We start from the raw sequence: 457,429 nt of genomic DNA, 5'->3' as shown, positions 1-457,429 counted from the left end.
GTGGAGACGCGGGCGGCGAAGAGGACGTCGGCGTCCGAAGCGCTGGACTTCACCAGCTCGACGGTGACGTCGCTGCGGAACGTGAGCGACTCGGGGGTGGTCACGGGGGTTGGGGTCCTTCCCATCACTTCGGGTGGTTCGCGCCCACCTTACGGGGCACCCGGCGGGGCCCGTGCGGGACCTCACCCCAAAAAACCCGCCGACGATTTTTTCGGACATGGGCACCTTTTGCCGTACTCGATCGTCTGTACCGGTGAGGCCTGCACGTTCGACCCCAAACCGGGAAAGGAGTGGCACCGCGATGTCCCGTCGGAGCGAGCCCGTCCCCTTCGCCTTCCTCGCCGAAGCCGACACGTTCCGCAGCAATGTGACTCCGCCGCCGCGGCAGCGGGGGTCCTTCGGCGAGATAGCCGGGCGCTGGCTGCTGGGTCTGACCGTCGTGGCCGGACTGGTGGGCTCCCTGCTCCTCGGCATGCCGGCGCTGTCCACTCCGTCCGGTCCGCCGGCACCCCAGTCGCAGGCGTCCCAGGGGCACCACTGACCCTTACGGCGGCTCACGGCTGGTGAGCGGGAAGCGGGCCGGATAGCCTCACCGGGCACAGCCCCCGTGAGGACCGAGTGAGGACCAGCCGTGCCCCTGCCCTTCCTGACGGCCGACCGCACCTTCGAGTCGGCCTCCGAGAGCGCGCTGCCGTACGACGACCGGGACCGCTGGCGGCGTCCCTACCGGCCCGGCCCCTGGCGGGTGGGCCTGGCCGCGCTGGTGCTGATGGTCGCCTCGTTCGTGTTGTTCGCGGCGGTGCTGATCGCGCTGACCGGCTCGGCCTCCTTTGCCGCGGTGGTCCTCGGCACGGGTCTGCTGGTGATCGCGGGTGCGCTGCGCCTGCTGCGCATGGGCGTCTGGGTGAGCGCGCGCGGGCTGCGTCAGGTGGGCTTCGTGATGACGCGTACGGTGCCGTGGGCGCGGGTGGTGTCCGTGCGGACGGTGCAGCAGCCGGTGCGGTGGCTGGGGCTGCCGAGGACGGTGCAGGGCCAGGCGTTGACGCTGTCGCGCAAGGACCGTCCGGCCGCGGAGACCCCGGCGCTGCTGACCACGCACACCCTGGACTTCGTGGGGCGCCCGGCGGCCTTCGAGCGGGCGGCGGACGTGGTGGAGGCGTGGGCGGCGGAGGCGGGCCGGGGCCACTGAGTCCCGGCGCGTGACCGCGGGCCGGGCGGGGCGGGTACGCCCGCGCGGCCCGGCGGACCGTGGCGGCGCGGCCGGCCCGTCGCGTGTCCGCGGCCTGGCCGGCTACGGCACGTCAGGCGTCCGTCGGCGTGCGGCCCGCGTGCAGGGCGATCGCCCGTTGCATGGCCTTGCGGGCGCGGGGGGTGTCCCGGGCGTCGTGGTAGGCCACGGCCAGCCGGAACCAGCAGCGCCAGTCGTCCGGGGCGGACTCGGTCTCGGCCTTGCGCTTGGCGAAGACCTCGTCGGCCGAGTCGCGGTCGATCCGGCCGCCGGGGGTGCGCCGCAGCTCGTCCACGGGCAGGCCACCCTCGGCGTCGAGTTCGGCGGCGAGCTGGTTGGCCCGGCGGACGAACTGGGTGTTCTTCCACAGGAACCACAGCCCGATGACCGGCAGGATCAGCACCGCGACCCCGAAGGTCACGGTGAGGACCGTACCGGTCTCGATGAGCAGCACACCGCGGCTGCCGACCAGGACGAAGTAGAAGACCAGGACGGCGGCCGTGATGAGGTAGTTGATCTTCGCGCGCATCGCAGGGACCGTCTCAGCTCAGGTCGAGGAAGTGCTCCAGGCCGAAGGTCAGGCCCGGAGTGGTCACCACGCGGCGGGCGCCGAGCAGGATGCCCGGCATGAAGCTGCTGTGGTGCAGGGAGTCGTGGCGGATGGTGAGGGTCTCGCCCTCTGCGCCGAGCAGCACCTCCTGGTGGGCCAGGAGGCCGCGCAGCCGTACGGCGTGCACGGGGACGCCGTCCACGCTCGCGCCCCGGGCGCCGTCCAGCGCGGTGACCGTGGCGTCCGGCGCGGGGGCGGTGCCGGCCGCCCGGCGGGCCTCGGCGATGAGCTGTGCGGTGCGGGTGGCCGTACCGGACGGCGCGTCCACCTTGTTGGGGTGGTGCAGCTCGACCACCTCGACCGACTCGAAGTACGGCGCGGCGATCTGGGCGAACTTCATGGTCAGCACGGCCCCGATGGAGAAGTTCGGGGCGATGAGCACGCCGGTCTGCGGGGACTGGTCGAGCCAGCCCGTCAGCTGCGCGAGGCGCTCCTCGGTCCAGCCGGTCGTGCCGACGACGGCGTGGATGCCGTGGCGCACGCAGAAGTCGAGGTTGCCCATGACCGAGGCGGGGGTGGTCAGTTCGACGGCGACCTGGGCGCCGGTCTCCGCCAGCGTCTCCAGCTTGTCGCCCCGGCCGAGGGCGGCCACCAGCTCCATGTCCTCGGCGGCCTCGACCGCCCTGACCGCCTCGGCCCCGATCCGGCCCTTGGCGCCGAGGACCGCCACGCGCAGCTTGCTCATCCTTGCTTCCTCACGATCCTTGCTGACTTGCCGACTTGTCGATTCCGTTGGTCAGGCGACGGCGTCGTGCAGTCGCGCGGCCTGTTTGTCCTTCAGCGGGCCGATGACCGACAGCGACGGACGCCTGCCCAGGATGTCGCGGGCGACCGAGCGCACCTCGTCCGGGGTGACCGCGGCTATCTTCGCCAGCATGTCGTCCACCGACATCTGCTCGCCCCAGCACAGCTCGCTCTTGCCGATACGGTTCATCAGCGCGCCGGTGTCCTCCAGGCCGAGGACGGTGGAGCCCCGCAACTGGCCGATGGCGCGGGTGATCTCGTCGTCGGTCAGCCCGTTGGCGGCCACGTGGTCGAGTTCGTCGCGGCAGATCCGCAGCACGTCGTGCACCTGGCTGGGACGGCAGCCGGCGTAGACGCCGAACAGGCCGCAGTCGGCGAAGCCGGACGTGTACGAGTACACGCTGTAGGCGAGGCCGCGCTTCTCCCGGACCTCCTGGAAGAGCCGCGAGGACATCCCGCCGCCGAGGGCGGTGTTGAGGACGCCCATGGCCCAGCGGCGGTCGTCGGTGCGGGCGAGGCCCGGCATGCCGAGCACGACGTGCGCCTGCTCGGTCTTGCGGCCGAGCAGTTCCACCTTGCCGAAGGTCCGGATGGTACGGCTGCCGTGGCGCGGGGCGATGGGCTGCGCGTCCGGGTTCTTCAGCGCGCCCGCCTTCTCGAAGGCCGCGCGGACCTGTCGTACGACCTTGTTGTGGTCGACGTTGCCGGCGCAGGCGACCACCAGGTGGGTGGGGTCGTAGTGCTTGCGGTAGAAGCGGCGGATGCGGTCGGCGGTGAGGGCGTTGACGGTGTCCACGGTGCCGAGGACCGGGCGGCCGAGGGCGTTGTTCCCGAACATGGTGTGCGCGAACAGGTCGTGCACGCAGTCGCCGGGGTCGTCCTCGGTCATCGCGATCTCTTCGAGGATGGCGCCGCGTTCGACGTCGACGTCCTCCTCGACGATGAGCGAGCCGGTCAGCATGTCGCAGACGACGTCGATGGCGAGCGGCAGGTCGGTGTCGAGCACCCGTGCGTAGTAGCACGTGTACTCCTTGGCCGTGAACGCGTTCATCTCGCCGCCGACGGCGTCGATGGCGGCGGAGATGTCCAGCGCGGAGCGGCGCTCGGTGCCCTTGAAGAGCAGGTGCTCCAGGTAGTGCGTCGCGCCGTTCAGGGCGGGGGTCTCGTCACGCGAGCCGACGTGGGCCCAGATGCCGAAGGTGGCGGAGCGGACCGACGGCAGGGTTTCGGTGACGACGCGCAGGCCCCCCGGGAGGGTGGTCTTGCGGACGGTGCCGATGCCGCCGGTGCCCTTGATCAGGGTTTGGGTACGGGCGACGGCCCGCGCCTCCGAAGAGGAGCGGGCCGTCACCTTCGAGCCACGGGACGTCACTGCTCGGCGTCGTCCTTCGCCTCGTCGCCGTCCTCGCCCTCGATCACCGGGACGAGGGACAGCTTGCCGCGGGAGTCGATCTCGGCGATCTCGACCTGGACCTTCTGGCCCACGCCGAGGACGTCCTCGACGTTCTCCACGCGCTTGCCGCCGGCGAGCTTGCGGATCTGCGAGATGTGCAGCAGACCGTCCTTGCCGGGCAGCAGGGAGACGAACGCACCGAAGGTGGTCGTCTTGACGACCGTACCGAGGTAGCGCTCCCCGACCTCGGGCATCGTCGGGTTGGCGATGCCGTTGATCGTGGCGCGGGCGGCCTCGGCGGAGGGGCCGTCGGCGGCACCGATGTAGATCGTGCCATCGTCCTCGATGGTGATCTCGGCGCCGGTGTCCTCCTGGATCTGGTTGATCATCTTGCCCTTGGGGCCGATGACCTCACCGATCTTGTCGACCGGGATCTTGACGGTGATGATCCGCGGGGCGTGCGGGCTCATCTCGTCGGGCCGGTCGATGGCCTCCATCATCACGTCGAGGATGTGCAGGCGGGCGTCGCGGGCCTGCTTGAGGGCCGCGGCCAGGACGGAGGCCGGGATGCCGTCCAGCTTGGTGTCGAGCTGGAGGGCGGTCACGAAGTCCTTGGTGCCGGCGACCTTGAAGTCCATGTCGCCGAAGGCGTCCTCCGCACCGAGGATGTCGGTGAGGGTGACGTAGTGCGTCTCGCCGTCGATCTCCTGGGAGATCAGACCCATGGCGATACCGGCGACCGGGGCCTTCAGCGGCACACCGGCGTTCAGCAGCGACATGGTGGAGGCGCAGACGGAGCCCATGGACGTCGAACCGTTGGAGCCGAGGGCCTCGGACACCTGGCGGATCGCGTAGGGGAACTCCTCGCGGGTCGGCAGCACCGGCACGAGCGCGCGCTCGGCGAGGGCGCCGTGGCCGATCTCGCGGCGCTTCGGGGAGCCGACGCGGCCGGTCTCGCCGGTGGAGTACGGCGGGAAGTTGTAGTTGTGCATGTAGCGCTTGCGGGTCACCGGGGAGAGGGTGTCCAGCTGCTGCTCCATGCGGAGCATGTTGAGGGTGGTGACGCCCAGGATCTGGGTCTCGCCACGCTCGAACAGCGCGGAGCCGTGCACCCGCGGGATGGCCTCGACCTCGGCGGCCAGGGTGCGGATGTCGGTGACACCGCGGCCGTCGATGCGCTTCTTCTCCTTGATGACGCGCTCGCGGACCAGGGCCTTGGTCAGCGAGCGGTACGCGGCGGAGATCTCCTTCTCGCGGCCCTCGAACTCGGGCAGCAGCTTCTCGGCGGCCAGACCCTTGACGCGGTCCAGCTCGGCCTCGCGCTCCTGCTTGCCGGCGATGGTGAGCGCCTGGGCGAGCTCGGGCTTGACCGCGGCGGTCAGCGCCTCCAGGACGTCGTCCTGGTAGTCCAGGAAGATCGGGAACTCGCCGGTCGGCTTGGCGGCCTTGGCGGCGAGGTCGGACTGGGCGCGGCACAGGACCTTGATGAACGGCTTCGCGGCCTCCAGACCGGCGGCCACGACCTCCTCGGTCGGCGCCTCGGAGCCGTCCTCGACCAGCTTGATGGTCTTCTCGGTGGCCTCGGCCTCGACCATCATGATCGCGACGTCGCCGTCCTCCAGGACGCGGCCCGCGACGACCATGTCGAAGACGGCGTCCTCGAGCTCGGTGTGCGTCGGGAAGGCCACCCACTGGCCGCGGATCAGCGCGACGCGGACGCCGCCGATCGGGCCGGAGAAGGGCAGGCCGGCCAGCTGGGTGGACGCGGACGCGGCGTTGATCGCGACGACGTCGTACAGGTGGTCGGGGTTGAGCGCCATGACCGTGCAGACGACCTGGATCTCGTTGCGCAGGCCCTTCTTGAAGGACGGGCGCAGCGGACGGTCGATCAGGCGGCAGGTGAGGATCGCGTCCTCGCTCGGCCGGCCCTCGCGGCGGAAGAAGCTGCCGGGGATCTTGCCGGCGGCGTACATCCGCTCCTCGACGTCCACCGTGAGGGGGAAGAAGTCGAGCTGGTCCTTGGGGTTCTTGGAGGCGGTGGTGGCCGACAGCACCATGGTGTCGTCGTCCAGGTACGCCACGGCGGAGCCGGCGGCCTGCTTGGCCAGGCGGCCCGTCTCGAAACGGATGGTGCGGGTACCGAAGGCGCCATTGTCGATGACGGCCTCGGCGTAGTGGGTCTCGTTCTCCACTAGCGTTTTCTCCTCGTCTTCGTCCCGGGACTGCCCGTGTGGCAGGGGGACGGTGGTGGAGAAGCGCGCCTGCTGTGCGGGCCGGTCTTCGATCGAAGCACCCGGGGCTCGCTTCCCCCCGGGGGCCACTACCGAGGACCGGCGGCGGCGTGGTGCGCTTCTCCTCGTTCTGTGTCGTACGTAATGCGTTGTGCTACCACACTACAAAGCGTGAGTGACACCGCGCACGTTTCCGCACGTACAGCAAAGGGAGCGGTCCCCGAGTCCTGCCGGGAACCGCTCCCCTCACGGCGTCCTTACTTGGCGCCCGCCGCACCGCGGCGGATGCCGAGGCGGTCGACCAGCGCACGGAAGCGCTGGATGTCCTTCTTCGCCAGGTACTGCAGCAGGCGACGGCGCTGACCGACCAGGATCAGCAGGCCACGACGGCTGTGGTGGTCGTGCTTGTGGGTCTTGAGGTGCTCGGTCAGGTCGGAGATCCGACGGGACAGCAGAGCGACCTGGACCTCGGGGGAGCCGGTGTCACCCTCCTTGGTACCGAACTCGGCGATGATCTGCTTCTTCGTAGCGGCGTCGAGCGACACGCGTACTCCTCATAGTCTGTTGAGAGCCACCGAGTGCCCCCGGTCTACATCTCGGGAGAGCTTCCGTTACTCGGGAGGCGGGGATCCGCTGCGCGCGACCTCCAGGGCACGGGGCTCCGGGGGTGCGTACACGAACGGCCGTCACTCAGGGTACCAGGCGGCGGCCGGCCTCTTTCCCCCGGTCGCCGAGCGTCCCCGCGGGAGCGCCCGCGGCCACTAGGGTGAGCGCCGGGACCGTACGCAAACGTCGGGAAGGGGTCGCCGCACCATGGCGGAGACGGAAGCGGAGATCAAGGCACGCAAGGAGCGCGAGCGCGACGAGCTGTACGCGCTCGACATCTCGGACGTCGAGTGGCACTGCGCCCCGGGCACCGAGGAGCACGAGGAGCGCGTGGAGATCGCGTACCTCCCCGAAGGGGCCGTCGCGATGCGTTCCTCCCTCGACCCGGACACGGTGCTCCGCTACACGGAGGCGGAGTGGCGGGCGTTCGTGCTGGGGGCGCGGGACGGCGAGTTCGACCTGAAGCCCATGGCGCACGACGGGGGACCCGAGGCGCGGTAGGTGGTCCGGGAGGGGGCGGCACGCGTTGTGCCGCCCCTTTCGCGCGCCGGGGGTCAGTGCTTGAGGCCGGCGGTGCCGACGCCGAACACCGAGATGACCGGGCCCGCCTTCCTCGGGTCCTCGCGCTCCAGCCGGTAGGGGGCGAAGAAGGCGCGGCCGTGCTCGTAGAGCAGGACCGAGAACTCCGGGTCGTCCTCCACCTTCCCGTCGAACGTCCTGTCCTCCTCCGTCGGCAGGCGGAACAGGAGGAACGGGGTCTCCTTGCCGGTGCGCGGGTTCCAGTCGACGATGGCCGCGGGCTGCACCTCGTCCATGCTGCTGCGGTAGACGATCAGGTCGTCGCCGTTCATGCGGACGGGGAGGACCGACTGGAATGTGCGGCCGCTGAACGTGGCCACGGCGGTGCCCTTGCGGACGTCGAACGCCGTGATGTGGTTCGCCGGCTTGAAGGGGTCGTCGGAGTCCTTGCTCCTGACGAAGACCCGGTCGCGGCCGGCCACGATGCCGGAGCACTTGTCGACGACGCCGAAGAAGCCGGAGGTCTCCGGATCGCAGTAGGGCTCGTACTTCTTCAGCGAGATGGTGGCCAGCCGCTCGCCGTTCCCGGGGTCCAGGGTGATCAGGTCGGTGACCAGGACGTCCCCGGCGGCGACGGCGAGCACGGGCGGGTCGGAGGACGGCAGGAAGACCTCCTGGACGCCCTTGCTGACCGAGTAGCTCCACGCGACCTTGCCGGTGCGCGGTGCGAGCTTCTCCACCCGGTAGGTGCGCTCGCCGGCCTGCTTGCAGGTGACCAGGGCCAGCAGCGCGGGGCCGCCGGCGTAGCCCGCGTCGTGGCACTGCGAGGTGGCGAGGGTGGTGTTCCACAGCCGCTTGCCGCTGTCCGTGTCGTACGCCGCCGAGCCCTGCCCCCAGGCGATGGCCACGACCCCCCGGGTCAGGGCGACGTTGGTGTTGGTGACGTAGGCGAACTCGGACGACGGTATCTTGCGCTGCCAGAGCTTCTTGCCGGTGTTCAGGTCGACCATGAGCACCTGGTCGCAGGAGCTTCCCGAGGTCTGGATCACGACCGGGGTCCGGCCGTCGACCGTGACGTCGCGGCTGACGGCGCAGACGGGGCCGTCGAGGTCCAGCTTCCAGGCCCGGTTGTCGGTGTCCAGCGAGCCACCGATCTTGTAGCCCGCGATCCAGTTGGCGACGGTCCGGGCGACGATCTTGTCCGTGGCCCAGGTCCCGGGCGCGTACCGGAACTTGTTGGCGAGGATGTTCTCCTCGTGGTCGACGACGATCTGCCCCTCCGGGGAGACGGGCGCCTTCTCCACGCTCTCGCGGCCGTCGCGCACGTCGCCCGGGGCCTGCTTCGCCGCCTTGGCGCCGGCGTGCCCCGCGTCGCCCGACGAGTGGTACCAGAGCAGCCCCGCGCCGGCGCACAGCACGACCGCGACGACCGCCGCGAGCACGCCCAGGAGGCGTCGGCGGCGCCGGCCGCGCGACTGGTCGGCGGCCAGCGCCGACTGTGTGTACATGGACGGGGGCGGGCCGAAGCTCACGCTGCGAGATCCTTCTCTTGGCCGCCCCCGCGGGGGCGGGCGGGCCGACGGGGCGGTGCCTCAGGTCACTTGCTGGTCATCGCGCGGGCCGCGGCGTACACGTCGAACACGGCGAGCGCGAGGGGCACCAGCGTGAGGAGGACAAAGCCCTCGACGATCTCCAGGAACCGGCCCCAGAAGGGGCTCAGGCCCTGGCGCGGGACGATGAGTCCCAGGGCCGCCACGAGGGCCGTGCCGGCCGCGATCGCGGCGGCGAGCCAGACGGCGCGGATGTCGAGGCCGGAGCGGTCGCCGGTGAGGGCGTCGCGCAGGATGGACTGCGGCGGGTTGAGCGCCAGGCCGAGACCGAGCAGGACGAGCGAGCCGAGTCCGGCCGCCAGCAGCGGGGCGACCTGGCCGGTGTAGCGGAAGAGCTGGGCGCGCATGAGGAGCGCCACGGCCGTGGCGAGGGCGAGCAGCTGGGCCCAGATGTCGTCGGAGAAGCCGAGCACCGCGGCCGAGGCGAGGGCGGTGAGCGCGCAGCCGGCGACGAGCCCGACCAGGATCTCGTGACCGCGGCGGGCCTGGGCCTCGATCCGCTTCGTGTCGACCGGCTCCTGCACGGTGGTCTCCGTGCCGTAGACGCTGCTCTGGGCGGAGTTCGGCGGTTCGAAGCCGATGGGCAGCCGGGCGAAGCGCATGGAAAGGCCGGGCAGGAAGGCGAGGCCGCCGACCGCGAGGGGCGCGCACAGGGCGGCGATCTCCTTCGGCGTCCAGTGCGCGAGGACGGCCGTGAACACGGTGAGCAGGCCGAGCGCGGAGGCGAGGACGAAGGCGACGAACGGGGCGTCCCCGCCCGGTGTGCACAGCGTCAGGACGACGGCGGCGAGCAGCACGGCCGCGCAGGCGAGCAGGAACTGGAGTTTCCCGATGCCCTGGCCGTGGGCGAGGGGGAGCAGTCCGGAACCGGCCACGGCGGCGTTGGGCAGGGCGCCGAGGCCCAGGGCGATGGCCGCGCCCCGGTCGTCGTAGATCCGGCCGCGCACGGCGGCGAAGACGACGAGGAGCACCGCGGCGACGCCCGCGAGGACGCCGGGCAGGCTGTGCATGTCGTGCCCGGGGTCCGCCTGCCAGGTGACGAAGGCGAGCAGGGCCGACAGGACGCCCGCGCCGACGAGGCCGGCGGCACGGGTGAGGTCGTCGCTCCACAGGGTCCGGTGCCGGGTCACCGAGGAGGCGACCGCCTCGGAGACGTCGTCGAAGACGGCCGGCGGCAGCGACTCGGAGAAGGGGCGCAGGGTGAGCAGTTCGCCGTCGAGAATCCGCTGCGCGGCGAAGGACCGCGCGCTGTCGAGGACGGTGCCGTCCCGGCGTACGAGGTGGTAGCCGACCGGTGCGCCCTCGGCGGGCTCCTGCCGGGAGAGCCTGAGGATCTCCGGGTAGATGTCGGCGACCGGGATGTCGTCGGGCAGCGCCACGTCGATCCGGCTGTCGGGCGCGACGATCGTGACCCGGCAGAAACCGAGCCCCGACCCGGACCCCGTGCCGGGCACCGCTGTTCCCGTGGTCGTCGTGGTCACCTCGTACTCCCCCTCAGTGATGATTCTGCGCCCGTGATGTGAAAATCCTGCTCGATCCCCGGGGCGGACACCCGAGAATCGACGCAGAGGGCGTCGCCCGGCTCCGCCAGGGGTGGCGTGCGGAGACGCCTCGCACGGAATACCCCGGTTCGCGGGGTGTGTTCGCGTGTGCTCAAGCGAACACCCGGCACCCTACCCCGCACCGGTCATTCGTGGAGTCAGTAGGATCACGCGGCGGCCTGCGTCCGTCCGCCAACGGGGGACGGACCTCATTCTTGGGGCCCGGCAAAGGAATTGGGGAGCAGTGAGTCACATCGTCGTGAAGCGCCCGCCTCGGGCGCTGCCGTCCGAAGTGCCCACAGGGGAGGTCGTTCTCCAGCCTCCTCCGGAATTGCCCCGGGGGCCGCAGGAAAGCGTCCTCATGCAATTGCTGCCGACACTCGGCATGGGTGGCTCGGTGGTCTTCTTCTTCACGAACGGACAGCCGTTCATGAAGATCATGGGCATGGTGATGATCGCGTCCACCGTCGCCATGTCCATCGCGATGGTGATCCGCTTCCGGCGTGGCTCGCAGGGCCAACTCGCCGATGTGCGGCGCGATTACATGCGCTACCTGTCGCAGACCCGCAGCGCCGCCGTGGCCACCGCCAAGGCCCAGCGCGACGCGCAGTACTACCTGCACCCCTCGCCCGAGCAGTTGTGGGCGCTGGTCGCCGAGGGCAGCCGGGTGTGGGAACGCAGGCCCGGCGACGAGGACTTCGCGCAGGTGCGCATCGGGCTGGGTGCCCAGGAACTGGCCACGCCGCTCATCGCCCCCGAGGCCGGTCCGGCAGGGCGGCTGGAACCGCTCACGGCGGGGGCCATGGAACGGTTCGTCGACGTCCACGGCACCCTGGGCGACCTGCCGATGGCGGTCTCGCTGCGCGCCTTCTACCACGTCACCGTCAGCGGTGACGCGGAGTCCGCGCGCTCCTGTGTGCGCGCCCTGACCGGCTCGCTGGCCGCGCTGCACTCCCCCGAGGACCTGATCGTCGCCGTGGCGGCCGGCCGGGACACGCTCCCGCAGTGGGAGTGGGTCAAGTGGCTGCCGCACGCGCAGGCGGCGGACGCCGTGGACGGGGCGGGCTCGCGCCGGCTGATCGGCCCCGACGCCCGCGAGCTGGAGGACCTGCTGGCCGACCGTCTCGCCGGCCGGCCGCGGTTCCACCCGAGCGGCGCGCCGCTGCTGGAGGAGCCCCACATCGTCCTCGTCCTCGACGGCGTCTCCCTGCCGCCCGACTCCGTCCTGTCCAACCTGGAGGGACTCCAGGGCGTGACGGTGATCGAGGTCGTGCCCGGTGAAGTCGCCGCCGCCCGCGGTGACCTGTGGATCGTCGCGCAGCCCACCGCGCTGCGCCTGGAGTCGGCGAGCGGCGAGGTCTACGAGGGCACGCCGGACGCCCTGTCGTACGAGTCCGCCGAGGCCCTCGCCCGCCAACTGGCCCCGCTGCGCCTCGCCTCCGGCGGTGACGACGACGAACCGCTGCTCGCCAACCTGGAGTTCACCGAACTGCTGAACCTGGGCGACGCGGCGTCCGTCGATCCGCAGCGCACCTGGCGGCCGCGCGGGCTCGCCGAGCGGCTGCGGGTGCCGATCGGTGTCGGCGTGGACGGCCGCCCGGTGATGCTGGACCTCAAGGAGGCCGCCCAGGAGGGCATGGGCCCGCACGGTCTGTGCGTGGGCGCCACCGGTTCCGGCAAGTCGGAGCTGCTGCGCACCCTGGTGCTGGGCCTCGCGGTCACCCACTCCTCGGAGACCCTGAACTTCGTCCTCGCCGACTTCAAGGGCGGTGCGACCTTCGCCGGCATGGCGCAGATGCCGCACGTGGCGGCGGTCATCACCAACCTGGCCGACGACCTCACCCTGGTCGACCGCATGGGCGACTCGATCCGTGGCGAGCTGAACCGCCGCCAGGAGCTGCTGCGCGACGCGGGCAACTACGCCAACATCCACGACTACGAGAAGGCGCGCGCGGCCGGCGCCCCGCTGCAGCCGATCCCCTCGCTCGTGCTGGTGATCGACGAGTTCAGCGAACTGCTGACCGCCAAGCCCGACTTCATCGAGATGTTCGTGCAGATCGGCCGCATCGGCCGTTCGCTGGGCGTGCATCTGCTGCTGGCCTCGCAGCGTCTGGAGGAGGGCCGGCTGCGCGGCCTGGAGACGTACCTGTCGTACCGGATCGGTCTGCGCACCTTCTCCGCGGCCGAGTCCCGCGCGGCCCTCGGCGTCCCGGACGCCTACGAACTCCCGAACGTGCCCGGCTCCGGTTTCCTGAAGTTCGGCACGGACGAGATGGTCCGCTTCAAGGCGGCGTACGTCTCCGGTGTGTACCGCTCCGGGGGCCGGCAGTCCGCTTCGGCCGGGGGGCCGCTGCCCGTCGACCGGCGGCCGGTGCTGTTCACCGCCGCGGCGGTGCCCGTGCGGTACGCGCCGGTGCCGCAGCAGCGGACGGAGCCGACCGCGCAGGTCGACGACGCCCTCGCGGACACCGTCCTCGATGTGATCGTGCGCCGGCTGGAGGCGCAGGGGCCCGCGGCGCACCGGGTGTGGCTGCCGCCGCTGGACAGCCCGCCCTCGCTGGACGGGCTGCTGCCCAAGCTCACGGCCGTCCCGGGGCGCGGGCTCACCCAGCCCGGCTACGAGGGTGCGGGGCGCCTCGTCGTCCCCGTGGGCCTGGTCGACAAGCCGTACGAGCAGCGTCGTGAGCCCCTGTGGCTGGACTTCTCCGGCGCCGCGGGCCATCTGCAGCTGCTGGGCGGCCCGCAGTCCGGCAAGTCCACCATGATGCGGTCGCTGATCTGCGCCTTCGCGCTGACGCACACTCCGCAGGAGGTGCAGTTCTACGGCCTGGACTTCGGTGGCGGCGGCATGGCGGCGGTGGCCGGCCTTCCGCACGTGGGCGGGATCGCCTCCCGCCTGGACCCGGAGCGGGTGCGGCGCACGGTGTCGGAGGTCTTCGGTGTGCTGCGGCGCCGCGAGGAGTACTTCCGCACGGCGGGCATCGCCTCGATCCAGGACTTCCGCGCCCGGCGCGAGCGGGGCGAGATCTCGGTCACCGACCAGCCGTGGGGCGATGTGTTCTTGGTGATCGACGGCTGGGGCAACTTCCGCACCGACTACGACAGTCTGGAGCCGGCCGTCCTGGAGATCGCGGCGCGCGGCCTCGGGTACGGCATCCACCTGGTGCTGACGGCGTCGCGTTCGATGGAGGTCCGCGCCAACCTCAAGGACCACCTGATGAACCGCCTCGAACTGCGGCTCGGCGACACCATGGACTCCGAGATCGACCGCAAGGTGGCGGCGAACGTGCCGGCGGGCGTGCCGGGGCGCGGTGTGTCGCCGCAGAAGCTGCACTTCATGGCGGCGGTGCCGCGGATCGACGGCCTCACCTCCGACACGGACCTGGCCGACGCGACGGCGGCCCTGGCGGCCGAGGTCTCCCGGCACTGGCAGGCACCGGGCGCTCCGCAGGTGCGGATGCTGCCCCGGGAGCTTCCGGCGGAGCAGCTGCCCACGGGGGACCGCTTCCCGCGGCAGGGTGTCGCCTTCGGCATCGACGAGAACGACCTGGAACCGGTCTTCGTCGACTTCGAGCAGGACCCGTTCTTCCTGGTCTTCGGCGAGAGCGAGTCGGGCAAGTCGAATCTGCTGCGGCTGCTCATCACGCAGCTGACGCAGCGCTACTCGGGCGACGAGGCGAAGTTCTTCGTGGTCGACAACCGGCGGTCCCTGCTGGATGTCACGCCGGCCTCGCACCTGGCCGAGTACATCCCGATGTCCAACGCCATGGACCACCACATGGTGGCCCTCGCCGACCTGATGAAGCGGCGCACGCCCACCGCCGATGTCACCGCCCAGCAGCTGCGGGAGCGCAGCTGGTGGCGGGGCCCGACGGTGTACGTGGTGGTGGACGACTACGACCTGGTGTCCACGTCCAGCGGCAACCCGCTGGGGGGCCTCGTCGAACTGCTGCCGTTCGCCCGTGACGTCGGCGTGCGGTTCATCATCGCGCGCTCCACCGCGGGCGCGGGCCGGGCCTCCTTCGAGGCCTTCATGCAGCGGATGACCGAACTGGGCGCCCAGGGCGTGGTCCTGTCCGGCGACCCGAGCGAGGGCGACCTCCTGGGCGGGGTACGGCCGCGGCCGATGCCGGCGGGGCGCGGTGTCTTCGTCTCGCGCCGGAGGGGGAAGATGCTGGTGCAGACGGGATTGGTGGACGTGGAGTACTGACGCCCTGGTCGAGAGGCCCGGCGGTGTTTCCGCCGGGCCTCTCGGCCAAGGTGCGAAGAAAGGCACAGCCACGGAAACGCCCGCGGATGTGACCGCGCGGCGCCGGGTCACCGACGGAACATACAGAAGAGGGGTGGGTACCTCCCGCGCGTACCCACCCCTCGTCGTTCTCAAGGCGTCCGACTCACTCGAAGTAGCTGGCGCCCTTCAGGTCGCCACCGCGGTAGTCACCGCCGGCGGCGTGCACCCGCTGCGTGATGGAGAGCAGCGCCTGGTGGATGCCGGTGGCGTGCTGGTCCCACGCCTTGGACTTGCGCTGGAAGGCGTCGTACGCCTCGCCGCCCCAGCCCTCGGCCACGTCGAGGACGCCCTTCTTCAGAGCGCTGAGGTCGTCTTCCAGCTTCTTGGCCACGTTGCCGAGCTCGGTGGCGAGCGAGTCCAGGGCGCCGTACTTGACGGTCAGATCCTGGTAGTGCGGATCGGTCATGTCTTCTTCCTCTTCCTTCGGATCCGGTCAGTACAGGTTGAGCGCCGAGGTGCTCGCGCCGGCGTCCACCTCGATCTTGTTGATCGTCGAGTGGAGCTCGTCCTCGAGCTTCGTCTTGTCGGCCTTGTTGAGACGGATGCCCTCGAGGAAGTCCTCGAGCATGCGGCCGATGGCGGCCATGTGCTCGTTGATCTCATGCTGCTTCGTCTTGAACGCGTTGGCGCCGTGGCCGGTCCAGTGGGTCTCGATCATGTCGATCGTGCCCTGGAGCTTGCCGAGGCTCGTCTTGACCGACTCGTAGCGGTCGATGACGTTCGTCTGGAGCTTTTGTGCGTGGTCATCATGAAACTTACGGCCGTCGGCCATGTCGGCACTCCCCTTCGTGAGAGCTGTGCTTCTTGTGACTGCGCATCACCGAGCGGTGACGCCTTTCGTGTGAACCGTCAGGCACGTCGTCGTGACCGGAGGACGGCGAACGCCGCGCCACCGATCACCACCAGTGCGGCGGCCGCTCCGACGACCACCCACGTCAGGGTGTTGCCGGACGACTTGGAGCTTGTGTCGGCGGCGGAGGTTTCTCCGCCGGAGGGGGACTTGGCGGGGGCCGAAGCGGAGGGCGAGGTCTTCGGCTTGGCGACCCCGTCCTCCACGGCGAGAGGATCGACGTTCGCCGGGCCCGGGTTGTAGTGGGGGTTCTCCAGCACCTTGCGGGGACGGACGATGCCGTAGCCGAGGTAGTTGCTGGGGGTCTCCTTGGGCCACTCCCGGCCGGCGGTGTCGATCAGCGCACGGAGGACCTGGTTGGCGGTCCAGTCGGGGTGAGCGGACCAGATGAGGGCGGCGGAGGCGGAGGCGATGGCGGTGGCGTCACTGGTTCCGTATCCGTGCGAGCAGTACGAGCGGAAAGTCGCATCGCACCAGGAAGGCAGGTTCACCCCAGGGGCCGCCAAGTCGACGGCGTATCCGTGGTTCGAGAACTTTCCTACCTTGCCGGCCTTGTCCACGGCTGCGACCCCGACGACATGGGGATAGGAGACCGGGTACCCGGGGTTGTTCTTCGTCTGCGCCTCATTACCTGAGGCTGCGAACATCAACTTGCCCTTTGAAGCGGCGTACTTGACCGCCGCTTCCTCATCGTCATAACTAGCGAAGCTGCCGATGGACATATTGATGATCTTGGCGTCGCTGTCTGCGATGGCCTTGATCACTGCACCCACTCGAGGAGCCTTGTTCCGCTCGGACAGGCTCATACCCTCGATCGCAATCCGATAGGGCACGATCTTGGCGCCAGGAGCAAGGCCTTTCATCCCTCCGCCATGCCCGGTACCAGCGATGATTTCGGCCATCGTCGTGCCATGGCCGATCAAGTCCTCCGTGGCCCCGTAGGAAACGGATTTCGGCACTTCGTCGCCCAGCACCTGGCCCTGGAGGGACGAGGTCGAGGGATTGACACCCGAATCGACGACGGCGACTTTGACCCCTTTGCCCGTGCTCGCCTTCCACATCTCGTCGGCCTTCATGGCCGACAGGTACCACTGCTGGGACTGGACGTCGGCGGCAGCTGCGCTCGGGGCCAGGCCCGCCGGCAGAGCCATCAGTGCGCCGAGTGCTGCGCACGCGGCGGTCACTCGTCTCATGCTCGCTGACAACATGCCTCTCGTACGTCCTCGCTTCATCTCGTTAGTCGCGCTCCGGCGCCTGCTGCCGGTTCGACTTCTTCTTGTCACGGTCCCGCATGGAGCCTCGGACCGCCGGACGGCCCGGGACGGGTTCATCGGACGCACGAGCGCCATTCCTCGCTGTCGGCGCCTTGCTGTTGGACGCTCCGACCACACCGCCGGTGGACGCAGGCCTGCGCGAAGCGTGCGCCTCGCCGCCCTCCTGCTCGGATGCCCTGATCACCCCGCGCTGTCCGGGGCGCTCGACGGCACGTGGGTCACGCGAGCCAGACTCGCCACCAATGACGGTGCCGCGGGGCACCCTGGAGCCGCTCGTGCCCTGTGCGGGCGACGTGGCCGGCCGACCCCCGATGACACCGCTGGTACGCGCCGCCCCGGTCGGTCCCGTTCGACCGACGGGTTCGGCAGGCGTGCCCACAGGCCTGGGCGTTCCGCCGACGACGCTGCGACCGACCGGGCCCCGGCCTGCCGGAGCCTTGCCCATCGGGGCCTGCCCCATGGGCGTCCTGCCCACTGGGGACGCAGGTCCACGTGTCCCGGCCTGCCCCGGTACGAAAGGCTGCCGCACACCCCCTATGGGCCCACGTCGTGCGCCGGTTCCGAGTTCGCGTTCTTCGGCGGCGGGAACGGACATCCGGGGCGGGCTCACCGGGCCCCGGCCCCCACCCGCTCCGCCACGCCCGACGGGCATCCCCATGTTCGGTACCACCGGGCCGGCGGGGAAGGGAGGAACCGGCCCCCCGCCACCTCCACCGGGAGCAGGCGCGGTCGGCGGCGCGACCGGGACCGTCGGCTTCGCGACGTCCGGGGGGAGCGTGTTCACGCTGTCGACGTTGGTACCCACGTGGGGCGGGGGATCCACACGCACATGCTGGTTCGGCGGCGTCACTACATGGTGCAGTTTCGGATCGGTGCCAACGGCCGCACCGTCCCCGGGAACCGTCGGGGCGACAACGTGGTCCCGCACGGTTCCGGCCACGGGCGTGTGTGACAGCGATGAGTGAACCCCGCTGCCCCCGGTGCTCTCTCCGGCCTTGCCCTTGGCGCCGATGGCCGCCTCCGGCACCCCCATGTCCGGCATCTTCCCGAACGTGGGCCCGTCCTGGGCCCGCAGGTTCTCCTCCGAGACCGCGTAGTAGGACGCCAGCTTGTTCATCAGGTTGACGGCCTCTTGGCGGTTGTTCTCGACATGCCGGGCCAGCAGGCCGTCCGGGTCCGCCTTGACCTGCTCCGCCAACGAGAGGTTCTTGGGCCGGGTGTCGCGGGGCGGCATGGAACGCTGGACGGAGTCGAGGCCGATGCCGGCCGCGGAGACCTGGGTGGCCACGGTGTCCGCGAAGAAGCCGAGTTCGTACGAGTGGTTGACGAGATCGCTGGCCCAGTTGTGGAACGCGGTGGCCGCCTCGCCGTGCCAGTCGATCCGGCCGATGTTCTCCAACAGCTCATCGGCGGCACTCCAGATGGCGTCTCGTGCGTCCCAGAAGCCGTTGGCGGCGTTCTCCAGGTCCTTCGGACGCGCGGAAGCCACCATGTCGATCATGTCGTTCAGCTCGTGGTTCTCGAAGTCGCTGACACCGCAGCCGCCGCCCTGCGTCTTGAGGCTCGGTGCGGCGCACTGGCCACTCGTCAGGTTCGAGTTCGCCTGCTTGACCTGCTGCTCTGCCGCCCACCGGTCAAACTGGTGCACATCCGGTCGAGTGTGATGGTCACCCATTAGAAGCCCCCGCTAACCTGCTTGTCGTTGGTGCGCTTCTGACCCTCGGGCGCATCAGTGTGCTGCTCGTTGATCTCCATGCGGATCTCATGGAAGCGGCGCCGCTGATCGTCGTCCAGGTTGGCGAAACCGATGTCCGCACCGTGCACGGCGATCTGCATCGCCTCGATCTGCAACGACAGCCTCTGGGAGAGCGTCGTGAGGCGGTCGTGGACGCGCGTGTACTGGCTGTGCAGGCCCGTGGCCTCGGGGAACACGCCCTTTGAATAGAACGAATCGGCGGCGAGCGTGTGCATCGCCAGCTTCTTCGCCGAGCCGGGCGAATCCTCGAATGTCTTCAGCAGCGCGTCCACCCGTGTCTTGAAGGTCTTCAGTGCCTCCAGACCAACCTTCAGTCCGCCCGCGCCGTCGTCAGGCCGCACGTTGCGCCACCCCCGTTTCCATCCCCTGCTTGAGGCGGCAGCACTCCTCAAGCTTTCGTTTCTGCGATGCAATCACTCTAGTCAAGGCGACTGACAGTCCCAACTCACTTGTGTGACAAGACTGCTGCAGTCAGCGACCTTCACGTGTCGTTCACGACCCGGACGTGCCGGTTCCCCTGGTCACCGACCTTCTGCGCGCGTCGCGGACCGCCACCGCCATCCCCGCCAGGGCGGCCACCAGCACGGCCGCGCCCACGGCGACGTAGGTCGCGAGGCGGGCGTTGCGTTCGTCCGCCGTCTCGCCGAGCACCAGGCGGGCCGGGGTCGGGGCCTTGGCCCGGGTGAGGCCCTCCCGGGCGGTGGGCTTCTCGATGGGGTGGTCGTCGTCCGTCAGGGCGCGGACGGGATCGACCACGCCCCAGCCGACCAGGTGGTCGTGGCCGGCGACCGAGCGCTCCGCGGTCTGTTCGATCTGGGCGATGACCTCGCGGGCCGTCCAGTCGGGGTGCTTGGCCTTGATGAGCGCGGCGACCCCGGCGACGTACGGGGCGGAGAAGCTCGTACCGCTGTCGGAGCAGTGGCCGCCCTTGGGCACCGTGGAGATCATGTCGACGCCGGGGGCGGCCACGCCCACGAAGTCGCCGGACTGGGAGAAGGCCGCGCGCTCGTTGTTGCGGTCCGAGGCGGCGACCGCGAGGACGCCGGGGTAGGACGCGGGGTAGGTGCGCTTGTCGTTGCCGTCGAGGCCGTCGTTGCCCGCGGAGGCGACCACCACGATCTGGTGCTGAAGGGCGTCGTCCACCGCCCGTCTCAGGCCGTCGGCCGGCTGCACGGCGTTGGCGGTGTCCTGGGAGATGTTGATGACCTGGGCCTTCTCGCGGATCGCGTGCTCGATCGCCGCGGCGAGGGTCTCCGCGGTGCCGTCGCCGTCCGCGTCGTTCTGCTTGATCGGGATGATGGTCGCCTCGGGTGCGAGGCCGACGAATCCCGTTCCCGGCAGGGGGCGGGCGGCGATGATGCCCGCCACCCGGGTGCCGTGCCCGACGGTGTCGGTCGTGCCGTCCGCCTTGCCGCGGTCGATCTTCTCTCCCTTGCCGTTCTTGTCCGGCAGCAGGTTCGCCCCGCTCGACGCGTCCACGGCGTGGGTCAGCTGGGGGTTCTTGGTGTCCACCCCGGTGTCGATGACCGCGACCCGCACGTTCTTGCCCTTGGACTGGCTCCACAACTCGTCCAGCAGCACGCGTTGCAGGGCCCACGGGCGCCCGGGATACAGCTTGTTGGGGAAGTTGCACTGGTCGCTGAAGGAGTCCGCGGCGGCGGGCGGCGCCAGGGCGACTGTGGCGGTGCACAGCGTGGCGGCCGCGATCGCGGCGGTGCGGAGCAGACGCGAGGACGACGGCGCGTAGGACACGTGACTCCCCCTACGAACCCTGCGGCTGGCTCGCCGCGGTGGTCGACAGGCGAGGCCCCGTCGGCAGGAACAGGGACCAGGCGGCGGGGATGGGGGCGGGGTCCAGGCCGGCGTACCCGAGCCGGGTCTGGGCCAGTTGGGCCTCCTGCCGCATCTCCTTGCGCTGCTTGTCCGTCATGCCGTACTCGGTGCCGGTGGAGTCGCTGTCGGCGTTGGACTGCATGGCGTAGCGCAGGCCGGTGTCCGTGACCAGGAAGACCCCGCCGGCCTTGGTGTCCGTGCCCTGGAACTGACGGTAGAGCTGGCCGGATCCGGGGGTCACATAGGCGCTCGACGACCCGGTGGGCAGCGTGGCGGGGAAGTCGGTGCCCGCCCAGGTGCTCAGGGTGGTGGTGCCGTGGCCGGGGTCGACGTGGTCGAGGACGTTGCAGACGGTGTCGCGGCTGCCGCTCCCGGAGCCCGCGTCGTTGACGACCTTCGGGGCGAGGGTCGGCCACTTGCGGTCGGCCGCGAAGGGGGTCGCGCCGGGCACGAACGCGCCCGCGCTGACGTCGAGGGCCTTGCCCGCCTGGCCGAGGTGGACGAGGTCCTTGCTGTTGAGGAGCAGCTTCGCGGTGAAGTCGGAGACGGGCAGGACCTTGCCCTGTTCGACGATGTAGTACTGCTGGCGGTCGCCGTCGGGGGCCCGCAGCACCATGCCGACCCGGTTGGCGGTGGCCGGCAGGCTGCCCTGGACACCGGCGGGCGCGGTCGCGGTTCCCTCGATCCGGGGGAACTCGATCGGGTCGCCCTTGTGCAGGGTGTCGAGCCAGTCGCCGGAGACGCGCTGGGGCTGCCGGTTGGCGCCGACCAGCGTGCGCAGCAGCAGTTCGTCGTTCTTCACCTGGTACGCGGTGCCGTGTGCGTCCACGATGTAGCGCTGCCCGTCCGGGGCGGCGACGTACATGATGTCCCCGCCGCCGAGCTTCTCGCTGGGGCTCTCGGTCTTCTTCAGGTCGCGGGCGGCGAGGACGAACGCGGCCTTCTGGATGGCCCCGCCGCCCGCGCTCGGGCGCTCGCAGACGGCCCAGCGCTTCTTGGCTCCGGCCTCCTGGCTGGAGGGCAGGCGGTCGGGGGCGTAGGGGATGCCGATGGTGACGCCGTGCGGGATCTTGCCGTTGTCGAGGATCGACTCGTCGACGGTGACCACGTCGCCCTTGCCGTCGGCGAGGAGCAGTTTCGCCGAGGCCATGTTGAGCACCGGGTGCAGCTCGGTCTTGCCGTCCGTCTTGAGGACGACGTACCGGGTGGTGGACTTGCTGGCGATGATCACCTTCTCGCCGGGGGTGTCCCAGCCCTGCGGCGCGGTCGGCCGGAACATGCCCCAGGCGCCGAAGACGGCCAGGACGACCACGCCGGCGATGGTGCCGGGCAGGATCGCGCGCAGGGGCTTGGGGGCTCCTTCTTCCGAGCCGTCGGAGGAGGGCTGGACGAACGCCGCGAGCATGCGCCGCTTCGCAAAGGTGTAGGCGTTGAGTTGATCCCGCCGAGATGCCATCTGCCCCTGATTCTCCCCGTGTGCCGTCCGGATGCCGGTCGGAGACGACCGTCTCCGGCACCGCGTTGTCGGACCGAGCCCCTACTATGCCTGGTGTCTGATCGGTTCCGTGGAGCAGGTAGGGTACCGGGGCTCTCAAGGCCTCTGCCCAGGGGCGGAATTGCTGGGAGTTGTGAGGAAAATGGGGGGATGAGTTGAGGGCTTCCGGGACGCGGTCTCGTACGCGCGGGCACGGGCGGGCGGCCGCCCCTTCGGCGGCCGGTCCGGAACCGGCCGGGTCGCGGCCGGCGCCGCCCCGGGAACAGCGGCCCCCGAACACTGCACGTCCGGCCGTCCGTCCGGCGCTGTCCGGCTCGTTCCGCATGCAACGGCTCGTGCTGCCGGAACTCGCACTGGCCGTGCTCGTCGTCGGCTGGGTCGTCGGCCCGGTCGCCCTGGTGCCCGCCGCGGTCCTCGCCGTGCTGCTGGTGGCGCTCGCGTTCGTGCGGCGCCGCGGCCGGTCGCTGCCCGAATGGCTGACCACCGCGCGGGAGTTGAAGGCGCGGCAGCGTCGGGCCGCGACCACCCCGATACCGCCGGGCACCGAACCCTCGCTGGTGCCCGCCCTCGAGTGCGAGCCGAGCCTGCGCACCTACTCCTACGCCCCCCGCGACCGCCGCCCCGTCGGCATCGTCGGGGACGGCACGTTCGTCACCGCCGTGTTGCAGGTGGAGGCGGACGCGACGGCGCTGCGGGCGGAGCGCAGCCGGCAGCCGCTGCCGCTGGGGCTGGTGCGGGACGCGCTGGAGGTGGACGGGATACGGCTGGAGTCGGCGCAGACGGTGCTGCACACGCAGCCGGCGCCTGCGCTGCATCTGCCGCAGCAGTCCGTGGCCGTCGCCAACTACCTCCCCTTGCAGGAGCAGACCGGCGCCCCGGCCGTGCGCATCACCTGGATCGCGCTGAAGCTGGACCCGGAGGCCTGCGCGGAGGCCGTGGCCGCGCGTGGCGGCGGGCTGCTCGGGGCGCAGAAGTGCGTCGTACGGGTCGCGGACCATCTGGCGAGCCGGCTGACCGGGGCGGGCTTCCGGGCGCGGGTGCTCGACGAGGAGGAGCTGGTCGCCGCGCTCGCCACGTCCGCGTGCGCCAACCCGCTGGTCACGGCGGAAGCGGGGCGCAGCGAGGCGCGGGAGCGGCGTACCGAGGAGTCCGGGCGCAGCTGGCGCTGCGACAACCGGCGGCACACCACCTACTGGGTGCGGCGCTGGCCCCAACTGGGCGGCGGCCGGGGCGAGTCGCTGCCGCAGTTCGTCGCCCAGGTCACGGCGATACCGGCGCTCGCCACCACCTTCAGCCTCACCCTCGCGCGCGGCGACCGGCAGGAGGTGTCGCTGTGCGGGCACCTGCGGGTGACCGGCCGCAGTGACGACGAACTCGTCGCGGCGCGGCGCGCGTTGGAGGCGGCGGCCCGTGGGGCCGGGGCCGGTCTGGCCCGCCTCGACCGTGAGCAGCTGCCCGGCATGCTGGCCACACTGCCCCTCGGAGGTGCGCGGTGACGATGACGAATCAGTCGGCCTCGCCGGAGAACCGGCAGACGGCGGGGGGCGAACCCGCGGGGCGGGGGCTGGGCGAGCGGCTGCGGCACGGCCTCGGACTGCTCGGGCCCCGGCACGGCCGGCACGCGTTGTCCGCCGAACTGCTGGACACCCTCGCCCTGCCCATCGGTGACGACGGCGTGGTGGCCGGGGTGGACGCCGAGGGCCAGCCGGCCGTACTGGGCATCAACCGGCCCACGCCGTACGACGTGGTGCTGATCGGCGGTCTGTGGACGGCGCAGGTGCTGGCGCTGCGGTCGGCGGCCACCGGCGCGCGGGTGGCCGTGGAGACCGGCCGGCCGCAGGCCTGGATGCAGATGGTGCACGCCATGGGCGGCGGGCAGAACGGCCTGTCCGTGTACGACGTCGGGCGGGTACCCCCGCAGGGCGCCTCGGCCGGTACGCCGGTCCTGGTGGTGCGGGACTGCGGCATGCGGCCCCCGCGCGGCCGGGTGGTGTCCGGTCCGTGGCAGTCGGTGCTGACCCTGCTGCCGTATCTCAGTCCGGTCGCGCCCCGGTTGCTGCGGCAGGCGCGGCTCGCCGGCATCCAGCGGGTCTCCCCGGACGAGGCCGCCGAACTCGGGCGCACCATGGGCCTGACACGCACCGAGGTGGAGACGCTGCCCACGCTGCCGGACGGCGTCACCCTGTGGTGTACCGACCGCGATCGGCAGTATGTGCTGACCCAGCCCACCGACGCCGAGACCGGTTTGCTCGGCACGCCCCGGCGCATGGACTGAACTGCCCTTGTCCGTCCTGTTTGTTCGTCTTCCCTCTCTCTTCCGTTCGCCGTTCCTCTTCCGTTTGCTCCCGGTTTCGTGCGACAACTCGGTTGGCGGGCGCGGTGCTTCGCCGTGCCGTCTCGGCCGGTGTGCGCGAGCCGACTGGTGGGCGGGCCTGCCGAGGGGCGGCTCGTGGTGATTAGGCTGGGAGCGGGCGTGATGGCAGGACCCGTGGAGCGGACTGCCCCTGACGACTACGGACGACTCGAACGACACGACATGGTCGCCCCGGCACGGCATGAGGGTGCTCGACCACACCAGGAGGAACTGTGAGCAGCGATCGGGACGGGATGCGCGGGGGCTGGGCCACACCCGGCGATGACCAGCCCGACGCGGAGGCCGTCGAGACCACCGGTGAGTTCACCATCGACTACGCTCCCCCCGCCTGGTACACGCAGAACGCGTCCGGCCCCGCGGGTTCCGGCGGTGGCGGTTCGATCGGGGGCCCGGGCGGCGTGGGCGGCGCCGGGGGCTTCGCCGAGCAGGATGCGGCCGGGGCCGGTGGCCCGGGGAGCGGCGCGGCCGCGCCGTTCTCCTCGTCGCCGGGTACGACGGCGCCGGGTGCCGGGGCGACTCCGCCGCCGCCCGGCACTCCGCCGGTCGGTACGCCCGCGCAGGGGACGCCGTTCGCTCCGCCGGCCGAGGGTTCCGTTCCGATGCCGAGGCTGCCCGACGGGTTCGAGTTGCAGCAGCCGCAGCAGCCGTCCCAGCCGCCGCAGGCCGGGCCCGAGGCCCCGGCCGTCGAGCCCGAGACCGACAACGGGGATCTGGAGAGCGGGGCCACCATGCGGTTCTCCGCGGTCGCCCTGAAGCGGGAGATGGCCGAGCTCGCCGAGCAGGCCGCCGCCATGCAGAAGGCCGCCGCGGAGTCCGAGGCCCGGTCGGGTGCCGGTTCCCGGTCCGGCTCCCCGTCCGATGCGGGTTCCTCGTCCGATTCCGGTTCCGGTTCCGGCCTCGGGTCCGGTTCCGGTTCGCAGTCCGGTGGTGGGTCCGAGTCCGAGCCCAGCGCGGAAGGGGCCGTGGACGCGGTCGTCGCGGAGGACGCCGCCGAGGAGGAGGACGCCCCGGGCGAGGGCGCGGAGACGGACGGCGACGGCGCCGCGGGGACCGAGGTCTCCGACGCCGCGGACAGCGCGCCGGAGGGTGCGGGCGACGACGGTTCCGGCCAGGAGGAGGTCTCCGCGGAAGCCGGGGCCGGCGAGGAGGCGACGCCGCAGGACGCCGTGCCGGCGAACGGCAGCGCCCCCCAGGACGCCGTACCCGCGAACGGCACCGCACCTCAGGGCGCCGCCTCCCAGCCCGCTCCCCCCGTCCCGGCCCCGGCTCCGGCGCCGGGCCCGCAGGACTTCCCGTCCGCGTGGACGCCGCCGCCCGCGCCGCGGAGCGGTGTGCCCCCGCTGCCGCCGTCGTACCAGCCCGCCGCCCCGGCGCCCGCGGCCCAGTGGCCCGCGCAGCAGCCGATGCCGCCGCAGGCCGGACCGCAGCCCATGCCCCAGCCGCCCGCCCCGCAGCAGGCCGGGCCCCAGCAGCCCGCCCCGGTGCAGGGCCAGCAGCCGCCGTTCCAGCCGCAGGTGCCGCAGCCCGCGCCCGCCGCCTGGAACCAGCCGGGACAGCCTGGTCAGCCGGGACAGCCGGGGCAGCCGGGTGTGCCCCCTCAGCCGTACCAGCCCGGCATGCCCACTCCCCCGGCCCCCGCCCAGCCGGGCCCGCAGAGCGGCCCGCAGGCCGGTCCCGCCGGTGCCTACGGCTTCCCGCAGCCCCCGGCCCCCCAGGCGGGGCCCCAGCCCCCGGCGCCCAACGCCCCTTCCCCGGCCGCCGGTTACGGCTTCCCGCAGCCCAACGGCCCGGGCGGACCGGCGCAGCAGGGCGGTTACGGCTTCCCCCCGTCGGACGCCCCGGCCGCCGGGCCCGGTGGTTACGGCTTCCCGCAGCCTCCGGAGCAGCAGCCGCAGCCCCAGCCGCCCGTCGACCCCCGCGCCGGGGCCGCCTGGCCGCAGCCGATCCAGCACGACCAGCGGCAGCCCACCAACCCCGGTGCCGCGCCGCTGGGTTACACGGCCGCCGTGGAGCTGTCCTCGGACCGGCTGCTGAACAACCGGCGGCAGAAGGCGAAGAGCGGCCGGCCCGCGGCGGGCGGTTCCCGGTTCAAGCTGGGCGGCAAGAAGGAGGAGGCCGAGCGGCAGCGGAAGCTGGAGCTGATCCGCACGCCGGTGCTGTCCTGCTACCGGATCGCGGTCATCAGCCTCAAGGGCGGGGTGGGCAAGACCACCACGACCACCGCGCTCGGCTCCACCCTGGCCACCGAGCGGCAGGACAAGATCCTCGCCATCGACGCCAACCCGGACGCCGGCACGCTCGGCCGCCGGGTGCGCCGGGAGACCGGGGCCACCATCCGTGACCTGGTCCAGGCGATCCCGTATCTCAACTCGTACATGGACATCCGCCGGTTCACCTCGCAGGCGCCCTCCGGTCTGGAGATCATCGCCAACGACGTGGACCCGGCCGTGTCGACCACGTTCAACGACGAGGACTACCGGCGCGCGATCGACGTGCTCGGCCGCCAGTACCCGATCATCCTGACCGACTCGGGCACCGGTCTGCTGTACAGCGCCATGCGCGGGGTGCTCGACCTCGCCGACCAGCTCATCATCATCTCGACGCCGTCCGTGGACGGTGCGTCCAGCGCCAGTACGACGCTGGACTGGCTGGCCGCGCACGGGTACTCGGACCTGGTGTCCCGCTCCCTGACCGTGATCTCCGGGGTGCGCGAGACCGGCAAGATGATCAAGGTCGAGGACATCGTGGCGCACTTCGAGACCCGTACCCGCGGGGTCGTGGTCGTGCCCTTCGACGAGCATCTGGCCGCCGGTGCCGAGGTGGACCTCGACATGATGCGGCCGCGCACCCGCGAGGCGTACTTCAACCTCGCCGCGATGATCGCCGAGGACTTCGTGCGGCACCAGCAGGCGCACGGGCTGTGGACCAGCGACGGCAACCCGCCGCCGGTGGCAGCGCCGCCGATGCCCGGCCAGCAGATGCCGGGGCAGCCGGTGCCCGGCCAGCCCGCGCCCGGTCAGCCCTACCCGCAGGTCCCCGGCCAGCCGTATCCCGGTCAGCCGGGCCAGCCCGGCCAGCCCTATCCGCCGCAGGGCCAGCAGCCCTACCCGCCGCAGCAGGTGCCCTACCCGCCGCAGCAGGGCCAACCGCCGTACCCGGCCCAGCCGTACCCCCAGGGACAGCCGCCGCAGCAGTAGCGCCGCTCACGGCATGCGGAAGGGCGGCCGGTGCTCCTCGCACCGGCCGCCCTTCGCCGTCTTCACGGCATGATCCGGACGAGAGGTCCTAGCCCTCCGCCGCGACGATCTCCCGGCACCGCGACACATCCGCCGTCATCTGCTCCAGCAGCGCCTCGAGCGACTCGAACTTCGCCTGGCCGCGGACGTAGGCGAGGAAGTCGACGGCGACGTGCAGGCCGTACAGATCGAGGCCGACGCGGTCGATGGCGTACGCCTCCACCGTGCGCTCGGTGCCGTCGAACTGCGGGTTGGTGCCCACCGAGATCGCGGCCGGCATGACCTCGCCCTGGGCGTGCAGATAGCCGGCGTACACGCCGTCGGCGGGGACGGCGGTGTGCGGCAGCGTCTCCACGTTGGCCGTGGGGAAGCCCAGCTCACGGCCGCGCTGGGCGCCGCGCACGACGACGCCCTCCACCCGGTGCGGGCGGCCCAGGATCTCCCGGGCGCCCTCGACGTCGCCCTCGGCGACCAGGCGCCGGGTGAGGGTGGAGGAGAACGGCTGCCCGCCGCCCGCCGTGCCGGACACGTACAGGTCGACGACCTCGACCTCGAAGTCGTAGACCTTGCCCTGCTCGGCGAGGAACTCGACGTTGCCCGCCGCCTTGTGGCCGAAGCGGAAGTTCGGGCCCTCCACGACCGCCTTGGCGTGCAGCTTGTCCACCAGGACCTTCACCACGAAGTCGGCGGGCGACAGCTTGGAGAACTCGGTGGTGAAGGGGAGGATCAGCACCGCGTCGACGCCCAGCCCGGCCATCAGCTCGCAGCGGCGGTGGTGCGCGGCGAGCAGCGGCGGGTGGCTGCCGGGGCGCACGACCTCGCTGGGGTGCGGGTCGAAGGTGACGACGACGGCCGGGACGCCCAGCTCCCGGGCGCGGTCGACGGCGTGCTTGATGATCAGCTGGTGGCCGCGGTGGACACCGTCGTAGGAACCGATGGTGACGACGCTGCGCCCCCAGTCCTCGGGGATGTCCTCCAAGCCACGCCAGCGCTGCACTGTGACCGCTCCTCGACCCGTGTCCGTGTCCACCTTGACTCTTGTGCAGGTCTAAGGGTGCCATGCCGGGTGCCCGCGGCCCGCATCGGTAGGGGCGCTGTGACCTGGCGCACGTCGCCCGCGGCGGTGTGAGAGCGGTCTCAGGCCGGTACGCGGGTTCCCGCCAGGTTCTCCAGGGTGCGGCGGGTGCTGGGGCCGACGACGGCGGCCCAGTCGTCCGGGGCGTCGGCGAGCCAGCGGGTCATCCGGGCGGCGAAGCCGGGGACGTGCCGGGCCAGGTCGACCAGGGCGCGGTCGAAGCGGGTGGCGCCCTCCGGGGTGCGGCCGAGGAGCAGCCCGGTGCGGTGGACCAGGCCGCGCTCCGCGGAGCCTTCGCCCCCCGCCGCCGCGTGCAGGACGGCGTCCAGCACGGACGGTTCCCGCTCGCGGTCGAGCAGGAACTCCAGAAGTTCGCGGCGCGGTGAGCCGGGGGCGGCGAGGACGGTGGCGAGGGCGGCCCGCAGTGGCTCGGGGCCGTCCTTGAGCAGGCCGGTGACCAGGGGGAACAGCGCCGGGTGGGTGGGGACCCGGGCCAGCCTGCGGTCGACGGCGGCGGCGACGCGGCCGGCGGTCTCCGGGTGCGGCCGCACCGCCTCGCGCAGCAGGCCGGCGGCGCGGCGGGCGAGGGCCGGGGTGGTGGCGTCGGTGAGCAGGCGCCACAGACACCGGGCCGCCTCCCGGTGCGGGCCGCGCAGCCGGGTCCGGAAGGCCTCCAGGACCGGTTCCGGATGCGTGGTCAGGGCGGGCAGCAGGGCGGTCGGCGGGATGAGCGGGTCGCCGTCGGCGAAGTGGCGCAGCGTCTCGGTCAGATGCCGTTCGCGGGAGCCAGGGTCGCCGGCCAGGAGGGCGTGGGCGGCGCCGTGCAGGGCGGGGTCGGCGGGGCGGGCGAGCAGGGCGCGGGCGGTGCGGCAGAGCAGTTCCCGGTCGGCGGCCGTGCGCGCGTGCGGGGCGGCGCGCAGCCCGAGGGTCGCCGCGGCCGTGTGCCGGGCGGGTGCCTCCTCGCGCGCCCAGCGGTCCACGGCCCGGCAGAGCGCGGACGGCTCCTCCTCGGCGAGCACGGCGAGCAGTTCCTCGGCGCGCGGGTGGCCGCCGGCCGCCAGCACCTCGGTCAGCTCGTCCAGCGCGCCGTGCCGATGGGTGTGCAGCAGGGCCTGCGCGGCGGTCGCCACGGTGGCGTGCGGGGTCGCGGGCAGCGGCCGCTCGTCCGTGAACCAGCGGACCAGCCGCGGCTGTACGGCGCGGGGGTCGGCGGCGAGCAGCCGGGCCACGGCGTCGAGGTAGCGCTCGCCGGGCGCGGGCGGCGCCTGGTCGGCGAGGACGAGCCGGCGCAGCAGGTCCAGGCGCCCGGCGCAGGACAGCGGCAGGGCGGTCCAGAAGTCCGGGCCGAACTCCCCCGGCACCGGCCGCCGTTCGGCTCGCCAGGCCACCAGCCGCTCGGCGAGCAGCCGCAGCACCTCGGTGTACGGCGCCGCGTCCGGCACCTGGAGCAGGGTCCCGGCGAGCAGCCGGGCGGCCCACCAGGAGTCGGTGTCCAGGTCCAGGGCGTCCACCAACTCTCGTAGCTTGAAGGAGAGTTGGCGTTCTCCTTGGCGGCGGCCCAGATGCAGCAGGGCCTGTACCACGGGTCCGATGCGGTGGCGCGGCACGGGTGGCGCGTCCCGCGGGTCGGTCCGCGGGTCGCGGGCGCGGTGCACCAGGGCGTGCACGGCCTGGTCCAGGTCGAGGTGCATGCCCTGGAGCCAGTCGGCCAGTTCCTCGTGCGCGAAGCGGTGGCCGCGGCCGGCCGGCACCAGCAGGCCCTCGGCGAGCACGGCGGAGGCCCAGCCGGTGCCGCCGCCGAGCCGGGCGGGCGCCGGTCCCCAGGGGAACACCGCCTCGAAGGTCTCCCGGTCCAGCTCGCCCGGCCCGAGGCTTCGCCGGGCGGCCTCGTGCACCTGCCCGGCGACCCGTGCGGCCAGCCGTCGTACGGCGGTGCCGCGCAGCCCCCGCTCGGCGGCGAGCCGCACCGCGACGCGCAGGCACACCAGGTCGAGGTGGGCCTCGAACACCTGGTGCCGGTCGACGGGTCCGGCGGGCGGCGCCGCCGGGAGGGCTGCCCACACCTCGGACAGCAGGCGCAGGGTGAGCGGATGCCGGGCGTCCCGCCGGGCGGGCAGACCCTCGGGAATCCCATAGCGGGCGCGCGCCCGGCGGGCCTCCCCGGCGCCGAGGTCGCCCACGCGCACGCACGGCAGCGACCGGAGGGCGGCCTGCTCCCAGTACTCCTCGCGGCAGGCCACCACCAGCCGGGCGCCGACGGCCCGCAGCCACGCGGTCGTGCCGTCGGTCCACTCGCGGAGCCGGTGGGCGGGCGTGCGGGGCATCTCCTCGGGGCCGTCGAGCAGGAGCAGCAGCGGACGGCCCGCGCGGGCGGCGAGCCGGGCCACGTGCTCGGGGGTGACGTCCGGGAGGTCGAGCCGACGCGCGGCGGCGATGATGCGGGCGGCGCGCTCCAGGGCGCGGCGGGCGGCGTCGGCCACCGAGCCGTCGGTCTCCGCCAGGTCGGCGCCGCGCAGCCAGAGGGTGGGGGCGGGCCGCTCGCCCCGGCCGCGGCGGGCGGCGAACGCCGCGAGTTCCGTCGTGCGGCCGCTGCCCGGGGCGCCGACCAGCCCGAGCACGGGTTGCTCGCCGTCGGCGAAGTCGCTCAGCCGCCGGGCCACGTCGGCGCGTTCGACGGGCTCCACGGGGGGTTCGGGCGGTCCGTCCTGGCCCACCGAGGTGGCGGTCAGTTCCAGGACGCCGGCCAGGTTGAGGTCGGCGCCGTAGGCGGGCACGGTGGCCGCGTTGCGGGCGAGCAGCTCGGCGAGGGGGCCGTCGGCGGGGTGCGGCGGCACCGCGAAGCCGGCGTCGCGGTGCGGGGCGTGCAACGCGGTGCCGACCACGCCGAGGACGGCGCCGGTACGGGCGTCCAGCACCGGTCCCCCGGCCGCCCCGCCGCCGCTCCGCAGCGCGTCCCGGCCCGCCGTGCCGATGGCCAGTTCCAGCGCGGTCACGAGATGGCCGCCGTACGACACCTCGGCGGCGGCCAGCACCCGGGCCTCCCGCCAGCAGCCGGCCGCGAGCCGCACGTACGTCCCGGCCTCGGCCTCCTCCCGTGCGGCCAGTGGCAGCGGGGGCGCGCCCAGGCCCTCGGTGCGCACCAGGGCGAGATCGCGCTCGGGGAGTTCGGTCACGGCGTCGGCGCCGACCACCTGGGTGCGGTCCCCGGCGCGCAGCACCAGCCGGTCGAGGCCGGCCACGGCTTCGTGGCTGGTGAGCAGGGTGCCGTGGTGATCGGCGAGGAAACCGAGGCCGCGGGGGCGGCCGGCGGGGTCGTGGATGCGGACCAGGGGGTCGGCTCCGGTGGCGGGAACGGCCGGGAGGGGGGTGTGCGACCGGACGACGGCCCGCGGCACCGTCCGCAGACCCCAGCCGGGGTCCACCCCGCCGGTCGCGCGGTACGCGGGCTCCCGCGAGCCGGGTGCCGGGTCCGTGCCGTCGGCCGTGTCCCCGCCCTGGCGGGCGAAGGCCCGCCCGGTGCGGGCCGCGTCCGGCACGTCCGTTGCGTGGGCGCGCCCGTCCCGGGCCGTCCGCTCCGCGTCCCGCGGTTCCGCCCCGCTCACCGTGCCACCCGTGCCGTGCAGCGTCTCGTCGTGGGCGCTGTCGGATCGCGGGATTCGTGTCGTCATGGTCGTGCCTCCCCGCCCGTGCCCCGTGCCCCGTGCCTGTGCCGACGGTAGGCACGCGATGATCGTCGAGGCGGGGCGGACGCGGAACGCGCCCCCTTCCGCTCCCCCGGTTCACTCCGAGCGCCCGGCCGCTCGGGTGAATACGCGGGGGCCGCTGGATATCCCTAGGGGTGGGGGGAGGGGGAACCGTGGGGCGGCGGCAGGGGGCAGGCACCCCGTGCCCGGCCGCCGCTCCACGGGCGAGGGCCTCGGCTCAGCCGAAGACGGCGAGGCTCTTGGCCTTGCCCTTGTGCAGCTCCACGAGCGCCAGGAAGCGGCCCTCGGGGTCGAACACGGCGACGGGACCGGCGTCCGCGTACTCGTCGGGCATGTCCAGGCGGACCCCGTTCAGCAGCAGCCGGGCGCGCCGGGTGTCCACCTCCCAGCGCGGGAAGGCGGCCGTGGCGGCCTCCGCGATCGGCATCACGGTCAGCTCCTGCTGGAGCTGGTCCAGCGTCTTGGCCGCGTCCAGCTTGTACGGCCCCACGCGGGTGCGGCGCAGCGCCGTCAGGTGGCCGCCGACGCCCAGACCGGCGCCCAGGTCGCGGGCGAGGGCGCGGATGTAGGTGCCGGAGGAGCAGACGACGGAGACGACCAGGTCCAGCACGGCGGTGCCGTCCTCGGCGACCGCGTCCCGGACGTCGTACACCGTGAAGGAGGAGACGGTCACGGGCCGGGCCGGGATCTCGAACTCCTCGCCCTCCCGGGCCCGCTTGTAGGACCGGACGCCGTCGATCTTGATGGCGCTGACCTTGGACGGCACCTGCATGATGTCGCCGGTCAGCTTGGCGATGCCGGCGTCGATGGCCGCCCGGGTCACCTTGGAGGCGTCGGTGGACGAGGTGATCTCGCCCTCGGCGTCGTCGGTGAGGGTGTTCTGGCCCAGGCGTACGGTGCCCAGGTACTCCTTCTCGGTCAGTGCGAGGTGCCCGAGGAGCTTGGTGGCCCGCTCGACGCCGAGGACCAGGACGCCGGTCGCCATGGGGTCGAGGGTGCCGGCGTGGCCGACCCGGCGGGTCCGGGCGATCCCACGCATCTTGGCGACCACGTCGTGCGAAGTGAAGCCCGACGGCTTGTCGACGATGACAAGGCCGTCGGGCGTGGTGTGCTTCTGGGTCATTCCGCGGCGTCGCCGTCCGTCTCGTCGTCCGCCGGCTTGCGGTAGGGGTCCGCGCCGCCCGCGTAGCTGGCGCCCGCGGAGTTCTCGCGCACCTTGGCGTCGGACTGCCGGGCCTTGTCGAGGAGGTCCTCGATGGTCCGGGCGGTGTCCGGCAGGGCGTCCGCGACGAAGGTCAGGGTCGGCGTGAACTTCACGCCGGCCGCACGGCCCACCTCGGAGCGCAGGATGCCCTTGGCGCTCTCCAGGCCGGCCGCGGCGGCCTTCCGCTCCTCGTCGTCCCCGTACACCGTGTAGAAGACGGTCGCCTCCCGGAGGTCACCCGTGACCCGGGTGTCCGTGATGGTGACGTGCGAGCCGAGCCGCGGGTCCTTGATCCCGCGCTGCAGCTTCTGGGCCACCACCTCTCGGATGAGGTCCGCCAGCCTTTTCGCCCGCGCGTTGTCGGCCACTGGTCCAGCTCCCGTTCTTTCCTGATCTTGGTTCTGTGGTTTCGTCAGTCGTCTTCGCCGTGGAAGCGGCGTCGTACGGACAGCAGCTCCACCTCGGGGCGGCCGGCGACCAGCCGTTCGCATCGGTCCAGTACGTCGGTGAGGTGGGCCGCGTCGCCCGAGACCACCGCGAGGCCGATGACCGCCCGGCGGTGGAGGTTCATGTGATCCACCTCCGCCGCGCTCACCGCGTACTTCCGCTGGAGCTCGGCCACGATCGGGCGGACGACGGAGCGCTTCTCCTTCAGCGAGTGGACGTCGCCGAGGAGGAGGTCGAAGGACAGAGTCCCCACGTACATGTGTGTTGCCGGTTCACCCGCCGGTACGGGATCGATGGCCCCTGGGCCGGGTGGCCGGGGACATCAAGAAACGGTACCGCGTACCCGCCGGTGGCTCGACAGGGTTTCGGCGCGGGCGGGCGCCGGGGCCGCCCCGGGCCCTGAAACGGCCCGCAACGGCGCGCTGGCCGACGGGACCGGAAGGTCCCGTCGGCCAGCGGCAACCGGTGGCTGTTACGCCCGCGGCTTCTCGCGCATCTCGTACGTCGCGATGACGTCGTCGACCTTGATGTCGTTGAAGTTGCCGAGGTTGATACCGCCCTCGAAGCCTTCGCGGATCTCGGTGACGTCGTCCTTGAAGCGACGCAGGCCCTCGATGGTGAGGTTCTCCGCGACCACCTTGCCGTCCCGGATGAGACGGGCCTTGGTGTTGCGGCGGACCTCGCCGGACCGGATGAGGACACCGGCGATGTTGCCCAGCTTGGACGACTTGAAGACCTCGCGGATCTCCGCCGTACCCAGCTCGACCTCTTCGTACTCCGGCTTGAGCATGCCCTTGAGGGCCGCCTCGATCTCCTCGATCGCCTGGTAGATGACCGAGTAGTACCGGACGTCCACGCCCTCGCGCTCGGCCATCTGCGCGGCACGGCCGGCCGCACGGACGTTGAAGCCGATGACGATGGCGTCGGAGCCCATGGCCAGGTCGATGTCGGACTCCGTGACCGCACCGACGCCGCGGTGCAGGACGCGGATGTCGACCTCTTCGCCGACGTCCAGCTGGAGCAGCGAGGACTCGAGGGCCTCGACCGAACCGGAAGCGTCACCCTTGATGATCAGGTTCAGCTGCTGGACCTCGCCGGCCTTGAGCACCTTGTCCAGGTCCTCGAGGGACACACGGCGCGTGCGCTTGGCGAAGGCCGCGTTGCGCTCGCGGGCGGCGCGCTTCTCCGCGATCTGACGGGCCGTACGGTCCTCGTCCACCACGATGAAGTTGTCGCCGGCACCCGGGACGTTGGTCAGGCCCAGGACCTGGACCGGCGTCGACGGGCCCGCCTCGGCCACGTTGTTGCCGCTGTCGTCCAGCATCGCGCGGACACGGCCGTACGCGTCGCCGACCACCATGGTGTCGCCGACCCGCAGCGTGCCTCGCTGCACCAGGACCGTGGCGACCGCACCGCGGCCGCGGTCCAGGCGGGACTCGATCGAGATGCCCTGCGCGTCCTGGTTCGGGTTGGCCCGCAGGTCGAGCGAGGCGTCGGCCGTGAGGATCACGGCCTCCAGCAGCGAGTCGATGTGCAGACCCTGCTTGGCGGAGATGTCGACGAACATCGTGTCGCCGCCGTACTCCTCGGCCACCAGGCCGTACTCGGTCAGCTGACCGCGCACCTTGGTCGGGTCCGCGCCCTCGACGTCGATCTTGTTGACCGCGACCACGATCGGCACGTCGGCCGCCTTGGCGTGGTTGAGCGCCTCGACCGTCTGCGGCATGACGCCGTCGTTGGCCGCGACGACCAGGATCGCGATGTCCGTCGACTTCGCACCGCGGGCACGCATGGCGGTGAACGCCTCGTGACCCGGGGTGTCGATGAAGGTGATCGCGCGGTCCTCGCCGTTGACCTCGGTCGCGACCTGGTAGGCACCGATGTGCTGGGTGATGCCGCCGGCCTCGCCCGCGATGACGTTCGTCTTGCGGATGGCGTCGAGCAGTCGGGTCTTACCGTGGTCGACGTGACCCATGACGGTCACGACCGGCGGACGGACGACCAGGTCCTCCTCGGTGCCCTCGTCCTCGCCGAACTCCAGGTCGAAGGACTCGAGCAGCTCGCGGTCCTCCTCCTCGGGGCTGACGATCTGGACGTTGTAGTTCATCTCGTCGGCCAGGAGCTGCAGCGTCTCGTCGGAGACGGACTGCGTGGCCGTGACCATCTCGCCGAGGTTCATCATGACCGCGACGAGGGACGCCGGGTTGGCGTTGATCTTCTCGGCGAAGTCGGTGAGCGACGCGCCGCGGGAGAGACGGATGGTCTCGCCGTTGCCGCGCGGCAGCATCACGCCGCCGACGCTCGGGGCCTGCATGGCCTCGTACTCCTGGCGACGCTGCCGCTTCGACTTGCGACCGCGACGCGCGGGACCGCCGGGACGGCCGAAGGCGCCCTGCGTGCCACCGCGGCCACCGGGACCGCCGGGACGGCCACCGAAGCCGGGACGACCGCCGCCACCGGGGCCGCCGCCGAAGCCGCCGCCACCGGGACGACCGGCGAAACCGCCGCCGCCACCCGGACGGGCACCGCCGCCGCCACCGGGACGACCGGCGAAGCCGGGACGGCCACCGCCGCCGCCACCACCGGGACGACCGGCACCGGCCGGACCACGGCCGCCGGGGCCGGGACGCGGGCCGGCAGCGGGACGCTGCGGCATCATGCCGGGGTTCGGACGCGGACCGCCGGGACGGGGACCGCCCTGCGGACGGGGCATCGAGCCCGGAGTCGGACGCGGACCGCCGGGAGCCTGCGGACGCGGACCGCCGCCCTGGGCGCCGGGCGCCTGCGGACGGGGGCCGGCACCGGGGGCGCCGCCGGGACGCGGACCACCCTGCGGACGGGGCGCCTGCGGGCGCGCCATGCCGGTGGAGCCGCCGGAGGTGAAGGGGTTGTTGCCCGGGCGCGGACCGGACGGACGGGCACCCGGACGCGGGGCCTGGCCACCGGGACGCGGCGCGCCCTGGCCGGAACGGCCCTGGCCCTGACCGGGACCGCTGGGGCGGGCACCGGGCTTGGGGGCACCGGGACGGGCGCCGGGACGCGGACCCTGCGCGGCCGGGGCCTGCGGGGTCTGGGCGGCCGGGGCCGGCGGAGCGGTGAACTCCGGGGCGGCCGGGGCCGGACGCGGCGCGGGCTTCGGACCCGGAACGGGACGCGGGCCCGGGGCCGGCGCGGGCGCCGACGGGGCAGCCGGCTGCTGCGCGGCGGGCGTCGCGGGCTTGGGGGCCGCGGGCGCCGGCTTCGGGGCAGCCGGACGGGCCGCCTGCGCCGGGGAGGGCGCGGCGGGCTTGGGGGAAGCCTTGCGCGGGGCGGGCTTGGCGGACTTGCCATTGCCACCCTGGAAGGCGTCGGTCAGCTTGCGTACAACCGGCGCTTCGATGGTCGAAGACGCCGAACGGACGAATTCACCGAGTTCCTGGAGCTTGGCCATGACGACCTTGCTCTCGACACCGAACTCCTTGGCGAGTTCGTAGACCCGGACCTTAGCCACTTCGCTCCTTTGAGGTCCGGGTGAAGCCGGACCGTCGCTAGTTCATGGGCGTACTCATCGCGTACTCATCGAGTGCTCATCGCAATCTCGACCTGCTTTCGACTCGCGAGGTACCAAACCGAACGGTTTTCCGTACGGCATGTCTTACGGCGTTGCCTGCTCGGCAACTGTTGCCTGCTCGACGTGTCGGCGCAACGCCTTTGTGTCGAGCGCTCCCGGGGCGCGCAGTGCCCGCGGCAACGCCCGGCGGCGTACCGCCTGGTCGAGACAGACCAGGGCGGGGTGCAGATACGCACCCCGGCCGGGCAGCGTACCGCGAGGATCGGGGACGCATGCGTCCTCGCTCCGCACGATCCGCAGGAGATCGTCCTTGGCCGCCCGCTCCCGGCACCCCACACAGGTGCGTTCAGGGCATGCTCCGGCGTGCGTCCGGCCAGACACGGCTAAGTCTACCTCCCCGCACCGACCTCACCCCTTCGGGGCAAAGATCGAACGGCTGTTGTCCGTAATCCAAGCCACACGCGGCCTGGATCTATTCCCCGGCGGCCGCTCCGGCCGCCGCCCGGTTCCGGAGTCCTACTCCGCCGCCTGCTCGGTGTCGGGCCGGATGTCGATGCGCCAGCCGGTGAGCCGGGCGGCGAGGCGGGCGTTCTGGCCCTCCTTGCCGATCGCCAGCGAGAGCTGGTAGTCCGGCACGGTCACCCGGGCGGAGCGGGCGGCCAGGTCGACGACCTCGACCTTGCTCACCCGAGCGGGTGACAGGGCGTTCGCCACCATCTCGGCCGGGTCGTCCGACCAGTCGACGATGTCGATCTTCTCGCCGTTCAGCTCGCCCATCACATTGCGCACCCGGCCGCCCATGGGGCCGATGCAGGCGCCCTTGGCGTTCAGGCCCGTGCGGGTGGAGCGGACGGCGATCTTGGTGCGGTGGCCGGCCTCGCGGGCGATGGCCGCGATCTCCACCGAGCCGTCGGCGATCTCCGGCACCTCCAGGGCGAAGAGCTTCTTCACCAGGTTGGGGTGGGTGCGGGACAGGGTCACGGACGGTCCGCGCACGCCCTTGGCGACCCGGACGACGTACGAGCGCAGCCGCTGGCCGTGCGGGTAGGTCTCGCCGGGCACCTGCTCCTGCACCGGCAGGATGGCCTCCAGCTTGCCGATGTCGACCAGCACGTTCTTCGGGTCGCGGCCCTGCTGGACCACGCCGGTGACGATGTCGCCCTCGCGCCCCGCGTACTCGCCGAGCGTCGCGTCGTCCTCCGCGTCGCGCAGCCGCTGGAGGATCACCTGCTTGGCGGTGGTGGCGGCGATCCGGCCGAAGCCCGAGGGGGTGTCGTCGAACTCGCGCGGCTCCTGCCCCTCTTCCAGGTCCTCGGGCTCCTCCTTCGCCCACACGGTCACATGCCCGGTCTCCCGGTTGAGCTCCACGCGCGCGTGTCGGCGGCTTCCCTCGGTGCGGTGGTAGGCGATGAGGAGGGCCGACTCGATCGCCTCGACCAGCAGGTCGAAGGAGATCTCCTTCTCCCTGACCAAGCCCCGCAGGGCGCTCATGTCGATGTCCACGGCTACGCCTCCTCCTCTTCCTTCTTGTCCTTCTTGTCCTTGCGGTTGAACTCGACCTGAACGCGCGCCTTCTCGATCTCCGGGAAGGCGAGGCGGCGGTGGGTGGCCTTGCGGCCCTTGACGCCGGGCACCTCGACATCGAGGCCCTCGTCGTCCACGGTCAGGATCCGGGCGACCAGCTCGCCGCCCTCGGTCAGCTGGAACTTCACGAGCCGGTCGGTGGCGCGCACGAAGTGCCGGTGCTCGGTGAGGGGGCGCTCCGCGCCGGGGGTTCCGACCTCCAGGTCGTACGCGTCCTCGCCCATCGCGTCGGTCTCGTCCAGCTTCGCCGAGAGCGCACGGCTCACATCGGCGATCGCGTCCAGGTCCGCCCCGGAGTCGGAGTCGACGACCACGCGCAGCACCCGCTTGCGTCCGACGGAGTCGACGGCGATCTCTTCGAGATCCAGCCCCTGGGAGGTGACGAGCGGTTCCAGCAGCTCTCGCAGCCTCTCGCTCTGGGTGGTGCTCATCCGGGTGACTCCTCGGCCGCGTGTGCTGTTGTGGGATGGGTCGCGTGTCTGGTCAAAGGGTATCCGGTCGCGGGGAGTGTTGCCGTCCACCTGTGGACGACCCGGTCCGGCCGGCGGGCGGCGGGACGGGTGAGCCCCGGTGGTGGCGGACGGTGCCGGTGAGTGGGTTCGGACTGGTGCGCGGGTACGGTGATCACGGGCGTGCCGCCCGTCGCCGCTCATCGTGTTGTCGTAGCTCTTCTTGTCGTACGAGTTCTCCGAGGACGTCTGCCGTGCCGTATCCCTCGCCACCGCGCATCCCCTCGGGGCCGCGCCGAAGAACCCTGCTCGCCTCGGCCGCGAGCGCCGCCCTGCTGGCCGGCTGCACGGCCGGCGCGGACTCCGGCGGCACCGGCCCCTCGGCCACCGTCCGGGCCCGCGCCCGGGCGGCCGGGGACAGCAGGGAGCTGCTGGCGCGCTACGACGCCGTGCTCGCGGCCTTCCCGGGCCTCACGGGGCGGCTGCACCCGCTGCGCACCGAGGTCGCGGCGCACGTCGCCGCGTTCACGCAGGGCACGACCCCCACGGCGACCCCGTCGGGTTCCGCCTCCCCCTCCGCCTCCCCGTCCCCCGTGCCGGCGACCGAGAAGGACGCTCTGGCCTCGCTCGCCGCGGCCGAGCGGACGCTCGCCGACCGGCGGGCCCGGGAGCTGCTGGACGTACCGGGCGAGCCGGCCCGGCTGCTGGCCTCGGTGGCGGCGGCCGGGGCCGCGCACGCGTACCTGCTGACGACGGGGGGAACCAAGTGAGCGACGAGTCCGGACGGTCGGCCGAACTGACCGCGTTGCAGGCCGCGTTGGCGGCGGAGCACGCGGCGGTGTACGGGTACGGCGTGGTCGGCGGCCGGATCGACGACCGGCGCCGCGCCACGGCGAAGGCCGCGTACGACGCCCACCGGGCGCGCCGGGACGCGCTGGCGCGCGAGGTGCGGGACCTGGGCGGCAGGCCGGTGGCGGCGAGCGCCGCCTACGCGCTGCCGTTCCCGGTGCGCGACTCCGCCGACGCGGTGCGGCTCGCCGCCCGGCTGGAGGACCGGGTGGCCGGGGTCTACGCCGACCTGGTGCGGGCGGCGACCGGGACGCGGCGCGCCTCGGCCGCGGCGTCGCTGCGGGAGGCGGCGGTGCGGGCGGTGGGCTGGAGCGGGCACGGCGTAGCCTTCCCGGGGCTCGCCGAGCGGGCGGGCGAGGGCACCGGGGCGGCGGGTACGACGCCGTCGGGGTCCGCCACGGCGACCCGCTGACCACAGGATCCACGAGGAAGGGAACGGCTCGCGCATGGCTTTCGAACCGCCGCGGCGCCTGGTGCGGGCGCTCGGGGAGACGGCGCCGGCCGGGGACGACTGGCTGGCCGGGCTGCCCGAGGCGGCCGAACGGGCCGTGGCGCGGCGGGAGTTGACCGTCGAGCGGGTGCAGGTGCCGGGCGGCCGCAGCAGTCTGGTGCTGCTGGTACGGCTGCCGGACGGCACACCGGGCGTGCTGAAGCTGGCCCCGCCGCGGGCCCGGCCGGAGAGCGAGCGGGCGGCGCTGGCGCACTGGGGCGGGCTGGGCGCCGTACTGCTGCTGTCGGCGGACGCGCAGGACGCCGCGGAGGGGGCGCTGCTCCTCGAACGGCTGCACCCGGACGTCTCGGTGCGGTCGCTGCCGGAGGCGAAGGCCCTGCTGGAGGCCGCGGGCACGCTGCGCCGGCTGTGGGTGACGCCGCCCGCGGGCCACGCCTTCGAGACCGTGGCGGAGCGCACCGGGCGGCAGGCGGCGGCGATGTCCGCGGACGCGGAGCGGGACCCGGAGCTGGCCCCGCTGGTCGACGCGGCGCTGTCGGCGCGCGAGGCGCTGCTGGCGGATCCGCCCGAGGAGCGGTTGCTGCACGGCACGTTCCGGCAGAGCAAGGTGCTCGCCGGGGACCGGATGCCGTGGCTCGCGGTGGGACCCGATCCGGTGGTCGGCGAGCACGCCTTCGACCTGGCGCGGCTGGTGCGGGACCGGGTGGAGGACCTGATCGCCTCGCCCTCGGGGGCGTCCATCACCCGGCGGCGGATCAAGCGGCTCGCGGAGTCGCTGGAGGTGGACCAGGAGCGGCTGCGCGGCTGGACGCTGTTCCGGGCGGTGGAGTCCGGGGCGCGGGCGCTGCGCGTGGGACGGCCGCAGGACGGCGAACTGCTGCTGGAGTTCGCCGGGTGGCTGTAGGCGTCACCGCGCGGTGAGCGGTCCGCGGGGTGCGCGAAGGGTCCCCGCGCCCCTTGGGCGGCGGGGACCCTCGTCCGGTGTCACGCCGTGAGACGCGCGATCGCGTCCTCGACCGACAGCTCCTCGCGCTCGCCGGTCTTGCGGTCCTTCAGCTCCAGGACGCCCTCGGCCGAGCGGCGGCCGGCGACGAGGATCTGGGGCACGCCGATCAGCTCGGCGTCGGTGAACTTGACGCCCGGGGAGACGCCGGCGCGGTCGTCCACCAGGACGCGCACGCCCGCGGCAGCCAGCTTCTCGGCGACGTCGAGGGCCAGCTCGGTCTGCAGGGCCTTGCCGGCGGCGACCACGTGGACGTCGGCCGGGGCGATCTCCTTGGGCCAGCACAGGCCCTGCTCGTCGGCGGTCTGCTCGGCGAGCGCGGCGACGGCGCGGGAGACACCGATGCCGTAGGAGCCCATGGTGACGCGGACCGGCTTGCCGTTCTGGCCGAGCACGTCGAGCTTGAGGGCGTCGGCGTACTTGCGGCCCAGCTGGAAGATGTGGCCGATCTCGATGGCGCGGTCCAGCTTCAGTCCGGTGCCGCACTTCGGGCAGGGGTCGCCCTCCTGGACCACCACGACGTCCACGTAGGCGTCGACCTCGAAGTCACGGCCGGCGACGACGTTCTTGGCGTGCGTGTTCACCTTGTTGGCGCCGGTGATCCAGGCGGTGCCGGGGGCCACCCGCGGGTCGGCGATGTAGGTGACCTTCTCGCCGAGGCCCTGCGGGCCGACGTAGCCGCGCACGAGGTCGGGGCGGCCGGCGAAGTCCGACTCGGTGACCATCTCGACGGTGGCCGGGGCGAAGTGCGCCTCGACCTTGTCCATGTCGACCTCGCGGTCCCCGGGCACGCCCACGGCGACGATCTCGCCGTCCACCTTGACCAGCAGGTTCTTCAGGGTGGCGGAGGCCGGGACGCCGAGCGAGGCGGCCAGGGTCTCGATGGTCGGGGTGTCGGGGGTGGGGATCTCCTCCAGTGCGGGCACGGCCGAGCCGTCGACCGGCTGGAGGGTGTAGGTGATCGCCTCGGTGTTGGCGGCGAAGTCGCAGTTCGGGCAGTCCGCGAAGGTGTCCTCGCCGGCCTCGGCGGGGGCCAGGAACTCCTCCGACTTGGAGCCGCCCATGGCGCCGGCGGTGGCCGCGACGATGCGGTAGTCGAGGCCGAGGCGCGCGAAGACGCGCTGGTAGGCCTGGCGGTGCAGGGCGTAGGACTGGTCGAGGCCCTCGTCGGCGAGGTCGAAGGAGTACGAGTCCTTCATCAGGAACTCGCGGCCGCGCAGGATGCCGGCGCGGGGGCGGGCCTCGTCGCGGAACTTGGTCTGGATCTGGTAGAGGATCACCGGCAGGTCCTTGTAGGACGTGCACTGGTCCTTCACCAGGAGGGTGAAGATCTCCTCGTGGGTGGGGCCGAGGAGGTAGTCGCCGCCCTTGCGGTCCTTGAGCCGGAACAGCTCCTGGCCGTACTCGTCCCAGCGGCCGGTGGCGTCGTACGGCTCGCGGGGCAGCAGGGCGGGGAGCAGCACCTCCTGGGCGCCGATGGCGTCCATCTCCTCGCGCACGACCCGCTCCACGTTGGCGAGGACCTTCTTGCCCAGCGGCAGCCAGGACCAGACGCCGGCGGCGGTGCGGCGGACGTAACCGGCGCGGACGAGGAGCTTGTGGCTGAGGACCTCGGCGTCCGCCGGGTCGTCGCGCAGCGTCTTCGCCATCAACTGGGACATGCGCTGGACCGGTGCGTTGGCCATGGTTCTCGTACTCCTGCCAGATATGGGTGATGGCATAGGAGGTTAGCCGGGCGTGCCACGAGGGCGGAAATCGGTTATCGCCTGCGGAGCGGCAGGGGGGCGCCCATCACGGCGTACGGGCGCGGCGCGCTCGGGAAGTGCACCTGGCGGGCGAGGTCGACGTAGCCGAGGGAGTGGTAGAGGCCGCGGGCGGGGCTGTCGGTGTCGATCGCGGAGAGGATCGAGCGGGGTTCGGTGGCGGAGTCCGTGATGGTGGTGATCAGCCGGCGGCCGATGCCCCGGTTCTGGTGGCCGGGCAGGACGTGCAGCTCGGTGATCACGAAGGAGTCGTCCAGCCAGAAGTCGTTGCCGGCCGCGCGCAGATACGGCTCGACGACGGTCGACCACCAGTGGGTGCGGGAGTTCGGCATGCCGTAGACGAAGCCGACGAGGCGCCCCCCGGCGGTCGCGCCGAGGGCGCGGGCGCCCGGGAACTGCATGTGGCGCTGGACGATCTGACGGCGTACGGCGACTTCGTCCGGGCCGAGGCCGAACGCCACCGCTTGGACCGCCAGTGCCTCGTCCACGCGGGCCGACAGGTCCAGGGGGGCGATCGTGAGATCCATGCGGGGAGGGTACCGGGGTTCAGAAGAGCACACTCATGAAGGCGCCTATCTCCTGGAATCCCACCTTGCGGTAGGTGCGGCGCGCGGCGGTGTTGAAGTCGTTGACGTAGAGGCTGACCACGGGGGCCACGTCGGCCAGGGCGTAGCGCAGGACCGCGGCCATGGCGGGAGCGGCGAGGCCCTTGCCGCGGTGCTCGGGGGCCACCCACACGCCCTGGATCTGGCAGGCCTGGGGGGTCGCCGCGCCGATCTCGGCCTTGAAGAGGACCTTGCCGTCCTTGTCCAGGCGGGCGAAGGAGCGCCCGGAGCCGACGAGTTCGGCGACCCGGGCCTGGTAGAGCAGTCCGCCGTCGCCGGCCAGCGGGGAGACGCCGACCTCCTCGGTGAACATCGCCACGCACGCCGGCATGATCGTCTCCATCTCGTCCTTGCGGACGCGGCGGACGTAGGGGTCCGGGGCGACGGTGTCGGGCATGTGGTCGGTGACCATCAGCGGCTGGCGGGACCGGACCTCGCGGGCCGGGCCCCAGTGCGGCTCCAGCAGGTGCCAGAGTTCGGCGGTGGCGTCCGCCGGGCCGACGATGGAGGAGCAGCGCCGGCCGGACCGCCGGGCGCGCTCGGCGAAGGCGCGCACGGCGCGCGGGGTGGCGCAGATGGGGACCAGGTTGGCGCCCGCGTAGCACAGGGACGTCAGCATGCCGTCCTCGTACCAGCCCCACATCTCGCCGCCGAGGCGCCAGGGGTCGAGCCCGGCGACCCGGACGCGCGCGGTCACGAAGGCGTTCGCGACCGGCTCGCGGTCGAGAACGGCGAGCGCGGCGTCGAGGTCGCTCGGATCGAGCACCCGTGAGGTGGTCTGGGTCAACACGTGCGGGGGCCTCACCCTGGGGGTTCTGCTGATCTCCGCACTATAACCGCGCGGGCTGTGCGGTGCGTCCCCCGGCCCGGGAAGCCTGCTTCCGGCCCGCGGGTGCGGGCCGGGCCGCGGGTTTCAGCCCGCGACCGACACCGACGGCTCGCCGGACGCCACGCCCTCGTCCTGCATCTTCTCGGCCAGCTTCATGGCCTCCTCGATGAGGGTCTCCACGATCTTGGACTCGGGAACGGTCTTGATGACCTCGCCCTTGACGAAGATCTGGCCCTTGCCGTTGCCGGAGGCGACGCCGAGGTCGGCCTCGCGGGCCTCGCCGGGGCCGTTGACGACGCAGCCCATGACGGCGACGCGGAGCGGGACCTCCATGCCGGTCAGGCCGGCGGTGACCTCTTCGGCGAGCTTGTAGACGTCGACCTGGGCGCGGCCGCAGGACGGGCAGGAGACGATCTCCAGGCCGCGCTGGCGCAGGTTCAGGGACTCCAGGATCTGGATGCCGACCTTGACCTCTTCCACCGGGGGCGCGGACAGCGAGACGCGGATGGTGTCGCCGATGCCCTGGGAGAGGAGGGCGCCGAAGGCGACGGCCGACTTGATGGTGCCCTGGAAGGCGGGGCCGGCCTCGGTGACGCCGAGGTGGAGGGGGTAGTCGCACTGCTCGGCGAGCTGCCGGTACGCCTCGATCATCACGACCGGGTCGTTGTGCTTGACGGAGATCTTGATGTCGCGGAAGTCGTGCTCCTCGAAGAGGGACGCCTCCCACAGCGCCGACTCGACCAGCGCCTCCGGCGTGGCCTTGCCGTACTTCTGGAGCAGGCGCTTGTCCAGGGAGCCGGCGTTCACACCGATGCGGATCGGGGTGCCGTGGTCCTTGGCGGCCTGGGCGATCTCCTTGACCTGGTCGTCGAACTTCTTGATGTTGCCGGGGTTGACGCGGACCGCGGCGCAGCCGGCCTCGATGGCGGCGAAGACGTACTTGGGCTGGAAGTGGATGTCCGCGATCACCGGGATCTGCGACTTGCGCGCGATGGTGGGGAGCGCGTCGGCGTCGTCCTGGGTGGGGCAGGCGACTCGGACGATCTGGCAGCCGGAGGCGGTCAGCTCGGCGATCTGCTGGAGGGTGGCGCCGACGTCGGACGTGCGGGTGGTGGTCATCGACTGGACCGAGACGGGTGCGTCTCCGCCGACCGGCACGCTTCCAACCTGGATCTGCCGGCTCTTGCGGCGCTCGGCGAGCTTGGTCGGAACGGACGGCATGCCGAGAGAAATCGCAGTCATCTGCTGTGCAACCCCAAGTCGTGGATCAAGGTCCGGTCCCGTGATACGGCGGGCTCCGAGATCCGAGATTACGGCACCGGCGTACGCCCCGGCACATCCCACCCGCGAAACCCACTCGTTGGAATGCGGCCCGGAACGTCCGCGCGTCCCGGGCCGCCTCGGCTTCCGGTGGCTAGGAGATCTTCACCGGGTTGACGACGTCCGCGATGAGCACCAGGACGGTGAAGCAGACGAAGATCCCGGCCACCACGTACGCCACCGGCATCAGCTTGGCCACGTCGAACGGGCCGGGGTCCGGGCGGCGCAGCACCCGGGCCAGGTTGCGGCGCAGGGCCTCCCACAGGGCGCCGGCGATGTGGCCGCCGTCGAGCGGGAGCAGCGGGAGCATGTTGAACAGGAACAGCGAGAGGTTGAAGCCGGCGAGCAGCATCACGAACATCGCCACCTGCTGGGAGGCGGGGATGTGCAGGGTGGCGATGTCGCCGGTGATGCGGGCCGCGCCGACGATGCCGACCGGGGAGTCGGGCTGGCGCGGGCCGTCGCCGAAGGCGGCGTTCCACAGGGCCGGGATCTTGCCGGGCAGCGCGGCCAGGGAGTCGACGGCGTCACCGACGCGGTCGGTCATCCAGGTCACGGAGTCGCCGAAGCCCAGCTTCTGCACGCCGGTGGCGGAGCTGAAGCCGAGGAACCCGGCCTTGACGTACTTGCCCTGCACGTAGGTGCCGCTGGAGTCCTTCTGGGCGACCAGGTTGGTGGCGATCTTGGCGTGCAGCGTGAGCTGCCTGCCGTCGCGCTCCACGACGATCGGCACGTTCTTGCCGGCGCTGTCGCGGATCAGGTCGGAGAGGGTGTTCCAGTCCTTGGTGGGCGTGCCCGCGAAGGAGACGATCCGGTCCCGCTTCTGGATGCCGGCGGCCGCGGCCGGGGAGGCCGGGTCGGTCTTCTTGCAGGTGTCGCGGTTCTCGCTCTGCGCGATGACGCAGGGCGAGACGGAGGAGACGGTGGTGGTCTGCTGCTGGATGCCGAAGCCCATCAGGACCGTGAAGAACAGGCCCACCGCGAGGACCAGGTTCATGAACGGGCCCGCGAACATGACGATGACCCGCTTCCACGGCTTGCGGGTGTAGAACATGCGGGTCTCGTCGCCCGGCTGGAGCTCCTCGTAGGCGGCCGAGCGGGCGTCCTCGATCATCCCGCGCCACGGCGAGGTGGAGCGGGCGGAGATCCGGCCGGCGTTGTCCGGCGGGAACATGCCGATCATGCGGATGTAGCCGCCCAGCGGGATGGCCTTGATGCCGTACTCGGTGTCGCCCTTCTTGCGCGACCAGACGGTCGGGCCGAAGCCGACCATGTACTGCGGGACGCGGATGCCGAAGAGCTTGGCCGTGGACAGGTGCCCCAGCTCGTGCCACGCGATCGAGACGAGCAGGCCGAGCGCGAAGACCACTATGCCGAGGATGAACATCAAGGTCGTCATGCACGCGCCTCCGCGGTCGCCGTCGTGGCTGTGATCTCACGGGCCCGGGCACGCGCCCAGGTCTCCGCTTCGAGGACGTCCGACACCGTGAGCGAAGTTCCCGCGGCCGGGGTGCCGTGTTCCTCGACGACCCGGGTGACGGTCTCCATGATCCCGTTGAAGGGCAGCGCGCCGTTCAGGAACGCCCCGACGCACTCCTCGTTGGCCGCATTGAACACCGCCGGCGCCGTTCCCGCGAGCCGTCCTACGTGACGGGCGAGATCCACCGAGGGGAAGGCCTCGTTGTCCAGCGGGAAGAACTCCCAGGTGGAGGCCTTGCTCCAGTCGAAGGCGGGCGCCGCGTCCGGGACCCGTTCGGGCCAGCCGAGCCCGATCGCGATCGGCCCGCGCATGTCCGGCGGCGTCGCCTGGGCGAGCGTGGAGCCGTCGGTGAACTCGACCATCGAATGGACGTACGACTGCGGGTGCACGACCACCTCGATGCGCTCGAAGGGGATGTCGTACAGCAGGTGCGCCTCGATGACCTCCAGGCCCTTGTTGACCAGCGTCGCGGAGTTGACGGTGATCACCGGGCCCATCGCCCAGGTGGGGTGGGCGAGGGCGTCCTGCACGGTGACGTCGGCCAGGTCCGCCTTGGTACGGCCGCGGAAGGGGCCGCCGGAGGCGGTGACGACCAGCTTGCGCACATCGGCGCGGGTGCCGCAGGCGAGGGCCTGGAAGAGCGCGGCGTGCTCGGAGTCGACGGGGATGATCTGCCCGGGCTTGGCCAGCGCCTTGACCAGCGGACCGCCGACGATCAGCGACTCCTTGTTGGCGAGCGCCAGGGTGTGGCCCGCCTCCAGGGCGGCGAGGGTGGGCGCGAGGCCGATGGAGCCGGTGATGCCGTTCAGCACGGTGTGGCAGTCGGAGGCGGCGACCCGGGTGGCCGCCTCCGGCCCCGCGAGGATCTCGGGCAGCGGCTCGCCGGGGCCGTACTCCACGGCGAGCGCCTCGCGCAGGGCGGGTACGGCGTCCTCGCGGGCGACCGCGACGGTGCGCACCCGCAGCCGGCGCGCCTGCTCGGCGAGGAGGGAGATCCGGCCGCCGTTGGCGGACAGCGCGGTGACGCGGAAGCGGTCCGGATTGCGCAGCACGAGGTCGATGGCCTGGGTGCCGATGGATCCGGTGGAGCCGAGGACCACCACGTCCTTGGGGCCGTCGCCCGCGAGGGGGTCGTAGACGAGGTGGGGGTCGGCGAGGGGTGCCGGATGGGCAGGGCTGTCGGTCATCCCCCCATTGTGGCCGCAAGCGGTGACGGTCAGGACAGGGTGTCCCCCGGAGTGGTGTGTCCGAATGTGAAGTAGACGTGAATGTCATGTGATAACACTTCGGTCTGCGCTTTCGCGCCACCGATCTCTCGCATTTCTCGCGGACGACATCCTGGGGGGATATCTCCATGCGGACCATACGGCTGCGCGCCGCCCTGCCCGCCCTCGCCGGTGCGACCCTGCTCGCCGGCACCCTGCTCAGCACCCCGGCCGAGGCCGCGGGGGGTGTGAGGATCCACCACGTCTGGTTCGACAGCCCCGGCTCGGACAACCGCTCGAACACGAGCCTGAACGGCGAGTGGGTGCAGATCAAGAACACCGGCGGCTCGGCCGTCTCGCTCAAGGGCTGGGTGCTCAAGGACGCCTCGAACCACAAGTACGTCTTCCCGAACGTCAAGATCGGCGCCGGGAAGTACATGAAGATCCACACCGGCAGCGGCAAGGACACCACGACGGACAAGTACCAGGGCCGCCGCGCCTACGTCTGGAACAACGACAAGGACACCGCCACGCTGACCAGGGCGAGCGGCGCCAAGGTCTCCTCGTGCTCCTGGACGACGCGGGACCCGAGCGACAAGTACTGCTGATCGCCCGGGCCCGGTGCCGTCCGGGCCCGTCCGGCGCGTCGCGTCAGTCGCCGTAGGGCCGGCGGGCGTTGTCGGCGGTGGCCGGTCCGGGGGTCGCGTCGGCGATCCACGGGCCGTCCTCGGACGGGTCCACGATGCCCTCCTCCAGCCAGGTGTAGGCGCCGCCGAGGACGCCCCTGACCACCTTCCGGTCGAGGTCGTCGGTGTTGGTCCACAGCCGGGCGAACAGCTCCTCGACGCGGACGCGGGCCTGGCGGCAGAAGGCGTCGGCCAGCTGGTAGGCCTCGCGCCCGTGTTCGTCCCGGGTGCGCAGCCGCTCGGCCCGCACACAGGCCGCGCTCATCGCGAACAGCTCCGCTCCGATGTCCACGATCCGCCCGAGGAAGCCCTGCTTGGTCTCCATCCGGCCCTGCCAGCGGGACATGCCGTAGAAGGTGGAGCGGGCCAGCCTGCGGGCGGCGCGCTCGATGTAGCGCAGATGGCAGGACAGGTCGACGCCGTGCCGGAACTCGCCGTACGACGTCGGCAGCTGCCCCGGCCCGGCCACCAGCCTCGGCAGCCACTTGGCGTAGAACACGCCCGCGTGCGCCCCCGCCCTCGCCTTGTCGGGCAGGGACTTCGACGGGTCGACGAGGTCGCCGGCGACCGAGAGGTGGGCGTCCACCGCCTCGCGTGCGATCAGCAGGTGCATGATCTCCGTGGAGCCCTCGAAGATGCGGTTGATGCGCAGGTCGCGCAGCATCTGCTCGGCGGGTACGGCCCGCTCGCCGCGCGCCTTGAGGGAGGCGGCGGTCTCGTAGCCGCGTCCGCCGCGGATCTGGACCAGTTCGTCGGCCATCCGCCACGCCATCTCGGAGCCGTAGAGCTTGGCGAGGGCGGCCTCGATGCGGATGTCGTTGCGGTTCTCGTCGGCCATCTGGGAGGACAGGTCCAGCACCGCCTCCAGGGCGAAGGTGGTGGCCGCGATGAAGCTGATCTTGGCGCCCACGGCCTCGTGGAGCGCGACCGGCTTGCCCCACTGCTCCCGCTCCGCCGACCATTCACGGGCGATTTTCAGACACCATTTGCCGGCGCCCGCGCACAGCGCGGGCAGCGAGAGGCGGCCGGTGTTGAGCGTGGTGAGCGCGATCTTCAGGCCCGCGCCCTCGGGTCCGACGCGGTGGGCGGCCGGGACCCGCACCCGGTGGAAGCGGGTGACGCCGTTCTCGATGCCGCGCAGCCCCATGAAGGCGTTGCGGTGCTCGACGGTGATCCCTTCCGAGGCCGCCTCCACCACGAACGCGGTGATGCCGCCCGGATGCCCCTCGGACTTCGGCACCCGCGCCATGACGACCAGGAGATCGGCGACGACCCCGTTGGTGGTCCACAGCTTCACGCCGTCCAGGACGTACTCGTCGCCGTCCGGGACCGCCGTGGTGGCGAGGCGTGCCGGGTCGGAGCCGACGTCCGGCTCGGTGAGCAGGAAGGCGGAGATGTCGGTGCGCGCGCAGCGCGGCAGGAAGGCGTCCTTCTGCTCCTGCGTGCCGAACATCTTCACCGGCTGGGGCACGCCGATCGACTGGTGCGCGGAGAGCAGCGCGCCCACCGCCGGGCTCGCGGAGCCGACCAGGGCGAGCGCCTTGTTGTAGTAGAGCTGGGTGAGGCCGAGACCGCCGTACTCCGGGTCGATCTTCATGCCGAGCGCGCCGAGTTCCTTCAGGCCGGCCACGACCTCGTCGGGTATGCGGGCCTCGCGCTCGATGCGGGCGGAGTCGATCTCCGTCTCGCAGAAGGCGCGCAGCTTGGCCAGGAACTCCTCGCCGCGCCGTACGGACTCCTCGGCGGGCAGCGGGTGCGGGTGGACGAGGTCCAGCCGGAAGCGCCCGAGGAACAGCTCCTTGGCGAAACTGGGCTTGCGCCAGTCCCGCTCCCGCGCGGCCTCCGCGACCTGACGGGCCTCGCGCTCGGTGACGGTGCTGCGGTGCGTGGTAGGTGCGGACATGGAGGCTCACCTCGCCGCGAAGAGGGACGACTGGGACCGTTCGTTACCGACCAGTGCTACTGGGTCGTTGGTACCTGAAAAGGGACGCCCCCGCCACCCCTCGCGGGGACGACGGGGCCGTTCGGGTCGGTTCTGCCGCGCACGGGTTTGCTTCCGGCGGGCGCCCCTCGGGTTCCCGGGGCTCACTCCGGTGACGGCGGCCGCCAGCCGAGGACCGGGGCGAGCGCGGCCAGCATGACCGACGAGGGGGTCAGGCGGAGCAGCCGGTCGCGTGCGAGACAGGCCGGGGTCCGGGCGCACTGTGCGACGGCTCCGATCCGGCGGGAGCGCCGGGCGATCATCCGGGTGCGGGCGCGGCGCTCGCGGTCGTAGCGGGCCAGGGCGGAGTCCGCGTCCGGGTGGGCGGCCAGCAGCGCGGCCAGGGTGACGGCGTCCTCCAGGGCCTGGTTGGCGCCCTGCCCGAGGTTGGGTGTCATGGCGTGCGCGGCGTCGCCGAGCAGCACGCACCGGCCGCGGACGAAGCTGTCCAGCGGGGGCAGTTCGTAGATGTCGTGGCGCATCACCGCGTCCTCGGTGGCGGCGGCCAGAAGCTCCGGTACCGGGTCGTGCCAGCCGCCGAAGCGCCGCCTCATCTCGGCCAGTTCGCCGTCGGGACCGCGTTGCCCCTCGGGGGCGTCGGCGACACCGAAGAGGTAGACGCGGCCGTCGGCGAGGGGGGCGACACCGACGCGTTCGCCGCGCCCCCAGGTCTCTCCGCCCACCTGCAGCGGCCGGCCCGGGTCGACGATGGTGCGCCACGCCGTGTATCCGGCGTAGCGGGGCGAGGGGGCCTGCGGCCAGAGCGCGCTCCGTACGGTGCTGCGAATGCCGTCGGCCCCCACGAGCAGATCGGCGCGCGAGACTCCCCCGCCGTGCCGCACCTCCACGTGCGAGCCGTGGTCCGTGACGGCGTCGACGCGCGTGCCGGTGCGCAGGGCCCCTTCCGGCAGGGCCGCGCGCAGGATGTCGAGCAGGTCGGCGCGATGGATCATCACCAGCGGGCCGTGGCGGCGCCCCAGTTCCTCGGTGTCCGTGCGCGACAGCCAGCGGCCGGAGACGTCCCGGATGCCGGCCCGGGTCTCCACGAGGGCACGCGCGCGCACCCGCTCGCCCAGCCCCAGGGCCTCCAGCGCACGGACCCCGTTGGGCCACACCGAAAGCCCCGAGCCGGCCTCACCGAATCCGGCGGCCCGTTCCAGCACCTCGACCCGCCATCCGTGCCGGGCCAGCGCGACGGCCGCGGCCAGCCCGCCGATCCCCGCCCCGGCCACGATCGCGCGGCCCGGGACCCCACCCGGACGCGCCGCTCCTGAACTCACCGCACCCCTCCTCTACATCTGTAGTAGTCGCCGGGAATGCTACATCTGTAGAGTGTCGGCGTGCAGGCAGGGAGGGACACGGTGGCCGAGCCCACGACAAGACGGCTGCGACTGGCCGACGCGGCGATCAGCACGCTGGCCCGGGCGGGGATGCGCGGTCTGACCCATCGCGCCGTCGAAGAGACGGCGGGGGTGCCCGCGGGGACGTGTTCGTACTACTTCCCCACCCGGCAGGCGCTGCTGCGGGCGGCGGTCGACCGGCTGGCCGAGATCGATCTCGCCGATGTGGCCGAGCGCCCGGCCATCACGGAACCGGCGGACCTGGCCTCCATCGCCGCGGCCGTCGCCGACCTGGTCGAACACCTGGTCACCGCCGGCCGCGAACGCATGCTGGCGCGCTACGAACTGTCCCTGGAGTCCACGCGGCGACCCGAACTGCACACCGTCCTCGCCACCGCGGGCAAGGCCCACCGGGCCGTGGCCCGGGAACTGCTCACCGCGGCGGGCGCGTCCGATCCACCCTCCCAGGCACCGGTGTTCGTGGCCTTCCTGGACGGCCTCGTCTTCGACCGGCTGGCGGGCGCGGGCGCGCCTCCACCGGCCTCCGCCGAACTCCGCGCCCACCTCCTCGCCGTCCTGCGCGGCTTCACGAGGCCGCTTCAGGCGTGAGGCGCCGGGCCAGGGCGAGCCGGCCCGGGGCCACGGAAAGCGGAACGGCCGCAGCCCCCGCACAGTGGGCTGCGGCCGTTCCGTTCCGACCTGTCCGTGGCAGGCCGGGACCCCAGGGGACCGGCCCGACGCCGATCGGCTCCGCCGGACAGGTCCGTCTCGGTGGGTCAGAGCGCGAGGCCGGTGAGGACCAGGACGCGCTCGTAGGTGTAGTCCTCCATCGCGGAGCGGACGCCCTCGCGGCCGACGCCGGACTGCTTGGCGCCGCCGTACGGCATCTGGTCGGCGCGGTAGGAGGGGACGTCGCCGATGACCACGCCGCCGACCTCCAGGGCGCGGTGGGCGCGGAAGGCGGCCTCGAGGTCGTGGGTGAACACGCCCGCCTGGAGGCCGTACTTGGAGTCGTTGACCGCGGCGAACGCCTCGGCCTCGCCGTCCACCTTCTGCACGGACAGGACCGGCCCGAAGACCTCCTCGTGGGCGAGGGTGACGTCCGCCGGGAGGTCGGTGAGCACGGTCGGCGCGTACGAGGCGCCGTCGCGGACCCCACCGGTGAGCAGCGTGGCGCCGGCCTCGACGGCCTCCGTCACCCAGGACTCCACGCGCTTGGCGGCCTCCTCGCTGACCAGCGGGCCGACGTCGGTCTTGTCGTCGTTGGGGTCACCGGTGACCTGGGCCTCGACGGCGGCCACGACGCGCGGCAGCAGCCGGTCGTACACGGCGGCGTCGGCGATCACGCGCTGCACGGAGATGCAGGACTGGCCGCCCTGGTAGTTGGAGAAGGTCGCGATGCGGTTCGCGGCCCAGTCCAGGTCGGCGTCGGAGGCGTAGTCGCCGAGGACCACGGCCGCGCCGTTGCCGCCGAGCTCCAGCGTGCAGTGCTTGCGCGGCACCGAGTCCATGATCGCGTAGCCGACCTTCTCGGAACCGGTGAAGGAGATGACCGGCAGGCGCTCGTCCTGGACGAGGGCGGGCATCTTGTCGTTCGGGACGGGGAGGATCGACCAGGAGCCGGCCGGCAGGTCGGTCTCGGCCAGCAGCTCGCCGATGACCAGGCCGGACAGCGGGGTGGCCGGGGCCGGCTTGAGGATGATCGGGGCGCCGGCCGCGATCGCCGGGGCGACCTTGTGGGCGCACAGGTTCAGCGGGAAGTTGAACGGCGCGATGCCGAGCACGACGCCCCGGGGGAAACGCCGGGTGAGGGCGAGGCGGCCCTGGCCGCCGGCGTCGGTGTCGAGCCGCTGGGCGTCGCCGCCGTTGAACCGGCGGGCCTCCTCCGCGGCGAAGCGGAACACGGACGCGGCGCGGCCGACCTCGCCGCGGGCCCACTTGATGGGCTTGCCGTTCTCGGCGGAGATCAGCCGGCCGATCTCCTCGGTGCGCTCGACCAGGCGCTTGGCCACGTGGTCGAGGGCGGCGGCGCGCACGTGGGCCGGGGTCGCGGCGAACTCGTCCCGGACGGCGTACGCGGCGGCCACGGCCTCCTCGACCTGGGCGTCGGTCGGCACGCTGACGGTGCCGACGAGCCGGCCGTCCCACGACGAGGTGACGTCGAAGGTGTCGTCGCCGGTGACCTGGCGGCCGGCGAGCCAGAAGGCGTGGGTGGAAGTCATGTGCGATTCCCGGCCTTTCCGCGTTTGGGGGCGTCCTTGGCTTTCGTGCTCCACGGTAGGGCGGCAGGGGCCGGGGGTCGCTTGTCCGTGCCGTAGCAGTAGGCGGCCCCGGTACTACTGAATGGACTACTGCTCGCCGTCCGGCGGACCACTACTCCGCGGAAGTGGTCTTCAGGGCGAGCCACAGCTCCATGCGGACGTCGGGGTCGTCCAGCGAACGCCCCAGGATCTCCTCGACCCGGCGCATCCGGTAACGCAGCGTGTGCCGGTGCACGCCCAGGTCGGCGGCGGCCGCGTCCCACTGCCCGTGCCGGGACAGCCACGCCCGCAGCGAGGCGACCAGGTCCCCGCGGCCGGTGGCGTCGTGCTCGTGCAGCGCGCGCAGCAGTCCGTCGGCGAACGCCTTCACCGCGTCGTCCGCGAGCAGCGGCAGCACCGAGCCGGCGGCCAGCCGTTCGTGCTCCACCAGCACCCGGCCCCGGCGCCGGGCGACCGACAGCGACTGCTCGGCCTGCTTGTAGGCGGCCGCGGCGGCGATCGGACCGGCCGGCGCGGACAGTCCGACGACGACGTCGTCCTCGTCGGCGGCGGCGTGCTCGGGCAGCGCGCGGGCCGCCTCCAGTTCCGCCGCCCAGTCGGTGCAGGCGGCCACCGCGGCGCCGCCGTCGGCGGCCAGCGCCACCAGCCGCTCCCCCTCGGGCACGACCAGGACCGCCTCGCCGGAGCGCGCGGCGGCCGCCTCCACGGTCTCCGCGAGGACGCCGAGCCGGTCGCCGCCTCCCGCCGTGCCGCGAGGCCCGGGCACCGACTCCGCGACGATCATCCGGAACGGCGCGTCCAGCAGCCCGCCGTACAGGTCCCCGGCGACGGCGCGGGCGTGGTCGGGCTCCCCGGCGAGCAGCATGCGCAGCACGGCGGTGCCGACGCGCTGTTCGGCGGCGTGCAGGGAGCGGGAGCGCTCGGTGGTGAGGGTGAGCAGGGCGATGGCGGAGTGCACGGCGTACCGCTCGGCGGTGCCGAGGGCGGCGGCGGTGCCCACGGCGAGCGCGGCGCGCGGGCGGCGGCCGGTGCCCAGGGAGTGGAGCTCGACCCGGTCCTCGTGTTCGGGGCCGCCGACCACGGAGGAGGCGGGGGCGGGCCGCTCGCGGAGCCGTTCCACCTCCCCGGTGAGCCGGGCGGCGCGCCGGCCGGCCCACTCGGGGGCCGCGGCGACGACGGTGCCCGAGGCGTCGTACAGCGCCGCCCACCCGTCGACCTGCGCGGCGAGCGCGGCGAGCAGGCCCTCGGGGCCGGCGTTCAGGGCCTGCTTGGTCAGCTCGCGCTGGGCGGCGAAGCCCGCGGTGACCGCGCGGTACTGGTCGGCGGCGATGGCGGCGGAGACGGCCTTGCTGATGGCGAGGAAGGGGGTGCGGCGGGGCACCTCCAGGAGCGGCAGCGGCTCCTGCGCGCAGGCGGTGACGAGTGCCTCGGGGATCTCCTCGTAGTTGACCCCGACGGCGAACCCCAGCCCGACCACGCCCGCGCCGGCCAGCCGCCGCACGTACCGGCGCATGGCCTCGGGGTCCTCCGCGTCCAGCTTGAGCGCGGTGATCAGCAGCAGCTCGCCGCCCTCCATGTACGGCACGGGGTCGGCCAGCTCGCTGACGTGTGCCCAGCGCACGGGCACGTCGAGGCGGTCCTCGCCGGCGCGCACGGTCAGCTTCAGCGCCGAGTGGTGGACGAGCGAGGCGAGGGTCGGGGGCATGGGGCCTTCACGGTGGTGGCGGAGTGCTGAATCTTGGCCGCCGCGTATGAACGGCCTACGCCGATTCTGCCTCACCGTACGATCGCCCGCTGGCCCTCAGCCCCGCAGATCCACCAGCAACGGCGGCGCGTGCTCCCCCCGCACACTGCTCAACGACAACACCGCGTGCCCGGCCGGCACCCCGTGCGCCAACTCGGACGCGGACCAGCGCTCGCGTTCGACTTGGCGGACGGTGACGGCCTCGGTCGTCACCGCCTTACCCGTGATCAGCTTGCGCAGGGCGTGGATCGCGCGGGTCATCGGCTGGTCCGCGAACACGGTGTGCCGGGCCACGTCCCGGGTCTCCACCCACTGGGTGCCCCAGGCGTCCGCGAACCTGCTGCCGTCCCACGTGGTGACCCCCGCGAAGGCCATGCGGCAGCCGACGGCGGCGTACAGCGGTCCGTGCAGCGCCTCGGGGACGTCCCCGACGGTGCGCAGGGCGAGCACCACGCCCGCGTTGCGGGAGCGCAGGCGCTGGATGCGCCGCACGGACTCGGCCGTCACCGCGCCGGTGGCGTCGTCCAGGACGAGGCAGGCGAAGTGCGCTCGCTCGCCCGCCGTCGCGACGACGCCGAACTGCGCGAGCAGCAGCCTGGTGACGATCCGGGACACCTCCTCGTGTCCCCGATCGGGCAGGTCGATGCGGACCCGCAGCGGATGGTGGGCGACGGCGCGCAGCGAGAACGGCCGGGCCTCCCCTCCTTCCGCGCCGAAGAACCGGGCGAACGCCGGCCGGTCCAGCACCGCGAGCCGGTCGGCCAGGACCGGGCCGGGGTCACCCGGGCTGCCCGTCTGGCGGACGCGTGCCTCGAGTTCGCGGCGCATCACCGTGTGCTCGTCCCCCGCGAGCCCTGCCCGCAGCGCGCCCAGGGCCGACGGATCGCCCTCCAGGAGTTCCCTCAGTTCGGGCAGGGTCGGGAAGCGTCCGTACACCGCTCGGTACGGCCCGAGGAGCTGGGCCAGTGCGGTGCCGGCCCGCTGTCCGCTCACCGCCTCCAGGTCGCCGACCAGCCCCTCCGCGAGGAAGGCGGCCGCCTCGTCCGGGTCGCCGGATTCCGCGTACGGGTCGAGGTCGTACAGCGAAGCGGGGTCGCCGAGGCGTACGACGACGTCGAAGGCGGAGTCGGGGCCGAGCGAGGTGCCGGCCGCGCAGACGGCGACGACGGTGCACTGTCCGGCGAGTGCCTGGAGGCCGAGCGACTCGACGACGGGCCGGATCAGATGGCGGGTCTTGCCTGAGCCCGAGGGCCCGACAGCCAGCAGCGAGGTGCCCAGGGTGTCCGGTGCGAGCGCGGCGCCGGCACCGGCATAGGCGACCGGAGTGCGCTCGCCCGCGACCCACCGGCCGAGGCGCACCTGGCCGGCGAGCAGGTCGTGCCGGGCGGTCCGGTCCGGCAGATCGCGGGCGCCGGAGGGATGGATCCAGGCGGCGGCGCCCTCGCGCAGCACCGTGTCGGTGAACGCCGACAGCCGGGCGCGTGCCCGGGCCGCGGTCCACATATGGCCGATCCTGGAGCAGTCCACGTCGTTCATCCGGCCGGCGTACACCTCGGCGGTGAGCAGGTCGGCCGCTTGGTGCTGGCCCGCCTCCCGCAGTTCCGGCCAGTGCGAGGGCCGCCGTTCGACGGCCGGCAGCGCGGGTCCGGCGGTCTTCGCCCGCTCACGTGCGGCGAGCAACTCCTTCGCGTACGGCCACCAACCGCCGATCCGGGCGAAGGGCCACAGCACCAGCAGGGTGATCAGCGCGTAGAGACCGTCGGTGAAGGCCACCGAACCGAAGATGGTGTAGCTGCCCGTGACGAGGACGATGAGGGAGAACGCTGGATCTTGGACGGGCAACGCGTCCCAGCCCAGGCCGAATGCCTTCGGGAACACGAAGGCGAGCGCGACGAGCGCGCCCAGGGCCGCGATGAGGGCGCGCATGGGCTGTGGGCGACGGGTGATGACGTGCCGGACGATGTCGCGCCAACTGCCCAGGCGAGCCATGGCGAAGACGAGGATCGCGAAGAACACGCCGTTGGCGACCGTGATGGCCTCGGCGCCCTGGTATCCCTTGGGCGACGTGGTTCCTGCCCACCACCAGCCGTCGGGGGTGAGCAGCTTCAGGACGGCCCACTGGTAGGGGATGCTGCCGTGCCGCCACAGCGACCACACGAGCAGCCCCGCCGCCAGGGGAACGAAGAAGCCGACGATGGTGACGGGGGCCAGGCGCTGTTCCTGGCGCGGGCTCTTGGGTCGGCGGTAGCCCTGGCGCCAGATGCCCGGCTCGGCGTCCGGCCGCGGCTCGTCGAGCCAGTCGGCGACCGGGGAGCGGGGGTGCGCGGACGGCGGGGCGTGGTCGACGGACGGTACGCGCGGGGCCGCCGCAGGAGGCGGTGGCACGGCCGGCGCCTGCGTCGGCAGCGGCGGCACGCCCGTCTCCATCGGCGGTGACGGATGCGGTACCGGCCCCGTACCGCTCTCGCGTGTGTTCCGCTTTCCCTCGTTCTGCATCCGCCCTGCCCCCTGACCAGCCGCTCCGTGCACCGTCAGCGAGCAATGTAGTGCCCCGGGAAGGGGAGTTCACCGCATACACGGCCGTCGGCGCGGACGGCAGGTCCCGTGGGGTCATACGCTCGCTATGTCCACCGCGGACAAGGGCGGGGCGGGACAACGCCCACATGGAGCATGCCCAGGGCCCCGTACCCGTCCTAGCCTGCGAAAAGAAGGCAAGCGTCCGTAATACCCCCAGGAGCCCCGCATGACCGCACTTCCGCAGGAGCGCCGCGTCGTCACCGCCATCCCCGGCCCGAAGTCGCAGGAGCTGCAGGCCCGCCGTACCGCCGTGGTCGCCCAGGGCGTGGGCTCCACGCTGCCGGTGTTCGTCACGCGCGCCGGCGGCGGTGTCATCGAGGACGTGGACGGCAACAGCCTGATCGACTTCGGCTCCGGTATCGCCGTGACCAGCGTCGGCGCCTCCGCCGAGGCCGTCGTGCGCCGCGCCTCCGCCCAGCTGGCGGACTTCACCCACACCTGTTTCATGGTCACCCCCTACGAGGGCTACGTCGCCGTCGCCGAGGCGCTGGCCGAGCTCACCCCGGGTGACCACGCCAAGAAGTCCGCGCTGTTCAACTCCGGCGCCGAGGCCGTCGAGAACGCCGTCAAGATCGCGCGTGCGTACACCAAGCGGCAGGCCGTCGTGGTGTTCGACCACGGGTACCACGGACGCACCAACCTCACCATGGCGCTGACGGCGAAGAACATGCCGTACAAGCACGGCTTCGGCCCGTTCGCGCCCGAGGTGTACCGCGTCCCGGTCGCCTACGGCTACCGCTGGCCGACCGGTGCGGAGAACGCCGGCCCCGAGGCCGCCAAGCAGGCCATCGACCAGATCACCAAGCAGGTCGGCCCGGACAACGTGGCCGCGATCATCATCGAGCCGGTGCTCGGCGAGGGCGGCTTCATCGAGCCGGCCAAGGGCTTCCTGCCCGCCATCCGCCAGTTCGCCGCCGACAACGGCATCGTGTTCGTCGCCGACGAGATCCAGTCCGGTTTCTGCCGGACCGGGCAGTGGTTCGCCTGTGAGGACGAGGGCATCGTCCCGGACCTGATCACCACCGCCAAGGGCATCGCCGGCGGTCTGCCGCTCGCCGCCGTGACCGGCCGCGCCGAGATCATGGACGCCGCACACGCCGGCGGCCTCGGCGGCACGTACGGCGGCAACCCCGTGGCCTGCGCCGGTGCGCTCGGCGCCATCGAGACCATGAAGGAGCTCGACCTCAACGGCAAGGCCAAGCGCATCGAGGAGATCATGAAGAGTCGCCTCGCCGCCATGGCCGAGAAGTTCGACGTCATCGGCGACGTGCGCGGCCGCGGCGCGATGATCGCCATCGAGCTGGTCAAGGACCGCACCACCAAGGAGCCGAACCCGGAGGCCACCGCGGCGCTGGCCAAGGCCTGCCACGCGGAGGGCGTGCTGGTGCTCACCTGCGGCACCTACGGCAACGTGGTCCGCTTCCTGCCCCCGCTGGTCATCGGCGAGGACCTGCTCAACGAGGGCCTCGACGTCGTCGAGCAGGCCCTGGCCCGCATCTGAGGCGGCGAGTTCCGGCTGCGGCAGGCCGTGTGAAGAAGGTGTGCGAGGTGGATGACGGGACGGAAATCCGTCTGCCCAAGCGCCGCGGCCTGCCGTAGGTTCTACCCAGATGAGAGATGCACCCCGTCCACGGGGGACCGTGGGCGACTTCAGGCCGGGGCCTCCCCAGCTTCGACCTGGTCGTGCCTTCGCGCACACAACCGGCGCCTGACGCCGGGATCTCCTCACCGATCGGACGGTCGCCGCCCCAAACCCCCCGGGGCGCGCGACGTTCCGGTCCGGACGGCCGCCCCGTGACCACCCCCCCCTGTTCCGGGGCGGCCGACCTCCTCCTCCCGGCCGGCCCCGCTCCCCGCCGGTGCGCCCCCGCCCCCTGTCGCGCCGCGCCCGCCTGCCAAGCTGGGCCCCGTGTCGAACCCAGTCCGCCGCTCTCTGCTCCTCGGTGTCCCGGCCGTCCTCTTCGCCCTGATCACCTGGCAGGTCGTCACGCACGGCCCGCTGCTGCGCGCGGACGCCCGGCTCAGCCGGGCCCTGGTCCATCCGGACGGGTTCTCCGCGTTCCTCTCCGACCTCGGCAACGTCCAGGTCGCCGTGCCGGTCCTCGCCGTCGCCGTCGGACACGCCCTGTGGCGCGGCCGCGGCGCCGGGCACCCCCGCTGGTGGCTGCCGCCGGCCGCGGCCGCCGCCTTGATGGCGGTGCTCCCCGCGCTGGTGGTCCCGCTGAAGGACTGGGCCGCACGGCCGGGGACCCCCGTGGTGCCCCCGGCCGTCGGCTACTACCCCTCCGGGCACACGGCGACGGCGACCGTCGCCTACGGTTCGGCGACCCTCCTGCTGCTGTCCTGGCTCCGCTCCCGCGCCGCCCGCCGGACCGTGCTCGCGCTCTGCGCGGCCCTCGTCCTCGGCGTCGGCTACGGCCTCGTCCGCCACGGCTACCACTGGCCGCTGGACGTGCTGGCGAGCTGGTGCCTGAGCGCGGTCCTGCTGACCGCGCTCGCCGCGGTGCCCGGGGTCAGCCGAAGTAGCCGTCGAACGTCTTCTGGAACTCCCAGTTCGAGTAGCGGTCCCAGTTGATCGACCAGGTCATCAGGCCGCGCAGGCCCGGCCAGGTGCCATGGGTGGGGTACGAGCCGCAGTTGGTCTTCCTGGTCAGGCAGTCCAGGGTCTTGGTGACCTCGGCGGGGGCCACGTAGCCGTTGCCCGCGTTGGTGGAGGCCGGCATGCCGATCGCCACCTGGTCGGGGCGCAGCGGCGGGAAGACGTTGTTCGGGTCGCCGGCCACCGGGAAGCCGGTGAGCAGCATGTCGGTCATGGCGATGTGGAAGTCGGCGCCGCCCATGGAGTGGTACTGGTTGTCCAGGCCCATGATCGGGCCGGAGTTGTAGTCCTGGACGTGCAGCAGGGTGAGGTCGTCGCGCAGGGCGTAGATCACCGGGAGGTAGGCGCCGCAGCGCGGGTCCTGGCCGCCCCACTTGCCGGTGCCGTAGTACTGGTAGCCGTTCTGCACGAAGAAGGTCTCCGGCGCCATGGTCAGCACGAACGAGGAGCCGTACCTGGCCTTCAGGGTCTTCAGCGCGGAGATGAGGTTGACGATCACGGGCGTGGTGGGGTTTTTGAAGTCCGTGTCGTTCGTGTCCAGGGACAGCGAGTGGCCCTCGAAGTCGATGTCGAGGCCGTCCAGCCCGTAGGTGTCGATGATCTTCGAGACGGAGGAGACGAAGGCGTCCCGGGCCGCCGTGGTGGTCAGCTGCACCTGGCCGTTCTGGCCGCCGATGGAGATCAGCACCTTCTTGCCGGCCGCCTGCTTGGCCTTGACGGCCGCCTTGAAGTCGGCGTCGCTCTCGGCGTTGGGGCAGTCGGTGACCGGGCAGCGCTTGAACTCGACGTCCCCGGAGGTCGCCGAGGTCGGCTCGGCGAAGGCCAGGTCGATGACGTCCCAGCTGTCGGGGACGTCCGCGAGCCGGGTGTAGCCGGACCCGTTGGCGAAGCTGGCGTGGAGGTAGCCGACCAGGGCGTGCGCCGGGAGGCCGGCCGAACCGCCGCCCGGCCCGCCGCCCGAGCCGCCCGCGGGCGTCGTCACCGTGACCGCGGCCGACTTCGCGGACTCCCCCGCGGCGTTGACGGCCGTGACCTGGAAGCTGTACGCGGTCGAGGCGGTGAGGCCGGTGACGGTCGCCGAAGTCCCGTTCGCCGTCTGGACCTTGACCCCGTCGCGGTAGACGGCGTATCCGGTGGCGCCGGGCACCGCCGACCAGGACAGGGCGACGGAGGAGGCGGTGACGGAGGACGCGGTCAGCCCGCCGGGCACGGCGGGGGGCTGTGTGGTGCCGCTGCCGCCGGGGCCGACGAGCGAGATGTCGTCGGCGTTGTAGGCGCCGGTGCCGTACCAACCGTGGGTATAGAGAGTCACCTTGGTGGTGGAGGGGCCGGTGGTGAAGGTGGTGGCCAGCTTCTGCCAGTCGGGTGCCGACTGCGTCCAGGCGGAGACGTCGGTGGTGCCGGTGCCGCTCGCGCCGAGGTAGACGTAGGAGCCGCGGACGTAACCGGACAGCGTGTACTGCGCGTTCGGCTGGACGGTCACCGTCTGGGCGCACTGGGCGTTGTCGCTGCCCGCCGGTGTGGCCTGGAGCGCGGAACTTCCGCTGTGCACGGGCGAGTTGACGATCGTTCCGGCCGAGCAGGTCCAGCCGGTCAGGCCGGACTCGAAGCCGCCGTTCTGGACCACGTCCGCGTCGGCGGCGTGGGCGGCCGACGAGAGCGCGGTGAGGCCGGGCACGGCCAGCGCCGTCGCGGTGAGGAGGGCGAGCAGGGGTCTGGTGCGGTCCACGAATGCCTCCGGGCAGGGGGGAGTTGGAGGGTGGAGCGGCACTCAATTTGGTCCAGACCAATCCCGGTGTCAAGGCATCCGGGCGTCACCCGTCCTCACCGGTGCCCGTGAACAGCCCGGCCGCCGCCTCGTGCATCGCCAGTTCCAGCAGCGCCGGGTCGGTCAGGGTGCCCGAGCCGTCCGGCGGCACCAGCCAGCGCACGCCCCGGGTGGTGCGGCCCGGGTGCGGTACGACGATCCAGGTGCCGGCCCCCGCGGTGCGCACCCCGGTGCCGAGCCAGCGGCCCGCGGTGCCCGGCGGCACGAAGAAGCCGACCCGGTTGTCGCCGAAGTCGGCGAGGACCGGGCCCGTCCGGTCCAGCAGCCGGGTCAGCACGTCCAGGGTCGGATAGCCCAGGTGGGCCGGCAGGATCAGCACGTCCCAGGCGCGGCCGGCGGGCAGCAGCGCGATCCCGTGCGGGCTGCGCTCCCATTCCCAGCGGCAGGACTCGGGGTCCAGCGCCACGGCCGCCAGCCACTCCACCGCCGTCTTCGTCCCCGTCATCAGCGGGCCTCCCTCTCTCCGGATGGGCGACGCGGTCGCGTCGGGGGGAGAGAGGGAGGCCGCGCGGGAGCATTACGCGGGTTCGACACCCCGGGTAAGTGACCTGAGTCACATCACCTGGCGTGCGGTGTCCGGCGCCGCGCGCGACCGGTCAGCTGTCGAAGCCCAGCCCCAGCCGGTCCATCGTGCGCAGCCACAGGTTCCGCCGGCCGCCCTGGGCGTCCGCGCGGGCCAGGGACCACTTGGTGAGGGCGATGCCGGTCCAGGCGAACGGCTCCGGCGGGAACGGCAGCGGCCGCTTGCGCACCATCTCCAGTTCGGTGCGCTCGGTGCGCTCCCCGTCCAGCAGGTCCAGCATCACGTTGGCGCCGAAGCGGGTCGCGCCGACGCCGAGGCCGGTGTAGCCCGCGGCGTACGCCACCTTGTCCTGGTGGGCGGTGCCGAAGAACGCCGAGAAGCGGGAGCAGGTGTCGATCGCGCCGCCCCAGGCGTGGGTGAAGCGCAGGCCCTCCAACTGCGGGAAGCAGGTGAAGAAGTGCCCCGCGAGCTTGGCGTACGTCTCCGGGCGGTCGTCGTACTCCGCCCGCACCCGGCCGCCGTAGTGGTGGACGGCGTCGTAACCGCCCCACAGGATGCGGTTGTCCGCGGACAGCCGGAAGTAGTGGAACTGGTTGGCGCTGTCCCCCAGCCCCTGTCTGCCCCGCCAGCCGACGGCCGACAGCTGCTCGGGGCTCAGCGGCTCGGTCATCAGCGCGTAGTCGTAGACCGGGACGGTGTACGAGCGCACACGCCGCAGCAGGCTGGGGAAGATGTTGGTGCCGAGCGCCACCTTGCGGGCCCGTACGGCGCCGTAGGGGGTGCGCACCGCCATCCCGGCGCCGTACTGCCTCAGGGTGAGCGCGGGCGTGTGCTCGTACACCCGCACCCCGAGCCGGAGGCACGCGCGCTTCAGGCCCCAGGCGAGCTTCGCGGGGTGCAGCATGGCGACGCCCCTGCGGTCCCACAGACCGGCCTGGAAGGTCGGCGAGTTCACCTCGGCGCGCACGGCGTCGGCGTCCAGGAAGTCGATCCCGTCCGCGAGGCCCCGCTCCTCCAGCTCCCGGTGCCAGTCGCGCAGCTCCCATGCCTGGTAGGTCTCGGTGGCCACGTCGATCTCGCCGGTGCGCTCGAACTCGCAGTCGATGCCGTACCGGGCCACGGCCGCCTCGATCTCGTCGAGGTTGCGCCGGCCCAGCTCCTCCAGTCTGTGGATCTCGTCGGGCCAGCGGGTCAGGCCGTTGGGCAGGCCGTGGGTGAGGGAGGCGGCGCAGAAGCCGCCGTTGCGGCCGGAGGCGGCCCAGCCCACCTCGCGGCCTTCCAGCAGGACGACGTCCCGGCGCGGGTCGCGCTCCTTGGCGCACAGCGCGGTCCACAGTCCGCTGTACCCGCCGCCGACGACCAGCAGGTCGCAGGTCTCGGGGCCGGTCAGGGCGGGCTCCGGCTGCGGCTTTCCAGGGTCTTCCAGCCAGTACGGGACCGGCTGGGCTTCCGAGAGAGAGGCGATCCAGTTGTCTTTGCCACGACTCATGGCGCTTGGGGCCATGATTTCAACTCCCTACAAAGCTGTGCGCTTTTCGGCTTACGCCTTCTGATGGTTACGGCGGTTCGTGATCAGCATCGATACCAGAACGAACAGCACCGCGAGGAGGAACATCGCCGTACCGATCACATTGATCTGCACGGGCGTTCCGCGCTGCGCCGAACCCCACACGAACATGGGGAAGGTGACGGTCGAACCGGCATTGAAATTGGTGATGATGAAATCGTCGAAGGACAGCGCGAAGGACAGCAGCGCGCCCGCGGCGATTCCGGGTGCCGCGATCGGCAGGGTGACCCGCAGGAAGGTCTGCACGGGCCCGGCGTACAGGTCCCGGGCGGCCTCCTCCAGGCGCGGGTCCATCGACATCACACGCGCCTTGACCGCGGTGACGACGAAGCTGAGACAGAACATGATGTGCGCGATCAGGATCGTCCAGAAGCCGAGCTGCGCACCCAGGTTGAGGAAGAGGGTGAGCAGGGAGGCGGCCATGACGACCTCGGGCATCGCCATCGGCAGGAAGATCAGCGAGTTGATGGCGCCGCGGGCGCGGAAGCGGTAGCGGACCAGCGCGAAGGCGATCATCGTGCCGAGGACGGTGGCGCCGAGCGTCGCCCAGACGGCGATCTGGAGGCTGATGGACAGCGAGCCGCACATGTCGGCGACGCCGCACGGCTGTTTCCAGGCGTCCAGGGAGAACCGCTGCCACTGGTAGTTGAAGCGCCCCTTCGGTTTGTTGAAGGAGAACACCGTGACGATGACGTTCGGCAGCAGCAGATAGGCGAGGGTGAACAGTCCCGCGATGACGACGAGATGGCGCTTGAGCCAGTTGACGACGGGCATTTAGACCAGGTCCTCCGTCCCGGACCGGCGGATGTAGATGGTCACCATGGCCAGGATCGCGGCCATGAGGATGAAGGAGAGGGCCGCGGCCGTCGGATAGTCCAGGATGCGCAGGAACTGCGTCTGGATCACATTGCCGATCATGCGGGTGTCGGTGGAGCCGAGGAGTTCGGAGTTGACGTAGTCACCGGCCGCCGGGATGAACGTGAGCAGCGTGCCGGAGACCACGCCCGGCATCGACAGCGGGAAGGTCACCTTGCGGAAGGTGGTCCACGGCTTGGCGTACAGGTCGCCGGCCGCCTCGTGCAGCCGCCCGTCGATCCGCTCCAGCGAGGTGTACAGCGGCAGGATCATGAACGGCAGGAAGTTGTACGTCAGTCCGCACACCACCGCGAGCGGGGTGGCCAGCACCCGGTCGCCGGCCGTCCAGCCGAGCCAGTTGGTGAGGTCCAGGACGTGCAGCGAGTTCAGCGCGTGCACGATCGGGCCGTTGTCCGCGAGGATCGTCTTCCAGGCCAGGGTGCGGATCAGGAAGCTGGTGAAGAACGGCGCGATCACCAGGATCATGATCAGGTTGCGCCAGCGGCCCGCGCGGAACGCGATCAGATAGGCCAGCGGGTAGCCGAGCAGCAGGCAGAGCACGGTGGCGCCGGCCGCGTAGCACAGGGAGCGCAGGAACTGCGGCCAGTACTCGGACAGGGCGTCCCAGTAGGTCGCGACGTGCCAGGTGACCTTGTAGCCCTCCTCCAGGGAGCCCGTCTGCACGGACGTGGAGGCCTGGTAGACCAGGGGCAGCGCGAAGAAGACGATCAGCCACAGGATGCCGGGCAGCAGCAGCCAGTACGGCGTGAACCGGCCGCGTTTGCGGGGGGCCTTGGCCTCCGGTGCGGCGGGGGCGAGCGGCGGGGGCGCCTCGGTGAGCGTCGGCATCAGGCGGCGACCTCTTCCTCGGTGCCCGCGTCGATGGCCTGGGTCGCGTCGAGGCCGAAGGTGTGCGCGGGGCTCCAGTGCAGGACGACGTCCGCGCCGGGGACCAGCCGGGCGTCCCGCTCGACGTTCTGGACGTAGACCGAGAGTCCGGCGCAGGCCGGGCTGTCGATGACGTACTGGGTGGAGACGCCGATGAAACTGGCGTCGGCGATCTTCCCGGTGAGGCGGTTGCGACCCTCGGGGACGGCGCCCGCGTCGTCGGCGTGGGCGAGCGCGATCTTCTCGGGGCGGATGCCGACCAGCACCTTGCCGCCGGCCGGGGCGGGCGCGCTGCACCGCGCGGCGGGCAGCACCAGCTTGCCGCCGCCGGCCTTGACCACGACGTCCTCGCCGTCCTTGGTGTCGACCTCGGCCTCGATCAGGTTGGAGGTGCCGAGGAAGTTGGCGACGAAGGTGGTCTTCGGGTTCTCGTACAGGTCGGTGGGCGCGCCCAGCTGCTCGACGCGGCCGCCGTTCATCACCGCGACCGTGTCGGCCATGGTCATGGCCTCCTCCTGGTCGTGCGTGACATGGATGAAGGTGATGCCGACCTCGGTCTGGATGCGCTTGAGCTCCAGCTGCATCTGGCGGCGCAGCTTCAGGTCGAGGGCGCCGAGCGGCTCGTCCAGCAGCAGCACCTTGGGGTGGTTGATCAGCGCGCGGGCGACGGCGACGCGCTGCTGCTGGCCGCCGGAGAGCTGGTGCGGCTTCTTGCGCGCCTGCTCGCCGAGCTGGACCAGCTCCAGCATCTCCTCCACCTGCTTCTTGACGCTCTTGATGCCGCGCCGGCGCAGCCCGAAGGCGACGTTCTCGAAGATGTCGAGGTGCGGGAAGAGCGCGTAGGACTGGAAGACCGTGTTGACCGGCCGCTTGTACGGCGGCAGGTGGGTGACGTCCTGGTCGCCGAGGTGCACGGTGCCGCTCGTCGGCTGCTCCAGGCCCGCGATCATGCGCAGGGTGGTGGTCTTGCCGCAGCCGGACGCGCCGAGCAGGGCGAAGAAGGAACCCTGGGGAACGGTCAGGTCCAGCGGGTGTACGGCGGTGAAGGCGCCGTAGGTCTTGCCGATACCGGAGAGGCGGACGTCGCCGCTGTTGTCTGTCGTCATCGTGGTCGTCACGCCCCTGTGAGCTTCGAGAACTTCTGCTGGTAGGCGGTCTCTTCCTTCTGCGTGAGGGCGCGGAAGGCATGGGACTTCGCCTGCATCGCCTTGTCGGGCACGATCAGCGGATTGCTCGCGGCCGACTTGTCGATCCTGGAGAGATAGGGAACCACTCCCGCGACGGGGCTCACGTAGTTGACGTAGGCGGCGAGTTCGGCGGCGGGCCCGGGCTCGTAGTAGTAGTCGATGAGCCGCTCGGCGTTCGTCTTGTGGCGCGCCTTGTTCGGGACCATCAGGTTGTCGGTCGACGTCATGTAGCCGCTGTCCGGGATGACGTAGTCGACGTCCGGGTTGTCCGCCTGGAGCTGGACGATGTCGCCGCCCCAGGCGACACAGGCGGCGATGTCGCCCTTGGCCAGGTCGGACGTGTAGTCGTTGCCGGTGAAGCGGCGGATCTGGCCCTTGTCGACGGCCTTCTGGACGCGGGCGATGGCCGCGTCGTAGTCGTCGTCGGTGAACTTGGCCGGGTCCTTGCCCATGTCGAGCAGGACCATGCCGATGGTGTCGCGCATCTCGGTCAGCATGCCGACTCGGCCCTTGAGCCTGGGGTTGTCGAGCAGGTCGGAGACCGACTTCACCTCGATGCCGCCGAGCGCCTTCTTGTTGAAGGCGACGACGGTGGAGATGCCCTGCCAGGGGTAGGAGTAGGCGCGGCCGGGGTCCCAGTCGGGGTCGCGGAACTGGTCCGACAGGTTGGCGAAGGCGTGCGGCAGGTTGGCCGCGTCGAGTTTCTGGACGTACCCGAGCCGGATCATGCGGGCGGCGAGCCAGTCGGTGAGCACGATGAGGTCGCGGCCGGTGTCCTGGCCGGCGGCGAGCTCCGGCTGGACCTTGCCGAAGAACTCGTCGTTGTCGTTGATGTCCTCGGTGTACTTGACCTGGATGCCGGACCGCTTGGCGAACGCGTCGAGCGTGGGGTGGCGCTTGCCCTTGCCGTCCACGTCGATGTATTCGGGCCAGTTGGAGAAGTTGACGACCTTCTCGTCGGCCGAGTGGTCGTCGGCGGAGACGCCGCCCTGGTCCTTGGTCGCGGCGGGGATGCCGCAGGCGCTCAGGGTCCCGAGTCCGCCGATCGCGAGCGCGCCCCCGACGGAGGCGCGCAGCAGCGAACGGCGGGTCAGCGCGGCCCTGCCGCTGCGGAAACTACGGCGTATGGCGGCCAGTTCGACCGCTGTCAGGCGGTCGGGCTCGTAACTCTCCATGCGCGTGGTGGCCTTTCGGAGGGGAGGGGTACCCGGGGAGGAGCGGGCCGCGGGTGGGGGAGGTTCCGCGGCCGAGGGGGCGGCGGCTCCTACCGGTCGCCGAAGATCGTGCGGTGCCAGTCCTTGCGGGCCACCGCCGTATTGTCGAACATTACGTGCTTGACCTGCGTGTACTCCTCGAAGGAGTACACCGACATGTCCTTGCCGAAGCCGGACGCCTTGTAGCCTCCGTGCGGCATCTCGCTGATGATCGGGATGTGATCGTTGATCCAGACGCAGCCCGCCTTGATGTCGCGGGTGGCGCGGTTGGCCCGGTAGACGCTGCCGCTCCAGGCGGAGGCGGCGAGGCCGTAGGGGGTGTCGTTGGCCAGCCGGATGCCCTCGTCGTCGCTGTCGAAGGGCAGGACGACCAGGACCGGGCCGAAGATCTCGGACTGGACGATCTCGCTGTCCTGCGGGGCGTCGGCGATCAGGGTGGGCCGGTAGTAGGCGCCCTTCGCCAGGTCGCCGCCGGGGGCCTCGCCGCCGGTCACCACGCGGGCGTAGGCGCGGGCGCGGTCCACGAAGCCGGCGACCCGGTCGCGCTGGGCGTGCGAGATGAGGGGGCCGAGGTCGGTGCCGGGGGCGAACGGGTCGCCGAGCCGCACGGTCTCCATCAGGGCGGCGGTGCGCGCGACGAACTCCTCGTACAGCGGCCGCTGTACGTAGGCGCGGGTGGCGGCGGTGCAGTCCTGGCCGGTGTTGATGAGCGCGCCGGCGACGGCGCCGTGGACGGCGGCCTCCAGGTCGGCGTCGTCGAAGACGACGAACGGGGCCTTGCCGCCCAGTTCCAGGTGGAGCCGCTTGACGGTCGCGGTGGCGACCTCGGCGACGCGCTTGCCCACGCCGGTGGACCCGGTGAAGGAGGTCATCGCCACGTCGGGGTGGCCGACCAGGTGCTCGCCGGCCTCCCTGCCGGTGCCGGTGACGATGTTGATCACACCGTCCGGGAGGCCCGCGGCGGTGGCGGCCTGGGCGAAGAGCAGCGAGGTCAGGGGGGTCAGCTCGGCGGGCTTGAGCACGATGGTGTTGCCCGCGGCGATCGCCGGCAGCACCTTCCAGGCGGCCATCTGGAGCGGGTAGTTCCAGGGCGCGATGGAGCCGACGACGCCGATCGGCTCGCGCCGGACGTACGACGTGTGGTCGCCGGAGTACTCGCCGGCCGACTGCCCCTGGAGGTGCCGGGCGGCACCGGCGAAGAAGGCGGTGTTGTCGACGGTCCCCGGGACGTCGAACTCGCGGCTGAGCTTCAGCGGCTTGCCGCACTGGAGGGACTCGGCGCGGGCGAACTCCTCGGCGCGGTCGGCGAGCACGGCGGCGAAGCGGTGCAGGGCGTCCGAGCGCTCGCCCGGGGTGGCCGAGGCCCAGCCGGGGAAGGCGGCGCGCGCGGCGGCGACGGCCGCGTCGACGTCGTCGGTGCCGGCCAGGTCGTAGGTGAACACCTCGGTGCCGGTGGCCGGGTCGATCACGGCGTGGGTGCGGCCCGAAGTGCCCCTGGTCAGACGGCCGTCGATGAACTGCGCGCCGTCGGCGAAACGGTCCTCGGCGGGAAATCGTTCCTGGGTGGCGGTGCCCGGGTTGTGCATGTCGCTCTCCTCCGCCCTGCACCCCGTGTGAGGGGTGGGTGGCGTAGCTCCAGCTCGATTTGAGTGCCGATCCTGACAGAGCCGTTAGCCTCCAACAAGTGATTCCGTTGTTGCCTTTTGGTTACGCGACGGAATCTGTCGACCAGGTGTCGAGTCGGGTACGGAAAAGGCGGACGGTGTGTCAGTGGTGCGTGCCAGACTCGCGTGCATGGGGAAGATCAACGGGATGGAAGCCCTGGTCAGCGAGGTCCGTGCGGGGTCCCGCGTGAAGTACCTGCACTTCTGGGGCCACCGGCCCCGGCCGGACGGCACGATCGGCGCGAGCTGTCTCAGCCAGTGGTGGCCGTCGCCGTTCGTGGTCGACGGAAAGCGCTATGCGACGGCCGAGCACTGGATGATGGCGGGCAAGGCCCGTCTGTTCGGCGACGAGCGGGCGGAGGAGCGGGTGCTGTCCGCGGCCCATCCCGCCGAGGCCAAGAAGGCGGGCCGGCTGGTCCGCGACTTCGACGAGGCGATATGGGAGCGGGAGCGCTTCCGCATCGTGGTCGAGGGCAGCGTCCACAAGTTCGCCTCCGACGACGCCCTGCGCGCCTTCCTGCTGGGCACGGGCGACCGCGTCCTGGTCGAGGCGAGCCCGCTGGACCGGGTGTGGGGCATCGGCCTGGCGGCGACCGACGAGGCGGCGTCGGACCCGGAACACTGGCGCGGCCTGAACCTGCTGGGCTTCGCGCTGATGGAGGCACGGGCGGAACTGGCGGGGCGGTAGAGCCGGAATCCCGGGGTCTGGGGAATCCGGGGCCGGGCTCGGCCGGCCCGAACCGCGGTGCCGGGCCGGTCCGCGCGAACAGGACCGCGTCCGACCGGCCGACGGCGGGCCGGTGGCCGAGGGGCCGGGCCACCGGGATCGGCTCGGCGGCGCCGAGCCCGTGGGTCAGCGTCCCGTCGCGACCGTGGCCGTGAGGGAGTGGGCCGAGCCGTAGTACGGGTCGGAGCTGGACGAGTCGTCGTTGAAGGCGCTGATGCCGATCACCAGCAGCAGCACCATCATGGCGACGCCGACGACGATGCCGATGACGCCCATGATCAGGCCCGCCTGGGCCTGCCCGTGGTTGGTGGCCTCGCCGCGCTCGGCCCGTCGGCGGCCCTTGATGCCGAAGACCACCGCGAGGATGCCCAGCACCAGGGAGACGACGCCGTACAGGCAGAACAGGCAGATCGACAGGATGCCGAGCACCATCGCCGCGGTGCCCATACCGTTCTGCGGGGCCATGGGCATGCCGGTCCAGCCGTAGCTCCCCGCCGGGTAGCCGGGGTAGCCGTACCCGCCGGGGGCCGGAGCGGGCGCGGGCGCCGGGGGCATGCCGGGGCCGGTCGGCGCGATCGGCGGGGGCGGCACCTGCTCGCCCGCGCCGGGGACCGGTGCTCCGAACGCGGGCGGCGGCGGGGTGGGCGCGCCGAAGCCCGGGCCGGGCGGGGCGAAATGGGGCTGCGCGTGACCGCCGGTCGGCAGGTCGGTCACGGTGGCCTGGTCGTGCACGGAGGGCGGCTGCGCCGGAGCCGGTGCGGTGGGCTGGTTCTTCTCCAGCGACGGCCGCTGCTCGGGCGGCGCCCACGGGTCGTGGCCGCCCCCGGCCGCCCCACTGGACTGCGTTCCGTCTGTCACGCGCGCTTCCCCCTCGGTCGTTCGTCCCGCCATGCTAAGGCCTCCCCGGACCGGCCGGTCCCGCCGCGGGCACCCCCGTCAGGCGCCGGTCCGCCGCCCCGAGCCCGCCGTCCCGCCTCCGCCCCACCACGGCCGCCCCGTCCCACAGGCAAGCGCACCGCCCTCGTCACCGGCTCCCGCCCGGGACCCGCGCCCCACCGCCGCCCCTCCCCCGGCCTACGATGTCCTTCGACGATCAGCCGATCACCCGCGCCGCGCCCGTGAGGGCCCGCCGGCGCCCTGCTCGGGGAGGACCCCTTGACCGACAGTTCCGTACCCGCCGCCGGCACGGCCGACCGCGACCTGCGGGCGTTCATCGCCGGACTGCCCAAGGCCGAACTGCACGTCCACCACGTGGGCTCCGCCTCCCCCCGCATCGTCTCGGAGCTGGCCGCCCGCCACCGGGACTCCAAGGTGCCCACCGACCCCGAGGCCCTGGCCGAGTACTTCACCTTCACCGACTTCGCGCACTTCATCGAGGTGTACCTGTCGGTGGTGGACCTGATCCGCACGCCGGAGGACGTCCGGCTGCTCACCTACGAGGTGGCCCGCGACCTGGCCCGCCAGCAGGTGCGCTACGCCGAGCTGACGATCACGCCGTACTCCTCCACCCGGCGCGGCATAGACGAGCGGGCCTTCATGGCCGCGATCGAGGACGCCCGCAAGGCCGCCGAGGCCGACTTCGGCACCGCGCTGCGCTGGTGCTTCGACATCCCCGGCGAGGCCGGTCTGGAGTCCGCCGAGGAGACCGCCCGGCTCGCCACCGACGACCGGATCCGCCCGGAGGGCCTGGTGTCGTTCGGGCTGGGCGGCCCCGAGATCGGCGTGCCCCGCCCGCAGTTCAAGCCGTACTTCGACCGGGCCATCGCCGCCGGTCTGCGCTCCGTGCCGCACGCCGGCGAGACCACCGGCCCGCAGACGGTGTGGGACGCGCTGGGCGAGCTGCGCGCCGAGCGCATCGGGCACGGCACCAGCTCCGCGCAGGACCCGGCGCTGCTCGCGCACCTCGCCGAGCGGCGCATCCCGCTGGAGGTCTGCCCGACCTCCAACATCGCCACGCGCGCGGTCCGCAGCCTGGACGAGCACCCGATCAAGGAGTTCGCGAAGGCGGGCGTGCTGATCACGGTCAACTCCGACGACCCGCCGATGTTCGGCACCGACCTGAACAACGAGTACGCGGTGGCCGCCCGCCTCCTCGACCTGGACGAGCGCGGCCTCGCGGACCTCGCCAAGAACGCCGTCGAGGCGTCCTTCCTGGACCCGGCGGGCAAGGCGCGGATCGGGGCGGAGATCGACACGTACACCTCGCGCTGGCTCGCCGGCTGAGGCACACCACAATGGGGGCCATGCAGAACGTGACCGCCGTGGCCCACCGCGGCGACCCCTACCGCTTCCGCGAGAACACCGTCGACTCGCTGCGTTCCGCGCTCGACCGGGGCGCGGACGTGGTCGAGATCGACGTACGGCTCACCCGGGACGGCGTGCCCGTGCTGCTGCACGACGACACCCTGGAGCGGCTGTGGGAGCTGGACCGGCCGCTGGGCGCGCTGTCCGCCGAGGAGGTGCGCGCTCTCACCGGCGGCCGGGTGCCGACGCTGGCGCAGGCGCTGGCCGCGACCGGTGACAGCCGGGTGATGGTGGACCTGTGCGGGCCGGTCACCCGGCGGACGATGGACCGGATCCTGGACGTGGTCCGGCAGAGCGGGGCCGGGGAGCGGGTGTACTACAGCGCGGGCGCCGAGACCATGCTCACCGTCCGCGCCGCCGACCCGGCCGCCGAGATCGCCCTGACCTGGACGACGCTGGCCCCGCCCCGGCCCGCGCTGCTGGCCGCGATCCGCCCGCGCTGGCTCAACTACCGCTTCTCCCTGGTGGACCGGGACCTGGTCGCCCGCGTCCACCGGGACGGGCAGCTCGTCTCCGTCTGGACCCCGGACACCCGGCGCACCCTCTCCCGGCTGCTGGACCAGGGCGTGGACTCGATCACCACCAACCGCATCGACGTCCTGCACGACCTGCGCTCGGCCCCCCGCGAACTCCCGCGGAGGACCCGCCGGCAGCTCCCGCGGCGACTCCCCTAGGGGCAGGCCCCCTGCAACTCCCTTACTTCTAGGGCGAGTTACCTAGGGCGGTACCGGGGTGGGGCGCCCTCCTCTGGCCCCGTCCGCCGGTGCCCCGGCCGCCCTCGCCGCGCCCGTCGCCGCCGCGTCCGGGGCGGTGCCCCGGTGGGAGGCGGGCGCGGCGGGCCGCGCTCGCCGGGCTGCCCGAGGACGACGCGACCGACGCGCTGGTCCGCGCCGGGTCGCTCACGAAGGTGGTGACGGCGGCCACCGCGCTGCGGCTCGCGGCCCTCGCCCGGCCGTGACGGGCCGTCCCCGGTGTGCCGGAGGCGGGCGCGGACGCCCGCATCACCGGTAGGTGTATCCGCCGAACGCGGGCAGACGGAAGGGGTACGGCCGGTCGCCGAAGGAGGAGACAGTGGAAGACGGGTCCTCGTTGAAGGCTGTGGGATGGGCACGCACCCTGCCCGTGAGCAGCGGGGTGAAAGCGGCCAGGGACTGGACACGGGCGCATCTGGAGACGCTCGGCTGGACGCGGACGGCGCCGGAGCTGGTGGATTCGGTACTGCTGACCGTCTCCGAACTCGTCACCAACGCCCACGTGCACGCCCGCAGCACGGCGCAGCTGATCCTCACCTGGGACGAGGGCTGCCTCCATGTGACCGTGCACGACGGCGATTCCAGGCTCCCCGAGCAACGGCGCCCCGACGCCGGCGCCCCGGGCGGGCGCGGGCTGCTGCTGGTCGACGCCCTCGCCCACGAGTGGGAGGTCCACCGCTGCCCCCGGGGCAAGGACATCGTCGCCTGCTTCCGGCCGCCCGCGGCCGCCGTCGACGCGTGACGGGCCGCCGAGTCCCGCCGACCCCGGCCAGGAGGAATCCCGCGTGACCATACCCATACGCCCAGGGCGGCGCGGCCGCGACGACCGGCGCTTCGACCTGCGCGCGACCGCCCTGTTCTTCCTGCTGCTGGCGGTCGCCCTGTGCCTGCTCGGCTTCGTGGTCCGTACCGCGGCGGCCGCCGTGGAGCACCGTCCGTCGTGGGTCGGCGCGTTGGTGATGCTGGCGGTCGCGGTCGCGCTGCTGTCCCGGTCCAGGTGGCGCCGCTGGTCCGCCGCGCGATGCGCGCGCCGGGCCGCGCGGGCGCTGGATGAGGCGGCGAAGGAGGCGGCCGACAGCCTGGGCGGCGGGGCGGTGGGGGCGGACGGGCCGGCGGCCTTCGAGGGCGGCCGGGCCGCGGAGCCGTCCGCGGGCGCCGTCCGCCCGGCGGCGCCGGAGGTGGCGGCGACCGTGCCCGTCGCCGCCCGGCAGGACGAGGAGATCACCGAACACCTCGTCGTTCCCGGCCCGCCCGCCGACTACGCCGGGCTGGACCCCGACGGGTTCGAGCAGGCCGTGGCCGAGCTGTGCGTCCGCGACGACTGCCGGTCCGTCGAAGTCGTCGGCGGCGCGGGCGACTTGGGTGCGGACGTCATCGCGCACACGGCGGACGGCCTGCGCGTGGTCATCCAGTGCAAGCTGTACGGCGAGGCCCACAAGGTCGGTTCGCAGGACATGCAGCGGTTCGGCGGGACCTGCTTCACCATCCACGAGGCCGATGTCGCGGCGCTGGTCACCACGAGCGACTTCACCGCGCCCGCCCTCGAGTACGCGTCCGAGTGCGGCATCGTCTGCGTCAACGGCCAGGACCTGGAGGCGTGGCGGCACGGCACGGGACCGAGCCCGTGGCAGCTCGCGCGGGCGGAGCCCTGAGCGCGGCCCGGCGGCGCCGGGTCAGGTGCGGACGGACGCGACGGCGACGGTCTCGGCGCCGGTCAGCGCCGCGAGCCGCTTGATCTTCCGGCGCACGACGTACAGCGGGACGACCCCGAAGACGCCGAACGACATGTCGATCAGGGACCACCAGAACGGGATGCCCCGGATCGGTCCGCAGACGAGGGCGAGCGGGATGACGCCGGCGCAGGCGATCATCCCGAACTCGATCACCCAGATGTTGCGCACCGGGTCGCGGTACGGGCCGTAGAAGGCGACCGCGATGACGAGATGGGCGAACGCCAGCCAGTCCGTGCCGTAGAGCACGAACGGGTACTTCTCGTCCACGGTGTCGAGCCCGCCGCGCACCCGTCCGATCCACTCCGTCAGCCCCGGCAGCGGGTCCGGCACCGCCGGCGCCCGCAACACGCCGTCGGCCCAGCGCAGTTCGTGCACCAGCGGAAAGGCCGTGGCCCCGCTCAGCACCAGGCACACCACGAAGAAGACCAGCCAGCCACGAATGCCCCTCAGGAGGGCGGCTCTGTCGCTCATGTGCAGAGCGTACGCGAAATTGAACGCGTTCAAAACCCTCGACAATCGCGAGCTGCCGACGTACATCCCTGTACATTTCGGACCACCGTTTCGAGAGGTGACCGGCAGACGGGGCGAGGGATGAGCGCGGACGGGCGTGGCGCGGTGCGGACCGGGAGCGCGCGGCTGTGTGCGTCGCCCGGCCTGGCCGGGGGCGGACGGCTGGGACTGGTGACCAATCACACGGGGGTCCTCCCGGATCTGCGCCCCCTCGCGCCCGCGCTGCTGGAGGCCGGCGCACGGCTGGTGGCGCTGTTCGGGCCGGAGCACGGGCTGCACGGAAGCGGGCAGGCCGGCGAGGGCGGCACCGCCCGGACGGACCCGGTCACCGGACTGCCGGTCCACGACACCTACCGGTGCACGGGCGAGCGCCTCGACAAGCTGCTGACGGGCAGCGGCGTGGACACGCTGGTGTACGACCTCCAGGACGTCGGGGCCCGGTTCTACACCTACGTCTGGACCATGTTCGACCTGATGGTCTCGGCGGCCCGTACCGGTGTGCGGTTCGTCGTCGCCGACCGGCCCAACCCGCTCGGCGGGCTCGTCGGCGAGGGACCGCTGCTCGACCCCCGCTGGGCGAGCTTCGTGGGACGCGCGCCCGTCCCCGTCCGGCACGGGCTCACGTGCGGCGAACTCGCCCGCTGGTTCAACGCGCGGGCCGTTCCCGAACTCGCCGGCAGGTCCGTCGGGTTGACCGTGATCGAGGCCGCCGGCTGGACGCGCGACCTGGACGCCGGGGCCACCGGGCTGCCCTGGGTCGCGCCCTCGCCGAACATGCCGACGCCCGCGACCGCCGCCGTCTACCCCGGTACCTGTCTGTTCGAGGGCACGAACCTCTCCGAGGGCCGGGGCACCACCCAGCCCTTCGAGATCGTCGGGGCGCCCTACCTCGACGGCCGGTTCGCGCCCGCGCTCGCCGAACTCGCCCTACCCGGTGTGCGTTTCCGCGAGCTGCACTTCGTCCCGGCCTTCCACAAACACGCCGGGCAGCCGCTGCGCGGGGTCCAGCTGCACGTCACCGACCGCGCGGCGTTCCGGCCCGTGCTCACCGCCGTCGCGATGCTCGCCACACTGCGGCGCCTGTACCCGGCCGACTTCGCCTGGCGCACCGCGGGGGACCCCACCGAGCACCGGCACTTCGTCGACCTGCTGTGGGGCTCCGACCGGTTGCGGCACACCATCGACGCGGGCGAGGACCCGCTGCCGCTGTGCGATCCGCCCGCACCGCCGCGGGAGTGGGCGGGCGACGACGTACTGCTGTACCGCTGAGAGCCGGGAGGACGACCCGCCGATGACATCAACTCCGCTCGCGGACACCGTGGTCCGCGGGTTCCGGGCCGGTGACGGACCTTCGCTGACCGAGGTCTGGAACCGGAGCGCGCCGGCCGACCCGATCAGCCCGGAGCGCTTGCGTTCGCTCGTGCTGCTGGACGCCAACTTCGACCCCGAGGGCCTGCGGGTCGCGGTGGCCGGGGACGGGAGCATCGCGGGCGCGGCCTACGCGGTGCGCCGGCTGACCCCGCTGTACGGCACCGACGCGGAACCGCGGCAGGGCTGGGTCCCGTTCTTCTTCGTCGATCCGGCCGCGCGCGGACAGGGCCTCGGCCGGCTGCTGCTGACCGAGGCCCTCGACTGGCTGCGCGCGCACGGCCGCACCAGGGTGGACTTCTCCTCCTACACCCCGAACTACCTGCTGCCCGGCCTGGACGCCGAGACGTACCCGGAGGCGGCGAAGCTCCTCGACTCGCTGGGCTTCCGGACGCTGTACGAGGCGGCGGCGATGGACCGCTCCCTGGTCGGCTACCGGCTGCCCGCGGCCGTCGCCCGGCGCCGGGACGAACTGGTCGCGCGGGGCTACCGGTTCGAAACGCCGGCCGACGACGACCTGGTGGAGCTGATCGCCCTGGCCCGCGACCACTTCACGCCCGACTGGGCGCGCGCGATCCGCGAGAGTCTGCTCTCGGGCACGCCGCCGGAGCGGATCGTGGTCGCCCGGGAGCCCGTGGGGCGTCTCGTCGGCTGGGCGATGCACGGCGCGTACGAGTCGGCGCCGGAGCGGTTCGGGCCGTTCGGGGTGCTGGCGCCGATGCGCGGCACCGGGCTGGGCAAGGTGCTGCTGCACCTGGTCCTCGGCCGCATGCGGGCGCACGGGGCGCACGGCGCGTGGTTCCTGTGGACCGGCGAACGGTCCCCGGCGGGCCATCTGTACCGTGCGGCCGGCTTCACCACGACCCGGGTGTTCCGGGTGCTGCGCCGGGAGACGGACCGGTGACGCGGCCCGGGCGCGGCCTGAGCCGGCGGCACTTCGCGCTCGCGCTGCCCTCCGCCCTGCTCACCGCGGGCTGCGCCGGCCGGCACCAGGGCACCGGCCGTCCCGGGGACCCGATCGTCCTCACCCTGCTCTCCCACTACTCCAGCGGGGTGCTCCGCAAGGCACTCCAGGACCCGGTCGACGAGTGGAACGCCACCCACGACCGGGTCAAGGTGCGCACCGAGGCGGTGGAGTTCACCGATCTGCTGACCACCTTCATGGTCCGGCAGGCGGCCGGTCAGGGCGCCGACATCGTCCAGCCGTACTGCCTGTGGACCGGCCAGCTGGTGCGGGCCGGTGTGCTGCGGCCCGCCCCGCCCGAACACGCCGAGGAGATCAGGCGCGGCTACCGCGCGGCCGCGGTCGGCGGCGCCTCGGTGGCGGGCCGCGTCTACGGCTACCCCACCGAGGTGCAGACGTACGCCCTCTACTACAACTCCCGGCTGCTGCGCGCTTCCGGCATCGCGGAACCTCCCCGCACCTGGCCCGAGTTGGAGGAGGCGGCGGCCCGCACCATGCGACGGGACCGGTACGGCAACACCCTGGTCCAGGGGTTCGGACTGTCCGTGTACGACGACTCCACCACCGTCGGCCAGACCCTCGCCCTGCTGAACGCGGCCGGCGGCGGCTTCGTCACGCCGGACGGCGGCCGCACCGCCCTCGACTCGCCGGCCGGGCGCGCGGTGTTCGAGCTGGAGCACCGGCTGGTCTCCAGCGGTGCGAGCGCCCCCGGCGTCAATGTCTACCAGGCGTTCCCGTCCGGGCAGGTGGCCATGGTGATCAGCGCGGGCTGGTGGACGGGGAGCCTGAGGCCGCTGATGGGCGCGGACTACCGCGACGTCGGTGTCGCGCCCGTGCCGGTCCCCGCGGCGGGCGACCGGCACGCCACCCTCTCCACCGGCTTCCTCCTCGGGGTCAACACCGCCTGCCGCCACCCTGAAGCCGCCTGGGAGTTCCTGCGCTGGCTCAACGCCGGCCGGACCCGGGTGCGGGGCGGTGCGACCGTGACCCGGATGAGCGCCCTGCAAGCGGCGGTCGGCTCGCTCACCGGCCGCGCCGACGACATGCGGGCCCTGCTGGGCAGGGGCGGCGATCCGAACACGCGCCCGTTCCTGGACGCGCTGGCCTACGCGGTGCCGGAGCCGAACGGGCCGGGCGCGCAGCAGGCCAAGACGCTGCTGCGCACGAACATCGAGGCGTTGTGGACCGGTCAGCAGTCGGTCGGCCGGGCTCTGCGCACCATCCGCCGCCAGGTCGATCAGGAGGTGGCGCGCCCATGGTGAACACCCTGGCACCGCGGACGGCCGGACCGGCCACGCGCCGCCCGCCACCCGCCGGCGCCGGACGGGACCGGGCGCGGCGCCGCCAGACCGCCGTCGCCTACCTCTTCCTGGCCCCGACGCTGCTGTTCTTCGCGGTCTTCCTGGTCCTGCCGCTCGGCTTCGCGCTGCTGCTGTCGACGTCCCGCTGGGCCGGGTTCGCCCTGTCGGACATCCGCCCGGTGGGACCGGCCAACTTCACCGGTCTGTTCGCGGACGGCTCGACCTTCCTCGCGCCGATCCTGACCAACACCCTGCTGTTCGCCCTGGGCACGGTGGCGCTCGCGCTCGCCGGGTCGGTCATCGTCGCCACCTGCATCGACAGGCTGCGGCTCCAGGGGCTGTGGCGCACGCTGTACTTCCTGCCGATGGTCACGACCGTCGTCGCCGTCGGCAATGTGTGGAAGTACATGTACGAGCCGGGCGGCCTGGTCAACGGCGTCCGCAACGCGCTCGGCCTGGGCTCGGTCGCGTTCCTCCAGGACCCGCACACCGCGCTGCCCGCGGTGGTGGTCGTCCAGGCGTGGGCGTCGGCCGGTTCGGCGGTCCTCGTGCTGACGGCGGGGCTGAAGTCCGTCCCGGTGACGTACTACGAGGCCGCCGCGCTGGACGGCGCCGGAGCGGTCACCGTCTTCTGGCGGATCACCCTGCCGCTGCTGCGGCCGTCGCTGCTGTTCGTCTGCGTCACCCAGTTCCTCACCGGGCTCCAGTCGTTCGCGCTGATCACGGTGATGACCAAGGGCGGCCCCGGGGACGCGACCGCGGTGGCCGCGCTGGAGATGTACCGGCAGGCGTTCTCGTACGGCGACTGGGGCACGGCGAGTGCGGCGGCGTTCGTGCTGTTCGTCGTGGTCCTGCTGATCACCCTGGTGCAGCTGTGGCTGTTCCGGCGCAGGGGGGAGGACGCGTGAGCCGGCGCCGCCGCTTCCCGCTGCTGTCGTATCTGCTGGTGGTGTCCGGTGCCGTGCTGATGGTGGTGCCGTTCCTCGACATGGTGATGACGTCGTTCAAGGGGCCGGGCGAGTCCGGCAGACTGCCGTACCGCTTCCTGCCCGAGGCGTTCGGCCTCGCCAACTACCGGGCGGCGCTCGGCCAGTTGAATCTGCCGCTGCTGTTCCGCAACAGCGTCACCGTGACGGCGCTGATCACCGCCTCGGTGCTGCTCACGTCCTCGCTGGCCGGCTACGCGCTGGCCAAGCTGCGCTTCCCGGGCCGGGACCTGGTCTTCCGGCTGGTCCTCACGACGATGATGTTCCCGCCGTTCCTCTTCTTCATCCCGCACTTCCTGATCCTGGCGCACTGGCCGCTGGCGGGCGGCAACGACCTGTTCGGGCGCGGCGGCGCGGGGCTGACCGTCAGCATCGTGGCGCTCGCGATGCCGTTCCTCGTCAACGGCTTCGGGATCTTCCTGACACGCCAGTTCGTGATCGCGATCCCGGACGAGGTCCTGGAGGCCGCGCGGCTCGACGGGGCGGGCGAGTTCACCCTGTGGTGGCGGATCGTCCTCCCCCAGACCAAGCCGGTCCTGGTCACCCTCGCCCTGCTGACCTTCGTGGACGCCTGGAACGAGTACATCTGGGCCCTGCTGATCTCCACCGCCGACCCGGACGTGATGACCCTGCCGGTGGGCATCCAGCTCCTCCAGGACCACGTCGACCCCACCCGCACCATGCCTGTCGTCATGGCCGCGCTGGTGCTCAGCGTCCTCCCGGTCCTCGTCCTCTTCCTGCTGCTCCAGAAGCACTACGTCCGGGGCGTGATGCTCAGCGGCCTCAAGTGAGGGCGGGGGCGCACCAGACCGCCTCCAGGTCGTCGCAGCGAACGGTGATCGACGCGTCGGTGAGCGCGATCTCGTGCGCGCAGCCGCCGTCCCCGTCCGGGAGGATCTCGTCGAGCAGTACGGTGTCGACCCGCATCCAGTCGAGGGCGCGGTGGTGGTCGATGGAGAAGTGCCGCACGCCCGAGTAGCGGATGCGCAGGCCCTCGTCGTGCTTCCACCGGTTGGGCGCGAACTCCAGCACCAGCACGCCGCTCTTGTCGGTGGCCGGCCGGATCGCGGCCAGCTCCAGGTCCTTCACGCAGCGGGTGGCGGCCGGGATGTCGTAGTGGCCGGGCGCGCGGGCGAAGGCGCGGGCGCCCGGCGGCAACCGGGCGCCGAGGCGCGGGAGTTCGTCCAGGTAGGCGCGCGGGTCGAGGAAGAAGCCGTGGTCCTGCCAGACGGCCGTGACGTACTTCATCGGCAACCTTCCGGGGTGCGAGGCGGTCGTTCCCGATTGTCCCCGGTGACGCCCTCGGCGATCGCCTGCCCCGGGACGCTCAGTCCGACGTGCGGTCGGCGAGGAAGGCGGCGGCGATCAGGGCCGCGGTGAGGACCAGGGCCGTGTTGGCGGCGACGGCGGTACGGATGCCGGGGAGGATGCCGGAGGCCCCCGTGGCGATCGCGCTCATGACCGGGGTGCCCATGGTGATGCCGATCTGCTGGCTCATGGTGGCCAGTCCGGTGGCCATGCCCTGTTCCCGGTCGGGCAGACCGCTCGTGGCGGTGACCATGAAGCCGACGATCAGCATCATGTTGCCGACGCCGCCGACGAACGTCGCGGGCAGCAGCAGGGCGAGACTCTGCGTGCCGGTGCCCAGGGCGAGCAGGGCGGCGGTCGCGGCGGCTTGGACGAGGGCGCCGCTGATCAGGGTCGTACGTGTGCCGGCGCGGGCGATCACGCGGGGCGCGACGGTGCCGCCCAGGACCGTGCCCAGCCCCAGCACACCGAAGGACAGGCCGGCGGCCAGCGGCGAGAAGCCGAGGACCCGCTGGAGGTAGAGGGTCATCAGGAAGACCAGGGAGGTCTCGGTGACGAAGGCGAGGACACCGGCGATGTTGCCCCAGGCGACGGTGCGCCGGCGCAGCACCCGGACCGGGACGAGGGGCGCTGACGCTCCCCGTTCGACGAGGTAGAAGGCGATCAGCAGCACGACGCCGGCGGCCAGGACGAGCAGCGCCGCGGGGTCGCCCCAGCCGTGTTCGCCGGCCCGGGTGAAGCCGAGCACGACGGCGAGCAGCCCGAGGGTGACCGTCAGCGCGCCGGGCAGGTCCAGCCGGGGCCGGACCTCGGGCCGGGACTCGGCCAGGACCATGGGGGCGATCACCAGGACGGCCGCGGCGACGGGCACGTTGATGAAGAACGACCACCGCCAGGACAGCAGATCGGTGAGCACCCCGCCGAGGACGGCGCCGGTGGTGAAACCGGCCGACATCAGCGCCCCGTTGAGCCCGAGCGCCTTCTGCCGCAGCGGTCCCTCGGGGAAGGCCGTGGTCAGCAGGGACAGCCCGGCCGGGGTGACGGCCGCGGTGGCCAGGCCCTGGAACACCCGGGCCACGACGAGGACTTCGGGGCCGGTCGCCAGCCCCCCGGCCAGCGAGGCCAGCCCCAGCACGACCAGGCCGCCCAGGAACAGCCGGCGCCGCCCGAACAGGTCCGCGACCCGCCCGAACAGCAGGGTGAACCCGGCCGCGGACAACGCGAACGCGGTCGCGATCCACTGGAGGCCGGCCAGCGAGAAGCCCAGCCCCCGCCCGATCACCGGGAGGGCCACGTTCAGGATCGAGAAGTCCACCGCCAGCATGAACTGCGCGACCAGCAGCACCACCAGCGTCAGCCGCATCCGCGACGTCAGCCGCCCAGGCCCCGGATCTCCCGGGCCGTCCGGCAGCACCGACCGTTCCACCACACCATCGACGACAGACATGGGATTCCCTCCGACAGGCCACGACGGCTTCGACGGAAGGAATCCTGCGACCGTGCGCGCCCCCTACCCAGCCCCCAAAGAGGAGTGGTCACACGCTGGGTGGTCACGGCATGACCACCCTGCGCGGGAAGCGCCCGGCCACCGCCGCCGTTGCACACTGGGCACGCCGCACGTCACCGGACTCACTGGAAGGCACCGCATGCCCGACTTCTCCGAGTTGAGCGACTTCCTGCGCAGCCGCCGCGCCGCCCTGACCCCCGAGGAGATCGGACTGCCGCAGCTGGCGGAGCGCCGCCGGGTCCCCGGGCTGCGCCGCGAGGAGGTGGCACTGGCGGCCGGTCTGAGCGTCACCCACTACACCCGGCTCGAACAGGGCCGCGCCCGGCAGGTCTCCGACTCCGTCCTCGACGCGATCGCCCGCACCCTGCGCCTGACCCCGGACGAGTACGGCCACCTGATGGACCTCGCCCGACCGGAACCGGCCGCCTCCCGCCGTCCCCCGGCACCCCGGGCCGCCCGCGCCGACCAGGGCATCCGCCGGCTCATCGACAGCTTCACGGACACCCCCGCCCTCGTCCTGGACCGGCGCAACGACGTCCTCGCCTGGAACGCCATGGGCCGTCTCCTGCTGGCGTCGCACCTGGACCTCGACGCCCCGGACCACCCCGCGCGGCGCCCCAACCTCACCCGGCTGCTGTTCCTGGACGAACGCACCCGGGCGCTCTACCCGCGCTGGCAGGAGGAGGCCCAACTCGCCGTGGCGTCACTGCGGCTGGTCGCCGGCCGCCACCCGCAGGACAAGCAGCTCGCCGAACTCGTCGGCGAACTGACCGTCAACAGTGAGGAGTTCGCCCGGCGCTGGGCCAAGCACCCGGTGCGCACCTGCGTCGCCGGCACCAAGGAACTCGACCATCCCCTGGTGGGCTCCCTGGAGTTGTCCTTCCAGAGCCTGCTGGTGCCCGGCCCGTCCGACCAGCGCGTGATCGCCTACACGGCCCGCGCCGGTTCCAGTTCGGAGGCGGGCCTGCGGCTGCTGGCCGCCACCCTGCTCACAGACCCACGATCTTGTTCCACCGGCGAGCGAAGTCCACGCGTTCCGCAGAGGTGATGTCGCGGGCGATGGCGAGGCGGGAGCGCATGGTCTCGTCGGGGAAGATCAGGGGGTTGTCGGCGAGGGCGGCGGTGTCCTTGTCCGGGTCGGCGGCGAGGACCTCCTTGGCGGCCGGGACCGGGCAGACGTAGTTGACCCAGGCGGCCAGCTCGGCGGCGACCTCGGGCTGGTAGTAGTAGTCGATCAGCCGCTCGGCGCTGGCCTTGTGCCGGGCCCGGTTGGGGATCATCAGGGAGTCCGACCACAGCTCGGCGCCCTCCTCGGGGACGACGAAGCGGATGTCGGGGTTGTCCGCCTGGAGCTGGATGACGTCGCCCGAGTACGCCTGGCAGGCCAGGACGTCGCCGCTGACCAGGTCCTTGGTGTAGTCGTTGCCGGTGAAGCGGCGTATCTGGCCGCGGCCGACCTGCCGTTGCACCTCGTCGCAGACCTCGTGGAAGTCGTCCGCGGTCCACCGGGTGATGTCCACGCCGTTGCCCTGCATCAGCAGCGCGAAGGACTCGTCCAGCCCGGAGAGGAGGGTGACCCGGCCCTTGAGGTCGCTCGCCCACAGGTCCTTGACGCTGCGGATCTCGCGGCCGAGCTTCTTGTGGTTGTAGGCGATGCCGGTGATGCCCGACTGCCACGGCACGGTGAACCTGCGGCCCTCGTCGAAGGCGGGCGAGCGCAGCAGCGGGTCGAGGTGCCCGGCCACGTTCGGCTGGTGGGCCCGGTCCATCTCCTGCACCCAGCCCAGCCGGACGAACCGCGCGCACATCCAGTCGCTGATGACGATCAGATCGCGGCCGGTCGACTGGTGGTTCATCAGCGCGGGGCTGATCTTGCCGAAGAACTCGTCGTTGTCGTTGATCTCCTCGACGTACTCCACCCGGATCCCGGCGCGCTTCTCGAAGGCCTCCAGGGTGGGCCTGCGGTTCGGGTCCTTGTCGTCGGTGTCGATGTACAGCGGCCAGTTCGCCCAGGTCAGCCGGTGGTCGGTGGCTGAGGCGTCGGTCACCGAGCGGTCGCCGGGGCGGACGTAGGCGGCGGGTACCCCGCAGCCCGCCAGGGCGCCGAGCGCGGCGGTGCCGCCGAGCGCCTGCAGCAGGGAACGGCGGGAGAGGGAGGTACGAGAGGAAGTCTGGGGCACCCCGGAAGGATGCCGTCCCCGTGTCCGGGCGCACAATCGACGCTGCGTCGAGCCGGACCGGCCCTGCCCGACACGTTGTCGATCAACCGGGAAACGGCGCGGCCCCTGCGGGCAGGCTCACCGCCTGCCCGCAGGGGCCGCATCGTTCAACGCCTCGGCGAACCGGGGGACTTGGTGCGCGGCCGACCGCCGCGCACCCGTGGCCGGGGACCGGCCGGACCCCGGCGGGACGTCACGCGTCCAGCGACGTCATCACGTGCTTGATCCGGGTGTAGTCCTCGAAGCCGTACGCCGAGAGGTCCTTGCCGTAGCCGGACTTCTTGAACCCGCCGTGCGGCATCTCCGCGACCAGCGGGATGTGCGTGTTGATCCACACGCAGCCGAAGTCCAGCTTCTTGGACATGCGCATCGCGCGCCCGTGGTCCTTGGTCCACACCGAGGACGCGAGGGCGTACTCGACGCCGTTGGCGTACTCGACGGCCTGGTCCTCGTCCGTGAAGGACTGGACGGTGATGACCGGTCCGAAGACCTCCTTCTGGATGATCTCGTCGTCCTGCTTGAGGCCGGAGACCACGGTCGGCGCGAAGAAGTAGCCCTTGTCGCCGACCCGCTTGCCGCCGGCCTGGACGCGGGCGTGGGCGGGCAGCCGCTCGATGAAGCCCTCGACCTGCTTGAGCTGGTTGGCGTTGTTCAGCGGGCCGTAGAGCACGTCCTCGTCGTCGGGCTGGCCGGTCTTGGTGTCCTCGGCCGCCTTGGCGAGCGCGGTCACGAACTCGTCGTGGATCGACTCGTGGACGAGGACGCGGCAGGCCGCCGTGCAGTCCTGGCCGGCGTTGAAGAAGCCCGCCATCGAGATGTCCTCGACGGCCTTGGCGATGTCGGTGTCCTCGAAGACGACGACCGGGGCCTTGCCGCCCAGCTCCAGGTGGACCCGCTTGAGGTCCTTGGAGGCGGACTCGGCGACGGACATGCCGGCGCGCACCGAGCCGGTGATGGAGGCCATCGCCGGGATGTCGTGCTCGACCATCATGCGGCCGGTGTCGCGGTCGCCGCAGATGACGTTGAAGACGCCCTTGGGCAGCACCGAGCCGATGATCTCGGCGATCAGCACCGTGGAGGCGGGGGTGGTGTCCGAGGGCTTGAGGACGACCGTGTTGCCCGCGGCGAGCGCCGGGGCGAACTTCCACACGGCCATCATCATCGGGTAGTTCCACGGCGCGACCTGGGCGCAGACGCCGATCGGCTCGCGGCGGATGATCGAGGTCAACCCCTCCATGTACTCGCCGGCCGAACGGCCCTCCAGCATCCGCGCCGCACCGGCGAAGAAGCGGATCTGGTCGACCATCGGCGGGATCTCCTCGGAGCGGGTGAGCCCGATGGGCTTGCCCGTGTTCTCCACCTCGGCCGCGATCAGCTCCTCGGCGCGCTCCTCGAAGGCGTCCGCGATCTTCAGCAGGGCCTTCTGACGCTCGGCGGGCGTGAGGTCACGCCAGGCCGGGAAGGCGCGGTCGGCGGCCGCCATGGCCGCGTCCACGTCCGCCTGTCCGGACAGCGGCGCGGTCGCGTACGCCTCGCCCGTCGCGGGGTTGACCACCTCGGTGGTCCGTCCGTCGGCGGCGTCCCGGAACTCACCGTCGATGTAGTTGCGCAGACGACGCAGCTCGGTGCTCACTGCCGGCCTCCTGATCTGGTTCGAGGGTTCGAGCTGACCAGCCCGGACAACCGCGAGGCTGTCCAAACGCTGAGACACCCCACCCTAGTCGGCGCCCCCACGTTTTCAACACCCCCGACGCACCCACTTCTGCGAAATCCGCAAGCTTTCATCTCTCAAACAACGGATTTCATCGATCGGGGCTTGCGAAACTGACGAGACCTCGTGCAGAGTGACCACGTGGCCAGTCGAAGCGCAGACCAGAGGGACTCGTCCCGCGAGTCCAGGAACGGCACTCCCCAGCTGGATGCCGTCTCCCTCGCCATCATTCAGCAGCTCCAGGAGGACGGCCGCCGGCCGTACGCCGCGATCGGCAAGGCCGTCGGTCTGTCGGAGGCGGCCGTGCGCCAGCGCGTCCAGAAGCTGCTGGACCAGGGCGTGATGCAGATCGTCGCCGTCACGGACCCGCTCACCGTGGGCTTCCGCCGGCAGGCCATGGTCGGCATCCACGTCGAGGGCGATGTCGAGTCGATCGCCGACACGCTGACTGACATGTCGGAAGTCGAGTACGTGGTGATGACCGCGGGCTCGTTCGACATCCTCGCCGAGATCGTCTGCGAGGACGACGACCACCTGCTGGACGTCATCAACAAACGCATCCGGGCGCTGCCCGGCGTGCGCTCCACCGAAAGCTTCGTATACATGAAGCTGAAGAAGCAGACCTACATGTGGGGAACCCGATAACCGTGACCCAGAAGGACCTCAGCCGCACCGCGTACGACCACCTGTGGATGCACTTCACCCGCATGTCCTCGTACGAGAACTCTCCCGTCCCGACCATCGTCCGGGGCGAGGGCACCTACGTATTCGACGACAAGGGCAAGCGCTACCTCGACGGTCTCGCGGGCCTGTTCGTGGTCCAGGCCGGGCACGGCCGCACGGAGCTCGCCGAGACCGCGTTCAAGCAGGCCCAGGAGCTGGCCTTCTTCCCGGTGTGGTCGTACGCCCACCCGAAGGCCGTCGAGCTCGCCGAGCGCCTCGCGGACTACGCCCCGGGCGACCTGAACAAGGTCTTCTTCACCACCGGCGGCGGCGAGGCGGTCGAGACCGCCTGGAAGCTGGCCAAGCAGTACTTCAAGCTGACCGGCAAGCCCACCAAGCACAAGGTCATCTCCCGCGCGGTCGCCTACCACGGCACCCCGCAGGGCGCCCTGTCCATCACCGGCCTGCCGGCCCTGAAGGCCCCCTTCGAGCCGCTGGTGCCGGGCGCGCACAAGGTGCCGAACACCAACATCTACCGCGCGCCGATCTTCGGTGACGACCCGGAGGCCTTCGGCCGCTGGGCCGCCGACCAGATCGAGCAGCAGATCCTCTTCGAGGGCCCGGACACCGTCGCCGCGGTCTTCCTGGAGCCCGTGCAGAACGCCGGCGGCTGCTTCCCGCCGCCGCCCGGCTACTTCCAGCGCGTGCGCGAGATCTGCGACCAGTACGACGTGCTGCTCGTCTCGGACGAGGTCATCTGCGCCTTCGGCCGCCTGGGCACGATGTTCGCGTGCGACAAGTTCGGCTACGTCCCGGACATGATCACCTGCGCCAAGGGCATGACCTCGGGCTACTCCCCGATCGGCGCCTGCATCGTCTCCGACCGCCTGGCCGAGCCGTTCTACAAGGGCGACAACACCTTCCTGCACGGCTACACGTTCGGCGGCCACCCGGTCTCCGCGGCCGTCGGCCTCGCCAACCTCGACCTGTTCGAGCGCGAGGGCCTCAACCAGCACGTGCTGGACAACGAGGGCAACTTCCTCCAGACGCTCCAGAAGCTGCACGACCTGCCGATCGTCGGCGACGTCCGCGGCAACGGCTTCTTCTACGGCATCGAGCTGGTGAAGGACAAGGCCACCAAGGAGTCCTTCAACGACGAGGAGACCGAGCGCGTCCTGTACGGCTTCCTCTCCAAGGCGCTGTTCGACAACGGCCTGTACTGCCGCGCCGACGACCGTGGCGACCCGGTCATCCAGCTCGCCCCGCCGCTGATCTCCAACCAGGAGACCTTCGACGAGATCGAGCAGATCCTGCGCGCGACCCTCACCGAGGCGTGGACCAAGCTGTAATCAGCTGACGGTGTGACCGCGACCGGCCCCGGAGCCGTCCGTTCGAGTGAGAACGGCGGCCCGGGGCCGTGTGCTGTCCGGCCACCGTGCGGCGGCTGCCTAGCGTTCCAGTGACCGATCGGCCCTGCCTTCGTTCCCCCGTACGGGGGAACAGGCACGGGAAAACGGATCAGAACCGAGGTGTACGCCCATGGAGGCTCCGCCGGACAACGACGTGCTCTGGGCACGCTCCCTGCACTTCACGCACCCCGACGGCTCCCCCGGACTCGCCGGGGTCTCGCTCGCCGTGCGGGAGGGCGAGATCCTCGCCGTCAGCGGCCCCCGCGGCAGCGGCAAGACGACCCTGCTGCGCTGTCTGTCCGGGCTGGTGCCGGTCCGCGAGGGCGAGGTGTGGTTCAACAGCACCCCCCTGCACACCCTCGGCCCCGCGTCCCGCGAGCGGCTGCGCCGGGACCGCTTCTGCTGGATCGGCCCCGAGCCGGGCCTGGTGCCCGAGCTGAACGCCTGGGAGAACGCCGCGCTGCCGCTGATGCTGCGCGGCACCAGCCGCCGCCGGGCCAAGACCACCGCGCTGGAGTGGCTGGAGCGGCTGGACGTCGGCGAGATCGCCCGCAAGCGCCCGCACCGGCTGCGGCAGGCCGAACGCCAGCGGGTGTCGATCGCCCGCGCCCTGGCCCCGGCGCCCACGGTGCTGTTCGCCGACGAGCCGACCGCCCCGCTGCACCGCGCCGACCGGGGCCATGTGCTGCGCACCCTGACCAGCGCCGCCCGCTCGCACGGCATCACCGTGGTCCTCGCCACCCACGACCCCGAGACGGCCGCGCTCGCCGACCGCACGGTGAACCTGCTGGACGGGCGGCCGGTGCGGACCGTACACCTGCCGGAGGTCCCCGACGCGGAAGGCCGGGCCGCGTGCTCGATCTCCGTCTGACCCGAGCGGCCCGCCCCGCCGTCCAGCTGCGCCGCCTGCTGGTGGCGGCGGCCTCGGCGGGCACCGGGTTCCTGCTGCTGTCCTGCCTCGGCTACGCCCTGCGCCACCCCGGCGCGGCGGGCGCGGGGGCGCTGCGGCTGGCCTGGTGCGCGGTGCCGGTCGCCGCCACGGTCTACCTCGCGCTGGCGGTCGCCCGCACCGACCCCGGCACCCGGCCGCGCCCCGGCCTGTCCGCCCTCGGTCTCGGCCCGGCCCGGCTGATGGCGATCTCCTGTCTGGCCACGGCCCTCGCCACCGCCCTCGGCTCCGCGGCGGCCCTCCTGCTCTTCCTGCGCCTGCGCGGCGATCTGCCGGGCATGCGGTCCGCCGGTGCGAGGGCCGCGTTCCTGGCGGCCGGCGAGCCCCTGCCGCTGCCCGCCGTCCTGACCCTGCTGGCGGTCGTACCGGTGGTGGCCACGGCGGCGGTCGCGGTGGTCCTGCGGCCCAGGGACCCGCGGCCGGTGCGCCGGCCGCAGCGCAGGTACCTGCCGTTCGGCCGGTCCGGGGCGCCGCCGGTGCGCGCCGGTGCCACCGTGCCGGCGCCGGGCCCCGCGGAGGGCGCCTCCCCGGCACCGGCCGACCAGACCGGCCCCGAACCCGTGCCGTCCCCCACCCTGGCCGAGAAGGCCGTCCTGCCCGGCCTGCCCTGGGCCGTCGCCCTGCTCGCCGCCGGCCTCACCGCCCAGGCGTACGCCGGCCGCACTCCCCCCGCGCACGCCCCGACCATCGCCACGCTCCCCGGCGAGGCCGTAACGGTCCTGCTCGGCTGGGTCCTCACCGCCGTGGGCCTCGTGCTGGCCGCCCCCGGCCTCACCCACCTGTGCGGCCGCCTCCTCCAGTGCGCCCGCCCCGGCGCGCTCCGGCTGCTCGCGGGACGCGTCCTGATGGCGGAGGCCACCAGGATCGGCCGTCCCCTCGGCGTGGTGTGCGCGGTGGCCGCCGCCGGCTACGCGACGACCACCCTGTACCACGCCCCCGCCCGGGACTTCGGCCCGCTGAGCGCCCTCGGCGCGCTGGTCGTCGCCGGCTGCGCCGTCGCCACCCTGCTGACCTCGGCGGTGGAGGCGCGCCAGGGCCGGGCCGAGACGACGGACGCCCTGCTCCGCCTCGGCGCGCCCAGCACGGTGCTGCGCGGCGCCGCCGCCCTGCGCGCGTTCGCCCTGCTGGTCCTGTTCACCCCGCTCACCCTGGCGATCGCCGTGCTGGCGGCCTTTCCGCTGACCCACTGAGAAGCCGCGGGAAAAAGTCTCCCGAGCACCGATGAGTTCCGTCGCGGCCGGGTGTCTACCCCTGCGAATCGAACAACGTGCGACCCGGGAGACGGCATGTCCCAGCAGATGATCTTCGTGAACCTGCCCGTGAACGACCTCGACGCCTCGAAGAAGTTCTTCACCGGGCTGGGCTACACGATCAACGCGCAGTTCAGCAACGAGAACGCCGCCTCGGTCGTGATCAGCGACACCATCGTCGCGATGCTGCTCACCCGGCCGTTCTACGCGACCTTCACCAAGAAGGAGATCGCCGACGCCACGACCACCAGCGAGGTGCTGATCTGTCTGAGCGCCGAGAGCCGCGAGAAGGTCGACGAGCTGGTCGGCAAGGCGCTCGCGGCGGGCGGCACGGAGAGCGGCCCCACCCAGGACCAGGGCTTCATGTACGGCCGTGCCTTCGACGACCTCGACGGCCACACCTGGGAGATCATGTGGATGGACCCGGCCGCGATCGAGGGCTGAGCCGCTCCTAGCATGGGCGGGTGCACCCGACACCCGCCCCTCCGCCCCGCGCCGCCCGCGGCCGTGAGATCGCCTCGCTCGCCGCGTTCGACCGGGTGGCCGCCGAGCGCGGCTCGCTCGCCGGATGCCGCGTCCAGGCCGTGGACCTGACCGACCGTACGAGCGCCCTGCTGCGCCTCGACACCGCGGACGCCGTCTTCCTGGGCTGCCCGATGGCGCCGGAGGCCGCCGCCCGGGTCCGCGCGGCCGGCGCCCTGGTCTTCCCGCCCGTACCCGGCCTGCCCTTCGACCCGTACCGGGGCCGCCCGTACACGCCGGAGGAGCTGTTCGCGTCGCTGGAGGAGGGGTACGAGGCGACGCCGGACGCGCGGGCCCACGCCTGGTCCCGGCGGACGACGGGGGACGGTGACGTCTTCGCCTCGATGCTCCGCGCGATCCACGACGACGCGGTCTCCGACGCGCTGGACGAGATCCTCGACGGCTGCCGGGTGGTCGGGGTGATGGGCGGCCACGCGACGGAGCGGGGCTCGGTCGAGTACGCCGGTGCCGCGCGCCTCGGCCGGTCGCTGGCCCGCGCCGGGTTCACGGTCGCCACCGGCGGCGGTCCCGGCGCGATGGAGGCGGCGAACCTGGGCGCCTACGCGGCCCCGTTCGCAGACTCCATGCTGGAGGAGGCGCTGGTGCTGCTCGCCAAGGCGCCCTCGTTCCGGCCGTCGGTGACCGAGTGGGCGCGGGCGGCCTTCGCGGTCCGCTCCCGCTGGCCCGGCGGCGGCACCTCGGTGGGCATTCCGACCTGGTTCTACGGCCACGAGCCGCCGAACCCCTTCGCCGCGCACATCGCCAAGTACTTCGCCAACGCCACCCGGGAGGACGGCCTGCTGGCCCGCTCCACCGCCGGGGTGGTCTTCCTGCCGGGCGCCGCCGGGACCGTGCAGGAGATCTTCGACAACGCGACGCCGAACTACTACGAGTCGCACGGCGAGCCGAGGCCGATGGTGCTGGTGGACCGGGACCACTGGACGCGGGAGCTGCCGGCCTGGCCGCTGCTGCGCTCCCTCGCCGCGGGGCGGGCGCTGGAGTCCCGGATCGCCCTCGTGGACGGCATCGACGAGGCATCCGACGCGCTCGTGCGGCTGAGGGGGTGACCGCCGGGCCCGCCTCCGGAAGACCGGAGCGGGCCCGTCGTCGTACGCCGGCTCAGCCGAAGCTGGCCTGCTCCAGCCAGCGGTCCAGCACCTCGCGCTCGCCCAGGACCTCCAGGCCGGGCGAGTCCAGCGGCAGCCTGCGGTAGAAGGCGAGCAGCACGGACGTCAGCGGGCCGCGCAGGGCGACCGTCGCCTTCTCGTGGCCGCGCCGCCAGTACACGCCCTCGTCGCCGACCTCGACCAGCCACTCGGCGTGCAGCGCCGGGTCGGCGTCGGTGGCGTGCAGGTGGATGCTGCGGGCCGGTCCGCGCAGCCCCGTGGCCCACTCGCGCGCCCCGGTGCGCTGCGCCCACTCCACCAGCTCCAGCCACTCGTCCAGCGCGTCGGCGGCGATCTCGGGCGCGACCTCGTAGGGCACCCCGACGGTGAGCGCGGCGTCCGCGCGGTGGATGGTGATCTCATGGGCCATCCGGCGGGCCCAGAATCCGCTGGTGTTCACGCCGGTCCAGGTCCACACCTTGGTCTCGGGGCCCGCCTCGCGCAGCGCGCCGACGACCAGTTCCCCGGTCTCCGCCAGCCAGGCGTCCAGCGCCGCCGGGTCGCCCTGCGCCTCGGGACCGCCGCCGAGCGGGACCTGGTCGGGCGGGACCATCTCCTGGGCCTGCGTCCGCACCATCGTGCCCGCCCAGCGCAGCGCGCCGCCCATGTGCCGCACCAGCTGTTCCAACGACCAGTCCGGACAGGTCGGCACGCGGGCCGCCAGATCGGCGCCGGAGGCGACCAGTTCCCTCAACTGGCTTACCTGATGGGCGATTTCGTCACAGTAGCGTTCGTGTGCGAGATACGTCATGGGCTCACCCTAGGCGGCGGACCCTCACCCCAGCACGACGATTTCGGCCGCGTCGAACTCCGCGCCCACCACGTCACCGGCCGCCGGAGCGTCCCGCAGCGCGCAGGCCGCCTCCAGGCGCGGGCCGCCGCCTTCGGGCTGGAGGTGCACGGCCACATGGGTGCCCTTGAAGGTGCGGGCGGTCACCGTGCAGGGCAGCCCGGCGTCGGCCGCGGCCAGCCGTACCCCGGCGGGCCGCACCAGCAGCGACCGGCTGCCCTGCGGCGCGCCCTCGGGCACCGGCAGCTTGCCCCAGGGGCTGTCGGCGACGGTCCCGGCGACGGTCGCCTCCGTCACGTTCTCGAAGCCGAGGAAGCCGGCCACGAACGCGTCGGCGGGCCGCTGCCAGACCTCCAGGGGCGTACCGGACTGCGCGACGCGCCCGTCGCGCATCACCACCACCCGGTCGGCCAGCGCGAACGCCTCGCCCTGGTCATGGGTGACGGCCAGCACGGTCGTACCCAACCGGCCGAAGAGTTCCCGCAGTTCGACGACCAGCCGTTCCCGGAGCGAGCGGTCGAGCTGGCCGAGGGGCTCGTCCAGCATCAGCAGCCGGGGCCGGGGGGCGAGCGCGCGGGCGAGGGCGACGCGCTGCTGTTCACCGCCGGACAGCCCCGCCACCGCCCGCCGGGCCGCCCCGGGCAGCCCGACCAGTTCCAGCAACTCCCCGACGCGGCCGTCCCGTTCGCCCTTCGCCGCGCCCTGCATGCGCAACCCGAAGGCCACGTTGGCGCCGACGTCCCGCTGCGGGAAGAGCTGGTGGTCCTGGAACATCAGGCCCACGCCCCGCCGGTGCGCCGGCACCCCGCCCTGGTCGCGCCCGGCGAGCGACACCCGCCCGGCGTCCAGGGGCTGCAACCCCGCCACCACCCGCAGCAGGGTGGACTTGCCGCTGCCGCTGGGTCCGAGCACGCACACCACCTCGTGCTCGGCGACCTCCAGGTCCACCGCGTCCAGCACGGCCCGACCGCCGAAGCGCACGGTCGCGCCCTGGAGACTCAGCATCAGAACTCCCCCGTCCGGTCGGTGCGCAGCCGCTCCAGGATGAGCAGGGCGGCGGCGCACACCACCATCAGAATGGTCGAAAGGGCCATTGCCTGGCCGTAGTTGAGGTCACCCGGGCGGCTGAGCAGCCGGGCCACGGCGACCGGCAGGGTCGGGTTGTCGGGCCGGGCGATGAACACGGTCGCCCCGAACTCGCCGAGCGAGACGGCGAACGCGAACCCGGCCGCGACCAGCAACGCCCGCCGCACCAGCGGCAGATCGACCTCCCGCCACACCTGCCAGGGCGAGGCGCCGAGCACGGCCGCCGCCTCCCGCAGGCGCGCGTCCACCGCGCGCAGCACCGGCAGCATGGTGCGCACGACGAAGGGGGCGCCGACCAGGGCCTGGGCGAGCGGCACCAGGATCCAGGACTGGCGCAGGTCCAGCGGCGGCTTGTCGAGGGCGATCAGGAAACCGAAGCCGACGGTCACGGCGGAGACGCCGAGCGGCAGCATCAGCAGCGCGTCGAAGCCCCGCACCAGCCGGCCGGCGTCCCGGCGGGCCAGCGCCGCGGCGGCGAGGGCGCCGACGACCACGGCGATGGCGGTGGCGGCGACGGCGTACTGGAGCGAGGTCCACACCGCGTGCACCGGCGCCACCAGGAACGTACCGCCGTCGGTGCGGGTCAGTGCCCGGTAGTAGCCGAAGCCGGGGGCGTCCAGGGAGCGCCGGACCAGCACGGTGAGCGGCAGCACCAGGAGCAGCGCGATGGTGAGGAGGACGCCGGCGAGCAGCGCCCGCTGTCCGGCGCCGCGCGGCCGGCGGGCGGTCACCTTGGGGTCGACCAGGCGCAGTGCGGTCTCGCGGCGCCGTACCGTCCAGGCGTGCACGGCGAGGATCGCGCCGACCGCGGCGAACTGGACGAGGGTGAGGACGGCGGCCGTGGACAGGTCGAAGACCTCGGAGGTCTGCCGGTAGATCTCCACTTCGAGGGTGGAGAAGGCGGGGCCGCCGAGGATCTGGACCACGCCGAAGGAGGTGAAGGTGAACAGGAAGACCATCAGCGCTGCGGCGGCCACCGCGGGCGCGAGGGCGGGGAGCGTCACCTGGCGCCACGCCCGCAGAGGTGAGGCGCCGAGCATCCGCGCGGCCTCCTCCTGCCGGGGGTCGAGCTGCGCCCAGAGCCCGCCCACGGTCCGTACGACCACCGCGTAGTTGAAGAAGACGTGCGCGAGCAGGATCGCCCACACCGTGGTGTCCAGCCGTACGCCCCACAGGTGGTCGAGCAGCCCGCCGTGGCCGACCAGCGCCAGGAAGGCGCTGCCGGCGACCACGGTGGGCAGCACGAACGGGACGGTGACGACGGCCCGCAGCACCTGCTTGCCGGGGAAGTCGAGGCGGGCGAAGACGAACGCGGCGGGCAGCGCGAGCAGCAGGGTGAGCGCGGTGGAGGCGAGCGCCTGCCAGCAGGTGAACCAGAGCACGTGCCGGATGTCCGGCTGGGCGACCACGTCCGCGATCCGCCCGAACCGCCAGCCGCCGTCGGTCCTCAGCCCGCGCGCCACGATCGCGGCGACGGGCCAGGCGAAGAACACGGCGAAGAACGCGACGGGCAGGGCCAGCAGCCCCAGCCGCGCCGCGCTCCCGCGCGACCCCCGCCTGCGGGTGGTCACTTCAGTACGAGCGACGTCCACGCCTTGACCCACTGATCACGGTTGGCGGCGATCTTGTCGGGCGCCATGGTCTCGGGGTGCTGGGCGGCCGGACCGTACGCGGTGAAGTCGGCGGGCACCTTGGCGCCGGCCACGACCGGGTAGACGAACATGTTCAGCGGCATGTCCTCCTGGAACTCCTTGGAGACCAGGAAGTCGAGGAACGCCTTGGCGCCCTTGGGGTTCTTGGCGTTGGCGAGCAGCCCGGCGAACTCGACCTGCCGGAAGCAGGTGCCGCTCGCCACGCCGGTCGGGGCGGTGGCGGGCCGCTTCTTGGCGTAGATCACCTCGGCGGGCGGCGAGGAGGCGTACGACACGACGAGCGGCCGGTCGCCGCCGGCCTTCCTGCCCTCGGAGGATCCGGAGAACTCCTGGTAGTAGGCCTGCTCCCAGCCGTCCACGACCTTCACGCCGTTGGCCTTGAGCTTCTTCCAGTAGCCCGGCCAGCCCTGGTCCCCGAACCGCGCGGCGCTGCCGAGCAGGAAGCCGAGGCCGGGCGAGGAGGTGGCCGCGTTCTCGGTGACGAGGAGGTTCTTGTACCGCGGCTCGGCCAGGTCGGCGAAGGACCGCGGAGGCGCGAGGTGGTGCCGGTCGAAGTAGGCCTTGTCGTAGTTGACGCAGATGTCGCCGTAGTCGACGGGCGTGACGCGATGCTTGGCCTGGTCCAGCTGGAACCGGCCCCCGACCTTGTCGAGGCCCTTGGCGGTGTACGGCTGGAACAGGCCGTTGTCGAGGGCGCGGGACAGCAGGGTGTTGTCGACGCCGAAGAGGACGTCGCCCTGGGGGTTGTCCTTCGTCAGGATGGCCTTGTTGACGGCCTGTCCGGCGTCGCCGTCCTTGAGGACGCGGACCTTGTACCCGGAACGCTTCTCGAAGTCCTTGAGCACGCTCTTGGACACGGCCCACGAGTCGTGGCTGACGAGCGTGACGGTCTTGGAGTCCGCGGCGCTCTGCCCGGTCGAGCCGCACGCGGACAGCGTGACCAGGCCGAGCCCGACCGCCGCGGCCACGAAGGTCTTCTTGTGCACTTGATGGTCCTCCTGGGGTTGGCCAGGAAGAACGCGGCCCTGTCCGGAATGTCCGGACAGGGCGCAACAGCTTGAGTAGTGACCGAACTTCCTACCCAGAATGACCTGGGCGAGGTTCAGAGGGTCTGCGGCCTGACTGCCGCACTCTCAGCGCTGTGGCGCTCCCCTGTCGGAATATGAAGATGTGATGGAACGGGCCCAGATTACCGCTCGGTGGCCGCGAGCTGACCACACGCTCCGTCGATCTCCTGTCCACGGGTGTCCCGGATGGTGACGGGCACACCGTGCGCGGCGATCGCCTCGACGAAGGCCTTCTCGTCCTCCGGCCGGGAGGCGGTCCACTTCGAGCCCGGAGTGGGGTTCAGCGGAATGAGGTTCACGTGCACGGGCCGGCCCTTGAGCAGCCGGCCGAGCCGGTCACCGCGCCAGGCCTGGTCGTTGATGTCGCGGATGAGCGCGTACTCGATCGACAGCCGGCGCCCGCTCTTCTCGGCGTACTCGAACCCGGCGTCCAGCACCTCGCGCACCTTCCACCGCGTGTTCACGGGGACCAGGGTGTCGCGCAGCTCGTCGTCCGGGGCGTGCAGCGAGATGGCCAGCCGGCACTTGAAGCCCTCGTCGGCGAACCGGTGAATGGCCGGCACCAGTCCGACGGTGGAGACGGTGATCCCGCGCTGCGACAGCCCGAGCCCGTCCGGCGCCGGATCGGTGAGGGCGCGGATGGCCGTGACGACCCGCTTGTAGTTCGCGAGCGGCTCCCCCATCCCCATGAAGACGATGTTGGACAGCCGCGCGGGCCCGCCGGGCACCTCCCCGTCGCGCAGCGCGCGCATCCCGTCCACGATCTGGTGGACGATCTCCGCGGTGGACAGGTTCCGGTCCAGCCCCGCCTGCCCGGTCGCGCAGAACGGGCAGTTCATCCCGCACCCCGCCTGCGAGCTGATGCACATGGTCACCCGGTCCGGGTACCGCATCAGCACGGACTCCACGAGGGTGCCGTCGAACAGCTTCCACAGCGTCTTGCGGGTGGTGCCCTCGTCGGTCGACAGATGCCGGACGACGGTCATCAGCTCCGGGAACAGCGCCTCGCGCAGCTTCTCCCGCGAGCCGGCCGGAATGTCCGTCCACTGCTCCGGGTCGTGCGCGTACCGCGCGAAGTAGTGCTGCGACAGCTGCTTGGCACGGAACGGCTTCTCACCGGTCTGGGCCACCGCTTCCTTGCGCTCGGCAGGCGTGAGATCGGCAAGATGCCGCGGCGGCTTCTTGGCTCCGCGCGGCGCGACAAAGGTGAGTTCTCCGGGCTTGGGCATGGTGGTACCAGTGTCGCAGATCCACTGGGGTGGCCCGGGGCCCGGCGGTCGCCGCGGTCGGCGTCGGGCCGGGGGCCGTGTCTTTTGACTTCGAGTACTTGAAGTTCCTACGGTCGAAAAAGTGAGTGCACGAACCGCCCAGCGCACATACACGATCAAGGAAGTGGCCGTTCTGACCGGGCTTCCGGCCAGCACGCTGCGCTACTACGAGTCGATCGGGGTGATCGCCCCGATCAGTCGCGGTGCGAGCAGCAAGCACCGGATCTACGACGAGGACGACCTGGACCAGCTGATGTGGGTCGCCTGCCTGGCCGCCACCGGCATGTCGGTGAGCGACATGCGGCAGTACGTGGCGAACGGGCAGCTCGGGCCCGCCGCCGCGGGCGAGCAGATCGAGCTGCTCACGGAGCAGGAGCGGCGGCTGGCACGCGAGGCCGAGTACATCGCCCTGCGTCGGCGGTACGTCCGCCTGAAGATCGACTACTGGGGAGCGGTCCAGTCGGGCGACGACGCCCGCGCCCGGACGCTGTCGGAACAGGCCCGCACGCTCGCCGACGAGCTCAAGCGGGCCAGGAAGCAGTAGCCCGGCCGCGCGCCGCCCACCGGCCGCACGGCCCCGCCCGGCTGCCCGCCGGACGCGGGCACGCCGCCGGGTGCGCACTCACACGCCCCCACCCACCCCACACCCCCCCACGACACCGAAGACGAAGGAACGCTTCCTCATGCGCGTCAACGCCTACGCCGCACCCGCCGCCGGTCAGCCCCTGGCCCTCACCACCATCGAGCGCCGCGACGTCGGACCCAACGACGTACTGATCGAGATCGAGTACGCCGGCATCTGCCACTCCGACATCCACACCGTCAACGGCGACTGGGGGCCGCAGCCCTTCCCGGTCGTGCCCGGCCACGAGATCGTCGGCATCGTCACCGAGGCCGGATCCGCCGTCACCCGGCACCGCGTGGGCGACCGCGTCGGCGTCGGCTGCATGGTCAACTCCTGCGGCGAGTGCGCCAACTGCCAGGCCGGCGACGAGCAGTACTGCGTCAAGGGCATGGTCCCCACCTACGCCGGCACCGACCGCGACGGCACCACCACCCAGGGCGGTTACTCCACCCACGTCGTCGTCGACGCCGACTACGTCCTCTCGGTCCCCGAGAGCCTCGACGCGGCCGCCGCCGCGCCGCTGCTCTGCGCCGGCATCACCACCTACGCCCCGCTGCGCCGCTGGGGCGCCGGCCCCGGCAAGAAGGTCGCCGTCGTCGGGCTCGGCGGCCTCGGCCACATGGCCGTCAAGATCGCCCACGCCCTCGGCGCCGAGGTGACCGTGCTGTCGCAGTCGCTGAAGAAGCGGGAGGACGGCCTCCGCCTCGGCGCCGACCACTACCACGCCACCTCGGACCCCGACACCTTCGAGCAGCTCGCCGGCCGCTTCGACCTCATCGTCAACACCGTCAGCGCCGCCATCGACCTGAACGCCTACCTCGGCCTCCTCGCCGTCGACGGCACGCTGGTCAACGTCGGTGCGCCGGCCGAGCCGCTCAGCGTGCACGTCATGACGCTCATCGGCGGCCGCCGCTCCTTCGCCGGGTCGATGATCGGCGGCATCGCCCTGACCCAGGAGATGCTCGACTTCTGCGCCGAGCACAACATCGGCGCCGAGGTCGAGGTCGTCCCCGCCGACAAGGTCAACGAGGCGTACGAGCGGGTGCTGGCCTCCGACGTCCGCTACCGCTTCGTCATCGACGTCAAGACCCTCGCCTGACCGGTCACATGGGGGCCGGCTTGATCATGGCGAAGGGGGCGCCGTGCGGGTCGGCGACCACCGTCATCCGGCCGGCCGCCATGTCGAACGGCGGGGCGAGGACCGTACCGCCGCGTTTGACGAGGGCGTCCACCGTGGCGTCCACGTCGTCGACCGCGAAGTACGCCAGCCAGTGGGGCGGGGTGCCCGGCGGGTCGTCGGCGAGCCGGGTGGCGCCGCCGACCGTGCGGCCGCCGGCCCTCAGCTCCCAGTAGGAGTCCGTGCCCTCCATCGGCGTGATCTCGATGCCGAACGCCTCGCCGTAGAAGCCGGTGGCGGCGGGCACGTCGCTGGTGTGCAGCTCGTTCCAGATCAGCGCGCCGGCCTCGTTGACCACTCCGGCGCCGAAGAACTCGCCGGGCTGCCAGACGCCGAAGACCGCGCCCTGCGGATCGGCGGCGATCAGCATCCGGCCGAGTCCGCCGACGTCCGTCACCGGGACGAGCAGCGTGCCGCCCGCGGAGACGATCGCGTCCTGGGTGGCCTGGGCGTCCGTCGTGGCCAGGTAGGAGGTCCACACGGTCGGCGGCTCCTGCGCCCCCTCGGGCGCGTGCTGCGGGGCGATGCCGGCGACGGGCCTGCCGTTCAGCTCGCACACCGCGTAGCCGCCGTACTCGGCCGGGCCCGCCTGGCCCTGCCAGCCCAGCAGGTCGCGGTAGAAGTCCAGCGCGGCCTGCTGGTCGGGCGCCATCAGATCGACCCAGCACGGGGTGCCGGTCGGGTACGGCTCGGTGACTTCGGGCATCTCTCGCACTCCCTCGCTGAGGGACGGGCCAAGGGCCGCTCTGCCCACCATCGTGTCGCCGAACGCGGTCTTCCGCCTCTCGTGGGCGGGGTACGCCGACGGGCCCCCGTCCGGTGCCAGGACGGGGGCCCGTTCGGTTGTGGCTCGGCGGTCAGGAGCCGACGAAGAGGACCAGCAGCAGCCAGACCACCGGCGCCGTGGGCAGCAGGGAGTCCAGCCGGTCCATGATGCCGCCGTGACCGGGCAGCAGCGTGCCCATGTCCTTGATGCCCAGATCGCGCTTGATCATGGACTCGCCGAGATCGCCCAGGGTGGCGCTGGCCGCGACCGCGAGGCCCAGCAGCAGACCCTGCCACCAGCTGCCGCCGTCGATCAGGAACTGCAGGCACAGCGCGCCCGCGACCATCGAGAACAGCACCGCGCCGAACAGACCCTCCCGGGTCTTGCCGGGGCTGATCCGCGGGGCGAGCTTGTGCTTGCCGAAGCGCCAGCCGACGGCGTACGCGCCGGTGTCGCTGACCACGGTGAGGATCAGGAAGGTCAGGACCCGCCAGGGGCCGTCGTCGGCGGTCAGCAGCAGCGCGACGAAGGTGGCCAGGAACGGCACGTAGAACGCCGCGAAGACACCGGCCGTGACGTCCTTGAGGTAGCCCTCGGGTGGCTCCGTCATCCGCCAGACCAGGACCGCGAGCGCGGTGAGCGCCATGGCGACCCAGGCGCCCTCGGCACCGCGCACATAGCCGGCGACCACCATCGCCGCGCCGCCGACCGCGAGCGGCACGAGCGGCGCCTTGATCTCCTTGCGCTCCTGGAGCCTGCTGGTCAGCTCCCACAGGCCGACGACGACCGCGACCGCGATCACGCCGACGAAGACGGCCTTGACGATGAACAGCGACGCGATGATCACCACGCCGAGCCCGACGCCGACCCCTATGGCCGCGCTCAGGTCCCGGCCCGCGCTCTTCTTCTGCGGCGCCGGCGGCTGCTGCGTGGCGTCGGGCATGGGCTCCGGATTCTGGATCGGGCTCGGGGGCGGCTGGGGCGTCCCGTACGGGGGCTGGGGCGTCCCGTAGGGGGCCCCCGGACCGTGGTTCGGCTGCTGATGCGGCTCGTACGGCGGCTGCGCTCCCGGCGGGACCTGCGTCCCGTGGGGGTCGTACGGCTGCGGCGGTGCCGACGGGTGCGGGGCGCCGTACCCGGGCTGCTGCTCGTACGGCGGCTGCGTCCCGTAGGGGGGCTCCGCGCCGTACTGCGGTGGTGTTCCGTACTGCGGCTGCGGTTCGTCCCGGAACAAGGGGCCGCTCAGCCGAGCGGCCCCCCGGTCGTCGTCCTGGTCTCCGCCATACGCGGGTACGTCGGGCACGATGGGCATGGGGCGCGTCTGCTGCGCCTCGGGCGCATCGTACGCGGGACCCGCCGGGGCGGCCCCGCCCTGGACGGGCCCACCGTCGGTGGGCCCCCAGTAGCCGGCCTGCCCCGCCGTCGGCGGCGCCCCCCAGGAAGAGTCGCTCATCAGACTTCGAGCAGCTCCGCTTCCTTGTGCTTGAGCAGCTCGTCCACCTGAGCGACGTACTTCGCCGTCAGGTCGTCGAGCTCCTTCTCCGCACGGCGGACCTCGTCCTCGCCGGTCTCCTTGTCCTTGACCATCTTGTCGAGGGCGTCCTTGGCCTTGCGGCGCACGGAGCGGATCGAGACCTTCGCGTCCTCGCCCTTGGTCTTGGCGACCTTGATGTACTCGCGGCGGCGCTCCTCGGTCAGCTCCGGGAACACCACTCGGATGATGTTGCCGTCGTTGCTGGGGTTGACGCCCAGGTCGGAGTCGCGGATCGCCTGCTCGATGTTGCGCAGCGCGCTCTTGTCGAACGGCGTGACGACCGCCATCCGCGGCTCCGGCACGGAGAACGAGGCCAGCTGGTTGATCGGCGTCAGGGCACCGTAGTAGTCGGCCACGATCTTGTTGAACATCGCCGGGTGCGCACGGCCGGTGCGGATCGCGGCGAAGTCCTCCTTGGCGACCACGACGGCCTTCTCCATCTTCTCCTCGGCCTCGAGGAGGGTCTCTTCGATCACCACTTGCTCCTGCGTGTCTTGAGTAAGGCCCGGCTGCGGTTCCTCGGTGGTTCGGCGGCCGGCTGCGTCGCGTCTTCTTCCTGCACGGTTCCCGACCGGCAGGACATTGTCCATCCCCCGGCCAAGGTGCGTCCCGTCCGTCCCTCGGACAGGTGCCGTACCCGGGCGACGGGGGGCGTACCGGTCAGTCCCGGCTGCCCTGGTCACCCACCAGCGTGCCGATCTTCTCACCCTTGACGGCACGGGCGATATTGCCCTCGGCGAGAAGCTCGAAGACGAGGATCGGGAGCCTGTTGTCGCGGCACAGCGTGATGGCGGTGGCGTCGGCGACCTTCAGGTCCCGGGTGATGACCTCGCCGTAGCCGAGGGCGTCGAACTTGACGGCGTCGGGGTTGGTCTTGGGGTCGGAGTCGTAGACCCCGTCCACACCGTTCTTGCCCATGAGCAGCGCCTCGGCGTCGATCTCCAGGGCGCGCTGGGCGGCGGTGGTGTCGGTGGAGAAGTAGGGCATGCCCATACCGGCGCCGAAGATGACCACGCGGCCCTTCTCCAGGTGGCGCACGGCGCGCAGCGGGATGTACGGCTCGGCGACCTGGCCCATGGTGATGGCGGTCTGGACCCGGGACTGGATGCCCTCCTTCTCCAGGAAGTCCTGGAGGGCGAGGCAGTTCATCACGGTGCCGAGCATGCCCATGTAGTCGGAGCGGGCGCGGTCCATGCCGCGCTGCTGGAGTTCGGCGCCGCGGAAGAAGTTGCCGCCGCCGATGACGACCGCGATCTGCGCCCCGTCCCGCACCACGGCCGCGATCTCGCGGGCGATCTTGTGCACCACGTCCGGGTCGACGCCCAGGCCGCCACCGCCGGAGAAGGCCTCTCCGGACAGCTTCAGCAGAAATCGGCCGCGTACTTTGCCGTCGTCGCTCTTCTGGGCCTTGTCGGTCATGGGAGATCCCGCCTCTTTCACGTGTTGCACATACGAAGAAGGCCATTGCCGATGGGGTCGCTTTTCGCTCCCATACGCGGCAATGGCCTCCTCGTCAGATCTGCTGCCGTCCGCCTCGCACCCGGGTGTGGCGGTGTGCGCGGGCGGCTGCTGTCGACCCTATCGGGATTTCTCCGCGGGTCGCGCGCCGATCGCGGTACGGACTCAGATGCCGACCTTGATGCGCGTGAAGCGCTTCAGGGTGACACCGGCCTCTTCCAGCACCTTCTGGACCGACTTCTTGTTGTCCAGCGCGTACGGCTGGCCGAGCAGCGTGGCGTCCTTGAAGAAGCCGTTGAGGCGACCCTCGACGATCTTCGGCAGGGCGGCCTCGGGCTTGCCCTCGGCGCGGGTCGTCTCCTCGGCGATGCGACGCTCGGACTCGACGACCTCGGCCGGGACGTCCTCCTTGGAGAGGTACTTCGGGGCGAACGCGGCGATGTGCTGCGCGACGCCCTTGGCGATCTCGGCGTTCGGCTTGTCGAGCTCGACCAGGACACCGATCTGCGGGGGCAGGTCGGGCATGGTGCGGTGCATGTAGGCGGTGACGTAGCCGTCGGAGAACTGCGCGAAGCGGTCCAGGACGATCTTCTCGCCGAGGTTGGCGTTGGCCTCGTCCACGAACGCCTGGACGGTCTTGCCGGCCTCGATCTCGGAGGCGAGCAGGGCCTCCAGGTCGGCCGGGGAGGTCTTGGCGACGTGCTCGGCGATGGCCTTGGCCACGGCCTGGAACTTCTCGCCCTTGGCGACGAAGTCCGTCTCGCACTTCAGCTCGACCAGGACACCGGAGGAGTTGTCGTCGGCGATGATGGAGACCACGGCGCCGTTCTCGGCGGAGCGGCCCTCGCGCTTGGCGACGCCCTTCTGGCCCTTGATGCGCAGCGCCTCGACGGCCTTGTCGACGTTGCCCTCGGCCTCGTCCAGCGCCTTCTTGCAGTCCATCATGCCGGCGCCGGTGAGCTCACGGAGCTTCTTGACGTCGGCGGCGGTGTAGTTCGCCATGAGTCTGTGAGTCTTTCTCGAAGTCTGGGAGATCTTCAGGTCGGTACGGAGTGCGTTCCACATGTGCCCGCGGACCGCGTACGTCGTATCGACCTACGGGTGAACAGCGGGGGCGGACTTGATGGCACCGCCCCCACTGTCGAACGCTGACGCGGCAGGTCAGGCCTGCTCGGCCTCGCCGGCCTTCTCGCCCTCGGCCGGAGCGGCCTCGGCGGCCGGCGCCTCGGCGGCGGGGGCCTCGGCAGCGGGGGCCTCGGCGGCGGGGGCCTCGGCGGCGGGGGCCTCGTCCTTCTTCTCACCCTCGAGCAGGTCGCGCTCCCACTCGGCGAGCGGCTCGCCCGCGGCCTTCTCGCCCTTGTCACCGGCGGCCACGCCGGAGCGGGCGATGAGGCCCTCGGCGACGGCGTCGGCGATCACACGGGTGAGCAGGGTGACGGAGCGGATCGCGTCGTCGTTGCCCGGGATCTTGTAGTCGACCTCGTCGGGGTCGCAGTTGGTGTCGAGGATCGCGACGACCGGGATGTTCAGCTTCCGGGCCTCGCCGACGGCGATGTGCTCCTTCTTGGTGTCCACGATCCAGACGGCGCTCGGCACCTTCTGCATCTCGCGGATACCGCCGAGGGTCTTCTCCAGCTTGGCCTTCTCGCGGGAGAGGACCAGCAGCTCCTTCTTGGTCAGACCGGAGGCCGCGACGTCCTCGAAGTCGATCTGCTCCAGCTCCTTGAGGCGCTGCAGACGCTTGTAGACGGTCGAGAAGTTGGTGAGCATGCCGCCCAGCCAGCGCTGGTTGACGTAGGGCATGCCGACGCGGGTGGCCTGCTCGGCGATGGCCTCCTGCGCCTGCTTCTTCGTGCCGACGAACATGACCGTGCCGCCGTGGGCGACGGTCTCCTTGACGAACTCGTAGGCGCGGTCGATGTACGACAGCGACTGGAGCAGGTCGATGATGTAGATGCCGTTGCGCTCGGTGAAGATGAAGCGCTTCATCTTCGGGTTCCAGCGACGGGTCTGGTGACCGAAGTGGACGCCGCTCTCCAGCAGCTCCCGCATCGTGACGACGGCCATGGCCGTATCTCCTTGAGTTTCTCGGTTGTGCCGCGTCCGCCGGACGGCGGTCGCGCCTGACGCCCGTGCGCGCCGTGCCGCGAAGGACCGAGAGGCGCTTGGTACGAACCGTTTCCGGATGCCGTACCGGGGCGTGCGAAGTCGACCCGGTGACCCGGATCGCCAGAAGAAGTGTACGGGACCGCCGGACCACCGGGTGACGCCACTGTCCACAACCCGCGAGTAGCACACAGGCGACGGCCCCGGGCGGCGGGGGTGCGCCACGGTGGGGGCATGCGACGAGTTCTGGCCCGCGTGGCGTTGTGGCCCGCCCTGATCATGGTGTCCGTACTGCTCGCCCCGGCCCCTTCGGCCCGGGCGCAGCCCCCGGCCGTCCCGGCCCCGCCGGCGGACGTGCCCGCGGTCGCGCGCCTGTGGCCGGTGGGGTCGCGCCCCCTGGTCCTGCGCGGCTGGCAGCCCCCTGCGACGCCGTACGGCCCCGGCCACCGGGGCGTGGATCTCGCGGCCGGCGCCGGCTCCCCGGTGCGCTCGGTGGCACCCGGCCGGGTGTCCTTCGCGGGGCGGGTGGCCGGACGGGGGGTGGTGGCGGTGGAACTGGCGGGGACGGACCTGCGCACCACGTACGAGCCGGTGGCCCCGTCGGTGCGCGCGGGGGACGAGGTGGCGGCGGGCGAGGTGATCGGGACGGTGGAGGCGACGGGGTCGCACTGCGGCGCGCCGGCCTGCGTCCACTGGGGTCTGCTCAGGGGCGGGACCTATCTGAACCCCTTGTCGCTGCTTCCGCCGTGGCTGCTGGGGCGGGGGCCGTCGAGACTGCTGCCGGTCCTCACCGCCTGACCCGGGGCGGCCTCAGCCGCGTACGCCCCGGAGCACCATCGCCACCGCCGCGTCCGTCACGGCCGCCGCGTCCTCGGCCGCGCCCAGCTCGATGCGCCGTACCGCCGCGTCCACGACGCCCTGCACCAGCATCGCCGCCAGCCGCGGCTGCGCGTGGCCCAGCTCCCCCAGCGCCTCGACGATCATCGCGACGAGTTCCCCGTGCGCCGCCCGGATCTTCTCCCGCGCCCCGGCGTCCAGCTCGCTCGCGGAGATCGCCACGACCGCCCGGTGCCGCCGGTCCCCGACCAGGGCCAGCTGCCGGCGGACGTACGCCTCGACCTTGCCCTCGGGCGTCCCGGCCAGCTCCATGGCCGCGGCCACCTCCGCCGCCCACAGCGGGAAGTCGGCCTCGCACAGCTCCTCGACCACGGCGGCCCGGGACCGGAAGTACTCGTACACGGAGGAACGCGCGAGCCCCGTCCGCTCGGCCAGCGCGGGGAAGGTCAGCGCCTCCGTCCCGCCCTCGGACAACAGGGAACGAGCCGCGTCCAGCAGGGCGGCTCGCTGCATCGACCGGTGCTCGGCCACGGAGGCCGCTCGAATCCTTGGCACGTCGACCACTTTAGGACGCCCCGCACGGACGGGACCCGGTCAGCGCCCGAAGCCGGCCAGCTTGGCCCGCAACTGGAGCACCGACTTGGTGTGGATCTGGCTGACCCGGCTCTCGGTGACGCCGAGCACATTGCCGATCTCGGCGAGGGTGAGGCCCTCGTAGTAGTAGAGCGTGACGACGGTCTTCTCCCGCTCGGGCAGCGTGTTGATGGCGCGCGCGAGGAACCGCCGCAGCTCCCGGTCCTCGGCCACCTCCACGGGGTTGTCCGCGGCGGTGTCCTCCAGCGTGTCCATGAGGCTGAGCCGGTCCCCGCCCTCGGCGCCGACGTGCAGCAACTCCTCCAGGGCGACGACGTTGGCGAGCGACAACTGACTGAAGACGGCGTGCAGTTCGTCGATCTCCATGCCCAGCTCGGCGGCCACCTCGCTCTCCGTGGGGGTGCGCCGCAGCCGGGCCTCCAGGGTGGCGTAGGCGCGCTCCACGTTGCGCGCCTTCTGCCGCACCGAGCGCGGGATCCAGTCCAGCGCCCGCAGCTCGTCGATCATGGCGCCGCGGATCCGGGTGATCGCGTACGTCTCGAACTTGATCTCCCGGTCGATGTCGAACTTCTCGATCGCGTCGATCAGCCCGAACACCCCGGAGGAGACGAAGTCCGCCTGCTCGACGTTGGGCGGCAGGCCGACGCTCACCCGGCCCGCCACGTATTTCACGAGCGGCGAGTAGTGCAGGATCAGCTGCTCCCGCAGCCGGTCGTCCCCCGTCGCCTTGTACGACCGCCACAGCTCGTCGAGCGTCGAGGGAGCGGGCGGCCGCACGCTGCCACCGTCGCGGGCGGCTGGGGGGATCGCCGCCCGGTCGGACCCGGAGGTGTGCTGGGGCATTCGTCGCCTTGTGCCGTTCTGCCGTGAAGTGCCGTGAAGTGCCGTGACTGTGCGTGGGTGGGGGGTCGTGACCCGGAGGGGCCGGCTGGGTGAGCTGTCGGTCTGATGTCGAGTTGGTGCGGTCTGTGGAGGCGTTTTCGTGAGCGTAGCGTGACTGGGGAGTCGCGGTGTGCGAACGGCGAGGCACCACCCCTGCGCGCGGTCCCGGCGATCACCTCGCCACCACGCTCCGCAGCTCGCTCTGTGTGATGGCCGACGGGCATCAACTCCGGGAAAGCCCAAGGGTGTCGGGTGTTCCCCCGGACGGCCGAACACGCTCGGTCAGCATGGGGGGCGACCCGCGCGGGCCGAGATCATCGCCTGGCGTGTCAACTTCCAGCCATCGCCGTGTCGTTCGACGTATCCAAGTGCTCGGAGTTCGTACAGTCTGGCGATCGCCTCGTCCGGCGTGGTGCCGGCGCCCAGGGCGATCTCCCCGGCGGGGGCCGCGCGGTCCCCGGGCAGGGCGGCGAGGACGGTCCGGGTGGCCGGTGCCAGCAGGTCGCGGGGCAGCACCGGGCCGGTGCGCGGCGGGGCCAGGTCACCCATGTCGCCCACGAGCTCGGTCACCTCGGCGGCGTCGGTGACCAGGGCGGCCTCGCCACGCAGCAGTTCGTGCACCCCGGCGGAGAGTGCGCTGGTGACCGGGCCCGGGACGCCCATGGTGTGGCGGCCCAGGCGCTGGGCGGCGCGCGCGGTGGCCAGGGAGCCGCTGCGGCAGGCGGCCTCCACCACGACGGTGCCCCTGGTCAGGGCGGCGATCACCCGGTTGCGCAGGATGAACCGGCTGGGGGTCGGATGGTCGCCCGGGGGCAGCTCGCCGACGACCAGGCCCTGCGCCGCGATCCGCTCGATCAGGGCGGTGTGGCCGCGGGGGTAGGGCCGGTCGACGCCGCTGGCCAGGACGGCGATGGTGGCACCGCCTGATGCGAGGGCGCCGCGGTGGGCGGCGGCGTCGATGCCGTAGGCACCGCCGGAGACGACGACCCAGCCGCGTTCGGCGAGACCGGCGGCGAGGGTGGCGGCGACATGCGTGCCGTACGCGGTGCAGGCCCGGGCGCCGACCACGGCGACCGATCGCAGCGCCCATATGCGCAGGCTGGGCCGGCCGCGGACCCAGAGCCCGAGGGGCCGGGCGTCGGCGAGGTCGTCCAGTTGCCCGGGCCACTCCGGGTCTCCCGGCGCCACGAAGCGCGCGCCCGCCGCCCGGGCCGCCGCGAGATCGCGCTCCGGCTCGGCCCGGCCGGCCCGCGCCACCAGCCCGGCCCACCGCACCGCGCCGACGCCCGGGAGCGCCGCGCCGCCTTCCCTGAGCCGCCGCACCACCTCCCCCACCCCCAGCTCGCGTACCCACCGCCCGCCGGCCTCGTCCCCCGGCTCGATCACCCGCGCGAGGAACACCCTCCCGAGCCTGTCCTCGTCCGGCTCCCGGGCCCGGGCCTGGTCGGCGCCGTTCATGTCAGTGCCCCGATGGCCATCGGGACCCCTCGGGGGACGCCGGTGCGCAGATGCAGGGCGAGGGCGACGTCCGCCGCGTCCGGGCGGTCGTGTCCGACGAGGTCGGCCACCGTCCAGGCGACGCGCAGCACCCGGTCGATGCCGCGGGCGGTGAGCACGCCCCGCTCCAGGCTGCGCTCCGCCTCGTCCATCGCGCCGGCGGCGGCCTGGAAGCGTCCGCGCAGCTCCCTGCCGGGCACCTCGCCGTTGGTGCGCCAGGGCGTGCCGGCGAGGCGGGCGGCGGCCCGCTCCCGGGCCTGCCGCACCCGGTCGGCGACGGTCGCCGTGGACTCGCCGCGGGCGCCCGGCGCGGTCAGCTGGGCCCGGGTGACCGGATCGACCTCGACGCGCAGGTCCACCCGGTCGAGCAGCGGTCCGGAGAGCCGGGCCTGGTAGCGGCGGATCGCCGAGGGCGGGCACTCGCACAGGGCGTCGCGCTGCGAGAAACGGCCGCAGGGGCAGGGATTGGCGGCCAGCACCATCAGGAAGCGCGCCGGAAAGCGGACCACGCCCGCGCTGCGCGCGATCACCACGTGCCCGGACTCCAGCGGCTGCCGCAGCGCGTCCAGGGTCTGGCTGCGGAACTCGGGTGCCTCGTCCAGGAAGAGAACGCCACGATGGGCGAGGGAGACCGCGCCCGGGCGGGCGACGCCGGGGCCGCCGCCCACGAGTGACTGCATCGTCGCCGAGTGGTGCGGGGCGCAGTAGGGGGCGACGTCGATGAGCGGTTTGCCCGGTGGCAGCAGCCCGGCCACCGAGTGCACCGCCGTGACCTCCAGGGACTCCTCCCGGGTGAGCCCCGGCAGGACGGCGGGCAGCCGTTCGGCGAGCATCGTCTTGCCCGCGCCCGGCGGCCCCTCCAGGAACAGGTGGTGCCCGCCCGCGGCGGCGACCTCCACGGCCGTGCGGGCCGAGGTCTGGCCGACCACGTCGGCCAGGTCGTGCTCGCCTTCGTGCTGGGCGGCGCCGAGGCTGTGCATGCCGGTGGCGGCGCCGGTGCCCGGTACCCGCAGCCCGGCCAGCAGCGGGTCGGGACGGCCCGGCTCGTCGGGCTCCTCGGGGACGGGTTCCTCGGCGAGCACCGCGATGAGTTGGCGCAGGCTGCGCACGCCGAGCACCGACACCCCGGGGACCAGCACGGCCTCCGCGGCGGCGCACTCCGGCACGACCACCTGCTCGTACCCGGCGTCGGCGGCGGCCAGCACGGCGGGCAGGATGCCGCGCACCGGGCGCACCCGGCCGTCCAGGCCCAGCTCGCCGATCATGACGATGTCGGCGAGGACCCGGGGGTCGATCCGCTCGGCGGCCCCGAGCACCGCGCAGGCCACCGCCAGGTCGAAACCGGAGCCGGCCTTCGGCACCGAGGCGGGGCTGAGGCCGACGGTGAGTTTCTTCTGCGGCCACTCGGCGCCCGAGTTCACCACCGCCGCCCTGACCCGGTCCCGGCTCTCGGTCAGGCTCTTGTCGGGCAGGCCGACCAGGGTGAACGCGGCCACGCCCGGTTCGAGGTCGGCCTGGACCTCCACGACCACGCCCTCGACGCCGACCAGGGCGACGGAGCAGGTACGGGCGAACGCCATTCAGGCCACCCCCCGGGCGTGCTCGACCAGGGGTGCGCCGCGGCCGGGGACGAGGACGCCGACCAGGTCGATGCGGACGCCTCCCGGTGGGGCCCCGCCGTGGGCGTGGATCCAGCGTTCGGCGAGGTCGCGCAGTCTGGCGGCCTTCTCGGGGGTCACCGCGGCCATGGGATGTTCGTAGCGGCCGCCCGCGCGGGTCTTGACCTCGCAGACGACCAGGACCTCGCCGTCCCGTGCCACGATGTCGATCTCGCCCCTGCGGCCGGCGCGCCAGTTGCGCGCCAGGACCGTCATCCCGGCCTCGGTCAGCCGGCGGGCGGCCAGGTTCTCTCCGTACCTGCCGATCGCTTCGCGTGCGTTCATGTCGGCACCACCTCCGGCGCCAACGGTCACGCATCCCGGCCCGGCGAGTGGATCTTGGTGGACCACCGGGCGGTTGTGGAAAACTCCCTCACCCCGACGGGTGACGGGAGGAGAAGCCGCAGGTCATCAGCCGCCCGGGAGTTCCAGGTCGCTCTTGTTCAGCTCCTCGATGTTCACGTCCTTGAACGTGAGCACGCGCACCTGCTTGACGAAGCGGGCCGGCCGGTACATGTCCCAGACCCAGGCGTCCGCCATCGACACCTCGAAGAAGACCTCGCCCTGGACCGAGTGCACCTGCATCTCGTAGTCGTTGGTGAGGTAGAAGCGCCGTTCCGTCTCGATCACGAATTTGAAGAGACCGACGACATCTCGGTACTCCCGGTAGAGCTTCAGCTCCATCTCGGTCTCGTACTTCTCGAGGTCCTCGGCGCTCATGGCATGTTCCCCTTCAGCCGTGCGATCCCCCCATTGTGCGCCAGTTCCACCGGCCCTCAGACGATTTCGGTGTCAAGGGTCACGGGGCCGGCCGGGGGACCCTCGTCGAGCAGCGTGCGCAGCAGCTCGGCGAGTCTGGTCGGATACACCGTCTCATGTGCCCGGGTCAGTTCCCGGCACGTCCACCAACGCGCTCCGACGACGCTGCGCCGCTCCAGTTCGGTCAGGCCCGTCGCCGCGGTCGCGGTCTGGGTGGTGCGGGCCAGGTAGTACCACTCGTCCTGGTCCCAGCGGCGGCCCGCGAACGGGAAGGAGCAGCGGCGCCGCCACAGCACCGGGCCCAGCTCGACCTCGGTGATGCCGGTCTCCTCGGCGAGTTCCCGCAGCGCCGCCTCGGCTCGGGTCTCGGCGCCCTCCACGCCGCCGCCGGGGGTGAACCACCAGTCGTCGGCGGGGTCGTCGGGCTCGTGGCCGTGCAGCAGGAGGATGCGGTCGTGGGGGTCGAGGAGGACCACGCGGGCGACCTTGCGCAGGCCGCCCTCGTAGGGCTGCCCGGCCGCGGTCTCAGCGGACACCGGCCGCCTCCGTGCCGGTGGCGCGGGCCCTGGAGCGGCCCGCGCGCTTGGCGATCGGGCCGTAGGCGCCGCCGCCGAGGACCAGGACGGCGCCGGCGACGATCAGCAGCCCGATGGTGCGCAGCGGGCCCGGCTGGGAGAGGGGGCCGAGCGCCTCGAAGCCGGTGGGGCGGCCCAGCATGCCCTTCCAGGGCCACACGACGGCGTCCACGCGGGCCTTCACCGCGTCGGCGGCGACGGTGCCCTTGGCGGCGTCCGTGAGGTGGGCGGTGGAGTCCAGGGAGCCCTGGCGTTCGTCGCCGAGCAGGAAGAGGCGGCCGCGGGGGACGGTCACGGTCGGGAAGTTCTGGTTCTCGGCCAGACTCCCCTTGGGCAGGTACGGCTCCTGGATCTGCTTGCCGTTGACGGTCAGCTTGCCGTCCGTGCAGCAGGAGACGGTGTCGCCGCCGACCGCCACCACGCGCTTGACCACGAGGGAGCCGGTGACCCAGCTGTTGTCGCGGAAGACGACCACGTCGCCGCGGCGCACCTCGCCGCCGTCCACGCGCTCGGCGAGCACGCGGTCGCCGGCGTCGATGGTGGGGGTCATGGAGCTGGTGGGCACGGTGTAGGGCCGATAGGCGACGGCCGCCCAGCCGAAGCCGCCGAGGAAGAGCACCAGGCCCAGGGCCACGGCCACCCCGGACAGCCGCTGCCCGAGCCGGCTGCCGCCGACCGGTGCCGTCCCGGTGCCACCGCTGTGCGGGGCCGTACGCGTCGTACTCTCGCCACCCATGGACCCGCACCCTACCTGTCGGTACCGAGCGAGGTCAGCCCCTCCTTCACCAGCCGGGGCAGAGCTTTCCCGGAGCTTCACACGGGGGCCGGGTCCAGGGCGGCGACGGGTTCAGCGCTGTCCGCTCGTCGCCTTGGACAGGGCGTCGGACCGCAGCCGGTCCGCACGCCGGCGCCGCCAGATCACGACCGGCGCGACGGCCGCGACGGCGACGCCCTCGGGAGCGACCGTCAGGGAGGCGGCCGAGGATGCCTGCTGGTTGTTCAGGCCGGGCTGGTCGAAGGTGTCCGGGACGGGCAGGGTGCCCCAGCGGTTGATGGGCCAGGCCTTGACGATGGCGCGGCCGACGACCTTGTCCACGGGCACGAAGCCGTGGTTGCGGTCGTTCTGGTTGTAGCGCGAGTCGCGGGAGTTCTGGCGGTGGTCGCCCATCACCCAGATGAAGCCCTTGGGGACCTTCACCTTGAACTGGCCGCCCTGGTCGTCCAGGCTGCACGGCGTGTTGCCGGGGTAGACGTACGGCTCGTTCAGCGCCTTGCCGTTGACCAGCAGCGGGCCCGAGTTCTTGCACTCGATGGTGTCGCCGCCGACGCCGATGACCCGCTTGATCAGGTCCTTCTCATTGGCCGACGGCATCAGCCCGATCCAGCTGAGGACCTTCTGCACCGCGTTCGGGTTCGGCGCGGGCTCGCCCTCCAGCCAGTTGTCGGGGTCGTGGAAGACGACGACCTCGCCGCGCTCGGGCTTGGATCCGAACCAGGGGGTCAGCTTGTCGACCAGCACCCGGTCGCCCACCTGGAGGGTGTTCTCCATGGAGGCCGAGGGGATCGAGAACGCCTGCACCAGGAACGTCTTGATCAGCAGCGCGAGGACCAGCGCGATGACGATCAGGATCGGCAGCTCCTTCCAGAAGGAGCGCGGCCTGGGCGGCGGCGCGGACTCGCCCGCACCGGCGCCCGGTTCGTCACGCGGCATGCCGTCGTCTCCCGCCGTCGTGTCGTTCCCGGTGGTCATGGCGCCGTCCGAGTCCGAGCCGTTCGCCTCCGCGGGGTTTCCGCGGTGCTCCTCGCCGTCGTGTCCCGACCGTGCGCCAACCGCCACATCCCCCACGCCAACTCCTTACTCCGTGCCGCCGCCCGCGCCACAGACGGCGCAGGCCCACCACTCCCATAACGAGCGGGAGTTCCGCAGGGGTCGGGAGCCGGGTCATTCCGTTCGGATTCTCGTGGTCAACCCTATGCGACGGGGGCTGGGCCGCAGCGGTCCCCGCCCCGGCCCGGCCAACGCTTGCAAAGGTTTTAGGTTCCTCCAGGCGCGTCCAGTGGCCGACCGGCCAGCCGATCCACATGGCCCGGCCGACCACCGAATCCACCGAGACCGTTCCGCCGAACGGGGAGTCCCGGTGGAAGCGGGAGTCCGCGGAGTAGGCGCGGTGGTCGCCCATCACCCACAGCCGGCCCTTGGGGACGGTGACGTCGAAGGGCGTGGCGGAGGGCGCGTTGCCCGGGTAGAGGTAGTCCTTCTCGTCGAGCGGGACGCCGTTGACCGTGACGCGGCCCTTGGCGTCGCAGCACTTCACATGGTCGCCGCCGACCCCGATGACCCGTTTGATCAGGTCTTTCTCATTGTCGGACGGGAGCAGCCCGATGAAGCTCAGGCCCTCCTTGAGCTGTTTGAGGACGACCGGGTCGGACGTGGTCGTGGACTGTTCGCCGTCCAGCCAGCCGCCCGGGTCCCGGAAGACCACGACGTCCCCGCGGTGCGGCTCGGCGCCGAACCAGGGGGTGAGCTTGTCGACCAGGACGCGGTCGCCGATCCGGATCGTCTGCTCCATGGAGCCGGACGGGATCACGAACGCCTGGACGAGGAAGGTCTTCAGCACCAGGGCGATGAGGACCGCGACCCCCACCAGAAGGGGGATCTCCCGCACGGCCGAGCGCCTGCGCTTGCGTTTGACCTTGCGCTGGAGCTTGCGCCGTTCGGCGCGGCTGCGGCCGCCGGGCGCCGAGGTGCGGCGGGTCCCGCCGGACGCGGACGCGCGGCCCCCGGCGGGCCGCCGGCGGCCGGCGGGGGCACCGGACCCGGCACGCGGTCTGGCGCGGCTACCCATGGGCGCCACCCGCCGCGGCGGGCACGCGCGCGTAGGCGGACGGCCGGGTCAGATGGGTCCAGTGGCGGTACGGCCAGATGATCCAGTCGGCCCGGCCGATGACGTCGCCGACGGGGATCATGCCGCCGCCGGGCGAGCCGAGGTGGTCGCGGGAGTCGCTGGAGTCGCTGCGGTGGTCACCGAGGACGAAGAGGGTGCCGGGCGGCACCACGATGTCGAAGGGCACGCTGGAGGCGCTGTCCCCGGGGTAGAGGAACGCCGACTCGTCGACCGCGCGGCCGTTCACCTCGATCCTCCCCTGCTTGGTGCAGCAGACCACGTGGTCGCCGCCCACCCCGACGACGCGTTTGATGTAGTCGCCGTCCCCGAAATACCCGGTTCCGTCGAACACAATCACGTCCCCGCGGCCGGGACCGGCACCGAAACGGTAGACGAGCTTGTTGACGAGGACGCGGTCGCCGATCCGCAGCCCCTGCTCCATGGATCCGCTGGGGATCTGGAAGGGCTGCACCACGAAGGTGCTCAGCAGGAGCAGGAACGCCAGGCAGGCGAAGAGGGTGAGGGTGACACGGCCGCCGGGCAGCCACTCGGCGATCCGCGTCGGCAACGAGGAACGCGACCGCTCCTCCGGACCCGGGGATTCCGGGAGGGAGGTGCGGTCGCGTTCCGTCGGCTGTGCTTCGGTGTCCATCGGGGCGAGATGTTATCCGTCCCCGCTGTGACTCCGGGGAAGCGCTCAGCTCTCGCGCTTCTCCTTGATCTTCGCGGCCTTGCCGCGCAGCTCACGGAGGTAGTACAGCTTGGCGCGGCGCACGTCACCACGGGTGACCAGCTCGATCTTCTCGACGATCGGGGTGTGCACCGGGAAGGTGCGCTCGACGCCGACGGAGAACGAGACCTTGCGGACCGTGAAGGTCTCGCGGACACCGGAGCCCTGGCGACGGATCACCACGCCCTTGAACTGCTGCACACGGGAGCGGTTGCCCTCGATGACGCGGACGTGCACGTTGACGGTGTCACCCGGGCGGAAGGCCGGGATGTCGCTGCGCAGCGACGCGGCGTCGACGGTGTCGAGCAGGTGAGACATTTCGTCTGCTTTCTTCGCTGATGCCACAGGTCATCAACGGGAGGAGGATGTACAGGAAGTCGTCGTGCGGGCCGGACGCGCGTCGTGTCCCCCTGTGGCAGGGGCGCACGCCGGGCGGACGCACAACAGCGGCCTATTCTTCCATGCCGCCGGCCCGGCGCCAAAATCGGCCGTACGGGTGGCCGTCGGGGTCCGGTTCCCAGCCCAGGATGGACAGCATCTCGCGGTCCTTCTTGTCGAACGCCTTGGGATCGCAGCGTTCGATCAGGTCGGGCCGGTTGAGGGTGGTGCGCCGCAAAGCCTCGTCGCGGCGCCAGCGGGCGATCTTCCCATGGTGGCCGCTGAGCAGCACGTCGGGGATGTCGCGGTCGCGCCAGACGGGCGGCTTGGTGTAGACGGGGCCTTCCAGCAGGTTGGCCATGGCGCCGGGGGCGAAGGAGTCGTCACGGTGGGACTCGGCGTTGCCGAGGACACCGGGCAGCAGCCGGGCGACGGCCTCGGTCATGACGAGGACGGCCGCCTCACCGCCGGCCAGCACGTAGTCGCCGATGGAGACCTCGTAGACGGGCATCCGGGTGGCGTACTCGTCGAAGACCCGCCGGTCGATGCCCTCGTAGCGGGCCGGGGTGAAGATCAGCCAGGGCCGCTCGGAGAGTTCCACGGCCAGTTCCTGGGTGAAGGGACGGCCGCTGGGGGTGGGCACGATCAGCGCGGGCGCGTGGGCGCCGCTCTCGTAGCCGTCGGCGAGGACGGTGTCCAGGGCGTCGCCCCAGGGCTCGGTCTTCATGACCATGCCGGGGCCGCCGCCGTACGGCGTGTCGTCGACCGTGTTGTGCCGGTCGTACGTCCATCCCCGCAGGTCGTGGACGTGTACCGCGAGCTGTCCGCGGTGCCGGGCCTTGCCGACGAGGGAGACGTTCAGGGGGTCGAGGTACTCGGGGAAGATCGTGACGACGTCGAGGCGCATTACGACTCGTCCCCCGGCGCGCCGGGCTCGTCCGCCGGCTCGCGGCTCGACGCGATCTCGGCGCGGTCGTCGATCAGACCGGGCGGGGGCGTGATGACGGCCCGCTGCTCCTCCAGGTCGATCTCGGTGACGATCTCCTCCACGAAGGGGATCATGACCTCGGTGCCGTCCGGGCGCTCGACGATGAACAGGTCCTGCGAGGGCAGGTGCGAGATCTCGGTGATCCGGCCGACCTCCGTGCCGTCCTCGGTGACCACGTCGAGGTCCATGAGCTGGTGGTCGTAGTACTCGTCCTCGCCCTCGGGCAGCTCCTCCGGGTCCACCTCGGCGATCAGCAGGGTGTTGCGCAGGGCCTCGGCGCCGTTGCGGTCGGTGACGCCCTCGAAGCGCAGGAGCAGACGGCCGCTGTGGACGCGGCCCGTCTCGATGGTCAGCGGTCCCGCGGAGGCGGGATCCGTGGCGAGTACGGCGCCGGGGGCGAGTCTCAGCTCCGGCTCGTCGGTACGTACCTCGACGGTGACCTCGCCCTTGATGCCATGGGCACGGCCGACCCGTGCGACTACCAGCTGCACCTGTCCAATTCTCCTGTCATCTCCTGCGCGTGTCCTGCTCATACGACTGCGGGCCGGGGACGGCCGAGTGGCCCTCCCCGGCCCGAGCCGGTTGCTTTGAAGCGTCAGCGGACGTTGTCCACGTCGACCAGGTCGACGCGGACACCGCGACCGCCGATGGCGCCCACGACGGTACGCAGAGCGCGCGCGGTACGACCGTTGCGGCCGATCACCTTGCCGAGGTCGTCGGGGTGGACCCGGACCTCCAGCACGCGCCCGCGGCGCAGGTTGCGCGAGGCGACCTGCACATCGTCAGGGTTGTCGACGATGCCCTTCACGAGGTGCTCAAGCGCCTCTTCGAGCATGCTGCTCAGGCCTCGGTCGACTCGGACTCAGCCGCGGCCTCGTCCTTCTTCTCAGCCTTCTTCTTCTGGGTGATGGCCTCACCCTTGGCCTCGTCGTCACCGCCGAGGGCCTCGAACGACGGACGGGCCGGCTTCGGCTCGGCGACGAGCAGCGGCGCGGGAGCCGGCTCGCCCTTGAACTTCTGCCAGTCGCCGGTCTTCTTCAGGATGGCGAGGACGGGCTCGGTCGGCTGGGCGCCGACGCCGAGCCAGTACGCCACACGCTCGGCGTCCACCTCGATGACCGACGGGTTGTAGGTCGGGTGGTACTTGCCGATCTCCTCGATGGCCCGGCCGTCACGGCGGGTACGGGAGTCGGCGACGACGATGCGGTAGTGAGGCGAACGGATCTTGCCCAGACGCTTCAGCTTGATCTTGACTGCCACGGGAGTGGGTTCTCCTGGATTTGACGTGGTAGGGCACGGCGAGACTGCCGCGTGGGGTTGCGGTACCCGAGTGCCCGATGGACGCGTCAGCCGGAGGAGAGAGGGGTCCTGTGCGGCTGTCGAGTACAGCTAGCCATTGTGCCATACCCGGCGGGTCGCTCCCGGCCGCGGGGGTGGGCCCCGGCCGGGCACGCGCGCATGGCCCCGCGCCCCGCCGGCCTGGGGCTGCCGACGGGACGCGGGAGGGGGTCGTGGTGTGGGGTCCGGCACCCACGAGATGCCGGGACCGACGGGGTCAGGCCGCGCCGGCGATCTCGGGGATGCGGAAGGGTTTGCCGCAGCCGCCGCAGACGATGGGGGCCTGGGCGAGGACCGAGGGGACCACGCGGACGTTGCGACCGCAGTCGCAGACGGCCTTGACGCGGACGCCTCCGCCCGAGGAGCCGTGCCGGGCGGCCGGGCCCCGGAAGGTGCGGGAGGTGTCCTCCGTCGTCGCCGCCGAGTGCGCCTTCAGGGCGCGCTGGAGGCGTTCGATGGTCGGGCGGTAGCGCCGCTTCGCCTCGGGGTTGAGCGTGACCAGCGAGAAGCCGCTGCTGGGATGCGGCTCCTCCGGGTGGTCGAGGCCCAACTCCTCGGCGATCGCGAGGAACCGGCGGTTGTGGTAGCGGCCGGCCCGGGAGGTGTCGCGGACGCCGCGCGCGGCGGCGATGCCGTGGACTGCCTCATGGAGCAGCCGTTCGAAGGAGAGTTCGTGCCCGCACGCGGACGACGACTCTCCGATCAAGGACTCTGGCGCGGCAAGGTCCGGCAGCTCGGGGTGGTACCGCTGAATGTCGGCCCACGCCTGTGCCAGCTCTGCGGCGAGAACAGGTGGTGTCTGTGTCGTGCTCACGTAATGACAACGAGCGGAGGGCACGCTGTGTTCCTATTCCGGGGCATCCCAAATAATTTGCACGTACCCGTCAGTTGCCGCTGATGCGTCCTGACGAGGGCGGGTGCGCTGATCTGCGGAGAAGCTTCACAGCTCCTCCCAAGCCGGTGCGTAGACGGCACTACGATCCGCCCAGTACGCCCTGTCGCGGCGATGGTCGACGGATGCGCAAGGGGCGATTCGGCCGCTCTTGACGCCACGTCTCACCTCGGTCGGCGCCCGTGACGGTCGCGACGTTACCGTGCGCGACCGCACTCCCCGGCACCGGCCCGTCCTCCGGCGTGCACACCGTAGGGCCACCCGGGTTGCCGGGATGTGAATTCTCGCCACACCCGTGCCGTGCACCCAAGCGATCCCCCACGCCCCCTGGACGGGGCCGCGCGGCCGCAGTTACCTGGCATACGTGGAAAGTGCGCACGCACGGACACGGGGGGCCACACACGATCCGGCACAGCGGCGAACCGTCGGCGGATGGGAGCGCTTGTCCATGACAGCTTCGCTCGTGCGGCACCGTCCGCCGCACGCGGACACCGGCACCCGGCACAACCCGAGCGCCCGAGCGCGGGACTGGGCCGAGATCCAGGAGCGGATGCTCGTACCGCTCCACGAGGCCGTCCACGAACGGCTCGACGTCGGCCCGGCCACCCGGCTGCTGGGCCTGCGCTGCGGCTCCGGGCTCGCCCTGCTGCCGGCCGTGGCGCGCGGCGCCGCGGTCACCGGCGTCGACTCCTGCCCCGAGCTGCTCGCCCTCGCCCGCGAACGGCTGCTGCCCGCCGACCGCGACGGCACGGGCGCGCGGGCGCAGCTCTGCGCACGTCTGCCGCGCGTGACGGAGCACGCCCCGTTCACCCTCGTGACCCTCTTCGAGCCCCTGCGCCGGCCCGCGGACGGCTCCGAGGAGCCCGGCCGGCTGCTGGCCGACGCGCTGCCGCTCGCCGCCCGGGGCGCCGCCGTGGTGCTGGCCGGCTGGGGTCCGCCGGAACGCTGTGCCACCTCCTCGGTGCTGCGGGTGGCGGCGAATCTGGCCGATCCTTTGCGCAGGGCGGACGGTTGGCGCCCGGCCGGCCGGGACGACCTGGAGGAGACCGCCCGGCGGGCGGGGCTTCGGCCGGACGGCTCCGGGCGGGTCTCGTGCCCCTTCGGGTACGCCGACCCGGACAGCGCGGTCCGCGGGCTGCTCGCCACGGGCCTGTTCGACGCGGCCGCCCGGGCGACCGGCGCCGAACAGGTCGACAAGGAGCTGGCCGAGGCCCTGCACCCCTACCGCCGCCCGGACGGCACCGTCTGGATGCCCAACGTCTTCCGCTATCTGATCGCCCGCGTGCCCTGAGGCCCCCGGTCACCGGGGTTCTTCGGTCTCCTTGGCCGGCCGGGTGACGCCCGCGATCCGGTACGCGTCCGCCTCCTCCAGCGTCTCGTGCTCCAGCAGCGCCCCCGCCAGCGCGTCCAACTGCCCGCGGTGGTCGCGGAGTTTGCGGCGCGCCTCGTCGTAGCACTCGTCCACGATCCGGCGCATCTCGGCGTCGATGACGTCCAGGGTCTGCGGGGCGGCGGCCAGCCCGTAGGCCTGCTGGGCGTCGCTCGGCAGGGCCGACAGCCGGCCGACGCGCTCGCTCATGCCCCAGCGGGCCACCATGCCGCGCGCGATGTTCGTGACCTGCTCCAGGTCGCTCTCCGCGCCCGTGGTGACCACGCCGTAGACGACCTCCTCGGCGGCCATGCCGCCCAGCGCGCCGATGATCCGGCCCCGCAGGTACTCCTCGGAGTGCGCGTACCGCTCAACCTCCGGCGTGGACATCGTCACCCCGAGCGCCCGGCCGCGCGGCACGATGGTGATCTTGCGGACCGGGTCCGCGCCCGGTTGCAGCATGCCGAGCAGCGCGTGGCCGCTCTCGTGGTACGCCGTACGGCGCCGGTCCTCCTCCGGCATCACCAGCGTGCGCTCGGCGCCCAGCTGGACCTTCTCCAGCGCCTCGGACAGGTCGGCGGCGGTCACCCGGTCCTGCTTGCGCTTGACCGCGAGCAGCGCCGCCTCGTTGGCGAGGTTCGCCAGGTCCGCGCCGGTCATCCCGGGGGTCGTCCGCGCCAGCCGGGCCAGGTCGACGTCCGGGGCGAGCGGCACGTCCCGGGTGTGGATGCGCAGGATCGCCTCCCGGCCCGAGCGGTCCGGCGGGGCCACGCTGACCACCCGGTCGAAGCGGCCCGGACGGGTCAGCGCCGGGTCCAGGATGTCCGCGCGGTTGGTCGCCGCGATGACGATCACGCCCTCCGAGCCGGAGAAGCCGTCCATCTCGGTGAGGATCTGGTTGAGCGTCTGCTCCCGCTCGTCGTGACCGCTCATCGCCGTGCTGCCGCTGCGTGCCCGGCCGATGGTGTCGATCTCGTCGATGAAGATGATGGAGGGCGCCACCTTGCGGGCCTCGGCGAACAGCTCCCGCACCCGGGACGCGCCCACGCCGACGATCATCTCGATGAACTCCGACGCCGACGCGGAGAAGAACGGCACCCCGGCCTCCCCCGCCACCGCCCGTGCGAGCAGGGTCTTCCCGGTGCCGGGCGGGCCCGCGAGCAGCACTCCGCGCGGCAGCTTGGCGCCCATCCGGCGGTAGGCGTCCGGGTGCTCCAGGAAGTCGACGACGTCGTCCAGCTCGCCCTTGACCTCGTCGATGCCGGCCACGTCGGCGAAGGTGGTGCGCTCGGTGCCCGGTGCCGGGCCGACCGGCCGGGGCGGCGCCCGGCGGCCGAACAGACCGCCCGCGCCCCCGGACAGCGCCCCGCCGAGCCGCCGGGCGAAGAAGACCCACACGGCGACCAGGATCAGGATCGGGATCAGGGAGAGCAGCAGGTTGGACAGGAAGCTGCGCTCCTGGACCACCGGCCGCGCGGTCACCGTGACGCCGTGGCTGCTGAGGTTCTGCCACAGCCGGTCGTCCGCGAACGCCGGGCGCTGGGTCTTGAAGCGGGTGTACCGGCCGCCGCCCTCGGGGTTGTTCCGGGCGCTCTTCAGCTGTCCCTGGATGGCGTCGCCCTTGGAGTAGATCGTGGCGACATTGCCCTCGGAGACCTGTCTGCTGAACTCGGTGTAGGAGATCGTCGGCTGGTTGCCCTGGCCGAGGTAGTTCAGCCCCACCCAGGCCAGCAGGAAGACGATCACCGCGGTGACCAGCAGTCCCCACCACTTGCCGCCCCGGAGTCCGGGGCCGCCGGAGCGCCGGGGTCCCTCGGGGGTGCCCTCGGCGCGCCACGGCTGCTCCGGGTCCTTGCGCGGGGGCGCCGCATTGCTCATACAGGGACGTTACGGCAGATAGCCGGGCGCGGCACACGCTGAAGGGCGCCCCCTCGTGCGAGGAGGCGCCCTTCGGGGTCGTACGGCCGTCAGCCCATGAACTTCTTGAACTCGTCCGGCAGCTCGAACTCCTGGCCGCCCTGCTGGGGCAGCCCGAACGCGTTCCCGCCCTGCGCGGCGGCCTCGCGGCGCTGGGCCTCCTCCAGCTCCTGCTGCTTGCGCTTCATCGGGTTGCCGGAGCGCTGCTTGCCCTTGGCCTTCTTCTGCTGCTTCTTCTGCCGGCCGGGGCCGCCGCCCATGCCCGGGATGCCCGGCATGCCCGGCATGCCGCCGCCCTGGGCCATCCGGGACATCATCTTGCGGGCCTCGAAGAACCGCTCGACCAGGTTCTTCACCGCGCTGACCTCGACGCCGGAACCCTTGGCGATACGGGCGCGGCGGGAGCCGTTGATGATCGTCGGGTCCTGGCGCTCGCCCGGGGTCATCGACTTGATGATCGCGGCGGTGCGGTCCACGTCGCGCTCGTCGATGTTCTGGATCTGCTCCTTGATCTGGCCCATGCCCGGGAGCATGCCGAGCAGCTTGGAGATGGAGCCCATCTTGCGGACCTGCTCCATCTGGGCCAGGAAGTCGTCCAGGGTGAAGTCCTGGCCCTTCTTGGACGCCAGCTTCGAGGCCATCTTGGCGGCCTCTTCCTGGCTGAAGGTCTTCTCCGCCTGCTCGATCAGGGTGAGCAGGTCACCCATGTCGAGGATGCGGGAGGCCATCCGGTCCGGGTGGAACGCGTCGAAGTCGTCCAGCTTCTCGCCGTTCGACGCGAACATGATCGGCTTGCCGGTGATCTGCCGGATCGACAGGGCGGCACCACCGCGGGCGTCGCCGTCGAGCTTGGACAGCACCACGCCGTCGAAGCCGACGCCGTCGCGGAAGGCCTCGGCGGTGTTGACCGCGTCCTGACCGATCATCGCGTCGACGACGAAGAGGATCTCGTCCGGGGAGACGGCGTCGCGGATGTCCGCGGCCTGCTGCATCATCTCCTGGTCGATGCCGAGACGGCCGGCGGTGTCCACGATCACGATGTCGTGGACCTTGGACTTCGCGAACTCGATGGAGTCCTTGGCGACCTTCACCGGGTCGCCGACGCCGTTGCCCGGCTCCGGGGCGTAGACGGCCACGCCCGCGCGCTCGGCGACGACGCTGAGCTGGTTGACCGCGTTGGGGCGCTGGAGGTCACAGGCGACCAGGAGCGGGGAGTGGCCCTGCTCCTTGAGCCAGCGGCCGAGCTTGCCCGCGAGGGTGGTCTTACCGGCACCCTGGAGACCCGCGAGCATGATCACGGTGGGCGGCTGCTTGGCGAAGCGCAGGCGCCGGGTCTCGCCGCCGAGGATGGTCACGAGCTCGTCGTTGACGATCTTCAGGACCTGCTGGGCGGGGTTCAGCGCCTTGGAGACCTCGGCGCCGAGCGCGCGCTCCTTGACGTTCTTGATGAACGTGCGCACGACAGGAAGGGCCACGTCCGCTTCGAGGAGCGCGATGCGGATCTCGCGTGCCGTGGCGTCGATGTCCGCCTCGGACAACCTGCCCTTGCCGCGGAGGTTTTTGAAAGTCGCGCTGAGGCGGTCGGAGAGGGTATCGAACACGGTGGCGTCGGTCCTCGGGGTCGGAGTGGTCTGGGCTGCCCTCCAGGGTATCCGGCCCGGCGGGGCATCAGTCCCCGCCCGCCGCATTCGGCGTGCGTCACCCCGGGCGCAGTGCCTCCTCCAGCCCCCGCGCGACCGTCCGCGCGTCCGCCTCCGGCAGCGGCTCCCCCGTGCCCGTCGTGACGTAGAAGGCGTCGACCGCGTTGGCGCCCAGGGTGCTCACGTGCATGCTGCGCACGCGCACGCCCGCCTTCTCCAGGGCGGTGCCGATGCGGTGCAGCAGGCCGGGGGCGTCCTGGGCGCGGACCTCGATCACGGTGGCGTGGTGGGAGGCGGCGGGGGCCACGCCGACCCGGGGCGGCGGGGCCGCGGGGCCGCGGCGCCGCGGATAGGCGGCGTCCCGTTCGGCGAGGCGGCCGGCGATGTCCAGGGAGCCGTCGAGGGCGCGGACGAGGTCGGCGCGCAGGCGGGTCGCCTCGGGCAGCGAGCCGTACTCGGCGGCCACCCGCCAGTCGAGCAGCAGCACCGCGCCGTCGCCCTCGTCGTCGCCCACCCCTTCGGGCAGGCGCAGGGTGCGCAGCTCGGCGGTGCGCACGGTGAGCCGGTGCACGGCGAGCACCCCGGCGACCGCGGGCAGCACCGCGGCCTGGTCGGGTACGGCGATGAGCAGCTCGACGCCGAGCGGCTCGGGCGCGCCGGGCGGTTCCTCGGCGGGGAGCGGCTCGGTGCGGGCGCGCAGGGCGAGGACCGGGCCGCCGGTGCGGAATGCCTCGACGGCCAGCCGTTCCTGTTCGGCGGTGGGGGCGGCGGGCGCGGGCTCGTCCGGTACGTCGCCGGCGAGCAGGGCGGCGACGCGGCGGGCCAGGTCGGCGACCAGGGAGCCGCGCCAGGCGGACCAGGCGGCCGGTCCGGTGGCGAGGGCGTCCGCCTCGGTGAGGGCGGCCAGCAGCTCCAGGGTGGCCTGGCTGCCGACCGCCTCGGCGACCGAGCGGACGGTGGCGGGATCGTCCAGGTCACGGCGGGTGGCGGTGTCGACCAGCAGGAGGTGGTGACGGACCAGCGTGGCCAGTACGGCGGCGTCGGCGGGGTCGAAGCCGATCCGGGCGGCCACGTCCTTGGCGATGATCTCGCCGGCCACCGAGTGGTCGCCGGGCCAGCCCTTGCCCATGTCGTGCAGCAGGGCGGCGACCAGGAGCAGGTCGGGGCGGCCGACGTGCCGGGTGAGCGCGGCGGCGCGGACGGCGGTCTCGATCAGGTGGCGGTCGACGGTCCAGACGTGGACGGCGTTGCGCTGGGGGCGGCAGCGGACCCGTTCCCAGTCCGGCAGCAGCCTGCTGATCAGGCCCTCCGCCTCCAGTGCCTCCCAGACGTCGACGGTGGGGCGGCCGGAGCCGAGCAGGGTGACCAGCAGCTCGCGGGCCTCGGCGGGCCAGGGCGTGGGCAGGGGGCGGGCGGTGGCCAGGCGCCGTACGGCGTGCGGGGAGAGCGGGAGGCCGGCCTGGGCGGCGGCGGCCGCGGCGCGCAGCGGGAGCACGGGGTCGCGTTCGGGGCGCGCGGCACGGGCGAGCACCACCTCGCCGTCCTGTTCGACCACGCCCTCGGCCAGCGGGGAGCGCTCGGCGGCCGGCTTTCCGCCCAGCATGGCGCGCAGGCGCGGGCGGACGGCGCGCGAACGCAGCACGCGCCCCACTTCACGCCAGGTGACGTCACCGGCGTACGAGACGACCCGCGCGGCCTCGTAGACCTGCCGCAGCAGGGTGTCCGCGTCGAGCAGGCCCAGCCCGGCGGCGACCTCGTCCTGTTCCTGGAGCGCGAGCCGGTCGGTGGCGCGGCCGGTGGCCAGGTGGAGCGCGTCGCGCACGTCGAGCAGGCTCCGTCGGGCCTCGGCCAGGCCCTCGCGCGGGGCGTCGGCGAGCCAGGAGGCGGCGACGGCGCGCAGCGCGGTGGCGTCGCGCAGTCCGCCCCTGGCCTCCTTGAGGTCGGGTTCCAGGAGGTACCTCAACTCGCCGTGCCGCTCGGCCCGTTCGTCGCACAGCTCCCGGAGTTCGGGCAGGCGCCGTGGGGCCTGGTCGCGCCAGTCGGCGAGGACGGCGGTGCGCAGAGCGGCGGTCAGGGCGGGATCGCCGGCGAGGTGTCGGGCGTCCAGCAGGCCGAGCTGGACCTTCAGGTCCTCGCCGGCCGTCCGGCGGGCCTCGGCGAGGGTGCGCACGGAGTGGTCGAGGGCGAGGCCGAGGTCCCAGACCGGGTACCAGAGGTGGTCGGCGAGGGCCGCGACCGCGGCCGCGTCGGAGCCGTCGTGCAGCAGCAGGAGGTCGAGGTCGCTGCGCGGGGACAGCTCGCCGCGGCCGTAGCCGCCGACGGCGACGAGGCTGACGCCCCGGGCCCGGCCGGCCCCGCCGGTGAAGAGGGCGGCGAGCCAGTCGTCGGTCAGTCCGGCGAGGGCGGCGCGGCGCGCGGGCCCGGGGCGCGCCCCCTCGGTGAGGAGGCGCACTCGTGCCGCCGCGTAGCCGCCGGGTCCGGTGTCCTCGGCCCGTGTCCGCATCTCGTCACCCGTCACAGCGCCTCCCGTTTCCCTGGCCCGCCGCCGTCTCAGAGCGCGTCCGGGCCGCGCTCGCCGGTGCGCACCCGTACGGCGGTCTCGACCGGAACCGACCAGACCTTGCCGTCGCCGATCTTGCCGGTGCGGGCCGCCTTGACGAGGGTCTCGATCAGCTGTTCGGCGTCGTCGTCCTCGGTCAGCACCTCGATGCGGATCTTGGGCACCAGGTCGACGGTGTACTCCGCCCCGCGGTAGACCTCGGTGTGGCCCCGCTGCCGCCCGTAGCCGCTGGCCTCGGTGATCGTCAGCCCGTGGACGCCGAAGGCCTGGAGGGCCTCCTTGATCTCGTCGAGCCGGTGGGGCTTGACGACGGCCGTGATGAGCTTCATGCGTCCACCTTCCTGGTCTGCTTGCCGGTCTGCTGCCCGGCCCGGTTGTCGGTCTGCTTCCCGCTCCCCGCGCCGGCCGGGACGGCGGAGCCGAGGACGCCGCCGCCGGCGCCGCTGAAGTCGTAGGCGGTCTCGGCGTGCTGGGCGCGGTCGATGCCGGAGACCTCCTCGTCCTGGGTGACCCGCATGCCGAGGGTCTTGTCGAGGAGGAAGGCGAGGACGGCGGAGACGATCAGAGAGTAGGCGAGCACTCCGCCGACACCGGCGCACTGCTTCCACAGCTGGGTGAAGGAGTGGTCGCCGTAGAAGACGCCGGTGGCGGTGGACTGGCCCTTGCCGCTGGCGAAGAAGCCGACCAGCAGGGAGCCGATGATGCCGCCGACCATGTGGACGCCGACGACGTCCAGGGAGTCGTCGTAGCCGAAGCGGAACTTCAGTCCGACCGCCGCGGCGCAGGCGACACCGGCGATGGCGCCGACGGCGATCGCGCCGAGCGGGGTGACCGCGCCGCCGGAGGGGGTGATGGCGACGAGGCCCGCGACCGCGCCGGAGGCCGCGCCGAGGGAGGTGCAGGCGCCGTGCCGGACCTTCTCGTAGCCGAGCCAGGCGAGCATGGCGGCGGCGGTGGCGATCTGGGTGTTGACGAACATCAGCGGGCCGACGCCGTCGTCGTTGCCGAGCCAGGACCCGGCGTTGAAGCCGAACCAGCCGAACCACAGCAGGCCGGCGCCGAGCATGACCAGCGGCAGGCTGTGCGGGCGCATCGGGTCCTTCTTGAAGCCGACGCGCTTGCCGATGACGAGGATGACGCCGAGGGCCGCGGCACCGGCGTTGATGTGCACCGCCGTGCCGCCGGCGAAGTCGATCACGCCGAGCTTGTAGGCCCAGCCGCCGGTGCCCCAGACCCAGTGGGCCACCGGGAAGTAGACGAGGGTGACCCACAGCACGAGGAAGACCGTCCAGGCGCTGAACCGCACCCGGTCGGCGAGGGCGCCGCTGATCAGGGCCGGTGTGATGATCGCGAACATCATCTGGAACACGGCGAAGACGAAGACCGGGATGGTGTAGCCCGGCCACAGGTCGGTCTTGCCTATGCCGGTCCAGCCGACGAAGCCGGAGGACCAGCCGATCAGCGAGCCGTGGTCCGTGCCGAAGCTCATCGAGAAGCCGTAGAGCACCCACAGGATGGTGACGGCACCCATGCTGATGAAGCTCATCATCAGCATGTTCAGGGTGCTCTTGACGCGCACCATGCCGCCGTAGAAGAAGGCGAGGCCCGGGGTCATGAGCAGGACCAGGGCGGATGCGATGAGCATGAAGCCGGTGTTGGCGGCCGACAGCTTGGGGGCGTCCGCCGCGAGCATGATGGCTGGGGCCATCGGCGTCTCCTCGTCGTATGGGTCGGCCCGCGCGGGTGGTGCCGCCGCGCTCCGGTCGGGCGAGGGGTGGGCCGGTTATGCGCCAGAGACTGACGCAGCGCGGTTTCGACGGGAGCGCCTCGGTGTTTCACGGGGGTGACGAAGGCGTCCTGTGTGTTACGCGTGGGTGAAGGGCGGGTCCGGGTCACCGGGCGTGGTCGCGGCGGCGCCGGGCGTCGACGGGCCGGCGGCGGACGTGGACGCGGTGGCCCCGGCGCCCACAGGCCGGCCGCGGCGCGGACCTCTCGATGACCTGGCGTTGGGGGAGCCGAGTCGGGCGGTTCGGGAGGTCCGGCCGCGGCCGGGGTTCGGGGGGCCGCCGGGGTCAGACGGCCTCGGCGTCCGGGAGGTCGACGGCCAGCTGTTCGGTCAGGTCGACCACGGCGGCGAGGTCGCCGTGGTCGCGCACGGCCGTGTCGACCGTCTTTCGGATACGGTTGTTCACCCGTTCGGAGCGGACCTTCTTGGCCACGGTCATGGCCCGCGAGGCGTACTCCGTACCGGCCTCGGGCTCGCCCTGGAGCAGGTGCACGGTGGCCATGCCGATCAGGTTGAGCGCGTACGACCGCTGGTGCTCGCCGTCCTTGGCGAACAGCTCCACCGCCCGCCGCATCAGCGGCTCGGCGAGGGAGGCGTAGGTGGGGCTGCGGCCGGCGACATAGGCGAGGTCGCGGAAGGAGTGGGAGTTCTCCGCGTACAGCTCGGCCTCGGAGAAGAAGCGGATCCAGTCGGGGTCCGGCTCGTCCCACTCCTCGGCGTCGGCGAAGGTGTCCTCGGCCATCCGGACCGCGCGCTTGGTGCGGCCGGGCTGGCCCATGTTGGCGTAGGCGCGGGCCTCCATCGCATACAGCATCGCCTGGGTGCGCGGGCTCGCGCAGTCGCGGCTGCCGTACTGGGCGAGGTGGATCAGCTCCAGGGCGTCGTCGGGCCGGCCCAGGTGGATCATCTGGCGGCTCATGCTGGAGAGGATGTACGAGCCGAGCGGCCGGTCGCCCGCCTCCTTGGCGGCGTGCAGGGCGAGGACGAAGTACTTCTGCGCGGTGGGCTGGAGGCCGACGTCGTACGACATCCAGCCGGCCAGTTCCGCCAGCTCGGCGGCGACCTTGAAGAGCTTGCGGGTGGTGGCCCCGGGCTGGGGCTCCTGGAGCAGGTCGGTGACCTCGTGCAGCTGGCCGACGACGGCCTTGCGGCGCAGGCCGCCACCGCACTGGGCGTCCCACTGGCGGAACATCCGGGTGGTCGACTCCAGCAGTTCCAGTTCCGGCTTGGACAGGCGGCCGGGCCTGCGGGAGTCGAGCGGGGAGTCGGGCTCGGGCACGGCGGGGGCGCCGGGGGTGGGCACCAGCCAGCGCTGCATCGGCTCGATCAGGGAGGGGCCCGCGGACAGGGCCAGGGAGCTGCCGAGGAAGCCGCGCCGGGCGAGCATCAGGTCGCTGCGGGAGAACTCGCCGAGCAGGGCGACGGTCTGCGGGCCGGTCCAGGGCAGGTCGACGCTGGACGTGGAGGGCGAGGGACGGGCGGCGCGCAGGCCCAGGTCCTCGATGGAGACCACGCAGCCGAAGCGCTCGGAGAACAGCTCGGAGAGGATGCGCGGGATCGGCTCGCGCGGGTTCTCGCCGTCCAGCCAGCGACGCACGCGGGAGGTGTCGGTGGAGATGTGGTTGGCACCCAACTGGCGGGCCCTGCGGTTCACTTGGCGGGCCAGCTCGCCCTTGGACCAGCCGCTGCGCACGAACCACGAGCCGAGCAGCTCATTGGGGCGCTTGTCAGCGTTCGTCCCACTACCGCCGTTGCCGCCCACTGGAACGCCCCCATTCCCGAGACCTCTTGTCGCCTGAGTGCGCCAAGCCTTATCAGAATGCCGGTAAATACGGTTCGCCGTCTCGCGGTTCTCACCCTTCGAACGGGCTGCCGAAATGCCTCCGGCATACCCACGGACGCATGTGCCCGAGGCTTCTGCGTACTCACAGTAATCCCACGATCACCGGCTGGGCCACGGGGATCACAGAAACGCCACCATTCGCCACCCCTTCAAGTGAACTCACGGCCCGCCACACACGATTCACTTGACATAGGACGAACGGAAGTGGGCGGAGTGGTGCACGCAGGGGCGCATGCATTCCGATGCACCACCCGACACGCTTCAAGGCGCCACCTTGGCCCCCTGACCCGGAGGGAAGGCGGAGCCGTAGCGTTACGTTCCGCTTCCGTCTCGTTCCGTGTCGTAACCACCGGCGCGCCGGACCCGTTGGAGGGGGCATGGGCTTCACGATCGGCGGCATTCGCGAGATCCGCTCCGGCGCGCGTCGGCGTGGCCGGGCCGCGGAGTGCACCACCGTCGCCGAGTTCACCGGCCTGTGGGGCTGGGACGTGGTGCCGGGGGCGAGGGCCGCGGCGGGCGTCTGCTCCTGCGGGCGCCCCGGGTGTCCGGAGCCGGGCGCGCATCCGCTGGAGTTCGCGCCCGAGGTACCGGCCGGCGCCACCCTGGACGAGGTGACCAAGGCCTGGGCGGAGTTCCCGGGGGCCTCGGTACTGCTGCCGGTGGGCCGCGCCTTCGACGTCGTGGAGGTCTGCGAGCAGGCCGGGCGCCGGGCCCTGGCCCGGCTGGAGCGGATGGGCCTGCCGCTCGGTCCGGTGGCCGTCACCCCCGAGGGGCGCGCCCACTTCTTCGTGGCGGCCGGCGCCGCCGCCGAGCTGCCCCGGCTGCTCTACCGCATGGGCTGGGACGACCCGCGCGCCCTGGACCTGCGCGGCCTCGGCCCCGGTACGTTCATCACCGCGCCGCCCTCCGACCGGGGCGGCCTGGGCCCGGTGCGCTGGCTGCGCCCGCCCGCGCTGGACCGCGCGACCCGCCCCCCGGCGGCCCGGCTGCTGCTGGGCACGCTGGCGTACGTGGCACACCGCTCGCGTGCGCGGGACTGAGCGCGCCCGCGGCGCCGGAAAAGCGAAGTGCCCGTCCTCGACTGCACCTTGAGGGCGGGCACTTCTTCATGAAGGGTGATAACGCGGCTACGGTCAGTCTCCGATCAGCGCGTCCACGAACGCCTCCGGCTCGAACGGCGCCAGGTCGTCCGCGCCCTCGCCGAGACCGATCAGCTTGACCGGGACGCCCAGCTCGCGCTGGACCGCCACCACGATGCCGCCCTTGGCGGTGCCGTCCAGCTTGGTCAGCACGATGCCGGTGATGTCCACGACCTCGGCGAACACCCGGGCCTGCACCAGACCGTTCTGGCCGGTGGTGGCGTCCAGGACCAGCAGCACCTCGTCCAGCGGCGCGTGCTTCTCGACCACGCGCTTGACCTTGCCCAGCTCGTCCATCAGGCCGGTCTTGGTGTGCAGTCGCCCGGCGGTGTCGATGAGGACGACGTCGACCCCCATCTCCTTGCCTTCCTTGACCGCGTCGAAGGCCACGGAGGCGGGGTCGCCGCCCTCCGGACCGCGCACGGTGTAGGCGCCGACCCGCTCGCCCCAGGTCTGGAGCTGGTCGGCGGCGGCGGCCCGGAAGGTGTCGGCGGCGCCCAGCACCACGCTGCGGCCGTCGGCGACCAGGACGCGGGCGAGCTTGCCGGTGGTGGTGGTCTTGCCGGTGCCGTTGACCCCGACGACCATCACGATGCCGGGCTTGCGGTCGGCGGGCTCGGTCTTCACGGTGCGGTCGGCATCGGTGCCGACCAGCTTGAGCAGCTCCTCGCGGAGCAGGCCGCGCAGCTCCGCGGGGGTGCGGGTGCCGAGGACCTTGACGCGCCGGCGCAGGCCCTCGACCAGTTCCTGGGTGGGCTGCACACCGACGTCGGCGGTGAGCAGGGTGTCCTCGATCTCCTCCCAGGTGTCCTCGTCCAGGTGCTCGCGCGACAGCAGCGTGAGCAGTCCCTTGCCGAGGGCGTTCTGGGAGCGGGACAGGCGGGTGCGGAGCCGGACCAGCCGGCCCGCGGTGGGCTCCGGGATCTCGATCTCGGGAGCCTCGACGGGGGCGGGAGGCTCTTCTACGACGACCGGCGGGCCGCCCGGGAGATCCACCTCCTCGATCGTCCGGCGCGGTTCGTCGCGCGGCGTCTCGGCCTCTTCGCCGACGTGCGGCTCGGCCGGGGGCGCGGTGATGTCGGGCGCCTTCGGGGGCGGCGGGGGCAGCGACTTCCGGCGTCGGGTGCCCACGATCAGCCCGCCGAGCGCGCCGAGCACGACCACGGCGATGACTACAGCAAGGATGACGGTTTCCATAACGCGTCCAGTATCGGCCATGGGGTACTCCGTCACCGGGCTTGTGACTTCCTCCGAGAGACAAACGCCACGTAAAGCGAGGAGTCGGAGCAAAGTACGATGGTCCAGGTTCCGTTGACGCGCGTAGAGTCCGAGCGTCCCACTTCCCCCACTTGTGTAGGCCCTCCCCCATGAGCAAAACCGTCGAGACCGAAGGCGCTCTCGAGACCCGTGGCATCGAGCAGGTCCCCGATCACGAGCGGACCGGCCGGACCCGTGAGCTGTTTCCCACCTGGGTCGGCGCCAACATCAGCGTGCTGCTGCTGACGATGGGCGCGAGCCTCGTCGTGGCGTACCACCTGAACATCTGGCAGGCGCTGGTCGTCGCGGTGGCGGCGCCCGTCGTGTCGTACGGTCTCGTCGGTCTGATCGGCATCGCCGGCAAGCGGGGCGGGGCGCCGGGCATGGCGCTGTCGCGCGCGGTGTTCGGGCAGCGGGGCAATCTGCTGCCGGGGTCGCTGATCTGGGTGGCGCGCTGGGGCTGGGAGACGATCAACGCGGTGACCGGCGCCTACGCCATGCTCACCATTCTCGACATCCTGTTCGGCATCAAGGCGAACAGCGTGCTGGACATGGTGACGCTGCTGGCGTTCGTCGTGGCGACGTTCGCGATCTCGGGGCTCGGCATCAACGCCGTGCAGAAGTGCAACAAGTACGCCACGTATTTCTTCGGCGTCTTCTCGGTGCTGGTGCTGGTGTACCTGGCGGTGAAGACGGACTGGGCGCGGGTCGCGCACCACAGCGCCGGTTCGACGGCCTCGGTGATCACCGGCATCGGCATGATCGCGGCCGGCGGCGTCAGCTGGATCCCGACCGCGCCGGACTTCACCCGCTACCTGCCGCGCACGGCCTCCTCGAAGGCGATCGTGGGCACGGCGGTCGGCGGCGCCGGTGTGGTCGTGCTGCCGATGGTGCTGATGGGCGCGGTGATGGCGGTGTCCACGCCGGACCTGGCCTCGGCCGCCGACCCGGTGTCCTTCCTCGGCAAGATCCTGCCGACGTGGATCGCGGTGCCGTACCTGTTCATCGCGCTCGTGGGCATGCTGCTGATCAACTCGATGTCGATGTACTCGGCGGGCTTCACCGCCCAGACCCTCGGGTTCAAGGTGCCGCGGCACTGGGCGGTGTCGGTCAACGCCGTGATCTCGCTGGTGTTCGGCGGGGTGCTGATGCTGGTGGCGACGAGCTTCATGGGCTCCTTCATCGCCTTCCTGTCGCTGCTGGCGGTCGCGTTCTCGGCGTGGGTCGGCGTGTTCGGCGCGGACATGCTGCGCCGTACGGAGTACGACGGCCGGGCGATGGCCGACACGAGCCGTGCCAGCGCCTACTGGTACAAGGGCGGCTTCTCCCCCGCCGCCGTGGCTTCCTGGGCGATCGGTCTGGTCGGGGGCCTGCTGTTCACCACCTCGGACTGGTTCACCGGGCCGCTGGCGAAGAACAACGTCATCGGCGAGTACGGCCTGGGCTGGGTGGCCACGATCGTGATCTCGGCGGCGCTGTACCTGGCCCTTCCGAAGCCCCCGGTGGCCACGCGGTCCCCCCTCCCCTCCGACCGCCCCGAACCGGCCCCGACGGCAGCCTGACGCCGGACCCGGAACGCCCACGGCACCCGGGCCCGCACACGTCACCTCGCGTCCCCCTCCGCCACGCCTGGCGGAGGGGGACTTCGTCATGCCCGTCACGGTCGTTCCCCGCGATCCGGCCGCGCACGGGACCGGCACCGTGCGGACCGAGGGGCGCCACGGCGTCGCGGACGACCGGCTGCCGTCGCCGTTCGCGGGCACGGGCGCGGGCGCGGGCGCGGGCACGGTGTCCGGGGCCACGCGGAGCATCCCGGTGACCGTGTCGGCGGCGATCGGGCCGCCGCACGGCCCGCCGCGGCCGGCCGAGGAGACCAGGAGTGCCCCGTGTGCCGCGCGGACTGCACTCCCCACGAGCCCCGCGCCTACGCGACGCCCTCCCGCGGCCTCACCCCGGACCAGTTACCGAACGCAGGGCCGGACACCCTGGGGCCGCACGCGCTCGCGGGCGCCCGGCCCGTCGAGGAGGCGTGGCGCAGCCTGCGGCTGTTCGCCGAGCGGGTGGTGCCGGCGCCGGCGGAGCGGGCCGGGAAACGCCTCCGCCCCCGGACGGCGGTGGCCGTACCGGGGGCGGAGGGAGATGCGAGGAGAGGGGCAGCGGGGTCTTGGGCCCTTCTCCTCGGGTTCGGGGGGGCCGTCAGCCCATCTCCTCCAGGGCCTTGCCCTTCGTCTCCTTGACGAACTTCAGGACGAACGGGATGGAGAGGGCCGCGAACACCGTGTAGATGACGTACGTGACGGACAGGTTCCAGTCGGCCAGCGACGGGAAGCTCGCGGTGATCGCCCAGTTGGCGATCCACTGCGCGGCGGCGGCCACGCCCAGGGCGGCGGCACGGATCTTGTTCGGGAACATCTCGCCGAGCATGACCCAGACGACCACACCCCAGGACAGGGCGAAGAAGAGGACGAAGACGTGGGCCGCGATCAGGGCGACCCAGCCCTGCGTGGCGGGCAGCTTGCCGTCGACCAGGTGGTAGGAGAACGCCCAGGCCTCCAGGGCCAGTCCGACCGTCATACCGGCGGAGCCGATGAGCGCGAGCGGCTTGCGGCCGATGCGGTCCACGAAGATCATCGCGATCACGGTGCCGACGATGTTGATGATGGACGTGGTGAAGGAGTAGAAGAACGACTGCGTCGGGTCGACGCCCACCGACTGCCACAGCGTCGAGGAGTAGTAGAACGCGACGTTGATGCCGACGAACTGCTGGAAGACCGACAGGCCGATGCCGACCCAGACGATCGGCTTGAAGAAGAAGCCGCCGCCGAGCAGGTCCTTGAAGGTGGAGCGGTGCTCGCTCTTCATCGCGTGCTCGATGTCGGCGACGCGCTTGTCCAGGTCGATGTTCTTGCCCTCGACCTCGGCCAGGATCTCCTTGGCGCGCTCACGCTTGCCGACGGACAGCAGGAAGCGCGGGGACTCCGGGATGGCGAGCGACAGCATGCCGTAGAGGATCGCCGGGATCACCATGACGCCCAGCATGACCTGCCAGGCCTCCAGGCCCATGAGGTGGCCGCGCTGGTTGCCGCCGGCGGCGTTCAGCAGGCCCCAGTTGACCAGCTGGGAGATGGCGATGCCGACCACGATCGCGGCCTGCTGGAAGGAGCCGAGCCGGCCGCGGTAGGCGGGCGGGGCGACCTCGGCGATGTAGGCGGGGCCGATGACGGAGGCCATGCCGATGGCGAAGCCGCCGATGATGCGCCAGAAGGCGAGGTCCCACAGCGCGAAGGGCAGCGCGGAGCCGACGGCGCTGATCGTGAACAGCACGGCCGCGATCTGCATGCAGCGGATACGGCCGATCCGGTCGGCTATCCGGCCCGCGGTGGCCGCGCCGATGGCACAGCCGATCAGGGCGATGGCGATGACCTGGGCGAGCGCGGCGGGGCCGATGTCGTAGCGGTCACGGATGGCTTCGACGGCACCGTTGATGACGGAGCTGTCGTAGCCGAAGAGGAAGCCGCCCATGGCGGCGGCGGCCGCGATGAAGATGACATGCCCGAGATGTTCGGGATGAGCCGTCCCGGCTCCTGACTGAGGTGCCTGCGCTGTGCTGGTCACGTGAAACTCCTCGGGCCACGGCAACGCTGCCGGGGTGGGGGTGAGCCCTTCCAGGTCTCCAGTGGCGCACACGTCGGCGTCACTTACACCTGAAGGAAAAAGCAACGTTGCAGAGACTATGTCTTCAACTTTCGAAGTCAATAGGGGAACGGCTGTGAGTTTGTAGATAGATCACCTCGCTCCGCGTTCAAGAAGTGAACGAGAAGTGAGCGATCCCAGCTCTGCGATCGAATGGATCTTGAAAAGGGGTCAGCGAAGGCGCTGCGAGATGACCTTCGACACACCGTCGCCCTGCATCGAGACGCCGTACAGCGCGTCCGCCACCTCCATCGTGCGCTTCTGATGCGTGATCACGATGAGCTGCGACGCCTCCTGCAGCTCCTGCATGATCCGGATCAGCCGCTGGAGGTTGGTGTCGTCCAGGGCCGCCTCGACCTCGTCCATCACGTAGAAGGGGCTCGGCCGGGCCTTGAAGATCGACACCAGCAGTGCGACGGCCGTCAGCGACCGCTCGCCGCCGGAGAGCAGGGACAGCCGCTTGACCTTCTTGCCCGGCGGGCGCGCCTCCACGTCGACGCCCGTGGTGAGCATGTCGTCCGGGTCCGTGAGCACGAGCCGGCCCTCGCCGCCGGGGAACAGACGGGCGAAGACCCCCTCGAACTCGCGGGCGGTGTCCCGGTAGGCCTCGGTGAAGACCTGCTCGACCCGTTCGTCGACCTCCTTCACCACCTGGAGCAGATCGGCGCGGGTCTTCTTCAGGTCCTCCAGCTGCTCGCTGAGGAACTTGTGCCGCTCCTCCAGTGCCGCGAACTCCTCCAGTGCCAGCGGATTGACCTTGCCGAGCTGCTGGTACGCCCGCTCGGCCGCCTTGAGCCGCTTCTCCTGCTCGGCCCGTACGAAAGGGCGCGGCTGGTTGCGCGGGTCGTCCGGGTCCTCCGGCAGCCGCTCGCCGTCGGCGGGGGGCGAGGGCGGCACGGGCCGGTCCGGCCCGTACTCCGCCTCAAGCCCCGCCGGCTCGACACCCAGTTCCTCCAGCGCCTTGGCCTCCAGCTGCTCGATCCGCAGCCGCTTCTCGGCGCCGAGTACCTCACCGCGGTGTACTGAATCCGTCAACTTGTCGAGTTCCGACTTCAGTTCGCGTCCGGCGGTGCGGGCGGCGGCCAGTTCCTGCTCGCGCCGCGCCTTGGCGGCCTCGGCGGCGGTGCGCTCCCGGTCGGCGCGGACGAGGGAGACCTCGACGTGCGCGAGCAGGGTGCGGGCGCCGTCGGCGACCGCCTGGGCGACGGCCGCCTCGTGCCGCAGCCGGGCCCGGCGCTGCTCGGCCCGCGCCCGTGCCTCGCGCTCCGTGCGGGCCGCCCGGTCGAGCGAGTCGGCCCGCCCGGCGAGCCCCTTGACCCGCTCCTCGTGGGTCCGGACCTGGAGGCGTGCCTCCATCTCGGTCTGGCGGGCGTTGGCGCCGTCGATGGCGAGCCGGTCGCGCGCGGAGGTGTCCGGCTCCTCCTCGACCGGCGTCTCCTCGGCGACCGCCAGTCGCTCCGCCAGTTCCTCGGCCTCCTCCACGGCCCTGTCCAGCGCCTCCTGCGCCCGCGCGGCAGCGGCGGCGGAACGCTCGGCCTCCCCGGCCGCAGCGCGTGCCTGGCCGGCGAGCCGGCCGAGCTGCTGGGCGGTGGAGGACTTCTGCCGGTCGGCGGCCCGGCGGCGTTCGCTCAGCTCTTCGGCGAGGGCCGCGGCCTCGGCACGGCGCTCGGCCGCCGCGTGCTGTTCCCCGGCCAGCTCCGCGCAGCGGACCTCCAGCTCCGCCAGTTCCGCCGCGGCCTCGTCCACGGACGCCTGGACCTCCAGCAGGCTGGGGGCGCCGGCCGAGCCGCCCTGCGCGAAGTGGGCGCCCAGCAGGTCGCCTTCCGCGGTCACGGCGGTGAGGTGGGGGTGGGCGCGGACCAGGTCCTCGGCGGCTTCGAGGGTGTCGACCACGACGATGCCGTGCAGGAGCCGGTGGACGGCCGGCATCAGGTCCTCAGGGGCGCGGACCAGTGTGCCGGCGGGGATCGCGCGTGCGCCGGGCGCGGCTTCGTCGCCGCCGGGCGCACCGGTCCCCCGGCTGCCGCACGCCGGGCACGGCTCCGCGTCCGTGCGGGGCGCGTCCGGCGAGCCCGCGAGGAGCAGGGCCGCCCGGCCCCCGTCCTGCTTGCGCAGGAGGCGGATGGCGTCCGCCGCGGAGGCCGGGTCGGTCACGGCGACGGCGTCCGCCGCGGCTCCGAAGGCCGCCGCCAGCGGGATCTCATAGCCGGGGGTGACGGTCAGCAGTTCGGCAGCCGGGCCCAGGACGCCGGTGAGCCGGGCGTCCAGCAGGGTGCCGGTGCCGTCCTTGCGGCGCAGCCCGAGGGCCAGCGCCTCGTGACGGGCCTGGGTGGCGGCGCGGCGGCGTTCGGCGGCGGTGGCCGACTCGCGGGCCGTGGTCAGGGCGGCCTCGGCGGCGGCCAGCTGCCGTTTGGCGGCCTCGTGCCGCTCGGCGAGTTCGGTGTCGTCGGCGTCGAGTCCGTCGACCTCGGCCCGCAGCGCCTCGTACTCCCGCTGTGCGCGCACCGCGCGCTCCTGGGCCTCGTCGCGGGCCGTGGCCAGCCGGTCGATCTCGGCCTGCGCGGAGGCGGCGCGCGAGCGGGCCGCGCTCACCTGTCCGTGCAGCCGGGCCAGGCCCTCGCGGCGGTCGGCGATGGCGCGGGCCACGTCCTTGAGCCGGCGTTCCTCGACGGCCAGTTCCCGCTCCAGCTCGGCGCGGTGGGCGACCGTGTCGTCCAGGGCGCGCCGGGCCGCTTCGAGGGCGGCCTCCAGTTCGGCCTCCTGCTCGCGGACGCGGGCGGCCTCGCGCTCCAGGTCCTCGGGGTCGCGGCCGCGGCGCTCCTCGGGCGGTGCGGAGGTGGCGCTCTTGACCCGGGCCTCGGCCAGCGAGATCGTGCCGCGCACCCGTTCGGCCAGCTGGGACAGCTCGTACCAGGTCTGCTGGGCGCGCTGGAGGCGCGGGGCGAGCCGCCGCACCTCGTCCTCCAGGAGCGATTCGCGGTGCAGGGCCTTCTTCAGCTCCTGCTCGGCGCTCTCCTTGCGTGCCTTGAGGGCGGCCTCGTCGGCGATCTCGGCGTTGAGCGCCTCGCGCAGTCGTACGAGGTCGTCGGCGAGCAGCCGCAGCCGGGCATCGCGCAGGTCGGCCTGGATGACGGCGGCCCGCCGGGCCACCGCCGCCTGCCGGCCGAGCGGCTTGAGCTGGCGGCGCAGTTCGTCGGTGAGGTCCTGGACGCGGGCGAGGTTGGCCTGCATCGCGTCCAGCTTCCGCAGCGCCTTCTCCTTGCGCTTGCGGTGCTTGAGGACGCCGGCCGCCTCCTCGATGAAGGCGCGGCGGCCCATGGGGTCGGCGTGCAGCACGGAGTCGAGCTGGCCCTGGCCGACGATGACGTGCATCTCGCGGCCGATGCCGGAGTCGGAGAGGAGTTCCTGGATGTCCAGCAGGCGGCAGGTGTCGCCGTTGATCTGGTACTCGCTGCCGCCGTTGCGGAACATGATCCGCGTGATGGTGACCTCGGCGTACTCGATGGGCAGCGCCCCGTCGGAGTTGTCGATGGTCAGCGACACCTCGGCGCGGCCCAGCGGGGGGCGCCCGGTGGTGCCGGCGAAGATGACGTCCTCCATCTTTCCGCCGCGCAGCGACTTGGCGCCCTGCTCGCCCATGACCCAGCTCAGCGCGTCCACCACGTTGGACTTGCCCGAGCCGTTGGGCCCGACGACACACGTGATCCCGGGTTCGAAGCGGAGCGTGGTCGCGGAGGCGAACGACTTGAAGCCGCGCAGGGTCAGGGCCTTGAGGTGCACGCCGCTGGACTCTACCGGCCGCCGCTATCTCACTCCATGAACCCTCGCAAGCCCGCGGTTTCGCCGTTGGATATGCAGGGCACACCAGTTGTTGAAGAAGGTGAAAGGATGCGCGGGGGTAAGAAAGAAGGGACGCCGAAGCGTCCCTTGCGATTCTGAGGGGACGGCCTTGGTGCCGGCCGTCCGATCGACTGAGCGGTTGTTACGGGCACCCTGGCCGCTGCGACTGCTGTTGTGGAGCTGATGCAGCGATCAGGTGAGCGCAGGCTCCGCCTGGTGTGCGTCGATGCTCTCCATGATCCTGTCCTGAGAGGCGGCAGCCGTCAGCGCTTCGTTCTCCGCCTGGATCCTGACCAGCTCGGACTCCAGGTCCTGGACACGCTGCTGCAGCCGTCGCATCTCGGCGAGGAGTCGAGGGTCGGAGCCGCCGACGTAACCGAGAAGCGCCTTTGCCATGATGGATGGTCCTCCACACTGAGTGACCGACCGATGCGGTGTGGGTCGTGAGGGATTTCGCACCCGCGGTGCTTGGCACATCCGTGTTGCTCTGCTGTTGCTCGATGCCAAACAGCTAGGGTGCGCGGGGCTTTCAGCGTCTCACCAAAAAGTTTGACGGTCAACACGATCACGCCCCGTATTGGGGGGCGAACCGGGGCGCGCGGCCGGGAAATGCGGCGGCGCTGCGAGTCATCCGGGCCCTCGGGGCTCAGCGATCAGCTGTACCCCGGGAGCCTGCCACGCTGCGCCCTTCTTGGCAACCACCAGGCCGTTTCCGCTCCCGGCGGCCACCGCCCGGGTCGGTGCGCCGCGGCCGGGCGGCTCCGGCTCAGCGGACCGCGAAGCCGTCGTAGCCGCCGCGAGGTGTGTCCCAGATCTCGGTGACACCGTCGACGCGGCCGGGCGTGTCGTCGCCCTGGAGCCAGTCGAGCAGTCCCTCGCAGCCCTCGCGCGCGCCCTCGGCGACGACCTGTACCCGGCCGTCCGCCAGATTGAGAGCAAAACCACTCAGGCCGCCGATCTCCAGTGCCTTGGCACGCGTGAACCAGCGGAATCCCACGCCCTGTACGTGTCCGCGCACCCAGGCGACCAGTCGAACATCCTCACTCATGGGTGCAACCTAACCGGCCGGTGTCGTCCGGCACACATCGCCTCCGCGGGGCATGAGGTACCGTCCGCTTCCGGTGCATCTCATACGAAACTCACTCGATCGAGTGGGTTGGGATGTTCGTAAGGACGTACGAGGAAGAGGGCCAGGACATGGGACGCCACCGACGCTCGGACGCCGGCCGCGCCGGGGACGGCGACGCCGCGCAGGGCTCCGCCGCCGGGGGCGAGCGGCCGTCGTTCCCGTCGCCGTCTCCGTCCCCCTCCCCGGACACGGTGCCGATCCCGACGGGCACCGCGCCCGGTGCGGACCCGGCCTACGCGGAGGCGAAGGCCAAGGCCGAGGCGTACCTCTTCGCGGCGCAGGACGCGGCGACGGCGGACGCGGAGCCGGAGGTGCCCGCAGCCGGTGCCGACGCGCCCCGGGACGAGGAGCACCAAAAGCGCGCCGGACGTTCGGTGAGCGTGGCCCTGCTCGGGCTGTCCGTGGCCGTCGTCCTGGGCACCGCCGCCGTGGCCGCGGGCGTGGTCCCGGGCTTCGACGGCTACCGGCCCGGGGACGGCGCCCACGCCGGCGGGGACCGGACCGTGGTCGCGAGTTCCCCCGGCAACTCGGCCGCCGCACAGGGCGGTACGTCCGGGAGCGCGAGCACCGGCGTCGGCGGTGCGACGTCCGGCGGGGACGCCGTACGGCCGTCCCCCGCCGCCCCGACGGCACCCTCCTCCCCGGTTCCGCCGAAGTCCGCCCCGGCCTCGCCGGCCCCTTCGCGGCCGGCGTCCCCGTCGAGGCCCGCGGCGAAGCCGGCCGTGCCGGCGCCCGCGTCGAAACCGGCCGCGCCGGCGTCACCGTCCGGGAAGCCCGGCACGAGGTCCACCGCTCCGAAGCCCGCGCCGAAGAGCGACGCCCCCGAGACCACCGCCCCGAAGACCACGGCACCGAGGACCAGCCCCGCGGCCACCCCGTCGCCCGCCCCCTCGTCCGCGAAGCCCCGCCCGTCCCGTCGTACGACCAAGGCTCCCGCGCCGGCCGCCCCGGCGGTCACGGTGTCGGCACGGGCCGCCGCCGAGGCCGAGGTGCTGAAGCTGGTCAACGACGAGCGGGCGAAGGCGGGACTGGGCGCGCTGTCCGCGAACTCCTCGCTGACGAGGCTGGCCGAGGCGTTCAGCGACGACATGGCGGCGCGGGGCTTCTTCGGCCACACCGACCCGGGCGGCAGGTCGCCCTGGGACCGGGCGGCGGCGGCCGGCGTCACCGGCCTCGGCGGCGAGAACATCGCCCGCGGTCCGGCGGACCCGAAGGCCGTGGTGAAGGCATGGATGGCCGACCCCGGCAATCGCGCCGCCATCCTGAACCGCGATTTCAAGACCCTCGGCGTCGGTGTGCACTACGGTCCGGGCGGGCCGTGGTGGACCGAGGAGTTCGGCTCCTGAGGCCCCGGGACGTCCGGGGCCCGCGAACCCCCGGGGCCCGCGACGGCCGGTGAGGCCCGAGGCCGCCGGGGCCCCCGCTCACGCGGCGGCGCGACCCCGCGCGAAGGTCAGCGCCGTCCGCGTCACCCGGCGCCCGAGGTGCTCGGCCGTGGCTATGTCCGCCTTGTGCACGCCCTCCGGGCCCTGGTCCGTGTCGGTCTGGGCGCCGGCACCGGCGAAGATGCCGAGGCGGTTGAGGTCGTTCTCGGAGGCGGTGCTGGAGTTCCAGCCCGGGAGCAGGCCCAGGTTCACCCAGTGCATGCCGTGCTGGGCGGCGAGGATCTGGAAGAACTGCAGGGTGTGCAGCTTGTCGCCGCTCTTGGAGCCGGAGTTGGTGAAGCCCGCGGCCAGCTTGTCCTGCCAGTCCTGACCGGCCCAGCGCGAGGAGCTGGCCTCGGCGAAGCCGTGGAAGGCGCCGGAGGCGGTGCCCATGTAGGTGGGCGAGCCGAAGACGATCGCGTCGGAGCGGTCCAGCGTCCCCCAGTCCTCCTCGGTGATCTCGTCCACCTTGATCAGGTGCACCTCGGCGCCGGCCTCCGCGGCACCGGTGCGGACGGCCTCGGCCAGGACGGCGGTGTGGCCGTAGCCGGAGTGGTAGGCGATGGAAACGACAGGGGCGGTCATGACTCTCCTCGGAAGGGCAGCTCAATGCGGTGTGGAAATGAAAGCACTAACCAGAAGTTAGTGCAACCCAGCAGTGAGCGCTGCGGACGCGTACCCTTGGGGCATGACCGCCTGTCCTGAGGAGCACGAAGAGCTCGCCTACAACGTCTTCGCCAAGGCCTGCCCGTCCCGGGGCACGCTGGAGCACGTCACCGGCCGCTGGGGCGCGCTGACGCTCGGCGCGCTGCACGAGGGCTCACTGCGCTTCAACGAGCTGCGCCGCCGCGTCGACGGGGTGAGCGAGAAGATGCTGTCCCAGACCCTGCACGCGCTGGAGCGGGACGGGCTGGTGCACCGCGAGGCCCAGCCGACCAACCCGCCCCGCGTGGACTACGAACTGACCGCGCTGGGCCGCGAGATCGCCGGCCGGCTCCTCGCGCTCATCGAGTCCGTGGAGGGCTCCATGGACGAGGTGCTGGCGGCCCGCGGGCGTTACGACGAGGCGCGCGGCGCCCGCTGACACTTCGGGCAGAAGTAGCTGGAGCGGTTCATCCAGGGGCGGCGGCGGATGGGGGTGCCGCAGCGGTTGCAGGGCTCGCCCTCGCGGCCGTAGGCGTCCAGGGAACGGTCGAAGTAGCCCGACTCGCCGTTGACGTTCACGTACAGGCTGTCGAAGCTGGTGCCGCCGACGGCGAGGGCCGCGTTCATCACGTCCCTGATGTGGCCGAGGAGTTCGGCGGTGACCGGGCGGGTGAAGTTCGCGGTCGGGCGCTCGTAGTGGATGCGGGCGCGCCACAGGGCCTCGTCCGCATAAATATTGCCGACGCCGCTGATCAACGACTGGTCCAGCAGGGCCCGTTTGACGGTGGTCCGCTTGCGGCGCAGGGCCTGGTGGAAGGCCTCGTCGTCGAACAGCGGGTCGAGGGGGTCGCGGGCGATGTGCGCGATGACGTCGGGCAGGCCCTCGGGGGTGTTGTCGTGCAACGACAGCCCGCCGAAGGTGCGTTGGTCCACGAAGCGCAGTTCGGTGCCGAGGGAGTCGGCGAACCGGACGCGGATGCGCAGGTGCTTCTCGTCCGGCGCCTCGTGCGGCTGCACCAGCAGCTGGCCGCTCATGCCGAGGTGCGCGAGCACCGACTGGTTGGTCTCCTCCAGCGGCAGCCACAGGTACTTGCCGCGCCGGCTGGGCTCCCCGATGTGGTGGCCCTTGAGCCGCTGCGCGAAGTCCTCGCCGCCGGCCACGTGCCGGCGCACGGCACGCGGGTGCAGCACCTCGGTCTCGGCGACGGTGCGGTGGGCGACCCACCGCGCCAGCCCACGCCGGACGACCTCGACCTCGGGCAACTCGGGCATCGGGACCCCCGTGGAAAGCGCTGGATGAACCGAGCGCCCGCCCCTCGGGAAACGGTGGGCGGGCGCTCGGGTGTGCTGCTCGTCAGGCGGTGGCGGACGACGTGTCGTCGTCCTTGACGGCTTCCGCGACGGCCTCCTTGGCCTGCTGCACCGTCGTGGCCCGCTCGTCCGCGGCGGCCTTGATGGCCCGCCAGGCGGACTCGGCGGCCTGCTGCTCCGCCTCCTTCTTGCTGCGGCCGGTGCCGGTGCCGTACGAGACGCCTCCGACGCGGGCGGCAGCAGTGAAGGTCTTCTCGTGGTCGGGGCCGGTCTCCGTGACCAGGTACTCGGGCACGCCGAGTCCCTCGATCGCGGTCAGCTCCTGGAGGGACGTCTTCCAGTCCAGGCCGGCGCCCAGGTTGGAGGACTTCTCGATCAGCGGGTCGAAGAGCCGGTGCACCAGCTCGGACGCCGCGTCGAGGCCCTGGTCGAGATAGACCGCGCCGATCACCGCTTCAAGGGTGTCGGCGAGGATGGACGCCTTGTCCCGGCCGCCCGTGCCCTCTTCACCCCGGCCGAGCCGGATGAAGGCGCCGAGGTCGAGGCCGCGCCCCACCTCCGCCAGCGCACGCGAGTTGACCACCGCGGCCCGCAGCTTGGCCAGCTGGCCCTCGGGCAGGTCGGGGTGGGTGCGGTACAGCGTGTCCGTGACGACGAGACCGAGCACGGAGTCCCCGAGGAACTCCAGCCGCTCGTTCGTCGGCAGACCGCCGTTCTCGTACGCGTAGGAACGGTGGGTCAGCGCACGCACCAGAAGGGCGGACTCGAGCTGATACCCGAGCCGCCCTTCCAGAAGCGTGTGGGACGAGGCCTGGTTGTCCGTGCCTCCACCGGCGCGGGGAGTGTTCTTCTTCGGACTGGACACAGTGCCTCTCACCAGCCCGCTCAGACTTCGAGGACCTGGCGCTTGTTGTAGGTGCCGCAAGACGGGCACGCGATGTGCTGCTGCTTGGGCTCGTGGCAGCGCTCGCACGCAACCAGGGTGGGGACCGCAGCCTTCCACTGCGACCGGCGGTGGCGCGTGTTGCTGCGCGACATCTTCCGCTTCGGAACAGCCACGGCTACTTCTCCTGCTTCTCGTCGACGCCCGCTTCGGCGCCGCTCATCTCGTCCTTCTCGCCGTCCGTCATGGTGTCGGCGAGTCCCTGCAAAGCCGCCCAACGGATGTCGACGGCGTCGTGGTGGTGGTCCGGGTCGTCCGCGAGCCGCGCCCCACACTCGGAGCACAGGCCCGGGCAGTCTTCCTGGCACACCGGCTGCATCGGCAGTGCGAGCACCACCGCATCGCGCAGCATGGGCTCGAGGTCGATCAGGCCGTCCTCGATGAAGAGCCTGTCCTCGTCGTCCTCGGCGTCGTCGCCCGGTTCCGCGATCACGCGGCCCCGGTCGTCGGCGTCAGGGTACGAGAACATCTCCTGGAAGTCCGCTTCGAGCTCCAGCTCGACCGGCTCCAGACACCTTACGCACTCCCCCTTGGCCGTTGCACGGGTGGTGCCTGTGACAAGCACCCCTTCCATGACCGACTCCAGGCGGAGTTCGAGTTCCACCGGGGTGCCTTCCGGCACTCCGACGACTCCCGGGATGCCGAGATCCGCGGGGGCGTCGATCTCACGGGTCAGGCGCTGCAGCGCACCAGGACGCCGACCCAGCTCGTGCGTGTCGATCACGAGGGGGTTGCGGTGGTCGAGGCGGGCGTTGGAAGCCATTCCTGCTTTCGATCTACGTACTCGAAGGGACACCGCCCGTAGGTGTTTCCGGGCAGCGGCGGTCGCGGACGGCTCCGCACTCAACATGAGGGCACGCGCGACCGAAGAGCCAGGATACTGGACCTTGGCCCCAGGACCCAATCCGGTCGGTCAGCTCAGCCCGCGGCCCTGCTCGTACGCCCGCAACTGCTCGGCGCTGATCATGCTGGTGTCGAAGAGGCTGGTCTCGTCCAGAGCGTAGTCCTGCTGCCCCTGTGACTGCTGGGGCAGCTGGACCTGCTGTTGCTGCGGCGGGTCGTAGGGGGCCTGCTGGGGATACCCCTGGTAGGCGTAGGGGTCCTGCTGCTGGTAGCCGTAGGGGTCCTGCTGCTGGGTCCCCTGGTCGTAGGCGGTCTGCTGCGGGAAGCCGGTGTATCCGCCCTGCTGCTGGTCGTACGACCCGTACGCGGGCTGCGGCTCGTACGACGGCTGCTCCGGCACGGGGTCGTAGACGGGCTGGTCCGCCGCCGGCTCGTACGCGGGCTGCTCCGGCCGGGGCCGGGCCGCCGGGCGCTCGGCCGGGGCGTCGGCGAGGGCGGCCAGGTCGGCCAGGTAGTCGGCGTCGCTGGAGTGCTGGAAGGTCGTGGTGTCGTCGGCCAGGGCGCCGAGGTCGTCGGTGGCGATCCGGCCGTGCAGCTTCTGCCGGCCGCGGCCGACCGCCTCCAGGGTCTTGGCGAGCACCGCCTCGAAGGCGCCCAGCTTGGCGTCCACGTACGCGTCGGCGTTGTGCCGCAGGGTCTCGGGGTCCTGGCTGCGCTCGGGGGCGTCCTCGTCCTCGTAGCCGTGCTCGTCCAGGCCGGGGCCGGTGCCGAGCAGCTTCTCCCGGCCCCGGCCGACCGAGCCGAGCGTCTTGGTCAGGACGACCTCGAAGTTGGCGAGCTTGGAGTCGACGTAGTCGTCGGCCTCGGCGCGCACCTCCTCGGCCTCCCGGCGGGCCTCGGCGAGGATCCGGTCCGCCTCCGCCTGGGAGCGGCGGGCGATCTCGGTGCCGGAGATCAGCGAGCCGCGCTCGGCGTGCGCGCTCTCGATGATCCGCTCGGCCTCCTGCCGGGCCTGCTCGACCATCTGCTCACGGTCGCCGATCAGTTCCTGGGCCTGCGCGAGGGAGCCGGGCAGCGCCTGGCGCACCTCTTCCAGCATCGCGAGCAGATCGGCGCGGTTGATCACGCAGGACGCCGACATGGGCATGGCCCGGGCGCCGGCGACCGCGGAGACGATCTCGTCGAGCTTCTTCTGCACGTCCACCTGTGCTCGCCACTCTCTACAGCCGGGTTGGAGACGGACGGGACGACTGTAGCCCCCGCGCCCATCAGTCCTTGCGCAGACGCCTGTTGAGGGCGGCGACGACCTCCGGCGGCACCAGGTGGGAGACGTCGCCGCCCCAGGCCGCGACCTCCTTGACGAGCGAGGAGGACAGGAAGCTGTAGGTGGGGTTGGTCGGCACGAACAGCGTCTCGACGCCGGTGAGGCCGTTGTTCATCTGGGCCATCTGCAGCTCGTAGTCGAAGTCGCTGACGGCGCGCAGGCCCTTGACGATCGCGGGGATGTCACGCTCTTTGCAGAAGTCCACGAGCAGGCCGTGGTGGGACTCGACGCGCACGTTGGCGTAGTCGGTGGTCACCTCGCGGATGAGCGCGATCCGCTCGTCGACGTCGAACAGGCCCTTCTTGGACTGGTTGATCATCACCGCGACGTAGACCTCGTCGTACAGCCGGGAGGCTCGGGCGATGATGTCGAGATGTCCATTGGTGATCGGGTCGAACGACCCGGGACAGACGGCGCGGCGCACTTGAGATCCCTCGCTCTCCGGTCCGGTCATCGTGCGTCTTCGCACGTAGAGGCGGCGCGACCGTACCAAAACGTTCCCTCGCCGTAACGACGGGAGCGGAGCGCCTCGAAGCCGTCCGGCCAGTGGAATTCGCCGCCTCTGGTGCTGCGCTCCACGGTGACGAGGGCGTTCTCCGCGAGCCAGCCCTCCGAGTGGAGTGTGAGGAGAATCTCGCGAAGATCGTCGTCTGTGACGGCATATGGGGGGTCCAGGAAGACCAGGTCGTACGGCTGTGCGGGGGGCGCGGTCCGTACGACCTGTTCCGCTTTGCCCGCTCTGACCTCCGCGCCGGGCAGCCCCAGGTTCCGCACGTTCTCGCGGACGGTTCGCGCGGCGCGGGCGTCGGCCTCCACGAGGAGGGTGTGGCTCGCGCCCCGGGAGAGGGCTTCCAGGCCCACGGCGCCGGAGCCGGCGTAGAGGTCGAGGACGCGTTCGCCGTCCAGGGGACCGCCGAGGAGGGATTGCCAGGTGGAGAAGAGACCTTCGCGTGCGCGGTCGGAGGTCGGCCGGGTGCCGGTTCCCGGCGGGACGGCCAGGCGGCGTCCGCCGGCTGCGCCGGCGATCACGCGGGTCATGTGTGGTCCTTCGTGGTGGGCGGCTTCGACGTTCCATTGTGGCGGGTGACGCGACCCCCCGCGCCCCTGGTCAGGATCGCTTCATCCCTTCTCCAGGTACTGCTCGCGCTCGTCGTCCAGCAGCGCGTCCAGGGCCGTCCGCAGGCCCGGCAGGCGCTCCAGCTCCGGGTCCGCCTCGACGACCTTCGCCGCCTCCTCCCGCGCCTGCGCGATGACCTCCTCGTCCTCGATGACGGCGAGGACGCGCAGGCTGGAGCGGGCGCCGGACTGGGCCTGGCCGAGGACGTCGCCCTCGCGGCGCTGTTCCAGGTCGATCCGGGAGAGTTCGAAGCCGTCGAGGGTGGAGGCGACCGCGTTCAGGCGCTGGCGGGCGGCGCTCGCCTCGGGCATCTCGGTGACCAGGAGGCACAGGCCCGCGGCCGAGCCCCGGCCGACCCGGCCGCGCAGCTGGTGGAGCTGCGAGACGCCGAAGCGGTCGGCGTCCATGATCACCATGGCGGTGGCGTTGGGGACGTTCACGCCGACCTCGATGACCGTGGTGGCGACCAGGACGTCGGTCTCGCCGGCGGCGAAGCGGCGCATCACCGCGTCCTTGTCGTCGGGGTGCATACGGCCGTGCAGGACCTCGACCCGCAGGCCCTCGAGGGGGCCCTTGGCCAGGTGGTCGGCCACGTCGAGGACCGCGAGCGGGGGGCGCTTCTCGGCCTCGTCCTCGGGGGACTTCTTCCTGGCCGCCTTCTTCGGGTCGTCCTCCTCGTCGCCGATGCGGGGGCAGACCACGTAGGCCTGGTGGCCGCCCGCCACCTCCTCGCGGACCCGCTCCCAGGCGCGGGCCAGGAAGTGGGGTTTGTCGGCGGCCGGGACGACGTGGCTGGCGATCGGGGAGCGGCCGGCCGGCAGCTGGTCGAGGACGGAGGTCTCCAGGTCGCCGAAGACGGTCATGGCGACCGTGCGCGGGATCGGGGTGGCGGTCATCACGAGGAGGTGCGGGGGCTGTTTGCCCTTGCCGCGCAGGGCGTCGCGCTGCTCGACGCCGAAGCGGTGCTGTTCGTCCACGACGACCAGGCCGAGGTCGTGGAAGCGGACCTTGTCCTCGATCAGGGCGTGGGTGCCGATGACGATGCCGGCCTCGCCGGTGGCCAGGTCGAGCAGGGCGCGCCGGCGGGCCGCGGCGCCCATCGAGCCGGTGAGCAGCACCACCTTGGTGGCGTGCTCGGTGCCGCCCAGCATGCCGCCCTCGGCCAGCTCGCCCATCATCTCGGTGACCGACCGGTGGTGCTGCTGGGCCAGCACCTCGGTGGGCGCGAGCATGGCGGCCTGCCCGCCGGCGTCGACCACGGCGAGCATGGCGCGCAGGGCCACCATGGTCTTGCCCGAGCCGACCTCGCCCTGGAGCAGCCGGTGCATGGGGTGTTCGGTGGCGAGGTCGTCGAAGATCTCCTGGGAGACCTTTTGCTGGCCCTCGGTGAGGGTGAAGGGGAGGCGGGCGTCGAAGGCGGTCAGCAGACCGTCGGGCGCGGGGGTGCGGGCGACCGCGGGGAGCTGGGCGTCGGCGTGCCTGCGGCGGGCCAGGGCGACCTGGAGGACGAAGGCCTCGTCCCACTTCAGGCGGGCGCGGGCGTCCTCGATGTCGGCCTTGGTGTGCGGGCGGTGGATCTTGAGCAGGGCCTCGGAAAGGGGCAGCAGGCCGCGGCCCTCGCGGAGGGCGGGGGGCAGCGGGTCGACGGCCTCCTGGGCGGTGGGCAGGACCGTCTGGACCGCCTTGCCGATCTTCCAGGACTCCAGCTTGGCGGTGGCCGGGTAGAGCGGGATGAGGGCGCCGGCCCAGTTCTCGACGGTCTCCTCGCCGTCGCCGCGCAGCAACTCGTAGGCAGGGTGGGCGAGCTGGAGGCGGCGGTTGAAGACGGAGACCTTGCCGGCGAACATCGCGCGGGTGCCCGGCAGCAGCTCCTTGTGCGGCTTGTGCACGCCGTTGCCGAAGAAGACCAGCTGGAGGCGGCCGCTGCCGTCGGTGATCGTGACCTCCAGGCGCTGGCCCTTGCCGCGGGGCGCCCGGGCGGAGGCGAAGCTGTGCAGCCGGGCGTCGGCGACCTGGGCGACCACGGTGACGTGTTCGTCCATGGGCAGGTCGGCGAGGTGGGTGAGCTGGCCGCGCTCCTCGTATCTGCGCGGGTAGTGGTGCAGGAGGTCGCCTACGGTGTGCAGGCCGAGGTGCTCGGCCATCACCTTGGCGGTGGCGGGGCCGAGCACTGACTTCAGCGGCTGTCTCAGTGGTTCTTCCAGTGCGGGCACGAGTCCCATTGCACACCACGGCACCGACAATGCCGCGGCACGCCTGCCCGCGAACGCGCCGCGGGGGCGGGCTACTCCACGCCGATGAGCAGCAGACTGCCCTGGCCGCCGCCCCGGTAGACCACCGTGTCCACGGCCAGGTAGGACTCCCGTACCCGGGTCTCCAGGTGTCCCGCGACGGTCTCGGGCGCCTCGTCGCCGACGACGAGGGTGACCAGCTCGCCGCCGGCCTGGAGCATGCGGTCCAGGACGGTCTCGGCGGTGGCGGTGACGTCCGCGCCGATCACCGCCACGTCCCCGTCGATCAGGCCGAGCACGTCCCCGGCCTGGCAGATGCCGGCCGTGGTCCAGGAGCGGTGCTCGGCGACCACGACCTCGGCGTACCGGGTGGCGCCCGCCGCCGAGGTCATCTGCACGACGTCCTCGTCGAAGCGGCGTCCGGGCTCGTGCACCGCGAGCGCGGCGATGCCCTGGACCGCGGAGCGGGTCGGGATCAGCGCCACCCGGACGCCCTCGGCGCGGACCTGCTCGGCCGCGGCGGCCGCGGTGTCGCGCAGCTCGGCGTCGTTGGGCAGCAGGACGACCTCGCGGGCATGGGCCCGGCGCAGGGCCGCCACCAGTTCCCCGCTGGCCGGCGGCTCCCCGGGGCGCGCGAGGACGGCGGTCGCGCCGGCCTCGGTGTACAGCCCGGCCAGGCCGCTGCCCGGCACGACGGCGACGACGGCCCGCTGGGCCCGCTCGGGCGCCGGTCCGGGGCCGCCGGTGTGCACGTCCCCGGCCCCGAAGTGGGTGATCCGGATCCGGTACGGCCGCCCGGCCTCCACGCCCGCCTCCACGGCGGCGCCCGCGTCGTCCACGTGCACATGGACGTTCCACAGCCCGTCGCCGCCCACCACGACCAGGGAGTCCCCGAGGGCGTCGAGCCGGTCCCGCAGCCGGGCCACGGCGGCGTCGTCGGCCTCCAGGAGGTAGATCACCTCGAACGCGGGGCCGCCCCGCCCCTCGTCGCACCCCTCGGTTCCGGGGACCGGGACCCCGGTGACCTCCGGGGCCCCGGCGGTCTCCCGCACCGCCTCCCCCGTGCACGCCTCCACCAGCGCCCCGAGCACAGCCACCAGTCCCCGGCCGCCCGCGTCGACCACCCCGGCCCGGGCGAGGACCGCCAGCCGGCCGGGGGTCGCCGCCAAGGCCGCGCGGGCGCCCTCGTAGGCGGCCCGGGCCACCGCCGCGCAGTCGCCCGCCGCCTGCTCGGCGGCGTCGGCGGCGGCCGAGGCGACGGTGAGCACCGTGCCCTCGACGGGGTGGGCCACGGCCCCGCGGGCGGAGTCGGCGGCCCGGCGCAGGGCGAGCCGCAGTCCGGCGCCGTCGCAGCGGGGCTCCGCGCCGTCCGCGGCCAGGACCTGGGCCATGCCGCGCAGCAGCTGGGCGAGGATGGTGCCGGAGTTGCCCCGGGCACCGATCAGCGCCCCGTGGGCCATCGCGCGCACCGCGTCCGCGAGCCGGGGTCCGGCGGGGTCCGTCTCGTACCCGGCGAACACGGCCTCCACGGCCGTCGCGGCCGACTCCAGGGTGAGGTAGAGGTTGGTACCGGTGTCGCCGTCCGCCACCGGGTAGACGTTGATGGCGTCGATCTCCTCGCGCGCGCGGCCCACCGCGCGCAGCGCCAGACCGCACCAGGTGCGTACCGCGAGAGCATCGAGGAATGTCTGCGGCACCTGCGCCACCTGCGCCTCCCTGAGCTGGCTGGACGTGGTCGCAGCGTAGACCCCGGGGCGGTGCCCGCCGGAAGAGGGCTGGGGGCGGGACCCCGCTCCGCCATGGTAGTTTCGCTTCCCGGACGCAGCCTTGGTATGCTGCTCCGGTTGCCCGATCCGATCGGGCTATTCCCCCTGGCACCGCCACTCAGATCTCAGGTCGTACGATCTTGATCCCGGCATGCCGGGATTATCCGTAAGTGCATCTGAAGTCTTTGGAGTGACCCGTGGCTGCCAACTGCGACGTCTGCGGCAAGGGGCCGGGCTTCGGCAACAACATCTCGCACTCGCACCGCCGTACGTCCCGCCGCTGGAACCCGAACATCCAGCGTGTGCGTACCGTGGTGGGCGGGACGCCGAAGCGCGTGAACGCTTGCACCTCGTGCATCAAGGCGGGCAAGGTCTCGCGCTGACGCTACAGCAGCGCGCGGCCACCGCTTGGTTCGCTGCACTGAGCCGGTCCACCTCAGGGTGGGCCGGCTTTTTGCCGTACCCGCAAGAACCCCCGGCGCCCCCGTGCCGGGTCAGCCCCGCAGCCGCCACCCATGGTCCACCGGCCCGATCCCGGCGCCCAGCGGGAACCCCGCCGCGATCGCCCCGGTGACGTACTCCTTGGCCGCGCCGACCGCCTCCGGCACGGCGAGGCCCTTGGCCAGCCCCGAGGCGATCGCGGAGGCCAGGGTGCAGCCCGTGCCGTGGGTGTGCCGGTTGTCGTGCCGGGGCGCCCGCAGCCAGTGCTCCTCGGCGCCGTCGGTCAGCAGGTCCACCGCGTCGCCCGCCAGATGGCCGCCCTTGATCAGCACCCAGCGCGGGCCGAACTCCAGCACCGCCGCGGCGGCCCGGCGCAGATCGCCCTCCGAGTCGACCACGACCCCCGTGAGTTGGGTCACTTCGTCCAGGTTCGGGGTGGCCACGGTCGCCGCCGGGAGCAGCCTGGTGCGCACGGAGTCCAGGGCGGAGGCGGCGAGCAGCGCGTCGCCGTGCTTGGAGACGCCCACCGGGTCGACCACGGCCGGCACGTCCGTGCCGGAGATCAACTCGGCGACCGCCTCGACCAGTTCCGCCGACCCCAGCATGCCGGTCTTCACGGCCTGGACGCCGATGTCGTCCACGACGCTGCGGTACTGGGCCCGGACCGCGGCCACGGGCAGTTCCCAGGCGCCCTGGACGCCCAGTGAGTTCTGCGCGGTCACCGCGGTGATCACGCTCATCCCGTGGACGCCGAGCGCCAGCATGGTCTTCAGGTCGGCCTGGACGCCCGCGCCGCCGCCCGAGTCGGAGCCGGCCACGGTGAGCACCCTGGGCAGGCTCATGACTCGATGTCCCCGAAGTGGTCCCAGCCGCCCGCGCTGGTCCAGGGCGCGCCGTCGACGGTCACCTGGGGCAGCGCGGAGGGGTTCAGCACCTCTCCGATGACCTTCCAGCGGGCCGGGAGCTTGGTGTCCGGCGGGAAGGTCGCCACGATGGCGTGGTCCTCTCCCCCGGTCAGCACCCACTGCATCGGGTCCACCCCGACGGCCTGCCCGATGTCGTTCATCTGCGTGGGCACGTCGATCGCGCCGGAGCGGATGTCGATGCGGACCTTGCTCGCCTCGGCGATGTGCCCGAGGTCGGCGATCAGCCCGTCGCTCACGTCGCACATCGCGGTCGCGCCGAGCGAGGCGGCGGCCGGGCCCGCGTGGTACGGCGGCTCGGGGCGCCGGTGGGCCTCCACGAAGGCGCGCGGCGAGCGGAAGCCGCGCGAGAGCACCGCGTAGCCGGCCGCGGACCAGCCCAGCCAGCCCGTGACGGCCACCAGGTCGCCGGGCTGGGCGCCGGCCCGGGTCACCGGCTCCTGGTTGCGCAGATCGCCGAGCGCGGTGATCGACACGGTGATGCCGTCGCCGCGCACCACGTCCCCGCCGACCACGGCGGCGCCCGCCACCTGGCACTCGTCGCGCAGCCCGTCCATCAGCTCGGTCGGCCAGCTGACCGGGAGTTCGGCCGGGACGACCAGGCCAAGCAGCAGCGCGGTCGGCACGGCGCCCATCGCGGCGATGTCCGCGAGGTTCTGCGCGGCCGCCTTGCGCCCGACGTCGTAGGCCGTGGACCAGTCGCGGCGGAAGTGCCGCCCCTCGACCAGGACGTCGGTGCTCGCCACCACCCGCCGGTCGGGCGCGGCCACCACGGCGGCGTCGTCGCCCGGACCGATCCGCACCGCCGGGGTCGTGGTGAGACGGGAGGTGAGCTCCCTGATGAGCCCGAATTCCCCGAGCTCACCAACCGTGCCCTTCATGTCCCTGACTCCCCTTCTCTGCCTCTGCCTGACCGTGCGAACTCGCGCGTCATCAGTGTCCCCGATACCGTCGAGATGACCCCGACGCGGTCCGCGGGACCGCCGGCCGGTCCCGGCCGACCGTCAACTTCCGTCGTGCCTGCACCCTGGCGCGCAAGCCCGGTTCCCGCAGGTCTCCCCGCGGGGAGCGGCGACGCGATACCGTGGCGTTCCTTTCCCCCCACATGATCCTCGTGGCCGCCCTGGAGGTTCCGTGGTACAGGCGTACATCCTGATCCAGACGGAGGTCGGCAAGGCGTCGACCGTCGCCGAGACGATCAGCAAGATCCCTGGAGTGATCCAGGCCGAGGACGTGACGGGTCCGTACGACGTCATCGTGCGCGCCCAGTCCGACACCGTCGACGAACTGGGTCGCATGGTGGTCGCCAAGGTCCAGCAAGTGGACGGCATCACACGCACCCTGACCTGTCCGGTCGTGCATCTGTAGCCCCCGTCTACGCTTGGCCGGTGAACTTCTTCCGTCACCGGCCCCTCGCCCTCGCCGCCCCGCTCGTGCCGGCCCTGCTGCTCGCGGTCGCGGGCTGCTCCGGGGACGGCGGCACCACGGTCGCGGCTCCCCGTCCCGACGCGAAGACCGCCCCGCTGTGCCGGGATCTGCACAAGGTGCTGCCCGCCGAGGTGGACGGGCGGCACCGGGCCGACCCCGAACCCCGGTCCGTCTACACGGCGGGCTGGGGAAACCCGGCGATCATACTGCGCTGCGGGATCGTCCGGCCGCCGAAGATGGTCGACCCGAAGGTGGCGCAGGGGCAGGACCCCGACGCGATCGCGGGCGGGGTCAACGGCGTGGACTGGCTGATGGAGAAGGAGTCCGACGGCACCTGGCGGTTCACCACGTCGGGCCGCCGCGCCTACGTCCAGGTGACCCTGCCGAAGAGCCTGTCGGGGCCGGACCACAGCACCCAGGTGCTGGAGGACCTGGGCCCGGCCGTGAAGAAGGCGATCCCCGGGGGGATCGCCTCCATGCGCGGTTGAGCGGTCGGTCCGGTCAGCGAAGACCGGTGGAGCGCCGCAGCGCCGCCTGCACCAGCCGGTCGATCAGCTCGGGGTAGCCGACACCGGTCGCCTGCCACATCTGCGGGTACATCGAGATCGGCGTGAACCCGGGCAGGGTGTTGATCTCGTTGATGACGAACTCCCCGTCCTCGGTGAGGAAGAAGTCCGCGCGGACCAGCCCCTCGCAGGACGCCGCCTCGAACGCCTCCACCGCGAGCCGCCGCACCTCGGCGGTCTCCTCCTCGGTGAGCGGCGCCGGCACGATGCCGGGCGTGGAGTCGATGTACTTGGCCTCGAAGTCGTAGTACGCGTGGGTGTCCGGCGGCGGGATCTCGGCCGGCACGGAAGCGCGCGGGCCGTCCTCGAACTCCAGGACGCCGCACTCGATCTCGCGGCCGACCAGGGCGGCCTCGACGATGATCTTCGGGTCGTGCGCCTGCGCCTCGGCGATCGCCTCGTCCAGGCCGGACAGGTCGTCGACCTTGGTGATGCCGATGGACGAGCCGGCGCGGGCGGGCTTCACGAACAGCGGCCAGCCGTGCTCGCCGGCGAAGTCGACGATCTTCTTGCGGGCGGCGGCCTCGTCCCGCTGCCACTCGCGGGGCCGGATCACCACGTACGGGCCGACCTTGAGCCCGAAGGAGGTGAAGACCCGCTTCATGTACTCCTTGTCCTGGCCGACGGCCGAGGCGAGCACGCCCGCGCCCACGTACGGCACCCCGGACAGCTCCAGGAGGCCCTGGAGGGTGCCGTCCTCACCGTAGGGGCCGTGCAGCACCGGGAAGACGACGTCGACCTCGCCGAGCGCCTTGGGCACGGAGCCGGGCTCGCTGTAGACGACCTCGCGGTTGGCGGGGGCGACGGGGAGCACCACGTCGCCCTCGTGCGACTCCGCCAGTTCCTCGACGGCGGGCAGGGAGCGGTCGGTGATGGCCATCCGCTCCGGCTCGTCCGCCGTCAGCGCCCAACGGCCGTCCCGGGTGATGCCGATCGGCAGGACGTCGTACTTCGTCCGGTCGATGGCCTTGAGGACGGCGCCGGCGGTGACCACGGAGATCCCGTGTTCGGAGCTGCGGCCACCGAACACGACGGCCACGCGCGGCTTGCGCTGCGGCTGCTCAGGGCTCTGGGGAAGGTTCTCGGTGCTCATATCGCGTTGAGAGTACCCGTTGGTAGAGCCCGGATACAGCGTCGGCTCCGCCCGGGAACGCACGAAAACGGGTGGATTTCGTTCAGCGTCCGTGCGGATTCGCTCAGCGCCGTTCGGGCTTCGCGCTGCGCGACATCAGTTCCTTGAGCGCGACGACCGGCGGCTTGCCCTCGTGCACGATGCCGGCGACCGTCTCCGTGATCGGCATGTCGACGCCGTGCCGGCGGGCCAGATCCAGCACGGACTCACAGGACTTGACGCCCTCGGCGGTCTGCTCGGTGACCGCGATGGTCTCCTCCAGGGTCATGCCCTTGCCGAGGTTGGTGCCGAAGGTGTGGTTGCGGGACAGCGGGGAGGAGCAGGTGGCCACCAGGTCGCCGAGACCGGCGAGCCCGGAGAAGGTCAGCGGGTCGGCGCCGAGCACCGTGCCGAGCCGCGCGGTCTCCGCGAGGCCCCGGGTGATCAGCGAGCCCTTGGCGTTGTCGCCGAGCCCCATGCCGTCCGCGATGCCGACGGCGAGCCCGATCACGTTCTTCACGGCACCGCCCAGCTCGCAGCCCACCACGTCGGTCTCGGTGTACGGCCGGAAGTAGGGCGTGTGGCAGGCGGCCTGGAGGCGCCGGGCGACGGCCTCGTCGGCGCAGGCCACGACCGCGGCGGCGGGCATCCGGGCGGCGACCTCGCGGGCCAGGTTGGGCCCGGTGACCACGGCGATGCGGTCCGCGCCGACCTTGGCGACGTCCTCGATGACCTCGCTCATCCGCATGGCGGAGCCGAGTTCGACGCCCTTCATCAGGGAGACGAGGACGGTGCCCGGGGCGAGCAGCGGAAGCCACTCGGCGAGGTTCTGGCGCAGGGTCTGGGAGGGGATGGCGAGGACGGTGAACTCCGCGTCGCGCAGCGCCTCGGCGGCGTCCGCGGTGGCGCGCAGGTTCTCCGGGAGTTCCACACCGGGCAGGTAGTCGGGGTTGATCCGGGTGGAGTTGACCGCCTCGGCCAGCTGCGGCCGGCGGGCCCACAGGGTCACCTCGCAACCGGCGTCGGCGAGCACCACGCCGAAGGCGGTGCCCCAGGAGCCGGTGCCCATGACGGCCACCCGCACAGGCGTGCTCACTTGCTCTGCTCCTCTTCCTGCCGGCCCTTGTTCTGCCGCTGGGTGCGGCGGCGCTGCTCGATCCGCTCGCGGCGCGGGTCGTACGGCGTCTCGGGCGCCTTCTCGCCGCGGATCTCCTCCAGGAGACGGGTGATGGCCGCCATGATGACCTCGGTGGCCTCCTTGAGGAGGTCCGGGGTCATGTCCCTGCCGTAGAAGCGCGACAGGTCCACCGGCGGGCCCGCCAGCACGTGGTGGGTCTTGCGCGGGAAGAGGTTCGGCTTCTTGGCGTACGGCGGCAGCAGTTCGTTGGCGCCCCACTGGGCGACCGGGATCACCGGGCACTTGGTCTGCAGGGCCACGCGGGCGGCGCCGGTCTTGCCGGTCATGGGCCAGCCGGCCGGGTCGCGGGTGAGGGTGCCCTCGGGGTAGAAGGCGACGCACTCGCCGCGCTCCACGGCGTCGATCGCGGCGCGGAAGGCGCTCAGCGCGTCCGTGGACTCGCGGTAGACCGGAATCTGTCCCGTGCCGCGCATGGCGGCGCCGACGATTCCCTTCTTGAAAAGCCCGCTCTTCGCCAGGAATCGCGGAACCCGTCCGGTGTTGTACTGATAGTGCGCGTATGCGAAGGGGTCCACGTGGGAATTGTGGTTCACCACCGTTATAAATCCGCCCTCGGCCGGAATGTGCTCCATTCCACGCCAGTCCCGCTTGATCAGAACCACCAGCGGCGGTTTGCAGATCACCGCGGCGAAGCGGTACCAGAAGCCGATTCTGCGGCGGGGCACAAGGACACCTTCCTCTAGGGGCAGCCACCCCGGCGGGGGCCGCACAAGTGTCGCCCCGGAGCGCCGGTCTGTCGAGAACACCGTACGCCCGCCCGTCACCCGCCCCCGTCCTTGCGCGGGGCTTCGCGCGCCTCCCCGTAACCCCGTGGCGGGCGGTGGCGGGTGACAATGATCGCGACGAGAGAGGGACGGTACGCCGGTGCAGTGGACGTTGGTCATCCCCCTGAAGCCCCTGTCCCGGGCCAAGAGCAGGCTCGCGGACACCGCGGCGGACGGGGTCCGCCCGGGGCTGGTCCTCGCGTTCGCCCAGGACACGGTGGCCGCGGCCCTGGCGTGCGAGGCGGTCGCGGATGTGGTGGTCGTCACGGACGATCAACGGGCCGGGCGCGCGCTGTCCGAGCTGGGCGCGGGCGTCGTGCCGGACACCCCGGCGCGCGGTCTGAACGCGGCGCTCGCGCACGGGGCGAGCACCGTGCGCCGACTGCGCCCGGGTGCGGCCGTGGCGGCCCTGAACGCCGATCTGCCGGCGCTGCGGGCGGCGGAACTCGAGCGGGTGCTTTCCGCCGCCGCGGAATTCCCCCGGGCATTTCTCGCGGACGCGGCGGGGGTCGGTACGACGTTGCTGGCGGCCGGGGCGGACGAGGAATTGCGGCCGGGCTTCGGAACGGGATCGCGGGCGCGGCACCGGGCGTCGGGCGCGCGGGAACTGCTGCTGGCGGACGTGGATTCGGTGCGCCAGGACGTGGACACCGGGGACGATCTGCGGGCGGCGCTGGCCCTGGGGGTCGGGCCGCGCACGGCGGCCGTGTGCGCCGAATTGCCGGTCCCCGGCGCCTGACGGCCACGGGTCGGGAGCACGTGTCCGCGCCGCCCCCGCGAAACGGTGGCCCGCGGTCCGGACGGCTACGCTGAACCCCATGCAGGCGACCGCGTACACCTACGACACCGAGACCCGTAGCGGACAGGTGCTGCTCGACGACGGCACCCCGGTGCCCTTCGACGCGGCGGCGTTCGACCGCGGCGGTCTGCGGCTCCTGCGGCCCGGGCAGCGGGTGCGGATCGAGACGGAGGGGGCCGGCGAGGGGCTGCGGATCACGCTCGTAACCCTCCAGACCCTGTAACTCCCCTTACACACGCCGCGGGCCGGACTCCCCGAGGAGTCCGGCCCGGCGCGTGAGTGCCCAGGTCGGTGACGTGGCGCCTAGCGGGCGGTGGCCTTCTTGGCGGTGGTCTTGCGGGCCGTCGACTTCCTGGCCGGGGCCTTCTTCGCGGTGACCTTCTTCGCCGGGGCCTTCTTCGCCGTCGCCTTCTTGGCGGTGGTCTTCTTCGCCGCGGTGGTCTTGGCGGTCGCCGTGGTCTTCTTGGCGGGCGCCTTCTTCGCGGTGGTCTTCTTCGCCGTGGCGGTGGTCTTCTTCGCCGCCGTCTTCTTGGCGGTGGTCTTCTTCGCGGCCGCCTTGGTGGTCTTCTTCGCGGCGGCCTTCTTCACCGTCGCGGCGGCGCCGCCGGTCAGGCTGCCCTTGGGCGCCTTCTTCACGGAGACCTCGCCGCCCCGCGGCAGCTTCTTGGAGCCGCTCACCAGGTCCTTGAAACCCTGCCCGGCGCGGAACCGCGGCACGGAGGTCTTCTTGACCCGAACCCGCTCGCCCGTCTGGGGGTTGCGGGCGTAGCGGGCGGGGCGGTCCACCTTCTCGAAGGACCCGAAGCCGGTGACCGAGACCCGCTCGCCCGCGACGACCGCGCGGACGATGGCGTCCAGGACATGATCGACGGCATCGGCGGCCTGCTGGCGGCCGCCCACCTTGTCGGCAATCGCTTCTACGAGCTGCGCCTTGTTCACGTCTTCCCCTTCGGAGACATCGCCAGAACGAATGTGTTCAAGCTTTTTCGCACGTTAGGCAGATATATACCGCAAATCAAACACGAAACGGGCTTATCACCCTTGTGCCGCAACAGACTCGGCGTTCTCGGGCTGTTCAGCGGTCCTCGCCGGGGATCCGACCCTCGTCGAGGTCCGCGTTGAACCGCTCAAGCCGCCTTGCCGCACCGGCGAGATCGTGCTTGGCCGCGGCCGTAATGACCAGCAGCTTCCGGGTCAGCGCCATCCGTACGCCCTCCGGGACTTGCAGTGCGCGCACTCGTGAGTGCGCTTCCTTGAGTTGGTTCGCGACCGCCGTATAGAGCTGGAGTTGGCCGTCGTGTTCCATGCACAGATTGTGCCATCTGGGGCGAGTTGTCGCCTGCCCAGGGGGCAACTCCCGCCACAAATGGCCTTCCGGGCTCTTGCGGAAGGCGTGATCCTCTGCCCCATCTACCCTGCCAACGCCCTTCATAACACGGGAAGTTGAGAGCGTCCCCAGAGATGAGCGCGGCCGGAGGGGCCCGGACATGCCTGTACCCCCGATCGGGGCGATCGGGGGTACAGGTGAGTTGGTTGGAGTGGCCGAAACCCGACCCTCGCGGGGCCCGGGAGAGGCTACCCGGTCAGCTCTGGAGCGTCCGCGGCTTGTAGGCGGGACGCTTCGCCTCGTAGGCGGCGATGTCGTCCTCGTTCCGGAGCGTGATGGAGATGTCGTCCAGGCCGTTCAGCAGGCGCCAGCGGGAGTTCTCGTCCAGCTCGAAGGAGGCGGTGACGCCCTCGGCACGCACCTCGCGCGCCTGGAGGTCCACGGTGATCTCGGCCGTCGGGTCGGCCTCGGTCAGCTCCCACAGCGCCTCCACGACCTTCTGGTCCAGGACGACGGTGAGCAGGCCGTTCTTCAGCGAGTTGCCGCGGAAGATGTCCGCGAAGCGGGCGGAGATCACGGTCTTGAAGCCGTAGTTCTGCAGCGCCCATACGGCGTGCTCGCGGGAGGAGCCGGTGCCGAAGTCGGGGCCGGCCACCAGGACGGTGGCGCCCTGCCGCTCGGGACGGTTGAGGACGAACTCGGGGTCCTTGCGCCAGGCCTCGAACAGCCCGTCCTCGAACCCGTCCCGGGTGACCTTCTTGAGCCAGTGGGCGGGGATGATCTGGTCGGTGTCGACGTTGCTGCGGCGCAGCGGCACGGCCCGGCCGGTGTGGGTGGTGAAGGCTTCCATCGTTCTCAGACTCCAGCGGGCGTACGGTCGTCGGTCAGGTCGGCCGGGGCGGCCAGGTGGCCCAGGACGGCGGTGGCGGCCGCGACCTGCGGCGACACCAGGTGGGTACGACCGCCCTTGCCCTGCCGGCCCTCGAAGTTGCGGTTGGAGGTGGAGGCGGAGCGCTCGCCCGGGGCCAGCTGGTCGGGGTTCATGCCCAGGCACATCGAGCAGCCCGCGTACCGCCATTCGGCGCCGGCCTCCTTGAAGACCACGTCCAGGCCCTCGGCGGCCGCCTGGAGGCCGACCCGCGCGGAGCCCGGCACGACCAGCATCCGTACGCCGTCGGCGACTTTGCGGTCCTTCAGGATCTCGGCGACGGCGCGCAGGTCCTCGATCCGGCCGTTGGTGCACGAGCCTACGAAGACGGTGTCCACCTTGATGGAGCGCAGCGGGGCTCCGGCCTCCAACCCCATGTACTCCAGGGCCTTTTCGGCGGCCAGGCGCTCCGATGCGTCTTCGTACGAAGCCGGGTCGGGGACGGACGCCGAAAGCGGCGCGCCCTGGCCGGGGTTGGTGCCCCAGGTGACGAACGGGGACAGCTCGGCGGCGTCGATGACGACCTCGGCGTCGAAGACCGCGTCCTCGTCGGTGCGCAGGGTCTTCCAGTACGCGACGGCCGCGTCCCAGTCGGCGCCCTCGGGGGCGTGCGGACGGCCCTTGAGGTACTCGAAGGTGGTCTCGTCGGGGGCGATCATGCCCGCGCGGGCGCCGGCCTCGATCGACATGTTGCAGATGGTCATCCGGGCCTCCATCGAGAGCTTCTCGATGGCGGAGCCGCGGTACTCCAGGACGTAGCCCTGGCCGCCGCCGGTGCCGATCTTCGCGATGATCGCCAGGATCAGGTCCTTGGCGGTGACACCCTCGGGCAGCTCGCCCTCGACGGTGATCGCCATGGTCTTGGGGCGCACCATCGGCAGCGTCTGGGTGGCCAGCACGTGCTCGACCTGGGAGGTGCCGATGCCGAACGCCAGCGCGCCGAAGGCGCCGTGCGTGGAGGTGTGGGAGTCGCCGCAGACCACGGTGGTGCCCGGCTGGGTCAGGCCCAGCTGCGGGCCGACCACGTGCACCACGCCCTGCTCGACGTCGCCCAGCGGGTGCAGTCGCACGCCGAACTCGGCGCAGTTCTTGCGCAGGGTCTCCAGCTGCGCGCGGGAGACCGGGTCGGCGATCGGCTTGTCGATGTCGAGGGTCGGGGTGTTGTGGTCCTCGGTCGCGATGGTGAGGTCGAGGCGGCGCACCGCGCGGCCGTTCTTGCGCAGCCCGTCGAAGGCCTGCGGGCTGGTCACCTCGTGCAGCAGGTGCAGATCGATGTAGAGGAGGTCGGGCTCGCCCTCGGCGCGCCGGACGACGTGGTCGTCCCAGACCTTCTCCGCGAGTGTCCTACCCATCGCTTTCCCTCCGGCCGGCATGCGTGCACCGGCCCAACTAGAGATCTTGAGGACGGCGCCCGCACCCCTGCTTCCGGGCGTCCGCCGCCGGGCCCATCGATGGACGGGCCGCCGTGTCCAACCAGAGTGGCGCGTTCCGCGGAAAATTGAACTTGCGTTTCACAGAGTGAGACGCGAGTATCGTTGCATGGACAACAGTAGCGGCGTCGGCGTTCTGGACAAGGCGGCCCTCGTCCTGAGCGCTCTGGAGTCCGGTCCGGCCACCCTCGCGGGTCTGGTCGGGGCCACCGGACTGGCACGACCCACGGCCCACCGCCTGGCCGTGGCCCTGGAACACCACCGCATGGTGGCACGCGACATGCAGGGCCGGTTCATCCTCGGCCCCCGGCTGTCGGAACTCGCGGCGGCGGCGGGCGAGGACCGCCTGCTGGCGACGGCGGGCCCGGTCCTCACCCACCTGCGCGACGTCACCGGCGAGAGCGCCCAGCTCTACCGGCGCCAGGGTGACATGCGGATCTGCGTGGCCGCTGCGGAGCGCCTGTCCGGCCTGCGGGACACCGTCCCGGTCGGCTCCACGCTCACGATGAAGGCCGGCTCCTCGGCGCAGATCCTGCTCGCCTGGGAGGAGCCCGAGCGCCTGCACCGGGGCCTCCAGGGCGCCCGCTTCACCGCGACGGCCCTGTCGGGCGTACGGCGCCGCGGCTGGGCCCAGTCCATCGGAGAGCGCGAGCCGGGCGTCGCGTCCGTCTCCGCGCCCGTGCGCGGCCCCTCCAACCGCGTGGTGGCCGCCGTCTCCGTCTCGGGCCCCATCGAGCGCCTCACCCGCCACCCGGGCCGCATGCACGCCCAGGCCGTCATCGACGCCGCCGCCCGCCTCTCCGAGGCCCTGCGCCGCTCGGGCTGACCCGCACCGCGCCGGAAAACACCGGGGAGGGCCCGCCTCAACGCCGCGGCGGCCCCTCCCGTTTTCCCCGCTCCCCCGTTTTCCCGCTCCCCCGTCTTCCCCTCTTCCCCGCTCCCCCGGTCCCCGGCCCCCGCCTCAGTCAGCCTTCTCTCGCACCGGCTCGCGGCGCGGCCGCGCCGCGCGGTAGGCGAACCGGTCCGCGGCGTACCGCCCCCGCCGCTCCAGCGGTATTTGCCCGTACGCCTCCGCCAGCCCGAACGCCGGCATGTCCGCGTAGATCGCCTCGTACGACCCCTCCGGCACCACGTACGCCTCGTGCCAGATGCCGACCTGCCCGCGCAGCCTGCCCGCCCGCTCCGCGCGGTTGACCCGGGCCCACACCTCGTGATGGAAGGCGTCGGGCGCGGCGGCGTAGGCGTACAGCTTCTCCTTGGACTCCCAGTACTGCACGACGTAGTACGTGCGCGGCGACGCCGTCAGCAGCACCTTCGCGCGCAGCCCCCGGGAGGGGTCCCGCGCCAGTTCCCGCAGCATCCGCAGCATCGCGAGCATCACCGGCACCCACAGGTGGACCGCCCGGAAACGGTTGATGCGCATGCCGATCAGCAGGACGACGACGTCGCCCTCCGCGCCGGCGGTCGTACGGGACACCATCGCTTCCCCCTCCATTGGTGAGCGGCACTATCCAAACCGCGATGCTTGGATAGTGCTCCTGTCCAAGAGGAGATGCAAGAGATGCGGCTCGCCGAACTGAGCAGACGCAGCGGGGTGTCCACCGCGACGATCAAGTACTACCTGCGCGAAGGGCTGTTGCCGCCGGGCCGCCGGCACAACGCCACCACGGCCGAGTACGACGAGGAGCACCTGCGCCGGCTGCGGCTGGTGCGGGCGATGATCCAGGTCGGCCAGGTGCCGGTGGCGAAGGTGCGCGAGGTGCTCGGGCACGTGGACGACGACTCCCTGGGCCGCACGATCCGCCTGGGCGCGGCGCTGTGGGCGCTCCCCCAGGTGCCGGAGCCGGACGCGGACGACGAGCACGTCCGGGCCGCGCACGAGGAGGTCACCGCGCTCCTGGACCGGCTGGGCTGGGAGAACGCCAAGCAGCTGACGACCATCTCCCCCGCCTACCGCTCGCTGGTGGTGGCGGTCGCCGCGTTCCGCCGGCTCGGCTACCGCTGGGGCGCCGAACAGCTCGCGCCGTACGCCGAGTTGATGCACCGGACCGCGGTGCTCGACCTGGACAACATGGAGACGCATCCGTCCGAGGCCGAGGCGATCGAGTTCGCGGTGCTGGGGGCGATCCTCAACGAGCCGGCACTCCAGGCGCTGCACCGGCTGGCCCAGGAGGAGGAGACGGCGCGGCGGTACGGCTTCGAGTGAGCCGGACCGGCGCCGGGTACGGCGAAGGCCCCCCACCGAAGTGGAGGGCCTTTCCCAGATGTACCCCCGACCGGATTCGAACCGGCGCTACCGCCTTGAGAGGGCGGCGTGCTAGGCCGCTACACAACGGGGGCGTGGACTCTGCGTTTCCGCAGGTCCGAGCTGGTCTACCTGGACTCGAACCAAGACTAACTGAACCAGAATCAGTCGTGCTGCCAATTACACCATAGACCAATGATGGTTTAGACCAGTCAGTACCCCCGACCGGATTCGAACCGGCGCTACCGCCTTGAGAGGGCGGCGTGCTAGGCCGCTACACAACGGGGGCCCTAGCGATCCCGACAAGATCAGGATCAGTACCCCCGACCGGATTCGAACCGGCGCTACTGCCTTGAGAGGGCAGCGTGCTAGGCCGCTACACAACGGGGGCTTTGCAGATAAGCTCTGCGAGCTGGCCTACCTGGACTCGAACCAAGACTAACTGAACCAGAATCAGTCGTGCTGCCAATTACACCATAGGCCACCGGAACTCAAGCCCCTGCGGGGTTCTCGTTCTAGCTTGCTCCTCGGGGTTCCGGCCTTCCGGCCCGTTCCCCTCGGCGCAGGAAGAACATTACCCGAAGGTGGACGGGGCTCCAAAACGAGTATCCGAGCGCAGCAGGGCGGGCAGTTCGGCGAGGCTGGTGATCCGGTGCACGCCCGCCTCCGCGGCGGCCCGCGCAGACACCGTTCCCCGGTCGATCCACACGGACACCAGGCCGGCCTCGGCGGCGCCCCGCCCGTCGATCTCCGGGTGGTCGCCGACGTACGCCACCCGGTGCGGGGGCAGGCCCAGCGCCTCGCAGGCGGCGAGGAAGGCGCCGGGGCGGGGCTTGGAGACGCCCAGCTCGGCGGCGCACAGTACGGCCTCGAAGCGGTCCAGCAGACCGAGGACGCGCAGTTTGCGCTCCTGGACGGTGATGCTGGAGTTGGACAGCACGGCGTGCCGGTGCGTGCCCGCGAGCGCCTCCAGCGCGGGCAGGACGTCCGGGAACAGGCCCCAGGCGGCCTCGTAGTGCCCGACGTACCGCTGGAACCAGGCGTCCGCCTCGGCGTCTTCCAGCTCCGCGCCGAGGAACGTCCGTACGCGGTCGCGCCGCTGCTCCTGCCAGCCGCACTCCCCCGCCGCGTGCCGCGCCCAGTGCAGGTCGGTGATCCGCCGCCAGTGGGCCAGCGCGTCCTCCACGGTGTCGTACCGCCCGAGCAGGCCCTCGACGGCCAGGTGCGCCCGCATCCCGTGCCGGTCGGCGGCGGTGTAGTCGAAGAGGGTGTCGTCCACGTCCCAGACCACGGCTTCGATGCTCACGCCTTCGACCGTAACGCGGGCGGCGGGGCGCGTGCGGGGAACGGGCGCGCGGCACCGGCCGGTGAGCGACCTCACATCGCGGGTGCCCGGATGCGCCGAGGGGCGGCACCCGGGGTTCCGGGTGCCGCCCCTGTCGTGCGGCGGACGGGCGCGGTTACGCGGCCAGCCTGGTCAACGCCGCGTCGATGCGCTCCAGGGTCTTCTCCTTGCCCAGGACCTCGAGCGACTCGAAGAGCGGCAGGCCGACGGTGCGGCCGGTGACGGCGACGCGGACCGGGGCCTGGGCCTTGCCGAGCTTGAGGCCGTGGGCCTCGCCGGCGGCCAGGACGGCCTCCTTGAGGGACTCGGCCGAGGTCCAGTCCGCGGACTGGAGCTTCTCGCGGGCCGTGCGCAGCAGGGCGTCGGAGCCCTCCTTCATCGCCTTGGTCCAGGACGCCTCGTCGAAGACCGGCTCCGGCAGGAACAGGAAGTCGACGTTCTCGGTGATCTCCGACAGCACCTTCAGCCGGGTCTGCGCGTGCGGGGCGATGGCCTGCCACTTCGCCTCGTCGAAGGCCTCCGGGGCCCAGGGGGCGAAGGGCGCTTTCAGCCAGGTGCGGCAGCGCTCGGTGAACTCCTTCACATCCAGCATGCGGATGTGGTCGGCGTTGATCGCCTCGCACTTCTTCAGGTCGAAGCGCGCCGGGTTGGGGTTCACGTCGGAGATCTCGAAGGCCTCGACCATCTCCTCGATGGTGAAGATGTCCTTGTCGGCCGAGAGCGACCAGCCCAGCAGGGAAAGGTAGTTGAGCAGGCCCTCGGGCAGGAAGCCGCGCTCGCGGTAGAGGTTCAGCGAGGACTGCGGGTCGCGCTTGGAGAGCTTCTTGTTGCCCTCGCCCATCACGTACGGCAGGTGGCCGAAGGCCGGGACCCGCTTGGCGATGCCCAGCTCCATCAGCGCCTTGTACAGCGCGATCTGGCGCGGGGTGGAGGAGAGCAGATCCTCGCCGCGGAGCACGTGCGTGATCTCCATCAGCGCGTCGTCCACGGGGTTGACCAGCGTGTAGAGCGGGGCGCCGTTGGCGCGGACGATGCCGTAGTCCGGCACGTTCTCCGCGGTGAAGGTCAGCTCGCCGCGCACCAGGTCGTCGAAGGTGATCGTCTCGTCGGGCATCCGGAAGCGGACGATCGGGGAGCGGCCCTCGGCCTGGTACCGCTCCACCTGCTCGGCGGACAGGTCGCGGCAGTGGCCGTCGTAGCCGGAGGGCTTGCCGGCGGCGCGGGCGGCCTCGCGGCGGGAGTCCAGCTCCTCCTGGGAGCAGTAGCAGTGGTAGGCGTAGCCGCCGTCGAGGAGCTTGCGCGCGACGTCGGCGTAGATGTCCATGCGCTGCGACTGGCGGTACGGCGCGTGCGGGCCGCCGACCTCGGGGCCCTCGTCCCAGTCGAAGCCGAGCCAGCGCATCGCCTCGAGCAGCTGGTTGTAGGACTCCTCGGAGTCGCGGGCCGCGTCGGTGTCCTCGATGCGGAACACCAGGGTGCCCTGGTGGTGCCGCGCGAACGCCCAGTTGAACAGGGCGGTGCGGACCAGGCCCACGTGGGGGTTGCCGGTGGGCGAGGGGCAGAAACGGACGCGGATGGGGGACGGGGAGGCGGGTGCGCTAGCCACGCTTGACAACCTTGTTGGTGAGAGTGCCGATGCCTTCGATGGTGACGGCGACGTCGTCGCCGACGGTGAGGGGGCCGACCCCTGCCGGGGTGCCGGTGAGGATGACGTCGCCGGGCAGCAGCGTCATGGCCTCCGTGATGTTGACGATCAGGTCCTCGATGGGGTGGATCATCTCGCTGGTGCGGCCCAGCTGGCGCTGCTCGCCGTTGACGGTGAGCTGCACGGTGAGGTCGTTGGCACGGGCGAGGTCCAGGTCGGTCTCCACCCAGGGGCCGAGCGGGCAGGAGCTGTCGAAGCCCTTGGCCCGGGCCCACTGCTTCTCGCGGCGCTGGACGTCACGGGCGGTGACGTCGTTGGCGCAGGTGTAGCCGAAGATCACGTCCTTGACGCGCTCGCGGGGCACCTCCCGGCACATGCGGCCGATGACGACGGCCAGCTCGGCCTCGTGGTGCAGCTCCTGCGAGAACGACGGGTACTGGATCTCGTCACCCGGACCGATGACCGAGGTGGACGGCTTGAAGAAGGCGAACGGGGCCTCGGGCACCTCGTTGCCCAGCTCCCGCGCGTGTTCCGCGTAGTTGCGGCCGAACGCCACGACCTTGTTGGGGAGGACCGGGGGGAGCAGCCTGACCTTGCTCAGCGGCACCTTCGTCCCGGACAGCTCGTGGTCGGCGAAGGGGATGCCCTTGATGATGTCGAGGACGAGTTCGTCCTGCTTGTCGCCCTCGACCGCGCCGAAGGCTACGTTCCCGTCGATGGAGAACCTGGCGATGCGCACGGGTGCTTGCGCCCCTCACTGAGAACCGGCGTACTGACGCCCAAGGTTAACCGGTCGGGCGGCCCGGCGTTCGGCCGGGAGCGCATGGCGAGCTGTTTTTCCGGCGCCGTAAAGCGCTTAACGGGAATTCCCGTTTCCGGTGTTTTCGGGGGCCCGGCGGCCGCCTCGCGGGACGACCCCTGGGCGTGTGACCTGCGGCGACGGCATCCCGTGCGACCCGGCGGGCGAGGGCGGGAAGGGTGCGGCGCCCCGTGCCGGCGCCGCGGATAAACCCGGCGGCGCGAATGCGCCGGAAAAGATGTACGGCGGCCCGTCCGCCGATCCGTCCACCGAAAAGACGAGCGCGGCCCGGAAGATCATCATCGGCGGTTGATGATCTTCCGGGCCGCGCCGGGTGCCTCCGTGGGGTGTCCGCCGGTCACTCGCCGGCCGGGGCCGCCGCGGGCTCGGGGACGTCGACCAGGATGGTGCGACGGGGGTTGGCCGTCTGGGTCGGGAGTTCGACGGACTGCTCCGGCAGCGCGGGCGTCTGCAGTTCGCCGGCGTCCTTGAGGTGCGCCAGGGTCGTGCGTCGCGGGTTGGCTATCTTGTGGAACATCATCGTCGTCTTCACGGTTGTACGAGTCCTAGTCCTGTGTCGGCGGATACCAGAGCGGCGTGACAGATACGTCCCTCATGTAAAGCGTCAGGCTAAACATCCGATTCCCCGACGAACTCGCTAACCGGCCTCGATCTTCGTGTGATTTTGCTCACCAACTCGCGGGCAAACCGGTCAATTCCGGCCGACAACCCGCCCTAACGAAACGGACATTGGGGCCTGGAAGCCACCATTCCGCTGCCGATCATGGCGACTCAGACACGTGCCACCGGACGACGACTCGCACGGATACGCCCGTTATGGGAGAGATCGACTTCCACGACTGGTGACCGGACACTCACCCCTTGTCACAGTTGTCACAGCTCGCCACTCGGCCCTTGTTGGAGATCCGGCACTGTGCTGGAATTCCACGGACCGCCGCGGGATCGAGCCGGCGCGCAGGGGGCGCAACGCAGCGCCGAGTGGCGGCGAGACAAGGGGGAACCAGCGCCGGTCACTCAAGACCACCGGGGGGCGTTTTTCAGGGCGCCCGCCACGACGCCGACACCGTGTTCCTCCGTTCACGCGGAGGGGCGCCTGGTCCAGAGGTTGCGACGCTAGTGCAGGGACGTTTCAAGAGGGATGGCAGCGCTTCGGCGGAGCCGGAGGCGCACGACGGGACTGGCCCCGGCAAGGGCAGCGCCTCTCCCCAGCACGCCCAGAACCCGGGCCCGGCCCCGTCCGCGGACGGCGGTGAGCGCACCCGCCCCGGCGCGTCGGCCCCCTCCGCCGCCCAGGGCGCCGCGAAGTCCGCGGGCCCCGCGCCGGCCGCGAAGTCCGCGTCGGCCCCCTCCGGCACCGGCTCGCGCATGGCCCTGCGCAACTGGCGCATCTCCACCCGTCTGGTCTCGCTGCTCGCCCTCCCCGTGGTCGCGGCGACCTCGCTGGGCGCGCTGCGCATCAACGAGAACCTGAACGACATCCAGCAGCTCGACAACATGAAGCTGCTGACGGACATGACCAAGCAGGCCACCGAGCTGGCCGCCGCGCTCCAGGAGGAGCGCGACCAGTCCGCCGGTCCCCTGTCGCACGGGCTGAGCGCCGGCGACTACACGGTCAAGGGCTACCAGCAGAAGACCGACCGGGCCCGCGCCAACTTCCTCGACGCGTCCGAGCAGATCGACGAGGCCAGCAAGAACGGCCAGTTGCAGGGCGTGCGCGACGCCCTGGTGGGCCTCGCCAACCAGCTGGACGACCTGGCGAAGATCCGCCGGTCCGCCTATCAGTCCAAGGCCAACTCGTCCCAGACGATCGAGTCCTACCACCGGCTCATCACCCAGCTGATCGACCTGTCCCAGGACATGGCCGAGGCGTCCAGCAACCCGGAGATGATCTCGCGCACCCGCGCCCTGGCGGCCTTCTCCACCGCCAAGGAGTACGCGTCCGTGCAGCGCGCCACCATCGCCGCGGCGCTGCCCTCGACCACCTCCAGCAAGGCCGACCTCTCGGAGAACGACCGCCTCTACGGCGAGTCCGCGTACGAGAGCGAGAACTCCGAACTCGCCATCTTCCGCAAGATCTACGCGAGTCAGAACGCCGAGGAACTCCTCAAGCCGATCGACGAGGGCAACCCGACGATCGAGTCCGCGGACACCTACGCCAAGCGCGCCTTCGAGCAGCGCGGCGGTCTCGCCGACCTGCCCCCGCGGTCGTACCGCGACTGGGTGGACGACAGCTCGACCAAGATCGAGCAGATGAAGAAGATCGAGCACACGCTGCTCGAGGACATGGAGCAGAAGGCGCGCGAGCTCAAGAGCGCCACCCAGCGCGACGCCATCATCTCCGGTGCGCTGATCCTGCTGGTGCTCGGTGTCTCGCTGGTCGGCGCGTTCGTCGTGGCCCGCTCCATGATCCGCTCGCTGCGCCGGCTCCAGGAGACCGCCACCAAGGTCGCCCAGGAACGCCTGCCCGAGCTGGTCAAGCACCTGTCCGAGTCCGACCCGCAGGACGTGGACACCTCCGTGGAGTCGGTCGGTGTGCACTCCCGGGACGAGATCGGCCAGGTGGCCGCGGCCTTCGACGACGTGCACCGCGAGGCGGTCCGCCTCGCCGCCGAGCAGGCCCTGCTGCGGGGCAACGTCAACGCGATGTTCACCAACCTCTCGCGCCGCTCCCAGGGTCTGATCCAGCGTCAGCTCTCGCTCATCTCCGAACTGGAGTCCCGCGAGGCCGACCCGGACCAGCTGTCCTCGCTGTTCAAGCTGGACCACCTCGCCACCCGTATGCGCCGTAACGGCGAGAACCTCCTCGTCCTCGCGGGCGAGGAGCCCGGCCGCCGCTGGACCCGTCCGGTCCCGCTGGTCGACGTGCTCCGCGCCGCCGCGTCCGAGGTGGAGCAGTACGAGCGCATCGAACTGGCCTCCGTGCCGACGACCGAGGTCGCCGGCCGGGTCGTCAACGACCTCGTGCACCTGCTCGCCGAGCTGCTGGAGAACGCCACCTCGTTCTCCTCCCCGCAGACCAAGGTCAAGGTCACCGGTCACGCGCTGCCCGACGGCCGGGTGCTGATCGAGATCCACGACACCGGCATCGGTCTGTCCCCCGAGGACCTGGCCGCGATCAACGAGCGGCTGGCCTCGCCGCCCACCGTGGACGTCTCCGTCTCCCGCCGCATGGGCCTGTTCGTGGTCGGCCGGCTGTCCCAGCGGCACGGCATCCGCATCCAGCTGCGCCCGTCCGACTCCGGTGGCACGACCGCGCTGGTCATGCTGCCGGTGGACGTCGCCCAGGGCGGCAAGAAGCCGGCTCCGGGCAAGCCCGGCGGGCCCGGCGCGAGCGGCGGTCCGGCCGCCGCGCAGGCGGCCGCGGGTGCGGCCGCGGCCCGGCGCGGTGGCGCGGGCGGCGGTGGCCAGGGCGGTGGGCTGCTCGGTTCCGGCCCCGGCTCGCGCGGCCAGGTCGGCGCCGGCCAGGGTCCCCGGGCCGCGCTGCCCGGCACCGGCCAGGGCGGCGGCCGTCCGAACGGCCCCGGTGGCCCGCGCGGTCCGCAGCGCGGCGGCCCCGGCTCCCCCGCGGGATTCGGCGCGCAGGCGCCGGGCGGTCCGCAGGGGCTCCAGGCCGCCGACCCGGCCGGCCCGCAGCAGGACCTCTTCTCCGGCCGCGGCCCGCAGCGCGGCTCCGGCAACTCCGCCGAGCAGGGCCGCCAGCCGCAGCTGCCGGCCCGCGGCGGCCCGCGCGCCGAGCTGCCCGGCGGCGACGCCCGGCGCACCCAGGACTGGAACGACGGCCGGGCCTCGCTGGACACCCCGCGCGGCCACGACGAGCAGGACCCCTCGGGCACCGCGCCCATGCCGCGGATCGACGACCGGCAGGGTCCGGGCTCGACCGCGGAGATGCCCCGGATCGACGCCCAGGGCCCCGGCGCCACGGGCGAGTTCACCCGCCCGGAGCTGCCCGGAACCCCCGGCTCCCAGGGCACCGGCCAGTTCGAACTCCCGCAGCACACCGGGCAGTTCCCGCGTCCCGACGCGGGAACGCAGCAGTACGGCCGTCCGGAGGCGGCGCAGGACACCGGTCAGTACCAGCGCCCGGACGTTCCGCACGAGACCGGGCAGTACCAGCGCCCCGACCTCGGGCACGACACCGGCCAGTACCAGCGCCCCGACGTCCCGCACGAGACCGGGCAGTACCAGCGCCCCGACGCCGGGCACGACACGGGCCGGTACCAGCGCCCCGAGGAGACGGGCCAGTACCGGCGTCCCGACGCCGGTCAGCACACCGGCCAGTTCCCGCAGGCCGAACTCCCGCGACAGACGGGGCAGTTCCCGCGTCCGGACGCCGCACAGGCGCCGGGCGGGTTCGACGGTGCGAACGGCGGGCAGGGCGACGGATCGTTCGTGCGCTCCGACATCTTCGGCACGCCCGCGCGGCAGGAACCGGCCCAGGACACCGGCCGGTTCGCGGCCCCGCAGCAGTACGACGGCGGCTTCGGCGGCAACGGCACCGGTCAGCACGCGCTGCCCGGCCGCCAGGACCCCGCGCACACCGGCCAGTTCGAGCGCCCGCAGCAGCCTGCCCGCGACGACTTCGGCGCCCCGCGCCCGCCGGCCCCGCAGCCGGCCCCGGTCCGCCAGGAGCCGGAGGCACTGCCGCCGGCCAGCGGTCCCGGGGACGGTCGTACCCCGCTGTTCGACACGCTGGAGACCAACTGGTTCCACGGCGGTGGCGGCCAGCAGCAGCAGAACCCGGCCGCTCAGCAGCAGCCGCAGAACCCGCAGAACCCGCAGCGCCCCGCCGACGCCACCGGCTCCTGGCGCACCTCTCCGAACGACGAACTCGTGCGGCAGGCCGAGCGGGTGCGCCAGCCCGCCTCGGGCGGTGTCACCACCTCCGGCCTGCCGCGCCGGGTGCCCAAGGCCAACCTGGTCCCGGGCACGGCTCAGCAGCAACAGCACCAGGCTGGTCCGCAGGTGTCGCGTGCGCCCGACGACGTACGCGGCCGGCTGACCAATCTCCGTCGGGGCATCGCCCAGGGCCGTCAGGCCGGCAGCGGCCAGACCGGCAGCTACCCGAGGCCCACTCACCAGCAGGAGCGTTAGTTGAGTCCGATGAGCCAGGCGGCACAGAACCTGAACTGGTTGATCACCAACTTCGTGGACAACACCCCCGGGGTGTCCCACACGGTGGTGGTCTCCGCCGACGGCCTGCTGCTGGCGATGTCCGAGGGCTTCCCACGGGACCGCGCGGACCAGCTGGCGGCCGTCGCCTCCGGGCTGACCTCGCTGACCGCCGGGGCGTCCCGGATCTTCGAGGGCGGCACCGTCTCCCAGACGGTCGTGGAGATGGAGCGGGGGTTCCTCTTCCTGATGTCCGTCTCGGACGGCTCGTCCCTCGCGGTACTGGCTCACCCGGAGTGCGACATCGGCCTCGTCGGCTACGAGATGGCACTGCTCGTCGACCGCGCGGGAGCGGTACTCACCCCCGACCTGCGCGCCGAACTACAGGGCAGTCTGCTCCACTGACCGGCCCCGGCACCACCCACCTCACCAAAACACCGTCCGGCCGCCACAAACCCCCCACCGGCCCCGTCAGACGGCTTGACTGACCGACTTGCTGTCCCGCCCGGAGGATCCATGACCCCGCCCACCGCCCATCACGATCCGTACGCGGAACCGTACGGCGACGAGGGCGACCAGCCGCTGGTGCGGCCGTACGCCATGACCGGCGGCCGGACCCGGCCGCGGTACCAGCTCGCCATCGAGGCGCTGATCAGCACGACGGCCGACCCGGCGGCGCTCATGGGCCTGCTCCCCGAGCACCAGCGCATCTGCCACCTGTGCCGTGAGGTCAAGTCGGTGGCGGAGGTCTCCGCGCTGCTGAACATGCCGCTCGGCGTGGCCCGGATCCTGGTCGCCGACCTCGCCGAGGCCGGCCTGGTCGCCGTGCACCAGCCGGGCGGCGACGAGAACAACGGCGGCGCACCGGACGTGACGCTGCTCGAAAGGGTGCTCAGTGGACTTCGCAAGCTCTGACGCGGGCCGGGCCACCACCTCGGCGAAGATCGTGGTGGCGGGCGGCTTCGGCGTGGGCAAGACCACGTTCGTCGGCGCCGTCTCGGAGATCAACCCGCTGCGCACGGAGGCCGTCATGACGTCCGCTTCGGCGGGCATCGACGACCTGACCCACACCGGGGACAAGACCACCACCACGGTGGCCATGGACTTCGGCCGCATCACCCTGGACCAGGACCTCATCCTGTACCTCTTCGGCACCCCGGGTCAGGACCGCTTCTGGTTCATGTGGGACGACCTGGTCCGCGGCGCCATCGGCGCGGTGGTCCTCGTCGACACCCGCCGGCTCGCCGACTGCTTCCCGGCCGTCGACTACTTCGAGAACAGCGGCCTGCCCTTCGTCATCGCGCTGAACGGTTTCGACGGTCATCAGCCGTACTCCCCGGACGAGGTGCGCGAGGCTCTCCAGATCGGCCCCGACACCCCGATCATCACCACCGACGCCCGCCACCGGGCCGACGCCAAGAGCGCGTTGATCACGCTGGTGGAGCACGCGCTGATGGCGCGGCTGAGGTAACACTCAAGTACAACGCCCCGTACGGCAGTTGTCGTAGGAGTGAAGGAGCCGACTGTGGCCTTTGACACGGTCGGCTCCGGTGTTCATAACAGTTCGGCAGAGGAATCGCCCGAGTTCACCACGCGACGCGGTCGGGCGATGCCGCTGCGCGCACAATTGCCCCGCCTTTTGGCGGGGCTCGCTCTTTATGACCGTTTTATCTCTCGCTTACAACGCAGCCGTCACAGGGTCTCCACTGTTTGGAACTGCGCTGGTCCACGTGCTGGAATGCCTGAACTGCCCCATGGTCAAAGACGTAGCGAGCGATCGATGACGAACCGGGCGCTGAGAGACTGCGGCACGAGGTAGGTGCCGACCGCCGAGAGGTTGTTGGTCGAGTGAGGCGAAGCAAGAACGGTCCCGAGCCGTCGGCACGGGGCAACTTCACCCCGCCGCCGCGCGCCGCGGCGCCCACCCCGGCGCCCGCGGAGCCGACGGACGCGCCCGCACCCCGCGGCGGCCGTTTCTCCCCGCGCAACTGGCGGGTACCCACCCGTCTGAACGCGATTCTCCTCATACCCGCGGCCGTCGGCCTCGTCATGGGCGGCTTCCAGGTCAACAACTCGATCGACACCTGGCAGCAGGCCCGGGACGCCGAGAACACCGCCCGCCTGGTGCGCGCGGCCCTCACCTATGCCGACGCCGTCGAGAACGAGCGCGACATCACGGCCGAGCCGCTGCTGCTGAAGAAGAAGGACGCCAAGAGCAAGGCCGCGATCGCCAACGCGCGCAGGGCGACCGACGAGGCCGCCGCCGGCTTCGACGCGGCGACGAAGAGCATGCCGCACACGGCGGGCCTGGAGCGTCGCCTCAAGCTCTTCCGCAAGGCCGAGCCCGAGATCCAGGAGCTGCGCAAGACCGCGTACACCTCCAAGCTCACCGGTGTGCAGACGGAGGAGCGCTACGTCGACGTCGCCCACCCCCTGATGGAGTTCGCCAACGAGCTGGGGCTGGGCACCGGCAACATCACCTCGTACGGCCGTACCGTCTACGCCATCTCGCTGACCAAGGCGGCGCTGTCGCTGGAACGCTCCATCGGCATGCATCTGCTGGTCAAGCCGGGTCCGGACGCGCCGAACCTGGCCACCCAGCGGGTCTCCCTGTCCTCGTACGCCTACCTCGAGCGCATCGCGATCGAGGAGTACAAGGGCGGTGGCACCGCGGCCGACTCGCAGGTGCTGGCCGACGCGGAGAAGAAGGTCACGGCGGACGCGGCGGCACAGGCCGCGCAGGCCAGGCAGAGCGACCCGAACTACGTGCCGCCGCCGTCCAACCCGACGAGCATGATCTCGGCGCTGGCCACGCTGAAGGACACCAGCCCGGCCGCCCGCGACGCGCTCGCCGCGAACGGGGTCACCGCCGACAACTGGTGGGCGGTCAACACGCTGAAGTACCAGGCGTACCGCACCATCGAGTCGGACATGGCCGACAAGGCGGTGACCGAGGCGTCCGGCATCGCCGACGACGCCAAGACCTCGGCGCTGATCACCGGTACCGTCGTGGTGCTCGCCCTGCTGCTGGCGTTCTTCCTGGCCGGTGCCGTCGCCCGGCAGATGAGCCGCTCGATGCGCCAGCTGCGCAACGCGGCCTTCGGCATCGCCGAACAGCGCCTGCCGATGCTGGTCGACCAGCTTTCGCGCACCGACCCCGGCCGGGTGGACACCCGGGTCGCCCCGATCCCGATCCACACCAAGGACGAGATCGGCGAGGTCGCCCGCGCCTTCGACCAGGTCCACCGCGAGGCGATCCGGCTCGCCTCCGAGCAGGCCCTGCTGCGGGGCAACATCAACGCGATCTTCACCAACCTCTCGCGCCGCAACCAGTCGCTGATCGAGGGCCAGCTGACCCTGATCACCGACCTGGAGAACAACGAGGCCGACCCGGACCAGCTGGAGAACCTCTTCCGGCTGGACCACCTGGCCACCCGTATGCGGCGCAACGGCGAGAACCTCCTCGTCCTCGCGGGCGAGGAGCCCGGCCGCCGCTGGGACCAGCCGGTCCCGCTGGTCGACGTGCTGCGCGCCGCCTCCTCCGAGGTGGAGCAGTACGAGCGCATCGAGCTGTCCGGTGTGCCCGAGGCCGAGATCCACGGCCGCGCGGTCACCGACCTCGTGCACCTGCTGGCCGAGCTGCTGGAGAACGCCACCACGTTCTCCTCGCCGCAGACCAAGGTGCGCGTCACCGCGACCCGGCTGCCCGACGGCCGGATCATGATCGAGATCCATGACAAGGGCATCGGCCTGACCGCCGAGGACTTCGCGGACATCAACCACAAGCTGGCGAACCCGCCGACCGTGGACGCCGCGATCTCCCAGCGCATGGGCCTGTTCGTGGTCGGCCGGCTGTCCGACCGGCACGGCATCCGGGTCCAGCTGCGCCCCTCCGGCGAGCAGGCCGGCACCACCTCCCTGGTCATGCTGCCGGACGCGATCACGCACGGCGGTGGCGGCGAAGCCCCGCTGGAGCGCGAGGAGTTCACGGTCTCGCAGATCATCCCGGAGCAGCAGTTCCGGTCCGAGGCCCCGCAGCCGCAGCAGCCGCTGCGCACCGCCGCCGAACTCGGCTTCGACGACAGCCGGTACGGGGAGGTCCCCGACGACCTGCGCGAGCTGGACCCGGTCGGGCGCTCCCTGCTGCGCGAGGGCCGCCGTGCCGCGCTGGAGGCCCAGACGCAGGGCCAGCAGCAGCCGGCCGAGCCGCAGCACGACACCGCGGAGACGTACGCGGACCCGCTGTTCGACGGGCAGAGCACCGGCTACCACGAGCAGCCGCAGCAGCCCCGGCAGCCCCAGCAGCCGTACGAGGAGACGCCGTACCAGGAGACTCCCTACCAGGAGACTCCCTACCAGGAGACTCCCTACCAGGAGAGCCCGTACCAGGAGGCCGCGTACCAGGAGCCGTACACCGAGACGCACTCGGCCTCGTACGAGCGGCCGTACGACGAGCAGTTCTATGCGCAAGGCGGCCAACCGGCGGGCGCCGACGGCTACTCCGCGAACGGCGGTTACCCCCAGAACGGCTATGCGGAGCCGGCGCAGAACCCCGCCTACCAGGGCGAGTGGCAGCAGCAGGACGGCTACCAGAACGGCTATCCGGCCCACTACGCTCCGGAAGCGGAATCTGCGCAGGCCGCTGACGCGGGTGAGCAGAACCGCGTAGGCTTCGACAGTCCGGGAACGGCTTCTCCCGCCGCACACGAGCTGACCGACGCCGGGCTGCCCCGCCGGGGCTCCGCCGCGAGCGGTGCCGACGGCGCGAACGGCGCGGGACGTGTGCAGCAGGAAGCGCCGGCTCCCGCGGCCGAGACGGCGGAGACCGCCCCGGGGAACAACGGTGCGGGCGACTGGCGTTCGGCCAATGACGAGCGCTGGCAGCAGGCCTCCCAGCTGCGCAAGCCCAAGGCAGGCGGGGTCACCGCCTCCGGGCTGCCGCGGCGGGTGCCCAAGGCCAACCTGGTCGAGGGCAGCGCCGAAACGACCCCTCAGGGAGGCCCCCAGGTCTCCCGCGCCCCGGAGGACGTCCGGGGCAGGCTGAGCAACCTGCGCCGGGGCGTCCAGCGCGGACGCAACGCAGGAACTGATACGAACGGCCAGGGCTTCGGTCCTGACAGCACCTACAACCAGGAGCGTTAGTGTGAGCCCGATGAGCCAGGCGGCACAGAACCTGAACTGGTTGATCACCAACTTCGTGGACAACACCCCGGGGGTGTCCCACACGGTGGTGGTCTCCGCCGACGGACTCCTTCTGGCGATGTCCGAAGGCTTCCCCCGTGACCGCGCCGACCAGCTGGCGGCCGTCGCCTCCGGTCTGACGTCGCTGACCGCCGGTGCCTCGCGCATCTTCGAGGGCGGCAGCGTGAACCAGACGGTTGTGGAGATGGAGCGGGGATTCCTCTTCATCATGTCCATCTCGGACGGATCGTCCCTCGCGGTTCTGGCCCACCCGGAAGCGGACATCGGCCTCATCGGGTACGAGATGGCCCTTCTGGTGGACCGCGCGGGCACGGTCCTCACCCCGGATCTCCGCGCTGAGCTCCAGGGCAGCCTTCTCAACTAGTAATCGGACGATGCGTATTCGCGTCCCGGGGCCGTAAGGTTTCGGGACGCGGCTCCACACGGATGGGTGCCCGGCGCAGTCGGAGGAGGAGAAAGTGGCAACACCCCCAGGAGGTTCGCCCTCGGGCAATTGGTCGTACGGCCCCGCACAGGGACACGGCGACGGCTCGGCGAACCCGTACAACTTCCCCTCCGCTCCCCAGCACCGGCAGCCGTACGTCCCGCAGGGCCCCGGACCCTCGCCGTACGACCAGCCGCCGGCCCCGCGCATCCAGCCGGTCCAGCCGCAGCGCCGCCCCGAGCCGGCGCCCGCGAGCGCATCGAACAACCCCTTGGTGCGTCCGTACGCCATGACCGGCGGCCGGACCCGCCCGCGCTACCAGCTCGCCATCGAGGCGCTGGTGCACACCACCGCTGCTCCGCACCAGATGCAGGGCCAACTGCCCGAGCATCAGCGGATCTGCAACCTCTGCCGGGAGATCAAGTCGGTGGCCGAGATCTCGGCCCTGCTGACGATCCCCCTCGGCGTGGCCAGGATCCTCGTCGCCGACTTGGCGGAGGCGGGCCTGGTCGCCATCCATCAGCCCGGCGGCGACGAGAACGCCGGTGGCCAGCCAGACGTGACACTGCTCGAAAGGGTGCTCAGTGGACTTCGCAAGCTCTAGCGGAGGGCCGGTTTCTCAGAGTCGCTCCACCACCTCCGCGAAGATCGTGGTGGCGGGCGGCTTCGGCGTGGGCAAGACCACGTTCGTCGGCGCCGTCTCGGAGATCAACCCGCTGCGCACAGAGGCCGTCATGACGTCCGCTTCGGCCGGCATCGACGACCTCACCCACACCGGAGACAAGACCACCACCACGGTGGCCATGGACTTCGGCCGCATCACCCTGGACCAGGACCTCATCCTGTACCTCTTCGGCACCCCGGGTCAGGACCGCTTCTGGTTCATGTGGGACGACCTGGTCCGCGGCGCCATCGGCGCGGTGGTCCTCGTCGACACCCGCCGGCTCGCCGACTGCTTCCCGGCCGTCGACTACTTCGAGAACAGCGGCCTGCCCTTCGTCATCGCGCTGAACGGCTTCGACGGCAACCAGCCGTACTCCCCGGACGAGGTGCGCGAGGCACTCCAGATCGGCCCCGACACCCCGATCATCACCACCGACGCCCGCCACCGCGCCGACGCCAAGTCGACGCTCATCACGCTGGTGGAGCACGCGCTGATGGCGCGGCTGCGGTAGGCGCACGCACGGCCACCTGACCGCCCGCGACGGCTGGACGCCGTTCGCGGGCGGTTCGCGCTCTCCCGGCCCGCGCCGCGGTGCGCACGGACAGGACACAGAAGCGGGGCCCCTCCGAGGAGGGGCCCCGCTTCTGTGTCCTGTCGGCTCAGTGCCAGCTGTGCGGCGCGCGGAAGCCGGGCTCGCGCTCCAGGCGGCGCCAGGCGGCCTTGGGGCGGGGACGGTGGTGGGTGGTGGGCTCGGGGCGGGCGGCCGCGCGGGCCAGGAGGACGGCCGTGATGGCGGCGACCTCCTCGGGCTCGGCGTGGCCCTTCTCGACGCGGATGTCGGCAGTGCTCATGGGTGTCAGTCTCCGTGAGAGGGATGTCCGCTCGGTTACTGCGGGGGGTTGCCGTGCTTGCGGGACGGGAGGTCGGCGTGCTTGGTCTGCAGCATCGCCAGCGACTTCACCAGCACCTCGCGGGTCTCGGCCGGGTCGATGACGTCGTCGACCAGGCCGCGCTCGGCGGCGTAGTACGGGTGCATCAGCTCGGACTTGTACTCCTTGACCATCCGCGCACGCATGGCCTCGGGGTCCTCCGCCTCGCCGATCTGGCGGCGGAAGATGACGTTGGCCGCGCCCTCCGCACCCATCACCGCGATCTCGTTCGTGGGCCAGGCGTAGGTGAGGTCGGCGCCGATCGACTGGGAGTCCATGACGATGTAGGCACCTCCGTACGCCTTGCGCAGGATGAGCGAAATCCTCGGCACGGTGGCGTTGCAGTAGGCGTAGAGCAGCTTCGCGCCGTGCCGGATGATTCCGCCGTGCTCCTGGTCGACGCCGGGCAGGAACCCGGGCACGTCCAGGAAGGTCACGATCGGGACATTGAAAGCGTCACACATCTGGACAAAGCGCGCAGCTTTTTCACTCGCCTCGATGTCCAGCACGCCCGCGAGGACCTGCGGCTGGTTGGCGATGATGCCGACCACCTGGCCGTCGAGGCGGGCCAGCGCGCAGATGATGTTGCGGGCCCAGCGCTCGTGGACCTCCAGGTACTCGCCGTCGTCGACGATCTCCTCGATCACCTTGGCCATGTCGTACGGCCGGTTGCCGTCGGCCGGGACCATGTCGAGCAGGACGTCCGAGCGGCGGTCGGCCGGGTCGGTGCACTCCACCCGCGGCGGGTTCTCGCGGTTGTTCTGCGGCAGCAGCGACAGGAGGTAGCGCACCTCCGCGATGCAGGTCTCCTCGTCGTCGTACGCGAAGTGGCAGACGCCGCTGGTCTCCGCGTGGACGTCCGCGCCGCCCAGGCCGTTCTGGGTGATCTCCTCGCCGGTCACGGCCTTGACCACGTCCGGACCGGTGATGAACATCTGGGACGTCTCACGGACCATGAAGACGAAGTCCGTCAGGGCGGGGCTGTACGCCGCGCCGCCCGCGCACGGGCCGAGCATCACGCTGATCTGCGGGATGACGCCCGACGCCTTGGTGTTGCGCTGGAAGATGCCGCCGTAGCCGGCGAGGGCGCTGACGCCCTCCTGGATGCGGGCGCCGGCGCCGTCGTTGAGGGAGACCAGCGGCGCGCCGGCCGCGATGGCCATGTCCATGATCTTGTGGATCTTGGTGGCGTGGGCCTCGCCCAGCGCGCCGCCGAAGATCCTGAAGTCGTGCGCGTAGACGAAGACCGTACGGCCCTCGACCGTGCCCCAGCCGGTGATGACACCGTCGGTGTACGGCTTCTTCGCCTCCAGGCCGAAACCGGTCGCCCGGTGCCGGCGCAGCTGCTCGACCTCCTGGAAGGAACCCGGGTCCAGAAGCAGCTCGATCCGCTCCCGTGCCGTCAGCTTGCCCTTGGCGTGCTGCGCCGCGGTCGCCTTCTCGCTGGGACCGGCCACGGCCCGCGCACGGATGTCGTGCAGTTCGGCGACCCGTCCGCGCGCGTCCGTCGGCTCGCCGGTCGGCTCACCCGTCGTCTCTTCCAAAACGGTCATGTAGCGACCTTACGAAGGACACCAAGGAAAGCGAGCCGTCGACTCCGTACAGTCTCCAGCCCGTTTTCCTGGTGCGAGTGAACAGAACCACGGCAGCGTGCAGCCGTTCCGACTGCTCAGAGGCGCCTTGCGTTGTAGGGACACCACAAAGGCGAGACCATGGACGCGCCCCACATTAGCGGGTCGGGCATGCCATCCCTGGAGTGACACCACCCCTCGGACGGCCCCCTGCGGCGCCCCGCTCCCCCACCGTATGCGCTCGGAGCGAGGCGCGCGCACAGTGACTTCGTGCGACCGGTCCGACACCGTGCGAATGAAGTTGAATTCTAAACGGAATAGGTCTACCGTCGGATCCGTCGGGTTCATTGAACGTTAAACAACTGACTCCCGGGAGGACGTCATGGGCATCTTCGGCCGCAAGGACAACCGCACCACCGCACCCGCGCAGGCCGCCGGCGGCGACCTCGCCGCGCTGACCGGCGACTACACGATCGACCCCGCGCACACCACCATCGAGTTCGTGGCCCGCCACGCCATGGTCACCAACGTGCGGGGCGGCTTCCAGGACTTCACCGGAAGCCTCCACCTGGACGGCCAGGACCCCAGCAAGTCCACCGCCACCCTCGACATCAAGATGGCCAGCATCGACACCGGCAACGCCGACCGCGACGGGCACCTGAAGTCGGCCGACTTCTTCAAGATCGACGAGTACCCGGACATGACCTTCCGCTCCACCAAGGCGGAGTCCCTCGGCGGCGACGACTACCGCATCACCGGCGAACTCTCCCTGCTGGGCGTGACCAAGCCGATCACCATCGACCTGGAGTTCAACGGCGTGGCCAAGGACCCGTTCGGCAACGAGCGCGTCGGCTTCGAGGGCAAGGCCGAACTGCTGCGCTCCGAGTGGGGGCTGACCTGGAACGCGGCGCTGGAGACGGGCGGCGTCCTGGTCTCCGACAAGATCAAGCTGAACTTCGACGTCTCCGCGATCAAGAACGCGTGAACCGGCGGCCGGACGGGCCGCGCGGCCCCGGCACCCCGAGCGTGCCCGCCACCCCGTAGCCAGGGGACGGCGGGCACGCTCGACTGCTGTTCGGGCGCGGTGAGACCACACCGGTACGAGAGCAGCGCCGGGACTTCTTAAGTGCTGCGTAGCAGTCCCCGGGCGACTGGCCGAGAACAGCGCCTGACGGACGTCCATTTGATAAGCGCGTACGTACGATGCCGCCATGGATCATCTCGCGGAAGCCGCAGCTCTGCGCCGTGCCGTCGTCCGGATCAACCGGCGGCTGCGACAGGAGCGCGGCGAGGGGGGCCTGAGCCCCAACCAGCTCGCGGTGCTCGGGTATCTGCAAGCGCACGGGTCGGCCACGCCGGGACGGATCGCGGCGCGGGAACGGCAGCGGCCGCAGTCCCTCACCCGGGTCTTCGCGGACCTGGAGGCGGAGGGACTGATCGTACGGGAGCCGGACCCCGACGACCGGCGGCAGTCCGTGCTGACCCTCACCGAGGCGGGACGGCGGACGCTGGAACGGGACATGGCCGAACGGGACATCTGGCTCGCCGCGGCGCTGAGCACGCTCGGCGAGACGGAGCGGGGGGTGCTGACGCTGGCGGGGACCTTGCTGGAGCGGCTCGGCGCCATGGACATACCCGGCACCGAGACCTGACACGGCCGGGCCCGGCGCGGGCCCGCACGCCTCAGTCGCCGAAGCCGCCCCCGAAGTCGCCGCCACCGCCGAAGTCCCCGCCGTCCCCGAAGCCGCCGCCGAAGTCGCCGGGGTCGAAGTCCGTGCCGGAGACGTCACCGCCCTGGTAGTCGTCGCCGAAGCCGCTGAAGTCCCCGTATCCGGCGCCGTAGTCGGCGGCGTAGGAGGGGGTGGCCATCATGGAGCCGAGCAGGGTGCCGACCAGCAGGCCCGGGAGGATGCCGCCGCCGAAGTAGCCGCCCGCCCAGGGGCCGTAGGCGGGACCCGCGTCCCAGTAGGGGCGGCGGCCCTGCTCGGTGTCCACCTGGCGGATCACCGGGGCGAGGCCGTCGGCGAGCCGGGCGGCGTCGGCGGCGCAGACCGGCACCTCGCGCGGGGCGCCGCCGGGCGGTGTCCAGACGGCGTCCGCCACCGAGGGGCCGTGACGGGGGTCGAAGAAGCAGGGCGGCCGCCGCTCGGGCAGCGGGCGGCCCGAGCGCCGGGCGGCCAGCCGGGCGAGCGAGAACCGGCCGTCCTCCAGCGCCTCGGTGACCGGGCGGACGTCCTCCGGCCTGGCGGCCTCGGCCATCCGCTGCTTCGCGGTCTCGTAGGCGTCCAGGGCGTGTTCGTAGTCGGCGCGCATGGCGTCGTCGGCGCCGGGTTCGGCGGGGTGGAAGTCCAGGCGGTCCAGTTCCTCGCCGAAGGCGGTGATGTCCTCGTCCACCACCACCCGCAGCCGCTCCAGAGCGGCCCGCTGCTCCTGATCGCGGCGCCGCCGGTTGCGGCGGACCAGGGCGTACGCGCCCGCGCCGCCCAGCACCAGCACCGCGCCGACCGCGATCAGCCCGGCACCGGACCCGCCGGACCCGTCGGCCGCGTGCCAGCTGCGCGGGGCGTGGCCGCCCAGGTTGGCGAGGGCACGGTCGGTGAAGTCGGTGAGCTGCGCCTTGGCGTCCTCGCCCTGGACGCTGTTGACCAGGTTCTGCCGGGCGGTCGGCGTCATCACCGAGGCGTCGGCGCGGGCGTCGAAACGGTCGCCGAGGCGGATGCCGTACAGGCCGGTGACGCCGGTGGCGGCGCGGAGGTCGGCGAAGAGGTGCGCGGTGGGGTAGCCGGCCGGCAGGACGGCGACGAACAGCGGCTTGTTCGCCTTCTTGATCCGGTCGGCCAGCGCGTCGGCGTCCGCCCGGGACAGCTGGGCGGACGCCGCCGGATCGACGTAGACCGGGCCGGAGCGCAGGGCGCGCGCGATGGTGGAGACGCTGGTCTGCGCGCTCGCACCGGGGGCGAACGCGGTCGTCAGGACCAGGACGAGCACGGCCAGCAGGAGTGCGGTCAGGCTTCGGGTCCGCGGGACGGCGTTCATGCCTCGACGCTACCCGAAGCCTTCCGTAAGGGCTGGTTCAGGGCGGTCCGGCGGTCATGCCGCCCGGTACGCCTGCGTCAGCTTCCCCACCGCCTTCCCGTAGTGGCCGGTGAGCAGCAGGTGGTCCGCGTCGGCGAAGGGCTTGGCCAGGGCCGCCGTCATCCGCTCCCCCGCCTTCTGCTGGACCAGCAGCCGGGCCTGGGTCACCAGTTGCCGCCCCTGCCGGTCGTCCCCGCGCCGCTCGGCCGCCGCCGCCCGCGCGGCCAGCGACTTCAGGGCGGCCGCGCCCCCGTGCGGGACGGGGGTGCCGGTGGTCAGGCCCCACCCGTAGGGGAACTGGGGGTCGTACGACGCGTCGCCCACGTTGATCGGCAGCTGGGACTCGGACCTCGGCCAGGTGACCGGCAGCTGCCCGGTGAAGGGGCGGTCGCCGTAGAGGACGTCGGCGACGCCCTCGCCCTCGGTGCCCGGCAGCCAGGAGGCCACCAGGGAGTCGATCTCGCCGAGCCGGTCGCCGATCAGCTGGGGCCGGCCGGAGACGATCAGCACCACGCACTTCATGGCGCCGCACACCTTGTCCACGGCCGCCCGGTCGGCCGCCGACAGGGACAGGGAGTGGCCGTTGCCGACGTCGCCGACGCCCTCGGCGTACGGGGTCTCGCCGACGACGACCACGCCGACGTCGTAACCGCCCGTCGGGGCCGAGGCGTCCTTGGAGTAGGTGACGTTCCCGCCCGCCTCGCGCATGCCCTGGAGGATGGTGGTGCCCGGGACGGTGTTCCCGGAGGCGCCCTGCCAGGTGAGGGTCCAGCCGCCGGTCTGGTTGCCGATGTCGTCCGCGTCGGACCCGGCGACGTACACCTTCTGGCTCTTCCTCAGCGGCAGCAGCCCGCCGCTGTTCTTCAGCAGCACCTGCGACTCGGCGGCGGCCTGGCGGGCGACGGCGCGGTGGGCCGGGGAGCCGATGGCGGCGGCGCCGCTGGTGTCGGCGTACGGGTGCTCGAACAGCCCCAGCTCGAACTTCTCGGTGAGGATGCGGGAGACGGCGTCGTCGATCCGCGCCGCGCCGACCCGGCCCGCCTTCGCCTCGTCGACGAGCGTGGTGCTGAACTCCTTGTAGGTGGAGGGCACCATCATCATGTCGACGCCCGCGTTCACGGCGGTGCGCACCCGGTCGGGGTAGTCGCCGGGGAGCTGGTCGATGGCGTTCCAGTCGCTGATGACGAAGCCGTCGAAGCCCATCCGGTCCTTCAGCTCGCCGTTGATCATGTCGCCGCGGGCGGTCATCTTGACCGCGCCCTTGCCGTCGCCGGTGATGTCGAGGGAGGAGAACGACGGCATGACCGTGCCGATGCCGCGCCGGACGGCGGTCTTGAACGGCGCGAGGTGGATGTCCTCCAGCTGCCGCCGGGTGACGGTGGTGACGCCCTGGTCGATGGTGTAGGTGCCGGTGGTGGAGGACCCGTAGGCGGTGCCGCCGTCGCCGACGTAGTGCTTGGCGGTGGCCAGGACCTTGTCGTCGCGGCTCAGGTCGCTGCCGTCGGCCCGGCCCTGGAGGCCCTGGATCACCGTCTCCATCGACTCGACCAGGGCGGGGTCCTCGCCGAAGGACTCGTAGGAGCGGCCCCAGCGTTCGTCGCGGCTCACGCAGACGCAGGGCGCGAAGTCCCAGGGGACGCCGGTCGCCCGTACCTCGGCGGCCGTGACCGCGCCCGTCCGCTCGGCGAGCCGGGGGTCCCTGGTGGCGCCCAGGCCGATGTTGTGCGGCATGACCGTGGCGCCGTAGAGGTTGTTGTGGCCGTGCACCGCGTCCACGCCGTAGATCAGCGGGATCTGGAACCGCGTCGCCCGCGCGCGCAGCTGGAAGCCGTCGATCATCCGGGCCCAGGCCTCGGGGGTGTTGGGCGTGGGTGTGGAGCCGCCGCCGGACAGGAGGGAGCCGAGGTCGTAGGCGGCGATGTCGCCGGGGACCAGGCCGTCGCGCTCGGCCTGGGTCATCTGCCCGGCCTTCTCCTCGAGGGACATCCGCGACAGCAGATCGGCGACCCGCTTCCGCACCGGCAGCTTCGGGTTCAGATACGGCAGTCCGTGCGCGTCGATGACGATCTGCGGGGTCTCGGCGGGGGCCTTGGCGCCGGTCACGGTGAGCTTGAGCGGGATCGTCTCGGCGGACTCGGCCGCCTTGTCCTTGCGGGTGGGCACCTGGACGGTCGCCGAGGCGCCGGAGGCGGTGCCCGCCGGGAAGGTGAGGGTGCCGGAGACCGGGGTGTAGTCCTGGCCGGCGGTGGCGGTGCCGCCCTCGGTGCGGTAGGAGACGGTCACCGGTTCGTCCACGGGGCGGTCGCCGGTGGTGGCCAGGGTGATCCTCACCTTGGCGGTGCCGCCCTCCGTCACCGGGTGGACGGGCGCGTCGGTGGTGACGGCGGCGCGCAGGGTCTGGTCCGCCTTGCCGTACAACTCCACGTCGTCCATGGCGAATTCGCCCTTGGCGCCCGCGGGGAGGGTCACGGCGTAGCCCCACATCCGGGTGAGGCCGAGGATGTGGTCGATGCCGCCGACGGGCTGGTAGTCGGTGCGGTAGGTGAAGTCGCCGAACGGGAGCCGGATCTGCTTCCAGCCGGTGAAGTCGTCGGTGAAGGAGGTCGTCCACAGCTCGGAGGCCTCGCCGTTCGTGCCGCCGTCCTTGATCTCGAAGGCGATCTTGCGGCCGGTGTCGTGCCCTTCCCACCAGAAGCCGATGCCCTGGTGGGCGGACCAGTCGTGGGCCGGCTGGTCGGCGGCGAAATCGTGGGTGAAGCCGCCGTAGCCGCTGATGTCGTAGGTGCCGGCGAGCACCTTGGCGCCCTCGGGGGCGTCGGCGCGGTCGGCGAGGCGGAGCGTGGGCGGGTCGTCGGTGTCGCCGCCCCAGGTGAAGATGCCGTCGGCGGGCTGGGCCGCGAAGGGCACCTCGCCCTCGAAGCGGTCGACGGGCACGGGCGGCGGGTCGTCGGCGGCGCGGGCCGTCGCGGACAGGGGCAGCAGGGCGGCGAGCAGGGCCCCGGGGAGGAGCAGGGCCGTTCTTGGTCTTGGCATAGACCTTCCCTCGGCTCTCATGGTTCACTCATGGCTTAGCTCACGGCGTGAGTTAACTGACGCCTCCCCAACTCGTCAAGATGGCCCACCCGTTGGCGACCCCACTGTCGACCCGAGAGGAAGGGCGACGCACCATGAGGAGATCCCCCCGCGCGGTCCGGCTGCTGCTGGCCGGGCTGCTCTCCGCCGCCGGTTTCACCGCGGCCGTTCCCCCCGCACACGCGGCCGGTGAGCAGGTCACGGCCTGGCTCACCACGACCGACGACTCCGCCGGACGCCATGTGGTCCGCGGCCTCCAGGCACAGACGCCGTTCTCGTTCCAGTCCGGGACGAGTGGCGGCGGCACGAACATCACCGTGGACGAGAACACCCGCTACCAGACCTTCACCGGTGGCGGCGCCTCCTTCACGGACACCGCGGCCTGGCTGCTGAACAGCAGCGGCGCGCTGTCCCCGACGACCCGGGACGCGACCATGCGCAAGCTGTTCTCGCCGACGGACGGCATCGGGCTGTCGTTCCTGCGCAACCCGATGGGCGCCTCGGACCTCGCGCGCTACGGCTACACGTACGACGACGTGCCCGCCGGGCAGTCGGACCCGGACCTCGCCACGTTCTCGATCGCGCACGACCTCGCCGACGTCGTGCCGCTCACCAAGCAGGCGCTCCAGCTCGATCCGTCCCTGACGGTGATGGCCTCGCCCTGGACCGCCCCGGCCTGGATGAAGGACAGCGGCTCGCTCAACGGCGGCTGGCTGAAGGCGGAGGACTACGCCGCCTACGCCGCCTACTTCGTCAAGTACCTCCAGGCGTACCAGGACCAGGGGGTCAAGGTCGGTTACGTGACCCCGCAGAACGAGCCGACCTGCTGCTCCGGCTATCCCTCGATGAGCTGGAACGCCGACGGGCTGTCGTACTTCCTCAAGACCGACCTGCTGCCCCGGCTCCAGTCGGCCGGCCTGAGCACCAAGGTCCTGGTCCACGACTGGAACTGGGACGGCTACGACTCCTGGGCCGCCCCGCTGGTGGACGACACGGCGATCCGCAGCCACCCCAACTTCGGCGGCATCGCCTGGCACGGCTACGGCGGTGACGTCGGCGAGCAGACCACCGTCCACGACAAGTACCCCTCGGTGGACGCCTTCGACACCGAGCACTCCGGCGGCACCTGGATCGCCGACCAGCAGCGCCAGGACATGACCGACATCATCGACTACACTCGCAACTGGGGGAAGTCGGTGACCAAGTGGTCCCTGGCGGTGGACCAGAACACGGGCCCGCACAACGGCGGATGCGGCACCTGCACCGGGCTGGTCACCGTGCACAACGGGGACGGGCAGAGCGGGACCGTCGACTACACCGTCGAGTACTACGACATGGGCCAGCTGACCAAGTTCGTCCGCCCCGGCGCGCAGCGGATCGCCTCCACTGCGTCCACCACGGTGCCGAACGTGGCCTGGCGCAACCCCGACGGCAGCAAGGCGCTGATCGCCTACAACGGCTCCTCCGCCGCGCAGACGGTGACCATCGGCTGGGGCTCCCAGCACGCCACCTACTCGCTGCCCGGCAAGACCTCCGCCACCTTCACCTGGTCCGGCACCCAGAGCGGCGGCGGCGCCCGCACCGGCTCCTTCGTCGGCCTGGCCGGCAAGTGCCTGGACGTGGCGGGCGCCTCCAGCGCCAACGGCACGGCCGTCCAGCTCTACGACTGCAACGGCACCGCCGCCCAGCAGTGGACCGTCATGGCCGACGGTTCCGTCCAGGCGCTCGGCAAGTGCCTGGACGTGACCTCGGGCTCGACGGCCGACGGGGCCAAGGTGCAGCTCTACGACTGCAACGGCACCGGCGCCCAGCAGTGGTCGTACAACGCCGCCACCCACGACGTGGTGAACGTCGCCGCGAACAAGTGCCTGGACGTCACCGACAACTCCTCGGCGAACGGCGCCCGCGCCCAGATCTGGTCCTGCACGGGCGCGGCCAACCAGAAGTGGCAGTTGCAGTGACGCGTGGCCGGGGGGCGACCGGGGAACCATGGGGAAACCGGCGTCCCCCGGCTGGACCACCACTCGCCGGGGGAGAGGAGGCGGCCCTCGGCGTGTGGCGCGCCGCCGGTGCCGGGCGGCATGCGAGGGTGCTCGGTACGCTGCCGCCCCGGCGACCTGGAGTCCTCATGACCACACCACAGGATCTGTTCCTCGTCAGTGTCGACGTCCCCGGCGAGCGCCCCGTCGAGCAGGGGGACCTGTCGCTGGCCCTCGCGGGGGCCGAGCTGATCGATCTGCTCGAAACGCGGGCCGTCACCCTCGACGGCGAGCGCATCGTGCCGGGACCGCCGCTGCCCACCGGCGACCGGATGCTGGACGAGGCGGGGGCGGCGCTGGTGCGCGAGGAACCGTACGAGACGGTCGAGGACTGGCTGTGGCGCCGGGGCCGCGGGCTGGCCGGGGCCTACCACGACTTCCTGGACACCGAGGGGCAGCTCACCGGCAGACGGCGGCGCTGGCTGCCCCGCCCGGCCGAGACGCCCCCGGCCGACACCCCCGCGCGGCGGCACGCGGCCGAACGCTGGTGGTCCCACGAGCCCGTGCTGGCGGGTCTCGCCGACCCGCTGGGCATCGGCGAGGACCGGCCGCAGACGGAGTACGCCGACGACGCGGTCCTCACCGTGCTGGCCGCCGTCGGCGACGCGGTGACGGAGCTGACGGCCGTGCGGGAGCGGCGGCGCATCGAGAACGCCGCCTTCGACAACATCTGGCGGGCGCCCTGACCGCCGTACCGGCTACGCGGCCGGTGCCACGCCCGCCCGCAGCAGCCCGTACGTGTACGCGTCCTCCAGCGCCTGCCAGGACGCCGCGATGACGTTGTCCGCGACGCCGACCGTGGACCACTCGCCGGTGCCGTCCGAGGTGGAGATGAGCACGCGGGTGGTGGAGGAGGTGCCGTGCCGGCCCTCCAGGATGCGGACGCGGTAGTCGACCAGCTGGAGGCCGGCCAGCTCGGGGTAGATCTTCTCCAGGGCGACGCGCAGGGCCCGGTCGAGGGCGTTGACCGGGCCGTTGCCCTCGGCGGTGGCCACGATGCGCTCGCTCTTGGCCCACAGCTTGACCGTGGCCTCGTTGGCATGGCTGCCGTCGGGGCGGTCCTCGACGATGGCCCGCCAGGACTCGACGTCGAAGTACTTCAGCGCCCTGCCCTCGACCTCGCCGCGCAGCAGCAGCTCGAAGGAGGCGTCGGCGGCCTCGTACGTGTAGCCCTTGAGCTCGTGCTCCTTGACCCGGGCGACCACGCGCCCGATCAGTTCGCGGTCGCCGCCGAGGTCGACGCCGAGTTCCTTGCCCTTCAGCTCGACGGAGGCGCGGCCGGCCATGTCGGAGACCAGCATCCGCATGGTGTTGCCGACCAGCGCGGGGTCGATGTGCTGGTACAGGTCCGGGTCGACCTTGATGGCGGAGGCGTGCAGACCGGCCTTGTGCGCGAAGGCGGAGACGCCCACGTACGGCTGGTGGGTGGAGGGCGTGAGGTTGACGACCTCGGCGATGGCGTGCGAGATCCGGGTCATCTCCCGCAGCCGGCCCTCCGGCAGCACCTTCTTGCCGTACTTCAGCTCCAGGGCGGCGACCACCGGGAAGAGGTTGGCGTTGCCGACGCGCTCGCCGTAGCCGTTGGCGGTGCACTGCACGTGGGTGGCGCCGCCGTCGACCGCGGCCAGGGTGTTGGCGACCGCGCAGCCGGTGTCGTCCTGGGCGTGGATGCCGAGCCGGGCGCCGGTGTCGGCGAGCACGGTGGCGACGACCGCGTGCACCTGGGCGGGCAGCATGCCGCCGTTGGTGTCGCACAGCACCACCACATCGGCGCCGGCCTCCGAGGCCGCGCGCACGACGGCCTTGGCGTACTCGGGGTTTGCCCGGTAGCCGTCGAAGAAGTGCTCGCAGTCCACGAACACCCGGCGGCCCTGCTCGCGCAGGTAGGAGACGGTGTCGCGGACCATCTCCAGGTTCTCGTCCAGGGTGGTGCGCAGCGCCATCTCGACATGCCGGTCGTGCGACTTGGCGACCAGGGTGATCACCGGGGCGCCCGACTCCAGCAGCGCTCTGACCTGGGGGTCGTCGGCGGCCTTGGCACCGGCGCGGCGGGTGGCGCCGAAGGCGACCAGCTGGGCGTGGCGGAAGTCGATCTCGTCCTTGGCACGGGCGAAGAACTCGGTGTCGCGGGGATTGGCACCGGGCCAGCCGCCTTCGATGAAGCCGACGCCGAAGTCGTCCAGGTGCCGGGCGATGGCGAGCTTGTCCGCGACGGTGAGGTTGATGCCCTCTCGCTGCGCTCCGTCGCGCAGCGTCGTGTCGAAGACGTGGAACGAGTCGTCGAGCTCGCTGGTTGCCGTCTCGGTCATGGTCTCAGGACTCCTGTTGTGGATCTTCGGTCTTACCGGAATGACCGGCTCCACCGTCCCCCCAATACTCCCTCGCGCTCGGTTCACGGCTGAAGGTGGGCCGTAAAACGAAAAAACCCCTCGCGGATGCGAGAGGTCTGCGCGCGGGTCGAGGACGACGGTGGCCACCCGCACCTGGTCGTACGAGATGGTCACTGCGGACCGGCGCGCCTGCTGCCCATAATCATGGCGGACGTAAGCACGGGGGCAGTCTGGCACAGCACCGCCCCCGGATCACCGTCCGTCTCAGGATGCGGTCGTCACAGTGGACTCCCCCGCACCCTTGGTCCCTCGCGTTCCGGCCAGGTCCAGGTCCTTCGTCTCCCGCATGGCGACGTACACGACCAGCGACACGGCGGCACAGCCCGCCACGTACCAGAAGAATCCGGACTCGATCCCGGCGTTCTTGAACCACAGGGCGACGTATTCGGCGGTGCCGCCGAAGAGGGCGTTGGCGAGGGCGTACGGCAGGGCGACGCCCAAGGCGCGGACACCGGTCGGGAACAGCTCGGCCTTCACACAGGCGTTGATCGAGGTGTAGCCGGTGACGACGACCAGGGCGAGCAGGGAGAGGCCGAGGGCGGGCCCGTAGCCGTCGGCGTGCCTGAGCAGGGTCATGATCGGCACGGTGAGGACGGTGGAGCCGATCGCGAAGGTGATCAGCAGCGGCCGCCGGCCGATCCGGTCGGACAGGGCCCCGGCGAGCGGCTGGAGAGCGGCGAAGACGATCAGCGCGGTGAAGGAGACGAGGGTGGCGGTGTCCTTGGACAGGCCCGCCGAGTTGGAGAGGTACTTGGTCAGATAGGTGGTGTACGTGTAGTACGCGACCGTGCCGCCCATGGTGAGCGCCATGACGAGGAACGCCTCGCGCCGGTGCCGCCACAGGGCGCGCAGGGTGCCGCGCTCCTCGGCGGCCTCGGTCCGCCCGGCGTGGGCGGCGTCCTCCTCGTAGATCTCGCTCTCCAGCATGGTGCGGCGCAGGTAGAAGACGACGGCCGCGCCGAGGGCGCCGACGACGAAGGGGATGCGCCAGCCGTAGCTGTGCAGGGCGGAGTCGGACATGGTGCGCTGGAGGATGATCTGGAGGCCGAGGCCGACGATCTGGCCGACGGTCATGGACACGTACTGGAAGCTGGAGGCGAAGCCGCGTTTTGCCGGGTCGGTGGCCTCGGTGAGGTAGGTGGCGCTGGCCGCGTACTCGCCGCCCACCGAGAGGCCCTGGAGCAGCCGGGCGACGAGCAGTACGAGGGCGCCGCCGTAGCCGGCGACGGCGTACGTGGGCGCGACGGCGATCAGCACCGCGGAGGCCGACATCAGTGTGACGGTGAGCGTCAGCGCCGCCTTGCGGCCCCTGCGGTCCCCGACCCGCCCGAGCAGCCAGCCGCCGACCGGCCGCATGAAGAAACCGACGGCGAAGATCCCGGCGGTGTTCATCAGCTGGGCGGTGGGGTTGCCGCTGGGGAAGAACGCCCCGGCGAAGTAGGTGGCGAAGCTGGCGTACACGAACCAGTCGAACCACTCGACCATGTTCCCCGCCGAACCGACCCAGATCTTCTTCCAGTGTTCTCGTCCCATGGGCCGTTACCTGCCCGGCGGCCGAGCGGACGATTCCTCTACGCGAGAAGCCCGTCCGCCACGAACTCCCTCACGTGGGCGAGCACTTGCTCCCGGTCGGTGCCGCGCAGCCCGATGGCGACGTGGATGGAGAACCCGTCGAGCAGCGCGCGCGTCCTGGTGGCGAAGCGGTCCGCGTCGACCGGCCGGAACTCCCCGCGGGAGATCCCCTCGGCGATCAGCGCGACGAGGTCCCGGTGCCAGGCCCCCTCGATCGCGCACTGGCGGGCGCGGGCGTCGTCGTCGGCGTTCTGGGACCGGTTCCAGACCTCCAGCCAGAGGGTCCAGTGCGGGTCGCGGTGGCCGTCGGGCACGTACAGGTCGACGTAGTCCTCCAGCCGCTCCCGCGCCGGCGCCGCCCGGGCGAGCAGCCGGGCCCGCTCGGCGCCGAGCCGTCCCTCGCTCCACTCCAGTGTCTGGAGGAGGAGTTCGTCCTTGGACCGGAAGTAGTAGAGCAGATGGCCGCTGCTCATCCCGACCTCGCGCCCGAGCCCCGCCATGGTGAGCTTCTCCAGACCGTGCTCGGCGATCATGCGCATGGCCGCGGCGAGCAGGTCCTCGCGGGGCGGGGCGGGGGTGCGCCGGCGCGGGGCGGAACTCTCGCTCATGCGGGCACCATCCGTACGGCGTCGGGCAGGAAGGGGCTTTCGCCGGCCGGCCCCGGGGTGCCCGGCCCGTCCGGTTCGGCGACGGCCGGCCGCTCGGGCAACTCGGGGCGACGGCGGCGGCACGCAGGGACCAGGAAGTTCACCCGTATGTTCTACCCGACCCGGGGCGCGGACGGCCCCGCGGTGACCGCCGCCGGCGGCGCCGCCCACGATGAACAGCGCACCAAGCGGACTCGAGGTCAAGGCCGGGCGGGCTTCGGCTGCTGCTGGGTGATGCAGTGGATGCCGCCGCCTGCGGCGAAGACGCGGCGGGCGTCGACCAGGGTGACGGTCCGCTCGGGGAAGAGGCGGCGGAAGATCGCGGCGGCGGTCTCGTCGCGGGGGTCGTCGAAGGCGCACAGCACGACGCCGTCGTTGCAGAGGTAGTGGTTGATGTAGGAGTAGTCGGCCCAGTGGCCGTCGGCCTCCAGCACGGTCGGCGCGGGCACCTCCACGACCTCCAGCGGGCGGCCGTGCGCGTCGGTCGAGGACCTGAGCAGGCCGATGACCTCCTTGGTGACCTCGTGGTCCGGGTGCGCCGGGTCCGGCTGGTGGTGGGCGACGACGACGCCGGGGCGGGCGAAGGCGGCGACGATGTCGACGTGGCCCAGGGTGCCGTAGCCGTGCGGGGGGTAGTCGGCGGTCAGGCCGCGCGGCAGCCAGATGGCCTTGCGGGTGCCGAGGTGGGCGTGGATCTCGGCCTCGACCTGCTCCCTCGTCCAGTGCGGATTGCGCTCGGGGCCGAGCTGCACGGTCTCGGTGAGCAGCACGGTGCCCTCGCCGTCGACATGGATCGCGCCGCCCTCGTTGACCAGCCGCGAGGCGTACGTCCGCGCCCCCGCGAGGCCGGCGACCTCGGCGCCGATCTTCGAGTCGTGCTCCCAGCGGGCCCACTCCTGGGCGCCCCAGCCGTTGAACGTCCAGTCCACGGCGGCCAGTTCGCCCCGGTCGGAGGTGAGGAACGTGGGGCCGATGTCGCGCATCCAGGCGTCGTCCAGCGCGCGCTCCACGGTGTCCACGTCCGGGCCGAGCAGCTCCCGGGCCTCGGCCGACCGGCCGGGGCCGCAGACCACGGTGACCGGCTCGAAGCGGCGGATCGCCCGGGCGACCGAGGCCCAGGCGCGCCGGGCGGCGGCCAGTTCCTCACCGTCGTCGAAGGTGGGGTTGGGGCCCGGCCACGCCATCCAGGTGCGCTCGTGCGGGGTCCACTCGGCGGGCATGCGGAAGCCGTCGGCGGCGGGGGTGCTCATCGGTGCGGGTCCGTTCCGGGTTCAGAGGAAGTACAGGCGGTTGAGGGAGACGGAGTCGGCGGGCGCCGAGCGCAGCGGGTCGCCGTCGAGGGTGACCAGGCCGGTGCGCTGGTCGACGTCGACCGCTCCGGTACGGGCGTTGAGCCGCAGGTCGGCGGGGCCGATGCCGCGCGTGCCGCGGACCGCGACCCGGCGGCGCCGGGTGGGCATCGTGTCGTTGCCCTGGTCCACGGCCGCGCGGGCGACGAACGCCACGGAGAGGTCGGCCGCGGTGGCCCCGTAGGCCCCGAACTGCGGGCCGAGGACGAGGGGTTCGCAGGTGTCGGTGGCCGCGTTGGGGTCGCCGACGACACCGTAGGCGGGGAAGCCGGACTTGAGGACGAGCTGCGGCTTGGCGCCGAAGTACTCGGGCCGCCACAGCACGATGTCGGCGAGCTTGCCCACCTCGATGGAGCCGACCTCGTGCGACAGGCCGTGCGCGATGGCCGGGTTGACGGTCAGCTTGGCCATGTAGCGCAGCACGCGGGCGTTGTCGTCGCCCTCGCCGTCGCCCTCCAGCGGGCCCAGTTCGGCCTTCATCTTGCCGGCCATGGCGAAGGTGCGCCGTACCGTCTCGCCCGCGCGGCCCATGCCCTGCGCGTCGGAGGAGGTGATGCCGATCGCGCCCAGGTCGTGCAGCACGTCCTCGGCGCCCATGGTGCTCGCCCGGATGCGGTCGCGGGCCATGGCCGCGTCGCCGGGCAGGTCGGGCTTGAGGTCGTGGACGGAGACGATCATGCCGTAGTGCTCGGCGACCGCGTCCCGGCCGAAGGGCAGGGTGGGGTTGGTGGAGGAGCCGATGACGTTCGGCACCCCGGCCATCTTGAGCACGTTGGGGACGTGCCCGCCGCCGCAGCCCTCGATGTGGAAGGCGTGGATGGTGCGGCCCTCCAGCACCTTCAGGGTGTCCTCGACCGAGAGGCATTCGTTCAGCCCGTCGCTGTGCAGGGCCACCTGCACGTCGTGCTCCTCGGCGACCCGCAGCGCGGTGTCCAGCGCGCGGGTGTGGGCGCCCATGTCCTCGTGCACCTTGAACCCGCAGGCGCCGCCCTCGGCCAGCGCCTCGACGAGCGGTGCCTCGTGGGAGGACGAACCCCGGCCCAGGAACCCGATGTTGACCGGCCAGGCGTCGAAGGCGTTGAAGGCGTGGCGCAGCGCCCAGGGGGAGTTGACGCCGACGCCCCACACCGGGCCGAACTCCTGCCCGATGATCGTGGTCACGCCGGAGGCGAGCGAGGCCTCCATGATGCGCGGTGACAGCAGGTGGACATGGGTGTCGACCGCGCCCGCGGTGGCGATCAGCCCCTCGCCGGAGACGATGGACGTGCCGGTGCCGACGACGACGTCCACGCCGTCGAGCGTGTCCGGGTTGCCCGCCCGTCCGATCGCGCTGATCCGGCCTTCCCGGATGCCGATGGACACCTTGCGGATGCCCTGCACCGCGTCGATCACGACGACGTTGCTGATCACGACGTCGCAGGTCTCGCGCACGGCGGCGGCCTTCAGATGCAGTCCGTCGCGGGCCGTCTTGCCGAAGCCGGCCAGGAACTCGTCGCCGTAGTGCTGGGCGTCGGACTCCACCCGGACGGTCAGGCCGGAGTCGCCGAGCCGGATGCGGTCCCCGGCGCGCGGGCCGTGGGTGGCGGCGTACGCCCGCGGGTCGACGTGGATCGCCCGGCTGACCTCGCGTCCCTTGGAGCGGCTCATCGGTCCTGTCCTTCCTCTTCCGCGCTGCGGGCGCCCAGATATCCGCAGGCGGCGGCCCGGCGCAGCGCCTCCTGCCGGGCGCCCGGCGCGTCCAGCGGCCCGTCCACCAGCCCGGCGAAGCCGATCGCGATCCGCTCTCCGCCGATCGGCACCAGGCCGACCTCCTCGCTCTCGCCCGGGCCGAAGCGCACGGACGATCCGGCGGGCACGGCGAGCCGCATGCCGTAGGCGGCGGCGCGGTCGAAGTCGAGGCGCGGGTTGGCCTCGAAGAAGTGGAAGTGGGAGGTGACCGAGACCGGCACGGTCGCGGTGTTGGTGACGGTGAGCCGGACGACCGGCTCCGGGTCGGCGTGCGCGGGCCCGGGCAGCAGCGCGCCGGGGGCGTCGTCGCCCAGGCCGCCGCCGATGGGGTCGCAGACCACCGCGAGCCGGGAGCCGTCGTCGAAGACGGCCTCGACCATCACCTCGGTGACCACGTCGGCGACGCCCGGCAGCACGTCCTCGGGGCCGAGCACGGCGCGGGCCGCCTCGATGGCCTCCGCGAGCCGCCTGCCGTCGCGGGCGGCCTCGCAGACCGTGTCCGCGATCAGCGCGGTCGCCTCCGGCACGTTCAGCCGCAGCCCGCGGGCGCGGCGGGCCCGGGCCAGTTCGGCGGCCCCGAACAGCAGCAGCCGGTCACGTTCCGTGGGGGTCAGTCGCACGGCGCGGCGCCTCCTTCTCGGCAGCGGTTTAGAGCAGCACTCTAAACGCATGGACCGTGAAAGAGAAGGGCTCGGTGGCAGCCTCGAAGGTGATGGATCGAACACTGCTCAAGAAACGAAGGAGGGCCGTCGCGAACCCCCGGTGGGGTCCGCGACGGCCCTTCGTCTGCCGTGCGGGCGTCAGCCGACGCGGTGCATCCAGCCGTGCTTGTCCTCGTCCATGCCGCGCTGGATGCCGAGCAGGGCCTCGCGCAGCCGCAGGGTGACCTCGCCGGGCGTGCCGTCGCCGTGGGTCCACTCGCCGGACTTGGTCTTGACGTGGCCGATCGGCGTGACCACGGCGGCGGTGCCGCAGGCGAAGACCTCGGTGAGGGCGCCGGAGGCGGCGTCCGCGCGCCACTGCTCCAGGGTGATCACGCCCTCCTCGGCGGTGTAGCCGAGGTCGCGGGCGACCTGGAGGAGCGAGTCCCGGGTGATGCCCTCCAGGATGGAGCCGGTCAGCGCGGGGGTGACGATCCGGTCGCCGTAGACGAAGGCGACGTTCATGCTGCCGCTCTCCTCGACCTTGGTGCGGGTGACCGCGTCGAGGTAGACGACCTGGTCGCAGCCGTGCGCGGCGGCCTCGGCCTGCGGGAGCAGGGAGGCGGCGTAGTTGCCCCCGGTCTTGGCGTCGCCGGTGCCGCCGGGGACGGCGCGGACGTGGTCCTCGGAGACCCAGATGGTGACCGGCTGGACGCCGCCGGCGAAGTAGGCGCCGGACGGGGAGGCGATCAGCAGGAACAGGTACTCGTTGGCCGGGTGCACACCGAGCGCGGCCTCGGTGGCGATCATGAACGGGCGCAGGTAGAGGGCCTCCTCGCCGCCGTGCGGCGGGACCCAGTTGGCGTCCTGCGTCAGCAGCGCGTCCAGGGCCGCGATGAACAGTTCCTCCGGCAGCTCGGCCATGGCCATGCGGCGGGCGGAGGTGCGGAAGCGGCGGGCGTTCGCCTCGGGGCGGAACAGCGCGATCGAGCCGTCGGGCTGGCGGTAGGCCTTCAGCCCCTCGAAGATCTCCTGGCCGTAGTGGAGCACGTGGGTGGAGGGGTCGAGGGAGATCGGGCCGTACGGGACGAGCTGGGCGTCGTGCCAGCCGCGGCCCTCGGTCCACCGGATCGTCACCATGTGGTCGGTGAAGTGGCGGCCGAACCCGGGGTTGGCCAGGATCGCCTCGCGCTCTGCGGCGGCGAGGGGGCTGGCGGAGGGCTTGAGCTCGATCGTGGGCATCGTCATGAGTGGTTGTCCTTCACCGGTTGTTGTGACGGGCCGCGCTCACGTCCCGCGCACCGGCTGGCCGGTGCTGGGACGTCCGAGCATTCCCTCATACCGCGGCTCCGCGTTCGATTATCGCGCGGCGCTCCGGTCGACGGAATCGGGTGGTGGCGGCCCGGGGTCGATGGTTCCTACCCGGCGCAGACATGCAAAAGCCGCCGGGTGGTCGTCCGACCCGGCGGCTTCCTGCGTGGAGCGCCGGGTCAGCCGGCTACTCGGGCGGCGAGCGCGTCGCCGATCTCGGACGTGCTGCGGGCGGGCTTGCCGGCGCGCTCGGTGAGGTCGGCGGCGACCGCCGTGTCGATGCGCTCGGCCTCGGCGTCGTAACCGAGGTGACGCAGCAGCAGGGCGACGGACAGGATCGTGGCGGTGGGGTCGGCCTTGCCCTGTCCGGCGATGTCCGGGGCCGAGCCGTGCACCGGCTCGAACATGGACGGGAACGCGCCGCTCGGGTTGATGTTGCCCGAGGCGGCCACGCCGATGCCGCCGGAGATGGCCGCGGCGAGGTCGGTGATGATGTCGCCGAAGAGGTTGTCGGTGACGATCACGTCGAAGCGCTCGGGCTGGGTGACCAGGAAGATGGTGGCCGCGTCGACGTGCAGGTAGTCGGTGGTGACCTCGGGGAACTCCTCGGCCACCTTGTTGAAGGTGTTCGACCACAGGTGGCCGGCGAAGGTCAGCACGTTGTTCTTGTGGACCAGCGTGAGCTTCTTGCGCGGACGGGCCTGGGCGCGGGCGAAGGCGTCCCGGACGACGCGCTCGACGCCGTAGGCCGTGTTGACGGACACCTCGGTGGCGACCTCGTGCTCCGTGCCCTGGCGGATGGTGCCGCCGTTTCCGGTGTACGGGCCCTCGGTGCCTTCCCGGACGACGATGAAGTCGATCTCCGGCTGGCCGGCCAGCGGGGTGGACACGCCCGGGAGCAGCTTGCTCGGCCGCAGGTTGACATGGTGGTCGAAGGCGAAGCGGAGCTTGAGCAGGAAGCCGCGCTCCAGGACGCCGGAGGGCACGGACGGGTCGCCGAGGGCGCCGAGCAGGATCGCGTCGTGCCGCTTCAGCCGCTCCAGGTCCGCCTCGGTGAGGGTCTCACCGGTGGCGTGGTAGCGCTTGGCGCCGAAGTCGTACTCCTCGGTCTCCAGCTTCACGTCCCCCGGGAGGACGGCGGAGAGGACCTTGAGACCCTCGGCCACGACTTCCTGGCCGATGCCGTCACCGGGGATCACTGCGAGATTGATGCTGCGAGACATGCGGGCACCCTACTCCTCGTCCCAGGTGATGACACGGGCTGTCCACGATCCGGACGGCCCGTGTCGGCGCGACGGCGCGGCGCGAGCGGCTCGGGCGAGGTCAGTGGCCGGTCTGGCCGCCGTTGTCCCGGCGGTCGAGGGCGCGCTGGAGGGCGGCGGCGGCGTTCTTGCGGTCGGACTCGCTCGTGCGGGACACGTGGCGGACGCGGCGGCGGACGGTCGTCTCGGCCATGGGAATCGACTCCTCGGATATGAAGGGAGTACGGCAATGACGGGTGTTCGAGACGCCGGAGCAGGCGGGGAGCACCAAGGCCGCAGGGGTTGCCTGCACAGGGCCCGGCTCACGACCGCCAATCGCTGGATCGAGCGAGACGTTCGGCTTGTTCCAAGCTAAAGGAGCGGCCCGCGTCTGTCTGCATCATTACTCGGACTTCCTACTATCTGAGACGGCGAACCGGCTGACCCCTCTCTGAACTGGGCTTTTCCCTCAGGTCACGTCACCGTCGCGCCAGTCGAAGACCAGCGCGCAGGCGGGGTCGAGCGCTCCGGCGGGCGTCGCCGGCCACACGTGGACGGCTCCCTCGTCGTCCGGCAGCCGGACGATCCCGTGCTCCGGCGAGAGGGCGTGCACCTGCCCCTCCCACCGCCGCCAGCCCCGGGCGGCGTACAGCCGGGCACCGTCCTCGCTGGCGGCCAGCGCGCCGAGGTCGTAGGCCCGCTCGATCACCCGCTCCAGCTCCGCCATCACCCGCCCGCCGAGCCCGGTGCGCCGGACGTCGGCGCGTACGGCGACGGCCTCGACGTACCCGGTGCGCAGCCAGCGCCCCGCGTGCCGCACCCGCCGCATCACGACCGAGCCGTGGGCGGCGAGCCCGGCCGCGTCATGTATCAGTACGTGCATCCCCCCGAGCCCGTGGTCCCAGTCCTCGTCGGCGAAGTCCCCCTCGAAGGCGTCGTCCAACAGGGCGCGGGCGGCGGTGAGTTCGTCGGGGCCGAGGTCCGCGGTGTGCGCGAGACGCATCCGATCGGTCATGACGGCATTGTGGCCACCGGGCGATTGACGGTCGAGTGCTTTAGGCGAGTCGGGGACGGACCCGCTCGTCACCGTGCCGCGGGGAAATGGAAACGGGCCGGGAAGCCTGCTCGGTGGCAGGCTTCCCGGCCCGTCGCTCGGGTGGGGCGGGGATCAGCCCATGTGCGGGTACGTGTAGTCGGTCGGGGCGACCAGGGCCTCCTTGATGGCGCGGGTCAGCGTCCAGCGCAGGAGGTTCTGGGGGGCACCGGCCTTGTCGTTGGTGCCGGAGGCGCGGCCGCCGCCGAAGGGCTGCTGGCCGACGACGGCGCCGGTCGACTTGTCGTTGATGTAGAAGTTGCCCGCGGCGAAGCGGAGCTTCTCCATCGTGTAGGCCGCCGCCGCACGGTCGTTGGCGATGACCGAGCCGGTGAGGGCGTAGTCGGAGACGGACTCCATCTGGGTCAGCATCTCGTCGTACTTGTCGTCCTCGTAGACGTACACGGCGAGGATCGGGCCGAAGTACTCGGTCGTGAAGACCTCGTTCTCCGGGTCGGTGCACTCGATGACGGTCGGGCGGACGAAGTAGCCGACCGAGTCGTCGTAGCTGCCGCCCGCGACGATGGTGCAGGTCGGGTCGGCCTTGGCGCGGTCGATCGCGGCCTTGTTCTTGGCGAAGGAGCGGTCGTCGATGACGGCGCCGATGAAGTTCGACAGGTCCGTCACGTCACCCATGGTGAGCGAGTCGACCTCGGCCGCGAACGCCTCCTTGAAGCCCGAGTTCCAGATGGAGGCCGGGATGTACGCGCGGGAGGTGGCGCTGCACTTCTGGCCCTGGTACTCGAAGGCACCACGGGTCAGCGCGGTCTTCAGCACGGCGCGGTCGGCGCTCGGGTGGGCGACCACGAAGTCCTTGCCGCCGGTCTCGCCGACCAGACGCGGGTACGAGCGGTACTTCTCGATGTTGTTGCCGACCGTCTTCCACAGGTACTGGAAGGTCTTGGTCGAACCGGTGAAGTGGATGCCCGCGAGGTCGCGGTGCTCCAGGGCCACCTTGGAGACCTCGATGCCGTCGCCGGTGACGAGGTTGATGACGCCCTTGGGCAGACCGGCCTCCTCCAGCAGCTGCATCAGCAGCACGGCGGCGTGGGTCTGGGTCGGGGACGGCTTCCAGACCACCACGTTGCCCATCAGGGCCGGGGCGGTGGGCAGGTTGGCCGCGATCGCCGAGAAGTTGAACGGCGTGATCGCGTAGACGAAGCCCTCCAGCGGGCGGTGGTCCAGACGGTTCCACACGCCCGGGGAGTTCGCCGGGGGCTGCTCGGCGAGGATCTGGCGGGCGTAGTGCACGTTGAAGCGCCAGAAGTCGACCAGCTCGCAGGGGCTGTCGATCTCCGCCTGCTGGGCCGTCTTGGACTGGCCGAGCATGGTGGAGGCGGCGATCGTCTCGCGCCACGGGCCGGACAGCAGCTCGGCGGCGCGCAGGATGATCGCGGCGCGGTCGTCGAAGGACATCGCGCGCCAGGCCGGGGCGGCGGCCAGGGCGGCGTCGATCGCGTCCCGGGCGTCCTGCTGGGTGGCGTGCCGGCCGGTGCCGAGGACGGCCTTGTGGTTGTGCGGCTGCACCACCTGGAACGGCTCGCCGCCGCCCAGTCGCTTCTCGCCGCCGATGGTCATCGGCAGGTCGACCGGGTTCTCGGCCAGCTCCTTGAGCTTGGCCTCCAGGCGGGCGCGCTCGGGCGAGCCGGGGGCGTAGCCGTGCACCGGCTCGTTGACGGGGGTGGGGACCTGGGTCACAGCGTCCATGAGATCCGAACTCCTTGTACGTGAGCGGGTGGTGGGGCTCAGCCCTTGCTGACCATGCTGCGCAGGAAGAAGCGCAGGTTCGCCGGCTTCTCCGCCAGGCGGCGCATGAAGTAGCCGTACCAGTCCGTGCCGTACGCCGTGTAGACGCGCATGCGGTGGCCTTCGGCGGCCAGTCGCAGGTGCTCGTCGCCGCGGATGCCGTACAGCATCTGGAACTCGTACTCGTCGAGCTTACGACCGGCCTTGTGGGCGAGCTCCTGTGCGATGGAGATCAGGCGCGGGTCGTGGGACCCGACCATCGGGTAGCCCTCGCCCTCCATCAGCGTCTTCAGGATGCGCACGTAGGCCTTGTCGATCTCGTGCTTCTGCTGGTAGGCGACCTCGGCGGGCTCCTTGTAGGCGCCCTTGACCAGGCGGACCCGGCTGCCGGCCTCGGCCAGGCGCTTGGCGTCGGCCTCGGTGCGGAACAGGTAGGCCTGGATCACGCAGCCGGTCTGCGGGAAGTCCTTCCGCAGCTCCTCGTGGATGGCGAACATCGAGTCGAGGGTGGTGTGGTCCTCGGCGTCCAGCGTCACGGTCGTGCCGATGGCGGCGGCGGCCTCGACGACGGGCCGGACGTTGGCGAGCGCCAGCTCGTGGCCGCCCTCCAGCGCCTGTCCGAACATCGACAGCTTCACCGACATCTCGACCTTCTCGCCGAGCCCCAGCTCCTTGAGGTGGTCGATCAGCGCCAGGTAGGCGTCGCGGGCGACCGTGGCCTGCTCGGGGGTGGTGATGTCCTCGCCGACGACGTCCATCGTCAGCTCCAGGCCCTTGCCCGTCAGGTCCTTGATGATCGGGACGATGTCGGACACCGTCTCCCCCGGGATGAAGCGGTCGACGACCTGCTTGGTCACCGGGGCCGCCGAGATCAGGCGTCGCATCCGGTCGCTGCGCGACGCGGCGAGAATCACGGGACCCAGCACGGGGCACCTCCACAGACAAGCACCAAAGAGGCCGTTGCCCGACGATTCGGGTACGGCACGGAGAACCACCGTGAAACCTACGGACCCTTGTGATCGTCAACCATCGACAGCTGTCACGCATCCGTGCCCGAGATCTCAGACATCTGTATGAAGATGGCCGGAAAATGGGGGAGAATGCCCGAGTGGCGGCGGATTACAAGGGTGATTACCAGGAGCTGGTGGACGAGATCTCGGAGCTGCTGGGGGTCCCGGCGACCCTGGAGAACCGAGACTTCGAGCTGATCGCCTTCGGGGCGTACGACAGCGACGACGAGCTGGACGCGTCCGCGCTGGACCCGGTGCGCACCCGCTCGATCCTGACCCGGCGCTCCACGGCGACCGTCCGCTCCTGGTTCGAGGGCTTCGGCATCACCCGCGCGACCGGCCCGGTGCGCATCCCACCGAGCCCCGAGGCCGGGGTCTACCGCGGCCGGATCTGTCTGCCGGTGCGCCACCGGGGCGTCGTCCTCGGCTACGTCTGGCTGCTCGACGGCGACCCGGGCCCGACGGACGCGCAGCTGACGGCGGCGATGCGGGTGGCCGGCCGGATCGGCGCGCTGCTCGCGGACGAGGCGGAGGCCGGGGCGGGGCTGAGCCGGGAGCTGCGGGCGGTGCTCACGGCGGAGAGCGGCTGGCAGCGGGACATGGCGGTGGCCGAACTGCGCACGGCGCTGGGGCCGCGCGCGGACGGCCCGCACACGCTGGTGTGCGTGGCCCCCTGGCCCTCCCCCGACCCGGACGACGCGCCGTCCGCCCGCTCCATTCCGCACGCGGCGGCGCTGTGCACGATTCCCTGGGGCGCGGCGGGGCAGAGCCTGGCGGTGCTGGTACGGCTCCGCTCCACGACGGTGGGCGCGCCGGCGCTGGCGACGGCGGCGCGGGTGCTGGCGGAGGCGGAGGGCGCGCGGGGCGCCACGGGGGCGGGGACGGGCGCGGGCGGCCGGGCGAAGGGTACGGCGGCGGCGCGGGGGGCCGGGGCGGCGGTGGCCGCGGCGGTGGCGGCCGGGATCGCCGGGGCGGGCGGCTTCGCGGCGGCCGCCGGGCCGGCCGGTCCCGCCGCCGGTGTCGGGGACCCGCGCACCGGCCTGGCCGAGCTGGGCACGGTGTGGCAGGAGGCCCGCGCGGCGGCGCGTGCGGCGCTGGCCGAGCCGCGCCTCGGCCCGGTCGCCGAGTGGCGGGGCATCGGGCCGTACCGCCTGCTGACCGCGCTCCCGCCGGAGTCCGCCCAGGACCCGGCGGCCGGCGCCCTCCTCTCCCCCGCCCACCGGGAACTGGCCCGCACCGCCGAGGTCTACCTGGACTGCGCGGGCCAGGCGGGCCGCACGGCCTCGGAACTGGGCATCCACCGCCAGACCCTCTACTACCGCCTCAACCGAGTGGAACAACTGACGGGCCTCGACCTGGACGACGGCGAGGACCGCCTGCTGCTGCACATGGCGTTGAAGAGGGCGCGGTTGTAGGGGGACGGCGAGCGCCTTCGCGGATGACCGGAGCCGCTACGCGTCCCGGTCGCCGCGCACCGCGCCGTCGCCGGGCCCCTGCGGACCTTCGGGCCGCGTGTACAGAACCTCCCGTGCCTGTTCCGCCGCCCGGGTGATGCTCTCGGAGACGAAGTCCACGAAGCGGGCGACGTTTTCGAGGCGGGTGGCGGCCCGGGTGCCGGGGCCGAGGACGCCCACGCCCTGTCGTGCGACCTCGACGACCAGGGCGTTGGAGCGGGCGGTGGACATCATCGCCTGGTACCAGATGTCGTCGTCCACGAGATACCGCTCCCGGCGGCGTTCGTCGCGCTCGCGGCGCACCAGGCCCTGGCTGTCCAGGAAGGCGATCGCCTTGGACACGGACGCCGGGCTGACCTGGAGGCGCTGGACGAGTTCGGAGGCGGTGAGGCTGCCCGAGTCGGTGGTGTAGAGGCAGACCAGCACCCGCGCCATCATCTTGGGCAGCCCCGACTGGATGAAGACGTCGGCGAGTTTCTCCTCGTACGCGCGCACGGCCTCCGCGTCGCGCCCGTCGGGTCGCGCGGCCGTCTCCGCATCCCGGGGCGCGCTGCGTGCGCGGCGGTGGGCGCGGCGCTCCGTGGCGCGGTGGGCCGCGTCCGCGCGGTAGGCGGTGGGGCCGCCGTTGCGCATGACCTCGCGGGTGACGGTCGACGTCGGACGGTCGAGGCGTCGCGCGATCTCCGCGTAGGCGAGGCCGTCGGCCAGTCCCAGCGCGATCCGCTGACGTTCCTGCTGGGTGAGTCTGCCTCCCGGCATCGCGCTCTTCTCCTTCAATCCGTGGTGCCCGGCCCGCAGCTTAGCGTTCAGCCTCAATCCATTGCAACGAGCAACGGCATCGGCGTTGCATTAGCCCGGAGCGCCATTGCAATGAAATTGCATCTCTGGCCTGCAAGTTGGGGAATTACAAGCGATTAAGTTGTTGCCCGTTCAGTGAATGCAACGTAGCGTTTCCATCATCGGAAACAACGCAGCCAAGGAGTTCACGATGCAGAAGTTCGACACCCCCGCCCCCGTCTCCGTCGTCCTCGACATCCCCGCCGGGCGCGTCCAGCTCATCGCCGCCGACCGGACGGACACCACCGTCGAGGTCCGGCCGTCCGACGCCGCGAAGGGCCGTGACGTCAAGGCGGCGGAGCGGACCGAGGTGGCCTACGGCGACGGGGTGCTGCGGATCGAGGTCCCCGCGGCGGGCAACCGGATCCTCGGCCCCTCCGGCTCGATCGAGGTGACCGTCCAGCTGCCCGTCGGCTCACGCGTCGAGGCGAAGACGGCGAGCGGCGAGTTCCGCGGCGTCGGGCGCCTCGGGGACGTCGTGTTCGAGGGCGCGCAGGGCACGGTCAAGTTGGACGAAACCGCGAGCGCCCGGCTCGCCCTCCAGGCCGGCGACATCTCGGTCGGCCGGCTGGGCGCCGACGCGGAGATCAGCACCCAGAAGGGAGACCTCCACGTCACCGAGGCCATGGGCGGCACCGTCACCCTGCGCACCGAGCACGGAGCCATCTCGGTCGGCGCCGCCCGCGGGGTCTCCGCGACCCTGGACGCCGGCACCTCCTACGGCCGTGTCGACAACGCCCTGAAGAACGCCGAAGGTTCCGGCGCGGGCCTGCACATCCACGCCACCACCGCCTACGGCGACATCACCGCCCGCAGCCTGTGACACCGCGGACCGCAGGGTGCGGCGACGGATGAGCACATGCCTGTCGCCGCACCTGCGCCCCGGAGCGACGTTGAGCCACGGATGACGGAACACACGGCCGAGGCGGCACTCGCCCACAACGCCTCGCCGGCCCTGCGTCTCGGCGGAGCTCGGCCCAGCGCGGAGACCGCCGCCCTCCTCGCGGACCGGACCACGGACCCCGCCGCCGCGACGCGCCGGCTGCGCCGCCGAAGCGACGAACGGGCGCTCGCGTACCAGCGGTTCGTACGGCCCGAACAGGAGGGTCGGCGGCCGGACTTCAGCCGGCCGCGGTCACCCCCCGGCCGAAGCGGGGCCCGAGGCCGCGGCGTCCGCCGCCGCCATCACCTGCCGCAACCCCTCCGTCAGCGCCTCCGCGTTCGGGGCGGTCTTCGGGTCGAAGGTCCACTGGGAGATCAGGCCCGTCATCAGGGTCACGTAGAAGCGGCCGAGGGTGTCGGCGGTCCCGTCCGAGACCTCCTCCTCCGGCACCCCCATCAGCAGGGAGACCATGCCCCGGCCGGCCTCGCGCTGTGCGCGGGACAACTGGTCGCGCACCTCGGGCAGTTGATCGCCCATCGCGAGGATCTCCACGCTGAGCCGCCAGATCGAGCCCGGCTCGCGGAGGCTGTCGACGACGTTCGACCACACCTCGCGGAACCGCTCCAGCGAACCGGGGGCGGCGCTGATGCCCTCGCCGCCCTCCAGGGGCACGTCCTCCACCAGCGCGACGTACGCCTGCGCCAGCAACGCGTCCTTCGAGCCGTAGTGGTAGCCGATGGAGGCCAGGTTCGTGCCAGAGGCCTTCACGATGTCGCGCGCCGTGGTCCGCGCGAACCCCTTCTCCAGCAGGCAGCGCTTCGCGCCTTCGAGCAGATCCTCGCGATGTCCCATGCCGGGCAGCCTACCCCGCCTTCCATACAACCGTCCCAGACGCATGACTTACACAAGTGTTCTAGACAAGTGTTTAAGACGCTCGTACATTGCCTGTCATGAAGCGTGAATGGACCGCCCTCTACGTGCTGATGCTGCCGCTGCTCCTGGTCTCGATGGACGTCTCGGTGCTGTACTTCGCCGCCCCGGCGATCAGCGCCGATCTGCACCCCACCGGCACCCAGCAGCTGTGGATCTTCGACATCTACGGCTTCGTGCTCGCCGGGCTGCTGATGACCATGGGCTCGCTCGGGGACCGGATCGGCCGCCGCAGGCTGCTGCTCATGGGCGCCGCCGCGTTCGGCGGTGCCTCGCTGCTCGCCGCCTACGCCGACAGCGCCACGACCCTGATCGCCGCCCGCGCGCTCCTCGGCATCGGCGGGGCGACCCTGATGCCGTCGACCATGGCCCTGCTGCGCGCGATGTTCACCGACCCGGCCGAACGTGCGAAGGCGATCGGCCTCTGGTCCGGCGTGATGACCGGCGGCGTCGCCCTCGGCTCGGTGATGAGCGGCATCCTGGTCGAGCACTTCTGGTGGGGCGCGGTGTTCCTGGTCAACCTGCCCGCGATGGGGCTGCTGCTGGTGCTCGGCCCGGTGCTGCTGCCCGAGTCGAAGAACCCCTCCCCCGGCCCCTTCGACTGGCCGAGCGTGCCGCTGTCCCTGGCCGCCGTGCTCCCCGTGATCTACGGCCTCAAGGAGATCCCCTCCGAGGGCTGGCACCCGCGGTACGTCGTCCCGGTCGCCGTCGGCCTGCTCTTCGCCGCCCTGTTCACACACCGCCAGCGCACCCACGCCACCCCGCTGGTCCCGCCCGCCCTGCTGAAGGGCCGGGGGTTCGCCCCGGCGCTGGTGCTGAACCTCGTCGCGTCGCTCGCCATGATGGGCTCGGCGGTCTTCACCACGCAGTACCTCCAGTCGGTGCTGGGCAAGAGCCCGCTCTCGGCCGCCCTGTGGAGCCTGCTGCCCTCGGTGTTCATCGGCGTCGCCGGTCCCCTCAGCGCACGGCTCGTGCGGCGGGGCGTCGACCGGGGGTACGTCGTCGCGGGCGGCTTCGCCGCGATGGCGGGCGGCTTCGCGCTGCTCGCCCTGCTCGGCACCGACTCGCTGTGGCTGGTGCTGGCCGGGGCCGGCGTGCTGGCCTGCGGGATGGTCGCGATCATGTCCCAGCTGACCGATCTGGCCATGAGCGGCGCCCCGGTGGAACGGGCCGGTACCGCCTCCTCGCTCCTGGAGACCGGCGCGGAGTTCGGCGGGGCGCTCGGGATGGCGGTCCTCGGATCGATCGGTACGGCGGTCTACCGGCACCGGATGCCGGGCACGGCGCCGGCGGGGGCGCGCGAGACCCTCGGCGGCGCGCTCGCCACCGTCACCCGGCTGCCCGGCGAGGCGGGGCGGTCCCTGCTCGCCGCCGCCCGGCAGGCGTTCACCACCGGGATGCGGGACGCCGCGCTGGCGGGGGCGGTGCTGCTGGTGCTGGCCGCGGTGGGGGCGGCCGTGACCCTGCGGAAGACCGAGGGGTAGCGGACGCGCGAACGCCGGACGGGCCGAGGAAGACCTCGGCCCGTCCGGCGTTCGGGGGTGCTCAGACCAGGTTCACCGAGCGGGCGGACGTCGCCCCGATCTCCTCGGCGACCTCGGCCAGCACGGCGGCCGTCACCGTGTCGTCCACGGTGAGGACGGCCAGCGCCTCGCCGCCCACCGTGGCGCGCGCGACCTGCATGCCGGCGATGTTCAGGCCCGCCTCGCCGAGGATGCGGCCGACGGTGCCGACGACACCGGGACGGTCCTCGTAGCGCAGGACGACCATGTGGTCGGCGAGGGCGAGGTCGACGTCGTACTCGCCGACCGCCACGACCTTCTGGACGTGCTTGGGGCCGGCCAGCGTGCCGGAGACCGACACCTCCTCGCCGGTGCCGAGCGTGCCGCGCACGGTCACCACGTTGCGGTGCTCGGTGGCCTCGGAGCTGGTGGTGAGGCGGACCTCGACGCCACGCTCCTGGGCGAACAGCGGGGCGTTGACGTACGACACCGTCTCGTCCACGACGTCCTCGAACACGCCCTTGAGGGCGGAGAGTTCGAGCACCTTCACGTCGTGCTGGGTGATCTCGCCGTAGACCTCGACGTCCAGCCGGACCGCCACCTCGCCGGCCAGCGCGGTGAAGATGCGGCCGAGGCGCTCGGCGAGCGGGAGGCCGGGCTTGACGTCCTCGGCGATGACACCGCCCTGCACGTTGACCGCGTCGGGCACCAGCTCGCCGGCGAGCGCGAGGCGCACCGACTTGGCGACCGCGATGCCCGCCTTCTCCTGGGCCTCGTCGGTGGAGGCGCCCAGGTGCGGGGTGCACACGACCTGGTCCAGCTCGAACAGCGGGGAGTCGGTGCACGGCTCCTTGGCGTAGACGTCGAGGCCGGCGCCGGCGACGCGGCCCTCCTTCAGCGCCGCGTACAGCGCCGCCTCGTCCACGATGCCGCCGCGCGCGGCGTTGACGATGCGCACGCTCGGCTTGACCTTGCGCAGCGCCTCGTCACCGATGAGGCCCAGGGTCTCGGGGGTCTTGGGCAGGTGGACGGTGATGAAGTCGGAGACCTCCAGCAGCTCGTCCAGGGAGACCACCTTGACGCCCATCTGGGCGGCGCGCGCGGGCTGCACGTACGGGTCGTAGGCGACGACCTTCATGCCGAAGGCGGACATGCGCTGCGCGACCAGGGCGCCGATGCGGCCGAGGCCGACGACACCGAGGGTCTTCTCGGCCAGCTCCACGCCCGTGTACTTGCTGCGCTTCCACTCGCCGTTCTTCAGCGCGGCGTTCGCCTGCGGGATGTTGCGGGCGGTGGACAGGAGCAGACCGCAGGCCAGCTCGGCGGCGGTCACGATGTTCGAGGTCGGGGCGTTGACGACCATGACGCCGGCCTTGGTGGCGGCGGAGACGTCGACGTTGTCCAGGCCGACGCCGGCGCGGGCGACGACCTTCAGCTTCTTGGCCGCGGCGATGGCCTCGGCGTCGACCTTGGTCGCGGAACGGATCAGGATCGCGTCGACGTCGGCGATGGCGGGCAGCAGCTCAGCCCGGTCGGCTCCGTTGCAGTGCCGGATCTCGAAGTCCGGGCCGAGGGCGTCGACGGTCGCGGGCGAAAGCTCTTCGGCGATGAGTACGACGGGTTTCGAGCTCACGTGGGTCCTCACAAGTCCAATGCGGACGGCCGTCCCGACGGCCGCTGGCGGAGGGGTGCTAGCCGCGTGGAAGACGCACGACGCTGTGGGCCTGACGCGTTTGTTGTCAGCAGTCTAGTGGCGCCGCGGCCGTCGGTTTGCGCCGCTGCGGAAGGATCACCCGGACGGGGAACTCCATTGTGGAGTCATACCGGGAGGTCGTGGCGAAAGGGGGCCGGAGCAGCATGCCCCGGCCCCCTGACGTGAGGCTTACGCCTCCTCGTTCACCCAGCTCATCAGCCGGCGCAGCTGCTTGCCCGTGGTCTCCAGCAGGTGCTCGGAGTCCTGCTTCTTGTACTCGTTGTACTTCTTCAGGCCGCCGTGGTACTCGTCCATCCAGTTCTTGGCGAAGGTGCCGTCCTGGATCTCGGCGAGGACCTTCTTCATCTCCGCCTTGGTGGCGTCGGTGATGATGCGCGGGCCGGTGACGTAGTCGCCCCACTCGGCGGTCTCGGAGATGGACCAGCGCATCTTCTCCAGGCCGCCCTCGTACATGAGGTCCACGATCAGCTTCAGCTCGTGCAGGCACTCGAAGTAGGCGATCTCCGGCTGGTAGCCGGCCTCGGTCAGGGTCTCGAAGCCCGCCTTGACCAGGGCCGCGGTGCCACCGCACAGCACGGCCTGCTCGCCGAAGAGGTCGGTCTCGGTCTCCTCGGTGAAGGTGGTCTTGATGACGCCGGCGCGGGTGCCGCCGATGCCCTTGGCGTACGACAGGGCCAGCGCGAAGGCGTTGCCGGAGGCGTCCTGCTCGACGGCGGCGATGCAGGGAACGCCGCGGCCCTCCTCGTACTGGCGGCGGACCAGGTGGCCCGGGCCCTTGGGGGCGACCATGCAGACGTCCACGCCGGCCGGGGGCTTGATCAGGCCGAAGCGGATGTTGAAGCCGTGGCCGAAGAACAGGGCGTCGCCGTCCTTCAGGTTGGCGGCGATGGACTCCTCGTAGACCTGGGCCTGGATCGGGTCCGGGACCAGGATCATGATCACGTCGGCCTCGGCGGCGGCCTCGGCCGGGGTGACCACACGCAGGCCCTGCTCCTCGGCCTTGACCTTGGACGTGGAGCCCTCGTGCAGACCGACCCGGACGTCGACACCGGAGTCGCGCAGCGACAGGGCGTGCGCGTGACCCTGGCTGCCGTAGCCGATGACCGCGACCTTGCGGTTCTGGATGATGGACAGGTCGGCGTCAGCGTCGTAGAACAGCTCGGCCACTTTGGGTTCTCTCCCTATGTGTGCAGGTGGTGCGTCCCACCGTATGCCGGTGAGCGGTGAGGTGGTTCGGGGGTCTCGGCATACGGGCGGCGATGATCGGGAGCCGCCCGTACGCGGTCGTACTCGGCCTTACGCGGACCGGTCGAGGGCGCGCAGCGAGCGGTCCGTGATGGACCGGGCGCCGCGGCCGATCGCGATGGTGCCGGACTGGACCAGCTCCTTGATGCCGAACGGCTCCAGCATCTTGAGCATGGCGGACAGCTTCTCGCTGGACCCGGTGGCCTCGATGGTCACGGCCTCCGGGGAGACGTCCACGGTCTTGGCGCGGAACAGCTGGACGATCTCCACGATCTGGGAGCGGGTCTCGTTGTCCGCGCGGATCTTCACCAGGACGAGTTCGCGCTGGACGGCCTGTGCCGGGTCCAGCTCGACGATCTTCAGCACCTCGACGAGCTTGTTGAGCTGCTTGGTGACCTGCTCCAGCGGCAGTTCCTCGACACCGACCACGATGGTGATGCGGGAGATGTCGGGGTGTTCGGTGACGCCCACCGCGAGCGAGTCGATGTTGAAGCCGCGGCGGGAGAACAGGGCGGCGATGCGGGCCAGGATGCCCGGCTTGTTCTCCACCAGGACGGAGAGCGTGTGCTTGGACATGGTCTTCTTTACGTCTCTCTCGCTCAGTCGTCTTCGCTGTCGCCGAAGTCGGGGCGGACGTCCCGGGCGGCCATGATCTCGTCGTTGGAGGTGCCGGCGGCGACCATCGGCCACACCATGGCGTCCTGGTGGACGATGAAGTCCACGACGACCGGACGGTCGTTGATGGAGTTGGCCTCTTCGATGACCTTGTCCAGGTCCTCCGGGCGCTCGCAGCGCAGGCCCACGCAGCCCATGGCCTCGGCCAGCTTCACGAAGTCCGGCACCCGCGTGCCCCGGGCCTCGGGGTTCACGTCGTCCGGGCCGCTGTGCAGCACGGTGTTGGAGTAGCGCTGGTTGTAGAAGAGGGTCTGCCACTGGCGGACCATCCCGAGGGCGCCGTTGTTGATGATGGCGACCTTGATGGGGATGTTGTTCAGGGCGCAGGTGGTCAGTTCCTGGTTGGTCATCTGGAAGCAGCCGTCGCCGTCGATCGCCCAGACGGTCCGCTCGGGCCGGCCGGCCTTGGCGCCCATGGCGGCCGGCACCGCGTAGCCCATGGTTCCGGCGCCGCCGGAGTTCAGCCAGGTGGCGGGCTGCTCGTACTGGATGAAGTGCGCGGACCACATCTGGTGCTGGCCGACGCCCGCCGCGAAGATGGTGCCCTCGGGGGCGAGCTGTCCGACGCGCTCGATCACGGCCTGGGGGGACAGCGAGCCGTCCTCGGGCTGGTCGTACCCGAGCGGGTAGGTCTCGCGCCAGCGGTTGAGGTCCTGCCACCAGGCGCTGTAGTCGCCCTTGTGGCCCTCGCTGTGCTCCTTCTGCACGGCCTGGACCAGGTCGGCGATGACCTCGCGGGCGTCACCGACGATCGGCACGTCGGCCTCGCGGTTCTTGCCGATCTCGGCCGGGTCGATGTCGGCGTGGACGATCTTGGCGTACGGGGCGAAGCTGTCCAGCTTGCCGGTGACGCGGTCGTCGAAGCGGGCTCCGAGGGCGACGATCAGGTCGGCCTTCTGCAGCGCGGTGACGGCGGTGACCGCACCGTGCATGCCCGGCATTCCCACGTGCAGCGGGTGGCTGTCGGGGAATGCGCCGAGCGCCATCAGGGTGGTGGTGACGGGCGCTCCGGTGAGTTCGGCGAGGACCTTCAGCTCGGCGGTGGCCCCCGCCTTGATGACGCCGCCGCCGACGTAGAGGACGGGCCGCCGGGCGGCGGTGATCAGCTTGGCGGCCTCGCGGATCTGCTTGGCGTGCGGCTTGGTGACCGGACGGTAGCCGGGCAGGTCCATGACCGGCGGCCAGGAGAAGGTCGTCTTCTTCTGGAGGGCGTCCTTGGCGATGTCGACGAGGACCGGGCCGGGGCGGCCGGTGGAGGCGATGTGGAAGGCCTCCGCGATCACCCGCGGGATGTCCTCGGCCTTGGTCACCAGGAAGTTGTGCTTGGTGATCGGCATGGTGATGCCGACGATGTCCGCCTCCTGGAAGGCGTCCGTGCCGATCGAGGAGGAGGCGACCTGACCGGTGATGGCGACCAGCGGGACCGAGTCCATGTGGGCGTCGGCGATGGGGGTGACCAGGTTGGTGGCGCCCGGGCCGCTGGTCGCCATGCAGACCCCGACCTTGCCGGTGGCCTGGGCGTAGCCGGTGGCCGCGTGGCCCGCGCCCTGCTCGTGGCGGACCAGGACGTGGCGCACCCGGGTGGAGTCCATCATCGGGTCGTACGCCGGGAGGATCGCGCCGCCGGGAATGCCGAACACCGTGTCCGCGCCGACCTCCTCAAGGGAGCGAATGAGGGACTGCGCGCCCGTGACGTGCTCGACGGGGGCGGAGTGCTGTCCTCCGGATCGGGGCCGGGGCTGCGGATGATGGGCCCCGGTGGCCTGCTCGGTCATCGGCTTCTCTTCTCGATGCTGAGGTTTTTGCGAGGTTCGGGCGGAGTTCGTGTGCCGCACGAGGGTCACTCGTGCAACAAAAAACCCCTCGTGCCGTAAGGCAAGCGAGGGGAGCGCGCCGGTGAGGGTCGCTGGGGATTCCGGATCGCCTTCCGGTGGGTCCCAGCTCAGCCGACGCGCTGTCCAAGTACGAGAATTCGGGTGCGCATGGAACTGACCCTCCACCCGGCACGCACCACGTGTCAAGTAGGTGGGACGGGAGTCTCAGAATGTGAGCGAAGGGCACTGCCGCCTCCGAAAACAGCGGGTACTCCTCCGGTGTACACCCCCGCGGCGCCCTTCGCGCCGAGACGCCCCTGCATGTCTCTCGCCCGGCCCGCGAACGCCGGTTCGGCCGACGCGTGCGGCACCGCACAGGGCCCGGCGCCGAGCGCCCGGCGCAGCCGGTACTCGTCCAGCGGCCCGGAGAAGGCCATGCCGGTGCCGTGCGTGCAGCCCATCGCGCGCAGCGCCACCGCCTGTTCGGGAAGGTCCACGCCCTCGGCGACCGACTGGAGCCCGAGGTCGCAGGCGATCCGCAGCAGCCCGCTGGTGATCTTGTGCAGCCGGGCGGACTCGACCACGCCCTCGACCAGGCTCCGGTCGAGCTTGAGGATGTCCACGGGCAGCCGCCGCAGGGCGGTGATGGCCGCCTGGCCGCTGCCGAAGCCGTCCAGCGCGATGCGCACCCCGAGCCGGTTCAACGCGGTCAGCCGCCGCTCCAGCTCGTCCAGGCCGAGCCCGGGGTCGGTGTCGGACAGCTCGACGACCAGCGCCCCGGGCGGCAGCCCGTGCCGGGTCAGCAGCGTCTCCACCGAGCCCGGCGGCAGCGAACGGTCCAGCAGCCGCCGGGCGCTCATCCGCACCGCCACCGGTACGACGAGCCCGCTCGACGCCCGTTCGGCGGCCTGTGCGACGGCCTCCTGGAGGATCCAGCGGTCCAGCTCGGCGGTCTTGTCGCCGTCCTCCGCCACCCGCAGGAACTCCGCCGGGGTGAACAGCACGCCCTGCGAGGAGCGCCAGCGGGCCTGCGCGCCGACCGCCGTGATCCGGCCGTCCTCCAGGCGCACCACCGGCTGGTGCAGCAGCGTGAACTCGCCGTCGTGCAACGCGGCGCGCAGCCGGTTGGCCAGCTCCGCCTTGCGTACGACGTCCTGCTGCATCTGCGGCCGGTACAGCTCGACCCGGCCCTTTCCGGCCGATTTCGCGCGGTACATCGCGAGGTCGGCGTTGCGCAGCAGCTCCCCCGCGCCGAGGCCGGGCTCGGCGAAGGCGACCCCGATGGAGGCGTTGACCCGGACGTCCCTGCCGTCGATCGCGTACGGCTGGGAGAGGGTCGTCCTGAGCCGGTCGGCCAGCTCCAGGATGTTGCGCTCCCGGGCCTCCCGGTCGTGGGTGCCGTCCCCGACGATCAGGGCCGCGAACTCGTCGCCGCCCAGCCGGGAGGCGGTGTCGCCCTGGCGGACCGCGTCCTGGAGCCGCCGGGCGGCCTGGATCAGGAGTTCGTCGCCGGCCTGGTGCCCGATGGTGTCGTTGACGGCCTTGAAGCCGTCGAGGTCGATGAAGAGCACCGCCGTACCGCGCAGGGCGTCGCCCCGGTCGGTGGCCCGGCGCCCGGACAGCGCCTGCTGGACGCGCCGGGTGAACAGGGCGCGGTTGGGCAGGTCGGTGAGCGGGTCGTGCTCCGCGTTGTGCTGCAACTGGGCCTGGAGGCGCACCCGTTCGGTGACGTCCCGGCTGTTGAAGATCAGCCCGCCGTGGTGCCGGCTCACGGTGGACTCGACGTTCAGCCAGCCTCCCCCGCTCCCGGCCTCGCTCGAGCGGGCGGTGCCCCCACCGCCGGAGCGGAAGCGGCACTCGATGCGGGTGGTGGGCTCCTCCGCCGGGCTGGCGGCGAGGAAGCGGCGCACCTCGTGCACCACACAGCCCAGGTCCTCGGGGTGGATCAGGGCGGCCAGCTCGGTGCCCACCAGATCCTCGGCGGGGCGGCCGTAGACCCCGGCGGCGGCCGGGGAGACGTAGCGCAGTATGCCGTTGGGCGCGGCGATCATGATGACGTCGCTCGACCCCTGTACCAGGGAGCGGAAGTGGTTCTCCTTCTGCGCCAGTTCCTGGGTGAGGGTGATGTTGTCCAGCAGCATGATGCCCTGGCGGATCACCAGCGCGAGCACGACGCAGCCCGCCGTGATCAGCACCACGTGATCGGGTCGGCGGCCGTTGAGGACGTTGTACAGGATGCCCAGGGTGCACACGGCCGCGGCGAGGTACGGGGTGAGCGCGGCGAGCGAGCCGGTGAGCGGCCGGCCCGCCGGGTAGCGGCCGTGCTCGGCGCCCGGCACCGGCGCGAGGCCCGGGTGGTGGCCGGTCGCGCGCGGGCCTCGCGACTGCTCGGGGATCGCGCGGGCGTGCTCCTCCGCCGCCTCGGCCCGCGGCGCGCTCCCGGGCCGGGGCGCGGCCCACGGGGCGTAGGCGAGCAGCAGCGAGCCGGCGAACCAGCCCGCGTCCAGCAACTGCCCGGAGCGGTAACTGCTGTGCAGCAGCGGCGAGGTGAACAGCGCGTCGCACATCACGGTCAGGGCGAGCGCGCCGATCGCGGTGTTCACCGCGGTGCGGTTGCCCGGGGCCCGGCGGAAGTGCAGCGCGAGCACCATGCTGACGAGGACGATGTCCAGCAGCGGGTACGCCAGCGACAGCGCGGTGTGCGCCACGCTCGGCCCGTCGAACCGGGCCGCCTGGGCGAGCGCGAGGCTCCACGAGAGGGTGAGCAGCGAGCCGCCGATCAGCCAGGCGTCCAGACCGAGGCAGATCCAGCCGGCCCTGGTCACCGGCCGTTTGGCGAGCACCAGCAGACCCACGATGGCGGGCGGCGCGAAGCACAGGAAGAACAGATCGGCGTACGACGGGCTGGGCACGGGCCGGCCGAGCACGACCTCGTACCAGCCCCAGACAGCGTTGCCGAGGGAGGCCATGGTCGAGGACAGGCCGAACAGCAGCCAGGCCGAGCGGAAGCGCACCCGGCGGCCGCGGGCGTACAGGAAGCAGGAGACGGCCGCGATCCCGGCCGCGGCGCTGAGCCCGAAGTCGCCCATGACCAGGGCGATCTCGTCCGTGCCCCAGTCGAACGCGGCGCCGACGGCGTACGCCGCGCAGACCAGGGCGAGGACGAGTTGTTCGGTGGCGCGGACGCGTTCGGAGCGGACCGGTCCGCGCGGCTCCGGGTCCTGCTGCGGGTGCGGTGCGCGCACCTCTTCGTCGACGGTGGTGGTCACCGTGGTCGGCGCGTTCACCGGGGCCTCCCGGTGGACGCGCCCGCGTAGCGCCGGTCCCGGTGCGCCGGGTGGGCGTGCTTGCGCCGCTCGGCCGGCCGTCGCGGGTGGTGGGTGTGGTGGCCGGTGTGATGACCGCGCCTGCGCGCGGCCGTGCGGTAGGGCCGCCGTCGGCGGCTCCGCCGCGTCGGATCGTTCGTCCATAGGCCGTGCATCGCCCGTCGCCCCCCTCGCAGTTCTGGAATGTCATCCCCGGCGCCGTGGTAGGCGGCGCTGCCCCTGTCGGGACGATACACCAGTATCGTCACTCAGGGACATAGCTTCTCTACGCTCCGTGACGACCAGCGGCGATGCGGGCACGGGCCGCGTCCGAGAGGTCGCGGAGGGTGCCGGAAACGCCTTAACGCCCGTTCGTTCCGGGGCTGTCCGGGGCCGCCGGATCTGTTCCGCCGGGACCCTCGGAGGCCGTTTCCGCCGGGTCCGTGCCGGTCGTGAGGATCACGTTCCGCAGTGGCTCGTGGCGCGCGAACCGGGTCAGCTGGTCGACCAGCAAACGCTTGGCGCGCGGCAGGAAGGCCGAGGAAGGACCGCCCATGTGCGGGCTGATCAGCACACCGGGGGCCCGCCACAGGGGGTGGCCCGGCGGCAGCGGTTCGGGGTCGGTGACGTCCAGGGCCGCGGTGATCCGGCCCCGTTCCAGTTCGGCGAGGAGCGCCCCGGTGTCCACGACCGGACCGCGCGCCACGTTCACGAGCAGCGCCCCGTCCTTCATCCGCGCCAGGAACTCGGCGTCCACCAGTCCGCGGGTGGCCTCGGTCAGGGGGGTGGACAGAATCACGACATCGGCGTCCGGAAGCAGCGAAAGCACGTCCTCGGTCGCGTGCACAAGACCACGCGCCGTAGTGCGCCGGGAGCGTGCGACGCGTGCCACCCGCGCGACCTCGAAGGGCGTGAGCCGGTCCTCGATGGCGGCGCCGATGGGGCCGTAGCCGACGATGAGCACGTTCTTGTCGGCGAGCGCCGGCCGGAACCCGCTCGCCCAGCGCTCCTCCTGCTGCGCCCGCACGAACTCCGGGATGCCGCGCAGCGCGGCGAGGGTCAGGGTGAGCGCCAGCTCGGCGGTGCTCGCCTCGTGCACCCCGCGGGCGTTGCAGAGCCGGACGCCGGGCGCGATGGAGGACAGGTTCGCGGTCATGTCGTCCACCCCCGCGGTGAGCGTCTGGATGACCCGGACGCCGGTCAGCCGCCGCAGCGGGCGGACCCGGACCGGCAGGGGGGTCATGTACGGCACCACGTACATCACGCACCGCGCCGGGTCCCCGGGAAAGGCCTGTTCACCGTCCTGTCCACCGTCCCAGAACAGATACCGGAACCCCTCGGGCAGACCGTCGATCTCCTCCGGCGGGAGGGGAAGCCACACGTCTTCGCTCATGGTCAGGAGGCTATGTCAGGTACGCGCGGACGCAGAGGTTAGGTTGGGGGCCGGGCTAAGGGAGGTTCCAGAGCAGGTGGAGCGCAGGACGATCGGCGCGGGGGCGCTCGCGGTGGGGGCCGTCGGACTCGGGTGCATGCCGATGAGCTGGGCGTACAGCGGGTCCAGGCGGCGGGGTGACGAGTCGCTGAGATGCGTCAACCGGGCGCTGGACCTGGGGTCGAGCCTGCTGGACACCGCGGACATGTACGGCCCGTTCACCAATGAGCTGCTGCTGGGCCGGGTGCTCAGACAGCGGCGCGCGGAGGCCTTCGTCTCCACGAAGGTGGGGCTGCTGGTGGGCGAGCAGCACATCGTGGCCAACGGCCGCCCGGGGTATGTGAAGCGGGCCTGCGACGCCTCGCTGCGCCGGCTCCAGACGGACGTGATCGACCTCTACCAGCTGCACCGCCCGGACCCCGAGGTGCCCATCGAGGAGACCTGGGGCGCGATGGCGGAGCTGGTGCGGGCGGGGAAGGTGCGGGCGCTGGGCCTGTGCGCCCTGGGAGCGCGGGGCGGACGCCGCTCGGGCGCGGGCCTGTACGACGGCACACTGCGCCAGTTGCAGCGGGTGCAGCAGGTGTTCCCGGTGACCGCGGTCGAGGCCGAGCTGTCGGTGTGGTCGCCGGAGGCGCTGCGGGCGCTGCTGCCGTGGTGCGAGACGCGGGGCGTGGGCTTCCTCGCGGCGATGCCGCTGGGCAACGGCTTCCTGACCGGCACGCTCACCCCGGGCGAGGGTTTCGAACCGGACGACGTGCGCGCCCGGCATCCCCGGTTCACCGCCGAGATGATGGCGGCCAACCAGCCGATCGTCGCCGGTCTGCGCCGTGTCGCCCGGCGGCACGGCCCGGAGGTCACCCCGGCGCAGGTGGCGCTGGCCTGGGTGCTGGCGCAGGGCCGTCATGTGATCGCACTGCCGGGCGCCAAGCGGGAGCGGTGGGCCGCGGAGAACGCGGCGGCGGCCGGGTTGCGGCTGTCGGCGGCGGATCTGGTCGAGATCGCGCGGCTGCCCGCGGCGCAGGGTTCGTGGGACTGAGGGACCCTGGGGAGGGGAAGACCTGCCGCTGGAACGCCGCTCCGAAGGGACCGTGATCGTGCGACGTCGAGCTGTGCCGGCCGTGCTGGCCGCCTCCCTGCTGCTGGCGGCGGGCTGTTCGTCCGGCTCGTCCCAAGTGGGTTTCCCCGGCCAGGGGCCGCGCACGGCGCCCCCGAGCACCGCCCCGGCCTCCCCGGCGACCGAGTCGGCGGCACCGGCCAAGGGCTCGGTGCGGGTGCTGCGCACGGTGGCCCGGAACCTGAAGTCGCCCTGGGGCCTCGCGGTGCTGCCTGGCGGCAATCTGCTGGTCTCCTCCCGCGACGACGCCACGATCACCCGCGTCGACCCGGGCACCGGCCGCACGACCGAACTGGGTACCGTCTCCGGGGTCTCCCCGGCCGGCGAGGGCGGTCTGCTGGGCATCGCGCTCTCCCCGCACTACGCGTCGGACCGCATGGTCTACGCCTACTTCACCTCCGCCTCGGACAACCGCATCGTCCGCATGCTGTACGACCCGCGCAAACCGGCCGGTGAGCAACTGGGCGCTCCCGACACGGTGTTCAAGGGCATCCCCAAGGGCCCCATCCACAACGGCGGCCGGATCGCGTTCGGCCCGGACGGGATGCTGTACGCGGGCACCGGCGAGAGCGGCAAGCGGGGGCTCGCCCAGGACAAGAACTCACTGGGCGGGAAGATCCTCCGGCTGACCCCGGACGGCGAACCGGCCCCCGGCAACCCCTTCCCCGACTCCCCGGTCTACTCGTACGGCCACCGCAACGTCCAGGGCCTCGCCTGGGACGACCGGCAGCGGCTGTTCGCCTCCGAGTTCGGGCAGGACACCTGGGACGAGCTGAACGCGATCAAGCCCGGCGGCAACTACGGCTGGCCCGACGCCGAGGGCAAGTCCTCCGACCCCCGCCTCCAGAACCCGATCGCCCAGTGGCACACCGACGACGCCTCCCCCAGCGGCATCGCCTACGTGCACGGCGTGATCTGGATGGCCGCGCTGAAGGGCGAACGGCTGTGGCGCGTCCCGCTGCGCGGCACCCGGGCCGCGGCCGCGCCGCAGGCCTTCCTCACCGGCTCCTACGGCCGGCTGCGCACGGTGGCCCCGGCCGGTGACGGCAGGCTGTGGCTGATCACCGACAACACCGACGGCCGCGGCCACCCGAAGAAGGACGACGACCGCATCCTGGAACTCCAGGTGAGCTAGCGGGCCCCGTCCGGGGACTCGTCCTCCTCCCCCTCGTCCTCCTCCCCCTCGTTCCCCTGCCCCTCGTCCTCCTCCACCTCGGCCGCCGCCTCCGGCTCGGCGGTGGCCGGCAGGCGTATGACCGCCTTGCCGGAGGTGAGGTCTATCGGGCCGCGGCCCGGGTCGCTGTCGCCGACCTGCTCACGGGTCAGTTCGAGACGGTTCTGCTCCTCCCGGGTGTGCTTGCGGCCGGGTGTGAACAGTTCGCTGAAGGCATCGAACACGGTTTCTCTCCCCTGCCTGGCGTCCGGTCGTCATTGTCCCGCCGCCACCGGGTCCTGGGCACGGGCCGGGAACAGGCCGAGCCGGTGGGCGAGTGCCGCCGCCTCCCCGCGGCTGGACACCCCGAGCTTGGCGAGGATGTTGGAGACGTGGACGCTGACGGTCTTCGGCGAGATGAACAGCTCCTCGGCTATCTGCCGGTTGGTGCGCCCGGCCGCGACCAGGCGCAGCACCTCCCGCTCCCGGCTGGTGAGGCCCAGGGCCGCTGCCGGGTCGGCCGGGGCGGGTTCGGGCTCGGTGCCGGGGGCCAGGGCCAGGCGGGCCCGGCGGGCGAGCCGGGCGACGGCGGCGGCGAGGGGGCGGGCATCGAGGTGGTCGGCCACCGCCGAGGCCAGTCGGAGCAGTTCCAGCGCGCGGTCGCGTTCGTCGCCGCCGCCCTCCTCCAGCAGCGCCCCGGCCAGCCGGAGGCGGACCCGGGCGAGGTCGTAGGGACGGTCCAGGCACTCGAAGGCGGCGACCACCGGGGCCCAGGTGTCCACCGTGTCCCGGCCGTCGGCCCGGCACAGTTCGGCGCGGGTCCAGTGTTCGTGGGCCGCCCACACGGGGGCGCCGGTGGTGAGGGTACGCACGGTCGACGCGAGCCGTCCGAGCAGTTCGGCGCGGCCCGGCTGGGCGGCCGGCAGGGCACGGGTGTCGGCCTCGGCGGTGGCGGCGGCCAGCAGCAGCGGCCAGCCGTAGCGGTGTGTGCCCGGCGGGAGGCCGGTGTCCAGGGCCCGGAGCAGTTCGGCGCGGGCGTCGGCGATGCGGCCCTGCGCCGCGGCGGTCGCGAGGGCCACGCGGGCCAGGGGGAGGGACTGCTGGGGCATGGGGTCGTCGGTGCCGTAGCGGGCGCGGGCGGCGGCGAGTTGGTGTGCCGCCTCGGGGAGGTCGCCGCGGGCCAGGGCGAGCTGGGCCAGTTTGAGGGCGCCCGCGCCGCCGGGTTTGGCGCCGTGCCCGGCCCGGGTGGCCTGCGCCGCTGCCTCGGCGGCCGCCGGCCACTGTCCGAGCGAGTAGAGCGCGTCGGACAGGTTGCCCCACATCCAGGCCTCGGAGTCCGGCAGTCCGTGCCGGCGGGCGAAGGTGATGCCCTCGCGCAGCAGGGGGACGGCCTCACGGTCGCGGCCGACGCTCATCAGCTCGGACGGCAGGTTCACATAGGCGCGGTCGGCGACATGGGGCACGCCCTCGGCGAGGGTGTCCGTGAGGACCTGCCGCATCTGGGTGAGCCCGGCCTCGTGTTCCCCGGCGTCCACCAGCAGTCCGCCCAGGGTGAGGCGGGCGTGCAGTTCTATGTCGCGGGCGCCGACCATCCGCGCGTACTGCACCGCCTGTTCGGCGGCGGCGAAGGCCTCCGGGCCCGGCCGGTGCAGCATGGACCAGTTGGCGGCCAGGGCCAGCACCTCGGCGTGCACCTCGGACGGGGGCAGGCCGCGCACCAGGTCCTGGGCGGTGGCCAGTTCCCGCCGGCCGTCGCCGCGGGCCAGGGCCTGGACGAGCCGGGAGCGCTGCATCCAGAACCAGGCCGCGCACAGCGGGTCCGGCTCGTCCTCCAGCAGGCGCAGGGCCCGCTTGGTGATCGCCAGGGCGCGCTCGCGTTCTCCGCCGAAGCGGCCCGCGACGGCCGCCTCGGCCATCAGGTCGAGCAGGCGCGGCGGGGCGCCGGTGTCGCCGCAGGGGGCGCAGGCCTCGGCGCCGGTGACGGGGCGCAGACCGGCGCGCACCTCCTCGGGCGCGCTGTCCCACAGTTCCATCGCCCGCTCCAGCAGGCGCAGTTGTTCGGTGTACGCGTGCCGGCGGCGGGCGAGGACGGAGGCGTCGAGGACGGCGGGCAGGGCCTTGGCGGGATCGTGGGCGTGGTACCAGTAGCCGGCCAGGCGCGGTACGCGGGCGTCGGCCGGGACGAGGGCGGGGTCGGCCTCCAGCGCCTCGGCGTAGCGGCGGTTGAGGCGGGAGCGCTCGCCGGGCAGCAGGTCGTCGGCGACGGCCTCGCGGACCAGGGAGTGCCGGAAGCGGTAGCCGTCGCCGTCCGGGGCGGGGGTGAGGATGTTGGCGCCGACGGCGGCCCGCAGCGCCTCGATGAGGTCGTCCTCCGGAAGTCCGGCGACGGCCGCGATCAGCCGGTACTCCACGGTGGAGCCGCCCTCGGCCACGATCCGGGCGATCCGCTGGGCGGGTTCGGGCAGGGCCTCGACCCGGACCAGCAGCAGGTCGCGCAGGGAGTCGGTGAGGCCGGTGCGGCAGCCCTCGCAGGCGGCCGCGGCGAGTTCCTCGATGAAGAAGGCGTTGCCGTCGGAGCGGGCGAAGACGGCGTCGACCTGGGCGGGGTCGGGTTCCGCGGCCAGGATGCCGGCGAGCTGGCGGGCGGCCTCCTCCCGGGTGAAGCGGGGCAGTTCGAGTCGGCGGACGGTGCGCAGCCGGTCCAGTTCGGCGAGCAGGGGGCGCAGCGGGTGGCGGCGGTGGATGTCGTCGGAGCGGTAGGTGGCGAGGACGAGGAGCCGGCCGGTGCGCAGGGTGCGCACCAGGTAGGCGAGCAGGTGGCGGGTGGAGGCGTCGGCCCAGTGCAGGTCCTCCAGGACGAGCGCGACGGTGTCGGCGGCGGCGATGCGCTCCAGCAGCCGGGCGGTGAGTTCGAACAGGCGGGCCATGCCCTGTTCGTCATGGCGGCCCGCGCCGCTGTCGCCCAGTTCGGGGAGCAGCCGGGCCAGTTCCTCCTCCTGGCCGGCCGCCGCGGCGGCGAACTCCGCGGGCCGTGCGTCCCGCAGGGTGCGCAGCGCGGCGGAGAACGGGGCGAACGGGAGCCCGTCGGCGCCGATCTCCACGCAGCCGCCGACGGCCACGATCGCGCCCCGGCGCCCGGCCGCGGCGCCGAACTCCTCGACGAGGCGGGTCTTGCCCACGCCGGCCTCACCGGCGAGCAGCAGGGCCTGCGGCTCGCCCGCGGCGGCACGGGCGAGCGCTTCGTTCAGCACGCCCAGCTCTTCGGTGCGGCCGACGAACACGGGACTGACGGACCTGGTTTCCACGGGCCCGAGCATCGCACGCGGCCGCGGGATCAGGGCGCCGGTTTTCCACAGGCTCGGTGTGATCGTCGTACCGATGCCGGGGGGTGGAGCGGGAGACACAGCGGAACGCGTCGCTCCGGGGGCGCGCGGTGCCGTCGTCATGCGCGGTCCCCCGGCCGGTGGAAGCCATGGTGCCCGCGCCTTCCGGTGCGGCGCGCCGCGCGCCGGGCCCGGGTCGCCGCGCGGGCCAGGCGGTGCCGGTCGGCCTCCAGCATCAGCTGGTCGGTGTGCATACGGGCGTGGTTCTCGATCTCGATCACGGCGGGTCCTTCGCGAGAGGCGGGTCGGTGACGCCTCCACACTCCGCCCCCGGCCGGGTCCGGCGCATCGGGAGAGTTCCGCATCTTCGGGCGTACGCCGGGCCCTGCCGCACGCATAAGGGGCCTCAGGGAACCGGTGACATGTGCACGGGTTCCCTAAGGCCCCTGGGGCTCGTGCCGGTCAGCTCGCCGACGGCAGGGCGAGGAGCGCGTCCGAGTACTTCAGGACCGCGAGGAGCAGGCCGACGACGCCGAGCGAGACGCCCGCCCAGGCCACCGACTTGATCCAGGGCGCCTGCGGGCGGCCGGAGGTGCCGAACGCGGGCCGGGCGAGCACCACCACGCCGGTGATCAGCGCGGCCAGCGCGAACAAGCCGGCCCACAGCGCGGTGGCGTGCCAGGCGTCGCCGTAGACCGCCTTGATCTGCTGGGCGACGCCCGCCGTGGACGAGGTCCGCAGCTGGCCGATGAGCTGCTGGCGGGCGCCGGCGACGGTGCCGACCCAGCCGCCGCTGAGCGAGACCAGGCCCAGCACGGCGGAGACGACGGCCCCGGCACCCTGGCCGACCCCGGACGGGGATGTGGCGTCCGTGGCCTCGTCCCGCGGGCCGTTCTCCGTCTCGTGCGCGCCGTCGGCCGTCTCCTCGGCGCCGTCGGCCGCCTCCTCGCTCGCGCCCCCGGCCGTGGCCGCCGAGGCGTCCCGCGTGCTGTCCACCGCCCGCTCGGCGATGCCGGCCCCCTCCGTCGTCTCGTCCTCGTGCCGCACTGCGGCGTCTTCCGATGTCTTCGTTGCCATGCACAGCACCGTACGGACGCCGTCTGAGAGGTCCATTAATGATCGTCAATGGGCGTGTTGCCCGGTGTCCTCGCGTGCCTTGGCCCATTCGGGGGCGAGTACCGCCCAGATCTCGGTGCTGGTGCGCTCGCCGTGGTGCGGATAGTTCTCCCGAAGTACACCCTCGCGGGTCATACCGAGCCGCCGGGCCACGTTGATGCTGGGCTGGTTGCCGGGTGCCACGTGCCACTCGACCCGGTGCATGCCGCGCTCCCCGAAGGCCCAGTCGAGCAGCAGCCGCATGCCCCGGGTGACGAGCCCGCGTCCGGCCGCCGCGGGCTCCAGCCAGCAGCCCGCCTCGCACACCCCGCTCGGCGTGTCCCAGACCCGGAAGAGCAGCCCGCCGACGAGCGTGCCGTCCTGCCAGATGCCGTGCAGGGAGCCGCCGTCCGCGGCGCGCTTGTCGGCGTACGCCCGCAGCCAGGCGCGGGCGCCGTCCAGATCGGCGACCACATCGGGCAGGCCGACGTGCCGGCCGATGAACTCGCGCCCGCGGTCGATGTTGGCCAGCACCTCCTCGGCGTGCCAGACCTCAAGCGGGCGCAGTTCGGCGCCGTCACCCAGGGATATCGCGTACATCGCGCTGCTCTTCCTCCCGCAGTTCGTCAAGGTGGACCCGGCCGAGCCTCTCATGCGCGGCCCGGCACTCGGGCGGCTCGATGCTGATGTGCGGCAGCCGGCGGTCCAGCCAGCGGGGCAGCCACCAGTTGGCGGCGCCCAGCAGGTGCATCAGGGCGGGCACCAGCAGGGTGCGCAGCACGAAGGCGTCGAGGGCCACGGCGGCGGCCAGGGCGATGCCGAACATCGCGATCACCCGGTCGCCGCTGAGGACGAAGGCGAGGAACACCGAGATCATGATCACGGCCGCGGAGTTGATCACCCGGCTGGTCTCGGCGAGGCCCACGCGGACCGCGCGCCGGTTGTCGCCGGTCTCCAGCCACTCCTCGTACATCCGGCTGACCAGGAAGACCTGGTAGTCCATGGAGAGCCCGAAGAGCACCGAGACCATGATCACGGGCAGGAAGGGTTCGATGGGGCCCTCGCGGCCGAGCCCGAGGAGTTCGCTGCCCCAGCCCCACTGGAAGACGGTGACGACGACACCGAACGCGGCGGCGACGGCGGCGATGTTCATCACGGCGGCCTTCAGCGGGATGCCGAGGGAGCGGAAGGCGAGGAGCAGCAGCAGACAGCCGAGCCCGATGACCGTGCCGACGAACAGCGGCAGCTTGCCGATGATCACATCGGCGAAGTCGTCGTATCCGGCGGAGACCCCGCCGACCTGGATGTCGAGGGAGGTGCCCCGTTCGGCCTCGGGCAGCACCTGCCCGCGCAGCCGGTCCACGAGGGCGCTGGTCCGCGCCGACTGGGGCGCGGAGTCGGGCACGACGGTGAGGTAGGCGCTCTCGCCGCCGGTGGCGTAGGCGACCGGGGTGGCGGCGGCGACGCCGGGGGTGTCGCGCAGGGTGGTGTCGAGGTTGTCCAGGGCGATCCGGTCGGCCGCGCCGTCCACCCGGGTGACGAGGGTCAGCGGACCGTTGACGCCGGGGCCGAAGCCTTCGGCGAGCAGGTCGTACGCCTTGCGGGTGGTGGAGGTGCGGGGATCGTTGCCCTGGTCGGAGGTGCCGAGGTGGAGCGAGAGGGTGGGCAGGGCGAGCAGCGCGATCACGGCGACGGCGAGCGAGCCGAGCAGTTTGGGGCGCCGCTCCACCAGCGCGGACCAGCGGGCGGCGAAGCCGGTGGGCACCTCGGGGCGCGGGCCCTGGGTGGCGAGCCGGCGCCGTTCGCGGCGGCTGAGGGCGCGCGGGCCGATGAACGACAGCAGGGCGGGCAGCAGGGTGACCGAGGCCGCGACGGTGAGCAGGACGGTCAGACAGGCGGCCACGGCGACGCCGTTGAGGAAGCTCAGGCGCAGGATCAGCATGCCGAGCAGGGCGATGCAGACCGTGGCGCCCGCGAAGACGACGGCTCGTCCGGTGGTGGCGACGGCGTTCGTGGCGGCCTCGGTGACGCCGAGCCCGCGTTTGAGTCCGCGCCGGTGCCTGGTCACGATGAACAGCGCGTAGTCGATGCCGACGCCGAGGCCGATGAGCATGCCGAGCATGGGGGCGAAGTCGGCGACCGTCATCGCGTGGCCGAGCAGCCCGATGCCCGCGTGGGCGGTGCCGACGCCGATCAGCGCGGTGGCGATGGGCAGCAGGGAGGCGGCGAGGGAGCCGAAGGCGAGGAGGAGGACGACGGCGGCGACGAGCACGCCGACCACCTCGGCGGTCTTGTCGCTCGGCGCCTCGGTGAGCCCGATCGCGCTGCCGCCCAGCTCGACCTGGAGGCCGTCGCCCTCGGCGGCCTTGGCGGTCCGTACGACGGAGTCGGCCTCGGACTTGCCGATGTCCTCGGCCTGCTGCGCGAAGGTGACGGTGGCGTAGGCGGTGCGGCCGTCCCGGCTGATCTGATCGGCGCCCTGGGCGCTGTAGGGGCCGTCCACCGAGGACACGCCGGGCAGTGCGGCGATCCGGTCGAGGGCACGGGTCATGCCCTGTTCGACGTCGGCGGCGCGCACGGTGCCGCGGGTGGTGTGCCAGACGACGGTGTCGCTGTCGCCGCCGAGTCCCGGGAAGCCCTCGTGGAGCAGCTGGGCGGCGCGGCCGGACTCGGTGCCGGGGACGGAGTAGTCGTTCGAGTAGGACGTGCCGGCCACGGAGGCCGCCGCGGTGGCGCCGCCGAAGGCGCACAGCCACAGCAGGACGGCGATCAGTCGGTGCCTGACGCACCAGCGCGCGAGGGCTGCCACGGACGTGCTCCCAGGGGGGATGTGGGGATCTTTGACCGGGAACAGTCGTCCGTGAACCGAACGGCCCGCAAAGAACGCATGAGCAATCGCTTGCCACTCTTGCAGGCAGAAGAGATCGTTTGCTGTGTTCGTGGGCTTGTTCACAGCAGTCGGGTGAAATGCCGTAGGGGGACGCGCCGGACACGGCACGTCCCCCTACGGGTCGGACGGTGGCTCAGCCCTCGCTGACGCCGAGCTTCTCCAGGATCAGCTCCTTGACGCGGGCCGCGTCGGCCTGGCCGCGGGTGGCCTTCATGACCGCGCCGACCAGGGCGCCGGCCGCGGCCACCTTGCCACCGCGGATCTTGTCCGCGATGCCGGGGTTGCCGGCGATGGCCTCGTCCACGGCGGTGCCGAGGGCCGAGTCGTCGGAGACGACCTTCAGACCGCGCTTGTCGACGACCTCGTCCGGGGTGCCCTCGCCCGCGAGGACGCCCTCGATGACCTGGCGGGCCAGCTTGTCGTTCAGATCGCCCTTCGCGACCAGCTCGGTGACCCGGGCCACCTGCTGCGGGGTGATCGCCAGCTCGTCCAGCGACGTGCCGGACTCGTTGGCGCTGCGCGCCAGTTCGCCCATCCACCACTTGCGGGCGGCCGCCGCGTCGGCACCGGCCTCGATGGTGGCGACGATCGGGTCCAGCGCGCCGGCGTTGAGGATCGCCTGCATGTCGGTGGCGGAGATGCCCCACTCGGCCAGCAGCCGGGTGCGACGCGCCAGCGGCAGCTCGGGCAGCGCCGCGCGGATCTGCTCGACCCACTCGCGCGAGGGCGCGACGGGCACCAGGTCGGGCTCCGGGAAGTACCGGTAGTCCTCGGCCTCCTCCTTCACGCGGCCCGAGGTCGTGGACCCGGTGTCCTCGTGGAAGTGGCGGGTCTCCTGGACGATGGTGCCGCCGGAGGACAGCACGGCCGCGTGCCGCATGATCTCGAAGCGGGCCGCGCGCTCCACCGAGCGCAGCGAGTTGACGTTCTTCGTCTCCGAGCGCGTGCCGAACTTGTCGGCGCCCTTGGGCATCAGCGACAGGTTCACGTCACAGCGCATCTGGCCCATCTCCATGCGGGCCTCGGACACGCCGAGGGCACGGATGACCTCGCGCAGCTCACGGACGTACGCCTTGGCCACCTCGGGGGCGCGCTCGCCGGCGCCCACGATCGGCTTGGTGACGATCTCGATGAGCGGGATGCCGGCGCGGTTGTAGTCCAGCAGGGAGTGGGACGCGCCGTGGATACGGCCGGTGGCGCCGCCGACGTGCGTCGACTTGCCGGTGTCCTCCTCCATGTGGGCGCGCTCGATCTCCACGCGGAAGGTCTCGCCGTCCTCCAGCTGCACGTCGAGGTAGCCGTCGAAGGCGATCGGCTCGTCGTACTGGGAGGTCTGGAAGTTCTTCGGCATGTCCGGATAGAAGTAGTTCTTCCGGGCGAAGCGGCACCATTCGGCGATCGAGCAGTTCAGCGCGAGGCCGATCTTCACGGCCGACTCGACGCCGGTCGCGTTGACGACCGGGAGCGCGCCGGGCAGGCCGAGGCAGACGGGACAGGTCTGCGAGTTGGGCTCGGCGCCCAGCTCCGTGGAGCACCCGCAGAACATCTTGGTCTTGGTGCCGAGTTCGACATGGACCTCGAGGCCCATGACGGGGTCGTACGACGCCAGCGCGTCCTCGTACGACACCAGGTCGGTCGTGGTGGTCACGGTGAAAACTTCCCTCTCAGCCCAGCAGGACGTCGTCGTCGCCCAGCCGCTTCAGCTCGCGGTAGAGGATCGCGAGGCCGGTCACGATCGCGACGGCGGAGACCGTGGCGTCGATCAGCCGCAGCGTGTCGTGCTCGGCGCGGGCCTTCTTGATCTGCTTGGTGACACCGATCGCGCCGAACGCGGTGGTGGCCATGGACAGGTACGTACCGGACTTGGACTTCTTGAAGTCCTTGGCCTTGGACAGCTTGCTCACAGCGACGGTGCCTCCTCAAGCAGCGGGTGTCCCCACTTTTCCACGAAGGCGGCCTCGACGGCGGCACCGACCTTGTAGAGCCGGTCGTCCTGCATCGCCGGGGCGATGATCTGCAGACCCACCGGGAGGTTGTCCTCCGGGGCGAGACCGCAGGGCAGGGACATGGCCGCGTTGCCCGCCAGGTTGGTCGGGATGGTGCACAGGTCCGCGAGGTACATCGCCATCGGGTCGTCGACGCGCTCGCCGATCGCGAAGGCGGTGGTCGGGGTCGTCGGGGAGACGATCACGTCGACCTGCTCGAACGCCTTCTCGAAGTCGCGCGTGATGAGGGTGCGGACCTTCTGCGCGGAGCCGTAGTAGGCGTCGTAGTAGCCGCTCGACAGGGCGTAGGTGCCGAGCATGATGCGGCGCTTGACCTCGGGGCCGAAGCCGGCCTCGCGGGTCAGGGAGGTGACCTCCTCGGCCGAGTGCGAGCCGTCGTCGCCGGTCCGCAGGCCGTAGCGCAGGCCGTCGAAGCGGGCGAGGTTGGAGGAGCACTCGGAGGGGGCGATCAGGTAGTACGCCGACAGGGCGAGGTCGAAGGACGGGCAGTCCAGCTCGACGATCTCGGCGCCCAGCCCCTTCAGCAGCTCGACGGACTCGTCGAAGCGCTGGATGACGCCGGCCTGGTAGCCCTCGCCGCGGAACTGCTTGACGACGCCGACGCGCATGCCCGCCACGCTGCCGTTGCGGGCGGCCTCGACCACCGGCGGGACCGGGGCGTCGATGGAGGTGGAGTCCATCGGGTCGTGGCCGGCGATGACCTCGTGCAGCAGGGCCGCGTCCAGGACCGTGCGCGCGCAGGGGCCGCCCTGGTCGAGGGAGGAGGAGAAGGCCACCATGCCGAAGCGGGAGACCGCGCCGTAGGTCGGCTTCACGCCGACCGTGCCGGTGACGGCGGCCGGCTGGCGGATGGAGCCGCCGGTGTCGGTGCCGATGGCCAGCGGGGCCTGGAAGGCGGCGAGCGCGGCGGAGGAACCGCCGCCGGAACCACCGGGGATCTTGGTGAGGTCCCAGGGGTTGCCGGTCGGGCCGTAGGCGCTGTTCTCGGTGGAGGACCCCATGGCGAACTCGTCCATGTTGGTCTTGCCGAGGATGACGACGTCGGCGGCCTTGAGGCGCTTGGTCACGGTCGCGTCGTACGGCGGGACCCAGCCTTCGAGGATCTTCGAGCCGACGGTCGTGGGCACGCCCTCGGTGGTGAAGATGTCCTTGAGCGCGAGCGGGACGCCGGCCAGCGGGCCGAGCTTCTCGCCGCGGGCGCGCTTCTCGTCCACGGCGCGGGCCTGGGCGAGCGCGCCCTCGCGGTCGACGTGCAGGAAGGCGTGCACCTTCTCGTCGACGGCGTCGATGCGCGCGAGGTGGGCCTCGGTCACCTCGACCGCGGTCAGTTCGCCGGAGGCGATCTTCTCGGCGATCTGTGCGGCCGTGAGCTTGATGATGTGGTCCGTCATGGCGGTCACTCCTCCCCCAGGATCTGCGGCACCTTGAAACGCTGCTGCTCCTGGGCGGGGGCGCCGGAGAGCGCCTGCTCGGGGGTGAGCGAGGGACGGACCTCGTCCGCCCGCATGACGTTCGTCAGCGGGAGCGGGTGCGAGGTCGGCGGTACGTCTTGGTCGGCGACCTCGCTGACGCGGGCGACCGCGCCGATGATGTCGTCCAGCTGTCCCGCGAAGTGTTCGAGCTCTTCGGGCTTCAGCTCCAGACGCGCCAGCCGGGCGAGGTGGGCGACCTCCTCGCGCGTGATGCCAGGCATGCAGCGATCCTCTGGGGTGAGTGTGTGTGGTTTGGGGCCAATCCTATGGGGCCGGGCGGGGTGGCCGTGAAACGGTTTCCCGGGGCACGCCCGCCGAACGGTGCCGGCCGGCGCGCCCGGGGGCCGGTCAGGCCGCGAAGAGCAGCGCGGCGCTGACCAGGACGACGACGGCGGTGGCGAGGTGGACGCCGAACGCGACGGCCTTCGGGCCGTGGTGGCGCAGGACTATCCGGGTGTCCAGGAGCGGGATGAGGGCCACGCCGACCATGAACCAGGCCTCGGCCCGTGCCCCGGCGAAGGCGAGCAGGAGCAGGCCCACCACGCCGAAGGTGCCGTCCCTGAGGCCCTTGACGGACAGGTAGGCGCCGGCGTCTCCCCGGGGATCGGCCGGGACGCCGTAGCCGGCGGCGGCGGGGCCGGGCTGGAACCAGAAGCGGTAGCCGAGGAACAGGCAGAACAGATCGAGCAGCACGGCCAGGACGTAGGCGGTGACGGTCATGACTCCCCCTTTTGCTAGCAACGCTAGGACTGAGAGTGACGCTAACAGAGCGTCGACAGAATGACTAGCATTGCTAGAATCATCGGCATGACGATCCAGACGCGCCGGGAGCGCGAACGAGCGGAGCGCAGGCGGCTGATCGTGACGGCGGCCCGGGAACTGGCCGAGGCCGAGGGCTGGGACGCGGTGACCACACGCCGGCTGGCCGCCGAGATCGAGTACAGCCAGCCGGTCCTCTACAGCCATTTCAAGGGCAAGGGCGCGATCATGGCGGCGGTCGCGGTGGAGGGCTGCGCGGAGCTGGCGGTGGAGATGCGCCGGGCGCGGGAGGCGGCGCCGGGCACACGGGCCGCCCTGGCGGCGGTGGCGCAGACGTACACGTCCTTCGCCCGCCGCCGGCCCGCCCTCTACGACGCGATGTTCACCCACCTGGTCGACCTGCCGTTCGCGACCCCGGAGGCCCCGGCGGCCCTCCAGGAGGCCTTCGGCCAGCTGCTGGCGGTCGTGACGCCGGTCACGGCGCCCGACGAGGAACCCGGCCTGGTGGCGGAGACCTTCTGGGCCGCGCTGCACGGCCTGGCGACACTCATGCGCAGCGGCCGCCTGCCGGAACCGGCCCACGCCCGGCGCCTGCGCCTCCTGGTGGACCGCTTCGCGAAGGCGGGGGACGAGTAGCGGAGGGGGCGGGGAACCGCGCGGCGGGCCGCGCCGGGCCCGGGACCGGCGCCGGGCCGGCCGTCAGGGGCGGGCCGGAGGAAGGGCCGAGGCGCCGCACGTGCTCGCTTCCCGGGCCCGGAGCCACCCCGTCGTCTCGTCCGCCGGCATCGCCGCCGCGACCAGCCAGCCCTGTACCGCGTCGCAGCCGAGGTCGCGCAGCCGTTCCCAGGTCTCGTCGTCCTCCACGCCCTCGGCGACGACGAGCAGGCCCAGGGAGTGGGCGAGGTCGACGGTGCAGCGCACGATCTCCGCGTCCTCGGTGTCCACGGCCAGCCGGGCCACGAAGGAGCGGTCGATCTTCAGCTCGCTGACCGGCAGCCGGCGCAGGTGCACCAGCGAGGAGTACCCGGTGCCGAAGTCGTCCAGGGACATCTTCACGCCGTGCCCGGTCAGCGCCGCGAGGGTGTCCGCGGCCCGCTGCGGGTCCTCCAGCAGGACGTGCTCGGTGATCTCCAGTTGCAGCGCGCCCGCCGGGACCCCGTGCCGGGCCAGCCGCGCGGCGACCGAGCCGGCGAAGCCGGGGGTGTGGACGTCGCGCGGGGAGACGTTGACCGCGACCGGGACCCGCAGGCCCTGCGCCCGCCAGCGGGCGACCTGGGCGAGGGCGGTCTCCAGCACGTACTCGGTGAGGTGGGGCATCAGCCCGGACGACTCGGCGATCGCGATGAACTCGTCCGGCGGCACCTTCCCGCGCTCGGGATGCACCCACCGCACCAGCGCCTCCAGGCCCGCGACCTGGCCGTCGAAGCGGACCTTGGGCTGGTAGTGCAGCTGCACCTCGTGCGCGTCCAGCGCCCGGCGCAGATCGCCGAGCAGACCGAGCCGGTCGGGGGTGTTGGAGTCCCGCTTGGACTCGTAGACCTCGACCCCCGTACGGTCCCGCTTCGCCTGGTACATGGCCACGTCGGCCCGCCGCAGCAGCCCCTCCGCCTCCATGGCGTGGTCCGGGAAGACGGCGACCCCGGCGCTGGCCTCCAGGACGAGGGTGAGGCCGTCGAGGTCGAGCGGGGAGCTGAGCGCGGTGACGAGGCCACGGGCGACGCGCATCGCCGACGTGGTGGAGTCGGCGACGGGCAGTAAGACGGCGAACTCGTCCCCGCCGAGCCGGGCCGCCTCCGCGCCGCGCGGCAGGGCGAGCCGCAGCCGCTCGGCGATCTGCAACAGCAGCCGGTCACCGGCGAGATGGCCGAGGGTGTCGTTGACCGAGCGGAAGCGGTCGAGGTCGATCAGCATCAGCGCGGAACGGGCCCCGAGGCGGTCCGCCTCGTCCAGCGCGGTCCAGATCCGCTCCTGGAGCCACTGCCGGTTGGGCAGCCCGGTCAGCGGGTCGCGCAGCTGCTCCTCGGCCCGCGCGCGGGCCATCCACAGCGCCGAGTCGATGGCGATCAGCGGGATCGCGAACAGCGGCAGCAGGATCGGCTGGGCGTCGGCGACCACGCACAGCAGCGGCGCGATGCCGAGCAGCGCCACCGCCACCAGGCCCTGTCTGACCAGCGCGGGACGGGCGATGGTGGGCAGCGCGCCGTCGCGCGGGGCGTTCAGGTACCACAGCAGGCCCCGGCTGACCGCCAGGTAGGCGACGGCGACCAGGACGATCTCGGGCACGGTGGCGACGCTCCAGCTGTGCGTGCGCCAGGGCGCCTCGACGCTGGGGAACCGGCCGAACGCGGCGAGCAGCAGGGCGCCGACGGCGATGCCGAGCAGGTCCGCCGCGCCGTGCAGCACGCCCTGCCGCCAGCGCTGCCGGCGGGCTATGCCCACCAGGACGACGACGGTGAGGCTGATCATGCCGGCGCTGACCCAGCCGAAGAGCAGCAGCACGGCGAGGGTGAGGGCGGCGCCCGAGCCGGTGCCGCCCCACCAGCGGGCGCGGCCCAGCATCACGAGGTGGCCGACGATGATCCCGGTGAGCAGGGCCAGCGACCAGCCGGCGGTGCCGGACGGGAAGAGGGCGTGCCGGCCGCTGAAGGCGCCGTAGAAGCCGGCGCCCAGGACGACGGCCGCGGCGGCGACGACGGCGGCGGGCAGCGCGGGCCGGGGCAGCCGGCGTCCGGGCTCCTGGCCGGCGCCGAGGCCGGGGACGGGCTCGACGGTCAGCGGCGGACGCGGAAGCGGCCGGGCGGCGCCGGCCGCGGCCGGGCGGACGCGCGGGCGGGTGCGGCCGGTGCCCGGACGCAGGATCTCCCGCCAGGCGACGGCGCGGCGGCGCAGGCGCAGCCGTGAGTCCGGGGCGACGCTCTCGGTCGGTTCCATTCCCGTCCCTCTCACAGCCGGCGGTGCCCACGCCACGCGGCCCGATGTCCGACACCATCGGCGGCTTCGCGCCGAAGAACCCTTGCCGCGCCCGCGGCGGGCAGGGGGATGCCCCGGCCGCCGCCGGGCTCGGCAGGTGCACGTCTCAACACTAGGCCGCGCAGGGCTTCCACGGGCACCGGTCGTCGGCGGTTGCCCGAATGCGCCCGGGCCACCCGTATGCAACTGGTATGCGCCGATCGGGTGGCCTTCAACCGCTACTCCTCGGTCGGAAGCGCCACTTCGGCCGCGGCCTCGGGACCCTGCTCCAACAGGACGCCGAATCCGTCCTCGTCGAGCACCGGCACCTTCGATTGCACGGCCTTGTCGTACTTCGAGCCCGGGTTGTCACCCACGACGACGAACGACGTCTTCTTGGAGACCGAGCCGGTCACCTTGGCGCCCCGGCGCTGCAGCGCCTCCTTGGCGCCGTCCCGGGTGAACTTCTCCAGGGTGCCGGTGACCACGACGGTGAGCCCCTCCAGCGGACGCGGACCCTCCGCCTCCTCGCTGACCTGCTCCTCCAGCGGGACGCCCGCGGCCTTCCACTTGCGCACGATCTCCCGGTGCCACTCCTCCGCGAACCACTCCTTGACCGCCGCGGCGATGATCGGGCCGACGCCGTCGGTGGCCGCCAGCTCCTCTTCGGTGGCCTGTTCGATTCGGTCGACGGAGCGGAACTCGCGGGCGAGGGCCTGCGCGGCGACCGGTCCGACGTGCCGGATGGACAGTCCGTTCAGGAACCGGGCGAGCGGGCGGGACTTGGCCGCCTCGATGTTCTCCAGCAGGGCCAGGGTGTTCTTCTTCGGCTCGCCCTTCTGGTTGGCGAAGACGGTGACGACCTTCTCCTCGCCCGTCTTGGGATCGCGCTTGGGCAGTCCGCTGTCCTGGTCCAGGACGTACGCCTTGATGGGGAGCAGCTTCTCGACCGTCAGGTCGAACAGGTCGCCCTCGTCCACCAGCGGCGGGTCGGCCGGCTCCAGCGGGCGGGTGAGCGCGGCGGCGGCCACCTCGCCGAAGTGCTCGATGTCCAGGCACTCCCGGCCCGCCAGATAGGAGACCCGCTCGCGCAACTGGGCGGGACACGTACGGGCGTTGGGGCAGCGGAGGTCGATGTCGCCCTCCTTCATGGGCCGCAGCGGGGTGCCGCACTCGGGGCACTCGCCCGGCATCACGAACTCCCGCTCGCCGCCGTCCCTGAGGTCGACCACCGGGCCGAGGATCTCCGGGATCACGTCACCGGCCTTGCGGATGACGACCGTGTCCCCGATGAGGACGCCCTTGGCCTTGACGACCTCCTGGTTGTGCAGGGTGGCGAACTCGACCTCGCTGCCCGCCACCGTGACCGGCTCGACCTGGGCGTACGGCGTGACCCGGCCGGTGCGGCCGACGCCCACCTTGATGTCGATGAGCTTGGTGTTGACCTCCTCCGGCGCGTACTTGTAGGCGATGGCCCAGCGGGGCGCCCGCGCGGTGGAGCCGAGGCGGCCCTGGAGGCGCAGCTCGTCCAGCTTGACGACGACGCCGTCGATCTCGTGTTCCACCGAGTGGCGGTTCTCGCCGTAGTAGGCGATGAACTGCCGCACGCCGTCGAGGCCGTCGACCACCCGGTTGTGCGGGGAGGTGGGCATGCCCCACGTCTTCAGCAGGTCGTACGCCTGGGAGAGGCGGGTCATGCCGGTGAACCCCTCCAGGGCGCCGATGCCGTGCACCACCATGTGCAGCGGGCGGGTGGCGGTGACGCGGGGGTCCTTCTGGCGCAGCGAACCGGCCGCCGCGTTGCGGGGGTTGGCGAAGGGCTTGTCGCCGGCCGCGACCAGGCGCTCGTTGAGTTCGAGGAACTTCTCCATCGGGAAGTAGACCTCGCCGCGGATCTCCACCAGGTCCGGCACATCGTCGCCGCGCAGCCGGTCGGGGATCTCCGCGATGGTCCGCACGTTGGGGGTGATGTCCTCGCCGGTGCGGCCGTCGCCGCGGGTGGCGGCGCGGGTGAGGCGGCCGTGCTCGTAGGTGAGGTTGACCGCGAGGCCGTCGACCTTCAGCTCGCACAGGAAGTGGTACTCCTGGTCGCCGAGTTCACGGGCGATGCGGTCGGCCCAGGCGGCCAGCTCGTCGTCGTTGAAGGTGTTGTCGAGGGAGAGCATGCGCTGGCGGTGTTCGACCGCGGTGAACTCCGTCTGGTACGACCCGGCCACCTTCTGGGTGGGCGAGTCGGGACTGCGCAGTTCCGGGTACTGCTCCTCCAGGGCCTCCAGGGACTTCAGGAGCTGGTCGAACTCCGCGTCGCTGATGACGGGAGCGTCCTTCACGTAGTACCGGAAGCGGTGCTCCTCGACCTGCTCCGCCAGCTGCGCGTGCCTGTCGCGGGCCTCTGCGGGCACCGCCGTCGTCTCCGCCTGCTTGTCGCCGGCCACCGTGTTGTCCTCCCGTTACTCTGGGTTGTCCGCGAGGGATCTCGCCGCCCGGACGCAGTGGGCGAGCGCCTGGCGCGCGTAGGCGGGGGAAGCGCCCGCGAGACCGCACGCCGGGGTGAGGGTGACCGCCTCGGCGAGCAGCCCCGGGTGCAGCCCCAGCCTGCGCCACAACGTCCTGACACCCATGACGCTACCGGCAGGGTCTGACAATGGGCCGTCCGTGCCCGGCACGACACCGGCGAACAGGCGGGTACCGCCCTCCACGGCCTCGCCGATCGCCTCGTCGTCACGCTCGGTGAGGAGCGCGAAGTCGAAGGAGATCGCGTCGGCCCCGGCCCGGCGCAGCAGCGCGAACGGCACGTCGGGGGCGCAGGAGTGGACGGCCACGGGTCCGCCGGGGTGGGCGCCGATCACCTCGCGCAGGGTGGCCTCCACGGTCTGTCGGTCGACTGCGCGGTGGGTGCGGTAGCCGCTGGCGGTGCGGACCTGTCCGCGCAGCACGGCGGTGAGGGAGGGCTCGTCGAGCTGGAGCACGATCCGGGCGCCGGGGACGCGGCGCCGGACCTCGGCGAGGTGCAGCCGCAGTCCCTCGGCGAGGGAGGCGGCGAGGTCCCGGCAGGCGCCGGCGTCCGAGAGGGCGGCCTCGCCGCCGCGCAGCTCCAGGGCGGCGGCGAGCGTCCAGGGCCCGACCGCCTGCACCTTCAGATCGCCCTCGTACCCCTGGGTGAACTCCTCGAGGGCGTCCAGGTCCTCGCGCAGGAACGACCACGCCCGGCGGGTGTCCCGGCCGGGCCGGTCCCCGAGCCGCCAGCCGCTGGGTTCCACGCGCGCGTACAGCTCGACCAGCATCCCGGCGGTGCGGCCGATCATGTCGGCGCCGGGGCCCCGGGCGGGCAGCTCGGCCAGAAACGGGAAGTCCTCGAAGGACCCGGTGACGGTCTTGGCGGCCTCCCGGGCGTCCCCGCCGGGCATGGACCCGACTCCGGTGGCCCCGGCGAACCTGAACACGCTGTTTTCGCTCACCGGGGAAGCCTACGGAATGCGTAGGCGCCGGTCAGCGGCCCGGGCGTACCGTCAGGTCGTTGACCTCGGCGTCACGGGGCAGGTCGAGGGCCATGAGGATGGTCGTGGCGACCGATTCCGGGTCGATCCACTGGCCGGCGTCGTACTCCTTGCCCTCCTGCTGGTGCACCTTGGCCTGCATGGGGCTGGCGGTGCGGCCGGGGTAGACGGAGGTGACGCGGACGCCGGCGGCGTGCTCCTCCTGGCGCAGCGCGTCGGCGAGGGCCTTGAGACCGTGCTTGGAGGCGGCGTAGGCGCCCCAGCCGGCGTTGGCGTTCAGGCCGGCCCCGGAGTTGACGAAGAGGACGTGACCGCGGGAGGCGCGCAGCTGGGGCAGCAGCAGCCGGGTCAGCTCGGCGGGCGCGACCAGGTTGACGCCGAGCTGGTGGTGCCAGGACTTCGGGGTCAGCTCGCCGATCCCGCCGAGGTCCACCACACCGGCGATGTGCAGCAGGGAGTCCACCCGGTCGGGCAGGGTCTGGTGGGAGAACGCCCAGGAGAGCCGGTCCGGTTCCGCGAGGTCGCCGACCAGGGTGCGGGCGCCGGGGAACTCGGCGGCCAGGTCCTTGGCGCGGCCCGCGTCGCGGGCGTGCAGGACGAGTTCGTCGCCGCGCGCGTGCAGGCGGCGGGCGACGGCCGCGCCGATGCCGGAACCGGCCCCGGTGATCACATGTGTAGCCATACCCGCCATGCTCGCATCAGCGGGTGCCCGTCTGCTCCTCCAGGTAGGCCATCGCCCCGACCGGCTCCTCGGCGAAGAACACCAGGTCGGCCAGGGGGCGCGGCAGGAAGCCCTCGTCCTCCATGCGGCGGAACTGCTCGCGCAGGCCGTCGTAGAACCCGGCGGTGTTCAGCAGCACCACGGGCTTGTGGGTGCGGCCGTGCTTCTTCAGCTCCAGGATCTCGGTGGCCTCGTCCAGGGTGCCGGTGCCGCCCACCATGATGACCACGGCGTCGGCCTTCTCCAGGAGCAGCTTCTTGCGCTCGGCGAGGTCGGGGGCGATCACCATCTCGTCGGCGCCGGGCCGCGTCTTGTTGGCCAGGAACTCCACGGACACGCCCACCAGGCGGCCGCCGGCCTCCTCCACGCCGTCGGCGACGACCTTCATCAGACCGACGTCGGAGCCGCCCCACACCAGGCTGTGGCCGCCCTTGCCGATCAGTTTCGCGAACTCGCGGGCGGGACGGGTGTAGCGCTCGTCGAGGTCGGCGGCGGACAGGAAGACGCAGATGTTCATGGCCTCTACCGTACGCGGGAAGAACTCCTGCCCGTACGGCGCTGTCCAGGTATGGCCGAAGGACACACCATCACCATCGAACCCGGCGAGCGGCACGTGCGCGTGGTGCACGGCGACCAGGTGCTCGCGGAGACCGACCGCCCGCTGCTGCTGCGCGAGACGGGCTGCCCGGTGCGGTACTACATCCCGGCCGAGGACGTGCGCCTCGACCTGCTGACCCCCTCGCGGACGCACACGGTCTGCCCGTTCAAGGGCACGGCGTCCTACTGGTCGCTGCCGGACGCGCCCGATCTGGCCTGGGCCTACCCGGATCCGAAGCCGGAGGTCGCGCCGATCAAGGACCACCTCTGCTTCTACGACGTCGACGTGTCGTGACCGCCGTCCCCGCCGTCGTGCGGCAGTCTGCACCGACATGGACAACAAGACGACTTCCCGCGACGGCACCTCTCTCGCGTACCGGGTGACGGGCGAGGGGCCCGTGGTGATCCTGGTGAGCGGCGCGATGTCCACCGGCGGCACGCTGGCCCCCCTGGCCGAGCGGCTCGCCGGCCGGGTGACGGCCGTCGTCTACGACCGCCGGGGCCGCGGCGCGAGCGGCGACACGAAGCCGTACGAGGTGGCGCGCGAGGTCGAGGACCTGGCCGCGCTGCTGGCCGCGGTGGGCGGCGAGGCGGCGCTGTTCGGGGTCTCCTCGGGCGGGGCGCTGGTGCTGGACGCGCTGGCGGACGGCCTGCCGGTCACCCGGGCCGCGGTGTACGAGGTGCCGTACGCGGACCATCTGGCGGGCGGCGCCGAGCGGGAGGCCGTCTACAAGGAGAACCTGAACCGGGCGCTCGCGGAGGGCCGGCGCGGGGACGCGGTGGAGCTGTTCCTGCGGCTCACCGGGCTCGGCGAGGAGGTGATCCAGCGCGCCCGCCAGTCCCCCATGTGGCCCGGCATGGAGGCGGCCGCGCCGAGCCTCGCCTACGACGACGCCGTCATGGCCGACGGCCTGCTCCCCCGCGACCGGCTGGCCGCCGTCCCCGTGCCCCTGCTGGCGCTCGCGGGCGGCGCGAGCCCGGAGTGGATGCGCCGGGCCTGCCGGGACATCGCGGACGCGGTGCCCCGGGGCGAGTGCCGGGTCCTGGAGGGCCAGACCCACATGGTCGAACCGGACGTCCTGGGTCCGGTCCTGGCCGACTTCCTCACGTCGTAGCCGGCGCCCGCCGCGGTCCCCTCCAGCGGGCCCGCCGCGAACGCCGGGACGGGCGGACGGCCCTCAGGGACCGGGTGGGGTCACGCCGCCGCCGTCGCCCGGGTGGTGGAGGCGATCGTCGCCGAGCCGACCACGCGGGTGCCGTCGTAGAGCACGATCGCCTGGCCGGGGGCGACGCCGCGGACCGGTTCGGTGAAGGTGACGCGCAGTTCGCCGTCGACCGGTTCGGCGCGCACCTCGGTCTCGCCGCCGTGCGCGCGCAGCTGGGCGGTGTAGGTGCCGGGGCCGGTGGGGGCGGTGCCGCACCAGCGGGGCTTGATCGCGGTCAGGCCCACCACGTCCAGGGCGGCGGCCGGGCCGACGGTGACCGTGTTGGTCACCGGGGAGATGTCGAGGACGTAGCGGGGCTTGCCGTCGGGGGCCGGGGTGCCGATGCGCAGTCCCTTGCGCTGGCCGATCGTGAAGCCGTACGCGCCCTCGTGCGTGCCCAGCCGGGTGCCGGACTCGTCCACGATGTCGCCCTCGGCCTTGCCGAGCCGCCGGGCGAGGAAGCCCTGGGTGTCGCCGTCGGCGATGAAGCAGATGTCGTGCGAGTCGGGCTTCTTGGCGACCGCGAGGCCCCGGCGCTCGGCCTCGGCGCGGATCTCCTCCTTGGTGGTGACCGTGTCGCCGAGCGGGAACATCGCGTGCGCGAGCTGCTTCTCGTCCAGCACGCCGAGGACGTACGACTGGTCCTTGGCCATGTCGGAGGCGCGGTGCAGCTCGCGGGAGCCGTCCTCGCGGACGATCACCTTGGCGTAGTGGCCGGTGCAGACGGCGTCGAAGCCGAGGGCCAGCGCCTTGTCGAGCAGCGCTGCGAACTTGATCTTCTCGTTGCAGCGCAGGCAGGGATTGGGGGTGCGGCCGGCCTCGTACTCGGCGACGAAGTCCTCCACGACGTCCTCGCGGAAGCGGTCGGCGAGGTCCCAGACGTAGAAGGGGATGCCGATGACGTCGGCGGCGCGGCGGGCGTCGCGGGAGTCCTCGATGGTGCAACAGCCCCGCGCGCCGGTGCGGAAGGACTGGGGGTTCGCGGAGAGCGCGAGATGGACGCCGGTGACGTCATGGCCGGCTTCCGCGGCACGCGCGGCGGCGACGGCGGAGTCCACCCCGCCGGACATGGCGGCGAGGACGCGGAGGGGGCGCTGCGAGGTCTCAGTCATAACGCTTCCAGAGTACGGGGCGGCGGGAACCGGGCCCCGGAAAAATCATGGGCCAGGCCCTTTATGTCTGGTATGTACGGTCTTATTCTGGACGCAGACCTACGGGACGAGTGAGGGAGTCCAAGCGGAGTAGCCGACGTCAGCGAGACACCGCAAGGTATCCGCTGGTGCCGACGTCGACGCTCGGGCTGAGAGGCCGGAAGGTCGCGAGACCGGAAGGCGACCCCCAGTACCTGATCCGGACCATGCCGGCGAAGGGAACCCGCCTCGTAGGTCGTTTCGTGTCTCCGGGGCCGGTTCGCGGGGCTCAGGTGAGACCGGCCGCCCGGGCGCGTTCCACCGCCGGGCCGATGGCCTCGGCGACCGCGGTCACGTCCGCCTCGGTGGAGGTGTGGCCGAGCGAGAAGCGCAGGGTGCCGCGGGCCAGGTCCGGGTCCACCCCGGTGGCGAGCAGGACGTGGCTGGGCTGGGCGACGCCCGCGGTGCAGGCGGAGCCGGTGGAGCACTCGATCCCCTGGGCGTCCAGCAGGAGCAGCAGGGAGTCGCCCTCGCAGCCGGGGAAGGTGAAGTGCGCGTTGGCGGGCAGCCGCCCGCCGGGCGCGGGGTCGCCACCGAGGATCGCGTCCGGCACGGCGGCGCGCACGGCGTCCGCCAACCGGTCGCGCAGCGCGCCGACTTCACTCGCGAACCGCTCCTGGCGCGCCGCGGCGATCCGGCCGGCGACGGCGAAGGAGGCAATGGCGGGGACGTCCAGGGTGCCGGAGCGCACGTGCCGCTCCTGGCCGCCGCCGTGCAGCACGGGGACCGGGGTGTGCTCGCGGCCGAGCAGCAGGGCGCCGATCCCGTAGGGGCCGCCGATCTTGTGGCCCGAGACGGTCATCGCGGCCAGGCCCGAGGCGCCGAAGTCCAGCGGGACCTGCCCGAAGGCCTGGACCGCGTCGGCGTGCAGCGGGACACCGAACTCGGCGGCGACGTCGGCCAGTTCGCGGATCGGCATGATGGTGCCGATCTCGTTGTTGGCCCACATCACGGTGGCCAGGGCGACGTCCTCGGGGTTGCGGGCGATGGCCTCGCGCAGGGCCTCGGGGTGGACGCGGCCGTGGGCGTCGACGGGCAGGTACTCGACGGTGGCGCCCTCGTGCTCGCCGAGCCAGTGCACGGCGTCGAGGACGGCGTGGTGCTCGACGGGGCTGGACAGCACGCGGGTGCGGGCGGGGTCGCCGGCGCGGCGGGACCAGTACAGGCCCTTCACGGCGAGGTTGTCGGCCTCGGTGCCGCCGGAGGTGAAGACGACCTCGCTGGGGCGGGCGCCGAGCGCTTCCGCGAGGGCCTCGCGGGATTCCTCGACCGTACGGCGGGCCTGGCGGCCGGAGGCGTGCAGGGAGGAGGCGTTGCCCGTGCTGCCCAACCGGGCGGTCAGAGCCTCTGCCGCCTCCGGGAGCATGGGGGTGGTCGCGGCGTGGTCGAGGTAAGCCATGGTGTGCAGAGTCTACTTTGACCGGCCGGCGCGCCCCGGCGCGGCCGGACGTGGCGGCGGGGTCGCGGCGGCGCGGCGGCCGCCCGCCCGCCGCCGCGTCACAGGCTCCAGGACACCGTGTGGGACATCTGTATCGCGGCCAGCAGGACCGCGAGGTCGGCCACGCCCAGGGCGAGGCCCAGGTAGGCACGGCCCCGGCGGACGGTGCCGCGCCACAGGGAGACGGCGGCCAGGACGATGGCGACCGGGCCGAGGAAGAGGTTCAGCACGAGCAGGCCGAGCAGGCCGAGGATGAAGGACGCGACGGCCATGCCGTCGGCGTCGCGGGTGCGGGTGCGGGCCGGGGTGTCGGTGCGGCTCGTGGCCGGTGCGGTGAGTTGCATGGTGCTCAGCTCCCGATGGTGGTCGTCGGACGGTCAGTCGGCCGAGGTGTGGCGGCGGCGGCCGATGCGCTCGCGGACGGCGAAGACGCCGAGCCAGACGGCGATGACGGCGGCCAGTGCGCCGGTGACGGTCAGCGGCGCGTGGGCCACGGTGCCCAGCACCACACCGAGCAGCATGAATGCGGCGACGAGGAACAGCATGGGAATCGGGTCCCCCCTCTGGGATGCCTCGCGTTCCGGTCTCTGTGAAGTCTCGGTGAACAGTTGTAGTAACAGTTGTTCACTGACTTCGAGGATAACCCGTCGGACGGCTTTCCAATTCCAGAGAACAGTTGTTAACTGGATGACATGAGTCACACCCTCGGCATCCGGCAGGCGCAGAAGCAGAAGACCCGGCAGGCGTTCCTCGACGCGGCGCTCGCGCTGCTGGCGGAGCAGAGCCTGAGCAGCCTGGGCCTGCGCGAGGTCACCCGGGCCGTCGGCGTCGCCCCCACCGCCTTCTACCGGCACTTCCGCTCGATCGCCGACCTCGGTGTGGCCCTGGTCGACGAGGCGCTGGGCAGCCTGCACCCGATGGTGCGCGAGACGGTGGCGACGACCGGCGACAGCGAGGAGCGCATCGCGCGCGGCATCGAGCTGATCGCCGACTACGTGGCCGCGCACCCCGCGCACGTGCGGTTCATCGCCCGCGAGCGCAACGGCGGGGTGCAGCCGGTGCGCGAGGCCATCGGCGGCCAACTGGACCGGTTCGCCGAGGAGGTGAAGGCCGAGCTGGTCAAGGACCCGCAGACGGACGGCTGGAGCGAGGCGGACGTGCTGATGCTCGCGCACCTCTACGTCGACCAGATGCTGATCACCGCCTCCCTGTTCCTGGAGGCGCTGGAGGGCCCGGCCGAGGAGCGGGAACGGGTCACCCGGCGGGCCACCCGTCAGCTGCGGCTCATCACCATCGGCCGCGACCACTGGCTGGACTGAACTCCCCGGCCCGTCAGGCCCGTTCGTACAGCGCGCCGACCGCGCGCACCCCGTCGAGCAGTTCCGCGCGCGCCTCGGGCGGGGCCACGATCTCCACCTGGTCGGAGAACGCGAGGAGTTGGCGCACGGCGCGCAGCACCGGGTAGGTGAGCCGGGCGGTGACCCAGTCGCCCTCGCCGTCGTCCTCGGGCAGGTCGGTGAGGTCGGCCGCGGCCATCCGGCGGAACATGTCGAGCCGTTCCCGCCGCACCCGCACCGTGACCTCGACCCCGCCCGGCCGTTCCTCCACCTGGCGGCGCAACACCTCCCACACGTCCGCGAGTTCGACGCCGGGCCGGCGCCGTACGGGATCGTCGAGCAGCCGGGCCGAGCGGACCCGGTCGGCGCGGAACAGCCGGGGCCGCGCGCGGGCGTCGGCGACCAGGTACCAGACGCCGGCCTTGGCGACCAGGCCGTACGGGTCCACGGTGTACGCCCGTGCCTCCCGCTGCCCGCTGTGCCGGTAGCGCAGCGCGAGGCGCCGGTCGCTGAACACGGCGTCCCGCAGGACCTCCAGGTCGACGGCCTGCCGCGGGCCGCTCTTCCAGCGGGTGGCGTCGACCAGGATGCGACGGCTGATCACCTCGGCGGCGGGCCGGTGCGGCGCCGGCAGCGCGGCCATCACCTTGCGCAGGGCCGAACCGAGGGCCGCGTCGAGGCCCAGCGCGGCATGCGCGCCCTCGGCGGCCAGCACGAACAGGGCGCGGGACTCGTCGGCGGTCAGCCCCGTGACGTCGGTGCGGAACCCGGCCAGGAGCGCGATGCCGCCGTGCCGCCCGCGCTCGGCGTAGACCGGGACGCCGGCGGCGGACAGCGCCTCGACGTCCCGGTAGACGGTGCGCACCGACACCTCCAGCCGCTCGGCGAGTTCACGCGCGGGCACCCGGCCCCGGGTCTGGAGGAGCAGCAGGATCGACAGCAGCCGGTCGGACTTCACGTGGGCCAGCATCGCCCGGTCGCGGGACGGCCCGCAAATGTTGACGGATTCTGTCAGGTTATCGGCGCACCCTCGTCCCGTAACGCCTTACGAGAGGAATGCCATGACCACCGGTTTCACCGACCCCCGCCCCGTCTACACCCGCGCCACCGAGCAGGCGGCGGCCGTCATCGCGGCGGTGCGGCCCGAGGACCTCGCCGGGCCCACCCCCTGCGCCGAGTTCGACGTGCGGGCACTGCTGAGCCATGTCGTCGGCGGCACCCGCCGGATCGCGGTCGTCGGGGAGGGCGGTGACGGACTGGCCCTCGAGCCGGTCGCCGAGGGCGTCCCGGACGACGGCTGGCCGGCCGCCTACGACGAGGTGCGGATCCGGGTGCTGAAGGCGTGGGAGAGCGACGAGCGGATGACCGCGCCGGTGACGGTGCCCTGGGGCGAGTCGATCCCCGGGCACGCGGCCCTGTCCGGTTATGTGATGGAGCTGGTCACCCACACCTGGGACCTTTCCGAGGCGCTCGGCCACCCGCTCCCGCTCGACGGGGAGCTGGCCGAGTTCGCCCTCGCGACGGCCCGCCGGGTGCTGCCGGACTCGCGCCCCCGGGACGAGCGGACGCCGTTCGGCGCCCGCCGCGAGGCTCCCGGGGACACGGGCCCCTACGAGCAGCTGGCGGCCTGGCTGGGCCGCGCCCCGCTCAGCCGAGCCTGACCCGGGCGAGCTGCCGGGACTGGGCCACCAGCCGGTCCGCGCTGTCCCAGACCTCGGCGTCCTCCTCCAGGAAGCCGCCGGCCAGGTTGCGGGTGGTGATCGACACCCGCAGCGGGCCGGGCGCCGGGCGGTGCCGGACGTGGACCGTCAGTTCGACCGTGGGCACCCAGCCCGCGAGGCCCATCTCGAAGGCGGTGGGCGGCAGGGCGTCCACCGCGAGCAGCAGGGAGAGCGGGTCGGCGTCACGGCCGTCGGCGAGGCCGAACCAGGCGCGCATCTCGCCCCTGCCGGAGGGCCGGCCGAGCGCCCAGCCGAGGGTCGCGGGGTCCAGCCGCAGCATCAGCCGGCCGGCGATGGCGGAGCCGCCCTGGAGCGGGTCGGGGCCGTCCTCGGGACCGAAGCACTCCTCCAGCGGCGGGATCGGGGGCGGCGTCGCGGTCGTGCGGACGTCGTCGGGGAGGCCGGCGAGGTCGCCGTAGGAGGCGAGGACGCGGATGCGTTCGACCTCGTTGCCCTCCTCGTCGTACTGGAAGAGCGAGGCCTGGCCGGTGGAGAGGGTGCGCCCGGTGCGGACCGTCTGGGTGCGGACGACGGCCTTGCCGGGCCGCGAGGCGGTCAGGTAGTGCGCGGAGATGGTGAACGGGTCCGGGTGCGGGAGGGCGTCCCCGAGGGCCCGGCCGAGCACGGCCAGCAGATAGCCGCCGTTGACGGCGCCGAGAATGGTCCAGCCGGCCGAGAGTTCGAGGTCGTAGACCCCCTCCTCGCGGCGGAGGACGGCGGTGTCGCGGTCGAACTCGCTGTCGCCGATCAGGGCCCGTGCGGCTGCTGCGGAAGCTGCGTCTGACATGGCCTGAACGGTACAACAAGCAATTACTAAGCGGTAGCTTTTCAGGCTCCCGAGTGAGGTTCCGGCAATATCTCGGTAAGTGTCCGGACACGTCCGTAACCCCGGGCCCCTGTTTTCCCTCTATGGGGACATGAGCCTCACCGGGACTCCGTTCCTCTACACGACCGTCGTGCTGGCGGTGGTCGCCCTCATACTGCCGCTTCTGCTCTGGTCGCGCACCCGCGGGCCCCGGCCCCTGCGCGTCGCGACCCGGGTGCTGATGCTGCTGTTCGCCCAGGGCACGGCCGTCACGCTGGTCTTCGTGCTGGTGAACAACCAGAACAACCTGTACGACAACTGGGCCGACCTCTTCGGGACCGGCAACCACGTCCAGCAGGCCGCCGACCTCGGCCGCGACGGCACCGGCGGCATAGCGGTGAAACGGTTGCCCAAGGTCAAGCAGACCTTCACGGCGGCCTCCGGGCCCGGCATGCACGCGGCCGGCGGGGTGCGCGTCACCCAGCTCAAGGGCCGTGTCTCCGGGGTGAACGCCGAGGTCTACGTCTGGCTGCCGCCGCAGTACGACGAGCCGGCCTACCGCGACAAGAAGTTCCCGGTGGTCGAGCTGCTGCCCGGATATCCCGGCTCGGCGAAGGCATGGTTCGGCTCGATGAAGACCCACGAGCAGCTGCTGCCGCTGATGCGCAGCGGCCAGGTGGCGCCCTTCATCCTGGTCGCCCCGCGCACCAACCTGCTGGCCGGCGTGGACACCGGCTGCGCCAACATCCCGGGGCAGGTCAACGCCGACACCTGGCTCAGCATCGACGTGCCGAAGATGGTCATGGACAACTTCCGCGCCCAGCCGGCGCCGCAGGGCTGGGCCGTGGCCGGCTACTCGGCGGGCGCGCACTGCGCGGTCAAGCTGGCCGTGGCGCACCCCGAGCGGTACCGGGCCGCGGTGAGCATGTCCGGCTACAACGACCCGATCGGCGAGCGCAACTCGCTGGCCGCGCAGACCCCCGCGCTGCGCGCCGAGAACAACCCGTTCCTGCTGCTGAAGAAGGCGGCCGTGCCGCCGCCCGTCGCCCTCTACGCCTCCGGCGAGTCCGGCGACGGCTACGAGGCGGGCATGGCGCTGGAGTCGGTCGCCAAGGCGCCGACCACCGTGCACGTGGTCTTCCTGCCGCACAGCGCGGGCGGTCACACCATGGCGCTGTGGCGGCCGCAGGTCCCCACGGTGTTCCGCTGGCTGACGCTCCAGATGGGCCAGAGCCACGCCCGGGGCACGGACCACTCGCTGACCGGCCGCGCGGGGTCGGCCCACGGGAAGGCCGGCTCCCCCACCGGCACGGCCGGCACCACCGGCAGCGCCGCGGGACCGGCCGGGACTACTCCTCGGTCACCGTCGACCGGCGGTTCCACGCGCGCGGCGCTCGCCAGTGGTACCGCATCGCGAGCAGGCGCAGCACAAAGGCCGTGACGGCCGCGAGCCCACTGGTGAGGGGGGTCAGCGCGTCGTAGCGGATGCACAGCACCACCATGCCCGCGCCGACCATCGCCGGGACCGCGTACAGGTCGCGGTCCCAGCGCAGCAGCGAGGGGACCTCGTTGGCGAGGACGTCGCGCAGCACACCGCCGCCGACCGCGGTGGCGAGGCCCAGGGTCGCCGACGCGGTCAGGCCGAGGCCGTAGCCGTACGCCTTCGTCGTACCGCTGACGCAGAACAGGCCGAGGCCGGCCGCGTCGAAGACCAGGACCGCCGTCTGGATCCGCTCCACGTGCGGGTGCAGGAAGAAGACGACGAGCGTGGCGAGCAGCGGGGTGACGAAGTACCCGAGGTCCGTGAAGGCCGCCGGGGGCACGGCCCCGATGACCAGGTCCCGGAAGAGCCCCCCGCCCAGCGCGGTGACCTCGGCGAGGACGGCGATGCCGAAGACGTCGAAGTTCTTCCGGACGGCCAGCAGGGCGCCGGAGATCGCGAAGACGAAGATGCCGATCACGTCAAGCGTGTGCTGGACGGAGGGGCTGAAGAACTGTTGGAGCTGCACCCTGACATTCTCACCTGTCGCCCGGCCTGAACCTTACAAAGCCAGGCTCACAGGGCAGGTTTACCTGTGGTGAACAGCCAGGTGTCGAACAGGTCGTCGAGCTGCTGCCCGCTGACGCGCTCGGCGAGGCGGATGAAGTCGGCGGTGTCCGCGTTGCCGTACCGGTGGAGCTTCGTCCAGGCCGGCAGCAGTTCGAAGAACGCCTTGTCGCCGATCCGCTCGCGGAGCACCTGGAGCGTCATGGCGCCGCGGTCGTAGACGGCCGACGCGAACATGGTGTCCCGCTGCGGGTCGGCGACCTTGGTCCGCCAGAAGGAGGAGCCGGCGGGCGTGGCGTTGTACTCGGCGAGGAAGGAGTCGTGCGCCGAGCGGGTGCCCCGGTGCTCGGACCACAGCCACTGGGCGTAGGTGGCGAAGCCCTCGTTGAGCCAGATGTCCTTCCACCGCGCCACGCTCACCGAGTCGCCGAACCACTGGTGGGCCAGCTCGTGCACGATGGTCCCCTCGCCGCGCACGGCCGAGTACGCGGGCTTGGACTGCACCTCCAGCGAGAACCCGGCCTCGGGCATGTCGTCCACGATGGCGCCGGTCTCCTCGAACGGGTACGGCCCGAAGAGCTTCGACCAGTAGTCGGTGGCCTCGGCGGTGACCGCGTACACGTCGACGCCGTTGCCGTTCTTCAGCACCGGGTCGATGGCGACGTAGACCGGGGTGCCGCCGGGGGTGCGGCCGGTGCGCACGTCGAACCTGCCGATGGTGGCGGTGGCCAGATACGTCGCCATCGGCCTCGACTCGCGCCAGTGGGTGTACGTCGAGCCGCCCTTGTCGCGGGTCGAGACCAGCACGCCGTTGGAGACGCCGGTCAGGCCCTCGGGCGCCTTGATCCGGATGTCGTAGGTGGCCTTGTCGGACGGGTGGTCGCTGGACGGGAACCAGGTGGAGGCGGCGTTGGGCTCGCAGGCGACGAAGACTCCGTCGGCGGTCTTCATCCAGCCGTACTCGGAGCCGAAGACGATGGGGCCGCTGAGGGGCTGGGGTACGCCGCCGTAGGTGACGGTCACGGTGAAGCGCCGGCCCTTGGCCAGCGCGCCGCGCGGGGTGACGGTGACCTCGTCGCCGTCCCGGCTGAACGCGGCCCGTCTGCCGTTCACCTGGATCTTGGTGATCTCCAGCTGCTGGAGGTCCAGGTCGAAGGAGGAGAGGGCCTCGGTGGCGCGGGCGGTGAGGGTCGTACGGCCGTCCAGGCGGCCGGTATCGGGGGCGTAGGCGATGTCGAGGTCGTAGTGCAGGGCGTCGAAGCCGCCGTTGCCCAGGTTCGGGAAGTAGGGGTCGCCGATGCCGGGAGCGCCCGGGGTGGGGGCGGGGGCCGCGCCGATCAGGAGGAAGGAGACCGCCGCGGTGGCGACGGCCCCTGCACGTGCCGAACGGGAGAGTGCCATGAGTCGTCCCTTTCGAGCGTGTACCGACCAGATGTCGGGCACGGACGACTCTGCACTCTCCCGTCCAGGCATGTACATGCCCTTGCGTGGAGGTTCTGGGCTACTTGCCGCGCGGCTTCTTCGCCTTGGCCGGCTTCGCGGACTGTGCCGCGGGCTCGGCGGCGGCCTCGGCCTCCGGCCCGGCGGGGGCGTCGGCCTCCGGCCCGGACCCGGAAGCGGACCCGCCGGACGCCTCGGAGGCGGACCCGGGAGCGGCCTCGGAGGCGGACTCCGGAACGGAAGCGGACTCCGCTTCGGAACCGGCCGCGGCCCCGGCCTCCGCCGAGGTCTCCGGCTTGGAGGTCTCGGACTCGGTCGCGGGCTCCGCCTTCGTCCCGGACGCCGCCTCGGACTTCGCGCCCTCGGACTTGGCGCCCTCGGACTGGGTGTCGGGCTTGGCGTCGGTGTCGGCCTCGGTCTTCGCGTCCGTTTCAGGCTTCTCGTCCGCCTCGGCCTTCGCGTCCGCCTCAGGCTTCGCTCCCGCCTCGGCCTTCTCGTCCGCCCCGGCCTCCGCCTTCGAGCCGCTCGCCGCACCGGACCCGGGCTTCGCGTCGCCCGCGGATCCGGACGCGGTCTCCGTCCCGGGCTCCCCGGCACCACCGGACGTCACCGCGTCCGGCACCAGCTCCGACGCCTCCTTCGCCGCCGACAGCAGGACCGTGTCCTGCGGGGCCTGGTCGGCGAAGTTCTCCGGGTGGTGGCAGGCGACCCGCTGACCGGGCTTCAGCTCCACCAGCTTCGGCTCGGTCGTCTTGCAGATCTGCGTCGCCTTCCAGCACCGCGTGTGGAAGCGGCAGCCCGACGGCGGGGCGATCGGCGAGGGCACGTCGCCGCGCAGCAGGATGCGCTCGCTCTTCTGCCCCCGGCGCTGCGGGTCCGGCACCGGCACCGCCGACATCAGCGCCTTGGTGTACGGGTGCATCGGCGCCTCGTACAGCGCGTTGCGGTCGGCCAGTTCGACGATCTTGCCGAGGTACATCACCGCGATCCGGTCCGAGACGTGCCGGACCACCGAGAGGTCGTGGGCGATGATGACGTAGGTCAGGCCCAGCTCCTCCTGGAGGTCGTCCATCAGGTTGACGACCTGGGCCTGGATCGACACGTCCAGCGCGGAGACCGGCTCGTCGGCCACGACCAGCTTCGGCTTCAGGGCGAGCGCGCGGGCGATGCCGATGCGCTGGCGCTGGCCGCCGGAGAACTCGTGCGGGTAGCGGTTGTAGTGCTCGGGGCTCAGACCGACCAGTTCCAGCAGCCGCTGGACCTCCTTCTTCACCCCGCCCTCCGGCTCGACGCCCTGGAGCCGGAACGGCGCCGAGACGATCGAGCCGATGGTGTGCCGGGGGTTCAGGGAGCCGTACGGGTCCTGGAAGATCATCTGGATGTCGCGGCGCAGCGGGCGCATGTCGCCGGTCGACAGCCGGGTGATGTCCTGGCCCTCGAAGGTGATCTGTCCGCCGGTCGGGTCCTGGAGGCGGGTGATGACCCGGCCCATGGTCGACTTGCCGCAGCCCGACTCGCCGACCACGCCCAGGGTCTCACCCCTGCGCACCTCGAAGTCGATGCCGTCGACGGCCTTCACCGCGCCGACCTGGCGGCGCAGGATGCCCTTCTTGATCGGGAAGTGCTTGGTCAGGTTCTCGACCTTGAGCAGCACCTCGCGCTCGTCCGGAGCCGACGCCTGCCCGGGGACCGTGGCCTCGGCGACGGAGTCCGTCTTCTTCGTCTCACTCACAGCTTCGGCGCAATCTCTTCGGTCCAGATCCGCTCACGGTCCTCGGCCGACAGGTGGCAGGCGGACCAGTGTCCGGCGCCGACCAGTTCCAGCTCGGGGCGCACCGTGCGGCTGACGTTCCCCTCGGGGATGTCCGCGTACGGGCAGCGCGGGTTGAAGGCACAGCCCGAGGGGACGTTGATGAGGCTCGGCGGCTGGCCCTTGACGGGGATGAGCCGTTCGGAGGTCTCGCGGTCGATGCGGGGCATCGAGCCGAGCAGGCCCCAGGTGTAGGGGTGCTGCGGCTTCTCGAAGACCTGCGCGGCCGGGCCGCGCTCCACGCACCGGCCGCCGTACATCACGAGGACGTCGTCGGCGATCTCGGCGACCACGCCGAGGTCGTGGGTGATCATGACGACCGCGGACCCGAACTCCTTCTGGAGGTCCCGGATCAGGTCGAGGATCTGCGCCTGGACGGTGACGTCGAGGGCGGTGGTGGGCTCGTCCGCGATGAGCAGTTCGGGGTTGTTCACCAGCGCCATGGCGATCATGGCGCGCTGGCGCATACCGCCGGAGAACTCGTGCGGGTACCCGTCGACGCGCTTGGCCGGCTCGGGGATGCCGACGCGATCGAGCATCTCGATGGCGCGCGCCCGGGCGACCTTCTTGCTGACCTTGTGGTGCACCCGGTAGGCCTCGACGATCTGGTCGCCGACCTTGTAGTACGGGTGCATCGCCGACAGCGGGTCCTGGAAGATCATCGCCATCTCGCGGCCGCGCAGCTTGCGCACCTCGTCCGGGGAGGCGCCGACCAGCTCCTTGCCGTTCAGCCAGATCTCGCCGGACATCCGCACGTTCTTGCCGCGCGCGCCGAGCCGGTGCAGGCCCATGACGGCGAGCGAGGTGACGGACTTGCCGGAGCCGGACTCGCCGACGATGGCGAGGGTCTTGCCCTTCTCCAGCGAGAAGGAGAGCCCGTCGACGGACTTGACGACGCCGTCGTCGGTCGGGAAGTGCACCTTGAGGTCGCGGACCTCAAGGAAGGCCGAGGGCGCCTTGTCGCCGGCGGTCTCGTCCTTGGTGGTCTTGGAGAGTTCGGTCACGAGAGCCTCACCCGCGGGTCGGCGGCGGCGTAGAGCACGTCCACCAGGAGATTTGCGATGACGACGAAGGCTGCGGCGAGCAGGGTCACGCCGAGGATCTTCGGCAGGTCGTTGTCGGTGATGCCCTGGACCGCGTACTGGCCGACACCGGGCAGCGAGAACACGGACTCGGTGATCACCGCACCGCCGAGCAGCAGGCCGACGTCCATGCCGAAGACGGTGATGATCGGGGTGAGGGCGGCCCGCAGACCGTGCCGGACGACGACGGTGCTCTCGGGCAGGCCCTTGGAGCGGGCCGTGCGGATGAAGTCCTCGTTCATCGTCTCCAGCATGCCCGAGCGGGTGAGCCGGGCGTAGATCGCGGAGTACAGCAGGGCGAGCGAACACCAGGCGGGGAACAAGGTGTTGGCCCACTGCGCCGGGTTCTCGGTGAACGGGACGTAGGTGCGGCCGAAGATCGGCCACTTGTAGGTGAAGAGCAGGATCGCCAGGTTGCCCGTGAAGAACATCGGGAGCGAGACGCCGGCGAGGGCGACGCCCATGAAGGTGCGGTCGAACAGCGAGCGCGGCTTGAGCGCGGAGACGACACCGACCGCGACACCGGAGAGCAGCCACAGCACGGCGGCACCCGCGGCAAGCGAGAGGGTGATCGGGATGCGCGAGGTGAGCTGCGACCAGACCGCGACGTGATCCTTGAAGGAGTAGCCGAAGCAGGGAACGTCGCAGTGCACCGTCTTGGGGCCGAGGTTGTAGTCGGTGCCGACCACGATCCCCTTGATGAAGTGCCAGTACTGGACGTAGACGGGCTGGTCCAGACCGAGGTTGTGCTTGACCGCGGCGATGTCCGCCTTCGACGGGCTCTTTCCGATGTACTGCTGCGCCAGTTGGTCCGCTGTCTGGCCGACGAGCCGTGGCAGCAGGAAGAAGATGGCGAAGGTGACCGCGGTGACGACCAGCAGCAGGATCACTGCCGCGAACGTCCGGCGGAGGATGTACGAGATCACGGGGACCGGCGCTGGTGCCCGCGGGCCGCGAAACCCGCGGGCACCAATGCCTTCACCTGCCTTCCGGGGCTGCTACTTCTTCGTGGTGCCGAGGTTGAGGTAGTCGTACTGACCGCTGAAGGCGGCCGTGGAGACCACGTTGGTGGCGTACGGCGAGCGGTACAGCAGAACCTTGAAGTAGGTCAGCGGGACCAGCGCGGCGTCGTCCATCGTCTGCTTGTCGATCTGCGCGTACAGGGCGTTGCGCTTGGCCGTGTCCGGCTCGGCGATCGCCTGCGCGAGCAGGCCGTCGACCTTCTTGTTCGAGTACTGCGACAGGTTGGTGTTGCCGGACTGGCTGATCGCCTTGCTGTTCAGGATCTGCTGCAGGAAGCCGTAGCCGGAGGGCCAGTCGGCACCCCACTGCATCATCATCAGGCCGATGTTCTGCTTCTCGGTGAACTTCGGCACACCCGCGTAGTCGGTGAAGTACTTGCCCGCCGGGTACTGCTTGAGGGTGGCGTTGATGCCGACCTTCTTCAGCGAGTTGATGATCGCGGTGGCCGCGTCGACCTCACCCGGGCGGTCGGACCGCGCCGTGATGTTGGTGTTGATGGTCTTCTGGCCGCAGGCCTTCATCTGGTCCTTGGCCTTGGCGATGTCGCCCTTGTTGCCGGCGGTCGCGTAGACGTCCGCCTTCTGGTAGCCGGTGATGTCCGGCGGCAGCACGGTGGAGGCGATGTCACCGCGGATCGGGCCGCCCATGGCGGTCTGCACGGAGACCTTGTCGATGGCGTACTCGACGGCCTTGCGGCAGGCGACGTTGTCGAACGGCTTCAGCTTGGTGTTGATCGCCGCGTAGACCAGACGGCCGCCGTAGGTGTTGTCCGTGCTGGCCTTGCCGTCGGCGGAGTTGAGCAGGTCCGCCTGGGTGGAGGCCTGGACGCCGGTGCCCACGAGGTCGACGGTGGCGTCGCCGGACTGGAGGTCCTTGTCGATCGTCTCCGGGTTGACCTTCAGGTTGACGACGATCTTGGCGGGCAGCTGCTTGCGCAGCGGGTCGGTCTTCGGGTCCCAGTTCTTGTTCGGGACCAGGACGGCCTGCTTGCCCTCCTGGTAGCTCTGGAACTGGTACGAGCCGGAGGACACGATGTGCTTGACGTAGTCGACGCCGTCGTCCTTGGCCTGCGGCACCGGAGCCGTCTGCGGCGTGGCGACCAGGTAGTCGAACTCCTGGAAGGCACGGTTGAGGTGGAAGACGATCGTGGTGTCGTCCGGCGTCTCGATCGAGGACAGGCCCTTGGCGCTCTTGTCCTTGTAGGGGCCCTTGTACTTGTCGCCGTCCTTCATGAACTGCTGGAAGTAGTTCGGACCGAGCGAGAGCACGTCACGCGCGAAGTTGGACCGCTCGACGGCGTACTTGACGTCCTTCGAGGTGATCGGCGTGCCGTCCTGGTACTTCAGGCCCGCGCGCAGCTTGTACGTCCAGGTCTTGCCGCCGTCGCTGGCGACGCCCTTGCTCGCGGCGAGGTCCGGGACCAGGGTGTTGCCCTTGGAACCGGGGCCGGGCTCGAACGTCATCAGCGGACGCGCGTAGAGACGGCTGAAGTTGTACATGTACGCGTAGTACGTGTTGCCGGGGTCGAAGGAGTCCGGCACGTCCGACATCTCGTAGGTGACCGTGCCACCCTTCTTGTCGGACGCGTTGACGACTCCCTTGGTCGCCGCGTTGGCGCCGGCCGCCTTCGGTGTGTCCTTGTTGTCATCGGCCTTGCTGCAGCCTGCGAGCAGCAAGCTTGCGGAGCCGATGGCCGCGACCGCGGCCAGCGCTGACCTTCGCATGATGGTCTGCTTCCCCTCCATTGATCGGAAACTTGATGGGCTCTCTGGCTGCCTAGCGGCTGCGCGGGTCGAGAGCGTCGCGGAGACCGTCGCCGAGCAGGTTGAACGCCAGGACGGTGATGAAGATGGCCAGGCCCGGCACGATCATGTACTGGGGATCGACCTGGTAGTAGGTGACCGCTTCGCGGAGCATGCCGCCCCAGGAGGCCTGCGGGGGCTGGATGCCGACGCCGAGGAAGCTCAGGGACGCCTCGAACAGGATGTTGGTCGGGATGAGCAGCGTCGAGTAGACGATGATCGGGCCGACCAGGTTCGGCAGCAGCTCGCGGAAGAGGATGTACGGGCCCTTGGCACCCATGCCGCGGGCCGCGTCGACGAACTCGCGCTCGCGCAGGGCCAGCGTCTGGCCGCGCACGATCCGGCCCAGATAGGGCCAGTTGAAGAAGCCGATCACGAAGATGAGCACCGCGAGGTGGAGCGGCAGCCCGTTCAGACCGAAGGCGCCGCCCTGGAGGGTGGCGGAGATCGCGATGGCGAACAGCAGCAACGGGAAGGCGAGGAAGACGTCCATCAGCCGGCTGATGATCGAGTCGACCCGGCCGCCGTAGTAGCCGGCGATCACGCCCATGATCGCGCCGATCACGTTGGACAGGATCGTGGCGCCGAAGGCGACGACCAGGGAGACCCAGGAGCCCTCGATGACACGGGTGGCGATGTCCCGGCCGAACTTGGGGTCCACGCCGAGCGGGTGGTCCATGCTCATGCCGCCCCAACTGCCCTTGGGCAGCGAGGTGTCCGGGACGATCAGGTCCTGGTGGAAGGCGTTGGGGTCGAGGCCGAAGAGTGCCTGGATGGGGCGCGAGAGGATGGCCAGGAGGATCAGCAGGATCACGATGACCCCGCCGGCCACGGCGACCTTGTCCCGCTTGAACCGGGCCCAGGCGATCTGGCCCAGGGAACGACCCTCGATCCGCCCCTTGTCGGCTCCCGCGAGCACAGCCTCCGGCTGCGCGTCGGCTGCCGCCCCGGTGGTCTCGATCGGTGCGGTCACGATGTGCGACCCCTCTCGCCGGTGGTGACCGGCCTGCGCTGCCGCGGTTTGCGGCTTTGTCGACTTGCCATCGATCACGAGGCTCGGCCTCATGTCTGAGTCGGGAGTCTTCAGCGTCGTTGCGATCACTCGCCAGAGCTGACGGTGAAAGTATGCGCAACCGTGATGCACTCCGGAGGATTCCGTTATCCGAACAGTGGGTAACGCCCCCCGGACACGGGGCAGTTGGGACACAACGCCGTAATGCCGCGGTTCGGGAGGTACGGCGGCAGGGGCGCCCGTACCGGTGGTGGCTCAGTAGCCGCCGTGCACCGGGGGATACCCGTACCCCGGCGCGGGGGCCCGGAGTTGGGGCTGGGGCGCGGGGGCGGGCGCGGCGGCGTGGGCCTCGCGGTCGTAGAAGGGCCGGGCGTTGGCGCGCATCCACATCACCACCGGGTCGTGGTCGTCGGTCAGCGCGACCGTGGACACCGGCAGGCCCTCCGGGACGGCGCCGACGGACTGCTGCATCATCGCGCGCACCGAGTCGACGGCGGCCGGCGAGGCGTCGTACAGGTCGAGGCCGATGGCGAGGTACGGCGCGCCGAGCGCGGGCTGCACCCAGGCGCGGCGCAGGGAGCGCAGCGCGGGGGTGCGGTGGGCGTGCTGGGCGAGCAGGGCGTAGAACTGCGGGATCTCGATGCCCGGTTCGGACAGCCGCAGCGGTCCGGCGGGCTGGCGGTCCAGCCCGGTGGCGATGCGGCGCAGGTCCAGCCAGGGGATGCCGACGCCGCCGCCGGGGGCGTGCGGGTTGAGCCAGAGGCCGTAGTGGTCGGGGTAGAGGGTGCGGGCGACGTCCAGGCCGTCGATCACCTCGTAGGAACGGTTCCAGCCACTGGCCGACAGCTCCTGGGCGGAGGTCACACAGGGGGCGTAGTGGAAGCCGTCGACCTCCATGTTCCCGTACTGGGCGTCCGGGGAGCCGGCCTGACCGTGCCACAGCAGCATCCAGATCTGGCCGGCGGAGGGGGTGGCGAGGGCGCGGAGGAGGGCCTCGTAGGCGTCGTAGCGTCCGGGCGTGACGTGGCGCAGCGTGTGTTCGACGCTTCCGCTGTGGGTGGCGCTCACCTTGTCATGCCCTTCTTTTTCATCATGCCCCGCGTGTGGGGACAGCTTATGCGCCGATGAGCTCCGGCCCCGTTGTTCGTACGCGGGTGCCCGGCCTACCGAACGTAGAAGGGTCGGACGCTTGACTTCAGCCACTCGGCGACCGGGTCGTCCGTGACGTCGAGGAGGATCAGGTTGACCGGCCACCGGACCGGGACCCGGCCGAGGGCGCGGCCCAGGGCCTCCAGCGGGGCGGCGCGGAAGTCGCCCTCCCACTGGGAGAGTTCGACACCGACGAACATGACCGGGTCGGCCGTCTCGATGGCGGCCAGGCAGCGGCGGGCGGTGAGCACCACGCCGGTCGCGGCGAACTCGGCGGACGCGGCGGAGAAGAAGTCGACCGGGTCGTCCTGCCAGTCGGGCTCGAAGAGGCGGACGCGGCCGCCGGCCGCCGGGCCGTCCAGCGGGGTGCCGCCGGCGCGGCACAGCTCGGCCACGGCCTCGGGCGGCAGCGGGATGCCGACCGTGCCGCCGGGGTTGACCGCGATGCCGGCCTGCGGGGGCAGTCCGCGGGCGAACTCCACGGCCGGGGCGATGGTGTACGCCATGTGGGAGCCGGTCGCCTGGCGCAGCTGCTCCTCGGAGCTGAAGACCGGGACGTACGCCTGGCCGTCGATCTCCAGGCCGGGCAGGTCCAGCGGGCCGCTGCCCGGACCGCCGCCGTTGGGCAGCGGCACCCAGAGGAAGCTGCGGCCGAGGACCTCGATGATCCGGCCGCCCGCCGCGGGTATGCCGAGGGAGGCCGACAGCACCTCCTCGAGTTCGTTGCCGGGCCAACCGCCGTGCGGGTGGGGGTGCGTCTGTGCCGGGAAGTCAGCGGGAATGTCCGCCGGGAAGTCCATCTGCCTACCGCCTGCTGGGAACCACTGCTGGGACCACGAAGGCTATCGGGTGGCGGTGACGGAGCCGCTACCCCGTGAACACGATCCGCTGTATCGCGTCCGCCGCGGGCCGGTCCAGCAGCACCGCGGAGCCGCAGCCCGCGGGCAGCTCGCCGCGCTGCACCGCGCCGAGCAGCCGCGCCGTGGTGCGGCGGTGGCGGGCGAAGGCGTACCCGGAGACGCCGCGGCCGCGCTCGCGCTGGCCCGCGCGGGCCGTCTGCTCGGGCACGTCCAGCAGGACCAGGTGCAGGGTGCCGCCGGCGCGCCGGGCCGAGCGGGCGAGCCAGGCGCGCACCCAGGGCTGGGTGCCGCAGTCGTGCACCACCACCGGCTGCCCCGTGCGCAGGGCGCGGCGCAGCGCGAGGTAGTGGGCGGCGCGCACCAGGGGGCGGTAGAGGGCGTACGGCAGGCACCGGGGCAGCCGGGCGGCGAAGCGCTCGCGGGTGTCCTGGGAGTCGACGCGGCGGCCGGTGACCGCGCGGCGCATCAGCGTGGACTTGCCGCTGCCGGGCAGTCCGCTGAGAACCACGAGGTCGCGCGGGCCGAAGCGCAGGGTGCGGGGCGCGTGGCCCGCCCGCTCGCGCAGGTCCCACGCCCGTGTCCGGTCCGCCATGCCCGCCCCCTCGTCCCCTGGCCCGGGTCGGCTCCCCCGCCCCCGGCCGGTCGTCCGCCCCGGTCTGTTTTCTGCCCGCCGGCGGTAAAGAGAAGGTAATGGAGCCCGTGCGACGGTCGGGTGCGCGCACCGCCACGGGCCGGTTACGGATGCGGGCCCTGACGGGCACGGGTGCGACGTGCAATGATGTGGCCGCCAACTGCATACCGGCCGCTTGAATCCGCGCGGGAGAGTCCCCAGCCGTCTGCGCTGGGGCGCCGAAGGAGCAAGTCCCTCCCTTGAATCTCTCAGGCCCCGTTACCGCGCGGGCGAGGCACATCTGAAAAGCGGGTCGCTGTGACAGTGGCTCCACCCAAGGTGCAAGCCGTGGTCGCCCCCGTGGCGGTCCCGGCGAACCTCTCAGGTTCCGATGACAGATGGGGAGGAACGTTCCTCGCCCCATCCCTGTTGCCCTGGGAGACGACCGACCGATGAGCAGTACCGAACTCCGACACACCGCGCTGGACGCCGTGCACCGCTCGCTCGGTGCGACGATGACCGACTTCGCGGGCTGGGACATGCCCCTGCGCTACGGCTCCGAGCGCGACGAGCACGTGGCCGTGCGGACCAAGGCGGGTCTGTTCGACCTCTCCCACATGGGCGAGATCACCGTCACCGGCGCCGGGGCGGCCGCCTTCCTGAACCACGCCCTGGTCGGCAACATCGCCTCCGTCGGCGTCGGCCGCGCCCGCTACACCATGATCTGCCAGGCCGACGGCGGCATCCTGGACGACCTGATCGTCTACCGGCTCGCCGAGACCGAGTACATGGTCGTCGCCAACGCCTCCAACGCCCAGGTGGTCCTGGACGCGCTGACCGAGCGCGCGGCGGGCTTCGACGCCGAGGTCCGCGACGACCGGGACGCCTACGCGCTGATCGCCGTGCAGGGCCCCGAGTCCCCCGGCATCCTCACGTCGCTCACCGACGCCGACCTGGACGGCCTGAAGTACTACGCCGGGCTGCCCGGCACGGTCGCCGGCGTCCCCGCGCTGATCGCCCGCACCGGTTACACCGGCGAGGACGGTTTCGAGCTGTTCGTGAAGCCCGAGCACGCCGTCGAGCTGTGGCAGGCGCTGACCAAGGCCGGCGAGGGCGTCGGTCTGGTGCCGTGCGGCCTGTCCTGCCGCGACACGCTGCGCCTGGAGGCGGGCATGCCGCTGTACGGGCACGAGCTGACCACCGCCCTGACCCCCTTCGACGCCGGGCTCGGCCGCGTGGTCAAGTTCGAGAAGGAGGGCGACTTCGTCGGGCGCGCGGCGCTCACCGAGGCCGCCGCCCGCGCCGAGCAGAACCCCCCGCGCGTCCTGGTCGGCCTGATCGCCGAGGGCCGCCGCGTCCCGCGCGCCGGGTACGCGGTGGTCGCCGGCGGCCAGGTGATCGGCGAGGTCACCTCCGGCGCCCCCTCCCCCACGCTGGGCAAGCCGATCGCCATGGCCTACGTCGACGCGGCGCACGCGGCGCCGGGCACCGAGGGCGTCGGCGTGGACATCCGCGGCAACCACGAGCCCTACGAGGTCGTGGCCCTGCCGTTCTACAAGCGCCGGAAGTAACCGGCGCCCCGGTCCCGCCCCCGCCCGGCCCCGGGCGGGCACGTGACCCTGCGCACATTCACCCGCCCAGCGGCGGTCCCCGCACTCCCCCCGTCATCAGCACTCCCGCGCGTACAGGAGAATTCAGGCCATGAGCAACCCCCAGCAGCTGCGTTACAGCAAGGAGCACGAGTGGCTGTCGGGCGCCGACGAGGACGGCGTCTCGACGATCGGCATCACCGAGTTCGCGGCCAACGCGCTCGGCGATGTGGTCTACGCCCAGCTTCCGGCCGTCGGCGACACCGTGACCGCGGGCGAGACCTGCGGTGAGCTGGAGTCCACCAAGTCGGTCTCCGACCTGTACTCCCCCGTCACCGGCGAGGTCACCGCGATCAACGAGAACGTCGTGGACGACCCGTCGCTCGTGAACTCCGAGCCCTTCGAGGGCGGCTGGCTGTTCAAGGTCCGCGTCTCGCAGGAGCCGCAGGACCTGTTCTCCGCCGCCGAGTACGACGCCCACATCGCCGGCTGAGGAGTCGTAGCCCCATGACTGTCCTGAACACGCCCCTGCACGAGCTGGACCCCGAGGTCGCGGCCGCGGTCGACGCCGAGCTGCTGCGCCAGCAGTCCACGCTGGAGATGATCGCGTCCGAGAACTTCGCGCCGCTCGCGGTGATGGAGGCGCAGGGCTCGGTCCTCACCAACAAGTACGCCGAGGGCTACCCGGGCCGCCGCTACTACGGCGGCTGCGAGCATGTCGACGTCACCGAGCAGATCGCCATCGACCGGATCAAGGAGCTGTTCGGCGCCGAGTACGCCAATGTGCAGCCCCACTCCGGCGCCTCCGCCAACCAGGCGGCCCTGTTCGCGCTGGCCCAGCCCGGGGACACCATCCTCGGCCTGGACCTGGCGCACGGCGGCCACCTCACCCACGGGATGCGGCTGAACTTCTCCGGCAAGCAGTTCAACGTGGTCGCGTACCACGTGGACGAGGAGACCGGCCTGGTCGACATGGCCGAGGTCGAGAAGCTCGCCAAGGAGCACCGCCCCAAGGTGATCATCGCCGGCTGGTCGGCGTACCCGCGGCAGCTGGACTTCGCCGCGTTCCGCCGGATCGCCGACGAGGTCGGGGCCTACCTGTGGGTCGACATGGCGCACTTCGCGGGCCTGGTAGCGGCGGGGCTGCACGCCAACCCGGTCGAGCACGCGGACGTGGTCACCTCCACGACCCACAAGACCCTGGGCGGCCCGCGCGGCGGCATCATCCTCGCGAAGAAGGAGTTCGCGAAGAAGCTGAACTCCTCCGTCTTCCCGGGCTTCCAGGGCGGCCCCCTGGAGCACGTGATCGCGGCCAAGGCGGTCTCCTTCAAGGTCGCCGCCTCGGAGGACTTCAAGGAGCGCCAGCGCCGTACGGTGGAGGGTGCCCGCATCCTCGCCGAGCGCCTGACGGCCGACGACGCCCGCGCGGCCGGGGTGAACGTGCTGTCCGGCGGCACGGACGTGCACCTGATCCTGGTGGACCTGCGCGCCTCCGAGCTGGACGGGCAGCAGGCCGAGGACCGCCTCCACGAGGTGGGCATCACGGTCAACCGCAACGCGGTCCCGAACGACCCGCGGCCCCCGATGGTCACCTCGGGTCTGCGGATCGGCACGCCCGCCCTCGCCACCCGCGGCTTCACGGCCGAGGACTTCGCCGAGGTCGCGGACGTGATCGCCGAGGCGCTCAAGCCGTCCTACGACGCGGGGTCCCTCAAGGCCCGGGTGAAGGCCCTGGCCGACAAGCACCCGCTTTACCCGGGTCTGAGCAAGTAAGTCACCTGGTGGGGCACTCGACGAGGAGTGCCCCACCACTGCCCCAAGGAGTGACCGTGGCCATCTCGGTCTTCGACCTGTTCTCGATCGGCATCGGTCCGTCCAGTTCCCACACGGTAGGCCCGATGCGCGCGGCGCGGATGTTCGTCCGCCGGCTGCGCAACGAGGGACTGCTGGACTCGGTCGCCGCCCTGCGCTGCGAGCTGTACGGCTCGCTCGGCGCGACCGGGCACGGCCACGGCACCCCCAAGGCGGTCCTGCTCGGTCTGGAGGGCGCCTCCCCGCGCACGGTGGACGTGGAGACCGCCGACGAGCGGGTCGAGTCGATCAAGCGGGCGGGCCGGCTCTCCCTGCTCGGCGAGCACGAGATCGCCTTCTCCTTCGACGACGACCTGGTCCTGCACCGCCGCAAGGCCCTGCCCTACCACGCCAACGGCATGACGGTGTGGGCCTACGACGCCTCGGGCGCTGAGGTGCTGACCAAGACGTACTACTCGGTCGGCGGCGGCTTCGTCGTGGACGAGGACGCGGTCGGCGCGGACCGGATCGTGCTGGACGACACGGTCCTCAAGTACCCCTTCCGCACGGGCGACGAGCTGCTGCGCCTGACGAAGGAGACCGGCCTGTCGATCTCCTCGCTGATGCTGGAGAACGAGCGCGCCTGGCGCACCGAGGACGAGATCCGCGCGGGCCTGCTGGAGATCTGGCGCGTTATGCGCGCGTGCGTGCAGCGGGGCATGACCCGCGAGGGCATCCTGCCCGGCGGCCTCAAGGTGCGCCGCCGCGCGGCCGTCTCCGCCCGTCAGCTGCGCGCCGACGGCGATCCGCTGGCGCACGCGATGGAGTGGATCACGCTCTACGCGATGGCGGTGAACGAGGAGAACGCGGCCGGCGGCCGGGTGGTGACCGCGCCGACCAACGGCGCGGCCGGCATCATCCCCGCCGTTCTGCACTACTACATCAACTTCGTGCCGAACGCCGACGAGGACGGCGTGGTCCGCTTCCTGCTGGCCGCGGGCGCGATCGGCATGCTCTTCAAGGAGAACGCCTCCATCTCCGGCGCCGAGGTCGGCTGCCAGGGCGAGGTGGGCTCCGCGTGCTCCATGGCGGCGGGCGCCCTCGCCGAGGTGCTGGGCGGCACGCCCGAGCAGGTGGAGAACGCGGCCGAGATCGGCATGGAGCACAACCTGGGCCTGACCTGCGACCCGGTCGGCGGCCTGGTGCAGATCCCGTGCATCGAGCGCAACGGCATGGCCGCGGTGAAGGCGGTCACGGCCGCCAAGATGGCGATGCGCGGGGACGGTTCGCACAAGGTCTCCCTCGACAAGGTCATCAAGACCATGAAGGAGACCGGCGCGGACATGTCGGTGAAGTACAAGGAGACGGCGCGGGGCGGGCTCGCGGTGAACATCATCGAGTGCTAGGGCATCTCGTCCGAATCAGGTTCGACTTGGTGCCGGCCGGCCGCGTTCAGCCGTGCCTGCCGGGTGGCCGGCCGCCAGGAAGGGGCGCAGCAGGGCGAGCAGCGCCCGCGGCCGGTGCAGCGGGATGATGTGGCCGCAGTCCTCGATGACGTGCCCGGTGAGGTCGTCGGCGACGGGACGGAGCTGACGTTCCAGCGCCGCGCCGACGGGATGCGCGCCCACGGCCATCGTCGGCACCGTCAGCCGCGCGGCCGCCACGGCCTGCTCGATCTGTGTCGCGCTCCGCGGCAGTGCCCGGTAGTAGGAGAACGCGCGGCGCAGCGCCCCGCGGCCGGTGTAGGCGCGGACGAAGGCGTCCCGCAGCGGCGGGCGCACCCCGTCCCCGAGGGTGCCCGTGCGCAGGAACCAGTCGACGTAGTGGGCCTCTCGGCCCTCCAGGACCGTCTCGGCCAGGCCCGGAACGGCGTGGAAGCCGAACCACCAGGGCGGGCCGTCGGCGAGGAAGTCCTCGGCGCCGGGCAGCCTGCCCAGCAAGGACTCCATGACGACGAGCCGCCGCACCCGGTCGGGACGGCGCAGGGCGAGGAGGAAGGCCGGCGGGGTGCCGGCGTCGATGCCCACCACGGCGGCCGAGGACACCCCGAGCGCCGTGAGCAGGGCCGCGGCGTCGTCGGCCAGGGACTGGGCGTCGTACCCGGTCCCGGCCCGGCCGCTCGCGCCGAACCCCCGCAGGTCCGGCGCGATGACCCGGTACCGGTCGGACAGGTCCGCCATGACCTCCGTCCACACCTCCCAGGTGTGGGGGAAGCCGTGCAGCAGCAGGACGGCCGGACCCGATCCGGCCTCCGCCACGTTCAGCTCGACGCCGTTGACGGACACGGAATGCAACTCGGGCATGCGAAGCTCCAGGTGCAGGCTGGTAACCACAGGTGACAACCTCACGCTAGGGAACTAGCCTTGGCCCTCCAAGACGGCACTTCTCCCACAGGTGGTGAGCTGCGGGTGACCACGGCGAAGCCGGCCCGGCGCGGGGACCTGTTCGACCCCCGGTGCCCGACCCGGCAGTTGCTCGACCGCATCGGCACCAAGTGGACCTCGATGGCGGTCAAGGTGCTGGCCGAGGCCGCCCCGGGCGAGGTCCGCTTCGCGGAACTGCGGCGCCGCATGCCGGGCATCTCGCAGAAGATGCTCTCCGTCACCCTGCGCGGCCTCGTCCGCGACGGTCTGGTGGCCCGCCGCGTGGAACCCACCGTGCCGCCCGGCGTCCACTACCGGCTCACCGACCTCGGCCGGTCACTCGAAGCACCGCTGGCCGCGCTGCGCACCTGGGCCGAGGCGCACATGGCGGACATCGAGCACAACAACCGGCTCGCCGACGGCATGGACCAGCCCGCCGACGACGCCTGAACGGGTGTCCGCGCCGGCGGGCGCCCCGGGGTGCGCCGTACCGCGCCGACGGGGTTCACCGGGCTCCGGCGTGAGCGGACGCGCCGCCGTCGGCGGTTGCGGCCGGCCGCGCATCGATGGGGTCCGGCGTCGTGGACGCCCCGCGACCGGGGCAAGTTTCCGGGGGGTCGTGCGGCGGGCACACACTCTGCATGCTCCACGGCATCGACGTAAGTTCCTTCCAGTCCACGTCATATGACACGGACGGTCTCTCGTTCGTCTTCATGAAGGCGACGGAGGGCCGTTCGTACGTCAATCCCCGGCTCACCGCCCAGACCAAGACAGGCCGCGACGCCGGACTGGTCGTGGGCTTCTACCATTTCCTGTGGCCCGGCAACCTCGACGACCAGGCGGACCACTTCCTCCAGCACGCCCCGGACCGCCCCGGCGACATCCTGGCCGTCGACTGGGAGAACACCAGCGACGGCAGCCACGCCGGCAACGCGGAGAAGGACTCCTTCATCCGCAGACTGAAGCATCTGCGGCCGCACAACCGGGTCATGCTCTACTGCAATCGCGAGTTCTGGCTGAACGTCGACCGGACGTCCTACGCGGGCGACGGTCTGTGGATCGCCGACTACGTGACGGCGGGCAAGCCCCGCATCAAGGCGAAGTGGCGCATCCACCAGTACTCCAGCCAGCCCCACGACAAGAACGTGGCCGACTTCGCCTCGAAGGACGCGCTGAAGGAGTGGGCGGGAGGCTGACGCACACAGGGGTGCCCGCTCCGGGCAGAAGGGGCACCCCTGTCGAGCCGCGTCACTTGTTCAGGTAGGTCCAGAACTCGTCGAAGGACAGGACCTTGTCGCCGTTGAGGTCGCGGGAGCCGATGATGGCTTCGGCCACCGTGTCGGTGACGTTCCAGTCGCCCCCCTGGGCCAGGGCGGACTTGAACTCGGCGGCGGTGATGAACCCGTCGCCGTCCGCGTCGATCCGCTGGAATTCCTTGCGTGCTGCCTCGATGTCCGCCACCGATCCGCCCCTTTTCGTTCGTGTTTCTCGTGCCGTGCAGGCGTACTGACGCTGGTCAGATTAGCTGTCCGCGCGGGCGCGGAGTGCGGCGACCACCCAGGCGAAGTCCTCGGCGTGCGGCGGCGCCGGGGTGCGGCTGACGAGGGCGATCAGTTCGCGGTAGCGGGCGACGCGCTCGTTGAAGCCGGCGGTCATCCGGTCCAGGACGTCCTTCCGGTCGGCGTCCCCGAAGAGTTCGCGCAGGACCGCGTCCGCCTCCGGCGTCCCGGGGTCGATGCCGCGTGCGCGGGCCGGGGCGACCACCTCCACCAGCCGCTTGGCGAACCAGGGGGAACGGCCGTGGGCCCGGCCCGGCTCCCCGTCCGCCGCGTTGAACTGCATCGCCCGGCGCAGCTGCGCGCGGAAGTCCGGGTCCTGGATCATCTCCGCCAGCTCCACCCACGCGTCGACCTCCTCGAGGGTGGGGTCGTCCGCCGGCTCGACGGTGATGGCCTGCATGCGTTCGCGCACCTCGGGATCGACGGCGTCGAGCCCGTGCAGGGTCCTCGCCGTGAACTCCGTCATGATGCGCCGCCGTTCGCCGGCCGACAGCCGGGCCAGTCTGTTCATCAGGGTCGTCTCCTCCGCGGACGAGCCGCGCCGTGCGATGGTCGACAGCACCGCGCGGGTCACCCTCAGCGACCTGATCTGCGCGTCGAGGGCCGCCACATGGGTGGCCGCCACCTCCGCCACGGTCCGCTCCCCCGCCAGCACCCGGCGCACGTCGTCCAGGCCGAGGCCCAGCTCGCGCAGGGTGCGGACCAGTTCGAGGCGGGCCACCGAGGCGGCGTCATAGAGGCGGTAGCCGCCCGGGGAACGGGTCACCGGGGCGAGCACGTCCTCGTCGGACCAGTAGCGGATGGTGCGCACGCTCAGTCCGGTGGCCCTGGCCAGCTCGCCGATGGTGAGAAGTCCGGTGCCGTCGTCGTTCATGTCTGGGAGTCTGGGCCTTCCAGTGGGTGGAGACTCAAGGAGCGGTCGTGGAGACCTTGCGGGAGATCCTGGACCGCGCCGCGCGGGACGTCTTTCCGGCCGCGGACGGCCGTACACGCGTCGTACCGCAGCCCTCCCCCCGGGACGCGGGGGTGCTGGCGTTCACCGCGCACAGCGTGGTGGTCACGGACGAGGACCCCGCCTGGGTGGCGCGGGTGCTGCGCTCCCTGGACTGCGATCCGCTGGCGGGCGCCCTGCACCCGGCGTTCCTGGCCGCGCTGCTGGAGCGGACCGGGCGGCGGGCGGAGACGGTGGACGCGCTGCTGGTGGGCGCCCCGCTGCCGGGCGCCCCCGAGCTGGCGCTGACCGAGATCCAAGACGCCGGCCATCCGCGGGTCCGGTACGCGCGCGAGCGCCGTGACGAGGTGCGGGCCTGGCAGGCGGACGGCGGGGTGCTGGTGCTGGGGCGGGGGATGGCCGGGCGGCTGGAGGTCGCGGTGGAGGTGGACGAGCAGGCGCGGGAGAAGGGGCTGGGGCGGCTGCTCGCGGGGGCCGCCCGGCGGCTGGCCGGCGAGCCGCTGTGGGCGCAGGTGGCGCCGGGGAACGCCCGGAGTCTGCGGGCGTTCCAGGCGGCCGGTTACCGTGCGGTCGGCGCGGAGCTGCTGCTTCAGCGGAAGATGCCCGTGTGCCCCAGTGAGTAGCGGCCGGGCTGGGGGTAGACGGCGAGGCCGTGCGGGCCGCTGCCGACCGGGATGCGGGCCAGTTCCTTCCCGGTGCGGGTGTCGATGGCGTACACCTCGGCGTCGTACCGGCCGGACAGCCACAGGACCTTGCCGTCGGCGGAGACGCCTCCCATGTCGGGGCTGCCGCCGCCGGGCAGCTCCCATTTCCTGGTGAGCCGGTTCTGGGCGAAGTCGAAGACGGAGATGGTGCCCTCGCCCCGGTTGGAGACGTACATCTCGCGGGAGTCGCGGCTGATGTAGAGGCCGTGGGCGCCCTTGCCGGTGGGCAGGAGCCGGGGCCGGGTGAACTTGTCGCCGTCCAGGACCCACACGCCGTTGGCCATCATGTCGGCGATGTAGAACAGCTTGCCGTCCGGGGAGACCTTGACGTCCTGCGGCATGGAGCCCTGCACGGGCAGCTTCTCCTGGCGGATCACCTCCATCCGCGCGGTGTCGACCTTGAGGATCTCGCCGCTGAACTCGCAGGAGACGATGAAGTAGCGGCCGTCGCGGGAGAAGTCGGCGTGGTTGACGCCGTAGCAGGAGACGGGGACCGCCTTGACGGTCTTCATGGTGTGGGCGTCGCGGAAGACCAGCTGTCGGTCCATGGAGGCCATGACGACGGCGTACTTGCCGTCGGGCGTGAAGTACAGGTTGTACGGGTCGTGCACGTCGACCGGCTTGCCCGCCTTGCCGGTGCGCGGGTCGATGGGGGTCAGGCTGTTGCCGAGGTCGTTGTTGACCCACAGGGTCTTCAGGTCCCAGGAGGGCACGACGTGCTGGGGCTGGCGGCCGACCGGGATGGTCTCGATGACCTTGTAGGTGGCGGGGTCGATGACGGTGACGGTGTCGGAGTTGGTGTTGGGGACGTAGATCCTCGAGGGGAAGTCCTTGACCACCGGGGACAGGCGGCCCGGCCGGTCGGCCGCGTAGACGTCGTCGGGGTCCTCGACCGGGGGCATGCCGGGCAGCACGTTCACCCGGGCCCGGTCCACCTGGGGCTGGGCGGGCGGCTTGCTGCCGAGCGCCGCGTTCCCGGAGTGCGTGCCGCCGCCGCTGCACGCGGAGACCAGGGCCAGTGCGGTGAGGGCGGCACCGGCGGCCAGCCGGCGGGCGGCTTTCGTGGTTCGCATCAGCTCAGCAGCTCCGTGGTGGTGACGGCGCGCAGGCCGCGGCGGTCGAGTTCCGTCAGGACGTCGGGGAGGGCGGCGACCGTGTCCTCGTACCCGAAATGCAAACTCACCACCGAACCCCCGCGCACCTCCGAGAGGACCTTGCGGGTGACGGCGGTGGCGCCGGGGCTGGTGTAGTCGAGTGAGTCGACGTCGTACGACAGCACGTGCGGGTAACCGGCCTGCTGGGCCAGGCGGGTGACGAGCGGGGAGGCGGTGGGCGAGCGGGAGGGGCGGAACCAGGTGCCGATGGAGCCGGTGAGGCGTACGAGCCGGTCGGCGCAGTCGGTGATCTCCTTGCGGGCCTCGGCCTCGGGGAGGTCGTTGACCGAGATGTGGTGCTGGGTGTGGTTGCCGAGGTCGTGGCCGCCGTCGAGGATGCGGCGGGCGAGGTCGAGGTGTTCGTCCAGCCAGGTGCCGACGGCGAGCACGGTGAGGTGGGCGCCGTGCCGTTCGGCGGTGGTGAGCAGGTCGTGGGCGAGGGCGGGTTCGCCCTGGCCGTGGAAGGTGAGGGCGACCCGGGGGCGGGTGCGCGGGCCGTGGGTGATCTGGGCGGGCTGCCCGGGGTAGGCGCGGGGGGCGGGGGCCGGGCGGGCGGAGGTCTGCGCGGCGGGGGCGGGGGACTTCGGGGACGGGGCGGTGGGGGCGGCGGACCGGGCGGCGGGTTCGGTGCCGCAGCCGGCGGCGAGCGCGCCGCCCGCGACGAGCCCGGCACCCGCGCGCAGCACATCGCGACGGTTGGTGGTGGTCACGCGGGCCATTTAAAGCAGGAAAGGTAAGAAAAGCGCGTTTTGCCCGAATGCGCCGACCGGCCACGCGTCGCGCCACCGTGCCGCCGGCGGACCTCCCGGCGTCCGGCTCCCCCGGCGCCCGGCATCCCGGCGCCCGGCATCCCGGTGCGCGCCCCCTACCGGTCGCTCACCCGCATCTCGAACCACGTCGTCTTGCCGCGCGGCAGCAGATCGACGCCCCAGCGGTCGGAGAGCTTGTCGACCAGGAAGAGGCCGCGGCCGCTGACGTCCAGCTCCTGGACCGGCATCAGACAGGGCAGCCCGCGCGAGGGGTCGCGGACCTCGACCCGCGTCCAGCCGGGGCGGCAGCGCATCCGCAGCCCGAAGACCCGGGCGCCGGTGTGCCGTACGGCGTTGCCGACCAGTTCGGAGACGAGCAGGACGGTGTCCTCGGTCAGCTTGGGGCCCAGCCGCCAGGTGCGCAGTACGACGACCTGGGCGAGGCGGCGGGCGGTGGCGGCGGATTCCGGGCGGGACGGCAGCTGCACCTCGCGCTCCGTCGGATCGCCGAACAGTTCGAGCGCCTTGAGCGCCTGTTCGTCCTCGACCGTGGGCGACCAGCGTGCCGCGGACGCGCGGCTGTGTCCCCGCGGCTGTTCGATGCCCTCCAGCCCCGCCATGCCCCCATGATGGCCGTCCGGCGCCGTCTTGGTGGCCGTTCCGGAGGAATACGCCCCCCGCACGCCCCCGTCCCGCACCGCCCGACCGGCATATGCCGCTGGCACCTCAACGGTTGGCACACCCCGCCTGAGCTGCGATGACGGCTCACTTTCGGGCAATCGCCGGGCTCCCTCGACGTGACGGACTTAAGGGTGCCTTAAGGCTCCCATAATCCGCCCCATCGAGGGACGCGAATGAGACGACGCGTCAACTACGAGTGGACGCAAGGTAGTTCATTCAACTATCACCGTTCGTTGAACGCGAACTCCCCTCCGTTCACAGGAACTTGGCCTTGCCCGGCCCCTCCTCGACGAAGCTGCGCATGCCCCGCTCGCGGTCCTCGGTGGCGAACAGGCCCGCGAACCAGTTGCGCTCGACGGTGAGCCCGGTGTCGATGTCGGTCTCCAGACCGGCGTCGACGGCCTCCTTGGCGGCGCGCAGCGCGATGGCCGGGCCCTGGGCGAGCCGCGCGGCCCAGGCGTGCGCCTGCTCGTAGACCTCGGCGGCCGGGACGACCCGGTCCACCAGGCCGATCGCGAGGGCCTCGTCGGCCTTGACCATGCGGCCGGTGAAGATGAGGTCCTTGGCCTTGGAGGGGCCGACCAGGCGGGGCAGGCGCTGGGTGCCGCCGGCGCCCGGGATCAGGCCGAGCAGGATCTCGGGCTGGCCGAGCTTGGCGTTCTCGGCGGCGATGCGGTAGTCGGCGCACAGGGCGAGTTCGCAGCCGCCACCGAGCGCGTAGCCGGTGACGGCGGCGACGACGGGCTTGGGGATGCGGGCCACGGCGGTGAAGGAGTCCTGGAGGGCGCGGGCGCGCAGGACCATCGCGGTGTGGTCCATGTTCTGCATCTCCTTGATGTCCGCGCCCGCCGCGAACACCCGCTCCCCGCCGTAGATCACCACGGCGCGCACGTCCTCGCGGCGCGTGGCCTCCTCGGCGAGTTCCTTCAGCCGGTCCTGGGTGGCGACGTCCAGCGCGTTCATCGGGGGACGGTCCAGACGCAGGGTGCCGACGCCTTCGGCGACTTCGAGAGTGACGGTCATGCAGGTCAGGTTAACGGCGACTAACGGCGGCGGGCCCGGTGCCGTAGGTCACAGCACCGGGCCCGCACGCGGAGCGTCCTACTTCTTCCAGTCCGCCCAGGACATGTTCCAGCCGTTGAACCCGTTGCCCGGGTCCACGGTGCGCTCGTGGGAGCGCTTGACGACCACCACGTCCCCGATGATCGAGTGGTTGAAGAACCAGGCGGCCGGGGTCGAGGAGTCGTAGCCGCCCTTCACGTCGCGCAGGCCGATGCAGCCGTGGCTGGCGTTGTAGTTGCCGAAGGCGCCGCCGCCCCAGTAGTTGCCGTGGGCGAAGGTGCCGGAGGTGGTCAGGCGCATGGCGTGCGGGACGTCCTTGATGTCGTACTCGCCGCCGTAGCCGACCGTCTCGCCGTTCATCCGGGTCACGGTCAGCTTCTCGCTGATGACCATCTGGCCGTTCCAGGTGTCGTAGCCGGGCTTGCCGGTGGTGACCGGGAGGGTCTTGATCGTCTTGCCGTCCCGGGTGACCGTCATCGTGTGCTTGCTCGCGTCCACGACGGAGACCTGGCTGCGGCCGATGGTGAACTTCACGGTCTTGTGCTGCTTGCCGTAGACGCCGTCGCGGCCCTCGACGCCGTCCAGGTCGAGGTCGACGGTGACCTTGGTGCCGGCCTTCCAGTAGTGCTCGGGACGGAAGTCCAGGCGGTCGTTGCCGAACCAGTGGCCCTCGACGTCCACCGGCGGGTCGGTCTTGATCCTGATGGACTTCTCCACGGCGTCCGGGTGGGTGATGCCCCGGGTGAAGTTGACGGAGAACGGCATCCCGACGCCGACGGTGGAACCGTCGTCCGGGGTGAAGTTGCCGACGAAGGTGCTCTTCGGCGTGAGGGTGGTGAAGCTGGATTCCTTGGCGGTCGCGCGTCCGTCGGTGTCCTTGGCGACCGCGTGCACGGTGTACCTGGTGCCGGCCGCCAGATGCGAGGACGGCGTCCAGGTGGTGCCGCCGCCGGTGATGCCGCCGGCGACCGTCGCGCCCTTGGCGTCCTTGACGGTGACCTCGGTGAGCTTGCCCCGGGCCGCGCTGACCTTGAGCGCTCCGCTGGTGTCGACGTCCGTGGCGCCCGCGGCGGGCGCGATGCTGACGGCGGCGGTGGACGCCCTGCCCTGCTGGGTCGTGGCGCCCTTGTCCTTGCCGGCGTCCTTGCCGCCGCCGCAGGCCGCGAGCGACAGCACCAGCGCGCCGGCTATGAGCCCCCCTGCCGCGCGCCCCCGCCGCCCCGCCACCGACGCCCCCGATATCGGCCGCACGTTCAAGTTGTTCTCCCCTCGCCGGGCCTGCTCGGCCCGCTCCCCACCACATCGGTGCGCGCATATTAACTGCCCGTGTTTGAGCGGGGTGTCAGGCGTAGGTCACTGTTCCGTCGCAACTTCCGCCCGGCACCCGCACCGTCCCCCCGCGCGCCGCCGTGTGGCCGTTCCCCCGGGGTCACTTCACCGCGGCACCCGCCTTCCACGCCGCCCAGGTCATGTTCCAGCCGCTCAGGCCGTTGCCCGGGTCGACGGTCTTGTCCCGGCTGTTGACGATCTCGACGACGTCACCGATCAGGCTGCGGTCGAAGAACCACCCGGCGGGCGTGTCCGAGCTGCCGCCCTGGACGTCCCTGAGGCCCACGCAGCCGTGACTGACGTTGGAGACGCCGGGCGCGGTCGGGTCCCAGTAGTTGCCGTGCAGGAAGGTGCCGGAGTCGGTGAGCCGCATGGCGTGCGGGACGTCGGGGATGTCGTACTCGCCGCCGAAGCCGACCGTCTGACCGTTCATCCGGGTCTCCTCCAGCATGTCCATCACCACCATCTTCCCGTTGTAGGTGGGGGTGTCGGGGGCGCCCGCGGTGATCGGGACGGTGGCCAGCGGCCGGCCGTCGCGCCGCACCTCCATGGTGTGCGCCGCCGCGTCGACCAAGGAGGTCTGGCTGCGCCCGATGGTGAAGGAGAACGACTTGGCCTGGAGCCCGTAGACGCCCTTGGCGGCCTCGACGTCGCGCAGGCCCAGGTCGACGGTGACCTTGGTGCCCGGCTTCCAGTACCGCTCGGGCCGGAAGTCCAGCCGGTTCTTGCCGAACCAGTGCGGGCGGATCTCCACCGGGGGCCGCGCGCTCACGCGCACCGCGCGTTCGACGGCGGCCTTGTTCACGATGTCCGTGCTGAAGGCCAGGGAGACGATCATCCCGGTGCCGACGACGGAGCGGTCCTCGGGGGTGGCGTAGGCGATGAACCGCTTGTCGGGGACGTAGGTGGTGAACCAGGTGTGCCGGGCCGAGCGGTGGCCCGCGGAGTCCAGCGCCACCGCGTCCACGGTGTATCTGGCGGCGAGCGCCAGCCGGTCGTCGTCCGGCTGCCAGGTCAGCCCGTCGGTGCTCAGGTGCCCGGAGACCGGGGTGGCCCGCGCGTCCTGCTCCTTGACGACCTTCACCTTCTCCAGGCGCCCGTCGGGCACCCGTACCCGCAGCCGCCGGTTCCGCGGGACGGCCGTGCTGCCGTCGTCGGGGGTGACGCGGATCGCGTCCCGGGGTGCCGGTGTTCCGCCGGACCCACCGCCGAGGCCCAGCGGGCCCGCGCCCGCGGAGCATCCGGCCAGCAGTCCAACCCATGTCAGTACGGCGGCCAGTGCGCCCGCCGCGCGCCGTGCGCGTCCATTTACGTGCCTCACGCGGTACCCAACGACGGGGCACGCTTCCGGGAAACGTGAGTGCGAGCCATGCGGTGGGCAGAACAGTGGGAAGGACGACACGTCAGGGAAGCCGCGCCCGCACCGAAGCCGCCGGGCCGTGGCCGCACCGGGTGGCCGAAGGGGCCGGCGGCCCGGCGCGGCGGCCCGCGCCGCTCCCGGGCCGAGCCACGGGAAGAGGGGCCGACAGGTGACGAGCGCAGCCGAGCAGCGGGCACCGGCCACGGCGCCCTCCACGAACGGCGTCCGGCGTGCCGCGGTGCCCGCCCCGGTGGTGTGGCCGGGGTCGCCCACACCGCTGGGGGCCCGTTTCCGGACGGGTCCGGACGGGGTGGCGGGCACCAACTTCGCGCTGTGGGCGGCGGGCGCGGAGGCGGTACGGGTGTGCCTGTTCGACGCGGAGGGCCGGGAGACCCGGATCCCGCTGACCGAGCTGACGCACGAGATCTGGCACGGCTTCGTGCCCGGGGTGCTGCCGGGGCAGCGGTACGGCTACCGGGTGGACGGCCGCTGGGACCCGTGGACCGGCGCCCGCTGGAACCCGGCGAAGCTGCTCCTGGACCCGTACGCGCGTGCGGTGGACGGCGAGTTCACGCTGCCGCCGCAGGTGTACGGGCATGTGCGGGACTGGCCGGAACAGCATGTCGCCGACACCGTGCGCGACGAGCGGGACTCGGCGCCGTACGTCCCGAAGGGCGTCGTCGTCCACGATGACGACGACTGGTCCGACGACCGCCGCCCCAAGACGCCGTGGGCGGACTCGGTCATCTACGAACTGCACGTGCGCGGCTTCACCAAGCTGCACCCGGACATCCCCGAGGAGCTGCGCGGCACCTACGCGGGACTCGCCCATCCGGCCGCCGTCGAGCACCTGGTGAAGCTGGGCGTCACCGCCGTGGAGCTGCTGCCGGTGCACCAGTTCGCGCACGAGGACCACCTGCTGCGCCGGGGCCTTGGCAACTACTGGGGCTACAACTCCATCGGCTACTTCGCCCCGCACGCGGCCTACGCGGCCACCGGGACGACCGGGGCGCAGGTGGGCGAGTTCAAGCGGATGGTGCGCGCGCTGCACGCGGCCGGCATCGAGGTCATCCTCGACGTGGTCTACAACCACACCGCGGAGGCGGGCGAGCTGGGCCCGACGCTGTCCCTGAAGGGCATCGACAACCGCGGCTACTACCGGCTCCAGGGCGACGCCCGCCGCTACGCCGACTACACCGGCTGCGGCAACACCCTGCACGTGGTGCGGCCCCAGGTGCTGCGGCTGATCACCGACTCGCTGCGGTACTGGGTGACCGAGATGGGCGTGGACGGCTTCCGCTTCGACCTGGCGGCGGCGCTGGCCCGCTCCATGCACGACGTGGACATGCTCTCCCCGTTCCTCGCGGTGATCGCCCAGGACCCGGTGCTGCGCCGGGTCAAACTCATCGCCGAGCCCTGGGACATCGGCTCCGGCGGCTACCAGGTGGGCGCCTTCCCGCCGCTGTGGGCGGAGTGGAACGACCGCTACCGCAACGCCGTGCGGGACTTCTGGCGGCACGCGCTGCCCGACGTGCGCGAGATGGGCTACCGGCTGTCCGGCTCCAGCGACCTGTACGCCTGGGGCGGCCGGCGCCCCTACGCGTCGGTCAACTTCATCACCGCGCACGACGGCTTCACGCTGCGCGACCTGGTGTCGTACGAGCGCAAGCACAACGAGGCCAACGGGGAGGAGAACCGGGACGGCACCGACGACAACCGGTCCTGGAACTGCGGGGCGGAGGGCGAGAGCGACGACGAGGCGGTGCGCGCCCTGCGCCGCCGCCAGCTGCGCAATCTGCTCACGACCCTGCTGCTGTCCACGGGGGTGCCCATGCTGGTGGCCGGCGACGAACTCGGCCGCACCCAGGGCGGCAACAACAACGCCTACTGCCAGGACAACCCGACCAGCTGGCTGGACTGGTCGCTGCTGGCCGAGCCCGGCTGGCGGGCCCTGTACGACCTCACCGCGCGGCTGATCGGGCTGCGCCACCGGCACCCGGTGCTGCGTCGCCGCGCCTTCTTCTCCGGCCGGGCACAGAGCGCGGACGGGCTGCGGGACCTGGCGTGGTTCACGGCGCGCGGGGCGGAGATGACCGAGGGCGACTGGTACGCGCCCGCCGCCACCCTCGGCATGTACCTCTCCGGGCGGGACATCCCGGGCCGCGACGAGCGGGGCGCGCCGGTGACGGACGACAGCTTCCTCGCCGTGCTGCACGCGGGCGAGCGGCCGACGGGCTTCGTGCTGCCGGGCCCGCCGTGGGCCGAGCGGTACGAGGTGGTGGTGGACACCTCCCGCGAGGACCAGGCCGGTGCGCCGGGCACGGTGCTCGCGGCGGGCACGGAGCTGACGGTGCCGGGGCGGACGGTGCTGCTGCTGCGGGTGATGTGACGGCGGGGGTCTGCCACGCGTGACGTGGATCACGCCCGCCGGGTGCAGCGTACGAGGGGTTCCAGGGCCTTTCCCCTTGTGAAGAACGCCGGCGAGAACGGGGACCGTGGGAATGGAGCAGGCTCGGGCCGGTGAGTACGACGCGTTCGTGGCGGCCCGCTGGTCGGTCCTGTGCCACCTGGCCCGTCTGCTCACCGGGGGCGATCGGCACCGTGCCGAGGACCTGTTGCAGGAGGCCCTGGTCAAGCTGTGGTTCGCCTGGCCGCGGGTGGCCGACGAGGCGCCGGAGGCGTATGTGCGCACGGTGCTGGCGCGGGCCGCGGCCCGCTCGGCCCGCCGGCGCTGGTGGGGCGAGCGGCCGGTGGAGGAGCTGCCCGAGGTGGCGGCGGCCGGTGATCTGTCGGCGACCGTGGCCGAACGCTCCCGGCTGGAGGCGGCGCTGGCCCGGCTGACGCCGCGGCAGCGGGCCGCCGTCGTGCTGCGCTACTACCAGGACCTGCCGGACCGGCAGGTCGCCCAGACGCTGGGCTGCCCGGTGGGCACCGCCCGGTCCCATGCCGCGCGCGGGGTGGCCCGGCTGCGGCAACTGCTGTCGGACGTCATCGAGCCGGTGGGGTGAGAGGGGTCATGAAGCCCGGGAGTCATGTGGACGAGATCGACGGCGGGGACGGATTCGAGCGGCGGCTGGCGACGCTGATGCACGGCACGCTGCGGCCGGCCCCGTTCGAGCCCCGGCACCGCGAGCGGCTGCGCGCGGGAGTGCGTGCCCGCCGCCGGGTGCGCGCGGTGTACCGGGCCGCGGGCTCGGCGGCGGTGGTGGCGGGGCTCGGGCTCGGCCTGTTCCTGTGGCCGCACGGGCACACCGAGAACCTGCCGGGCGCGCCGGTGCCGGGGCCCGCCACCAGTCCGGCCCCCGGGCCGTCCGTCTCCCGGACGCCCTCGCCGGCCACGCCGCCCCCGAGCCCGCCCGGCGCCTCGCCCGGTTCGACGCCGACCGACCGGCCGAGTTCGACGCCGACCACGTCGTACCCGCCGGCCGGCCCCACGACGAGCATCGCGCCGCCGCCCACCGCCACCATGTCCGCCCACCGTTGACGGGGAACCACCTGATGAACCTCCGACCGGGCCGGGTCCCGGCCCCGGCGCTCCGGCGCGCCCCGCTGCCCACGCACCACGACGAGCCCGTACTGGACGTGGTCGTGCCGGTGTTCAACGAGGAGAAGGACCTGGCGCCGAACGTCCGCAGGCTGCACGCCCACCTGCGGGACACGTTCCCGTACCCCTACCGGATCACGATCGCCGACAACGCGAGCACCGACCGCACCCCGCTCATCGCCGCCGAGCTGGCCTCCGACATCGCGGAGGTGACCTCGCTGCGGCTGCCCCGCAAGGGCCGCGGCCGGGCGCTGCGGGCGGCCTGGTCGGGTTCGCGGGCGCCCGTGCTCGCGTATCTGGACGTCGATCTGTCCACCGGTCTGACGGCGTTGCTGCCGCTGGTCGCCCCGCTGATATCGGGCCACTCCGACCTGGCCATCGGCACCCGGCTGGCGAGCGGCGCCCGGGTGGTGCGCGGCCCCAAGCGCGAGGTCATCTCGCGCTGCTACAACACGCTGCTGCGCTGCACGCTCGCCGTCGGCTTCTCGGACGCGCAGTGCGGGTTCAAGGCGGTGCGGCGCGAGGCCGCCGAGCGGCTGCTGCCGCTGGTGCGGGACGGCGAGTGGTTCTTCGACACCGAGCTGCTGGTGCTGGCCGAGCGGGCCGGGCTCAGGATCCACGAGGTGCCGGTGGACTGGGTGGACGACCCGGACAGCAGCGTCGACATCCTCGCCACCGCGCTGGCCGACCTGCGTGGCATCGTCCGGATGCGGCGCACCCTGGCCGCGGCCCGCCGCCGCCAGGGTGCGGCCCTGTGACCGCGACCCTGCCGCGCCCGCGGCCCCTCGCCCCGGCCACCGGGCCCGGCTCCCGGTTCCGGGCGGCGGCCCGCCGGCACGGCCCGGTGCTCGCCCTGTTCGGGGCACTGAAGCTGACCGGTTTCTGCTCGTTCATGTACCTGCTGTCCTCCGCCGGGGACTACCGCGCCAAGGACCCCCGGTTCGGCGGCGGCGCGCACGCCTGGGACGTGCTGGCCACCTGGGACGGCTGGTGGTACCAGCAGATCGCGCTGCACGGGTACGACCCGAAGCTGGTCCCCGTGCCGGGCGCCACCGGTCTGATCACGCTGGAGGGCAACTCGGCGGCGTTCTTCCCGCTGTACCCCGCGCTGATGCGGCTGACCTCCGCGGTGACCGGACTCGGCGCGTACGGCGCCGGAATGCTGGTGTCGGTCCTCGCGTCCTTCGCGGCGGCGCTCGGCGTCCACGCGGTGGCGGAACGCTTCGGCGGCCGGCGTGCCGGGCTGGCCGCGGCCGGGCTGTGGGCGGTGTGGCCGGGCTCGGGCGTGGAGTGGGCGGTCTACTCCGACTCCCTCTACGTGGCCCTGGCCGCCTGGGCCTGCCACGCCGTGCTGACCCGGCGCTGGCTCACCGCCGGGGTGCTCGCCTTCGCGGCCGGCCTGAACCGGCCCACGGCCGGCGCGCTGATCGCCGCGCTCGCCGTGGCCGCGCTGCTGGCGCTGCGCCGCCGCGAGGACGGGGTGCTGCGCCCGCTGCTCGCGCTGGCCGTCGCCCCGCTCGGGCTGCTCGGCTATCTGCTGTGGGTCGGCGACCGGATGGGCGACCTCGGCGGTTACTTCAAGCTCCAGTCGGGCGCGTGGGCGCACAGCTTCGACTTCGGCAGCCAGACCCTGGACGTGCTGACCTCGGTGCCGGTGGGCCACTTCGGCGGCTATCTGTTCGCGTACCCGTTCGCGGACATGATCGGGGTCGCCGTCGTGGTGCTCGCCTTCGCGCTGCTGCCGCTGCTGCTGCGGCTGCGCCCGCCGGCGGTGCTGGTCGTGTACACCGTGCTGACCCTCGCGCTGGTCCTCGGCAGCCAGCAGATCTTCGCCAACGTCTCGCGCTATCTGCTGCCCTGTTTCCCGCTGTTCCTGCCGCTCGCCACGGCCCTGCGCCGGCTCTCCCTGCCCGCGCTGTGCACCCTGCTCACGGTGGCGGCGCTGGCCTCCGGCTCGTACGCGGGGTACGCGCTGTTCGAGCTGGGAGTGCCGTGACCGTGCCCCGCCACAGCACCTCGCCCTCGTCCACCCGGTCCGTCGCGCGCAGCCCGAGCGACCGGGCGATGCCGGCCGACGCCCGGTGCCCGGGGTGGATGTGGGCGGTCAGTGTCTCCACCCCGTGGTCGCCCAGCCAGCGGGCCATGGCCAGGGCCCCTTCGCCGCCGTAGCCCCGGCCCTGGTGGGCGACGCCGGTCACCCAGGCCAGTTCGGCTACCGGACCGCCCCGCTCGGGGCGGGAGAGGGTGGCCTGGACGGTGCCGACGAGCCGCCCGTCGGCGAGCCGCCGCAGCATCCAGTTCAGCCAGCCGTGCCGGCCGTCCGGGGACCGCCCGACCGACTGCCGCCGGTACTTCGCCTCCAGCTCGTCGAGGGTGCACGGCGCCCCGCCGGTCCATTCGTGCAGGCGTACGTCGTCGAGGAGGGTGACGGCCTCGCGGGCGTGCTCCACCCGCAGCGGTTCGAGGCGCAGGCGGGCCGTCGTCACGGGGGTGGCGCTCGGCCAGAGCGGGGTGTCGGTCACGGGTTCCCGCTCAGGCCAGGCTGTCCCGCCAGGCCTTGTGCAGGCCCGCGAAGTTCCCGCTGCCGGCGACGAGTTCGGCGGGGCGGCCGTCCTCGATGATCCGGCCCTCGGCCATCACCAGGACGCGGTCGGCGATCTCGACGGTGGACAGGCGGTGCGCGATGACGACGGCGGTACGGCCGCGCAGCACCGTGGACATCGCGCGCTGCACGGCCCGTTCGCCGGGGATGTCGAGGGAACTGGTGGCCTCGTCCAGGATCAGGACGGCCGGGTCGGCGAGCAACGCCCGGGCGAACGCGACGAGTTGGCGCTGACCGGCGGAGATGCGGCCGCCGCGCTTGCGGACGTCGGTGTCGTAGCCGTCGGGCAGGGCGCTGATGAACTCGTGGGCGCCGATGACCTTCGCGGCCCGTTCGATCTCCGCCCGGCTCGCGTCCGGGCGGCCGATCGCGATGTTGTCGGCGACCGTGCCGGAGAACAGGAACGCCTCCTGGGTGACCATCACCACCCCGCGCCGCAGCTCGGCCGTGGGCAGGTCGCGCAGGTCCACCCCGTCCAGCAGCACCCTTCCTTCGGTGGGGTCGTAGAAGCGGGCGAGCAGCTTGGCCAGCGTGGACTTGCCCGCGCCTGTGGAGCCGACGACGGCCACCGTCTGCCCGGCCGGGAGGGTCAGGTCGAAGCGGGGCAGCACCTCGCCGCCGGTGCGGTAGGCGAAGCGGACCCCCTCGAAGACCACCTCGCGGCCCGGGAAGTCCCGCGCGGCGGCCGGGAGTTCGCGCGGCTCGCGGGGTTCGGGCACCGACGGCGTCTGCGCCAGCAGGCCCGCGATCTTCTCCAGGGAGGCGGCGGCCGACTGGTAGGAGTTGAGGAACATGCCGAGCCGGTCGATCGGGTCGTACAGCCGGCGCAGGTACAGCACGGCCGCCGCCAGCACGCCCAGCTCCAGCGTGCCGTCCGCCACCCGGTAGGCGCCCCAGAGCACGATCCCCGCGACCGCCGTGTTGGCGACCAGCCGGGAGCCCACCACATAGCGGGCCATCTCCAGCAGCGAGTCGCCGTTGGCCCGTTCGTGCCGGCGGTTGAGCACCGCGAACTCGGCGTCGTTGGCGGCCTCCCGGCGGAACGCGCGCACCGGCCGGATGCCGTTCATCGTCTCCACGAACTTCACGATCACCGCCGCGATCGCCGTGGAGCGCACCCTGAAGACCCGTCCCGCGCGCCGCTGGTAGAGCCGGACCAGGAAGTACAGCGGCACGAAGGAGGCCACCGCGACCGCGCCGAGCCCGAGGTCCAGCCAGAGCAGCATGGCCGCGATGTAGACGAACGACAGCACGACCGTGACCAGTTCCTGGAGCCCCTCCTCCAGGAGTTCGCGCAGGGACTCGACGTCCGTGGTGGAGCGGGAGATCAGCCGCCCGGAGGTGTACCGCTCGTGGAAGTCGACGCTCAGCGCCTGTGCGTGCCGGAAGATGCGTCCGCGCAGGTCGAGCAGGACGTCCTGGCTGACCCGCGCGGAGGTCTGGACGAACGCGACCTGGAGTCCGCCGGAGACCAGCGCGCACAGCAGATAGCCGGCGCCCACCGCGATCAGCGGCCCGTGCCGGTGGTCGCGGAACGCCGGTACGGCGCGGTCGATGGCGTACGCCACCAGCAGCGGGCCCGCCTGCACCGCCGCCTGCTGGAGCAGCAGCAGGGTGCTGGTGAGGGCGACGCGGGCCCGCATCGGGGCGAGCAGGGAGCGCAGCAGGGCGGCCGTGGCGCCGGGCGGGGTGGGCAGGACGTCCCGGTCGAAGGGGTCGTCGCCGTCCCGGCCGCCGGGCGGCGCGGTGGTGTTCGCGGGGGTGGGGGCGGTCAACGGGAGTCCTCCTGTTCCCCGGACATGAGGTGGGCGTACTCGGCGTTGCCGCGCAGTAGTTCCTGGTGGGTGCCGACGGCGGCGATCCGGCCGCCGGACAGCAGGGCGACCCGGTCGGCGAGCAGCACGGTGGAGGGGCGGTGGGCCACGATCAGCGCGGTGGTGTCGGCGAGCACCCGGCGCAGCGCGGCCTCCACGGCGGCCTCGGTGTGCACGTCCAGGGCGGACAGGGGGTCGTCCAGTACCAGGAACTCCGGCCGGCCGACGACCGCGCGGGCCAGCGCGAGCCGCTGGCGCTGGCCGCCGGACAGGCTCAGGCCCTGCTCGCCGACCCGGGTGCCGGTGCCCTGCGGGAGGGCGTGGGCGAAGTCGGCCTGGGCGATGGCGAGGGCGCGGTCGAGCTCGGCCGCGCCGGTCCCCTCCGGGGCGCCCATCAGGACGTTCTCGCCGACGGTCGTGGAGAACAGGGTCGGTTCCTCGAAGGCCACGGCGACCTTCTTCCGCAGTTCCTCGCGGGGCATCTCGGTGATGTCGACGCCGTTCAGGGTGATCCGGCCCGAGGTGATCTCGTGCAGGCGGGGGACGAGGGAGGTGAGCGTGGTCTTGCCGCTGCCGGTGGCGCCGACCAGCGCCATGGACTCGCCGGGGCGGATGTGGAGGTCGATGCCGGTCAGCAGGGGCGGGGAGTCGGGGGGCGCGTCGGGGTAGCGGAACCGGACGCCCTCGAAGCGCAGCCCGTCGCCCGGCCTGCCCCGGCCGGTGGTCCGGGCCGGGACCCGCCGGTCCTCCGGCTCCTCGTCCATCGCCTCGAAGTACCGCTCGGTGGCGGTCGCGGCCTCCTGGCTCATCGCCAGCAGGAACCCGATGGAGTCGACCGGCCAGCGCAGCGCGAGCGCCGTGCTGAGGAAGGCCACCAGCGTCCCCGCCGACAGTCCCCCGTCGGCGACCCGCACCACGCCCAGCACCAGCGCCGCCCCGATCGCCAGCTCGGGCAGCGTGACGATGACCCCCCAGATCGTCGCCAGCAGCCGTGCCTTGTGCAGTTCGGTGCCGCGCAGTTCGGCACAGAGGGCGGAGAACGCCCGCGTCTGGGCGCGGTGCCGCCCGAACCCCTTGACGATGCGGATGCCGAGCACGCTCTCCTCGACCAGCGTGGTCAGATCGCCCACCTGGTCCTGCGCCCGCCTGGCCGCCCGCGCGTACCGCCCCTCGAAGACCACGCACGTCCACAGCACCGGAACGGCGGGCCCGAGCACGACCAGCCCGAGCACCCAGTCCTGGGCGAGCATGATGGCCACCCCGACGAGGATCGTGACGCCGTTGACCAGCAGGAAGGTCAGCGGAAAGGCGAGGAACATGCGCAGCAGCATCAGGTCGGTGGTGCCGCGCGACAGCAACTGGCCGGAGGCCCAGCGGTCGTGGAAGGCGACCGGCAGCCGTTGCAGGTGCCGGTAGAGCGAGGACCGCATGTCCGCCTCGACGCGCGACAGCGGCCGGGCCACCAGCCAGCGCCGGACGCCGAACAGCACGGCCTCGGCGATCCCGAGCAGCAGCAGGTACAGCGCGCCGAGCCAGACCCCGGCCGGGTCCCGGCCGGCCACCGGGCCGTCCACCATCCACTTGAGGACGAGCGGGATCACCAGCCCCGTGCAGGAGGCGACGACCGCCACGAAGGCGGCCGTGCACAGCCGGGCGCGCACGGGCCGCACATACGGCCACAGCCGCAGCAGGGTGCGTACGGCGGAGCGGTCCTGGGTGGTTGCGGGTGTCGTGGGCATCACAGGCGAGCGTACGGACCGGCCCCGGCCTCGCCCACCGAGTTTTGGCCGGACCCGGATCGGCCGCTGGTCCTACGACCGTGCCGGGTCCCGGCCCCGTCCGAGGGGTCGTAGGGCGCATCATCCGATCGGCCGATGCCGGTTCGAGCGGGCCGGCCGATGCCGCGCGCCCGGCCCGCGCGGGAGCCTCGGAGCATGCCATCCGTCATCGAAGTCACCGATCTGCGCAAGTCGTACGCGGGCCGCGCCGTGGTCGACGGGGTCTCGTTCGCCGTCGAGGAGGGCGAGATCTTCGGGATCCTCGGCCCGAACGGGGCGGGCAAGACCACCACCGTCGAGTGCGTGGAGGGGCTGCGGGAGCCCGACGCCGGCCGGGTCCGGGTCGCCGGGTTCGATCCCGTGGCGGACCACGAGCGGGTCGCCCGCGTGCTCGGCGCCCAGCTCCAGCAGAGCGAGCTGCAACCGAAGCTGACCGTGCGCGAGGCGCTGGAGCTGTACGCGTCGTTCTACCCGGACCCGGCCGACTGGCGGCCGCTCGCCGAACGCCTCGGGCTCACCGCCAGGCTCGGCACCCGGTTCGCCAAGCTGTCCGGCGGTCAGCGCCAGCGTCTGTTCATCGCGCTGGCGCTCATCGGGAACCCGCGGGTCGTCGTGCTGGACGAGCTGACCACCGGCCTCGACCCGCGCGCCCGCCGGGACACCTGGCAGCTGATCGAGGACGTCCGCGGGGGCGGGGTCACCGTGCTGCTCGTCACCCATTTCATGGAGGAGGCGCAGCGGCTGTGCGACCGGATCGCGGTGCTCGACAAGGGGCGGGTCGCCGCCCTTGACACCCCGGCCGGGCTCATCCGCCGCTCGGCGGGCGCCACCGTCATCAGCTTCACCCCGTCGGCCCCGCTGGACGACCACGACCTCGCCGCCCTGCCGGCCGTCGCCTCGATCGCCCGCAAGGACGGCCGGATCACCCTCTCGGGCACGGACGAGACCGTGAACGCGGTCGTCACCCTGCTCGTCCGCCACCGTGTCACCGCCCATGAGCTGCGCGTCACCGACGCCACGCTCGACGACGCGTTCCTCGACCTGACCAAGGAGGCCACGGCATGAACACCGCCGTCCTGCGCACGGAGTTCCGGCTGTTCCGCCGGGAGCCCGGCGCCGTGTTCTGGATCTTCCTGTTCCCGACGCTGCTGCTGGTGATCCTCGGCTCGATCCCCTCCTTCCGGGATGCGGACGAGGCCCTGGGCGGGCTGCGGCCGGTCGACGCCTACGTGCCCATCGCGGTGCTGATCGCCCTGATCATGTCCGGGGTGCAGTCGCTGCCCCAGGTCCTGACCGGGCACCGGGAGCGCGGGATCCTGCGCCGGATGCGGCTCACCCCGGTGCGGCCCGTCGTGCTGTTGTCCGCGCAGATGGTCATGACGGGCACGGTGGCACTGGCCTCGGCGCTGCTCGCGCTGGTCGTCGGCCGGCTCGCCTTCGGTGTACGGCTGCCCGCCCAGCCGGCCGGGTATCTGCTGGCCCTGCTCCTGGCCGCCGCGTCGGCGCTCGCCCTCGGCTCCGTCGTCTCGGCGCTGTCCCGGACCACGAAGATGGCGAGCGCGATCGGCACGGCGGTGTTCTTCCCGATGATGTTCTGCGCGGGTGTGTGGCTGCCGGTGCAGGAGATGCCGCACGCGATGGCGCGCGTGGTGGAGCTGACCCCGTTCGGGGCGGCGGCCCGCGCGCTGGGCGAGGCGGCGGCCGGGGACTGGCCCGGCTGGGGGCACCTCGGTGTGCTCGCGGCCTGGACGGTGCTGCTCACGGCGGCCGCGGCCCGCTGGTTCCGCTGGGAGTGAGCGTGGGGTGGCCGACACTGTGGACATGACGAACACCGCTCGACAGCAGCCCCGGGTCTCCTTCAACAGGTGGGGGCCCTGGGCGCTGCTGGGCGTCAGTGTCGTCGCGGCGGCCATGTCCGCCCGGGCGACCGGCATGGACCGTACCGGGGCGGTCGTGTCGGTGGTGCTGGTGCCCGCGGCCGTCGTGCTCCAGGGGTGCTGGGCGTGGGTGCGGCGCCGGCAGCCGGGCCCGAGCCGGACGGGCGTGTGCCTCTACGCCCTGCGCTGGGCCATCGGCTTCGTGCTGACCTGGGCCAACCCGTTCTTCGCCTTCTACGCGGTGACCGGCTACTACACCGCGGGCCTCGACCTGCCCCGCCGCTTGGTGCTGCCCGGCCTGTTCCTGACCGCCGTCACCATGTCGGGCAGCGAGATCGGCGGCTGGCCGCCGCACGGCCTGGTCCTGTGGCTGGGCTTCTTCCTCGTCCTCGCCGTCAACATGGGCATGGTCAGCGTGTTCACGCGGTACGCCCAGCAGGAGCAGGAGCACGCCGTGGTGCAGGCCGACACCATCGGCGAGCTGGAGCGTACCAACGCGGCGTTGCAGCGGGCGCTGGACGAGAACGCCGCGCTGCACGCCCAGTTGCTGGTGCAGGCCCGGGAGGCGGGCGTCGCGGACGAGCGGCGGCGGCTCGCCGCCGAGATCCACGACACCATCGCGCAGGGCCTGACCGGCATCATCGCCCAGCTCCAGGTGGTCGCCGGCGCTCCCGACCTGACCACCGCCCGCACCCATCTGGAGCGCGCCGCCGCGCTCGCCCGGCACAGCCTGGGCGAGGCCCGGCGCTCGGTGCACAATCTGGCCCCGGTCGAGCTGGCCGCCGCCGGGCTGCCCGAGGCACTGCGCAAGACGGTCGCCGAGTGGGGCGAACGCACCGGTGTGCGGGCCGAGTTCACCGTCACCGGCACCGTCGAGACGCTGCACGAGGAGGTCTCGGCGACGCTGCTGCGGATAGCCCAGGAGGCGCTGTCCAACGCGGCCCGGCACGCCCGCGCGAGCCGTCTCGGCCTCACCCTGTCCTTCATGGGCGACGAGGTCAGCCTGGACATCCGCGACGACGGCACCGGCTTCGACCCGGCCGCCGTCCCTGTCCGCACCCGGGCCGGCGGCTTCGGCCTGGACGGCATGCGGGCGCGCGCCGAGCGGATCGCGGGCACGCTCACCGTGGAGTCCGAGCCGGGGCACGGCACGGCGGTGTCGGCTCGCGTACCGTTGGTCCGCGATGACCAGTGAATCCCTCATCACGCTGCTGATCGTCGACGACCACCCGGTGGTCCGCGACGGGCTGCGAGGCATGTTCGAGTCGGCGCCCGGCTTCCGGGTGCTCGGCGAGGCCGCGAGCGGCCCGGAGGGGGTGGCCCGGGCGGCGGAACTGGACCCCGACGTCGTCCTGATGGACCTGCGCATGCCGGGCGGCTCCGGCGTGGCCGCGATCCGCGAGCTGACCCGGCGCGGCGCCCGCGCCAAGGTGCTGGTCCTCACCACGTACGACACCGACTCCGACACCCTGCCCGCGATCGAGGCGGGCGCCACCGGCTACCTCCTCAAGGACGCCCCGCGCGACGAGCTGTTCACCGCGGTGCGCGCCGCCGCCGAGGGCCGTACGGTGCTCTCCCCCGCCATCGCCTCCCGGCTGGTGCGGGCGGTCCGCGCCCCCGTCCCCGGCAACGAGCCGCTGTCCGCCCGCGAGCGCGAGGTCCTCGCCCTGGTCGCCAGGGGCACCGCCAACCGCGAGATCGCCCGCGAGCTCTTCATCAGCGAGGCCACGGTCAAGACCCACCTGACCCATCTGTACGCCAAGCTGGGCGTCAACGACCGCGCGGCGGCGGTGGCGGTGGCGTACGACCGGGGCATCCTCGGCTAGGGCCCGTTCGCGGCGCGCTTTATTCGATGGAGCCGCCGCCGTCGCCCCCACTACCGTCGGGATTTCCCGGGAGGTCCGAGGCGATCGGGGGTCGGATGGTCGACGCGTACGAGGATCCGGGGACGCCCGATACGCGCGGTGGCTGGTGGTACCTGTGGTGGCTGGTGGCGCGGCAGCCCGGGCGGGCGGCGGCCGGGGCGGGCCTCGGCATCGTGTGGATGACGCTGCTGGCCGCGCAGCCGTACCTGATGCAACGGGCCGTGGACGACGCTCTGGTGCCCGGGCGGCCGGGGGCGCTGGCCGGGTGGGCCGGGGTGATGCTCGCGGTGGGGGCGGTGACCGCCTGGCTGAGCGTCCTGCGGCACCGGACGATGACCCGGCTGCGCATGGACGCCTCTTTCCGTACGGCGAAGGTGGTCGTGGGGCACGTGGTGCGGCTGGGCGCCGCGCTGTCCGACCGGACCGGGGCCGGCGAGGTGGTGACGATCGGCGTCGGCGACGTGAAGTCCGTCTCGGACGCGCTCACCATGGTCGGGCCGGGCGTCGGCTCGCTCGTCTTCTACGGGGTGGTGGCCGGGCTGCTGGTGACGGTGTCCCCGCTGCTCGCCCTGGTGGTGCTGCTCGGTCTGCCGGTGCTCGCGCTGGTCACCGGTCCGCTCACGCGCAGGCTTCAGGGCGTGGAGGGCGAGTACCGGGAGCGGCAGGCCGTGCTCACCGCCCGGATCGCCGATCTCGCGGGCGGGCTGCGGGTGTTGGGGGGCCTCGGCGGCAAGGGGCTGGTGGCGGACGCCTTCCGCGCGGACTCGCGGCGGCTGCTCGACCAGGGCTACCGGGTGGGCGCGGTGGCCAGCTGGGTGCAGGCGCTCGCCGTGGGGCTGCCCACCCTGTTCCTCGCCGTCGTCGCCTGGCTGGCGGCCCGGATGGCGGCCCAGGGCGAGCTGAGCGTGGGCCGGCTGGTCGCGGTGTACGGCTATGTCGCGGTGCTGGTGGGGCCGGTGACGTTCTTCGTGGAGATGGCCTACGACCTCAACCGGGGCGTGGTCGCCGCGCGCCGTGTCGTGGGGCTGCTGCGGCTGGCGCCCGACCCGGACGAGGGCACGCTGCCCGCGCCCGCCGGACCGGCCGAACTGTACGACCCGGCCTCGGGGTTGCGGGTGACGCCGGGCCGGCTCACCGCCCTGGCCGCCGCCCGCCCCGCCGACGCCACCGCCGTCGTCGACCGGCTCGGCCGCTACGGCCCGACCGAGGCCACCTGGGGCGGGGTCCGGCTGGACGCGATCCCCCTGGCCGAGGTGCGTCGCCGCGTCCTGGTCGCGGACCACGAGGCCCACCTCTTCGCCGGCCCGCTGCGCGAGATGCTGGCCACGGGGGAGCTGTCCGGCGGGGGCGGGGCGGCGACCGGTACGGGCCTGCCCGGTGGGAGCGCCCCGCACCGGGCGGCGGCCGCCCCCGGCACCGGCCGTCCGGTGGCCGGCGCGTCGCCGCGGGCGCCGGGCGCCGAACGCCCGCGCGGTGCGGACGCCCTGCGCCGGGCGATCTACACGGCCGCCGCGGAGGACGTCGTGCGCGGGCTGCCCGAGGGGCTGGACTCGGTGGTCTCCGGGCAGGGCCGCAGTCTGTCCGGCGGGCAGCGCCAGCGGTTGCGGCTGGTGCGGGCGCTGCTGGCCGACCCCGAGGTGCTGCTGGCCGTCGAGCCGACCTCCGCGCTGGACGCGCACACGGAGGCGACGGTGGCCGGGCGCCTGCGCGCGGCCCGGGACGGCCGCACCACCCTGGTCACCAGCACCTCCCCGCTCGTGCTCGACCGGGCGGACACCGTGGTGTTCCTGGCCGACGGCAAGGTCGTCGCGAGCGGCCCGCACCGGCGGCTGCTGGCGGAGGAACCGGGCTACCGCGCCCTGGTGGCCCGCGACACCGGCATCACCGGCATCACCGGCACGGAGGCGAGCACCCCATGACCACGGACGAGACGCCGCTGCCGGTCGCCGGGCGGGCGCAGGTGCGGCGGGCGGTGGCGCGGTTGGTGCGCGCCGATCTGCGGGCGTTCGCCGGGACGCTGTCGCTGAACGTGCTCGCCGCGGCCGCGGGGCTCGCCGGGCCGTGGCTGGTCGGCCGGATCGTCGACGAGGTGCGGGCCGGGCGCGGGGTCGGCGCGGTGGACCGGCTGGCCCTGTGGATCCTGCTGTGCGCGCTGGCCCAGCTGGTGCTGGCCCGCTGGGCGCGCCGGGCGGGCTACCGGTTCGGCGAGCGGACGCTCGCGCGGGTGCGCGAGAGTTACGTCGAGCGGGTGCTGGCGCTGCCCTCCGCCGTGGTGGAGCGGGCCGGCACCGGCGATCTGACGGCGCGCGGCACGGCGGATGTGACGGCCGTCGGCGACACCCTGCGGGACGCGGGCCCCGAGCTGCTGGTGAACACCGTGCAGGGGCTGTTCGTGCTGGGCGCGGTGTTCGCGCTCGATCCGCTGCTCGGCGCGTTCGGGGTGCTCGGGCTGACCCCGATCTGGCTGGTGCTGCGCTGGTACCTGCGGCGCGCCCGCGACGGCTATCTCGCCGAGGGCGCGGCCGGTTCCGCGGTCGCCGAGATCATCGCGACGACGGCCGAGGGCGCCCGTACCGTCGAGGCGTTCGGTCTCGCCGGGCGGCGGACCGCGGCGAGCCGGGACGCCCTCGACCGGTCCCGGCGGGCCCGGTTGTACACGCTGTTCCTGCGCACGGTGTTCTTCCCGGTGGTCGAGACGACGTACACCGTCCCGACGGTCGGCGTGCTGCTGCTGGGCGGCTGGCTGTACACGCGGGGCGCGGTCGGGGTCGGCGCGGTGGTGGCGGCGGCGCTGTATCTGCGCCAGCTGGTGGAGCCGTTGGACCAGATCCTGATGCGGGTGGAGCAGATGCAGTCCGGCGGGGCCTCGTTCGCCCGGGTGGAGGGGCTGGCCCCGGCTCCGGGCGGCGCGGCGGACGGCGACGGCGCGAGGCCCGCGGACGACCGGATCGAGGTGCGCGGCGTGCGCTACGCCTACGAGCACGGCGACGAGGTGCTGCGCGGGGTGGACCTGGCCGTGCGCCCCGGTGAACGCCTCGCCGTGGTGGGCCCCTCGGGCGCCGGGAAGACGACGCTGAGCCGGCTGATCGCGGGCGTCGACCGGCCCGGGAGCGGCACGGTGACGGTGGGCGGGGTGCCGGTCGCCGGGCTGTCCCCGGAACTGCTGCGCCGCCAGGTCGTCCTGGTCACCCAGGAGCACCATGTGTTCCTGGGCACCGTCCGGGACAACCTGCGCATCGCCGAACCGGACGCCACGGACGAGCGGTTGTGGGCGGCGCTGGCGGCCGTGGGCGCCGACGGCTGGGTCGGCGAGCTGCCCGACGGGCTCGACACCCGCCTCGGCGCGGGGGGCCGCCCGACCGACGGCTCCCAGGCGCAGCAACTGGCGCTGGCCCGCGTGGTGCTGGCCGATCCGCACACCCTGATCCTGGACGAGGCGACCGCGCTGCTCGACCCGGCGACGGCCCGGCACACCGAGCGCGCCCTCGCCGCCGTGCTGCGCGGCCGTACCGTCATCGCCGTGGCCCACCGCCTGCACACCGCGCACGACGCGGACCGGGTGGCGGTGATGGAGGGGGGCCGGCTGACCGAACTGGGCACGCACGAGGAGTTGGTGGCGGCCGGCGGCGCCTACGCGGCGCTGTGGCGGACGTGGCACCAGGGCGCCCTCCGGCCATGACCGGTGGGCGAATCGGCCAACAACGGAGAAGTTCTCGGGGACGCGTTTCGGCCACGCCCGGCGTAGGCGCCCGAGGCGACCGGAACCTGACGTTCCTGTGAATCACCCCCCAAAGCCCTGGTAATTCAAGGTCGTTGAGGGACACGTGCCTCTCGTAGTACCCCTGTTCACACACCCGCAACATTCACCGGACAGTCGACTTCCAGCCAACATCACTTCAGGGTCATGACATGTACGCGCCCTTGATGTCACTCTCTCTCCACGCCGCAAGCAGCACAGCAGCTTCACAGCGAAATACTTCCCGGCCAGTAACCCCACGCTGACCGGTCTCCCCCACGAGAAGGAGCTTGCGTGAGCCCCCTCTACGCGCGTCACAAGCGCACCACCCTCGCCATCGCCACCGCCGTCGCCGCCGGAGCCCTGATCTCCGCCGGAATGGCCACGAGCGCCTCGGCCACCCCCGCCCCGGCCGCCGCCAAGACGCCCGCCGCCGCCCCGGCGATGCTGTCCGCCTCGGCCCACACCTCGCTGATCAAGCAGGCGCAGGCCGACGCCCCCGAGACCGCGCAGCAGATAGGTCTCGGCGCCAAGGAGAAGCTGGTCGTCAAGGACGTCGTCAAGGACCTCGACGGCACGGTCCACACCCGCTACGAGCGCACCTACGCGGGCCTGCCGGTCCTCGGTGGCGACCTGGTCGTCCACACGTCCAAGGCCGGCAAGACCGAGGGCGTCACCAAGGCGAACAAGGCGACCATCAAGGTGGCCTCGCTCACGCCCAAGCTCACCCCGGCCAAGGCCGAGAAGCAGGCCGTGTCCGCCGCCAAGGCCCTCGGCTCCGCGCAGTCCACCGCGGACGGCGCCCGCAAGGTGATCTGGGCCGGCTCCGGCACGCCCGTCCTCGCCTACGAGACCGTCGTCGGCGGCCTCCAGGACGACGGCACCCCGAACCAGCTGCACGTCATCACCGACGCGGCCACCGGCAAGAAGCTCTTCGAGTACCAGGGCATCGAGAACGCGACCGGCACGGGCAAGACCCTGTACTCCGGCACCGTCAGCCTCGACACCACCCTGTCGGGCTCGACGTACCAGCTCACCGACGCCACCCGGGGCGGCCACAAGACCTACAACCTGGCCCACAAGACGAGCGGCACCGGCACGCTGTTCACCGACGCCGACAACGTGTGGGGCACCGGCGCCGCCTCCAGCTCCTCGACGGACCAGACGGCCGCCGCGGACGCCGCCTACGGCGCCCAGGAGACCTGGGACTTCTACAAGAACACGTTCGGCCGCAACGGCATCAAGAACAACGGCGTCGGCGCCTACTCCCGCGTCCACTACGGCAACTCGTACGTGAACGCGTTCTGGGACGACAGCTGCTTCTGCATGACGTACGGCGACGGCTCCGGGAACACCCACCCGCTGACCGCGCTGGACGTGGCCGGCCACGAGATGAGCCACGGTGTCACCTCCAACACCGCGGGCCTCAACTACAGCGGCGAGTCCGGCGGCCTCAACGAGGCCACCTCGGACATCTTCGGCACCGGCGTGGAGTTCTACGCCAACAACTCGACCGACAAGGGCGACTACCTCATCGGCGAGAAGATCAACATCAACGGCGACGGCACCCCGCTGCGCTACATGGACAAGCCCAGCAAGGACGGCGGCTCGGCGGACTACTGGTCCTCCTCCGTCGGCAACCTGGACGTCCACTACTCGTCCGGCGTCGCCAACCACTTCTTCTACCTGCTGTCCGAGGGCAGCGGCGCGAAGACGGTCAACGGGGTGTCGTACAACTCCCCGACCTACAACGGCTCCACGGTCACCGGCATCGGCCGGGACAAGGCGCTCCAGATCTGGTACAAGGCGCTGACGACGTACTTCACGTCGACCACCAACTACAAGTCGGCCCGCACGGGCACGCTGTCCGCGGCGGCCGCCCTGTACGGCTCCGGCAGCACCGAGTACAACGCGGTGGCGGCGGCCTGGTCGGCGGTCAACGTCAGCTGACCCCGGCAGGGTTGTGAAGAGGGCGGCACCCGGAGCGGATCTCCTCCGGGTGCCGCCCTACTCTTGGGCCCCATGTCCTCGGCACCCTTCACCCACGAACCGGTCGGAGCGACCCGCGACGACCTGACCTTCTGCCCGCCCGGCTACCGCCCCCTGCTGGTGCGCGCCCGCCTCGGCGAGGGCCGGCGGGTCTTCGACCGGGCCGCCGAGGCGGTCCTCACCTGGGAGATGCACCGCGCGATAGGCGTCGGCATAACCGCCGCCGCCGACCGCGCCGCCCCCGGAGTGGACGTCACGGTCTCCCTGGCCGGCCTGGTCAGGGCCCCCTGCCGGATCATCTGGACCACCGAGGAGCCGCGCCGCGCGGGATGGGCCTACGGCACCCTCGCCGGCCACCCCGAGTGCGGCGAGGAGGCCTTCGTCGTCGACCGCACCGGCGACGGCACGGTCTGGCTGACGGTCGCCGCGTTCAGCAAACCCGCCAGCTGGTACGCCAGGGCCGGCGGCCCCGCCACCCGGGGGCTGCAACACGCCTACGCCCGCCGCTGCGGCGCGGCCCTGCGCAGGCTGTGCGAGGGGCTGACGGAGGAGTGACCTCGATGGCCGTGGAGATGCAGACCTCACAGCTTCCCGAAGACCACACCCCGCCAGGTCCAACCGGACTGGAGGACGGTGTCCCGCAGCGGATCGCGCAGCTGCGCGCTATCGAAGCGGAAGGTTTCCGCCATTTCCAGGTGACCGTTCTCCCTACGGCCGACAGTCCAGCGACGACTGACGGTCCGACTCGGCCCGCGCGTATACTGTTTCGACAGCTCGAGGGCCGCCGGAGACCCGTTTCGAGCGATCTCCCACTGCTCTTCGAGTGCTCGAACCTCATTGCCTTCCCGGACCAGTCGCATCCTGATCCGAACGGCGTGAGTGATCTGGGACTCCGCGAAGACCTGCCGCCATGCAGGCTCTGTCAGGCGCCACTCTGCCACCAGGTCACACTGCTCCCCGGCGCTGTACCGGATCACGTAGGGAACATCAGGCTGATTGAGACCGAGCAGAACACCCCTCATCTCCTCCCGCGTGACCGGCGAAACGCCCTCCGCTGGATGCTGGGTACCGGTGAGTCTGTCGAAAAGTCCCATGAAGTCAGACTATGAAAAGCGTGGCCGCCGACACAAGGCTCGGCCACTTCGGGGATCACTTAAGGCGCCCCGCCATCGCCCGGACGGACGGTTCCCAGGAGTGCCCTGAAATCGTCCAGAACAGTCGGATGCTGCGATTCGGTGGAGGTGAGCACAAATCTGATCACTACCCGCTTGTGCGGGTCCTCAATGTCCAACAGGGACAGGTATGCCTGGGACTGGACGAGGGCGCGGCTCTTCCCTGCGACAGAAATCGAGAAGGCCAGTGTCTGCGTGAAGCCTGGCGCGTCCGAGGACCCGGCCTCGCAGCGATCGGTGACTACGACCGGCGAGGCTGCCTGGTCCATGTGCTCCACCGACTCGTCGGCGATCTCAGGAAGAGTCGCAGTATCCGGCCGATACTCGCCATCAATCGTTATATTCGCAGTGAAGCCGTCATCCGGCGGAAGGTGAACAGCAACGAATGACGCGTCAGGCGCGCCGAGTTTGTCTGGAGGGGCCACTTGCCAGCCCTTCGGCAAGTCGAATGTGATCGGTGCCGGCAGATTCGTCGACATTCAGGGGTCCCTCTCTGCGTCGGTTCACTCACGACCACGTGTCATCGGTTCAGAACACGTTACTGATGGCATGCCCGAGGGAACGCGCTCCGTTGCCCACAGCACCAGCCAGGTCATCCGCCGTGTGAGCAACCTTGTTCGGATCGATGTTGAAATCAAAGCCCATCTCGCCACCAAGGGCGGGGGAGAGACCCACGCTCCCTTCGAAACTCCACACTCCTTGGTCGCTCCTCTTGTATCCCCACTCGGCTTCGGCACCGGGGCCGGCCCACCCTTCGGCGGAGAAACCGGCCGAAATTCCGCCTACGTCAGCCCCGATTTCGCCACCGCCCTTGGCTCCCGCGAACGCCTCTGCGCCAACGTGGGCACCGTCCTTACCTGCCCCGACGCTGGCGCTGGCCTCTCCGCCCACCGTGGCTTCCGTTTTTCCGGAGACGCTGGCAGGGCCGACCTCCACGGAACCCTCGGCCGAGCCTTCGCCCCCCGCGAAGACGCTCGCGTCCCCTGTGATGCCGTCCTTGGATGCCTCAGCACTGGCGGAACCCTTGGCCCCCGCGTAAACGTCGGCCTTCCCGTCGAGCTTCCATGGCCCCCTGGTGAGCGAGCCCTCCCCTTCAGCGCTCCCGAGGTCGCCGTGCGCTTCCACCTCCCCCAGTTTGCCGTTTTTGAGATCGGGACCGCTCGCATCCCATCCCTTATCGGGACCGGACGCGTCTGACTTTCCTTTGGACACCCAGCCGTCGGCTTTGGTACGGGCCTCGCGCTTGGCCTCGTCCTCGTACGTTTTGATGTCTCCATGGGCCTGGCCGTTGAAGCCGGTAAGCGTGCCGTCCCTGACGTCAGTGTCGACCATCACCCGCTTGAGGGCGTTTTCGACCTCTGCGTCGATGTGGCCCATTTCCTTCACAAGACGATTGATCTCCGCCTGCCACGAGGCGACAGATTTACCTACGGACTGCTGGTAATCCGGATCATGATGGAGAGCAGCGCGTTCGTTTTCACTCAGTTTCGCGGTGTCGTAGGAGACCACACCTTCCTCCGACACCACCATGCCTGCCTTGACGGCGTCCGCCTGAGCGGACTCCAGCTTCTTCCTGAGACCGGTGAAATCTGTGTGCGCCTCACGCAGCAGTGAGGCTACCGCCTTGGCCTCGGTCTGCGCGGCCTGGAACTGCCTGAACGTGACGTTGAAACGCTCCCGCGCCGCGTCGGCACTCACCGCGATCCAGTTCTGGTTCAGAGTGATACCGCATACGTGTCTGTGATATGCCAGTTCCTGCGTGTGAAACTTCTTCGCCATCCCGTCCCAGCTGTCCGCTGCTGCGGTGAGGGCGGACAGGTCGGTGGTCATGATCTCGCGGTAAGTCGGCATGGGATCCCCGTTATCACACAACAGACTGTCGGGTTTGTGCGGTGAATCAAAAGTTGGTGACTGAAACGGTCGTTCAGTATCCGTAGAGCACCGACACCGAGCTCGTTTTCTCACCGACTTGAAAGTCCGTCGACTGCAGCGTGGTATTGGCGCTGCGCAGCGCCTGCTTGTCCCCCACGAGCATGTGCATCAGGTTCTTCACCTGGTCTGCCCAAGCATCGTGCGCCTCCTTCAGAGCACCCGACGTGTGCCACCCCGGACAGAAGGCGTTGACGGCCGTAATGGTGTCCTTATCCGCCCAACCTCCTGCCTCATGAGTGTCGGGCTCAATGTGTTGCTCGATGAAGTTGGCTGCAGCCTTCTTCTCCGCGGGCGTTGAAACCAGCTTCTGCCCTCCGACCTGCCCCGGAAAAGCAGGACCCGTTCCGATATCGCCCGGCACCTGGTTCAGCCGCATCCCGACGGGCTGCACTGCCCCGCCGCTTCCCGGCTGGGCCTGCTCCGCACCTGCCATGAGTTGCCTCCCCTGTTCGCCATCACTGGGCGCCGGCGTGGTAGCCCCTCGTTTACGACGGGCCGTCGCACCGTAGCGCTATCTCGCCCAGGGCAGCACGAGAGCCGAAACCAATCAGCCACGGCCAGACGTCAATGACCCGCAGGGGAAGCCTTGTCATCGGCCTTGAAGTCGTAGTTGATCTTATCCCCGCTCACAGACGTGACATTTACGGATACGCCCAGCGTGCTGCCGTCGTCGGCCACGAGCGTGCACCGCATGGTGGTGCCAACCTTGCCGACCAAATCTTCGGGGCAGGTGATATGCGGCTTCGGCCGTCCTGTGGCGGCGGCGAGCTTTTCCGAAAGTGTGCTGGAGAGCTTCTCCGCGGAGAGCTTCGGCGGCGTTGGCTTCTTGACCTCGACCGACGCCGAGCAACCCGGAAGGAGGGCGCCGGCCGCCACCGCTGAGAAGATCGTGACCGCCATGGTCATCCGGGCTTTGGGCATCAGGTACTCCTGGTCGACTGGTCATGACTCAAGGACCCGAAGAGCATACTGGCGTGGCACTGTGGGTGTTAGTGAGGGCTCTTGGCCATAAACGGCTGTACGATCGCTAGTTGCACATTTTCACCACAATCCTTCACTTCACCTACATAATCTCTGGTGAAGGTCGCAGGCCTGTGGCATGCGGCGCCGGACTGCACACGACGCCAGACGCCACACGGAAGTTCTACGACAGCAAATTTTTACGGGAGCCAAGCGCTTTTGTCTGACCGGTTGCCGGGAACAGATCATCGGTCGGCGGCAGGACCGACCGTCAACCCGACCTCGCCAAAGCAGCAGCGCTCACCGCAGCAACACCCCCGCGTGCTCGACCAGTTCCTCCGACGGCAGTGCCACCAGGCCCAGTTCCGCGCCGGAGGCCAGCAGGCGGTGGGCGGGCAGGATGCGGACCGTGTAGCCGTAGGGGCCGGTGCGGTCGAGGGCGAGGGGGCCCTCGTAGAGCTGGCGGCCCTCCAGGTCGGGGGCGCCGGCCGGCTTCAGCGGGACGACGGTGGCGTCGGTGATGCGGTCCTGCGCGTCCACCCGCCCGGACACCGCCTGCACCTCCACGTCGTCGGGGGACAGCCCCCCGAGGCCGACCCGGACCCGCAGTCCCAGCGTCGTGCCCAGTTCGGCCGTGGCCGTGGTCTCGGTGGTCTCCACGTGGTCGACGCTCACCCCGTGCCAGGCCTGTCGCACCCGCGCCTTCCACCCGGCCAGCTCCCGCGCGGCGTCCGGGGTCAGCGCGCGGTGCGAGCGGGCGGCCGGGGTGTAGAGCCGGTCGACGTACTCCCGGACCATGCGGCCGGCCAGCACCTTGGGGCCGAGCAGGGTGAGGGTCTGGCGGACCATCTGGATCCAGCGGTCCGGCAGTCCGCCCCGGCCGCGCTCGTAGAAGCGCGGGGTGATCCGCTGCTCCAGCAGGTCGTACAGGGCCGCCGCCTCGATGTCGTCGCGCCGTTCCGGGTCCGTGCCGGGGCCGTCGGCGGTCGGGACGGCCCAGCCGAAGTCCGGCCGGAACCACTCGTCCCACCAGCCGTCGCGCACCGAGAGGTTCAGACAGCCGTTGAGCGCCGCCTTCATCCCGGAGGTGCCGCAGGCCTCCAGCGGGCGCAGCGGGTTGTTCAGCCAGACGTCGCAGCCCGGGTAGAGCTTCTGCGCCATCGCCATGCCGTAGTCGGGCAGGAAGACGATCCGGTGGCGCACCTTCGGGTCGTCGGCGAACCGGACCAGTTCCTGGACGAGGCGCTTGCCGCCGTCGTCGGCCGGGTGCGCCTTGCCCGCCACCACGATCTGCACCGGCCGCTCCGGATGCAGCAGCAGCGCCCGCAGCCGGTCGCGGTCGCGGAGCATCAGGGTGAGCCGTTTGTACGACGGCACGCGCCGGGCGAACCCGATCGTGAGCACGTCCGGGTCGAGCACGCCGTCGATCCAGCCCAGCTCGGCGTTGCCCGCCCCGCGTTGCCGCCAGGAGGCGCGCAGCCGCTCCCGCACCTCCAGCACCAGTTGTTCGCGCAGGGTGCGGCGCAGCTCCCAGACGTCCTGGTCCGGGATGTCCGCCGCCGCGTCCCAGCGCTCGGAGCCGCCGACGGTCAGCGCGTCCTCGGCCCGCTGGGTGCCGATCCGCCGGGCGCCGAGCCGCAGCACCTCCGGGGCCACCCAGGTGGGCGCGTGCACCCCGTTGGTCACGGAGGTGATCGGCACCTCCTCGGCGTCGAATCCCGGCCACAGTCCGGCGAACATCTCCCGGCTGACCCGGCCGTGCAGCAGCGACACCCCGTTGGCCCGCTGCGCGAGGCGCAGCCCCATCACGGCCATGTTGAACAGGTTCGGCTCGCCGCCCGGGTAGGTCTCCATGCCGAGCGCGAGGATCCGCTGCGTCTCGATCCCGGGCAACTCGGCGTCCGGCCCGAAGTGCCGGGCGACCAGGTCCCGTTCGAAGCGGTCGATGCCGGCCGGGACGGGGGTGTGCGTGGTGAACACCGTGCCGCCCCGCACCGCCTCCAGCGCCGCGTCGAACTCCAGCCCGCCGGCGCACAGTTCGGCGATCCGCTCCAGGCCGAGGAAGCCGGCGTGCCCCTCGTTGGTGTGGAACACCTCCGGCTCCGGGTGCCCGGTGAGCCTGCAGTACGCGCGCACCGCGCGGACCCCTCCTATGCCGAGCAGCATCTCCTGGAGCAGCCGGTGCTCGCTGCCGCCGCCGTAGAGCCGGTCGGTGACGGAGCGTTCGCCGAGGTCGTTCTCCTCCACGTCGGAGTCGAGCAGCAGCAGGGGCACCCTGCCGACCTGGGCCAGCCAGATCCGGGCGTGCAGGGCCCGGCCGCCGGGCAGGGCGAGACAGACGCGCGCACAGGTGCCGTCGGCCTCCTTCAGCCGGGTGAGGGGCAGTTCGTTCGGGTCGAGCACCGGGTAGTGCTCCTGCTGCCAGCCGTCGCGGGACAGGGTCTGCCGGAAGTAGCCGTGCCGGTACAGCAGTCCGACCCCGATCAGCGGCACCCCGAGGTCGCTGGCCGCCTTGAGGTGGTCGCCGGCGAGGATGCCGAGCCCGCCGGAGTACTGGGGCAGCGCGGCGGTGATGCCGAACTCCGGGGAGAAATAGGCCACCGCGGCGGGCAGGCCCTCGGTCTGGGCCTGGTACCAGCGGTCGCCGGTCAGATAGTCGTCCAGGTCGTCGGCGGCGGCGTTCAGCCGGCGCCGGAACCGCCGGTCCCCGGCCAGCTCGGCCAGCCGCGCGGGCCGCACCCGGCCCAGCAGCCGCACCGGGTCGCAGCCGGCCGCGGCCCATGCCTCGGGGTCGACGGACTGGAACAGGTCGCGCGTTTCCGCATGCCAGGACCAGCGCAGATTGTGCGCGAGGTCGCTCAGCGGCCGGAGGGGTTCGGGGAGAACGGGACGGACGGTGAACCGACGGATCGCCTTCACATTCCACCTCGGACGCGTTACGGGATGAGACGTACCGCGGGGTACGTCTCGTTCGTCCCTCCCGACGGTAGTGGTTACCGGGGCGTCGGTGGGGACGTACCAACGGGGGTGTCGGGGCGTGGGGAGGCGGCGCCGGGGCACTCGCGGAAGTGGGCCGGTCTTGCGGGTGGACATACGCGCGAGTAGTTAACAAAGTTCCGGATTGCCCACCCGAAAAGGGTGGGAAGGCTCCTCCATATCCACCCCACAGGTCGCGCCCAGCACCTCCCGCAGGACCCACCTCCCCATAGTCATCCGCCCACAGCCACGTTGACGCGGACAGGAGCGGTCATGCCCGCCACGAACCATTCGTCAGCAACCCCGCCGGGCCCCAGGGCCACGGCGTCCGGGAAGAAGCCTGCGGACCGGAAACGTCCGAAGTCCCCCGCCCCCAAGCCACCGGGGCCCGCCCCCGTGACGGGCCGCATCCCGGTCCTCGACGTGCGCCCCGCGGTGCAGCACGGGCGCCGGCCCGCCAAGGCGGTGACCGGGGAGTCCTTCGAGGTGTCGGCCACCGTGTTCCGGGAGGGGCACGACGCGGTCGCGGCGAACGTGGTGCTGCGCGACCCGGCGGGCCGGGCCGGCCCGTGGACGCCGATGCGGGAACTCGCCCCGGGCACCGACCGCTGGGGCGCCACCGTCACGGCGGGCGCGCCCGGCCGCTGGACGTACACCGTGGAGGCCTGGGCCGATCCGCTCACCACCTGGCAGAACCACGCCCGGATCAAGATCCCGGCCGGGATCGACACCGAACTCGTCCTGGAGGAGGGCGCCCGGCTCTACGAGCGCGCCGCCGCCGGGGTCCCCGGGGCACGGCGCCGGCGCGTGCTGGAGGCGGCCCGCGCCCTGCGGGACGAGGAGCGCCCGGCCGCCTGGCGGCTGGCGGAGGCGCTGCGGCCGGAGGTGCGGGACGTGCTCGCGCGGTTTCCGCTGCGGGAGTTGGTGACCGCGTCGGACCCGATGCCGCTGCTGGTCGAGCGTGAACGCGCGCTCTTCGGCTCCTGGTACGAGTTCTTCCCCCGCAGCGAGGGCACCGAGCAGTGCCCGCACGGCACCTTCCGCACCGCCGCGCGGCGGCTGAAGCCGATCGCGGACATGGGCTTCGACGTCGTCTACCTGCCCCCGATCCACCCGATCGGCCACACCTTCCGCAAGGGCCGCAACAACAGCCTCACCGCCACCCCCGACGACGTCGGCGTGCCCTGGGCCATCGGCTCCCCCGAGGGCGGACACGACACCGTCCACCCCCAACTCGGCACCATCGAGGACTTCGACCACTTCGTCGGCCAAGCCCGCGCGCTGGGCCTGGAGATCGCCCTCGACTTCGCCCTCCAGTGCTCCCCCGACCACCCCTGGGTGCACAAGCACCCCGAGTGGTTCCACCACCGGCCCGACGGCACCATCGCCCACGCCGAGAACCCGCCGAAGAAGTACCAGGACATCTACCCCATCGCCTTCGACGCCGACATGGACGGCCTCGTCGCCGAGACCGTGCGCGTGCTGCGGCACTGGATGGACCACGGAGTGCGGATCTTCCGCGTCGACAACCCCCACACCAAACCGGTCGTCTTCTGGGAACGCGTCATCACCGAGATCAACGGCCGCGACCCCGACGTGATCTTCCTGGCCGAGGCCTTCACCCGCCCCGCCATGATGCACACCCTGGCCCAGATCGGCTTCCAGCAGTCCTACACCTACTTCACCTGGCGCACCACCAAAGCCGAACTCACCGAATACCTCACCGAGTTGACCGGCGAGGCGGCCGCCTACATGCGGCCCAACCTCTTCCCCAGCACCCCCGACATCCTGCACGCCTACCTCCAGCACGGCGGCCGCCCCGCCTTCGAGGTCCGCGCGGTCCTCGCCGCCACCCTCTCCCCCAGCTGGGGCATCTACAGCGGCTACGAACTGTGCGAGAACACCCCCCTGCGCGAAGGCTCCGAGGAATACCTCGACTCCGAGAAGTACCAGCTCACCCCACGCGACTGGGACACCGCCGCACGCGAGGGCCGCACCATCGCCCCGCTGATCACCCGCCTCAACCACATCCGGCGCCGCAGCCCCGCCCTACGCCAGCTGCGCGACCTGCACTTCCACCACGCCGACCAGGACGCCGTGATCGCCTACTCGAAGCGCGGCGGCTCGAACACGGTTCTGGTCGTCGCCAACCTCGACCCCCACCACACCCAGGAGGCCACGGTCTCGTTGGACATGCCGCAACTCGGCCTGGAATGGCACGAGTCGGTGCCGGTGCGCGACGAGCTCACCGGCGAGACCTACCACTGGGGCAGGGCCAACTATGTGCGCCTCGAACCGGGCCGCCGGCCCGCGCACGTCTTCACCGTCCTGCGACCGTCCAACCCGCAGATCGGAGGGTCACCCATCACATGATCGTCAATGAGCCCGTCCCGGACACCTTCCAGGACACTCCGGCCGGGGACCGGGACCCGGACTGGTTCAAGCGCGCCGTCTTCTACGAGGTGCTGGTCCGCTCCTTCCAGGACAGCAACGGCGACGGCGTCGGCGACCTCAAGGGCCTGACCGCCAAGCTCGACTACCTCCAGTGGCTCGGCGTGGACTGCCTGTGGCTGCCCCCCTTCTTCAAGTCCCCGCTCAGAGACGGCGGTTACGACGTCTCCGACTACACCGCCGTGCTGCCGGAGTTCGGCGACCTCGCCGACTTCGTGGAGTTCGTGGACGCCGCCCACCAGCGCGGCATGCGCGTGATCATCGACTTCGTCATGAACCACACCAGCGACCAGCACCCGTGGTTCCAGGAGTCCCGCCGCGATCCGCACGGCCCGTACGGGGACTACTACGTCTGGGCCGACGACGACAAGCAGTACCAGGACGCGCGGATCATCTTCGTGGACACCGAGGCGTCCAACTGGACGTACGACCCGGTACGCAAGCAGTACTACTGGCACCGCTTCTTCTCGCACCAGCCGGACCTCAACTACGAGAACCCGGCGGTGCAGGAGGAGATGATCTCCGCGCTGAAGTTCTGGCTGGACCTCGGCATCGACGGGTTCCGGCTGGACGCGGTGCCGTACCTGTACCAGCAGGAGGGCACCAACTGCGAGAACCTGCCCGCGACCCACCAGTTCCTCAAGCGGGTGCGCAAGGAGATCGACGCCCAGTACCCGGACAAGGTGCTGCTGGCGGAGGCCAACCAGTGGCCGGAGGACGTGGTCGACTACTTCGGCGACTACACCTCGGGCGGCGACGAGTGCCACATGGCCTTCCACTTCCCGGTGATGCCGCGGATCTTCATGGCCGTACGGCGCGAGTCGCGCTACCCGGTCTCCGAGATCCTCGCCAAGACGCCCGCGATCCCGTCGAGTTGCCAGTGGGGCATCTTCCTGCGCAACCACGACGAGCTGACCCTGGAGATGGTCACCGACGAGGAACGCGACTACATGTGGGCCGAGTACGCCAAGGACCCCCGTATGCGCGCCAACATCGGCATCCGGCGCCGGCTCGCCCCGCTGCTCGACAACGACCGCAACCAGATCGAGCTGTTCACCGCCCTGCTGCTGTCCCTGCCCGGCTCGCCGATCCTCTACTACGGCGACGAGATCGGCATGGGCGACAACATCTGGCTCGGCGACCGCGACGCCGTGCGCACCCCCATGCAGTGGACCCCCGACCGCAACGCCGGCTTCTCGTCGAGCGATCCGGGCCGGCTCTTCCTGCCCACGATCATGGACCCGGTCTACGGCTACCAGGTCACCAACGTGGAAGCCGCCATGTCCTCGCCGTCCTCGCTGCTCCACTGGACCCGGCGCATGATCGAGATCCGCAAGCAGAACCCCGCCTTCGGCCTCGGCACGTACACCGAACTCCAGTCGAGCAATCCCGCCGTGCTCGCCTTCCTGCGGGAGTACGAGGACGACCTGGTGCTGTGCGTGCACAACTTCTCCCGCTTCGCCCAGCCCACCGAGCTGGACCTGAGCCGGTTCGGCGGGCGGCACCCGGTCGAGCTGTTCGGCGGGGTGCGCTTCCCGGCGGTGGGCGAGCTGCCGTATCTGCTGACCCTCGCGGGACACGGCTTCTACTGGTTCCGGCTGCGCCGGGAGGCGGTGTAGTCCGGCCGCTCGCGCCGCGGGGCGTTTCCCCCGCCCCGCCCCGGGCACGCGACAGTGACACCCCGACGACCCGGGGAAAGGACGTGACGCCCATGACGGAAGCGGTCACCCCTCCGACGAGCACCACCCTCGACGCACTGGCCCCCCTGCTGCGCGCCTGGCTGCCCCGGCAGCGCTGGTTCGCGGGCAAGGGGCGCCCGGTCACCGGCATCACCCCGGTGGCCGTCACCCAACTCCTGCCGCCCGAGGGGCGGTTGGGCCTGTACCACGTCCTGGTGCGGGTCCATCAGCCACCGGGGCCGCAGCCCGGCCACTGCTACCAGCTCCTCATAGGCGTGCGCGAGGCGCTGCCGCCCAGGCTGGCGCCCGCGCTGATCGGCCATGTGGACAGGGGCCCGCTCGCCGGACACACGGTGTACGACGCCCTCCACGACCCCCGGCCCGCCGAAGTGCTCCTGGAGGCCCTGCGCACCAGTGCCCGCATCGGCGGGCTCGTCTTCGAGCGGGACCCGCGCCGGGAGATCCGGCCGCACCTGGTGGCCCGGCTGCTGGCCGCCGAGCAGTCCAACTCCTCGGTGGTGTACGGGGACGCGTACATCCTGAAGGTGCTGCGCCGGGTGGTCCCCGGGATCAACCCCGACCTGGAACTGCCGCTGGCGCTGGCCCGTGAGGGCTGCCCCCGGGTGCCCGCGCCGACGGCCTGGCTGCACACCGAACTGGACGGGGAGCCGCATGTGCTGGCGGTGCTCCAGCCGTTCGTGAGCGCGGCCGCCGACGGCTGGGAGCTGGCGTTGCGCGCCCTCGCCAAGGGCGAGGGCTTCGCCCCCGAGGCGCGGGCGCTGGGCCGGGCCACCGCGGAGGTGCACACCGCGCTCGCCCGCGCCCTGCCGACGGTCACCCTCGGCCCGGCCCAACTGGGGCCGCTGGTCCAGGGAATGACCGAGCGGCTGGCGGCGGCCGTCCAGGCGGTGCCCGCGCTGGTGCCCTACGAGGAGGGGCTGCGCTCGGCGTACACGGCGCTGGGCGAGCTGGTGACCCAGGGCCGGACCTGGACGGCGCAGCGGGTGCACGGGGACCTGCACCTCGGGCAGTGCCTGCGCGCGCCGTCCGGCGACTGGTCCCTGATCGACTTCGAGGGGGAGCCGGCCCGGCCGCCGGCCGAGCGGCGGATGCCGCAGCCACCGGTGCGGGACATCGCGGGGATGCTCCGCTCCTTCGACTACGCGGCCCGCTCGGCGAGCCCGCCCGCACCGCGCTGGGCGCACGACTGCCGGGCCGCCTACTGCTCCGGGTACGCGGAGGTGACCGGGCGCGACCCGCGCACCGATCCGGTCATGCTGCGCGCCTACGAGACCGACAAGGCCGTCTACGAGGTGGTGTACGAGGCCCGCCACCGCCCCGACTGGCTGCCCGTGCCGCTGTCGGCGGTCCGCCGCCTCGCCGCGTCCGACCCGAACTGACCCGATCCACGCCCGGGAGACTCGCTCGTGACGTCGAAGAACCACGTATCCGCCGCTGCCGGGACCGCCGCGCCCTGGGAGGCCGGGGACCGCGACCGGCTGCTGCACGGCACCCACCACGACCCGCACGCCGTACTCGGCGCCCATCCGGCGCCGGACGGCGTGGTCTTCCGGGCCCTGCGCCCGGGCGCCCGCTCGGTCACCGTCGTCACCGGCGAATTGCGCGCCGAGCTGCGCGACGACGGCGACGGCTTCTTCTCCGGCCTGCTCCCGCTGACCGCCGTACCGGACGCCTACCGGCTGCGGGTGGCGTACGACGGCGGGGTGCACGAGACGGAGGACCCCTACCGCTTCCTGCCCACGCTCGGCGAGCTGGACCTGCATCTGATCGGCGAGGGCCGGCACGAGCAGCTGTGGCGGGCCCTCGGCGCCCACGTCCTGACCCACCAGGGGGTGAGGGGCACCCGGTTCGCGGTGTGGGCGCCCGATGCCCGGGGGGTGCGGGTCGCCGGGGACTTCGACTTCTGGGACGGCACCGGCTTCCCGATGCGTTCACTGGGTTCCTCCGGGGTCTGGGAGCTGTTCGTACCGGGGATCGGCGAGGGCGAGCTGTACAAGTTCGAGATCACCCGGCCCGACGGCTCCCGCACCCTGCGCGCCGACCCGCTGGCCCGCCGCACCGAGGCACCGCCGGCCACCGCGTCGGTCGTGCACGTCTCGCACCACGTGTGGGACGACGCGGAGTGGATGGCCCGCCGGGGGGACGTACCGGTGCACGAGGCGCCGTTCTCGGTCTACGAGGTCCATCTGCCGTCCTGGCGCCCCGGCCTGACCTACCGGGACCTCGCGGAGCAACTGCCCGCTTATGTCACGGAGATGGGCTTCACCCATGTGGAACTGATGCCGGTCGCCGAGCACCCCTTCGGCGGCTCGTGGGGCTACCAGGTCACCGGCTTCTACGCGCCGACGGCCCGCCTGGGCACCCCGGACGACTTCAAGTACCTGGTGGACCGGCTGCACCAGGCCGGCATCGGCGTGCTGATGGACTGGGTGCCGGCCCATTTCCCGCGCGACGCGTGGGCGTTGGCCGAGTTCGACGGGCGCCCGCTGTACGAGCACCCCGATCCGCTGCGGGCGGCGCACCCCGACTGGGGCACGCTGGAGTTCGACCTGGGCCGGCCCGAGGTGCGCAACTTCCTGGTGGCGAACGCCGTGTACTGGTGCGAGGAGTTCCACGTGGACGGCCTGCGGGTGGACGCGGTCGCCTCCATGCTCTACCTGGACTACTCGCGCGAGCCGGGCCGGTGGACGCCGAACGAGCACGGCGGCCGGGAGAACCTGGACGCGGTCGCGTTCCTCCAGGAGATGAACGCCACCGTGTACCGGCGCTGCCCGGGCGTGGTCACCGTCGCCGAGGAGTCCACCGCCTGGGACGGGGTGACCCGGCCGACCGACAGCGGCGGGCTGGGCTTCGGGCTGAAGTGGAACATGGGCTGGATGCACGACTCGCTCCAGTACATGTCCCACGACCCCGTGCACCGCGCGTACCACCACCACGAGATGACCTTCTCGATGATGTACGCGTACAGCGAGAACTACGTCCTGCCGATCTCCCACGACGAGGTGGTGCACGGCAAGCGGTCCCTGGTCTCCAAGATGCCGGGCGACTGGTGGCGGCAACGCGCGGACCTGCGCGCCTACCTGGGCTTCATGTGGGCCCACCCGGGCAAGCAACTCCTGTTCATGGGGCAGGAGTTCGCCCAGGGCGCCGAGTGGTCCGAGGCGCACGGCCCGGACTGGTGGCTCCTCGACCCGTCGTATCCCGCCGAGCCCGACCACCGGGGCGTCCGCGACCTCGTGCGCGATCTCAACGCCCGCTACCGGGCCACCGCGGCGCTGTGGCAGCGGGACACCGATCCGTCCGGGTTCCGGTGGATCACCGGCGACGCGGCCGACGACAACGTGCTCGCCTTCCTCCGGCTCTCCGCCGCCGGCGCCCCCGTACTCGTCGTCTGCCACTTCTCCCCGGTGCCCCGCCCCGACTACGCGATCGGCGTCCCGGACGACGTCCCGGCCTGGTCGGAGATGCTGAACACGGACGCCGAGCGCTACGGCGGGAGCGGTGTGACCAATCCGGGGCCGCTGAAGGCGGAGCCCCGGGCCGCCCACGGCCACCCGGCCTCCGTCCGCCTGACCCTGCCCCCCTCGGCCACGGTGTGGCTGCGGCCGGCCTGACGGCCGGGCGCCCCGCGGCACGCCGCCGCGGAGCGCCCGGCCTCGGGCGCCGGGCCCGCTACGCGGGCTGCCCGGCCAGGGCCGCGGGCAGCTCGCCGGTGTACAGCACCCCCAGCCGCTGGGTCGCCCTGGTCAGGGCCACGTAGAGGTCGCTGGTGCCGTACTCGCCCGGCTCGACCACCAGGACCGAGTCGAACTCCAGGCCCTTCGACTGGCGGGGGTCCAGCAGGACGACCGTCCGGGTGAGGTCGGGTTCCGCGCCGGCCGTGACGCCGTCGAGGCGGGCGGCGACCGCCCGGTGCAGGCGGCGCGGGGCGATGACCGCCAGGCGGCCCTCGGCCGGGGTGAGTTCGGCGACCGCCTCGGCCACCGCGGCGGGCAGGTCGTCGTCTGCCCGGCGCACCCAGGGCCGTACGCCCGTGGAGCGCACCGAACTCGGCGGCTGGAACCCGGGGTCCTCGGCCCGGACCACGGCCGCGGCGAGGTCCATGATCTCGGACGGGGTGCGGTAGTTGACGCCGAGGCGCGTGTGCTCGTAACGGTCCTCGACGTACGGGGCGAGGATCTTCGCCCAGGAGCCGACGCCGGCCGCCTCCGCGGTCTGCGCCGGGTCGCCGACCAGGGTCATGGAGCGGGTCGGGCAGCGCCGCATCAGCAGCCGCCAGGCCATCGGCGACAGCTCCTGCGCCTCGTCCACGATGATGTGCCCGAACGCCCAGGTCCGGTCCGCGGCGGCCCGCTCGGCCGCGCTGCGGTGGTCGGCCTCCTCCTGCCGCTCGGCGAACCGCTCGGCGTCGATGATGTCGTGCGCGGACAGCACCTCCGAGGCTTCCGGGTCGTCGTCCTCCTTGTCCTCGAACTCGTAGGTCCGCGAGGCGTACGACACGTCCAGCACCCCCTGCGCGTACGCGATCTGCGCCGCGCGCTCCCGCTCCGCGCGGGAGCGGGCCAGCCGGTCGTCCTCGCCGAGGAGTTCGGCGGCCTCGTCGAGGAGCGGTACGTCGGCGACGGTCCACGCGCGGGTCACCGGGCGGCGGATCGCGGCGGCGTCCTCGGCACAGAGGTACCCCTCGGGCTCGGCCAGGAAGTCGGCGACCAGCCGCTGCGGGGTGATGCGGGGCCACAGCCGGTCGATGGCGTCCCAGACCTCGGGGTTCTGTGCGAGTTCGTCGCGGATCTGGGTGATGTCGGAGGCGTCCAGCAGACTGCCGCCGTCGTAGGGGTCGGTGCCGACCCGCTCGGCGTACAGCTCGGTGAGGGTGTTGAGGATGTGGCCCTCGAAGTGCTCGCGGGCCGCGTTGTGCGGCAGCTTCGCGGCCCGGGTGCGTTCACGGGCGACGCTCACCAGGCCGTCGTCCAGCATCAGCACCTCGCGGTCGTGCTCGATCGCGATGACCGGGTCGGGCAGCGCCTGCCGGTCGCGCACCACCTCGGCGAGCACGTCGGCCATCGCGGCGCCGCCCTTGACGGCGGCCGCCTCCGGGGTGTCGGCGGCGGTGGCCTTCACCCCGGGGAACAGCTCGCCGACCGTGGCCAGCAGCACACCGGTCTCGCCGAGGGAGGGCAGCACCTCGCCGATGTAGCCGAGGAAGGCCGGGTTGGGTCCGACGATCAGCACGGCACGGCGGGCCAGCAACTCCCGGTGCTCGTACAGCAGGTACGCCGCCCGGTGCAGCGCCACGGCGGTCTTGCCGGTGCCCGGGCCGCCCTCCACCACCAGCACGCCGCGGTGCGGCGCCCGGATGATGCGGTCCTGGTCGGCCTGGATGGTCCGCACGATGTCGCCCATCCGGCCGGTGCGCGCCGAGTTCAGCGCGGCCAGCAGCACGGCGTCGCCGTTGTGGTCCTCGTGCCCGGTGCGGGTGGCGTCGCCGAGGTCCAGGATCTCGTCGTGCAGGGCGGTGACGGTGCGTCCCTCGGTGGCGATGTGGCGGCGCCGCCGCAGCCCCATCGGGGTGTGGCCGGTGGCCAGGTAGAACGGCCGGGCGACCTCGGCCCGCCAGTCGACCAGCACGGGGGTGCGCTCGGCGTCGTCCTTCCGCAGTCCGATCCGCCCGATGTGATGGCTCGCGCCGTCGGCGAGATCGATGCGTCCGAAGCACAGCGATCCGTCCACGGCGTTCAGCGCGGCGAGCAGCCCGGACCGCTCGGCCACCAGGATGTCCCGCTCCAGCCGGGCCTGCATGGGCTTGTCGCCCTGCGCGAGCGCGTCCCCGACCGAGGCCTCCGCCTCCCCGCGCAGCACGTCCACGCGCGCGTACAGGCCGTCGATGAATTCCTGTTCGCGGCGCAATTCATCGTCTGGAAATTCGGTGTTTGACAATTCCGCTCCCGCCCGGATATACTGTGCTCACAAAGCTTTTCGGTGACCCTGTGAACAGGAAGTCACGAACCACCGAATATACGCAAAGAAATCCCCCGGGCGCAATTGCCCGGGGGATTTCCGTGTCTCTCGGTCCGCTCAGAGCACGTCCGCCAGCTCGGCCAGCAGCCGCCGCTTCGCCCGCGCCCCCACCATCGACCGCACCGGCTCACCGCCGCGGAAGACCATGAGCGTGGGCGTCGCCAGCACCCCGTGGGCCATGGTGGTCCGCGGACTGCGGTCCACGTCCACCTGGACGACCTTCAGCCGGTCGCCCTCCTCGGCGGCGATGTCCCTCAGCACCGGTGCCAGCTGCCGGCACGGCCCGCACCACTCGGCCGTGAACTGCACCAGCACCGGCAGCTCAGCGCCGAGCACCTCCGCCTCGAAGTCGGCGTCGGACACCTCGGCCACTGCGCTCGTCACACTCACAACCGCTGCCCTCCCAGTTCGCACACGGGTTCCGGACCCCCCGGAACCGATGCCTCGGCGGCCAGCTCGTCCCGGGCCCGCTCGGCCCGCCGCAACTGCCCCGCGACCGTCTCCCGCACCGCCGTCAGCTGCCCGATCAGCGCGTCCAGCTCCGCGAGCTTGCGCCGGTAGACCACGAGCGACGCGGGACACGCGTCGCCCTGCGGATGCCCCGCCCGCAGACACTCCACGAACGGCCGCGTCTCCTCCAGCTCGAACCCGAAGTCCTGGAGCACCCGGATCTGCCGCAGGAGTCCGAGGTCTTCCTCGTCGTACCTGCGATGCCCCTTCTCGTCCCGCCGCGCCGGAAGCAGCCCACGCGCCTCGTAATAACGCAGGGCACGCGTCGTGGTCCCGGCCCGGGCGGCCAGCTCGCCGATTCGCATGCGTGCGACGGTAGGCGTTGACGCCGGGGTCAAGGCAAGCGGCCGGATGTCAGACCAGCACCCCCGCCGACTCCTCCACCTCCAGCAAAGACGCGCTGTGGCGTTCCTCGTCGAATTTGCGGCGGCCGCCGCGCAGGCCGAACAGGCGCTTGGCGAGGGCGATGTAGAGGACGGCGAGGATGTTGAGGGTGAGGGTGGCGATCTTGAGGTAGCTGATCTTCTCCGTCAGCTCGTAGATCTCCAGCGGGAGGAACGCGGCCGTGGCGACGACCGTGAGGTATTCCGCCCAGCGCTTGGCGCGCCACAGGCCGACCGCCTCGACCAGTTCGATCAGGGCGTAGGCCAGGAGCACACCGGCGACCAGGAGCAGCGTGGAGTGCTTGTAGCCGAAGGCCTTCTGGATGGAGCCGACCACGGGTGAGTGGTCGAGGTCGTAGTGGAAGTGGCGGAACACCGGCCGCAGGACGGTCAGGTACTCGTTGAACAGCCGGCGTACCGCGTCCTGGCTGTTGCTGAACTTCCACACCGCCACCGCGACCAGCACTATGAACACCCCGCGCACGGCCCGCTCGATCGCGAGGAAGCGCAGGATGAACAGGTCCCGCAGCACCTTGCCGCGCGGCACCAGCGGCGCGTCCTCGGCCGGCCCCGAGCCGTCGGGCTCGCCGAGCACGAAGTCGCCGCAGCGCAGACAGCGCCAGACGTCCCCGAGCCCGGTCCGCGCGTGCAGCCGCACCCGCAGCCGGGGGTCGTCGGGCGCGTAGGTGACGTGCCCCTTGCGGGCGCAGGTGCGCCGGTCCCAGTCGATCTTCATCCCCCGTGCCTCCATGCTCTCTGTGACGCCACGCGGCGGCGTGCCGTTCCGGTCGGTCCGGAACGGCACGTTAACCGATGCGGGTGGGAAGCCCTCAGCGAGCCGAGGTGTCCGCCGGCTCCTTCTCCGCTTCCGTCACCTGCGCCGCCCGCGCCGCGGTGGAGTGGCCCGGCAGCAGCAGGGCGACCAGGACCGTGCCGACGCCGAGCACGACCGCGCCGACGAGGCTGGTGTGGGCGACGGCGTCGGAGAAGGAGGAGCCGACCGCGTCGGCCATCTGGCGGGCGCCGGCGGCCAGTTCGCCGGCCTGCTGCTTGAGCTGGGCGGCCTGCTGCGGGCTGCTCGCGTGGGCGGCCTGCGCGGCGACCTGGTGCGCCTTGTCGGCGATGCCCTGCGCGACGGCGTACCCGGCGCCGACCGAGTCCTGGGCGGTGTCGAGGGCGCTCGGCGGGAGCTTGCTGCCGGCGGTGGCGTCACCGAGGTGGTTGCCGTACGACGTCGCGAGCAGCGAGCCGAGGATGGCGATGCCGAGCGAGCCGCCCAGCTCCAGCGAGGTGTCGTTGACCGCGCCGCCGACGCCCAGTTCGGACTCCGGGAAGGCGCCCATGATCGCGTCGGTGCAGGGCGAGAGGGCGAGGCCGATGGCGAGGCCCAGGATGATCAGCGGGGCCAGGAAGTCGCCGTACGTGGAGCCCGCGTCCACCCGGGTGAGCAGGGCGAGCGCCACCGTGCCGAGGACCATGCCCGCGCCGACCGTCCACTTCATGCCGACGCGCGGGGTGAGCCAGCCGGTCAGGGCCGAGCCGACGAAGACCGCGCCGGCCAGCGGCAGCATCCGCACGCCGGTCTGCAGGGCGTCGTAGCCGAGGACGAACTGGAGGTGCTGGGTGAGGAAGTAGAACGCGCCGAAGACGGCCAGGAAGAACAGGGCCACGGCCAGGTTGGAGCCGGCGAAGCGGCGGTTCGCGAAGCGGCGGACGTCCAGGATCGGACGCGGGTGGCGCAGCTCCCACAGGACGAACGCGACCAGTCCGGCGCCCGCGATCACGGCGGCCGTGACGGCCTTGGCGCCCCAGCCGAAGTGCGGGCCCTGGATGATCATGTAGACGAGCGCACCAGTCCAGAGCACGGACAGCAGGCCGCCCACGTAGTCGATGCGGTCGTGGTGGCCGGCCTTGGACGGCGGGACCAGGACGAAGGCGGCGACCAGGGCCACGGCCGCGATCGGCACGTTGATGAGGAAGGTCGAGGACCAGCCGTGGTCCCGCAGCAGGGCGCCGGCGACCACCGGTCCGGCGGCGATGGCGAGACCGGCGGTGGCGGTCCACAGCGTGATCGCCTTGGCCCGCTCGGCCCGCGGGAAGGTCGCCGCGAGCAGCGACAGCGTGGCCGGCATGATCAGCGCCGCGCCGACGCCCATCACCGCGCGGGCGGCGATCACGGTCGCGGCGCTGTCGGCGAGGTAGCCGAAGACGGCGCCGCCGCCGAAGACGAGCAGGCCGAGCACGAGCGCCCCGCGCCGGCTGTACTTGTCGCCGATCGCCCCGAGCAGCAGCATCAGCGCCGCGTAGGGGACGGTGTAGCCGTCGATCACCCACTGGAGGTCGGCGCTGGACAGGCCGAGGTCCTTCGTCATGTCGGGCGCCGCGACCGTGAGGGCGGTGTTCGCCATCACGATGATCAGCAGGCTCAGGCAGAGCACCAGCAGGGCCCACCAGCGCCGGGCGTACGGGCGCTCCATCTTCTCGACCGGTTCGGTCATGACGAGTCGCATGGCAGCGGTTTGCCTTCCTCGGATTCACGTCGGTACTTGCACAGCAGCGTGCAATTGCACAACGATGTGCAATGTACGCCGTTGCACAGTGCTGTGCAACTCATGGGAGGACGTGCAGAATGACTGCCATGACCACGGGTAACCCCAGCCGCGCCGACGCGAACCGGCGCCGCATCCTCGACGTCGCCCTCGCCGAGCTGCTGCGCGACCCGGATGCCTCCATGGACCAGATCGCGCGCGCCGCCGGAGTCGTACGACGGACCGTGTACGGTCACTTCCCGAGCCGTGAGGCGCTGATCAGCACCCTCACCGACGAGGCCGTGCGGGCCCTGGGGGAAGCGGACGCGGCGGTGCGCACGGGGGCGGACGACCCGGCGAGGGCCCTGGCCCGCTCGGTGCTGGCGGTGTGGGCGACCGCGGACCGGTACCGGCTGCTGATCGCGCTCGCCCAGCGCACGGTCACCGTCCAGGGCATCCGCGAGCGGCTCGCCCCGGTGCGCGCGGCCAAGATCAGGGTGCTCCAGCAGGGCCTGGACGAAGGGGTGTTCACCTCGCCGCTGCCCGCGCCCGCCCTGGCCTACGTGCACGAGCAGACCCTGTTCGCGGTGATGGAGGCCGTCAACGACGGGCTGCTGCCGGCGCAGGAGGCGGGCCGCTCCGCCACGGTCACCGTCCTGACCGCGGCCGGCGTGCCCGCCGAGACGGCCACCGCCCTGGTGGCCGAGGTGAGTTCCGGCTCCTGACGCCGAAATGCCGGATGCCCGGCCCCGGTTCAGGCGGGGCCGGACATCCGGAGTGCGAAGGGCGGGGCTAGGTGTGCTGTTCGGACAGGTTGGTGACGCGGCTGGCTGGTGGGTGGCCGCCGATGCCGGTGTGGGGTCGGTGGTAGTTGTACCAGTCCAGCCAGTCGGGGAACGCCGCTTGTCGTTCGGTGTCTGAGGTGTAGGGCCGGATGTAGGCCCATTCGTCGAGCAGGGTGCGGTGGAAGCGTTCGACCTTGCCATTGGTCTGGGGCCGCCAGGGCCTGGTCCAGCGGGGGCTGATGCCCAGGTCGCGGCAAGTCTGGCGCCAGGTGTTCTTGGTGTAGGCCCAGGCGTTGTCGGTCAGGACCCGCTCGACGATGACGCCTTGCCGGGCGAACCAGGCAGTTGCTCGTCGTAGGAAGCCGGCGCAGGTGGTGGCGGTCTCGTCGGGCAGGTCTTCGGTGTAGGCGAGGCGGGTGTGGTCGTCCAGGGCGGTGTGCAGGTAGGCGTAGCCGACTCCGGTGCGGTTGCGTCGGCCTTCGGCACGGCCCTGGGTGCGGTGCCCGCCGCCTTCTGGGATGCGGCCGAGCTTCTTGACGTCGATGTGGATGAGTTCGCCGGGCCGGGCGCGTTCGTAGCGGCGGACGGGTTCGCCGGTGGCCCGGTCGCAGGCGGCCAGGGCAGGCAGGCCGTGGCGGACGAGGATGCGGTGGACGGTGGATGCGGCGATGCCGGTGCGGGCGGCGAGTCGCAGCGGGCCGATCCGGTGCTCGCGCCGCAGCCGCAGAACCTGTGCCTCGACGGCAGCCGGGGTGCGGCGGGGTTGATGGTGCGGGCGGCTGGAGCGGTCGTGCATGCCCGCCTCGCCCAGCTGCCGGTAGCGGCTGGCCCAGCGTGCGGCTGTGGTGTGGCTGACCTGGAAGCGTTCCGCGGCCCGGCGCAGCGGCCAGCCGTCGTCCACGACACACCGGGCCAGACGCAGCCTCCCAGTCGGCGTCAGCGGGGCGTTACGGTGGGACACGAGGGCCTCCTGGCGGTCGGCGGTAGATGTCGCAATCCACACCGAACCCAGAAGGCCCTCACCTGTTCAAGCACCCAGCACGCGTGTCACCAACGTCCCGGGACAGCACAGCTAGGCCCTGGCCAGCTTCTCCTCCCGGGGCTCGGGAACCGGGGCAACCGTACTCGTCTGCACGTCGAACGCCGCCTCGTCGAACGGCAGCTCGCCGGCGAGCACCTGCCGCACCCGCGCCTTGTCGATCTCCTTGGTCCACGTGCCCACCAGCACGGTGGCGATCGCGTTGCCCGCGAAGTTCGTCAGCGCCCGCGCCTCGCTCATGAACCGGTCGATTCCGACGATCAGACCGACGCCGTCCACCAGCGCGGGCTTGTGCGACTGCAGACCGCCGGCCAGGGTGGCGAGGCCCGCCCCGCTGACGCCGGCCGCGCCCTTGGACGCCAGCAGCAGGAACAGCAGCAGCGGAATCTGCTCGCCCACCGACATCGGGGTGCCCAGCGCGTCCGCGATGAACAGCGACGCCATGGTCATGTAGATCATCGTGCCGTCGAGGTTGAAGGAGTAGCCGGTCGGCACGGTGATGCCGACGACCGGCTTGCTCACGCCCAGGTGCTCCATCTTCGCGATCAGCCGGGGCAGCGCGGACTCGGAGGAGGACGTGGACAGGATCAGCAGGAACTCCCGCGCCAGGTACTTGCACAGGGAGAAGACGTTGACCCCGGCCACCAGCCGCAGCACCGCGCCGAGCACCACGAAGACGAACAGGACACAGGTGAGGTAGAAGCCGAGCATCAGCACCGCGAGGCTCTTGAGCGCGTCCAGGCCCGCCGAGCCGGTGACCGCCGCGATCGCGCCGAACGCGCCGACGGGCGCCGCCCACATCACCATGGACAGGATGCGGAAGACCAGCCGCTGGAGGTGCTCGACGCCGCGCAGCACCGGCTGCCCGGCCGCGCCCATGGCCTGGAGGGCGAACCCGGCGAGCAGGGCGACCAGCAGCGTCTGGAGGACCTGGCCCTCGGTGAAGGCGGACACGAACGTCTTGGGGATGATCGACAGCACGAAGTCCACGGGCGGCAGCGCGTCCTTGCCGACCTGCGCCTGCCCCGTCTGCTTGAGGGCGTCCGTCAGATGGAGCCCGGAGCCGGGGTGCAGCACATTGCCGACGACGAGGCCGATGGCGAGGGCGACCAGCGACATCACGAGGAAGTAGCCGAGGGCTATGCCGCCGACGGCACCCACCTTGGCCGCCTTCCGCACGGACCCGATGCCGAGCACGATGGTGCAGAAGATGATCGGCGAGATCATCATCTTGATCAGGTTGACGAACCCGGCGCCCAGCGGCTGGAGCTTCACCGCGGCGTCCGGCCAGATCAGACCGACCGCGATGCCGATCACGACCGCCACGATGACGGCGATGTACAGGTAATGGGTCCGGTCCCGCTTGGCGCGGGGTGCGGCAGGTGCCGTATCGGGAGTGGTGGCGGCCACGACTGCCCTCCTTGACGTCTTCGTCGGTGCACGACCGGCGTGCGGCTCACGTCCGGGGTGGTGCTGGGGAACGCGGTGACTATCTCCCGGCCTGTGAGGGCGGTCACGCTTGCGTTCATTTAGTTCACGCCACGGCCGGGGGGCACACTGGCTGGCATGCGTCTTCCGTCCCTGCCCCGTCCCCGCAGCCTGGCGGGCCAGCTGTTCGCCATGCAGGCCGTGCTGATAGCGGTGGTCGTGGCCGGATACGCGCTGTTCACCTACGTCAGCGACCGGCGGCAGGCCGAGGACGCGGCCGCCCGGCAGGCCACCGCGGTGGCCCGCTCGATCGCCGACTCCCCCGCGGTCCGCGACGCGATCCGCACCCCGGACCCGACCGCGCTGCTGGAGCCGTACGCCCTGAAGGTCACCCGGGACGCCAACGTCGACTTCGTCACGATCATGAACCCGGCCGGAATCCGCTGGACCCACCCGGACCGCCGCCAGATCGGCAGACGCTTCCTCGGCACCACCGCCCCCGCCCGGCAGGGGCGCACCTTCACCGAGACCTACACCGGCACCCTCGGCCCCTCCGTGCGCGCGGTGACCCCGGTCACGGACGGCGGCCGGATCGTCGGCCTGGTCAGCGCCGGCATCACCGTGGACCGGATAAGCGAGCGCCTCCAGGACCAGGTCACGGCGCTGCTCGGGGTGGCCGGCGGGGCGCTGCTGCTGGGCGCGGTCGGCACGTACGTCGTCAATGCCCGGCTGCGCCGCCACACCCACAACATGAACGCGACCGAGCTGAGCCGGATGCACGACTACCACCAGGCGGCGCTGCACGCGGTCCGCGAGGGGCTGCTGATGCTGGACGGACGGTACCGGGTGGCGCTGATCAACGACGGCGGGCGGGAGCTTCTGGGCGTGGGCGAGGACGTGGTGGGCCGCTCGGTCGCCGGGCTCGGCCTGCCCGCCCCGCTGACCGGTGCGCTGCTGTCCTCCCACCCCCGGGTGGACGAGGTGCACCTGACCGCCTCCCGGGTGCTGGTGGTCAACACCTCCCCCGTCTCCGGCGGCGAGCACCGCGGCACGGTCGTCACCCTGCGCGACGTCACCGAACTCCAGTCGCTGATGGGCGAGCTGGACACCGAGCGGGGCTTCACCCAGGCGCTGCGCTCGCAGGCCCACGAGGCGGCGAACCGGCTGCACACCGTGGTGTCGCTGATCGAGCTGGGCCGGGCCCAGGAGGCCGTGGAGTTCGCCACCGCCGAGCTGGAGCTGGCGCAGGCGCTGACCGACCAGGTGGTGGCGGCGGTGAGCGAGCCGGTGCTCGCGGCGCTGCTGCTGGGCAAGACCTCCCAGGCCAACGAGCGGGGCGTGGAGCTGGTGGTGTCCTCCGACAGCCGCCTGGACGACGGTCTGCTGCCCGACGAGCTGCCCGCCCGGGACCTGGTGACCATCCTCGGCAACCTGATCGACAACGCGGTGGACGCGGCGCGGGGCAGCGCGCGGGCGCGGGTGACCGTGACGGCGTACGCCTCGGCGGCCGAACTGGTGCTCCGGGTCACGGACACCGGTCCCGGCGTCGACCCCGGCCACGCCGACCTGGTGTTCCAGCGCGGCTTCTCCACCAAGCCGGCCGGACCCGGCGGGCGGGGGCTCGGGCTCGCCCTGGTGCGGCAGGCGGTGACCCGGCACGAGGGCACGCTGACGGTCACCGGCGCGTCGCCGGAGGGGGGCGCGGTCTTCGAGGTGCGGCTGCCGCTGCGCCCGGCGCCCGCCCTGGCCGAGGGCGGTGCCGCGTGACGGACGGCAGACCCATCAGGGTGCTCGTGGTGGAGGACGATCCCGTCGCCGCCGACGCGCACGAGCTGTACGTGGGCCGGGTGCCCGGCTTCACCGCGGTCGCCAAGGCCCGCACGGGCGCCGAGGCCCGGCGCGTCCTGGACCGCACGGAGGTGGACCTGCTCCTGCTCGATCTGCATCTGCCGGATGTGCACGGCCTCCAGTTCGCCCGCTCGCTGCGCGCCTCGGGCCATCACGCGGACGTGATCGCGGTGACGTCGGCCCGGGATCTGGCGATGGTGCGCGAGGGCGTCTCGCTGGGCGTGGTGCAGTACGTGCTCAAGCCGTTCACCTTCGCCACCCTGCGGGACCGGCTGGTGCGCTACGCCGAGTTCCGGGCCGCGGCGGGCGAGGCGAGCGGGCAGGACGAGGTGGACCGGGCGCTCGCGGTGCTGCGGGCCCCGGCGCCGGCCGCGCTGCCCAAGGGGCTCAGCGGGCCCACCCTGGAGCGCGTGACCGGCGTGCTGCGGCAGGCGGCCGGCGGTCTCACCGCGGCCGGGGTCGCCGAGTCCGTGGGCATCTCCCGGATCACCGCGCGCCGCTACCTGGAGCACCTGGTGGACACCGGCCGGGCCGCGCGCAGCCCGCTGTACGGCCAGGTGGGACGGCCGGAGCTGGTGTACCGCTGGGTGCCGCAGCGGCACTGAGCCGGCGGAGATCGCGAACTTCCTTACGGTGCACACGCATTGACCCGGCCGGACCGCCGCTCTTACCTTCACGGCTACCACCGAGGCCACTTTCCACGTGCGCCCGCAGGAGGTCATGCCCGTGCGCCCCACCGCCGCTCTCTCCGCCCTCCTCACCACCGTCCTCGCCGCCTGCGCCCTCACCGCGTGCGGCACCGGTTCCGGCTCCGGACCGAACACGCTGAAGGTGTCGTACAAGCAGTCCACCGACAACTCGGTCAAGGTGATGGACACCTACCTCGCCGGGATCAAGAAGCAGTTCGAGCGCGAACATCCGGGAAAGAAGGTCGAGTTGGTGCCGATCAAGGCGCCGGACTCGGAGTACTACACCAAGCTCCAGCAGATGCTGCGCTCGCCGCGCACCGCCCCCGACCTGGTCTACGAGGACACCTTCCTCATCAACTCCGACATCACCAGCGGGTATCTGAAGCCCCTCGACGCGTATCTGCGCACGTGGCCGGAGTGGGGGCGGTTCATCGACACCGCGACGGCCGCGGTCAAGGGGGCGGACGGCAGGACGTACGGCGTCCCGGACGGCACGGACACCCGCGGACTCTGGTACGACAAGCGGGTGTTCCGCAAGGCGGGGCTGCCCGTCGACTGGCAGCCGAGGACCTGGGACGACATCCTCGCCGCCGCCCGCACCATCAGGCGGAAGGTGCCCGGCGTCACCCCGCTCAACGTCTACACCGGCAAGCCCGCGGGCGAAGAGGCCACCATGCAGGGCTTCGAGGAGTTGCTCTACGGCACGAACGACGGCCGGAGCGATCCGCTGTACGACGCCACGAGCAAGAAGTGGATCACCGGCAGCCGGGGCTTCCAGGACTCGCTCGCCTTCCTGCGGACGGTCTTCCGGGAGAAGCTCGGCCCGGACGTCTCCGACGCCCTCGACCCCAACTACGCCACCACCGTGCGCGGCGAACTCCTCCCCCAGGGCAGGCTCGGCATCGATCTGGACGGTTCCTGGCTGCCGCAGGACTGGCTGCCCGGCAGCGGACACGAATGGCCCGACTGGTCGAAGCGGCTGGGGCTCGCCTACATGCCCACCCAGCACGGACAGGCGCCCGGCAAGGTGAGCATGTCCGGCGGCTGGGCCTGGTCCGTCCCGGCCCGCGCGGCCCATCCCGACCTCGCCTTCGACTTCGTCAAGACGCTCCAGACCAAGGACAACGCGCGTAAGTGGTACATCGCCAACTCCGGCATCGCCGTGCGCAAGGACGTCGCCGCCGACCCCGCGTACACCGGCGCCCAGCCCGGGATCAGGTTCTTCACCGAGCTGGTGGCGACGACCCACTACCGGCCCGCGTTCCCCGCGTACCCGAAGGTGTCGACGGCCATCCAGGAGGCGATGGAAGGCGTGACGACCGGCGACCGGTCGGTGGCGCAGGCGGCGGGTGACTACGACGCCACGCTCAAGGACGTCACCGGCGGCCAGGTGGTGCGCAGGTGAGGCAGCGGCTCACCCGGACGCTCCCGGTCGCGCCCGCCGTCGTCCTGCTGCTGCTCTTCCTCGCCGGACCCATCGCCTACTGCGTCCTCATCGCCTTCACCGATCTGCAGCTGACCGGCCAGGCGCACTCCTCCTTCGTGGGGCTCGCCAACTTCCGCCGGGCCTTCGGGGACGCCGGTTTCCTCAACGCGGTATGGCTGACGCTGGTGTTCACCGTGCTGTCCTCGATCGTCGGGCAGAACACCCTGGGGCTCGCGCTGGCCGCGCTGATGAGGCGGGCGTCGCGGCCGGTGCGGGCGGTGACCGGCGCGGTGGTGGTCACCGCCTGGGTGCTGCCGGAGGTGGTCGCGGGGTTCCTGCTGTACGCGTTCTTCCGGCGCGAGGGCACCCTGGACGCCGTCCTCGGCTGGCTCCACCTGCCCCGCCAGAACTGGCTGTACACGCTGCCGATCCTCGCGGTGTCGTTCGCCAACGTGTGGCGCGGGACCGCGTTCTCGATGCTGGTCTACTCGGCGGCGCTGGACGAGATCCCGGCCGAGATCACGGAGGCCGCCGAGGTGGACGGGGCGGGCGGCTGGCGGCGGCTGTGGCACGTCACCCTGCCGATGATCCGCCGCTCCATCGGCACCAACCTCATGCTCAACACCCTCCAGACCCTCTCGGTGTTCGGGCTGATCTGGGTGATGACACGGGGCGGTCCGGGCGACAGGAGCCAGACCCTGCCGCTGTTCATGTACGAACAGGCCTTCCAGAACAGCATGATCGGCTACGGCACCGCGGTCGCCCTGCTCCTGCTGCTGGTCGGCTCCCTGTTCTCGGTCGTGTACCTGCGGCTGCTGCGGACGGAGGTCTGATGGCCCGCTCCCGCCCCGCCCGCAGGCTCGCCGCGGACGCCTGTCTGCTGCTGGTGGCCGCCGCGTTCGCGCTGCCGCTGGCCTGGGTGGTACTGGCCGCCGTGGACCCACACGCCGGTCTGCGGGTGCGGCTCCCGCACCCGCTCACCCTGGGCAACTTCCGGGCGATCCTGACCCCGGACATCACCTACACCCCGATGCTCAACAGCCTGGTGCTGTGCGGGTTCGCCACCGCGCTGACCGTCGCCTGCGCCGCGCTGGCCGCCTATCCGCTGTCGCGGTTCCGCTCCCGGCTCAACCGGCCGTTCCTGCTGACGATCCTGTTCGCCACCAGCCTGCCCATCACGGCGATCATGGTGCCGGTCTACGCGCTGTTCGTGCGGGTGAACCTGATCGACACCTTCGAGGGCACGATCCTGTTCTTCGCCGCCACCCAGCTCCCGTTCGCCATCTGGCTGACGAAGAACTTCATGGACGGGGTGCCGAGGGAGCTGGAGGAGGCGGCCTGGACCGACGGGGCCTCCCCGCTCCAGTCGCTGCTGCGGATCGTGCTGCCGCTGATGGGGCCGGGCCTCGCCGTCGTCACGGTGTTCTCGTTCGTGATGATGTGGGGGAACTTCTTCGTCCCCTTCATGCTGCTGCTCAGCCCGGACCGGATGCCGGCCTCGGTCAGCGTCAACGACTTCTTCGGCAACCGCGGCATGGTCGCCTACGGGCAGTTGGCCGCCTTCTCCGTCGTCTACTCGACCCCGGTGATCCTGCTCTACGCGCTGGTCGCCCGCCGCCTGGGCAACGGCTTCGCGCTGGGCGGCGCGGTCAAGGGCTGACGCCGGGCGACCGCCGGGGGTGCCGCCGTCCGGCGGCTCCCCTGGCGGCGCGGGCCGGTCAGAAGACCGACTCCGCCTCCTCCATCCGGCTCTTCGGGACCGTCTTCAGCTCGGTGACCGCCTCCGCCAGCGGGACCATCACGACGTCGGTGCCGCGCAGGGCGGTCATCTTGCCGAAGTCCCCGCGGTGGGCGGCCTCCACGGCGTGCCAGCCGAAGCGGGTGGCGAGGACGCGGTCGTACGCGGTGGGCACGCCGCCGCGCTGCACATGGCCGAGGATGACCGGCTTGGCCTCCTTGCCGAGGCGCCGCTCCAGCTCGTACGCCAGCGCGGTGCCGATGCCCTGGAAGCGCTCGTGGCCGTACTGGTCGATCTCGCCCTTGCCGTAGTCCATGGTGCCCTCGGCCGGGTGGGCGCCCTCGGCGACGCAGATGACGGCGAACTTCTTGCCGCGGGCGAAGCGCTCCTCGACCATCTTGACCAGGTCGGCCGGGTCGAAGGGCCGCTCGGGCAGGCAGATGCCGTGGGCGCCGGCGGCCATGCCGGACTCCAGGGCGATCCAGCCCGCGTGCCGCCCCATGACCTCGACGACCATCACGCGCTGGTGGGACTCGGCGGTGGTCTTCAGCCGGTCCATCGCCTCGGTGGCGACCCCGACGGCGGTGTCGAAGCCGAAGGTGCGGTCGGTGGAGGAGATGTCGTTGTCGATCGTCTTGGGCACACCGACGACCGGCAGCCCCGCGTCGGACAGCATCCGGGCCGCCGTCAGGGTGCCCTCGCCGCCGATCGGGATCAGCGCGTCGATGCCGAACTCCTCGGCCATGTCGGTGGCCCGCTCACAGGCCTCCCGGAGCCGGTCGCGCTCCAGGCGGGACGAGCCGAGGATGGTGCCGCCGAGGGCCAGGATGCCGCCGACCGCGTCCAGGTCGAGGGTCCGGTAGTGGCGGTCCAGCAGACCCCGGTAGCCGTCCTCGAAACCGATGATCTCGTCGTCGTACTGCGTCACCGCCCGGTGCACGACCGAACGGATCACGGCGTTGAGGCCGGGGCAGTCGCCGCCCGCGGTGAGTACTCCGATGCGCATCGTGCTCTGTCTCCTGCTCGCTGTGGTCCGTGCGTGCGCCGTCTCCGATTCTTTCACGTCCGCCGGGCGCCCCCTCGATCCTGACGGGCGCCTTATCCCGGCCGAGGGGTACTGTCAAGAGGGTTCTGCTCACCTCGGTGGGCGATTTTTGTGCCGACCCTTTTGTGCCGACATGAGAAACGGAGTGGACACGTGACGCGCAGCGTGTACGTGACCGGCATCGACCGGGGCGACGGCCGCCAGGTCGTGGAGCTGGGGGTCATGGAACTCCTGACCCGGCAGGCCGACCGGGTGGGCGTCTTCCGTCCGCTCGTGCACGACGGGCCCGACCGGATGTTCGACCTGCTGCGGGCGCGCTACCGCCTCTCCCAGGACCCCGCGACCGTGGTCGGCATGGACTACCGCGAGGCGTCCGCGCTCCAGGCCGAGCGCGGCACCGACGAGCTGGTCTCCGCCCTCGTCGACCGCTTCCACCGGCTGGCCCGCGACTACGACGTGGTCCTCGTCCTCGGCACCGACTACGCCGCCACCCAGCTCCCGGACGAGCTGGCCCTCAACGCCCGCCTCGCCAACGAGTTCGGCGCCTCCGTGCTCCCGGTGGTCGGCGGCCGCGCCCACTCCGCCGAGTCGGTGCGCGCGGAGGTCCGCAACGCCTATAGGGCCTACCACGGCCTCGGCTGCGACGTGCTCGCGATGATCGCCAACCGGGTGGCCCGGGAGGACCGCGACGACCTCGCCGCACGGCTGTCCTCCCGGCTTCCGGTGCCCTGCTACGTGCTGCCCGACGAGCCCGCGCTGTCCGCGCCGACCGTCGCCCAGATCGCCCAGGCCCTCGACGCCAAGGTGCTGCTCGGCGACGACTCCGGGCTCGCCCGGGACACCCTCGACTTCGTCTTCGGCGGCGCGATGCTGCCGAACTTCCTGCCCGCGCTGACCCCGGGCTGCCTGGTCGTCACCCCCGGCGACCGCGCCGACCTGGTCGTCGGCGCGCTGGCCGCGCACAGCGCCGGCACCCCGCCCATAGCCGGTGTGCTGCTCACCCTGGACGAGGTGCCGAGCGAGGAGATCCTCACCCTGGCGGCCCGGCTCGCCCCCGGCACCCCGGTGCTGTCCGTGCGCGGCAACAGCTTCCCGACGGCCGAGCGGCTGTTCTCGCTGGAGGGCCGGATGACGGCCGCCACCCCGCGCAAGGCGGAGACCGCGCTGGGCCTGTTCGAGCGCCATGTCGACACCGTGGACCTGGCGAGCCGGGTCGCGGCGTCCAGCGGCGACCGGGTCACCCCGATGATGTTCGAGCACAAGCTGCTGGAGCGGGCCCGCGCCGACCGGCGCCGGGTGGTGCTGCCGGAGGGCACCGAGGAGCGGGTGCTGCACGCGGCCGAGGTGCTGATGCGCCGGGGCGTGTGCGAGCTGACCCTGCTGGGGCCCGTCGACCGGATCCGCAAGCAGGCCGCCGACCTCGGCATCGACCTCGGCGACACCCGGCTGATCGACCCGGCCACCTCCGAGCTGCGCGACGCCTTCGCCGAGAAGTACGCGGCCCTGCGCGCCCACAAGGGCGTCACGGTCGAGCTGGCGTACGACGTGGTCTCGGACGTGAACTACTTCGGCACCCTGATGGTCGAGGAGGGCCTGGCCGACGGCATGGTCTCCGGTTCGGTGCACTCCACGGCGGCCACCATCCGCCCGGCCTTCGAGATCATCAAGACCCGCCCGGAGGCCTCGATCGTCTCCTCGGTGTTCTTCATGTGCCTGGCCGACAAGGTGCTGGTCTACGGCGACTGCGCGGTCAACCCGGACCCGGACGCCGAGCAGCTGGCGGACATCGCCGTCCAGTCGGCCGTCACCGCGGCCCGGTTCGGGGTGGAGCCGCGGATCGCGATGCTGTCGTACTCCACGGGCACCTCCGGCTCGGGCGCCGACGTCGACAAGGTGCGCGCGGCCACCGAACTGGTGCGGGCCCGCCGGCCCGACCTGAAGATCGAGGGGCCGATCCAGTACGACGCGGCGGTGGAGCCGTCCGTCGCCGCCACCAAGCTTCCCGGCTCCGAGGTCGCCGGACAGGCCACCGTGCTGATCTTCCCGGACCTCAACACCGGCAACAACACCTACAAGGCCGTGCAGCGCTCGGCCGGCGCGATCGCCGTCGGCCCGGTCCTCCAGGGGCTGCGCAAGCCGGTCAACGACCTGTCCCGGGGCGCCCTGGTGCAGGACATCGTGACGACCGTGGCCATCACCGCCATCCAGGCCCAGACATCCGCCGACCGAGCAGAGAGCGTGCCCGTACCGTGACCGCGACCCGTGTCCTCGTCCTCAACTCCGGTTCCTCCTCGCTGAAGTACCAGCTGCTCGACATGCGGGACGCGAGCCGGCTCGCCGTCGGGCTGGTCGAGCGGATCGGCGAGCAGACCTCCCGGATCGAGCACACCTGCGTCCCCGGCGGCGAGACGCGGGAGCAGAACGGCCCGATCGCCGACCACGACGCGGCGCTCAAGGCGGTCGCCGGGGAGCTGGCCCGGGACGGCGTGGGCCTCGACTCGCCGGACCTGCTCGCGATCGGGCACCGGGTGGTGCACGGCGGGATGTTCTTCACCGAGCCCACGGTGATCGACGACGGGGTGATCACCGAGATCGAGCGGCTGATCCCGGTCGCCCCGCTGCACAACCCGGCCAATCTGACCGGCATCCGCACCGCCCGGGCGCTCCGTCCCGACCTGCCGCAGGTCGCCGTGTTCGACACCGCGTTCCACACCACCATGCCGGAGTCGGCCGCGCGCTACGCGATCGACCCGAGGATCGCCGACCGCTACCGCGTGCGCCGCTACGGCTTCCACGGCACCTCGCACGCCTATGTCTCGCGGGCGGCGGCGCGGCTGCTGGGCAAGGACCCGTCCGAGGCGAACGTGATCGTGCTGCACCTCGGCAACGGCGCCTCGGCCTCCGCCGTGGAGCGGGGCCGGTGCGTGGACACCTCCATGGGACTGACGCCTTTGGAGGGCCTGGTGATGGGTACGCGATCCGGTGATCTGGACCCGGCCGTCATCTTCCATTTGGCACGGGTTGGCGGAATGTCCATGGACGAGATCGACACTCTTCTCAACAAGAGGAGCGGACTGTTCGGTCTGTGCGGGGACAACGACATGCGCGAGATCCGCCGCCGGATCGACGAGGGCGACGAAGAGGCCGCTCTCGCCTTCGACATTTACATTCACCGGCTCAAGAAGTACATCGGCGCTTATTTCGCCGTCCTCGGGAAGGTGGACGCGATCGTCTTCACCGCCGGGGTCGGCGAGAACGCGGCGCCCGTGCGGGAGGCGGCGATCGCGGGCCTGGAGGGGCTGGGCGCGGCGGTCGACCCGGAGCTGAACGCCGTGCGCGACGGGCGGGCACGGCTGATTTCGCCGGCGTCCGCGCGGGTGGCCGTGGCCGTGGTGCCGACGGATGAAGAACTGGAGATCGCGACGCAGACCTATGCGCTGGTCGGAAAGAGCAATTGAGCAGCACCTGAGCAGGACGCCTCTCATTTGTATCTTCCGCCAGACGGAATATTCCGTAGCGAAACAAACCGATAGGATCGCCCCATGCGCCGTTCGAAAATCGTCTGTACTCTCGGCCCCGCGGTCGACTCCCACGAGATGCTCGTCGCCCTGATCGAGGCGGGCATGAACGTGGCCCGCTTCAACTTCAGCCACGGCTCCCACGCCGAGCACCAGGCGCGGTACGACCGCGTCCGGGCCGCGTCCAAGGAGACCGGCCGGCCCATCGGCGTCCTCGCCGACCTCCAGGGCCCGAAGATCCGTCTGGAGACCTTCGCCGAGGGCCCGGTCGAACTCCAGCGCGGTGACGAGTTCGTCATCACCACCGAGGACGTGCCCGGCGACAAGCACATCTGCGGGACGACGTACAAGGGGCTGCCGGGCGACGTCTCGCGCGGCGACCAGGTCCTGATCAACGACGGCAACGTCGAGCTGAAGGTCGTGGACGTGGAGGGCCCCCGGGTCCGCACCATCGTCATCGAGGGCGGTGTCGTCTCCGACCACAAGGGCATCAACCTGCCCGGCGCGGCCGTCAACGTGCCCGCGCTGAGCGAGAAGGATGTCGAGGACCTGCGGTTCGCGCTGCGCATGGGCTGCGACCTGGTCGCGCTGTCCTTCGTGCGGGACGCCAAGGACGTCCAGGACGTGCACCGCGTCATGGACGAGGAGGGCCGCCGGGTCCCGGTCATCGCCAAGGTGGAGAAGCCGCAGGCGGTGGAGAACATGCAGGACGTCGTCGCGGCGTTCGACGCCGTGATGGTGGCCCGCGGCGACCTCGCGGTGGAGTACCCGCTCGAGAAGGTCCCGATGGTGCAGAAGCGCCTGATCGAGCTGTGCCGGCGCAACGCCAAGCCGGTGATCGTGGCGACCCAGATGATGGAGTCGATGATCACCAACTCCCGCCCGACCCGCGCCGAGGCCTCCGACGTGGCCAACGCGATCCTGGACGGCGCCGACGCGGTGATGCTGTCCGCCGAGTCCTCGGTGGGCGCCTACCCGATCGAGACGGTCAAGACGATGTCGAAGATCGTCCAGGCCGCCGAGCAGGAGCTGCTCTCCAAGGGCCTCCAGCCGCTGGTGCCGGGCAAGAAGCCGCGCACCCAGGGCGGTTCGGTGGCCCGCGCGGCCTGCGAGATCGCCGACTTCCTCGGCGGCCGGGGCCTGGTCGCGTTCACCAAGTCCGGTGACACCGCGCGCCGGCTGTCGCGCTACCGCGCCGCCCAGCCGATCCTCGCCTTCACCACCGAGGAGGGCACCCGCAACCAGCTCACGCTGAGCTGGGGCGTGGAGCCGCACGTGGTGCCGTTCGTGAACACCACCGACGACATGGTCGAGCAGGTGGACCAGGAGCTGGCCAAGCTGGGCCGCTTCGAGACGGGCGCCACCGTGGTGATCACCGCCGGCTCGCCCCCCGGCGTCCCCGGCACCACCAACATGATCCGGGTGCACCACCTGGGCGGCGACAACTGACGTACCCCACGAGGGTCTTGTACGGCGCTGAGGGCGCCCCCCGCGAAGGGGGGCGCCCTCTGCTGTGCCGCGGCTCCCGGACGGGCCTCGGGGACCGGTCAGCCGGTCGTGTACACGTGCATCCCGGGCACGTGCAGGGTGCCGCCGAACTGGGCCGCCTGGGTCACCTTCACATTGGTGAAGTAGATCAGCGGGAGGTTCAGCGGGGGCGGGCTGTCGGGGCTGAACGTCATGGGGATCAGCCCGAACAGGTTGCCCGAGATCTTCTCGGTGTACATCACGGTCTTGCCGTCGCGGATCGTCGACGTCGAGCCCTTGGCGGCCTGGACGTGGTACGTCTTGCCGGTGAGCTTGTCCTCCACCGTCTGGTGCAGGTCGCCGATGTCGGTGCCGTCGGAGACCACGTACTTCAGCGCCTTCTTGGTGGTGCCGTTCGCCGCCCTGACCTCGACGATGCCCTGGTAGTCGGCGCCCTTCAGCAGCAGCGAGCTGGCGCTGAGGTACCAGGGGTCGTCCGCCACCGGCACCTGGTTGTCGACGCCGCCCTCGGCGGTGGTGGCCGCCGGGCAGTCCTCGGCCGAGGGGGTCGCGCTCGCCGACGGGTCGGCGCTCGCGGACGGGCTCGCGGTGGCCGACCCGGCCGTGTCCTTGACCGCCTTGCCCGCGTCGTCGGCCGCCTTGGAGACCGTGTCCGTGGTGTTCTTCACCGTGTCCCCGACCGTCTTGACGGTCTTGGACGTGGTGTCCTTGACGGTGTCGGTGAGCTTCGAGCCAGACGCCGAGGCGGACGGGGTCGCCGTGGGCGTGGGGCTCGCGGACGCCGTGGGGGTGTCCTTCGCCCCGCCGGTGAGGATGTTCCCGAGCGTGTCGCCGATGGTGCCCAGCAGCCCGCCGCCGTTCTGGCCCGCCGACGGACCGGGCGTCGTCGCACCGGAGTCCGAGCCGGCCGACCCGGAGGTCTCGGCCGGCTTCGGCGCGCTCTTCCCGGCCGAACCCGAGTCGGCCGAACCTGAATCGGCCGAGTCCGAGCCGGCGGAGCCGGAGCCGGAGGACGACGACCCGGACGTGTCCTTGCCGGAGTCCTTGGCGGCGTCCTCGCCCGTGCCGGTGCTCGCGGAGGGCGACGGCGTCGGCGACTCGGACCGGTCCGCCGAGGCGGACGGCGAGGGCGAGGCCGAGGGGTCCTTGGCGTCGTCCAGCGCCTTGACGCAGTCCTTGTACTCGTCGGCCGTCAGGCTCTTGGCCGTGGTCGACGGGGACGGGCTGCCGCTGCCGCCGCCCGCCGCGATGGCGAGCGTGGAGGTGAAGCCCATGCCCATCAGCACGGCCGTCGGCATCGCCACGGTGGCTATCGCCTTGCCGGCCGGCATGTGGAATCTGGTGAACAGCGGCTTTCTGGGGGCCGCGTGGCGGGGTCCGGTTCTGGCGCGGGGCTCCTCCGTATCGCTCCCGCGCGTCACCTCGTCAGCCGGCACTGTGCCTCCCGTTCGCCCCGTTGGCCGGGCTCGTTCCTGACAGGTCGGTCGGCTCGCCCATGCGCTGGTCCGGCAGCGGTGCGGTGTCGGGGGCCCCGCCCGCGGCGGGCGCCGCCCCGGCCGGCGGCTGCGGCTGCGGCGTCGCGCCGGGCGCCCAGGCCACGGCCATCGCTCCGCCGATCAGCGCGGACAGGAAGCCGACGATGAAGCCGCCGATGTTGGACAGCGGAATGGACACCAGCGCCAGCAGGATCGCCGCGATGCCCGCGAAGACCCGGATGTGCTGCTGGACCCAGAGGGTGATGCCGAGAACGATGAGCAGCACACCGATGATCAGGGAACTGGAGCCGCCGGGAGTGCCCATCGTCATCGAGAGATGGCCCAGCTGGAGGTGTGCGTACGGGAAGTACAGGATGAGAAAGCCGCCGAAGATGACGAGCACACCGGCCCAGAACGGACGCGTGCCCCGCCAGGCGCGGAACTGCTGCCTCCGGCGGGTGAACTGGCCGGGGTCGGCGGCAGGGGTCTCGGCGCTCATGGAAAACAGCTCCCTGGTGCAGCGTTGCTGTGGTGGTGATGTGTGCCGCGTGTGAAAACGCGGTCCAAGTGGCGCGGGCGGGGGCGCCGTCGGCTCCCCCGCCCGTCATCGAGTGCCTAGTAGCACTCGTGCGTGCCCGCCGAGACGGACATGTGCAGACCGCTGAGCTTGAAGGTGCCGGCCGTGGTCGCCCACGCCGTCTGCTTCACGCCGGTCAGCGTGGCCGAGTCGGCCTGCTGCGCGAAGCCGAACGGGTTCGCCTGCTCCTTGCCACCCTTCATGCCAGGACCCTTGCCGGCGTCCTTGGCGGCAACACCGATGTCGATGTTCTTGAAGGTGGCGTCGGCGCTGAGGTCATCGAGGTCGATGTACAGCTGGCTGGCCTGGACCGGCTTGTCCGCGCCCGCCTTCAGCACGAGGCTCACCGAGCCCAGCACCGGGATGTTGGGCGTGACGACCGACTGGCACATGTTGGTGATCTTGGCCGAGTTGAAGGCCGAGACCGCCACCGGGTGGGTGGTCTGATCACCGCTGAGGGTGTAGCCGTTGTCGAGCGCGCCGTACTGCTCGAAGCCCTGACCGACCAGCTTGTCCGCGGTCACCTTGAAGGACTGACCGGACACGCTGAACGAGGCGGCGAGCGCACCCTGCGCGAGGGCGACACCTATGCACGCCGTGGCGGCCACGCTGGGCACCATGACCACAGCGAACCGCTTCCATCTGGTCCCGCCACGCACCTGGGACTCCATATTTCCTCCTTCTCGGACGTACATCTCCTGGCCCGGTCTCGCCCACGGACGGCGGCTCAGCCGGGCAGGGATGGGAGAAGTGCTACGTCCTCGGGAAGGAGAGCGCCCGCGCTCGGCGGCGCGAACCGCGCCCGAATCACCGGCGATCACCCCCGAGCGACAACCACTGGTCGCGCCTGACACACATCACGCACAACCTTGCTGGACAGGCTTCGCCGGCCGGCGAAGACCCCCCTGCCCAAGACCCGGCGCCACTGCCGCCGGCTCTGCTCGGTGGGGACCCAGAGTCTCCCTCGCCCCGACCGGATGCCGGGGTACGGGAATGGACCGAGCGTCGCCGATCGTGGTGCAAATTGGCCGCCCGCACAAGGGGGTTCGTTACTGGCTAGTAACGGCCGGATAACCGAGAAACGTCCGCGTGATCTCGGAGCGCGACACTCGGTCGCATCACAGGGCAGAACAAAGCCGTTGATCTCTGTACGAAACCAGACAGATCAACGGCCCTGATTTACTCGGAGTAACAGCCGCCCCGATTACCAAGATTTGGTAAAGCGGAGCGGCCTCAACGCCTTGTCGGCAAACCTTTCACCCCGGCGTCACAGGCCGTGGCGTTTACGGACTGGTCAGAAGAGCGCCCGCGCCAGCGCCCGGCGGGCACCGACCACCCGCGGGTCTTCGGAGCCCACGACCTCGAACAGTTCGAGCAGCCGGCGCCGTACCGCGTCCCGGTCGTCACCCACCGTGCGCTGCACCGTCTCGATCAACCGCCCGAAGGCGTCCTCGACATGACCGCCCACCAGATCCAGGTCCGCGGCGGCGATCTGCGCCTCGGCGTCCTTCGGGTTCTCCGCCGCCTCGCGGCGGACCTTCTGCGGGTCCATGTGCTGCACCCGGCGGAGCAACTCCGCCTGCGCGAGGCCCAGCTTGGCCTCGGGGTGGCCCGGGTCGTCGGCCAGGACGTTCTGGTACGCGCGCACCGCGCCGTCCAGATCGCCGGCGTCCAGGGCCAGCGCGGCGGCGTTCAGGGCCGCGTCGTACGGTCCCTCCGGCGCCTCGGCACCGGTCGCGCCGCCCGGCTCCGCTTCCGGGTCGACGGTCAGACCGGTCAGCCCGAAGCGCTGCTCGGCGACCTGCACCAGCTGGTCGAGGGTCCCGCGGATCTGCTCCTCGCTCGCCGCTCCCTGGAACAGCGGCAGGGCCTGGCCGGCCACGACGGCGAACACCGCCGGGATGCCCTGCACCCCGAACTGCTGCATCAGCATCTGGTTGGCGTCGACGTCGATCTTGGCGAGCAGGAAGCGCCCGTTGTACTCGACGGCCAGCCGCTCCAGGACCGGGCTCAGCTGCTTGCAGGGCTGACACCACTCGGCCCAGAAGTCGATGACGACCGGTACCTCTGCGGAGCGCTGGAGGATCTCGCGTTCAAAGCCGGCTTCGTCGACGTCGATGACGAGATCGGCCGGGGATACGGCACCCGTGCCGCCCTGCCGGGCGGCTTCGGCGCGCGCCTGCTCGGCCTTGGCCTTGGCCTCCTGGGCCGCCTTCACCGCGGCGAGGTCGACCACGCCGCTCATGGACATGTTCCGTGGCTGCATGCGTCTATCCTCCCCCGATACCGCGTCTGAAGAAAAAAGCCTTGATGTCCGGCGCCGGGTCCCCACCCGCGCCGTGCCGTTCCGCCCGCGTACGTCCCTCGCGAGCTTTCCGCTACGACCCGTAGCGTAATGGCAATGGGCGGGCGAACGACAGCTCTTCCCGGTGATCTCCCTCACGGCCCCGCAGAACCCGCCGGTTATGGTCATGGGATGCAGAGCCGCACCCCCGCCAGCCGTCCCGGGCGCCCGCGCAGCGCCGCCGCGGACGCCGCGATCCTGGCCGCGACCAGGGAGGCGCTGGTGGAACTGGGGTGGTCCAAGCTCACTCTCCAGGACGTCGCGACCCGCGCCGGGGTTGCGAAGACCACCCTCTACCGCCGCTGGGCCGGCAAGAACGAGCTGGTCGTCGACGCCGTCGCGGAACTCTTCGACGAGCTGCGCCTGCCCGACCGGGGCAGCCTGGCCGCCGACATCGAGGGCGTCGTCCTCCAGTTCGCGGCGCTGCTGGACCGCCCCGAGTGCCGCAGCGGCCTGATGGCGGTCGTCGCCGAGTCCACCCGCGACGACCTGCTGCGCGAACGCATCCGCGCCTCCATCGTGGACCGCCAGAAACGGCTGGTTCTGGAGGGCCGGGCCCGGGCGGCGGAACGCGGTGAACTGCCCCCGGAGAGCGAGGACGAGGAGGAGGCGGCCCGCACCGTCGACCTCACCTTCGACGTGGTGGCGGGCGCGGTGGTGCACCGCACCCTGGTGAGCGGCAAGCCCGCCGACGAGGCGTGGGTGCGCAGCTTCATCCGGGTCCTGCTGCTGGGGCTGGCCGCCCCGTCCTGAGCCCGGTCAGAACCCCGCGGGCTCCGTGTACGCCCCCCACTCCTCGCGCAGCACCCCGCAGATCTCGCCGAGGGTCGCCTCGGCGCGCACCGCGGCCAGCATGGGCTCGATCATGCCCGAGCCGTCCCGGGCGGCGGCGAGCAGTCCGTCGAGGGCGGCGCGTACGGCGGTGCCGTCCCGCTTCGCGCGGCGCTCGCCGAGGGTCCTCACCTGCTCCCGCTCCACCTCGTGGCCCACCCGCAGGATCTCCAGGTCGCCGGTGACGGACCCGGTGTGAACGTTGACGCCCACGATCCTCTTCTCCCCCTTCTCCAGGGCCTGTTGGTGGCGGAAGGCCGACTCGGCGATCTCCCCGGTGAACCAGCCGTCCTCGATCCCGCGCAGGATGCCGGAGGTCATCGGCCCGATCGGGTGCCGTCCGTCCGGATGCGCCCGCTGCCCGCGCTCCCTGATCCGCTGGAAGATCTCCTCCGCCGCCGCCTCGATCCGGTCCGTCAGCTGCTCGACGTACCACGAACCCCCGAGCGGGTCCGCGACGTTGGCGACACCGGTCTCCTCCATCAGCACCTGCTGGGTGCGCAGCGCGATCTCCGCGGCCTGCTCGCCGGGCAGCGCCAGCGTCTCGTCCAGGGCGTTGGTGTGCAGCGAGTTGGTCCCGCCGAGCACCGCGGCCAGCGCCTCCACCGCGGTGCGCACCACGTTGTTGTACGGCTGCTGCGCGGTGAGCGAGACACCGGCCGTCTGCGTGTGGAACCGCAGCCACTGCGCCTTCTCGCCGCGCGCGCCGTACACGTCCCGCATCCAGCGCGCCCAGATCCGGCGCGCCGCGCGGAACTTGGCGATCTCCTCGAAGAAGTCGACGTGGGCGTCGAAGAAGAAGGACAGGCCGGGTGCGAAGACGTCGACGTCCAGTCCGCGGCTGAGCCCCAGCTCGACGTACCCGAAGCCGTCCGCGAGCGTGTACGCCAGCTCCTGCGCGGCCGTCGCCCCGGCCTCGCGGATGTGGTAGCCGGAGACGGACAGCGGCTTGTAGGCGGGGATGCGGGCGGTGCAGTACTCCATGAGGTCGCCGATCAGCCGCAGATGCGGCCCGGGCCCGAAGAGCCACTCCTTCTGGGCGATGTACTCCTTGAAGATGTCGGTCTGGAGCGTGCCGTCGAGCACCGACGGGTCCACGCCCTGCCGCTCGGCGGCGACCAGGTACATGCAGAAGACGGGCACGGCGGGCCCGCTGATCGTCATCGACGTGGTGACCTCGCCGAGCGGGATGTCCCGGAACAGGACCTCCATGTCGGCGGCCGAGTCGATCGCGACCCCGCAGTGGCCGACCTCGCCGAGCGAGCGGGGGTCGTCGGAGTCGCGGCCCATCAGCGTCGGCATGTCGAACGCCACGGAGAGCCCGCCGCCGCCCGCGGCGAGGATCATCTTGTACCGCTCGTTGGTCTGCTCGGCGGTGCCGAACCCGGCGAACTGCCGGATGGTCCAGGCGCGGCCGCGGTAGCCGGTCGGATGCAGGCCGCGGGTGAAGGGGTACTCCCCCGGCCAGCCGATCCGCTCGAATCCCTCGTACGTGTCTCCGGGCCGGGGCCCGTACACCGGCTCCACCGGGTCCCCGGAGAGCGTGGTGAAGTCCGCGTCACGCTTGCGCGCGGCGTCGTAGCGGGCCTGCCAGCGCCGGCGGCCCTCCTCGATGGCGTGAGCGTCCATACCGTCGAATTTACTTGGACGTCCTAGTATCTGTCGACGGCAGACCGCCGTACGGGTTGCCCGTACGGCGGTGAGGGCCCCGGCGAAGGGCCCTACGCCTTGGCGACGGCCGGGGTGCGCTCGGCGACCTTGCCGTCCAGCTCCCGGCTGATCTTCCGCTCCACGAAGAACGCGGCGGTGGGGATCGTGCCCGCCAGCAGCACCCACAGCTGCTTGCCGACCGGCCACTTCGCCTTGGAACCCAGGTCGAAGGCGAAGACCAGGTAGACGACGTACAGCCAGCCGTGGGCGATGGCGACGACGCGGGTCATGTCGGCCGCGCCGCTGATGTCCAGCCCGTACTTCGCGATCATGCTCAGGCACAGCAGCACCAGCAGGACACCCGTGGTGTAGGCCATGACGCGGTAGCGGGTCAGCACGCTCTTCTTCATGGAGTCGAGCGTAACCACCCGTTCCGGGAGATCTTGGCCGGGGTCACCCCTCGTCGAAGTCGAGTGCCGCGACCCGCAGCGGGCGGAACATCGCGAAGATCTCCCGGCACTCCTCCGCGTCGTACACCCCCAGGCCGAAGTCCATGGCCATCAGGTCGCGGGTGGCCGCGTCGACCACCTCGCGGCCCTTGTCGGTGATCACGGCGAGGGTGCCGCGCCCGTCGTTGGGGTTGGGCCGCTTCGCCACCAGACCGGACTTCACCAGCCGGTCCACGGTGTTCGTCACGGAGGTGGGATGCACCATCAGCCGCTCGCCGATCTTGGACATCGGCAGTTCGCCGGCCTTGGAGAAGGTGAGCAGCACCAGCGCCTCGTAGCGGGCGAACGTCAGCCCGTACGGCTTGACCACCGCGTCCACCTCGGCGAGCAGGATCTGCTGGGCCCGCATGATCGAGGTGATCGCGGCCATGGAGGGCACGTTTCCCCAGCGCTGCTGCCACAGCTCGTCGGCGCGGGCGATGGGGTCGAACGGGAGGCTGAGTGGCTTGGGCACGTCATCAGACCCTACCGGCCGGTCATATGCCGGTCAGCTCCGTCTCGCCTTTCGGATGCCGGACGATCACCGGGCGCGCCCCGGCCCTCACCGCCCGGCCTTCCGCAGCCGGTGCCGCACCGCCCGCTGCGCCACGGGACCCAGCTCCTCCACCGCGGCCACCAGCGCCGCGAGCTGGTCCAGCGCGTCCAGTGCCGCCCGCGCCCCCGCCTCGTCGGCCCCCTCGTACAGCTCGATGCCCACGAAGGACGCGGCCACCGCGCGCGCGAGCCCTGCGGGGTCGACGAACTCGGCGAACGGCGTCGCGGCGAGCAACCGGGTGAGCACCTGTTCGATCTCGGCGATCCACAGCCGCAGTCCCGCCGCCGTCGCGGGTCCGAGCGCCGGGTGGGTCGGGGCGCCCGCGAGGAGCTGGCCGAGGAGGGCGACATGGCCGCCGTCCCGCTCGCGTGCGTGGATCTCGCGGCCCACGGCGAGCAGCTCGGACAGGGAGGTGACGGTGGCGAGCCGCTCCCGGTAGCGGGCGACGGCCTGCTCCGCGCCGTACCGGCAGGCGGCGGCGAGCAGCTCGTCCACGGTGCCGAAGTGGTAGAAGACCAGCGCCTGGTTGACGCCGGCCGCGGCGGCCACCGTACGGGCCGAGGTCTTGGCGATGCCCTGCTCGGTGAGCGTGCGCAGGGCGCCCTCCAGCAGCCTGGTCTTGGTCTCCCGGGCCTTGGCCGTCTCGGGGCTCATACGGGTGCCTCCGTGCGGTTCTGGAGGGCGCGCAGCAGGCGCGGCGCCCGGGTCTGGGTGGCGGGGGCGCGCAGACAGCGGCGGGCGGCCGGGGTGCCCTCCAGCGGGGACTTGAACAGGGCGACGCAGACGGCGGCGAGCAGCAGCACCGGGCACAGGTAGGCCATGGCGGCGGAGAACGGGCCGAACAGGCCGAGCAGCGGTTCCAGGGCGCCGAGTCCGGCCAGGCAGACGGTGAGCAGCAAGGCGCGCACGGCGAGTTCGGCGAGCCAGTTGCGCAGGGCGCGCTCGGGGGTGATGCCGCGCTCCAGCCAGAGCCGCAGGCGGTCGAAGGACCAGGCGGTGGCCCAGCGGAGCAGCGGGCGGACCAGCAGCCGGTCGACGACGGCGCCGGGGGCTCCGCCGCGCGGGCGGTAGTCGTAGCCGGCCAGGAAGCGGACGCCCTGCGCGTCGGGGACGTAGCGCCAGTAGCCGGCGCCCTCGGCGATCAGGCCGAGGGGGTGGGTGGAGGAGAAGCAGAGCGCGGAGGTGCGGGTGCCGTCAGGGCGTTCCTTCTCGCCGGCGGAGACGCCGGTGCCGCTGAGGGCGAGGAAGGGCGGCAGGCGCGCGGTGAAGCGGAACGGGCGCGGCTCGCCCTGGACGTGCGGGAGGTGGCGCAGCTCGGTGACGAGCAGGTCCCAGCGCCGGTGCCGGGCGGGGTCCTGGGTGTGCGCCCACAGCTCGTCCAGGTCGGCGCGTATGTGCGTCTCCGTATAGAGACCCATGTGTTCCCCCACGTCAGGCCACCGTTTGAGCGAACGCTCAAAGGATCTTCCACACGAAGATACTCCCTTTGAGCGGCCGCTCAAAAGGGGTCAGCCGGCCAGGTGCCGCTCCACGGTCTCCACCTTGGAGGTCAGGCCGTCGGTGACACCGGGGCGGATGTCGGCCTTGAGGACGAGCGAGACGCGCGGGGCGCGCTCCTCGACGGCGGCGACGGCGCGCCGCACGACGTCCATGACCTCTTCCCAGCTGTCGCCCTCGATCGAGGTGAACATGGCGTCGGTGCGGTTCGGCAGGCCCGACTCGCGGACCACGCGGACGGCCTCGGCTACGTACTCCCCCACGTCCTCGCCGACGCCGAGGGGCGTCACGGAAAAGGCGACGATCATGCGTTCACGACTCCTTCCTTGCGGGCACGGGCGGCGATCACGGCGTCCTCGGCCTCGCGGCGCAGCTTGCGCTCCGCGAAGAAGCCGCCGGTGGGCAGCACGGAGAGGACGAAGTAGAGGGCCGCGGTGCCGAGGCTCCACTTGGCCTTGTTCCAGGCATCGGCCCAGAAAAGAACGTAGAGGACGAAAAGGACACCATGGATCGCGCCCATCACGGGCACCGCGTTGAAGTCCGTGGTCCGCTTCAGCACCGAGCAGACGAGCAGGACGATGAAGGACACGGCCTCGGGGGCGGAGACGAGTCGGAGGCGGCGGAGGGCGGTGGCGGTCTTGATGTCCACGGGTCACCTTCGGTGGGAGTTGCGAGGAGTGGCTGCCGATTTGTGAACGTACGCACAAGCGTCCCGCCATTGTGACAAACGGTGCCCGTAGGGGTCCGCTCAGGGTGCGAGTCCACCTGTGGGTGCTGTTCGGCCCACCCGCCGTGCCGATACGTTCCCAGCGTGGCGATGTTCCGATTGCAGGGCACCAGGGTGCTCGCCGTCGACATGACCGGGGACGCCGTGAAGGCGAAGAACGGCTCGATGGTCGCGTACGACGGGCAGATGTCGTTCAAGAAGCTCACGGGCGGCGGCGAGGGGCTGCGCGGGATGGTGACGCGGCGCCTCACCGGCGAGCAGATGGCGGTGATGGAGGTGAAAGGGCACGGGACCTGCTGGTTCGCCGACCGGGCGACCGAGATCAACCTGGTGAGCCTGCGGGGCGAGAAGCTGTACGTCGAGTCGAGCAACCTGCTGGTGACGGACGCGGCGCTGCGCACGGGCACCACGTTCACCGGGCTGCGCGGCGCCTCCCAGGGCAACGGTCTGTTCACCACCACGGTGGAGGGGCACGGACAGGCGGCGATCATGTCCGACGGGCCGGCGGTGGTGCTCAGGGTCACCCCCCAGTACCCGCTGACGGTCGATCCGGGCGCCTACGTCGCGCACCAGGGCAACGTCCGGCAGTCCTTCCAGTCCGGTGTGACGTTCCGCACCTTCCTCGGCGAGGGCGGCGGGGAGGCATTCCAGATCCGCTTCGAGGGGGACGGCCTGGTGTACGTGCAGCCGAGCGAGCGGAACACGATCGCGGGGGATCTGTAGATGGCCTTCCGGGAACTCAACTCCAAGATGGTCGAGGCGACCGTGCTGCCCGGGCAGCGGCTGTTCAGCCAGCGCGGGGCGATGCTCGCCTACAAGGGGGACGTGTCGTTCACGCCCAACATCCAGGGCGGCCAGGGCGGGGTGATGTCGATGCTCGGGCGCCGGGTGACGGGCGAGGCGACCCCGCTGATGACCGTCGAGGGCAGCGGCACGGTCTTCTTCGGGCACGGCGGCCATCACGTCCAGGTCATCCACCTCACCGGCGACACCCTCCACGTGGAGGCCGACCGCCTGCTCGCCTTCGAGGGCACGCTGCGCCAGGGCACGATGTTCATGGGCTCCCAGGGCGGTGTCATGGGCCTGGTGCGGGGCCAGGTCACCGGCCAGGGGCTGTTCACCACCACCCTGTCGGGGCAGGGCTCGGTGGCCGTGATGGCACACGGAGGCGTCTTCGAGCTGCCGATCACCCCGCAGCGCCCGGTCCACGTGGACCCGCAGGCCTACGTCGCCCACCACGGCGAGGTCCGCAACCGGCTGTCCACCGCGCTGGGCTGGCGCGAGATGGTGGGCCGCGGCTCCGGCGAGGCCTTCCAGCTGGAGCTGAGCGGCAACGGCACGGTGTACGTCCAGGCCTCGGAGGAGAAGCTATGAGCGCGTACGGCACCCCCGTGCCCGGGGGCCCGGTGGTCTACGACCCGATGACCCTGCCCGCGGACGACAACGTGAACAGCTACACGTTCTGCGTCGAACTCAAGGACGGGCAGTGGTTCCTCCAGAAAGGGAAGATGATCGCCTATTACGGGGCGATCGAGTTCAACGGCGTCGGACACGGACGACTCGACCACCTCGTCCGCACCTCGTTCCATTCGCCACTGCACGCGAGCGACTGGGTCGTGGCACAGGGCTCGGGCAAGATGCTGCTCGCCGACCGGGCCTTCGACGTCAACTCGTACGACCTGGACGACGGGAACCTGACCATTCGCGCGGGCAATCTGCTCGCTTTTCAGCCAAGTCTCGCGCTCAAGCAGTCGATCGTGCCGGGTTTCCTCACCCTCCTCGGAACCGGCAAGTTCGTGGCCGCATCCAACGGTCCGGTGGTGTTCATGGAGCCTCCCCTGCGGGTGGACCCCCAGGCGCTCGTGGGCTGGGCCGACTGCCCCTCCCCGTGTCATCACTACGACCACGGGTACCTGACCGGAGTACTGGGCGGTCTACGTGCGATGACGGGCCTGGGCGGCGTCTCCGGCGAGGAGCACCAGTTCGAGTTCGCGGGCGCGGGGACGGTGCTGCTCCAGTCGTCGGAGGCGCTGATGGCCGAGGTGGAGACGGGGGTCGTGCCGGCCGAGCCGGGGGTTCCGGGCGGTGGCGCACCGACACCGGGTGGACACGGTGCGCAATCGGGTAGCGCACCGCGCCTTCCCGGACAGCTCGGGGGCCTCCAACGTCGCTTCGGGCTGTGAGCGGTAGTCTGCGGAGTGTGACGTCGAACGCGTGCGCACTGTCACACCACTCGAAGTAGTTCGCCATTCAACTTCTTAGGTAGACTTCATTCATGGAGACCGAGACGGCCACGCGCTGGCTGACCGATGCGGAGCAGTGCGCCTGGCGCACCCACCTGGAGGTCAACAGGCTGTTGACGTACCAGCTGGAGAAGGATCTGCAGCCGTTCGGCCTGACGATGAACGATTACGAGATCCTCGTGAACCTGTCCGAGTCGGAGGACGTACGGATGCGGATGAGCGACCTCGCCTCCGCGACGTTGCAGTCCAAGAGCCGGCTCTCGCACCAGATCACGCGGATGGAGAACGCGGACCTCGTGCGCCGCGAGAACTGCGAGTCCGACCGGCGGGGGCTGTACGCCGTACTCACCGAGCACGGCCTGGAGACGATGAAGAAGGTGGCGCCGCACCACGTCTCGTCGGTGCGGCGGCACTTCATCGATCTGCTGTCCCCGGAGGCGCTGCTCGAACTGGACAAGGCCCTGAAGCCGATCGCCGAGCACCTGCGGGGGCAGCGAGGGCGTCCCTAGCTCAGCGGAGCGGGGCGTCCCTGGCTCAGCGGGGCGGGTGCTCCCCGGCCCCGCTGAGGTGCCGGGACGCCCGCGCCGCTCCGGTGGCCCGGCCGCCGCCGGCCAGGGCGGCGGAGGCGAGGGCCGTCGCGCCCGTCACCAGGAAGCAGAGTCCCAGCGGCAGCCGGCCGATCAGCAGCCCCGCCGCCAGCGCCCCGGCCGAACTGCCGCCGTTCACCCCCATGTTGACCCAGGCCCCGGCCTGGGTACGGGACTCCGGCGCGGCCAGTTCGTCCGCCGCCAGATACGCCGTCGTCAGGGTCGGGGCGATGAACGCGCCGGCGAGGGCCAGCGCGGCGGTGAGCAGCCACAGGTTCGGGGCCAGGCCCGCCACCGCGATGACGCAGCCCAGCGCCACCGCGAAGAGCACCAGCCGCGTGCGGGCCGGCGCCCGCCACGCCACCGCGCCGTTCGCCAGGCCGCCCACCGCGCTGCCCGCCGAGACCGCGCCCAGGACCCAGGGGACGAGCCCGGTGTCGTACCCGTGCTCCGTGGCGAAGGCCATGGTCAGCAGCTCCACCGCGCTGACGGCCAGCCCCGCGCCCAGCGCCACGGCGAACGGCGGCACCAGCCCCGTGACGGCGCCCCGCCGGCCGCGCGGCGCGGCGGGACGGGGGCCGGGGATCACCGGGGAACTCAGGAAGACGCTCGCGCCGCCCACCACGAGCAGCGCGCTGAACAGGACCCCCGAGGCCGGCGGGGCGAACCCGGTCAGCACACCGACCAGGACGGGACCGGAGACGAACAGCAGTTCCTCGGCGACCCCGTCCAGGCTGTAGGCGCGCTGCAACATCCGCTGGTTCGGGGCGAGTTCGGCCCATACGACCCGCATGACCGGCCCCAGTGGCGGCGCGCACGCACCGGCCAGCGCGGCGACCGCGGCGATCAGCACCACCGGCGCCCCGGGACGCCACGTCAAGGCGGCCAGGAGGGCCAGCAGGGTGCCGTACAGCACCGCCATGGGCAGCACGGCCCGGCGGGCGCCGTGGCGGTCGCTGAGGGCGGCGCGCAGCGGGGTCAGGAAGACGATGGTGGCGCCGTACAGGGACATCACCGCGCCGGAGACGGCGTAGGAGCCGGTGGCCCGGGTGACGGACAGCATCACCGCGAGCCCCACGGTGCCGTAGGACAGCCGGGCGGCCAAGGCCGCGGTGAAGGTGCGGCGGACGTGCGGAAGGCGCAGGACGGCGGCGTACGAGGGCCGCACGGGAGCATGCGTGGACACGCTGGAGTTCCTCTGACGGAGGCGGAAAAGGGGACGCCGACGTGCGCGAGTGCCGTGGTGTCACCGGCCTCGCGCGGGGCGCGCCCTATGCCAAGAGGAGGAACATGGGCTCAATCTACCCGCTGCGTCCGGGAGTTCGCCAGCGTCAGCCTTCCGTCAGGCCCGCGATGAGTTCGTCCGCCGCGCGGTAGGGGTCGAGTTCGCCCGCCGTGATCCGCTCGGCGAGCGCGCCGAGACGGCGGTCGCCGTGCAGGTCGCCGATGCGCCGGCGCAGGGCCGTGACCGCGATGGTCTCCACCTCGTGGGCCGCGCGGGCACGCCGGCGCTCGGCGAGGACCCCGCGCTCCTCCATCCACGCGCGGTGCTTCTCCAGCGCCTCGACCACCTCGTCCACGCCCTCGGCGCGGGCGGCCACCGTCTTCACGATCGGCGGGCGCCAGTCGCCGGGCCGCCGGGCCTCGCCGAGGCCGAGCATGTGGCCCAGCTCGCGGGCGGTGGCGTCGGCGCCGTCCCGGTCCGCCTTGTTGACGACGTAGACGTCGCCGATCTCCAGGATGCCCGCCTTGGCGGCCTGGATGCCGTCGCCCATGCCCGGGGCCAGGAGCACCACGGAGGTGTCCGCCTGGGCGGCGATTTCCACCTCGGACTGGCCGACGCCCACCGTCTCCACCAGGATCACGTCGCAGCCCGCCGCGTCCAGCACGCGGATGGCCTGCGGCGCGGCCCAGGCGAGGCCGCCGAGGTGACCCCGGGTCGCCATGGAGCGGATGTAGACGCCGGGGTCGGAGGCGTGCTCAGACATCCGTACGCGGTCGCCGAGCAGGGCGCCGCCGGAGAAGGGCGAGGACGGGTCGACGGCCAGGACGCCGACCCGCCTGCCCTGCTTGCGGTAGGCCGCGACGAGCGCGGAGGTGGAGGTCGATTTGCCGACGCCCGGCGAGCCGGTCAGGCCCACCACATAGGCGTTGCCGGTCAGCGGGGCCAGCGCCGCCATGACCTCTCTGAGCTGGGGGGACGCCCCCTCCACCAGGGAGATCAGCCGGGCCACGGCCCGCGGCCGGCCTTCCCTGGCCTGGGCCACCAGAGAGGAGACGTCCTGCATCACAGCTCCGTTCGCTTCACCGGCCCGACGCGGGCCTCAGGCCTTCGGTACCCGCACGATCAGCGCGTCGCCCTGGCCGCCGCCACCGCACAGCGCGGCCGCGCCGGTGCCGCCGCCCCGGCGCTTGAGCTCCAGCGCCAAGTGGAGCACGAGCCGGGCGCCGGACATGCCGATCGGGTGGCCGAGCGCGATCGCGCCGCCGTTGACGTTCACCCTTTCCGTGGACACGCCGAGGTCCTTCATTGACTGCACGGCGACGGCGGCGAAGGCCTCGTTGATCTCGATGAGGTCGAGGTCGGAGACCTCCAGGCCGTCCTTCTTCAGGGCGTGCAGGATGGCGTTGGACGGCTGGGACTGGAGGGAGTTGTCCGGGCCGGCCACGTTGCCGTGCGCGCCGATCTCGGCCAGCCACTCCAGGCCCAGTTCCTCGGCCTTGGCCTTGCTCATCACGACCACCGCGGCGGCGCCGTCGGAGATCTGCGAGGAGGAACCGGCGGTGATGGTGCCGTCCTTGGCGAAGGCCGGGCGCAGCTTGGCCAGGGACTCGGTGGTGGTCTCGGCGCGGATGCCCTCGTCCTTGCTGAACAGGATCGGGTCGCCCTTGCGCTGCGGGATCTCCACCGGGGTGATCTCGGCCTCGAACAGGCCGTTCTTCTGCGCGGCGGCGGCCCGCTGGTGGGACAGCGCGGCGATCTCGTCCTGCTCGGCGCGGCCGATGCCGAGACGGGTGTTGTGCTTCTCGGTGGACTCGCCCATGGCGATGCCCTCGAAGGCGTCGGTCAGCCCGTCGTACGCCATGGCGTCGAGCATCTCGACGGCGCCGTACTTGAAGCCCTCGCGGGACTTCGGCAGCAGGTGCGGGGCGTTGGTCATGGACTCCTGGCCGCCGGCCACGACGATGTCGAACTCGCCGGCGCGGATCAGCTGGTCCGCCAGGGCGATGGCGTCGAGGCCGGAGAGGCACACCTTGTTGACGGTCAGGGCCGGGACGCTCATCGGGATGCCGGCCTTGACGGCGGCCTGGCGGGCCGGGATCTGGCCCGCGCCGGCCTGGAGCACCTGGCCCATGATCACGTACTGCACCTGGTCGCCGCCGATGCCGGCGCGGTCGAGGGCGGCCTTGATCGCGAAGCCGCCCAGCTCGGCTCCGGAGAAGGACTTCAGGGAGCCCAGCAGTCGTCCCATGGGCGTACGGGCGCCCGCGACGATCACCGAGCGGTTCGTTCCAGAAGACATGAGGTGCGATCCCCTTCCAGTTGCGCAGAGCCGAGGAGTGAACGAGGGTTTACTTCGAATGTACTGAGCGGCACTCAGTGCCGTCATCGCTCTGTCGGTGTGATCGCGCGCACGTTGCGTAACCACCGCGGTGACGCTGCACTGAAACCATGCTGACGCGAATCGACCACATCGGGATCGCCTGCCACGACCTCGACGCCACCGTCGAGTTCTACCGGGCCACCTACGGCTTCGAGGTCTTCCACACCGAGGTCAACGAGGAGCAGGGCGTGCGCGAGGCCATGCTCAAGATCAACGAGACGTCGGACGGCGGCGCCTCCTACCTCCAGCTGCTGGAACCGACCCGCGAGGACTCGGCGGTCGGCAAGTGGCTGGCCAAGAACGGCGAGGGCGTGCATCACATCGCCTTCGGCACGGCGGACGTCGACACCGACGCGCAGGAGATCCGGGGCAAGGGCGTCCGGGTGCTCTACGACGAGCCGCGGCGCGGTTCCATGGGCTCGCGGATCACCTTCCTGCACCCCAAGGACTGCCACGGAGTCCTCACAGAACTGGTGACTTCGGCGCCTGTTGAGTCCGCCGAGCACTGACCCCCGTACATAAGGGCCGGTAGGGTTGGGGGCGGTCGTCCCGGAACCGGGGCGGCCGCATGCCGGGGTCCGGGTTTCGGGGGACGTGCGTCGGGGCAGCAGGCCGTGCTCCGCCGTTGATCTGACACCATTTCCCCGGGGGCCCCGTTCGGCGGTTGGACGTGGCTCGTTGGAGAAGCTGACCAGGGGACGGATGGGACCGCGCAGTGCGGGGCTACGAGAGCCAGGAGCGAGAGCCGGCGGCTGACGTCGACCACCTCTCTCGGTTCGAGGCCGAGATGAAGCGGCTGAGGACCGAGCGGGAGAAGGCGATCCAGCACGCCGAGGACCTCGGCTACCAGGTCGAGGTGCTGCGCGCCAAGCTGCACGAGGCGCGCCGCACCCTGATGACCCGTCCCGCCTATGACGGCGGCGACATCGGCTACCAGGCCGAGCAGTTGCTCCGCAACGCCCAGATGCAGGCCGAGCAGCTGCGTCAGGACGCCGAGCGGGAGCTGAGCCAGGCCCGGGCGCAGACGCAGCGGATCCTCCAGGAGCACGCCGAACAGGCGGCGCGACTCCAGGCGGAGCTGCACCAGGAGGCGGTGACCCGGCGCCAGCAGCTCGACCAGGAGCTGGCCGAGCGCAGGGCCACCGTCGAGTCGCACGTCAACGAGAACGTGGCGTGGGCGGAGCAGCTGCGGGCCCGTACCGAGCAGCAGGCCCGCCGGCTGCTGGACGAGTCGCGCGCGGAGGCCGAGCAGGCGATGGCCGCCGCCCGCGCCGAGGCGGAGCGGCTGACCCGGGAGGCCCGGGACCGGCTGCGCGGCGAGGCCGAGGAGGCCCGCGCGGAGGCCGAGCAGATCCTGCGCCGGGCCCGCGCGGACGCGGAGCGGCTGCTGAACGCGGCCTCCACGCAGGCGCAGGAGGCCACCGACCACGCCGAGCGGCTGCGCACCACCACGGCCACCGAGTCGGACGCCGCCCGCCGGCAGGCCGCCGAGCTGAGCCGGGCCGCCGAGCAGCGGATGGCGGACGCGGAGGAGGCGCTGCGCAAGGCGCAGGCCGAGGCCGAGAAGCTGGTCACGCAGGCCGAGGAGGCCGCCGCCAAGACCCTGGCGAGCGCCGAGAGCGCCAACGAGACGCGCACCCGCACCGCCAAGGAGCAGGTCGCCCGGCTGGTCCAGGAGGCCACCAAGGAGGCGGAGGCCACCCGCTCGGAGGCCGAGCAGCTGGTCGCGGACGCCCGCGCCGAGGCGGAGAAGATCGTCGCCGAGGCCGTCGAGAAGGCCCGCACGGTCACCGCGGAGGAGACCGCCACCCAGCTGTCCAAGGCGGCCAGGACCGCCGAGGAGGTCCTCAACAAGGCGTCGGAGGAGGCCCGGAAGACCACGCGGGCCGCCACCGAGAAGGCGGAGCGGATCCGCAAGGAGGCCGAGGAAGAGGCCGACCGGCTGCGTGCGGAGGCGCACGACATCGCCGAGCAGCTCAAGGGCGCGGCGAAGGACGACACCGAGGAGTACCGCGCCAAGACGGTCGAGCTGCAGGAGGAGGCGCGCCGGCTGCGCGGCGAGGCCGAGCAGCTGCGGTCCGACGCGGTGGCCGAGGGCGAGTCGATCCGTGCCGAGGCCCGCCGCGAGGCGGTGACGCAGATCGAGGAGGCGGCCAAGTCCGCCGAGGAGCTGCTGGCCAAGGCCAAGGCGGACGCCGACGAGCTGCGGCAGAAGGCGACCGCCGACAGCGAGAAGGTGCGCACCGAGGCCATCGAGCGCGCCACCTCGCTGCGCCGGCAGGCCGAGGAGACCCTGGAGCGGGCCCGCGCCGAGGCCGAGCGGCTGCGCACGGAGGCGGGCGAAGCGGCCGAGACGGTCCGGGCGGACGCCGAGAAGGCCGCGCGCGAGCTGCGCGAGGAGACCGACAAGGCGGTCGAGGCCCGGCGCGCGGAGGCGGCCGAGGAGCTGACCCGGCTCCAGGGCGAGGCCCAGGAGCGGCTGGCGTCGGCCGAGCAGGCGCTCACCGAGGCCCGCGAGGAGGCCGCGCGGAGCCGCAAGGAGGCCGCCGAGGAGGCCGAACGGCTGCGTGCCGAGGCCGCCGAGCGGATCCGGGCGCTCCAGGAACAGGCCGAGACCGAGGCCGAACGGCTGCGTGACGAGGCGGCGGCGGACGCGTCCGCCTCCCGTGCCGAGGGCGAGGCCGTCGCGGTACGGCTGCGTTCGGAGGCGGCGGCCGAGGCCGAGCGGCTGAAGACGGAGGCGCAGGAGAGCGCCGACCGGGTGCGTGCGGAGGCGCAGGCCGCCGCCGAGCGGCTGGCCGCCGAGGCGTCCGAGACGCTGGCGGCCGCGCAGGAGGAGGCCGCCCGGCGCCGCCGCGAGGCCGAGGAGCTGCTCGGCGCGGCCCGCGAGGAGGCCGACGAGGAGCGCCGGCGGGCCCGCGAGCAGAGCGAGGAGCTGCTGGCGTCGGCGCGCAAGCGGGTGGAGGACGCGCAGGCCGAGGCGGTGCGGCTGGTCGAGGAGGCCGACCGGCGGGCCGGCGAGATGGTGTCCGCCGCCGAGCAGCACGCGCAGCAGGTGCGGGACTCCGTCGCCGGGCTGCACGAGCAGGCGCAGGAGGAGATCGCGGGGCTGCGCTCGGCCGCCGAGCACGCGGCGGAGCGCACGAAGCGGGAGGCCGAGGAGGAGGCCGAGCGGCTCCGGGCCGACGCCCACGCCGAGCGGGAGCGGGCGTCCGAGGACGCCGGCCGGCTGCGCCGGGAGGCGCACGAGGAGACGGAGGCCGCCAAGGCGCTGGCCGAGCGCACCGTCACGGACGCGACGGCGGAGGCGGAGCGGCTGCGCGCGGACGCGACGGCGGAGGCCGAGCGGCTGCGGGCGGACGCGGGCGAGGACGCGGGGCGCATCCGGCGGGAGGCGCAGGAGGAGTCCGAGGCCGCCGCGGCGCTGGCCGAGCGCACCCTCGCGGAGGCCGCGACGGAGGCGGAGCGGCTGCGCTCGGACGCGGGCGAGTACGCGCAGCGGGTGCGTACCGAGGCGTCCGACGCGCTGGCCGAGGCCGACCAGGCGGCGGCGCGGACCCGGGCGGACGCCCGCGAGGACGCCAACCGCATCCGGTCGGACGCGGCGACCCAGGCGGACACGCTCATCACGGAGGCGCGCAAGGAGGCCGAGCTTCTCCAGACGGAGACGGCGGCGGAGGCCGAGCGGGTGCGCACCGAGGCGCTCACCGAGGCGGAGCGGCTGCGGACGGAGACCGCGGCCGAGGCCGAGCGGGTGCGCGCGGAGGCGCGGGCCGGCGCGGACCAGCTGGTCGGGGAGGCCACCACGGAGGCGGAGCGGCTGCGTGCCGAGGCCGCCGAGACGGTGGGTTCCGCGCAGGCGCACGCCGAGCAGGTGCGCACCGAGGCCGAGCGGACCAGGACCGAGGCGCGGGCGGAGGCCGAACGGCTCCTCAACTCGGCCCGCGAGGAGGCCGAGCAGACCCTGGACGAGGCCCGCAAGGACGCCAACAAGCGGCGTTCGGAGGCGGCCGAGCAGGTCGACAAGCTCATCGGCGAGACCACGGCCGAGGCCGACAAGCTGCTCACCGAGGCGCAGCAGCAGGCGCAGAAGACCACCGCGGACGCGGAGGCGCAGGCCGACACCATGGTGGGCGCGGCCCGCAGCGAGGCCGAGCGGATCGTTTCCGAGGCGACCATCGAGGGCAACTCGCTGGTGGAGAAGGCCCGGACGGACGCGGACGAGCTGCTGGTGGGCGCCCGCCGGGACGCCACGGCGATCCGGGAGCGGGCGGAGGAGCTGCGCGAGCGGGTCACCGCCGAGATCGAGGAGCTGCACGCGCGGGCCCGCCGTGAGGCCGCCGAGACGATGAAGTCCACGGGCGACCGCTGCGACGCGCTCATCAAGGCCGCCGAGGAGCAGCTGGAGAAGGCCCAGGCGAAGGCGAAGGAGATCCTCTCGGACGCCGACTCCGAGGCGGGCAAGGTGCGGATCGCGGCCGTCAAGAAGGCGGAGGGCCTGCTGAAGGAGGCCGAGCAGAAGAAGGCGCGGCTGGTCAAGGAGGCCGAGGAGCTGAAGGCGGAGGCGATCCGGGAGGCCCGGGCCTCGGTCGAGGAGGGCAAGCGCGAGCTGGAGGTCCTGGTGCGCAGGCGGCAGGACATCAACGCCGAGATCTCCCGCGTCCAGGACGTGCTGGACGCGCTGGAGTCCTTCGAGGCGCCGGGTTCCGGCAAGGACGGGTCGGTCAAGGCGGGTGCGACGGTCGGAGCCCCCCGTTCGGGTGGCAAGTCGTCAGAGGGCTAGCATCCGAGGGGTGTTCGGGTGTCGACTGAGGGCTTTGCCCTGCTCGTTGGCAAGCCCGCCGGCGGTCAGCCACTCAAAAGAGGTGTCATTCTCCAGATCAAACACGTATCCGCTCGATGACACACCGCTTCGGCGCCTAGGATTCCCCCTATCACCTCACCGGTCTCATTTGACAGGAACCCCATGAGCGACACTTCCCCCTACGGCTTCGAGCTTGTGCGGCGTGGGTACGACCGCGCTCAGGTGGACGAACGTATCTCCAACCTCGTCTCCCAACGTGACCAGGCCAACGCCCGTATCACCGCCCTGGAGAAGCGGATCGAGGAGCTGCACCTCGAGACGCAGAACGCCCAGGCCCAGGTCAGCGACGCCGAGCCGTCGTACGCGGGTCTCGGCGCCCGGGTCGAGAAGATCCTGCGCCTGGCCGAGGAAGAGGCCAAGGAGCTGCGTGAGGAGGCCCGGCGCGCGGCGGAACAGCACCGCGAGCTGGCCGAGTCGGCCGCCCAGCAGGTCCGCAACGACGCCGAGTCCTACGCCGCCGAGCGCAAGGCCAAGGCCGAGGACGAGGGCGTCCGGATCGTCGAGAAGGCCAAGGGCGAGGCCTCCCAGCTGCGCGCCGACGCGCAGAAGGACGCCCAGTCCAAGCGTGAGGAGGCGGACGCCCTCTTCGAGGAGACCCGCGCCAAGGCCGCGCAGGCCGCCGCCGACTTCGAGACGAACCTCGCCAAGCGCCGCGAGCAGTCCGAGCGCGACCTGGCCTCCCGTCAGCAGAAGGCGGAGAAGCGGCTCGCGGAGATCGAGCACCGCGCCGAGCAGCTGCGCCTGGAGGCGGAGAAGCTGCGCACCGACGCCGAGCGCCGCGCCCGCCAGACGGTGGAGACCGCCCAGCGCCAGGCCGAGGACATCGTGGCCGACGCCAACGCCAAGGCGGACCGCATCCGTTCCGAGTCCGAGCGTGAGCTGGCGGCCCTCACCAACCGCCGCGACAGCATCAACGCCCAGCTGACCAACGTCCGCGAGATGCTGGCGACGCTGACCGGCGCGGCGGTCGCCGCCGCGGGTTCGACGGGTGAGGACGAGCCTGTCTCCCGTGGTGTGCCGGCCCAGCAGTCCCGGTAGGTTCGAGCGGTTCCCCGCGACCCTTTGGTGCGCTTCGAAGCCCCCTGCTCCCAAGTGGCAGGGGGCTTCGTCGCGTCTTAGCGTGGCCGCATGATCGAGCTGGACGGGCTGACCAAGCGGTACGGCGAGAAGGTCGCCGTCGACGGTCTGACGTGCACCGTGCGGCCGGGCATCGTCACCGGGTTCCTCGGGCCGAACGGGGCCGGGAAGTCCACGACGATGCGGATGATCCTGGGCCTCGACCACCCCACCGCCGGGGACGTGCGCATCGACGGGGTGCGCTACGCCGAGCTGGCGGACCCGCTGACGTACATCGGCGCGCTGCTGGACGCCAAGGCCGTGCACGGCGGGCGCAGCGCCTACCACCATCTGCTGTGCCTCGCGCAGAGCAACGGCATCCCCGGGCGCCGGGTGGGCGAGGTGCTGGAGACGGTGGGGCTGATGGCGGTGGCCCGGCAGAAGGCCAAGGGGTTCTCGTACGGCATGGGGCAGCGGCTGGGGATCGCGGCGGCGCTGCTCGGGGACCCGCGGATCCTGATGTTCGACGAGCCGGTGAACGGACTCGACCCGGAGGGCATCCACTGGATCCGGAATCTGATGAAGTCGCTGGCCGCCCAGGGGCGGACGGTGTTCGTCTCCAGTCATCTGATGAGCGAGATGGCGCTGACCGCCGATCATCTGATCGTGATCGGTCAGGGCCGGCTGCTCGCGGACATGTCCATGGCCGACTTCATCCGGGAGCACGCGCGCTCCTGCGTCCGGGTCCGCTCGCCCCAGCGCGAGCGGCTGCTGGACGCGCTGCACGAGGCCGGGATCACCGTGGCGCAGGCACCGGACGGGGCGCTGGAGGCGGAAGGCGACAAGGCCGAGCGGATCGGCGAGCTGGCGGCGGGCCAGGGCATCGTGCTGCACGAACTGAGCCCCCGGCAGGCTTCGCTGGAGGAGGCGTTCATGCGGCTGACGGCGGGGTCGGTGGAGTACCACGCGCGGGAGGAGGCCGCGCCCGAACCGGAGGGCTGGGGCGCCGGGTGGCAGGGGGGCGCGCGATGACGGCCGTCGGCTCCCAGGAGACCGCCGGCGTCTCCCGGTCCACCCGGGCCGCCCAGGTGCTGCGTTCCGAGTGGACCAAGATCCGGTCGGTTTCCTCCACGACCTGGACCCTTCTGATCGCCATGGTGGTCACGATCGCGGTCGGGATGCTCATCTCCGCGCTGACCCGCAACGAGTTCGACTCGATGCCGATCCGTGAGCGGCTGCTGTTCGACCCGACCTTCGTCAGCTTCGCGGGCATGACGCTCGGCCAGCTCGCCATGATCGTGTTCGGGGTGCTGGTCGTCAGCAGCGAGTACAGCACCGGCATGATCCGGGTCTCGCTGGCCGCCGTGCCGCGGCGCGGCGCCTTCCTCTTCGGCAAGGTCGCGGTGGCCGGCGTGCTCGCCCTGGTCGTCGGCATGGCCACGAGCTTCGCAGCCTTCTTCCTCGGGCAGGCGATGCTCGGCCCCTACCGGGCCCGGCTCGGCGATCCCGGGGTGCTGCGCGCGGTGGTGGGCGGCGGGCTGTACATGACCCTGATCGCGGTGTTCTGCATGGGCGTCGCCGCGATGCTGCGCTCGCCGCTGCTGTCCCTCGGCATCCTGATGCCGTTCTTCTTCCTGGTCTCCAACATCCTCGCCGGGGTGGACGCCACCAAGAAGGTCGGCCGGTTCCTGCCCGACCAGGCCGGCAGCCGCATCATGCAGGTGGTGCCGCACGCCGACGAGGCGCCGTACGGCCCCTGGGGCGGCCTCGGGATCATGGCGCTGTGGGTGATCGCCGCGCTCGCGGGCGGGTACGTCCTGCTCAGGCACCGGGACGCGCAGTAGCCCGCCCGTTCACCCACCGTATTGCTCCGGCTTTACTTTCCTTTGGGCGGAACCGTCAGCGCCCCGATATCCTCCTAACCCTTACGGGGGCGGGTCCCCGCTGTCCTGAACCGTCCGATGGGTGCGAGCATGATCGAGGCTGTAGGCCTGACGAAGCGGTACGGCGACAAGACCGCCGTGTACAACCTTTCCTTCCAGGTGCGGCCGGGTTCCGTGACCGGCTTCCTCGGGCCGAACGGCTCGGGCAAGTCCACCACCATGCGGATGATCCTCGGGCTGGACAACCCCACGTCCGGCTCGGTGACCATCGGCGGCCACCCCTACCGCAGGCTGCCCAACGCACCCCGCCAGGTCGGCGCGCTGCTCGACGCCAAGGCCGTGCACGGCGGCCGCTCCGCCCGCAACCACCTGTTGAGCCTCGCCCAGCTGTCCGGCATCCCGGCCCGCCGGGTGGACGAGGTGCTCGGCGTCGTCGGCCTCCAGGACGTGGCGAAGAAGCGGTCCAAGGGCTTCTCCCTCGGCATGGGCCAGCGCCTCGGCATCGCCGCCGCGCTGCTCGGCGACCCCCAGGTGCTGCTGTTCGACGAGCCGGTCAACGGCCTCGACCCCGAGGGCATCCTCTGGGTGCGCAACCTGATGAAGGCGCTCGCCGCCGAGGGCCGTACGGTCTTCGTCTCCTCGCACCTGATGAGCGAGATGGCGCTGACCGCCGACCACCTCATCGTGATCGGGCGCGGGCAGCTGCTCGCCGACATGAGCGTGACGGACTTCATCTCGGCCAACTCCGCCGACTTCGCGCGGGTGCGCACCCCGGACACCGAGCCGCAGCTGCGCGACAAGCTCGCCGCCGCGCTCACCGAGGCGGGCGGCCATGTGCTGCCCGAACAGGACGGCGCGCTGCGCGTGACCGGGCTGGCGCTGCCCCGCATCAGCGACCTCGCGCACGAGGCGGGCGTACGGCTGTGGGAGCTGTCGCCGCACCAGGCCTCGCTGGAGGAGGCGTACATGCGGATGACCCAGGGCGCGGTGGACTACCGTTCGACGGCCGACCAGAAGGCGGGCCTCCAGCAGCCGCTGCCGCCCGGCGTCCAGCCGCCGCTGCCGGTCCCCGGCCAGGGCCAGCCCGGCTGGTACGCCCCGCCGCCGCCCCAGCAGGGCGGGCAGCCCTTCGCCATGCCCGCGGGCCCGTACGGCGCTCCGGGCGCCCCGGCGAACCCGTACGCGCAGCCGGGGCCGCAGTCGCCGCCGCCCGCCGCTCCCCCGGCTCCGGCCGCCCCCGCCGCTCCCCCCGCCCCCTCCTCCGACACGACCCAGCCCGAGGACGCCCGATGAGCACCCACCAGCCCCCGATGCCGCAGGCACCCGCAGCCGCGCCCGACTGGCAGGCGGCGCCCGGCGGCTCGTACCCCGGCTACACCTCGCCGATCCCGGTCGTGCGCACGCACCTGGGGCACGCGGTGGCCTCCGAGTGGACGAAGATCAAGTCCGTCCGCTCCACGATCTGGACGCTCGGCGTCTTCCTGGTCCTGGTCGTGGGCATCGGCCTGCTGGCCGGGGCGCTGGTGAGCGACACCACCGACAGTTCCTCGCTCAGCGGCACGAACCCGCTCTCCTTCGGGTTCTTCGGACTGCTCGTCGGCAGCATGTGCGTCATCACCCTCGGCGTGCTGACCACCGCGTCGGAGTACGGCACCGGGATGATCCGTACGACGATGACCGCGTGCCCGAGCCGGGGCCGGGTGCTGGCCGCCAAGGCGATCGTGTTCTTCGTCGTCGCCTTCGTCGTGACCATCGTGTCGACCACCTTCGTGGCCATGGTCCAGACGTCCATGCTGTCCGGCAGCGGCGCGCGTACGCCCTCGAGCGGGGACTGGGCCAAGGCCACCCTCGGCGTCAGCCTCTACATCGCCCTGCTCGGCCTGCTCGCGCTGCTGGTCGGCTCCATGATCCGGCACTCCGCGGGCGCCATCACCATCATGATCGGCCTGGTGCTCGCCCCGCTGGTGCTCGCGCTGTTCATGGCCACGGATTCGCTGCACGCGGTGCGCGACTTCCTGCTGGAGTACTCGTTCCCGAGCCAGCTCAGCGTCTTCTACGACAACGCCATCAGCAACTCCGGCCCCACCGGCTGGGACCCGCTGTGGATCATGCTGGGGCTGACCGCGGTGGCCGGCGCCGGCGCGTACGCCCTGCTGCGCGGCCGGGACGTCTGAGCCCCACCCGCTGGAGCCGCCGCTAGAACCGCGGCGCGTTACGGGACCGCTGCACCCGCGTGGTGCGGCGGTCCTTCGCGTTCCAGCAGGCCTTGTGCCAGTGGCGGCGGTCGTCGACGCCCGCGTGGTCGGGCCAGGCCACCACGTGCGGGACGGCGGAGGGGATCAGCTGGTCGCAGCCCGGGCAGCGGTAGGTCTTGCCCTCGGCGCTCGCGCCCGCGACATGGCGCACGCTCCACTCCTCGCCCTGCCAGTGCTCCGTGGACTGGAAGCCGCCGTACCGGCCGGTGCGGTCGTCCTCGGCGCTGGGGCCGGACGAGCCGGCGGCCTTCGGTCGGTTGCGGCGCGGGGACACGGGACACCTCTCGGGGCTCGACGGCAGGCAAGGTCTGCGTCCAGCCTACGCGCCGCCGACGGGGGCAGGCGAAGGGCGCCAACCGGTACAAGTCCCCCTGCGGAGCGGCGAATTCTGCAGACAATCCGTCAATTACCCCACCAGGCCGTGTCCTGCGCACGTGTCAGACGGTTATGCCGGTAGGGGAGCTCGGGTCGGAGCCGAGGAAGCGGGAAACGCGATGTACGTAGGAAGCTTTGTGCTGGGCGCCCAGTTCCCGGGCCAGGGCCAGGGTGAGGCGCTGCACCGGGCGGTCCGCTCGGCGGAGGTCGCCGAGGAGGCCGGTCTCGACTCGGTCTGGCTGGCCGAGCACCACTTCGTGCCGTACGGCACCTGTCCGTCGGCGGTCACCCTGGCCGCCCTGTTGCTCGGCCGCACCCGCCGCGTCCGGGTGGGCACGGCGGTCAGCGTACTGCCCACCGCCCACCCGGTCGCCCTGGGCGAGCAGGCCGCGCTGCTGCACCTGACGAGCGGCGGGCGGTTCACCCTCGGGGTGGGCCGCGGCGGCCCCTGGGTGGACCTGGAGGTGTTCGGCAAGGGACTCGACGCGTACGAACGCGGGTTCCCGGAGTCGCTCGATCTGCTGCTGCGCTGGCTGCGCGAGCCGGCCGTGGCGGCCTGCGGCGAGCGGTTCAGCTTCCGCGAGGTCCCCGTCGTACCGCGCCCCTCGGAGGCGCTGACCGACGCCCCGGGCCCCGAGGTCGTCGTCGCGTGCACCTCCCCGGCGACCGTCCGGCTGGCCGCCGAGCGCGGGCTGCCGATGCTGCTCGGGATGCACGCGGGGGACGAGGAGAAGGCCGAGATGGTCGCCCTGTGGCGGCGCTGCGCCCGCGCGGCGGGCCGGCCGCCCGAGGAGATCGCGGACGCCGGGCATGTCGCGGCCGGGGTCTGCCAGCTGGCCGACCGGCGGCAGGACGCGGTGGAGACCCTGATGAAGGCCATGCCGGGTTGGCTGAAACAGGGGCTCGACGCGCATGTGACGGTCGACGGACGCAGCCGCGCGATGCGCGATCCGCACGCCTACACCGAACTGCTCTGCGGGCTGCACCCGGTGGGCACCCCGCGGCTCGCCGGCGACCGGCTCGCGGCCACCGCGGAGCGCACGGGCATCTCCCGGTTCGCCCTGCTGGTCGAGGGCTCGGGCGATCTCGCGGCGACGGAGGACACCCTGCGCCGCCTGGGCGCCGAGGTGCTGCCCCGGCTGCGCTGACCAGCGGACGTGAACAACCGGCGAGCCACCTGGGGGGCTTGCCGCCCCGGCACCGAATGCACCTCCCGCGGGCGGAGCGGCAAGCAGGCGACGCGCTGCCCCGGACGTGCCGGAGCCGCGGGTCAGCAGTCCCGAAGTTCCGGCGACTGGTTCAGCAGCTGGGCCCGCACCGAGGTGAAGCGGGCCAGTCTCTCGTCCACCGAGGGGTCCAGCGGGAACACCGCCACCCGGTGGCAGTTCTGGAAGGCCAGCCGCACACCGAAGTGCCGTTGCAGCGCACCGCGGATGGCGTCACTGGCGAGCGCACGCAGCAACTGGCCGCGCGCCTGCTCGTCCGGCGGCGGCGTCTGGTTGTCGGCGAAGGGCCCGCCGTCCACCTTCAGCTGGGCCACCAGGGAGCTGATCATCTCCCACGCGTAGGGCAGGGAGGTCCGGACGCAGTCGACGAATTCTGCTTCGTCGACCTCGCCTCGCTCGGCCGCTTCGAGTAGGGCCGGTGAGACGTCGAGCGACATGGGTTCTCCTCTCGCACCCCCGATGAACAGGGGTTGCCGGACGGACAAAGGGAGTTCGGCCGTCAAACACGCTGAGTACATGGACCGCGACCTCCCGTTCCTACGGTAGGCAACGGTCGGTGACGACACCACCAGAATGGGTATATGGAACGGTCGGGTTGCGCCCACAATCGGCCAAGGACGAACAAGAGTTTCCAGGGATAAATCAGGGACAACCGGGGCGATCCGCAACCGGTGGGACGGGCGAATCGCGTGCGGCGACGGGTGTCGAGTAGCGTTGCGGACCATGCGTCTCGTCATTGCCCGGTGCTCGGTCGACTACGCCGGCCGGCTCACCGCCCACCTCCCCTCGGCGCCGCGCCTGATCCTGGTCAAGGCGGACGGCAGCGTCTCCATCCACGCCGACGACCGGGCCTACAAGCCCCTCAACTGGATGTCGCCGCCCTGCACGCTGAAGGAGGGCACGGGTGAGGACGCGGGCGTGTGGACCGTCGTCAACAAGGCGGGCGAGAAACTGATCATCACGATGGAGGAGATCCTCCACGACTCCTCGCACGAGCTGGGCGTGGACCCGGGCCTGATCAAGGACGGCGTGGAAGCGCACCTCCAGGAACTGCTCGCCGACCGCATCGAGACGCTCGGCGAGGGCTACACGCTCATCCGCCGCGAGTACATGACGGCGATCGGCCCGGTGGACATCCTGTGCCGGGACGCGAACGGGCAGACGGTCGCGATCGAGATCAAGCGCCGGGGCGAGATCGACGGCGTGGAGCAACTCACCCGCTATCTCGACCTGTTGAACCGCGACCCGCACCTCGCCCCGGTCCGCGGCATCTTCGCCGCGCAGGAGATCAAGCCCCAGGCCCGTGTGCTCGCCACCGACCGCGGCATCGACTGCCACATCATGGACTACGACGCCCTGCGCGGCATCGAGGACGACAAGCTGAGGCTGTTCTAGTACCGCTTCAGGACGCCCGCCTGGCCAGGTGGCCCGGTTCCGGGGCCGTGCAGGTGTAGTCGCTCATCGCCTCCTCCACGGCCTCCCGCGCCTGGCCGGCCAGCCCCGGCGCCAGGCGCGCCCCCGCGGCGAGGATCACCGGCAGGTGCCGGGCGGGCTCGGGCAGGCGCCCGCGCGGGACGACGGGCAGGTTCCAGCGGTCCTCGGCCGCGGCGAACAGCAGGCTGACGCCGACGCCGGACCGGCAGACGCCCACGACGTCCTCCACCCCGACCCCCCGGTAGACCACGTGCCAGGGGCGGGACGCGCAGGTGAGGGTCTCCTCGGCGAGCTGCCGCAGGGGCGTGGTGCGGCCGGCGAAGACGGCGAGGGGCAGCGAGGCGTCGTCGAGCAGGGCCGTCTCGCCGAACCAGGCGCACTCGATGGCGCCGATGACCCGGTCCGCCGCCTTCCGGGGCTCGCCGACCTTGAGGAGCATGTCGATGGCGCCCTCGGCGAGCTGGTCGGTCAGCTCGTCGCCCGGCCCCGCGAGCACGCTCGTGTCCACCAGGGAGACGTGGGCCTTCAGCTCGGCGAGCAGCGTCGGGATCACGCCGACCAGGGTCTCGCACACGCCGAGCGCCAGGCGTCCGGTGGGGCGGTGGGCGGACAGCCGGGTGACGAGTTCGTCGTTGGTGCGCACGAGCTGACGGGCGAAGCGCAGCAGCTCCTCGCCGCCGGCGGACAGTTTCAGGCTCGGGCCGGTCTCCCGGAAGACGGGCTCGCCGATCAGTGCGTCCAGGCGGCGGATGTGCTGGCTGACCGCGGGCTGGGAGATGCTGAGGACCTTGGAGGCCCGGCGGAAGCCTCCGACGTCCACGATGGTGACGAGAGTACGTAACGGACGTATGTCGAGATCGCGTCGCACAGTTTTTCCCCCGTTGTGCTGTTGCGTCGGCGGCGGCCCCTCGGGGCGGCGCCGCCGTGTACCTAGACCGCCTCCGGGTCCGGAGGCAGCGGCGAGCGGCGCAGCATCGCGTTCACGAGCAGGTCCAGGGCTTCGGCGACCTGGTGCTGCTCTGCTTCGGAAAGCTGGGAGAGAAGGTCCGCCTCCAGGGCGAGGCGCTTGGGGAAGACGGTATCGGTCAGCTGCTCCCCGGCGTCCGTGAGGCGGACCAGGACGGCGCGGCGGTCGGCGGGGTTGGGTTCCCGCACGACGAGGCCGCGCTTCTCCATCTTCGCGAGGATGTTGCTCATCGCGGCCCGCGAACAGCCGCGCAGCGCGGCGATGTTGCGGGCGATGAGCGGTGTGTCGGCGTGCCGCAGGGTGACCATCACGTCGAGTTCGCTCGACGTGAGCTGGACGCCGGCGAGGGTCGTGGAGGCCTCCAGCTCCACCAGGACCTGGAGGCGGCGCAGCCGTCCGAAGACATCCATGGAATGGGTGTCGAGATCCGGACGGGCCTGCCGCCACCACAGGGTGACTTGGTCGCTGGGGGTGGACGGGATCACGGAGACCTCCATATTGTTAATCACTGAACCATAGTGTAACTATCTCGGGGTCCGGCCGAGAACCGGCGGCCCGCGGGACCGACAACCCACACCACGAAAGGCTCGTCGGATGCAAGCTCGTCCGCTCCACGGCACGCCTCCGGCCCGGGGCGGGGCCGTGATCCTGCTGCTGGCGTCGCTGACCGCGATCACCCCCCTGGCCACCGACATGCTCTTACCGGCGTTCCCGGACATGGGCCACGACCTGCACGCCGCCGATTCCAGCGTCCAGCTGAGCCTGACGGCCTACCTGCTGGGCATGCTGGTCGGACAGCTGCTGATCGGCCCGGTCAGCGACTCCACCGGCCGCCGCAGGCTGCTGCTGTGGGGGTCCGCGCTGTTCGCCGTGTTCTCGGTGCTGTGTGCCGTCGCCACCAGCACGGAACTGCTGAACACGGCCCGCGTCCTGGAGGGCGTCTCCGGCTCGGCCGGCATGGTCCTCGCCCGCGCCGTGGTCGGCGACTGGTACCGGGGCCAGGAGGCGGCGAAGCGGTTCTCGATCCTGTCGGTCATCTTCGCGGTGGCCCCGATCATCGCGCCGGTGCTCGGCGGCCTGATCACCAACGTCTTCTCCTGGCGGGCCCTGTTCGTCGTCCTGGCCGCCCTCAGCGTGGTCCTGCTGATCGCGGTCGCCGTGGCCCTGCCGGAGTCCCTCCCGCCCGAGCGGCGCCACTCCGGGGGCGTCGCCACGGCCTTCCGGTCCATGCGGAGCCTGCTCGCGGAACGCTCGTTCCTCGGCTACGTGCTGGTGTTCTCCTTCGCCAACGTCGCCCTGTTCTCGTACATCTCCGGCTCCAGCTTCGTCTTCCAGGACGTCTACAAGCTCTCCGCGACCCAGTACAGCCTGTCCTTCGCGGTCACCGCGGTCGGCATCCTGATCGGCGGCGCGATGGTCGGCAACCTCGCCGCCAAGGCCGGGCTGAACCGGCTGCTCACCATCGGCGTCACCGTCGGTCTCGCGGCCTCGGCCGGACACGCGATCGTCTCCGTGACCGCGGGCAACACCCTGACCACCTCGCTGGTCTTCATGTTCCTGTGCATGTTCGCGATGGGGCTGACGATCCCCTCGATCATGACCATCGGCCAGGAGATCGGCCGCCGGTCCGGTGGTGCCGCCTCGGGCGTCATCGGCGCCGGGCAGTGCCTCTTCGGCGGCATCGCGGCGCCCGTCGTCGGCGCCCTGGGCACCGGCAGCGACAAGCCCATGGCCGCCCTCATGGTCATCGGCTTCGGGTGCGCCTTCCTGTGCCTCGTCCTCATCGCCCGTCCGTGGCAGCGCCACGGCGAGAACACCGTCATCGGCGGACAGGCGCCGCAGGGCGCCGCCACCGTGCACTGAGCCCGGCACGACTCACCGCACGACTCACAGGGGGAACCGCTCATGACCGTCACCGAGACCCACGCGGACACCGCCGCACCGCCGTCCTGGGACGCCCCGCCCGCCTCGGCGGCCGACGTCCTCGACCGGGCCCGGCAGACCGTGCCGTGGCTGCGGCGGGCCGCCGGCGAGATCGAGGAGGGGCGCCGGCTGCCCGACCACGTCGTCGAGCTGCTGCGTCAGGCGGGGGTGTGGCGCGCGGCCATGCCCGCCGACCGGGGCGGCCCCGACCTGACCTCCGCGCAGCAGGCTCGGCTGCTGGAGATCATCGCCCAGGGCGACGCCTCGGCCGCCTGGTGCGCGATGATCGGCATGGACTCCGGCATCTACGCCGGATACCTGCCGGACGCGACGGCCCGCACCCTGTACGCGGACCTGGACACGATCACCGCGGGGGCGCTGCTGCCGACCGGCACCGCCGAGCGGACGGACGGCGGCTACCGGATCGGCGGCAGGTGGCGGTTCGCCTCCTGCGTCAACCACTGCCAGGTGCTCATGGCCTCCTGCATGGTGCAGGAGCGGGGGCGGCCCGTGCCGGACCCGCTGACCGGCGAGCCCCGGCAGTGGCGGGTCTTCGCGGCCCGGCCCGAGCAGTTCCAGGTCCTCGACACCTGGCACACCACCGGGCTGGCGGGTTCCGGCAGCCACGACTACCAGACCGAAAACCTGTTCGTCCCCGACGACCACGTCTTCACGCTCGCCCGGCCCCGCCAGGACCGCGTCCTGCTGCGCACCCCGGACGCGGTGCAGCGCAAGATGCCCGGCATCCCGCTCGGCATGGCCCGCGCCGCCCTCGACCATGTCATCGGCCTCGCCGCGGGCCGCCGCGACCGGGAGACCGGCACCCCCTGGCTCGACGACCCGCGGGTGCACGAGGCGATCGGGCGCAGCGAGATGGAGCTGGCCGCCGCCCGCGCCGGCGTCTACGAGACGCTGCGCGTCCAGTGGGAGCTGCTCGACTCCGGCGGCGGCGACCTGCGGGCCGCGCGCGTCGGCACCGCGCTGGCGCGCACCTTCGCCTTCCGGACCGCCCGGGGCATCGTCCAGCGCCTGTACGACCTCGTCGGCGGCTCGGCGGTCTACCGCACCAGTCCGCTGGACCGCTGGCTGCGGGACGCCAACACCATGTGCCAGCACGCCGTCGCCCAGGACGCCGTGCTCCAGATGGCCGGGGTCGTCGCCCTGGGCGGCGAGCCGCCGAACCCCGTCAACCCCGCCCTCGCCGTGTCCCTCCCGGCCGCCGTGGAGGACCTGTCGTGAAGGTCGCCGTGATCGGGCACACCGGCATGACCGGCCGGGCCCTGACCGAGGTCCTGCTGCGCCGCGGGCACCGGGTCACCGGAGTCTCCCGCGGCCGGCTCGCCGGGCCCGCCGGGCAGCTCGCCGAGGCCGCCTGCGACGTGTTCGACGTGCCGGCCCTCACGGAGCGGCTGCGCGGGCACGACGTCGTCGTCTCGTGCTTCTCCGGCGGTCACGAGGTCGATCTGGAGGTCTACTACCGGCAGGCCGAGGGCACCCGGCGCATCCTCCAGGCCCATGTCCGCTCCGGCGCCGGCTATCTGATGTACGTCGGCGGCGCGGCCAGCCTGTACGTCGAGCCGGGGCTCCAGATGTTCGACGATCCCCGGTTCCCCGCCTGGTACTTCGGCGTGATGCCCGCCGAGCACCTCACCTGGCTGGGCGAGATCACCAAGGAGTCGTTCTTCCACGAGGCCGCCCGCCGCAAGCTGAGCGGCGCGATACCCGCGGGGGCGACCGATCCCGAGCTGGAGGAGCGGGTCAGGAACTGGACCCGGGTGCCGCTCCTGGAGGGCTGCCGGATCGCCCTGGACCTGTTCGAGCACCGGCGCGACCTGCGCTGGTCGTTCCTGTCGCCGCCGTGGCTGTACCGGCCGGGCCCCGGCACCGGCGGCTACCGCCTGGGCGTCGACTTCATGCTGTTCGACCAGGGCGTGCCCGCCGGGATCGACCTGCCGGACCTGGCGCTCGCCCTCGCCGACGAGGTGGAGCGGCAGGCCCTGGTGCACAAGCACTGGACGGTCGCGGGACGCCGTCCCTGACGCGGTGCGCCGGTCCCGCGTCCGAGGCGTGGGACCGGCGCACGGCGAGCGGCACCTCGGTCAGGCGTCCGGGGGAGCCTCCCGCGCCAGCCGGGCGACGAGGTCGGTGCGCCGGATCTTCCCGGTGGGGGTGCGCGGCAGCCGGGGCACGAAGCGCACCGACCGGGGCACCTTGAACGCGGCGAGTTCGCCGCGCAGCCGCTCCCGGATCTGCTCCCCGGTCAGCCGGGCGCCGTCCTCCAGGACGACGAAGGCGGCGCCGACCTGCCCCCACTCCGCGTCGTCCACCCCGACCACGACGCTCTCCCGGACCCCATCCAGGGCGTCGAGACGGGCCTCGACCTCGGCCGGGTACACGTTCTCGCCGCCGGAGATGAACATGTCCTTGACCCGGTCGACGACGTGGAGGCGGCCGTTGTCCAGGCGCACCGCGTCGCCGGTTCGGAACCAGCCGTCGTCCATGGCCTCGGCGGTCGCCTCGGGCTGCCCGTGGTAGCCGGTGAACAGGTGCGGGCCGCGCACCCACAGCTCGCCCGCCCCGCCCCGGGTGGTGCGGACGCTGAGGTCGGTGAAGAAGTGCGGGACGCCCGCGGACAGGGGTTCGGCGGCCGCCGTGCGCTCCGTGGCGAGGGTGACGCCCGGGGCGGCCTCGGTCATGCCGTAGCCCTGGAGGAGGGTGACGCCCTTGGCCCGCCAGGCGTCGACCACCTGCCGGTCGGCCGGGGAGCCGCCGTAGACGACGTAGCGCAGCGCGGACAGGTCCGCGTCCTCGAAGGCGGGGTCGTCGCTCATCATCCGCAGCATGGTCGGCACGGCCGTGAACGCGGTGATCCGCCGCTCCTCGATGGTCTTCAGCGCCTTGCCGGCCGAGAACCGCTGGACCAGCAGGCTGCCGCCCTTGAACAGGGTGGGCAGGCCGACCTGTCCGAGCCCGGTGGCGTGGAAGAGGGGGGCGATGACCAGCGCCCGGTCGGTGGACAGGACGTCGACGTGGGCGAGTTGGTTGACGGTGTTGAAGAGCAGGCTGCCGTGGGAGAGGACGGCGCCCTTGGGCATGCCGGTGGTGCCGCTGGTGTAGAGGATGACGGCGGGGTCGTCGAGGGTGACGTCGCGGCGCGGCGGGGCGTCCCCGGCCTGCGTCATGGCCTCCTGGCCGCCGGGGCCGCAGACGCGTGCGATGCCGCCCGCGGCGACCTCGGCGGTGATGCGCTGGTCGTCGTCGTGGAACAGGGCGGCCGGGGCGCAGTCCTTGAGGACGTCGAGGAGTTCGGGGAAGGCCAGGCGGGGGCTGACGGGCACGAACACGGCGCCGAGCCGGCAGACCGCGAAGAACAGCTCGAACGCCTGAGGGCGGTTCCAGCCGAGGTGGGCGACCCGGTCGCCGTGCCGGATGCCCGTGGCGGCGAGCGCGGCGGCGAGGCGGTCGACGCGGGCGGCGAGTTCGCCGTAGCCGATCGGGTCCCCGTCGCCGCCGAGCGCGGGGGCGGTGGGGTCGATACGGGAGCGCCGGTACGGCCAGCTCCCGGTTCCCTGGTCGCTCACCGGGCGTCTTCCCCGGTCCGGCCCTCGACGGACAGCAGGCGCCCGATGTCGAAGAACTCCCACTGGTTGGGCGGCATCATCGCGCTGACGTGGATCAGCCGTTCGGCGAGGTCGAGGAGGAGGGTGACGTGGACGCCGGGCTTGACGGTCCAGGTCACCAGATACAGACCGGAGCGGACCAGCCGGGCCCGGTAGGGCAGGGTGACGGTGTGCGGCGGGGCGGAGCCCGCCAGTAAGCGGAAGGTGAGGGTGTCCGCTCCGAATTCCATCCGGTAGTGGTTTCCGGTGGAGTACACGTATTCGACGGACGTGCCGTCGAGTTCGGTGGTGGACGGCCCTCCGATCTTGTCTTCCTGTGCCGGAGGGGCGAATTCACTTGCCGTCATGATGCCTTTTCCTGTCGATATCCGGGAACCCTGGCCTCGGCGAATTCGGTGATGTGCCGGGCCATGATCTCCAAATGGCTCTGGATGTGCGGGTCCTGGCACGCCCCGGCCTGGCCGAAACGGACGCGCGAGCTGTCGACGGCGACACCGAGCGGGGTGGGCCAGCCGCGCAGCGCGTGGACGGTGGCGCGCAGGGAGGCGAGCGCCGAGGCGGCCCCCTGGGCTCCGTAGGCGGTGGCGAGACAGCCGACGGGACGCGAGCTGAAGTACGGCTGCGGCCGCCGGCGGAGGTCTTCGGCGTGGTCGAGGGCGTTCTTCACCAGGCCGGACATGCCTCCGTGGTAGGCGGGCGTGGCGATGACCAGGCCGTCGGCCGAGGCCATGAGGTCCACCAGGCGCCGCCGCCGGGGGTGGCCGGTGTCCTCCGGGGTGTAGTGGGGCAGGTCGAGGTCGTGCCCGCTCAGGCACACGGTGCGGGCGCCGAGCCGCTCGATCTCCTTCAGGGCCGCCCGGAGCGCCTGTTCGGTGGAGGAGCCGGGCCGAGTGGAGCCTCCGATTCCCACGATCGTCAAACGAGCGAGCGTCACCTATTCTCCCTGTCGGCAAGAGGAATGAAGGCCTCCGTGGGCCACTGAAAGGCGCGGGTGCGCATAGGGAACCTTATGCGGGTGACGCCGCCGGATGCGATCGCCGGCCCTTATCGGGCCGATAAGCAGTCACTGTTGGCTCCCGGTCGACTGTCGAACGTAGTGTCGTTCGCAACCCACTTGAGTCCTGGCACTCATCAGCGTGTCCGCAAGCGGAAAGGCACCCTTGTGAAGGACGTCATCATCGACGGAAAGTCCCTCACGCTGGACGACGTGGCGGCCGTCGCCCGCCCGGGCCGTGCACTCGGCCTCGTCCACCCCGATGTCGCGCAGAAGGCGGTCAAGCGCTCCCGCGACCTCAAGCTGGACCTCATCGCCACCGGCCAGCCGATCTACGGCGTCACCACCGGCTTCGGCGACAGCGTGGTCAACCAGATAGCCCCGCAGAAGGCCGCCGAACTCCAGCGGCACCTGGTCACCTACCACCTCAACGGCACGGGTCCGCTGGCGCCGGCCGAGGTCGTCCGCGCCACCCTCCTCATCCGCGCCAACTGCCTGGCCCGCGGCAACTCCGGCGTCCAGCCGGACGTCATCGGCCTGCTGCTCGACTTCCTGCGCCACGACGTCCTGCCCCGGGTGCCCGAGCGCGGCTCGGTCGGCGCCTCCGGCGACCTCGTTCCCCTCTGCTATGTCGCCAACGCCCTCTTCGGGGAGGGCGAGGTCGACTACCGGGGCGAGGTGCGGCCCGCCGCCGACGTCCTGGCACAGCTGGGGCTCACGCCCGTCGTCCCCGAGGCCAAGGACGGTCTCGGCCTGATCAACGGCACCAGTTTCTCGGCCGCGTTCGCCGTCCTCGCCACCCGGGACGCCGCACAGCTCGCGCGGGTCGCCGATGTCGCCACCGCCCTCGCCAGCGAGGCCCTGCTGGGCAACCGCGGGCACTTCGACTCCTTCATCCACGAGCAGCGCCCGCACCGCGGGCAGCTCGCCTCGGCCGCCCACCTGGGCCGGCTCCTCGACGGCTCCGGCCTGTCCCTCCCGCACGACCAGGTCGTCGGCTCCAACGACCCGCTGGACGGAAAGGGCCACGGCAAGCTCAAGCGCTCCATCCAGGACCGCTACTCGCTGCGCTGCGCCCCCCATGTCGCCGGGGTGCTGCGGGACACGATCGAGTGGGTGGACGGCTGGCTGGAGACGGAGATCAACGCCTCCACCGACAATCCGCTCTTCGACGCCGAGAGCGGCCGGGTGCACTCGGGCGGGAACTTCTACGCCGGCCATGTCGTGCAGGCCATGGACTCGCTGAAGGTCGCCGTCGCCTCCGTCGCCGACCTGCTGGACCGCCAGCTCGAGCTCCTGGTCGACGCCAAGTACAACAACGGCCTGACCGAGAACCTCGTCCCGCGCACCGAGGGCGACGCCTGGGAGAAGGGCCTGCACCACGGCTTCAAGGGCATGCAGATCGCCTGCTCCGCGCTGACCGCTGAGGCGCTCAAGCACGCCGGGCCCGCGACCGTGTTCTCCCGCTCCACCGAGGCGCACAACCAGGACAAGGTGTCCATGGCGCCGATAGCCGCCCGCGACGCCCGCCGCATCGTGGAACTCACCCAGGAGGTCGCCGCGATCCAGATCCTGGCCGCCTGCCAGGCCCTCGATCTGCGCGGCACCGGCGACATGGCCCCGCGCACCAGGGCCGTGCACGCCCTCGTGCGCACGCGGGTGCCGTTCGTGGACGCCGACCGGCGGATGGACGGCGACATCGCCGAGGTCGTCGCGCTCATCCGCTCGGGCGCCCTGCTGGCGGCGACCGGCACGGAAGGAGAACAGCGGTGACCCGCACGGCCCAGGCCGACCCGGTCCTGCTGGGGATCGCCGCCGAACTGCCCGGGTCCGCCATCACCACGGACGAACTCCTGGATTCCAGCCGTCACCTGATGTCCGACCGGCTCGCCGCCATGCTCACCACCCTGGGCATCGACAAGCGGCACTCGGTCCTCGCCAACTACCCCGACGTCGTCTTCAAGGGCGCCGAACCCGAGACCGGCGTCCTCACCGCGGACCTCGCCGTCGCGTCCGCGCGGGCCGCCCTCGCGAAGGCGGGCACCGACCCGGCCGGCATCGGGCTCGTCCTCGGCGTCACCTCCAGCCCCGGCCGCCTGCTGCCCTCGCTGGTGTGCGACGTGATCGCCAAGATGCCCGAACTCCCGCGCGACTGCGCCAACCTCGCGATCGAGTACATGGGCTGCTCGGCCATGGCCAAGGTGGTGGACACCGCCCGCTGGTACCTGACCGCCAACCCGGGCCGTACGGTGCTCGCGGTGTTCACCGAGGCCATCACGCCCCTGTCCCCGCCGCTGGACGGCACCCTGTACCGGCACTTCACCGAGATCGCGCCCGCCGAGCGGCAGCGCACGGTCGACGCGCTGCACTCGTTCCTGTTCGCCGACGCCTCCGTGGCCATGGTCTTCGGCGACGAGGGCGGGGGCCCGGTGTTCGGTCCGGTCGCCAACCTGACCAACGACCTGCCGGAGGACACCGAGCTGGGCACGGTCCCCGACGGCGGCTCCGACATCCCCGTGGTCCTCGCCGACCACGGCCGCCGGCTGTACACCCTCTCCCCCGACGTCACCCCGCGCGGCGGCCACTACGCCACCACCACCGCCGAGGCCGCCCTCGCGGGCTCCGCCCTGTCGTCGGCGGCGGATGCGTCGGTGCTGCTGATGCACACCGGCAGCACCCGCATCCTGGACTCGCTGTGCGCCGGGTTCGGCGTCGACCCGCACGACGCGAAGGTGGCGTCGTCGTACCGGGTGCTGCGCGACCACGCCAACACCCTCGGCTGTTCGGTGCCGTTGATGTTCGCGGAGGACACCCGCCGTCCGGCCGGGGAGGGGCTCGCGATCGCCTTCGGCCTCTCCTTCTCCGCCGGCGCCTTCACCGTCCGTTTCCCGGACGGCGGCTGGCGCCCCTGACCGGCCGGGCGGGCGGTGACACCGCCCGCCACGGGGCCCCTACAGCGCGGGACCCGGGTCCGTCGGCGTCGCCGGCTCGGTGGGCCCGGGGGCCGGCGCCGACTTCGTGAACGGCGCCATCGAGTCGCCGGTGGGGTCCGTGGACGGGTCCGTGGGCGTCGGCGGGGTGGGCGGGGTGGCCGGCGAGGACGACGTGGGGGGCGGTGTGGTCGGCTTGGTCGGCGGGTCCGTCGGCTTCGTCTTGGTCGGGGTCGGCGTCGGCGTCGGTGTCGGCGACGCGTCCCCGCTGCCGGTGCTCCCCGTCCCGCTCGGGTCGGCCGGCGCGCTGTCGGACGCGGACGGCCGCGGCGTGGCGCTCGTACCGGTGTACGTGCCCGCCGGGCCCGAGGCCGAGGGCCGGATTGCGGGCGGCTGCGCGGGCGTTCCGCTGTCCTGGCCCGGGTCGGCGTCCACCGTGGAGTCCCCGGCGTCCTGGCTCGCCGACGGGTTGACGTCGGCCCGCCCGGCGGGGTTCTTGTCGTCGCCCTCGTGGGACGTCATGCCCAGCGTCACCACGGTGCCGAGCACCGCGGCGAGCAGTGCCCCGGAACCGGCCGCCACCATGTTGCGGCGGGCGAGCCGCCGGATGCCGAGCCCCCGGGCGGACGGCGCGGTCACCTGGGGCGTGACCAGGGTGTCGGGGACCGGGGCCGGGGTGGGCGGCGCGGCGCGGCCCGGCTCGGGCTCCTGCTCCCCCACCGCCGGTACCGGCACCCCGGGCAGTTCCCCGGCCCGGTCCGCGACCAGCGCGAGGGCCCGCCGTCCGGCGACGGTGCCCCGCTTGTCGGCGAGCGCGCCGCGCAGCCCGATCGAGGTCTCCAGTTCGGCGCGGGCCCGGTCGAGCCGGCCCGCGCAGAGCGCGAGAATGCCCAACTCGTGGTGGAAGTACGCCTGTTCGGTCACGTCGCCGGTGTGCAGCGAGGCTTCGGCCCCGTAGCGCAGGGCCCGTTCCCAGGCGCTCCAGTGCAGGGCCGCCGCGAAGGCGGGCGCCGCCGTGCGGGCGAGCCGCACCGCGTGCTCGTCCTCGCCCCCGGCGGGCGGCACCACGGCCGCGAGCGCCGCGAGCACCGCGTCGGCCTCGGCGCCCACCCGCTCCGGAGTGACCGAGGGGTGCCCGGCCCACCAGGCGTAGTGCTGGGCGGCGGTACGGGCCCGCTCCGGGGCGTCGTCGCCGTACCCGGCGGCCTCCAGCTGGGTCTGGACGCCGGCCGCGAGCCGGTAGCGGGAGCCGACCGGGGAGACCAGCCCGCAGGCCGCCAGTTCCCCGAGGGCCGCGTCGGCGTGGGTGTCGCCGACCATCGCGGGCAGGTGCGCCTGGTGCGGCACCTCGCCGCCGAGGGCGACCGCGAAGCGCAGGGCGGCGCGGGCACAGGCGCTGAGCCGGGCGGCGAGCAGCGGGGCGGGCGCGGCGGCTTCGCCGAGCGAGGGCAGCGGCACGGCCGCGCCGTCGAGCTCCCGCACCTGGCCGACCACGGGGCGGACGTCCTCGAAGACGCCGTACTCGTCCACCGCGCCGGTCTCGGCGCGCAGTTGGTCGCGCTGCCGCAGCAGGGCACCCGCCTGCACGAAGCGCAGCGGCAGTCCCTCGGACTCGAACCAGAGGTCGCCCGCCCAGTTGGCCTCCTCCTCGGTGAGCACCCGCCCGGCCGTGCGCTCCAGGATCTCCACCCCGCCGGCCCGGTCGAGTCCGGCCAGGAAGACCTCCTCGACGTCGGCTTCGGCGGAGGGCGCGGGCACGTCCGGGGTGGCGGCGAGCAGGAAGGCGCACTCGGGGGTGGCGTCCAGCAGTTCGTCCAGTTCGGCGCCGCCGAACTGGAGGTCGTCCAGGACGACGACCGCGCCGATCTCCGCGAGCGGTGCCCGCAGTTCGACGCGTTCGGGGCGGTGGCCGGGGGCGTCGTAGACGGTGTGGAAGAGGTCGTGCAGCAGGTCGTCGGCGGTGCGCTGGAAGCCGTTCAGGCGCACCACGCCGTCGGGCGCGAGGTCGTGGCAGTCCTCGGCGACCAGGTCGAGCAGGGCGGTGCGGCCGGAGCCGCCCGGGCCGGTCAGCCGTACGGTGCGGCCCCGGGCGAGCAGCCGGACCAGCCGCTCGCGCACGTCCTGGCGCTCCAGCAGCGGCAGCGGCTGCCGGGTCGCGCCCGGCGGCACCGGGGGCCTGGCCGCGCGTTCGGCCCCGGCGCGCTCGGCGGCGGTGCGCTTGCGCGGGCTGCCGGGGCGCTGGGCCGGCGGGCACGGCTCGATCTCGCTGCCGTCCACCGGGTTGACGGTCAGCAGCAGGTCGCCCGAGACGAGGTGCGCCGTACGGGCGGGCGCGGGCGCGCCAGGGCCGAAGTCGGCGATGAGGGGGTCCCGGGGCGGACGGCGGCTGCCCGCCGCCATGTGCTCCTCGGGTCCCGGGCTGCTGATCGGGTCCATGGGTTCAAGCCCCCCATAAGCGTCGTGTGCTCGTGATCCGGCCCCTCCCGGTCTGCCGCACACCGCGCTGTCGCTCCGGTCCGGGCCCGCTCGGTCGAGGGGTGCGAGTCAGGCGGGCGACTCGGGCGGGCGAGGGAACACTAAACCTTCGCCCAGTATCCACGACAGGGCGGGGGTGCCGTATCCCGCGACGGCAGGCTCCGTACGGTCCGACACGTCACGTTCCGGCGCGGATTGCGCCCGGGCCCGGCCCGGGGCCGTCCTCGAACCCGCGACCGGGGGATCAGACGCGCGGCAGCGATTCGACGCCGATGCCGCCCTCGATGGCGAGGATGCGGTGCAGCCGGGTGGCCACCAACAGGCGCTGCATCTGCGGCGGTACGCCGCGCAGCACCAGACGGCGACCGCAGCGGCCGGCCCGCCGGTGGGCCCCCATGATCACCCCGAGTCCGGTGGCGTCCCAGGAGTCCAGTTCGGACAGGTCGAGCACCAGGTCGCCGGCGCCGTCGTCGACTGCCGAGTGCAGGGCCGTACGGGCGTCCGCCGCGCTGCGGACGTCGAGGCGCCCCCCGACGACCAGCTCGGCGTGGTCGCCCCTGATGTGCATATGCGCTCCCCGTTGAGTGCGGTTTGGCGTTCTCCGTGTCGATGCTGTGCACCGTCTGACTGAATGCGTGGCGGTGCGGTTGCTGCTTGTAAGCGAACCGATACCGAATTCACCCCTGGGAGTGATGTTCCGGGGGTGAATTCGGTGACGATCCGCTTTCGTACTCGCTCAGTACCTGCTCAGTACGTGCTCAGTACGTGTAGAAGCCCTGCCCGCTCTTGCGGCCGATGTCACCGGCATCCACCATCCGGCGCATCAGCTCCGGCGGGGCGAACTTCTCGTCCTGGGTCTCGGTGTAGATGTTGCCGGTGGCGTGCAGCAGGATGTCCACGCCGGTCAGGTCGGTGGTGGCGAGCGGGCCCATGGCGTGGCCGAAGCCGAGCTTGCAGGCGAGGTCGATGTCCTCGGCGGTGGCGACGCCCGACTCGTAGAGCTTGACGGCCTCCACGACGAGGGCGGAGATGAGGCGGGTGGTGACGAACCCGGCGACGTCCCGGTTGACCACGATGCAGATCTTGCCGACCGACTCGGCGAACTCCCGCGCGGTGGCGAGGGCTTCGTCGCTCGTCTTGTACCCGCGGACCAGCTCGACCAGCTTCATCATCGGCACCGGCGAGAAGAAGTGCACGCCGACGACCCGTTCGGGCCGCTCGGTGGCCGCAGCGATCTTGGTGATCGGGATGGCGGAGGTGTTGGAGGCGAGCACGGTGTCCTCGCGCACGATCTTGTCGAGCGCGCGGAAGATCTCGTGCTTGACCTCCAGCTTCTCGAAGACGGCCTCCACCACGACGTCCGCGTCGGCGGCGGCGTCCAGGTCGGTGGTCGGGGTGATCCGGCCGAGGGCGGCGTCGGCGTCGTGCGCCTCCATCTTGCCCTTGCTCACGAACTTGTCGTACGACGCCTTGATGGCGTCGGTGCCACGCGTGAGCGCCTCGTCGGTGACATCGCGGAGGACGACCTCCCAGCCCGCCTGCGCGGCGACCTGAGCGATACCGGACCCCATGAGACCGGCCCCGATGACGGCGAGCTTCCCTGCCACTCCGACTCCCTCTTCCCGCTGTTACCCGCTGTGGACGTGTGCCTCTTCGGCGGACGATAGCGCTCGTGAGGCCGGTTGAGTACGGTAAGTAACGCGCGTCACTGTCTCAGGGGCTGAGACTCCGGTCACGTCAATTCCTCGCGGACTCAAGCGTTTTGTCCCCCTGCCGACGGCCCGGCCGATACGCTGCGTGGCCAGATCGCTACGTTTCCCATCGGGGGTGTGCCATGCCACCGCGAAAAGTGGTCACGGGCCGCAGCCAGGAGCCTCGCCGGCGGTACGCGGAGGAACTGCGCCGGCTGCGTCTCGCCAAGGGCTTGACCCTGCGTGAGCTGGCCGCGCTGGTCGGCTGGGACGCCTCTCTCTTCGGCAAGCTGGAGACCGGCAGCACGCTGGGCAGCCCGGACGTGGCGGAGGCGCTGGACCAGTTCTACGGGACGCCGGGGTTGTTGCTGGCGATGTGGGAGATGGCGCTCGGGGACCCAACGCAGTTCAGAGAGAAATACCGGCGATACATGGCGCTGGAGGCGGAGGCGGTGAGTCTCTGGCATTACGGTGCCAGCGCGGTACCGGGCCTGCTCCAGACCGCTGGTTACGCGCGCGAAGCGCTTGCCGCTGGCTGGATCAAGGACGACGAACTGGACCAGCAGGTCGAAGCGCGTTTGGGACGGCGCAAGTTACTGGAGGGCGACAGCCCTCCCCTGTTCCGGGTCATCCTCTCCGAGGCAGTGCTGCGCACTTCCCTGCGTGACAAGGAGGCGTGGCGGGAGCAGCTGCAACATTTGGCGGAGGCTGCCGAGCGCCCCAACATCACCATCCAGGTCCTGCCGTTCAGTGCCGGTCCCCACGGTCTGATGAACACGAACGTGAAGTTCCTGCGGCTGCCCGACGGGCACACAGTCGCCTATACGGAAAACGACCTGCGCGGTGAGTTGGTGGAAGACAGCGCCACAGTCGAGGAGTTGCAGCGTAGGTACGATGCGATGCGCGACCTCGCCCTGTCCCCGGCCGAGACGCTCAAATTCATCCTGCGGATGTTGGAGGAACTGCCGTGCGAGCCACCGACCTGAGCGACGTGACCTGGCGCAAGAGCAGCTACAGCAACACCAGCGGCGGCGATTGCCTCGAAGTCTCCGACGACCTCCCCTCCTCCGTCCCCGTCCGTGACAGCAAGACCCCCCACGGCCCCGTCCTCCTCTTCACCGACCCGGCCTGGGCGGCCTTCGTCGGGGCGGTCGGGCGCGGGGTGCTGGACTGATGGAAAAGCCCCCGGCGCCGCCCTTTCGGGACGGCGCCGGGGGTCGTGTCCGACGGCCTGGACCTCAGCTGTCGGCGCGCTGCTTCCCCCGGTCGTCACAGCCGTAGTCGCAGGGCTTCCCGGGCTTCCCCGGCTCCCCGTTGACGGTGATGCTGGCCCGCGCCGGCTCGCTGACGACCTGGTTGCCGTCCGGGTCCGTGCCGGTCGCGCGGGCGGTGTTGGTGATGACGCACTCCTTGCCGCCGTAGCCGTCCTTGCCGCCCTTGCCGCCGTCCGCGCACCGGTCCAGGTCGGCCTGGGTGACCGTGAACGTGCCGTGGCAGGTGGTGGAGGCGCCGGGGGCCAGCGTGGTCGCGTCACAGGTGACGCCGGTGACGAGGTCGTCGTTCACCCGGACGTCGCGCAGGGTGGTGTTGCCGGTGTTGGTGACCGTGTAGGCGTACTCCACCCTGGACCCGACCTCGAACGGGCCCGCCGAGACCACGCGCTTGCGCAGGGTGATCCGCGACTCCCCGAGGGGGACCGTGACGCTGGCCACGGCGAGTTCGCTGACGACCTCGCGGCCCTGCGGGTCGGTCGCACTGGCCCTCGCCACGTTGACGATGACGCACTGCGTGGTGTCACCGCTGTTCCGGCAGGCGTCGATGTCCGCCTGGGTGATGGTGTACGAACCGTGGCAGGTGGTGGAGGCACCGGGCGCCAGCGTGGTCGTGCCGCAGATGACGTCGCCGACCCGGTCGTCGCTCACCCGCACGTCGTGCAGGGTGGTGTTGCCGGTGTTGTGGACGGTGTACGTGTACTCGACCGTCGAGCCGACCTGGTACGGGCCGCTCGACGTCACCCGCTTGTCCAGGGTGAGCCGGGGCTCGGTGATCGGCACGGTGACGTTCGCTTCGGCGGGCTCGCTGACGATCTCCCGGCCCTGCGGGTCGGTGCCGCCCGCCTGCGCCACGTTGGTGATGACGCACTCCGTGGTCGCGCCGCCCTCCCGGCAGGTGTCGATGTCCGCCTGGGTGATGGTGTACGAACCGTGGCAGGTGGTGGAGGCACCGGGGGCCAGCGTGGTCGCGTCACAGGTGACGTCGCTCGCGTGGTCGTCCAGGACCATCACGTTGTGCAGGGGGGTGCTGCCGGTGTTGGTGACGGTGTACGCGTAGTCGACCCGCGAACCGGCCTGGTACGGGCCGCTCGACGTCACGCGCTTCGTCACGGTGACGTGCGGCTGCCCGACCGGGAGGGTCGCCTCGGTCTCCGGAGAGGTGACCGTCTCGCCGTCCGTCGTACCCGTCACCGTGGCGGTGTTGGTCACCGAACCGGCCGTGCCGTCGGCCGCGGTGATGGTGTAGGTGCCGGTGCAGGTGGTGGTGTCACCGGGCTCCTCCGCGGGGGCGAGGGAGGTCGCCTCGCAGGTGATGTCCGTGACGCGGTCGTCGTGCACCGTGATGTCGTTCAGCCGCGTCCCGCCGGTGTTGCGCACGGTGTAGCGGTAGGTGACCGTCTGCCCGACGGAGTAGGGGCCGGGGGTCGTCACCTCCTTGTCGACCTCCAGGGCCGGCGGCCGCTGGATCGGCACCGTCTCCGAGGACGGCGGCGAGGTGACCTCCTCGTCGTCGGAGAGCCCGGTCGCCACGGCGGTGTTGTCGATCGAGCCGCCGGCCGCGTCGGCGGCCGTCACGGTGTACGTCGCGGTGCAGGTGACGGTCTGTCCCACCGCGAGGTTCGTCGTGGGGCACGACACCGGGCCGATCTTCGCGTCGTTCACGGCGAGATCGGTGATGTCCGTGTTGCCGGAGTTCGTCACCACGAACTCGTACGGCACCTGCGAACCGACCGTCAGGTCGCCGGGCAGCGGCTGCCGGACCTGCTTGACCAGGTTCAGCCGGGGCAGCGGCTCGGCGCTGTGGACGACCACGTTGCGGATGAGGTGGACGTCAGTGTTCGCCCCGGTCGAGGACGCGAAGCCGAACTTGAAGGTGGAGGGCATCGGCTGGGGCGCCGGCGCGGACAGGACCTGGTGCGGGCCGCTGCCGTCGTTGAAGTCGACGGTCACGGTCACCACCGGGTTGGGCGCCGGGGTGATGTGCACGTTGACCCGGCGCCGGTCCGGCTCCAGCAGTTGCTCGGCCTCCTGCGGGGTGACGCCCGGCGGCAGCTCGGTCGTCGGGCCCTGGAGGTTGCCCGGAAGGGTCGACGGGTAGGGGCCGGTGCCGGTGAAGTTGGTGGTCGTGGCGGTGATGAAGCAGTAGCCGATGTCGCCGTTGCCCGGCCCGCGCAGGGTGATGATGTTGGGCCCCGGCGGCGGCCAGGACTCCATGGAGGGCGCGCGGTTGGGGCAGCCGTTGCCCCGGCCCTCCCCGTCCCCGAAGAAGTTGCCGTACACGTCGAGGCCGACCCCCAGGTAGCCGTGGTCGACGCCCGGCTGGAAGGGCAGGTCCGGGTTGTTGTTCTCGCGGAGCTGGGCATAGCCGAGGCTGCCGCCGAAGGCGCCCGGGTGGGTCAGCGAGGCGGCGCCGTCGACCAGGAAGAAGGAGATCCCGTCCGCGGGGCGCGCCGGGGTCGTGCTGCCGTACTGGTACTGGTCGAAGGTGACGTCGAGACCCTGCCCCGCCGGGATGGCGTGGTTGTACAGCACGGCCGAACTCTGGAAGTGGGCGGCGTCGGTCAGCCGCAGGAAGCCGTGCGGCGCCGCGTTGTTCGGCGGGACCGGTCCGATGGCGGTCGGCGCACAACCGCCCAGCGGGTGGCTCCCCGACGGCGGCGGCGTGGCCGCGGTCGGTGCGCCGGTGAGGCAGGATGCCCCCACGCCCGTGAACTCAGGGGCCGTGGCCTGGGTGAACGTCTCGTTGACCAGGGGGGAACCGGTGGCCCGCGGCTGCGGCGCGGCACTGGCGGTGCCGCCCAGCGCCAGGGGTGCTCCCGCGCCGACGACGAGGGCCAGCGCCGCCGCGGCGAGTCGGGAAACGCGCCCGCGCGGCACGGGCCGGCCGGGCGACGTAGGGGGTCGTCTTCTGCTCATGAACCGCATCAGTAGCAGTCACCCGTCCGCCTCCCCCGCTTGACAAACCGGCATATGCCCCCAATGGCCGCCGATACCTACCCCACTGCCGCATCCCCGGCGGTCCCGCCCGGGGCGCGCTCGCGCACCGCGTACCCGAGCACCCGCTCGCTCAGCAGCGCCTCCATCTCGTCCAGCAGCGCCAGCACCTCCCGCGAGACCTCGGCGGGCGGTCGGCCCTTGACCATCTCCCGGCCGATGACCCCCATGACCGTGCCGTGGAGCCAGGCGATCTGACCGGCCATCAGGTGGGGCAGGTCGTCGTCGGCGGCCGCGCCGGTCTCCTCGCGCAGGGCCTGTTCGAGGGCGGCCTGCACCTCCTGGGAGATGGCCCACAGGCGCGAGCGCAGCGCCGGGGCGGCCTCGATGACGCGCATGAAGACGGCGTAGTCCGGGAGCAGGCCGACCCGCGGGGACACCGCCTCGACCTCCTCGCGCAGCTCGCGCAGGACGGCCGCCGCCGCGGACTCCCCCTCGCGGCGGCCGCGGACCCAGCGGGCCAGGCGGTCCACCACGCCCGCGGAGCGGTCGAAGAACAGGTCCTCCTTGGCGGGGAAGTAGTTGTAGACCGTGTTGACGGAGACGTTCGCCGCGTCGGCGATCTCCGCGACCGTCACCGCGTCGAAGCCGCGCTCGACGAACAGTCCCGTGGCGACATCCGAGATGTACTGCCTGGTCTGCCGCTTCTTCCGCTCCCTGAGCCCCTCAGCCATGCCCCCGATCCTAGCTTTGCTGGTCCCCCTGAAAACTTGGAGTGATTGCAAATTTTCAGGGACTCTGTTTTTCTGTGGACATGGCAGCAGTCATCAGCGCGGCGGGACTCGCCCGCACCTTCCAGACGAAAGCCGGCCCCGTCGACGCCGTGCGCGGCATCGACCTCACCGTCCACGAGGGCGAGATCCTCGGATTCCTGGGCCCCAACGGCGCCGGCAAGACCACCACCCTGCGCATGCTCACCACCCTTCTGAAGCCGACCGGCGGCACGGCCACCGTCGCCGGGCACGACCTCGCGAGCGACCCGGCCGGGGTGCGGCGGGCCTGCGGGTACGTCGCCCAGTCCGGCGGCGTCGACCCGCAGATCACCGTGCGGGAGGAGCTGGTCACCCAGGGGCGGCTCTACCGGCTGGCCAAGGCCGACGCCGTCGCACGGGCCGGGGAACTCGCCCGCGACCTCGACCTCACCGGCCTGCTCGACCGCAAGGCGGGCGCGCTCTCCGGCGGGCAGCGGCGACGGCTGGACATCGCGATGGCCCTCACCCACCGCCCACAGGTGCTGTTCCTGGACGAACCGACCACCGGCCTCGACCCCGGCAGCCGCGCCGACCTGTGGGACCTGGTGCGCCGGCTGCGCGACGAGGGCACCACCGTCTTCCTGACCACCCACTACCTGGACGAGGCCGACGCCCTCGCCGACCGGCTGGTGATCGTCGACCGGGGCGTCGTCGCGGCCGAGGGCACCCCCGCCGCGCTCAAGCTGAAGTACGGCGGCTCCCTGGACGCCACGCTCCAGGACACCTTCCTGGCCGTCACCGGCCGCGCCCCCGCCCCCGCCGACGACGCCCCCGTCGCCGTATAGCCCCCAGGAGTCCACCGGCATGCTGCTGCACGGCACGGCCCTCGTCTACGGCCGCTACCTCCGCCAGTCCCTGCGCTCCCGCTTCGCCCTCCTCTTCGGGGTCCTCACCCCGCTGCTCTACCTGCTCTTCTTCGGCCCGCTGCTCACCGGTCTGCCGCTGGGCGGCGCGGGCAGCTCCTGGCAGGTGCTCGTGCCCGGCCTGCTGCTCCAACTCGGTCTGTTCGGCGCCCTGTTCGCGGGCTTCACGGTCATCATGGAGAACGCCCAGGGAGTGGTGGAACGGATGCGGGTCACCCCGGTCAGCCGGCTCGCCCTGCTGCTCGGCCGCGTGCTGCGCGACGCCACGGTGTTCGTGTTCCAGGCGGTGCTGCTGGTGCTGGCCGCGCTGCTGATGGGCCTGCGCGCACCGCTGCCGGGCGTGCTCATCGGCTTCGCCTTCGTCGCGCTGCTCACACTGTCCCTGGCCTCGGTGTCGTACGCGCTGGCCATGAAGGTGCGCACCCCGCAGGAGTTCGGCCCGCTGATCAACGCGGTGTCGATGCCGTCGATGCTGCTGTCCGGGCTCATGCTCCCGATGAGCCTGGCGCCCGGCTGGCTCGACGTGCTGTCGCACTTCGTCCCGTTCCGCTATCTGGTGGACGCGATGCGCGACGCCTACGTCGGCCACTACGCCACCGCGCACATGCTCTACGGCGTCCTCGTCGCCGTCGGCTTCGCCGCGCTGGCCGTGACGGCGGGCACACGGGTGTTCCGGACGGCCGGGGCGTAATTACGCTGGGCACATGGTCAATCTGACACGTATCTACACCCGGACCGGCGACAAGGGCACCACCAGCCTCGGCGACATGAGCCGGGTGCCCAAGACGGACCTGCGGATCTCCGCCTACGCGGACAGCAACGAGGCCAACGCGGTGATCGGCACCGCGATCGCCCTGGGCGGCCTGGACGAGGAGGTCGTCGCCGTCCTCACCCGCGTGCAGAACGACCTGTTCGACGTGGGCGCGGACCTGTCGACCCCGGTGGCGGAGAACCCGGAGTACCCGCCGCTGCGGGTCGAGCAGTTCTACATCGACCGGCTGGAGGCGGACTGCGACCGCTTCAACGAACGGCTGGAGAAGCTGCGCTCCTTCATCCTGCCCGGCGGCACCCCGGGCGCCGCCCTGCTCCACCAGGCCTGCACCGTCGTGCGCCGCGCCGAGCGCTCCACCTGGGCGGCCCTGGAGGTGCACGGCGACCTCATGAACCCGCTCACCGCCACCTACCTCAACCGCCTCTCCGATCTCCTCTTCATCCTGGCCCGCATCGCCAACAAGGCCACCGGCGACGTGCTGTGGGTGCCGGGCGGGGAGCGCTGACAGGCACGGTCGCGCCCCACGTCAGCCGGTTGCCGGACAGGGCGGAGCAGCGCGGGCACGGCCAAGCGGCCGTGCCCGCGGGCGAGTTGGGGGCCGGGGCGCGCCACGGCCAGATTGGTCCAGACCTATTGACCCGTGGTCCAGACCTTTCTACCCTCGGGGCACCGTGGGCATGAAGGCTCAGTCATGCCCCCTTTCACCCCCACCGACAAGGGAGGCGCAGCGTGCGCTTCAGACACAGAGCCGCGGCAGGACTCGCGACCCTGATACTCCCCCTGGCCGGACTGGTCGGCCTCGCCGGCCCCGCCCCGGCCGCGAGCAACGCCACGGCGGCGAGCGGCGTCACCGCCAGCTTCACCAAGTCCAGCGACTGGGGAACCGGGTTCGGCGGTCAGTGGACCATCAAGAACTCCGGCTCCGCCGGCATCAGTTCCTGGACGATCCAGTGGGACTTCCCCTCCGGCACGTCCGTCACCTCCGCCTGGGACGCCGACGTCACCAACTCCGGCAACCACTGGACGGCGAAGAACAAGTCCTACAACGGCACCCTCGCCCCCGGCGCCTCCGTCAGCTTCGGCTTCAACGGCTCCGGCCCCGGCTCCCCGAGCAACTGCAGCCTCAACGGCGACAGCTGCGACGGCACCTCGGTCCCGGGCGACGCCGCCCCGAGCGCCCCCGGCACCCCGACCGCCTCCGGCATCACCGACACCTCGGTCAAGCTGACCTGGGGCGCGGCCACCGACGACAAGGGCGTCAAGAACTACGACGTGCTGCGCGACGGCAAGGTCGTCGCCACCGTGACCGGCACCTCGTACACCGACACCGGCCTCACCGCCGGCACCGACTACTCCTACTCGGTGCAGGCCCGTGACACCGCCGGCCAGACCGGCCCGGTCAGCGCCGCGGTCGCCGTGCACACCACCGGGGGCGGCGGCACCACTCCCCCGCCGACCAGCGGCAAGATCAAGATGGGGTACTTCACCGACTGGGGCATCTACGGCCGCAACTACAACGTGAAGAACCTGGTGACCTCCGGCTCCGCCGCCAAGATCACCCACATCAACTACGCCTTCGGCAACATCACCGGCGGCAAGTGCGCCATCGGCGACTCCTACGCCGACTACGACAAGGCGTTCACCGCCGACCAGGCCGTCAACGGCGTGGCCGACACCTGGGACCAGCCGCTGCGCGGCAACTTCAACCAGCTGCGCGAGCTGAAGGCCAAGTACCCGAACCTCAAGGTGATCTGGTCCTTCGGCGGCTGGACCTGGTCCGGCGGCTTCGCGGACGCGGCCAAGGACCCGGCGGGCTTCGCCCAGTCCTGCTACGACCTGGTCAACGACCCGCGCTGGGCCGATGTCTTCGACGGCATCGACATCGACTGGGAGTACCCCAACGCCTGCGGTCTGACCTGTGACACCAGCGGTCCCGCGGCCTTCAAGAACGTCGTGGCCGCGCTGCGCGCCAAGTTCGGCAGCGGCAAGCTGGTGACCGCCGCGGTCTCCGCCGACGGCTCCAACGGCGGCAAGATCGACGCCACCGACTACGCGGGCGCCGCCCAGTACCTCGACTGGTACAACGTGATGACGTACGACTTCTTCGGCGCCTGGGACGCGAAGGGCCCCACCGCCCCGCACTCCCCGCTCACCTCGTACAGCGGCATCCCGCAGGCCGGCTTCACCACCGCCGACGCGATCGCCAAGTACAAGGCGGCCGGCGTGCCCGCCGCCAAGCTGCTCATCGGCATCGGCTTCTACGGCCGCGGCTGGACCGGCGTCACCCAGGACGCCCCGGGCGGCACGGCCACGGGCCCGGCGACCGGCACGTACGAGCAGGGCATCGAGGACTACAAGGTGCTCAAGTCGTCCTGCCCGGTCACCGGCACCATCGCGGGCACCGCGTACGCCCACTGCGGCAGCAACTGGTGGTCGTACGACACCCCCTCGACCATCGCCGGGAAGATGAGCTGGGCCAAGACCCAGGGCCTGGGCGGCGCGTTCTTCTGGGAGTTCAGCGGTGACACCAGCGACGGCGAGCTGGTGAACGCCATCAGCAGCAACCTCTGAGCCGGACGGCTCCGCACGACATCGCCCCTCTCCCGGCGTCCGGGAGAGGGGCGACGCGGTTACGCCACGTTCACCCGCTGGCCGGGCGGCGCCGCCTCCAGCCACGCGAGGAATCCGGTCAGCGCGTCCTCGCTCATCGCGAGTTCGAGGCGCGTGCCCCGGTGCGTACAGGCGAGGACCACCGCGTCGGACAGCAGCGCCAGCTCCTCCTCGCCCTCCGGCAGCCGGCGCCCGGCCACCTCGATCAGGGCGCGTTCCAGCACCCGGCGGGGGCGCACGGCGTAGGAGAAGACCCGGTACCACTCGATCCGGTCACCGTTGTAGCGGGCGACGCCGTAACTCCACCCTTTGCCGCCGGCATCCGGTTTGTCGGCCACGTCCCAGCGCAGCGAACAGTCGAAGGTCCCGCCCGAACGCTGGATCAGCCGGCGCCGCAGGCCGAACAGGAACAGCCCCAGCACCACGAGCGCGACCACGATCCCGCACACAGTCAGAGCGAGGACCATCGGCACCGACCTCCTCGTCTCCTAGGTAACGGAACGGAAAAAACACCCGGATCTGCCTCAGCCGCGGCCAGGACCCTGAGGTCCCAGCCGCGGCTGAGGTTACGTCATCACACGGTGCGCGGTGTCAGCGCGCCGTCGCCGCACGAAGCCGGACGTCCGCGCGGCGCTCGGCGGCGGCATCGCCCTCCGCCTTCGCGCGTTCGAGCTCCCGCTCGGTGCGCTGGACATCGATCTCGTCCGACAGCTCGGCGACCTCGGCCAGCAGCGACAGCTTGTTGTCCGCGAACGAGACGAAACCGCCGTGCACCGCGGCGACGACCGTGCCGCCGTCACTCGTACGGATGGTCACCGGGCCCGACTCCAGCACACCGAGCAGCGGCTGGTGACCGGGCATGACGCCGATGTCGCCGGAGGTGGTGCGCGCGACGACCAGGGTGGCCTCGCCGGACCAGACCTGGCGGTCCGCGGCGACCAGCTCGACGTGCAGCTCAGCAGCCAAGGGTGGCTCCTCGGGTCACCACCCGGCAGGGGCGCCGGGTGTTGGGGTCAATTCTAGTGGGCGTTGCTGAGGGGGCGGGACGCGCCCGCCCCCTCACACGAGCACGGGGCTCAGGAGACGCCCAGCTCCTTGGCGTTGGCCTTGAGGTCCTCAAGACCACCGCACATGAAGAACGCCTGCTCCGGGAAGTGGTCGTACTCGCCGTCGCAGATCGCGTTGAACGCGGCGATCGACTCGTCCAGCGGCACGTCCGAACCGTCCACGCCGGTGAACTGCTTGGCGACGTGGGTGTTCTGGGACAGGAAGCGCTCCACGCGACGGGCACGGTGGACGACGAGCTTGTCCTCCTCGCCGAGCTCGTCGATACCGAGGATCGCGATGATGTCCTGGAGGTCCTTGTACTTCTGCAGGATGTTCTTCACGCGCATGGCCGCGTTGTAGTGGTCCGCGGAGATGTAGCGCGGGTCCAGGATCCGGGACGTGGAGTCCAGCGGGTCCACGGCCGGGTAGATGCCCTTCTCGGAGATCGGACGGGAGAGAACCGTCGTCGCGTCGAGGTGGGCGAAGGTGGTCGCCGGGGCCGGGTCGGTCAGGTCGTCGGCGGGGACGTAGATCGCCTGCATCGAGGTGATCGAGTGACCGCGGGTCGAGGTGATGCGCTCCTGGAGGAGGCCCATCTCGTCGGCCAGGTTCGGCTGGTAACCCACCGCGGACGGCATGCGGCCGAGCAGGGTGGAGACCTCGGAACCGGCCTGCGTGAAGCGGAAGATGTTGTCGATGAAGAACAGCACGTCCTGCTTCTGGACGTCACGGAAGTACTCGGCCATGGTGAGGCCGGCCAGCGCGACGCGCAGACGGGTGCCCGGGGGCTCGTCCATCTGACCGAAGACCAGCGCGGTCTTGTCGATGACGCCCGAGTCGGTCATCTCCTCGATGAGGTCGTTGCCCTCACGGGTGCGCTCACCGACACCGGCGAACACGGAGACACCGTCGTGGTTGTTGGCGACACGGTAGATCATCTCCTGGATGAGCACCGTCTTGCCGACGCCGGCGCCGCCGAACAGGCCGATCTTGCCGCCCTTGACGTACGGGGTGAGCAGGTCGATGACCTTGACGCCCGTCTCGAACATCTCGGTCTTCGACTCGAGCTCGTCGAAGTTCGGGGCCTTGCGGTGGATCGGCCAGCGCTCGCCGTCGTACTGCTCGTCGACGTTCAGCACCTCACCGAGGGTGTTGAACACCTTGCCCTTGGTGAAGTCGCCGACCGGCACCGAGATCGGCGCGCCGGTGTCGACGACCGGGGCCTGGCGGACCAGGCCGTCGGTGGGCTGCATGGAGATGGTGCGGACCAGACCGTCACCCAGGTGCTGGGCGACCTCCAGGGTCAGCGTCTTCTTCTCGCCGGCGTTGGCCGGGTCGGCCACCTCGACGTGCAGCGCCTGGTAGATGTCCGGCATCGCGTCGACGGGGAACTCCACGTCGACGACCGGGCCGATGACCCGGGCGACGCGGCCCGTAGCCGTCGCGGTCTCAACAGTGGTGGTCATTTATCGGTCACTCCCCGCGGTCGCGTCGGCCAGGGCGCTCGCGCCACCGACGATCTCGCTGATTTCCTGGGTGATTTCGGCCTGGCGGGCCGCGTTGGCAAGGCGGGACAGCGTGTTGATCAGCTCGCCCGCGTTGTCGGTGGCCGACTTCATCGCGCGCCGCGTGGCGGCGTGCTTGGAGGCGGCCGACTGGAGCAGCGCGTTGTAGATACGGCTCTCGACGTAGCGCGGCAGGAGGGCGTCGAGGACGTCCTCCGCCGAGGGCTCGAAGTCGTAGAGCGGGAGGATCTCGCCCTCGTGCTTCGTCTCCTCGGCGACCTCTTCGAGGCGCAGCGGCAGCAGCCGTGCGTCCAGCGCGGTCTGCGTCATCATCGAGACGAACTCGGTGAAGACGATGTGGAGTTCGTCCACGCCGCCCTCGGCCGTGTCCTTCTCGATGGCCTCGATCAGGGGCGCCGCCACCTTCTTGGCGTCCGCGTACGACGGCTCGTCGGTGAAGCCCGTCCACGACTCCGCGACCTTGCGCTCACGGAAGTTGTAGTGGGCGACACCGCGCCGGCCGACGATGTACGTGTCGACCTGCTTGCCCTCGCGCTCCAGGCGCGCGGTCAGCTGCTCCGCGGCCTTGATGGCGTTGGAGTTGAAGGCGCCGGCCAGACCGCGGTCGCTCGTGAGGAGCAGGACCGCGGCACGGGTCGGGGTCTCGGCCTCCGTGGTGAGCGGGTGCTTGGTGTTCGACCCCGTACCGACCGCCGTGACCGCGCGCGTCAGCTCGGTCGCGTACGGCGTGGAGGCCGCCACCTTGCGCTGTGCCTTGACGACACGCGAGGCGGCGATCATCTCCATCGCCTTGGTGATCTTCTTGGTCGCGCTGACGGATCGGATGCGACGCTTGTAGACCCGGAGCTGGGCTCCCATGAGTCAGGTCCCTTCCTTACGTCACTTGGCGGCAGCGGCAGGAGTGTCCTCGCCGAGCAGCTTGCCGTCCGAGGTCTCGAACTGCTTCTTGAACTCGGCCACCGCGTCGTCGATCGCCTGGATCGTGTCGTCCGACATCTTCGCGCCCTCCTTGATGGAGGTCATCAGGCCCTGGTGCTTCCGGTGCAGGAAGTCGATCAGTTCCTTCTCGAAGCGGCGGATGTCGGCGACCGGCACGTCGTCCATACGGCCGTTGGTACCGGCCCACACGGAGACGACCTGGTCCTCGGTGGCCATCGGCTGGTACTGGTCCTGCTTCAGCAGCTCGACCATGCGCTGACCGCGCTCCAGCTGGGCCTTGGAGGCCGCGTCCAGGTCGGAACCGAAGGCGGCGAACGCCTCCAGCTCACGGAACTGGGCGAGGTCCACACGGAGGCGGCCGGAGACCTGGCGCATCGCCTTGTGCTGGGCGGAGCCACCGACTCGGGAGACCGAGATACCGACGTTCAGCGCGGGACGCTGACCGGCGTTGAACAGGTCCGACTCCAGGAAGCACTGGCCGTCGGTGATGGAGATGACGTTGGTCGGGATGAACGCCGAGACGTCGTTGGCCTTCGTCTCGACGATCGGCAGACCGGTCATCGAACCGGCACCCATCTCGTCGGAGAGCTTCGCGCAGCGCTCCAGGAGGCGGGAGTGCAGGTAGAAGACGTCACCCGGGTAGGCCTCGCGGCCCGGCGGGCGGCGCAGCAGCAGGGACACGGCGCGGTAGGCGTCGGCCTGCTTGGACAGGTCGTCGAAGATGATGAGGACGTGCTTGCCCTCGTACATCCACTGCTGGCCGATGGCCGAACCGGTGTACGGCGCCAGGTACTTGAAGCCGGCCGGGTCGGACGCCGGGGCGGCGACGATGGTCGTGTACTCCAGCGCGCCGTTCTCCTCCAGCGCGCGGCGCACGCCGGCGATGGTGGAACCCTTCTGGCCGATGGCGACGTAGATGCAGCGGACCTGCTTCTTCGGGTCGCCGGTGCGCCAGTTGTCGCGCTGGTTGATGATGGTGTCGACGGCCAGGGCGGTCTTGCCGGTCTGGCGGTCACCGATGATCAGCTGGCGCTGACCACGGCCGATCGGGGTCATCGCGTCGACGGCCTTGTAGCCGGTCTCCATCGGCTCGTGCACCGACTTGCGCTGCATGACCGTGGGGGCCTGCAGCTCCAGGGCGCGGCGGCCGGACGTCTCGATCTCGCCGAGGCCGTCGATCGGGTTGCCGAGCGGGTCGACAACACGGCCGAGGTAGCCCTCGCCGACCGCGACGGAGAGCACCTCGCCGGTACGCGTGACCGGCTGACCCTCCTCGACACCGCTGAACTCGCCGAGGACGATGGCACCGATCTCGCGCTCCTCGAGGTTGAGGGCGAGGCCGAGGGTGCCGTCCTCGAACTTCAGCAGTTCGTTGGCCATGGCCGAGGGAAGACCCTCGATCTTCGCGATGCCGTCGCCGGCAAGGGTGACCGTACCGACCTCCTCGCGCGAGGCCGCGTCCGGCTTGTACGACTGGACGAAGTTCTCCAGCGCGTCCCGGATCTCCTCCGGCCGGATCGTGAGCTCCGCCATCTGGGTTCCCTGCTCTCCTTGTTGGGCCCGAAGTTTCACTTTGGGGGGATGGGGACTCCCCCCAACAGGAGGTGAATCCTCTGCACGGCCCAACCAGGGCCGTAAGTACGTACTGCTTTTCTCGGTCTGTCGACTTGCTGCTGCGTGGCTAGCTCGCCATGCGGCGGGCGGCCTCGTCCAGGCGGTCCGCGAGCGAACCGTTGATGACCTCGTCACCGACCTGCACGCGCATTCCGCCGACGACGTCGGGGTCCACGTCCAGGTTGAGGTGCATGCGGCGGCCGTAGAGCTTGCCTAGGGCGGCGCCGAGGCGCTGCTTCTGGGTGTCGCTCAGCGGTACCGCGGAGGTGACGACGGCGACCACGCGGTCCCGGCGCTCGGCGGCCAGCTTGGACAGGGACTCCAGTCCCGCTTCCAGGCTACGACCACGCGGCGCGGTCACGAGGCGCACGACCAGTCGCTCGGTGGCGGGCTTGGCCCGTCCGCCGAGCAGCCGGTGCAGCAGCTCGGTCTTGGCCCGGCCGTCCGCGGAGCGGTCGGTCAGGGCGGCGCGCAGCTCGGTGCTGGAGGAGACGATCCGGCCGAACCGGAACAGCTCGTCCTCGACCTCGTCGAGGGTGCCGCGCTTCTCCGCGGCGGTGAGGTCGGCGATGTCCGCCAGCTCTTCCAGTGCGTCCACCAGGTCGCGGGGCTGCGACCAGCGGGCGCGGGCCATGCCGGCCACCAGGTCGGCGGCGGTACCGCTGACCTGGGCGCCGAGCAGGCGCTGGACCAGTTCCGCCTTGGCCTCTCCGGACTGCGCCGGGTCGGTGACAACCCGGCGCAGGCCGGCCTCGCGGTCGAGCAGCGCGGTGACGGCCGCCAGCTCGTCGGCGAGCGTGACCGCGTCCACGGACGTGGAGTCCGTGAGCGTGTCAAGGCGCTCCCGTGCGGCTGCCAGGGCCTCGCGGCTCGCTCCGTTCATCGCGCGGCCTCGGCCTTCTCCTCAAGCTCGTCGAGGAAGCGGTCGATCACACGGCTCTGGCGGGCGTGGTCCTCCAGGGACTCGCCGACGAGCTTGCCGGCCAGGTCGGTGGCGAGCTTGCCGACGTCCTGGCGCAGCGCGGACGCGGCGGCCTTGCGGTCGGCCTCGATCTGGGCGTGACCGGCGGCGACGATCTCCTCACGCTGCCGCTGGCCCTCGGCCCGCATCTCGGCGATGAGGGCGGCACCCTGCTCCTGCGCCTCCTGGCGCAGCCGCGCGGCCTCGTGCCGAGCCTCGGCGAGCTGCGCCTTGTACTGCTCAAGGACGCTCTGGGCCTCGGTCTGCGCAGCCTCGGCCTTTTCGATACCGCCCTCGATGGCCTCGCGGCGCTCTTCCAGAACCTTGTTGATGTTCGGGAGGAGCTTCTTGGCGAGGAAGCCGAAGACGATGACGAAAGCGATCAGGCCGATGACGAGCTCTGGGATCGGCGGAAGGAGGGGGTTCTCGGCCTCCTCAGCCGCCAGCTGAACCAGGGGGCTCATATCAGTGCCTTTCGTCTATTGGTGCGAGGCGGTCGGGTCAGGAGGTCGGGTAGACGAACGGCATGACCAGACCGATCAGGGCGAGCGCCTCACAGAAGGCGAAGCCGAGGATCTGGTTGGCGCGGATCAGACCGGCCGCCTCGGGCTGGCGGGCGAGGGCCTGCGTACCGTTACCGAAGATGATGCCGACGCCGACGCCCGGGCCGATGGCGGCGAGGCCGTAACCGATGGAGCCGAGGTTGCCCTTGATCTGGACGCCGGCGGCAAGGGTTTCGAGAGCGGACATGCCGGTTCTTCCTTCTCTTTCAAAGACCGGTGGGGGTTGGCCACCGGATGTCTGGGTGGGTGGTCGGGAGGCTCAGTGGTGCTCGGCGAGCGCGCCCTGGATGTAGCTGCAGGTCAGCAGTACGAAGACGTACGCCTGGACAGCCTGGATGAAGAGCTCGAAGGCCGTCATGACGATGACCATCACGAACGAGACGGCGGAGTAGGCGATGCCGATGCCGTTGAGCATGTACCAGCTGGCGATCGTGAAGAGCAGCAGCAGGGTGTGGCCGGCGAACATGTTCGCGAACAGTCGGACGGCGTGGGTGAACGGCCGCACGAGCAGGTTCGAGAAGAACTCGATGGTCATCGACAGCGGGAGGACCGGGCCGAGCGTCTTGTCGTAGCCGGTGAAGTTCTTGAACGCGCCGACGAAGCCGTGTCGCTTGAACGTCAGCGAGACCCAGAGGATGTAGACGACCAGGGCCAGCCCCGCGGGGTAGGCGATGATCGCCGTCACCGGGAACTGGGCGACCGGGATGATCGACCAGAGGTTCATCATCCAGACGAAGAAGAACAGCGAGACGACCAGGGGGACGTACTTCTCGCCCTCCTTCTTGCCGATCGTCTCGAAGACGACGCCGCGGCGCACGAAGTCGTAACCGGCTTCGGCCACCAGCTGGAGCTTGCCCGGGACGATCTTCGGCTTGGCGAAGGCGGCCCAGAAGAAGCCCACGATGATGATGGAACCGAGGAGCGCCAGCAGCATCGTCTTGTTGAAGTACAAGTTGCTGTCCGCGTCGCCGAAGAGCGGCTTGAACAGGAACGAGTGCAGGCCCGGAGCCGGGAAGCCGCACCCGTCGAACAGGTGACAGCTCGTGTCGAAAGCGAGCGTCTGCGACGGATCAGCACTCACCGCGGGCTCCTTCATCGTGGCGCATAGGTACGGCAACCTCGTTGTGTCGGCGCGGCGTGCAACCGCGGGTCGGCACGGGACTGGTGTTACGGATGTGGGGGCGGCTGGGGGGCATCTCGCCTCGCGATCGAACAGGCGTCAGCCGAGATGCCCGCGCCCGCGATGCCGCAGTTGGCACCGGACGATAGCAGCATGTCTCCTGCGCCTTTATCCCGGCCCTACCTCTCACGACGAGCGCCCTGTCTTCTCGGACTTTCCGCCCGGGGACGAGGCGTCGGGATCGACGTAGAGGGTCTTGGCCTTCATGTGCGCACGCGTCTGGGCGGCGATCCACGCGAGGGTGGCGACCACAAGCGTGATGGCGAAGGCACGCGGGTTGAAGAGCGTGGTGTTCTTGAACAGGGCGACGAAGATGACCAGCAGCAGCAGCTGAGCCGCGTAGAGCATCAGCCCCATCATCTGGAACAGCTGCGGAAATGACTTGGCGGTGCGCTGGAGCACGTAGAGACCGAGCCCCATGAAGAGGATCACGACCACCGTGGCGACGACGGCCCCGATCGCACCCTTGCCACCCGCGACCACACCGCTGACGACGGCGGCGAGCGCGCCGACGGCAGCCGTGGGCACGGCGGCCTGGGCAAGGATCCGGGCGTCAGAAGACGGCATGGCGGCAACTCCGCTTTCACAGGGGGCAGGTGTCGTCATGGACGAGCGTAGTCCCGGGCTGAGTGATCGAGACCTCACACCAATGGACCGTCGCACTACGGTCCTTCGGCTCTATCCGGGGTTCTCGTGAACCGTATCACAAACTATTTGATGAGGTCTTTACCTGGTAGGTGTGCTTACTCTCACACATGAGAGTGACCCTGCACTTCTGCGCAAAAACCGAGACCCTTTGTCTGGTATTAGGGGCTTTCGCTCCCCCACGACTTGGCAATGCTCTCGTCAGATTCTTACCTTGAGCGTCTCAGGAACGATCGAGAAAACGCCCGTGGGTGCCGATAGCGGTCGCTCCGTTGACGCCGGCCACACCGGCCGTGACCGGGGCCCGCTCGTCGCTCCCCGGTGCCTCGCCGGCCCCGTCCGCGGCGTCCTCCGCGGCCGCCGCGGACGCCTCCGCTTCCGCGTCGGTGACCGCGCGGCGGCGGTACCGGGGCGGCACGAAGCGCTGCGCCCACACCGGCACGCGCGGCGTGAAGCGCGGCAGCAGCAGGAGCACCAGGCCCACCGCGCTGAGGAACACCACACCCAGCACGATCCACATCGACGCGGAGTTCACCGAGTACGCCAGCGCCCCGAAGGCGATCAGCGCCGACCAGAAGTACATGATCAGCACCGCGCGGCTGTGCGAGTGGCCGATCTCCAGCAGCCGGTGGTGCAGGTGCCCGCGGTCCGCGGCGAACGGCGACTGGCCCCGCCAGGTGCGGCGCACGATCGCCAGCACCAGGTCGGCGGCGGGCACGGCGATGATCGTCAGCGGCATCAGCAGCGGGATGTAGACCGGCACCATCTGGTGGACGGTCTCGCGCTCCGAACCGGAGAACAGGTTCATCACGTCCGGGTCCACCTGACCCGTGATCGAGATGGCGCCGGCCGCCAGCACCAGGCCGATCAGCATCGACCCCGAGTCGCCCATGAAGATCCGCGCCGGATGCATGTTGTGCGGCAGGAAGCCCAGGCACATGCCCATCAGGATGGCCGCGAACAGCGTGGCGGGGGCGGCGGCCTCGATGCCGTAGGAGACCCAGACGCGGTAGGCGTACAGGAAGAACGCCGCCGCCGCGATGCACACCATGCCGGCCGCGAGACCGTCCAGGCCGTCCACGAAGTTCACCGCGTTGATGGTGATGACCACGAGCGCGACGGTCAGCAGCGTGCCCTGCCACTGGGTCAGCGCCACGTTGCCGACGCCGGGGATGGGCAGCCACAGGATCGTCAGACCCTGCATGACCATGACGCCGGCGGCGATCATCTGGCCGCCGAGCTTGATCAGGGCGTCGATCTCGAACTTGTCGTCCAGGACGCCGATCAGCCAGATCAGCGCGGCGCCGGAAAGCAGCGCCCGGGGCTCGTTGGACTTCTCGAAGACCCAGTTCAGGCTGGACAGGTGGTCGGCCGCCAGCAGGCCCGCGCACAGTCCGAAGAACATCGCGATCCCGCCGAGGCGCGGAGTGGGTTCCCGGTGCACGTCCCGCGCCCGGATCTCCGGCATCGCCCCCGCCACGATCGCGAACTTCCGTACCGGTCCGGTCAGCAGGTACGTCACCGCGGCCGTGATGCAGAGCGTCAGCAGGTATTCACGCACGGGCTTCCCCACAGGTCTCGCTGGCCATCACAGCCCCACAGCCTAGCGGCGGGTGTATATGGATGGGGACTGACGGGTAGCCAGGATGGTTGCACACCTCGCCGTGCCCGCCGCCGTGCCGGTGCCGTGTCCTGGTTCGCGCCTGCCCCCGACGGGCGCGATTGCCCCGGTCAGCCGGGATACGGCGGAAACGCGCCGGTCAGCTCGCGCACCCGGGCCCGCGCCCCGGCGGGATCCGCCCGGCCGCGCACCACCGCGGCCGCCAGCTCCGCGATCAGCGCCATCTCCGCCTCTCCCATGCCCTGGGTGGTCACCGCGGCCGTGCCCAGGCGCAGGCCCCGGCCGTCACCGTGCGGCAGCGCGCAGCAGTCCAGCACGATCCCGGCGGCGGCGAGCCGGCCGCGGGCGGTACGGCCGTCCGTGCCGAGCGGCGCCGGGTCGACGGTGAGCAGATGGGTGTCCGTGCCGCCCGTGGTGACGGCGAAGCCCTCGGCGGCCAGCCGGGCGGCCAGCGCCCGCGCGTTCACGACCACCTGGCGGGCGTACGCGGCGAACGCCGGGGTGACCGCCTCGCCGAACGCGACGGCCTTGGCGGCGATGGTGTGCATCTGCGCCCCGCCCTGCGTGAACGGGAACACCGCCCGGTCCACGCGCTCGGCCAGCTCGCTCCCGCACAGGATCATGCCGCCGCGCGGGCCGCGCAGCACCTTGTGGGTGGTCGCGCACACCAGGTCCGCGTACGGCACCGGGCTCGGCGCCGCGCCGCCGGCGACCAGGCCGATCGGATGCGCGGCGTCCGCGATCAGATAGGCGCCGACCTCGTCGGCGACCTCGCGGAAGAAGGCGTAGTCGATGTGGCGCGGATAGGCGATCGACCCGCACACGATCGCCTTCGGCCGGTGGTTGCGTGCCAGATGGCGCACCTGGTCGTGGTCGATCAGCCCGGTCTCGGCGTCGACGCCGTACGCGACGAAGTCGAACCAGCGGCCGGAGAAGTTGGCCGGCGAGCCATGGGTGAGGTGACCGCCGTACGGCAGTCCGAGGGCCAGCACGGTGTCGCCGGGGCGCAGCAGCGCCGCGTACGCCGCGAGGACGGCCGAGGAGCCCGAGTGCGCCTGCACATTGGCGTGCCGGGCGCCGAACAGCGCCTTGGCCCGCTCCACGGCGAGCCGCTCGGCCATGTCCACGAGTTCGCAGCCGCCGTGGTGCCGGGCGCCCGGGTATCCCTCGGCGTACTTGTTCGCGAGCGGCGAGCCGAGCGCGGCGAGCACCGCAGGCGAGGTGAAGTTCTCGGCGGCGATCAGCTGCAACGCCGTCGACTGCCGTCGCAGCTCCCCCGCGAGGATCTCGGCCAGCTCCGGGTCCTGTGCCCGCAGCACATCGGCCTCGTACGGGATGGTGACCGACATGACGGACTCCGGGCGGTCGGGGGCGACGTATCCCCAATGTAGGCCGGGGACGTGCCCGGCGCCCGACAGGACGGACGGCCCGCCGCCCCCTGTCGCTACATGTGCGCGGGCACGCCCGTCAGCGCGGTCACCACCGGGTCCAGCGCGTCCCGTATCTCGTCCCCGATGGAGCGGAAGAACGTCAGGGGCGCGCCGTAGGGGTCGTAGACCTCGTCCGCCTCCGCGGTGGGCGCCAGCAGCCAGCCGCGCAGGGCGGCCGCCGCGCGGACCAGGGCGCGGGCGCGCATGACGAGGCCGTCCTCCAGGGGCGGCAGCGTCGCCGGGTCGATCGCCCGGACCAGCCGGGTGAACTCCTTGAGGGTGAACGTGCGCAGGCCCGCGGAGTGCCCCATCGAGATCACCTGGGCGCGGTGGTCGCGGGTCGCGGTCAGCACCAGGTCGGCGCAGATGACGTGCTCGTCCAGCAGCTCCCGCCCGGTGAAGCCGGAGGCGTCCGCGCCGAACTCGGCCAGCACGGTCTCCGCGTTGGCCTCCATGGGCGCGCCCTCGTGGCCCCAGGTGCCCGCGCTCTCCACGATCAGCCCGCCGCCGAGTACGCCGAGCCGCTCGGCGACGAAATGCCGGGTCAGCCGCTCGGTGATGGGCGAGCGGCACACGTTGCCGGTGCTGACGTGGAGGATGCGGAAGGTGTCACGCGGAAAACCGAAGGTGGTCGTCTGCTCCGCGACGCTCTCCCCGATGCCTATGCCACGCCCCGCTTCAGGGGCCGTCAATTCGCCACCTCAAGGTCGGGTACGACCTTGCGCAGCTCGTCCGCCGAGAGAGCGCCCTCGCGCAGCAGCACCGGCACGTCGCGGGAGACGTCGACGATGGACGAGGGCACGTTGGCCGGGGTGGGCCCGCCGTCGAGGTAGACGGAGACGGAGTCGCCGAGCATGCCCTGGGCCTCGTCGCAGTTCTCCGGCGCCGGGTGGCCGGTGAGGTTGGCGGAGGAGACCGCCATCGGGCCGACCTCGGTGAGCAGTTCGATGGCGACCGGGTGCAACGGCATCCGCACCGCGACCGTGCCCCGGGTGTCGCCGAGGTCCCACTGGAGGGACGGCTGGTGCTTGGCGACCAGCGTCAGGGCGCCCGGCCAGAACGCGTCCACCAGGTCCCAGGCCTGCTCGGAGAAGTTGGTGACGAGGCCGTGCAGGGTGTTGGGGGAGCCGATGAGCACCGGGGTGGGCATGGTGCGGCCCCGGCCCTTGGCGGCGAGCAGATCGCCGACGGCCTCGGAGGAGAACGCGTCGGCGCCGATGCCGTAGACCGTGTCGGTCGGCAGCACCACCAGTTCGCCACGGCGGACGGCCGACGCGGCCTCGCGCAGACCCGTCACGCGGTCGGTCGCGTCGTTGGTGTCGTATCGCCGTGCCATCTAGCGGGCCTCCTCGTACGGGTACTGCGGAAATGAAGACGTCGGGCTGCTCACGGCAGCGCCTTGCGGGCGGTGGCGAACCTCGGCCGGTTGTTGAGGTCGGGGTGGTCCGCCGCGTCGGCCCAGCCCCGCTCCTCGGTGAAGATCCACGGCACCTGGCCGCCCTGGGTGTCGGCGTGCTCGATGACGACGACCCCGCCGGGGCGCAGCAGCCGGTGCGCGGTGCGTTCGATGCCGCGGATCAGGTCGAGGCCGTCCTCGCCCGAGAACAACGCCAGCTCCGGGTCGTAGTCGCGGGCCTCCGGGGCGACGTACTCCCATTCGGTGAGCGGGATGTACGGCGGGTTGGAGATGACCAGGTCGACCTGGCCGTCGAGGTCCGGGAACGCGGTCAGGGCGTCGCCCTGGCGCAGGTCCACCCTGGACCCCTGCACGTTCTTGCGGGTCCAGCGCAGCGCGTCCTCCGACAGCTCCACGGCGTGCACCCGGGAGCGCGGCACCTCCTGGGCGAGGGCGAGCGCGATGGCGCCGGAGCCGGTGCACAGGTCGACGATGCACGGCTCGACGACGTCCATGGCGCGCACGGCGTCTATGGCCCAGCCGACCACCGACTCGGTCTCCGGCCGGGGGACGAAGACGCCCGGCCCGACCTGGAGCTCCAGATAGCGGAAGTAGGCCCGCCCGGTGATGTGCTGGAGCGGCTCGCGCTGCTCACGCCGGGCGATGACCTCCCAGTACCGGGCGTCGAAGTCCGCATCCTTCACGGAGTGCAGTTCGCCGCGCTTGACGCCGTGCACGAACGCGGCGAGCTCCTCCGCGTCGTTGCGCGGCGAGGGCACGCCGGCGTCGGCCAGCCGCTGGGTGGCCTGGGCCACCTCTGCAAGCAGCAGGTTCACGCAAGTCCTCCGGAAGTCTGCAAGTCCTCGTGGTTGCCTTACGCGGCGGCGAGCTTCGCCGCGGAGTCGGCGTCGACGCAGGCCTGGATCACCGCGTCCAGGTCGCCGTCCAGGACCTGGTCCAGGTTGTACGCCTTGAAGCCGACGCGGTGGTCGGAGATGCGGTTCTCCGGGAAGTTGTACGTGCGGATCTTCTCGGAGCGGTCGACGGTGCGGACCTGGCTGCGGCGGGCGTCCGCGGCCTCCCGCTCGGCCTCCTCCTGGGCCGCGGCGAGCAGCCTGGAGCGCAGGATGCGCAGGGCCTGCTCCTTGTTCTGGAGCTGGCTCTTCTCGTTCTGGCAGGAGGCGACGACACCGGTCGGCAGGTGGGTGATGCGCACCGCGGAGTCCGTGGTGTTGACCGACTGGCCGCCGGGACCGGAGGAGCGGTAGACGTCGATGCGGAGGTCGTTGGGGTTGATCTCCACGTCCACCTCCTCGGCCTCGGGGGTGACGAGGACACCGGCGGCGGAGGTGTGGATACGGCCCTGCGACTCGGTGGCCGGCACCCGCTGCACCCGGTGCACGCCGCCCTCGTACTTCAGCCGCGCCCACACGCCCTGGCCGGGCTCGGTCTGCCCGCGGGTCTTCACCGCGACCTGGACGTCCTTGTAGCCGCCCAGCTCGGACTCGGTGGCGTCGATGATCTCGGTCTTCCAGCCGACGCGCTCGGCGTAGCGCAGGTACATGCGCAGCAGGTCGCCGGCGAACAGCGCCGACTCGTCGCCGCCCGCGCCCGCCTTGATCTCCAGGATGACGTCCTTGTCGTCACTCGGGTCGCGCGGCACCAGCAGCAGGCGCAGTTTCTCGGTCAGCTCCTCGCGCTGCTGCTCCAGCTCCTTGACCTCGGCGGCGAAGTCGGGGTCGTCGGCGGCCAGCTCGCGCGCGGTTTCGATGTCGTCGCCGGTCTGCTTCCAGGAGCGGTACGTGGCGACGATCGGGGTCAGCTCGGCGTAGCGCTTGTTCAGCTTGCGCGCGTTCGCCTGATCGGCGTGGACCGACGGGTCGGCGAGCTTCTTCTCCAGATCGGCGTGCTCGGCGACGAGTTCCTCGACGGCCTCGAACATCTTGCGGCTCCTGTACTGCGGGGAAGGGAAGGGGCGGGCGACCAAAAACGCCGGTCCCGGACGCACGCCTCGCGGACGTGCGGCCGTGGACCGGCGGTCTGGGGCTCGCTACTTCTTGGAGCCGGCAGCCTTGCCGAAGCGGGCCTCGAAGCGGGCCACACGGCCACCGGTGTCGAGGATCTTCTGCTTGCCCGTGTAGAACGGGTGGCACTCGGAGCAGACCTCGGCCCGGATGGTGCCGGACTCGATGGTGCTACGGGTGGTGAACGACGCGCCACAGGTGCAGCTGACCTGCGTCTCGACGTACTCGGGGTGGATGTCGCGCTTCAAGGTGTCTCCTAGATATCGGGAGGGCACCGGGTCGCCGCCGCGGGCTGCGGGGACGTGAACCGGGGCCGACGTACCAGTCTGCCAGGACTGGGGCCATCCCCCAAAACCGAGGCCCCGCGCGATCTATTCCGCGGGCCCCCGAAGGGGATCCCCGGCCCTGCCCGGCCCGTTCCCCGGCCCCTTCCTCGCCCCGTTCCTCAGGAGGACACCACGCCGTTCGCCTGGCCCGTCGCGGTGCCCTCGGTGGCCGACCGCGGGATCGGACGGTCAGCGCGCAGGGCGTCCCAGACCAGCCGGGCCTTGGACTTCTCCAGCAGCACGCGGTTGGGGTTGGCCGGGTCGTACCGGACGGGCATGGTGACCATCGTCATGTGCTTGGTGCTGACGCCCTTGAGGCCGTTGGCGAACTCGATGAGGGAGTTGACCGAGCCGAGGTCGGAGTCGGTGGTGACGGACTTGGTGGCGGTGTCGGCGAGGTCGTACAGCTTCTTGGGGTCGCTGAACACGCCGACGTTCTTGACCTGGCCGATGAGCGCCTTGACGAAGGCCTGCTGGAGCTGGATGCGGCCGAGGTCGGAGCCGTCGCCGACGCCGTGCCGGGTGCGGACCAGGCCGAGGGCCTGCTGTCCGTTCAGGGTGTGGGTGCCGGCCCGGAGGTCCAGGTGGCTCTGCGGGTCGTCGATGGCCCGGGTGGTGGTGACCGGGACGCCGCCGAGGTCGTCTATGAGTCTCTGGAAGCCCGCGAAGTCGACCTCGAGGTAGTGGTCCATGCGGATGCCGGTGAGCGACTCCACGGTCTTGACCGCGCAGGCCGCGCCGCCGGCGGAGTACGCCTCGTTGAACATCACGTCGGTCGCGGCCGGGTGCGCGGTGCCCTTGGTGTCGGTGCACTCGGGGCGGTCCACGAGGGTGTCCCGGGGTATGGAGACCACGCTGGCCTCCTTGTGGCCCGCGTAGACGTGCACGATCATCGCGGTGTCGGAGCGGGCGCTTCCGTCGTCCGCGCCGCCGCCGAGCTTCCTGTTGCCGCCGGCGCGCGTGTCCGAGCCCAGGACCAGGATGTTCTCGGAGCCGTTGTCGACCTTCTTGGGCCGGTCGCCGCCGAGCATCTGGTTGATGTCCACGCTGTGCAGGTTGCCGTTGAGCTTGAAGTACACGTAACCGGCTCCGGCACCGCCGAGCACCACCACGCCCGCGGCCACCCAGGCCGTCGCCAGCAGGGTCTTGCGGCCGGCGCTGCGCGGCTTGCGGCGCCGCCCCTTGCCCCCTCGGCCGGGCCCCTTGGCGCTCGGCTGGTTCATCGCGGGATCCGGCATGCTCTCGGCGGACACGGCACTCCTAGGTCTCGTCGATCGGTTACCCCCTGCTGTCAGGGACAGGCGCGGTCATCACCGCTCCATCGTCCCTCCGTGCACTGGGACGGAGAAACTCGGGACAGCGTTGCACAACGCACGGTGCCCACCGCGTGCGGCGATGGGCACCGTGTGTAGTCGAACGCGCCGGACGTACGGCGCTCACCTGCGCTTTCGACACCAGTTGTCATATGTGCCGGAACCGGCACGGAGCGTGCCCCTTGTGGCAAAGATCTCTCGCCGGGGCCTTCCCGCCCGGTACGGCGAAGAGGCCGCCCCCCGTCCGCGGGGGACGGGGAACGGCCTCTTCGGGCAGTGCGCGGATCAGTCGCCGTTGCCGGGGGCCGGCGTGGTCTTCTGGATCTGCATCAGGAACTCGACGTTCGACTTGGTCTGCTTCATCTTGTCCAGCAGCAGCTCGATCGCCTGCTGCTGGTCCAGCGCGTGCAGCACCCGGCGCAGCTTCCAGACGATGCCCAGCTCCTCGGCGCCCAGCAGGATCTCTTCCTTGCGGGTGCCGGACGCGTCCACGTCCACCGCCGGGAAGATGCGCTTGTCGGCGAGCTTCCGGTCGAGCTTGAGCTCCATGTTGCCGGTGCCCTTGAACTCCTCGAAGATCACCTCGTCCATGCGGGAGCCGGTGTCCACGAGCGCGGTCGCGAGGATGGTCAGCGAACCGCCGTCCTCGATGTTGCGCGCGGCGCCGAAGAACCGCTTCGGCGGGTAGAGCGCGGTCGAGTCGACACCACCGGACAGGATGCGGCCGGAGGCCGGGGCGGCGAGGTTGTAGGCGCGGCCCAGACGGGTGATGGAGTCGAGCAGCACCACCACGTCGTGACCCAGCTCCACCAGACGCTTGGCGCGCTCGATGGCCAGCTCGGCGACCGTGGTGTGGTCCTCGGCCGGACGGTCGAAGGTCGAGGAGATGACCTCGCCCTTGACCGACCGCTGCATGTCGGTGACCTCTTCCGGACGCTCGTCGACGAGGACGACCATCAGGTGGCACTCGGGGTTGTTGTGCGTGATCGCGTTGGCGATCGCCTGCATGATCATGGTCTTGCCGGTCTTCGGCGGGGCCACGATCAGACCGCGCTGGCCCTTGCCGATGGGCGAGACGAGGTCGATGATGCGGGTCGTCAGCACGCCCGGGTCCGTCTCCAGGCGGAGGCGGTCCTGCGGGTACAGCGGCGTGAGCTTGTTGAACTCCGGGCGGCCGCGGCCGTGTTCGGGCGCCATGCCGTTGACGGAGTCGAGGCGCACGAGGGCGTTGAACTTCTCGCGGCGCTCGCCCTCCTTCGGCTGGCGGACCGCACCGGTGATGTGGTCGCCCTTGCGCAGGCCGTTCTTGCGGACCTGGGCGAGGGAGACGTACACGTCGTTCGGGCCCGGCAGGTAGCCGGAGGTCCGGATGAAGGCGTAGTTGTCGAGGATGTCCAGGATGCCCGCGACGGGGATCAGGACGTCGTCCTCGGCGACCTGCGGCTCGGCGATCTCGTCGCGCCCACGGCGGCCACGGCGGTCGCGGTAGCGGCCGCGACGGCCACGGCGGCCGCCCTCGAAGTCGTCGTCGTCCTGCCGGTCCTGGCGGTCCTGGCGGTCCTGGCGGCCGCCCTGCTGGCCCTGCTGGCGCTGCTGGCCGCCCTGCTGGTCGTCGCCCTTGCCGCGGCGGTCGCGGTCGCGGCCGCGCTCACGGCGGTCGCGGCGGCCGCGGCCCTCGCCGTCACCGGCGTCGTTCTTGGCGGCATCGCCCTGCTGCTGCGGCTGCTGGGCGGGCGCCTCGGACTTGGTCTCGGTCTTCGCCTCGGCGGCCGCGGGCTCCGCGGCGGGGCTGCCGGCCTCGGCGGTGGCACGGCGGCGACGGCGCTCGGTCGGCGCGTCGTCCCCCTCGCCCGCGCGGGCGGTGCCCCCGGCCGGCTGGCCCGGGATCTCGATCTGCTGCTGGGCGGCCTTCTCGGCCGGCTTCTCGGACTTGGCCGCCTTCTGCTCGCCGTCCGCGGCGTTCTCGCCGGTACGGGCCTTGGAGGTGGCCCGGCGCTTCGGCTTGGTCTCGGCGGCGGCCTCGGCCTTCGGGGCACTGCCCTGGGCCTGCGCCTCCTTGATGACCTCGATCAGCTGGCTCTTGCGCATCCGCGCGGTGCCCCTGATGCCGAGGCCCGAGGCGACCTGTTGCAGCTCGGCCAGCACCATGCCCTCAAGGCCGGTACCCCGGCGCCGCCGGGAGCCGGCACCGGCGGCAGGCGCGGAGGCGTCCGTGGCGGGCGCGGCAGCGGTCTCCTCGACACGTGCGCCCATCAGATCGGTGGTGTCGCTCACGAAGGGTCCTTCCCTGGAGCGGACGTCGGCCTGTCTGGCTCGGCGACCGGTTGTGCTGTCCGGCTACGGTCCTGTCTTCGGTGAACCGTGCCGGGGCGGTGGTCCGCCAACGCGGCGGAAGAAAAATGTGCGATGACGGCGCTTCCGCGAGCCGTGACACCTGGTGTCACGTGGCGTGGAAGCACCGGTTCCGGAGCATGCCCGGCGGCCCGCTCAGTGCTCGCATCCGACGTACTGCCCAGGTACGGCGCACGGAACACGGAGTGGCGTGGGAGGCTCCCGGAAGAATGTCTGTCCCGGACGGGGACACGTGGCACCTCGCCATGGTGAGGTCGGGTGCAGACTTGAGATTAACACTACCGGATCCAACAAACATTCCCCCTCTCCAAATCCGGCAACCGTGTGTCAGGGCGCAAGCGGCAGCACGCTCGCTCCCCGCATGTCGAGGTCCAGCCGGTTGGCGGCCCAGCCCTCCCCCGCGAGGTGGGAGACCTTGTCGGCGGTGCCGGCGTCGGTGAGCGCCATGACGGTGGGCCCGGCGCCGGAGATGACGGCCGGGATGCCGTCCGCCCGCAGCCGCTCCACCAGCGCCGCGCTCTCCGGCATGGCCGGGGCGCGGTACTCCTGGTGCAGACGGTCCTCGGTGGCGGGCAGCAGCAGTTCGGGGCGCCGGGTGAGGGCCTCCACGAGCAGGGCGGCCCGGCCCGCGTTGGCGGCGGCGTCGACGTGCGGGACGGTGCGCGGCAGCAGTCCCCGGGCGGTCTCGGTCAGGACCGGCTTCCCGGGCACGAAAACCACCGGAACGATGGAATCGCTGGGGTCCATCCTGATCGCCCGGGCCGCGCCGGACTCCATCCAGGACAGGGTGAACCCGCCGAGCAGACAGGCGGCCACGTTGTCGGGATGGCCCTCGATCTCGGTGGCCAGTTCCAGCAGGGCCGCGTCGTCCAGACGGGCCTCGCCGCCTATCGTCACGGCGCGGGCGGCCACGATGCCGGCGCAGATGGCGGCGGAGGAGGAGCCGAGGCCCCGGCCGTGCGGGATGCGGTTGGCGCAGACGATCTCCAGCCCCCGGGGCTGGCCGCCCAGCAGGTCGAAGGCGGTGCGCAGGGCGCGGACGAGGAGGTGACGCTCGTCGCGGGGCAGGGTCTCGCTGCCCTCGCCCGCGATGTCGATGTGCAGCCCGGAGTCGGCCACCCGGACGACGACGTCGTCGTACAGCCCCAGCGCGAGGCCCAGGGCGTCGAAGCCGGGACCGAGGTTGGCGCTGGTGGCGGGGGTGCGCACCCGGACGGCGGCGGCACGGAAGGCTGGACCGGCCATCGCTCGAAGACTCTCCTTGAGCTGCGTGACTGTCAAAGACATTCGATACGTACGGAAGACCCTCGGCCGCTCAGACGGCGCGGCGTTGCCCCTATGCGCAGTGCATATGCAACAAGTGGGTTCGGTACAGGGTATCGAAGGAAGGTTCAGTAGCGACATAGGGCGCACAGGAGGCGCACGATGCGTGTCGCAAGCCCCCTGTGCACCCGGTCAGGACCGCGTCGGGACCTGACCGGGCACACCGGGATCTGCGGGGCCCGGCGAGGAGGTCCCCCGTGGCCCCGGTGCCTCAGGCCAGCCCGAGGCGCTCGGCCGCGGTGGCCGCGTCGACCGGCACGGTGACCGGCTGCGGCGCACCGGCCACGGCCCAGTCGGGGTCCTTCAGTCCGTTGCCGGTGACGGTGCACACGATGCGCTGGCCCGGGTCCACCTTGCCCTGCTCGGCGGCCTTGAGCAGACCCGCGACCGAGGCGGCGGAGGCGGGCTCCACGAAGACGCCCTCCTGCGCGGCCAACAGCCGGTAGGCGCGCAGGATCTCACGGTCCGTCACCTCGTCGATGGCACCGCCGGACTCGTCCCGCGCCGCCAGGGCGTACTGCCAGGAGGCCGGGTTGCCGATCCGGATGGCGGTGGCGATGGTCGAGGGGTCCTTGACCACCTCGCCGCGCACGATCGGGGCGCTGCCGGACGCCTGGAACCCCCACATGCGGGGCGTCCGGGTGGCGGTCTTGTCGGCGGCGTACTCCTTGTAGCCCTTCCAGTAGGCCGTGATGTTGCCCGCGTTGCCGACCGGCAGGACGTGGATGTCGGGCGCGTCGCCGAGCATGTCCACGATCTCGAAGGCGGCCGTCTTCTGGCCCTCGATCCGCACCGGATTGACCGAATTGACCAGCGCCACCGGGTAGTTCTCGCTCAGCGAGCGGGCCAGCGTGAGGCAGTCGTCGAAGTTGCCGTCGACCTGGAGGATCTTCGCGCCGTGCACCAGGGCCTGGCCCATCTTGCCGAGCGCGATCTTGCCCTGCGGCACCAGCACGGCGGAGACCATGCCGGCCCGCACGGCGTAGGCCGCGGCGGAGGCGGAGGTGTTGCCGGTGGAGGCGCAGATGACGGCCTTGGCCCCCTCCTCCTTCGCCTTGGAGATGGCCATCGTCATGCCGCGGTCCTTGAAGGACCCGGTCGGGTTCGCGCCCTCGACCTTGAGGTGGACCTCGCAGCCCGTGCGCTCGGAGAGCACCTGCGCGGGCACGAGGGGCGTGCCGCCCTCACGGAGCGTCACGACCGGCGTGGTGTCGGAAACCGGCAGCCGGTCCCGGTACTCCTCGATGATTCCGCGCCACTGGTGGGTCATTGCTGGTTACTCTCCTTCAACCCGCATGATGCTGGCGACACCCCGCACGGTGTCGAGCTTGCGCAGCGCCTCGACGGTGCCGGACAGGGCGGCGTCGAGGGCGCGGTGGGTGACGACGACGAGAGAAGCCTCGCCGTCCTTGCCCTGCTGCCGAACGGTGTCGATCGACACTCCGTGTTCGGCGAAGACGGTGGCGACCTGGGCGAGCACACCCGGTTTGTCCGCCACGTCCAGGCTGATGTGGTAGCGCGTGACGACGTCGCCCATCGGGGAGACGGGCAGCGCGGCGTACGCCGACTCGCCGGGCCCGGTCGTGCCGTTGAGCTTGTTGCGGCAGACGGCGACGAGGTCGCCGAGCACGGCGGAGGCGGTCGGGGAGCCGCCGGCGCCGGGGCCGTAGAACATCAGCTGCCCGGCGGCGTCGCTCTCCACGAAGACGGCGTTGTACGCGCCGCGCACGGAGGCGAGGGGGTGGCTCAGCGGAATCATGGCGGGGTGCACGCGCGCGGTGACGGACGCCCCGTCCCGCGCCCGCTCGCAGATGGCCAGCAGCTTGATGGTGCAGCCCATCTCCTTGGCGGAGCGGAAGTCGGCGGCGGTGACCTCGGTCATGCCCTCGCGGTACACGTCGTCGAGGCGCACCCGGGTGTGGAAGGCGATGCCGGCGAGGATGGCGGCCTTGGCGGCGGCGTCGAAGCCCTCGACGTCGGCGGTCGGGTCGGCCTCCGCGTACCCCAGCGCGGTGGCCTCGTCCAGGGCCTCCTGGTAGCCCGCGCCCGTGGAGTCCATCTTGTCGAGGATGAAGTTGGTCGTGCCGTTGACGATGCCGAGCACCCGGTTGACCTTGTCGCCGGCCAGCGACTCGCGCAGCGGCCGGATCAGCGGGATGGCGCCGGCGACGGCGGCCTCGTAGTACAGGTCCCGGCCGTGCTCCTCGGCGGCGGCGTGCAGCGCGGCCCCGTCCTGGGCGAGCAGGGCCTTGTTCGCGGAGACGACGGAGGCACCGTGTTCGAACGCGGTGGTGATGAGCGAGCGGGCGGGCTCGATCCCGCCGATCACCTCCACCACGACGTCGATGTCGCCGCGTTTGACGAGGGCGGTGGCGTCCGTGGTGACGAGGGCCGGGTCGATGCCCTCGCGCACCTTGCTCGGGCGCCGTACGGCGACCCCGGCGAGCTCCACCGGGGCGCCGATCCTCTGGGCGAGGTCGTCGGCGTGCGTCGTCATGATGCGCGCCACCTCTGAGCCGACAACCCCACAGCCCAGCAGCGCCACCTTCAGCGGACGCGTACGCATCATCCGACCTCGTTTCCTCTTACCGTCTACGGTTGGACCAGTCTCACTCACCGGACGGGAGTTTCTACCCTTCGTCCGGATCCTGAGACATTTATTTCATTTACGCGGGGCCGGCGGACCGCAGATCTTCCGCCCCCGCGGCCCGCGGCTCACCCGACGTCGAGACGCAGGAGGTCCTCCTCCGTCTCCCGCCGGACGATCACCCGGGCCTCGCCGCCCCGCACCGCGACGACGGGCGGCCGGAGCACGTGGTTGTAGTTGCTGGCCATCGACCGGCAGTACGCGCCGGTGGCCGGCACGGCGATGAGGTCGCCCGGCGCGAGATCGGCCGGCAGGAACGCGTCCTTCACCACGATGTCCCCGCTCTCGCAGTGCTTGCCGACGACCCGGGTGAGCATGGGCTCGGCGTCGCTGGCCCGGGAGACGAGGGCGACGCTGTACTCGGCGTCGTACAGCGCGGTGCGGATGTTGTCGGACATGCCGCCGTCCACCGACACGTACGTGCGCAGCCCCTCCAGCGGCTTGACGGTGCCGACCTCATAGAGCGTGAACGCGGTCGGGCCGACGATGGCGCGCCCGGGCTCCACCGAGATCCGGGGCGTGCGCAGCCGCGCGGCCTCGCACTCCCGGCCGACGATCTCCCCCAGCGCCTTGGCGATCTCGTGCGGCTCACGCGGGTCGTCGTCGCTGGTGTAGGCGATGCCGAGACCGCCGCCGAGGTCGATCTCGGGCAGTTCGACGCCGTGCTCGTCCCTGATGTCCTTGAGCAGTCCGACGACCCGGTGGGCGGCGACCTCGAACCCGGACATGTCGAAGATCTGCGAACCGATGTGGGAGTGGATGCCGATCAGTTCGAGCCCGTCCAGCTGGAGCGCCCGCCGCACGGCCTCGGCGGCCTGCCCGCCGGCGAGCGGGATCCCGAACTTCTGGTCCTCGTGCGCGGTGGCGATGAACTCGTGGGTGTGCGCCTCGACCCCGACGGTGATCCGGATCTGCGCCTTCTGCCGCTTGCCCAGCGACTGCGCGATGTGCGCGACCCGCACGATCTCCTGGAAGGAGTCGAGCACGATCCGCCCGACACCGGCCTCGACGGCCCGGGTGATCTCGGCGACCGACTTGTTGTTCCCGTGGAAGGCGATGCGCTCGGGCGGCATGCCCGCGGACAGCGCGGTGGCCAGTTCCCCTCCCGAGCACACGTCGAGGTTCAGCCCCTCCTCGCCGAGCCAGCGCACGACGGCGCGCGACAGGAACGCCTTCCCCGCGTAGAACACGTCGGCGTTCGCCCCGAACGCGGTGCGCCAGGCGCGCGCCCGGGCCCGGAAGTCGGCCTCGTCGAGGATGTAGGCGGGCGTGCCGAACTCCTCGGCGAGCCGGGTCACGGGTACCCCGCCGACGGTGACGACCCCGTCCTCGCCGCGGCCGACGGTCTGCGCCCAGACCTTGTGGTCGAGCACGTTGAGGTCGGTGGGCGGCGCGGAGTAGTGCCCCTCGGGAAGCACGTCGGCGTGGCGGGGCCCGGCGGGATGGGCGGAACGGCTCATGACGGTGGCTCTCAGACTCTCTGTCTCTCTCCGGGGCGCATCTGCTCGTGGCCTCAGAGATGTTCGGGTGCGTCGATGCCGAGCAGGGACAGGCCGCCGGCCAGCACCGTCCCGGCGGCTTCGGCGAGCGCGAGCCGGGCGCGGTGGGCGGCCGAGGGTTTCTCCTCGCCGAGCGGAAGCACGCAGGTCACAAAGGGCAGCACGGCATCCGCGACGGTGACGAGGTGCCGGGCGAGCCGGTCCGGGGCGCGATGGGTGGCGGCCGCGGCGAGGATGCGGGGGTAGTCGGCGAGGGGGGACTGCAGGGCGTCGGAGTGGGCCGCGCCCTCCCCCAGGCGTCCGGGCTCGGCGTCGAAGCCCAGCCGGGCGGCGTTGCGGCCGGCCGCACGGACCCGGGCGTGCGCGTACCGGACCCGGAACAGCGGATTCGCCTCGCGCTGGACGAGGTGGTCGGCGGTGATGCGGGGCCGGTCGTGCGGAGCGGGGTGGAGCAGGGCCCAGCGGGCGGCGTCGGGCCCGAGCGGCGCGGGGTCCTCGGGCGCGGGCACGGGCCGCACGTTGACGGGCTCCCGGTGCTCGACGGTGGCGCGCCCGCCCTGGCTGGCGACGATCCGTACGACGGCGTCGGCGACGACCTCGGCCCGCACCTCGTACGGCACCCGCAGCGCGACGACCTCCCCCGCGAGCGCGTCACCGTGCCCGTACCGGGCGCCGCTTCGGCGGATCTCCCGGACCAGCCCGCCGAGCGGATCGGCCCGCTCTTCGAGCAGGAAGTTCAAGAACCCGGGCCCAGTGACGACGACGTCCCGGACACCGCTCACCCCGACGAGCCGGGGCCGCAGGATCTCGGCGACCTGGAGCGGCGGCTTCCCGGCGGCACGGGCGAGCTGGAGCGCGACATTGGTCGCGTACTCCCCGCACCCCCCGGCCCCCGGCTCCCCCACGACGACCCGCTCGGGAACCACCCCCCCGAGCTCCCCCTCCGCCACGGCACGGCGCACCGCGTCCAGGACGACACGGGAGAGCTCGACGGGGGTCACGGGACAAGGGTAGGGGAGGAGGGGGGTGGGAGGGCGAGGAGGTTTCCCCAGTGAGACGGGGGGCGTTTTCTCGGGGAGATGGTGAGGCGGGGGTGGGGTGGTGGAACGGGGGCCGCTGCTCGGCGGGCTGCCGCTTCCCCGGCCCCCTGGGAGAGGGGTCGCTCTTCGGGGACACGCGGGGGTCTTGGAAGTCACCCATGCGGGAAGTCACTCGCGCGGGAAGTTACTCGCACATGGAGTCACCCCCACGCTGGAAGTCGCTCAGGCAGGGAGCCGCCCACGCGGGAAATCACTCACGTAGGAGGCCACCCACGGGGGTCACCCGAAGGAGACGCCGCCGGCCACCCCGTCGGCGAGCCCGTCGTCGTCACTGGCGTCGTCACCGCTGCGGCCGCCGCCACCACCGTCCCGACCACCCCCACCACCACCCCGGCCCCCTCCCGGCCCGTCCCCGCCCTCTTCCCCGTCTCCCTCTCCCCCGCGCGCGGCCCGGCCGCTGACGATCAACCGCTTGACGACACGCACGAGTTCGCCGGGTTCGAAGGGCTTGGAGAGAAAGGCGTCCACGCCGACGCCGAGGCCGGTCTCGACCTCGTGCGGGCTGCACGCGCTGATGATGGCGAGGGGCAGATGGTTCGTCCGGGGATCGGCGCGGAGCCGGGCAGCGGTGTGCAACCCGTCCAGCCGCGGCATGACGACGTCGAGCGTCACGAGGTCGGGCCGCACCTGGTGCACCACGTCCAGACACTCGGCACCATCGGCCGCGGTCACGACCTCGAGCCCTTCCAGCTCGAGATTGACCCTGATCAACTGCCGGATGACCTTGTTGTCGTCCACAACAAGCACCCGACCCGAAGCGCCCGGCACAAGTCGAGAGTAGGTCCGCCCGAGCCACCGCGTCCGGGTTTTCCCTACTTCCACCCCGTGAGGGGGAGGGGAGTTCCGGGGCGTGCGGGGGGCTTCCAGCGCGTGCGGGAGGGGGCGGCGTCCTGCCTGTGCGAGAGGGGGCGGCGTCCTGCCTGTGCGGAGGGGGCGGCTGCCAGCTCGTACAGGGGACGGGGCTTCCAGGGCGTGCGGGGGACGGAGTTTCCAGCCCATGCAGGGGACTCGGCTGCCAGCCCGTGCGGCGGGAGGCGACTTCCAGTCCGTGCGGGAGGGGGACGCGGCTTCCACCCTCGTACTGAGGACGCTTCCATCCTGCACCAGGGGCGCGCCGGAACCCATCCCGCGCAGGAGGCGCGCTCGATCCGGCGGACGGGGCGTCGCCCGCCGGCATCCGAAGCCGGCCGCACCCTCCTCCGGAACCCGCTTCGATCCCACGTCCAGCACGTCACCCGACGGCACCCGAAGGCCCACCCCACCGCCGTGCGGAGCCCCTCTTCCGCCCCACTCCGGAAACGGGTTCCTGATCACCCCTCCGGACCTGCTAATGTTCTACCCGTCGCCGCGAGCACAACCCACCGCGACCGACACGCCCCCGTAGCTCAGGGGATAGAGCAACGGCCTCCGGAGCCGTGTGCGCAGGTTCGAATCCTGCCGGGGGCACCCTGTATGAGGTGCCCAGAGACCCCGTCACCAGCGGAAACGCTGAGGTCGGGGTCTTCGCGTTTATGCAGGCGTGTGCGGCCCGGAGCGGCCGTATGCCGGGGTCTGTGGACGAGGCGTGGACGGGATCTTGGGGCATCGTCGCAGGTGAGTCCATAAAAGGGCGAGGCCGGCACCGGCGCCAGGTGCCGCCGCCCTGATAGACATCATCACGCCACCAGGGCTGCCAGCGGGCTCAGGACTGCCGACACCTAATCGTGGTTGTTGCTACGGGCTTGGCGTGCCGCCTCCTCGCGCTGCTTCCTGAAGTAGTCGTCCTTCCGCTTGATGGCACGCCGACGCCGCGCCTCCTCTTCCTGCTGCTTCCTTGTCTCGCTCTGCTGCTTCTCCGCTGCATCCCTGAACATCGGGCTCTTCACCATGTCGTTTTTCATCAGTACAGCCAGTCCCGAGACCACAGCCGCACCGGCCAAACCAGTCAGCGCCATCAGCTTCGCGCTCTTCATTCGTTGGTCCCCCCTCAGCACTAAGACATCGCCCGCTAGCCGCTGTCCACCAAGTCAGGCGTGGTTCCAAGCCTGACGATGGCGAGCAACGCTGTACACCCGCTCTACCTGGTCGACCGTGAGAACGCCTGAGAGCGGAGCGAGGGCCGACACCTGACGCTCCTGGTACACCCGGACATCGAGCTGTGTAGCGACCACCTTCAGGTCGGTGACACCCACGAAGAGGAGCACCGGCTCCACCGCTACCGGGAAGTCGCAATAACGCTCAAGCACTCGGGCGACCCGCTTCGCCTCTGCCCGGCTCTTGCGTGCATAGGGCGCCGGTTTCCCGTGATCGACTTTCACGGAATCGTCTCCGACCCATACGGCCCGCTTGTGGTGGTGCTTTGTATTGATGCTGAACACTCCACCAGGCCCGATCAGTAAGTGATCGATATCCACCTTGTTGGCCAAGGGAACGGAGTGCAAGACGCGCCAGCCGTGGCGCCCCAAGCGGTTCAACTCGGCTCCCACTCGCCGCTCCCCCGCCAATCCCCTGCGCCAGGAGTCCCATTCCGAGGGCCGCCGCAGAAGCCGTGAAACGATTCGCTCCACCAGTCCGGGGCCGGATTCGGCGAGCAGATCACGCAACGCCTGCCCGGGAGGGTTGACGGCCAGGTCGTCGGCCGGCGTCAGAGGCGGCAACATCGGACGCGCCTGAACCTCCGACGCCCTGTCTGGGAGGACAAGCTCGGTGAGGTCCTGTAAGTGCTTCGTGAGCACGGCGATCACGTCGTCGCGGCACTCGGCCCGCAAGACCGTGATGTCCCCCGTCGTGATGTCCGCCCAACCGACCGCGGTGCCATCAGGCAGGTTGGCGTACAGACGATCACGCCCGTACCGCTTCCAGCGCGTGACGTGCAGCTCCACAAGGCCCCCTATGCTCCCGCGTTGACGTTGCAGATATGCCAGCAGCAAGCGAGACGAGGCCACAAGACCGCAGGGCAAGCAGCTCGACTCAGCTCACCCTTTCCGAACGAGGCATCAACGCAGGTAGGGCACAAACGAGGGAGGCCCCAGGCGACATGCCTGAGGCCTCAGTATGGGTGCAGGTTGTCTCACTCGTACTCGCGGAGCAGGTCCTCGATGCGCCGGTTGGCGACGTCCTGCCGTCCGTCGAGGCACTTCGCGTACCGGGTCAGCAGGACCTCAACGCTGTTGCCGGCGCGTTCGGCAACCTCGGTGGGATCCACTCCCGCATTGAGCCACGTCGACAGCGCCGAGTGCCGAAGGTCGTAGGGCCTGCTCGCGAGCGGCGAGGCCGCGACAGCCGGCGGGAGCGCGAGGAACCGAGCCTCCTGCCACACGCGGTAGTAGGTCGAGGACGGGACGACCGAACCCTTCTCACTGAAGAAGAGCCGCCCGTCCTCCGCCGTGCCGAACGTGGCCAGGTGCTCGCGCAGCACGGCGACGAGCTGGGGCGGGATGGGCACACGCCGAACGTCCTCAGCCGGCCGATTCTTGAGCCCGCGGTCGTCGTGGGTCTTCCCCGAGTCCGTCCACTGCTTGCCGACGGAGGGACGGGTCCGGTGGAGCAGCGCCGATCCCCAGCCCTGCTCAGGGAGGACAAGGTCAGTCTCGACCAGGCCGACCGCCTCAGCGGGCCGGAGGCCACCGAAGTACATCGCCGCGAACAGCCCGACGAGACGCCGGCCGCGAGCACGCCGGTATCCGCCCACGTAGGACACTGCCGCCAGGAGATTGCGTGCCTGCTCCGGGTTGGCCACAACGCGCGGATCGACCTGGTTCGAGACCTTGGGCTTCTGCCAGCGAACCGCCGTGATCGGATTTTCCCGCAGCTCCCCCAGGTCGACCGCGTAGTTCGCAGCGTTGACGAGGGTCCGCCGCTTCCGCCGCACGGTCTCGGCAGCTGCCGCGGTGCCGTCGAGCTTGAGCTTCAGCCCGTCGAGCACCGCGCGGGCCGTTGCCGGTTCAGCGAGGTCCGCTAGCGGCCGACAAGCCTTCGCCACCCAGTGCAGGACGTTCCGGACATTGTCCGGAACTTCCCGGTCGTCGGGACCTGGCAGCACGAAAGCCCAGTTACGTAAGGCCTTGCGGATCTCCTCGTCGGACGGTCGCCCTGCGCGCTCCGCGAGCAGTTCCATGGTCACGCTGGTGAGAGATTCATTGATGCCGTCTCGCGTATTGGGTGCAGCGTGCGGCCACTTCATTGCGAGATACCTGAGGGCGAAGTCGTACCAGGACAATGGCGACTTCTTCTCTTCCATTGAAGCCGGAAGACCAGTCTCCGTGTCGAACTCTTCGCCGCCACGCATGGCACTCATGAGCTTCGCCCGGTAGTGATCAGCGAGCGCCTTGGTGCGGAACGAGTCAGAGAAGACGTTGCCCGCGACGGACCAGCGGACGCCGTAAGAAGGCGTCTTGGTGTCCCGCTTGCGTACGCCCCAGACCTTGACGTCGAGAGACTTCACGCCGCCTCCTCCAGCTGCCGTAGCCACGAGGTGAAATCACTGCGCCAGACCCGAAGCTCACCGTTGGGGAGCTTGAAAGCGGCTGGCCCCAACCCCAGCTCACGCCAGCGGTAGAACGTCCGGCGAGAAACGCCGCCCAGTTCGTCCAAGACTTGGCGAACGGTCATCAGCTCGTCGCGGCGGGCGTCCATGTCGGCTCTCCTTCCGTTCCAGGGGCGGGTTCGAGAGATGCGGTGAGCCAGGCTTCGGCGCGGGAGAGGCCGGTACCGGCGAAGACCCAGTGGGCGAGAACGAGCGTGGTTTCGCCGTCCTGCGCGACAACCGGAGCGGTTTGGGCTCGGCGCCATTCGGCGCGCGCGTCGCGGAGGGCGCCGAGGGTGGTGGAGTAGCGGCGGGACTTGGTAGAGAAGTGGCCGCGGAAGCTGAGCATGTGCGCCCAGGCGCGGAGGCGGAGGTCTGCCAGCTCGGGGCGTGCGCCGAGGGTCCAGGCGGTGCGGATCATGCGTCGGGCGTGTTCGCTGATCCGGGCTTGGGCCAGTTCGGCGAGGAAGCGGATCGGCCGGTCGAGGGTGCCGGTCGCGGTCTCGGCGCCCTTGGTTGCGTACTTGGCGATGTATGCCGCGACGGCTCGCTCGGTCAGGTCCTGGCCGTCGTTGAAGTCGGTGGAGCGGATGGGGCGGACGTCGAGCTGGCGGCCGAAGACGAACGCGTGCGACCGGCCGTCGATCTCCGGTCCGTCGACGCGTGCGGCAGCGGCAGCGGCACGGATGGCGTCCGTCAGCAGCTCGGCGGTGGCCCAGGCCGGTGGAGGCGTGTCGCCGCCTTCGGGGCCGTCGAGGCGGATCACGGCGTGGAAGTGGACGGCGCCGCGCTTCTGGTACTCGGCGACCTTGGCGAACGAGATCCGGGCGTGATCGCGGAAGGCGCGTTGGGTGAGGCCGGCGCGCTTGGCGACCTCGCGGCGGAGGTAGATCGAGAAGCGTCGCCACAGGGCCCCGGCGTGCGCGTTCCAGAGCACGGCCGCTTCGTAGTCGTAGGTGTCCGGGTCGAGGGGCGAGCCCAGGACGGGGTCCGTCTCGTCGTGCCGGAGGCCGCAGCGGCAGTTCCTCCCACCTGAGGGGCGGTTGTGGACCGGGCCGAAGCCGGGGGCGGTGAAGGTGGCGAAGACCCGCGGGTGTGTGCCGACCTGTTCCGGTGTGCCCTTGCCGCCCCGGAGACCGGCGGTGATCAGGTGGAAGGTGTCGCGGCGGTAGGTCTCGGCGCAGGCGGCGCAGCGGGTGGCGCGGCGGTTGTTGCAGCGGACCAGGAGCTGACCGGCGGGCAGGGCGCTGGAGTCGAGGTGGTGCAGGAGTCGGCCGATCTCGCCGGTCGTGGTGTCGACCTGGTACTCGGTGCGGTGGCCGTCGAGGCGGACGGGGTTGGTGCAGCCGCCCAGGCCGGAGAGCTGTCGAGCCAGCTCGGGCATGGTCCCCAGCGAGGCCAGCATGGAGAGTTCCGCCAGCGGAGGCGGAGTCTGCCGGGTGATGATGGGACTTCCTTTCGGCTGGTTCTGTGGTCGGGAGAGACGGCCCCGGGGCGACGGGATGCTTGGCGGCTTGTTGTCGCCCCGGAGGCCGGTCAGCGCTTATGCGGGTTACTGACGAGGGAGCGCAGGACCACGGCGGCGACGGCCACGGAGACGGCCGAGATGGCGACCGCGGCCAGGAGCGCGGTGAGGACGATGCCGACGACGACCACGGCGACGACGGCTCCGGCGCCGATGCCCACGTACGGGGTGAGCGGACGGCCGGTCGAAGGAGCCGGTGCCTGCACCTGCTGTGGCGTGACAGTCGTGGTCGGCAGGGTGGGGATGTCGGGCAGCTTGGGGCGGAGCATGGCGTTCCTCCTTGTCACTTGTGGGTGCCGTTGACGACGCCGACCCCGGATCGGGTGCCGGTCTCGATGGCGGGGGCGAGGAAGGTGTGGGAGAGGTAGAAGCCGAACAGGGCGATCACGACGGCGACCCAGAGGCGGATACCGAGGAACTTGATCGCAGCCCAGGCGATGACGCCCAGGACGAAGACGAGCGGCAGCGAGACGGTCACGGAAGCTCCCTCAGCGGACGGGACAGCGGTGGGTGCGGGCGGCCAGTTCGGCGGCGGCGCGGCTGTCGTAGTCGGCGGAGAAGCCGCAGCGCGGGGCGGTGCAGGCGGCGGTGTGCTTCTCGCGGCCCCGGTGGTCGTAGGCGGTGCCGACCTGGACGGGGCCGATCCGGACGACGTTGCGGAAGTTGCGGTTGGCGGACACGCGGTCTCCTCTCAGAGGTGGGCGGCGATGGCTTCGGCCATCGGTGCCGGGACGCCGAGGCGGGCGCGGAGGGTCGGGGTGTCGATCGGGGCGCCAGTACGGGCGTGGTGTTCGGCGGCGACCTTGCGGGCGTGGGTGACCAGGGCGGAGGGGACGGGCACGGGCGGGTGCTGCGGTGGCATCTCGGTGGCGGGTTGTGCTGGTGGTTTGGGTGCGGTTTTGGGCTCGTCCTCCTGGTCCTCGATGGCCGCGGGTTCGGGGTCCGTCGTGGACGCGGTGTGGGCGAGGAGGGTTCCGCCGAGGAAGGCGAGGGCGGGCCAGCCCGCGACGAGGATGCGCAGCCAGGCCGGGACATTGCGGAGGTCGAGGAGGCCGGCGGTGGCGACGTTGGCACCGAGGGAGGCGGCGAGCGCGATGACGAACCAGCACCAGGCCGCCGCTCTGGTCGCACCGGAGCGCAGTCGACGCCAGGCCGCGACCAGCAGCAGGTCGACGGAGACGGGGTAGGCCCACGCCTTCCATCCGTCCTGTCCAGCCGCCACGGCGACATCGTGCAGGTGAGCGAAGGACAGGGCGGCGGCAATGAGCGCCTGGACGAGTACCGCGTCCACACGGGCCAGTTGGGCGCGCATGATGCGGCTCCTTCCGGTTTCGGACAGGCCGGGGTAGGGACACGGCGCGGGATGGTCACGCCGGCCCGGGGGGAAGTGGGTCAGTCCGTCGCCGGATGCGGACGGACAACCGGTGAGGCCGTCCCGACCTGCTGCACGGGGGCATAGGGACGGAAGCGGCTCAGCGCGGGTACGGCGGGGGCCAGATGTGCCCACTCCCGACAGATCTGGGCAGCGGCGGCGAGGGTCAGGTAAGGCGTGCGGATGCGGGACCAGCCACCGGAGGTGTCACCCGCCACAGCCAGGCCGGGCCGTTCGGGGGCGATGGAGCAGGCGGCCATGACCGCTTCGGGGGCGATGTCGCCGAGGGCCATCTTCGCGGAGGCTTCGTCGTTGACGCGGTGGCAGACGCGGCCGGTGAGCTGGGCACGGAGCATGGTCGCGCCCTTGCCGAGTTCGGCGCCGAAGCGCTGCCCGCACACCTCCAGATAGATGCCGGCCGCGCGGCCGAGCTGGGCGAGGCGGATGAGCTGGGTGACCATCTCGTCGCGGCGTTCCTCGTCCTTCCTGGTGGCGACGAGGAAGAGTTCGGCGACCTCGTCCACGAACAGCACGATCGGCACGGGACGTTCGCTGTCGGGCAGGCCCCAGATGTCGGAGGTGATCTCCTCGTTCGGGATGCTCGGTGCGATGCCCTGCTGGGCCTTGATCAGGTCGTACCGGTCTTCCATTTCCTTGACCAGCACGGGCAGCAGCTCCGCCGCCTGCTCCGGGTCGGTCGCCAGCGCGGAGAGCCGGGCGGCGAACGGCGCCAGCTCGACACCGCGCTTGCAGTCGATACCGACCAGGGCAACCGGCTGAGGGGCGAGTCCGGCCACCAGGTGCCGTAGGTACATGGACTTCCCGGACAGGGTGGCGCCGAGGGTGAGTTGGTGGGGAATGGCGCGGTAGTCGCGGACGAACGCGGTCGCGTCCTCCCTCAGGGCAACCGGCACCCGGAGAAGCCCACCGCCGCTTCTTCGAGGCATCCGCACCTTCCGCAGGACGTCGAAGCCGACGAGCCGGAGTTCCACGACACCCGGCTTGACGTCACGCACGTACACGGCGTGGACGCCCCAGGCATGCCGTAGTCGCTCCGCCGAGGCGGCGACGTCCGCCGGTTCCTGCCCGGGAGCCAGCCGCAGCCGGAGCCGCAGGCCGGTGGACGTGGGACGGAGGATGCCTCGCCGCGGAGGCACGGGCCGCACCTCACGGCGAGTCGTTGCCTTGATGGCGAGAGCCCGCAGCCTGGAGGGCGGCAACGTCAGCCCGCACGCCTCCATGACGGAGCCGTACGAGCCGAGGAGGCGAGCCGCCGATAACGGCAGTCCGACCGTGGACCAGTAAACGCCCGGGTGACGAGTCCGGGTGTAGGCGGCCCCACCGCCAAGTGCGGTGAGGAGGCCACCCACCTCCAACAGCGTCGTCCAGTTGGACATCAGGCGGAGGCCCCGACTGCTGCCGGGAAGGCGGCCGGCGCGACCGCGGCCGCCCGGTAGGCGATGCCGTGGCGCTGCTGGCCGTTGAACACGGACTCCCACGGCCGGGCCACCAGGCCCACCAGCGAGACCGGGGAGCCGAGGGACAGCCCCTCGGTGATGCCGCTCTCCGGAACAGTGACCTTGATGAGCGAGGACTCGCCGTCCTCGATGTAGACGACGCCGATGGTCATCAGCGCCTCCCCGGTGTTCGCGTCCTTGGCGATCTCACCGGTCTGCCGGTCGCGGACCTTGGGCTCCGGAGCCTCGGTGAGCAGGATTGTTGCCGCCGACGTCTCCACACGGATTACACGCACAGAACTGCTCTCCCTTGCGTCGCACCGTAGGCACGGTGCATTCAGTGACGAATGACTACGCAACGGGAGGTTGACCTCATACCGACTGGGCGCGATACGCTCCAAGAGCGTTGATGCCAAAGACGCACCCGGCCTGAGTGGGCTGCCTCCCGCTCAGGCCACATCTGCTTTCTGTGGCCCTCTCACTCACGCGCCGGTGCAGGTCTGCCTTCCTGCTCCGGCCCGTTCGCATGCCCGCGCGCCAACTCCGCTGGACGCGAAGGGGCGTGCCGACACCAACCACAGTAACCCGTACTCCAAGTACTGTCTAGTACTTCAGGTACCAGTCCGTACTTCGTGTACGCCCAACTCTCCTGCCAGGGCGCGCAGCTCCTCGGACGGGGGCTGACTCATGGTCAGAAGGTCGGCCACGAGCTGCTTGACCATCGGCAAGGACCGCACCATCTCGGGCGACTGTTCCCGGGCCTTCAGCAGGGCCGATACGGCGTCAACAACCTGGCGTCGTTGGGCATAGGCCCTGGCCACGTCGATCTGGAACCGTGTCTGCCGTTCTGCGGACAGTCCCGATGCGTCGACTGCCTGCGCGGCTCGAAGAGCAACCCCGGCGTCTCCGAGGTCGACCGCGACCGACACCTCGTGCAAGCCGACGTTGGTGGGTCCGAACTCGGTGTTGTAGTCGTTGCGCCCATCACCGACCTGCTCGGCCATGGCGCGAGCATCACGGAGGAAGCCGTACGCCTCATCGGCCAGGTTCAGCCGAGCGGCGGCGACCGCCCGTTGCAACGTGAGCGCACCCCGCAGCGCCACCGCCTCGATCTGCCCGGATTCCGCGAGGGACTGCAAAGCGTCAGCCGCACTGCCCGACGCTTGCGCCGCCTGCTCGAAGTGGCGCGCACCGAGGAAGACGATGGAGAGCCGGAATTCGCCGGCTGCCATCAGCAGCGGATCACCGGCTCGCTCGGCGGCGACAACGGCACGGTCAACGGCGATCCAGGCCGCCTCAGGTTCTCCCAGGTTCGCGAGCGCCCCGCTGCACGTGTGATACATGACCGCGAGCAACCGGAAGAGTTCGGGACGCTCGGCCTCTGACACCGAGCGGGTTGCCGACTCCAGCCGCGGAACGAGCCCTTCGAGCAGATCGGCCAGGTCGGCGTAGTTGCCCTGATGCGTCAGCGACCAAGCGCGGTCTACCTCGGCCCGGAGTGCCTGCACATCCGGGGGTGCGTCCTGCCGGCCGAGGATCGCCTTGAGCGAGTGTGCGGAACTCAGCACCAGTCGCAGCCGACTCGCACCCGGTGGCTCGCCTTCGGCCACGGACGCCACGATGGGGGCCTCGGCCGCCAGCTCGGCGATCGGCACCTCCAGCACTTCGGCGACCTTTTCCAGCACGGTCATCCGGTCGATGCGTCGTACGCCCCGCTCCACCTGGGACACCCACGCTTCCGATCGGCCGAGGAGGCCGGCGAACTCCTTCTGCGACAGCCCGCGCCGTTTGCGGTGGAAGGCGATCTTGCGACCCAGCGCCTTTTGATACTCAGTGCTCAACGTCCACACCCTTGCCGGACACGAAGTCCAGACGGTCGACCTCTGTGGCGGAAAGGTACTGGTCCCGCTCGGAGAGGAAGGCGCGGACGTAGTCCTTCGACTCGTGCTCCTCGAAGGCGTCCTTGTCCTGGTACAGCTCGTAGAACACGCGCTCCAAGGGCCGCCCGTCAACGCGGTGCACCGCGTAGATCACCGTCCCGGGCTCGTTCGCCCGGATCAGCTCGCCGGTCCGCGCCACGAGGTCATCAAACGCTGCCGCCGACGTCTCGTCCTTGCAGGTGAAGCGCACCATCAGTCCGAACATGCGAGGTCCTCTCTCCATCGGATTCCAGGCCAGCACCAGACCACCCGGCGAACGCTATGCGCCGACCGCTCGCACGAAAAGTACGAACCCGCACTCTCGGTACGCGCACATTCGGTACGGTGCTAGTACTAATTGTACGGCTCTGCATGGTCCGTGTCAGCCGGTCGCCCCCGATGGCACGGAAGACAGCAGGTCACCGCCATGGAGGACGCCATGCCCACCCACGGACGCACCTTCCCCGGGCACCCCCAAGAACTCAGCACCGCGCGCCGCTGGACCCGAGCCACCCTGAACGGCCACCCGCGCTCCGAGGACGCCGAGCTGATCGTCACCGAACTCGGCACCAACGCCGTCACCCACACCGCCAGCGGCGAGAGTGCCGGCGCCTTCCGCGTCAGCCTCACCGTCTCCGATCGGGCGCTCACGATCGCCGTGACCGACTGCGGCCACACCAAGACCACGCCCGAGGTCCAGGACCCACCGCTCAGCGCGACCCACGGCCGCGGGCTCGCCCTGGTCGCCGCCCTCGCCGACAGCGTCACCGTCCACGGGGACGAGTCCGGCCGAACGGTCAGCGCGGAACTCGGTGTCCTGGTCAACCTTGAGGAGTCGGCGCCGTGTCTCTGAACACCGAGCGGGACGCCCATGACCTGCCTCAGCCATCTCACAGCCGCGGCAGCAGTCCCGAGACCACGAAAGGAGGCGGCCCGGTGGTGATGATGGGGCTCCGACGTGGCTACTGGTGCGAGTGCTGGACGCAGCACCTCACCGAGCAGCAGGAGCCGGCGCTCCTGGCATCCTTCGACGCCTACGCAGCTCCGCAGGCGGACCGGTGGGTAGCGGTCATTCTCCGAACGATCTCATCGGCCCTCGACGCAGACGCGTCGGACGCTGCATGGGAGTGGCTGTACGACGGCCGCATCGAGACCAGGCGCGCGCTCCTGCGTAACGAGCCCTGCACGGTGTCGGTGACCCACGAGGGCATCCGCATCACGTGGACGATTCGACCCGTGGTCTTCCTGCCGCTCTTGCACCGCCAGGACGCCGAACTCCGAACTGCGCCCATGACTTCAAGCCCCGGAAGCCCGACTGAGTTACAACTTTCTCTACTGGTTCAAGGCGGCTCGCTCCGCTCACCGCGCGCGGCCCGGCCCCCGGCCGGGCCTGCGCTCCTGTCTCCGCCCCGCTCCAGCCCGGCCGGCGTCCGTACCGCGCACTGAGCAGTCAGCCGCCTGATGTCAGAGAAGGGGTCCGACGTGGCTGGGCCGGTCGGCTCCACGGCTTTACGGAGCCACTTTGGCGCGAGCCTCGAAGATCATGGCCCCAACGTCGTGCTTCACCGGGCAGGTCCACAGACTGCCCGACGCGCCGGAAGCTTACGGGGCCATGATCACTCGCGCCAAAGCAGCGCCACCCCAAAGCCGCTACACCGACCTCGTGGGCAGCCCTCCCTCTCATAGGCTCTGGGCGCGGCGAGCCCTGGCCATGAGACAGGAACCCGCCGTACCCTTACCTCGTCTTGTCCCTCTGTTGCCTAGCTAGACCCAGCGACCGGCACACAGGACGTAGCACCCAGCTGCAACGATGGCAGTCGTTACAAGCAGGGACTGGAGGCGGGCGGTCCGGCCCTCGTCATCGATGGCGTAACGGACCGTCCGCCAAAATCCATCAATCATCCTGAACATTTCACTCTCCAATGCTGTTTTCGACACGGTGGTCTCTACCCTTTGCTGTACCAGGACAGCAAAAAGGCCCGACTTCTGCTCTGCGGTTGAGAATGAACCGCAAGAGAAATCAGACCTCAAAATGAGTCATATGTAGTTGTCTATGCAATTAGACGAAGATAAAGAGCTAAGAATAAGCCTTAGCCATCTCCGTTGCGAGCCAATCTGTCTGCTCAAAACTACACTGGCACGCATCTCAGGCAAGGCATTGGGACGTGAGAACAAACCGCTAATCTGTCGACCTTCATCAGGTCTACTTCCACGGCAGACCTGCGAGGCCGCACACGGGCCATTCTCTCGACTCAGAACACCAAGCCCATAGGCCACCGGCCGCATCGTGACAGAAGACAGTCACGCGTGGTCGGTGCTGAGCTGATCCCAGAGTAGGTGCCGTGCTGATGCGACGTCAAGAGCGATGTCTGAGGAGCCGTTGGGGGGAGTCTCACCTGGGCGTCTTGGTAGCCAACCGACGGCCACCACACGCTCCTCTGGCATCGAGCAACTGAGGAAGCATATGTGGCTTGGCAGCGGTCGTGGGCTGTGAGACGTGGGTCAAGAGTGTCGCGAGCCAAGACATCAGCTGTGCAGAGCCGCTGCCTGAGAGAGTCGTCAAGCCGTCGCCAGATGTCTGACCTCAGCCACAGCCGACGCCAACGCTCACGGACAACAGCGGCAGACAACGCGACTTCAACGAACTGACCACCCCCGGTTACGCGTCTACTGACCCAGAAAATCGCCCGCGTGGGTACCTCTCATGCTGGGCCGGCACCCGTCGCCTTGACTCGACCAATGAAACTCCGCCGACCTAGGTTGGGCCACCACGGTCTTCGGCTACGGCACCATGACCAGCATGGACCTTCAGGGAATAGGCGCGGTCTCGGCGGCCGCAGTGGCTCTCATCAGCGTTCCCGCAAGCATGCTCGTCGGCCACTGGCAGATGAAGGCCGCCTTGCGTACGGCAGAGGCCGCCAACCAGGCCGGACTAGCACAAGCTGAGTCTGCATACCATGCGGCGTTGGACGCTGTCAGCGCTCAAGCCGACGCTGCCCTCCTCCAGTGGCGTCGCGGTATCCAACGCGAGGCGTACGCCTCTTTCCTCCTTGCCGCCAATCGCGCGAAGGAGCTGGGAGAGCGATTCGTCCTGGACAACGAGGCAGACCTGCCACCAGAGGCCATCAGGGCCGGTAAGTCCGCTATCGGTGACGCCATCACCGCTCTAAAGGAAACTCAGACCATCATCGAGCTAGAAGGGCCTGACGAGGTAGCTATTCCCGCCGTGAGCATGACCGACGCCACTGAAACGATGACCTACTACCTCAGCAAACAGGCTATCTACGCAAGAGCGTGGGGCAAGCTCGACCGAATAGGCAACTCTCAGTCATCGAGCGTGAGGGCTACTGCTGTAGGACTCATGCAGGCGCTGGCAGACCTGAACCGTTGCGGCTCCGCTAGCTCCTCAGAACAGCATGGTGAGGCCGTCCGAGCGGCCGAACAGTCCTGCCGTGAAGCACGAAGCGCGCTGCCACCCGATGCCCTGGATGACGAGGAGTTCAGCTGTCTCCTAGACGGATGGCGGACTCATCCTCCAACTTCTAGCAGCTCGTACATCGATGCCGATCGCCGATTCAGCGAAGCAGAAGCACGGTTCGTCCGTGCTGCCAGAATCCAGCTGCAGAGCCCGGTGAGTAGCTAAGACCTATCATCCCAGCTCCGGCCGACTTCGGTCGAAATGATTGCATTGCGTAAGGAAAGGGATTCGAGGAGGGCAGAACGTGTAACACACTAGCGATGCGCGTTTGGGCACCTGCAAGGAGACCATGCAGGACACCACGCGCGCGTGCACCGCTTGGTATCCTCTCCAGTCGAGATCTAGGTAGAAGCAAGGAAGGGTGCCCGCATGGCCTCTCAGGACGCCTCCGCTACGGACGGGGACGCCACACGCACGGCTGCCCGAGTCGTGCTCCCGCGGACCAGCCGAACGGAGAGCAGTGAGGCACTGTTTGAGGTCGACACCCCCGCTGCAGACGCAGTAGGCGAACTTGAGGCCCGGCCCGCCGTCCCCGACCCTGAGGCACCTGGGCGTCCTGAGCGCCGCGTGATCCGTGGTGACGCTAGGCACATCCCCTTGGACTCCAACACAGTTGATCTCGTGGTTACGTCCCCCCCGTACTGGCAGAAGCGCGACTACAAGGTCGCCGGCCAAATCGGCCAAGAGCCCGATCCTGCAGGCTACGTCGCAGCGATGATGGACTGCCTCACTGAGTGGCGGCGTGTGCTACGCCCGACTGGTTCTGTGTTCCTGAACGTGGGCGATACCTGGAAGAACCAGTCCCTCGCAGGAATTCCCGGGCGGATTGAAGCAGCAGCCGCAGACGCCGGCTGGCTTATCCGCAATCGCATTATCTGGGCAAAGACTCGAGGCATGCCCGATCCGGTACAAACTCGCTTGGCCAGTCGGCATGAATACATCATTCACCTGACGCCGCAGCGCTCCTACTACTACGACCTTTTTGCGTATGCCCGCAAGTACGGACGAGCAGGCAGCACGGCTAACCCCGGAGACGTTTGGGACTTCCGCAACATCCCCTACGAGGAAGGTAGTTCACTCTGGGATGAAGAAAGCCCAATCTCTAAGGTGGATTGGGACCTTGATAACCCGGGTGACATCTGGGACATCGACCTTGAGCGCAACATGGCTCGGCACCTCGCACCATTCCCGAGTGAAATCGTCCAACGAGCAGTGACCTTGGCATGCCCTCTTGTGGTTTGCTCTGAGTGTGGACGCCCACGCGAGAGGGTCGTGGAGAAAACAGCCGAACTCGACGCTTCGCGTCCTCAGGCTAAGCGTGCCATGGAACTTGCCCGGGAGAAGCGGCTCACCGCAGCGCACATCGCAGCTATTCAAGCTACCGGTATTTCCGATGCAGGCAAAGCACTCCATGTGCAGACCGGCACCGGTCGCAATGCCGAACACGTGCGCCAACTAGCAGCGGAAGCGAAGGCGGCCCTTGGCGGCTACTTTCGAGAATTCACCTTCGCCCCGAAACGAACTGTCGCTTGGACTGACTGCGGCCATGACAGTTGGATTCACGGCACAGTGCTGGACCCATTCCTGGGCACGGGCACGACGCTGAACGCCGCCCACAGCATGGGGCGCAGCGTAATCGGCGTCGACCTCAATCCCGTCCCGGTTAAGGACTAGCACTCATGAAGCAATGAGTCTGGCGACAGCATCTCCGAAGTTCCGTTCTTCGACTTCCGGGTTGGGGTGAGCCAAATTGATGCGGTACTGGAACAGGCTCACCCCGCCAACGTCGCCCACTTTATACATCCCCGACTGCTGGTTTTCTTGAGCAGGATGGACAAGAACTACCCGATCAGTGGCGTACCGCAGCGCATATGCGATGACCTGATCTTCGCCGTCACGGTCTGAGCGTCGCTTGACAAGCTTATTTTTCACGTCCAGTACGCACGCTACATCCTGCCCGTTTGCACGTAGAATTACGATGTCGGGAGTTGCGAAAGAGTCGGCATATTCGAGCTTATGCATTTCCGATCCCACTTTTCGGTGGTTCGTGAACAGGACACGTTTGGCAGTAGTGTTGCCATCAGCCACGACTTCCGACCACCCAGCGCCGGCGCCGTGCATCTCCAGAGTTCGCCGAACATATCTCTCGAAAAGGTCGTTCATGTCAAACACGACGGAGGGAAGTTGCACGCCGCCCTTGGAGCGATCCAAAAATATATTCCGCTGCAGCAAGGCAGCCCTGGCCACATCCAAAGCATCTCTATAATACGCGCGCAGGGATGGCAGGTCTCTTCGCCCAGTAACGTAATCGTCGTCCAAAAACCGAAGTGAATGATCCAGCGGGACCCCTTCGAAGGCAGCATAGAGACTATTCAGCTGCTGTCGACTTCGCTTAACATTAGGCGCTGTAGATTCTTGACTCTGTTGAGCGAACCTCCAGAGTGCGTACTTCAGACACCGATTAGCCGCGTTGTTCGCAGATCGCTCAAAATGGCTCGACCACGCCTTATGTGTCACGCCGCGCCCCTGTAGGCGGGCGGTCTGATTAATCAGAAGGCGCCCAACAGGGAAACTTGATTCCTCCTCAACTCGTTGATATTCACGAAACAGCCCACCTTCAACGACTCTCTCGACATGATGGATGAGCGCCGCAGAGTAGAGGTCGAGGAGGAGTTCCTCTTTCGCCTCCCCGGTCTCGTAGGCACGAATCACAGGAAGCGGGAGACGGCTAGATCCCGAAATTGCCGCCATTCGCGTCAGATTAGAAACTGGAACACGCGGCTCTACGAAGATGGCCACCTTCTCGTTCAATGGAATTAGCCCGATGAAACCGCGAGCCTGGAGGCGAAGCTTGCCGCCACGAAACGTAACAGTCAGGAAGTCCTTTTTGCTAATCTCCGGATTGATCATAAGCCCCCCGGAGTCGTCCATAATTTCATTTAGTGCAAGATCGATTTGGCCTTGTTCCGAGCACGGGATTACACGAGGCGTGGCTGAGTAAGACATCACGACTGTTCCGCATCGATTTGCCCACCACCAGATGCTTGGGCCATGGCCTCCTCATCCGACTCGGCTTCCTCAGGCGGGAAGATGGCCTGCCACCTACCCTGCACTTCTCGGAAGCCCTGCTGGTCAAGACGGAACGCCTTCTCCAACAGAAAGCGGAGCTGGTACTCCCAAACAGCACGCAACGAGTCTGCGTCGTTAACGTCGCGAAAGAAGACGTGCCCCACAGCGGCATGAGGATTGGTTCGTGCGCGCTTGTTAACGAAGTCAAAGAACCGCAACAATCCTTCGGCCAACGACTCTGGCAGTTCACTGATTTCCATAAACTGCTGCAGAGCGTTTCGGCTCGGTTCCATCAAAACCTGAGCAAACCTCCGCCCGAATGCAGCGTCGACCTCATCCACGCCACGATCCAAGGGATTCATCGTAGCTAGAATCACTAGGTTACTCGGTACCGAGATTTCCTCACCGGATGCCAGCTTAAACGGGAGTCCTCGCTTCGTTGTCTCAAGGTAGGTAAGAGCCTCACCGAAGATTCTCCCGCAGTCACCTCGACTGAGTTCGTCAATCACCAGAACGTACTTGTGTTTAGGGTCCTCCTGGGCCGCCTTGCACATGGAGACGAAGTGCCCGTCTTCCATCTCGAAGCCGCCCCTACGCGGCCTGAACCCCTGCATGAAGTCTTCGTACTGATACGAAGGGTGGAACTGCACATACCTAACCCTTCCCGCGTGGTCACCAGTTAGTGCTTTTGCCACCTTATTTGCAGTCCAGGACTTACCTGTACCCGGAGGCCCCGTGTAGATAATTCCTCCAAACCTTTCCAGGAGCCATAGTGCCTCCACGGCAAGAGGGTCTTCGATGCCCACTTCAGGCTCATCAGGACGGTTCGAAGCATGCCCAGCAGTCGCTGCAACAATACCGATTCCCAAGTCATCCGCAGTAAGCGAGCGAATCGGCTTGAGGCTCATCGTCGTAGTCAAGGCGCTTCCCTTCCTTCTCTCAGCCTTGCGCGGCTAGAGGTGTAAACAACTCAGTCATCGGAAGTGCAGGGTAATCCGTCGCGAAGACCACGGCAGCGTCTCCAGAAAGGAGCGAGCCTTCACCCTGTTGGAAGTTGAACTCAGCGAGAAACAACGAGCACAGATCCCACTCGCTAGGGAGACCTTCGTCCGACTTGAATCCGTAGTTGCGCAGCATGAAAGCGCTCAGGGCGAGAAGCGGCGCCGGCTCGTTGTAGAGCAAGTGCTCCAGCGCCAGCGTCGCACTGTCTTCCTTGAGACGGAAGTGCCCATCGTCGCTGACATCTACAACCCGTTTAGGCACTTGCCTAAGGGAGCTGGGCGCATAGCTGCCAGCGAGGTTTGAGTTTAGCCAATAACGCTCAGGCTTGCTTATTTCTTGAAAAAATGGGCGATAGTATGGCTTTTTGGGTGGACCGCCAGGTATTGACAAATACTTAGCCAGATCCGTCCATATAGGCACAACTGGCGTAGGATCGTCCTCATTAGGGGTCAGTCCGTGCAAGTAGAGATAGGCGAGGAAGAACGGGTGAATCCGGCGGGTGGTCAGGACACCGATGGACCACCGGACGACCTCGGTGCGTAGCACGTAGTCCCGGGTAGCGCTCACTTGCTCGTCAGTCACAGAGATCACTTTAGGGCGGCTGCCGTACGTCGGTGGCCCATTTGTGGACTGGAGGTGGCCAGTTGGGTCGCTCCAAGGCCCTGAGCTGCGAACACTCTCAGAGTGCAAGCCCCCTCCGGAGCCGTGTGCGCAGGTTCGAATCCTGCCGGGGGCACACTGTGCAAGTGTGTCCAAGACCCCGTCACCAGCGGAAACGCTGAGGTCGGGGTCTTCGTGTTTGTGCAGGCGTGTGTCGCCCGAAGCGGCCGTATGTCGGGGTCTGTGAGGCTCGGACGGGATCTTGAGCGTCGCCGCAGATAATGCCCCTGATCCGAGTCGAGTGCACTATCGAAGGACGTCCTGGAAGTGACGTCGGCCCTGAACAGGGCTCTCGGTGTCGGATACGCCGTTGTAAAGCAGTTGCCGAGCAGTCTCAGCCCAGGTGCGGCATACAGCCGAGCGAATGCTTGGTTCAGCGGCCCACTGTCCGACGGCGTGTACCTACTGCGGGTCACTTTGCGGCATGAACTCGGCGTCGAGGTGCAGCCTGACTTCGAACGCGCTCGCATGCGAGCTCTCGCCGCCCTCGACAGTGAACGAAGAGCCCTTGAACGCCAACTCGATTCAGAGCAGACCCAGCCCAGCCAGTCCGCGTAAGACACGACTTCAACGCCGTTGCCAGCGCGCTCGGCGACCTGCCTGGGACCGGCTCCAGCGTTGAGCCACTTCGACAACGCCGAGTGTTCGTACAGCCTGCCTGCGTGCGGCAGGCCGCGAAGATCGGCGGAAGCGCAGCCACGGTCCTTGTGGGTCTTCTCCGAGTCGGCGCAGTCTCTCGACAGTGGCACCGCGGCCAGGGCCCGCCGCAGCCGATCGGCATCGACCCTGCCTGCCCATCGCCGCACAGAATGCCAGCCAGATCGAACAACGCATAGCATAGGACGAGGCGTTGAGGAACAACGCGACTCCGACGTGCGCTCGTCCGGTATTTCCTCGCAGGCCTCGGTAAATCGAGTCGTCGATGAACGGGCGCTCACTCACGGATCCTAATTTAACCTCGCTGGAATTAGATTACCCAGCATGGCCCGAGTCTCGGGGTCGGTTGAGTAAATTACGGTTCCAGCCAGTCCTCGCGTGAGGAGCACTTTGTAAGTGTTTCGTATGAGACGATCGAAATCTTCTGGCGCCGCCTTTTTCACAGCATAGTCCTTGCTCCCTTCACGAACAGCACGCCACCCGTTTCCGCGCCATACCAGATCAGGCCCGAATATCACTCCGTTCCAGGCGTACTCGAATCCCTGGGCCGTATAGATGCATCCGATCTGCTCAAAGCCTGACGGGTCAGTGGCCCAGAGAGAGGATATGGGCGCTCCACCTACAGCTCGCGCACCTCTGAGATTCCAGGGCTTGCGCCATGCTCCAATGACCACGTCATCGACCAGACTGCCGTCATTTCGTGGATCGCTCCACTGCCAGCAGAATCCCGCCGTTATGCGAGAGGTATAGCCAGACTCTTGTCGACTGCGAAGATACCCCTCCATTCTCTGCGGTGATTCGGCGACGAGCAACTCGAAATTTTCCTCAAGCTTCCATTGAATGGGACCGCCGGGCTCAAGGCCGAGTAGACGGAGGACCCAGTATTCGTATGCACGGCTTCCACCGCACCGGAACTGGCTGTTGAGATCCACATGCCGGACAATGCACGCTCGCGCTCGAGCCGCCTCGTCAATGGCCTTGACACTTCCCATTTCCCCCGGCCTCACGACCTGATGCTCGTCGAGGAGGAAGACGGGGACTCTAGCTGCGTCAATAAGCTCCTCCACTTGACTTCGACCACTCCGCTGCCCGGCGTAAGCGCCTTGCCCAGACGACCGCTGACGAATGCGATGGGCTTCGTCACAGATCAAGACGTCCAGCCCGTTTCGTTCAGCATTTGTGAAGTCGAAGAAGTAACGGAAGAGCTTCGGGATTCGACCGTTCCTAGCGCCGACGACGTGCCGGAGAGTGGTGGTGAAGGACTTGGATCCGGTTGCATGGACAACACTTCTACCATTCCTCCCAAGGTGCCCCATGAGGTGCAGCGCAATGACGCTCTTACCCGAACCAGGACCCCCGGATATCACTATGACTTCCTTTCGGTCCGACTGTCGCGACAGCCCTGCCGCCCGCTTCACCAGACGAGCTGCCACCTCTTGTTCATCCATCAGGAGGAACGCTCCGCCGTCGATTATCTCCGCCGCGGCAGCACGCATGAGTTGACGGCCGGGAGCCTGGGGGCTGGCCAGAAGGGAATCCCCCTCGGGAGAACCATCCAGGGCAGAAAGGCGGCCCTGCAGGTATCTGATTAGTTCACCGCGTGATGTGTCCGTGAAGAGTTGCGCCTTTGCGTCGGCGTGTCTCAGTAGTTCGCTGACATCGCGATCAACTGCGTAGTGCAGGTAGGCAACCCCTGCGACGGCATCCTCTTGGTCGCTCAGCACATTGGTGAAGTCCTGCAGGTAGTCGCAGTAGCGACGCACCTGGGCTACCGGATGCAGAACCGGCCGATTCCCCATTCGTGGCACTAGACATAGATCGTCAGTGCCTGGAACGAGCCGCGCTTCGCTCCACTGCTTGAGCTCCACGATGACGTAGGAGGGTCTGCCCGTCGCAGGATGGGAGCCGGCAAGGATGACGTCTGCGCGCAGGCTGGTAAGCGGTAACCGGTACTCGATCAGCACCTCGACTTCATCAAGCCCCGCGTCACGCAGAACCTCTGCCAGGGCCGGGAGGCTGTTCTCCCACGATTGGCGTTCACTGGGCGACGGGGCTCTGGAAAGGACAGAGCGGTACTTCCGAGCCAGTCGCTCGAAGAACGCTCCGTCACTGCACTGGTCGGACAAGGAACGTGCGGACATGCGAAGAAGAGACACGAACCATTCCATACGGAGGGTGAGAGGTCTATCTGGGCGGTCAGGCGAGCGGTAGTCGATACTCGAAGGCCCGCGGCCTCAGGTCCTCCTCTGCCGGCGCCCAGTCATGGAGGTGCAACACCCTGCCGCCACTCGCCGTGTAGCTGTCGGTCCGCACGTCCACCTTGATGTCGCTGACCACAAACAGGTCCACGGTGTTCTGCGGATCCCGAGCATGCTCGACCTCGTTGATCGTCAGGTCGACGCTTGTGGCCGCTCCGGTTGTCCCCTTCACCTCAACGCGGCGCTCTTCCCTGCCGCGAGTGCAGTGGAGGTCGTACGGCTTGCCAAGGCGTTCAACTGTCCAGCCCTCCCGCTCATAGTGGGCGACCGCCATGTCCTCCGCGTGGAGTTCGATGGCCTTGCGCTTCTTGGGATCGGAGACGAAGCCCGCTCCTGTGGGGGGTCGGTTCGGCGGCTTGGGCGGCTTTACCTGCTCCGCGGTGAAGCCCGGCGTACGGTTCAGGGCCACCGTCTGGTGTTCGGACCAGCTGGCCGGGATCCCCGCCGCATCGAGCAACGGCTGCGGATCCATGTCGATGAGATTGCCCATGCCTCGTTGAGTCCCTGAAACACGTATGGCGTTACTGGCAGCGATCCCAAGCGGACCATCCTCATCAAGGCGGACATCACGGAGCAGAGCCAACGGCTCAATGCCGAAGCGCACGGGGTACTTGATGGCGTTCTCGGCTTCTTCATCGGGCCAGTGGGGAGCCCCTGCCGCGTAGAAGTGCTCACGCACTTCGAACAGGAACAGAGAGATCCTCTTGGTTTTCCATATATCGAACTGCACGCGTGGCCCCGCCCCGTAGCCAGCACGGCGAAGCGTGGGCGCGCGTGCCGGTACTCAGGCCTCCACAGAGGGAACCCCCACGAGCGGGTTTCGATCCCGTACTGCAGGTTGCGCTGAGCTGCGGGCGATTGGCCGACATGGACTATCACGAAGCAGGCGGTCCGCGACGGACGGTGGTGGGGGCCAGGTGAACCGTCCGTGCCGCTGTCTTCCTGCCTCGGGAAGCGCCTAGTACCGTGACCGCCTGTCTCCGCGCCGATCCCAGCGATGGGCTGAGATGTATGACCGTTCCGCATGTCGATCATATTTTCATACAACTACAGCCAGACGCTTGTGACTTCGCATCCCAGGCCGGAAACAGAAAGCGGGAGGCAGGTCGCCTCCCGCTTCCACGAAACCGATCATCTGGCGGATGTCCGATTGGCCTGGCTGCAACCAGGGCGCGTTGGCGCGCTCGGACCCGGCACTCGCGACCCGCACTCCCGTCAAGTAGTCACAGCAGCCGTCTCCGAGCGGCGGCGGATCGGCGTGCCGGTCCCGCGCCGGTCCGCAGCACCGAATACGCTGCGTAGCGACCTGCCGAACGGTCGGCGGCTCTGTACGGCGCCCCGCCGCCGTGGACGTCGCATGCGGGGAAGGATGTGCCATGAGCCCTCCGGGTGTGCACCTGCGGGAGATCACCGACGCCAACCGGGAAGCCGTTCGTGCCCTCCGCGTGCGACGCGAGCAGAAGCAGTTCGTCGCTTCCGTGTCGAGGTCGCTCAAGCAGGCGGCGCAGAGTCCGGAGGCCAACCCCTGGTACCGCGCGGTGTATCTCGGTGACGAGCCGGTCGGCTTCGTGATGTTGTCGTGGAAGCCGTCGGCTGGTCCGTACGAAGGGCGGCATTTCATCTGGCGGCTCCTCGTCGACAAGCACCACCAGAGGCGAGGGATCGGCCGGGAAACGCTAACCCAGATCGTCGCCCTGGTCCGCGCGGACGGCGCCACCGAGCTGTTGACCAGTTACGATCCCGGCGACGGCGAGCCATGGCCCTTCTACCAGAAGTTCGGGTTCGAGCCCACAGGGGAGATCGACGACGGCGAGATCGTTCTGCGGCTCACCTTTCCCGATGAGTAACGAGGTCCTTCCATGGGATCTTGGGACGCCCTGGGCGGGCCGGGGCGGGGGCGGCGGCCCGGCCCGGCTTCCTCAGGACCGGGGCGTCCCTTTCTTCGCGTCCGGTCAGCTGCGGCCGCCCTCATAGGGTGCAGACATGCGGCCGGAGGTTCCCCGACGCCGGTCGGTCGGGCGGCCGATGGAGGCGGCCATCAGGGCCACCAGCAGGCCGATGGCGCCGATGACGACGTTGTTGATGATGGTCTTCGTCGTGGCGACGTTGCCGGCCACGACCCAGGGCGCAATGATCGTCCACACACTCAGCGCGCAAGCGGCCCACGCCATGCTGTGCACGCGCTCGTAGGCCCGTCCGAAGCCGCCGCTCATGAGCAGCGCGTAGGCGATGCCGACGATCAGGTTGTTGACCGCCAGGGTGGACAGGCCGTTGAAGCCCGTGATCCACGGCGAGGCCGCGAGGTACAGCCCGGCGAGGAGGGCCATGGTCTCCATGCCCTGCGCCTTCGGGGTGCTCGCGCTGCGCTCGGCCATCTCGTGGCGTTCGCGCATCTCGATGATGTCAGGATGGGTTGCCATGTCGGACCGGGGAGCGGTCGCCATGCCAATCACCTCCGGAATGTCTGCTTTCATGCGGTTCGCCCGGCGGGTACCCAAAAGGCATGGGGTAAGCAACCGCAGCGGCTCGAAGGATTCGGACGGTCTCTGAGGTAGGAGCCCACCAGCTAAGAGCTGAGGCCAGGGTGCATGCCCCCCGCTCAGGCCCCCCGCCGTCGCAGCGACAGCCACGTAGGTCCAGGCCGTCGTCGGCCCGGCTGTTCCGTGGCGCGGAGTTCGAGGAGGGCGGGGAAGCGCTTGCGCAGTTCCGATTCCAGGCGGGAGTGCAGGGTGAAGTCCGCGGCCGGGCAATGGGTGCAGGTGCCGGAGAGGCGTACCTCGGCCCTGCGGTCCTGGGCGGAGACGATCGTGGCCTCGCCGCCGTGGGAGCGGATGTAGTCTCCGGCCGGGCCGTTCAGGACGTCCTGGAGGGCGGCGTGGAGGAGGTCGTCCTCAGTGAGGGTGGTGGCCGGCCGCCACTGGTCGGGGTGGCCCAGTGCCGTGCCGAGCGCGTCGCGGACGCGGGGGCCGATGGTGGTCCAGGTGTGGTCGGGGGCGAGGCGGATCAGGACGGCCTGGGGCTCCACCTCGATGGCGGCGACGGTGCCGGAGTGCAGCATGGTGCCGAGGCCGGCCGGGGCGTCGGTGATCGGGCCGACGAGGGGGAGGGTGCCGGCGGGGATGACCCAGCGGACCGTCTGGGGGTCGGTCGTGGGCTCGGGGTGCATGGGGACGGCGGTCATGTCAGGGCGCCCACGACGGTGTGGGTCACGAAGGACATCGTCCAGGCCAGGACGAACATGTAGCCGAAGGCGACCGCCGGCCACCTCCAGGAGCCGGTCTCCCGGCGCATGACGCCGATGGTCGACATGCACTGGAGCGCGTAGAGGAAGAAGACCAGCAGCGCGGCCGTCGTGGCCGGGGTGAACAGCTTCTGTCCCTGGTGGGGGCCGTCCGTGTAGGTCATGTGGGTCAGGGCCTCGGTCGGCTGGTCGGGGTTCTGGGCCGCGGCGACCTGGCCGAGGGTGGCGACGAAGACCTCGCGGGCGGACAGCGAGCCCAGCACGCCGACGTTGATGCGCCAGTCGAAGCCGAGGGGTTCGAAGACGGGTTCGATGGCGTGTCCGATGTCCGCGGCGTAGCTGTGGTCGACCTCGTAGGCCGAGACCGCGGTGCGGTCGGCCGGGTCGACGCCGGCGGAGCGCAGCTGCGCGTCGCTGTGCATGGGCAGGCTGAGGAGGAGCCACAGGCCGACGGTGACGACGAGGATGATGCGGCCGACCTTGGCGAGGAAGCCCTTGCACGCGCTCCAGATGGCGTCGGCCACCGAGCGCGGGCGCGGCAGGCGGTAGGACGGCATCTCCATGTAGAACGGCAGTACGGGGCCGCCCCGGCTGCTGAACCGTTTGAAGACCCAGGCGGTGGCCATGGCGGAGAGCGCGCCGACCAGGTACAGGGCGAACATGACGACGCCCTGGGCGCCGAACGGGCCGACCCTGGTGCCGGGGCTCACCAGCAGTCCGGTGAGCAGGACGTAGACCGTCAGCCGCGCCGAGCAGGTCATCAGCGGCGCGCCCATCATGGTCGCGAACCGGTCCTTGGCGGACGGCAGGGAGCGGGTGGCCATGATGCCCGGGATGGCGCAGGCGAGGGAGGAGAGCAGGGCGACGAACGCCCGGCCCTCCAGGCCGGCCCTGGCCATGAGGCGGTCCATCAGGAAGGCCGCGCGGGAGAGGTAGCCGCTGCCTTCGAGCAGCGAGATCATCAGGAACAGCAGGGCGATCTGCGGGAGGAAGACCACGACGCTGCCCAGGCCGCCGATCAGGGCGTTGCCGAGGAAGCCGGCGAGCAGGGGGTTGGAGACGTACTCGGTGACCAGGGTGCCGAGCCGGTCGAAGACGCTCTGCACCGCGTCCTGGAGCGGTGTCGCCACGGTGAAGATGATCTGGAAGAACGCGAACATGGTCGCGAAGAAGATCAGCGTGCCCCACAGCGGGTGCAGCAGTACGGCGTCGATGCGCCGGGTGCGCTGGTCGACCTCCGGCACCTGGTAGCCGGCGGTGGCCAGCAGGGACTCCACCCAGGCCCGGCGCTGCGCCGGGTCGGTGGGCGGCGGGAGGACCGGTCGTTCCCAGGAGGCGGAGTCGGGCAGGGTGGCCTGGAGCTCGGCGAGGTCGTTGCGCGAACCGCCGGTCACCGCGACGACCGGCACGCCGAGGGCGCGGCGGAGGGCGGCGACGTCGAGGGTGCCGCCGCGGCGGGCCAGCTCGTCGCGGAAGGTGAGCACCACGCAGATCGGCAGGCCGGTCCGCATGACCTGGGCGAGCAGGCCGAGGGAGCGGCGCAGCGTGGTCGCGTCCAGGGTGACGAGGATGCCGTCGGGTGTGCCGAGGTCCGGGTTGTCCGGGTCGAGGACGTCGGCGACGACCTGCTCGTCCGGGCTGATCGGGTCGAGGCTGTAGGTGCCGGGCAGGTCCTCGATGACCACCTCGTGCTTGCCGACGCGCGCGGTTCCCTCGTAGCGCGCGACGGTGACGCCGGGGTAGTTGCCGGTCTTGGTGCGCAGGCCGGTCAGGGCGTTGAACAGGGTGCTCTTGCCCGAGTTCGGGCTGCCGACCAGGGCCAGCCGGGTACCGCCGTCGAGCGTGCCGGTCGTCGCGCCGGTCGGGCCGCAGTGCGCGCTCATGCGGTGCGCCGTACCCGGATGCCCGCGGCCTGTTCCTTGCGCAGGGCGATCTCGTACTCCACGACCTGGAAGACGACGGGGTCGCCGAGCGGGGCCCGGCGCAGCACGGTGACCTCGGTGCCCGGGGCGAACCCCAGGTCGAACAGGCGCCGGGCGGTGCTCGGCTCGACGGACTCGTCGATGCCGGTGATTTCGCCGCTCGTTCCGGGGCGCAGGTCCGAAAGCCGTGCGTCCGCCCCGGAGTCCACCGGCACGGACGGACCGCTCTTGCGGCGCGCACCCAACTGCACTGAGACCATCGACATCCTCGCACCCGGATCGCCCAAACAACTTAGGGAAGGCTAACCTTTTGCCCCGGTAACGACAATATCGCTCCGCACCGGTATGAGGTGTGGGGGGTCGCATCGGGGCGCGGGCGTGTCGTACGACGTCTCCGGGCGCCCCGCGCCCTTGGCCGGGCTCGGTCGTCGGCCGCCGGGCATCGGGTCCCTGGACAACGCCGTGCCCACCCCGCACATCGTCGGCTCCCCCGCGGTGAGCCGCGCCGGATGGCGGACTCCGTCCTGGGCGAACCGGAACGCCCGGTCGCCGGGCTGCCGTTCGCCCGCCCCCGTGGTGCGCGGGGAGTTCGGGTGCTCCGCCTGAGCCGGACCGGCGGGGGCGGGCACAGTGGGACCACCGTCCGAGCCCGCACGCCCACCGGCCCGCACTCCGAGCGAGGAGCCATGACCCGTCACCTACCGCGCCCGTTCTCCGGCAACCCGCCGCACAGCCGCGCCGACTGGCAGCGCGCGCTGCTCGACCTGTGCGCACCGCTCGCCGGCGGCTTCGCCGACGACGCGGCGCTGTACGCGCCCGGCACCGCCTACCCGCCCCGGGTGGCCCACTTGGAGGCGACCGTACGGCCGCTGTGGGGGCTCGCTCCGCTCGCGGCCGGGGGTGGGCGGTACGACGGCTGGGACCGCGTCCGCCGGGCCGTCGCCGCCGGCACCGATCCACGGCACCCGCAGTACTGGGGCGAGCCCGGCGCCATGGACCAGCGGCTGGTCGAGGCGTCGGTCCTCGGGTTCGCCCTCGCCCTGGCGCCCGGGGAGCTGTGGGAGCCGCTGGCCCCGGCGGAGCGGACCCGGCTGGCCGGCTGGCTGCGCCGGGCGGCGCGGGCCGAGCGCGTCCCGGACAACAACTGGCACCTGTTCCCGGTGATGGCGCAGCTGGGCCTGACCTCGGTCGGCGAGCCGCCGGAACCGGGTCTCGCCGAGCGCGCGTTGGCCCGTGTCGAGGACTACTACCGCGGTGGCGGCTGGTACTCGGACGGGCCGGACGACAAGCCCCGTGACTACTACGGCCCTTGGGCGCTGCATCTGTACACGCTGCTGTACACGACGCTGGCCCCGGACGCCGACGCGGAGGTGGTGGCGCGGGTACGGGAGCGGGCCGCGCTGTTCGCCGGGGAGTTCCGGCACTGGTTCGCGGCCGACGGTGCCGCGCTGCCCTTCGGCCGCAGCCTGACGTACCGGTTCGCGCAGGCGGCGTTCTGGGGCGCGCTCGCGTACGCGGGTGTCGAGGCGCTGCCCTGGGGGGTGCTGCGCGGGCTGTGGGCGCGGAATCTGCGCTGGTGGTTCCGGCAGCCGGTGTGCGCGCCCGACGGCACGCTGTCGGTCGGCTACGCCTACCCGAACCAGTTCATGAGCGAGCAGTACAACGCGGCGGGCTCCCCCTACTGGGCGTTCAAGGCGTTCCTGCCACTGGCGCTGCCCGCCGGGCACCCGTTCTGGGCCCGCGCGGAGGAGCCCCTGCCCGCCCCGGACGCCGTGCACCCGCAGCCGCAGGCGGGCCTGCTGGTCCAGCACGGCGGCGGGCACACCACCGCGCTGGCCGCCTGCACCGCCGACACCTGGGTGCGCAACGCCCCGGCGAAGTACGGCAAGTTCGCGTATTCGACGGCCTTCGGGTGCTCCGTCGCCACCGGTCCGCTCGGTGCCGAGGCGGCGGGCGCGGACGGCACGCTGCTGCTCAGCGACGACGGCCTGCACTGGCGGTCCCGGGTGGCCTGCGCGTCCCGCTCGGTGACCGCGCGGAGGGTGCACGCCCGCTGGCTGCCCTGGCCCGATGTCGGCGTCGACACCTGGCTGCTGCCCGCGGGGCCCGGCCGGCACGTCCGCGTCCACCGCCTGGTCACCCCCCGCCCGCTGCACACCGTCGAGGGCGGCTTCGCGGTCCCGCTGGACGGCGCCGGCACGGCCGGCGAGGGCTGCGGCGCGTGGGCCGGGTGCGGCGAACTCGACAGCTCGATACGGGATGTGCTGGACGTGCGCGCGGCCGAGGTCATGCTGCCCGACCCCAACGGCCATCTGCTGTGGCCCCGTACGGCGCTGCCCGTCCTGCGCGGCGAGCTGGCGCCGGGCACCCACTGGCTGGTGGCCGACGTGTGCGCCACCGTCGGGGGCGACGGCGGCCGCCCGGCACCGCTCGACTGGCGCGCGCTGCCCGGCCTGCCCCGCGCGCTGCGCGCCGAACCGGCGCCGGACCGGCACGGCCCGGCCGTGTGAGGCCCGGCTCGCGGGCCGTCCGCGCCGGCATCGGGCCCGTCTCCCCGCTGCGGGGCCTGCGGGTCGACGAACAGGTCGACGTCGACGAGATCGTGGTACGGCCCACCGTGCGCCGGGGGACGGTCCGCGCGCCCGCCCGGCCCCGGCTGGGTACCGGCGCGGGCCCGGTGAGTACGTGTACTCATGTCCGAGCGCGGCGTGCGATCCATCGTGGAACCGGAGACCAGGAACACCGGGAGGAACCACGATGCCGAACGCCTCGCCCCGACGCCGCGCTCCGCGCGGGCCGCTGAGGGCCCTGCCGGGCCCCGCCGTGGACAACTGGCCGGCCCGCGGGTACCTGGCCGTGGTCGCCGCCGCGCTGGGGTTCTTCCTGTACGCCGTGTACCTGACGCCGGACCCGGGCTTCGCGGGGATCTGGCCGCTCATGGCGACCGCCCCGCTCGGCCTCCTCCTCACCGCACCGGCGTTCGCGGACCTTCCCTCCTGGCCGGGTCCGCTGGTCTTCTCCGCCGGTGTGGCGTTGTGCGGTCTGGCCAACGCCACGCTGCTCGGCCTGCTCGTCCACCGGCTGCGGACACCGGGGACACGCTCGACCGCCTGAGGGACGCCGGGGCCGGACGCGACTGCGACGACGCCGCGGTGCCGGCGGAGTCGGTGGCGCGGGCACTGCGGATGCGGGAGGTGTACGCCCGGTACGGGGGCGGAGCCGCGCTGCGGTTCCGCTCGGCCACCCGGCCGTCACCGGGGTGCCGCTCGGCGCCCGCTCGGCCGCCGAAGTCGCCGACGGCACGGCCCGGTTCGGCGAACCGCTGCCGGGCGCGGACGTGCCGGTGCCCGGGGCGCTGACGGCAACGCGTGCCTCGGCGCCCGGCCCCGCAGGTCGTCAGGCCGGCCGTTTCCGCGATGTCGTCTTCTTCGCCTGGGTCTTCTTGTCCGTGGCCGACTTCGCGGTGCTCTTCTTCGACGCCCGCGCCGGCTGCGCCGCGGTCTTGCGGGTCGTGGTCGTCTTCTTGGCGGCGGTCTTCTTCGCCGTGGCCGTGGACTTCCTGGCGCCCGTCTCCTTCGGGGTGCCGCCACCGCGGCGCAGGGATCTGACCTCGGCGTCGCCCGCGGAGCCCGGTGCGCGGGACTCGCGGGCGGCGCGCACGCTGTTCTCCAGGGCGGCCATCAGGTCGAGGACCTTGCCGCCGGCCGCGGGGGCGGGGGCTTCGGGCAGGGCCTCGCCGGCGGCCTTCGCGGCGATGACCTCCTCCAGGGCCTCGCGGTACTCGTCGCGCAGGTCGTCCAGATCGACCTCGCCGAGGGTGTCCATCAGGGCGTGCGCGAGGTCCAGCTCCTTGTCGCGGATGGTGACGTTCGCGTCGGGGGCGACGCCCTCGGGGGCCCGTACCTCGTCCGGCCAGAGCAGGGCGTGCATGACGAGCGCGTCGTCGGCCACCCGGAGCATGCCGAGGCGCTCGCGGCCGCGCAGCGCGAACTTGGCGACGGCGACCTTGTCGCCGCGCTTCAGCGCCTCGCGCAGCAGGGTGTACGGCTTGGCGGCGGGGGCTCCGCCGGCGGCCAGGTAGTAGGGGGCGCCCATCTGGATCGGGTCGATCCGGTCGGCCGGCACGAAGGCGACGATCTCGATGGTGCGGGCGGTGGGGATGGGCAGGTGGGACAGGTCCTCGTCGGTGATCGGGATGATCGTGCCGTCCGCGTCCTCGTACCCCTTGCCGATCTCGGACTGGCTGACCTCGCGGTCCTCCACCTCGCACACCTTGCGGTAGCGGATGCGGCCGTTGTCCTCGGTGTGGATCTGGCGGAAGGAGATCGCGTGGCTCTCGGTCGCGTTGACCAGCTTGATCGGGATGCTGACCAGCCCGAAGGAGATGGCGCCGTTCCATATCGATCGCACGTGCCGCACCCGTCCTTTCCCACTCATCGCGGTTTGTCTGGGATTGTCATCGTATGACGCCTATCACAGAGGTGGCGGGGCGACGGGTGGCACTGAGCAATCTGGAGAAGGTGCTGTATCCGGAGACCGGCTTCACCAAGGCCGAGCTGGTGCACTACTACGCCACCACCGCCGACGCGCTGCTGCCGCACCTGCGCGACCGGGCGGTGTCCTTCCTGCGCTACCCGGACGGGCCCGAGGGCCAGGTGTTCTTCAGCAAGAACGTGCCGCCGGGTACGCCCGAGTGGGTCACGACCGCCGAGGTGCCGCGCTCGTCGGCGGAGGCTCCGGCCCGGATGGTCGTCGTACAGGACCTGCCGAGCCTGGTGTGGGCGGCGAACCTGGTCACCGAGTTCCACACGCACCAGTGGCTGGTGCGGTCCCCCGGCGAGGCCGACCGGCTGGTCTTCGACCTCGATCCGGGGGCGCCCGCGACGGTCGTGCAGTGCTGCGAGGTCGCCCTGTGGCTGCGCGAGCGGCTCGCGGCGGACGGCATCGAGGCCCACCCCAAGACGGCCGGGTCCAAGGGGCTGCACCTGCTGGCGGCCGTGCGCGGCGCCTCCTCGGAGCGGACCAGCGAGTACGCCAAGGCGCTCGCCGTGGAGGCGGAGCGGGCGCTGCCCCGGCTGGTGGTGCACCGGATGACCAAGAGCCTGCGGCCGGGGAAGGTGTTCGTGGACTGGAGCCAGAACGCGGCCCGCAAGACCACGGCCACCCCCTACACCGTGCGCGCCCGCCGCACCCCGCTGGTCTCCGCGCCGGTGACCTGGGACGAGGTCGCCGAGTGCCGCTCGCCGGCCGCGCTGGAGTTCCGGGCCGGGGACATCGCCGCGCGCCTCCAGGACCACGGCGACCTGCTCGCCCCGCTGCTCGACCCCGGCCGGGCCGCGCCCCTTCCCTAGACCCTCTCCCAGGTGCGCCGGTCGCGCGCCAGCGCGTGCAGCGCCTCCACGTCCGCCGGTTTCAGCACGCCGCCCAGCCGGGTCAGGCCGGAAAGCTCCCCGTCGGCCAGGACGCGTACACCCCGCGGTACGGCGGTGAGGGTCACCCCGGCCGGGGCGGTCAGGGCGAGCACCGGGCGGACCTCGGCGGTCAGCGCGTGCGCGGCCCGGTCGGCCTGGGCGCGCAGCAGGCGCAGCAGCGGCTCGGCCGGGCGCCGGCCCACGGTGACCGTCGGGTCGGCGACGCGCACCCGTGCCCTGCGGGCGTACAGGGCGTGCACGGCGAACAGGCCGCCGGGCCCGATCAGCAGATGGTGGACGCGGTCGCCGCCGGGCAGCGGCAGCGAGTGCAGGGTGTGCCAGCCGGCGCCCTCCATGGCGTCCAGGGCGTCACCGACGGTCTGCTCGGCCAGCAGGGCGCGGCGGCGCGGGTCGGGGCGCAGCCGGTGCGCGGGGCCGGGTGCGCGGTCGAGCGCGACCAGCAGGGCCTCGCCGGGGCGGTTGGGCGCGAGGTCGTCGTCCGGGTGCAGGCTGAGCCGGGCGAGTTCGGCGGGCGTGGGGACCGGGGGCGGGCCCACGGTCACCGGGCCGGTGAGGAAGGGTTTCAGCGCTTCGAGGACACGGTCCCGCTCGTCCTCGCCGAGCAGGTTCACCCGGCCGGTGTCCCGGTCGTACCAGGCGATGTTGCCGCCGTCCGGACGCAGGACGTACAGCCGCTCCCGGCCGCCCCGGCGGGCCGGCACCACGCGCAGACCGCTCATGCGCATCACCTCTCGACCATGGGAACAGGCCGGGTCCGTGTGGGGCAAGACCGGTTACCGTGGAGACCGGCCCTGCGCAGGGGAGTTGGGGAGGCGCCGTTGCGGACCCGCGGAATGCAGCCCGACGTGCCGGCTCCACGGAGTCCGTGGAACGAGATCGTGCCCGGTCTGTGGATGGGCGGGCACGAGTACCGGGCGCGTACGGGGCGGCTGGAGACGGCCGTCGTACGGGACGAGTTCGACGTGGTGCAGACGCTGCTGCGGCTGCCGGGGTACGGCCCCGACCCGGGCGTGGAGCACCATATGTGGCCGATACCGGACGGGCCGCTGGACGGCACCCAGCTCGCCGGTGTGATCCGGCTGGCGCGGGCGGCGAACGAGTCGCTGGACGCCGGCCGCCGGGTGCTGGTGCGCTGCTACCACGGCTACAACCGCTCGGGGCTGGTCGTGGCGCACGCCCTGATCCAGCGGGGCGCGGCGGCGGACGAGGCCATCCGGGTGATCCGGGCCCGCCGCTCGGCGTGGGCGCTGCACAACGAGCTGTTCGTGGCGTATCTGCACGCCGGTCTGCACACCGTGCGGCTGCTGGAGGAGCTGGCCGAGTAGCCTCTCTCCCGCGCGCCACGGCCCGGTTGTACAGAACGGACGAAAAGGGGCTTCCTTGGAATCTATGTGCATACTGGCCTACTGACCTGAGAAACCATCGTCCCAGGAGCACCGTGCCCGTCCGTCGCCCTGTGCGCACCGCCCTCACCGTGGCCGCCGCCGCCCTGCTGGCCGCGACGGCGACGGCCTGCGGGGACGCCGGCGAGTTGCAGAGCGCCGGGCCGACGCAGACCGCCGACAGCCCCGCCAAGCTCTGGCCGGACCTGCGGCCGGCGTCCAGTCCGGCCTACCCGTACGCCGTGGCCACCCGGGAGACCGTCAAGGGGCTCACCGCCCCCGGCGACGACATCCGCCGGATCGACCCGGTGGACATCGTCGGGGCGGAGCTGCGGGCGCATCCGGCGGACTACGGGTCGAAGGGGGCGTACCACGCGACCGCGGAGCGGATGAAGGACTGCCGGGCGGGCGGCGACCGGGCCCGGTGCCCGCTGCTGAAGCCGTACTACCGGGACCTCACCGGGGACGGCCGGCCCGATCTGACGCTCGGCTTCCGGCTGTACCCGACCAACCAGACGGCGGTGCGGGTCTACACCGTCGAGGGGCACCACCTGGTGCAGGTGCTCGCCGACAACGACGCGATCACCGGGGTGGAGCTGGCCGGCCGCGCGCTGATCGAGCGGTCCCCGGCCGACATCTCCGGCTACGAGTACCGCACCACGTGGGAGTGGGACCCGGGCCAGCGCGCCATGGTGTTCTCCCGCGACGAGTACCTGCACATCGGCGGCGGCCGGGCCCGCCACCGGACGCCGTCGCCCTCGCCGTCGCCCGCCGCGAGCGCGTCATGAGGCTGATGCCCCGCTGGGCCGGGCCCCTCGCCGTCAAGGCGGCCGTCTTCATCACCGTGATGTGCTGTGCGCTGGCCGCGCTGCTCGGTGTGCTCGTGCACGTCTCGGTGACCAACCAGACCGTCGGGCAGGCCCGCGAGCTGGCCCTGTCCCGGCTCGCCGACGCCACCCACGCCTACGAGGCCGGGGACGCGCTGCTGCCGAACGCCGGGGTGGACCCGGAGGGACTGCCCGGCTCGCTGCGGTCCCTCGCGGTCTCCGGGCAGCGCGGCACGATGGTCTCCACGCACCGGGGGCGGCCGACGATGTGGGCGGCCGGGCCGGTCTCCGGGCACCGGGCGCTCGCCGTGGAGATCGACTACTCGCAGCAGTCCCGCACCATCGCCGGGCTCGACACCTCGATCCTGTGGTCGTCCGTGCTCGCCATCGCGGCGACGGTGCTGGTCGGCGTGTTCGCCGTGTCCCGGGTCACCCGGCGGCTGCACGGCACCGCGCGGGTGGCCCGCCGGATCAGCGCGGGCGACCTGGACGCGCGCGTCGACGACCCGCGCACGAAGGACCCGACCCTCCCCCAGGACGAGGTGGCCGCGGTCGCCGCCGCGCTGGACTCGATGGCCGCCTCGCTCCAGGGCAAGCTGCTCAGCGAGCAGCGGTTCACCGCGGACGTGGCGCACGAGCTGCGCACCCCGCTCACCGGGCTGCACGCGGCGGCGGAGCTGCTGCCGCCGGGCCGCCCCACCGAGCTGGTGCGGGACCGGGTGGCCGCGCTGCGCACGCTCACCGAGGACCTGCTGGAGATCTCCCGCCTGGACACCGGTCGGGAGCGGCTGGAGGCGGACGCCGAGGAGCTGGGGGCGCTGGCCAAGCGGGTGGTGCGGGCCTCGGGCACGGACACCGAGATCCGCGTCGTCCGGGACGCCCTGGTGGAGACCGACCGGCGGCGCCTGGAGCGGGTGCTGGGGAACCTGGTGGCCAACGCGCACAAGCACGGGGCGCCGCCGGTGGTGCTGTCGGTCAACGGGCCGGTGGTGACGGTGCGGGACCACGGCGGCGGGTATCCCGGGTACCTCGTGGCCCACGGGCCCCAGCGGTTCCGCACGGAGGGCGGGGCGCGGGGGCACGGGCTCGGGCTGACGATCGCGGTGGGGCAGGCGGAGGTGCTGGGCGCGCGGCTGTCGTTCCGCAACGCGCCGGACGGGGGTGCCGTGGCGACGCTGATCCTGCCGGTGGCCGGGCGTTAGGACCCGTCCATCGGCCCGGACAGGGGTCCTTTCGGCATCCGATGTGGCGTTTGATCACCTCAGCGGATCTTTTGGATAGGTTCCCGGCATGAGCAACGCCGGAACCGCCGCGCCCACGGCCCGGGCGCCCGTGCCCGTCGTGCGCCTCTCCCGGCGCCGCGGCGTGGAACTCGCGCTGATCGTGCTGGCGGTCACGCTGTCGGTGTACGGCTACTGCGCCGTGGGCCTGGCCCGGGCGGGGCGGGTGCCGCCCGGGGCGCTCGCGTACGGGGCCGGGCTGGGGTTCCTCGCCCTCGTCGCCCATCTCGCCGTACGGCTGCGGGCGCCGTACGCGGACCCGCTGCCGCTGCCGATCGGGGTGTTGCTCAACGGGCTCGGGCTGGTGCTGATCTACCGACTGGACCTGGAGACGCCGGGCGACCGCGCGGCCCCCGCCCAGCTGGTCTGGTCCACGCTCGGGGTGGCCCTGTTCATCGTCGTCGTGCTGCTGCTGCGCGACCACCGGGTGCTCCAGCGGTACGCGTACGTGTGCGTGGTCGCCGCGCTCGTCCTGCTGCTGGTGCCGATCCTCTTCCCGGCGGTCAACGGTGCCCGGATCTGGATCCGGATCGCCGGGTTCTCCATCCAGCCGGGCGAGTTCGCGAAGGTGCTGCTCGCGGTGTTCTTCGCCGCCTATCTGGCGGCCAACCGCAACGCGCTGGCGTACACCGGCCGCCGGGTGTGGCGGATGCAGTTCCCGACCGGCCGGGTGCTCGGCCCGATCGTGACGATCTGGCTGCTCAGCGTGGGGGTGCTGGTCCTGGAGCGGGACCTCGGCACCTCGCTGCTGTTCTTCGGGCTGTTCGTGGTGCTCCTGTACGTCGCCACCGGCCGCACCGGCTGGATCGCGGTGGGGCTGCTGCTGGCGGTGCTGGGCGCCGTCGCCGTCGGCCGGGTGGAGCCGCACGTGGGCGGCCGGATCGCGGACTGGCTGCACCCGTTCGCCACCATCGAGGCCGGGCGGGGACCCAACCAGCTGTCCCAGTCGCTGTTCGCGTTCGCCGCGGGCGGGCTGCTGGGCACCGGGCTGGGCCTCGGGCACTCGGTGCTCATCGGCTTCGCCACCAAGTCGGACTTCATCCTGGCCACGGCGGGCGAGGAGCTGGGCCTCGCCGGGCTCGCCGCGATCATCCTGCTGTACGCGCTGCTGGTGGAGCGCGGCTACCGGGCGGGCCTCGCGCTGCGCGAGCCGTTCGGGCGGCTGCTCGCGGTCGGGCTGGCCTCGATCGTGGCGCTCCAGGTGTTCGTGATCGCGGGCGGGGTCACCGGGCTGATCCCGCTGACCGGCATGGCGATGCCGTTCCTCGCCCAGGGCGGCTCCTCGGTGGTCACCAACTGGGCGATCGTGGCCCTGCTGATCCGGGTGAGCGACTCGGCCCGCAGCCGGTACGACGGCACGGAGGCGCCGTGAGCGAGTACGCGGGCATGGGCGGCGGCGAGGGCGGGCGGCCGATGGCCCGCTGCATCCGGCACGCCTGCGCCTTCTGCACCCTGCTGCTCGCGGCCCTGCTGGTCAACGCGGCCCGGGTGCAGCTGGTGCAGGCCGGCACCTACACCGGGAACCCGGCCAACCGCCGCTCCGACATCGCCCGTTACCAGCAGCCGCGCGGGGACATCCTGGTCGGCGGCCGGCCGGTCACCGGCTCCGTGGACACGCATGAGCAACTGCGCTACGAACGCGCCTACCGGAACGGCCCGTTGTACGCCCCGGTGACCGGCTTCGCCTCCCAGTCGTACGGCACCACGTTCCTGGAGCACGCCGAGGACGGGGTGCTCTCCGGCACCGATCCGATGCTCCAGCCGCTGCCGCTGTGGAACGACATGACGCGCGGGCGCAGTCCGGGCGGGAACGTGGTGACGACGCTGCACCGGGCCGCGCAGGAGGCGGCGTACCGGGGGCTCGCCGGGCGCAAGGGCGCGGTGGCCGCGGTCGAACCGGCCACCGGCCGGGTCCTGGCGCTGGTGAGCAGCCCCTCGTACGATCCGGCGCAGCTGTCCGGCAACGGCGAGGCGACGGCCTCGGCGTGGGCGCGGCTCAACAGCGACCCGGAGAAGCCGATGCTCAACCGGGCGGTGAGCCAGACCTATCCGCCGGGTTCGACGTTCAAGGTGGTCACCGCGGCGGCGGCGCTGGACGCGGGCGCGGTCACCGACCCGGACGCGCGCACCGACTCCCCCGACCCCTACCGGCTGCCGGGCACCCGGACCCGGCTGACCAACGAGGCCGACGGCTGCGCGGACACCTCGCTGCGGGACGCCTTCGAGTGGTCCTGCAACACGGTCTTCGCCAAGCTCGGCGTGGACGTCGGGGTGCGGGACATGAAGAGCACCGCGGAGGCGTTCGGGTTCAACGACACGGGCCTGCGCATCCCGTTCCCGGTGGCGCCCAGCACCTTCGACTTCCGGGTGGACAAGGCCCAGTTGGCGCTGTCGTCGATCGGTCAGTACAACACGCGGGCCACCCCGTTGCAGATGGCGATGGTCGCGGCGGCCGTCGCCGACGACGGCCGGCTGCACACGCCGTACCTGGTGGAGCGGACCACCCGGCGCGGGGGCGAGACGGTCTCCGGCGGCGGGATGCGCCCGGTCCGCCAGGTGATGCGCCCGTCCACGGCCCGGCAGCTGAAGGACCTGATGACCGGCGTGGTCCGCGAGGGCACCGGCACCCGGGCGGCCATCCCGGGCGCGGTCGTCGGCGGCAAGACCGGCACCGCCCAGCACGGGGTGGGCAACACCGGGGTGCCCTACGCCTGGTTCGTCTCCTGGGCGCAGGCCGACGGCGCGGCCGAGCCGGGGGTGGCGGTCGCCGTGGTGGTGGAGGACGCCTCGGCGGACCGCGGCGAGATCAGCGGCGGCGGCGACGCGGCCCCGATCGCGCGGGACGTGATGCGCGCGGTGCTCGGCCGCTGAGACGGGGCTACCGGCGGCGGCCGGGCCGATCTACGGTGCGCCCATGACGGATACGGCAGCCGTGCACCAACTGGCCCAGGTCAACATCGCCCGACTCAAGTACCCGCTGGACTCACCGCAGTTGAAGGACTTCGTGGAGGGGCTCGACCCGGTGAACGCGGTGGCGGACGCCTCGGACGGCTTCCTCTGGCGGTTGCAGAGCACCTCGGGCAACGCGACCGACGCACCGGTCCTCGGCGACCCGTGGCTGATCGTCAACATGTCGGTGTGGCGGGACGCCAAGGCCCTGACCGCGTTCATGTACCGGGGCCGGCACCGGGAACTGCTGGCCCGGCGCAGGGAGTTCTTCGAACACGTCGAGGAGGCGATGACCGCGCTGTGGTGGGTGCCGGCCGGCCACCGCCCGACGGTCGCCGAGGCGGAGGACCGGCTGCTGCACCTGCGGGCGCACGGCCCGACGGCGTACGCGTTCACCCTGCGGGCGCCGTTCGAGCCGGGCGAGGAGCCGGCGGTCAGAGAATCGGCTTGACCGCCTCGGAGCGGATCTGGATGGTCTGCTTGGCGAGGGCCGCCAGGTCGATGGTCGACGGGTCCTTCGCCACGGTCGCCATGTCCACGATGGCGACCGTGGCGCCGGTGTTGTCGTCGGCCCAGGCGCACATGGGCAGCGTGACGCTGGAGCCGATCTGCTCCTGGGTCAGCACCTCGCAGCTGACCGTGACCTCCAGGTCGAAGTCCTTGGGCTGCACGGCGACCTTGGCGCCGTCGGTCTGGGCGGCGCCCTTCATCATGTTGCGCCGGGCCGTGTCGGTGTTCTTGAACCGGCCGTACATGCCCGACACCACCAGGGTGCCCTTGGTCTCGTCGCCGCCCAGGCTGTAGCTGCCGACGACACCGTGGGTGTCCTTGGCGTCCCAGGCGCCGTCCGCCTCCTGCCCGATCTGCTTGCCCTCGGTGTCGGAGAGGTCCTTGGCCAGCTCGTACTTCCCGTCGAGCAGCGTCTGCGGCAGCGTCAGCTTCCGCTT

At 71.6% G+C, this 457,429-nt stretch carries 410 protein-coding genes, 6 tRNA genes, 3 pseudogenes and 2 riboswitches (2 of these 421 cut by a window edge); of the genes and pseudogenes, 144 read left to right on the top strand and 275 right to left on the bottom strand.

What is annotated here, in order from left to right; genetic code table 11:
* Positions 1-125 carry the beginning of an FAD-dependent thymidylate synthase gene (gene thyX, locus BLW85_RS28005; protein ID WP_074993610.1) on the bottom strand. Its footprint begins 625 nt before the window's first position, so only the first 125 of its 750 coding nucleotides appear in the window; the start codon lies at positions 123-125; its stop codon lies off the left edge, out of view.
* 176 nt (positions 126-301) lie between these two features.
* Between thyX and BLW85_RS28000 the strand changes: the two genes are divergently transcribed.
* Entirely contained in the window at positions 302-541 is a 240-nt protein-coding gene (locus BLW85_RS28000; RefSeq protein WP_074993608.1) for a hypothetical protein, read from the top strand.
* A gap of 90 nt (positions 542-631) precedes the next feature.
* Complete coding sequence (locus BLW85_RS27995; RefSeq protein WP_070022119.1) at positions 632-1,189, top strand: YdbT family protein; 558 nt, start codon at positions 632-634, stop codon at positions 1,187-1,189.
* Positions 1,190-1,301: 112 nt separating this feature from the next.
* Here BLW85_RS27995 and BLW85_RS27990 read toward each other — a convergent pair whose 3' ends face one another.
* The 5 genes from BLW85_RS27990 to rpsO form a co-directional block, all read right to left on the bottom strand.
* Complete coding sequence (locus BLW85_RS27990) at positions 1,302-1,757, bottom strand: tetratricopeptide repeat protein (protein ID WP_070022121.1); 456 nt, start codon at positions 1,755-1,757, stop codon at positions 1,302-1,304.
* A 13-nt stretch (positions 1,758-1,770) separates the two neighbouring features.
* Positions 1,771-2,523, bottom strand: a complete 753-nt coding sequence (dapB, locus tag BLW85_RS27985; protein WP_074993606.1) for a 4-hydroxy-tetrahydrodipicolinate reductase — start codon at positions 2,521-2,523, stop codon at positions 1,771-1,773.
* A gap of 51 nt (positions 2,524-2,574) precedes the next feature.
* Positions 2,575-3,954 carry a M16 family metallopeptidase gene (locus BLW85_RS27980; RefSeq protein WP_070022126.1) on the bottom strand — a complete coding sequence of 460 codons (1,380 nt, stop codon included), beginning with the start codon at positions 3,952-3,954 and terminating at the stop codon, positions 2,575-2,577.
* Complete coding sequence (locus BLW85_RS27975) at positions 3,951-6,167, bottom strand: polyribonucleotide nucleotidyltransferase (protein WP_070022127.1); 2,217 nt, start codon at positions 6,165-6,167, stop codon at positions 3,951-3,953. Before BLW85_RS27975 ends, BLW85_RS27980 begins: the two co-directional genes overlap by 4 nt.
* A 296-nt stretch (positions 6,168-6,463) precedes the next feature.
* Positions 6,464-6,751 carry a 30S ribosomal protein S15 gene (gene rpsO, locus BLW85_RS27970; protein WP_003997419.1) on the bottom strand — a complete coding sequence of 96 codons (288 nt, stop codon included), beginning with the start codon at positions 6,749-6,751 and terminating at the stop codon, positions 6,464-6,466.
* A gap of 268 nt (positions 6,752-7,019) precedes the next feature.
* Here rpsO and BLW85_RS27965 point away from each other — a divergent pair, with 268 nt between their 5' ends.
* The gene (locus BLW85_RS27965; RefSeq protein ID WP_070022128.1) at positions 7,020-7,313 is read left to right on the top strand and encodes a DUF397 domain-containing protein; all 294 of its coding nucleotides are present in this window, start codon (positions 7,020-7,022) and stop codon (positions 7,311-7,313) included.
* A 53-nt stretch (positions 7,314-7,366) separates the two neighbouring features.
* Here the strand turns inward: BLW85_RS27965 and BLW85_RS27960 are convergent, their stop codons facing one another.
* Together BLW85_RS27960 and eccD are read right to left on the bottom strand one after the other, a co-directional pair.
* Positions 7,367-8,863 (bottom strand): outer membrane protein assembly factor BamB family protein, encoded by a 1,497-nt coding sequence (locus BLW85_RS27960; RefSeq protein ID WP_074993603.1) that lies wholly within the window; start codon positions 8,861-8,863, stop codon positions 7,367-7,369.
* Positions 8,864-8,928: 65 nt separating this feature from the next.
* On the bottom strand, positions 8,929-10,422 hold the full coding sequence (gene eccD, locus BLW85_RS27955; protein ID WP_074993601.1) for a type VII secretion integral membrane protein EccD: 1,494 nt from the start codon (positions 10,420-10,422) through the stop codon (positions 8,929-8,931).
* 304 nt (positions 10,423-10,726) lie between these two features.
* Here eccD and eccCa point away from each other — a divergent pair, with 304 nt between their 5' ends.
* A complete protein-coding gene (gene eccCa / locus BLW85_RS27945) occupies positions 10,727-14,692 on the top strand; it encodes a type VII secretion protein EccCa (RefSeq protein ID WP_071828838.1) in 3,966 nt (1,321 codons plus the stop codon).
* 184 nt (positions 14,693-14,876) lie between these two features.
* Here eccCa and BLW85_RS27940 read toward each other — a convergent pair whose 3' ends face one another.
* The 7 genes from BLW85_RS27940 to eccB all read right to left on the bottom strand — a co-directional run bounded on the left by BLW85_RS27940 (position 14,877) and on the right by eccB (position 21,942).
* A complete protein-coding gene (locus tag BLW85_RS27940) occupies positions 14,877-15,179 on the bottom strand; it encodes a WXG100 family type VII secretion target (RefSeq protein WP_070022134.1) in 303 nt (100 codons plus the stop codon).
* Positions 15,180-15,206: 27 nt separating this feature from the next.
* Positions 15,207-15,545, bottom strand: coding sequence for a WXG100 family type VII secretion target (locus BLW85_RS27935; RefSeq protein ID WP_070022136.1), 339 nt, complete (start codon positions 15,543-15,545; stop codon positions 15,207-15,209).
* A gap of 77 nt (positions 15,546-15,622) precedes the next feature.
* The gene (locus BLW85_RS27930; RefSeq protein ID WP_208624908.1) at positions 15,623-16,816 is read right to left on the bottom strand and encodes a S8 family serine peptidase; all 1,194 of its coding nucleotides are present in this window, start codon (positions 16,814-16,816) and stop codon (positions 15,623-15,625) included.
* 43 nt (positions 16,817-16,859) lie between these two features.
* Positions 16,860-18,572, bottom strand: a complete 1,713-nt coding sequence (locus BLW85_RS27925; protein WP_143060470.1) for a hypothetical protein — start codon at positions 18,570-18,572, stop codon at positions 16,860-16,862.
* Positions 18,572-18,994, bottom strand: a complete 423-nt coding sequence (locus BLW85_RS27920) for a hypothetical protein (RefSeq protein WP_074993594.1) — start codon at positions 18,992-18,994, stop codon at positions 18,572-18,574. The genes BLW85_RS27925 and BLW85_RS27920 overlap by 1 nt, the downstream gene beginning before the upstream one ends.
* A 151-nt stretch (positions 18,995-19,145) precedes the next feature.
* Positions 19,146-20,405, bottom strand: a complete 1,260-nt coding sequence (gene mycP / locus BLW85_RS27915; RefSeq protein WP_403421472.1) for a type VII secretion-associated serine protease mycosin — start codon at positions 20,403-20,405, stop codon at positions 19,146-19,148.
* 10 nt (positions 20,406-20,415) lie between these two features.
* The gene (gene eccB, locus BLW85_RS27910; RefSeq protein ID WP_074993592.1) at positions 20,416-21,942 is read right to left on the bottom strand and encodes a type VII secretion protein EccB; all 1,527 of its coding nucleotides are present in this window, start codon (positions 21,940-21,942) and stop codon (positions 20,416-20,418) included.
* A gap of 362 nt (positions 21,943-22,304) precedes the next feature.
* Here eccB and eccE point away from each other — a divergent pair, with 362 nt between their 5' ends.
* The 3 genes from eccE (at position 22,305) to BLW85_RS27895 (ending at position 27,552) form a co-directional block, all read left to right on the top strand.
* Positions 22,305-23,477, top strand: a complete 1,173-nt coding sequence (eccE, locus tag BLW85_RS27905; protein ID WP_208624907.1) for a type VII secretion protein EccE — start codon at positions 22,305-22,307, stop codon at positions 23,475-23,477.
* Positions 23,478-23,479: 2 nt separating this feature from the next.
* Entirely contained in the window at positions 23,480-24,256 is a 777-nt protein-coding gene (locus BLW85_RS27900) for a hypothetical protein (protein WP_070022147.1), read from the top strand.
* A gap of 311 nt (positions 24,257-24,567) precedes the next feature.
* Positions 24,568-27,552 (top strand): SCO5717 family growth-regulating ATPase, encoded by a 2,985-nt coding sequence (locus BLW85_RS27895; protein WP_107409196.1) that lies wholly within the window; start codon positions 24,568-24,570, stop codon positions 27,550-27,552.
* 88 nt (positions 27,553-27,640) lie between these two features.
* On the opposite strand, the gene BLW85_RS27890 is transcribed toward BLW85_RS27895, so the two are convergent.
* The 9 genes from BLW85_RS27890 to rimP all read right to left on the bottom strand — a co-directional run bounded on the left by BLW85_RS27890 (position 27,641) and on the right by rimP (position 39,586).
* On the bottom strand, positions 27,641-28,588 hold the full coding sequence (locus tag BLW85_RS27890) for a bifunctional riboflavin kinase/FAD synthetase (protein ID WP_070022151.1): 948 nt from the start codon (positions 28,586-28,588) through the stop codon (positions 27,641-27,643).
* A gap of 140 nt (positions 28,589-28,728) precedes the next feature.
* A complete protein-coding gene (locus BLW85_RS27885) occupies positions 28,729-32,334 on the bottom strand; it encodes a S1 family peptidase (RefSeq protein ID WP_244174921.1) in 3,606 nt (1,201 codons plus the stop codon).
* A 253-nt stretch (positions 32,335-32,587) separates the two neighbouring features.
* The gene (gene truB / locus BLW85_RS27880; RefSeq protein WP_074993588.1) at positions 32,588-33,493 is read right to left on the bottom strand and encodes a tRNA pseudouridine(55) synthase TruB; all 906 of its coding nucleotides are present in this window, start codon (positions 33,491-33,493) and stop codon (positions 32,588-32,590) included.
* Positions 33,490-33,942: a 30S ribosome-binding factor RbfA gene (gene rbfA / locus BLW85_RS27875; RefSeq protein WP_070022156.1), complete on the bottom strand. Its 453-nt coding sequence runs from the start codon at positions 33,940-33,942 to the stop codon at positions 33,490-33,492. The genes truB and rbfA overlap by 4 nt, the downstream gene beginning before the upstream one ends.
* Positions 33,943-33,986: 44 nt before the next feature.
* Complete coding sequence (locus tag BLW85_RS27870) at positions 33,987-34,280, bottom strand: DUF503 domain-containing protein (protein ID WP_070022158.1); 294 nt, start codon at positions 34,278-34,280, stop codon at positions 33,987-33,989.
* Between the two features lie 213 nt (positions 34,281-34,493).
* Entirely contained in the window at positions 34,494-37,511 is a 3,018-nt protein-coding gene (gene infB / locus BLW85_RS27865; RefSeq protein ID WP_074993586.1) for a translation initiation factor IF-2, read from the bottom strand.
* Positions 37,512-37,655: 144 nt separating this feature from the next.
* The gene (locus tag BLW85_RS27860) at positions 37,656-37,952 is read right to left on the bottom strand and encodes a YlxR family protein (RefSeq protein ID WP_071828835.1); all 297 of its coding nucleotides are present in this window, start codon (positions 37,950-37,952) and stop codon (positions 37,656-37,658) included.
* 135 nt (positions 37,953-38,087) lie between these two features.
* On the bottom strand, positions 38,088-39,074 hold the full coding sequence (nusA, locus tag BLW85_RS27855) for a transcription termination factor NusA (RefSeq protein WP_070022164.1): 987 nt from the start codon (positions 39,072-39,074) through the stop codon (positions 38,088-38,090).
* A gap of 2 nt (positions 39,075-39,076) precedes the next feature.
* Entirely contained in the window at positions 39,077-39,586 is a 510-nt protein-coding gene (gene rimP / locus BLW85_RS27850) for a ribosome maturation factor RimP (RefSeq protein ID WP_070022170.1), read from the bottom strand.
* Positions 39,587-39,858: 272 nt separating this feature from the next.
* Between rimP and BLW85_RS27840 the strand changes: the two genes are divergently transcribed.
* The 3 genes from BLW85_RS27840 to BLW85_RS27830 are packed head-to-tail and all read left to right on the top strand — an operon-like array spanning position 39,859 to position 41,808.
* Positions 39,859-40,374, top strand: a complete 516-nt coding sequence (locus BLW85_RS27840; RefSeq protein ID WP_074993583.1) for a hypothetical protein — start codon at positions 39,859-39,861, stop codon at positions 40,372-40,374.
* Complete coding sequence (locus BLW85_RS27835) at positions 40,371-40,865, top strand: ferritin-like domain-containing protein (protein WP_070022175.1); 495 nt, start codon at positions 40,371-40,373, stop codon at positions 40,863-40,865. The genes BLW85_RS27840 and BLW85_RS27835 overlap by 4 nt, the downstream gene beginning before the upstream one ends.
* Positions 40,866-40,899: 34 nt before the next feature.
* Positions 40,900-41,808: an aminoglycoside phosphotransferase family protein gene (locus BLW85_RS27830; RefSeq protein WP_074993580.1), complete on the top strand. Its 909-nt coding sequence runs from the start codon at positions 40,900-40,902 to the stop codon at positions 41,806-41,808.
* Between the two features lie 80 nt (positions 41,809-41,888).
* On the opposite strand, the gene BLW85_RS27825 is transcribed toward BLW85_RS27830, so the two are convergent.
* The 6 genes from BLW85_RS27825 to dxr form a co-directional block, all read right to left on the bottom strand.
* The gene (locus tag BLW85_RS27825; RefSeq protein ID WP_070022179.1) at positions 41,889-43,592 is read right to left on the bottom strand and encodes a proline--tRNA ligase; all 1,704 of its coding nucleotides are present in this window, start codon (positions 43,590-43,592) and stop codon (positions 41,889-41,891) included.
* Positions 43,593-43,666: 74 nt separating this feature from the next.
* Positions 43,667-44,197, bottom strand: a complete 531-nt coding sequence (locus tag BLW85_RS27820; protein ID WP_070022182.1) for a GNAT family N-acetyltransferase — start codon at positions 44,195-44,197, stop codon at positions 43,667-43,669.
* Between the two features lie 19 nt (positions 44,198-44,216).
* Complete coding sequence (locus BLW85_RS27815; protein ID WP_074993577.1) at positions 44,217-45,065, bottom strand: GNAT family N-acetyltransferase; 849 nt, start codon at positions 45,063-45,065, stop codon at positions 44,217-44,219.
* 123 nt (positions 45,066-45,188) lie between these two features.
* Positions 45,189-46,346 (bottom strand): flavodoxin-dependent (E)-4-hydroxy-3-methylbut-2-enyl-diphosphate synthase, encoded by a 1,158-nt coding sequence (gene ispG / locus BLW85_RS27810; RefSeq protein WP_070022187.1) that lies wholly within the window; start codon positions 46,344-46,346, stop codon positions 45,189-45,191.
* Between the two features lie 172 nt (positions 46,347-46,518).
* Positions 46,519-47,823, bottom strand: coding sequence for a M50 family metallopeptidase (locus BLW85_RS27805; RefSeq protein WP_070022195.1), 1,305 nt, complete (start codon positions 47,821-47,823; stop codon positions 46,519-46,521).
* Entirely contained in the window at positions 47,820-49,091 is a 1,272-nt protein-coding gene (dxr, locus tag BLW85_RS27800; protein ID WP_074993574.1) for a 1-deoxy-D-xylulose-5-phosphate reductoisomerase, read from the bottom strand. Before dxr ends, BLW85_RS27805 begins: the two co-directional genes overlap by 4 nt.
* Positions 49,092-49,258: 167 nt before the next feature.
* Between dxr and BLW85_RS27795 the strand changes: the two genes are divergently transcribed.
* Positions 49,259-49,717 (top strand): lamin tail domain-containing protein, encoded by a 459-nt coding sequence (locus tag BLW85_RS27795; RefSeq protein ID WP_074993571.1) that lies wholly within the window; start codon positions 49,259-49,261, stop codon positions 49,715-49,717.
* Between the two features lie 43 nt (positions 49,718-49,760).
* On the opposite strand, the gene BLW85_RS27790 is transcribed toward BLW85_RS27795, so the two are convergent.
* Together BLW85_RS27790 and BLW85_RS27785 are read right to left on the bottom strand one after the other, a co-directional pair.
* On the bottom strand, positions 49,761-51,698 hold the full coding sequence (locus BLW85_RS27790; protein ID WP_070022204.1) for an acyl-CoA dehydrogenase family protein: 1,938 nt from the start codon (positions 51,696-51,698) through the stop codon (positions 49,761-49,763).
* A 182-nt stretch (positions 51,699-51,880) separates the two neighbouring features.
* Positions 51,881-53,056 carry an FAD-dependent monooxygenase gene (locus BLW85_RS27785; RefSeq protein WP_074993568.1) on the bottom strand — a complete coding sequence of 392 codons (1,176 nt, stop codon included), beginning with the start codon at positions 53,054-53,056 and terminating at the stop codon, positions 51,881-51,883.
* A gap of 60 nt (positions 53,057-53,116) precedes the next feature.
* Here BLW85_RS27785 and BLW85_RS27780 point away from each other — a divergent pair, with 60 nt between their 5' ends.
* Complete coding sequence (locus BLW85_RS27780) at positions 53,117-53,725, top strand: TetR/AcrR family transcriptional regulator (RefSeq protein WP_208624906.1); 609 nt, start codon at positions 53,117-53,119, stop codon at positions 53,723-53,725.
* Positions 53,726-53,892: 167 nt separating this feature from the next.
* On the opposite strand, the gene BLW85_RS27775 is transcribed toward BLW85_RS27780, so the two are convergent.
* From BLW85_RS27775 to BLW85_RS27765, 3 genes are all read right to left on the bottom strand, one after another.
* Positions 53,893-55,338 (bottom strand): aldehyde dehydrogenase family protein, encoded by a 1,446-nt coding sequence (locus BLW85_RS27775; protein ID WP_074993562.1) that lies wholly within the window; start codon positions 55,336-55,338, stop codon positions 53,893-53,895.
* A gap of 151 nt (positions 55,339-55,489) precedes the next feature.
* Positions 55,490-57,082 carry a PucR family transcriptional regulator gene (locus tag BLW85_RS27770; protein ID WP_074993559.1) on the bottom strand — a complete coding sequence of 531 codons (1,593 nt, stop codon included), beginning with the start codon at positions 57,080-57,082 and terminating at the stop codon, positions 55,490-55,492.
* A 96-nt stretch (positions 57,083-57,178) separates the two neighbouring features.
* Positions 57,179-59,617 (bottom strand): type IV secretory system conjugative DNA transfer family protein, encoded by a 2,439-nt coding sequence (locus BLW85_RS27765; protein ID WP_074993556.1) that lies wholly within the window; start codon positions 59,615-59,617, stop codon positions 57,179-57,181.
* 247 nt (positions 59,618-59,864) lie between these two features.
* Here BLW85_RS27765 and gabT point away from each other — a divergent pair, with 247 nt between their 5' ends.
* Complete coding sequence (gabT, locus tag BLW85_RS27760) at positions 59,865-61,199, top strand: 4-aminobutyrate--2-oxoglutarate transaminase (protein ID WP_074993554.1); 1,335 nt, start codon at positions 59,865-59,867, stop codon at positions 61,197-61,199.
* Positions 61,200-61,598: 399 nt separating this feature from the next.
* Positions 61,599-62,273 (top strand): phosphatase PAP2 family protein, encoded by a 675-nt coding sequence (locus tag BLW85_RS27755; protein WP_425275373.1) that lies wholly within the window; start codon positions 61,599-61,601, stop codon positions 62,271-62,273.
* On the opposite strand, the gene BLW85_RS27750 is transcribed toward BLW85_RS27755, so the two are convergent.
* The 8 genes from BLW85_RS27750 to BLW85_RS27715 form a co-directional block, all read right to left on the bottom strand.
* On the bottom strand, positions 62,212-64,026 hold the full coding sequence (locus BLW85_RS27750) for a chitinase (protein WP_074993552.1): 1,815 nt from the start codon (positions 64,024-64,026) through the stop codon (positions 62,212-62,214). The two genes, BLW85_RS27755 and BLW85_RS27750, sit on opposite strands and share 62 nt — an antisense overlap.
* A gap of 85 nt (positions 64,027-64,111) precedes the next feature.
* Complete coding sequence (locus BLW85_RS27745; RefSeq protein ID WP_074993550.1) at positions 64,112-64,570, bottom strand: hypothetical protein; 459 nt, start codon at positions 64,568-64,570, stop codon at positions 64,112-64,114.
* Between the two features lie 151 nt (positions 64,571-64,721).
* Entirely contained in the window at positions 64,722-66,152 is a 1,431-nt protein-coding gene (locus BLW85_RS27740) for an NAD(P)/FAD-dependent oxidoreductase (protein WP_070022230.1), read from the bottom strand.
* Between the two features lie 36 nt (positions 66,153-66,188).
* Positions 66,189-66,989 (bottom strand): ABC transporter permease, encoded by an 801-nt coding sequence (locus BLW85_RS27735; protein ID WP_070022232.1) that lies wholly within the window; start codon positions 66,987-66,989, stop codon positions 66,189-66,191.
* A complete protein-coding gene (locus BLW85_RS27730; RefSeq protein ID WP_074993548.1) occupies positions 66,990-67,919 on the bottom strand; it encodes an ABC transporter permease in 930 nt (309 codons plus the stop codon).
* Positions 67,919-69,064, bottom strand: coding sequence for an ABC transporter ATP-binding protein (locus BLW85_RS27725; protein ID WP_070022344.1), 1,146 nt, complete (start codon positions 69,062-69,064; stop codon positions 67,919-67,921). Before BLW85_RS27725 ends, BLW85_RS27730 begins: the two co-directional genes overlap by 1 nt.
* A gap of 8 nt (positions 69,065-69,072) precedes the next feature.
* The gene (locus BLW85_RS27720) at positions 69,073-70,320 is read right to left on the bottom strand and encodes a polyamine ABC transporter substrate-binding protein (protein WP_074993546.1); all 1,248 of its coding nucleotides are present in this window, start codon (positions 70,318-70,320) and stop codon (positions 69,073-69,075) included.
* Positions 70,321-70,409: 89 nt separating this feature from the next.
* Positions 70,410-71,945 (bottom strand): gamma-aminobutyraldehyde dehydrogenase, encoded by a 1,536-nt coding sequence (locus BLW85_RS27715; protein WP_074993544.1) that lies wholly within the window; start codon positions 71,943-71,945, stop codon positions 70,410-70,412.
* A gap of 208 nt (positions 71,946-72,153) precedes the next feature.
* On the opposite strand from BLW85_RS27715, the gene BLW85_RS27710 reads away from it, so the two are divergent.
* Positions 72,154-72,711: an NADAR family protein gene (locus tag BLW85_RS27710; RefSeq protein WP_070022242.1), complete on the top strand. Its 558-nt coding sequence runs from the start codon at positions 72,154-72,156 to the stop codon at positions 72,709-72,711.
* A 165-nt stretch (positions 72,712-72,876) separates the two neighbouring features.
* On the opposite strand, the gene BLW85_RS27705 is transcribed toward BLW85_RS27710, so the two are convergent.
* Positions 72,877-73,608 (bottom strand): DUF4190 domain-containing protein, encoded by a 732-nt coding sequence (locus BLW85_RS27705; RefSeq protein ID WP_239697707.1) that lies wholly within the window; start codon positions 73,606-73,608, stop codon positions 72,877-72,879.
* 221 nt (positions 73,609-73,829) lie between these two features.
* On the opposite strand from BLW85_RS27705, the pseudogene BLW85_RS27700 reads away from it, so the two are divergent.
* The 5 genes and pseudogenes from BLW85_RS27700 (at position 73,830) to BLW85_RS27680 (ending at position 77,458) form a co-directional block, all read left to right on the top strand.
* Positions 73,830-74,973: pseudogene (locus tag BLW85_RS27700) on the top strand (adenosine deaminase).
* A gap of 20 nt (positions 74,974-74,993) precedes the next feature.
* A complete protein-coding gene (locus BLW85_RS27695) occupies positions 74,994-75,728 on the top strand; it encodes a glycerophosphodiester phosphodiesterase (RefSeq protein WP_074996231.1) in 735 nt (244 codons plus the stop codon).
* An 89-nt stretch (positions 75,729-75,817) separates the two neighbouring features.
* A complete protein-coding gene (locus tag BLW85_RS27690) occupies positions 75,818-76,012 on the top strand; it encodes a hypothetical protein (RefSeq protein ID WP_074993539.1) in 195 nt (64 codons plus the stop codon).
* Positions 76,013-76,125: 113 nt separating this feature from the next.
* Entirely contained in the window at positions 76,126-76,548 is a 423-nt protein-coding gene (locus BLW85_RS27685) for an ATP-binding protein (RefSeq protein ID WP_070022250.1), read from the top strand.
* Positions 76,549-76,591: 43 nt separating this feature from the next.
* A complete protein-coding gene (locus BLW85_RS27680; RefSeq protein ID WP_079172437.1) occupies positions 76,592-77,458 on the top strand; it encodes a restriction endonuclease in 867 nt (288 codons plus the stop codon).
* Positions 77,459-77,479: 21 nt separating this feature from the next.
* Here BLW85_RS27680 and BLW85_RS27675 read toward each other — a convergent pair whose 3' ends face one another.
* Positions 77,480-78,010 (bottom strand): hypothetical protein, encoded by a 531-nt coding sequence (locus BLW85_RS27675; protein ID WP_070022347.1) that lies wholly within the window; start codon positions 78,008-78,010, stop codon positions 77,480-77,482.
* Positions 78,011-78,130: 120 nt separating this feature from the next.
* Between BLW85_RS27675 and BLW85_RS27670 the strand changes: the two genes are divergently transcribed.
* Genes BLW85_RS27670 through BLW85_RS27650 form a run of 5 tightly spaced genes read left to right on the top strand, consistent with a single transcriptional unit; the run spans position 78,131 to position 83,459 of the window.
* On the top strand, positions 78,131-79,318 hold the full coding sequence (locus BLW85_RS27670) for an exo-beta-N-acetylmuramidase NamZ family protein (protein ID WP_074993536.1): 1,188 nt from the start codon (positions 78,131-78,133) through the stop codon (positions 79,316-79,318).
* A 22-nt stretch (positions 79,319-79,340) separates the two neighbouring features.
* Positions 79,341-80,321: a GNAT family N-acetyltransferase gene (locus tag BLW85_RS27665; RefSeq protein WP_074993533.1), complete on the top strand. Its 981-nt coding sequence runs from the start codon at positions 79,341-79,343 to the stop codon at positions 80,319-80,321.
* Positions 80,318-81,643, top strand: a complete 1,326-nt coding sequence (locus BLW85_RS27660) for an ABC transporter substrate-binding protein (RefSeq protein WP_239697705.1) — start codon at positions 80,318-80,320, stop codon at positions 81,641-81,643. The genes BLW85_RS27665 and BLW85_RS27660 overlap by 4 nt, the downstream gene beginning before the upstream one ends.
* The gene (locus BLW85_RS27655) at positions 81,637-82,590 is read left to right on the top strand and encodes a carbohydrate ABC transporter permease (RefSeq protein ID WP_070022255.1); all 954 of its coding nucleotides are present in this window, start codon (positions 81,637-81,639) and stop codon (positions 82,588-82,590) included. Before BLW85_RS27660 ends, BLW85_RS27655 begins: the two co-directional genes overlap by 7 nt.
* Positions 82,587-83,459, top strand: a complete 873-nt coding sequence (locus BLW85_RS27650) for a carbohydrate ABC transporter permease (protein WP_239697704.1) — start codon at positions 82,587-82,589, stop codon at positions 83,457-83,459. Before BLW85_RS27655 ends, BLW85_RS27650 begins: the two co-directional genes overlap by 4 nt.
* Here BLW85_RS27650 and BLW85_RS27645 read toward each other — a convergent pair.
* Positions 83,452-83,916 carry a hypothetical protein gene (locus tag BLW85_RS27645; protein ID WP_074993531.1) on the bottom strand — a complete coding sequence of 155 codons (465 nt, stop codon included), beginning with the start codon at positions 83,914-83,916 and terminating at the stop codon, positions 83,452-83,454. The genes BLW85_RS27650 and BLW85_RS27645 overlap by 8 nt on opposite strands.
* A gap of 79 nt (positions 83,917-83,995) precedes the next feature.
* Positions 83,996-85,423 (bottom strand): MFS transporter, encoded by a 1,428-nt coding sequence (locus tag BLW85_RS27640; RefSeq protein ID WP_079172436.1) that lies wholly within the window; start codon positions 85,421-85,423, stop codon positions 83,996-83,998.
* A gap of 199 nt (positions 85,424-85,622) precedes the next feature.
* On the opposite strand from BLW85_RS27640, the gene BLW85_RS27635 reads away from it, so the two are divergent.
* Complete coding sequence (locus BLW85_RS27635; protein WP_070022260.1) at positions 85,623-86,531, top strand: helix-turn-helix domain-containing protein; 909 nt, start codon at positions 85,623-85,625, stop codon at positions 86,529-86,531.
* Here the strand turns inward: BLW85_RS27635 and BLW85_RS27630 are convergent.
* Together BLW85_RS27630 and BLW85_RS27625 are read right to left on the bottom strand one after the other, a co-directional pair.
* Positions 86,473-87,663 (bottom strand): polyamine ABC transporter substrate-binding protein, encoded by a 1,191-nt coding sequence (locus tag BLW85_RS27630; protein WP_074993526.1) that lies wholly within the window; start codon positions 87,661-87,663, stop codon positions 86,473-86,475. The two genes, BLW85_RS27635 and BLW85_RS27630, sit on opposite strands and share 59 nt — an antisense overlap.
* Before the next feature lie 232 nt (positions 87,664-87,895).
* Positions 87,896-89,335, bottom strand: coding sequence for a gamma-aminobutyraldehyde dehydrogenase (locus BLW85_RS27625; protein ID WP_070022262.1), 1,440 nt, complete (start codon positions 89,333-89,335; stop codon positions 87,896-87,898).
* A 204-nt stretch (positions 89,336-89,539) separates the two neighbouring features.
* Here BLW85_RS27625 and BLW85_RS27620 point away from each other — a divergent pair, with 204 nt between their 5' ends.
* From BLW85_RS27620 to BLW85_RS27595, 6 genes are all read left to right on the top strand, one after another.
* A complete protein-coding gene (locus tag BLW85_RS27620) occupies positions 89,540-90,058 on the top strand; it encodes an Lrp/AsnC family transcriptional regulator (protein WP_070022263.1) in 519 nt (172 codons plus the stop codon).
* Positions 90,059-90,060: 2 nt separating this feature from the next.
* Positions 90,061-91,425 carry an aspartate aminotransferase family protein gene (locus BLW85_RS27615; protein ID WP_074993523.1) on the top strand — a complete coding sequence of 455 codons (1,365 nt, stop codon included), beginning with the start codon at positions 90,061-90,063 and terminating at the stop codon, positions 91,423-91,425.
* Between the two features lie 190 nt (positions 91,426-91,615).
* Complete coding sequence (locus BLW85_RS27610) at positions 91,616-92,356, top strand: ABC transporter ATP-binding protein (protein ID WP_070022265.1); 741 nt, start codon at positions 91,616-91,618, stop codon at positions 92,354-92,356.
* Positions 92,338-93,624: a hypothetical protein gene (locus BLW85_RS27605; protein WP_074993521.1), complete on the top strand. Its 1,287-nt coding sequence runs from the start codon at positions 92,338-92,340 to the stop codon at positions 93,622-93,624. Before BLW85_RS27610 ends, BLW85_RS27605 begins: the two co-directional genes overlap by 19 nt.
* A gap of 96 nt (positions 93,625-93,720) precedes the next feature.
* On the top strand, positions 93,721-94,128 hold the full coding sequence (locus BLW85_RS27600; RefSeq protein WP_070022267.1) for a VOC family protein: 408 nt from the start codon (positions 93,721-93,723) through the stop codon (positions 94,126-94,128).
* A gap of 20 nt (positions 94,129-94,148) precedes the next feature.
* The gene (locus tag BLW85_RS27595; RefSeq protein ID WP_074993518.1) at positions 94,149-95,273 is read left to right on the top strand and encodes an LOG family protein; all 1,125 of its coding nucleotides are present in this window, start codon (positions 94,149-94,151) and stop codon (positions 95,271-95,273) included.
* A gap of 52 nt (positions 95,274-95,325) precedes the next feature.
* On the opposite strand, the gene BLW85_RS27590 is transcribed toward BLW85_RS27595, so the two are convergent.
* The 5 genes from BLW85_RS27590 to rlmN all read right to left on the bottom strand — a co-directional run bounded on the left by BLW85_RS27590 (position 95,326) and on the right by rlmN (position 101,196).
* A complete protein-coding gene (locus tag BLW85_RS27590; RefSeq protein ID WP_074993515.1) occupies positions 95,326-96,123 on the bottom strand; it encodes a maleylpyruvate isomerase family mycothiol-dependent enzyme in 798 nt (265 codons plus the stop codon).
* Positions 96,124-96,147: 24 nt separating this feature from the next.
* The gene (locus BLW85_RS27585) at positions 96,148-97,167 is read right to left on the bottom strand and encodes an ABC transporter ATP-binding protein (RefSeq protein WP_107409195.1); all 1,020 of its coding nucleotides are present in this window, start codon (positions 97,165-97,167) and stop codon (positions 96,148-96,150) included.
* Positions 97,167-98,768, bottom strand: a complete 1,602-nt coding sequence (locus tag BLW85_RS27580; protein WP_074996228.1) for an ABC transporter permease — start codon at positions 98,766-98,768, stop codon at positions 97,167-97,169. The genes BLW85_RS27585 and BLW85_RS27580 overlap by 1 nt, the downstream gene beginning before the upstream one ends.
* Positions 98,769-98,815: 47 nt before the next feature.
* Complete coding sequence (locus BLW85_RS27575) at positions 98,816-99,886, bottom strand: thiamine ABC transporter substrate-binding protein (RefSeq protein WP_070022270.1); 1,071 nt, start codon at positions 99,884-99,886, stop codon at positions 98,816-98,818.
* Positions 99,887-100,089: 203 nt separating this feature from the next.
* On the bottom strand, positions 100,090-101,196 hold the full coding sequence (gene rlmN / locus BLW85_RS27570) for a dual-specificity RNA methyltransferase RlmN (RefSeq protein ID WP_070022271.1): 1,107 nt from the start codon (positions 101,194-101,196) through the stop codon (positions 100,090-100,092).
* Positions 101,197-101,317: 121 nt separating this feature from the next.
* Between rlmN and BLW85_RS27565 the strand changes: the two genes are divergently transcribed.
* Positions 101,318-101,779 carry a MerR family transcriptional regulator gene (locus BLW85_RS27565; RefSeq protein WP_070022272.1) on the top strand — a complete coding sequence of 154 codons (462 nt, stop codon included), beginning with the start codon at positions 101,318-101,320 and terminating at the stop codon, positions 101,777-101,779.
* Positions 101,780-101,918: 139 nt separating this feature from the next.
* Positions 101,919-102,959: an NAD(P)-dependent alcohol dehydrogenase gene (locus tag BLW85_RS27560; protein ID WP_070022273.1), complete on the top strand. Its 1,041-nt coding sequence runs from the start codon at positions 101,919-101,921 to the stop codon at positions 102,957-102,959.
* Positions 102,960-102,963: 4 nt separating this feature from the next.
* On the opposite strand, the gene BLW85_RS27555 is transcribed toward BLW85_RS27560, so the two are convergent.
* The 6 genes from BLW85_RS27555 to rpsB all read right to left on the bottom strand — a co-directional run bounded on the left by BLW85_RS27555 (position 102,964) and on the right by rpsB (position 108,862).
* Positions 102,964-103,743 (bottom strand): VOC family protein, encoded by a 780-nt coding sequence (locus tag BLW85_RS27555; protein ID WP_074993512.1) that lies wholly within the window; start codon positions 103,741-103,743, stop codon positions 102,964-102,966.
* A 151-nt stretch (positions 103,744-103,894) separates the two neighbouring features.
* On the bottom strand, positions 103,895-105,115 hold the full coding sequence (locus BLW85_RS27550; protein ID WP_074996227.1) for a phosphatidate cytidylyltransferase: 1,221 nt from the start codon (positions 105,113-105,115) through the stop codon (positions 103,895-103,897).
* Between the two features lie 140 nt (positions 105,116-105,255).
* Positions 105,256-105,813 carry a ribosome recycling factor gene (gene frr, locus BLW85_RS27545; protein WP_070022353.1) on the bottom strand — a complete coding sequence of 186 codons (558 nt, stop codon included), beginning with the start codon at positions 105,811-105,813 and terminating at the stop codon, positions 105,256-105,258.
* A gap of 184 nt (positions 105,814-105,997) precedes the next feature.
* A complete protein-coding gene (gene pyrH / locus BLW85_RS27540; RefSeq protein ID WP_070022275.1) occupies positions 105,998-106,756 on the bottom strand; it encodes a UMP kinase in 759 nt (252 codons plus the stop codon).
* A 204-nt stretch (positions 106,757-106,960) separates the two neighbouring features.
* Positions 106,961-107,797 carry a translation elongation factor Ts gene (tsf, locus tag BLW85_RS27535; protein ID WP_070022276.1) on the bottom strand — a complete coding sequence of 279 codons (837 nt, stop codon included), beginning with the start codon at positions 107,795-107,797 and terminating at the stop codon, positions 106,961-106,963.
* A gap of 159 nt (positions 107,798-107,956) precedes the next feature.
* On the bottom strand, positions 107,957-108,862 hold the full coding sequence (rpsB, locus tag BLW85_RS27530; protein WP_074993510.1) for a 30S ribosomal protein S2: 906 nt from the start codon (positions 108,860-108,862) through the stop codon (positions 107,957-107,959).
* Between the two features lie 273 nt (positions 108,863-109,135).
* Between rpsB and BLW85_RS27525 the strand changes: the two genes are divergently transcribed.
* Positions 109,136-109,699 carry a murein hydrolase activator EnvC family protein gene (locus tag BLW85_RS27525; RefSeq protein ID WP_074993507.1) on the top strand — a complete coding sequence of 188 codons (564 nt, stop codon included), beginning with the start codon at positions 109,136-109,138 and terminating at the stop codon, positions 109,697-109,699.
* A 12-nt stretch (positions 109,700-109,711) separates the two neighbouring features.
* On the opposite strand, the gene BLW85_RS27520 is transcribed toward BLW85_RS27525, so the two are convergent.
* From BLW85_RS27520 to BLW85_RS27440, 17 genes are all read right to left on the bottom strand, one after another.
* Positions 109,712-110,269 carry a TetR/AcrR family transcriptional regulator gene (locus BLW85_RS27520; RefSeq protein WP_070022279.1) on the bottom strand — a complete coding sequence of 186 codons (558 nt, stop codon included), beginning with the start codon at positions 110,267-110,269 and terminating at the stop codon, positions 109,712-109,714.
* A 63-nt stretch (positions 110,270-110,332) separates the two neighbouring features.
* Positions 110,333-111,175: an RNA polymerase sigma factor WhiG gene (gene whiG, locus BLW85_RS27515; protein ID WP_070022280.1), complete on the bottom strand. Its 843-nt coding sequence runs from the start codon at positions 111,173-111,175 to the stop codon at positions 110,333-110,335.
* A 321-nt stretch (positions 111,176-111,496) separates the two neighbouring features.
* Positions 111,497-112,672 (bottom strand): DNA-processing protein DprA, encoded by a 1,176-nt coding sequence (gene dprA, locus BLW85_RS27510; protein ID WP_074993505.1) that lies wholly within the window; start codon positions 112,670-112,672, stop codon positions 111,497-111,499.
* Positions 112,669-114,291 carry a YifB family Mg chelatase-like AAA ATPase gene (locus BLW85_RS27505; RefSeq protein ID WP_074993502.1) on the bottom strand — a complete coding sequence of 541 codons (1,623 nt, stop codon included), beginning with the start codon at positions 114,289-114,291 and terminating at the stop codon, positions 112,669-112,671. The genes dprA and BLW85_RS27505 overlap by 4 nt, the downstream gene beginning before the upstream one ends.
* Entirely contained in the window at positions 114,292-114,654 is a 363-nt protein-coding gene (locus BLW85_RS27500; RefSeq protein WP_070022283.1) for a YraN family protein, read from the bottom strand. It lies immediately after the preceding gene.
* Between the two features lie 126 nt (positions 114,655-114,780).
* Complete coding sequence (locus tag BLW85_RS27495) at positions 114,781-115,089, bottom strand: DUF2469 domain-containing protein (RefSeq protein WP_043444228.1); 309 nt, start codon at positions 115,087-115,089, stop codon at positions 114,781-114,783.
* A 56-nt stretch (positions 115,090-115,145) separates the two neighbouring features.
* Positions 115,146-115,664 (bottom strand): NUDIX hydrolase, encoded by a 519-nt coding sequence (locus BLW85_RS27490; protein ID WP_070022284.1) that lies wholly within the window; start codon positions 115,662-115,664, stop codon positions 115,146-115,148.
* Positions 115,654-116,439 (bottom strand): signal peptidase I, encoded by a 786-nt coding sequence (gene lepB / locus BLW85_RS27485; protein ID WP_070022285.1) that lies wholly within the window; start codon positions 116,437-116,439, stop codon positions 115,654-115,656. Before lepB (BLW85_RS27485) ends, BLW85_RS27490 begins: the two co-directional genes overlap by 11 nt.
* A 111-nt stretch (positions 116,440-116,550) precedes the next feature.
* Positions 116,551-117,414 carry a signal peptidase I gene (gene lepB / locus BLW85_RS27480; RefSeq protein ID WP_239697703.1) on the bottom strand — a complete coding sequence of 288 codons (864 nt, stop codon included), beginning with the start codon at positions 117,412-117,414 and terminating at the stop codon, positions 116,551-116,553.
* Complete coding sequence (gene lepB / locus BLW85_RS27475; RefSeq protein ID WP_074993497.1) at positions 117,404-118,549, bottom strand: signal peptidase I; 1,146 nt, start codon at positions 118,547-118,549, stop codon at positions 117,404-117,406. The genes lepB (BLW85_RS27480) and lepB (BLW85_RS27475) overlap by 11 nt, the downstream gene beginning before the upstream one ends.
* Positions 118,542-119,240 (bottom strand): signal peptidase I, encoded by a 699-nt coding sequence (gene lepB, locus BLW85_RS27470; protein ID WP_074993495.1) that lies wholly within the window; start codon positions 119,238-119,240, stop codon positions 118,542-118,544. The genes lepB (BLW85_RS27475) and lepB (BLW85_RS27470) overlap by 8 nt, the downstream gene beginning before the upstream one ends.
* 45 nt (positions 119,241-119,285) lie before the next feature.
* Positions 119,286-119,636: a 50S ribosomal protein L19 gene (rplS, locus tag BLW85_RS27465; RefSeq protein ID WP_070022289.1), complete on the bottom strand. Its 351-nt coding sequence runs from the start codon at positions 119,634-119,636 to the stop codon at positions 119,286-119,288.
* 133 nt (positions 119,637-119,769) lie between these two features.
* A complete protein-coding gene (gene trmD / locus BLW85_RS27460) occupies positions 119,770-120,603 on the bottom strand; it encodes a tRNA (guanosine(37)-N1)-methyltransferase TrmD (RefSeq protein WP_070022290.1) in 834 nt (277 codons plus the stop codon).
* Positions 120,603-121,175 (bottom strand): ribosome maturation factor RimM, encoded by a 573-nt coding sequence (gene rimM, locus BLW85_RS27455; RefSeq protein ID WP_070022291.1) that lies wholly within the window; start codon positions 121,173-121,175, stop codon positions 120,603-120,605. Before rimM ends, trmD begins: the two co-directional genes overlap by 1 nt.
* 104 nt (positions 121,176-121,279) lie before the next feature.
* Entirely contained in the window at positions 121,280-121,519 is a 240-nt protein-coding gene (locus tag BLW85_RS27450; protein WP_029385578.1) for an RNA-binding protein, read from the bottom strand.
* 5 nt (positions 121,520-121,524) lie between these two features.
* Positions 121,525-121,944 (bottom strand): 30S ribosomal protein S16, encoded by a 420-nt coding sequence (gene rpsP, locus BLW85_RS27445; RefSeq protein ID WP_070022292.1) that lies wholly within the window; start codon positions 121,942-121,944, stop codon positions 121,525-121,527.
* 295 nt (positions 121,945-122,239) lie between these two features.
* A complete protein-coding gene (locus BLW85_RS27440) occupies positions 122,240-122,836 on the bottom strand; it encodes a hypothetical protein (RefSeq protein ID WP_070022293.1) in 597 nt (198 codons plus the stop codon).
* A 526-nt stretch (positions 122,837-123,362) separates the two neighbouring features.
* Here BLW85_RS27440 and BLW85_RS27435 point away from each other — a divergent pair.
* Entirely contained in the window at positions 123,363-124,205 is an 843-nt protein-coding gene (locus BLW85_RS27435) for an SAM-dependent methyltransferase (protein WP_074993492.1), read from the top strand.
* Between the two features lie 9 nt (positions 124,206-124,214).
* Here the strand turns inward: BLW85_RS27435 and ftsH are convergent, their stop codons facing one another.
* The 6 genes from ftsH to nsdA form a co-directional block, all read right to left on the bottom strand.
* On the bottom strand, positions 124,215-126,161 hold the full coding sequence (gene ftsH, locus BLW85_RS27430) for an ATP-dependent zinc metalloprotease FtsH (RefSeq protein WP_071828579.1): 1,947 nt from the start codon (positions 126,159-126,161) through the stop codon (positions 124,215-124,217).
* A gap of 89 nt (positions 126,162-126,250) precedes the next feature.
* Positions 126,251-127,801, bottom strand: a complete 1,551-nt coding sequence (ffh, locus tag BLW85_RS27425; protein ID WP_070022295.1) for a signal recognition particle protein — start codon at positions 127,799-127,801, stop codon at positions 126,251-126,253.
* A gap of 97 nt (positions 127,802-127,898) precedes the next feature.
* Complete coding sequence (locus BLW85_RS27420) at positions 127,899-130,343, bottom strand: [protein-PII] uridylyltransferase (RefSeq protein WP_425275372.1); 2,445 nt, start codon at positions 130,341-130,343, stop codon at positions 127,899-127,901.
* 47 nt (positions 130,344-130,390) lie between these two features.
* Positions 130,391-130,729 (bottom strand): P-II family nitrogen regulator, encoded by a 339-nt coding sequence (locus BLW85_RS27415; protein WP_070022297.1) that lies wholly within the window; start codon positions 130,727-130,729, stop codon positions 130,391-130,393.
* Positions 130,726-132,108 (bottom strand): ammonium transporter, encoded by a 1,383-nt coding sequence (locus tag BLW85_RS27410; RefSeq protein ID WP_074993487.1) that lies wholly within the window; start codon positions 132,106-132,108, stop codon positions 130,726-130,728. The genes BLW85_RS27415 and BLW85_RS27410 overlap by 4 nt, the downstream gene beginning before the upstream one ends.
* A gap of 364 nt (positions 132,109-132,472) precedes the next feature.
* Positions 132,473-133,948 carry a transcriptional repressor NsdA gene (gene nsdA, locus BLW85_RS27405; protein ID WP_074993484.1) on the bottom strand — a complete coding sequence of 492 codons (1,476 nt, stop codon included), beginning with the start codon at positions 133,946-133,948 and terminating at the stop codon, positions 132,473-132,475.
* A 458-nt stretch (positions 133,949-134,406) separates the two neighbouring features.
* On the opposite strand from nsdA, the gene BLW85_RS27400 reads away from it, so the two are divergent.
* A complete protein-coding gene (locus BLW85_RS27400) occupies positions 134,407-135,069 on the top strand; it encodes a bifunctional DNA primase/polymerase (RefSeq protein ID WP_074993482.1) in 663 nt (220 codons plus the stop codon).
* Between the two features lie 93 nt (positions 135,070-135,162).
* Here the strand turns inward: BLW85_RS27400 and ftsY are convergent, their stop codons facing one another.
* Positions 135,163-136,365 carry a signal recognition particle-docking protein FtsY gene (gene ftsY, locus BLW85_RS27395; RefSeq protein WP_070022301.1) on the bottom strand — a complete coding sequence of 401 codons (1,203 nt, stop codon included), beginning with the start codon at positions 136,363-136,365 and terminating at the stop codon, positions 135,163-135,165.
* A gap of 170 nt (positions 136,366-136,535) precedes the next feature.
* On the opposite strand from ftsY, the gene BLW85_RS27390 reads away from it, so the two are divergent.
* Positions 136,536-137,987, top strand: a complete 1,452-nt coding sequence (locus tag BLW85_RS27390; protein WP_070022302.1) for a cytosine permease — start codon at positions 136,536-136,538, stop codon at positions 137,985-137,987.
* Positions 137,988-138,621: 634 nt separating this feature from the next.
* Here the strand turns inward: BLW85_RS27390 and BLW85_RS27385 are convergent.
* The 4 genes from BLW85_RS27385 to BLW85_RS27360 all read right to left on the bottom strand — a co-directional run bounded on the left by BLW85_RS27385 (position 138,622) and on the right by BLW85_RS27360 (position 145,006).
* Positions 138,622-140,040: a sugar porter family MFS transporter gene (locus BLW85_RS27385; protein ID WP_070022303.1), complete on the bottom strand. Its 1,419-nt coding sequence runs from the start codon at positions 140,038-140,040 to the stop codon at positions 138,622-138,624.
* A gap of 249 nt (positions 140,041-140,289) precedes the next feature.
* A complete protein-coding gene (smc, locus tag BLW85_RS27380) occupies positions 140,290-143,898 on the bottom strand; it encodes a chromosome segregation protein SMC (RefSeq protein ID WP_074993479.1) in 3,609 nt (1,202 codons plus the stop codon).
* 252 nt (positions 143,899-144,150) lie between these two features.
* Complete coding sequence (locus BLW85_RS27370; RefSeq protein ID WP_014675251.1) at positions 144,151-144,354, bottom strand: hypothetical protein; 204 nt, start codon at positions 144,352-144,354, stop codon at positions 144,151-144,153.
* Positions 144,355-144,724: 370 nt separating this feature from the next.
* Positions 144,725-145,006: an acylphosphatase gene (locus tag BLW85_RS27360; RefSeq protein ID WP_070022305.1), complete on the bottom strand. Its 282-nt coding sequence runs from the start codon at positions 145,004-145,006 to the stop codon at positions 144,725-144,727.
* 149 nt (positions 145,007-145,155) lie between these two features.
* On the opposite strand from BLW85_RS27360, the gene BLW85_RS27355 reads away from it, so the two are divergent.
* Positions 145,156-146,433, top strand: coding sequence for a CAP domain-containing protein (locus BLW85_RS27355; protein WP_074993477.1), 1,278 nt, complete (start codon positions 145,156-145,158; stop codon positions 146,431-146,433).
* A 78-nt stretch (positions 146,434-146,511) separates the two neighbouring features.
* Here the strand turns inward: BLW85_RS27355 and BLW85_RS27350 are convergent, their stop codons facing one another.
* Positions 146,512-147,096, bottom strand: a complete 585-nt coding sequence (locus BLW85_RS27350; RefSeq protein ID WP_070022307.1) for a flavodoxin family protein — start codon at positions 147,094-147,096, stop codon at positions 146,512-146,514.
* A 103-nt stretch (positions 147,097-147,199) separates the two neighbouring features.
* Here BLW85_RS27350 and BLW85_RS27345 point away from each other — a divergent pair, with 103 nt between their 5' ends.
* Positions 147,200-147,595, top strand: coding sequence for a winged helix-turn-helix transcriptional regulator (locus BLW85_RS27345; protein ID WP_070022308.1), 396 nt, complete (start codon positions 147,200-147,202; stop codon positions 147,593-147,595).
* On the opposite strand, the gene mutM is transcribed toward BLW85_RS27345, so the two are convergent.
* The 9 genes from mutM to BLW85_RS27300 form a co-directional block, all read right to left on the bottom strand.
* Positions 147,568-148,428, bottom strand: coding sequence for a bifunctional DNA-formamidopyrimidine glycosylase/DNA-(apurinic or apyrimidinic site) lyase (mutM, locus tag BLW85_RS27340; protein WP_070022309.1), 861 nt, complete (start codon positions 148,426-148,428; stop codon positions 147,568-147,570). The genes BLW85_RS27345 and mutM overlap by 28 nt on opposite strands.
* 82 nt (positions 148,429-148,510) lie before the next feature.
* On the bottom strand, positions 148,511-149,344 hold the full coding sequence (rnc, locus tag BLW85_RS27335) for a ribonuclease III (RefSeq protein WP_374028490.1): 834 nt from the start codon (positions 149,342-149,344) through the stop codon (positions 148,511-148,513).
* Between the two features lie 8 nt (positions 149,345-149,352).
* Positions 149,353-149,526, bottom strand: a complete 174-nt coding sequence (gene rpmF, locus BLW85_RS27330; protein WP_003951102.1) for a 50S ribosomal protein L32 — start codon at positions 149,524-149,526, stop codon at positions 149,353-149,355.
* A gap of 2 nt (positions 149,527-149,528) precedes the next feature.
* The gene (locus tag BLW85_RS27325; RefSeq protein ID WP_074993475.1) at positions 149,529-150,173 is read right to left on the bottom strand and encodes a YceD family protein; all 645 of its coding nucleotides are present in this window, start codon (positions 150,171-150,173) and stop codon (positions 149,529-149,531) included.
* 150 nt (positions 150,174-150,323) lie between these two features.
* A complete protein-coding gene (locus BLW85_RS27320; protein ID WP_070022312.1) occupies positions 150,324-151,457 on the bottom strand; it encodes an ATP synthase F0 subunit B in 1,134 nt (377 codons plus the stop codon).
* A 64-nt stretch (positions 151,458-151,521) separates the two neighbouring features.
* Positions 151,522-152,001 (bottom strand): pantetheine-phosphate adenylyltransferase, encoded by a 480-nt coding sequence (coaD, locus tag BLW85_RS27315; protein ID WP_070022313.1) that lies wholly within the window; start codon positions 151,999-152,001, stop codon positions 151,522-151,524.
* 26 nt (positions 152,002-152,027) lie between these two features.
* Complete coding sequence (gene rsmD / locus BLW85_RS27310) at positions 152,028-152,615, bottom strand: 16S rRNA (guanine(966)-N(2))-methyltransferase RsmD (RefSeq protein ID WP_070022314.1); 588 nt, start codon at positions 152,613-152,615, stop codon at positions 152,028-152,030.
* 81 nt (positions 152,616-152,696) lie between these two features.
* Positions 152,697-154,916: an ATP-dependent DNA helicase RecG gene (gene recG, locus BLW85_RS27305; protein WP_070022315.1), complete on the bottom strand. Its 2,220-nt coding sequence runs from the start codon at positions 154,914-154,916 to the stop codon at positions 152,697-152,699.
* A gap of 62 nt (positions 154,917-154,978) precedes the next feature.
* Positions 154,979-156,631 (bottom strand): DAK2 domain-containing protein, encoded by a 1,653-nt coding sequence (locus BLW85_RS27300; RefSeq protein WP_074993472.1) that lies wholly within the window; start codon positions 156,629-156,631, stop codon positions 154,979-154,981.
* A gap of 257 nt (positions 156,632-156,888) precedes the next feature.
* Between BLW85_RS27300 and rpmB the strand changes: the two genes are divergently transcribed.
* Positions 156,889-157,074, top strand: coding sequence for a 50S ribosomal protein L28 (gene rpmB / locus BLW85_RS27295; protein ID WP_003993230.1), 186 nt, complete (start codon positions 156,889-156,891; stop codon positions 157,072-157,074).
* A gap of 111 nt (positions 157,075-157,185) precedes the next feature.
* Here rpmB and thiD read toward each other — a convergent pair whose 3' ends face one another.
* Complete coding sequence (thiD, locus tag BLW85_RS27290) at positions 157,186-157,974, bottom strand: bifunctional hydroxymethylpyrimidine kinase/phosphomethylpyrimidine kinase (RefSeq protein WP_074993469.1); 789 nt, start codon at positions 157,972-157,974, stop codon at positions 157,186-157,188.
* Positions 157,971-158,936: a thiamine-phosphate kinase gene (locus BLW85_RS27285; RefSeq protein ID WP_070022318.1), complete on the bottom strand. Its 966-nt coding sequence runs from the start codon at positions 158,934-158,936 to the stop codon at positions 157,971-157,973. The genes thiD and BLW85_RS27285 overlap by 4 nt, the downstream gene beginning before the upstream one ends.
* Before the next feature lie 253 nt (positions 158,937-159,189).
* Between BLW85_RS27285 and BLW85_RS27280 the strand changes: the two genes are divergently transcribed.
* Both BLW85_RS27280 and BLW85_RS27275 read left to right on the top strand, forming a co-directional pair.
* Entirely contained in the window at positions 159,190-159,423 is a 234-nt protein-coding gene (locus tag BLW85_RS27280; RefSeq protein WP_019328745.1) for an Lrp/AsnC family transcriptional regulator, read from the top strand.
* 20 nt (positions 159,424-159,443) lie between these two features.
* Positions 159,444-159,971, top strand: coding sequence for a DUF3515 domain-containing protein (locus BLW85_RS27275; protein WP_070022319.1), 528 nt, complete (start codon positions 159,444-159,446; stop codon positions 159,969-159,971).
* Positions 159,972-159,984: 13 nt separating this feature from the next.
* On the opposite strand, the gene BLW85_RS27270 is transcribed toward BLW85_RS27275, so the two are convergent.
* From BLW85_RS27270 to BLW85_RS27260, 3 genes are all read right to left on the bottom strand, one after another.
* The gene (locus BLW85_RS27270; protein ID WP_070022320.1) at positions 159,985-161,142 is read right to left on the bottom strand and encodes a D-alanine--D-alanine ligase family protein; all 1,158 of its coding nucleotides are present in this window, start codon (positions 161,140-161,142) and stop codon (positions 159,985-159,987) included.
* Between the two features lie 103 nt (positions 161,143-161,245).
* Positions 161,246-162,256 carry an NAD(P)H-dependent glycerol-3-phosphate dehydrogenase gene (locus tag BLW85_RS27265; RefSeq protein ID WP_070022321.1) on the bottom strand — a complete coding sequence of 337 codons (1,011 nt, stop codon included), beginning with the start codon at positions 162,254-162,256 and terminating at the stop codon, positions 161,246-161,248.
* Positions 162,253-163,023, bottom strand: coding sequence for a lysophospholipid acyltransferase family protein (locus BLW85_RS27260; RefSeq protein WP_070022322.1), 771 nt, complete (start codon positions 163,021-163,023; stop codon positions 162,253-162,255). Before BLW85_RS27260 ends, BLW85_RS27265 begins: the two co-directional genes overlap by 4 nt.
* Positions 163,024-163,222: 199 nt before the next feature.
* On the opposite strand from BLW85_RS27260, the gene cofC reads away from it, so the two are divergent.
* Positions 163,223-163,861: a 2-phospho-L-lactate guanylyltransferase gene (gene cofC, locus BLW85_RS27255; RefSeq protein ID WP_070022323.1), complete on the top strand. Its 639-nt coding sequence runs from the start codon at positions 163,223-163,225 to the stop codon at positions 163,859-163,861.
* Between the two features lie 79 nt (positions 163,862-163,940).
* Positions 163,941-164,144: a hypothetical protein gene (locus BLW85_RS39520; protein ID WP_070022324.1), complete on the top strand. Its 204-nt coding sequence runs from the start codon at positions 163,941-163,943 to the stop codon at positions 164,142-164,144.
* An 80-nt stretch (positions 164,145-164,224) separates the two neighbouring features.
* On the opposite strand, the gene BLW85_RS27250 is transcribed toward BLW85_RS39520, so the two are convergent.
* The 4 genes from BLW85_RS27250 to leuC all read right to left on the bottom strand — a co-directional run bounded on the left by BLW85_RS27250 (position 164,225) and on the right by leuC (position 167,528).
* Positions 164,225-164,860 carry an HU family DNA-binding protein gene (locus tag BLW85_RS27250; protein ID WP_070022325.1) on the bottom strand — a complete coding sequence of 212 codons (636 nt, stop codon included), beginning with the start codon at positions 164,858-164,860 and terminating at the stop codon, positions 164,225-164,227.
* A 136-nt stretch (positions 164,861-164,996) separates the two neighbouring features.
* Positions 164,997-165,227 carry an SCO5555 family protein gene (locus BLW85_RS27245; RefSeq protein WP_070022326.1) on the bottom strand — a complete coding sequence of 77 codons (231 nt, stop codon included), beginning with the start codon at positions 165,225-165,227 and terminating at the stop codon, positions 164,997-164,999.
* Between the two features lie 277 nt (positions 165,228-165,504).
* Positions 165,505-166,098 carry a 3-isopropylmalate dehydratase small subunit gene (gene leuD / locus BLW85_RS27240; protein WP_074993467.1) on the bottom strand — a complete coding sequence of 198 codons (594 nt, stop codon included), beginning with the start codon at positions 166,096-166,098 and terminating at the stop codon, positions 165,505-165,507.
* Positions 166,099-166,103: 5 nt separating this feature from the next.
* Entirely contained in the window at positions 166,104-167,528 is a 1,425-nt protein-coding gene (gene leuC / locus BLW85_RS27235) for a 3-isopropylmalate dehydratase large subunit (RefSeq protein WP_070022328.1), read from the bottom strand.
* A gap of 187 nt (positions 167,529-167,715) precedes the next feature.
* Between leuC and ndgR the strand changes: the two genes are divergently transcribed.
* Positions 167,716-168,432 (top strand): IclR family transcriptional regulator NdgR, encoded by a 717-nt coding sequence (gene ndgR, locus BLW85_RS27230; RefSeq protein WP_067130667.1) that lies wholly within the window; start codon positions 167,716-167,718, stop codon positions 168,430-168,432.
* Between the two features lie 135 nt (positions 168,433-168,567).
* On the opposite strand, the gene BLW85_RS27225 is transcribed toward ndgR, so the two are convergent.
* Entirely contained in the window at positions 168,568-169,086 is a 519-nt protein-coding gene (locus tag BLW85_RS27225) for a DUF4188 domain-containing protein (RefSeq protein WP_070022329.1), read from the bottom strand.
* Between the two features lie 81 nt (positions 169,087-169,167).
* On the opposite strand from BLW85_RS27225, the gene BLW85_RS27220 reads away from it, so the two are divergent.
* Positions 169,168-169,812, top strand: a complete 645-nt coding sequence (locus BLW85_RS27220) for a MerR family transcriptional regulator (protein ID WP_070022330.1) — start codon at positions 169,168-169,170, stop codon at positions 169,810-169,812.
* Positions 169,813-169,873: 61 nt separating this feature from the next.
* On the opposite strand, the gene BLW85_RS27215 is transcribed toward BLW85_RS27220, so the two are convergent.
* The 8 genes from BLW85_RS27215 to BLW85_RS27180 all read right to left on the bottom strand — a co-directional run bounded on the left by BLW85_RS27215 (position 169,874) and on the right by BLW85_RS27180 (position 173,580).
* Positions 169,874-169,946, bottom strand: a tRNA-Glu gene (locus tag BLW85_RS27215).
* A gap of 28 nt (positions 169,947-169,974) precedes the next feature.
* Positions 169,975-170,046, bottom strand: a tRNA-Gln gene (locus BLW85_RS27210).
* A gap of 21 nt (positions 170,047-170,067) precedes the next feature.
* Positions 170,068-170,140, bottom strand: a tRNA-Glu gene (locus tag BLW85_RS27205).
* 29 nt (positions 170,141-170,169) lie between these two features.
* Positions 170,170-170,242: transfer RNA gene (locus tag BLW85_RS27200), tRNA-Glu, on the bottom strand.
* Positions 170,243-170,263: 21 nt separating this feature from the next.
* Positions 170,264-170,335 (bottom strand) — tRNA-Gln (locus BLW85_RS27195).
* 90 nt (positions 170,336-170,425) lie between these two features.
* Entirely contained in the window at positions 170,426-171,157 is a 732-nt protein-coding gene (locus tag BLW85_RS27190) for an HAD family hydrolase (protein WP_208624905.1), read from the bottom strand.
* Positions 171,158-171,311: 154 nt separating this feature from the next.
* Positions 171,312-172,802, bottom strand: a complete 1,491-nt coding sequence (gltX, locus tag BLW85_RS27185; RefSeq protein WP_071828575.1) for a glutamate--tRNA ligase — start codon at positions 172,800-172,802, stop codon at positions 171,312-171,314.
* Positions 172,795-173,580 carry a fumarylacetoacetate hydrolase family protein gene (locus BLW85_RS27180; RefSeq protein WP_070022332.1) on the bottom strand — a complete coding sequence of 262 codons (786 nt, stop codon included), beginning with the start codon at positions 173,578-173,580 and terminating at the stop codon, positions 172,795-172,797. Before BLW85_RS27180 ends, gltX begins: the two co-directional genes overlap by 8 nt.
* Before the next feature lie 187 nt (positions 173,581-173,767).
* Between BLW85_RS27180 and BLW85_RS27175 the strand changes: the two genes are divergently transcribed.
* Positions 173,768-173,953, top strand: a complete 186-nt coding sequence (locus BLW85_RS27175; RefSeq protein WP_074993464.1) for a hypothetical protein — start codon at positions 173,768-173,770, stop codon at positions 173,951-173,953.
* Between the two features lie 45 nt (positions 173,954-173,998).
* On the opposite strand, the gene BLW85_RS27170 is transcribed toward BLW85_RS27175, so the two are convergent.
* Entirely contained in the window at positions 173,999-174,193 is a 195-nt protein-coding gene (locus BLW85_RS27170; RefSeq protein ID WP_079172434.1) for a hypothetical protein, read from the bottom strand.
* A gap of 584 nt (positions 174,194-174,777) precedes the next feature.
* On the opposite strand from BLW85_RS27170, the gene BLW85_RS27165 reads away from it, so the two are divergent.
* The 8 genes from BLW85_RS27165 to BLW85_RS27130 all read left to right on the top strand — a co-directional run bounded on the left by BLW85_RS27165 (position 174,778) and on the right by BLW85_RS27130 (position 185,571).
* On the top strand, positions 174,778-178,752 hold the full coding sequence (locus tag BLW85_RS27165) for a sensor histidine kinase (RefSeq protein WP_107409193.1): 3,975 nt from the start codon (positions 174,778-174,780) through the stop codon (positions 178,750-178,752).
* A 9-nt stretch (positions 178,753-178,761) separates the two neighbouring features.
* Entirely contained in the window at positions 178,762-179,175 is a 414-nt protein-coding gene (locus tag BLW85_RS27160) for a roadblock/LC7 domain-containing protein (protein ID WP_070022333.1), read from the top strand.
* Between the two features lie 111 nt (positions 179,176-179,286).
* Complete coding sequence (locus BLW85_RS27155) at positions 179,287-179,685, top strand: DUF742 domain-containing protein (protein WP_070022334.1); 399 nt, start codon at positions 179,287-179,289, stop codon at positions 179,683-179,685.
* Positions 179,666-180,241 (top strand): GTP-binding protein, encoded by a 576-nt coding sequence (locus BLW85_RS27150; protein ID WP_070022335.1) that lies wholly within the window; start codon positions 179,666-179,668, stop codon positions 180,239-180,241. The genes BLW85_RS27155 and BLW85_RS27150 overlap by 20 nt, the downstream gene beginning before the upstream one ends.
* 377 nt (positions 180,242-180,618) lie before the next feature.
* A complete protein-coding gene (locus BLW85_RS27145) occupies positions 180,619-183,912 on the top strand; it encodes a sensor histidine kinase (RefSeq protein WP_208624904.1) in 3,294 nt (1,097 codons plus the stop codon).
* Between the two features lie 10 nt (positions 183,913-183,922).
* Positions 183,923-184,336: a roadblock/LC7 domain-containing protein gene (locus tag BLW85_RS27140; RefSeq protein WP_004983065.1), complete on the top strand. Its 414-nt coding sequence runs from the start codon at positions 183,923-183,925 to the stop codon at positions 184,334-184,336.
* Positions 184,337-184,430: 94 nt separating this feature from the next.
* The gene (locus BLW85_RS27135; RefSeq protein ID WP_070022336.1) at positions 184,431-185,000 is read left to right on the top strand and encodes a DUF742 domain-containing protein; all 570 of its coding nucleotides are present in this window, start codon (positions 184,431-184,433) and stop codon (positions 184,998-185,000) included.
* Positions 184,981-185,571, top strand: coding sequence for a GTP-binding protein (locus BLW85_RS27130; RefSeq protein WP_070022337.1), 591 nt, complete (start codon positions 184,981-184,983; stop codon positions 185,569-185,571). Before BLW85_RS27135 ends, BLW85_RS27130 begins: the two co-directional genes overlap by 20 nt.
* Before the next feature lie 148 nt (positions 185,572-185,719).
* Here BLW85_RS27130 and BLW85_RS27125 read toward each other — a convergent pair whose 3' ends face one another.
* Positions 185,720-185,911: an acyl-CoA carboxylase subunit epsilon gene (locus BLW85_RS27125; protein ID WP_070022338.1), complete on the bottom strand. Its 192-nt coding sequence runs from the start codon at positions 185,909-185,911 to the stop codon at positions 185,720-185,722.
* A gap of 35 nt (positions 185,912-185,946) precedes the next feature.
* Positions 185,947-187,542: an acyl-CoA carboxylase subunit beta gene (locus BLW85_RS27120; protein ID WP_074993461.1), complete on the bottom strand. Its 1,596-nt coding sequence runs from the start codon at positions 187,540-187,542 to the stop codon at positions 185,947-185,949.
* 400 nt (positions 187,543-187,942) lie between these two features.
* Between BLW85_RS27120 and BLW85_RS27115 the strand changes: the two genes are divergently transcribed.
* Positions 187,943-188,545: a YceI family protein gene (locus BLW85_RS27115; protein WP_070023031.1), complete on the top strand. Its 603-nt coding sequence runs from the start codon at positions 187,943-187,945 to the stop codon at positions 188,543-188,545.
* Positions 188,546-188,771: 226 nt separating this feature from the next.
* On the top strand, positions 188,772-189,212 hold the full coding sequence (locus BLW85_RS27110) for a MarR family winged helix-turn-helix transcriptional regulator (protein ID WP_070023032.1): 441 nt from the start codon (positions 188,772-188,774) through the stop codon (positions 189,210-189,212).
* A gap of 31 nt (positions 189,213-189,243) precedes the next feature.
* On the opposite strand, the gene BLW85_RS27105 is transcribed toward BLW85_RS27110, so the two are convergent.
* Together BLW85_RS27105 and BLW85_RS27100 are read right to left on the bottom strand one after the other, a co-directional pair.
* Positions 189,244-190,596, bottom strand: a complete 1,353-nt coding sequence (locus BLW85_RS27105; RefSeq protein ID WP_074993459.1) for a hypothetical protein — start codon at positions 190,594-190,596, stop codon at positions 189,244-189,246.
* A gap of 54 nt (positions 190,597-190,650) precedes the next feature.
* A complete protein-coding gene (locus tag BLW85_RS27100; RefSeq protein ID WP_074993456.1) occupies positions 190,651-193,668 on the bottom strand; it encodes a glycoside hydrolase family 3 protein in 3,018 nt (1,005 codons plus the stop codon).
* Between the two features lie 134 nt (positions 193,669-193,802).
* On the opposite strand from BLW85_RS27100, the gene BLW85_RS27095 reads away from it, so the two are divergent.
* Both BLW85_RS27095 and BLW85_RS27090 read left to right on the top strand, forming a co-directional pair.
* The gene (locus BLW85_RS27095; protein WP_074993453.1) at positions 193,803-195,668 is read left to right on the top strand and encodes a ricin-type beta-trefoil lectin domain protein; all 1,866 of its coding nucleotides are present in this window, start codon (positions 193,803-193,805) and stop codon (positions 195,666-195,668) included.
* Between the two features lie 167 nt (positions 195,669-195,835).
* A complete protein-coding gene (locus tag BLW85_RS27090; RefSeq protein WP_070023036.1) occupies positions 195,836-196,432 on the top strand; it encodes a GOLPH3/VPS74 family protein in 597 nt (198 codons plus the stop codon).
* 12 nt (positions 196,433-196,444) lie between these two features.
* Here BLW85_RS27090 and cimA read toward each other — a convergent pair whose 3' ends face one another.
* The 12 genes from cimA to BLW85_RS27030 form a co-directional block, all read right to left on the bottom strand.
* A complete protein-coding gene (gene cimA, locus BLW85_RS27085) occupies positions 196,445-198,055 on the bottom strand; it encodes a citramalate synthase (RefSeq protein WP_070023037.1) in 1,611 nt (536 codons plus the stop codon).
* A 285-nt stretch (positions 198,056-198,340) separates the two neighbouring features.
* A complete protein-coding gene (locus tag BLW85_RS27075; RefSeq protein WP_074993450.1) occupies positions 198,341-199,669 on the bottom strand; it encodes an MFS transporter in 1,329 nt (442 codons plus the stop codon).
* Between the two features lie 38 nt (positions 199,670-199,707).
* Entirely contained in the window at positions 199,708-200,316 is a 609-nt protein-coding gene (locus BLW85_RS27070) for a TetR/AcrR family transcriptional regulator (RefSeq protein ID WP_070023039.1), read from the bottom strand.
* Positions 200,317-200,555: 239 nt separating this feature from the next.
* Positions 200,556-201,605, bottom strand: a complete 1,050-nt coding sequence (locus BLW85_RS27065; protein ID WP_074993448.1) for an agmatine deiminase family protein — start codon at positions 201,603-201,605, stop codon at positions 200,556-200,558.
* 21 nt (positions 201,606-201,626) lie between these two features.
* Positions 201,627-203,351 carry an urease subunit alpha gene (locus BLW85_RS27060; RefSeq protein WP_074993445.1) on the bottom strand — a complete coding sequence of 575 codons (1,725 nt, stop codon included), beginning with the start codon at positions 203,349-203,351 and terminating at the stop codon, positions 201,627-201,629.
* The gene (gene ureA, locus BLW85_RS27055; protein ID WP_074993442.1) at positions 203,348-204,052 is read right to left on the bottom strand and encodes an urease subunit gamma; all 705 of its coding nucleotides are present in this window, start codon (positions 204,050-204,052) and stop codon (positions 203,348-203,350) included. The genes BLW85_RS27060 and ureA overlap by 4 nt, the downstream gene beginning before the upstream one ends.
* A gap of 180 nt (positions 204,053-204,232) precedes the next feature.
* A complete protein-coding gene (locus BLW85_RS27050; protein WP_074993439.1) occupies positions 204,233-205,321 on the bottom strand; it encodes a branched-chain amino acid aminotransferase in 1,089 nt (362 codons plus the stop codon).
* Between the two features lie 242 nt (positions 205,322-205,563).
* Positions 205,564-206,607, bottom strand: a complete 1,044-nt coding sequence (locus BLW85_RS27045) for a 3-isopropylmalate dehydrogenase (RefSeq protein WP_074993437.1) — start codon at positions 206,605-206,607, stop codon at positions 205,564-205,566.
* Positions 206,608-206,707: 100 nt separating this feature from the next.
* Entirely contained in the window at positions 206,708-206,839 is a 132-nt protein-coding gene (locus BLW85_RS40635; RefSeq protein WP_086025501.1) for a hypothetical protein, read from the bottom strand.
* Positions 206,840-207,094: 255 nt separating this feature from the next.
* On the bottom strand, positions 207,095-207,640 hold the full coding sequence (locus tag BLW85_RS27040) for a GNAT family N-acetyltransferase (protein ID WP_070023045.1): 546 nt from the start codon (positions 207,638-207,640) through the stop codon (positions 207,095-207,097).
* A gap of 153 nt (positions 207,641-207,793) precedes the next feature.
* Positions 207,794-209,425, bottom strand: coding sequence for an L-glutamate gamma-semialdehyde dehydrogenase (gene pruA / locus BLW85_RS27035; RefSeq protein WP_070023046.1), 1,632 nt, complete (start codon positions 209,423-209,425; stop codon positions 207,794-207,796).
* 38 nt (positions 209,426-209,463) lie between these two features.
* A complete protein-coding gene (locus BLW85_RS27030) occupies positions 209,464-210,390 on the bottom strand; it encodes a proline dehydrogenase family protein (protein WP_070023047.1) in 927 nt (308 codons plus the stop codon).
* 164 nt (positions 210,391-210,554) lie between these two features.
* On the opposite strand from BLW85_RS27030, the gene BLW85_RS27025 reads away from it, so the two are divergent.
* The gene (locus BLW85_RS27025) at positions 210,555-211,889 is read left to right on the top strand and encodes a PucR family transcriptional regulator (protein ID WP_177330145.1); all 1,335 of its coding nucleotides are present in this window, start codon (positions 210,555-210,557) and stop codon (positions 211,887-211,889) included.
* Between the two features lie 36 nt (positions 211,890-211,925).
* On the opposite strand, the gene BLW85_RS40940 is transcribed toward BLW85_RS27025, so the two are convergent.
* Positions 211,926-212,687 carry a GbsR/MarR family transcriptional regulator gene (locus BLW85_RS40940; RefSeq protein ID WP_074993434.1) on the bottom strand — a complete coding sequence of 254 codons (762 nt, stop codon included), beginning with the start codon at positions 212,685-212,687 and terminating at the stop codon, positions 211,926-211,928.
* A 229-nt stretch (positions 212,688-212,916) separates the two neighbouring features.
* On the opposite strand from BLW85_RS40940, the gene BLW85_RS27015 reads away from it, so the two are divergent.
* Positions 212,917-213,588 (top strand): DUF4097 family beta strand repeat-containing protein, encoded by a 672-nt coding sequence (locus BLW85_RS27015; RefSeq protein ID WP_070023050.1) that lies wholly within the window; start codon positions 212,917-212,919, stop codon positions 213,586-213,588.
* Positions 213,589-213,900: 312 nt separating this feature from the next.
* On the opposite strand, the gene BLW85_RS27010 is transcribed toward BLW85_RS27015, so the two are convergent.
* Positions 213,901-214,500, bottom strand: a complete 600-nt coding sequence (locus tag BLW85_RS27010) for a TetR/AcrR family transcriptional regulator (RefSeq protein WP_074993431.1) — start codon at positions 214,498-214,500, stop codon at positions 213,901-213,903.
* A 98-nt stretch (positions 214,501-214,598) separates the two neighbouring features.
* Here BLW85_RS27010 and BLW85_RS27005 point away from each other — a divergent pair, with 98 nt between their 5' ends.
* The gene (locus BLW85_RS27005; RefSeq protein ID WP_074993429.1) at positions 214,599-216,062 is read left to right on the top strand and encodes an MFS transporter; all 1,464 of its coding nucleotides are present in this window, start codon (positions 214,599-214,601) and stop codon (positions 216,060-216,062) included.
* A 61-nt stretch (positions 216,063-216,123) separates the two neighbouring features.
* On the opposite strand, the gene serA is transcribed toward BLW85_RS27005, so the two are convergent.
* The 6 genes from serA to BLW85_RS26970 all read right to left on the bottom strand — a co-directional run bounded on the left by serA (position 216,124) and on the right by BLW85_RS26970 (position 226,226).
* Entirely contained in the window at positions 216,124-217,713 is a 1,590-nt protein-coding gene (gene serA, locus BLW85_RS27000) for a phosphoglycerate dehydrogenase (RefSeq protein ID WP_070023053.1), read from the bottom strand.
* A 249-nt stretch (positions 217,714-217,962) separates the two neighbouring features.
* Positions 217,963-218,961, bottom strand: coding sequence for a ketol-acid reductoisomerase (ilvC, locus tag BLW85_RS26995; RefSeq protein WP_070023054.1), 999 nt, complete (start codon positions 218,959-218,961; stop codon positions 217,963-217,965).
* 129 nt (positions 218,962-219,090) lie between these two features.
* Positions 219,091-219,615: an acetolactate synthase small subunit gene (gene ilvN / locus BLW85_RS26990; RefSeq protein WP_070023055.1), complete on the bottom strand. Its 525-nt coding sequence runs from the start codon at positions 219,613-219,615 to the stop codon at positions 219,091-219,093.
* A 23-nt stretch (positions 219,616-219,638) separates the two neighbouring features.
* On the bottom strand, positions 219,639-221,489 hold the full coding sequence (locus tag BLW85_RS26985) for an acetolactate synthase large subunit (RefSeq protein ID WP_070023056.1): 1,851 nt from the start codon (positions 221,487-221,489) through the stop codon (positions 219,639-219,641).
* Positions 221,490-221,731: 242 nt separating this feature from the next.
* On the bottom strand, positions 221,732-224,815 hold the full coding sequence (locus BLW85_RS26980) for a putative bifunctional diguanylate cyclase/phosphodiesterase (RefSeq protein WP_070023057.1): 3,084 nt from the start codon (positions 224,813-224,815) through the stop codon (positions 221,732-221,734).
* Positions 224,816-225,194: 379 nt separating this feature from the next.
* Positions 225,195-226,226, bottom strand: coding sequence for a 2-hydroxyacid dehydrogenase (locus BLW85_RS26970; RefSeq protein WP_208624903.1), 1,032 nt, complete (start codon positions 226,224-226,226; stop codon positions 225,195-225,197).
* A gap of 76 nt (positions 226,227-226,302) precedes the next feature.
* Between BLW85_RS26970 and BLW85_RS26965 the strand changes: the two genes are divergently transcribed.
* Both BLW85_RS26965 and BLW85_RS26960 read left to right on the top strand, forming a co-directional pair.
* The gene (locus BLW85_RS26965; RefSeq protein ID WP_070023058.1) at positions 226,303-227,301 is read left to right on the top strand and encodes an aldo/keto reductase; all 999 of its coding nucleotides are present in this window, start codon (positions 226,303-226,305) and stop codon (positions 227,299-227,301) included.
* Positions 227,302-227,356: 55 nt separating this feature from the next.
* Positions 227,357-228,514 carry a PQQ-dependent sugar dehydrogenase gene (locus tag BLW85_RS26960; RefSeq protein ID WP_425275371.1) on the top strand — a complete coding sequence of 386 codons (1,158 nt, stop codon included), beginning with the start codon at positions 227,357-227,359 and terminating at the stop codon, positions 228,512-228,514.
* On the opposite strand, the gene BLW85_RS26955 is transcribed toward BLW85_RS26960, so the two are convergent.
* The 11 genes from BLW85_RS26955 to BLW85_RS26910 all read right to left on the bottom strand — a co-directional run bounded on the left by BLW85_RS26955 (position 228,511) and on the right by BLW85_RS26910 (position 240,038).
* A complete protein-coding gene (locus tag BLW85_RS26955; protein ID WP_070023060.1) occupies positions 228,511-228,777 on the bottom strand; it encodes a DUF6191 domain-containing protein in 267 nt (88 codons plus the stop codon). The genes BLW85_RS26960 and BLW85_RS26955 overlap by 4 nt on opposite strands.
* A gap of 30 nt (positions 228,778-228,807) precedes the next feature.
* The gene (locus tag BLW85_RS26950) at positions 228,808-231,849 is read right to left on the bottom strand and encodes a helix-turn-helix transcriptional regulator (RefSeq protein WP_208624980.1); all 3,042 of its coding nucleotides are present in this window, start codon (positions 231,847-231,849) and stop codon (positions 228,808-228,810) included.
* Positions 231,850-231,974: 125 nt separating this feature from the next.
* A complete protein-coding gene (locus tag BLW85_RS39510; RefSeq protein ID WP_167381438.1) occupies positions 231,975-232,136 on the bottom strand; it encodes a hypothetical protein in 162 nt (53 codons plus the stop codon).
* Positions 232,137-232,317: 181 nt separating this feature from the next.
* Positions 232,318-232,932, bottom strand: coding sequence for a hypothetical protein (locus BLW85_RS26945; RefSeq protein WP_074996223.1), 615 nt, complete (start codon positions 232,930-232,932; stop codon positions 232,318-232,320).
* A 45-nt stretch (positions 232,933-232,977) separates the two neighbouring features.
* Positions 232,978-233,550 carry a GNAT family N-acetyltransferase gene (locus BLW85_RS26940; protein ID WP_070023062.1) on the bottom strand — a complete coding sequence of 191 codons (573 nt, stop codon included), beginning with the start codon at positions 233,548-233,550 and terminating at the stop codon, positions 232,978-232,980.
* Positions 233,528-235,759 (bottom strand): MMPL family transporter, encoded by a 2,232-nt coding sequence (locus tag BLW85_RS26935; protein ID WP_070023063.1) that lies wholly within the window; start codon positions 235,757-235,759, stop codon positions 233,528-233,530. Before BLW85_RS26935 ends, BLW85_RS26940 begins: the two co-directional genes overlap by 23 nt.
* A 214-nt stretch (positions 235,760-235,973) precedes the next feature.
* Positions 235,974-237,488 carry an Asp-tRNA(Asn)/Glu-tRNA(Gln) amidotransferase subunit GatB gene (gatB, locus tag BLW85_RS26930; protein WP_070023064.1) on the bottom strand — a complete coding sequence of 505 codons (1,515 nt, stop codon included), beginning with the start codon at positions 237,486-237,488 and terminating at the stop codon, positions 235,974-235,976.
* 16 nt (positions 237,489-237,504) lie between these two features.
* Positions 237,505-237,744, bottom strand: a complete 240-nt coding sequence (locus BLW85_RS26925; RefSeq protein WP_053662973.1) for a hypothetical protein — start codon at positions 237,742-237,744, stop codon at positions 237,505-237,507.
* A complete protein-coding gene (gatA, locus tag BLW85_RS26920) occupies positions 237,741-239,237 on the bottom strand; it encodes an Asp-tRNA(Asn)/Glu-tRNA(Gln) amidotransferase subunit GatA (RefSeq protein WP_070023065.1) in 1,497 nt (498 codons plus the stop codon). The genes BLW85_RS26925 and gatA overlap by 4 nt, the downstream gene beginning before the upstream one ends.
* A gap of 5 nt (positions 239,238-239,242) precedes the next feature.
* Positions 239,243-239,539, bottom strand: a complete 297-nt coding sequence (gene gatC, locus BLW85_RS26915; RefSeq protein WP_070023066.1) for an Asp-tRNA(Asn)/Glu-tRNA(Gln) amidotransferase subunit GatC — start codon at positions 239,537-239,539, stop codon at positions 239,243-239,245.
* 127 nt (positions 239,540-239,666) lie between these two features.
* Positions 239,667-240,038: a DUF4267 domain-containing protein gene (locus BLW85_RS26910; protein WP_070023067.1), complete on the bottom strand. Its 372-nt coding sequence runs from the start codon at positions 240,036-240,038 to the stop codon at positions 239,667-239,669.
* Positions 240,039-240,125: 87 nt separating this feature from the next.
* On the opposite strand from BLW85_RS26910, the gene BLW85_RS26905 reads away from it, so the two are divergent.
* A complete protein-coding gene (locus BLW85_RS26905) occupies positions 240,126-240,713 on the top strand; it encodes a TetR/AcrR family transcriptional regulator (RefSeq protein ID WP_074993420.1) in 588 nt (195 codons plus the stop codon).
* Positions 240,714-240,776: 63 nt separating this feature from the next.
* On the opposite strand, the gene BLW85_RS26900 is transcribed toward BLW85_RS26905, so the two are convergent.
* The 5 genes from BLW85_RS26900 to BLW85_RS26880 form a co-directional block, all read right to left on the bottom strand.
* Positions 240,777-243,008 carry a putative bifunctional diguanylate cyclase/phosphodiesterase gene (locus BLW85_RS26900; protein WP_074993417.1) on the bottom strand — a complete coding sequence of 744 codons (2,232 nt, stop codon included), beginning with the start codon at positions 243,006-243,008 and terminating at the stop codon, positions 240,777-240,779.
* A gap of 257 nt (positions 243,009-243,265) precedes the next feature.
* A complete protein-coding gene (gene ligA / locus BLW85_RS26895) occupies positions 243,266-245,461 on the bottom strand; it encodes an NAD-dependent DNA ligase LigA (RefSeq protein ID WP_074993415.1) in 2,196 nt (731 codons plus the stop codon).
* A gap of 15 nt (positions 245,462-245,476) precedes the next feature.
* Positions 245,477-246,484, bottom strand: a complete 1,008-nt coding sequence (locus BLW85_RS26890) for a methionine synthase (protein ID WP_070023071.1) — start codon at positions 246,482-246,484, stop codon at positions 245,477-245,479.
* Positions 246,485-246,515: 31 nt separating this feature from the next.
* A complete protein-coding gene (locus BLW85_RS26885; protein WP_074993412.1) occupies positions 246,516-247,214 on the bottom strand; it encodes an SDR family oxidoreductase in 699 nt (232 codons plus the stop codon).
* A gap of 7 nt (positions 247,215-247,221) precedes the next feature.
* A complete protein-coding gene (locus BLW85_RS26880; protein ID WP_070023073.1) occupies positions 247,222-247,761 on the bottom strand; it encodes an LOG family protein in 540 nt (179 codons plus the stop codon).
* A gap of 51 nt (positions 247,762-247,812) precedes the next feature.
* Between BLW85_RS26880 and BLW85_RS26875 the strand changes: the two genes are divergently transcribed.
* A complete protein-coding gene (locus BLW85_RS26875) occupies positions 247,813-248,136 on the top strand; it encodes a DUF427 domain-containing protein (RefSeq protein ID WP_070023074.1) in 324 nt (107 codons plus the stop codon).
* Between the two features lie 37 nt (positions 248,137-248,173).
* Entirely contained in the window at positions 248,174-248,956 is a 783-nt protein-coding gene (locus BLW85_RS26870; protein WP_074993409.1) for an alpha/beta fold hydrolase, read from the top strand.
* An 80-nt stretch (positions 248,957-249,036) separates the two neighbouring features.
* On the opposite strand, the gene mnmA is transcribed toward BLW85_RS26870, so the two are convergent.
* The 4 genes from mnmA to BLW85_RS38515 form a co-directional block, all read right to left on the bottom strand.
* Positions 249,037-250,158 (bottom strand): tRNA 2-thiouridine(34) synthase MnmA, encoded by a 1,122-nt coding sequence (gene mnmA / locus BLW85_RS26865; protein WP_074993406.1) that lies wholly within the window; start codon positions 250,156-250,158, stop codon positions 249,037-249,039.
* 307 nt (positions 250,159-250,465) lie between these two features.
* Positions 250,466-251,635, bottom strand: coding sequence for a cysteine desulfurase family protein (locus BLW85_RS26860; RefSeq protein ID WP_074993404.1), 1,170 nt, complete (start codon positions 251,633-251,635; stop codon positions 250,466-250,468).
* Between the two features lie 98 nt (positions 251,636-251,733).
* Complete coding sequence (locus BLW85_RS26855) at positions 251,734-252,018, bottom strand: DUF4190 domain-containing protein (protein ID WP_074993402.1); 285 nt, start codon at positions 252,016-252,018, stop codon at positions 251,734-251,736.
* 33 nt (positions 252,019-252,051) lie between these two features.
* A complete protein-coding gene (locus BLW85_RS38515) occupies positions 252,052-252,219 on the bottom strand; it encodes a hypothetical protein (protein WP_107409190.1) in 168 nt (55 codons plus the stop codon).
* Between the two features lie 147 nt (positions 252,220-252,366).
* On the opposite strand from BLW85_RS38515, the gene BLW85_RS26850 reads away from it, so the two are divergent.
* The gene (locus BLW85_RS26850; RefSeq protein WP_070023079.1) at positions 252,367-252,993 is read left to right on the top strand and encodes a TetR family transcriptional regulator; all 627 of its coding nucleotides are present in this window, start codon (positions 252,367-252,369) and stop codon (positions 252,991-252,993) included.
* A gap of 13 nt (positions 252,994-253,006) precedes the next feature.
* Here BLW85_RS26850 and BLW85_RS26845 read toward each other — a convergent pair whose 3' ends face one another.
* Positions 253,007-253,969 carry a helix-turn-helix transcriptional regulator gene (locus BLW85_RS26845; protein ID WP_074996222.1) on the bottom strand — a complete coding sequence of 321 codons (963 nt, stop codon included), beginning with the start codon at positions 253,967-253,969 and terminating at the stop codon, positions 253,007-253,009.
* Positions 253,970-254,072: 103 nt separating this feature from the next.
* Here BLW85_RS26845 and BLW85_RS26840 point away from each other — a divergent pair, with 103 nt between their 5' ends.
* Entirely contained in the window at positions 254,073-254,672 is a 600-nt protein-coding gene (locus tag BLW85_RS26840; RefSeq protein ID WP_074993400.1) for a TIGR03086 family metal-binding protein, read from the top strand.
* Here the strand turns inward: BLW85_RS26840 and BLW85_RS26835 are convergent.
* Positions 254,659-255,519, bottom strand: coding sequence for a thioesterase family protein (locus BLW85_RS26835; RefSeq protein ID WP_070023081.1), 861 nt, complete (start codon positions 255,517-255,519; stop codon positions 254,659-254,661). The two genes, BLW85_RS26840 and BLW85_RS26835, sit on opposite strands and share 14 nt — an antisense overlap.
* Positions 255,520-255,649: 130 nt before the next feature.
* Here BLW85_RS26835 and BLW85_RS26830 point away from each other — a divergent pair, with 130 nt between their 5' ends.
* Positions 255,650-256,978, top strand: a complete 1,329-nt coding sequence (locus BLW85_RS26830) for an alpha/beta hydrolase (RefSeq protein WP_074993398.1) — start codon at positions 255,650-255,652, stop codon at positions 256,976-256,978.
* On the opposite strand, the gene BLW85_RS26825 is transcribed toward BLW85_RS26830, so the two are convergent.
* From BLW85_RS26825 to BLW85_RS26780, 10 genes and pseudogenes are all read right to left on the bottom strand, one after another.
* Complete coding sequence (locus tag BLW85_RS26825) at positions 256,887-257,546, bottom strand: trimeric intracellular cation channel family protein (protein WP_071828829.1); 660 nt, start codon at positions 257,544-257,546, stop codon at positions 256,887-256,889. The genes BLW85_RS26830 and BLW85_RS26825 overlap by 92 nt on opposite strands.
* A 47-nt stretch (positions 257,547-257,593) precedes the next feature.
* Positions 257,594-258,985 (bottom strand): M1 family metallopeptidase, encoded by a 1,392-nt coding sequence (locus BLW85_RS26820; RefSeq protein ID WP_074993395.1) that lies wholly within the window; start codon positions 258,983-258,985, stop codon positions 257,594-257,596.
* Positions 258,986-259,636: 651 nt separating this feature from the next.
* Positions 259,637-260,756, bottom strand: a pseudogene (locus tag BLW85_RS40290) (ABC transporter ATP-binding protein); the annotation flags it as partial.
* Positions 260,753-261,838: an ABC transporter ATP-binding protein gene (locus tag BLW85_RS26810; protein ID WP_070023086.1), complete on the bottom strand. Its 1,086-nt coding sequence runs from the start codon at positions 261,836-261,838 to the stop codon at positions 260,753-260,755. The gene BLW85_RS26810 and the pseudogene BLW85_RS40290, both read right to left, overlap by 4 nt.
* Positions 261,835-262,842, bottom strand: coding sequence for an ABC transporter permease (locus BLW85_RS26805; RefSeq protein WP_070023087.1), 1,008 nt, complete (start codon positions 262,840-262,842; stop codon positions 261,835-261,837). Before BLW85_RS26805 ends, BLW85_RS26810 begins: the two co-directional genes overlap by 4 nt.
* A gap of 72 nt (positions 262,843-262,914) precedes the next feature.
* Complete coding sequence (locus BLW85_RS26800) at positions 262,915-264,663, bottom strand: ABC transporter substrate-binding protein (protein ID WP_455569194.1); 1,749 nt, start codon at positions 264,661-264,663, stop codon at positions 262,915-262,917.
* A 52-nt stretch (positions 264,664-264,715) separates the two neighbouring features.
* On the bottom strand, positions 264,716-265,714 hold the full coding sequence (locus tag BLW85_RS26795) for an ABC transporter permease (protein WP_070023089.1): 999 nt from the start codon (positions 265,712-265,714) through the stop codon (positions 264,716-264,718).
* 294 nt (positions 265,715-266,008) lie between these two features.
* Positions 266,009-266,821: an enhanced serine sensitivity protein SseB C-terminal domain-containing protein gene (locus BLW85_RS26790; RefSeq protein WP_070023090.1), complete on the bottom strand. Its 813-nt coding sequence runs from the start codon at positions 266,819-266,821 to the stop codon at positions 266,009-266,011.
* Positions 266,822-266,916: 95 nt separating this feature from the next.
* On the bottom strand, positions 266,917-267,702 hold the full coding sequence (locus tag BLW85_RS26785) for an enhanced serine sensitivity protein SseB (RefSeq protein ID WP_070023091.1): 786 nt from the start codon (positions 267,700-267,702) through the stop codon (positions 266,917-266,919).
* 67 nt (positions 267,703-267,769) lie between these two features.
* Positions 267,770-268,354: an AAA family ATPase gene (locus BLW85_RS26780; protein ID WP_079172432.1), complete on the bottom strand. Its 585-nt coding sequence runs from the start codon at positions 268,352-268,354 to the stop codon at positions 267,770-267,772.
* Between the two features lie 215 nt (positions 268,355-268,569).
* Positions 268,570-268,667, top strand: a riboswitch (glycine riboswitch).
* A riboswitch (glycine riboswitch) is annotated at positions 268,668-268,780 on the top strand. It begins immediately after the preceding riboswitch.
* 44 nt (positions 268,781-268,824) lie between these two features.
* On the opposite strand from BLW85_RS26780, the gene gcvT reads away from it, so the two are divergent.
* The 4 genes from gcvT (at position 268,825) to BLW85_RS26760 (ending at position 273,158) form a co-directional block, all read left to right on the top strand.
* Entirely contained in the window at positions 268,825-269,943 is a 1,119-nt protein-coding gene (gcvT, locus tag BLW85_RS26775) for a glycine cleavage system aminomethyltransferase GcvT (protein ID WP_070023092.1), read from the top strand.
* Between the two features lie 130 nt (positions 269,944-270,073).
* Complete coding sequence (gene gcvH / locus BLW85_RS26770) at positions 270,074-270,454, top strand: glycine cleavage system protein GcvH (RefSeq protein ID WP_074993390.1); 381 nt, start codon at positions 270,074-270,076, stop codon at positions 270,452-270,454.
* Between the two features lie 14 nt (positions 270,455-270,468).
* Complete coding sequence (gene glyA, locus BLW85_RS26765) at positions 270,469-271,734, top strand: serine hydroxymethyltransferase (protein WP_074993387.1); 1,266 nt, start codon at positions 270,469-270,471, stop codon at positions 271,732-271,734.
* A 56-nt stretch (positions 271,735-271,790) separates the two neighbouring features.
* Complete coding sequence (locus BLW85_RS26760; RefSeq protein ID WP_070023123.1) at positions 271,791-273,158, top strand: L-serine ammonia-lyase; 1,368 nt, start codon at positions 271,791-271,793, stop codon at positions 273,156-273,158.
* A gap of 15 nt (positions 273,159-273,173) precedes the next feature.
* On the opposite strand, the gene BLW85_RS26755 is transcribed toward BLW85_RS26760, so the two are convergent.
* A complete protein-coding gene (locus BLW85_RS26755) occupies positions 273,174-274,055 on the bottom strand; it encodes an alpha/beta fold hydrolase (protein ID WP_074993385.1) in 882 nt (293 codons plus the stop codon).
* Positions 274,056-274,160: 105 nt separating this feature from the next.
* On the opposite strand from BLW85_RS26755, the gene BLW85_RS26750 reads away from it, so the two are divergent.
* Positions 274,161-274,565 (top strand): winged helix-turn-helix transcriptional regulator, encoded by a 405-nt coding sequence (locus BLW85_RS26750; protein WP_070023096.1) that lies wholly within the window; start codon positions 274,161-274,163, stop codon positions 274,563-274,565.
* Positions 274,566-274,756: 191 nt separating this feature from the next.
* Entirely contained in the window at positions 274,757-275,311 is a 555-nt protein-coding gene (locus tag BLW85_RS26745; protein ID WP_074993383.1) for a glycoside hydrolase family 25 protein, read from the top strand.
* 52 nt (positions 275,312-275,363) lie between these two features.
* Here BLW85_RS26745 and BLW85_RS26740 read toward each other — a convergent pair whose 3' ends face one another.
* Both BLW85_RS26740 and BLW85_RS26735 read right to left on the bottom strand, forming a co-directional pair.
* Positions 275,364-275,576: an EF-hand domain-containing protein gene (locus tag BLW85_RS26740; RefSeq protein WP_070023098.1), complete on the bottom strand. Its 213-nt coding sequence runs from the start codon at positions 275,574-275,576 to the stop codon at positions 275,364-275,366.
* A gap of 60 nt (positions 275,577-275,636) precedes the next feature.
* Positions 275,637-276,548: a helix-turn-helix domain-containing protein gene (locus BLW85_RS26735; protein ID WP_074993380.1), complete on the bottom strand. Its 912-nt coding sequence runs from the start codon at positions 276,546-276,548 to the stop codon at positions 275,637-275,639.
* A 47-nt stretch (positions 276,549-276,595) separates the two neighbouring features.
* Between BLW85_RS26735 and BLW85_RS26730 the strand changes: the two genes are divergently transcribed.
* Positions 276,596-277,249 carry a GNAT family N-acetyltransferase gene (locus tag BLW85_RS26730; RefSeq protein WP_070023100.1) on the top strand — a complete coding sequence of 218 codons (654 nt, stop codon included), beginning with the start codon at positions 276,596-276,598 and terminating at the stop codon, positions 277,247-277,249.
* Here BLW85_RS26730 and BLW85_RS26725 read toward each other — a convergent pair.
* From BLW85_RS26725 to BLW85_RS26700, 6 genes are all read right to left on the bottom strand, one after another.
* On the bottom strand, positions 277,216-278,403 hold the full coding sequence (locus BLW85_RS26725) for a YVTN family beta-propeller repeat protein (RefSeq protein ID WP_074993377.1): 1,188 nt from the start codon (positions 278,401-278,403) through the stop codon (positions 277,216-277,218). The two genes, BLW85_RS26730 and BLW85_RS26725, sit on opposite strands and share 34 nt — an antisense overlap.
* Positions 278,403-279,203: a polysaccharide deacetylase family protein gene (locus BLW85_RS26720; RefSeq protein WP_074993376.1), complete on the bottom strand. Its 801-nt coding sequence runs from the start codon at positions 279,201-279,203 to the stop codon at positions 278,403-278,405. The genes BLW85_RS26725 and BLW85_RS26720 overlap by 1 nt, the downstream gene beginning before the upstream one ends.
* A gap of 146 nt (positions 279,204-279,349) precedes the next feature.
* Positions 279,350-279,853, bottom strand: coding sequence for an ATP-binding protein (locus BLW85_RS26715; RefSeq protein WP_074993373.1), 504 nt, complete (start codon positions 279,851-279,853; stop codon positions 279,350-279,352).
* Positions 279,854-280,169: 316 nt separating this feature from the next.
* On the bottom strand, positions 280,170-280,937 hold the full coding sequence (locus tag BLW85_RS26710) for an enoyl-CoA hydratase/isomerase family protein (RefSeq protein ID WP_074993370.1): 768 nt from the start codon (positions 280,935-280,937) through the stop codon (positions 280,170-280,172).
* 78 nt (positions 280,938-281,015) lie between these two features.
* The gene (locus tag BLW85_RS26705; RefSeq protein WP_208624902.1) at positions 281,016-282,233 is read right to left on the bottom strand and encodes a L,D-transpeptidase; all 1,218 of its coding nucleotides are present in this window, start codon (positions 282,231-282,233) and stop codon (positions 281,016-281,018) included.
* A gap of 172 nt (positions 282,234-282,405) precedes the next feature.
* A complete protein-coding gene (locus tag BLW85_RS26700; RefSeq protein ID WP_079172431.1) occupies positions 282,406-283,626 on the bottom strand; it encodes a L,D-transpeptidase in 1,221 nt (406 codons plus the stop codon).
* A 208-nt stretch (positions 283,627-283,834) separates the two neighbouring features.
* Between BLW85_RS26700 and glgX the strand changes: the two genes are divergently transcribed.
* From glgX to BLW85_RS26675, 5 genes are all read left to right on the top strand, one after another.
* On the top strand, positions 283,835-286,054 hold the full coding sequence (gene glgX, locus BLW85_RS26695; protein ID WP_074993365.1) for a glycogen debranching protein GlgX: 2,220 nt from the start codon (positions 283,835-283,837) through the stop codon (positions 286,052-286,054).
* Positions 286,055-286,166: 112 nt separating this feature from the next.
* Positions 286,167-286,673: a SigE family RNA polymerase sigma factor gene (locus BLW85_RS26690; RefSeq protein WP_070023107.1), complete on the top strand. Its 507-nt coding sequence runs from the start codon at positions 286,167-286,169 to the stop codon at positions 286,671-286,673.
* A gap of 8 nt (positions 286,674-286,681) precedes the next feature.
* Positions 286,682-287,149, top strand: a complete 468-nt coding sequence (locus tag BLW85_RS26685; protein ID WP_143060468.1) for a hypothetical protein — start codon at positions 286,682-286,684, stop codon at positions 287,147-287,149.
* A gap of 14 nt (positions 287,150-287,163) precedes the next feature.
* Entirely contained in the window at positions 287,164-287,967 is an 804-nt protein-coding gene (locus tag BLW85_RS26680; RefSeq protein ID WP_403421309.1) for a dolichyl-phosphate beta-glucosyltransferase, read from the top strand.
* Positions 287,964-289,205, top strand: a complete 1,242-nt coding sequence (locus BLW85_RS26675; protein WP_074993362.1) for a glycosyltransferase family 39 protein — start codon at positions 287,964-287,966, stop codon at positions 289,203-289,205. Before BLW85_RS26680 ends, BLW85_RS26675 begins: the two co-directional genes overlap by 4 nt.
* Here the strand turns inward: BLW85_RS26675 and BLW85_RS26670 are convergent.
* Genes BLW85_RS26670 through BLW85_RS26660 form a run of 3 tightly spaced genes read right to left on the bottom strand, consistent with a single transcriptional unit; the run spans position 289,138 to position 293,364 of the window.
* Positions 289,138-289,731, bottom strand: coding sequence for a GNAT family N-acetyltransferase (locus BLW85_RS26670; protein WP_074993360.1), 594 nt, complete (start codon positions 289,729-289,731; stop codon positions 289,138-289,140). The two genes, BLW85_RS26675 and BLW85_RS26670, sit on opposite strands and share 68 nt — an antisense overlap.
* 10 nt (positions 289,732-289,741) lie before the next feature.
* Positions 289,742-291,586: an ABC transporter ATP-binding protein gene (locus BLW85_RS26665; protein ID WP_074993358.1), complete on the bottom strand. Its 1,845-nt coding sequence runs from the start codon at positions 291,584-291,586 to the stop codon at positions 289,742-289,744.
* Positions 291,583-293,364: an ABC transporter ATP-binding protein gene (locus BLW85_RS26660; protein WP_074993355.1), complete on the bottom strand. Its 1,782-nt coding sequence runs from the start codon at positions 293,362-293,364 to the stop codon at positions 291,583-291,585. Before BLW85_RS26660 ends, BLW85_RS26665 begins: the two co-directional genes overlap by 4 nt.
* Before the next feature lie 195 nt (positions 293,365-293,559).
* Between BLW85_RS26660 and BLW85_RS26655 the strand changes: the two genes are divergently transcribed.
* The 8 genes from BLW85_RS26655 to BLW85_RS26620 all read left to right on the top strand — a co-directional run bounded on the left by BLW85_RS26655 (position 293,560) and on the right by BLW85_RS26620 (position 303,425).
* Complete coding sequence (locus BLW85_RS26655; protein ID WP_074993354.1) at positions 293,560-294,468, top strand: ABC transporter ATP-binding protein; 909 nt, start codon at positions 293,560-293,562, stop codon at positions 294,466-294,468.
* Positions 294,465-295,199 (top strand): ABC transporter permease, encoded by a 735-nt coding sequence (locus BLW85_RS26650; RefSeq protein ID WP_074993352.1) that lies wholly within the window; start codon positions 294,465-294,467, stop codon positions 295,197-295,199. The genes BLW85_RS26655 and BLW85_RS26650 overlap by 4 nt, the downstream gene beginning before the upstream one ends.
* A 25-nt stretch (positions 295,200-295,224) precedes the next feature.
* Complete coding sequence (locus BLW85_RS26645; RefSeq protein ID WP_074996219.1) at positions 295,225-296,475, top strand: sensor histidine kinase; 1,251 nt, start codon at positions 295,225-295,227, stop codon at positions 296,473-296,475.
* Positions 296,465-297,106 carry a response regulator gene (locus BLW85_RS26640; RefSeq protein ID WP_070023114.1) on the top strand — a complete coding sequence of 214 codons (642 nt, stop codon included), beginning with the start codon at positions 296,465-296,467 and terminating at the stop codon, positions 297,104-297,106. The genes BLW85_RS26645 and BLW85_RS26640 overlap by 11 nt, the downstream gene beginning before the upstream one ends.
* A 95-nt stretch (positions 297,107-297,201) precedes the next feature.
* Entirely contained in the window at positions 297,202-299,064 is a 1,863-nt protein-coding gene (locus BLW85_RS26635) for an ABC transporter transmembrane domain-containing protein (protein WP_074993349.1), read from the top strand.
* The gene (locus BLW85_RS26630; RefSeq protein ID WP_074993347.1) at positions 299,061-300,824 is read left to right on the top strand and encodes an ABC transporter ATP-binding protein; all 1,764 of its coding nucleotides are present in this window, start codon (positions 299,061-299,063) and stop codon (positions 300,822-300,824) included. The genes BLW85_RS26635 and BLW85_RS26630 overlap by 4 nt, the downstream gene beginning before the upstream one ends.
* Positions 300,825-301,175: 351 nt before the next feature.
* Positions 301,176-302,831, top strand: coding sequence for a M4 family metallopeptidase (locus BLW85_RS26625; protein ID WP_074993345.1), 1,656 nt, complete (start codon positions 301,176-301,178; stop codon positions 302,829-302,831).
* 72 nt (positions 302,832-302,903) lie between these two features.
* The gene (locus BLW85_RS26620; protein WP_070023118.1) at positions 302,904-303,425 is read left to right on the top strand and encodes a DUF1990 family protein; all 522 of its coding nucleotides are present in this window, start codon (positions 302,904-302,906) and stop codon (positions 303,423-303,425) included.
* Positions 303,426-303,451: 26 nt separating this feature from the next.
* On the opposite strand, the gene BLW85_RS26615 is transcribed toward BLW85_RS26620, so the two are convergent.
* From BLW85_RS26615 to BLW85_RS26590, 6 genes are all read right to left on the bottom strand, one after another.
* The gene (locus BLW85_RS26615; protein WP_074993344.1) at positions 303,452-303,964 is read right to left on the bottom strand and encodes a hypothetical protein; all 513 of its coding nucleotides are present in this window, start codon (positions 303,962-303,964) and stop codon (positions 303,452-303,454) included.
* A gap of 59 nt (positions 303,965-304,023) precedes the next feature.
* Positions 304,024-304,521: a hypothetical protein gene (locus BLW85_RS26610; protein WP_074993342.1), complete on the bottom strand. Its 498-nt coding sequence runs from the start codon at positions 304,519-304,521 to the stop codon at positions 304,024-304,026.
* A gap of 49 nt (positions 304,522-304,570) precedes the next feature.
* On the bottom strand, positions 304,571-305,872 hold the full coding sequence (locus tag BLW85_RS26605) for a hypothetical protein (protein ID WP_143060467.1): 1,302 nt from the start codon (positions 305,870-305,872) through the stop codon (positions 304,571-304,573).
* Between the two features lie 94 nt (positions 305,873-305,966).
* A complete protein-coding gene (locus tag BLW85_RS26600; protein ID WP_074993338.1) occupies positions 305,967-306,407 on the bottom strand; it encodes a hypothetical protein in 441 nt (146 codons plus the stop codon).
* 131 nt (positions 306,408-306,538) lie between these two features.
* Entirely contained in the window at positions 306,539-306,895 is a 357-nt protein-coding gene (locus BLW85_RS26595) for a DUF4333 domain-containing protein (protein WP_074993337.1), read from the bottom strand.
* Positions 306,896-307,234: 339 nt separating this feature from the next.
* A complete protein-coding gene (locus BLW85_RS26590; RefSeq protein ID WP_074993334.1) occupies positions 307,235-309,853 on the bottom strand; it encodes a glycosyltransferase family 1 protein in 2,619 nt (872 codons plus the stop codon).
* Positions 309,854-310,183: 330 nt separating this feature from the next.
* Between BLW85_RS26590 and BLW85_RS26585 the strand changes: the two genes are divergently transcribed.
* The 4 genes from BLW85_RS26585 (at position 310,184) to glgB (ending at position 317,675) form a co-directional block, all read left to right on the top strand.
* Positions 310,184-312,283, top strand: coding sequence for an alpha-1,4-glucan--maltose-1-phosphate maltosyltransferase (locus BLW85_RS26585; protein ID WP_074993332.1), 2,100 nt, complete (start codon positions 310,184-310,186; stop codon positions 312,281-312,283).
* Entirely contained in the window at positions 312,280-313,980 is a 1,701-nt protein-coding gene (gene treS / locus BLW85_RS26580; RefSeq protein ID WP_074993330.1) for a maltose alpha-D-glucosyltransferase, read from the top strand. Before BLW85_RS26585 ends, treS begins: the two co-directional genes overlap by 4 nt.
* Before the next feature lie 92 nt (positions 313,981-314,072).
* The gene (locus BLW85_RS26575) at positions 314,073-315,440 is read left to right on the top strand and encodes a maltokinase N-terminal cap-like domain-containing protein (protein WP_208624900.1); all 1,368 of its coding nucleotides are present in this window, start codon (positions 314,073-314,075) and stop codon (positions 315,438-315,440) included.
* A gap of 27 nt (positions 315,441-315,467) precedes the next feature.
* Entirely contained in the window at positions 315,468-317,675 is a 2,208-nt protein-coding gene (glgB, locus tag BLW85_RS26570) for a 1,4-alpha-glucan branching enzyme (protein WP_074993327.1), read from the top strand.
* Between the two features lie 58 nt (positions 317,676-317,733).
* Here the strand turns inward: glgB and BLW85_RS26565 are convergent, their stop codons facing one another.
* The 5 genes from BLW85_RS26565 to BLW85_RS26545 all read right to left on the bottom strand — a co-directional run bounded on the left by BLW85_RS26565 (position 317,734) and on the right by BLW85_RS26545 (position 323,482).
* Positions 317,734-319,968 carry a HelD family protein gene (locus BLW85_RS26565; RefSeq protein WP_208624978.1) on the bottom strand — a complete coding sequence of 745 codons (2,235 nt, stop codon included), beginning with the start codon at positions 319,966-319,968 and terminating at the stop codon, positions 317,734-317,736.
* Between the two features lie 168 nt (positions 319,969-320,136).
* Positions 320,137-320,469 carry a thioredoxin family protein gene (locus BLW85_RS26560; RefSeq protein WP_279628616.1) on the bottom strand — a complete coding sequence of 111 codons (333 nt, stop codon included), beginning with the start codon at positions 320,467-320,469 and terminating at the stop codon, positions 320,137-320,139.
* Positions 320,466-320,894 (bottom strand): MerR family transcriptional regulator, encoded by a 429-nt coding sequence (locus tag BLW85_RS26555; RefSeq protein WP_070027771.1) that lies wholly within the window; start codon positions 320,892-320,894, stop codon positions 320,466-320,468. Before BLW85_RS26555 ends, BLW85_RS26560 begins: the two co-directional genes overlap by 4 nt.
* A 49-nt stretch (positions 320,895-320,943) precedes the next feature.
* Positions 320,944-321,708 carry a DUF2127 domain-containing protein gene (locus tag BLW85_RS26550; protein WP_070027770.1) on the bottom strand — a complete coding sequence of 255 codons (765 nt, stop codon included), beginning with the start codon at positions 321,706-321,708 and terminating at the stop codon, positions 320,944-320,946.
* A gap of 94 nt (positions 321,709-321,802) precedes the next feature.
* Complete coding sequence (locus tag BLW85_RS26545) at positions 321,803-323,482, bottom strand: MFS transporter (protein ID WP_074993323.1); 1,680 nt, start codon at positions 323,480-323,482, stop codon at positions 321,803-321,805.
* A gap of 119 nt (positions 323,483-323,601) precedes the next feature.
* On the opposite strand from BLW85_RS26545, the gene BLW85_RS26540 reads away from it, so the two are divergent.
* Positions 323,602-324,225 carry a TetR/AcrR family transcriptional regulator gene (locus tag BLW85_RS26540; protein WP_070027768.1) on the top strand — a complete coding sequence of 208 codons (624 nt, stop codon included), beginning with the start codon at positions 323,602-323,604 and terminating at the stop codon, positions 324,223-324,225.
* Between the two features lie 67 nt (positions 324,226-324,292).
* Here BLW85_RS26540 and BLW85_RS26535 read toward each other — a convergent pair whose 3' ends face one another.
* Together BLW85_RS26535 and BLW85_RS26530 are read right to left on the bottom strand one after the other, a co-directional pair.
* Positions 324,293-325,246, bottom strand: a complete 954-nt coding sequence (locus tag BLW85_RS26535) for an IS481 family transposase (protein WP_107409137.1) — start codon at positions 325,244-325,246, stop codon at positions 324,293-324,295.
* 111 nt (positions 325,247-325,357) lie between these two features.
* Positions 325,358-326,734: a cation:dicarboxylate symporter family transporter gene (locus BLW85_RS26530; protein ID WP_070027767.1), complete on the bottom strand. Its 1,377-nt coding sequence runs from the start codon at positions 326,732-326,734 to the stop codon at positions 325,358-325,360.
* Between the two features lie 156 nt (positions 326,735-326,890).
* On the opposite strand from BLW85_RS26530, the gene BLW85_RS26525 reads away from it, so the two are divergent.
* From BLW85_RS26525 to BLW85_RS26505, 5 genes are all read left to right on the top strand, one after another.
* Positions 326,891-328,519: a sensor histidine kinase gene (locus BLW85_RS26525; protein WP_074993321.1), complete on the top strand. Its 1,629-nt coding sequence runs from the start codon at positions 326,891-326,893 to the stop codon at positions 328,517-328,519.
* Positions 328,516-329,205 carry a response regulator gene (locus BLW85_RS26520; protein WP_074993319.1) on the top strand — a complete coding sequence of 230 codons (690 nt, stop codon included), beginning with the start codon at positions 328,516-328,518 and terminating at the stop codon, positions 329,203-329,205. The genes BLW85_RS26525 and BLW85_RS26520 overlap by 4 nt, the downstream gene beginning before the upstream one ends.
* A 115-nt stretch (positions 329,206-329,320) precedes the next feature.
* A complete protein-coding gene (locus BLW85_RS26515; RefSeq protein ID WP_107409186.1) occupies positions 329,321-330,694 on the top strand; it encodes an extracellular solute-binding protein in 1,374 nt (457 codons plus the stop codon).
* Positions 330,691-331,548 (top strand): carbohydrate ABC transporter permease, encoded by an 858-nt coding sequence (locus tag BLW85_RS26510; protein WP_074993317.1) that lies wholly within the window; start codon positions 330,691-330,693, stop codon positions 331,546-331,548. Before BLW85_RS26515 ends, BLW85_RS26510 begins: the two co-directional genes overlap by 4 nt.
* The gene (locus BLW85_RS26505; RefSeq protein ID WP_070027763.1) at positions 331,548-332,375 is read left to right on the top strand and encodes a carbohydrate ABC transporter permease; all 828 of its coding nucleotides are present in this window, start codon (positions 331,548-331,550) and stop codon (positions 332,373-332,375) included. Before BLW85_RS26510 ends, BLW85_RS26505 begins: the two co-directional genes overlap by 1 nt.
* Before the next feature lie 58 nt (positions 332,376-332,433).
* Here BLW85_RS26505 and BLW85_RS26500 read toward each other — a convergent pair whose 3' ends face one another.
* On the bottom strand, positions 332,434-333,459 hold the full coding sequence (locus BLW85_RS26500; RefSeq protein ID WP_070027762.1) for an ATP-dependent 6-phosphofructokinase: 1,026 nt from the start codon (positions 333,457-333,459) through the stop codon (positions 332,434-332,436).
* Between the two features lie 192 nt (positions 333,460-333,651).
* Between BLW85_RS26500 and pta the strand changes: the two genes are divergently transcribed.
* From pta to pyk, 3 genes are all read left to right on the top strand, one after another.
* On the top strand, positions 333,652-335,751 hold the full coding sequence (gene pta, locus BLW85_RS26495; protein ID WP_074993315.1) for a phosphate acetyltransferase: 2,100 nt from the start codon (positions 333,652-333,654) through the stop codon (positions 335,749-335,751).
* A complete protein-coding gene (locus BLW85_RS26490; RefSeq protein WP_070027760.1) occupies positions 335,748-336,956 on the top strand; it encodes an acetate kinase in 1,209 nt (402 codons plus the stop codon). The genes pta and BLW85_RS26490 overlap by 4 nt, the downstream gene beginning before the upstream one ends.
* A gap of 84 nt (positions 336,957-337,040) precedes the next feature.
* Positions 337,041-338,465 (top strand): pyruvate kinase, encoded by a 1,425-nt coding sequence (pyk, locus tag BLW85_RS26485; RefSeq protein ID WP_070027759.1) that lies wholly within the window; start codon positions 337,041-337,043, stop codon positions 338,463-338,465.
* Between the two features lie 98 nt (positions 338,466-338,563).
* Here the strand turns inward: pyk and BLW85_RS26480 are convergent, their stop codons facing one another.
* From BLW85_RS26480 to BLW85_RS26460, 4 genes are all read right to left on the bottom strand, one after another.
* The gene (locus BLW85_RS26480; protein ID WP_177330168.1) at positions 338,564-339,940 is read right to left on the bottom strand and encodes a hypothetical protein; all 1,377 of its coding nucleotides are present in this window, start codon (positions 339,938-339,940) and stop codon (positions 338,564-338,566) included.
* Entirely contained in the window at positions 339,930-340,478 is a 549-nt protein-coding gene (locus BLW85_RS26475; protein WP_074993313.1) for a DUF6114 domain-containing protein, read from the bottom strand. The genes BLW85_RS26480 and BLW85_RS26475 overlap by 11 nt, the downstream gene beginning before the upstream one ends.
* Before the next feature lie 116 nt (positions 340,479-340,594).
* The gene (locus tag BLW85_RS26470) at positions 340,595-341,227 is read right to left on the bottom strand and encodes a DUF6230 family protein (protein WP_070027756.1); all 633 of its coding nucleotides are present in this window, start codon (positions 341,225-341,227) and stop codon (positions 340,595-340,597) included.
* Positions 341,228-341,850: 623 nt separating this feature from the next.
* Entirely contained in the window at positions 341,851-342,822 is a 972-nt protein-coding gene (locus BLW85_RS26460) for a tetratricopeptide repeat protein (RefSeq protein WP_074993311.1), read from the bottom strand.
* A 210-nt stretch (positions 342,823-343,032) separates the two neighbouring features.
* Between BLW85_RS26460 and BLW85_RS26455 the strand changes: the two genes are divergently transcribed.
* Entirely contained in the window at positions 343,033-343,653 is a 621-nt protein-coding gene (locus BLW85_RS26455; protein WP_070027754.1) for a TetR/AcrR family transcriptional regulator, read from the top strand.
* A gap of 6 nt (positions 343,654-343,659) precedes the next feature.
* Here BLW85_RS26455 and icmA read toward each other — a convergent pair whose 3' ends face one another.
* From icmA to BLW85_RS26420, 7 genes are all read right to left on the bottom strand, one after another.
* Positions 343,660-345,360 carry a coenzyme B12-dependent isobutyryl-CoA mutase large subunit gene (gene icmA / locus BLW85_RS26450; RefSeq protein ID WP_074993309.1) on the bottom strand — a complete coding sequence of 567 codons (1,701 nt, stop codon included), beginning with the start codon at positions 345,358-345,360 and terminating at the stop codon, positions 343,660-343,662.
* Between the two features lie 92 nt (positions 345,361-345,452).
* Positions 345,453-345,791 (bottom strand): DUF3817 domain-containing protein, encoded by a 339-nt coding sequence (locus BLW85_RS26445; protein ID WP_070027752.1) that lies wholly within the window; start codon positions 345,789-345,791, stop codon positions 345,453-345,455.
* 43 nt (positions 345,792-345,834) lie between these two features.
* Complete coding sequence (locus tag BLW85_RS26440; RefSeq protein ID WP_070027751.1) at positions 345,835-346,344, bottom strand: MarR family winged helix-turn-helix transcriptional regulator; 510 nt, start codon at positions 346,342-346,344, stop codon at positions 345,835-345,837.
* An 87-nt stretch (positions 346,345-346,431) separates the two neighbouring features.
* Entirely contained in the window at positions 346,432-347,079 is a 648-nt protein-coding gene (locus BLW85_RS26435) for a TetR/AcrR family transcriptional regulator (RefSeq protein ID WP_074993306.1), read from the bottom strand.
* Entirely contained in the window at positions 347,076-347,843 is a 768-nt protein-coding gene (locus tag BLW85_RS26430) for an SRPBCC family protein (protein ID WP_070027749.1), read from the bottom strand. The genes BLW85_RS26435 and BLW85_RS26430 overlap by 4 nt, the downstream gene beginning before the upstream one ends.
* A 90-nt stretch (positions 347,844-347,933) precedes the next feature.
* Positions 347,934-348,230, bottom strand: coding sequence for an MTH1187 family thiamine-binding protein (locus BLW85_RS26425; RefSeq protein ID WP_074993304.1), 297 nt, complete (start codon positions 348,228-348,230; stop codon positions 347,934-347,936).
* Positions 348,227-348,571 (bottom strand): DUF3817 domain-containing protein, encoded by a 345-nt coding sequence (locus BLW85_RS26420; RefSeq protein ID WP_070027747.1) that lies wholly within the window; start codon positions 348,569-348,571, stop codon positions 348,227-348,229. The genes BLW85_RS26425 and BLW85_RS26420 overlap by 4 nt, the downstream gene beginning before the upstream one ends.
* Before the next feature lie 168 nt (positions 348,572-348,739).
* Between BLW85_RS26420 and BLW85_RS26415 the strand changes: the two genes are divergently transcribed.
* The 4 genes from BLW85_RS26415 (at position 348,740) to BLW85_RS26400 (ending at position 351,401) form a co-directional block, all read left to right on the top strand.
* Positions 348,740-349,372, top strand: a complete 633-nt coding sequence (locus BLW85_RS26415; RefSeq protein ID WP_070027746.1) for an AIM24 family protein — start codon at positions 348,740-348,742, stop codon at positions 349,370-349,372.
* Positions 349,373-350,023 carry an AIM24 family protein gene (locus BLW85_RS26410; RefSeq protein WP_074993301.1) on the top strand — a complete coding sequence of 217 codons (651 nt, stop codon included), beginning with the start codon at positions 349,373-349,375 and terminating at the stop codon, positions 350,021-350,023.
* Positions 350,020-350,832 (top strand): AIM24 family protein, encoded by an 813-nt coding sequence (locus tag BLW85_RS26405; protein WP_074993299.1) that lies wholly within the window; start codon positions 350,020-350,022, stop codon positions 350,830-350,832. Before BLW85_RS26410 ends, BLW85_RS26405 begins: the two co-directional genes overlap by 4 nt.
* A 92-nt stretch (positions 350,833-350,924) precedes the next feature.
* Positions 350,925-351,401 (top strand): MarR family winged helix-turn-helix transcriptional regulator, encoded by a 477-nt coding sequence (locus BLW85_RS26400; protein ID WP_070027743.1) that lies wholly within the window; start codon positions 350,925-350,927, stop codon positions 351,399-351,401.
* Positions 351,402-351,426: 25 nt separating this feature from the next.
* On the opposite strand, the gene BLW85_RS26395 is transcribed toward BLW85_RS26400, so the two are convergent.
* The 3 genes from BLW85_RS26395 to BLW85_RS26385 all read right to left on the bottom strand — a co-directional run bounded on the left by BLW85_RS26395 (position 351,427) and on the right by BLW85_RS26385 (position 355,003).
* Positions 351,427-352,665 carry an MFS transporter gene (locus tag BLW85_RS26395; protein ID WP_074993298.1) on the bottom strand — a complete coding sequence of 413 codons (1,239 nt, stop codon included), beginning with the start codon at positions 352,663-352,665 and terminating at the stop codon, positions 351,427-351,429.
* Between the two features lie 145 nt (positions 352,666-352,810).
* Positions 352,811-353,767, bottom strand: coding sequence for a methylmalonyl Co-A mutase-associated GTPase MeaB (meaB, locus tag BLW85_RS26390; RefSeq protein WP_070027741.1), 957 nt, complete (start codon positions 353,765-353,767; stop codon positions 352,811-352,813).
* A 36-nt stretch (positions 353,768-353,803) separates the two neighbouring features.
* Positions 353,804-355,003, bottom strand: coding sequence for an acetyl-CoA C-acetyltransferase (locus BLW85_RS26385; protein WP_074993296.1), 1,200 nt, complete (start codon positions 355,001-355,003; stop codon positions 353,804-353,806).
* A 149-nt stretch (positions 355,004-355,152) separates the two neighbouring features.
* Here BLW85_RS26385 and mce point away from each other — a divergent pair, with 149 nt between their 5' ends.
* The 7 genes from mce (at position 355,153) to BLW85_RS26350 (ending at position 365,061) form a co-directional block, all read left to right on the top strand.
* On the top strand, positions 355,153-355,593 hold the full coding sequence (gene mce / locus BLW85_RS26380) for a methylmalonyl-CoA epimerase (RefSeq protein ID WP_070027739.1): 441 nt from the start codon (positions 355,153-355,155) through the stop codon (positions 355,591-355,593).
* 206 nt (positions 355,594-355,799) lie between these two features.
* On the top strand, positions 355,800-359,867 hold the full coding sequence (gene scy / locus BLW85_RS26375) for a polarized growth protein Scy (protein ID WP_074993294.1): 4,068 nt from the start codon (positions 355,800-355,802) through the stop codon (positions 359,865-359,867).
* Between the two features lie 183 nt (positions 359,868-360,050).
* Positions 360,051-360,986, top strand: coding sequence for a coiled-coil domain-containing protein (locus BLW85_RS26370; protein ID WP_070027737.1), 936 nt, complete (start codon positions 360,051-360,053; stop codon positions 360,984-360,986).
* 90 nt (positions 360,987-361,076) lie between these two features.
* Complete coding sequence (locus BLW85_RS26365; protein WP_070027736.1) at positions 361,077-362,036, top strand: ATP-binding cassette domain-containing protein; 960 nt, start codon at positions 361,077-361,079, stop codon at positions 362,034-362,036.
* Positions 362,033-362,848 (top strand): ABC transporter permease, encoded by an 816-nt coding sequence (locus BLW85_RS26360; RefSeq protein ID WP_074993292.1) that lies wholly within the window; start codon positions 362,033-362,035, stop codon positions 362,846-362,848. The genes BLW85_RS26365 and BLW85_RS26360 overlap by 4 nt, the downstream gene beginning before the upstream one ends.
* A gap of 129 nt (positions 362,849-362,977) precedes the next feature.
* Complete coding sequence (locus tag BLW85_RS26355) at positions 362,978-364,180, top strand: ABC transporter ATP-binding protein (RefSeq protein WP_074996216.1); 1,203 nt, start codon at positions 362,978-362,980, stop codon at positions 364,178-364,180.
* The gene (locus tag BLW85_RS26350) at positions 364,177-365,061 is read left to right on the top strand and encodes an ABC transporter permease (RefSeq protein WP_074993290.1); all 885 of its coding nucleotides are present in this window, start codon (positions 364,177-364,179) and stop codon (positions 365,059-365,061) included. The genes BLW85_RS26355 and BLW85_RS26350 overlap by 4 nt, the downstream gene beginning before the upstream one ends.
* Before the next feature lie 22 nt (positions 365,062-365,083).
* On the opposite strand, the gene BLW85_RS26345 is transcribed toward BLW85_RS26350, so the two are convergent.
* Positions 365,084-365,416 (bottom strand): ATP/GTP-binding protein, encoded by a 333-nt coding sequence (locus tag BLW85_RS26345; protein ID WP_070027779.1) that lies wholly within the window; start codon positions 365,414-365,416, stop codon positions 365,084-365,086.
* A 220-nt stretch (positions 365,417-365,636) separates the two neighbouring features.
* On the opposite strand from BLW85_RS26345, the gene BLW85_RS26340 reads away from it, so the two are divergent.
* Positions 365,637-366,665 (top strand): LLM class flavin-dependent oxidoreductase, encoded by a 1,029-nt coding sequence (locus BLW85_RS26340; RefSeq protein ID WP_070027780.1) that lies wholly within the window; start codon positions 365,637-365,639, stop codon positions 366,663-366,665.
* Between the two features lie 122 nt (positions 366,666-366,787).
* Here BLW85_RS26340 and BLW85_RS26335 read toward each other — a convergent pair whose 3' ends face one another.
* Entirely contained in the window at positions 366,788-367,180 is a 393-nt protein-coding gene (locus tag BLW85_RS26335) for an SCO5389 family protein (protein WP_070027781.1), read from the bottom strand.
* 286 nt (positions 367,181-367,466) lie between these two features.
* Between BLW85_RS26335 and nucS the strand changes: the two genes are divergently transcribed.
* Positions 367,467-368,138 (top strand): endonuclease NucS, encoded by a 672-nt coding sequence (gene nucS / locus BLW85_RS26330; RefSeq protein ID WP_070027782.1) that lies wholly within the window; start codon positions 367,467-367,469, stop codon positions 368,136-368,138.
* Between the two features lie 7 nt (positions 368,139-368,145).
* Here nucS and BLW85_RS26325 read toward each other — a convergent pair whose 3' ends face one another.
* Both BLW85_RS26325 and BLW85_RS26320 read right to left on the bottom strand, forming a co-directional pair.
* The gene (locus BLW85_RS26325) at positions 368,146-369,045 is read right to left on the bottom strand and encodes a LysR family transcriptional regulator (protein WP_071828834.1); all 900 of its coding nucleotides are present in this window, start codon (positions 369,043-369,045) and stop codon (positions 368,146-368,148) included.
* Positions 369,046-369,107: 62 nt separating this feature from the next.
* Positions 369,108-369,629 carry a MarR family winged helix-turn-helix transcriptional regulator gene (locus BLW85_RS26320; protein ID WP_167381437.1) on the bottom strand — a complete coding sequence of 174 codons (522 nt, stop codon included), beginning with the start codon at positions 369,627-369,629 and terminating at the stop codon, positions 369,108-369,110.
* Between the two features lie 109 nt (positions 369,630-369,738).
* Between BLW85_RS26320 and BLW85_RS26315 the strand changes: the two genes are divergently transcribed.
* The 3 genes from BLW85_RS26315 to BLW85_RS26305 are packed head-to-tail and all read left to right on the top strand — an operon-like array spanning position 369,739 to position 373,106.
* A complete protein-coding gene (locus BLW85_RS26315; protein WP_074993288.1) occupies positions 369,739-371,007 on the top strand; it encodes a multidrug effflux MFS transporter in 1,269 nt (422 codons plus the stop codon).
* A 42-nt stretch (positions 371,008-371,049) separates the two neighbouring features.
* Positions 371,050-372,306 carry an acyl-CoA dehydrogenase family protein gene (locus BLW85_RS26310; protein WP_074993286.1) on the top strand — a complete coding sequence of 419 codons (1,257 nt, stop codon included), beginning with the start codon at positions 371,050-371,052 and terminating at the stop codon, positions 372,304-372,306.
* Positions 372,303-373,106, top strand: coding sequence for an NAD(P)-dependent oxidoreductase (locus tag BLW85_RS26305; RefSeq protein WP_070027787.1), 804 nt, complete (start codon positions 372,303-372,305; stop codon positions 373,104-373,106). Before BLW85_RS26310 ends, BLW85_RS26305 begins: the two co-directional genes overlap by 4 nt.
* 60 nt (positions 373,107-373,166) lie before the next feature.
* Here BLW85_RS26305 and BLW85_RS26300 read toward each other — a convergent pair whose 3' ends face one another.
* Genes BLW85_RS26300 through BLW85_RS26290 form a run of 3 tightly spaced genes read right to left on the bottom strand, consistent with a single transcriptional unit; the run spans position 373,167 to position 375,597 of the window.
* Positions 373,167-374,648, bottom strand: coding sequence for an AMP-binding protein (locus BLW85_RS26300; RefSeq protein WP_074993284.1), 1,482 nt, complete (start codon positions 374,646-374,648; stop codon positions 373,167-373,169).
* Positions 374,645-375,034 (bottom strand): MoaF-related domain-containing protein, encoded by a 390-nt coding sequence (locus tag BLW85_RS26295; RefSeq protein WP_070027789.1) that lies wholly within the window; start codon positions 375,032-375,034, stop codon positions 374,645-374,647. The genes BLW85_RS26300 and BLW85_RS26295 overlap by 4 nt, the downstream gene beginning before the upstream one ends.
* On the bottom strand, positions 375,031-375,597 hold the full coding sequence (locus BLW85_RS26290) for an NADPH-dependent FMN reductase (protein WP_244175047.1): 567 nt from the start codon (positions 375,595-375,597) through the stop codon (positions 375,031-375,033). Before BLW85_RS26290 ends, BLW85_RS26295 begins: the two co-directional genes overlap by 4 nt.
* 252 nt (positions 375,598-375,849) lie before the next feature.
* Here BLW85_RS26290 and BLW85_RS26285 point away from each other — a divergent pair, with 252 nt between their 5' ends.
* Both BLW85_RS26285 and BLW85_RS26280 read left to right on the top strand, forming a co-directional pair.
* Positions 375,850-377,454, top strand: coding sequence for an HAL/PAL/TAL family ammonia-lyase (locus tag BLW85_RS26285; protein ID WP_074993278.1), 1,605 nt, complete (start codon positions 375,850-375,852; stop codon positions 377,452-377,454).
* Positions 377,451-378,593 (top strand): beta-ketoacyl-[acyl-carrier-protein] synthase family protein, encoded by a 1,143-nt coding sequence (locus tag BLW85_RS26280; RefSeq protein WP_070027792.1) that lies wholly within the window; start codon positions 377,451-377,453, stop codon positions 378,591-378,593. The genes BLW85_RS26285 and BLW85_RS26280 overlap by 4 nt, the downstream gene beginning before the upstream one ends.
* Positions 378,594-378,632: 39 nt before the next feature.
* On the opposite strand, the gene BLW85_RS26275 is transcribed toward BLW85_RS26280, so the two are convergent.
* The 3 genes from BLW85_RS26275 to BLW85_RS26265 all read right to left on the bottom strand — a co-directional run bounded on the left by BLW85_RS26275 (position 378,633) and on the right by BLW85_RS26265 (position 382,693).
* Positions 378,633-381,047 carry a P-loop NTPase family protein gene (locus tag BLW85_RS26275; RefSeq protein WP_074993276.1) on the bottom strand — a complete coding sequence of 805 codons (2,415 nt, stop codon included), beginning with the start codon at positions 381,045-381,047 and terminating at the stop codon, positions 378,633-378,635.
* A 283-nt stretch (positions 381,048-381,330) separates the two neighbouring features.
* Positions 381,331-381,654, bottom strand: a complete 324-nt coding sequence (locus BLW85_RS26270) for an STAS domain-containing protein (protein WP_070027794.1) — start codon at positions 381,652-381,654, stop codon at positions 381,331-381,333.
* A 190-nt stretch (positions 381,655-381,844) separates the two neighbouring features.
* Positions 381,845-382,693, bottom strand: a complete 849-nt coding sequence (locus tag BLW85_RS26265; RefSeq protein ID WP_074993274.1) for a 3-hydroxyacyl-CoA dehydrogenase family protein — start codon at positions 382,691-382,693, stop codon at positions 381,845-381,847.
* Between the two features lie 227 nt (positions 382,694-382,920).
* Here BLW85_RS26265 and BLW85_RS26260 point away from each other — a divergent pair, with 227 nt between their 5' ends.
* On the top strand, positions 382,921-383,763 hold the full coding sequence (locus BLW85_RS26260) for a helix-turn-helix domain-containing protein (protein WP_070027796.1): 843 nt from the start codon (positions 382,921-382,923) through the stop codon (positions 383,761-383,763).
* Positions 383,745-383,951 (top strand): DUF397 domain-containing protein, encoded by a 207-nt coding sequence (locus BLW85_RS26255; protein WP_070027797.1) that lies wholly within the window; start codon positions 383,745-383,747, stop codon positions 383,949-383,951. The genes BLW85_RS26260 and BLW85_RS26255 overlap by 19 nt, the downstream gene beginning before the upstream one ends.
* A gap of 64 nt (positions 383,952-384,015) precedes the next feature.
* Here the strand turns inward: BLW85_RS26255 and BLW85_RS26250 are convergent, their stop codons facing one another.
* Both BLW85_RS26250 and BLW85_RS26245 read right to left on the bottom strand, forming a co-directional pair.
* Positions 384,016-386,967 carry a DUF7507 domain-containing protein gene (locus tag BLW85_RS26250; protein ID WP_143060465.1) on the bottom strand — a complete coding sequence of 984 codons (2,952 nt, stop codon included), beginning with the start codon at positions 386,965-386,967 and terminating at the stop codon, positions 384,016-384,018.
* Between the two features lie 77 nt (positions 386,968-387,044).
* The gene (locus BLW85_RS26245; RefSeq protein ID WP_070027799.1) at positions 387,045-387,719 is read right to left on the bottom strand and encodes a TetR/AcrR family transcriptional regulator; all 675 of its coding nucleotides are present in this window, start codon (positions 387,717-387,719) and stop codon (positions 387,045-387,047) included.
* 80 nt (positions 387,720-387,799) lie between these two features.
* Here BLW85_RS26245 and BLW85_RS26240 point away from each other — a divergent pair, with 80 nt between their 5' ends.
* The 4 genes from BLW85_RS26240 to BLW85_RS26225 all read left to right on the top strand — a co-directional run bounded on the left by BLW85_RS26240 (position 387,800) and on the right by BLW85_RS26225 (position 392,003).
* Positions 387,800-388,582, top strand: a complete 783-nt coding sequence (locus BLW85_RS26240) for an ABC transporter ATP-binding protein (protein ID WP_070027800.1) — start codon at positions 387,800-387,802, stop codon at positions 388,580-388,582.
* 19 nt (positions 388,583-388,601) lie between these two features.
* The gene (locus BLW85_RS26235) at positions 388,602-389,351 is read left to right on the top strand and encodes an ABC transporter permease (RefSeq protein ID WP_074993270.1); all 750 of its coding nucleotides are present in this window, start codon (positions 388,602-388,604) and stop codon (positions 389,349-389,351) included.
* Positions 389,352-389,364: 13 nt separating this feature from the next.
* Positions 389,365-389,937 carry a cob(I)yrinic acid a,c-diamide adenosyltransferase gene (locus BLW85_RS26230; protein WP_070027802.1) on the top strand — a complete coding sequence of 191 codons (573 nt, stop codon included), beginning with the start codon at positions 389,365-389,367 and terminating at the stop codon, positions 389,935-389,937.
* 224 nt (positions 389,938-390,161) lie between these two features.
* Entirely contained in the window at positions 390,162-392,003 is a 1,842-nt protein-coding gene (locus BLW85_RS26225) for a glycoside hydrolase family 18 chitinase (protein ID WP_074993269.1), read from the top strand.
* Positions 392,004-392,062: 59 nt separating this feature from the next.
* On the opposite strand, the gene BLW85_RS26220 is transcribed toward BLW85_RS26225, so the two are convergent.
* The 25 genes from BLW85_RS26220 to BLW85_RS26100 form a co-directional block, all read right to left on the bottom strand.
* Positions 392,063-392,509, bottom strand: coding sequence for a DUF2550 domain-containing protein (locus BLW85_RS26220; protein WP_070027806.1), 447 nt, complete (start codon positions 392,507-392,509; stop codon positions 392,063-392,065).
* Between the two features lie 124 nt (positions 392,510-392,633).
* A complete protein-coding gene (locus BLW85_RS26215; RefSeq protein WP_070027808.1) occupies positions 392,634-393,008 on the bottom strand; it encodes a F0F1 ATP synthase subunit epsilon in 375 nt (124 codons plus the stop codon).
* Between the two features lie 110 nt (positions 393,009-393,118).
* Complete coding sequence (atpD, locus tag BLW85_RS26210; protein WP_070027812.1) at positions 393,119-394,555, bottom strand: F0F1 ATP synthase subunit beta; 1,437 nt, start codon at positions 394,553-394,555, stop codon at positions 393,119-393,121.
* Positions 394,556-395,473 (bottom strand): F0F1 ATP synthase subunit gamma, encoded by a 918-nt coding sequence (locus BLW85_RS26205; RefSeq protein WP_070027814.1) that lies wholly within the window; start codon positions 395,471-395,473, stop codon positions 394,556-394,558.
* A gap of 21 nt (positions 395,474-395,494) precedes the next feature.
* Positions 395,495-397,087, bottom strand: coding sequence for a F0F1 ATP synthase subunit alpha (gene atpA / locus BLW85_RS26200; protein ID WP_070027816.1), 1,593 nt, complete (start codon positions 397,085-397,087; stop codon positions 395,495-395,497).
* Between the two features lie 148 nt (positions 397,088-397,235).
* Positions 397,236-398,051 (bottom strand): F0F1 ATP synthase subunit delta, encoded by an 816-nt coding sequence (locus BLW85_RS26195; RefSeq protein ID WP_070027818.1) that lies wholly within the window; start codon positions 398,049-398,051, stop codon positions 397,236-397,238.
* Positions 398,048-398,593 (bottom strand): F0F1 ATP synthase subunit B, encoded by a 546-nt coding sequence (locus BLW85_RS26190; RefSeq protein WP_070027820.1) that lies wholly within the window; start codon positions 398,591-398,593, stop codon positions 398,048-398,050. The genes BLW85_RS26195 and BLW85_RS26190 overlap by 4 nt, the downstream gene beginning before the upstream one ends.
* A gap of 37 nt (positions 398,594-398,630) precedes the next feature.
* Positions 398,631-398,879, bottom strand: a complete 249-nt coding sequence (locus BLW85_RS26185; protein ID WP_070027822.1) for an ATP synthase subunit c family protein — start codon at positions 398,877-398,879, stop codon at positions 398,631-398,633.
* A 72-nt stretch (positions 398,880-398,951) separates the two neighbouring features.
* Entirely contained in the window at positions 398,952-399,788 is an 837-nt protein-coding gene (atpB, locus tag BLW85_RS26180) for a F0F1 ATP synthase subunit A (RefSeq protein ID WP_070027824.1), read from the bottom strand.
* A 210-nt stretch (positions 399,789-399,998) separates the two neighbouring features.
* Positions 399,999-400,439 carry a Cg1360 family ATP-synthase-associated protein gene (locus tag BLW85_RS26175; protein ID WP_070027826.1) on the bottom strand — a complete coding sequence of 147 codons (441 nt, stop codon included), beginning with the start codon at positions 400,437-400,439 and terminating at the stop codon, positions 399,999-400,001.
* Positions 400,440-400,740: 301 nt separating this feature from the next.
* A complete protein-coding gene (locus BLW85_RS26170) occupies positions 400,741-402,078 on the bottom strand; it encodes an MraY family glycosyltransferase (RefSeq protein ID WP_074993267.1) in 1,338 nt (445 codons plus the stop codon).
* 170 nt (positions 402,079-402,248) lie between these two features.
* A complete protein-coding gene (locus BLW85_RS26165) occupies positions 402,249-403,487 on the bottom strand; it encodes a serine hydroxymethyltransferase (RefSeq protein ID WP_074993265.1) in 1,239 nt (412 codons plus the stop codon).
* 95 nt (positions 403,488-403,582) lie between these two features.
* Positions 403,583-404,260: an arsenate reductase/protein-tyrosine-phosphatase family protein gene (locus BLW85_RS26160; RefSeq protein WP_070027831.1), complete on the bottom strand. Its 678-nt coding sequence runs from the start codon at positions 404,258-404,260 to the stop codon at positions 403,583-403,585.
* Positions 404,257-404,904 carry an L-threonylcarbamoyladenylate synthase gene (locus tag BLW85_RS26155; RefSeq protein WP_070027832.1) on the bottom strand — a complete coding sequence of 216 codons (648 nt, stop codon included), beginning with the start codon at positions 404,902-404,904 and terminating at the stop codon, positions 404,257-404,259. The genes BLW85_RS26160 and BLW85_RS26155 overlap by 4 nt, the downstream gene beginning before the upstream one ends.
* A 50-nt stretch (positions 404,905-404,954) precedes the next feature.
* On the bottom strand, positions 404,955-405,800 hold the full coding sequence (gene prmC / locus BLW85_RS26150) for a peptide chain release factor N(5)-glutamine methyltransferase (RefSeq protein WP_070027833.1): 846 nt from the start codon (positions 405,798-405,800) through the stop codon (positions 404,955-404,957).
* A gap of 38 nt (positions 405,801-405,838) precedes the next feature.
* Positions 405,839-406,906, bottom strand: a complete 1,068-nt coding sequence (gene prfA / locus BLW85_RS26145; protein WP_070027834.1) for a peptide chain release factor 1 — start codon at positions 406,904-406,906, stop codon at positions 405,839-405,841.
* A gap of 108 nt (positions 406,907-407,014) precedes the next feature.
* Positions 407,015-407,236 carry a 50S ribosomal protein L31 gene (gene rpmE, locus BLW85_RS26140; RefSeq protein ID WP_015657814.1) on the bottom strand — a complete coding sequence of 74 codons (222 nt, stop codon included), beginning with the start codon at positions 407,234-407,236 and terminating at the stop codon, positions 407,015-407,017.
* A gap of 197 nt (positions 407,237-407,433) precedes the next feature.
* The gene (locus BLW85_RS26135; protein WP_079172427.1) at positions 407,434-408,567 is read right to left on the bottom strand and encodes an LCP family protein; all 1,134 of its coding nucleotides are present in this window, start codon (positions 408,565-408,567) and stop codon (positions 407,434-407,436) included.
* A 345-nt stretch (positions 408,568-408,912) separates the two neighbouring features.
* The gene (gene rho, locus BLW85_RS26130; RefSeq protein ID WP_070027838.1) at positions 408,913-410,901 is read right to left on the bottom strand and encodes a transcription termination factor Rho; all 1,989 of its coding nucleotides are present in this window, start codon (positions 410,899-410,901) and stop codon (positions 408,913-408,915) included.
* Positions 410,902-411,306: 405 nt separating this feature from the next.
* Positions 411,307-412,224: a homoserine kinase gene (gene thrB / locus BLW85_RS26125; RefSeq protein WP_070027840.1), complete on the bottom strand. Its 918-nt coding sequence runs from the start codon at positions 412,222-412,224 to the stop codon at positions 411,307-411,309.
* A gap of 289 nt (positions 412,225-412,513) precedes the next feature.
* Positions 412,514-413,572 (bottom strand): threonine synthase, encoded by a 1,059-nt coding sequence (gene thrC, locus BLW85_RS26120; RefSeq protein ID WP_070027845.1) that lies wholly within the window; start codon positions 413,570-413,572, stop codon positions 412,514-412,516.
* Between the two features lie 6 nt (positions 413,573-413,578).
* Positions 413,579-414,868, bottom strand: coding sequence for a homoserine dehydrogenase (locus BLW85_RS26115; protein ID WP_070027850.1), 1,290 nt, complete (start codon positions 414,866-414,868; stop codon positions 413,579-413,581).
* A gap of 149 nt (positions 414,869-415,017) precedes the next feature.
* Positions 415,018-416,409, bottom strand: a complete 1,392-nt coding sequence (gene lysA / locus BLW85_RS26110; protein ID WP_070027847.1) for a diaminopimelate decarboxylase — start codon at positions 416,407-416,409, stop codon at positions 415,018-415,020.
* Between the two features lie 53 nt (positions 416,410-416,462).
* Complete coding sequence (nrtL, locus tag BLW85_RS26105) at positions 416,463-417,449, bottom strand: ArgS-related anticodon-binding protein NrtL (protein ID WP_074993263.1); 987 nt, start codon at positions 417,447-417,449, stop codon at positions 416,463-416,465.
* Positions 417,450-417,767: 318 nt separating this feature from the next.
* Positions 417,768-418,370 (bottom strand): response regulator, encoded by a 603-nt coding sequence (locus tag BLW85_RS26100; RefSeq protein ID WP_079172426.1) that lies wholly within the window; start codon positions 418,368-418,370, stop codon positions 417,768-417,770.
* A gap of 552 nt (positions 418,371-418,922) precedes the next feature.
* On the opposite strand from BLW85_RS26100, the gene BLW85_RS26095 reads away from it, so the two are divergent.
* Positions 418,923-418,994 (top strand) — tRNA-Arg (locus BLW85_RS26095).
* A gap of 251 nt (positions 418,995-419,245) precedes the next feature.
* Here BLW85_RS26095 and BLW85_RS26090 read toward each other — a convergent pair.
* From BLW85_RS26090 to BLW85_RS26030, 13 genes are all read right to left on the bottom strand, one after another.
* Positions 419,246-419,500 (bottom strand): hypothetical protein, encoded by a 255-nt coding sequence (locus BLW85_RS26090; RefSeq protein WP_074993261.1) that lies wholly within the window; start codon positions 419,498-419,500, stop codon positions 419,246-419,248.
* Positions 419,501-419,554: 54 nt separating this feature from the next.
* Positions 419,555-420,409, bottom strand: coding sequence for a nuclease-related domain-containing protein (locus BLW85_RS26085; RefSeq protein ID WP_244174920.1), 855 nt, complete (start codon positions 420,407-420,409; stop codon positions 419,555-419,557).
* 188 nt (positions 420,410-420,597) lie between these two features.
* Complete coding sequence (locus tag BLW85_RS26080; protein WP_074993259.1) at positions 420,598-421,971, bottom strand: tyrosine-type recombinase/integrase; 1,374 nt, start codon at positions 421,969-421,971, stop codon at positions 420,598-420,600.
* Positions 421,968-422,162, bottom strand: coding sequence for a helix-turn-helix transcriptional regulator (locus BLW85_RS26075; protein WP_074993257.1), 195 nt, complete (start codon positions 422,160-422,162; stop codon positions 421,968-421,970). The genes BLW85_RS26080 and BLW85_RS26075 overlap by 4 nt, the downstream gene beginning before the upstream one ends.
* Complete coding sequence (locus BLW85_RS26070) at positions 422,138-423,457, bottom strand: replication initiator (protein WP_074993256.1); 1,320 nt, start codon at positions 423,455-423,457, stop codon at positions 422,138-422,140. The genes BLW85_RS26075 and BLW85_RS26070 overlap by 25 nt, the downstream gene beginning before the upstream one ends.
* Positions 423,458-423,588: 131 nt before the next feature.
* Positions 423,589-423,846: a SpdD protein gene (locus BLW85_RS26065; RefSeq protein ID WP_074993254.1), complete on the bottom strand. Its 258-nt coding sequence runs from the start codon at positions 423,844-423,846 to the stop codon at positions 423,589-423,591.
* Positions 423,847-423,860: 14 nt separating this feature from the next.
* Positions 423,861-424,055 carry a hypothetical protein gene (locus BLW85_RS26060; protein WP_074993246.1) on the bottom strand — a complete coding sequence of 65 codons (195 nt, stop codon included), beginning with the start codon at positions 424,053-424,055 and terminating at the stop codon, positions 423,861-423,863.
* A gap of 10 nt (positions 424,056-424,065) precedes the next feature.
* Positions 424,066-424,257, bottom strand: coding sequence for a mobile element transfer protein (locus tag BLW85_RS26055; protein WP_074993244.1), 192 nt, complete (start codon positions 424,255-424,257; stop codon positions 424,066-424,068).
* Positions 424,258-424,268: 11 nt separating this feature from the next.
* Positions 424,269-424,889, bottom strand: coding sequence for a DUF2637 domain-containing protein (locus BLW85_RS26050; protein ID WP_074993243.1), 621 nt, complete (start codon positions 424,887-424,889; stop codon positions 424,269-424,271).
* 80 nt (positions 424,890-424,969) lie between these two features.
* Entirely contained in the window at positions 424,970-426,346 is a 1,377-nt protein-coding gene (locus BLW85_RS26045; RefSeq protein ID WP_074993242.1) for an FtsK/SpoIIIE domain-containing protein, read from the bottom strand.
* The gene (locus tag BLW85_RS26040; RefSeq protein WP_074993241.1) at positions 426,346-426,702 is read right to left on the bottom strand and encodes an SCO3933 family regulatory protein; all 357 of its coding nucleotides are present in this window, start codon (positions 426,700-426,702) and stop codon (positions 426,346-426,348) included. The genes BLW85_RS26045 and BLW85_RS26040 overlap by 1 nt, the downstream gene beginning before the upstream one ends.
* Before the next feature lie 315 nt (positions 426,703-427,017).
* Positions 427,018-428,256, bottom strand: coding sequence for a helix-turn-helix domain-containing protein (locus tag BLW85_RS26035; protein WP_244174919.1), 1,239 nt, complete (start codon positions 428,254-428,256; stop codon positions 427,018-427,020).
* Complete coding sequence (locus BLW85_RS26030) at positions 428,237-428,551, bottom strand: putative quinol monooxygenase (protein ID WP_074993240.1); 315 nt, start codon at positions 428,549-428,551, stop codon at positions 428,237-428,239. The genes BLW85_RS26035 and BLW85_RS26030 overlap by 20 nt, the downstream gene beginning before the upstream one ends.
* 213 nt (positions 428,552-428,764) lie before the next feature.
* Here BLW85_RS26030 and BLW85_RS26025 point away from each other — a divergent pair, with 213 nt between their 5' ends.
* The 4 genes and pseudogenes from BLW85_RS26025 (at position 428,765) to BLW85_RS26015 (ending at position 433,477) form a co-directional block, all read left to right on the top strand.
* Positions 428,765-429,178 carry an ATP-binding protein gene (locus BLW85_RS26025; RefSeq protein WP_244174918.1) on the top strand — a complete coding sequence of 138 codons (414 nt, stop codon included), beginning with the start codon at positions 428,765-428,767 and terminating at the stop codon, positions 429,176-429,178.
* A gap of 89 nt (positions 429,179-429,267) precedes the next feature.
* A pseudogene (locus BLW85_RS40285) lies at positions 429,268-429,644 on the top strand (hypothetical protein).
* A gap of 1,472 nt (positions 429,645-431,116) precedes the next feature.
* The gene (locus BLW85_RS38905) at positions 431,117-431,968 is read left to right on the top strand and encodes a hypothetical protein (protein ID WP_143060464.1); all 852 of its coding nucleotides are present in this window, start codon (positions 431,117-431,119) and stop codon (positions 431,966-431,968) included.
* 432 nt (positions 431,969-432,400) lie between these two features.
* Positions 432,401-433,477: a DNA-methyltransferase gene (locus tag BLW85_RS26015; protein WP_208624899.1), complete on the top strand. Its 1,077-nt coding sequence runs from the start codon at positions 432,401-432,403 to the stop codon at positions 433,475-433,477.
* Positions 433,478-433,480: 3 nt separating this feature from the next.
* Here the strand turns inward: BLW85_RS26015 and BLW85_RS26010 are convergent, their stop codons facing one another.
* The 5 genes from BLW85_RS26010 to BLW85_RS25985 form a co-directional block, all read right to left on the bottom strand.
* Positions 433,481-434,734, bottom strand: coding sequence for an McrC family protein (locus BLW85_RS26010; RefSeq protein WP_074993238.1), 1,254 nt, complete (start codon positions 434,732-434,734; stop codon positions 433,481-433,483).
* A 74-nt stretch (positions 434,735-434,808) separates the two neighbouring features.
* The gene (locus tag BLW85_RS26005; RefSeq protein WP_208624898.1) at positions 434,809-435,792 is read right to left on the bottom strand and encodes an McrB family protein; all 984 of its coding nucleotides are present in this window, start codon (positions 435,790-435,792) and stop codon (positions 434,809-434,811) included.
* Positions 435,793-435,811: 19 nt separating this feature from the next.
* Complete coding sequence (locus BLW85_RS38900; RefSeq protein ID WP_143060463.1) at positions 435,812-436,456, bottom strand: hypothetical protein; 645 nt, start codon at positions 436,454-436,456, stop codon at positions 435,812-435,814.
* Positions 436,457-437,481: 1,025 nt separating this feature from the next.
* Positions 437,482-439,332, bottom strand: a complete 1,851-nt coding sequence (locus tag BLW85_RS25990; RefSeq protein ID WP_244174917.1) for a DUF2075 domain-containing protein — start codon at positions 439,330-439,332, stop codon at positions 437,482-437,484.
* Positions 439,333-439,387: 55 nt separating this feature from the next.
* A complete protein-coding gene (locus BLW85_RS25985) occupies positions 439,388-440,179 on the bottom strand; it encodes a protein NO VEIN domain-containing protein (RefSeq protein ID WP_244174916.1) in 792 nt (263 codons plus the stop codon).
* A 646-nt stretch (positions 440,180-440,825) separates the two neighbouring features.
* Here BLW85_RS25985 and BLW85_RS25980 point away from each other — a divergent pair.
* Positions 440,826-441,296 (top strand): GNAT family N-acetyltransferase, encoded by a 471-nt coding sequence (locus tag BLW85_RS25980; RefSeq protein WP_244174915.1) that lies wholly within the window; start codon positions 440,826-440,828, stop codon positions 441,294-441,296.
* A gap of 105 nt (positions 441,297-441,401) precedes the next feature.
* Here the strand turns inward: BLW85_RS25980 and BLW85_RS25975 are convergent, their stop codons facing one another.
* The 4 genes from BLW85_RS25975 to BLW85_RS25960 all read right to left on the bottom strand — a co-directional run bounded on the left by BLW85_RS25975 (position 441,402) and on the right by BLW85_RS25960 (position 444,878).
* Entirely contained in the window at positions 441,402-441,869 is a 468-nt protein-coding gene (locus BLW85_RS25975) for an SPW repeat protein (protein WP_074996210.1), read from the bottom strand.
* Positions 441,870-442,048: 179 nt separating this feature from the next.
* The gene (locus BLW85_RS25970) at positions 442,049-442,630 is read right to left on the bottom strand and encodes a NifU family protein (RefSeq protein ID WP_074993235.1); all 582 of its coding nucleotides are present in this window, start codon (positions 442,628-442,630) and stop codon (positions 442,049-442,051) included.
* Positions 442,627-444,573: a ferrous iron transporter B gene (gene feoB, locus BLW85_RS25965; RefSeq protein WP_070026734.1), complete on the bottom strand. Its 1,947-nt coding sequence runs from the start codon at positions 444,571-444,573 to the stop codon at positions 442,627-442,629. The genes BLW85_RS25970 and feoB overlap by 4 nt, the downstream gene beginning before the upstream one ends.
* Complete coding sequence (locus BLW85_RS25960; RefSeq protein WP_079172423.1) at positions 444,570-444,878, bottom strand: FeoA family protein; 309 nt, start codon at positions 444,876-444,878, stop codon at positions 444,570-444,572. The genes feoB and BLW85_RS25960 overlap by 4 nt, the downstream gene beginning before the upstream one ends.
* A gap of 420 nt (positions 444,879-445,298) precedes the next feature.
* Between BLW85_RS25960 and BLW85_RS25955 the strand changes: the two genes are divergently transcribed.
* Both BLW85_RS25955 and BLW85_RS25950 read left to right on the top strand, forming a co-directional pair.
* Positions 445,299-447,122, top strand: a complete 1,824-nt coding sequence (locus BLW85_RS25955) for a DUF2264 domain-containing protein (RefSeq protein ID WP_074993233.1) — start codon at positions 445,299-445,301, stop codon at positions 447,120-447,122.
* A gap of 247 nt (positions 447,123-447,369) precedes the next feature.
* The gene (locus BLW85_RS25950) at positions 447,370-447,726 is read left to right on the top strand and encodes an SCO4225 family membrane protein (protein WP_208624897.1); all 357 of its coding nucleotides are present in this window, start codon (positions 447,370-447,372) and stop codon (positions 447,724-447,726) included.
* A gap of 282 nt (positions 447,727-448,008) precedes the next feature.
* Here the strand turns inward: BLW85_RS25950 and ku are convergent, their stop codons facing one another.
* Positions 448,009-449,022 carry a non-homologous end joining protein Ku gene (gene ku, locus BLW85_RS25945; protein WP_074996209.1) on the bottom strand — a complete coding sequence of 338 codons (1,014 nt, stop codon included), beginning with the start codon at positions 449,020-449,022 and terminating at the stop codon, positions 448,009-448,011.
* Positions 449,023-449,075: 53 nt separating this feature from the next.
* Between ku and ligD the strand changes: the two genes are divergently transcribed.
* Complete coding sequence (gene ligD, locus BLW85_RS25940) at positions 449,076-449,963, top strand: non-homologous end-joining DNA ligase (protein ID WP_070026738.1); 888 nt, start codon at positions 449,076-449,078, stop codon at positions 449,961-449,963.
* Here the strand turns inward: ligD and BLW85_RS25935 are convergent.
* Complete coding sequence (locus BLW85_RS25935) at positions 449,960-450,763, bottom strand: nuclease-related domain-containing protein (RefSeq protein ID WP_074993232.1); 804 nt, start codon at positions 450,761-450,763, stop codon at positions 449,960-449,962. The genes ligD and BLW85_RS25935 overlap by 4 nt on opposite strands.
* Positions 450,764-450,862: 99 nt before the next feature.
* Between BLW85_RS25935 and BLW85_RS25930 the strand changes: the two genes are divergently transcribed.
* The 6 genes from BLW85_RS25930 to BLW85_RS25905 all read left to right on the top strand — a co-directional run bounded on the left by BLW85_RS25930 (position 450,863) and on the right by BLW85_RS25905 (position 456,933).
* Positions 450,863-451,369 (top strand): protein-tyrosine phosphatase family protein, encoded by a 507-nt coding sequence (locus tag BLW85_RS25930; RefSeq protein WP_244174914.1) that lies wholly within the window; start codon positions 450,863-450,865, stop codon positions 451,367-451,369.
* A 113-nt stretch (positions 451,370-451,482) separates the two neighbouring features.
* Positions 451,483-452,214: a hypothetical protein gene (locus BLW85_RS25925; protein ID WP_074993230.1), complete on the top strand. Its 732-nt coding sequence runs from the start codon at positions 451,483-451,485 to the stop codon at positions 452,212-452,214.
* Entirely contained in the window at positions 452,211-453,455 is a 1,245-nt protein-coding gene (locus tag BLW85_RS25920; RefSeq protein WP_074993229.1) for a sensor histidine kinase, read from the top strand. The genes BLW85_RS25925 and BLW85_RS25920 overlap by 4 nt, the downstream gene beginning before the upstream one ends.
* 88 nt (positions 453,456-453,543) lie before the next feature.
* Positions 453,544-454,905, top strand: coding sequence for an FtsW/RodA/SpoVE family cell cycle protein (locus BLW85_RS25915; RefSeq protein WP_070026742.1), 1,362 nt, complete (start codon positions 453,544-453,546; stop codon positions 454,903-454,905).
* A 41-nt stretch (positions 454,906-454,946) separates the two neighbouring features.
* Complete coding sequence (locus BLW85_RS25910) at positions 454,947-456,404, top strand: penicillin-binding transpeptidase domain-containing protein (RefSeq protein ID WP_177330113.1); 1,458 nt, start codon at positions 454,947-454,949, stop codon at positions 456,402-456,404.
* 43 nt (positions 456,405-456,447) lie between these two features.
* Positions 456,448-456,933, top strand: coding sequence for a DUF3291 domain-containing protein (locus BLW85_RS25905; RefSeq protein ID WP_074993228.1), 486 nt, complete (start codon positions 456,448-456,450; stop codon positions 456,931-456,933).
* Here BLW85_RS25905 and BLW85_RS25900 read toward each other — a convergent pair.
* Positions 456,917-457,429, bottom strand: partial view of a hypothetical protein gene (locus BLW85_RS25900; protein ID WP_079172647.1) — the 3' portion only. Its footprint extends 387 nt past the window's final position; 513 of the gene's 900 nt are visible here — the last part of the coding sequence; the start codon falls outside the window, past its right edge; it ends in the stop codon at positions 456,917-456,919. The genes BLW85_RS25905 and BLW85_RS25900 overlap by 17 nt on opposite strands.

The sequence above is a fragment of the Streptomyces misionensis genome (assembly GCF_900104815.1).
GTDB classification, from domain to species: Bacteria; Actinomycetota; Actinomycetes; order Streptomycetales; family Streptomycetaceae; genus Streptomyces; species Streptomyces misionensis.
Note: the sequence above shows the minus strand (reverse complement) of the source record. Positions and strands in the feature narration are given on the sequence as shown.

What these genes read in the sequence shown, in the direction of transcription:
- BLW85_RS28000 (WP_074993608.1), top strand. Translation starts at nt 302, where the DNA reads ATGTCCCGTCGGAGCGAGCCCGTCCCCTTCGCCTTCCTCGCCGAAGCC.
- BLW85_RS27990 (WP_070022121.1), bottom strand. Translation starts at nt 1,757, where the DNA reads ATGCGCGCGAAGATCAACTACCTCATCACGGCCGCCGTCCTGGTCTTC.
- dapB (WP_074993606.1), bottom strand. Translation starts at nt 2,523, where the DNA reads ATGAGCAAGCTGCGCGTGGCGGTCCTCGGCGCCAAGGGCCGGATCGGG.
- BLW85_RS27965 (WP_070022128.1), top strand. Translation starts at nt 7,020, where the DNA reads ATGGCGGAGACGGAAGCGGAGATCAAGGCACGCAAGGAGCGCGAGCGC.
- BLW85_RS27940 (WP_070022134.1), bottom strand. Translation starts at nt 15,179, where the DNA reads ATGACCGATCCGCACTACCAGGATCTGACCGTCAAGTACGGCGCCCTG.
- BLW85_RS27935 (WP_070022136.1), bottom strand. Translation starts at nt 15,545, where the DNA reads ATGGCCGACGGCCGTAAGTTTCATGATGACCACGCACAAAAGCTCCAG.
- BLW85_RS27930 (WP_208624908.1), bottom strand. Translation starts at nt 16,816, where the DNA reads ATGAGACGAGTGACCGCCGCGTGCGCAGCACTCGGCGCACTGATGGCT.
- BLW85_RS27925 (WP_143060470.1), bottom strand. Translation starts at nt 18,572, where the DNA reads ATGGGTGACCATCACACTCGACCGGATGTGCACCAGTTTGACCGGTGG.
- eccB (WP_074993592.1), bottom strand. Translation starts at nt 21,942, where the DNA reads ATGGCATCTCGGCGGGATCAACTCAACGCCTACACCTTTGCGAAGCGG.
- eccE (WP_208624907.1), top strand. Translation starts at nt 22,305, where the DNA reads ATGCAACGGCTCGTGCTGCCGGAACTCGCACTGGCCGTGCTCGTCGTC.
- BLW85_RS27900 (WP_070022147.1), top strand. Translation starts at nt 23,480, where the DNA reads ATGACGAATCAGTCGGCCTCGCCGGAGAACCGGCAGACGGCGGGGGGC.
- BLW85_RS27885 (WP_244174921.1), bottom strand. Translation starts at nt 32,334, where the DNA reads ATGACGACACGAATCCCGCGATCCGACAGCGCCCACGACGAGACGCTG.
- truB (WP_074993588.1), bottom strand. Translation starts at nt 33,493, where the DNA reads ATGACCCAGAAGCACACCACGCCCGACGGCCTTGTCATCGTCGACAAG.
- BLW85_RS27870 (WP_070022158.1), bottom strand. Translation starts at nt 34,280, where the DNA reads ATGTACGTGGGGACTCTGTCCTTCGACCTCCTCCTCGGCGACGTCCAC.
- rimP (WP_070022170.1), bottom strand. Translation starts at nt 39,586, where the DNA reads ATGAGCACCACCCAGAGCGAGAGGCTGCGAGAGCTGCTGGAACCGCTC.
- BLW85_RS27830 (WP_074993580.1), top strand. Translation starts at nt 40,900, where the DNA reads ATGGCTTTCGAACCGCCGCGGCGCCTGGTGCGGGCGCTCGGGGAGACG.
- BLW85_RS27825 (WP_070022179.1), bottom strand. Translation starts at nt 43,592, where the DNA reads ATGGCCAACGCACCGGTCCAGCGCATGTCCCAGTTGATGGCGAAGACG.
- BLW85_RS27820 (WP_070022182.1), bottom strand. Translation starts at nt 44,197, where the DNA reads ATGGATCTCACGATCGCCCCCCTGGACCTGTCGGCCCGCGTGGACGAG.
- ispG (WP_070022187.1), bottom strand. Translation starts at nt 46,346, where the DNA reads ATGACTGCGATTTCTCTCGGCATGCCGTCCGTTCCGACCAAGCTCGCC.
- BLW85_RS27805 (WP_070022195.1), bottom strand. Translation starts at nt 47,823, where the DNA reads ATGACGACCTTGATGTTCATCCTCGGCATAGTGGTCTTCGCGCTCGGC.
- dxr (WP_074993574.1), bottom strand. Translation starts at nt 49,091, where the DNA reads ATGACCGACAGCCCTGCCCATCCGGCACCCCTCGCCGACCCCCACCTC.
- BLW85_RS27795 (WP_074993571.1), top strand. Translation starts at nt 49,259, where the DNA reads ATGCGGACCATACGGCTGCGCGCCGCCCTGCCCGCCCTCGCCGGTGCG.
- BLW85_RS27790 (WP_070022204.1), bottom strand. Translation starts at nt 51,698, where the DNA reads ATGTCCGCACCTACCACGCACCGCAGCACCGTCACCGAGCGCGAGGCC.
- BLW85_RS27775 (WP_074993562.1), bottom strand. Translation starts at nt 55,338, where the DNA reads ATGACTTCCACCCACGCCTTCTGGCTCGCCGGCCGCCAGGTCACCGGC.
- BLW85_RS27770 (WP_074993559.1), bottom strand. Translation starts at nt 57,082, where the DNA reads ATGCCCCCGACCCTCGCCTCGCTCGTCCACCACTCGGCGCTGAAGCTG.
- BLW85_RS27765 (WP_074993556.1), bottom strand. Translation starts at nt 59,617, where the DNA reads ATGCAGAACGAGGGAAAGCGGAACACACGCGAGAGCGGTACGGGGCCG.
- gabT (WP_074993554.1), top strand. Translation starts at nt 59,865, where the DNA reads ATGACCGCACTTCCGCAGGAGCGCCGCGTCGTCACCGCCATCCCCGGC.
- BLW85_RS27745 (WP_074993550.1), bottom strand. Translation starts at nt 64,570, where the DNA reads ATGACGGGGACGAAGACGGCGGTGGAGTGGCTGGCGGCCGTGGCGCTG.
- BLW85_RS27740 (WP_070022230.1), bottom strand. Translation starts at nt 66,152, where the DNA reads ATGGCCCCAAGCGCCATGAGTCGTGGCAAAGACAACTGGATCGCCTCT.
- BLW85_RS27735 (WP_070022232.1), bottom strand. Translation starts at nt 66,989, where the DNA reads ATGCCCGTCGTCAACTGGCTCAAGCGCCATCTCGTCGTCATCGCGGGA.
- BLW85_RS27730 (WP_074993548.1), bottom strand. Translation starts at nt 67,919, where the DNA reads ATGCCGACGCTCACCGAGGCGCCCCCGCCGCTCGCCCCCGCCGCACCG.
- BLW85_RS27725 (WP_070022344.1), bottom strand. Translation starts at nt 69,064, where the DNA reads ATGACGACAGACAACAGCGGCGACGTCCGCCTCTCCGGTATCGGCAAG.
- BLW85_RS27720 (WP_074993546.1), bottom strand. Translation starts at nt 70,320, where the DNA reads ATGGAGAGTTACGAGCCCGACCGCCTGACAGCGGTCGAACTGGCCGCC.
- BLW85_RS27715 (WP_074993544.1), bottom strand. Translation starts at nt 71,945, where the DNA reads ATGCACAACCCGGGCACCGCCACCCAGGAACGATTTCCCGCCGAGGAC.
- BLW85_RS27710 (WP_070022242.1), top strand. Translation starts at nt 72,154, where the DNA reads ATGGGGAAGATCAACGGGATGGAAGCCCTGGTCAGCGAGGTCCGTGCG.
- BLW85_RS27695 (WP_074996231.1), top strand. Translation starts at nt 74,994, where the DNA reads ATGCAGAACGTGACCGCCGTGGCCCACCGCGGCGACCCCTACCGCTTC.
- BLW85_RS27675 (WP_070022347.1), bottom strand. Translation starts at nt 78,010, where the DNA reads ATGAGCGACAGAGCCGCCCTCCTGAGGGGCATTCGTGGCTGGCTGGTC.
- BLW85_RS27670 (WP_074993536.1), top strand. Translation starts at nt 78,131, where the DNA reads ATGAGCGCGGACGGGCGTGGCGCGGTGCGGACCGGGAGCGCGCGGCTG.
- BLW85_RS27665 (WP_074993533.1), top strand. Translation starts at nt 79,341, where the DNA reads ATGACATCAACTCCGCTCGCGGACACCGTGGTCCGCGGGTTCCGGGCC.
- BLW85_RS27655 (WP_070022255.1), top strand. Translation starts at nt 81,637, where the DNA reads ATGGTGAACACCCTGGCACCGCGGACGGCCGGACCGGCCACGCGCCGC.
- BLW85_RS27645 (WP_074993531.1), bottom strand. Translation starts at nt 83,916, where the DNA reads ATGAAGTACGTCACGGCCGTCTGGCAGGACCACGGCTTCTTCCTCGAC.
- BLW85_RS27640 (WP_079172436.1), bottom strand. Translation starts at nt 85,423, where the DNA reads ATGTCTGTCGTCGATGGTGTGGTGGAACGGTCGGTGCTGCCGGACGGC.
- BLW85_RS27635 (WP_070022260.1), top strand. Translation starts at nt 85,623, where the DNA reads ATGCCCGACTTCTCCGAGTTGAGCGACTTCCTGCGCAGCCGCCGCGCC.
- BLW85_RS27610 (WP_070022265.1), top strand. Translation starts at nt 91,616, where the DNA reads ATGGAGGCTCCGCCGGACAACGACGTGCTCTGGGCACGCTCCCTGCAC.
- BLW85_RS27600 (WP_070022267.1), top strand. Translation starts at nt 93,721, where the DNA reads ATGTCCCAGCAGATGATCTTCGTGAACCTGCCCGTGAACGACCTCGAC.
- BLW85_RS27590 (WP_074993515.1), bottom strand. Translation starts at nt 96,123, where the DNA reads ATGACGTATCTCGCACACGAACGCTACTGTGACGAAATCGCCCATCAG.
- BLW85_RS27585 (WP_107409195.1), bottom strand. Translation starts at nt 97,167, where the DNA reads ATGCTGAGTCTCCAGGGCGCGACCGTGCGCTTCGGCGGTCGGGCCGTG.
- rlmN (WP_070022271.1), bottom strand. Translation starts at nt 101,196, where the DNA reads ATGCCCAAGCCCGGAGAACTCACCTTTGTCGCGCCGCGCGGAGCCAAG.
- BLW85_RS27560 (WP_070022273.1), top strand. Translation starts at nt 101,919, where the DNA reads ATGCGCGTCAACGCCTACGCCGCACCCGCCGCCGGTCAGCCCCTGGCC.
- BLW85_RS27555 (WP_074993512.1), bottom strand. Translation starts at nt 103,743, where the DNA reads ATGCCCGAAGTCACCGAGCCGTACCCGACCGGCACCCCGTGCTGGGTC.
- BLW85_RS27550 (WP_074996227.1), bottom strand. Translation starts at nt 105,115, where the DNA reads ATGCCCATCGTGCCCGACGTACCCGCGTATGGCGGAGACCAGGACGAC.
- pyrH (WP_070022275.1), bottom strand. Translation starts at nt 106,756, where the DNA reads ATGACCGACAAGGCCCAGAAGAGCGACGACGGCAAAGTACGCGGCCGA.
- tsf (WP_070022276.1), bottom strand. Translation starts at nt 107,797, where the DNA reads ATGGCGAACTACACCGCCGCCGACGTCAAGAAGCTCCGTGAGCTCACC.
- rpsB (WP_074993510.1), bottom strand. Translation starts at nt 108,862, where the DNA reads ATGGCCGTCGTCACGATGCGGGAGCTGCTGGAGAGCGGCGTCCACTTC.
- BLW85_RS27525 (WP_074993507.1), top strand. Translation starts at nt 109,136, where the DNA reads ATGCGACGAGTTCTGGCCCGCGTGGCGTTGTGGCCCGCCCTGATCATG.
- whiG (WP_070022280.1), bottom strand. Translation starts at nt 111,175, where the DNA reads ATGCCCCAGCACACCTCCGGGTCCGACCGGGCGGCGATCCCCCCAGCC.
- dprA (WP_074993505.1), bottom strand. Translation starts at nt 112,672, where the DNA reads ATGAACGGCGCCGACCAGGCCCGGGCCCGGGAGCCGGACGAGGACAGG.
- BLW85_RS27505 (WP_074993502.1), bottom strand. Translation starts at nt 114,291, where the DNA reads ATGGCGTTCGCCCGTACCTGCTCCGTCGCCCTGGTCGGCGTCGAGGGC.
- BLW85_RS27500 (WP_070022283.1), bottom strand. Translation starts at nt 114,654, where the DNA reads ATGAACGCACGCGAAGCGATCGGCAGGTACGGAGAGAACCTGGCCGCC.
- BLW85_RS27495 (WP_043444228.1), bottom strand. Translation starts at nt 115,089, where the DNA reads ATGAGCGCCGAGGACCTCGAGAAGTACGAGACCGAGATGGAGCTGAAG.
- lepB (WP_070022285.1), bottom strand. Translation starts at nt 116,439, where the DNA reads ATGGGTGGCGAGAGTACGACGCGTACGGCCCCGCACAGCGGTGGCACC.
- lepB (WP_239697703.1), bottom strand. Translation starts at nt 117,414, where the DNA reads ATGCCGCGTGACGAACCGGGCGCCGGTGCGGGCGAGTCCGCGCCGCCG.
- lepB (WP_074993497.1), bottom strand. Translation starts at nt 118,549, where the DNA reads ATGGGTAGCCGCGCCAGACCGCGTGCCGGGTCCGGTGCCCCCGCCGGC.
- lepB (WP_074993495.1), bottom strand. Translation starts at nt 119,240, where the DNA reads ATGGACACCGAAGCACAGCCGACGGAACGCGACCGCACCTCCCTCCCG.
- rplS (WP_070022289.1), bottom strand. Translation starts at nt 119,636, where the DNA reads ATGTCTCACCTGCTCGACACCGTCGACGCCGCGTCGCTGCGCAGCGAC.
- trmD (WP_070022290.1), bottom strand. Translation starts at nt 120,603, where the DNA reads ATGCGCCTCGACGTCGTCACGATCTTCCCCGAGTACCTCGACCCCCTG.
- BLW85_RS27450 (WP_029385578.1), bottom strand. Translation starts at nt 121,519, where the DNA reads ATGCTCGAAGAGGCGCTTGAGCACCTCGTGAAGGGCATCGTCGACAAC.
- BLW85_RS27435 (WP_074993492.1), top strand. Translation starts at nt 123,363, where the DNA reads ATGACAGCTTCGCTCGTGCGGCACCGTCCGCCGCACGCGGACACCGGC.
- ftsH (WP_071828579.1), bottom strand. Translation starts at nt 126,161, where the DNA reads ATGAGCAATGCGGCGCCCCCGCGCAAGGACCCGGAGCAGCCGTGGCGC.
- BLW85_RS27420 (WP_425275372.1), bottom strand. Translation starts at nt 130,343, where the DNA reads ATGCGGACACGGGCCGAGGACACCGGACCCGGCGGCTACGCGGCGGCA.
- BLW85_RS27415 (WP_070022297.1), bottom strand. Translation starts at nt 130,729, where the DNA reads ATGAAGCTCATCACGGCCGTCGTCAAGCCCCACCGGCTCGACGAGATC.
- BLW85_RS27410 (WP_074993487.1), bottom strand. Translation starts at nt 132,108, where the DNA reads ATGGCCCCAGCCATCATGCTCGCGGCGGACGCCCCCAAGCTGTCGGCC.
- BLW85_RS27400 (WP_074993482.1), top strand. Translation starts at nt 134,407, where the DNA reads ATGGGCTTCACGATCGGCGGCATTCGCGAGATCCGCTCCGGCGCGCGT.
- ftsY (WP_070022301.1), bottom strand. Translation starts at nt 136,365, where the DNA reads ATGGAAACCGTCATCCTTGCTGTAGTCATCGCCGTGGTCGTGCTCGGC.
- BLW85_RS27390 (WP_070022302.1), top strand. Translation starts at nt 136,536, where the DNA reads ATGAGCAAAACCGTCGAGACCGAAGGCGCTCTCGAGACCCGTGGCATC.
- BLW85_RS27370 (WP_014675251.1), bottom strand. Translation starts at nt 144,354, where the DNA reads ATGGCAAAGGCGCTTCTCGGTTACGTCGGCGGCTCCGACCCTCGACTC.
- BLW85_RS27360 (WP_070022305.1), bottom strand. Translation starts at nt 145,006, where the DNA reads ATGAGTGAGGATGTTCGACTGGTCGCCTGGGTGCGCGGACACGTACAG.
- BLW85_RS27355 (WP_074993477.1), top strand. Translation starts at nt 145,156, where the DNA reads ATGGGACGCCACCGACGCTCGGACGCCGGCCGCGCCGGGGACGGCGAC.
- BLW85_RS27350 (WP_070022307.1), bottom strand. Translation starts at nt 147,096, where the DNA reads ATGACCGCCCCTGTCGTTTCCATCGCCTACCACTCCGGCTACGGCCAC.
- BLW85_RS27345 (WP_070022308.1), top strand. Translation starts at nt 147,200, where the DNA reads ATGACCGCCTGTCCTGAGGAGCACGAAGAGCTCGCCTACAACGTCTTC.
- mutM (WP_070022309.1), bottom strand. Translation starts at nt 148,428, where the DNA reads ATGCCCGAGTTGCCCGAGGTCGAGGTCGTCCGGCGTGGGCTGGCGCGG.
- BLW85_RS27325 (WP_074993475.1), bottom strand. Translation starts at nt 150,173, where the DNA reads ATGGCTTCCAACGCCCGCCTCGACCACCGCAACCCCCTCGTGATCGAC.
- rsmD (WP_070022314.1), bottom strand. Translation starts at nt 152,615, where the DNA reads ATGACCCGCGTGATCGCCGGCGCAGCCGGCGGACGCCGCCTGGCCGTC.
- recG (WP_070022315.1), bottom strand. Translation starts at nt 154,916, where the DNA reads ATGGGACTCGTGCCCGCACTGGAAGAACCACTGAGACAGCCGCTGAAG.
- thiD (WP_074993469.1), bottom strand. Translation starts at nt 157,974, where the DNA reads ATGAGCCTGCCCAGGGTGCTCACCGTGGCCGGCTCCGACTCGGGCGGC.
- BLW85_RS27285 (WP_070022318.1), bottom strand. Translation starts at nt 158,936, where the DNA reads ATGAAGGGCACGGTTGGTGAGCTCGGGGAATTCGGGCTCATCAGGGAG.
- BLW85_RS27270 (WP_070022320.1), bottom strand. Translation starts at nt 161,142, where the DNA reads ATGAGCACCGAGAACCTTCCCCAGAGCCCTGAGCAGCCGCAGCGCAAG.
- BLW85_RS39520 (WP_070022324.1), top strand. Translation starts at nt 163,941, where the DNA reads ATGCAGGCGACCGCGTACACCTACGACACCGAGACCCGTAGCGGACAG.
- BLW85_RS27245 (WP_070022326.1), bottom strand. Translation starts at nt 165,227, where the DNA reads ATGGAACACGACGGCCAACTCCAGCTCTATACGGCGGTCGCGAACCAA.
- leuD (WP_074993467.1), bottom strand. Translation starts at nt 166,098, where the DNA reads ATGGAAGCCTTCACCACCCACACCGGCCGGGCCGTGCCGCTGCGCCGC.
- leuC (WP_070022328.1), bottom strand. Translation starts at nt 167,528, where the DNA reads ATGGGTAGGACACTCGCGGAGAAGGTCTGGGACGACCACGTCGTCCGG.
- ndgR (WP_067130667.1), top strand. Translation starts at nt 167,716, where the DNA reads ATGGACAACAGTAGCGGCGTCGGCGTTCTGGACAAGGCGGCCCTCGTC.
- BLW85_RS27225 (WP_070022329.1), bottom strand. Translation starts at nt 169,086, where the DNA reads ATGGTGTCCCGTACGACCGCCGGCGCGGAGGGCGACGTCGTCGTCCTG.
- BLW85_RS27220 (WP_070022330.1), top strand. Translation starts at nt 169,168, where the DNA reads ATGCGGCTCGCCGAACTGAGCAGACGCAGCGGGGTGTCCACCGCGACG.
- BLW85_RS27160 (WP_070022333.1), top strand. Translation starts at nt 178,762, where the DNA reads ATGAGCCAGGCGGCACAGAACCTGAACTGGTTGATCACCAACTTCGTG.
- BLW85_RS27155 (WP_070022334.1), top strand. Translation starts at nt 179,287, where the DNA reads ATGACCCCGCCCACCGCCCATCACGATCCGTACGCGGAACCGTACGGC.
- BLW85_RS27140 (WP_004983065.1), top strand. Translation starts at nt 183,923, where the DNA reads ATGAGCCAGGCGGCACAGAACCTGAACTGGTTGATCACCAACTTCGTG.
- BLW85_RS27125 (WP_070022338.1), bottom strand. Translation starts at nt 185,911, where the DNA reads ATGAGCACTGCCGACATCCGCGTCGAGAAGGGCCACGCCGAGCCCGAG.
- BLW85_RS27120 (WP_074993461.1), bottom strand. Translation starts at nt 187,542, where the DNA reads ATGACCGTTTTGGAAGAGACGACGGGTGAGCCGACCGGCGAGCCGACG.
- BLW85_RS27115 (WP_070023031.1), top strand. Translation starts at nt 187,943, where the DNA reads ATGGGCATCTTCGGCCGCAAGGACAACCGCACCACCGCACCCGCGCAG.
- BLW85_RS27110 (WP_070023032.1), top strand. Translation starts at nt 188,772, where the DNA reads ATGGATCATCTCGCGGAAGCCGCAGCTCTGCGCCGTGCCGTCGTCCGG.
- BLW85_RS27105 (WP_074993459.1), bottom strand. Translation starts at nt 190,596, where the DNA reads ATGAACGCCGTCCCGCGGACCCGAAGCCTGACCGCACTCCTGCTGGCC.
- BLW85_RS27100 (WP_074993456.1), bottom strand. Translation starts at nt 193,668, where the DNA reads ATGCCAAGACCAAGAACGGCCCTGCTCCTCCCCGGGGCCCTGCTCGCC.
- BLW85_RS27095 (WP_074993453.1), top strand. Translation starts at nt 193,803, where the DNA reads ATGAGGAGATCCCCCCGCGCGGTCCGGCTGCTGCTGGCCGGGCTGCTC.
- BLW85_RS27090 (WP_070023036.1), top strand. Translation starts at nt 195,836, where the DNA reads ATGACCACACCACAGGATCTGTTCCTCGTCAGTGTCGACGTCCCCGGC.
- cimA (WP_070023037.1), bottom strand. Translation starts at nt 198,055, where the DNA reads ATGACCGAGACGGCAACCAGCGAGCTCGACGACTCGTTCCACGTCTTC.
- BLW85_RS27075 (WP_074993450.1), bottom strand. Translation starts at nt 199,669, where the DNA reads ATGGGACGAGAACACTGGAAGAAGATCTGGGTCGGTTCGGCGGGGAAC.
- BLW85_RS27070 (WP_070023039.1), bottom strand. Translation starts at nt 200,316, where the DNA reads ATGAGCGAGAGTTCCGCCCCGCGCCGGCGCACCCCCGCCCCGCCCCGC.
- BLW85_RS27065 (WP_074993448.1), bottom strand. Translation starts at nt 201,605, where the DNA reads ATGAGCACCCCCGCCGCCGACGGCTTCCGCATGCCCGCCGAGTGGACC.
- BLW85_RS27060 (WP_074993445.1), bottom strand. Translation starts at nt 203,351, where the DNA reads ATGAGCCGCTCCAAGGGACGCGAGGTCAGCCGGGCGATCCACGTCGAC.
- BLW85_RS27050 (WP_074993439.1), bottom strand. Translation starts at nt 205,321, where the DNA reads ATGACGATGCCCACGATCGAGCTCAAGCCCTCCGCCAGCCCCCTCGCC.
- BLW85_RS27045 (WP_074993437.1), bottom strand. Translation starts at nt 206,607, where the DNA reads ATGTCTCGCAGCATCAATCTCGCAGTGATCCCCGGTGACGGCATCGGC.
- BLW85_RS40635 (WP_086025501.1), bottom strand. Translation starts at nt 206,839, where the DNA reads ATGGCCGAGACGACCGTCCGCCGCCGCGTCCGCCACGTGTCCCGCACG.
- BLW85_RS27040 (WP_070023045.1), bottom strand. Translation starts at nt 207,640, where the DNA reads ATGACCGATCGGATGCGTCTCGCGCACACCGCGGACCTCGGCCCCGAC.
- pruA (WP_070023046.1), bottom strand. Translation starts at nt 209,425, where the DNA reads ATGGACGCTGTGACCCAGGTCCCCACCCCCGTCAACGAGCCGGTGCAC.
- BLW85_RS27025 (WP_177330145.1), top strand. Translation starts at nt 210,555, where the DNA reads ATGGGGGAGAATGCCCGAGTGGCGGCGGATTACAAGGGTGATTACCAG.
- BLW85_RS40940 (WP_074993434.1), bottom strand. Translation starts at nt 212,687, where the DNA reads ATGCCGGGAGGCAGACTCACCCAGCAGGAACGTCAGCGGATCGCGCTG.
- BLW85_RS27015 (WP_070023050.1), top strand. Translation starts at nt 212,917, where the DNA reads ATGCAGAAGTTCGACACCCCCGCCCCCGTCTCCGTCGTCCTCGACATC.
- BLW85_RS27010 (WP_074993431.1), bottom strand. Translation starts at nt 214,500, where the DNA reads ATGGGACATCGCGAGGATCTGCTCGAAGGCGCGAAGCGCTGCCTGCTG.
- BLW85_RS27005 (WP_074993429.1), top strand. Translation starts at nt 214,599, where the DNA reads ATGAAGCGTGAATGGACCGCCCTCTACGTGCTGATGCTGCCGCTGCTC.
- ilvN (WP_070023055.1), bottom strand. Translation starts at nt 219,615, where the DNA reads ATGTCCAAGCACACGCTCTCCGTCCTGGTGGAGAACAAGCCGGGCATC.
- BLW85_RS26985 (WP_070023056.1), bottom strand. Translation starts at nt 221,489, where the DNA reads ATGACCGAGCAGGCCACCGGGGCCCATCATCCGCAGCCCCGGCCCCGA.
- BLW85_RS26970 (WP_208624903.1), bottom strand. Translation starts at nt 226,226, where the DNA reads ATGAGCGAAGACGTGTGGCTTCCCCTCCCGCCGGAGGAGATCGACGGT.
- BLW85_RS26950 (WP_208624980.1), bottom strand. Translation starts at nt 231,849, where the DNA reads ATGCTCGGGCCCGTGGAAACCAGGTCCGTCAGTCCCGTGTTCGTCGGC.
- BLW85_RS26945 (WP_074996223.1), bottom strand. Translation starts at nt 232,932, where the DNA reads ATGGCAACGAAGACATCGGAAGACGCCGCAGTGCGGCACGAGGACGAG.
- BLW85_RS26940 (WP_070023062.1), bottom strand. Translation starts at nt 233,550, where the DNA reads ATGTACGCGATATCCCTGGGTGACGGCGCCGAACTGCGCCCGCTTGAG.
- gatA (WP_070023065.1), bottom strand. Translation starts at nt 239,237, where the DNA reads ATGACGGACCACATCATCAAGCTCACGGCCGCACAGATCGCCGAGAAG.
- gatC (WP_070023066.1), bottom strand. Translation starts at nt 239,539, where the DNA reads ATGCCTGGCATCACGCGCGAGGAGGTCGCCCACCTCGCCCGGCTGGCG.
- BLW85_RS26910 (WP_070023067.1), bottom strand. Translation starts at nt 240,038, where the DNA reads ATGACCGTCACCGCCTACGTCCTGGCCGTGCTGCTCGATCTGTTCTGC.
- BLW85_RS26905 (WP_074993420.1), top strand. Translation starts at nt 240,126, where the DNA reads ATGACGATCCAGACGCGCCGGGAGCGCGAACGAGCGGAGCGCAGGCGG.
- BLW85_RS26900 (WP_074993417.1), bottom strand. Translation starts at nt 243,008, where the DNA reads ATGGAACCGACCGAGAGCGTCGCCCCGGACTCACGGCTGCGCCTGCGC.
- BLW85_RS26885 (WP_074993412.1), bottom strand. Translation starts at nt 247,214, where the DNA reads ATGGCGGGTATGGCTACACATGTGATCACCGGGGCCGGTTCCGGCATC.
- BLW85_RS26880 (WP_070023073.1), bottom strand. Translation starts at nt 247,761, where the DNA reads ATGAACATCTGCGTCTTCCTGTCCGCCGCCGACCTCGACGAGCGCTAC.
- BLW85_RS26875 (WP_070023074.1), top strand. Translation starts at nt 247,813, where the DNA reads ATGGCCGAAGGACACACCATCACCATCGAACCCGGCGAGCGGCACGTG.
- BLW85_RS26870 (WP_074993409.1), top strand. Translation starts at nt 248,174, where the DNA reads ATGGACAACAAGACGACTTCCCGCGACGGCACCTCTCTCGCGTACCGG.
- mnmA (WP_074993406.1), bottom strand. Translation starts at nt 250,158, where the DNA reads ATGACTGAGACCTCGCAGCGCCCCCTCCGCGTCCTCGCCGCCATGTCC.
- BLW85_RS26860 (WP_074993404.1), bottom strand. Translation starts at nt 251,635, where the DNA reads ATGGCTTACCTCGACCACGCCGCGACCACCCCCATGCTCCCGGAGGCG.
- BLW85_RS26855 (WP_074993402.1), bottom strand. Translation starts at nt 252,018, where the DNA reads ATGCAACTCACCGCACCGGCCACGAGCCGCACCGACACCCCGGCCCGC.
- BLW85_RS38515 (WP_107409190.1), bottom strand. Translation starts at nt 252,219, where the DNA reads ATGCTGTTCCTCGTCGCCGCATTCATGCTGCTCGGTGTGGTGCTGGGC.
- BLW85_RS26850 (WP_070023079.1), top strand. Translation starts at nt 252,367, where the DNA reads ATGAGTCACACCCTCGGCATCCGGCAGGCGCAGAAGCAGAAGACCCGG.
- BLW85_RS26840 (WP_074993400.1), top strand. Translation starts at nt 254,073, where the DNA reads ATGACCACCGGTTTCACCGACCCCCGCCCCGTCTACACCCGCGCCACC.
- BLW85_RS26835 (WP_070023081.1), bottom strand. Translation starts at nt 255,519, where the DNA reads ATGTCAGACGCAGCTTCCGCAGCAGCCGCACGGGCCCTGATCGGCGAC.
- BLW85_RS26830 (WP_074993398.1), top strand. Translation starts at nt 255,650, where the DNA reads ATGAGCCTCACCGGGACTCCGTTCCTCTACACGACCGTCGTGCTGGCG.
- BLW85_RS26820 (WP_074993395.1), bottom strand. Translation starts at nt 258,985, where the DNA reads ATGGCACTCTCCCGTTCGGCACGTGCAGGGGCCGTCGCCACCGCGGCG.
- BLW85_RS26800 (WP_455569194.1), bottom strand. Translation starts at nt 264,663, where the DNA reads ATGCGAAGGTCAGCGCTGGCCGCGGTCGCGGCCATCGGCTCCGCAAGC.
- BLW85_RS26785 (WP_070023091.1), bottom strand. Translation starts at nt 267,702, where the DNA reads ATGGACTTCCCGGCGGACATTCCCGCTGACTTCCCGGCACAGACGCAC.
- BLW85_RS26780 (WP_079172432.1), bottom strand. Translation starts at nt 268,354, where the DNA reads ATGGCGGACCGGACACGGGCGTGGGACCTGCGCGAGCGGGCGGGCCAC.
- gcvT (WP_070023092.1), top strand. Translation starts at nt 268,825, where the DNA reads ATGAGCAGTACCGAACTCCGACACACCGCGCTGGACGCCGTGCACCGC.
- gcvH (WP_074993390.1), top strand. Translation starts at nt 270,074, where the DNA reads ATGAGCAACCCCCAGCAGCTGCGTTACAGCAAGGAGCACGAGTGGCTG.
- glyA (WP_074993387.1), top strand. Translation starts at nt 270,469, where the DNA reads ATGACTGTCCTGAACACGCCCCTGCACGAGCTGGACCCCGAGGTCGCG.
- BLW85_RS26755 (WP_074993385.1), bottom strand. Translation starts at nt 274,055, where the DNA reads ATGCCCGAGTTGCATTCCGTGTCCGTCAACGGCGTCGAGCTGAACGTG.
- BLW85_RS26745 (WP_074993383.1), top strand. Translation starts at nt 274,757, where the DNA reads ATGCTCCACGGCATCGACGTAAGTTCCTTCCAGTCCACGTCATATGAC.
- BLW85_RS26735 (WP_074993380.1), bottom strand. Translation starts at nt 276,548, where the DNA reads ATGAACGACGACGGCACCGGACTTCTCACCATCGGCGAGCTGGCCAGG.
- BLW85_RS26725 (WP_074993377.1), bottom strand. Translation starts at nt 278,403, where the DNA reads ATGCGAACCACGAAAGCCGCCCGCCGGCTGGCCGCCGGTGCCGCCCTC.
- BLW85_RS26720 (WP_074993376.1), bottom strand. Translation starts at nt 279,203, where the DNA reads ATGGCCCGCGTGACCACCACCAACCGTCGCGATGTGCTGCGCGCGGGT.
- BLW85_RS26715 (WP_074993373.1), bottom strand. Translation starts at nt 279,853, where the DNA reads ATGGCGGGGCTGGAGGGCATCGAACAGCCGCGGGGACACAGCCGCGCG.
- BLW85_RS26710 (WP_074993370.1), bottom strand. Translation starts at nt 280,937, where the DNA reads ATGACCGTCACTCTCGAAGTCGCCGAAGGCGTCGGCACCCTGCGTCTG.
- BLW85_RS26690 (WP_070023107.1), top strand. Translation starts at nt 286,167, where the DNA reads ATGGAGCAGGCTCGGGCCGGTGAGTACGACGCGTTCGTGGCGGCCCGC.
- BLW85_RS26685 (WP_143060468.1), top strand. Translation starts at nt 286,682, where the DNA reads ATGAAGCCCGGGAGTCATGTGGACGAGATCGACGGCGGGGACGGATTC.
- BLW85_RS26680 (WP_403421309.1), top strand. Translation starts at nt 287,164, where the DNA reads ATGAACCTCCGACCGGGCCGGGTCCCGGCCCCGGCGCTCCGGCGCGCC.
- BLW85_RS26660 (WP_074993355.1), bottom strand. Translation starts at nt 293,364, where the DNA reads ATGCCCACGACACCCGCAACCACCCAGGACCGCTCCGCCGTACGCACC.
- BLW85_RS26655 (WP_074993354.1), top strand. Translation starts at nt 293,560, where the DNA reads ATGCCATCCGTCATCGAAGTCACCGATCTGCGCAAGTCGTACGCGGGC.
- BLW85_RS26650 (WP_074993352.1), top strand. Translation starts at nt 294,465, where the DNA reads ATGAACACCGCCGTCCTGCGCACGGAGTTCCGGCTGTTCCGCCGGGAG.
- BLW85_RS26645 (WP_074996219.1), top strand. Translation starts at nt 295,225, where the DNA reads ATGACGAACACCGCTCGACAGCAGCCCCGGGTCTCCTTCAACAGGTGG.
- BLW85_RS26640 (WP_070023114.1), top strand. Translation starts at nt 296,465, where the DNA reads ATGACCAGTGAATCCCTCATCACGCTGCTGATCGTCGACGACCACCCG.
- BLW85_RS26635 (WP_074993349.1), top strand. Translation starts at nt 297,202, where the DNA reads ATGGTCGACGCGTACGAGGATCCGGGGACGCCCGATACGCGCGGTGGC.
- BLW85_RS26630 (WP_074993347.1), top strand. Translation starts at nt 299,061, where the DNA reads ATGACCACGGACGAGACGCCGCTGCCGGTCGCCGGGCGGGCGCAGGTG.
- BLW85_RS26620 (WP_070023118.1), top strand. Translation starts at nt 302,904, where the DNA reads ATGTCCTCGGCACCCTTCACCCACGAACCGGTCGGAGCGACCCGCGAC.
- BLW85_RS26615 (WP_074993344.1), bottom strand. Translation starts at nt 303,964, where the DNA reads ATGGGACTTTTCGACAGACTCACCGGTACCCAGCATCCAGCGGAGGGC.
- BLW85_RS26610 (WP_074993342.1), bottom strand. Translation starts at nt 304,521, where the DNA reads ATGTCGACGAATCTGCCGGCACCGATCACATTCGACTTGCCGAAGGGC.
- BLW85_RS26605 (WP_143060467.1), bottom strand. Translation starts at nt 305,872, where the DNA reads ATGACCACCGACCTGTCCGCCCTCACCGCAGCAGCGGACAGCTGGGAC.
- BLW85_RS26600 (WP_074993338.1), bottom strand. Translation starts at nt 306,407, where the DNA reads ATGGCAGGTGCGGAGCAGGCCCAGCCGGGAAGCGGCGGGGCAGTGCAG.
- BLW85_RS26595 (WP_074993337.1), bottom strand. Translation starts at nt 306,895, where the DNA reads ATGCCCAAAGCCCGGATGACCATGGCGGTCACGATCTTCTCAGCGGTG.
- BLW85_RS26585 (WP_074993332.1), top strand. Translation starts at nt 310,184, where the DNA reads ATGCCCGCCACGAACCATTCGTCAGCAACCCCGCCGGGCCCCAGGGCC.
- treS (WP_074993330.1), top strand. Translation starts at nt 312,280, where the DNA reads ATGATCGTCAATGAGCCCGTCCCGGACACCTTCCAGGACACTCCGGCC.
- BLW85_RS26575 (WP_208624900.1), top strand. Translation starts at nt 314,073, where the DNA reads ATGACGGAAGCGGTCACCCCTCCGACGAGCACCACCCTCGACGCACTG.
- BLW85_RS26555 (WP_070027771.1), bottom strand. Translation starts at nt 320,894, where the DNA reads ATGCGAATCGGCGAGCTGGCCGCCCGGGCCGGGACCACGACGCGTGCC.
- BLW85_RS26550 (WP_070027770.1), bottom strand. Translation starts at nt 321,708, where the DNA reads ATGAAGATCGACTGGGACCGGCGCACCTGCGCCCGCAAGGGGCACGTC.
- BLW85_RS26545 (WP_074993323.1), bottom strand. Translation starts at nt 323,482, where the DNA reads ATGCGACTCGTCATGACCGAACCGGTCGAGAAGATGGAGCGCCCGTAC.
- BLW85_RS26540 (WP_070027768.1), top strand. Translation starts at nt 323,602, where the DNA reads ATGACTGCCATGACCACGGGTAACCCCAGCCGCGCCGACGCGAACCGG.
- BLW85_RS26525 (WP_074993321.1), top strand. Translation starts at nt 326,891, where the DNA reads ATGCGTCTTCCGTCCCTGCCCCGTCCCCGCAGCCTGGCGGGCCAGCTG.
- BLW85_RS26515 (WP_107409186.1), top strand. Translation starts at nt 329,321, where the DNA reads ATGCCCGTGCGCCCCACCGCCGCTCTCTCCGCCCTCCTCACCACCGTC.
- BLW85_RS26505 (WP_070027763.1), top strand. Translation starts at nt 331,548, where the DNA reads ATGGCCCGCTCCCGCCCCGCCCGCAGGCTCGCCGCGGACGCCTGTCTG.
- BLW85_RS26500 (WP_070027762.1), bottom strand. Translation starts at nt 333,459, where the DNA reads ATGCGCATCGGAGTACTCACCGCGGGCGGCGACTGCCCCGGCCTCAAC.
- pyk (WP_070027759.1), top strand. Translation starts at nt 337,041, where the DNA reads ATGCGCCGTTCGAAAATCGTCTGTACTCTCGGCCCCGCGGTCGACTCC.
- BLW85_RS26475 (WP_074993313.1), bottom strand. Translation starts at nt 340,478, where the DNA reads ATGAGCGCCGAGACCCCTGCCGCCGACCCCGGCCAGTTCACCCGCCGG.
- BLW85_RS26470 (WP_070027756.1), bottom strand. Translation starts at nt 341,227, where the DNA reads ATGGAGTCCCAGGTGCGTGGCGGGACCAGATGGAAGCGGTTCGCTGTG.
- BLW85_RS26460 (WP_074993311.1), bottom strand. Translation starts at nt 342,822, where the DNA reads ATGCAGCCACGGAACATGTCCATGAGCGGCGTGGTCGACCTCGCCGCG.
- BLW85_RS26455 (WP_070027754.1), top strand. Translation starts at nt 343,033, where the DNA reads ATGCAGAGCCGCACCCCCGCCAGCCGTCCCGGGCGCCCGCGCAGCGCC.
- icmA (WP_074993309.1), bottom strand. Translation starts at nt 345,360, where the DNA reads ATGGACGCTCACGCCATCGAGGAGGGCCGCCGGCGCTGGCAGGCCCGC.
- BLW85_RS26445 (WP_070027752.1), bottom strand. Translation starts at nt 345,791, where the DNA reads ATGAAGAAGAGCGTGCTGACCCGCTACCGCGTCATGGCCTACACCACG.
- BLW85_RS26435 (WP_074993306.1), bottom strand. Translation starts at nt 347,079, where the DNA reads ATGAGCCCCGAGACGGCCAAGGCCCGGGAGACCAAGACCAGGCTGCTG.
- BLW85_RS26430 (WP_070027749.1), bottom strand. Translation starts at nt 347,843, where the DNA reads ATGGGTCTCTATACGGAGACGCACATACGCGCCGACCTGGACGAGCTG.
- BLW85_RS26425 (WP_074993304.1), bottom strand. Translation starts at nt 348,230, where the DNA reads ATGATCGTCGCCTTTTCCGTGACGCCCCTCGGCGTCGGCGAGGACGTG.
- BLW85_RS26415 (WP_070027746.1), top strand. Translation starts at nt 348,740, where the DNA reads ATGTTCCGATTGCAGGGCACCAGGGTGCTCGCCGTCGACATGACCGGG.
- BLW85_RS26410 (WP_074993301.1), top strand. Translation starts at nt 349,373, where the DNA reads ATGGCCTTCCGGGAACTCAACTCCAAGATGGTCGAGGCGACCGTGCTG.
- BLW85_RS26405 (WP_074993299.1), top strand. Translation starts at nt 350,020, where the DNA reads ATGAGCGCGTACGGCACCCCCGTGCCCGGGGGCCCGGTGGTCTACGAC.
- BLW85_RS26400 (WP_070027743.1), top strand. Translation starts at nt 350,925, where the DNA reads ATGGAGACCGAGACGGCCACGCGCTGGCTGACCGATGCGGAGCAGTGC.
- meaB (WP_070027741.1), bottom strand. Translation starts at nt 353,767, where the DNA reads ATGCAGGACGTCTCCTCTCTGGTGGCCCAGGCCAGGGAAGGCCGGCCG.
- BLW85_RS26385 (WP_074993296.1), bottom strand. Translation starts at nt 355,003, where the DNA reads ATGTCTTCTGGAACGAACCGCTCGGTGATCGTCGCGGGCGCCCGTACG.
- mce (WP_070027739.1), top strand. Translation starts at nt 355,153, where the DNA reads ATGCTGACGCGAATCGACCACATCGGGATCGCCTGCCACGACCTCGAC.
- BLW85_RS26370 (WP_070027737.1), top strand. Translation starts at nt 360,051, where the DNA reads ATGAGCGACACTTCCCCCTACGGCTTCGAGCTTGTGCGGCGTGGGTAC.
- BLW85_RS26365 (WP_070027736.1), top strand. Translation starts at nt 361,077, where the DNA reads ATGATCGAGCTGGACGGGCTGACCAAGCGGTACGGCGAGAAGGTCGCC.
- BLW85_RS26360 (WP_074993292.1), top strand. Translation starts at nt 362,033, where the DNA reads ATGACGGCCGTCGGCTCCCAGGAGACCGCCGGCGTCTCCCGGTCCACC.
- BLW85_RS26355 (WP_074996216.1), top strand. Translation starts at nt 362,978, where the DNA reads ATGATCGAGGCTGTAGGCCTGACGAAGCGGTACGGCGACAAGACCGCC.
- BLW85_RS26350 (WP_074993290.1), top strand. Translation starts at nt 364,177, where the DNA reads ATGAGCACCCACCAGCCCCCGATGCCGCAGGCACCCGCAGCCGCGCCC.
- BLW85_RS26340 (WP_070027780.1), top strand. Translation starts at nt 365,637, where the DNA reads ATGTACGTAGGAAGCTTTGTGCTGGGCGCCCAGTTCCCGGGCCAGGGC.
- BLW85_RS26335 (WP_070027781.1), bottom strand. Translation starts at nt 367,180, where the DNA reads ATGTCGCTCGACGTCTCACCGGCCCTACTCGAAGCGGCCGAGCGAGGC.
- nucS (WP_070027782.1), top strand. Translation starts at nt 367,467, where the DNA reads ATGCGTCTCGTCATTGCCCGGTGCTCGGTCGACTACGCCGGCCGGCTC.
- BLW85_RS26315 (WP_074993288.1), top strand. Translation starts at nt 369,739, where the DNA reads ATGCAAGCTCGTCCGCTCCACGGCACGCCTCCGGCCCGGGGCGGGGCC.
- BLW85_RS26310 (WP_074993286.1), top strand. Translation starts at nt 371,050, where the DNA reads ATGACCGTCACCGAGACCCACGCGGACACCGCCGCACCGCCGTCCTGG.
- BLW85_RS26295 (WP_070027789.1), bottom strand. Translation starts at nt 375,034, where the DNA reads ATGACGGCAAGTGAATTCGCCCCTCCGGCACAGGAAGACAAGATCGGA.
- BLW85_RS26275 (WP_074993276.1), bottom strand. Translation starts at nt 381,047, where the DNA reads ATGGACCCGATCAGCAGCCCGGGACCCGAGGAGCACATGGCGGCGGGC.
- BLW85_RS26270 (WP_070027794.1), bottom strand. Translation starts at nt 381,654, where the DNA reads ATGCACATCAGGGGCGACCACGCCGAGCTGGTCGTCGGGGGGCGCCTC.
- BLW85_RS26260 (WP_070027796.1), top strand. Translation starts at nt 382,921, where the DNA reads ATGCCACCGCGAAAAGTGGTCACGGGCCGCAGCCAGGAGCCTCGCCGG.
- BLW85_RS26250 (WP_143060465.1), bottom strand. Translation starts at nt 386,967, where the DNA reads ATGAGCAGAAGACGACCCCCTACGTCGCCCGGCCGGCCCGTGCCGCGC.
- BLW85_RS26245 (WP_070027799.1), bottom strand. Translation starts at nt 387,719, where the DNA reads ATGGCTGAGGGGCTCAGGGAGCGGAAGAAGCGGCAGACCAGGCAGTAC.
- BLW85_RS26240 (WP_070027800.1), top strand. Translation starts at nt 387,800, where the DNA reads ATGGCAGCAGTCATCAGCGCGGCGGGACTCGCCCGCACCTTCCAGACG.
- BLW85_RS26235 (WP_074993270.1), top strand. Translation starts at nt 388,602, where the DNA reads ATGCTGCTGCACGGCACGGCCCTCGTCTACGGCCGCTACCTCCGCCAG.
- BLW85_RS26230 (WP_070027802.1), top strand. Translation starts at nt 389,365, where the DNA reads ATGGTCAATCTGACACGTATCTACACCCGGACCGGCGACAAGGGCACC.
- BLW85_RS26220 (WP_070027806.1), bottom strand. Translation starts at nt 392,509, where the DNA reads ATGGTCCTCGCTCTGACTGTGTGCGGGATCGTGGTCGCGCTCGTGGTG.
- atpD (WP_070027812.1), bottom strand. Translation starts at nt 394,555, where the DNA reads ATGACCACCACTGTTGAGACCGCGACGGCTACGGGCCGCGTCGCCCGG.
- BLW85_RS26205 (WP_070027814.1), bottom strand. Translation starts at nt 395,473, where the DNA reads ATGGGAGCCCAGCTCCGGGTCTACAAGCGTCGCATCCGATCCGTCAGC.
- atpA (WP_070027816.1), bottom strand. Translation starts at nt 397,087, where the DNA reads ATGGCGGAGCTCACGATCCGGCCGGAGGAGATCCGGGACGCGCTGGAG.
- BLW85_RS26195 (WP_070027818.1), bottom strand. Translation starts at nt 398,051, where the DNA reads ATGAACGGAGCGAGCCGCGAGGCCCTGGCAGCCGCACGGGAGCGCCTT.
- BLW85_RS26190 (WP_070027820.1), bottom strand. Translation starts at nt 398,593, where the DNA reads ATGAGCCCCCTGGTTCAGCTGGCGGCTGAGGAGGCCGAGAACCCCCTC.
- BLW85_RS26185 (WP_070027822.1), bottom strand. Translation starts at nt 398,879, where the DNA reads ATGTCCGCTCTCGAAACCCTTGCCGCCGGCGTCCAGATCAAGGGCAAC.
- atpB (WP_070027824.1), bottom strand. Translation starts at nt 399,788, where the DNA reads ATGAAGGAGCCCGCGGTGAGTGCTGATCCGTCGCAGACGCTCGCTTTC.
- BLW85_RS26175 (WP_070027826.1), bottom strand. Translation starts at nt 400,439, where the DNA reads ATGCCGTCTTCTGACGCCCGGATCCTTGCCCAGGCCGCCGTGCCCACG.
- BLW85_RS26165 (WP_074993265.1), bottom strand. Translation starts at nt 403,487, where the DNA reads ATGTCGGTCACCATCCCGTACGAGGCCGATGTGCTGCGGGCACAGGAC.
- BLW85_RS26155 (WP_070027832.1), bottom strand. Translation starts at nt 404,904, where the DNA reads ATGGCACGGCGATACGACACCAACGACGCGACCGACCGCGTGACGGGT.
- prfA (WP_070027834.1), bottom strand. Translation starts at nt 406,906, where the DNA reads ATGTTCGAGGCCGTCGAGGAACTCGTCGCCGAGCACGCCGATCTGGAG.
- thrB (WP_070027840.1), bottom strand. Translation starts at nt 412,224, where the DNA reads ATGGCCGGTCCAGCCTTCCGTGCCGCCGCCGTCCGGGTGCGCACCCCC.
- thrC (WP_070027845.1), bottom strand. Translation starts at nt 413,572, where the DNA reads ATGACCCACCAGTGGCGCGGAATCATCGAGGAGTACCGGGACCGGCTG.
- BLW85_RS26115 (WP_070027850.1), bottom strand. Translation starts at nt 414,868, where the DNA reads ATGCGTACGCGTCCGCTGAAGGTGGCGCTGCTGGGCTGTGGGGTTGTC.
- lysA (WP_070027847.1), bottom strand. Translation starts at nt 416,409, where the DNA reads ATGAGCCGTTCCGCCCATCCCGCCGGGCCCCGCCACGCCGACGTGCTT.
- BLW85_RS26090 (WP_074993261.1), bottom strand. Translation starts at nt 419,500, where the DNA reads ATGAAGAGCGCGAAGCTGATGGCGCTGACTGGTTTGGCCGGTGCGGCT.
- BLW85_RS26075 (WP_074993257.1), bottom strand. Translation starts at nt 422,162, where the DNA reads ATGGACGCCCGCCGCGACGAGCTGATGACCGTTCGCCAAGTCTTGGAC.
- BLW85_RS26070 (WP_074993256.1), bottom strand. Translation starts at nt 423,457, where the DNA reads ATGCTGGCCTCGCTGGGGACCATGCCCGAGCTGGCTCGACAGCTCTCC.
- BLW85_RS26065 (WP_074993254.1), bottom strand. Translation starts at nt 423,846, where the DNA reads ATGCTCCGCCCCAAGCTGCCCGACATCCCCACCCTGCCGACCACGACT.
- BLW85_RS26050 (WP_074993243.1), bottom strand. Translation starts at nt 424,889, where the DNA reads ATGCGCGCCCAACTGGCCCGTGTGGACGCGGTACTCGTCCAGGCGCTC.
- BLW85_RS26045 (WP_074993242.1), bottom strand. Translation starts at nt 426,346, where the DNA reads ATGTCCAACTGGACGACGCTGTTGGAGGTGGGTGGCCTCCTCACCGCA.
- BLW85_RS26030 (WP_074993240.1), bottom strand. Translation starts at nt 428,551, where the DNA reads ATGTTCGGACTGATGGTGCGCTTCACCTGCAAGGACGAGACGTCGGCG.
- BLW85_RS26025 (WP_244174918.1), top strand. Translation starts at nt 428,765, where the DNA reads ATGCCCACCCACGGACGCACCTTCCCCGGGCACCCCCAAGAACTCAGC.
- BLW85_RS38905 (WP_143060464.1), top strand. Translation starts at nt 431,117, where the DNA reads ATGACCAGCATGGACCTTCAGGGAATAGGCGCGGTCTCGGCGGCCGCA.
- BLW85_RS26010 (WP_074993238.1), bottom strand. Translation starts at nt 434,734, where the DNA reads ATGGACGACTCCGGGGGGCTTATGATCAATCCGGAGATTAGCAAAAAG.
- BLW85_RS25990 (WP_244174917.1), bottom strand. Translation starts at nt 439,332, where the DNA reads ATGTCCGCACGTTCCTTGTCCGACCAGTGCAGTGACGGAGCGTTCTTC.
- BLW85_RS25980 (WP_244174915.1), top strand. Translation starts at nt 440,826, where the DNA reads ATGAGCCCTCCGGGTGTGCACCTGCGGGAGATCACCGACGCCAACCGG.
- BLW85_RS25975 (WP_074996210.1), bottom strand. Translation starts at nt 441,869, where the DNA reads ATGGCAACCCATCCTGACATCATCGAGATGCGCGAACGCCACGAGATG.
- BLW85_RS25970 (WP_074993235.1), bottom strand. Translation starts at nt 442,630, where the DNA reads ATGACCGCCGTCCCCATGCACCCCGAGCCCACGACCGACCCCCAGACG.
- feoB (WP_070026734.1), bottom strand. Translation starts at nt 444,573, where the DNA reads ATGAGCGCGCACTGCGGCCCGACCGGCGCGACGACCGGCACGCTCGAC.
- BLW85_RS25960 (WP_079172423.1), bottom strand. Translation starts at nt 444,878, where the DNA reads ATGTCGATGGTCTCAGTGCAGTTGGGTGCGCGCCGCAAGAGCGGTCCG.
- BLW85_RS25955 (WP_074993233.1), top strand. Translation starts at nt 445,299, where the DNA reads ATGACCCGTCACCTACCGCGCCCGTTCTCCGGCAACCCGCCGCACAGC.
- BLW85_RS25950 (WP_208624897.1), top strand. Translation starts at nt 447,370, where the DNA reads ATGCCGAACGCCTCGCCCCGACGCCGCGCTCCGCGCGGGCCGCTGAGG.
- ligD (WP_070026738.1), top strand. Translation starts at nt 449,076, where the DNA reads ATGACGCCTATCACAGAGGTGGCGGGGCGACGGGTGGCACTGAGCAAT.
- BLW85_RS25935 (WP_074993232.1), bottom strand. Translation starts at nt 450,763, where the DNA reads ATGAGCGGTCTGCGCGTGGTGCCGGCCCGCCGGGGCGGCCGGGAGCGG.
- BLW85_RS25920 (WP_074993229.1), top strand. Translation starts at nt 452,211, where the DNA reads ATGAGGCTGATGCCCCGCTGGGCCGGGCCCCTCGCCGTCAAGGCGGCC.
- BLW85_RS25915 (WP_070026742.1), top strand. Translation starts at nt 453,544, where the DNA reads ATGAGCAACGCCGGAACCGCCGCGCCCACGGCCCGGGCGCCCGTGCCC.
- BLW85_RS25910 (WP_177330113.1), top strand. Translation starts at nt 454,947, where the DNA reads ATGGCCCGCTGCATCCGGCACGCCTGCGCCTTCTGCACCCTGCTGCTC.
- BLW85_RS25905 (WP_074993228.1), top strand. Translation starts at nt 456,448, where the DNA reads ATGACGGATACGGCAGCCGTGCACCAACTGGCCCAGGTCAACATCGCC.